This is a genomic window from Rhodopseudomonas sp. RCAM05734 (genome assembly GCF_052658035.1).
Map to the genome: position 1 here is coordinate 5,597,605 of NZ_CP199742.1, position 461,373 is coordinate 6,058,977.

Genomic DNA, 461,373 nt, shown 5'->3' on the forward strand with positions numbered 1-461,373 from the left:
CGGCGCTTGATGCGGTCCCGGTTCTGCGCAGCAGCACGTCGTGCTGCAGCGCGCCCGGGACAAGCAAAGGCGCTATGCCTCGCCCGGCATCCCGCCCGCCAGCGCCGTCTCCAGCCGCGCCAGCACCGGGCCGATATCCCTGACGATGTCGTCGGCGGTGACTGCCACCACGCGGTAGTCGCGCGCCTCCAGCCAGGCCTGGCGGGCGGCGCGATCCTGCACGATCACCTCGGTCTCGTCGGCATTGACCAGCTCGATAGCGAAGCGGCGCGGGAACGAGACGAAGTCCGGGATGTGGCGGCCGACCGGGGTCTGGCGCTTGAAGGTGCCGGCGAAGCGGCGGTCGGTGCGCAGGGCTTCCCACAACAGCCGCTCGGCGTCGGTGGGGTTTCGCCGCAACAAGCGAGCGAGACCGCGCACGGTGCCGCTCTCATGCGGCAGCGCGCCCTGGCCGTGCTCGGCCAGCAGGGCGCGCAGTTTTGTCGCCTGCTCGCCGTCGAGCACGCCGCCCTTGGCCGGGCCCTTGCGGCCCTCGGCGATAGCCATCACCACGCCGTGCAAAGTGTGCATGTCCTGCTTGGTCGGCTCCATGCGGGTGAAGATGTTGCGCAGGTTGACCAGCATGGTGTCGCGCTTCTCGGCCGGGCGCAGGAATTCGACGGCGTCGAGCTCGCGCACCAGGTTGTCGAAGAACGCCTGCATCTGGTGCTGCGACGCCGGCTCGGAGCGCTCCGGCATGGCGTAAGGCAGCGCATTGGACGTCGCCAGCTTGAACCATTCATAGCCGCACAGCAGCACGGCCTGGGCGAGATTCAGCGAGGCGAAGGCGGGATTGACCGGGAAGGTGATGATGCGGTTGGCCAGCGCCACTTCCTCGTTCTTCAGGCCATAGCGCTCTCGGCCAAACAGGATGCCGGCGGTGGCGCCGGTTGCGACGTGGGCGACGGTCTCGCGCGCCGCCGCTTCCGGGGCGACCACCGGCTTGGCCTGGTCGTGGGCGCGGGCGGTGGTGGCGAACAGCAGGGTGCAGTCGGCCACCGCGGCTTCCACGGTGTCGAACAGCTCGACCTTGTCGAGGATGTGGTCGGCGCCGGAGGCAGCGCGGCGGGCATGGACGTTGGGCCAGCCGTCGCGCGGCTTGACCAGGCGCAGCCGGGTCAGCCCGAAATTGCCCATGGCGCGCGCGCACATGCCGATGTTCTCGCCGAGCTGCGGCTCGACCAGCACCACCACCGGACCGGTCAGCTCGCTGTGCGCCTTGGTATGGTCGGTGCCTGAACCGGACATGCACTTCACCTTCTGATTCAATGCCTGAAGATGTTGAATCAACCTTCGAAGATTTTGATTCAACGCCTCAGATGGTCGCTGCCTGTTCCTCCATTCCGGGCATTTTATCAAGCAAATTGATAGGGTTGTTCCGGTTCACCGAGATTTCCCCCGAATTGGGCCGGCCGGGCCTCACTCGCTGTTTGCTTTCGTTCTTCTTTCGAATAGGAGTCCAAACCACAATCAAAACGAACCCAAAAGCCGGACACCCGGCGCGGGCCGGGGAGGATCGACGATGCGTTCACGCTGGACACTGGCAATTGTTGGAGCGGTCTTGATGCTGGCCGGCGGCCTGCTGGCGCACCTGACCCAGACCGCGGGCGGCATCAAGATCCAGGACACCCGCTTCACCGGCGCCAAGGGCAATACGATGAGCGCCCTGCTCTACACGCCGCCGAATGCCACCGCGCAGACGCCCGCCCCCGGCATCCTCGCCGTTCACGGCTACATCAATTCGCGCGAGACCCAGGACGGCTTTGCCATCGAGTTCGCCCGCCGCGGCTATGTGGTGCTGGCCATCGACCAGACCGGCCACGGCTACAGCGACGGCCCGGCCTTCTCGAACGGCTTCGGCGGCCCGGACGGCCTGACCTATCTGCGCAGCCTCGCCAATGTCGACAAGGCGAATATCGGCCTCGAGGGCCACTCCATGGGCGGCTGGACCGTTCTCGCGGCGGCCACCGCCATGCCCGACGCCTACAAGGCCATGGTGCTGGAAGGCTCCTCCACCGGCAAGCCGTTCGCCGCCGACGGCACGCCCACCTGGCCGCGCAACCTCGCGCTGGTGTTCGCGCAATACGAGGAATTTTCGACCCTGATGTGGGGCGTGCCCAACGCCAAGGATGTGGTCTCCAGCCCGAAGCTGTGGGCGCTGTTCGGCGCGTCAGCCAAGGTCGAGCCCGGCAAGGTGTACGGCGACATCCAGGCCGGCACCGCCCGGGTGCTCTACACCCCGGCGATGACCCACCCTGCCGAGCACATTTCGCATGAGGCGATCGGCTACGCGCTGGACTGGTTCGGCAAGACCCTGCAGGGCGGCACGCCGCTTCCCGCGTCCGACCAGATCTGGTTTCGCAAGGAGATCGGCACCGGCATCGCCTTGCTCGGCTTCGTCGCCTTCCTGATCGGCATGTTCGACGGCCTGCTCGAAGCCAGAATGTTCTCGCGGCTGATGCTGCCCGCCCCGGTCGGCGGGGCGGTGGCGACGGAAGCCCCGGTCGACCGCAGCCGCTGGCTGGTCGCGCTGGTGCTGTCGGCGCTGCTGCCGGCGATCACCTACTACCCGGCCTTCTCGCTGGCCGGCGCCTGGCTCAAGCCGCAGCCGTGGCTGCCGCAGGGCGTCACCAACCAGGTCGTGCTGTGGGCGGTGATCAATGCGCTGATCGCGCTGGCCCTGATGCCGCTGGCGCCGAAGCGGGCACGCCGCCATGGCATCGTCGGCCTGTCGATCGGCATCGCGCTGGCGACCCTGGTCGCCGGCTATGCCGCATTGTGGCTGTCCGACCTGATCTTCAAGACCGACTTCCGCTTCTGGATCGTGGCGCTCAAGCTGATGAGCGGCAAGCAGGCGCTGATGGGCCTGATCTACGTGCTGCCGGTGACCGCCTTCTTCGTCATCGCGCTGAACGTCATGCATCGCAATTTCAGCACCCTCAGCGCCGGCCGGAGCGCGGTCTACCTGACCAACGTCGTGGCGCTGGCGGGCGGTTTCGTGGTGCTGCTCGGGGTGCAATATGGCGCGCTGTGGCTGGGCGGCCAGCTGATCGATCCGGCGCCGGCGGTGCTGACCTCCATGGCGCTGAACACCATCGTGGCGATCCAGTTCGTGCCGCTGCTGGCCATCGTGGCCGTCATCGCCACCTTCACCTTCAGGCGCACCGGCTCCAGCCTGCCGGGCGCGCTGATCTGCGCCGGACTGGTGACCTGGTACTTGGTGGCGGGCACCGCGACCCAGGCTGCGTTCTGAGCCAAAAAATGGGCTGAAACTGCATAACGCCTTGGCTTCCGCCAGGGCGGCCGCGGTGCTATAGCCGCCCCATCACCACCCTGCCCCTCCGCAACGCGATAAAGGCCCGATATTTCATGGCAAAAATCAAGGTAAAAAATCCCGTCGTCGAACTCGATGGCGACGAGATGACCCGGATCATCTGGCAGTACATCAAGGACAAGCTGATCAACCCCTTCCTTGAGATCGACCTGCAATATTACGACCTCGGGATGGAATACCGCGACAAGACCGACGACCAGGTCACCATCGACGCTGCCAACGCCATCAAGAAGGTCGGCGTCGGCGTCAAGTGCGCGACCATCACCCCGGACGAAGCCCGCGTGAAGGAATTCGGCCTCAAGCAGATGTGGAAGTCGCCGAACGGCACCATCCGCAACATCCTCGGCGGCGTGATCTTCCGCGAGCCGATCATCTGCAAGAACGTGCCGCGCCTGGTCCCCGGCTGGACCAAGCCGATCATCATCGGCCGCCACGCCTTCGGCGACCAGTACCGTGCCACCGATTTCAAGTTCCCCGGCAAGGGCACCCTGACCATGAAGTTCGTCGGCGACGACGGCGAAGTGATCGAGCGCGAAGTGTTCAAGTCGCCCGGCGCAGGCGTGGCGCTGGCCATGTACAACCTCGACGATTCGATCCGCGATTTCGCCCGCGCCTCCCTGAACTACGGCCTGTCGCGCGGCGTGCCGGTGTATCTGTCGACCAAGAACACCATCCTCAAGGTCTATGACGGCCGCTTCAAGGACATCTTCCAGGAGATCTTCGACGCCGAGTTCAAGGACAAGTTCGCCGCCGCCAAGATCACCTACGAGCACCGGCTGATCGACGACATGGTCGCCGCTGCCATGAAGTGGTCCGGCGGCTACGTCTGGGCCTGCAAGAACTACGACGGCGACGTGCAGTCCGACACCGTGGCGCAGGGCTACGGTTCGCTCGGCCTGATGACCTCGGTGCTGCTGACCCCGGACGGTTCGGTGGTGGAAGCCGAAGCCGCCCACGGCACGGTGACGCGTCACTACCGCGAGCACCAGAAGGGCAAGGAGACCTCGACCAACTCGATCGCGTCGATCTTCGCCTGGACCCAGGGCCTCGCGCACCGCGCCAAGCTCGACGACAATGCCGAGCTCGCCAAGTTCGCCAAGACGCTGGAGAAGGTCTGCGTCGAGACCGTCGAGGCCGGCTACATGACCAAGGATCTCGCGCTCCTGGTCGGTGCCGACCAGCGCTGGCTCTCCACCACCGGCTTCCTCGACAAGGTCGCGGAAAACCTCACCAAGGCGATGGCGCCCGCCGCGTAACCTTCGGCCCACGTTGAACGTATGACCAAGTCCGGGCTGCCTCTGGCATCCCGGACTTTTTGTTGGAGCGGCCTTCGCGACGGCGCTCCTTGGCCACGCACTCCGACTGTCATCACCCGCGAAAGCGGGTGATCCAGCATGCGGCAGTGCTGCCGCCAAATCTCGGGCGCCGTGGAATACTGGGTCGCCCGCCTTCGCGGGCAATGACACCGAGCTTGTGGAAGCGACTCCGTCACTTACTAACCCAAGATAGCAAACGCCAAGGTGATCGATGACCGTGCAAAATAACCCCTCCGACGGCAGCAACGATCCCCTGCTCTGGCTCGAGGATATCGAGGGCCCGCGCGCAGTGGCCTGGGTCGAGGCGCAGAACGCCGCCACCGATGCCGCTTTGTGCGACGACGCCTATCGCGCGGATTGCGATGCAGCGCTGGCCATCCTCAATGCCGATGGCCGGATCCCGTTCGTCGCCAGATCCGGCGACCACCTGTACAATTTCTGGAAGGACGCGCAGCATCCGCGCGGGCTGTGGCGCCGGACCACGCTGGAAAGCTATCGCGCCGACGCGCCTGAATGGGATGTGCTGCTCGACATCGACGCGCTGAACGCGGCGGAAGGCATTTCCTGGGCCTTTGCCGGCGCAGCGCGTTCGCCGGACAAGTCGACGGCGCTGATCAGCCTGTCGTTCAACGGTACCGACGCCGTCGAGGTCCGCGAATTCGACATCGCCACGAAGAGTTTTGTCGCCGGCGGCTTTCATCTTCCGAAAGCAAAGTCGCGCGCCAGTTGGCTGGACCAAGATACGCTGCTGTTCGGCAGCGCGTTCGATGCCGAAGATTCCACTGAAGCCGGCTATTCGCGGCTGGTGCGCGAGTGGAGACGTGGCACGCCGCTGCAATCGGCCGAGGTCGTCTTCACGGCCGAGAAGCAGGACGTCGCGGCATGGTTCGGCGTCAACCGCCGCCCCACCCATCAACGTGTGATGTACTGGCGCGCGCTGGATTTCATGCGCTCGCACGTCTTCGTCGAGCAGACCCATGGCCCGTTTGCCGGCCAGCGCATCCAGCTCGATCTGCCGGACCAGATCTCGATCTCCGCCGACGCCTCCGACCTGCTGCTCAGCCCAAAGGAGGACTGGCAGGTCGGCGAGATGACGATCCCCGCCGGCGCGCTGGCCGTGATCGACTTCGATCGCTTCCTGTCGGGCGCGCGCGACTTCGACATCGTGTTTCAGCCTTCGCCGACGCGGGCGCTGCAATCCTTCGTCGAAACCCGCCACGGCCTGATGCTGGAAATCCTCGACAACGTCCGCGGCCGCATCGCGCTGGCGACGCGCACCGATGACGGCTGGATCGAAACCGAGGTGCCGGGCCTGCCGGACAACGCGTCGATCTCCGTGGGCAATTTCGGCGGCGAGGACGATCCCGATCTCGGCACCGACGTGCTGTTCACCATCACCGGATTCGACCGCCCGACCACGTTGTGGCTGTGGGACGGCCGCGGCGCGCCGGAACAGCTCAAGCACGCGCCCGAGTCGTTCAATTCCGACGGCATCGAGGTCAAGCAATGCCACGCCGTCGCTGCGGACGGCACGAAGATTCCCTACTTCCTGATCGGCAAGAACCTTGCCGACCCCGGCACGGCGCGCCCGACCATTCTCTACGGCTATGGCGGCTTCGAAGTATCGCTGACGCCGTCCTATCTCGGCATCATCGGCAGACTATGGCTCGAACACGGCAACGTCTACGCGCTGGCGAATATCCGCGGCGGCGGCGAATTCGGCCCCGGCTGGCATCTCGCCGCACTGAAAGAGACAAAACACGTTGCCCACGATGACTTTGCCAGCGTCGCGCGCGACCTCGTGGCGTCAGGCGTGACCACCACGGCAAAGCTCGCCTGCCACGGCGGCAGCAATGGCGGCCTGCTGGTCGGCAACATGCTGACGCGCTATCCGGAATTGTTCGGTGCGATCTGGTGCAGCGTGCCGCTGCTCGACATGGCGCGCTACACCAAGCTGCTGGCCGGACAGAGCTGGATCGCCGAATACGGCGATCCGGACATCGCCGAGGAATGGACCTATCTGCAGAAATTCTCGCCCTATCATCTGATCGCGCCGGGCAAGACCTATCCGCCGATCTTCGTCACCACCAATCGCACCGACGACCGCGTCCATCCCGGCCACGCCCGCAAGATGGCCGCGGCGCTGCAGGCACTCGGATACACCGCCTATTTCAACGAGACCGTCGTCGGCGGCCACTCCGGCGCGGTGGACAACACCAAGCAGGCGCAGAGCCAGGCGCTGGGCTTTGCGTTCTTGCGAAAGACCATCGGTGCGGCATGACGCGAGTCACGCGTTCGTTATAACGGGTGGCTCGACAGTCCCGGGAAAAAGAAGGAATTATGCAAGCCCGATGCAGCATGGGTGATCGACGACGGCGTGGAGCGAGGGTGAACATGACCACACGTGGGCGTTCAATTTTTGCCATCACGACCTTGACGCCGCTGAATATGCTCTGGCTCGGTCTTGCAGCCAGCAGCGTCGTTGCCCAGACGGCAATGCCCGATGCTGTCGCCGCGCCAAACGAGACCCAGATCGCCAAATTCCACGCTGAAGGCGCGCAAGTCTACGAGTGCAAGGCAGATAATTCGGGCAAGCTCGCCTGGGCTTTTCGCGAGCCTATCGCCACGCTGATAAGCGATAGCAAGACTGTCGGGCGGCACTATGCCGGACCGACCTGGGAATACAGCGACGGCAGCGCCGTGATCGGCAAGGTCGCCGGCAGTGCGCCGGGAAACACCGCGAAGGACATTCCCTGGCTGAAACTGGACGCCGCCGCCCATCGTGGCAGCGGAATCCTGAGCGGCGTCACGACGGTGCAACGCATTAACACCGTAGGCGGCACGCTTACCGGCGCGTGCGGCACGGCGGGCGCGTTCCAGAGCGAGCCTTATTCGGCAGATTACGTTTTTCTACGCAAGAGCTGACCCGGACTGACCTCGGTCGTCGATCAAGGGCGGACTTGCTCCGAGAACAGAATTGCTTCGTTCTTACGCGGAGGCCGCGGCGCCCGCACCGATCTGCGCCAGCATCGCCTTGGCGATTTCCTGTTCGCCCATGATCACCACATTGGCGCCGTGATGCCTGAGATGCGCGATCTCTTCTTCGGAATGGGCACGCGCGATGATCGGCAGTGTCGGACTGAGCGCGCGGGCCTTGGCGACGATCTGGCCGCCTTCGAAAGCGTCAGGGATCGCGACCAGCAGACCGCGTGCGGCTGTGATATTGGCAGCCTGCAGCATGTCGGGTGCGGCGGCGTTGCCGGTGATCACCTCGATGCCTTCCTTGTGCAGCCGCTCCACCGCGCCCGGCGTATCCTCGATCACCAGCATCGACGCGTTGGCGGCCTGCAGCGCCTTGCTGATGACGCTGCCAACCCGGCCGTGTCCGACCAGCACGATATGGCCGGTGAGCGTCGTCGCGGGCAACGGCACCCGCGGCGCTGCCGGCGCACTGCTCTGCCGTCCCGCCACCGCGGCAGCCTTGGCATCAGGCTTGGCATCGCGGTCGGCCAGAATGCGGTCCAGCAGCGCGAACAGCAGCGGATTCAGCATGATCGAGATGATGGCGCCGGCCAGCACCAGATCGCGGCCACGGTCCGGCAGCAGGCCGAGACCGACGCCGAGGCTGACGAGGATGAAGGAGAACTCGCCGATCTGTGCAAGGCTGGCGGAGATCGTCAGCGCCGTCGATGTCGGATAGCCGAACATCCGCACGATCCCGAAGGCCGCGAGCGACTTGCCCCCGACGATGATCAGCACCGTGACCAGCAGCGGCAGCGGCTCGCGCACGATGATGGCCGGATCGACCAGCATGCCGACGGACACGAAGAACAGCACCGCGAAGGCATCGCGCAACGGCAGGGTCTCGTTGGCGGCACGCTGGCTGAGTTCGGATTCGCTGAGGATCATGCCTGCGAAGAATGCACCGAGCGCGAAAGAGACGTCGAAGACGATCGCCGCACCGAATGCCACGCCGAGCGATATCGCGAACACCGCAAGGCGAAACAACTCCCGCGATCCGGTATGCGCCACATAGTGCAGCAGCATCGGAATCAGTCGTCGTCCCACCACCAGCATGAACACCACGAAACCGACTACCTTGCCGAGGGTGATCAGCACGGGCATGGCCACATCTGCCAGGCTCGCGCCATTGCCGGCCTCGCCCTTCAGCAGCCCGGCCAGCGCGGGCAACAGCACCAGCGTCAGCACCATCGCGAGATCCTCGACGATCAGCCAGCCGATGGCGATGCGGCCGCGCTCGCTATCCACCAGCCGCCGTTCCTGCAACGCGCGGAGCAGGACGACGGTCGAGGCCACCGAGAGCGCCAGGCCGAACACCAACCCGCCACCGATCGGCCAGCCAAGCGCCGTGCCGAGTCCGATGCCGAGCAAGGTCGCGACTCCGATCTGCACGATGGCGCCGGGAATCGCGATGTTCTTCACCGACAGCAGATCTTTCAGGGAGAAATGCAGGCCGACGCCGAACATCAGCAGGATGATGCCGATTTCAGCCAGTTCGTTGGCGATGTTCTGGTCGGCAACGTAACCGGGCGTGAAAGGACCCATCAGCACGCCGGCGACGAGATAGCCGACCAGAGGGGAAACGCGGATGCGCTGCGCGATGGTGCCGAGGATGAAAGCCAGTACGAGACCGACGACGACGGTGGAGATCAACGGTGTATTATGTTCCATGCCGCATTTTGCCGCATCGTGTCGGCTGATGCCACCCTAGTGGCGGCTACCCATCGCCGCAGCAGCGTCAGCGCCGCACTGTCACAAATTCGACTCGTCCACGTTGGACTGCATAGCATGGGCGATTTCCTCCGCGGCAATGTCGCCCTTCTGGGCGTCCGGTGTATCGGCCAGCCGCGCCTCGGCCGTCTGCTCGATATGCGCCGCCAGCGCCGGCACCCGCGCGATCAGCGCGTGAAAATCCTGCGCATCGAGCACCAGGAGCCGCGTCTTTCGGGTGGCAGTGACGGTGCCACTGCGATTGCTGCGCCTGAGCAAGGCGATCTCGCCGAAGAACGCGCCTTCCGCCAGCCGGACGCGCTGGGTCGGCAATTCGATCTCGACCTCGCCCGCTGTGATGAAATACATCGACGTGGCCTGCTCGCCGCGACGGACCAGAATCTCGTCCGCCTCGATGGTCTGCGCGCGCAGCAGCCGCATGATGTCGGCAATCTCCACAGCACCGAGGTGCGAGAAAAGCGGCACCCGCGCCAGCATGCTCCAGGTGACGACGAAGTCGCGGCGATGCACCTCGTCGGCAAAGGCGCGGGCGATGATCGCCACTGGCAGCGCGATCATGACCAGCCCGCCGACGATGGCGAACACCGAGACCAGCCGGCCCAGCGCCGTGGCCGGCACCACGTCGCCGTAGCCGACAGTGCCCAGGGTCACGATCGCCCACCACATGGCGGCGGGAATGTTGCCGAACTTGTCCGGCTGCACATCGTGCTCGATGGCATAGAGCAAGGAGGCAAACAGCAGCACCGCGCCGGTCAGGATCACCAGGCAGCCGAACAGCGCACGACGCTCGGACTGCAGCGCCGCCAGCAGCGAGCGCATCGCCGGCGAATAGCGCACCAGCTTGAGGAAGGGCAGCATGCCGCACAACACCATGGTCGCCCGGTCGGCGAAGACCATGGCGATCCATGACGGCACGAAAGCCAAGAGGTCGATGATGCCGAGGCTGCTGAAGATGTATTCCAGCCGCAGCCGCGTCGGGCTGATGCCGCGCCGCGGCGCGTCGGCGACGACACTCCACAACCGCGCCAGATACTCCAGAGTGTAGATCAGCAGGGCGGCGCCATCCACCAGCGTCAGGACGTGGCCGAACCGCGCGTCGATCTCCGGCACCGAAATCAGGATCATCGCCAGCACGTCGATGACGATGATCGCGACGATGACGCGCACCAGCCGCATGCCTGGCGAATGCGGCAGGTGGTCGTGCTCAAGCAGTTGGAAAAGCCGTCCGCGGAAGTCCGGAGCGCGTGGCGTCGTCCTGCCCGGAACGGTTTTCAACGCTCTATCCAACCATTGCTTTTTCGATGGCTTCGAGCGCGGCGCCGGCCTGGGCACCGTCGGGGCCGCCGGCCTGCGCCATGTCCGGCTTGCCGCCGCCGCCCTTGCCGCCGAGCACTTCCGAGGCCTTGCGCACCAGATCGACCGCCGAGAACCGCGCGACCAGATCCGGCGTCACGCCGACCACGACGCTGGCCTTGCCGTCCTCGCTGGTCGCGATCAGCGCCACCACGCCGGAGCCGAGCTCCTTCTTGCCCTGATCGACCAGGCTCTTCAGATCCTTGATCTCGATGCCTTCGACCGCGCGTGCCATCAGCTTGACGCCGGCGACGTCGCGCACGCCCACCGGACCGGCCGCAGCCGTGCCTGCCGCTGCGCCGCCGCCCATCGCCAATTTCTTGCGCGCGTCAGCCAGATCGCGCTCCAACCGCTTGCGCTCGTCCATCAGCGCGGCGATGCGCGCCGGCATCTCTTCGACGGTGGCGCGCAATTCACCGGCAGCAGTCTTCGCCAGCTGCATGGTGGCGTTGGCATGATGCCGCGCATGGTTGCCGGTCAGCGCCTCGATGCGGCGCACGCCGGAGGACACCGCGCTCTCGGCGGTGATCGAGATCATGCCGATGTCGCCGGTGCGCCGCACATGAGTGCCGCCGCACAGTTCGACCGACCAGCCGAGCGCATTGCTGCCGCTCTCGCGCGCGGTCTTGCCCATGGACACGACGCGAACCTCGTCGCCGTACTTCTCTCCGAACAGCGCACGCGCGCCGGCATCGCGGGCCTCGTCGACGCCCATCAACCGCGTGGTGACCTCGTCATTCTCCAGCACGATATCGTTGGCGATGTCCTCGACGCGGCGCAGTTCATCGGCCGTGATCGGCTTCTGGTGCACGAAGTCGAAGCGCAGCCGGTCCGGCGCCACCAGCGAGCCGCGCTGGGCGATGTGATCGCCGAGCACTTGGCGCAGCGCCTCGTGCAGCAGATGGGTGCCGGAGTGATTGGCACGGATCGACGAGCGGCGGGCGTGATCGACTTCCAGCAGCAAAGCGGTGCCGGTTTTGAGGGTGCCGCGCTCGACGGTGCCGATATGCACGAACAGATCGCCGGCGCGCTTCTGCGTGTCGGTGACGTGGAACACCACGCCCTCGCCTGCCATCATGCCGAGATCGCCGACCTGGCCGCCGGACTCCGCATAGAACGGGGTCTGGTTGAGCACGATGGCGCCGGTTTCGCCGGCCTTCAGCTCGGTGACTTCAGCGCCGTCCTTGACCAGGGCACTGACGACGCCTTCGGCGGTCTCGGTCTCGTAGCCCAGGAACTCGGTGGCGCCGAGCTTCTCGCGCAGACCGAACCAGATCGTCTCGGCTGCCGTCTCGCCGGAGGAGAAGCGCGAGGCACGGGCCTTGGCCTTCTGTTGCTCCATCGCATCGGTGAAGGACGCGATGTCCACCGAGATGCCGCGGTTGCGCAGCGCGTCCTGGGTGAGATCGAGCGGGAAGCCATAGGTGTCATACAGCGTGAATGCGGTCTCGCCGTCGAACATGTCGCCCTTTTTCAGGGTCGAGCTCTTGTCGTCGAGAATGGTCAGGCCGCGATCCAGCGTCTTGCGGAAGCGCGTCTCTTCGAGGCGCAGCGTTTCTTCGATGGTCTTTTCCGCGCGCACCAGTTCGGGATAGGCCTGGCCCATCTCGCGCACCAATGCCCACACCAGCCGCCACATCAGCGGCTCCTTGGCGCCGAGCAGTTGCCCGTGGCGCATGGCGCGGCGCATGATCCGGCGCAGCACGTAGCCGCGGCCTTCATTGGACGGCAGCACGCCATCGGCAATCAGGAACGACGACGCGCGCAGATGGTCGGCGATGACGCGCAGCGACGCCTTCATCGGCCCCTGCGGATCGGCGCCGGTGAGATCCGCAATGGCGCGGATCAGCGAGACGAACAGGTCGATATCGTAATTGTCGTGCTTGCCCTGCAGCACCGCGGCAATGCGCTCAAGTCCCATGCCGGTGTCGATCGACGGCTTCGGCAGCGACAGACGGTTGCCCGGCGCGATCTGGTCGAACTGCATGAACACGAGATTCCAGATCTCGATGAAGCGATCGCCGTCCTCGTCCAGCGAACCGGGAGGGCCGCCGGAAATCTTGTCGCCGTGGTCGAAGAAAATTTCCGAACACGGGCCGCACGGGCCGGTGTCGCCCATCTGCCAGAAATTGTCCGAGGTCGGGATCCGGATGATCTTGGAATCCGGCAGGCCGATCTTCTTCCACAGGTCGAACGCCTCGTCGTCCTCGGAAAACACCGTGACCAGCAGGCGGTCCTTGGCCAAGCCGTATTCTTTGGTGATCAGGTTCCATGCGAGCTCGATGGCGCGTTCCTTGAAATAATCGCCGAACGAGAAATTGCCGAGCATTTCGAAGAAGGTGTGGTGGCGCGCGGTATAACCGACATTGTCGAGGTCGTTGTGCTTGCCGCCGGCGCGGACGCATTTCTGCGAGGTGGTGGCGCGGTGGTAGGGGCGCTTCTCGACGCCGGTAAAGACGTTCTTGAACTGCACCATGCCGGCATTGGTGAACATCAGCGTCGGATCGTTGCGCGGTACCAGCGGCGACGACGGCACGATCTCGTGGCCGTTATCCGCAAAATAATTCAGAAATGCCGACCTGATCTCGTTGACGCCGCTCATATCAGTCCCAATCGCACCTAAAATCGGCCTTGATCCTGCCCAAGGCGGTTAATTCCGACCGCCTGCTTTTAGACGGGGGGGCTGGCCCTGTCCAGAAACTGTGCAGAAGATCACCTAGGTAGATCATGGGCTTGCCGCACCGGCTCAGGGATGCAGCAAGATCCGTTGATAGTTGCTGCGGCTGCGTTGACAATGTCCGAGCCGTCGTGTTTTCCTCCGCGGCGTTGAGTGACGTCACGTCGGGAGAGATCGGCCGAGTTCTTTGAACGAGGCCGGCGCCGAAGGAGCAACCGCCCCGGAAACTCTCAGGCAAACGGACCGCGTGACGGCGAACATCTGGAAAGAGACACCGCCGAGCCCGAACGGGTTGTGGTGTCCGCCGACGGGATAATACTCTCAGGCACAGCGACAGATGGGGCTTCGGCAGGTTTTCGGGAATGGTCCCGGAAAGCCGCGAGGGGCCCCTATGCTTGTGCGTGATGAATCCACTTCCTTGAAACAGACCCCGCTGCATGCGCTGCATGTGGCCCGCGGCGGCAAGATGGTGCCGTTCGCCGGCTATGATATGCCGGTGCAATACGCTACCGGCGTGCTCAAGGAACATCTCCACACCCGCACCCATGCCGGGCTGTTCGACGTCTCCCATATGGGGCAGATCGAGTTGCGGGCGAAATCCGGCAAGGTCGAGGACGCGGCCCTGGCGCTTGAAAAGCTTGTGCCGCAGGACATCCTAGCGTTGCCACCCGGCCGCCAGCGCTACGCCCAGTTCACCAACGAGGCCGGCGGCATCCTCGACGACCTGATGGTGGCAAATTTCGGCGATCACCTGTTCCTGGTCGTCAACGCCGCCTGCAAGACCGAGGACGAGGCGCATCTGCGCGCGCATCTCTCCGACACCTGCATCATCACCGCCCTACCCGACCGCGCGCTGATCGCGCTGCAGGGGCCGAAGGCCGAAGCGATACTCGCAAAGTTCTGCCCGGAAGCGGCTGCCATGCGCTTCATGGACGCAGGGCCTCACGCGGTGAATGGCATCGCCTGCTTCGTGTCACGCTCCGGCTATACCGGCGAGGACGGCTACGAGATCTCCGTGCCGGAGGACCAGGCTGAAGCGCTGGCTAGCGCCCTGCTCGACGGCGAAGAGGTCTGGCCGATCGGGCTCGGCGCCCGCGACAGCCTGCGGCTGGAAGGCGGCATGTGCCTGTACGGCCACGACATCGACACCGCAACCACGCCGGTGGAAGGCGCGCTGGAGTGGTCGATGCAGAAGAGCCGCAGGACCGGCGGCGCGCGCGCCGGCGGCTTTGCCGGCGCCGATGTCATTCTCGCGCAGCTCGACAGCGGCGCGTCGCGCCGCCGCGTCGGCCTGCGCCCCGAGGGCCGCGCCCCGGTGCGCGAGGGCGCCGCCCTGTTCGCCGAGGCCACATCCCAGGACCAGATCGGCAAGGTGACCTCCGGCGGCTTCGGCCCCAGCGCCGGCACACCGGTGGCTATGGGCTATCTGCCCACCACGCTGGCCGCGACCGACACCCTCGTCTTTGCCGAACTGCGCGGCCAGCGGATGCCGCTGCGGGTCTGCGCCCTGCCCTTCATTCCCGCCAGCTACAAGCGCTAAGGATCGTCCAGATGACCACCCTCTACACCGAAGACCACGAGTGGCTGAAAATCGACGGCGACGTCGCCACCGTCGGCATCACGGACTTCGCCCAGTCGCAGCTCGGCGATGTCGTGTTCGTGGAGTTGCCGAAGATCGGCCGCGCCCTGAAGAAGGCCGAGGCAGCCGCCGTGGTCGAGTCCGTCAAGGCGGCCTCCGACGTCTATGCGCCGCTCACCGGCGAGGTACTCGAAGTCAACACGGCGCTGGCCGACGAGCCTGCGCTGGTCAATTCCGACGCCGCCGGCAAGGCCTGGTTCTTCAAGCTGAAGATCGCGGACAAGAGCGAGCTCGACGGGCTGATGGACGAAGCCGCCTACCAGACCCATACGGCGTAGTCGTCATGTCCGGCGCATGCCGGGCATCCACGTCTTGCTGCCGTGAAGACGTGGATGACCGGGACAAGCCCAGCCATGACCAACGTTTCGAATTGATTTGAGGACAAGCAGATGACCCCGCGCAGCAAAGCTTCCGCCGACATCGCCACCGATTTCGCCCGCCGCCACGTCGGGCCGTCGCCGTCGGATATCGACGCCATGCTGGCCACCGTCGGCGCGACGTCGCTGACCGCGCTGATGGACGAGACGCTGCCGGCATCGATCCGGCAGAAGGCGCCGCTCGACCTCGGCACGCCGCTGTCGGAGACCGAGGCGCTGGCCCACATGACGGAACTGGCCGCGCAGAACAAGGTGTTCACCTCGCTGATCGGCCAAGGCTATTCCGGCACCATCCTGCCCACGGTAATCCAGCGCAACATCCTGGAAAATCCAGCCTGGTACACGGCCTATACGCCGTACCAGCCGGAGATCAGCCAGGGCCGGCTGGAAGCGCTGTTCAATTTCCAGACCATGATCTGCGACCTTACCGGACTCGACGTCGCCAATGCCTCGCTGCTCGACGAGGCCACCGCCGCCGCCGAAGCCATGGCACTGGCGGAGCGCTCGTCTTCCGTCTCGACGAAGACGTTCTTCGTCGACCATGAGGTGCATCCGCAGACCCTGGCGGTGCTGCGCACCCGCGCCGAGCCGCTCGGCTGGACATTGCAGGTCGGCGATCCGCTCACCGATCTCGAGAAGGCCGAGGTGTTCGGCGGTCTGCTGCAATATCCCGGCACGTCCGGCGTGGTGCGCGACCTGCGCGGCGCCGTCACGGCGCTGCGTGCCAAGGGCGCGCTGGCCATCGTCGCTGCCGACCTGCTGGCGCTGACCTTGCTGGCCTCGCCGGGCGAACTCGGCGCCGACATCGCAATCGGTTCGGCGCAGCGTTTCGGCGTGCCGATGGGCTATGGCGGGCCGCACGCCGCCTATATGGCGGTGCGCGACGCGCTGAAGCGCCTGATGCCCGGTCGCCTGGTTGGCCTGTCGATCGATTCGCGCGGCGAGCCCGCCTATCGACTCGCGCTGCAGACGCGCGAGCAACACATCCGCCGCGAGAAGGCGACCTCGAACATCTGCACCGCACAGGTGCTGCTGGCGGTGATCGCCTCGATGTACGCAGTCTATCACGGACCGGAAGGGCTCACGCTTATCGCGCGCACCACGCATCGCCGGACCGCAGTGCTTGCGGCCGGCCTGAAGATGCTCGGCTTCCCCCCGGACAGCGACACGTTCTTCGATACCATCACGGTGAACGTCGGTGACAAGCAGGACAGCATCGTCGCCCGCGCGCTGGACGAGAAGATCAATCTGCGAATCGGCGACCGGACACTCGGCATCGCGCTCGACGAGACCACCACCGACGCTTTGGTGGAAGCGCTGTGGCGCGCTTTCGGCGGCGCGCTTGTCTATGCGGAGGTTGCCGCAGGCGTGCGCGACGCGCTGCCGGCGCCTTTGAAACGGACCAGCCCGTTCCTCACCCATCCGGTATTCCACGCCCATCGTTCGGAAACCGAACTGCTGCGCTACATGCGAAAACTCAGCGACCGCGATCTGGCGCTCGACCGCGCCATGATCCCGCTGGGCTCCTGCACTATGAAGCTCAATGCCACCACCGAGATGATCCCGCTGACCTGGCCGGGCTTTGCCAGCCTGCATCCGTTGGTCCCCGACGACCAGGCGGCCGGCTATCATCGGCTGTTCGCAACGCTGCAGAAATGGCTGTGCGCCATCACCGGCTATGACGCAGTATCGCTGCAGCCGAACTCCGGCGCCCAGGGCGAATATGCCGGGCTGCTGGCGATCCGCGGCTATCACGCCGCGCGCGGCGACAGCCACCGCACCATCTGCCTGATCCCCTCCTCCGCGCACGGCACCAATCCGGCCTCGGCCAGCATGGCCGGCATGGAGGTGGTGGTGGTCGCCTGCGACAAGCGCGGCGACGTTGACGTCGCGGATCTGCGCGTCAAGGCCGAGAAGCATGCGGCGAATCTTGCCGCGATCATGATCACCTATCCCTCCACCCATGGCGTATTCGAGGAGCACATCCGCGAGATCTGCGACATCGTCCATGGCCATGGCGGCCAGGTCTATCTCGACGGCGCCAACATGAATGCCCAGGTCGGGCTGTCGCGGCCGGGCGACTACGGCGCCGATGTCAGCCATCTCAACCTGCACAAGACCTTCTGCATTCCCCATGGCGGCGGCGGCCCGGGCATGGGACCGATCGGCGTGCGCGCGCATCTCGCCTCGTTCCTGCCCGGCCATCCCGCGGCGGACGGCCACGCCGCCGTGGGACCGGTGTCGGCGGCGCCCTATGGCTCGGCGTCGATCCTGACCATCTCCTATATCTACATCGCGATGATGGGCGGTGCGGGCCTCACCCGCGCCACCGAAATCGCCATCCTCAATGCCAACTACATCGCAGCACGGCTCGATCCGCATTTTCCGGTGCTGTACAAGAATGCCCGCGGTCGCGTCGCCCATGAATGCATCGTCGATCCCCGCGCGGTGAAGACGTCGGCCGGCGTCACCGTCGACGACATCGCCAAACGGCTGATCGACTATGGCTTCCATGCCCCAACGATGAGTTTTCCAGTGGTCGGAACGCTGATGATCGAGCCGACAGAGTCGGAATCCAAGAGCGAGATCGACCGCTTCTGCGACGCCATGATCGCCATCCGCCAGGAGATCTCCGAGATCGAGTCAGGCCGCTGCAAGGTGGAGGCCTCGCCGCTGCGTCATGCTCCGCACACCGTGCACGACATCGCTGCCGACGACTGGGCGCGCGCCTATACGCGGGCGGAAGGCTGCTTCCCGGCAGGCTCCGCGCGGACCGACAAGTACTGGTGCCCGGTGGGCCGCGTCGACAACGTCTATGGCGACCGCAACCTGGTGTGCTCGTGCCCGCCCACGGAAGACTACGCCGAGGCGGCGGAGTAGTCGGGGCACTCACGCGTGCCCCGGATGCTGCGCAACGCGCTGCCTGACGATGCGAAGCATCGTTGGGCAGAGTGGTGCGCTACTGATCCGGGGCCAATGCTCATTCTTCTTTGAAATGGCTCCCGGACCTGCGGAGCAGCGTTTCGGCGAGGCTGCGCCTTTCTCACGCTGCACCGCGTCCGGGACACGGAATCAAATCAGACAGACAAATGCAAAAAGCCTCGGCCGATTATACGGCCGAGGCTTTCGCATTCATCACCAGCGAACGGACGTTGGCGTCAATCGCGCCTTGCCAAACCTCACTCGTCCGCCGGCTCTTCGCCTTCGGCGTCGCGCTCCGGCGAGCCGGCCAGGATCTGCTCGGCGATCAGGCCGGAATTCTGCCGGATCGAGGCTTCGATCTTGGCGGTCATTTCCGGATTGGCCTTGAGGAAGGCTTTTGAGTTTTCGCGGCCCTGACCGAGCCGCTGGCTGTCATAGGAGAACCAGGCGCCGGACTTCTCGACGATCCCGGCCTTGACGCCGAGATCGAGGATCTCGCCCATCTTGGAGACGCCCTCGCCATACATGATGTCGAATTCGACCTGCTTGAACGGCGGCGCCAGCTTGTTCTTGACGACCTTGACGCGGGTCTGGTTGCCCACCACCTCGTCGCGCTCCTTGATGGCGCCGATGCGGCGGATATCGAGGCGGACCGAGGCGTAGAATTTCAGCGCGTTGCCGCCGGTGGTGGTTTCCGGCGAGCCGTACATCACGCCGATCTTCATGCGGATCTGGTTGATGAAGATGACCATCGTGTTGGACTTGTTGATGGAGGCGGTCAGCTTGCGCAGCGCCTGGCTCATCAGACGGGCCTGCAGGCCGGGCAATGCGTCGCCCATCTCGCCTTCGAGCTCGGCGCGCGGCACCAGCGCCGCCACCGAATCGATCACCAGCACGTCGACGGCGCCGGAGCGCACCAGGGTGTCGCAGATCTCCAGCGCTTGCTCGCCGGTATCCGGCTGCGAGATCAGGAGTTCGTCGATGTTGACGCCGAGCTTGCGGGCATAGACCGGGTCGAGCGCGTGTTCGGCGTCGATGAAGGCGCAGATGCCGCCCTTCTTCTGGCCTTCGGCCACCGTGTGCAGCGCCAGCGTGGTCTTGCCCGAGGATTCCGGCCCGTAGATTTCCACCACCCGGCCGCGCGGCAGGCCGCCGACGCCGAGGGCGATGTCCAGTCCCAGCGAGCCCGACGAGATCGTCTCGATATCCATCGAGCGATCGTTCTTGCCGAGCTTCATTACCGAGCCCTTGCCGAACTGGCGCTCGATCTGCGAGAGCGCGGCCGACAGGGCCTTGGTCTTGTCCATCGAGGATCCTTCAACGATACGCAGGGCGGTCGGGGTCGAGGCCATGATCTAGCTCCTTATGGACGGGATTCGCTGATGGGACAAACGTGCAGCATCTTCTGATCTGTTGGAACCAATGTACCCCATTCGTTCTCTGTTCGCAATATGTTCTCGAAATAATTTCGGTACTGGCCTGTTTCCGGCCTCAGTGGCCTAGTTTGAAAATGGCAGTGGCCTGACATGCTTCAAGTCGGGGGCGCCTTCCATCGGCACCTTCTTTGCGCCAACGCACTCGGCGGGGCTGTAGCGGCGTTCATCGCCCTTCCCGTGCGAGGGGCCGTAAATCTTCACAAGCTGGGCATAGTCGATATAGGGGCCGAACGTCTGCCCAACGGCATCGATGTAGGAGCGCCACCCATCCGTGGTGAGCTGCATGCGGGTCTTAACGCGGTCCCGCAGATCTTCCATCAATTCGAACGCCGAGTCCGCGTCCCGGTTGCCAACCGTCCATGAGATCATGAGCTTGCTATCGGCATCCAATGCGGTCCAGGTCCAGAGATCGCCGGCACCGTCCGGGGCAGCCTTGGCACCCTTCACGTTCTTGTTCTTGGCGTAGCAGAAGCTCCAGATTTCATCGCACTGCACCCGCTGCGACTGCAGAGGCGGGGAAACTTCTGTTCCCAAAGATGGGATTTTACATCCGCTTGAATCTTGAGGCCAACGGCGCCGTTCCGCGTCAAGTGGCAGCCGAAGTAGTAATTCCCGGTCAGGAAGCGCTCAAGCTTAGCTCTTTAGGGACGGAGGCAATTGAAAAGGCATTCAAGGACTCTTTTTCAAATAATTTGCCGCTCGTAGGCATAATTTTTAAGGGAGTCGCGGCCCCTCTTCCGATAACGGAGTCTGGTATCGCCGAGTTGCGAGTCAACGTGGACGGGCGTGAGCAAATCTGTGCGACACTAAATATTAAAATCAGCTAGTCTTGCTCCAACGCTTCGCAGCCGCTTTCTTCGCAATATCTGAACGTTTCTCCGCCGTCATCCCGGCGGCCCGCGCCTTGCCGCCCATGCGCCCCAGCGCCACGGCGGCGGCGTTCTTCCCGTCGTCGGTGGTTGCCGTTTCGTTGATCTCCCCGGTGGCTATCCGGGCAATCATGATGGCGTTGCCGATTGCGTCGGCGGGGCGCTTTTCGCCTTTAGGACCTCGGGGCATCAAAACGGCTCCGCTAACGATTTATCGATCAGAATATCGTCTCCATTTAGCAGCCGGTAATTGGTCGCATTCTCGGCTGTCCCGATGAGCGCCAGCCAAGAATACATCTCCAGCTTGGCGTCACGCAGGTTGGTCGCCTCAAGCGGGTGTCTTGCCGACACGATTTCTCCGGGTGCGTAGATCTCGACCGTAAACATGTACTCGGGTTCCCTTCTGCTTTCCGCTAAGCATAACACGGTGGCGGGAGCGGCGAAACCGAGCGTCAAGACGGATTATTTTCAAACTGAGACACTACCAATTTCGGCGTGGCCCAGCCGCAGGCTTCCGTCGGAAACCGTCGCCCGATTTTCCGGCGATCGCAGGGCGACGCATTGACGACAGGGCAGACACGCATTGGCGCGAACCGCGCCGTCAGCGCGACGGCGACCGGTCCGAAATCGTCATGACCGCAGTAGCCGCCACCAACCCGCCGAAGCTGAAGGCGAAGCTGCCATAGAGCAGCAGCAGCCCGATCCAGCGGTCGTCGGCGCGCAGCAGCAGCGCGCGCAGGCCGGCGAGGTCGATGGCCAGGATCAGGGTCGCGCACAACACGCCGGCGGCCATGCCCAGCGCCCAGTTGACCATCACCAGCCGGACCACCGAGCGCATACGAGGTTCGCGCGGCGGCGAGGTCAGTTCAACCGCACTGCCCGGCGATACCTCCATTCCGACGGCGGGGCATCGCCGAGCTGTTTCATTCTGAAACATTTTTATCGACGAACGGGAACCTTGGACATAGGTTTGCGGTATCATCGTCCGATTCATGGCAACTTCCGGTGATGAGAACAATTTTACTCTCGCCTGAGTGACGATTTTCCGTGCCCCGCTTTTACTTTCACATTGTCGCCGGAAGCGTCGTGCTCGACGACGTCGGCACCATCCTCGAAGACGCCAAGGCAGCCCAGCAGCACGCAAGAACGCTGGCGAGCAATTTGCGCGACAATCACGCGCTCACCTCCGGCACCATCGTGGTCGAGGATGAGGACGCCGGGCAGACTGTTCGAAGTGCCGCTGGCCGGCCTGTTCAGCTAAACGCCGGTCGCCTGTCCGGACTGCACAGCATTGCCTCCTGGCGGATAGCTTGCGTCAGGCGGACTTTGCGGCCAGCCTGTGGCCGCGCGACCGCTCCGTTTGGCGGCCGCACCATCCGACCCGGGGACGCCGATGATCCATCCCGCCGTCAAATTCGAGTTCGAACGCACCGTCCGGGATTACGCCAAATGGCTCGTCGTCGACGCCGACGACCGCTCGCCGGCGGCCGCGTGGTGGTGGAGCCCAGCGCTCGCCGTGTATCGTGAACAGGACGAGATGCCGGTGGCATGGGCCCACGCCATGGCGTTGCCGTCGGGCGCCAGCTACGGGGACGCGGCCCGCGTGCTGCTCGATGCGCTGGCCGGGCAGGCCGCCCTGCCCTGGCCGGAAGAATTTCCGCGTCGCTACCGGCCCAGACCGGCCGACGAGATCGCGACCGGCTAGTTCGCGTTGTTGCCGGTCCTGGTGCGCGGTTTCGCGACGGTCGCCTTCGGCGCGTCGTTGCGCACCGTTCCCCACGGGTCGGCCGCCGCCTTGGCGTCGGGAATCTTCCGGAGCGACTCGCGATAGGCCTTGTCGGCAATCGCGTCCTGTTCCTTCTCCTCGGGGCTCCTGGTCTTGACCTCAGGCATCAGGTTGACCGTGGGAGACTGGGCATAGGCTGGAACAGCCAGGAGGGCGAGCAGCGCTGCGGCGCGAAGAACTTTCATACGGATGCTCCATGGAAACATGCGCGGTCTATACCATCGCAGCTCCGGTGACGCCAACCTCCAGCGCAAAAGGCGCAGAACGAACTGTGTCGCGCCGTTGCTGGAAGGGGCGCTCAGAGATGGTCCGACCTGCAGGATTGCGACGGCTGCAACCAGTCATCCCAGATCGGGCCATATCTGGTGCAGCCGGACAGCGCTACGCCGAGCGCAACGATGCTGAAAACGATCCGCAAACATCTGACCATCGCATACGCCTTCCGATGAGCGCGCATCATAGGAGCGCGACAAAGGCGTTTTCAGGCCGGCACACTCCCGCGCTCAGTAGCGCCCGCGCCCTGGGCTGCCGTGACCGCGGCCAGTTCCGCCATAGCCACCGCCGATCGCACCGCCGACCGACAGACCCGGCATCGGTCCGTCATAGGGCGGCGGCGGGCGACGGACGATCACGATGTCTTCCTCGTCGTCCGGCGCGCGCATCCGTCGCGGTGGCGAGCGATCGGTGACCCGCTTCGGCGGATCGGTCTCGGCGCGCTTCTTCGGCGGCAGATCGGCCTTCTTCGGCGCGCCGCACGGGCAGGTCGGCGCCGCCAGCGCCACGTTGGTGGGTTGCGCCGGCGCGGACGACGCTGCACCGAGCGGGTCGGGCCGGTTGCGCAGGCGATCTTCCAGCTTGCGCGCGGTGACGGTGAGATCGCTGTCGGGAAACAGCTTCAGAAATTCACGGTAGCCGGCCGCGGAGTTGGCGATCACCGCATTGTTCCACGCCACCATGCGGCGATGGCGGTCCAGCCATTCGCGCGCCTGCTGGCTGAACGGCGGCTGCGCATACAGGCCGACAAAGGCCTCATAGGCTTCGTCGCTGCCGTCGGAGACGATCAGGTCGTTGGCGGCCTCGACCGGCTTGCCCTTCAACTCCTGCCGCCATTGCTCGACGCTGCGCCTTGCGACGGAGATTTTCGCGGCGCCGGCGGCGGCACCGAACAGGCTGAAATCGTCCACCAGCGAAGAACTCTCCCACGGCGTCTGCCGTCCCTCGGTGGCGTGGTTGACCGACAGCCGGACCCGCTTCAAGGCCTCTTCGATCGGCAGGCCGGGTTCGCGTCCCGCGATCAGCAGCGCCGTCGTATAGGGACTGTTGCCGCCGTTGCCATCCTCGGCCGCCGCGCCCGGCGATGTCGAGAACGACAGCAGCGTACCAGCCGCACCGATCCTGGCATCGACCAGCGCCAGACCGCGGCCGGCGGTCTTGTTGATATCGGGAAACGGATTGTTGCGGCACGCATCGAGCAGGATGATGCGGCTCTTGCTCGGCACCGCGGTCAGCGTGTTGAGCACGTCGTTGAGGCGCACCGCTTGCAGCGGAATATCGGTCTCGCGCTTCGGGTCGATGTCGACGGGCACCAGATAGTTCTCACCGTCGATCTGCAGGCCGTGGCCGGCGTAGAACACCAGCGCGACCGTATCGGGCCCCTTGGTTGCCAGGGTCGCGGCGAAGGCGCCGACCGCGTCGCGCAACGCGTTCTGCGTGAGATCGGATGCGGACTGCACCTCGAAACCGGCGTCGCCGAGCAGCTGGGCGATCGCTTTGGCGTCGTTGGCAGGGTTCGGCAGCGGCGTCACGGTCCGGTAGGCCGACTGCCCGATCACTAGCGCGATGCGGTTCTCGGCCAGAGCGCCGTGGGCGCCGAGCATGACGCAGGCGGCGGCGACCAAGTTGCACAGCAAGGCACGGCGCATCGGACATCCCCTCTTCCGGCGCCATTCCCCGCCGCGGCCCACAGGCGATCCGGCGTGATCGCCGCAGTCGTGCAGTGCCGCGACATGCCGCCGCTTGCGATGGGTCGTCGCGATCGCCCGCAAGGTTCAGGGCGAGCGGAGATTCACTTGTTCTTTTTGGCGGGCGCGGCCGGCGCGACGCCGCCCCAGGGATCGTACTTCTCTTTCGGATCCGGGATGCGTTCGAGCGCTGCCTTGTAGGCCTTTTCGTCGATCTTGGGCCCCTGCGGCGCCTTCGCACCTTCGGCGCCTTGATTGCGCTTGCCCCCCATCTGCGCCGCGGCCGGGGTCGCCAGCAGGATGGCTGCGACGGCGAGCAGTATTCGACTTTTCATCGCTCATTCTCCGGTGTGCGGATCATCTGGTAACCGAAAAAACACGGCGGCGCGACCTCAACCGCGGCGACGCTCACTTGCCGGCCCGGCTGTATCGCTCCACAAACACACGGTCGCCGGCCGTCCGCGGACTTCACAGGCCGTTAAATATGCCGCCGCCTTCGCCGGAATGATGGCGTCATTTCGTCCGTCCAGATCCGGATTCAGGGTACCATGTGACAAATGCGGCGATGCCAGCCCAAATGGCGACAGGTATCGCGAACAGCGGTTGAGACGTGGTGAAGGCCGGAAATCGTGCTGAAATGGATGGCTCCCTGAGCGATGCGGTCGATTCGACCGCCGCACAGGGTCGTCGCGCGCCTTTGCCGCTGCTGACGGCGATCGCCCCCGAACCATGGCGTGTCCTCGCCGCGCGCGCGATCGAGCCGAATGGATACTACCTTCCCGACTGGGAGCTGGCGGTGAACGCCTCGGCGCGCGGGCGCACCGGCGTACACGTCCTGACCGCCTGGAGCCACGCCGCTGACACCGGTCACGACACCGCGCCGCGCCTGTCCGGCCTGTTGCCGGTCGTCTCGGCTTGGGACGCCTACAGGCTGCCCCTCCAGGCACTGGTGAGCGCCGATCCCTATGGCACGCTGGGCACGCCGCCGATCGACCGCGACATCGCGACTGAGGCCATCTCCGGTTTGCTGCAGCGGGCCCGCACCGCCGGCGCGCACGCGCTGGTGCTGCGCAACATGTCGCTCGACGGCCCGGCCATGCAGGCATTCACCGAAGTGCTGCGACAGCAGGGCCTCGCACCGCGCGTGCTGCAGTCCCACGCCCGCGCTTGTCTCGATGCGACGCGCGACGCCGACGACCTGCTGCGCGACGCGCTCGGCACCAAGAAGCTGAAGGAACTGCGGCGGCTGCGCAACCGTCTGGCCGAACATGGCGACGTGACCTTCAGGGTGGCGCGAACGCCGGCCGACGTCAGCACCGAGCTGGAAGTGTTCCTGGAGCTGGAGGCGAGCGGCTGGAAGGCCAAGCGTGGCACCGCGCTGCGCCAGGATGAGGGCGACGCCGCCTTCATCCGCCGCGCGACCGCGGCGCTGGCCGCGCACGATCGGTGCGAGATCGTTATCCTGCGCGCCGGCGCGACGCCTGTCGCCGGCGCGATCGTGCTGCGACACCAGGACCGCGCGTTCTATTTCAAGATCGGTATCGACGAACGCTTCGCCAAACTGTCACCGGGCGTCCAACTGACACTCGACCTGACCCGCCACCTCTGCGCGGACCCCTCCATCCGAACGGCCGACTCCACCGCCAATGCCGGCCATCCGATGATCGATCCGATCTGGCGCGACCGGCTGTCCATCGGCGATGTGCTGCTTCCGTTGCGCCGGCGCGATCTGCAGGTCGAGCTTGTTCATGCCGCGCTGGCAGCGCGCCTTCTATGCCGGGGAGCGCTGCGCGGCGGCCTTCATGCATTCCGGAAAGTTCTGCACAGAATGCGCTGAAGCCAGTGCGGGCCGTCGGCCGCCTTACTCCGCGGCCTGCGCATTAACCTCGGCCGATACCTGCCGGATGGCACGGGCGAGCTGATCGGCGGGTTGCGCGCCGGAGATCGCATACTTCCCCGCGAGCACGAAGGTCGGCACGCCGGAGATGCCCTTGTCGGACGCCTCCTTGGCCTGCTCCGAGATCAGCGTCACGTCCTCGTCGGTGGCAAGCCGCCGGCGCACCGCCTCGCCATCGAGGCCGCAATCCGCTGCCGCCTGGACCAGCGTCTCGGACTGGGTGAGATCGCCGCCATCGCGAAAATACAGTTCCATCAGCCGCTGCTTCACCGCGGCGGATTTTCCCGACGCCTCGGCCCAGTGGATCAGGCGGTGGCAATCGATGGTGTTGGGCTGGCGCTTTACCGAATCCGGCCGATAGCTCAGTCCCTCTTCATCGGCGGCAGCAACCACGCGTCCCGCGATGCCCTTGTAGGCCTCGACCGAACCGAACTTGGTTTCAAGGTAGGTGGAGCGATCGATGCCCTCACGCGGAATCCACGGATTGAGAAAAAACGGCCGCCAGTTCACCTCGACCGGAACATCGGGCGTCAGTGCCAGCGCATTCTCGATGCGACGCTTGCCGATGTAGCACCATGGACAGACCACGTCGGAAACGATGTCGATCTGGAGCGGCTTGGTCGTGCTCATCAGCGGGTCCTCTCTGTTGGCCAAAACATAAGTGAAGCGCAGCAGGCCGGCAAGGCAGGCCAGTCCAGATCACAACCCGGATCGCCGCTCCGGCACAGCAATCGAACACGCACTTTTTGAGAACCGCCCACGCACAACTTGATCTGACGCAAAGCCCGTCACGAACCAGAAGATATGACCATATGACTGAATAAAAAGGGGCTTGAGACTATGTGGCTTACTGGTGATGACTTTCGCATCAAGGCTGAAAACTTCGACCTGACAAAGGGGCTGAACATTCTCCGCATCATTTGCGGTGCATTTCTATTCCCACATGTCGCCGGAAAATTCGCGGCGGGCGCGGTGTCCGCAGGGACTGCCGGCTTCTTCGCCAAGGCGGGCTTTCATCCGCCGGAGGTCTGGGTGCTGATCGCCGCCGCCGCCGAAACAGCCGCGGGGGTGGCGCTGGTGCTCGGCATCTGCACACGCTTCGTCGCGCTGGGTGCTGTCGCACTGCTGCTGTTCGCCGTCTATGCGCTACAGGTTGTGAAGGGCTTCGGCTGGACCTGGAATACCGGGGGCTATGAATATCCGGTGTTCTGGGCAATCGCTTCACTGGTTGTCGCCATCGAGGCATGGAAAGAGAAACTGAAGCAGGCGGTCCCGGCGCGCGCCGACGGTGCCGTCAAGCTAGCCTGAATCCCGCACAGGCCAAGAATAGACGAAACATGCCCGGCGGTCGCCAGCGACCGCCGGGCATTTTTACGTAGCCAAGCGACCTCAGCAGACGGCGCTAGCCCGGTCGCAGATGCCGACCTGACGCTCGGCACGATGCCGTCAAAGCACGACACCTCCTGCTATCCATTTTTGATACCAAGCTTGGAGATGGATGCGGCGCGGGCCGTGATCCGCTTGATTTGCTAGCTGGCGACCGATATCAAAATACCGCTTACTATCTCCAGAGAATCCTGACGTTCCAACACAACCTGATTCGCCCGGCCGCGACACGGCTACGCCACAGACAGCCTTGACTGCAGGGGTCCATCGCTATGTCGGTGCGTATCAAATTCATCGTCGCGCTGCTCGTGACCAGCCTCGCCTCGGTGGCCTTGGTCGGCTTGGTTGCGCATCAGCGCTTGATGGAAAAGTTTGAGAACATCGTGCTGACGCGTGCCGCGCAGAACTTCCGTCGCGATGTGGCATCCTATTGGCTCACCTACGGCTCCTGGGACGAGGGGCAGAAGGTGGAGACGTTCCGCCACTTCTCGCAGCGACGCCTGGCGATGATGCGGCAATCGCGCCCGATCGATCCTGAACCCGCTCACCGCTACGCCATCGATTCTGGCGGACCGGCCGAGGCGGCGGCCATTCCACCGTGGTCGGCGACAAGTGCCGACGCCTTGCCGGCCGGTCCGCCCGGTCAGACCCCTGTCAATCGCGGCGAGCCTCCTTTCCGGTTCATCCTGTTCGATCTGGCGGGGCGCGTCCTGAGCACGCAGCACGAACCCGGGCGCGCCATATTGCCTGAGGAACAACGACGGTCGATCCCGGTCGTCGTCGGAGGCAAGATCGTCGCCTTCGCCTCGCCGCTAGGAATCATGAATTTCTCCCCCGCGGATCGCTCCTATATCGCCGCAGTTTGGGATGCCAATTCATGGGGTATGGCAGCGGCGGCGCTGATGGCCATCGGTCTCGGATTGCTTATAGGCAACGGTATGAGCAAGTCGCTGCGCCAACTGACTTGTGCGGTCAATGCCATGCAGAACGGGACCCTGGATCAGCAGGTCAACATTACGTCACGCGACGAAGTCGGTGTTCTGGCGCACGCCTTCAACGCCATGAGCCGCGACCTCGCCGCAAGCCACCGCAAGCTGCTGGAATCGCATCTCACGATCAGCCGGCAGGCCGAACAGCTTGCCGAAATGGCTATTCGCGACTCGCTTACCGGACTGCACAACCGTCGTCACTTCGACGACGTAGCGCAGGCGATGTATGACCAGTCGCAAAGATATGGCCATCCCTTCGTGATCGTCCTCGCCGATATCGATCACTTCAAGCGCATCAACGACGGGTTTTCACACGCCACGGGCGACGCCGTGCTGCGCGAGGTCGGGATGTTGTTGTGCCGGCATATCCGTTCGTCGGACATCGTTGCGCGCTATGGCGGCGAGGAATTTGCCTTTGCCTTCCCCGAAAGCACCATCGACGCTGCCGTGGACTGTTGCGAGCGGCTGCGGAACGACATCGCTTCCCATTCCTGGCGGACTATCCACCCCGATCTGGCCGTCACCATGAGCTTCGGCGTCACCGCCGACATGTCCGCCGGTGGCGTGGAGGGTATGATCGCCGCAGCCGACCACCTGCTTTATGCGGCGAAGGTCCAAGGTCGCAATCGGGTGTGCCGGTACGATCGACACGAAGCCCCCGTCGCCGAAGTGACCGCCGAACCGGCGCTGCAAAGTCAATAGGCGTTGCCGCCCTTGTGTTACGGGCGCGGCACCGCGGTCGGCTGCTTCGCCTTTAATTTGGCGAGTGCTTTGCGGATCGGCCCAAACGGGCCGTAGGTGTGCTGCCTTTCGCTGAACCCGTCCGCATAGGGTCCGTAAGGCGCATCCACCGGCTTCTTCGACAGGTCGGGGAAATCCTTGTCGAGCCCGGACTTCACCGGGCGCGGCTGCGAGATCATGTAGGCGGCGAGATCCCAGGCCTGTTCGCCGGTCAGCCGCGGATTCAGATAGTCGGCGCCGTGCGGCATGTTGGAGTGCAGGAAGTTTGCCGCGGTGATCAGCCGCGCCATGCCGGCGCCGTTGTTGAAACTGTCCGGTCCCCACAGCGGCGGCATCATGTAGCCGAGATCGGTGGTCGGCAGGCTGCGGCGGATCCCGGAGCCGTCGGTGTTGTGGCACGACTGGCATTTCTCGACATAGAGCGCATTGCCGCGCACCGGATCGGCAGCGCCCTTCAGCTCCGAGATCGACCCGACGCCCAGCCCCGGCAGGATTTTTCCGGCCGGCACACCGGTGGAGAGAAAGCGGATATAGGCGACGAAGGCCTGCATCTCCGCGCTGTCATTCGGCAAAGCGCGCCCGTTCATGCTGCGCAGCATGCAGGAGTTGACGCGATCCTCGATGGTGATCTCTGCGCCGAGCCGCGCGCTGTATTGCGGAAACAGTTCGAACAGGCCGAAGATCGGCAGACCGAACTTCTTGGTGCCGGCCTGCAGATGGCAATTGCTGCAGGCGAGATTGTTGCCGGCGTAGCGCTTGGCGGGATCGGAGACCTCGGGTCCGATATGGGCGTAGGTCGCGGTGACCAGATCGCGGCCGCGACGCACCAGCCGCCCGTTGTCGTCATCCGGCAAGGCGCCGACTTCCGGTGCGGTCCAGATCAGCGGCGGCGCATTTTGCGCGCGGGCCATTCCGGCGCCGAACAGGCAGGCGGCGATCGCTGCGAGGGCAAGCGAAACACGATGAGACTTGGCAGGAAATGACGGCATCGGCAGCCCGGTTGGAGGAGCTGCATCATGGACCATCCATGCCCGGCGCTGTCAATCAGCCGTCGAGGGCGGCGGCCATCGCCCGCAGTCGATCTGCAGTCGAGGCGTCCGCCGGAAAGAACGTCTCCACCGCAATCTCCGACAGGGTGATATCGAGCGGCGTGCCGAACATCATGGTGGTGGAAATGAAGCTGAGTACGTCGTCGCCGAGCCGCATGATGAACGGCACCGCCACCGTGTCGGCGGCCACCGGCCCGCGGCGCGCCGGCACCGGATAGGCTTTCAACTCCTGGTGCAGCCGGATCAGTTCGGGATCCGCGGTGGCCTCGCACTGGCGGTGCAGCCGCTCCAGCAGATGCGCGCACCAGTCGCCGAGATTGACGGTGCGCGACGCCAGCGCCTCCGGATGAAAGCTGAGCCGCAGCACGTTGAGCGGCTGCCCCAACAGGCGCGGCGCGATGCCCTCCAGCAGCGGCATCACCATGCGGTTGGCCGACACCAGATTCCAGTGCCGGTCGATCGCCAGCGCCGGATTCGGCTCGTGCGCCTTCAATACCAGATCGATCGCCTGCCGCGCGGCCCGCAGCGCCGGATCGTCCAGCGCGCGCTGCGGAAACGCGGGCGCAAAGCCCGCTGCGACCAGCAGCACGTTGCGCTCGCGCAAGGGCACCTCAAGCCGCTCGGCGAGCCGCAGCACCATGTCGCGCGACGGTGCGGCCCGGCCGGTCTCGACGAAGCTAAGGTGGCGGGTGGAGATCTCGGCATCGCCGGCCAGATCGAGCTGGCTGAGCCGGCGGCGCTGCCGCCAGGCGCGCAAGTGCTCGCCGATGCGGGCGGGGCGGGTGGCCGATGCGGCGGTGGCGAATGGCGTTGTCATGGCCAAAAATTAGCACGCGATTTTCGCAGCTTCCATGACCCCGCAGGTAATCGATTTGCCGCCACGGCCGGATCATCTTTGGAGCGTCAACGCTCAACCGAAGGAGACCCCGATGATCATCCCCTCCCCTATGCTTCGTCTCGCACTCCAGGCCGACGCCGCCGCGAGCGGCGCCATGGCGCTGCTGCTGACCTTCGGCGCAAGCATGCTGGCGCCGCTGTTCGGCCTGCCCGAGCCGCTGCTGCTGGAGTCCGGGCTGTTCCTGATCGGCTATGCCGCGCTGGTCGGCTGGCTCGGCAGCCGGGCTACCCTGCCGCAGGCCCTGGTGCTGCTGATCATTATCGGCAACGCGCTGTGGACGCTCGGCAGCATTGCGCTGCTGTTCAGCGGCGCGGTGACGCCGACTTTGCTCGGCAAGGCCTTTATCGCCCTGCAGGCCGCCGCGGTCGGGGTATTCGCCGAACTGCAGTATCTCGGACTGCGGCGCAGCGGCAGCGCGCAAAACGCCTAAGCTGCGGCGCGGGCCTTGCCTGCCTTCTTGGCCTTGGCCGTCGCGGTTGCCGCGGCGGCCTTCTTCTTTCCGGCCTTCGCCTTCACGGCGTGGCCATTGGCGAGCTTTTTAGCCGCGCCGTTCAGCTTGGTCTTGTCCGCCTGCCGGGCTGCCTTCTTCTCAGCCTTGACCTTCAATGCCAGCTTTTCGGCGCGGGCCTCGGCGCGCTTCTTCTTGCGCTTCTTCTCGCAGGAATCGCACTTGCAGCCGATCGGCTTCAGGTATTCCTTGAAGTATTCAGTGCCGTAATCGTAGTTGATTTCCTCGCCCGGCTCGATGTTCTTGATCGCCCGAATGGTGATCTTGAGTTTCCGCGTATTGACGTCGGATTCCGCATTCGGCTTGCAGGCGTGATTGATGTAGCGCGCGATGTTCTTGCGCACGGAGCCATCGACGGTCCAGCGCTTGGTGATCTGGAACAGATACTTGTTCTCGACCGCATCGTCCTTCTTCTTGTTGCAGTCGAGCATCGGACCGAAATAGCGGATGATCTTGCTGCCCTTCTTGATCGGCTGGGTGGCGAACAGGCCGAGGCCAGTCCTGGAGCGACCGACGCGGTAGGGCTTGCTTGAAAGGACGGGCATGATGGACAGGACTGACGCTGCTGGGGACAAGGGGACGATGACGCATGGTTTTAGAGCGATTCCGCCTCCCATGTCAGCCGCTCCGGTGAACCTTCCCCAGCTTGTGACCGTCAAAGGGGCATATTCCCAAGGGATTACTGCCTATGTCACTGCTGCCCGGCCTGCCCCGATCTGCCGCCCTGCTCGGCGTGGCCATCGCCATGTTCGGCGGGGTCTGTGCGCAGGCCCAGACCTTCAGCAGCGCCTATAGCTCGGCATCGGAGAAAGACTGCCGCAAGATCGCGGCGTTCAAGGTCGACGACGATGACTACGCATCCGAACGGGTCTGTGCGGGCCCCAAGGGCCTGGTGGTGCTGAAGCAGGAAGACGATATGCGCGAGACCGTCTCGGTCGGCCGCACCGCCAAGGCTGCGGGGCTGGAGCCTGCCGCCGGACAAGGCTTCGGGCCGTTCAACTCGACCACCGACACCGTCGAATGGCGCCTCAACGCCAAGGGCAAGCCATTCGCCATGATCCTGCGCTGGCACATCGCCGATAATAACGATCCGGACAAGAACGGCCGGCCGCAGACCAAGCAGATGCTGGTGGTGACGCGGCTGCCGCCCGGCGCCGCCTGCCATGTCGCCTATGTGGACGTGACGGCCAATCCCGATGCCAACGATTTGGCACGCAAGGCCGCCGACGAGGGCGCCAAGAAGTTCGATTGCCGCAAGGACAGGGTTGCCGTGCTCGGCAGCCGCGGCCGTGCCATCGAACTGGCGATGCCCCGCTAATGCCGGTCAGTTCCGGTCCGGGAACGGTTGCGCGGAGGTCGCGCTCGGCCCTGATCTCAATCCGGCTTGACCACGGTGATCTTGAGCATCTCGACGAACAGGGCCTCGGCGTCGGTCCCCTCCGGCAGCCGGCTCAGGATGTCGGTCAATCGACCGTCGAGGGCCAGCATGGTGTAGCCGTGGACCAGCGACCAGGCGCGGGCAATCTGCGCCGCCTGCTCGATGGTCAGCGCCTCCGCATCGATATGATCGTCGCGCCGTGCGCCGACCACGCTGGCCAGTCCCGCGAACGATGCATTGGCGGCCTCGCGGAGCGCAGGACGGGTCATGTCGAGCCGTTCGGTACGGAACATCAGCAGATACATGCCGCGATGTTCGCGGGCATAAGCGAGATAGGCCTTGGCACGCGCCAGCGCGCTTTGCAGCGGCGTCGCGCCGGTGGCGCCGGCGGCCACCATGGCGGCGTTGAAACTGCGAAAGCCGATGGCCGCGAGTTCGCTGACCAGCCCGCTGAGATCGCCGAAATGATGAGTCGGAGCAGCGTGCGACACGCCCGCCTCGCGGGCCACGGCGCGCAGCGTCAAGCCTTGCAGGCCGTCGCGTTCGAGCACGATCTCGGCTGCTTTCAGCAACGCCTCCGGCAGATCGCCGTGGTGGTAGCTGTCGCCCGCAGCAGGCGGATTGGTCGCGCCGGCCGACCCACCACCTCGTGTCGGCGCTGCTTTCCTCGCTGAACGGGGCTTTGCAGGAGCTGTGCGGCGGGTGGTCGGTCCGGAGGTCATAGATCCCTTATAAGGCGCCATCTAGACACTGTAAAGATTTTGCTTGACGGCACCCGGGACGCCGTTCTAGTGTATCTTTACATTGTAAAGATAACTCGGCGGAAACTGCCATGACCTTGCTCCTGAACCTCATCCGCAAACTGACGACCGGCTTCGTTTCAACCCTCGCCTTCTTCGCGGCCTTCGCCGTGGCCGGCGACGTTGTGGTTGCGGCAGGTATCGCCGTCACCGGCGCCATCGTGCAATTTGTTCTCGCCATGACCGCACAGAACCGGCCTGGCGTGGTCGGGTGGACGGCAAGCCTCGCGAGCCTGACCGTTGTGGTCGCCCTGACCGGTGCGACTCTGGCCGGCGAAACCGCCGCCGCGTCGCAGTGGTCACCCACCTCCGTCAGCTGTACCACGCAGCATTGCGCCTGCCAGAAGGCGCTTGCAATCTGACGTTACGGTTGCCGACAATCGTCCTGATCACTACGCTTCACTCGACGAACAAAGCGTCCGAAGGACCGCAGATGGCCAACGTCCTCCGCCAGCTCTTTGTCGATTTCTTTTCGGCTATCGTGTTCCTGGCCGTCTATGCCGTCACCGGCGACGTGCTGATCGCGACAGGCGTGGCCATCGCGGGCAGCATCGCGCAGTTCGTTCATGCCCGCCTCACCGGCAAAAAGCTCGAATTTATGACTTATGCGATCCTGGCCGTGGTCGTCGTGCTGGGCTGCGCAACACTTCTGACCAGCGATCCGCGCTTCGTGCTGATGAAGCCGAGCATCGGGCATTTCGCCGTCGGTCTGGTGATGTTGCAGCGCGGCTGGATGCTGCGCTATCTGCCGCCGATCGTCACCGACAACATTCCCGAATACGCCAACGCGGCCGGCTACGCCTGGGCCGCGCTGATGTTTGCGCTCGGCATCGGCAACATCGCAATCGCGATGACCGGGGACATCAAGCTGTGGGCGTTCTATATTTCAGTGGTTGCCATCGGCGCCAAGATCGTCGCCTTCGCCATCCAGTACGTCGTATTCCGCGTCATCATTGCGCGCCGCCTGCGGGCTGCCGCAACACGCGCCTGATTGCTCTCACCTACCGCCGTCAGCGCAGGCGATTCGGCGTCAGAGAAAATTGTAGAAGATGATTCCGTTGATTGCGCTTGCCGTGGCCAGCAGCGCCACCAGCATCGCATTTATCCTCAGAGCATGGGTCATTGTGAGCGGCTTTCGAATCGCAGGGATCTCGAGTGCCCCAGTTGAACAGGATGCGCGCGGCCGTCACCGCTTTTCTTTTTCGCAGTCACCCTTGCGAGTCCCGGCAGAATCGAGTCCCGGAACCTTCGCTCGGGCGACCTCGATCGGTGAATGACAAGCCACCGTCGCCCCATCACATCGCAACAGTTCAAGGACAGGCAGTTACGCCCCGATCTCGATCGTCCAACCCGGACATGGAAGGGCCTTTGGTCGGGCTGGCATAACAGCCCGACCCCACGTAATAATTGCGTCACAGATTGAGCAACAATCCCATGCTGATGCATCGGTTACGATGATATTGACCATTTCGATTGCGGTCGCCGTCGGCGCCCTTTGGCTGGCAGAGCGCAGCTTCGCGCATCTCGGGTTTGCGATCGCGGCACTGTGCTTCAATGCGGCGCTGATCCTGCTCGTTGTCGCAGACCTCGAACGTGCGATCCTGCTCAGCGCAATTCTGACGATCGCCATCTTCGGCGCATCGCGCGTCAAGTATAGTCACAGCGGTTTGAAATTGATCGTGACGGATTTTCCGCTGATGTTTGCGGGCACCGTGCCGTTCTTCGTGATTCAGTATCCGCTTGCGGTCGCAGCGGTGATCGCGGGTGGCATTGGGTTCGTACTCGCCGCCGGCGCGGCTTCGCTCTACGTCACCGGGACGCCAGTGTCGTTCGAACTTCGCGTTCTCATCGTCGCCGTTGCCTTCGTCGCCCTGGCGGCAACTTATCGGATCAGCGGCGGGCCCGGCGCGTTTCAGCGCATCGCAGCCCAGCCGCGTTGTTTCTTCTCGACCTTCATCGCGTCGCTGCTCGATCCGTTTTCCTGGCGGCCGGTCGGCGGGCTGGCGCTGATCGACATCGCCAGCGAGCAGCCGCCCCTGATGCCGCCTGCCGCGGCGCGTTCGCCCGATAGTCCCGACATCATCGTCATCCAGCATGAGTCGATCTTCGATCCCCGCATCTACGGGCTGCCGGTCGAGCCCCTTGTCGAGGGATTTCTGTCGCCCCCTGCTGGCCGCTCGGGACATCTCAACGTCGACATTTTCGGCGGCGGATCGTGGCAATCCGAATTCAGCCTGCTCACTGGCCTTTCCAGCGCGAGCTTCGGCTCGAACGCCTATTTTCTTTTCAAGCGGGGTGTCGGCCGGTTCAAAAACACCCTGCCGCATGCGCTCGCCGCACTCGGCTACAAGACGACGCTGACATCGAGCTGCCGTCGCAGCTTTCTCAACTATGACGAATTCTATTCCGCCATCGGCATGGGCGAACGGATCTTCACCGACGATCTTCCAGCGCCGTTCGACGTCGACCGCTTCGAAACGACCAACTCCGATGCGATGTTTCTCGACGCCGCCGTTGCGGCGCATGCACAGCGCATCGCAGGCGACGCCGCGCCGCAGTTTCTGTATCTGCTGACCAACTTCAACCACGGCCCTCACAGCCGCCGGCTGGTCGCGCCCGGGCAATTCGAGGGCGAACGCGCCTTCGCCACCGCCAGTCTTCCCGATACGCAGTATGCGGAGTACTACGCCCGCCTTGCGGAAACGGCCGCGACCTGGAGCAAGCTCAAGACAGAACTGGCAGCCCGATTTCCCGAACGCCCCATGCTGATTGTCCATTACGGCGACCATCAGCCTGTGATGACACGGCGGATCGAGGCAAAGCTCCGGCTAGCGGCCGACCCGCGACGCCAGTTTCGCACCTTCTACGCCATCGAGAGCTTGAACGATCGGTCAGGTCGCCTCGCCGCTGGCCGCGGCCCCGACCTCGACATCGCCTTTCTCGGAACCGTGGCCCTGCAGCACGCGGGTCTGCCGCTCGACGAGGTCTTTGCCACGCGCGCCAGCCTGCTTGCACATTGCGGCCAGGCCTATTTTGCGTCGCCGTCTGAACGAAAACGCCAATTTCACCGGACGCTGGTCGCGCGCGGCATCATCGATCTCGCGTGAGGACCGCGATTGTCGTCGTTTCACGCCATCGAACCTGACGGCGCACCGGGCGACATATGGGCATGACCCGGTTTGCCATTCTCCTGACTTGCATCACCCTCGCAGCAGCCGCGCACGCGCAGCCGGCGCCGCCGACCACGCCCGAATGGTTCGCCAGCGCCGCTGCGAGGCTGCCCGCCGGTTACGTCGCCGGCCAGGTGTTCCATATTGATAAGGCAAACGCGGAATCGCCCGTCGCCTACCTCGCCGCCTATCCCGCCGACGCCAACAATCCAACCACGGCGGCCAGCGCGTTCGAGCCCGGCGACATGCTGGTGGCGACGTTGGCACGCGTCGATGGGCGCCTCGCCGCCGTGACCGGCGAGCTTCGCCCGCGCGATCCCGGTCTGACCGGCAACATCCCGCGCGAGAACAGCGCCGCGCGCACCGAGGCAGACTATCGCGTGCTGCACGCCGAATTGCTGACGCGGCGCAGCGATTTGCCGGCAGGCGTCATGCCGTGCGACCTGCGGGCCTGGACAGCCGATACCGATCGCCGGGGCCTCAACGTCCGCGCGCAGCCGGACGCCAGGTCCACCGTGCTAGGCACGCTGCCGGCGCCGTACAAGTTCAAGAGCAAGGGCGAGAACGTCCCCGACGGCGGCTGGCTGACGGAGTTCACCATCCTCGGCTTCAAGGATGGCTGGTTCCTGATCGAGGGCGCAACGCCGCCGGGCAAGGACTACGAGGACCCGCGCGTCTATCCGCGCAACCACCCCAGGCCCTATGCCGGCCGCGGCTGGGTCGCGGCGAACAAGGTCGGCGCCAACTATGCCAATGGCGACACCCGCATGGGCGGGCTGTTTCAGGCGCCGCACATCGACGCGCAATGGCTGCCGGCGACCGGCGATGGCGGCAGCCCCATCAGCGCCGATGGCGGTCCCAAGAAGCTGCTCGCCTGCAGCGGCTTCTGGGCGCTGGTGCAAAGCTATGACGGCGTCCGCGGCTGGTGGCGGCGGCTGTGCTCAAGCCAGGTGACCAACTGCAGTTGAGACAGGCCCTCCGTCATTGCGGGAGGGCTCGCTATCAGCCGAGGTTCAGCTCCTTGAAGAAGTCGTTGCCCTTGTCGTCGATGATGATGAATGCCGGGAAATCCTCGACCTCGATGCGCCAGATCGCTTCCATGCCAAGCTCGGGATATTCCACCACCTCGACCTTCTTGATGCAGTGCTCGGCGAGATTCGCCGCGGAGCCGCCGATCGAGCCGAGATAGAAGCCGCCGTGCTTCTTGCAGGCCTCGCGCACCGCCACGGCGCGGTTGCCCTTGGCCACCATCACCATCGAGCCGCCCGCCGCCTGGAACAGGTCAACGAAGGAGTCCATGCGGCCGGCGGTGGTCGGGCCGAACGCACCGGAGGCGTAGCCGTCGGGCGTCTTAGCCGGGCCGGCATAGTACACCGGATGGTTCTTGAAGTAGTCGGGCAGCGGCTCGCCCTTTTCCAGGCGCTCGCGCAGCTTGGCGTGCGCCGAGTCGCGCGCCACGATCATGGTGCCGGTGAGCGACAGCCGGGTCTTGGTCGGATACTTCGACAACGTCGACAGGATATCCTTCATCGGCTGGTTGAGGTCGATCTTGACGACGTCGCCGCCGAGCGCCTCTTCCACCGCCGGAAGGTACTTCGCCGGATTGTGCTCGAGTTCCTCTAGATAGACGCCGTCCTTGGTGATCTTGCCGAGCACCTGGCGGTCCGCAGAGCACGACACGCCGAGCCCGATCGGCAACGACGCGCCGTGGCGCGGCAGCCGGATGACGCGCACGTCGTGGCAGAAATACTTGCCGCCGAACTGCGCGCCGACGCCGGAAGCCTGCGTCATCTTGAGGATTTCCTGCTCCATCTCCAGATCGCGGAACGCGTTGCCGTTCTCCGATCCCGTGGTCGGCAGTGCGTCGAGATAGCGGGCGGAAGCCAGCTTCACCGTCTTCATGCACAACTCGGCCGAGGTGCCGCCGATCACGATCGCCAGATGGTACGGCGGGCACGCGGCAGTGCCGAGCGTCATGATCTTCTCTTTCAGATAGGCCAGCATGCGGTCCTTCGTCAGCACCGAGGGCGTCGCCTGAAACAGGAAGCTCTTGTTGGCGCTGCCGCCGCCCTTGGCCATGAACATAAACTTGTAGGCGTCATCGCCCTCGGCATAGATCTCGCACTGCGCCGGCATGTTGTTGGCGGTGTTCTTTTCCTCGTACATCGACAGCGGTGCCACCTGCGAATAGCGCAGGTTGCGGCGCAGATAGGCGTCGCGGGCGCCCTCCGAGAGCGCGGCCTCGTCGTCGCCATCGGACAGCACGTTCGAGCCCTTCTTGCCCATGATGATGGCGGTGCCGGTGTCCTGGCACATGGGCAGCACGCCGCCAGCGGCGATGTTGGCGTTCTTCAGGAAGTCGAAGGCCACGAACTTGTCGTTCGGGCTGGCCTCGGAGTCGTCGAGGATGTTGCGCAGCCGCTGCAGATGGCCCGGCCGCAGGTAGTGGTTGATGTCGCCGAACGCCGCTTCGGACAGCGCCCGGAGCGCCTCGCGCGACACCACCAGCATGTCCTTGCCCAGCACCTTCTCGACCCGCACGCCCTCCGTGGTGATCTTGCGGTAGGGCGTGGTGTCCGGCCCCAGCGGAAACAGCGGCGTGTGCTTGTAGGGCGGGACGGCTTTCGGGGTCGGGATGGCGATGGGGGCGTTCATGGGGATGCCTCGAAGGGACGGGTTTTCGGGTCTTGTAGGCGCTTTTCTCCACGTTTTGAAGCGCTCAAAACTAGGGGGCAGTTTTGAGGATTTGGTGCCACAGGGCGGCGTTTGGGACGCGTCACTCGCGATCGCGATCCTGTGCGGTGTGGAATATCGCGGCTATGACGATCCGATCGCGCTTCTGGTCAATCTCATAGACCAGTACGTAGGGTAGCCGCGGAACCACCCACTCCCGCGTGCCCGGAAAGCGGCCGGGATGCCCCATTGAGGGGAATACGGTCAACATTTCAGCGCTGCTGAAAAGCCGGTCCATGACGAGTTCTGCGGTTATCCGGCTATCCTGTGCAAGCCATACAAAAATGCTGTCGAGGTCGGCGGCGGCTCGTTCATCGAAAACGAGCTTCATGTCGCGGGATCAGGAACGAAGCCGCGCGATGCGTTCGCGCACTTGTTCGAGGCTCAGGAGTTTTCGGTCGGTGTCGGCGATGCGACGCCCCACCTCGGCTACCTGCGCGTCGGTCAACTGGACTTCGCGCCGGTGCTTGACGTATTCGAGAAGCGCACCGGCGGCGGCATCCTGCTCGCCATCCGGCAATTGTTCGATCTGCCGCAGGGCAAGTTCGAGAAGCTTGGTCATGGCAGCAGCTTATCATATGGCGCAACGTATTCCACCATCTTGCGCCGGACCCTCGCGCAGGGTTTGATGGCACCCGGGGGTACCATGATCAAAACATCCGCACTTCTTCCGTCGCTCGCTTTGCTTGCCTTCTTTTCCGCCTCGCCGGCCCGCGCCGACCGTTGCGACGATCTCGCCCGCCAGCCGAAGAGCCAGATCGACGGCCTCAGCGTCGGGCGTACCGCCGCCAACGTGATCTACCTCTCGCATCCCGCAGCGAAACAGATCCGGCTCGGCTGCGCCAGCCGCAGCGTCAGCAATGAACTGTTTGCCGAAGCCGACAGCCGCAAGCCGCAGCCGGCGTTCTTCGATCTGGTGGCCGGCGCCGCGGCCATCGTCTTCACGATTCCAAAAGCCGACACGCTGAAAGGTGCCACGCGCTGTATCGGCCGCATGGGGCTGTTGCGCGGCGACGACGTCGCCACACGCTTCCGCCGCCTCAACATGCGCTGCACCCGCAGCAAGACCGCCGCCGCCATTTCCATCTCGCGCGGCAAGGACGAGTAATCGGTAGCTCACTACGGGCTTTCACCGGCATTTTAACGACCACGACGGCCCGCTGTTTACCATCGCCGCGAAATGACCGCCTGAGATCCAAGTTGACCGAACACATTCATGACTCGTTGTTTCCGTGGGGCCAAGGTCGGCCGATACGAACCGGAAAACGAGGATTGGATTGATGAGCAGTATTTCAAGCGTCACCACGTCGCCGCCGCTGGCTCCCCCGCAGCCGGTAGAAGCCAAGGCGCCGGATGTGGTGCGGGACGTGAAAGCGGACAACGATCGCGACGACGCGCGCACCAACCCGCCGACCCCGCCGGCCCCTTTGCCGCCTGGCCAGGGCACGCGGATCGACCAGATCGCCTGATCGCGACGGCGCCTCCGGCGTCGCACAAAACGACAACGGCCTCGCCCGCTCGGGTTGAGGCCGTTGTCGCGTCGGCGCCTGCATTCAGCGATCCAGCGCCTTGTAGTGCCTGAAGATGCCGTCTTCGTTGAAGGCGATGCGGCGCTCACTTGAGAGGTAGGCCTTGATATTCGGGCGCGTCGCGACGCGGTCATGCAGCGCGATCAAGGCGGGAATCTCCCGCTCGAAGCGCTTCATCCGCTTCGGAAACGCATAGCGCATGCCCTCGACGATCTGGAACAGCGACAGGTCGGCGTAGCTGAGCTTCCGCCCGGTGAGATATGCCCCGCCGCTGCTCTTCAACACCCGCTCGAAGTAACCGAGATATTTCGGCACCCGTTGCTTGAGGAAATCCGCCGCGCGTTGCTTTGCCGGCCCTTTCTGGTCCTCATAATACAGCGAGGTCGCGATCGGATGATGGGTATCGTGCACTTCGGCAACGAAGTCCGTGACCGTCAGCCGCAACTGATGCACCCAGAGCCGGCCGGCCTCCGTCTTCGGTGCCAGGCCATGGCGCGCCCCGAGATAGAGCAGGATATTGGCGGTCTGGCCGATCAACAGCCTGCCGCTTTTGAGGAAGGGCGGCGCGAAGGGCGGCGTGCCGCCCTTCGCCTCCATCATCTTCATCATCGCCGCCGTGCCGCCCTTGCCGCGGGCGACGTCGCTGTAGTCAGCGCCGGCCTCTTCCAGCGCCAGACGGACGTATTCGCCGCGGCCCTGGATAGTCGGCCAGTAGTACAGTTCGTAAGCCATGCAGAACCTCTTCGCGTCTGATCCGAGATTAACGGATTCGCGCGTCGATGGTTCGTTTCATGGCTACGGCGCGCACGTCAATTCGTGGCGAAACAGTACAGCAACCCATCGCCGCCGGTGCTCTTCAGGTCGGCCTGGGAGCAGCCGCCATCGGGACCGCGCGACGGATGCGAGGTGTTCCAGGACTTCGCCGGCGGTTCATCGTTGAGGCCGGTGCGGTCGGCATGGCCAAGCATGGCGGAGCCCTGGGTGCTGCTCGTCCAGTTCTTGCAGGTACGGTCCTCGGTGCCGGCAAACGCGGTGCCGTCGGCTTGCGATCCGGTCAGGATGTCATGGCGGTTCGGCGTGTCGCCGCGTCCGTTGATGACCTCGCCCTTTTCGCTCAGGGCGGTCTGTTTGGACAGATTGTTGGCGCCATGCAATTCGGCGACGTCCTTGGCGATCACGACGCCTTTGGCATTTTTCCATGGTCCAGCGCCGATGCGATCGCGCGCGTTGATCGCCGGCTTGCCGTCAGCAGCCTGGGTCGACAGATAAGCGCGCCACGTCCTGGCGCCCGCGCCAGCGGCCTGCGCCAGCGTCTGGCACTGGTTGTCGGCACCGGCGAGACCGCCGAGATTGCCGCCATTGCCGATGCCCATGCTGGTGACAAAGAAGCTGGTGTCGGCGCCTTGCGCCACAGCAGGCTTCCCGGCGGCAAGACTGACTGCAAGGGCGCCGGCGCACAGGCCAAGGCGCGAGATCGTCATAAAGCGTGCAGGCATCGTATCCTCCCATGATTTTTATGAATGCTGAATTGACTCAGCATTGCCACTGATCAACACGGCGGTCGGCGGATTATTCCCGGCTTGCCGGGAATCAGAATTTGAATCCGTGCAAAGAAAAAGGCGCCGCGAAAAACCGCGACGCCTTCCTCAACTTGATGATGCAGAACCTCAGGCCTGCTGGATCGCCGACAGCTCCCAGTTCGAACCCTTCGGCCGCACGAAGGTCCAGACTTCGGTGGCTTCGGTGGGCGTCTCGCTGCCGGCAACGAGGCGGTTGGTACCGCGCTCGAGCGTCTTGTCGATCAGCGTAAAGCGCATCGCAACGGAAGCGTAGTCGGTGTCGCCTTCGCGCCAGGATTCGGCAAGATCGCCCTGCAGCAACTTCACGTTCGACACCTTGTTGATGTCGTTCTTCGCCTTGTTCTCTTCGAGATCCTTGGTGAAGTACGACACCATTTCGGGGGTCGCCAGCGTGTGCAACCTGGCCACGTCCTCGTCCGACCAGGCAGCCTGAATATCGCTCAGGAGCTTTTCGAACGCTTCATAGTCGGCCGGGACGATTTCGAGCGGCGCCGCATTGGCGCCGATGCCGAAACCGGTGCCGGTACGATAGCTGGTCTGGGCGCCCGGGCCGACGTCAGGTCCAGCCGCCGGGCCGGCATAGGCCGACGCGGTCTGGTTGCGACGCTGCCACCACGACATGGCCAGACGGACGACGATGATCACCAGGCCGACCTGCAGCAGCAAGCCGATGATCGACGAGATACCGCCGAGGCCCGAGAACATACCACCACCGAACAGCATGCCGAGCAGGCCGGCGCCGAGGAAGCCGGCGGCCAGACCGCCGAGCATTCCCATACCGGGCCGGTTGAAGAAACCGCCCTTGGCGGCTGCGCCTGCGGCAGGTGCGGTGTTCATGCCGGGCGAGCCCGGCTGGGTCATGGTGCGGTTGAACGGCTGAGCCGCGTTGGGCGCCGTGGAGGTGCTGGGCGGCGCGGAGAAGGTGCGCGTGCCGCGTGAGCCCGAGCTGCTGCCGCCGCCGACGCGAGCGTCGGCCGACGAGAGTGCGAGCATCAACGGCATTGCCACCGACAGGACGACGGCCATCATCTTGACGAGGCCGCGCGTACGTATGGTGAAGTTCATGGCTATTCCCTCAATCCCCGGCAGGGGGAAGCGTGACTAACATGGCGACGCCAGCCTAAAAAGGAAGCACCCATGGGGCGAAATCGCTGCGGCTCTAGGTCGCGGCCCAGGCGGGCTGGTCGCGATCAATGTTGCCGCACCGCAGTAGCCGATATGTGGCGAACAGTATACGGCCGCGGAATCGCCGCCGGCGGCCGGGGCCGCCGATCATCTCACGCCCATTTGCCGCGGACCCTCTGGTAGGCCGGTTCGTGGGGATAGAGGTCGCTTACGCGGGAGCTGTCGCGAGAGCGGCATTGCGCAGCGACGACCGGGAGCGGGCGCGCCGGCAGGTGCGCCGTGTAGCGCAGGGCAAGATCCCAGTCGGTCAGCCGTTCGAGCGACTCATCGAACCCGCCGTAACGAGCGAACAATGTGCGCCGGTGCGCGACAGTGTTCAGATCGATGAAATTCTGCCGCAACAGAATGTCGCGGTTGAAGGGCTCGAACACCAATGCGCCGCCCGCGTCGCCGTGGTGTCGCGTGAGGAGCGCTCCGTACATGAAATCGGTCTCCGGTTCTGCAGCAAACGCGGCGGCAACCGCGGTCAAAAAGTTCGGCAGCGCGACGTTGTCGCTGTCCAGATAGGCAATGATGCCGCCGCGGGCGGCGGCCAGTGCGCGATTGCGCGCACTCGACTGGCCGCGGTGTGGCTGCGTGATAGAGACGACACGACCGTCGTGCAGATACGGTGCAAGAATCTCGTGAGTCATGTCGGTGCTGCCATCATCGACCACGATCAATTCCCAATTCTGGAAGTGTTGGGCAACGATGCTCCGGATAGCATCTTCGATGCAGTGCGCGCGGTTATACGTCGGCATGATCACGGAGATCGCAGGTGCATCGCTTGTCGCGTCGAGCTTAGGCCGTGTTGTGCGGCTGTGATCGAATATCTCGACGAGGCCCCTCTCGAGTAATTCCAGCTTTGTGGCAAAGCGTTCGCTTTGCTGCTGGAGACGAAGATACTCATCCTTGAACACCAGAAGACACATGTACTTGAACAGGCACGGGAACAGCTTTCCGATTGTCACGCGATAGATCGCGCGAAGCAGCCGGATCAGGCTTATACCCATTGCAATGGCTCCAGACATATCGAAAGCGCGCGCAGTCCGACACGAACCCACGACACTGGACGTGCCCAAGGCCTCCGCCTCCCGCGACAATACTTTGACGTTTTGGTTGCTCTGAATTGCTGGAACATGAAGAAGCTGTAATGAGCGCGCCACGCTTGCCGCCATGCAGCAGACCGTCGCTCCCGCCATCGATCGCCCCGGACCGCTGCTATCCGTCAGTCTCGGACGCGCAGCAACGGGAGGCCTGCCGAGCTTGAACTAGCTCGGCCCCATGGTTTCCTTCACCTTGGCAATCAACGCGCTGAGCGCGAACGGCTTCGCCAGGAAGGCGAACTGTTCGTTCTCCGGCAGGCTCTTCTCGAACGCCTCTTCGGCATAGCCCGAGACGAAGATGATCTTGAGGTTGGGATTGCGGGCGCGCATTTCCTTGAGCAGCGTCGGCCCGTCCATCTCCGGCATCACCACGTCGGACACCACCAGATCGACCGCCCCGTCCTGTTCCTCCAGCACTTCCATGGCCTCGATGCCGTTGGAGGCTTCGACCACGGTATAGCCGCGCGAGCGCAATCCACGGGCATTGAGCGAGCGCAGCCCCTCCTCGTCTTCGACCAGCAGGATGGTGCCCTGCCCGGTGAGATCGGCATCGCGCGGCTTGGTCTCGGCCGGCGCTTCCTTGGCCGCTGGAGCGATCGGCGTGGGCTCGGGCGCAACTTCCTTTTCCTGATGATGGCGCGGCAGGAAGATCCGGAACGTGGTGCCCCTGTTGGCTTCGGAGTCCACGTAGATGAAGCCGCCGGTCTGCTTGACGATCCCGTAGACCGTCGAGAGCCCGAGGCCGGTGCCCTTGCCGACTTCCTTGGTCGAGAAGAACGGTTCGAAGATCTTGTCGACGATATCGGCGGGAATACCGGTCCCGGTGTCGCTGACGTCGATGCGGACGTAGTCCGAGGGCGGCATGCCCTTGTAGGACAGGCGCTCGATCTCCTGCACCGGGACGTTCACGGTGCGCACCGTCAGCGTGCCGCCGTCAGGCATCGCGTCGCGCGCATTGACCGCAAGGTTGACGATGACCTGCTCGAACTGGGAGACGTCGACCTTCACCGGCCACAGGTCGCGGCCATGCACCAGATCGAGCTTGACCTTCTCGCCGATCAGGCGGCGCAGCAGCATGGTGAGATCGGAGAGCGCGTCGCCGAGATGCAGCACCTGCGGCCGTAGCGTCTGGCGGCGCGAGAATGCCAGCAGCCGCCGCACCAGCGTCGCGGCGCGCGTGGCATTCTGCTTGATCTGCATGATGTCCTGGAACGACGGGTCGGTCGGCTTGTGCGCGTTCAGCAGGAAGTCGTTGGCCATCATGATGGCCGACAGCACGTTGTTGAAGTCATGGGCAATGCCGCCGGCAAGTTGGCCGACCATGTCCATCTTCTGTGACTGGTTGATCTGGTTTTCCAGCGTGCGCCGCTCGGTGGTCTCCAGCATGTAGACGATGGCGGCTTCGGTCTCGCGCTCGTCTTCCTCGACGGCGGTGACGAAGAACTGGCCCCAACGCTCCTTGGCACCTTCCAGCAGCGCTTCCACCGGCGGGATATCGCCCTGCCCTTCGGCGGCGTGGCCGATAGCCGAGATCAGCAGGCTGCGGTCGCGATCGCTGACCGCGGCGAGGATCGACTTGTTGACCGCGCCCGACGCGCTCAGGCTCTGCGCCAGCTTGGCGAAGCGGGCATTGCCGCGCACCACCGTGCCCGCGCGATCCACCGTCGCGATCGCCATCGGCGTGTGGTCGAAGAAGCGCATGAAGCGCACCTCGGCGGCGCGCTGCGGATCCGAGCGTTCGTCGCGGGCGCGGCTGATCACCAGCGTGCGCGAGGCGCCGGCCACGCCGTCAGCGCCGAAGGCCAGCTTGTGATAGAGCCGCACCGGCATGGTCTTGCCGTTGCGCATCCGCAGGTCGATGTCGAACACTTCGGTTTTGACTTCGCCGGGCACCGGCACGATCGAGGTCAACAGCGAGGCGCCGTCGCCGGACACGATGTCGGTGAGCTTCAATCCGCCGGAGCCGATTTCCGCCAGATCGTGGTCGAGCCAATTGGCCAGCGTAGCGTTGACATACACCAGCTCGCCCTTGGGATTGACCGAGAAGAAACCGCACGGCGCGTGATCGAGATATTCGATGGCGTGCTGCAGTTCCTGGAAGACGTCTTCCTGGCGTTCGCGGTCGCGGGTGATGTCGGCAATGCTCCATACGGCGGACCGCGCTTCGCGCTTGCTGGCGCCGAGTGCACGGACCCGCATCCGCAGCCAGCGGCCATGGGTTCCGTCGCCGGTGGTGACGCGCACCTCCTCCTGCTGCCGCTTGCCCTCGCGGGCCGCCTTGAGCAGCCGGAACACCGCCTCGGAGACGTCGGGATTGCCGATGAAGACCCGCTCCACCGGACGGGCATCCTGCACCGAGGTGGCCCCGGTGAGGGCCAGATAGGCGGCGTTAGCGTAAACGACGTGGCCGCGTGCATCGGTCACCGCAATGCCGTCGAAGGCGTGATCGGTCACCGAGCGCATCATCGGATCGTCGGCGGAGCGGTCTGCGAAGCGGACGATCCCGGCCGCAAAGGCGAACAGCGTGAACAGCCCGACCATCGCCAGCAGGGCCAGCGTTCCCAGAATGTAGGGCTGCGCCTGGGTGCGCCCGAGCGTCATGAAGGCCACCGCCGCGGCGATGATGGCGCCGGCGATCAGGAGCACCAGCAGGATGCTGCCGCTGCGCCGGGCCGGCTCCTGCGTCGTCATCGACGTGTGCGGGAGATCGTGGTCAGTCTCGGCGGTCATCGGACGATTTGCGGCCTGTTGAATGGGTTGCAGCACGCCAGCGCGCGCTCTCCTGAGTGCCTCAATCGGACCGGCAAGCGCAAGCGCCACATGGGGTCATTTGCCGCCAATCCCCTCATTTGCGGCCCAGACGGGCACGAATCCGGCCAATATCGTCCCGTCACGTCCGGCGCCCGGACAGGCCGCGCTTCAGACCCATGACATAGCCGATGATTTCGGCGACGGCATGGTAGTGCTCCACGGGGATTTCCTCGTCGATTTTCACCACTGCGTAGAGCGCCCGCGCCAGCGGCACGTTCTCGACGATCGGGATGTCGTGGACGCCGGCGATCTCCCTGATCTTGAGCGCCACGGCATCGACGCCCTTGGCCACGCAGATCGGCGCGGTCATGCCGCGTTCGTAGGACAGGGCCACGGCGTAGTGGGTCGGGTTGGTGATGATCACCGATGCCTTGGGCACCGCGGCCATCATGCGCTTCTTCATCCGCTGATGGCGAAGCTGGCGGATCTTGCCCTTGATGTGGGGATCGCCTTCCGACTGCTTGTGTTCGTCCTTGACCTCCTGCAGCGACATCTTCTGCTTTTCGTACCAGGTGCGGTACTGGAAGAAGAAGTCGGCGATGGCGATCGCCGTCAGCATCACAACCACGGCCCCCATCAGCTGCAGCGCCAGCGTTATGGTCACGCCCATGATCACCGCGGGGTCGAGCCGGATCATGGCGTCCATGCGATGACGCTCCGGCCACAGCACCGCGCACATCACCGCGCCGAGCGCGATCAGCTTGAACAGTCCTTTGAGGAAGGTGGCCCCCGCCTGCTTGCCGAAGATGCGTTTGAACCCGGCCATCGGCGACAGCTTGCTGAATTTCGGCGTCAGGGACTCGGCCGACCACACGAAGCGATGCTGGATCAGGTTGCCGGCCAGCGCCGACACGATCAGGAACAGGAACGGCATGGCGAGGGCCACAAACACCGCCAGGCACAGGCTCTGCGCCAGTTGCAGCAGGCCCGGCCCGTCGGTCCTGATCATCCAGGAATTGGCGATCAGGTTGCGCATCGGCATTTCCAGGCCGGTGCCGATCGAGCCGCCGAACGACGACAGCACCAGCGTGGCGCCGCCCATCAGGAACCAGGTATTGACCTCTTGGCTTTTGGCGACATCGCCGCGCTGGTGAGCGTCGTCGAGCCGCTTTTGCGTAGGGTCCTGTGTTTTCTCTGAGTCGCTGTCGTCAGACATCGTTCATGCTTTCAGGGACGTGACGTTCAGGTGAGCGGCATCATCTGGTGCAGGACACCGACAAAGTAGTCGAGATAGGTGCCCATGATCGTCGACAGCACCGCCGCGAAGATCATCAGACCGACCATGATCGAGAGCGGTACGCCGACGAAATAGACCTGCATCTGCGGCATCAGCTTTGCCAGCACGCCGAGCCCCATGTTGAACACCAGGCCAAACACGAGGAACGGCGCCGACAGCCGAATGCCGATCTTGAAGGCCGCGGAGAAGGCCCGGGTGGCGAGGGCGGCGACGTCGCCTGACGGCATCACCTCACCCGGCGAGAAGATCTTGTAGCTGTCATTCAGCGCGGCGATCACCAGATGGTGGCTGTCGGTGGCGAAAAGCATGCTGATGCCAAGCAGGGTCAGGAAATTGCCCACCAGCACGCCCTGCTGACCCTGGGTCGGATCGATCGAGCTGACGAAGCCGAGGCCGAGCTGCTGGGCGATGACCATGCCCGCGACCTGCAGCGCCGACAGCGTCACCCGCGCCGTGGCACCCAGCACGATACCGATGATGATTTCCTGCAGCATCAGAACCAGCAGCGGCACCATGGACCCCATGTCGACGCGAAAATCAGCTTGGTGCAGCGGCAGGATGACAAGGGTCAGCGCCAGCGCGATCGACAGCTTGGCGCGCACCGGGATATTGGCCTCGCCAAGCCCCGGCATCAGCATCACCATCGCGCCGACGCGAGCGAACACCAGCATGAAAGCGGCGGCGAGCGCGGGCAGAAGCGAGACGTCGATCTCGCATGGGGGCTCGAACAGGTGCATCAGCCACCGATGATTCGGGACGATATGCGCATCATATAGCTTTGCAGCGCATCCGACATGAACGGAAGCGCCAGGATCAGGGTGGCAAAGATGGCCAGGATCTTTGGCACGAACACCAGCGTCTGCTCCTGGATCTGGGTCAACGCCTGCACCAGCGACACCACGACGCCGACCACCAGGCCGACCACCATCAGCGGCGACGAGACGATCACGATGGTCCAGACAGCGTCGCGCGCGAGGTCGAGGGTTTCAGCGCCAGTCATTGGGATATTCCTTGCATCACTCGGTCGTCACGGTGGGAGCGCGTCTTCGCGCGTCTCGAACCATGAGATGTGTCGCCCATCCTTCGAGACGCGGCCAAGCGGCCGCTCCTCAGGATGAGGCAGAGCTAGATCGACATCTTCATGATGTCTTCGTAGGACTGGATGACCCGATCGCGCACCGACACCAGGGTCGATACCGCGACGTCGGTCTCGGCCACCGCGGTCACCACATCCATGACATTGGCCTTGCCCGAGGCCATCGCCATGGCCTGATGGTCGGACTTGCGGCCGGCGTCCATAACGCTGCCGATGGCATCCTTGAGCATCGCGCCGAACGATTGACCGCCGCTGTCAGCGGTCTTGCCGACTCCCATGCCGGCGCTGCCGGCGGAGTCCATGATGCGGGCGAGGCTTGCATAGGCGTTGCTTGCGACTGTCGGTGATACCATGGCTCAGGTTTCCTGTTCAGGCCTTGAGAATATCGAGCGTGCGCTGGATCATCCGGCGGGTCGCGCTGATGATGTTGAGGTTCGCCTCGTAGGACCGCTGCGCTTCCCGCATGTCGGTCATTTCAATCAACGGATTGACGTTGGGATATTTGACGTTGCCGGCGGCGTCGGCGGATGGATTGCTGGGCTCGTACTTCATGCGGAAGGCCGAGTTGTCGGGCCGGACGCGGCCCATCGACACCACCTTGGCATCCAGCGTGCGGTCCAATTCGGAGACGAAGGTCGGCACCTTGCGACGATACGGATCGCCGCCCGCCGTCGCCGAGGTCGATTCTGCGTTGGCGATGTTCTCCGAGATGACCCGCATGCGTCCGGCCTGGGCGCGCAGGCCGGACGTCGCGATGCCCATCGATCTGGCGAAGTCGCTGCTGTTGTCGGTCATGGCGTGAGCTTCCTGGGATCCTTGCTACGGTCCTTGACCATCAGCGTTTGCCGATGGCGGTTTTCAGCAGGCCGAGGCTGCGGGTGTAGAGCGAGGTCGCCGCCGCGTAGTCCATCTGGTTGGCGGACACCTTGAGCATTTCGTCCTCGATATTGACGGCATTGCTGGAGGGCCGGGTCTCGTAACCGCGGGGGCGCCCCGCCCCGAAGCTGCTGCTGGCCCCGGCCGGGATGATGTTGGTGCCGTCGGCACGCATCATCGGGAGAGCGCCCATGCCGCCGCCTACATTGTTGCCGGCGTTATCGAATTTGGGTTCCACGAGGTCGCGCGGCTTGAAATTCGGCGTATCCGAATTGGAGATGTTCTCCGCGAGCACGCGCTGGCGCTCCTGATGCCACTGCATCTTGGTGCGCAACGCCGCCAACTCGGGTAGATCGCTGATGGCCATCGGCTGCTCTCCCTGTGATCTCCGGGCGCCGGCCCCTGAGGTAGGCAGAATTTGCCGTCCTCATGGTTAACGTTCGGTTAATTTGAGCCGCGGATGTGTCCCGAAACGGCATAGGGAGCTGCAAAACATCGGCTCGGCGGACCGACCAACGCTTTTTCGCCCGAATTGGTGCGTTAACCATGGCCCGAGCCGAACGACCGGGCGCCAGAAGTCGTTTTGGCTGGGGCGATTCATAGTTTATTGTTGGTCAAACGGCAGTTTTTGCCGCTTGGTGTTAACAGATAGGGCGTGATTCACGCTGCGTTTGGCGTTGCCGGAACCGTCCGGTCAGCATGCGCCGGATTGCTGCGGGGGCAACGGCACTATTTGCTGGGGACTAGACATGCAGACACCGCTGACATTTTTCTTCGCCTTCGTGGTCGTGCTGGCGCTGATCGGGCTCGCCGCCTGGCTGGTCCGCCGCTTTGCTGGCAACCGCCTGGGAGCGAATGCAAGCCGCGGGCGGATGCCGCGCCTTGCCGTGATCGACGCTGCCGCCGTGGATGGCCGTCGCCGGCTGGTTCTGGTGCGTCGCGACAATGTCGAACATCTGCTGATGATCGGCGGTCCCACCGACATCGTGGTGGAACCCAATATCGTGCGCGCCATGCCCGGGCGCGACCAGCAGTCGCGCACCGGCGAACAGACGCGGCTGCCGCCGGCATCGGAGGCGGCCAACTGGGCGGACAGCGACGCCGGCCACGATCATGCCGAGCCGAGTCTGCCGGAACTGCCGCCGCGACCGGCGCGGCCCTCCTTTATCGACGAACCGCGCCGCCCGACGCCGGCGCTGCCGGAACGGCGCCCGGAACCGCTGGCCGGATTCACCCCGGAACCGCTGGTACGCCCGGAGCCGCGGATCGAGCCACGCAGCGAGCCGTTGCCGCCGCGGCCCGTGCCACGCAGCGAATCTCCGATGCCGCGTAGCGAGCCGATGATGCCGCGTCCGACGCGCGCCGCCGAGCCCCCGGTGCGGACTGCTCCGCTGCGGGCACCGGAGCGCGCGACTGCACCGGTGCCACCGCCCGCCCCCCGGCGCCGGCTGTGGCTGCCCCCGTTTCGAGCGCCGACCAGAATCTGGCCGACATGGCGCAGCGCCTCGAGGCCGCCTTGCGGCGGCCCGCTGGCGAAGCCCGCACCGAGCCTGCCGAACCGCGGGTCGGCGCGCCGCCGGTCGCGCCCGAGCCACCGATGAACCGCCCCGCCCCGCGCTCCAGCGACGTCCAGGTCACGCCCCCGACGCGCAATGAGCCGTCGCTGGCACCTCCGGTCGCGGCACCTTCGGTCAAGACCGGCTTTGAAAACCTTGAAGACGAGATGGCGTCCCTGCTGGGACGGCCAAAGAACCTTTCGTGAGATCGGCATCCATCCCGCGTAGAGTATTATTCCTCCTCACTTTGACTGCCGCCGGATTGCTGATCGGTCCGGCATCGGCGCAGGATATCAGCATCAATCTCGGCGGCGCGGGCGGTGGCGGCGTCACCGAACGCGCGATCCAGATGATCGCGCTGCTGACGGTACTGTCGATCGCGCCGTCCATCCTGATCATGATGACGTCGTTCACGCGCATCGTGGTGGTGCTGTCGCTGCTGCGCACCGCCATGGGCACGGCGACCGCGCCACCGAACTCCGTGATCATCGCGCTGGCGATGTTCCTCACCGCCTTCGTGATGGGGCCAGTGCTGCAGAAGGCCTATGACGACGGCATCAAGCCGCTGGTCGCCAACGAGATCACCGTCGAGCAGGCGCTGGTGCGCGCCGCCGTGCCGCTGCGCGGCTTCATGCAGAAGAACGTGCGCGAAAAGGACCTCAAGCTGTTCATGGATCTGTCCGGCGAACCGATCCCGGCGACGCCCGACGACATGTCGCTGCGGATCCTGGTGCCGGCCTTCATGATCTCCGAACTGAAGCGCGCCTTCGAGATCGGATTCCTGCTGTTCCTGCCGTTCCTGATCATCGACCTCGTGGTCGCCTCGGTGCTGATGTCGATGGGCATGATGATGCTGCCGCCGGCGGTGGTGTCGCTGCCGTTCAAGCTGATCTTCTTCGTGCTGGTAGACGGCTGGTCGCTGGTCGCCGGCAGCCTGGTGCAGAGCTACAGCGGCTAGGTCGTCGCAGACGGCAGACGGCTCCCGCGCGAGGCGCGAGAGCCGCTGATCGCACTACGGCGGTCCAGACTATTTCTGGATGCAGGTGTCCGCGGTCTCCCTGGTGCACTCGTCGAGGCCGGTGAAGACCGGGTCGTCCACCTTCTTGCCCTCGATCAAGTCAATCATCACCGACGGCGCCTTGTAGCCCATCTCGAACGGCCGCTGCCCCACCAGAGCCTCGACCCGCCCTTCCTTGGCCATGGCCACCTCGTCGCCGATCGTATCGGCGGCGACGATCACCAGATCCTTGCTGGCGATACGCGCCTTGTACTGATCGGTGAGCTGCCGGTACGGCTGCGGCGCACCGAACAAGGGCCAGCCGCCCTCGATCACAAAGGCATCGAGCTTCGGATTCGCCGTCAGGATGTCCGACATGGCCTGGACGCCGCGCGGACCGTCGTCATTGGTGAAGACCGGGCAGCCGGCGACCTCCGTCCAGCCGCCCTCTCCCTTGAGCCGGTCCAGCCCCTTCTGTCCCGAAAGGGCATCACGGGACCCGCTCGCGCGCCGCAGGATGTTGTCTGCCGCCGCGTTGCCCTCGATCAGGCAGACGGTGCCGCCTTTCGGCTTGGCCTTCTTGAGATACTCGCCAAGACGGAATCCCATCATGTAGTTGTCGGTTCCGAGATAGGTCTTGCGTAAACCGACATCTTCCTTCTTGAGATCGGCATCCAGCGTCATCACCGGAATCTTGGGCTTGGCGGCCTTGATGGCATTGGCGATCAACGGCGCGTTGGATGGCGATATCGCGATCGCCACCGTGTCAGGCTTGCCCAGCATGTCCTGCACGATCTGCGCCTCTCCCGCCTCGTCCGAGGTCGAAGCCGGCCCGGTGTAGAAACAATTATAAGGGGAACTGGCATTCTCCTTGTTCCACTTCTGGCAGCCCTGATTGATCGCTTCGAAGAACGGATTGTCGAGCCCCTTCACCACGATGACCAACTGCTTTTTTTGCGCCATCGCGGATTGCGCCGACAGAGTCAGCGCCCCAACGGCCAACGCCCACAACAATTTCATGCAGTCCTCCCTTGCCGCGGACGTTCATTCGTCCGTTTGAAAATTACGTCGACCGGATGGATGCAGCCGCGTCCGCCGACGGACATCGCAGAAAGGCCCCGCGGCACGGCGCCTGACCTGATGTCCGGGACTGCAACGGCGCGCGATCGAACAATAAGAGATGCAAAGGAAACGCGACATCCAACGGAGGAGCCGCGCAATCCCAAGCATCCGAACCTGCTCGAAGTGACCCGACCGTAACGATAGACCGACTTGAATGTAGCCAGCGAAGGATAGTTCGCGGCGGTCGCAAGTCAACGGAATTGTAGCACGCCCGCGCAACGACCGCAGTGCATCGTAGTGCAGTGCACGCGCGCGCTCATTGATTTGTATACTAACAAGAACGAAGGCCCGCGATTGACTAGCCACCAGCGCTGTCATTGAATGGAGATCCCATGTCCTGCGTTGCCCGCATGCAAACCAGCACGGTCGACATTCCGCCGGCAAAGGCACATTCGAATGCCTCTCCTCGAACTCGCCAATATCTCGAAGCACTTCGGCGCGATCCATGCGCTCAGCGACGTATCGCTGACGATCGAGCCCGGCGAGGTCGTCGGGCTGATGGGCGACAATGGCGCAGGAAAGTCCACGCTGGTGAAGATCATGGCCGGCAACTTTCCTCCGACGCACGGAACCTTGCGCATGGAGGAACAGGAACTTGCCATGCACAAGCCGGTCGACGCACGCCGGCACGGCATCGAAATCGTTCACCAGGACCTTGCGCTATGCGACAACCTCAGTGCCGCGGCCAATGTCTTTCTCGGGCGGGAACTACGCAAAGGCTTTGGCCCGTTCAAGATCCTTGATTACGCCGGCATGTATCGCCGCGCCGGCCAGATCTTCGCCGAATTGCGATCGGAGACCCGGCCGCACGATCTTGTGCGTCAAATGTCGGGCGGTCAAAGGCAGGCAGTCGCGATTGCCCGAACCCGGATTGCAGACGCCAAGATCGTGTTGATGGACGAGCCGACCGCAGCCATCTCGGTGCGGCAGGTCGCCGAAGTGCTCAATCTCATTCGCCTGCTGCGCGACCGCGGCATTGCCATTGTCCTGATCAGCCATCGCATGCCCGACGTGTTCGACGTGGCCGACCGCGTGGTGGTCTTGCGGCGCGGGCGAAAGGTTGCCGACAAGGCCGTCGGCAGCAGTTCGCCGGAAGAGGTAACAGGACTGATCACGGGCGCGATTACGCACGCATAGAACGAATTCAAGTTCACGAACGTAAGGCATGCACAGCAAGGGTGTTGGAATGGACATTCAGTTCGATGACGGGATCAGCCGCGAACGACCGTCCATGCTGTCCTGGATGGTGTCGCGCCAGGCGTTCTGGGTTTTTGTCGCCGTGTGCCTGGCCTGTATTTTCCTGTCCTTCGCCACCAACTCCTTTGCCACGGGGAACAATATCTTCAACGTGACCCGTAACTTCACCTTCGTCGCCATCATCGCCCTCGGCATGACCATCGTGATCATCACCGGCGGCATCGACCTGTCGGTCGGCTCGGTGCTTTGCTTGTCCAGCATGATCCTCGCGGTGGTCATGCATGCCGGCTACAGTATCGAGGTCGGGATCGCGGCCTCGCTCGGCACAGCGCTGCTGGTCGGTGCCATCAACGGCGTGCTGATCGCCTATCTCGGAATTCCGCCATTCGTGGTGACGCTCGGCGCGCTGTCGATCGCGCGCAGCCTGGCCATGGTCGCCTCCAACAACACCGTGGTTTTCCAGTTCGGCCCCGACCACGACAAGCTGTTGTTCCTCGGCGGTGGCGCCCTGCTGTTCGGCATCGCCAATCCGGTGCTCTACATGCTCGCGCTGGCGCTGCTCACCGGCTTCGTGCTGCGCTTTACGCGCTTCGGCCGCTACGTCTTCGCCATCGGCGGCAACGAGCACGCGGCGATCGTCACCGGTGTACCGGTGCGCCGCACCAAGGTCGCCGTGTACATGATATCCGCGCTCTCCGCCGGCATTGCGGGCGTGATCGAAACCGGGTGGCTCGGCGCCGTCACCACCAATCTCGGCACCGGCATGGAACTGCAGGTGATCGCCGCGGCGGTCATCGGCGGCGCCAACCTCGCAGGCGGCGTCGGCACCGCATTCGGCGCGCTGATCGGCTCGGCCCTCATCGAGGTGATCCGCAACAGTCTCGGGCTGCTGGGCGTGAGCGCCTTCTGGCAAGGCAGCTTCGTCGGCGCCTTCATCATCGTCGCCGCCACCTTCGACCGTATCAAGAATTTGCGGCTGCCGAAGTAAGCAGGCGCGCTCGGCGAACCAGCCACCGCGCAGTGGGTGGATCAGCGTGTCATCTCGATCTTGCGAACGTTGACGATCGCCGGCAGTGCACCGGTCGGCGTGGGGTCAGCGCCGGGCACGGTCGCCTTGGCGCTGTTGTCCGGGAAACGGACCTTCATTTCGCGCAGGAAGCCATCGAGGGTGTCGACGCTGGCCGCCATCTTGGCGATCGCGGCGAACTCGGAGCTGTTGGAGGACGTCGGCTTGCTCGCCGTGTCAAAGGCGATCTTGTCGGCGCCGCCGGTCATCAGCGGCGCATATTTGTCGCGGAACCGGGCCAGGCCCAGCGCATCCTCGGCCAACGCGTAGCCGACCACGGCGCGGATCACATCGTTCTTTTCCTGCGAACTCAGCGGTGTGAAATCGCGCCAGCGATCGCCGTAGTACAATTCGATCTGCTCTGACGCCTCGCGCCAGCGCCGCGCCGACCAATAGATGTCGGAGCGCAGCCGGATCGCCTCACGGCCGGGGATGTTCGTGATGATGTCGAGCGCAAGGTCGCGGCGGCCGACATCGCTCTGCGCGCGCGCCTCCAGCAGCAGCCGCTGCTGACGCAGTTCGCCGGCAAGATCGGCGATCCGGGTGGTGCGCAGGGCGGCGATGGCGCGTTCCGGCTTGCGCGCCATCAGATAGACCATCGCCAGCCGGGCCGCGACCTGCGCGCGCGCGGCTCCCTCGAGGCGCTGGTCCACCTGGTACTGCAGCAGTTCCGCGGCCTGGTCGAGCAGGTCGACTGCGACCAGGCGATCCGCCAGCCGTCGGATCATCTCGTCGCCACGTCGACCGACCGGCGTCAGTTCGCGATTGTCGTAGAACATCGCCAGCGCATCAACCGGCCGCAACTCGTCGCCTTTCGAGCTCAGGAAGATGTCGGAGAACAATGCCGAGGCATCGTCCTGCACCTGCCGCGCGGCCTCGGAGTTCGACTCGCGCTCGGTCGCGCTGCGTGCTGCTGCCAGCGATTCGCCGTAGCGGCCGAGTTCGGCATACAGTTTCGACATGCGTTGCAGCGTCTGCACCTCGATGCCGTCGCCCCGCCACATCACTGCCAGCGTTTCCAGGTCGCGCAGGGCGTCCTCTCGCGTGATTTCATTGCGCTTCTGGCGCAGGGCTAGTTCGCGCAGCTTGGCTTCCGCCGCGGCAGCCCGGTCGGGTGACGCGATGGCTTGCTGATATTTCGACAGCGCATCCTTGTCGCGGCCGAGCGCCTCGTCCAGCCTTGCGCTCAGCACCAGGCTGGTCGGTTTCATCTCCGGTGGAATTCCGACCAGTTCCAATTCGCTGCCGCGCGCCGCGGCGCCGGCGTAGTCCTTGACCTCGAGCGCCGCCCGCAAGGCGTTGGCAATCGCGATGCGCTGCAACTCGACCGGCAGCGAGGAGAGCGCCAACTCGGCATTCTTGAACTTCTCCCGCGCGGCCACCCATTTTCCCTGGGACGAAAAAGCCAGTGCTTTCCAGATTTCGCCATCGTAGCCGGGACCGAGCACCGGATTGGCGATATCCTTCAGGGTCTGTGCCGGCCGCCCCATCAAGGCGCTGGCCACGGCCCGGACGACGAGCGCGACCGGATTTTCCTGGCCGGGCTTGGTGTCCACCAACGCCAGGTCGGCAGCGCCCTTGGCCTCGGGATACATGCCGCGCGCCAAATAGAAGCGGGCGAGGTTGATGCGCGCCCCGGTACGGCTTTCGGCGTCGGCCTGCGACGCGAGATTCATCAGGGCATCGAGACGGTCGTTGAATTTGCCCTCCTGATCCTTGCGCCACTGTCCGACGTCAAAGATCGGTCGCGCCGCCTGCGAAGCACGCTGAGGCGCAGCGTCCGCCGGTGACAACGTGAGCCCGCCAGTCCGGCTCAAGGTCACCTTGTCGCTTGCGGCATCGACCACGACCTCGTCGGAATTGAGCTGCACCACGACCCCGTGGATGGTTTCCAGCAGCGAGAACTCCACGAAGTCCTGACGCTTGATGAAACCGCGCGGCGGCGGCAGCGCCGTGATCACTGTCAGCGTGTCGCCGGCGTCCGGATCGACCAGACGGTGCTTGAGACCGGGCTGCGACAGTGGCACGGCAACATTGGCATGGGCGGGATCGGCGATATTGCGGATCGCAACAAGCGGCTGTGAAGGCGTCTGCCTTGTATCGGCGAGCATGACCGACCAGTTCTTGCCCGCGCCCGCCGGATCTTCCGCAGTAAGCGAAGCGAGTTGCGGCCGATTGAGGCGGATGCGGATCGCCTGCCCCTTGTCCAGCGCGATCCGGCTGACATCGGCGATGATCGACGAACCGTCCCGGCGAATGGCGGCGACGTCGATCGGTCGGGTGGCGTCGACCACCAGCCACATGATGTCGCCACGGCGAAACAGCGCCAGCGGGGTCGGCCCCGGAAATGCGAAGTTCATCCGCAGCCCGTCGCTGCTACGCTTGATCTCGACCGGCATGGCGGTTTCGGCAGCAGCCTGCTTAGCCTCCGGCACCGCCATTGCGACGGGCGCCGGAACGGCCGGCTTCGGTGCGGGCTCTTCCTTCACGGACTCGGCAACCACAGCCGGTGCTGCGGGCTTGGCAGGCTCGGCCATTACGCTTTCCGGCCGAGCTGGCTCGGACTTGACCGCTTCAGGCTTGATTGCTTCGGACTTGGCTGCTTCAGGTTTGGCGACTTCGGGCTTGGCGGGCTCCGCCTTCACCGGTTCGGCCTTGGCTGCCTCCACCTTGACCGCGGCTGGCGGCTTCGCTGCCACCTCGGCCATCTTGTCGGGCTTGGACTCCCGGGCGATCGACTCCGATGTCGGCGGCGTAATCTCGCTGGAGCGCGCCGGCGGGTTGTCGGCCGGCTTCGCTCCGACAGGCGCGGCCGGCAACTTGGCTGCGGCCGCGGCTGCGGGCTTGTCGGCCTGCTGATAGCCGATGTCGACCACGTAGCTCTTGTCCTCGCGGAACGAATGTACGTCGACGTCGCCGATCAGTCCGATCTCGACCGCAGCCCGGCTGCCGTCAGCGGCCTGCCCGATAGATGAGACATTGGGCGGCGCCGACAACTTGGCATCGGCCAGATCGAAGGTGAGCGGGACATTGAATGTCAGCGCCAGACGCTTCTCATCCAGCGTCGACGACACGTTGACGCCGTCGGGCAGATCGAACACGAAGCGCACGAAGGTCGGCTGCACCGATGCACGCACCCGGATCATCGGCGGCTTCTTGACGTCCGCGCGCTGCATGCGCAGGGCGCGCTCGGCATTTCGCGCACGGTCGGACAGTTCGCGGACCACATCCGCCGGCAATCCGGGAGGCGCGCCCGCCCACTTCTCCGGCAACAGATCGATGAAGATCCGCTCGCCGGCAACCATCGAGTTGACGGTCACCTTGCGCGACAGCGCGAGACGGATGGCCGATCCATCGGGATCCCGCCGCGCCGAACCGACATAATCGGGCGCGGAATCCGACAGGCTTTCGACGGGGATATCGACCGGCTTCTTGAAGCGGATCACCAGAATGGTGCCGGCCTGGCTGACTTCGGATTCGACATCCTCCGCCAGCTTGAGCACCAGCCGCGCATAGCCACCTGACACATTCAGCGACGCCTCGCCGCGCACGGCCTGCGCCTGGCTCGGCTGGGCCGACAGCACGGCGACCGACAACACGGCCGCAGACAGATAGGACGCGCCACCCGCGCAACGCAGGACGGCCCGCGTCAACGCGCAGGCGAGCATCCAACTTGCAGCGGCCGTCTTGCGCGCCATCCAGGATTTACTTTCAGCATCGTCAGACCGGCGGCCAACCGCCGTGTCTGAATCTAGAATCCGCGGTTGAAGGATTTGTTAACGAATTCCCCTAATTGCGGCTGGGCGACATCGGCTTGCCCTCGATCTTGGGCAGTTCCGCAGCGGAAGCCGACTTGTCGCCGCTGGCGCGTCGCGCCAGTTCGACGGTCAGGCGCTCTGCGGCCTCCGGCTGCATCAATCCCAGAATGTCAGACATTTTCCGCGGCGCGATCTGCGACGCGATCTCGAACAGAACGGGCATTTCCAGCCGGTCGAAAATCTTGGCGGCGTCCTTGGGCTTCATGCCTTCATACATGGTGATGATGCCCTTGAAGCGGGCGACGTCGGCCTCACCCTTCTGCTCGGTGGCGGTCTTGATGCCGGCCTCGACGCCCTTCAATTCATCGACGCGCGATTCGATGCGTTTCTCGGCGGCCTTCAGCAGGCTTTCACGGATATCGATTTCGCGAGCACGGGCTTCCAGTTCCTGCCGGCGCGACTGCAGCCGCTCCAGGATCGCCCGCTCCGAGGCCGAGATCGGCATGGGCTGCTCAACCGGTGGCGCGGCTTCGGCAGGTTTCGCCACTTCCGGCGCGGCCACCACCGGCTTGCCATGCGCGTCCTTGGCCGCGGTGGGTTCTTCCTTCTTGGCACCGGTCGAGCCGGTGATGTCGTTGTTCTCCTGCGGCTTCCCGCCGGGGAAATTGAAAGTCTCCTGCGCCCATGAATTTCCCGTGGCACCCGGCTTGTAGTCGAACACGTAGCCGCCATCGATCACCAGACCCGCGATCTTGAGGATCGCGAGGCCGAAGATAGCAACGAGGACCACGGGGATGACGCGGATGTCCCGGAAAGCGTTCATGCGGCGAGGCCGTCCGCCCTCCGGCGATCCGCGAATGCCTGCGCGGCGGCGGCGTTGGCCTTGGCCGGCGACATCTTCGGAGCGGCGGCGCCGGTGTCCACGTCTGCGTCAGCCAGCGGGCGCGCCGCGATGGCGATCCGCGACAGCCGCCGCAGCACATTGTCGCCCTCGGCCAGCTGCTTCTTCAGATGGTCCGCCAACGCGGTGGCCGAGGCGATCTGGCTGCCGAGGTTTTCGTTGACGTCGCGCACGGTGAGCTTGAGGCCGCCGATGGCGCGCTCGGCGATCTCGGTCACGGTGATCAATTCGCCGATGGTGGCTTTCAGCGACTGCTCGTCGGCCTTCAGCCGCTTGAGGCGGCTGTTGAGCAGCATGCAGTAGCCGATTGTCAGAATGAGCAAGGCTGCGACCAAGCTTTCGATCACGATTCCCAGGGAATGACTCATTGTGCCTCCATCATCTTGGTTTGCTCATCGGCCTTCTCGAACATCGCGAAGGATGTATTCGGCTTGCGTAGCTGCTTGGTCACGCGGATCGCAACGCGGTCGCCGACCCGGCCCATGCGGCCCTCGGTCAGCGTGACGTTGCCACAGCGCACCTGCACCAGCGCGTCGGCGCGCATGTCGAGCGGCAGGGTGTCGCCGACTTTCAGCGTCATCAGCCGCTTGAGCGGAATCTCGGCCTCATAGAGCACGGCGTCGACGGCGATCTGGGCCTGGGAGATCTCGGTAGCGAGATGCCCCTCCCAGATCGGATCGCGGCCGAGCTTTTCGCCCATGAACATCTGCATGAGCACGCCGCGGATCGGCTCGATGGTGGCGTAAGGCAGCAGCAGCTCGATATTGCCGCCGCGGTCTTCCATATCGATATGCAGGCGCACCAGGATCGCGGCGTTGGCAGGCCGGCTGATCGCGGCGAAGCGCGGATTGGTCTCCAGCCGGTCGATGGTGAAGGTCACCGGCGACAGCGGCCGGAACGCCTGTTCGGCGTCGGCCAGCACGACCTCGATCAGGCGCTTCACCAGGTTGGTCTCGATGGTGGTGTAGGGACGGCCTTCAATGCGCAGCGACGGCTGACCGCGGCGGCCGCCGAGCAGCACGTCGATCATCGAATAGATCAGCGCGGAATCGCAGGTGGCGAGGCCGAAGTTTTCCCATTCCTCGGCCTTGAAAACGCACAGCACCGCGGGCAGCGGAATCGAATTCATATAATCGCCGAACCGCACCGAGGTGATGCGGTCGAGCGAGACTTCGACGTTGTCCGAAGTGAAGTTGCGCAGGCTCGTCGTCATCAGCCGGACCAGCCGGTCGAAGGCGATTTCGAGCATCGGCAGACGCTCGTAGGACACCATCGCCGAGTCGATGATGGCGCGGATGCCGGAATTCTCGTCGAGATTGACCTCACCGACGCTGAAGCCGAGGAGATTGTCGATCTCCTCCTGCGACAGCACGCGCTCGCCGCCGTTCTTGCCGCCGCCGAGATCGCGACCGCCATCCTCGACCATGGCGGCCCACTGCTCGGCCATAGTCCCGGTAAGTTCGTTTTCGGCAGCCGCCTTCGCCGCCTCGACGGGGTCCTCTGAATCCAGAGACGCTTCCCATTCGGCGGCGATGGCATCCTGGTCCATCTGTTCTTGCGTCGCCATGACCCTAGATCCGTCCCGTCACTGAATGACGATTTCCTTGAACAGCACAGCGTTGACCTGCAGCGGCGCGATCGTCGCATTGACGCGCTTGGTCAGCTCTTCCTTGAGACGGAACAGGCCGACCGATCCGCTCAGATCGCCGGCCCGCAGTTCGCGCATATAGGTCTGGAAGATGTCGGTGATGCGCGGCATCGCCGGCTTGACCGCCTCGACCTGCTTCTCTTCCTTGATTTCGAGGACGACCTTGACCTTGAGGTACTGCACGCGTTCGCCCGGCTGGCCGGACAGGTTGACCAGGATTTCGGGTACATCGACGAAGCTCGGCAGCTTCGGCGCGGCGGCCTCGACGTGCGCTTCCTCGGTATGACGGAAGAACATGAACCACGTGCCGCCGCCACCGGCGATCAGCAGCACGGCAACAGCGATGATGATGAGCTTCATCTTGCTCTTCGGCGCCGCCGCGTCGCCCGCCGGTACGCCGTCTTCGGAATCTTTATCTGCCATCGCCTGCCCGCCCGTGGTCTGGGAAGAGCTCGATGCTGCCAAGCAGGCTGTAAGACGCGATACAAAACAAATGCTGCCAGCGCCCAAGGCCCTGTTGATTGTGACGCTAGGTCGCAATGGTTAACGGAACCTTTCTTTTGCCCGGCAGCTAGGAAAATTTTGCCGGATCAACATGGTCAACAAGACCTTTCTGCCGCCCGTTTCGGCGCGTCAAAAAATGCCAAACAAATGAAATTGCTTACTTTTTCTGGTTGGCACGGGTTTCGCTAATGTTACTGCGGACCGCGGCTTGGGAGAGCTTGTGCGGTTCGCGGGATCCACGGCCAGCCTGGGAGGGCGAACCGCGGGAACAGGGGGAGACCACCGATGGAGAACGTCAGTCTCATCGGACTTTCGCGGCAGATGACGCTGGAGCGACAGCTCGACGTCGTGGCCAACAACGTCGCGAACATCAATACCAACGGCTACAAGGCCGACCGGTCGATGTTCCAGGAATTCCTGGCGTCGGGCGCCCATGAAGACAACTTCGTCGGCCGCGACCGCAATGTCAGCTTCGTTCAGGACCGCGCCACGGTGCGCGACCTGTCGGCAGGCCCCACCGAGCAGACCAAGAACCCGCTCGACCTCGCCATCGACGGCAACGCATTTTTGGCGGTGCAGACGCCCGCCGGCGAGCGCTACACGCGTGATGGCGGGCTGCAGATCAACACCCAGGGCCAGCTGGTCACCGCCTCCGGCTATCCGGTGCTCGGCACGTCGGGTCCGATCGTGTTCCAGCCCGGCGACAAGGACATCAACATCGCCAAGGACGGCAATGTCAGCGTCATCGAAGGCTCCAACAAGACGGACTCGATTCGCGGCAAATTGCGCCTCGTGAGCTTCGCCCAGGCCCAGCGTCTGCTGAAGGAAGGCTCCAACCTTTACTCGGCAGGCGAAGGCGCCACGCCGCAGCCCTCCATCACCGCCAGGGTCAATCAGGGTTACATCGAGAAATCGAACGTCAATTCGGTGCTCGAAATGAGCCGGATGATCGAGGTCACCCGGGCCTACACCCAGATCTCGGCGATGCTGCAGCAGCAGACCGACATGCGCAAATCAGCGATCGAAAAGCTCGCCGACGTTCCGGCCTAAGGAAACAGACCCATGCGCGCTCTTTACACTGCAGCAAGCGGAATGGCGGCCCAGGAACTCAACGTCCAGGTCATCTCCAACAACATCGCCAACATGCGCACCACCGGCTTCAAGAAGCAGCGGGCGGCGTTCCAGGATCTGATCTATGACCACGTGCGCCGGGTCGGCGCGACGGCGTCGGACCAGGGCACCATTCTACCGGTCGGCGTCGACATCGGCGGCGGCGTCAAGACCATCGGCACGCCGCGGCTGATGAGCCAGGGCACGCTGTCGGCCACCGGCAACGAGCTCGACGTCGGTATCCGCGGCGAGGGCTTCTTCAAGATCCAGATGCCGGACGGCACCTTCTCCTACACGCGCGACGGATCGTTCCAGCTCGACGCCCAGGGCCGCATCGTGACATCGAACGGCAATCCGGTGCAGCCGACCATTACGGTCCCCGCCAACGCGTCCGGCCTCACCATCAACGCGGCCGGCTCGGTTTCGGTAACGCTGGCGGGCAGCACCACGAGCACCGTCCTCGGACAGATCGGCCTGACCCAGTTCATCAACAAGGCCGGCCTGCAGCCCAACGGCGACAACCTGTTCACCGAAACCCCGGCCTCCGGCACGCCGCAGGATGGCATCGCCGGCGCCAACGGCCTCGGCGACATGCAGCAGAGCAACCTCGAACAGGCCAACGTCGAAGTGGTCACGGAAATTTCCGATCTGATCGCCGCGCAGCGCGCCTACGAGATGAATGCCAAGGTCGTCAGTGCAGCCGATCAGATGCTGCAGTCCACCTCCGCCATGTTCCGCTAAGGGAGCTGACCATGAAGACGCTTCGTTCGCTCCTGTTCGCCACCGCCCTCCTCGCCGGCGGTGCACATTCCGCGCTCGGCCAAACCCGGGACGAGATCATCGCCCCGCCGGTGCTGCGCGCCAGCGTCAGCGTATCCGGCGACATCGTGCGCATCGGCGACGTGATCGACAATGCCGGCCCGGCGGCGCAGATCGGAATCTATCGCTCCCCCGACCTCGGCACCACCGGCAAGCTGACCACCGCGCAGGTGATCGCCGCGCTGCGCGCGCACCAGGTGATCGGCGTCGACACCAGGGACATTCGCGAAGTTTCCATTACCCGGCTGTCGCGCAACATCGAGAGCAAGGACATCGAGAACCAGGTCGCCCAGGCGCTCGAACACCGCAACGGCCTCGGCGACGCCGCCAACCTCACCCTCACCTTCGACCGCGAGGTCGCAGCCCTGCAGCTCGACGCCGCCAACAGCGGTGCCTTTCTGCCGGTCTCCACACGTTTCGATCCGCGCAGCGGCCGCTTCGACGTGACCTTCTCGATCGCCAACGAAAGCGGTGCGGCGACCCGGCTGCGCTTCACCGGCATGGCTGTGGAAACCGTCGAGGCCGCCGTACTGGCGCGCGGCGTCGAGCGCAACGAAGTGCTCAAATCCTCCGACGTGATCATTGAACGGCGCCCCAAGGCCGAGGTCGGCAACGACGTTGCCAGCCGCGACCGCGCCGTCGGCATGCAGGCGCGGCGGCAACTGCGCGTCGGCCAGGCGCTGCGCAGTTCCGATCTCGTCAAGCCGGACCTCGTGCAGCGCGACCAGGCGGTGACGCTGGTCTACGAATCCGCGGGGCTCTATCTCACCATCCGCGGCAAGGCGCTGGAAGGCGGGACCGAGGGCGACGTCGTCAACGTGCTCAACCTGCAATCCAAGCGCACGGTTTCCGGCGTGGTGGTCGGTCGCGGTCAGGTCGCGGTGTCGGCGCCGACGCCACGGCTGCCGCCGGAGACCGCCGCGCCCGACAAGGTCTCCCAGGCCGCGGCCCCGGTCGCCGTTGCCATCAACGAACCCGCGTCTGTTTCTCGAAAAGCTGAGTAAAGTTCATGTTCAAGTTCGCCCTCAACCGCTCCTTCCTGACCGCCGCGTTGCTGGTGACGGGAAGCCTCGCCAGCGGCTGCTCGTCGATCGACCGCCTGTCGGCGATCGGTGAAACGCCAAAGTTGACCGCGATTGAAAACCCGACGGCGCAGCCCGGCTACAAGCCGGTGCAGATGCCGATGCCGAAGCCCGAAGTCGCGTCGTACAACGCCAATTCGTTATGGCGCAGCGGCTCGCGCGCCTTCTTCAAGGACCAGCGCGCGCGTCAGATCGGCGATATTCTCACCATCACCGTGAACTTCACCGACAAGGCCAATATCGCCAACGAGACCCAGCGCAGCCGCACCAACAAGGAAGACTCCGGCATCACCGATTTCGCCGGCAGCAAGCTACTGGGTACGACGGCATCGCAGGTGCTGCCAGGCCGGCTGCTGACCGCGGATTCCACCTCGTCGAGCGACGGCAAGGGCTCGGTCGCGCGCCAGGAAAACCTGCAGACATCAGTCGCTGCCGTGGTCACGCAGTTGCTGCCGAACGGCAATCTGGTGGTCGAAGGCAAGCAGGAAATCCGCGTCAACCTCGAAATCCGCGAATTGATCGTCGCCGGCATCGTGCGCCCGGAAGACATCCAGAGCGACAACACCATCGACAGCGCCAAGATTGCACAGGCCCGCATTGCCTATGGCGGCCGCGGCCAACTCTCCGACGTACAGCAGCCGCGCTACGGCCAGCAAGTGATGGACGTCCTGCTGCCGTTCTAAATCCTTCAGAGCTCCCACACTTCGCCCAGCGCTCCCACGCCGTGAAGTGTTCTACGCGAAGGCCTTCCGTCAGCTCCCCTGACGGAAGGCCTTCGACGTTCTGCAGGCGTTTCAGGTTATCTGAATTCCACTGCCACGTTGCCCAGGCCCGACATCTCCATCACCGCCGCGTCTCCGGCGTTGAGCCACACGGTCTGCACCAGACTGCCGGTCAGAACGATCTCGCCGGCGCGCAGACTTTTGCCCTGCGCGGCGAGATGGTTGGCGAGCCACGCGAGCGCGTTGTGCGGATGGCCGAGCACGTCGGCGCCGCTGCCGCGCCCGACCTCCTGCCCATTGATAACCGCGCGGCCGACGACCGATAGCAGGTCCGGCAGCGCCCCGCGCGGCACCGGCGCGCCGAGCACGCAGCCGGCGGCGAAGAAGTCATCGGCGATCAGCGTTGGCGCGCCCAGGCTGCTCCAGTCGGCATAGCGGTCGTCGACGAGCTCGATGGCCGGCAGATAGGCGTCGATGGCATCGACGATGGTCTGCGCCGTATGGGGTGCGGCGTGGGCTGCCACGTCGCGCGCGAGCCGCACCGCGATCTCGCATTCGACGCCGACACGAACGTAGTCGCCATGGCGCAGGCTGGCACCGTCGAGGTGCACGCCGCTCGCGAAGATGCCACCCGCGCAGGGGTGCGGAATGCCGAGATAGCTTTGCATCACGGCACTGGTGCAGCCGATCTTGTGGCCTGCCAGGCGGCCGAGTTCCGCCGCCGGCTGCTGATGCACGGCGTCCTGGACGCGATAGCCCTCGGCCTCGTCGTGCGGCGCATCGGCACCCAGCGCATGCAACGGCACGCGCGCCCGTCGGGCATCGGCAATGATGGTCGCTGCAGAGATATCGGTCATCGGTGGGTTCCAGTGCGCGGCAGATGCGGCGCAACCTATCCAGAATGCCGCGGCTGCGACAAGATGGACAGCCTGCAAGGTTTCCATCGCATCGGCCGCGGTCTAAGTCACGCCGGTCCCGGTCTCGCAGTGCAGCGACGATGACCGCAGCAGAGGCCGCCATGAGTATTGGACTGATCGCCCTTCTCGACGATATCGCCGGCCTCGCGAAAGTAGCCGCCGCCTCGGTCGACGATATTGCCGGGCAGGCCGCCAAGGCCGGCGCCAAGGCGGCCGGCGTGGTGATCGACGACGCAGCGGTGACGCCGCGCTATGTGGTGGGTTTCGACGCCTCGCGCGAACTGCCGATCGTCCGAAAGATCGCCGTCGGCTCGCTGCGCAACAAGCTGCTGTTCCTTCTGCCGGCTGCGCTGCTGCTGAGCCTGTTCGCGCCATGGGCGATCACGCCGCTGCTGATGATCGGCGGCGCCTATCTGTGCTTCGAGGGCGCTCAAAAAGTGTCCGAAGCCGTCATGCCCCACGAGACGCCGCACGCCGATGCGGTGCGCACTCTCGCGGTCGATGCGACGACGATGGAAAACGACAAGGTCGCCAGCGCCATCAAGACCGATTTCATCCTGTCGGCGGAAATCATGGCAATCACCCTGGCGGCGATCCCGGCGGGACCGTTCCTGACCCGCGCGATCGTCCTCGCCCTTGTCGGCATCTTCATCACCGTCGTCGTCTATGGCGGCGTCGCGCTGATCGTGAAGGCGGACGATGTCGGCCTGGCGCTGGCGAAGAGCGATCGCACATCGGGATGGGGCCGCTTCAAGGCCGCGTCCGGCCGCCTGCTGGTGCTGGGCATGCCCTACTTCCTGCGCGTCCTGGGCGTGGTCGGCACGGCCGCGATGATCTGGGTCGGCGGCGGCATCGTCGTGCACGGTCTGGCCGACTACGGGCTGCCGCAGATCGCACACGGCATCGACGGCATCGCAGCGCTGGCGGCGAAGGCGGTGCCGGCGATCTCCGGGGCGGTTGCCTGGATTGTGAGCGCGGCAGGATCCGGCGTCTTCGGCCTGCTGCTCGGCGCGGCGCTGATGCCGGTGGCCACCTATGTGGTGGAACCGGTGTGGACGCGGCTGCGCGGCCTGCGCTAACCGCGCCAGGCATCACCGCGCTGCCACCGATCTCGCGATCCCAGAAATAAGGCCGCTCCATCGGGCGGCCTTGCAATCTCGAACACCTATTCGTCGCGATAGACCTTCTCGCGCTTCTCGTGGCGCTCCTGCGCTTCCACCGAGAGCGTGGCGATCGGACGAGCCTCCAGCCGCTTCAGCGAGATCGGCTCACCGGTCTCCTCGCAATAGCCGTAGGTATTCTCGTCGATACGCTGGATCGCCGCGTCGATCTTGGAGATCAGCTTGCGCTGGCGGTCGCGGGCGCGCAGCTCGATGGCGCGGTCGGTTTCCGACGAAGCGCGATCTGCGAGGTCGGGGTGATTGACGTTCTCTTCCTGCAGCGTCTGCAGCGTCACCTTCGATTCGCGCAGGATCTCATCTTTCCAGGCCAGCAGCTTCGCGCGAAAGTAGTCGCGCTGCCGATCATTCATGAAGGGTTCTTTTTCGGAGGGGCGATAGTTTTTCAACTTGTCCAAGGCCAATCCATCTGTCCGTGCAAGGCGCCGGAAATACCGGCCGCGCCGCAGCTTATATAGTGGCGATATGTGACAGACAATATCGGTTGCAAGGCGCGCCACCACCTCCCACCGGTTTCCTGCCGGAACCGGCCGGCAGGCCGCAACGCCATAGCCGGCGGTCAGGCCGGTCCGGCCTTGGCGAGTTCGACTTCCACCCGCAGTTCGATCTCCGACAGCACCGCATCGAGACCGGGATCGCCGGAAGAAGCCTTGAGATCGGCCGCCGCCAGCCGTAGCCGGGCCACGGTGGATGGATTGAACGAGCCCGACAGCAGGCCGAGCTTGAGATCGTCGAGGACATCCAGCGCGCCGCGACCGCGTTTCACCGAGCGCTTGCGCCGCTCGGTGGGGTCCTCGACCTCCTGCATGGCCAGAAGCGCATCGAGACCGGTGGTGGCCTTCGGCGCCACCGCGGGGCGCGTATCCGAGGTGCTGGTGGCCTCCGGCAGGGAAAAGCTGCTCGAGCTGGCCTTCCGCGCACCCGCCGCAGGGGTGCCAAGCGTGGTTCCGTTGGGTCCGTAGATGCGCATAAGCGTGTCTCGCGAAATCTGATGGCCGGTTCGGCCCGGGGCTCGCCGTCCCGATGATGAGCACCAAGGCGTAGAGAGACCCTCAGCAGCAAGGTCGTCTTTTATGGTTAATCAATCGTAAATGGCTCGGCAAAATCTGCCGCCAGCGGCAGTTTCGCCGTGCCCGCGCCCGGGCACCCTGCCCCTCCATAAATTTTTCTCTCATTAAATCAATAGATTGAACACGCTCCGCCAGTGGCACGGCGCTCGCATAGGTCTTGTCGGATCATCGTCATGGGAGTGATGCGCGATCCGGCCAGAACCTCAGCGGGGAGCGGGGATGTCGAGTTTAGGTGCGAGAATCTGTCAGGTGGTCAGCGCGGCGCTGTTGGCGCTGGCGTTATCGGCCGCCTCCGCGGGCGCGACCTCGCGGATCAAGGATCTCGCCAACATCGAAGGCGTCCGCCAGAACCAGCTGATCGGCTACGGCCTCGTGGTCGGCCTCAACGGCACCGGCGACACCCTCAACAACATCCCTTTCACCAAGCAGTCGCTGCAGGCGATGCTGGAGCGGATGGGCGTCAACATCCGCGGCGCCACCATCCGCACCGGCAACGTCGCCGCCGTCATGGTCACCGGTAACCTGCCGCCGTTCGGCACCCAGGGGACCCGCATGGACGTCACCGTGTCGGCGCTGGGCGACGCCAAGAACCTGACCGGCGGCACCCTGCTCGTCACCCCCCTGCTCGGCGCCGACGGCAACGTCTACGCCGTCGGCCAGGGCTCCGTGGCCATCAATGGCTTCCAGGCCGAAGGCGCGGCCGCCAGCATCACCCGCGGCGTGCCCACCGTCGGCCGCATCGCCAACGGCGCCATTATCGAGCGCGAGATCGAATTCGCCCTCAACCGCCTGCCCACCGTGCGGCTGGCGCTGCGCAACCCGGACTTCACCACGGCCAAGCGGATCGCCGCCGCGGTCAACGACTTCCTGGGATCCAAGACCGCCGAGCCGATCGATCCTTCGACCGTGCAGCTGCTGATCCCGCCGGAATTCAAAGGCAACGTCGTGGCCATGCTCACCGAGATCGAGCAGCCGCAGGTCGAGCCCGATCTCGCCGCGAAGATCATCATCGACGAGCGTTCCGGCATCATCGTCATGGGCCGCGACGTCCGCGTCGCCACGGTGGCGGTGTCGCAGGGCAACCTCACCGTGACGATCTCGGAAAGCCCGCAGGTCAGCCAGCCCAACCCGCTGTCCAATGGACGGACCGTCGTCACGCCCAACACCCGCGTCGGCGTCACCGAGGACGGCAAGAAATTCGCGCTGGTCAAGGACGGCGTCTCGCTGCAGCAGCTCGTCGACGGCCTCAACGGCCTCGGCATCGGCCCCCGCGACCTGATCGGCATCCTGCAGGCCATCAAGGCCGCCGGCGCCATCCAGGCCGACATCGAGGTGATGTGATGATCGCAAGCAACATCCATAGCGCCACCGGCAAGACCACCATGCCGCTTCTCAACGGTCGCCCGGACACCCAGCTCGCCGACGCGCTCACCAAGGTGTCGCCCGCCGCGCAGAAGAAAGCCAAGGCCTCGGCCGAGGATTTCGAGGCGATGTTCCTGAACTCGATGTTCTCGCAGATGACCTCCAGCGTGAAGGGGGACGGCCCGTTCGGCGACACCGTCGGCACCGGTGTGTGGCGCTCGATGCTGACCGAGCAATATTCCAAGTCGTTCGCCAAGGCGGGCGGCATCGGCGTCTCCAACGATGTCTATCGCACGCTCATTCTTCAGCAAGCCAATCGCTCCGCCTGACGCAGAGGACCTCCCATGAACCATGCCCAGCAACGCCAATCCGCTCCCGATCCCGTGGTCGCAGCGCCGCAGCCGGCGTCGACACCCGCCGAGGCCCGCAAGCTGGCCACGGCGTTGATCGACGTCATGAATAATCTGCTGGCGGTGGTGGAACGGGAAACGGAGTTGGTCCGTGCCGGCAAGGTCCGCGAGGCGATCCTGCTCGAGCCCAACAAGACCGAGCTGTCGCGTCGCTACATCGCGATGATCGGAGTGCTCAAGGGCAGCCAGAAATATCTCGCGCAGGGAACGCCTGACCTGCTGTCCGCGCTGCATCATCATCACGACGTGTTCCGCTCGATGCTGCAGGTCAACCTGACCGTGCTCGCCACAGCCCATGCGGTGTCGGAGGGCATCGTGCGCGGCGTCAACACCGAGATGCAGAAGCGCAATATTCCGCAGACCTACGGATCCAGCGGAATGCGCGTGCAGCCCGGCCCGCGCAACATGACGCCGATCGCGATCAACCGGTCGCTCTGACCGCGTACATTCCGGCTTGCAGACGGGACGCCGTCGGGCATCCGGTATCGCCCGCTTTTGAATCAAATTGCCGGACAGATATAAGCAACGGATTCACAGGGCATATGCATAATCATCAACGGGAAGGGTCGGGATTCATCTAGTGGAGGCCAGGAGGCTGCCATGGGAGCCGATTTCAATATTAAACCGGTGGGGGCGCCGGTTGCTGCACCGATCATCAGACCCGAGCCAGAAGCGGCGCGGGCGGCGGTGCCGACTCAACTGCCCCCCGACAAGGCGGTCACCGCAACGGATGCATTGCCGCATCCCGCGCTGTCGCCCGCCAACTACCAGCAGGCCGATGCCGACCGTATTTCGCGCAGAGTGGTCATAGACCAAGCTGCGGCGGAGGTCGTCTACGTCTCAGTCGACAAGAAGACCAACCAGATCATCAACCAATTTCCCGAAGAATCGCGACTGCGAACCCGCGCCTATCTGCGCGCACTCGACACGGTCAGGATCGATCGACGGCTAGAAACCGATCGCAAAGCGTAAGTCAAATTTTTCGATTATGATTTGGTGACATAGACGGTATTCAGCACCGTGCCGCCGAAGACCGCATCGCGCCCGACCGCAGCGCCTGGCTGGCTGTTAACCCGTGCGGACCGCGGTGGCCGTATCCAGAAAGGTTGTTCCTGTCGCAGCATCGGTCACCACATTCTTGATGATCGCCTTGTTCGGAACGATGTCGCCCTTCTTGGTCTTGCTGAGCGTGAACTTGGTGTCGCCGACGCGGAATGTATCGTCCTTGATCAGCACCTGCTGATACTTGACCGTCCCGGCACTCTCATACTTCACCTGAGCGCGGAATCCCGAGATCTGGGATACATCGACCTTGAACGACTTGCCGTTCGAATACTTGCCCTCCCAGCCGCCCTTGTAAGCGTTCGGGTCAACGGCAACGTATTTGCCTGCTGTGACGGGTGCGGTCTTCCTGTAGGCCGCAGAAAGAATGCCGAGAACGTCCGCCATATCTGCCTCACCTGCTCCTGACGATTCCAAGAATCGTTTCAGGATATTTCTGATGGCATTAGGACGGGCAGGAGTTAACGATCGGTTACGGCGCCAGCGGCGGGCTGATCGTTCCCGGATTGCCGCTGAGGCCAGCGGCGATATTGCGGTTGATGTCGATCAGCGCCTGCAGCTTGTCGACTTCCGGCTTGAGCTGCAGCGCGGCACACTGCGTCAGCACGAAGATGCCGATGTTGGCGATGTTCTGGCGAATTTCGACCTTCTCGGGATTCTGGTCGCTGATCGCATCGGAAACGAAGATCGACCACAGCTTGCGATTGAACATCAGCGCGTCGATGAGACCCTCGTCTGTCTCTTCCCAGCGATCGATGACTTCCTGGAGTTTTCGTACCGCCTTGAACAGCGCCTGCGCTTCGATATCGCGGGGAGTTGCAACCTTCTGTGCGGTCCGCGCGTAAGCCTGAGCACCGTAGGACATGTACTACTACCTCAACAACTCTTCTTCGCGCTTCATTAGTGGGCGCAGTTCCCTTAGCGCTTTGTAAAGGGCGCCGCTTAAAATTAGATTACTCACCGATTCAATCGGCTCTCTGTAGCTCGGCACCGCGTCGATCAGTTCCTTGATAAAGCCAAGGTAAAGGTCCTGATAACCGGGAATGTCGTTTTCGAGATACATCATCTGGACGCAGAGATAGATGCGCTTCACCGGCGTGTTGGCGGTCTCTGCGGTGAGGATATCTTTCTCGCGCAGGATGGGTGCGTCGCCGTCAATCAGAAACGCCGTGCGCGCGTCGGAATTGGTGATAACGCTCTGGCCGATGATGATCCGTTCGAACGGCTTCAACTCAACTCGCAAGGCCATACCGGTCTCCCTGTGCTGCGCCGAATCCGGGAACCGCAATTCGGCAAATGATCGTCGGCAGCATGTTATGCGCAGCCTTGCCGCAACGATCCAGCCTAAAGATCGGTCTTGACCGAAAAAACCGCCACTCTCTCGCGTATCGGCGCCCCCTGACGAAAGTGAGCGGCAAGGTCGCCCTCGCCGCCCGTTGCTGCGAAGCGGTCTGAAGGCTTACTGCAGCAGCTTGAGGACGCTCTGCTGCGACTGGTTGGCCAGCGCCAGCGCTGACACCGCGATCGACTGGCGGGTCGACAGCGCCTGGCTGTTGGCCGCTTCCTCGTTGGTGTCGGCCAGCGTCAGGTTGGACGAACCGGTCGACAGCACGGTGATCAGGTTTTTGGCGAAGTCCTGGCGGATCTGCACGATCGACAGATTCGATCCCAGCGACGAGGCGATCGAGCGCAGCGTGGTGCTGGCGGCGTTGAGTGACGTCAGTGTGGAGTTGGCTGCGGCGTTGTCGATGAAGCTGGTGCCGGGGACCAGCGTCGGCAGGCCGAGGCCGGCTGGGGTCAGCGCGGTGCCGGTGATGTTGAGAGTCGACTTGCCGGTTTCGTTGAACACCAGCTTCAGCGTATCGCCGGCCAGCAGATTGACGCCGTTGAACGAGGCGTCCTGCGAGGTGGTGGTGATCTGCGCAATGATGTCGTTGTACTGCTTCACCAGGTTGGCGCGTGTCGCCTGCGAGTTGAGGTCGGCAACCGGCGGATTCGGCACGGTGAAGGTGATCGCCGAGCCGATGGAGCCGCCCATCACGCCGCCGTCCAGCGTCGAGCCCATCGTGGACGATGCGTAGTCGTTTCCCGCCGAGATGGTCAGCTTGCCGGTGGCGTCGAGTGTCGCGTTCATGTTGTTGGCGAGCAGCGCGACGTTGAGCTGCGCCAGCGTCTTGACGGTGCCGTTGGTGCCGTCGCCGAAGGTGATGTTGACCGGCGTGCCGCCCTTGAAGGACGTGAAGCTGAGCGTGGTGCCGCTGATGCCGCCGATGCCGGCGGCGCGGGTTGCGGTGAAGGTGGTGTTGGTGCCGGTGTTGCCGGCCAGGCCCAGCGACACCAGCGCGTTGCCGGTGCCGGAAATGCTGAGGTCGGCGGTGGTGCCGGTGCTGATCTTCAGCGCACCGGCGACGACCTGCGACGGCACGCCGGTGCCGGCCTTCAGCGTCAGGGCGCCGCCCGCAGAAATCGTGGTGCCCTGTGCGCCGGTCGCGATGTCGATCGCAGTGAGCACGTCGGCCACCGTGCCGCCCTGCAGGTAGACCGTCGAATTGCCGCTGCCGTCGGTCACGACACCGTTCAGCACGCCGGAACCGGCCGGCGGGGTGGCCGGAGCGGTCGCATTCTTGAAGGTGATGGTCTTGCCGTTGACGTTCAGCGTCGAACCATCCTGCACCAGGGTGCCGAGAGCGTTGGCATCGATGGTGCGGCCCTTTGTCACTGTGGCCGGACCGGAGCCGGTGCCGGTGGTCAGACCGAGGCCGTTGAGCAGATCGGCCTTGCCGCTGACGCTGAGGTCGGAGCCGGTGCCGGTGGTCAAGGTCAGGATGCCAGAGGCAATCGCGGCGTCGGTGCCGGACGAATGCGCGATCGTCGCAACGCCGTTGGCGATCGAGGCTTTCTTGACGCCGCTGGCGAGGTCGATGGCATCGGCCAGGTTCTGGACCGTGGCGGCAGGCGCCGCGGTGGTGCCGAGATAGACGGTAGAGTTGCCGTTGCCGTCCGTGATGACGTTGCCGGCGAGGCCCGATCCTGCCGGCAGCACCGCGGAGGCGGCGGAGCCCGAGCGGAAGGTGATGGTCTTGCCGTTGACGGTCAACGTGTCGCCATCGATCGGCGCCGCAGTGCCGGCGATCGTCGTAGCGCTCGGCGTTCCAATCAGCGTGAGGCCCATGGCCAGTGATGCCGCGGTGCCGGCGCCGTTCGGCGCGGCAATGCCCGCGAGCGAAGCCGAGGTGGCGCCGAGGGTCGTCGCGCCCGTAATCGGATTTGCGCCGCCGGCGGTGCCGTCGGTGATGACTTTGCTGACCGCATTGGCGCTGGTGTAGCTGGTGGTGCCGCGCAGGTCGTCGGGCGTTGCGCCGGTGATGGTGGCGGCCACGTTCGACTTGGTGGAGTAGCCGACCGTGGTCTGCAGCGCCTGGTTGGCGATCGATTTGGCGGTATCGACCAGCTTGTTCAGCGAGGTGATGCCGGTATTGGCCGCCTGCAGGATCTGCACGCCGTTGCCGATGCCGTCGAGCAGGTTGTTGATGTCGCTGGCGCGGCTGTCGAGGCCCGCCGCGGTGAAGAAGTTGGTGGGATTGTCGAGCGCCGTGTTCACCTTCTTGCCGCTCGCGAGCCGGTTCTGCGTCGTCGCCAGCAGATCGGCGGTCGACTGCAGTGAGAGCAGGTTCTGGCGTACGGACGATGAGAGAACGATGCCTGACATTTGATAGCCTTCCTGATCCGTGCTGGACGGCGACCTTTCGGGTCGCACGACGCATGGGACGTCTCGGGTCAGCAAGATGCCTCCGCGACGCTGCCGGTGATGTTTGACGCCCTACTGGAAGAGGGATCTCGACGCACCGCCACGGATGCCCCGGATCGAACGCGGCCGATTCTCGGCCTACCTTCTTCCTACGTAGCCTCAGTGTTAACCGGCAGCCTTTAATTTATGGTTAACGCCCCCTTAAGATCGGCTGCCCCCTGCCCCAAAACGGGAAAAGCCCGAAAAGACTGGGCTTTTCGGGCTTTTCGCTCAGGCATTTTATGTCGCCTTCAGCTCCACTTTGGATTGGGTCGCAGGCATTTCGCGTCGCGGCACAACACCTTGTTACCGGCCTCCTTCCAACTGAGCCGACCAATTCGAATCAAAAAAAAGCGGCGGGGTTTCCCCCGCCGCCTTTCCGATTGGTACGTTCTGTACCTTTGACGATATCAGCGCAGGAGCTGAAGCACGCTCTGCTGCGAGGTGTTGGCGAGCGACAGCGCGGACACCGCGATCGACTGGCGGGTCGACAGCGCCTGGCTGTTGGCCGCTTCCTCGTTGGTGTCGGCGAGCGTCAGGTTCGACGAGCCGGTCTGCAGCACGTTGATCAGGCTCTTCGAGAAGTCCTGACGGGTCTGCACGATCGACAGGTTCGAACCAAGAGCCGAGGCCTGGGACCGCAGCGTGGTGCTGGCGGTGTTCAGGGTGGCAAGGGTCTTGTTGGTCGCCGAGTTGTCGATGAAGTCCGTGCCTGCCGTCAACGAGGCCAGGCCGAGGCCGGTCGCGCCGAAGGTGACGCCCTGGATGTTCAGGGTGGACTTGCCGGTTTCGTTGAACGTCAGCTTCAGGGTGTCGCCACCGAGCAGGTTGACGCCGTTGAACGAAGCGTCCTGGGCAGTCGAGCTGATCTGCGTCAGGATGTCGTTGTACTGCTTCACCAGGCCCGCACGGGTGGTCTGTGCGGTCGCGTCGGCAACGGGAGCCGAAGCGGTGGAGAAGGTCAGCGAGCTGGTCAGCGTGCCGCCGATCGCACCACCGGAAGCGGTCGAGCCCAGAGTCGAGGACGCGTAGTCGTTCGACGCCGAGATCGTCAGCTTGCCGGCGGAGTCAAGCGTGGCGTCGAGGTTGTTGGCCGACAGTGCCGTTTTGAGGTCGGAGAGCGACTTCACGGTGCCGTTGGTGCCGTCACCGAAGGTGACATTGACCGCGGAGCCGCCGTTGAAGGCACCGAAGGTCAGGGTCTTGCCGTTGACGCCACCGGTGCTCGCCGCGCGGGATGCGGTGAACGAGGAGTCGGTGCCGGTGGAGCCGTTCAGGCCGAGCGCGGCCAGCGTGTTGCCGGTGCCGCTGATCGTGAGATCCTTAGCCGTTCCGGTGGAGAGCTTCAGAGCGCCGGAGGTGGCGACCGAAGACGCCGTGCCCGTCGTGGTGACGGTGGCAACAGAGGCGGAGATGGTGGCTGTGCTGGTGCCGCTGGCCAGATCGATGGCGGAGAGCAGGTCAGCGACGGTGGCATCACCCAGGAAAACGGTCGAATTGCCGTTGCCGTCGGTGGTGAGTTTCGCACCGCTCGGCTTGCCGCTGCCGGTGGCAATGGCGTTCACGTCGGTGGACTTCTTGTCCGAGAACGTGATCGTCTTACCGTCGACATTGAGGGTCGAGCCGGCCTGAACCAGCGAACCAAGGCTGCCAGCGGCGGTATCCGGGTTGGCACTTGCCGTTGCGATACCGCTGCCGACCGAGGTGGTCAGACCGAGGACGTTCAGGATGTCAGCCTTGCCGCTGATCGACAGCGGCGACGCGGTGCCGGTCTTCAGGCTCAGGTTACCTGCGGGAGCCACGCCGGCGGTCACGGAGCTCGCCGTACCAGCAAGGGTTGCGACCTTGGTGCTTGCGTTGATTGCCGTAACCGTCTGGGCGCCGCTTGCGACGTCGACGGCAGCCAACAGATCGCCGAGCGTGGCGGTCGAGGTGGTCGCGCTGGCGCCGGAATAGATCGTGGAGTTGCCGCTGGAGTCGGTGACAACGTTGGTGCTGGTCAGGCTGGAGCCCGAAGCAAGCGCGGCCGCGCCGGGAACGGCGGTTTGGCTGAAGGTGATGGTCTTGCCGTTAACCGTCAGCGTCGCGCCGTCGGTGAACTGTGTTGCTGCCTTGGTGCTGAGCGCGCCGGTGGCGCTGGCAGCATCGTACAGGAGGGTGGTTGTCGCCAGCGCCGGGGTGCCGGTACCGTTGTTGGAGATCGACGCGCCGTTCAAGGTCGCCTGGGTGCCGCCGAGCTTGGTCGCGGAGGTAATGGCGGTGGTGCCGCCAGCGGCGCCGTCATAGAGCACGTTGCCGGTGGCCGAGGCGTTGGTGTAGGTGGTGGTGCCGCGCAGGTCGTCAGACGTCGCACCGGTGATGGTGGTGGAGACGTTCGACTTGGTGGAGTAGCCCGAGGTGGTCTGCAGCGCCTGGTTGGCGATGGACTTGGCGGAGTCGACCAGCTTGCTCAGCGAGGAGATGCCGGTCGAAGCGGCGTTCAGGATCTGCACGCCGTTGCCGATGCCATCAAGCAGGTTGTTGATGTCGCTGGCGCGGCTGTCGAGGCCGGCGGCCGTGAAGAAGTTCGTGGGATTGTCGAGCGCGGTGTTCACCTTCTTGCCGGTGGACAGGTGGCTCTGGGTGGTCGAAAGCAGGTCTGCGGTGGCCGACAGCGAGAGCAGGTTCTGACGGACTGCGGATGAGAGAACGACTGACATGTGTGATACCTTCCTGGTATTAATCTACATGCTGACCTTCTTGGTCAGCCGGGGCACACTGATCCGCCGGTCATAACGGTGTATGAAATTCAGGGTTGGTACGAATACCCCCGGTAGTCCTCCCTAGGTACTATTACCGGTATGCCTTTGGCGCCCGGGCGACGAGCTGTATTACCACCCGCCTGCCCTGCATCGCCGCCGGCTGCCGCCGCATCCCGATGCTCCAGTCACGACCCGCTGTCGCAAGACGCAAAAAAAACGGCGGGGTTTCCCCCGCCGTCTTTCCGATTGATACTTTCTGTACCTTTGACGATATCAGCGCAGGAGCTGAAGCACGCTCTGCTGCGAGGTGTTGGCGAGCGACAGTGCGGACACCGCGATCGACTGGCGGGTCGACAGCGCCTGGCTGTTGGCCGCTTCCTCGTTGGTGTCGGCCAGCGTCAGGTTCGACGAGCCGGCCTGCAGCACGTTGATCAGGCTCTTCGAGAAGTCCTGACGGGCCTGCACGATCGACAGGTTGGAGCCGAGAGCCGAGGCCTGGGACCGCAGCGTGGTGCTGGCGGTGTTCAGGGTCGACAGCACCTTGTTGGTGCTGGAGTTGTCGATGAAGTCCGAGCCAGCCGACAGCGAGGCCAGGCCGAGGCCGGTCGCGCCGAAGGTGACGCCCTGGATGTTCAGGGTGGACTTGCCGGTTTCGTTGAACGTCAGCTTCAGGGTGTCGCCACCGAGCAGGTTGACGCCGTTGAACGAGGCGTCCTGGGCAGTGGTGTTGATCTGCGTCAGGATGTCGTTGAACTGCTTCACCAGGCCCGCGCGGGTGTTCTGCGCGGTCGGATCGGCCACCGGCGCCTGAGCCGATGTGAAGCTCAGCGTCGAAGCCGCGTTGCCGCCGATCGCACCGCCATCGGCCTGACCCAGGGTCGAGGACGCGTAGTCGTTCGACGCCGCGATCGTCAGCTTGCCGGTCGAGTTGTCGACCGATGCCGTCAGGTTGTTGGCGGACGGCTGCGCGTTGAGCTGGGCCAGCGACTTGACGGTGCCGTTGGTGCCGTCGCCGAAGGTGACGCTGGTCGCCGAACCGCCCTTGAAGGCGCTGAAGGTCAAGGTCTTGCCGTTGATGCCGCTAGCGGACGCAGCGCGCGAGGCACTGAAGGAGCTGTCGGTGCCGGTGGCGCCGGTGAGGCCAAGGGCGCTCAGGGCGTTGCCGGTGCCGGAGATCTTCAGGTCGCTGGTGAGACCCGTGCTGAGCTTGAGGGCTCCGCCGGCGCTCAGCGTCGAGTTGGTGGTGCCGGCCGTGGTCTTCAGGGTGGCGCCGGTCGAGGCGAGCGAGGCGGTCTGCACGCCGGTCGCAAGGTCAACCGCCGTCAGCACGTCGGAAACCGTCGCGCTCTGCAGGTAGACGGTGGAGTTGCCGCTGCCGTCGGTTTCAACGTTGCCGCTGACGCCGGTGTGGGTTGAGGACGCTGCCGGGGTGGCGGCGTTCTTGAAGGTGATGGTCTTGCCATTCACGTTCAGGGTCGATCCGTCCTGGATCTGGTTGGCCACCGTCGAGCTGCTGGTGACACGCTGGGCGGTGACCGAAACCGAACCGGATCCAGTTGCGGTGGTCAGTCCGATCTGCTTCAGGAGGTCGGCGGGGCCGCTCAGGTTGAGATTGGCGCCGGTCGAGCTGTTCAGGGTGACGATGCCGGCGGCAACAGCGGATGCGGACTGCGAGCTGTTGGTCGTGATCGTGGCGACACCAGCGGTGTTGGACGCCGACTTCACGCCGCTGGCCAGATCCACCGCGGTGAGCAGGTCGCTGACCGTAGCAGAGGTGTAGGTCGAGCTGGTGCCGAGGTAGATCGTCGAGTTGCCGCTACCGTCGGTGGCGATGTTGCCGGACACGCCGCTGTTGCCGGTGGCCAGGCTGTTGGCGGTCGGAGGAGCCAGCGCCTTGAAGGTGATGGTCTTGCCGTTCACCGACAGCGAGGTGCCATCGGAGATCGCAGTCGTGCTCAGGCCACCCACGGTGTTGAAGAGCTTGGTGGCGCCAGTGATGTTTCCAGACGTGCCGGTGCCCAGAGCAGTCGTGCCTGCGGTGAGGCCAAGCTTGGCCAGCGTACCGGTTGAGCCGTCGGCAATCGTCAGCGCGCGGTTGGTGCCGGTGTTCAGCGTGATCGCGCCGGATCCGACGGAGGACGCGTTCGTCGTGTTGCCGTTGATGGTGTCGATGGTCGACAGCAGCGAGCCGACCGTCTGGTCGACGCCGATGGTGTAGTTGCCGTTGGTATCCGCCGTCGCCGAGCCGGACGCACCGAAGGTGATGGTCTTGCCGTCGACGACAATCGAGTCGCCTGCGACCGGACCGGACGAAGCACCACCGCTCGTAGTAGCGATCGCACTGATCGCAGTGCCTGCTACCAATGAACCGCTCGTCGTGTTGAACAGCGCTGTACCGGCGGTAGCGGCAGCGTTGGCCGCCGGGACAACGTTAACGGCAGCGGAGGCAGCGACGGAACCGATTGCGCCGCCGAGCTTGTTGGTGATCGCCACGCCGGTGTTGCCGCCTGCGGCGGCGCTGGCGATGACGTTGCCGGAGGCAACGGTGCTGTCGAAAGCGGTGGTGCCGCGCAGGTCGTCGGAAGTGGCGCCGGCGATCGTGGTCGAGACGTTCGACTTGGTGGCGTAGCCCGACGTGGTCTGCAGCGCCTGGTTAGCGATCGACTTCGCGCTGTCCACGAGCTTGTTAAGCGAGGTGATACCGGTCGAGGCGGCATTCAGGATCTGCACGCCGTTGCCGATGCCATCGAGCAGGTTGTTGATGTCGCTGGCGCGGCTGTCGAGGCCGGCGGCGGTGAAGAAGTTGGTGGGATTGTCGAGGGCCGAGTTGACCTTCTTGCCGGACGACAGGCGGCTCTGGGTGGTCGAGAGCAGCTCTGCGGTCGACTGCAGGGAGAGCAGGTTCTGACGGACGGAGTTCGAGAGGGTGACGGACATGATGAAGCCTTCCTGGGAACGAAACAACGATCTTCTGATCGATGGCCGGACTGTGGACTGCAGAACTGAAGAATACGTAAAACTACGCGGGTGAATTTACGTAAGTATCCGCCGCATTATTTCGGCCCGGGCACGACAAAGCGGCCGCGCGGATGCGACGGCGAAAATGGCTAGTCGGTTGAATCAACGGGAATTTTTATGCGCGACGGCAGATCACGCGCGACCCGCCACCGCGGTAGCGGGTCAATCTGTGGCGCTAATGTTTAGAGAAACTTTACCAGGCTCATTTTGTAGAGGTCGGACGTCGTCTGGTACGACGCCTGCAATGCGGTCTGCAGCGCGAGAATCTTGGTGGCGATCTCGTTGTTGTCGACGCCCTCGATGGAATCCAGCAGCGACTGCGAAATCACCTTGCTCTGGTTCTGGCGGTCGGTGGTCGATTTGATCGAGGCCTGGGCACCGGCAAAATCAGCCTGGATGTTCTGGATGGTCTGGGTGCCGGGGATCACGGCAAGGTTCTGCGCGATACGCTGGTTGAGCGCGGAGATCTTGTCGCCGGCATTCAGGCTGGTCACCGGCGGGGTGCCGGACAGATTCACCTTCGTCGTGACCGCGGCGAACACCGCGACGTTCTGCAACTCGGTGCGCAACGCCTGCTCGTTGGCACGTGCGCCGTACTGCACGGTGGTGCCGGAGTCGATCTTCGCCACCGCGGTGCCGCGCGCCGAATCGGTCTGGCCCGCAGTGGTGTCGCTCTCGCCTGTGTACCAGATCACGGTGTTGGCCGCGGTGCCGTCCACCAGCGCGGTCGCGTTCGTGAAGCCCGGGGCGCCGACGACCCGCTGCGGCGGATTGCCAAAGAAGTCGTTGCCGGCCTGAACCGCGGAGGCGGCAGTCATCGTGCCGTTGGCTAGCGTCTTCATCGACGTCGCCAGCGCGGCGTTCAGGTTCGCTGCGGTCACCGCCGACGATGCCGCCACCGGCGGCACCGCCTGCGGGTTGCCCGGGTCGATCAGAAAGGTGTTGGGATCCATCGGCGTCTTCGCCGTGGTGGTCGCCGTCATCACGATGTCTTCGGAGGTGCCGTCGGGCATCTTGAAGGTGAACTTGACGGTGTCGCCGTTCTGCGGATTCACCGCGCCGATGTCGACCGACATGGATTTCGCCGCCGGCAGCACAACCGGCGTGGATGGAAAGCTCGCGCCGGAGATGGTGCTCGAAATTCCGGTCACGGTCATGCCGAAAGGCGATGGCTTGGCGGGCGCCACCGGGGTCACGTCTTCCTGGGTCACGTTGATCGTGGTCTGCGACGCCGGCAACGCGGCGATCGACGTGCCGACACGGCCGTTGGCATTGACGCCAAGGTCGGCCTGCAGGCGTTCGGAGATCACCTGCTTCAGGCCGGCGATGGCGGTGCCGTTGCCGTTCATGATCTGGTCGGCAGGAGCCACCGGGGGCGAGTCCGTGGCGCGACCGCCGAACAGATAGCGATCGCCCGACTGGGCATTGAGCATGTCGACCGAGTCGTAGAATCCTAGCGAAGCGGTCTTCTGGCCGGGGGTCTGGCCGGTGTCGTCGAGCGTGTTGCCGGCGCTCACCGCCGCGCCCTTGACCGACGACGTGATCGCGACGAGGCGCTGCAGCGACAGGTTGGCAACGTTGATGCGGGTGTTCACGTTGGTCGCCGTGTCGGCGTAGGCCGAATAGGAATTCGGCTGCGCGCGCAGACCGAGTGCGAGGCTGCGACCGGCGCCCTGCCCGGCATAGGTGGTGGAGACCTTGCCGCTGGCCAGCTGCTCGGTCAGCGTGTCGAGCTGGCTGCGCAGGTTGAGAATCCCGGCGCCGATGTAGGACGTCCGTCCGCTTACGCCATCGATTGACATGATTACCTCAGAATGCCTGCATCAGGGTCTTGTACATGTCGTTGACCGTCGACATCACACGGGCGTTGGCTGAGTAGGCGTTCTGCAACGACAGCAGATGCGCCATTTCTTCGTCCATGTTGACCCCGGAGGTCGCCGTGAACTTCTGCTGCAGCGTGCTGAGCACCACGTTCTGCCCGTCGGCGACCTGCGACGCGGCTGCCGCGGCGGCGCCCTGCGCGCTGGTGATCTGCTGCATGTAGCTCAGCAGCGTGCCGCTGAACGGCGTGCCGGCACTGCCGACGCCGGTCTGCGGCGAGTAGGCGAATTTGGCGTTGTTCAACTGCTGCGAAATGAAGTTGGCGCGCGTGGCGTCGCCGGAGGGCGTCTGCGGTGAGGTGCTGTACACCACCAGCCGCGACGGATCGGCACTCAGCGCGGTATTGACGCTGAGGCGCTGCGCCAGGCCGGTGATCTGCGACCCTGACACGGTGGTTGCGCCCGAATAGGCTTTGCCGTTGTCGGTGAACAGCGGCACTTCGACCCCGTTGCCGGTGAGACCGGTTTGCGTGACGGTGGTCGACGCGGCATCGACGGTGGTGAAGCCGGCGGTGTTGCGGACGCTGAGCGTCGATCCGCTGCTGGTGAAGTTCAGGTTGGCGCCGTTGAGCGCGGCATTGAGCTGCGCCGCCACCGTCCCGGAGGTGCCAGAGAAGTCGATTCCGATCACCTTGTTGTTCGGCGTCGTCGAGGCCGGCAGCGGCAGCACCGAGGGATCGTCGACGCGCACGATCGTCAGGGTGCGCTGGGTGTTGGAAGCGACATCCGTATAGGTCAGGTTGACGGTGTTTCCCGTCATGAGGTTCGCGGTGTTGATGTCGTAGCCCTGCGGGACCGTTGCAGCCGCCGTGGCCGTTCCGCTGACGGTCTTGTCGGACAGCGCGCTGGACATGGTTGCGGCGAACTGATCGAGCTGGGTCTGCGCCTGCACCAGCGTCTTGTCGCGCAACTCGACGTAGGCGGCCATCTTGCCGGACTTCAGCGTGTCGGTGAGGTCGATCGAGCCGCCGTTGGAATAGCTGACCTTGATCGATCCCAGCGAACTCAGCGCCGAGTTGGAATTCCATGTCGTGTTCGGCGTCACCGTGCCCTGCGCATCGAACGACAGGGTGGCGGCCTCGTTGCCGACCAGCTGCACGCCGGACCCCGTGAACACCGTCACCTGGTTGGCGCTGTTGGTGGTGACGCGAATGTCCATCGGCTGCGACAGCTGGGTGACATACTGGTCGCGCTGGTCGAGCAGCGCCGCGGTGGCGGAATCCGTCGAGGTGCCGCCGAGCGGGTTGGTCTGCAGCTGGTTGTTGATGGTGGCAATCTGCTTCATCAGATTGTTGGCGGTGCTCACGGAATCCTTGATGCCGGTCTCGGCCGCACCGCGCAACGTCTGCAGACCCTGCGACATCGAATTGAGCTGCGACGCCATCGCCTGCGCGGCGTTGATGACGCCGATCCGGGCCGATGAGCTGTCCGGACTCGTGCTGAGCGCCTGCACCGCCGTGGTCAGCGCGTTGAACGAGCTTTCCAGCGTGCCGGTGCCATCGGGGTTACCGTAGATGCCCTGCACCTGCTGCAGGAAACTGGACTTCAGCGAAGCGTAGGACGCACCGGAGGTTTCGGTGCGCAGCTGTGCCAGAATATACTGATCGAGTTCGCGGTTGACGCCGACGATGTTGACGCCGGTGCCGATCGACCCGGTGTTGGTCTGCACCTGATCGGTGGTTTTGCGAACGTAACCGGGCGTCTCGGCGTTGGCGACGTTCGACGACACCAACGACATCGAGGCCTGATTGGCCCGCAGGCCGGCCATGGCAATTGAGAGTGCGTCGCCGAGACTCATGACACAAAACCGATCCTAGAGTTGAACACGGGCAAAGCGCCCATGGCCTAACGCATGACGTTGAGAAGATCCTGAACCATGGTGTTCGCTGTCGTGATGACCTTGGTGTTGGCCGAATAGGCCTGCTGGGTCACGATCAGCTTGGTGAACTCGTCGGCGATGTCGGTGTTGGACGACTCCAGCGAGGAGCCGGAGATGCTGCCGCCCTTGCCGAACAGTGCCGCGCCGGATTCGTTGGTGGTCTCGAAGGCGCCGCCGTCGATGCGCTTGAGAAAGTTCGGGCCGTTGAAGGTCGCGACACTGACTTCGGCCAGATCGATGTTGCGGCCGTTGGAATAGGCGCCGACCACCCGGCCCTGATTGCTGACGGAGACGCTCTGCAACTGGCCGGCGGCGTAGCCATCCTGGTTCAGTTGGTTGACCTGGGCGTTGCCGTTGGTGTCGGCGAACTGGGTCAGGCCACCGGTGCCGAACGCCATGGTGACGTTGCCGAGCGAGACGCCGCTCACGGTGAGGCCGGTCAGGGTAATCTGGCCGACCACCGGCTGCATCTGGCCGTTGGAGCCGAACTTGAAATCGGTGCCGACGTTCACCCAGGCGGTCTGCCCACCCGTCGCCTGCGGATTGGTCTGGTAGAACAGGTTCCAGGTGTCGGTCCCGCCCTGGGCTGCGGACGCGATCTTGGCCCAGCGGAACTGCAGGTTCACCGGCGCGCCGTTGCCGTCATAGGCGGTGGCAGCACCGCCGCTGATCGACTCGTCCAGGAACACCTGGTTGTCGCTGCCGATCACCGTACCGGTGCCCGCCGTGCCGCCGCCGCCGCGCAGGGTCGTGACCGTGCCGGAGAAGCCGAGTGACGCGAAGGCTGTGGTCGCGCCGGATTTGACCGAGACGTCGTTCGCAACGCCGGTGTTCAGCGTGATGACGCCGGTCGCAGATACGGTCGACTTGTTGGCCGGGATCGTGTTGCCGGTGATGGTGTCGATGGTGGTCAGCAGGCTGCCGACCGTCGCCGTCGCGAGATCGACGAAGGTTGTGCCGGCGACGGGCGCCGGCGCCGCACCGGTATAGAACTGGATGATGTTGGCGGTGGTCACGCCGCCATTCGTGGTGTTGACGGTGATGGTGTCATTGGGCGCGAAGCCGGAGGGCAGCGAGTCGGTGTTGACCACGCTTGCGAGGGCCGTCGTCGCCGAGATAGGAACCGCCGGCGTCTGATAGTTGGTCTTGGCGTTGCCGGCGGTCCCGGTGTTGGTATAGGACGCCGCCGGCGTTCCCAGGGTGCGCGGATTGGCGACGAAGTCCGCCGGGCGCAGCAATTCCGACCCCACCACCGACGAATTGTGTTTCGTGGTGAGCGGATAGCTCGCCAGGTTGGCGCGATAGTCGATCTTGGTGGTCGCCTGCGAGGGCAGGAAGTCGTTCTGGAATTTCAGGATCTGCGGCTGGCTGCCAACCGGGTTGCCGGTGCTGGAGTCGATCGGCACACCCTCGAGATAGTAACCGGCGCCGTTGACCAGGTAGCCGTTCTTGTCGAGCGAGAAGTCGCCGCGGCGGGTGTAGTTGTTGACGCCGGTGAAGATCGGGCTGTTGTCGCTGAAGCTGCCGGGCTTCTGCACGGCAAAGAAGCCGTCACCGTTGATCGCCATGTAGGTCGACACCGCCGCCGACTGCACCGAGCCCTGGATGGTGTTGGTGCTGCGCGATTCCGTGGTGACGCTGCCGGCGAGCTGCTGGCTGACACCGGTTTGCGGAATGAGATCGAGAAAGCTGGTATCGATGCGCTTGAACGCGGTCGTCCCGGAGTTCGCGATGTTGCCGGAAATGTTCTCCAGCGCGTAGGAATTCGCCTTGAGGCCCGCGACGGACGTGGTGAGAGCGCCGAAGATACCCATTACATCGTCTCCAACTTCGATCCGGGCGGCCCGCCGGTCTTGCCAAAGTCATGGCCGCTGTTCGAAGACGATGTCGCAAGCCCCGTGCCAAGGGCGATAGCTCAATTATTTCAACGATCTAAAAGAAAACCCCGGTCCATGGACCGGGGCGTAATTGCCTAGCGCGGTAAGAATTGCCGGGACCAAGCGCCTGATTCCGCCGGTTCCCACGTAGCGGGCACGCCTTGCCCTCGCACCGCACTTGCCGGGAGATGGCAGGTCAGCTTGCCGAGGGCGACGTCGGCTTGAACACCATGGCGAAGCCGTCCATGCAGTAGCGCAGCCCGGTCGGTTTCGGGCCATCGTCGAACACGTGGCCGAGATGGCCGCCGCAGCGCCGGCAGTGGATCTCGGTGCGGACCATGCCCAGCGTGCGGTCCTTGCGCTCGCCCACGGCGTTGTCCAGCGGCTTCCAGAAGCTCGGCCAGCCGGTTCCGCTCTCATACTTCGTCTCGGAAGCGAACAGCGGATTGTCGCAGCCGGCGCAGGCGAAGATGCCCTTGCGGTGTTCCTTGAGCAGCGGGCTGGAGCCCGGGCGCTCGGTGCCCTCCTGGCGCAGGATCTCGTATTGCTGCGGCGTCGGCTGCTTGCGCCATTCGGCGTCGGTCTTCTCGACCTCGAATTTCTCGGCCGCCCGAGCCGGCGTGCCGCGCAGCCAGTTGAAGGAAAACAGCGCCGCCAGGCTGGCAGCGGAGGCAAGCAGAATGCGGCGATCGATCATGATGGTCTCCCAGAGAGGTCGAGACGGAAATCTCGTTCGCAGGAAAATACGGTCGGATCCGGCCGAAGTTACACGCCCAGAGCGGTAGATCGCTCACTTTATGTTGTTTTATGTCGTTCCGGCAGTAGCGGACATCAGGCCTGCGGCCGCGGCCCCCGGGTACCGGCTTGCCGGTTGGCTTCCGCCAGCCGCGCCTCGCGCACCAGTTCCCGGGCGCGGGCCCGTTCCCGGTAGCGCGCCAGCGTCCCGGCCACCGCGGCGCCGCGGCGCTCCCAGGCGGTGATGAGATGGCCGGCGAACCGGCCCGTGGTGCCGCCGGCCCACACCAGCTCGAACGGCGCGAACAGCCGCCAGCGGTCGTCGCCGTCGACGATGCCGCGTGCGATCAGTTGACCGGCCATCGCCGTGGTGTTGAGCCCGTGCCGGCCGAAGCCGCTGGCCACCCACAGCCCGCGCCCCAACTGGCCGACCTGGGGCATGCCGTGCACGGTCAGCCCGACCGCGCCGCCAAACGTCTCGGCGATGGCCACCTTGCCGAGCTGCGGAAACACGGTGCGGATGCGTCGGGCGATGCTGCCCGCGAAGCGCTGCGGCCGCGCCGCCCAGGTGGTTTCCGGGCTCGACCACATCAGCCGGTCGCCCTCGACCACGCGGAAGTGGTCGATGCCGTCGGTGTCGGTCACCGAGCCCTGATACGTCACCGCCTCGGCCAGCCGGTCGCCGAGCGGCTCCGTGACGGCGGCATAGCGCCAGACCGGCAGCAGCGTCTGCCACAAGCGCTGCGCCGGCTCGCCGAGATGAACATTACCGGCCAGCACGACATGCGAGGCACGCAGCCTGGCCTGCGGCGTCACGATGCGCTTGCGGATGCCGGCAGGATCGAGGCTGACCACCGGGGTGTCCTCGAAGATCCGCACCCCCGCCTGCCGCGCCAGCGCCGCGAGACCCTTGAGGTAGGTGCGGCCATCGACCTGGAACGCACGGGGGCAATGGACACCGTGAAAGTAGCGGTCCGTCTTCAGCACGGCCCGGACTTGGTCGATCTGCCAGCCCTCGACCTCGGTGCCGAAATCCTCGCCGAGCATCTGCAGCCGGGCGATCAGCCTTTCGCCGACATCGACATTGGAGACCTCCAGCGCGCCCTCGCGGAGCGCAATGCCGGGCATCAGCTCCTCGGTGGCCCGGGCGCGCACCGCTTCGGCGCCATCCTTCGAGAGCGCCCACAATTCGCGGGCGTCCTCGAGGCCGATCCTTGCGATGATGTCCGGCAACGGCAGGCCGAAGCCGGGCATCACCGCGCCCATCTGGTGGCCGGAGGCGTTCCAGCCGACCTGCCGGCCTTCCAGGACCGCGACGCTGGCCCCGAGCCGGGCCGCTTCGAGCGCCACCGAAAGCCCGGCCAGCCCCGCCCCGACCACGCAAACGTCGACATCGAGATCGAACGTCAGCCGCGGATGTTCCGGCGGCGGGGTGGCGGCATCGGGTGCGGCGCTTGCGGATATGGGGGAAGCTGCGGCCATGGCATTTTCTTAAGCACCCGTCGGCGCCTTGTCACCTTGTCCTGCGCGCGCTTGTCCAGTATTCCGCAGGCCTGATTGCGTTCGCCCTTCCCCGCACCGAGTTTTCGCCGAGAATCGAGATCGCGCCATGCGTCGTTTGTTGCTGCTGCGCCACGCCAAGACGGAGCGAGATGCCCCGAGCGGCAAGGACTTCGACCGCCGGCTCGACGAGCGCGGCCAGGTCGACGCCCTCACCCTCGGTGCCTGGCTTTCAAAACATCCGCCGCTGCCGGATCTGGTGTGCGTTTCCACCGCGGTGCGGGCGCAGCAGACCTGGAGCCAGCTGGCCATCGGCATCGACGCCGCCCGGCCGGCGCTGGCGGCCCATCTCGACGAGATCTACAATGCCGGTCCCACCGACCTGCTGGCGGTGGCCCGCGCCGCCGCCGTCGAGGATCCCGCCACGCTGATGATCATCGGCCACAATCCCGGCCTGCACGAGCTCGCGCTCAGCCTGATCGGCGGCGGCGACGCCGCCGGCCAGAAGGCGATCGCCGACAACCTGCCGACATCGGGCCTCGTGGTGATCGACTTCGACATCGCCGACTGGGGCGACGTCGCATTCCGCGGCGGCAAGCTGGTCCGTTTCGTCAGCCCGAAGCTGCTCAAGGGCGATTAAACCAATCCTGCACCGGCGCGGTAGGCGTGCTAGTCTCCTCACGGGGAGGCGCAGATGTTCAAGATCATTCTCGTCCCGATCGATCTCGGCGAAGCCGAGCTCGCCAAATCGGCCATCGCCACCGCAGCGTCGTTGACGCAGAGCTATGGCGGCACGGTGCGGCTCATCAACGTGCTGCCGATGACGCCGGTGATGCTGGCGGAATATGTCCCGGCGGATTTCGATTCCCAGCAGCGCGTCGCGTCAGAACAGGCGTTGGCCATCGTCGCGATCGAATCCGGCATTGCACCGGACCGGATTTCCACGGTGGTGCGCCAGGGCGGCATCTATCACGAGATCCTCGAAGAGGCGGCGGCGATCAAGGCCGAGCTGATCGTGATGACCTCGCACCGCCCGGCCATGCGCACCTACTTTCTCGGCTCCAATGCCGGCCATGTGGTGCGCTATGCCAAGTGCTCGGTGCTGGTGGTCAGGAAGTAGCGAGACACCCGTGATATGACGCAGGCCGCGATTTCATTTTGCCGACGCAGCAACTACGGCAGCAATTCTTTCGGCACATCGTCAAATGTGTAGTTGCGCGGCTTGTTGCGGCGGATGAAGCCGCCGATCTGCCAGCCGAAGATCGCGGCGAAACCGACGATGAACAGCGCGCCGTAGAATTCACCGGTAGCCAGTGCGCGCGCCAGCAGCCCGGCCATGGCGATGAACACCAGCGCCAGGATCGCGACGCTGCCGGCATAGACGGCCGGCCTGAGACCGCCGTTGAGCCTCACCTGTCCGCCCGCCAGGGCAAGACGCTCGTGCAGCCGCACAATGAATGCACGGTAGTCCCTGTCCTGCGGCGCCATCAGCGCGACGGTCTGCCAGGTGGTGGACAGCACCACGATGCGCTCGCCCTGGCTATTTTCAATGTCCGCGCGAAACCGCCGCGATTGCATCGACACCGGCCGGAAAGACAGCCGGACCAGCGCGATGCTGGCGTAGGGCCAGACGCCCGACTTGCGGCCGGCGCGAAACGACAGCCCGTCCTCTGTCAATTCGAACTGATAGGCACTGCCGACGAGCGACGCCCGATACGCATATCGGTCGCCGGACGGCTCGGCATCGACAGCCGGCTGCGCCTGCGATTTCAACTTGCCTTCGAACATCTGCAGGAACCCACCAGCGCCAACCGAACGGCGGCGTCGCTTGCGCAGGCGCCCGTCCATCCCTTACAAGCCACGGGGATGGACGCGGGCGCAAGGCCCCCGGCACGCGATCCCTGCTTCGATGGGCACCACCATGGCCGAGACCACCTATTTTCCGCGGCGCCTGATTCTGGCCGGCGCCATGCTGTCCGGTATCCTGCTGGCGCTTGCCGTGCATATGCTGGGCCAGCGTTTCGGTCTCGATCTCGGCGGGTTGTGGCGCACCGACGCCCACGACTTCATGCCGGTCGGCGCCGCGGTGGCGTGGTGGCTCATCGCAACGGTGGCATTTGTTGGCGGCTATCTGACGGCAACGCTGATGCAAAGCGCGGTATCGGGCCGGATCCCGCAACGCATGCGCCAGTTTCTGATCGCGGTCGGCGTGCTGGTGCTGGCGGGCGCCGGCCAGGCGGCTTCGGCGCCAAGTCCGGTGCCGACCATCGCCGGGGTTCTCGCCGGCCTTGCCGCCCTGTGCCTCGGCGGCATGATGGCATTCTGCGGCGCCCATTTTGCGTTGCGGAAGGCATAATCCCGGTCCGCGGAACGGCGCTCCATTAAAAATCGCGCGGGCTGCCCCGCGCGACTTTTTGTCTCAACGACGTCGATCGATCGGCTGGCGGCGCGCAGATTGATCTTGCTCTCCGCCAGCGTGGTGAGCTTCTTGTCGGTAGCCTTTTCCTCGTCGAGAGTCTTCTGCAGCACCGCTGCACAATCGTTGCGGCCGAGCTGCTTGGCCCAGGCGATCAGACTGCCGTAGCGTACGATCTCGTAGTGTTCAGCAGCCTGCGCCGCATTGATCAACGCGGCATCAAGTACCGCCTTGTCGTCGACTTCGCCTGCGGTCTCGTCGGCTTCCTTGATGATGCCGTCGATCGCCGGGCAATTGACCGACTTGACCTCGGCGCCGTGCATCTTGAACACCTGCTCGAGCCGCTGGACGTGAACCTGGGTCTCGTCGAGATGGGTCATGAATCCCTGCTTCAGCTGCGGATCGGTGGCTTTATCCGCCATCTTCGGCAGCGCCTTCAGCAGTCTGTTTCTCCGCGTAGTAGATATCCTGCAGCTGATGCACGAACAGGTCATCCATGGTCTTGATATCTTTTGTAAACAGTCCCATTGCTTCACCGTGGTTTCGGGAACGGAACAACGCGACCGCAGTGCGACGCATCGTCTGTTCGGTTGCTGATAGCTCGCTAACCGGTATTTCGGAGCTATGTTCCGGGAACACGCGCGGGAATTGCGATGGACGATGCACGATGCACGATGGCGGCCTATATGGAGACGCGGACAGAACGTTGCAAATGCAGTTAATCATGGCGGGCTCGCGGCCCTGCTGTGGCGTCAGGAGCCAGGCAGGTGCGCGATGGCACGGGCCCAAAGCGCACCGGCGGCGTTGTCAAGGGCTGCACAACACCCTGTTTTTGGCTTAAGGATTTCGCGTATGAGTGAACTTTGCGTATGAACAAATTGGTCGCCGCTTGCCGCCCGTCGCTACTGCCGGCTTTGAAACTGCTCGCGCCCTTCGGGGAGGACGCATGCGACAATTGCTGACCGCGCTTGGGCGCGGCTTCAAGCAGCACATCGGCTGGAAAAAGCTGGGTGTCGCGGCGAGCGTGCTGATCATCGCCCTGGCGATCACCCATCTGGTGCGCACCCTCAAGGGTGTGGACGCCGGCGTGATCCTGCAGGCAATCACCGAAAAGTCGCCGCTCGACGTCGCGCTTGCGGCGCTCTGCGTGCTCGGCGCTTTCTGTACGCTGACCTTCTACGATTTCTTCGCGTTGCGAACCATTGGCAAGAGCCACATTCCCTATCGCATCGCCGCGCTGTCGAGCTTCACCAGCTACACCATCGGCCACAACATCGGTGCCACCGTGTTCACCGGCGGGGCGATCCGTTTCCGGATCTATTCCGATTACGGCCTTACCGCCATCGATGTCGCCAAGATCTGCTTCATTTCGGGCCTGACCTTCTGGCTCGGCAACACCTTCGTTCTCGGCATCGGCATGCTGTGGCACCCGCAGGCCGCCTCGTCGATGGATCTGCTGCCCGATGCCGTCAACCGGCTGATCGGCCTCGGCGGCATCGTCGGCATTTCCGCCTATCTGATCTGGCTGTCGATGGGCGACAAGCGCCGCGAGATCGGCCGCAACGGCTGGAAGGTGACGCTGCCCTCGGCCCGCGTCACCCTGCTGCAGATCCTGATCGGCGTGGCCGATCTCGGCTTCTGCGCCATGGCCATGTATCTGCTGATGCCGGCCGATCCGGCAATCGATTTCGTCTCGCTGGCGGTGGTGTTCATTCTCGCCACCCTGCTCGGCTTCGCCAGCCATGCGCCTGGCAGTCTCGGCGTGTTCGACGCGGCCATGCTGGTGGCGCTGCCGCAATTCGGCCGCGAGCAACTGGTGGCCACGCTGGTGCTGTTCCGCATCCTGTATTTCATGCTGCCGTTCGCAGTGGCCATCGCCGTCATGGCAAGCCGCGAATTGTGGCTCAATGTGGTGCGGCCGTGGCAGCAGCGCCGCGCCCAGGAGCAACAGGATCTGCTAAGGCAGGCCGATGCCGAGCAGCGCCGTGCCGCGACGGCGACCGTGATTCCGCATCCCGCCAAGAACCGGCAGGCGCAGGGCTGATCTGCGCCAAGCCCCTTGTTCGAGTCCGCTTGGCCGATTTGTGATGGCCCCTCTTACTTCTGCCCCATCCGTGACGTTCAAGACGCCATGACCCGAATTCGCATCGCACCCGCCTTCATCCGCATCGCCCTGCTGCTTGCCGCCTTGTGCGCCCTGCCCGCCGATTGGGCGGCGGCGCAAGGCGCCGCGCCGATGCAGATTTCATGGGAAGTCCGCAACCGCTTCCGGCTGTTTCGTGAGGAGCGGGACTTCCAGCTTCACGTCGAATCCCTGCGCAACCACAGCGTGCTCGCCGCGGAGCAGGCGCTTGAAGTGCAGAGCGATGGCCGCGGCTGGGCCCGCAACACGCTTGGCCGGCTGTGCATCGACCTCGCCGGCAAGGTCAGCGAGCCCTGCACCCGCGACACCGTCAAGGAAAGCTATCTGACGCCCACCGAGCATCCGATCACCGTGCGCCTCACCGGCGACGTGCCGGTCGGCGCGGTCTGCGCCTGGACCTTCGACGATGGCGACGGTCCGCGGCAATCGACCTTCGATTGTGCCGAACCGATCAATTTTCGCGCCCGCTATGGCCGCCCGACCCAGGCCACCGTCGAGGTTGCCAGCGGCCCCGACGCCCCGCAGCGCGTGGTCACGCAGATCATGGTGCGCGACGTGCTGATCGCCGGCCTTGGCGACTCCATCGCGTCGGGCGAGGGCAATCCGGACCGGCCGGTCGCACTGTCCGACGATGGCTTCTGCTTCCGATCCTACCTCGGCACGGCCTCCGGCATGTTCTACCGGCCCAGCCGCGCCGGCTTCAAGGGCGGGCGCTCGTGCGATTCCTATGAACCCCTGCAGGCCTGGCAACGCCAGAGCGCGACCTGGCTGAATTCGGCGTGCCACCGTTCGCTCTACAGCTACCAGACCCGCACCGCGCTGGCGCTGGCGGTGGCGTATCCGCACATCGCGGTGACCTACCTGCCGCTCGCCTGTTCCGGCGCGACCATCGCCGACGGCCTGTTCGGGTCGCAGCGCGCGCGGGAATGCCTGACCACCAAGACGACCATAAACTGCCAGGGCACCGTCAATGCGCAGCTCACCGAGCTGCGCGAGGCGATGACGGCCGCCAAGCGCCGGCAGCCCAACCGCAAGCTCGACCTTGTGCTGCTCTCGGTCGGCGCCAACGACATCAACTTCTCCGGCCTGGTCGCCGACGTCATCGTCGAGAACTCCACCGAGCGCACGCTGTTCAAGCGCACCGGCATCATCGGATCGGTCGAGGACTCCCGGGCGGCGCTGGCGCGCGACTTGCCGGCCGGATTCAGCAAGCTGCGCGAAGCGCTGAAGCCGCTGGTCGGCAACGACCTGTCCCACGTGGTCTATGTCGCCTATGCCAATCCGGCGCTGGCCAATGGCGCGCCCTGCCCGGGCGGTCCGGCCGGCTTCGACATCCACCCGTCGTTCAATGCCGACCCGCAGCGGCTGTCCAGCGTGGCGAATTTCGTCCAGAGCGAGTTCCTGCCGCAGCTCAAGGCGCTGGCCCTGTGCCAGGGCGGCATCATGTGCCGCGATCCGGCCGGTGACCGCATGACCTTCGTCGATGCCCATCAGGCCGCCTTCGCCAATCACGGATTTTGTGCGAGGTCTGCGTCCGATCCGGAGTTCGACCGCGCCTGTTTCTCGGCCAAGGGGGACAGTTTCGACCCCGACATCGTCGCCGCCGCCGAGCAGCCGATGACCTGCGGTCGCGGCGCCAGCGAGTTTCGCGCCTATCTGCCGCGCGGCCGCTGGATCCGCGACGCCAATGACAGCTACTTCGCCGCGATGACTTATCCGCAGGGCTACTCGGCTGCGGCCGTGCCTGCGGATATCCACGACGCCACCTGGGGCGTGCTGTCAGCGGTCTATGGCGGCGCGATCCATCCGACCGCCGAGGGCCATGCCGCCATGGCCGATGCGGCACTGCCGGCCGTGGCCGACGTGCTGCGACTTGGCAATGAGGCCGAGGTGGTCCAGGAGCCGCTGGCGCCAGTGACGCCGGCATCGCGGTAGCTCGCTTCATCCCGAGTGAAGCGCTGGGCTCCTCGCGTCGCAACGCTTCGCCAGAACGGTACGAAATCACGAAAGCGCTGCGGCGCTCCAGCGTCCGGCAATCAGCAACTGCGCGCGATCAACGCGTCGCTGGCGGGACCGCGTTGGTCGCCTTCTTGACGCCAACGGTCGGCTTCATAGCGCCCGCCTGCGGCGGCTTCCCGGCGGGAGCGGCCAGCGCCGCGGCCTGCTCCGGCATGTACTTCGCCAGCACGCCGGGATCGAGCGAGGCGATCATGGCGTCGGGCAGCCGGTACCAGGTCTCGTCCTTGCCGAGCAGCGAAATGCCCCAGTAACCGCGCAGCGTCAGCGTCTGGCCGTCGGGGCTGACGCTCATCTTGGCCTTGTAGATCTTGCCGTCGCGCGGATCGAGAATGTTGCCGTCCTCGTACTTCAGGCCGACATGTTTCATGCCGCGGATAAACGAGATACCGAGCACCGGCGCGCCCTTGCGATCGTCGACGCATTTGACGCAGAATTCGTTCGGCGGCTCGCTGGGATTGGAAAACGTCTTGGCGATGGCGCCTTCGACGACCCCATCGTGGTCGACCATCAGCACCCAGACCACCGGCTTGTTGTTCTCGACCTTCTGCCAAAGTCCAACCGCAGAAGGCTCCTGCGCCCGCATCGGCGTCGCCGACAGGGTCAGTGCTGCGATCGCCGCGCCGAACGCGCCGGTCAGTCGAAGGCTGGATAGTACTTTGAACATGCTGATCACCGGGCCGGGGCGTCGCGATGGTGGCGACGGGAACTCTGCTCTGTCGGTTGCAGAGTGCCGCTGCTTGATGGCTTTTGCAAGAAGCGTGACCCCGAACGGGATTTCACTGTGTGACGCCGCCACACCTTCGCCACACCGTGCCGATGACGGCACGGTAGCAGATTGTCCGATCGCGCAGCGCTTCAGTTGACGCCGAGCTTCTTCTGCAGGCTCGACGACGACGTCGTGTACTGAAACACTAGGCGCTTGTCTGGATAGACGTAGCGATGCGCCTTCTGCGCCATCAGCGCGCCCTCGTGGAAGCCGGACAGGATCAGCTTGAGCTTGCCGGGATAGGTGTTGATATCGCCGATCGCGAAGATGCCGGGCACGTTGGTCTCGAACGATGCGGTTTCCACCGGCACCAGATTGTTCTCCAGCTTGACGCCCCAGTTCGCCACCGGTCCGAGCTTCATGGTCAGGCCGAAGAACGGCAGCATGGTATCGCAATCGACCTTGAAGGTTTCGTTGTCGCTGCCCTTGACCGCAGCGCCCGACAGCATGCCGCCCTCGCCTTCCAGCGCAGTGACCTGACCGATCCTGAGATCCATCTGGCCGGACGCCACCAGCGTCCGCATCTGCTCGACGCTGTGCGGGGCGGCGCGGAAATCGTCGCGCCGGTGCAGCAGCGTGACGCGTTTGGCGATCGGCTGCAGGTTGAGCGTCCAGTCCAGCGCGGAATCGCCGCCGCCGACGATCAGGATGCTCTTGTCGCGAAACTGCTCCATTTTTCGCACGGCGTAGAACACCGACGTGCCCTCATAGGCCTCGATGCCCGGCACCGGCGGCCGCTTCGGCTGGAACGAGCCGCCGCCCGCGGAAATCACCACCACCTTGCACTCGAACACCTGGCCGGCATCGGTGGTGACGCGAAACAGGGGATCGCCGATCTTCTCGATGGTCTCGACCATTTCATTGAGATGGAAGGTCGGGCTGAACGGCTTGATCTGCTCCATCAGCGCATCGGTGAGGCCCTGGCCGGTGACCATGGGAATGCCGGGAATGTCGTAGATAGGCTTTTCCGGATAGAGCTCGGCGCACTGGCCGCCCAGCTTGTCGAGGATGTCGACGAGGTGGGTCTTCATGTCGAGCAGGCCAAGTTCGAAAACGGCAAACAGCCCGCAGGGACCCGCGCCAATGATCAGCACGTCGGTCTTGATCGTTTCGCTCATGGGGTTTCTTCTCGGTTGAACCTTGCCCGTGGCCCGGCGCCATCCGGCCCGAAATGTCTAGCCAACCGTGCCCGACGAGGAAAGCCATAAATCGGCGCAGCGCCCTTGCCCGCGCCCGGCAACTGGGCTGTAACAGTCGCAAAACGCTGGAGACGCTACGTGAACGCACCCGCCCGGGCGACGCCCCCGCTGCTTGAGAACTTCCCCTATCGGCTGACCGACAATGTGCGTTTCGCCGACCTCGACCCGAACCAGCACGTCAACAACGCGGTCTATGCAAGCTACTTCGAGACCAGCCGGGTCATGCTGGTGAAGGACCCCGCCTACGGGCTGATGCTACCGGGCCTCGCCTGGGTGCTGGTCCAGCTCAATATCCACTATCGCGCCGAACTGCACTGGCCCGGCACCATCGAGCTCGGCCTCGGTGTCATCAAGCTCGGCCGCACCTCGGCGACCTTCTCGCAGGTGGTATTCTCGGAGGGCAAGTGCATGGCGTCGGCGACGTCGACCACGGTGATGGTCGGCCATGACAGCCGCGACCCGACGCCGATCCCCGCCGAGATCGTCGCACGCTTTCAGCCCTGGATGATGCACGGCGGCGGCAGCCCGTAGAGCTCAACGCCCCATGTCCCGGACGCGGTGCATTGCGCCGCCGTTTGCCGGCGGAGTGCACCGCAGAGCCGGGACCGCCCAAAACTCGGAGCCCGGTACGGTCCCGGATCTGCGAAGCAGCACTGCCGCGCGAAGCTTTGCTTCGCTAGGCTGCGTCGCGTCCGGGACAAGTGTCAGCGCTTAAATTCGAACCGATCAGGCCTGGCGTTCGGGGGTGCGGACGATCAGACCGTCCAGCGCGTCGGTGACCTTGATCTGGCACGACAGCCGGGAATTCGGCCGCACGTCGTAGCCGAAATCCAGCATGTCCTCTTCCATCGGCGTCGGCGCGCCGACCTTCTCCTGCCAGGCTTCGTCCACATAGACGTGGCAGGTCGCACAGGCGCAAGCGCCGCCGCATTCGGCCTCGATGCCGGGAATGGCGTTGCGAATGGCCGCCTCCATCACGGTGGCGCCGTTCTCGACGTCGATGGTGCGGGTTTCGCCGGTGTGATCGACAAAGTTTATCTTGGCCATGATGCTCGCGCTGCAGGAAGGGAGAGACAGGTTGTCGTATAACGGGTCGATCCGGATCGCGCCAGCGCTCCGCCGCAAAACCTGAATCTCGAGGGCAGATCGCTCAGGAACGCTTCAGGATGCCATCGATCGCCTGGCGGGCCTCGGTCACTGCATCGGCCAGGGCCATCAGCGGTTCGCCGCCATTGTCGTCATTCCGCAGGGCGGTCTCCAGCCAATCCGCGGCATCGGCGACCCGGAACGCCCCGATCGCCATCGCCGAGCCCTTCAGGGTATGGGCCAGATCGGCGGCGTTGGGCGGCGATCCGGCGAGATGGTCCATCAGGCCGGCCGACTGGCCGGCGAACATCGCCAGCACTTCGCGCTCGAGGCCGGGATCGCCGAGGGTCATGCGTGCGAGGTGGGCGCGATCGATCGGACCATCATCGGGAGCAAGCGGCGGCGACGGCATCCAGTGAACCTGTTCCATGTGCAGTGTCATGATGATGCCCAACCTGGCTGCCGCCGAGCAATCCGGCGTGCGATTTTGGTCAGCCAATCACAACAGTGGTTAACGGAACGTTACGCGTACAGGCCGCAAGTTTGCCGCTTTTTAGACGAAACCTCGCCACGATGTCGTCGCGACGCGGGATTTGCGAGCTACACTAACGACTTGGGCGCCGCGGCGTTAACGATGATTAAGATTGTATTAATCGAATCCATTTCATTCGAGCCACCAAGCCAATAGGATGTTTGCGGAAGTAGTGGACAAGCCGGGACACCGGTAGTTTTCGCCGTCATCCGCGGGGTGCACCCGGGTTTCCCGGTATGCAGGATGACGGTGCGGGGCTTCCAGATGCGTAAAACAAGGGGCGTGGACTGAACATGGCAAACAATCCGAAAAAGGCCAAGGATCCAACCGAAGTCGCTCTCTCTGCCATCCAGGAAGCACTGAACATCAGCGACGTGCCCGTGGTCGACCGCGACCCGACCTTTGCTTCGCGCGACAACGCGCCGGCCAATGCCACCCCCGCCTATGACGAGAATTCATTCGACGCGCGGATGGGCGCCGAGCGCTCCGCCTTCGACACCGCCGAGGACGCGCGCTTCGCCCGCCGCCCCGCCAATGACGACCGCGAAACCATCGGCCAGATCCTGCAGGCGATCCAGAAGGGCCGCCCCGCCCGCAACGTCTACACCCTGGCCTCTCTGTTCGCCGGCGTCTGGGTGGTCGGCGCAGGCCTGCTGACCGTCGCCTTCCTGCCCTCGCTGCAGGCCTTCATCGGCCAGGGCTCCGGCGGCACGCTGGCGCTGGCCGGCCTCGCGGTGCTGTTCTTCGCCCCCGTCCTGTTGTTCTACTTCCTCGCCAGCATTGCCTGGCGCGGCCAGGAACTCGGCATGATCGCCCAGTCCATGGCGCAGGTGGCGATCCGTTTCTCCGAGCCCGAAGGCGCCGCCAGCGATTCCATGGTCACGGTCGGCCAGGCGATCCGCCGCGAGGTCGCGGCCATGGGCGACGGCGTCGAGCGCGCCATCGCGCGCGCCGGCGAACTCGAAACCCTGGTTGCCAACGAAGTCTCTGCGCTGGAGCGCGCCTATTCCGACAACGAAGTGCGCATCCGCGCGCTGCTGCAGGACATCGCGCATCAGCGCGACAACCTGGTCGGCCAGGCCGAGCAGGTCCGCAGCGCCATCTCCGGCGTGCAGATCGATCTGCGCCACGACATCGCGCTGATCTCCGACGCCATCGCCTCGCGCGTCGACGAGGTCGCCAAGAGCATCACCGGCGCGCTGGAAGAGCGTGGCGAACACATCACGCGGGCGCTCAGCAATGCCGGCGACAACATGATCCTGGCGCTCGGCGAGCGCGGCGGCGACCTGCTCGACCGTCTCGAGGAAGCCAGCGCCGAGACCACTCGCGCGGTGCTCGACGCCAGCGAACGCCTGACCTCCAGCCTGAACTTCAAGACCGGCCATGTGCACGACGAATTCGTCGATCTCGCCGACCGCGTCCACGACATGCTGAACGAGCGCATCGACCGCATCACCAGCGAGTTCGAGACCCGCTCCTCGGGCATCGTCGATCGCGTCTCGGATCGCACCGAGCAGGTCCACGACTCCCTGAAGAATTCCAGCGATTCTCTGCTGCTCGAACTCGAGTTGCGCAGCGGCGATCTGGTCAGCAAGATCGACGAGGCCGGCAACCGTCTCGCCACCCGCATCATCGACAGCGGCGACAAGGCCTCCGAGGCGCTCGATGTCACCGTCAATGCACTGGTCGCCAAGGTCGCCAGCCAGACCGAGACCGCGCACGACACCCTCAGCCTGCAGATGAGCGCCTTCGACGAACTGGTGAAGGAACAGGGCTCTGAACTCGCCGAGAAGTTCTCGCGCGACAGCGGCACGCTGGGCGCCCTGATCACCCGCCACATCTCCGAATTCGACCGCACCGTGAAGACCTTCGGCGGCGAAGTCGTCGATCGGCTCGGACAGCGGACCCATGACATCTCGGACACGCTGAAGACCTACGTCGATACGTTCGACACCCGCCTGACCTCGAACGGCGGCCAGATCACCGCTTCGCTCGACCAGCGCCTGCAGCAGTTCGAAACCACCTTCGAATCCCGCGTCAGCGACCTCGACGCGTCGCTGGACAGCCGCATCAAGTCGTTCGACGAGACCGTCGACGGCCGGCTCAAGGGGCTGGAAGAGACGTTCGACGCGCGTGCCCAGTCGGTCACCGCGACCATCGAAAACCGCCTCGAGACGCTGTCGTCGTCGCTGTCGGACGGCGCCATCCAGGCGGTGAGCACGATCGACGCCCGCCTCAGCCATCTGACCAGTGCCGTGACCGACGGTGCAACCGATGCCGTCGACACTATCGACCACCGCCTGACCCATCTGGCGACGGCGCTGACCCAGGGCGCCGACGTTGCGGTCCATTCCATCGACCAGCGCCTGGTCCGCCTGACCACCGCACTTGCCGACGGCGCCAACCACGCCGTCAGCACCGTCGACGCGCGCCTGAGCCACCTCGCCTCCTCGATCACCGACGGCGCGGTGCAGGCGATCTACTCCATCGACTCGCGTCTCGCCGACCTCACCTCCACGCTGACCGGCGGTACCACGCAGGTGATCGCGGCGATCGACCACCGCATCGCCGATGTCACCGCGACCATCGACGACCGCAGCACCGCTCTGGCTGACACCGTCACCGCCCGCTTCCAGGCGATCCACAACGGCTTCGAAAATCGCGTCGGCTCCGTGGTCACGGAGATCGACACCCGCGTCGGCCAGTTCGAGGAGCTGCTGGGCTCGCGCATCGAGGCCGTCGCCGGCCGCATCGAGACCTCCGGCCGTCAGGCCAGCGAGTCGCTGATGAGCCGCGCCGAGGAATTGTCCGCCGGCATCAAGTCGCATGTCGAGGACGCGGAACGTTCGCTGACCCATCTGGTGGTCAACACCAGCGAGACCATCCAGGCCGGCGCCCGCGCCGCCCAGGAATCGCTGTTCACCGTCTCGACGGATGTGGGCGCGCAGCTGCGGCTGACCTCCACCGACGTCGAACGCACGCTGACGGTTGTCGGCAGCAATGCTGCGAACGCCATCCTCAACAGCGCCCGCGACGCGCAGACCACCCTGGTGGCCGCCTCGAGCGAAGCCGCCGGCCAGATCAAGTCGCTGTCCGCCGATGTCGAGCGCACCCTGTCCGCAGCCGGCACCGCCACCGCCGACTCGGTCCTGAACGGCGCCCGCGCCGCGCAGACGACCCTGGTCTCCGCCTCCAACGAAGCCTCGCAGCAGATCAAGACGCTGGCCGCCGACGTGGAACGCACCCTGGTCGCGGCCGGCACCGCCACCGCCGACTCCATCCTGGCCAGCACACGCGGCGTGCAGACCTCGCTCATCAACGCCTCCTCGGAAGCGTCGAACCAGGTCCGCAATCTCGCCGCCGATATCGAGCGCAGCCTCACCATAGCCGGTAGTTCCACCGCGGACTCCATCGTCGCCAGTGCCCGCGACGCGCAGGCCACGCTGGCTTCGACCTCCGCCGACGTCTCGGCGCAGGCCAGGTCGCTCGCCGCCGACATCGAACGCAGCCTCACGTCCGCCGGCAGCCTGTCCGCGGAATCCATGGTCACCGGTGCCCGCGAGGCGCAGTCGACCCTGGTCGCCGCGTCCTCGGAGGCCGCCAGCCACGTCAAGTCACTGGCCATCGACGTCGAACGCACGCTGTCGGCCGTGGGCGCCGACACCGCTGCGTCGATCCTGAGCAGCGCCCGCGAGGCGCAGACCTCGCTGTCCGCCGCCTCGTCCGAGGCCGCCAGCCAGGTCAAGGCGATCTCCGTCGACATCGAGCGTTCGCTGGCCACCGCCGCCGCCAGCACCTCGGACAACATCCAGGCCAGCGCGCTCGGCGCCCAGACCGCGCTGGTGAGCGTCTCCAACGAAGTCTCGACCCGCATGAAGTCGGCCTCGTCGGAGATCGAACGCTCGGTGTTCGCCGCCACCGGCAGCTTCGGCTCGACCATGACCGGCAAGACCGACGAGATCGTCACCTATGTGCAGCAACAGACTGATCGTCTGTCGCAGATGATCGACGCCAAGCGCGGTTCGCTGGTCGATGCCCTCGGCAACAAGACCAACCAGCTCACCGTCGATATCGACCGCGTCACTGCCGATGCATTGAAGGCCATCGAAACCCGCGGCCACACCTTCGCGCAGTCGATGGTCACCAACTCGTCGGACGTGTCACGCAGCATCACCACCGCCGGCGAAATCGCGACCAACGCGGTCAACAAGTCGCTCAAGGAACTCGAGCACACCTCGCGCTCGGCCATCGAGCAGTCGCGCCAGGTCTCGATCGCTGCGGTCACCGAAATGCAGGAGACCAGCAAGATCCTGCGCACCGACACGGTCGCTCTGTTCGAGCGGCTGCGTGAGGGCAACATCCTGCTGCAGGAAGTCCTCACCGGCGCCCACGACAACCTGAACTCGCTGGAGCGGGCGCTGGTCACCCGCGTCGCCGACTTCGTCACCACCATGAACGACGTGACGTCGCGCAACGGCCAAGCCACCCAGGCGCTGGAAGATCAGCTCGGCACCTTCACCGCCAAGACCTCGAAGGCGGTCGGCGATCTCGCCGAGTTGTCCACCCAGTTCGAAAGCCACGGCCATGCGCTGGTCGATGCCGCCGCACTGGTGGAGCAGAGCAACAAGAGCACCATGGCGTCGGTCGACGAACGCAAGGCCGCGCTGGACTCGCTGGTCACCACCATCGACCTGCGCACCACCGATCTCGATCAGCGGCTGACCCGCTTCACCGGCCTGCTCGATGAATCGCTGGCGGCGGCCGAAGAGCGCGCCCGCGACATCGCGCGCGTGGTGGCGGAGACCGCCGGTGCCGGATCGTCGGCGATCACCCGCCAGTTCGAGGCGGTGCGCGCCTCGGCCGAGGAGGAACGCCGCCTGACGTCGGAGGCCATGAACGAGATCTACCAGCAGGGCACCCAGGAAGCCGATGCGATGTTCAAGCAGTCGGCCGACAAGTTCGCGACGCTGGTTCAGTCCATGAAGATGATGGCCTCGGAAATGCAGAGCGAACTGGAGCAGACCCGCAGCGAGTTGCGCCGCGGTGTGCTGGAAATGCCGCAGGAGGCCGCCGAGAGCACCTCGCAGATGCGCAAGGTCATCGTCGACCAGATCGAGGCGCTGGCCGAGTTGAACCGGATCGTCGCCCGTCACGGCCGCGGCCTCGACGTGGTCGGCGCCAGCCGCGCCAGCGTGCAGCGCGAGGAAGAGCCTGTGATGGCCACTGCCGGCGGTCGCAGCGAGGCAATGTCGCGTCCGGCCCCTGCCCCGGCACCGGCCCCCGCGCCGCAGCCCCGTCAGCGCGATTTCGGCAGCGCCTCCAACCTGCCGATGCCGGATATCGGCGCACCTGCCCCGCGCCGCACCGAAGCGCCGCCGGTCGCCCCATCGGGTTCCGACCAGGGCCGTGACGGCTGGCTGTCCGACCTGCTCGGCCGCGCCGACAGCGCCGAGGAGCGTGAGCCGCCGCGCCCGCGCGCCCCGACGCCGCCGCCCGCGCCTGCCAGCAGCGGCAATCCGCTGGAGTCGCTGTCGCTCGACATCGGCCGGCTGATGGACCGCGCGCTGGCCGCCGAGATGTGGGATCGCTACCAGCGCGGTGAGCGCAAGGCGTTCAGCAAGCGGCTCTACACCCCCGCCGGACAGAAGGCGTTCGACGAGGTCAGCCGCAAGTATCGCGCCGACCGCAACTTCAAGACCACGGTGGACAGGTACATCACCGAGTTCGAACGCCTGCTCGACGAGGTCGCCCGCGACGAACGCGGCCCGGCCGCGCTGCGCAGCCACCTCACCTCGGAAACCGGGCTGGTCTACACCCTGCTCGCCCACGCCGCCAGCCGGCTGGGATAGACGAACGACAGACAGAGCAAACAGAAAAGCGGAGGCAGCAATGCCTCCGCTTTTCTGTTGCCATCATGTGAACTTCAGCACGCCGCTGGTTGCGAGGCCGCCAGCTGCGGCAGCGGCCCTTCTACACCAGCGTGATGCTCATGCAGACCGTGGCGCGAACCTATCCCACCACCGGCAGCGTCATGATGTCGTAGCCCGCAGCGATCCTGCGATTCAGCACGGGATCCTCGATCTCATAGTCGAACCGCGTCGCCGGCCGGATGCCGCCCTTGGCCGCAAACGTGCCGCCGAACATCGCGGTGCCGTCCGGCAGCATTGCGCCGCCAAAGCCGAGCCTGATCAGTTCCGCCACCGGCAGCATGCCGGAAAGCGTGCCTTCCTGGTACAGCACCCGCACGCCATCGATGGTGGCGAACGAGCGCAGGACGATCTGGTCCCAGTGCCCCTCCACCTCGGCGAGATCCCAGAGCGTGGCGGCCACCGGCTTGTCGCACATCTGCTTTGACACGGTGATATTGTAGGTCTCGACCTTGCGGTCGGTATGGTCGGAGCCGACGCCGACATAGGTCTTGCCGTTGCCGCCGATCAGCACGAACTCCACTTCCCCCGACGACTCGCCGCCGGTGCATTCGATGGCCCCGTCCGTGGTAAAGCGCCGCGCCGCGCAGCGGTAGTAGATCGGCGTCGAAGCCGGCGGCGCAATGCCGATGGCAGCCAGCTCGGCAATGTGATGGTCGCGCGCCACGGGATCCCGGCCGGTCCAGCCGGCGATGACTCCCTGGGTGATCGTCAGCGTCAGTGGCGACGGGCCGGCTTTGGCGTCCAGCGTGAACGCGATGGTGGTCGTCATGTCATGTTCCTTCGTGCAACTGGCTCGGATGATACGGCCCTCACGGTCAGAAGCGCGTCTTCGCGCGTCGCGAACCGTGAGAAAGTTCGGGGTTCATCCTTCGAGACGCGCGTGAAGCGCGCGCTCGCGCCCCGAGGGCACCGGACGCGGATGTGGTCGATGCAGCAAACGTTGCTGCCGGTCTCGCTCAGACCGGATCGAAGTAATGGATTTCCATCAGCATGCAGCCATTCACCGACTTGAACGGCCCGTGAAATGCACCGGGCGGGCGGCAGGCATAGGTGTGCGGCTGGAACGATTCTCCGCCATTGCCCTGCTCGTCGTTGCCGACGATAAGGTCGCCGGAGAACAGGAACACTTCTTCCCAGTATTCGTGAACGAACGGCTTGGTCGTGTAGATGCCCGGCTCGAACCGCAGGATGCGGGTGCGGCTGCCTGCCTTGTTCACCTCGTCCAGCGCGCCCGACAGGATCTTCTGCTGGATGCCGGCGGGATAGCCGGGCGGCACTTCCCAGCCAGTGCTCATGTCGAGGGTACGGAATTCGTCGTGCAGTTTGTTGATGGCCATGTTCAAGCTTTCTCGGTCAATCAGGCGACAGCGCGGGGAAACGTATCCGGATTGCTCCGGGGCGTCACTTCGTCGGCGAGGTCGTAGCCCGACAGCATCTTGTCGAGCAGACCCGCGGCGTTTTTCCAGTCATAGGTGCGGAAGGCGTGTCCCTTGGTCACGAAGGTCGCGCCGGCAAAGAACATCTCGTATTGCGAATGCCGGGACGCAAACTCGGATCCCACCGCATCCCAGGCCAGCTTGTAGAACTTCACCTTGTCGATAGCCCCCGCCGCGGGCGACTGCTGGGTCTTGCCGATCAGCCGCGAAAGCTCGGGATTATCGAAGTCCTTGACCGAGGACGGCAGCATGATCATGCCGCCACCGGCGAGTTCGCGCAGCGTGCCGATAATCTTGGCGTAGAGCTGCTGGGTCAGCACCTGCGCCGCGTAGAGCATCGCCCGATCAGGAATGAAATAGGCGCCGCGCTGCGTCCCCTTGGTCTCCATGGCGAGCACGAAGGCCTCGACCATGCTGACTTCGGCGGCCAGCTGGCCGAGCATCTCGCGCACCTGCGGAAAGCCGACGACGCCGTTGGTCTCCGCGGTCCGCATCGCGATGCCGATCAGGAAGCGCAGCTTCACCGTCAGCCGGATCATCGCCTGGTAGTTCTGATAGACATGGGCTGGCGTCGCATGGAACTGTTTCTGGCACATGGCGATGTCGTCGACGATGAAGACCCTGCTCCAGGGTACCTTCACATCGTCGAAATACAGCACCGCATCGTTCTCGTCGAAGCGGCTCGCCAGCGGATTGTCGAATACCGACGGTGCCGCGGCCTCATAGGACTTTCGCGACAGGATCTTGAGGCCCTTGGTGTTCATCGGGATTGCGAAGGAGACGGCATATTTCTCGTCGCCCGGCTGCAGCGGCTGGATGCAGCTCACGAACACCTCGTTGGCCATGATGCCGCCGGTCGCCAGCATCTTGGCGCCGCGAACGGTGATGCCCTCGGCGTCGCGCGACACGACGCCGGCCGACAGGAACGGGTCCGCCTGCTCGGCCGCGCTCTTCGAGCGGTCGGCCTGCGGGTTAATGATGACGTAGGTGAGATAGAGATCGTTGTCGCGGGCATAGCGGTAATAGTCGGACAATGCCGCGGCACGCTCCTTGTCATAGGCCTCGAACACTTCGAGACCCATGAACATGCCGGAGATGCACGAGGCGACATGATCGGGCGCGCGCCCCATGAAGCCGGCATGCAGCTCCGTCCAGGCCTCCAGCCCCTTGCGACGGGTGGTCAGCGCCGCGTAACTGCCCGGCAGTTCCCAGATGCGGTTGGCGCGGGTGCCGGTCTCGGTCTCGAACGTCATGAGCTCGCGATTTTCCGGCGCGCTCTGGAAGTCGAACATGCGGCCGACCGAGGCCACCACGCCGCGAAACGCCGGGTGGCTAGTGACGTCCTGCACCAGTTCGCCGTCCAGATAGATCTCGCGACCGTCGCGCAGGCTGTCGATATGCTGTTGACCAGTCTTGATCATGGAATGCCTCGTGCTCTGTTAAAACATCATGTCGGGTTGGCATCGGACGCGGTTGCGTCGCAGCCGCGGGCTTGACTTGGCAGGCCGTGATAGGCGCCGCGGAAAAAGATCAGCGGTTCGTTGTCAGGACGGGCGGAGAACTCCACCACTCGGCCGACGAAAATCACGTGGTCGCCGCCGTCGTATCGGGCGTAGGGCGCGCATTCGAAATGGGCCAGCGCGCCGGCAATCAATGGCGCGGCGGCGTGGCCCGGCCTGTGCTCGACGCTGTCCCAGCGGTCGCCGATCGACCGCGAGAAGGTGCGCGACAGGTGCTCCTGGTCGCGACCGAGAATATTCACCGCGTAGCCCGTGGCCTCGGTCATGGCCTGCAGGCTCGACGACCTGCGGTCGATGGAGAACAGGATCAGAGGCGGATCGACAGACACCGAATTGAACGAGCTCATGGTCATGCCGATCGGGCTGGCATCGGCCGACTGCGCGGTGATCACCGCCACGCCGGTGGCGAACTGGCCGAGCGCGTGGCGAAAAGCGCGGGTATCGACTGCAGCGGCGGCTGTCATGTTCACTCCGGAACCATATAGCTTTATTACAAAGGTATATTATCGAGGCGAAACGGCGGCTGTCAAGTTCGGCGACACTCCGGACGGCGGCTTGCCTATCCAACTTGTTTGCGATTCGGTCGCCCGGTATACCGATAACAACGCAGACGGGAATCGAATGGCGAGCAAGGTCAGACAACGAAAAGTGAAGGTCGAGCCGACCATCTCCCGGCAGCAACTGATGGTCGACGGATCGGACGCCGGGTTCCGCCAGTTCCTGCATGATACGCTGGCTTTTTCGGCGCGGTTGCAGGCGGTGCGCGCCCAGTTGGGCGCGGCAATCGGCCTGTCCGGCACGCAGTACACGGTGCTGATCGCCATCGCCCATCTGAGCGGGGGCGACGAGAAGGTCGGCGTCAACCAGATTGCCGCCCACCTCCATTTCAGCGGCGCCTTCATCACCATCGAAATCAAGAAACTGGTGACGAACGGACTGGTGGAAAAGGAGACAGACGCCGCCGACCGCCGTCGCGTCGTCCTCACCATCTCGCCAAAGGCCCGGGCGCTGCTCAACGAACTTGCGACGGTGCAGCGGCCGGTCAACGACATGCTGTTTCGGAGCCTGACAGTGAGCGATTTCGACAGGTTTCGCAAATTGATGTCCGCCATGGTCGAGGACGCCGACGAGGCGATCCGGCTGATCGATTACAAACTGGTCCAGCAGAAATCGGCGAAATAGGTCGACCGGATCTCGTCGATGCGGCGATCGACCCATGCCTGCCTCATCGTGCCTGCCTGAGCGCGCAGGGGGAAACCGCGAGGCTTCCCGCACCAATCGCAACCTGCGCGGCTTACTTGGCGCCGCCGGCGTCGAACAGGTTCCAGCGCCCGCCGCGGGCCTCGATGACGTAGATCGGCTTCACGGAGTCGCCGTTCTCGCCGAAGGTGATCTTGCCTTCCACCGTCGGCAGGTCCTTCTGGGCGCGCAGCTGATCGCGGATCGCGGTGCGCTCCTCGGCGACCTTGGCCGGCGCGCCGGTCACTTTGCCCTTCTTCATCGCTTCTGCATACATGTAGACGATGTCATAGGACGAGGCGTCGCTCTGGTTCGGTACCTTGCGGCTGCTGCCGGCCTTGGTGGCGCGTTCGCCGAAATCCTTGACGAACTTGCGGGTGGCGTCGTTGAGGTCGTCATAGAACGTGGTGCCGATTAGAGTGCCTTCGCCGGCATCGCCGAACCGCGCGGGCAGATCCGGATCGGCCACGGTGGTCCCGGCGATCAGGCGCCCGGTCACGCCCTGGCGCTTCATTTCCTTGGCGAGATTGATCATCGCTTCCGGCGGAGCGCCGAAGCCGATCACGTCGGCTTTCATCTGCGCCGGCTGCGACACCTGCGGCGACAGGTCGAACGCCTTGTACTGGAAATCGACAGAACCCTTGAGGGGGATCTTGGCTTCCGTGAAAAGGCCGGGCAGCACCGCGGTGCCGACCGACTTGGAGACGGCATCGTCGGTGGCGTAGGCGATGGCGGCGGAGGACGCCGGCAGCTTCCGGGCGACCAGCGACTTCAGCACGGTGCCGATCACCACGCCCTCATCGACGGTGTTGCGGAAGGCGTATTTGAACGGCGCGGCGATGCCGGGGGCCGAGGACGACATCGACATGGACACGATGCCGAGACGCTCGCCGGCCGCGAAGGCGACGCGTGCCTCGCCGGAGGAGAACGGACCGACCACAGCGAGCGCATTGTTGTCCTGGGCGAACTGCTGCACGGCCAGAACCGACTGCTTCGGATCGCCGGCACTGTCGAACTTCACGACCTTGATCTTGTTGCCGTTGATGCCGCCAGCGGCGTTGATCTCGTCCACCGCCATGTCGACCGCGATCTCGTTGTTCGACGCCAAGCTCACAAACGGGCCGGTCTTGGCCATGGTGAAGCCGATGACGAGGTCTTCGGCGCTGGCATGAGCGGTGCTCCCCAGCATCAGTGCAGTCACGGCAAGCAGGACTTTACGATTCATGATCGGACTTTCTCTGGTTGGAAGTGGGATCGGATAGGTTCATGCGGATTGGTGATCCGTCGTGGCGCCGCCGAGATAGGCCTCCTGCAGCCGCGGGTCCCTGGCGAGTTCTGATGGATCGCCCTCGAGCACGACGCGACCGAGTTCGAGCACCACGGCATGATGCGCGACAGACAGCGCTTTCCCGGTGTTCTGCTCGATCAGGAGGATGCTGAGACCGTCGCGGTTGAACTCCCTGATCAGGTCGAACAGCCGGCTGATGAACAGCGGCGACAGGCCGAGCGACGGCTCGTCCATCATCATCAGCTTCGGCCTGGCCAGCATCGCTCGCCCGACCGCCAGCATCTGCTGCTCGCCGCCGGACAGGCTGGAGGCGAGCATGTCCTTGCGGCTGGCGAGGTTGGGGAAGCGGTCATAGATCGCCTCGATCTCGCGGCGGACGGCCTGGGTGTCCTTGCGCAGGTGCGCGCCGAGCAGCAGGTTTTCCTCGATAGTCAGGGAGATGAGGATCTGGCGGCCTTCCGGCACCAGCACGATGCCGGCGCCGACCCGGCGGTGCATCGGCTGCGCGGTCATCCGCGCACCGGCGAAATAGATGTCACCGCCGGATGGTTTCAGCGCGCCGAGAATGCTGAGCAGCAACGTGCTCTTGCCCGCGCCGTTGGCGCCCAGCACGGCCACGATCTGTCCGTCGCCGACGCGCAGCGTCACGTCGCGCAGCGCGGCCACCCGGCCGTAGGATACCGTCAGGTTGGAGACTTCGAGCAGGGGCTGGCTCATGCCGCGTCCTCCGTGCCCAGATAGGCTTCGCGCACCCGCGGGTCGGTCTGCACGTCGGAGAACGAGCCCTCGGCAATCTTCCCGCCGAAATTCAGCACCACCACCTGACTGCAGATCGCGCTGACGAAATGCATGTCGTGCTCGATGACCAGCAGCGTCACGCCACGGGATTTCAGCAGGTCGAGATGCTGCTTCAGCTCCGCCGTTTCGGTCGCGTTCAGCCCTGCGGCCGGCTCATCCAGCATCAGCAGCGACGACGACGCCAGCGTGGCCCGCACCAGATCGATGCGCTTGCGAATGCCGTAGGGCAGCGCGCTGATCCGCTCGTGGGCGTATTTCTGCAACCCGCATTCTTCCAGCTCGCGCATCGCGCCGCGAATCCAGCGGTGGTTCGGGATCAGCCGGAACGGCTGCAGCAGATCCATCAGACCCGACGCCCGCACGTGCTGGCCGACCAGCAGATTGTCCAGAACGGTCAAGTGCGACATTAGCCGGATGTTCTGGAAGCTGCGCGCGATGCCGGCCTGGATGCGTCGGCGCGACGGCACCGCGGTCATGTCGCGGCCGTCGAGCGCGATGCTGCCGTTGCTGACGGCATAGACGCCGCTGATCAGGTTGAAGACCGTGGTCTTGCCTGCACCGTTGGGGCCGATCAGCGCCATCGAGGTCCCCTTGGTGACGTCGAAGGACAGGTCACGGATGACGCTGAGGCCTCCGAACGACTTGCCGAGGCCCTTCACCGACAGAAATGGCGCGGCCATCACGCGGCCTCCCGGACGAACTGCCGACGCAGATATTTCCCGAAGCCAGCGGTGATCAGGCCCTGCGGCCTGACCGCCATGAACAGGATGATGAAGATCGCAAACAGCGCATAGCGCCACTGCGCGCTGGCGCGCAGCAGTTCCGGCATCAGCGTGAAGATCAACGCGCCGACCAGCGGCCCCCAAACAGTCTGGGTGCCGCCAAGCAGGACATAGAGCACCGTATAGACGCTCAGCATCACGCTGAAATACTGCGCCTCGATGTAGTTGAAATAGTGCGCGTACAGCCCGCCGCCGATCGCCGCCACCGCGGCGCCGACCGTGAACGCGGCCACCTTGATCGCGCGGATGTTGATGCCCATCAGGTCCGACACCAGCGGGTCGCTCTTCACCGCGGTGAGATAGAGCGCGAACCGCGTGGTGGACAGCAGCGCCATGAAACCGATGACGCCGACCGCGGTGCCTATCACCGCGACCGCACCGACATGCGCGGTGACCGGATAGCCGGAGGCACCGCCAACCACATCCAGGTTGAGGAAGATCGCCGCGATCACCTGCCCCAGCGCGAAGGTCGCCAGCGCCAGATAGATGCCGTGAGTGCGGAGGATCGGGATAGCCACCAGCAGCGCCACGGCCGCGGCGAGCGCACCGCCGCAAGCAATGGCACCGACGACTGGAAAGCCCATCTCGTTGGTCAGGTATGACGCCGCATAGGCGCCGACCACCATGAAGCCGGCAATGCCGAGATTGAGTTGTCCCGCCGCCAGCGGCAGATATACAGCGTAAGCGGCGATCACGTTGAACGACAGCAGAACGAGGATGCCGAGATGATAGCCGCTCATCACAATTTATCCCTGGCCGCCGGCTTGCCGAGCAGCCCTTCGGGGCGGACGATCAGCAGCAGGAGCAACAATCCGTAGACGCAGATATTGACGAAGTCCGAGCCGAGCGACTGGATCGACAGCACCTCGACGAGACCGATCAGCAACCCGCCGATGATCGCGCCCCAGATGCTGCCCATCCCACCGACGATCATGGCGCTGACGCCCTTGAAGCCGAGATTTTCGCCCATGAACGGCGAGACCTGCAGGTAGCTGATCGCAAACAGGATGCCGCCAAGGGCAGTGAACAGCGCGTTGAAGACGAACAGCTGCGGCACCAGCGCGCCGACGTTGACCCCGAGCAGCGCGGCCGTATCGCGGCTCTCGGCGATGGCACGAATGCGGCGCCCGGCATTGCTCTTCTTCAGAAAGATCGAAAGACCGAACACGACGCCGAGCGAGATGATCAGGCTGATGAGCTGCGCCCCGCCGAGCACCACCGGACCGATCCGCATGTTGAAGTCGCCGATCACCTGCGGGAACGACTGTTGGTCGGAGCCGAGATAGATAATCGCAATGTTTTCCAGCAACACAAGGAAACCGAGCGAGCTGACAAGGGGCACTTCCGGGTCGCTGTTCTTGGCCGGACGGTACGTCAACCAGTACACCAGCAGCCCGACGAAACCGGCGCACAAGAACGCTGCACCGAAGGAGACGCTCCAGTGCCAGCCGACCTTGAGCATCGCCCACGACATCATGCCGCCGATCATGAACGTGCCAGGAATCGAAAAATTAAGGAACTTCAGAACACCGACCGCCAGCGTGAACGCCACAGCGATCAGCACATAAATTCCACCTAGCATAAGCCCGTTGATAACCTGCTGTACGATCATGCGCGCTTTTCGGTTTGAGCCGTCATACCAAATATCTTGCTTACAATGTTTGAGCGACCGAACGGCAACAGGCCGCATTCCCCATCTATCGCCGGCCTCCGTCCCGCGCAGCGCGCGCGCCGTTGCCACGCTCGATGCATCGTCAATATCGACGATCGCTTTGCGCCGCGCCCCCGGTCACTTCCCGAGCTTCCATCGCCCGCGAAGAAGACGGTGGGATCGGCGGCCGGACCATACGCTCCTTTGCCCGTATATTGCTAAACAACTTTGCTATTATTCAAAGTCAAATATTTAAGCAAGCCTTGCCGAATGTTTGCGCAAGATCCGGATTTGAGCGGCCGCTGGCCCATGGGTCACGCCGGCGCGCCCCGGCACACCTGCTCGCCACGGCACCGTCTCAACTTTTATTCGATTATTATCCTATTTCGACCTATAATCCGTTCCGTCCTGCTCAACGAGGGGCGCTGTCATGAGGCGTCTTGAGAGTGGAGCAGGATGCGGTGTCCCGCGCGCGTGCCTCGCAAGCACGCCCCGGGAGGCTGGAGGTCACCGTCCGGGCCCACTACGGGGCTCTGCCGCTCTTTGCCGGCTTGACGTGGACAGTGGCAACGCGGGGAAATCCCGCCGGAAACTGTCCCGGAAGAACGGTCCCTCAGCCATAAATCCCGCGGTGGCGCGCCGGCAGGCGCCGCGATCCATCGCAAGATGGACCGCGTCCCAACCACCACAACCGCGCCTGCCGGCGCGCCGCTCCCCTCATGTCCCGAGGGGAGAACTGCTCATACCTCGGACGCCATCGGCGCCGCGAGAACGGCAGAGCTTGGCTGTTTGACATTCAAATCGGAATTTGAGCGACACGCGCGGCTATGACGCGCAGATGCGCTGCACGTGGCGCCGACCGTCCGGCTCTCAGCCGCGTTTGACGGCGGAGAAGTAGTCGGGCGCCCCGATCTGTCCGCCCTTGAGCGCGATCTCGCGGCCGTCGCAGGACGGATCGTCGGCATAGGCGCGGCACAGCGGGGCACCCGGCGCAATCGGCGCCAGCGCGGTCAGCGCGTAGATGCCCATGGCGAGCGTCGCGTGGCCGGACGTGTCGCCGCCGGCGACCACGCAGCGGCGCAGCCGCGCCTTGCGCATCACCTGGTCGAGCAACTGCCCGAGCCCCTTGCCGATGCGATCGTTGACCGCGCCGCTGGCGCTGCCGCTGGTGGCGATGGCGGCGCCGAGCGCGGCGACGCCGGGGTCGTCGGGGCCGGCGGCCGTAAAGATGAGCGGATCGCGTCCCCGGCCGATGGCCGCCAGCGCGTCGTCCGCGGCCTGTCCGATCGCCCGCGCCCAGTCATCCGGATCCACCGCGCGCGTGGCATCGATCCGCAGCGCGGCGAAGCCGTTGTCGCAGGCATGGGCGATCTGCCCGGCGGTCACCGGCGAACAGGAACCTGACACGCAGGCGATGCGGTCGACGCCGCTGCGAACGGCGCGCTCGTCCGCCTTGTCGAGCAGGCCGCAGGCCTGCCAATACGCCACCAGCGCGTATTCGACGCCCTGCGATCCGACGGCGAACACGGGCCGTCCGCCACGTTCCCAGATCAGGCGGCCGGCCTCGATCAGCGTCTCCTCGTCGACGACGTCGAGCGCAACGATGCGCGCGCCCTGCGCCAGTTCATGCGCGAGAACGGCGTCACCGCGGCCCTGCTTCATGGAAACGAGATCGACCAGACCCATCGGCCGGCTGGTCTGGCGTGCGAGATGGCGACGCACGTCGGCCTCGTCCATGGGCGTCACCGGATGGCGGGCCATCACCGGATGGCGATCCAGCCGGTGCGCAGTTCCTGCCACCGCGGCGAACAGGTTGCCGAAGGCCTGGTAGCGCCCGATCGCCGGCGCCGCGACGACGAATGGAGTCCAGCCCTCCGCAAACACGCCGGCAGCGATATCGATGGCGCGGCCGATCGATCCGACATGCGGCGCCGAATCCAGTGTCGAGCAGATCTTGTAGTGCACCACCGGCGCATGCAGGGCTGCCAGCGCGGCGAATAGTCCCGGCAGATGGGCGTCCATCCAGTCCGGCGTCTGCGACCTCGCAATGCCGGCAATGCCGACCCCGCGGTAACCGGCAAAACGTTTCAGGCGTTCGGGCGTCGGCGCATCCAGGAACAGCGCCGTCGGCAGGCCGGCGAACGACATCACCTCCATGGTCGATGTCGAACCGGTGAAGTCGTCGCCGTAGAAGCCGAGCAGCAGCCCGTCGGGCAGCGCACGCGGAGCCGCAAGGCCGGTCATGCGAAGGAGCCCGCAAGGGCCTTGGCCAACGCCGGATGGCTGCGCGCATGGACCTCGAGCGGGATGCCGGCCATCGCCGCCTCGTAGGCGCAGCGAAGGCTGGTGACGCCGGCCGCCGGGCCATCGGGATGGGCCATGATGCCGCCGCCCGCGGTCACGATCAGATCGCCGGAGCCCAGCCCCTGAAAGGTCGCCGGTGCCTGCCGCGCCGACTGGCCGGACGAAAACACCGGCATCGCCAGGCACGGCTTGTGCGCGAACATCGGCGTGAGGCAGGCTTTCGCCGAAGCGATGACGCTGTCATCGTCTTCGTAGAATTTGCTCTGCAGGCCATTCACATGCATGTGGTCGGCGCCGGCCAGCCGCCAGAACTTCTGCCACGCCACATAGGACCAGCCGAGCAGCGGGTGACGGCCGAGATAGCCCCAGCCGTTGCGATGCGCATGGATCGGCAGTTGCGTGTGCCGTCCCAACTCGATCATGCCGACCAGACCGACCGAGTTGAGACTTGCCATGATGCAGGTGCCGCCCTGCGCCACGACGAAATCATGGCGCCGGCGCATCTGGTCGAGGTCGCCGGTCAGGTTGAAGGCGATCATCACCTTCTTTCCCGTGCGGTCGGCGTGCCGGTCGACCACCTCCATGACCGCCCGCACGCGATCCTCGAACGGACAGGCCGGACCGTCCGACTGCAACTCGTCATCCTTGACGAAATCGATGCCGGCCTCGCACAGCACCGAGACAAGCTGGGCGGTCTCGACCGGCCCGAAGCCGACCGACGGCTTCACGATCGACCCGATCAGCGGTCCGTTGGCCACGCCGGTCAGGGCGCGGGTGCCGGCGACGCCGAACTTCGGGCCGGGATAGGCGTCGGCAAAAACGTCCGGCAGCCGGATGTCCAGCAGACGCAACCCGGACGCCTGCTTCAGTTCGAACAGATTGCCGGCGACCGTGGCCATCAGATTGGGAAGCGACGGGCCGATGTTGTCGATGGGCCATGACAGCGTCACCCGCGCCTGCCGGATGGCGGTGGAGTCTGCCGGGCGACTCGCGCCGGGCAATGCCATCCGGTCGGCGGTGCCGACGATCTCCAGGGCTTCGACGCGCGCGGCGGCGCGTTCTTTCAATTCCGGCGTCTCTCCCGGCACCGCAACGAACGTGCCGCTGGACTGCTCGCCGGCCATGGTCTCGGCGGCCTTGCGGGGATCGAAGGCCGTTTCCAGCAGGTAGTCGGCTTCGATGCGTTTGAAGGAAGTCATGGTTGTCTCCAACGAAGCAGCGCCCCCCTGAATGGGAGCGCTGCGAGATTGTTCCGGCCGGCTTGCCGCGGACAGCGACGCCGGCAGGCATGGGTTAGCTGCCTAGGCGCCGGTTCCGGCGCGCAGGGCCACCGGCTCGGCGCTGCGGCCAACCAGATATACGACGATCGCCGACACCAGCATCACGCCGCCGACCACCAGCATCGAGATCTGGTAGGATCCCGTGGCATCCTTCACGGCGCCAGTGATGAAAGGCGCGGCGAAGCCCGCGGCATTGCCGACCGTATTGATCAGCGCGATGCCCGCTGCGGCGCCGGCGCCGGACAGGAAGCGTGCCGGGATCGCCCAGAAGTTGGGAAGCGCCGAGAAGATGGCACAGGCCGTGATGGTGATCGTGGCGATCGTCATGGCGGGCGATCCCATCGTCAGCGCCACCGGGATCGACAGCGCTCCGACCAGCGCCGGGACCCCGACGTGCCACCATTGCACACCACGCTTCGAAGCGTCCTGGCTCCAGAAATACAGCGCGAACGCCGCCGGCAGGTAGGGTACCGCCGTGATCAGCCCCTTCTCCAGGACGCCGAACTTGGTACCGAACTGAGCCTCAAATCCGGAGATGATCGTCGGCAGGAAAAAGGCCAGCGCATAGAGGCCGTAGACCAGACCGAAATACACCAGCGCCAGCGCCCACACGCGCCCGTTCAGCAACACGCTGCCGACCATGGCGCCCTGCGGGTTGCTCTTGGCGCGTTCCTCATTTTCGAGCGCACGGGTCAGCCACGCTTTTTCTTCGGGCGTCAGCCATTTCGCGTCGGCGGGTTTGTCGACGAGATAGTACCAGGCGATGATGCCGACGACGATCGCCGGCACAGCGACGCCAAAGAACATGATGCGCCAGCCGGCAAGACCGAAAGCGCCGTCAGCCTGCAACAATAGCCCCGCGAACGGCGCACCGAGCACGGTGGTCAGCGGCTGGGCGATGTAGAACAACGCCAGGATCCGGCTGCGATGCTGCTGCGGCACGCACAGGCTGAGATACAGGATCGCGCCCGGAAAGAACCCGGCTTCGGCAACGCCGAGCAGGAACCTCAGCGCATAAAGGCCCTCGGCGCTGCTGACCCAGGTAAACAGCAGCGCGATGATGCCCCAGGTCACCATGATCCGGGCCAGCCAGCGCCGCGCGCCGAACCTGTGCAGCGCCAGATTGCTGGGAATCTCAAGCAGAATATAGCCGACGAAAAACACGCCCGCGGCGAATCCGAATTGCGCGGCCGTGAGGCCGAGATCTCTGGTCAGGCCGTTGGGACCGGCGAAGGAGATCGCAGTCCGGTCGAGAAAATTGATGAAGAACATGAGCGCGATGAACGGCACGACGCGCAGCGATATTTTGCGCACCGCAGATTGTTCGACGCTCGCGGCTGTGTTTGCAGGCATGGTTTCCCCCTGTGGCCCTATTGAGTTTTGTTGTTTTGTTTTGGTTGGCTTGGGCACGCGCGTGCGTTGCGACGCACGTGCCCCCTGATCGTCGTCAGGTGATGCGACGGATGCTTTCCGCGATCTCGTCGTGATCGAACACCTTGATCCAGTCGTCGCGCATCAGCCGTGGCTTGCCGAAGGTGATGGCCTTGTTGCAGGCGTCGGAGAACTGGCCGTTGATTTGCTTGAAGGTCACCGCAGCCAGGATCGTCATGTGGCCGAGCAGGAAATCCCGCGCACAGTCGGCGGGCACGCCGCGTGCAACCACCTCGTCCATGGCCTCGCGCATCACGTCCAGCAAGGTCGCGCACACGGTTTCGGAAAGGCCGGGCTCCAGCAGGGCCATTTGCTCCACGGTGACGCGATAGGAGCGAACGATCGGCTGGTAGATCACCTTGGCGATCGCCTCGCCCAGCTCGAAGGCCTCGTCCGGCCCCTGCATCAAAGCGCTGACGATGGATTGCGGCGCGCGAACGCCACCGAAATAATCCGGCACGCCTGGGCCATGAACTTCGGCGTTGAAGATATCGGGATGGCAGGGGTGGGTGACGAAGTACACCAGATCCTTGTTATCCGGCAGATGGCCGGCGAAGGGCGCGGCGGCGTCCAGCGTCATGACCATGGTGCCGGGCTTCAGGCGCGGTGCGATGGCCGCCGACAATTTGCCGATCAGGGTGTCCGGCACCGCCAGGATGACCACCTTGGCGCCATCGAGCGCAGCATCATCCGACACCGCGACAATGCCCAACTCCTCCTTCAGGCGCTTCTGGCCCGCTTCGCCTGGCTCGACATGACGCACCGTAAACGGCGATCCGATCAGATTCTTGGACAGGCGCATGCCCATCTTGCCGCCTGCGCCAAACAGCGCGATCGCTACGCTCATCTCGTATTCCTCCCGTTTCCCGTTCCGTCTGCGGCTGCGCCAGCACATCGCCGGCGCACAGCCTCGTCGGAACCCGGGCCTCGCACCGCCTTCATGCAGAGGGATGCGTTGGCCCAAAGTGGTATAATGACTACATAAGTGGTATGATCACTATATCACTAATACTGGTCCCGCAAGTCGAAGTTGGAGAGGACTGTGGATCGCCTGTGGCAAGCAGCAGGGCTGCCATGGCGGCGGCAAGTATGTGATATGTTGAGATAATGACCCGCCAACCGATCCAGCGCCGAAAACTCTACCAGGACGTCCATGACCGCCTGACACAGCGCATTCGCAGTGGCGAATGGGCGCCGGGCGACCATCTGCCTTCGGAACGCGAGCTGATGGACTTCTACGGGGTGGGGCGGCCAGCCGTGCGCGAGGCGCTGCAGACCCTGGCGCGTTCGGGGATCGTCGAGATCACGCACGGCGAGCGGGCGCGGGTGGCGGTGCCTACCGCCCAATTGCTGATCGAGCAGATCGCGAGTGGCGCCCAGCATCTGCTGCGCACCCAACCCGGAACGCTGGAGCATATGAAGGAGGCCCGCGTCTTCCTCGAGGCTGGCCTGGCCAACATCGCAGCCCGGCGTGCGACCGCCGACGACGTGGCGCGGCTGCGGGTGCAACTCGCCGAACACCGCGCGGCGCTGGTGGAGCCGGAGATCTTTCTGGCGCGCGACATGGCCTTCCACCGGGAGATCGCAGCGATCAGCGGCAACCCGATATTTCCCGTCATCGTCGAAGCCCTGCTGAAATGGGCCAGCGAATACTATCACTCGATCGTGCGCGCACCGGGCGTCGAAAATCTGACCCTCGCCGAGCACGAGCGCATCGTGGAAGCCATCGCCGAACACGATGCCGCCGGCGCGGAACAGGCCATGCGGGATCACTTGCTGCGCGCCAACCTGCTCTATCGCAACCTCGAAGGCGCGGCGACCTCGACTGCTGCCGCGCCCGACCGAAGCGTAGCCCGCTGACGACATGACGGCACCGGCAGCAGAGCCGGTGTTCGCAATACGAGATGTTCGGCGCGGCGTAGAACAACGCGGGCGAAACGAAGCGCAGCCGTTACGACACGCCGATGTGCTGCACGAAGCGCCGGGTTTCGCCGATCGCAATGTGGATGACACCGGGCTTGCGGGAAAACTCGCCGTCGAAATCCACCGGGCTGGCATAGCCGAGCCACGGCTCGATGCACAGGAACGCCGCGCCCGGTTTCGACCACAGGCCGAGCTGGTGAAAGCCCTGCCAGGACAAATCGATGGTCGGCGCGCCCGGCGCCATGTAGCGCAACGACGTGCTGGCGAGCTGGTCGATGACGATGGCGTCGTCGACGAACAGCTCTTCCGACAGCGCCAGCGCACCGCCCTCGACCGGCGACGGCTCCGATTGCGCGCGCAAGAGCCCGCCATCGAGACGCCGCACCGGCGCCGGTTCGGCGTCGGAGAACACCAGGGTGTGCGATGCCTTGTCCTCGGCGCCGGGCAGCGGCCAGGCGAAGGCGGGATGTGCGCCGATCGAGGCCGGCATCATCTCGTCGCCGGTATTGCTGACCTCATAGGTGATGACCAGCGCGTCGTCATCCAATGCATAGGTGACTGCCAGCCGGAACGCGAAAGGATAGTGCGCACGGGTCTCGATATTGTCCTGCAGCACCAGGGTGCACGACAGCGGTTCGCGCTCCGCCCAGACGAAGCGCTGGTCGCGCGCAAAGCCATGCTGGGTCATCGGATAGGTCTTGCCGCGATGACGCAGCACGTCGCCCTTCAGCCGGCCCACGATCGGAAACAGGATCGGCGCATGGCGCGGCCAGGCGGGGCCCGCCTGCCACAGTAGTTGCTGCCCGGTGGCATCCTGGAGCGAGCACAGTTCGGCGCCGTCGGCCTTGACGGTCGCGGTGATGCGGCCGTTGCTCAGGGTGTGGCGATCCATGGCGGGCCTCGATCGTGATGTCCTGGCCGATGAACGCGGCGGCTACTGTCGCTTTCGTCCGGCCGGAGCCGCTGCAGGGCCCGGCGGCGGTGCTTGCGCCGGGGCGCTGGTGCTGCCGGTGCTCGCCCCGAACAGCAGACGGGTCGGATTGCGGTCGAGATTGTTCACGGCGCGGCTGATGTCTGCCAGCGTGCGGCGGCCATCGGCCATCAGCGCGCCCGACCGCTTGTCGAGGTTCTCGGTGAGTTCATGGAACGACTTCACGGCCAGCGTGAGTTCGCCGCCGTCCTTGCCGCCGGCCAGCGCATCGAGGCCGAGCAGGATGTTGTCGGTGCGCGCCACCACGCCGTCGGCCTTGCTCATGATGCCGTCGGTCTTGCCCATCACGCTGTCGATCTTCAGCATGATGCCGTCGATCACTTCGGAGTTCTTCGCCAGCGTTGCCGTGAAGGTCTCGACATTGCGCAGCGAATTCTTCACCGACTCCTGGTTCTCGGAGACGATGCGATTGACGTTCTGCAGCGTCGCCTTGATCGCTTCGGAAATGTCCTGCACCGCATTGGGGTCCGCGGTGAGCGTCGGCACGCCGTCCTGGTCGAGCGGCACGGCGGGCGCGGCTTCGTCGCCGCCCTTCAGCGAGATTGCCGAGACACCGGTGAGCCCCTGGAACTCGAGACCGACCAGCGTGTCCTTGCGGATCGGCGCATTGTTCTCGACCATTGCCAGTGCGACCACGCGTCGCGGATTGTCGATCTTCACCGAGATGACTTCACCGACCCTGATACCATTGAAGTTGACATTGCCGCCGTTGCGCAAACCGGATGCGGGGCCCTCGAACACGATGCGCAGCGGGCTGCGCAGCTTGGTGCTGTGCAGGTTCTGGAACCAGAGCACAAAGCCGAACGCCGCCGCGATCACCGCCAGCGTGAACGTTCCGATCAGGACGTAATTCGCCCGCGTTTCCATCCAACCAACTCCAGTAGCAACTAGCCGACAACGGCCCGTCCGCGTTTTCCGTGGAAGTATTCCCGCAGCCACGGATGCTGCGAGGCAAGCATGTCCGTCATGGTGCCTTGGGCAATGATCTTGCCCTCGCCCAACACGGCGATCCGGTCACACGCTGTATGAAGGCTGTCCAGATCATGAGTTACCATGAAAACGGTCAGGCCCAAAGTCCGCTGCAGCGTGCGCACCAGTTCATCGAAGTCGCCGGCGCCGATCGGATCGAGTCCCGAGGTCGGCTCGTCCAGGAACACGATCTCCGGATCGAGCGCCAGCGCGCGCGCCAGCGCGACGCGCTTGATCATGCCGCCCGACAGTTCCGACGGGAAGCGTTCGGCGACGTCCGGCTTCAACCCGACCATTCCGAGCTTGGCGATGGTGATCTCGTCGAGCAGGCGCTGCGAGATGTTGAGATATTCGCGCATCGGAAACTGGATGTTCTGCATCACCGTCAACGACGAGAACAACGCGCCGTGCTGGAACAGGACGCCCCAGCGGCGCTCGATGGCGCGCCTTGCCGCGAAGTCGGCGCTGTCCATATCGGTGCCGAACACCTCGATGTGGCCGGCGACCTTCGGCATCAACCCGATGATGGTGCGCGTCAGCACCGACTTGCCGGCGCCGGATGCACCGACGAAGCCGAGAATTTCGCCGCGGCCGACGTCGAGATTGAGTCCATCGAGCACATGCCGCGGGCCGAAATCGACGCGGAGGTCGCGGACCCGGATGATGGGCTCGAACGGGGTTGCCGGCATCGTCAGATTCCGATCGATGCGAAGAAGATGGCGAACACACCATCCATGACGATCACCAGGAAGATCCCCTTCACCACCGACGCGGTGGTGTGCTGGCCCAGCGACTCCGCACTGCCCTGCACGGCAAGGCCTTCGACGCAGGCGACGATGCCGATCACCAGTGCCATCACCGGCGCCTTGATCATGCCGACCAGGAAGTGATTGATCGAAATGGCATCGCGCAATCGCGACAGGAAGGCTTCGGGGTCGACGCCGCCATACAGCCAGGCGACAAGACCGCCGCCGTACAACGCGGCCATGCCGCCGAGGAAAGTCAGGATCGGCAGCGCGATCACCAAAGCGATCATGCGCGGCAGGATCAGCACCTCGATGGGATCGAAGCCCATGGTGCGTAGCGCGTCGATCTCCTCGCGCATCTTCATCGAACCGAGTTCGGCGGTGTAGGCGCTGCCGGAGCGGCCGGCGACCATGATGGCGACCAGCAGCACGCCGAGTTCCCGCAGCACCAGCAGACCGAGCATATCGACCACGAACACGTCGGCGCCGAACTTGCGGAAGTGGAAGATGCCCTGCTGCGCGACGATGGCGCCAATCAGGAAGGTGATCAGCACCACGATCGGCACCGCGCGCCAGCAGACCTGTTCGAGATGGTGGACCGTCGATGTCAGCCGGAACTGGGAGGGACGAACGAGCACGCGCAGCCAGGCCGCGATCACGGCGCCGGCCATGTCGATCAGCGCGACCAGCCCCGTTCCGATGCCGACGACGCTGCGGCCGACGCCGTCCAGCATGTCGGTGATCAACATCCCCTGCTTGACGCTCGGCGCCGCCGGTTTGACCCGCTGCACTTCATCCACGAGGCTGGAATAGTTGGCGGACAGGCCGGCGATCTTCGCCTCAATGCCGCCCTGGGTCAGCGAGCGGCGCAGCCGCTCGATCAGCCAGGCGCCGAACGTGTCGAGCTTGGAGACCTGGGAAACGTCGATGAAGATGTTCGGCCGGCTGCCGGTCAGCTTCTCGGCATCGGTCACCAGCCGTTCCAGCGCCGGGGCGAAGGACGCCGTCCACGAACCCGCGGCGCACAACGCAAGGCCATCGCCCTTGGCGACCTGTTCCAGACTCGGTCCGCCGCTCACGGCCGGCTCCTGCGCTCGTTTACCCTGTACATTTACCAAAGTCTTAACACGGAGCGGGTAATCCGAGAGTGTCCACACGATGGTATGGTTAATTCCAGCCCATATGATCCGCCGCGAAGTGAAAGACTGCGATTGCGTCGCAAACAAGTTCGAGCGTGACGTATACTTCGATGGATGCATCAATTTATTGTCGTCGCCGGCGCGGTAATCCCTCGCCTGCCCGATGCTCAAGACCCGAAGGCCGCCCTTGTCCGACGTCGACAATTCCCGATCGATCGCCCTCACCGCCCGGATCGAGCGCTGGCCGATCGCCGGCGCCTTCACCATCAGCCGCGGCGCCAAGACCGAGGCCGTGACCGTCACCGCGGAACTGTCGCGCGGCGGCGTGACCGGGCGCGGCGAATGCGTGCCCTATGCGCGCTATGGCGAGACCCCGGAAGCCACGCTTGCGGCGATCCTGTCCACGCAGGCGGCGTTCGACGGCGGCATCGGCATCCCCGCGCTGCAGGCTGCCTTGCCGTCCGGCGCCGCCCGCAACTCGCTGGACTGCGCCCTGCTCGACCTCGACGCCAAGGCCAGCGGCCGGCGGATCTGGGACCTGCTCGGCCGGCCTGCGCCACGCGCCTGCACCACCGCCTATACGATCTCGCTGGGCACGCCGGAGGCGATGGCGGCCGCCACCGCCAAGGCCGCGCACCGACCGCTGCTGAAGATCAAGCTCGGAGGCGACGGCGACGCCGCCCGGATCAAGGCGGTCCGCAAGGAAGCGCCGGAGTGCGAGTTGATCGTCGATGCCAACGAGGCGTGGACGCCGGACAACCTGGTGGAGAACCTCGCCGCCTGCGAAGCCGCCGGCGTAACGCTGGTGGAGCAGCCGCTGCCGGCCGGCAAGGATGCCGCGCTGGCGCGAATTCGTCGGCCGATGGCGATCTGCGCCGACGAAAGCGTCCACGACCTCACCTCGCTGCAGGGGCTGCGCGATCGCTATGACGCCATCAACATCAAGCTCGACAAGGCCGGCGGCCTGACCGAGGCGCTGGCGATGGCCGACGCTGCGCAGGCGCTTGGCCTGGAGATCATGGTCGGCTGCATGGTGGCCACGTCGCTGGCGATGGCACCGGCGATGCTGCTCGCCCGCCAGGCCCGCTATGTCGACCTCGACGGCCCGCTCCTACTCGCAGGCGACCGCGACGACGGCCTGCGCTACGACGGCAGCACGGTCTTTCCGCCCGACTCCGCACTCTGGGGCTGATCGCCGGCTGTGGGCGTGCCTGCGCGATGGCGGCCGAACCACATGATGGCGGCGCCACCGCAGGCCAGCGCGGCCATGGCCAGATAGACGCTCTGCCCATAGCGCGCATAGATCGCGCCGGACAGGACGGCGGCCGAGCTCATGACGATCCCCGTGCAGGCAGTCATGGTGCCCTGCGCACGCGCCGTGAGATGGCCGGGGACGTGGCGGACCAGCAGGCCCATAGTTCCAACCTGGGTCAGCCCGAAGGTCAGGCCGTGCATCGGCTGGATCGACGCCAGCACCGGCAGCGCAAGTTCCTGTGCCGTGATCAGCCAGCGCGCCACCGCGCACAGGCCGCCCAGCACCACCAGCAAGGCCGGCGGCAGGCTGAACCGCGGCGACAGCGCGAACACCGCGATCTCCGCCACCACGCCCAGCGACCACAGGCCGGCGATGGTCAGACCGCCGAGCCCCGAGGTCTGCCAGGTGATGGAGGCGACGGTGTAATAGGCGGCATGGCTGCCCTGGATCAGCGCAGTCGCCGCCATGATGGTGAGGAAGCCCCTGTCGCGCAGCAGCCCTGAGACGCCGGCCTGCGCCGGATGCGCGACCCGGCGGCTCTCCAGCGGTTGCAGGCCGAGGCTGGCGATGGCGCCGAGCGCCGCCATACCGGCAATGACCCAGATCAGGTGCCGGGCGGAGATGACCTCGACCAGCAGGCCGCAGGCCAGCGCCCCGACCACGAAGGCCGCCGATCCCCACAGCCGCAGCGGCCCGTAATCCAGCCCGTAGCGGGCCACGCCCTTCAACGCGTAGCCGTCGGTCAGCGGCACCATCGGCGTCCACACGCAGGCGGTGAAGGCAAAGGCGATGAAGATCGCCAGCGGCTGCTCCAGCAGCCCGACCACGGCGAAGCCCAGCGCGGTCAAGAACGCGGTGGCGATCATAGCGGCGCGCAGCGAACGGCGCCGCTCGGCGAGGCCGGTAATGAAAGGCAGGATGGTGAAGCGAGTGACCGACGGCACCGCTGTGATGATACCGATCCATGACGGATCGATGCCCACCGCCTTCAGCCAGACCGGGAAAAACGGCAGATAGGTACCCACCGAGCCGAACACCGCGCCGTAGAACAGCGCCAGCCGCACCGCGAATCGATGGGGCACTGTTGACGAAGCGATGGGGATTTTTGCCTCGACTGCCATCAATTCAATTGCGATTCGGCTGATATCATGGTGATCGTTACATGAAAGCGCAGTGATTTGCGCCGCGAGTTTAGCCATGGCCGACGAAGCATTTGCCCTCTCCCCGATTTCCGCCCGCGCATCGCTGCCGAGCGAAGCGGACTACGATGCGATTCGCGAAGCCTTCATGGAGACGTCGCGCGGTCGCTGGTTTCTTGCCGAATACACCAAGCGCAACCGCAACGCCGATACCGGCATGGTGCTCGAAGCGGTCACCCGCTTGGAAGCCAACCTCGCCGCGCAGAAACAGGCGCCCACCATTGTCGGCCTGATCGCCTCGCTCGGCGCCATCCGCTCGGCGATCCGCGACGCCAAGGTCACCGCGGCCGAGGCGATGCCGCGCTTCGATGACGACGAGACGCTGTCTGCCGCACGCAACGGCGCACGGATCATTCGCGAGATCGCATGGACCTTGCGCGAATGCGGCGCCGACGTCAGGATCTGCGATCTCCTGGATACCCAGGTGCAGGCCATCGATGCCGGCCAGCAGCGTACCGCCACCGCAGACAGTCGTGCCGCCGTGCTGGCGTCGTTCGACGTGCTGGTGCAGCGGATTGAACAACTCGCGACCGGAGATGCCCCGCGCGCTGCCGCGCCTGCCGCCACGGCACCTGCAGCAGTACCGCCCGAGCAGCCCGCCGCGTCCGCGGAAAAACACGCAGCTTCAGTGACGCCGCTGTTTCGCCATGCGGCCGAAGCGCCTGCGGATTTCGCTGCGCCCGAATTGGGTAAAGCGGCGGCACAGCCGGAAGTAGCTGCACTGACCGACGCTACGTCGCCTGCCGAAGCGGTCGCGTCTGAAGCGATGATATCTGAAGCGGTCACGTCTGTAGAATACGACCAACCGGCTGACGTTGCAGAGGCGATGGTCGAATCGCCCGCATCCATGGCGCAAGCCGTCGACGTGAATTCGCCGACGCTGGCGGACATCGCATTCGCTATCGATGAAGATATTGCGACGTCCGAGGTTGCTGAAGTCGCGCAGCACGACGCTCAAGAGATCGCCGATGATCGGGCCGTGCTCGACATTGTCGCCCTGGAAATGGCCGCGCCGGACCTCAGCGAGCCCGAGATGGTCCTATCGGAAACCATCGTTCCCGAGATGGAAGCGCCGCAACGCGCCCAACCGGACATGACCGCAGCGGTCGCGCCGGTAGCCGAAGCTATCGCAGCGCCGCAGCCTGAGCCCGAGGCACCATCGCAGCCGTCGCTCGGCGCGGCCCTGATCGCCGGTGGCGTGATCCCGCATCCGAACACCCCGGCCAACGATCCGCTGACGCCGATACGCCGCATGAGTCAGGCCGAGAAGATCGCGTTCTTCTCGTAACTGCTGTTCGATTCCGGCAGTCGGTGCTTCCCGGTTGAAGCGCGCGCATACCTCGCGCCGCTTGCGGGGCGAGGTAAAGTTAAGCGCTGCGCCAGCTTCAACTCTGTGATTCGGACTCTACGCGATCAATTTCGCATAGAGGTCGGCGTCGACATTGCCGCCGGACATCACGATCACCACGATCTTGCCGCGTGCCTCGAAGCGGCCCGACAACAGCGCCGCCAGACCGACCGCGCCGCCCGGCTCGGCCACCAGCTTCAGCTCGCGAAACGCGAACTTCACCGCTTCGCCCACTTCCGCATCGGAGGCGACGACGCCCTGCGCCAACAGTCGCTCATTGACCGCAAAGGTCAGTTCGCCCGGCATCGCAGCCATCAGCGCGTCGCAGATGGTGCGGCCCTGAGCCGCGTGTGGCTGGCGCTTGCCGGCGCGCAGCGAGATGGCGTGATCGTCGAACCCTTCCGGCTCCGCACACATGATAGAGGCCTGCGGAAAGCGGGCTTTCACCGCGGTGGCGATGCCGGCGATCAGTCCGCCGCCGGAGGCCTGCGCCACCACGACATCCGGCGCCAGCCCGAGCGCGGCCAGATCCTCGGCGATCTCGCGACCGACGGTGCCCTGCCCGGCCATCACGAAGGGATCGTCATAGGGCGGCACCAGCGTTGCGCCGCGCGGACCGGCGATGGCGCGGGCGATCGCTTCGCGATCTTCTTTGTCGCGATCGTACAGCACCACTTCGGCGCCATAGCCCTTGGTCTTCTCGCGCTTCGACACCGGCGCGTCCGACGGCATGACGATGGTCGCCTGCATGCCCAGGATCTGCGCCGCCGCGGCAACGCCCTGCGCATGATTGCCGGACGAGAACGCCACCACGCCGCCGCTGCGCGCGCTTTGCGGAATCGACGACAGCTTGTTGAAGGCGCCACGGAACTTGAACGATCCGGTCCGCTGCAGCATTTCGGGTTTCACGAACACCCGCGCCCCGGTCAGCGCATCGAGCGCCGGCGAGGACAGCAAGGGGGTGCGGACCGCATAGGGTGCGATGACCAGGGCGGCGGCGTCGATGTCCGCGGCGCTGATCGGCAGAAGAACAGAATTTTCCATGCGCAGTTTGTAACGCCGCCCGCCCTGGTCAGGCAAGGTCGGCAGCAGCGATCAGGCCGCCACGCGCGGATGCCCCGGCGCCGGATCGGGACCGGCAATGCCGGGCTCACTGCGTACCCTGGCGATATTGCCGATGAAGGCCCGGGCTGAAATATCCCATGACTGGGTTGCGGCAAACCTTAGGCAGTCCTGCGGCGAAAGCTTGAGCGCGCCCAGGCAGGCCTCCTGGAGGTTCTCGCTGAGCACACCGACAGGGGCGTCGCCGATCACGTCGCGCGGGCCGGTCACCGGGAACGCGGCCACCGGCACGCCGCTGGCAAGCGCCTCCAGCAACACCAAGCCGAACGTATCGGTGCGGCTGGGAAACACGAACACGTCGGCGGCGGCATAGGCCACTGCCAGCGCTTCGCCCTGCAGGGAACCGAGGAAGACGGCGTTCGGATAGTCCCGCTGCAGAGCGGCTCGCGCCGGACCGTCGCCCACCACCACCTTGGTGCCGGGCAGGTCGAGCGCCAGGAAGGCCTCGAGATTCTTCTCCACCGCCACGCGGCCGACCGACAGGAAGATCGGCTTCGGCAGGCCGAGATCAGCCTTGCGCGGATGGAACAGTTTGCTGTCGACACCGCGTGGCCACAGCACGACATTGCGGAAGCCGCGACCGCGCAATTCGGCCGCCAGCGCCGGCGTCGCCGCCATCACCGCGGCGCTGGCGCCGTGGAAGCGACGCAGCCCGGCCCAGATCCAGGATTCCGGGATCGGCAGCCGCGCCGAGATGTATTCCGGGAACCGGGTGTGGAAGCTGGTGGTGAACGGCAGGCCGCGACGACGGCAATAGGCCCGCACCGCAAAGCCGATCGGGCCTTCGGTGGCGATGTGGATGTTGTCCGGCCGCGCCGCCTTGATCAGGCGCGCAATCTTGGCGCGGCCCGGCAGTGCCACGCGCAAATCGGGATAGCTCGGCAGCGCGATGGTGCGAAACGATTCCGGCGTGAGGAAGCTGACCTCGACGCCGAGCGTCCGGGCGGCCTCGGCCATCATGGTCAGCGTGCGCACCACGCCGTTCACCTGCGGGTGCCAGGCGTCGGTGGCGACCAGGATTCGCATCAGGCGGCCCGCGCCGCGATGGCGGGCACCGGTGCCGCGCGGCGCAGCGGATCGGTCCAGGTGATGATCTCGAAACTGCCATCCTCGTGCTCGGCCAGCGCCGTGCAGCTCTCGACCCAGTCGCCGCAATTCATGTAGCGGACGCCGTGATCGTCGCGGATCGCCGCGGTGTGGATGTGGCCGCAGATCACGCCATCGGCGCCATGGCGACGCGCCTCGTTGGCCAGCGTCTCCTCGAACGCGCCGATGTAGTTGACGGCGTTCTTGACCTTGAGCTTGGCCCATTGCGACAGCGACCAGTAGGGCACGCCGAACCAGCGCCGGAAGGCGTTGACGACGCGATTCATCTGGATGGCGAAATCATAGGCCTTGTCGCCGAGATGGGCGAGCCAGCGCGCGTTCTGAACCACGAGGTCGAAGATGTCGCCGTGGATCACCAGATAGCGCTTGCCGTCGACGCCCTCATGAATGGTGTTCTCCACCACCTCGATGCCGCCGAAATGCGTGCCGTAGTAACTGCGCAGGAATTCGTCGTGATTGCCCGGCACATAGATGATCTTGGCGCCCTTGCGCGCCTTGCGCAGCATCTTCTGCACGAAGTCGTTGTGGGACTGCGGCCAGTGCCAGCCGGACTTCAGCGCCCAGCCATCGACGATGTCGCCGACCAGATAGATGGTATCGGCATCGTGGGTGCGGAGAAAATCGAGCAGCCGGTCTGCCTGCGAACCCCGCGCGCCCAGATGGACGTCGGAGATAAACAAAGTGCGAAAGCGCCGCTCGTTGCCTTCACTCATCACGTCTCTTTCCATGCCGAGCAGCTACCAGAGTCCCATGACGGCGCGATGACGCCTACGCCGCGAGCGGAGCTGCAGTCCGCTCGAAACATACCAACGTATAGATCCCGAACGGCGCCACCTTGCGACGCTCGATCAATGTCGCGTCCGAATTGGCGTGGGCCCAGGCCTGCAGCCGCGCGAACGGGAACTCAGGCCGCAGGCCGAGCGCGCGGGTCTTCACCGCAGCCCAGCGCTCAACCGCTGCGGCAAGGCCGGTTTCCGAATAGAGATGATTGACCAGAATGATGCGGCCACCGGGTTTGACCACGCGGTGGCACTCCGACAGCACCTGCTCGGGATTGGCGACCAGAGTGATGACGAACTGCGCCACCACGCAGTCGAAGGTCGCGTCAGCAAACGTCATCGCGTGCGCATCCATCTGCTGCACGTCTTTGACATAGGGATACCGGCCGCTGGCCATCTTGGCCCGCGCCTTCTCCAGCATCGGCGCACTGAGATCGATGCCGGTGATTTCGGTGCAGGCGTCGTAGTCGTCGAACGACAACCCGGTTCCGACGCCGACTTCGAGGATCTTTCCGCCGACCGCGCGTGCTGCGGCAGCCGCGGCGCGGCGCCCCTTCAGCATCACCGGCCCGCACACCGCATCGTAGATCGGCGCCCAACGGGCATAGGCGGTTTCAACCACGGACTTGTCGAGATCCAGCGTCGCCATTCGTTGATCCGTTCAGCGTGTCCGCAGAGAATCGGACACCTCTATTGCTATTCGCTGATACCAATCGAGTACGACAGAGCGACGACAGAGTGTCGCAGGGCATGGACGGCCACCGGGGCGAGCGGACCTGGATGGCGAACGCTCGCCCTGCCCCCGGCGTTCGTCCGATTTCACCACGGCTGCGCGCAACTCACCACAAGCTTGCTGAAGAACCAGGCATCCTCCGATCGGAGGGCGCGGTGCTGAGGATCGCCTGATATCGCTCTCCCACCGTTCACCTGCCGGCACGAACCAGGCATTCGCCGGCAATCCAGGAGGATCTCATGGCCCATATCGGAAGCTGCTTTTGCGGCGCGGTCAAACTTGAAGTGACAGGGGAGCCGGAAGCGATGGGTTACTGTCACTGCGCATCCTGCCGATCGTGGTCCGGCGGTCCGGTCAACGCCTTCAGCCTGTGGAAGCCCCGTGCGGTCCGCATCACCGCCGGAGCAGAACGGATCGCAACGTTCAGGAAAACCGAAAGCAGCCATCGTCAGTACTGCGTGGAATGCGGCGGCCATCTGATGACCAACCATCCGCATTTCGGCCTCGTGGACGTCTTCGCCGCAACCATTCCGGGCCTTTCATTCGTGCCGGCCGTGCACGTCAACTACGCAGAGACCGTTCTGCCGATGAAGGACGGGCTGCCGAAACTCAAGGACTTTCCTGCCGAACTCGGCGGCTCCGGCGAGACGATGGCCGAATAGCGGCCCCTAGATCGCTATCCGACGCCGCGGCGCCGGCCTCGCTTCATCTGGCCCGACACATCAGGAGACGACATGTCCAATGCAATTGAAAACGGCGTGAAACGACCTCTGCCATCGGCGAACGAGAGCCCGGCCAAGCGATGGGCCGCCCTCAGCTTTGGCGCCGTGGCCTATTTCATCTTTCTCGCGACATTTCTTTATGCAATTGGCTTCGTATCGCAATATGCGGTCCCGAAGTCCATCAACACCGGGCCGACATCGCCAGTTGCACAAGCGTGTCTCGTCGACCTCGCGCTGATGTCGCTATTTGCCATTCAGCACAGCGGAATGGCGCGGCAAGGCTTCAAGAGACTGCTGGCGCGCATGGTGTCCACGGCCGTCGAGCGCAGCATCTATGTCCTGCTGAGCAGCCTGTCATTGGCATTGCTGTTCTGGCAGTGGCAGCCCATCGTCGACGTTGTCTGGACCATCGAGACTCCGGCGCTGGCGAACCTCGTGACGGCCGTCGGCCTGCTCGGCTGGCTGATTGTCGTCCTGAGCACCTATCTGATCAGCCACTTCGAATTGTTCGGGCTCAAGCAGGTGGCCGCCTATTTCGCCGGACGTCCGGCTCCGGCGGCCGAGTTCAAGGCGCCCGGGCTTTATCGCCTGATCCGTCACCCGATCTATCTGGGCTTCATCATCGCGTTCTGGTCGGCCCCCACCATGACGGTCGGCCAGATGCTGTTCGCGGCGGTGACGACGATTTACATCCTTGTCGGCATCCAGCTCGAGGAACGGGACTTGATGACGCTGCTCGGCGATGAATACCGCCGTTACCGCAACAAGGTGCCCATGCTCCTGCCCACGCGCGGGCTCCCGCGGGACAATTGACAGTGAGCAAAGGGCTCCCGTCATCCGGTCCGCGCAGCGCAAAGCGGCACGGCAAGCCCGATGCCACGAGCCGGCTTCTGAAATCGCGATGAGGCGGAGTATTCGATGCCGACACTGACACAGATCGATCGACTTCCATTGTGGACGACCAAGGCGGCGAGCGGAGACATCATTCATATCCGGCGCGTGGGCAAAAGCGACGCCAACCAAATTCAGCAATATTTCCGCACGTTGTCAGGCTCGTCCCGATATCGCCGCTTCATGGGATCCGTCAACGAGCTGTCGCCCGACGAAACCGCGCGGTTCATTGGCAATGGCCCGGTCCCGACCTTTGCCGTGGCCGCTGAAATTCGATCGGACAACGAACGACTGATCGTCGGCGAAGCGTATTGCGCACTGGACCTCGAAAGGAAATCTGGAGATCTCGGCGTCTCGGTCGGGGACCGCTGGCAGCGCCGTGGCATCGGTTCGGCGCTTGTCCATGTCGTGGAATGCTGCGCGATCCGATTGGGATTGCGGCAACTGCTCGGCGAGGCCCTGCAGTCCAACGATGAGATCAAGGGCCTTGCCCGGCGCGCAGGCTTTGCCATCACGCGAAGGCCGGGAGAATGGCAGGTCATCCGTTTCGAGAAACGGCTGCCGTCGTCGGATCGGCGATAGGGCTGACGCCATCGAGCGACATCGCGCCTGCGGTGGACGCATTTCCTTGCTGCGCATGCCTCCGGCGCGGAGCACGCCTTGGTAGAGTTGCGGTGAGTTTGGTCATGCCTCGTTTCTTCTTCGATCTGTTTCTCGGCAAGTACGTTGTGCTTGATCCGGGCGGCATGATGCTGTCCGACCGGCTCCGTGCGATGTCCGCGGCCGGCGAACTGGCCGACCATCTTTTTCTGTCGCGGACCGATCTGCACGGCAGCGGGAGCTGGATTCGCGTCCGCGACCATCGCGGCAAGACGATCGGTGGCCTCGACGTCGACCGGGAGCCTGTCGCCGAATCCGCAGAATGAAACGACGCTCGCTGAAGCGAACGCACCCTGGCTCACTGTGCAAGCGGTGTGATGCAGGCGAATACGCCCGCGGCGGAACATCCTTCGATCGCAGGACGCTGCGCTGAACACTTGCAGCTACACCGCAGCCTGCCGCACCCGCCGCGCAGAGCTGGGCCCTCTGCGGCATATGGAGTTCGCGCGCATGTCCTCGGCTCGTCGACAGCTTCCCCTGCTCTCCTGGCCCATCAGGGGCGGAGCGGCCTTTCGCGAAGAAGTCGACCGGCTGACAACCATCAGCTTTTCAACCGAAGACCTTCCGGAAGCGGATCGCGCTCGAATGTGGCGCGACCACTACGGACAAATCGGGTTGAAGGTCGACATCGAACCCGCGCCGGACAGTGCGTTCCAGGCCTGTGTCCTGTCGCGCATTCTGCCGGGGTTGCATCTGTTGTCGGGCACGCTCTCTCCGGCTCGCATCGAACGCACGCGGGACGCTGTCGCAGACGGCAATGACGACCTCGCGCTGATCATCAACCGTTCCGGCGACGTGACCGTATCATCCCGCCACCGCGACCTGCAGCTATCCCAAGGCGACGCGGTGCTAGTCAGCGGGAGCGATGCGACTGTATTCAATCGATGGACTCAGGGCGAATCGCTATCGCTTCGCGTGCCGCGTACGGTGTTCAAAGCGCTCATTGGCGATGTCGACGACGCCGTCATGCACCAGATCCCGCGGCGGTCGGAGCCACTGAAGCTCCTGACAGGTTACGCGCACGCGCTGGTCGCGGAAAACGGGCTGGCAACGCCGGACCTTCGTCACGTGGCCATCAGCCATGTGCAAGACCTTCTGGCACTTGTCGTCGGCGGCGGGCGGGCCGCCGCGCACCTTGGCGGCAGCGAGGGATTGCGCGCAGCCCGGCTCAGATCAGCCAAGGAATTTGTCGCCCGGAACAGCGCGCGACACGACATTGGAGTCGGCATGGTGGCCGCTCGTCTCGAGGTTACGACTCGATACGTTCAAAGATTGTTTGAAGCCGATGGATCGACGTTCTCAGCTTTCCTGCTCGACCAACGGCTGACAAATGCCTGCCGCATGTTGTGCGACCTGCAGTTCGCCGACCTCCCCGTCAGCGCGATCGCCTACGAGGTCGGGTTTAGCGATCTGTCGTACTTCAATCGCTGCTTCCGGCGTCGCTATAACGCGACACCAACCGATGTCAGGGAGGCCCGCGCGCCGTCATGACACACGACCGGATCTCGACGCTCCGTCGTCAATGCGCGTCAGTCCATATCCGATAGCTGCAGTGAACACGGCGTTGTTCCGCGATGCCCAGGGTCGCGCGCTGAGCGCCAAGATTTGTCGTTGGCGTCCCGCTAGACGTGCACCCCAACAGGACCGCCGGCGGGCACGCCGCACGATGTCGCTATACGCGGCGGCTTCGTCATTCGGGTCCGAACGACGGATAGAACGGGAGCTTAGGAATGAGGTCAGTTTCCAATCGGCTACGGCCCGACACGAAATCTGTCGCCGCGGAACGTGCCTATGACCAACAGTTGCTGACCAGCCTGATCGGGGACATCTACGATGCTGCGCTTGACGACGCATTGTGGCCCACGGCACTGGAACGATCGGCAATCTTCGTGGGCGGTGTCGGCGCCTCGCTGTTCGCCAGGGATACGGCGGCCATCGCAGGAAATGTATATCACAACTTCGGAATCGACCCGTACTATCAGAAACTCTACTTCGACAAGTTTTCGGGGCTTGATCCGCTGACCATGCCGCATCTGTCTGCCGAATATGAGCAGCCCGTCGCAACCAGCGACCTGATGTCCTACGAGGAATTTGCGGAAACGCGTTTCTATCGCGAATGGATCCGGCCGCAATCGCTCGTCGACTTCGTCGGTGTCGTTCTGGAAAAATCCGCTTCGACGATCACTGTCTTCGGCGTATTCCGGCACGAACGTGACGGCCTGGTGGACGAGGCGGTGCGGAGGCGGATGACCCTCCTCGCCCCTCACATACGCCGCGCGATCCTGATACGCCGAATCGTCGATGCCAAGGACGCAAAGGCGGCGACCTTCGCCGATACCTTCGATGGGCTGACGTCCGGCCTGTACATCGTGGATGAGACCGGACGGATCCTGCACGCCAATCGCGCTGGAAAATTCATGCTGACTGCGAGATCGCCCATGAGAATGGCTGGTGGAAAGCTTGTTGCCTCCGAGCCGCAGTCGGCCCAGGCGCTGCGCAATGTCATCGCCGCAGCCAATATTGGCGGAGCGTCACTTAGCGACGATCTGGCGCTGCCGCTGACCGGCGAATGCGGAGAACGCTATGTCGCGCATATCCTGCCGCTGGCGTCGCGCGGAAGGCACGACGTCAGCCGTCCCGCGATCGCAGCCGTGTTCGTTCGTAGGGTTACCCTGCCTCTGCCATCCCCGCCGGGCGTGATCGGTCGTGCTTTCAGGCTGACGGCGGCAGAGCTGCGCGTGCTCTATGCGATCGTCGAGATTGGCGGCGTTCCAGAGGTTGCCGCGGCCCTTGGCGTCGCCGAAACAACGATCAAGACGCATCTCGGTCATCTGTTCGAGAAAACCGGCGCCACTCGCCAGGCGGATCTGGTCAAGCTCGTTGCGGGATACGCGAGTCCGATCAGCGTCCAGCCCACATAGTTCACTCCAAACAGACGTCCCCCGATCGGAGGACGCGCATGCCGCGCCACGCTGCAGAATGGCAACGCGTCGAACGCCGCCGATCGGCGTGCTGTCGGCGTCGCAATGGGTCCAGGCCGACAGCGATCACAGATCACCTCCGCGCCGGACGATCCGCAAACCGACCAAGAGCACGTGACATCATGATGAGAAATTTAACCTTTGCCGCCGTCGTTCTTTGCTTTGCCATCGTCCACGCGATCGCCTTGCATCGGCTCGACAGGATCAGACATCAGGACACATCGACTACGGCTGTCGCGATGCCCACCGGGGATTGAGGTGCGGCGGCCCAGGCCACGCAGGCCGGCATTGATGCACCGAGCCGGATTCGATGGCCGCTATCATCGTGAACCGGGCAGGTTCGATCAGACAATGAGGCCAAGCCCGGACAGGAACAAAATGACGAGGATGATGCGCCTGAAAAGCGCTTCGTTGACTGCCCTGAACATGAAGATGCCGAGCGCCGTTCCGGCCAGGAGTGCCGGCAGGCTGATGGCGAGATTGATCAGGACGGTGGACGACAGGGTCCGCTGTGACAGCATCAGCGTCAGCGCGAACAGCTGCATCGCCGCGATGAACGGCTGAACGACGCCGCGCTGCTGTGCCTTTGGCAGTCCGTGGAGATCGCACCATATGGTCGGGAGAGCGCCGGGCATCGCGGTCAGGCCGCCCATCAGCCCACCGCCAAATCCGATCAGCGCATTCCGGCCGCTGCTGGCCATGGCGTGGCTTGACACCAAGGAGGGGCGAAACAGCATATAGGCCGAATACAGAACGACCGTTATTCCAAACCCCGTCCGAAACAACATCGTGTCGACGTTGTGCAGCAAGTAGACCGATAGCGGGATGCCGAGCAATCCGCCGCCGATGAGGACGGCGCTTTCCCTCCATTGAATATTTTTGCGCAAGGCCCAGAGGTTGCCGCCCTGCACCGCGATGCTCGAGGCCATCATCAGCGGGACGGCCTCGGAAGGCGGCAGCACGTGAAGCAGGATCGCGCCGGCGACAGCCGAGAACGCAAAGCCGGCCAGCCCGGAGACCAGCGCCCCGGCAAACGCGGCGGCGCTCAGGAGCAGAAGTGAGTCGAGATGAGACAACGCGCGATCCTCTCCGATGGAGTTGCTGTTTCACGCTGCCCATCGATCTCCGGTGCAGGCAGACGGCCGTGCAGTCGGCCTGTCTCAAGGGCAGCGTGACGCGACCCTAGGCGTCGGCGAATAGCGCCGCGTCCTGCGATCGATGGATGTCGGAGGAATTTTCGTCGTGCGGGTTGGCGCGATGGGCGCAACACATACCGCGCTGTCTTCGCGGTGACGCATCGAAGTGACGAAGGCCGAGATCAGCAGACCGTCAGCCGGTCCGTGCATGTGCACGGCGGCGCGGGGGATGCATCGTCAGGACGCGAGCGGACTCGCATATCCCGCCGTCAGCCTGATGAGATCGGTCTGACGGCTGACGCCTGTCTTGGCAAAGATGCGATTCAGATGGGTTTTGACCGTCGTTTCGGCGATGCCCAGCATTTTCGCGGTATCCGGCACGCCACCGGATTGAACGATGGCAAGCAGCACGCGCGATTCCGCCGGCGTCATTTGAAAGCTGCGCGCCACCAGTCCCGCGCACGACTCGCTGTCGAGTTCGGCCCGTCGCACGAACAATGCGGCGACGGCCTTGCCGGGGAGACCCGAGCGCATCCGCACGACGGATTGGACCGGAAGAATGTGCAGCACATAATGTTCACCGCCATCCGCGCTCAGCGGCACGACGGGCTCGTCGACCTGGACCGGCATATCGTCGGAGATACGTTTGCGCAGCGCCTGATTCTGCCGGGGATCGCGAAGGGCAAGACGTCCACCGACCGAGCTCAGCAAATCGCCGGAACGCAAGAGATCGTGACCGGCGCTGTTGGCGTGAACGAGGCCACAATGTGCGTCGACGAGGAAGACGCCGGCAGTGAGGCCATTCAACGCGCCGGCGAACGTGCCCGCTTCCGATTGCCTGGCATCGATCGTTCTGTTGATGCGCAGCGCACGATGGAGATGCGGAACAATCTCGGCGATACGCCGACGCATATCTCGATCGACCATGTGCCGGCCAGACAAGACGGTCAGCAGGACGGGGAAATCGGAGTTGGAGTTCTCCAGCACGACATTTGCGGCATCGACGCAGCCCTGCGGAGACAGCCATTCCTGGTAGAATCTCCCCGCGCGGTATTCACCATAGTCGACAAGGTCAGGAATGCTGACGACCTGTCCGAACCGTGGCAGGGTCCCGAGCGGATCGAACTTGCAGTAGGTTTCAGCGTACAGCCGGATGTAGTGCGGGTCAGCACCGCAGAAGTAATGCGTCGTTCCGCACTTGTTGATCGGATTCTTGGAGAATAGCCCGCAGGCCTTCCCGCCGACATATCTGTTGATGCCGACGACGACGTCATCCCAACGCGCCGGATCGAGACCGGCATCGAAGATATCGTCAACCAGAGCCGAAATCTGCTGCTGAGACATAGACGTGCTCAATCAGGTCGCCGATCGTGGATCGCGACAGTTCGCAAGATGGAAAGCCAGTGGATTGGTACGCGAAAGGGGGCGGGAGGTTCAAATGGCCGCCACGGTTCCCTCGGGCTCGGAGCGACTGGAACGGATGGCTTCAATAATACGCGTGAAAATGATGCACCGGGCCGTGGCCGTGGCCGACGTCGAGCCGGTCCGCGGCGGCGATGGCGGCGCTGATGTAGCTCTTCGCAGAACGCACCGCGGTTTCCAGATCGTCGCCCTTGGCCAGGCGCGCAGCGATGGCTGACGACAGCGTGCATCCGGTGCCGTGGGTGTTTTTTGTAGCGACGCGCGGCGCGGGCAACGCGACGACGCGGTCGGCGCCGATCAGATAGTCGGTGCTCTCGGCGCCGTGCCCGTGACCGCCCTTGATCAGCACATGGGCGCAGCCCAGCGCCAGCAGGCGCCGGCCCTGATCGGCGATGGCGCTTTCGCTCTCGGCGATGGGCTCGTCGAGCAGCGCCGCGGCTTCCGGCAGGTTCGGCGTGATGATGGTGGCGCGGGGAATGAGGTCCGTGCGCAATGCGGCGATGGCCTCGGCCACCAGCAGCCGGTCGCCGGAGGTCGCGACCATCACGGGATCGAGCACCACATGCGCCGGCGACCAGCGCGCCAGCCCCGCGGCGATGGCCTCGATCACATCGCGCTGCGCCACCATGCCGATCTTGACGGCGCGGACGTCGAGGTCGTCGAACACCGCGTCGATCTGCGCAGTGACGAAGACCGCCGGCACCGGATGGATCGCGGTGACGCCTTTTGTGTTCTGCGCCGTCAGCGCGGTGATCACCGAAGCGCCAAAGACGCCCGATGCCGCGAATGTCTTGAGGTCGGCCTGGATTCCGGCGCCGCCTGACGAGATCGGAGCCGGCAATGGTGAGGGCGATGGGAATGGACATACGGGCTCTTCGCAAAATCCGCTGACGGCGGCGGTGTGCAGTCCTAGCGCGGCGTGCTATGGCCAGCAAGCGGGCCCGCCCCGCGGCCCGGCTTGCCACGACCCATGGTTTTTGGCTTGATGGCGCCCGAATTTGGCCTTTCTCGGAGAAATGCGATGGTTCCCTTCTTTGTCCAGTTCAAGTGCAAGCTTGGCCAGTCCTACGCGGTCGCCAATGCGCTGGCGGAAGCCGAGATCGCCTCCGAGATCTATTCCACTGCCGGCGATTACGACCTGCTGGTGAAGTTCTACGTCGACAACGCCACCGACATCGGCCACTTCGTCAACGAGAAGGTCCAGGTCATCCCGGGCATCCAGGACACTCACACCATCATCACCTTCAAGGCGTTCTGAACGAACTGGAGTTCAGCGTTCCCCGGATGCTGCGCAACGCGCCGCTTTGCGGCGTGGTGCGCTGCTGATCCGCCCAGCTCGCTGCCTGTTCGAAAGCGGGATCCCGGATCTGCGGAGCAGCAAGCGATGCTTCGCATCGCTCACTGCACCGCGTCCGGGACACGACAGCGCGTAGCCACCTCACCCAACCTTTGCCAGCACCTTCACCACCGGCGCGTCGGGATCGGCCTCGTCGTCGGCCATGGTGGAAATCGGCGACATCGGCGTGTCCCTAAGCCGCTTCAAGCCGAGCTGGCGTTCGCGCAGGATGACGAAGATGCCGGCCCCCGCGACGATGACGGCGCCGCCGACCACCGAAAGCGTCGGCACCTCGCCGAAGATCCAGTAGCCGAGCATGAAGGCCCACAGCATCGCGCTGTAGTCGAACGGCGCCAGGAACGAGGCCGGGGCGTAGCGATAACTGTCGGTGAACAGCATCTGGCCGAGGCCGCCGGCGATGCCGATGCCGACCAGCAATGCCCACTCCGCGCCGTTGGCCGGCAGGCGCCAGCCGAACGGCGCCGTCAGCAGCGACACCGCCATCACCGTCAGGGTCATGAAGATCACGATCGCCGACGAGGTCTCGGTGGCGGTCAGCCGGCGGATCTGGATGGTGGCGCCGCCCGAGGACACCGCATTGGTCAGCGCGAAAGCGAGGCCTGCGATCATCGAGGTGGTCAGCGCCGCATGGTTGCCGAAATATGGCGACAGCATCAGGATCACGCCGCAGAAGCCGATGCCCACCGCCGACCAGCGATAGGCGTGGACGTGTTCCTTGAGGATGACGGCGGCGAACACCACGGTGATCAGCGGTGCGATGAAGGCGATGGCGGTGACGTCGGCGATGGGCAGCCGGGCCAGTGCGCCAAATGTGCAGAACGTGCCCACCACGCTAAAAATCCCGCGCACCATGTGCGCCGACAGCCGGTCGGTGCGCAGCGCGCCGCGCAGCTGCCCGCGCGCGCCGAAGAAGACCACGATGGGGATCAGTGCGAACAGCCCGCGGCAGAACACGATCTCGCCGACCGGAAGCGAGCTGCCGAGATAGCGCGCCTGGGCGCCCATCAGCGCAAACGCCACCGTGCTGGCGATCTTCAGCGACACGGCCTTGATGATGTTCATGGGTGACGGGAATCGCGCGAGGAGAATGATCTTCTACAAATCACATGCGGATGGTCGGGAAAACCACCGCTGCGGCATGGCTTGGCCGAAGTCCATGCAGCGGCCCGCCCTCCGCTGTCACCGCGTTTTCGGATGCCGCCACCCGCGAAAGCGGGTGGCCCAGTAGACACTGGCGGCAGTGATTGAACCGGGAAGCATGTGTGTACTGGGTCCTCCGCTTGCGCGGAGGACGACAACCGCGTTTGCGGCTGATACCGAGCACTACCCCTGCTTCTTCGGCGGCCGTTTTGGGCCGTCCACCGCCGGCAGCGACTTCAGATAGGTGGCCATTGCCGCGCGGTCATCGGCCGACAGTTGCGAGGTATTGCGGATCACCCGGGTCATGGAGCCGCCGACGGTGTCGCCGTCCGGCGTCTGGCCGGTCTCCAGCAGATAGGCGATATCCTTCTCGCTCCAATCGCCGAGGCCCTTCTGGGTGATGTTGGGGATCCAGCCCTCGCCTTCGGGGTTGGGGCCGCCGGCAAAGCGCTGTTTCTCCACGATGCCGCCGAGCAGGTTGCGCGGGCTGTGGCATTCCGCGCAATGGCCCAGGGCGTTGACCAGATAGGCACCGCGGTTCCACGGCGACGACCGCGTCGGATCCGGCACGAACGGCTTGCCGTCCATGAACAGCAACTTCCAGCCGCCGAGGCTGCGGCGGATGTTGAACGGGAACGGCACGTTGTGCTCAGGTGCCTTGCCGGTCACCGCCGGCAGCGTCTTCACAAAGGCGAACAGGTCGCGGGCGTCGTTGACCGTCATGTGCTGATAGGACGTGTAAGGAAACGCCGGGAAGTAGTGCGTGCCCGACGGCGACGTGCCCTTGAGCAGCGCGGTGACAAAATCGGCCTCGCTCCAACGGCCGATGCCGTCGGCGGGATCGGGCGAGATGTTCGGCACATAGAAGGTGCCGAACGGCGATGGTATCGGAAGGCCGCCGCCAAGCCGCGTGCGGTCGGGCTGCGCCGGCACCGCATGGCATGAGGAACATCCCCCCGCATTGAACATTGTCAGGCCGTTACCCAGGTCCGGCGTATGCGCCGCAAGCGCCTGGGCGGGAATCACCGACGGAACGGTCAGCCACCAGAACACGGCCAGTCCGGCACAGGCCGCGCCGAGCGCAGCCAGGAGAAGTTTGTTCAACACGCATCCACCCATCGTCACGAAGCCAGCAAGCGCAATTACTATGACGCAAAATTCCCGCAAAAGCCGAGATGAAATTCTCAAACGTGTTCCGCCGGACGGGAATAATCCCCGACGACAAGGTTTCCAATCATCATCGACGACATGACCACCGGGAGAGAAGCCATGAAAACAACCAGAAACGTAGTCGCCACCCTCGCCTTCGCCGCAACCATCGTCGCCGGCCCGGCCTTCGCCGACAAGATGAAGGCCACGCTGAACGGCGCCTCGGAAGTGCCGGCCAACACCACCGCCGGCAAGGGCACCGCGGATATCGACTACGATCCCGCCACCAAGAAGCTGAGCTGGAAGCTGAGCTATTCCGGGCTGACCGGCCCGGCCACCGCCGCGCATTTCCACGGCCCCGCCGAGTCCGGCAAGAACGCCGGCGTTGCCGTGCCGATCGCTCCGGCGACCAGCCCCTCCGAAGGCAGCGCCACGCTGGCCGACGCACAGGCGGCCGACCTGATGGCCGGCAAGTACTACGTCAACGTGCACACCGCAGCCAATCCGGCGGGCGAGATTCGCGGCCAGGTGACGAAGTAGGACTTCGCGCTTACCAGGTTAAAAAGGGCGAATGCAGCGCGTTCGCCCTTTGCGTTAGCCGGTACAAGCCGCCACTGCGACGTGACGCAGCGCAGCACGCGCAAAACTTGTCATTCTCCACTATCGACATCACACTCCCCGCAACGAAAAAACTGCAGGGGGAAACCATGTCCATTCAGGACGCGACGACGCTCGCCGACATGATCCGCGCACAGGCAAAGGAGCGCGGCAATTCCATTGCGTTCGAATTCGAGGGACGCAGCACCAGCTACAAGAGCCTCGACGCCCATGCCAGCCGCGTCGCCAATGCGCTGACCGCGTCCCACATCAAGCCACACGAGCGCATCGCCTATCTCGGCAAGAACAGCGACATCTATTTCGAATTGTGGCTAGGCGCCATCAAGGCCAATGTGGTGATCGTGCCGGTGAACTGGCGCCTCGCCGCGCCCGAGATCGCCTTCATCGTCGCGGACTGCAAGGCCGCGATCCTGTTCGTCGGGCCGGAGTTCATCGAACTCACCCAAGGCATCCGGGCGCAACTGCCCGACGTCCGCATCGTCATGACCACGGAAGGCGGCGCGCCGGAGTGGCCCGACTACGCCGCCTGGCGCGATGCCCAGAGCGACAGCGACCCGATGGTCGCGCTGGGTGCCAACGATATCGCGATCCAGCTCTACACCTCCGGCACGACCGGCAAGCCGAAGGGCGCCATGCTGTCGCACACCAATTTCCTGTCGTTGGTGCGGATTGCCGATCTCGATAACCCCGACTGGAACAAATGGACGGAAGATGACGTCTCGCTGGTAGCGATGCCGGTGTTTCATATCGGCGGCTCCGGCTGGGGCGTGTTCGGACTGTATTACGGCGCCAAGGGCGTGATCATGCGCGAGTTCGATCCGACCAGGGTGCTGGATGTCTTCGAACGCTTCGGCATCACCAAACTGTTCATGGTGCCCGCCGCCATGCAGTTCATCGTCCGACAGCCGCGCGCCCGCGAGGTCGACTTCTCGCGGCTGCGCTACATCCTCTATGGCGCGTCGCCGATCCCCGCCGCACTGCTGAAGGAATGCATCGCGGTGTTCGGCTGCGGCTTCGTGCAGCTCTACGGCATGACCGAGACCACCGGCACCATCGTGGTGCTGCCACCGGAGGATCACGTCGAGGGCCGCGCCTGCATGCGCTCGGCCGGAAAGGCGCTGCCCGGCGTCGAGCTCGCGATTCTCGATGCCAATGGCGAGCGGCTGCCGCCCGGCGAGGTCGGCGAGATCGCCACCCGCTCCGGCTCCAACATGGTCGGCTACTGGAACCTGCCCGACGCCACCGCGCGCACGCTCGGCGCCGACAACTGGCTGCGTACCGGCGACGCCGGCTACATGGACGAAGACGGCTATCTCTACATTCACGACCGCATCAAGGACATGATCATCTCCGGCGGCGAGAACATCTATCCCGCCGAGGTGGAGAGCGCGATCTGCGATCATCCTGACGTCGCGGAGGTCGCCGTCGTCGGCGTGCCCGACGACACCTGGGGCGAAGCGGTGAAGGCGGTAGTGGTGCTGAAGCCCGGCAAGACGTTGAGCGCCACCGACCTGATGGGCTTCACCCGCGAGCGCATCGCCGGCTTCAAGACCCCGAAGTCGATCGACTTTATCGCCGCCCTACCGCGCAACGCGTCGGGCAAGATCTTGCGGCGGCATCTGCGCGATCCCTATTGGGAGGGACGCGAACGGCAGGTGAATTGACCGCGCAGCGCTGTCGCACCTTCTCGTGTCCCGGACGCGCTGCAGCCCGGCGATGCGAAGCATCGCTAGGCTTCACGCTGCTGCGCAGATCCGGCAACCCACGTTTATTTCACTGGGAAGCACGGGCCCCGGATCTGCGGCCGCGGCACGCAACGAAAAGGCCCGCTTGCGCGGGCCTTTGAATTTCAGTTGGCCGGATCGCCGTATGATCAGGCGGTCTTGGTGGCGTAGGTCGAGACCTTGGAGATGTTCTCCTGGGCGGTCTTGGCGCCTTCGGTCACCAGCTTGCCGAGATATTCGCTCGACGACTTGGCGCGCGCAGCCAGCACTTCGCCGTGCGAACGCACGAGGTCGGTCTGGATCTGCACCGCTTCGTTGAGCGACTTGGCGGAGGCGAGCTTGTCGATGCCGGCGAAGAAGGATTCGATATCCTGATACATCGCGCTCTGGATGTTGCGGCTGACCTTGGCGGCTTCGCCGACCGAATTGGTCACGGCGGTCTCGATCGCAGCGGTCACCTTCTCGGAATTGGCGTAGATGTCACCGACCTTCTCCTTGGCGGTGCCGGCGGCGCGCTTGACGAAGTCACGGGTGGCTTCAGGGACTTCCATGGTCTGGAAATTCTTGAACGCATCGGTCATCGGCGCGAAAGCCTGCTTGACGCTGTCGAAGGCTGAATTGGTTTCGGTGGTCATGTTCGTCTCCATCCTCGTGTTGTGAGCTATGGGCTCGTCCCGTCCGTTCGGACCGGGTGATAGCTTTATGACATGGTGAATGGTGCGTTGCAATATCGATGTTGCATCGCAATATCACGAATCCGTGATGTGCCTAACGGGGCGGCGGTTTCTGCCTACCGTAGCGGCAGGCGTCGACGATCACGGCCGTCCCCGGCTGGCGACGGGATCGGCGGCGCCTGTCCGGCGAGCGCAGCCGCGGCGCCAAAAACGATCGCATCTTCGCGCGTTAAGTCATTCTTAAGTACGACGGTCACTTCCGTCTCCGCGTCGCACGCGAACAAAAGATGCCCGTCGTCCCGGTGCGGTCGACTGCTGGGATAACGCGCACCGACGATAGGCCGCCGCCCAATTTCACGGCGGGCGCTCCCGCAGAGGCGCGGCTTCGCCTGTCTCGCCGGCGCAAACCGGGCGAGCCGCAGCGTCATTCACATATCGGTAACCACGGCGCGTCCGGTTGCGTGCAGTTGACGAAGGAGACGGCGCGCCTGCTGGCGACGGCGAGCGAGCCTGCGGCAATCCGGGCCACTCGCCGCCGCGGTTCTGCCTTCTGCCAGGCGCAAAACCATGTCATAAGACTGCAATACAGCCGAGGTAGAATTTCGTGGCCTTCATCGCATACCAACCGCAGCAGATGGTACGTGCCAATGGCATCGAGCTTTGCTTCGACGTGTTCGGCGCGGATGACGCCGAGCCGATGGTCATGATCATGGGACTCGGCGCCCAGCTAATTCACTGGGACGATGACTTCTGCAAGGCGCTGGCCGCATGCGGATTCCGAGTCATTCGTTTTGACAACCGCGACATCGGCCATTCCACCAAGCTGTCCGGCAGCAAGCGCATTACGATCAAAGAACTGCTCAAGCTGCGGTTTTTCGGCACGCCGCTGGATGCGCCCTATACGTTGCGGGACATGGCGGACGACACGATCGGCCTGCTCGATGCGCTCGACATCGAGGCTGCCCATGTGGTCGGCGCGTCAATGGGCGGCATGATCGCGCAGGAAATCGCCATCAGCCATCCTCGCCGCCTGCGCTCGCTGACCTCCATCATGTCCTCCACCGGCGACCCGAAACTGCCGCAGCCGACCCGCGAGGCGTCGATGCTGCTGCTGGCGCGCCATCCGGCCACCAAGGACGCCTATCTGAAACTCTTTGCCCGGACCTGGAAGATTCTGCGCAATGGCAGCTTTCCGGCCGAGGAGGCGCTTGATCGCGACCGCGCCGAACGCACCTTTGCCCGCGGCCTCAACCCCGCCGGTGTCGGCCGGCAATTGCGCGCGATCCTCGCCTCCGGCGACCGCACCGAGCGACTGCTCAGCGTGCGGGCGCCGACACTGGTGATCCACGGCAGCAACGATCCGGTGGTGAGACCGGAAGCCGGCCGCGCCACCGCCGCAGCCGTCCCCGGTGCCAACCTGCTGATGCTCGAGGGCATGGGACACGCGATCCCGATGCCGATGTGGCCGCAGATCGTCAATGCCATCGTCAGTCATGCCCGCGCCGCATCGCCCCTCAAGGTCGCTGTGCCGACGCGGACGACTGCAACCGAGCGCCGGCAACGTCATCCGCTGGCCCAGACATCCAGCACGTAACGATTGCCGGTGCCGAGATTGTCGATCCAGCGCACCGCAGCGTCTGCATCGGCGCCGGCGCGTTCCCGGTAGATCTTCATCAGCGTGGCCTTGACGTCCGGCTCCATCTTGCCACCGTCACCGCAGACAAAGGTGATCGCGCCCTGCCCGATCAGTTGCCAGACGCGACCCTGCTGCGCCGCGATCAGATGCTGCACATAGGTCTTCGGCCCCTCGCCGCGCGAAAACGCCACGAGCAACTCGCAAATGCCCTCCGCGGCAAACAGCTCAAGTTCTTCCCGATAGAGAAAATCCTGATCGGGATGGCGGCAGCCGAAGAACAGCAGCGCCGGCCCCAGCGTCGCGCCCTTGGCCTTGAGCGCCGCGCGCTCCTGCAGGAAACCGCGGAACGGCGCCAGACCCGTCCCCGGCCCGATCATGATGATCGGCACCGCGGGATCGTCCGGCAGCCGGAACCCGGCCTTGGTCTCGCGCACTGTGCCCAGCACAATGTCGCCGGCGCGACGGCCGGCCAGGTAGTTGGAACAGACGCCCTTGTAGAGGCCGCGGCCGGACTGTGCAGCGCCGGCGACCACCGCGACGGTGATGCAGCAGCGCAACGGATCGATGCGCGGCGACGATGAGATCGAATAGTAGCGCGGCGCCAGCAGCGACAGCATTTCCAGATAGGCGTTGAACGGCAACTCACAGGCCGGATGGTCCTCGAGCAGGTCGTAGACTGACTTGCGCCTGCCCAGCACTTCGCTGCGGTAGCGCTCGCTCGCCGCGGCATCGTCGCCGACATAGGCCAGCAGCTTCGGTTTGGTCATCGGGCAGCGGGTGTGCTCTGCCATGACCTGGATCTGCTTTCGGGTCGCGACCTGCTGCAGTTCGACGAACTCGGTGAGCAGGCGGCCGACCGAAACGGCATCGCCCACCGGCAACTGCGCGCGGCGACCTTTGGCCACCTGAAGCCGGATCTGGTCGGCCGGCAGGAAGCCGAAACGCCGCGCCACCGCATCGACCAGCACCGGATCGTTCGATGGCACCACGCTGAGATGATCGCCGACGCGGTAGCTGGCGCCCGCGGGCAGTTGCACCTCGATGTGCCGCGTCGAGCGCGACGATGCGTTCGGTTCGGTCAGGTTCTGCAACTCGCCGTTGACCGTCACCTTCATGGCCGCGACGCCGCCCAGCGCCACCACCGCATTGACGGCGCCCGGTGCCACCGGTTCGATGGCATACAGCGGCGCATCGTCGGCGCTGCGGTCGAAACTGGCGTCGAGGCCGAATTCCTTCACCGCCAGTGGCCGCAATTTCGCGAACCAGGATTCGAACTGGCCCTCCAGATCGTCGCGGGCGTCGCCCTCGCCGCGGACGTAGGCGTTGCGCGCACCGTGCGCCGTCAACTGCTCGTCGATGAAGCGCGGGATCGACTGGTACGTGGCGTTCCAGTCGCTGTTGCCGCAACCGAACACCGCGTAGCGCACCTTGGCGAAGGCGTCCTTCGGCAGGTCGCCGCCGAGCCACGCCACGAATTCGGTGGCGTTGTCCGGCGGCGCACCGTTGTAGGAGGCGCAGAAGATCAGCACGCCGCCCTGCTCCGGCAGCCGGCCGACGAAATCATCCAGCGGCGCCAGCGTGGTGGCGAAGCCGTTGACCCCGGCGAGATCGGCAACCCGGCTGGCCAGTTCCTCGGCGGTGCCGAGATTGGAGCCGTACAGCACCAGCAGCGGCGTGTTGTGCGCCGGGCGCGCGCGGACCGGCGCGGTCGGCGCCACCGGCGCAGAAGCCACGGTTGCCGCTTGCCCCGCATAAGCGCCGCGTTCGTGCTCGACGCGGGGCCGCACCTTGATCTTGAAACCGTCGGGCTTGATGGTCAGCGTCTCCTTCAGCGCCATCTGGTAGCGCTTGTGATCGATCAGCCGGAACCGCTGCAGGATCATGCCCAGCGCCAGCGCGGCCTCGTGCATGGCAAAGCCGCGGCCGATGCAGGCGCGCTGACCGTTGCCGAACGGCTTCCAGGCATTGACTGGCCGCTTGGCCTCCGCCTCACGGGAAAAATTCTCCGGATCGAAGGCGTCGGGATTTGGCCCCCACACCGACGGGTCGCGGTGCAGCGCCAGCACCAGCACGGTGACGAAGGTGCCCTTCCTCAAATTGTACTTGCCGCCGATGGTCTCGTCCTTGAGCGGGGCGATGCCATAGGCCGGCGCCGGCGGCCACAGCCGCAGCACTTCCTTGAGAATCTGGGTGATGTAAGTGAGCTGCGTGACCTGGCTATAGGTCGGCTTCGCCGCCGTATCCGGCCCGAGCACGCGGTCGACTTCCTCATAGGCCTTCTTCAGGACTTCCGGGTTCTTCAGCAGCGCGTAAATGGCGCAGGACAGCAGACCAGAGGTGGTCTCGTGGCCGGCGATCAAAAACGTGTTGATCTGGTAGCGGATGTTGACGTCGTCGAGCTGCTCGCCGGTGGTGCGATCGACGCCGGTCATCATGGCGCCGAGCATGTCCTTCTTGCCCTCGGCAGCCTCGGCATTCTTGCGACGTTCGGCGATGATCTCGTCGACCATGGAATTCATGAAGGCGACGTCCAGCGCCAGCGTGGCGCGGCGCTTCTTCAGCCACAGTCCCTCCAGCGGCAGGCCGCGGGTCATCATGATGGTCTCGAGCGAGCGCACCAGCGACTCCACGAACGGATGGTAGTCGCGGCGATAGAACGAGTTGAAGCGATAGTCGAAGCCGCACAGGCCGATGGTGTCGAGTGTCAGCGCGGTCATGTCGTGGACCACGTCGATCTCCTCGTCGGCGTTGAGCCGCTCCCATTTCTTGACCAGCTGCTCGGCGATATCCACCATGCTGGGGTGATAGGACTGCATGGCGCGGTTGCCGAACGGCGTCAGCAGGATGTTGTGCGCCTTGCTCCAGTTCGGCTCTTTGGTATCGGCGGTGAATAGCCCGTCGCCACCGACCGCGCGCACCCTGCGGAGCGCGCCGCGCACCGCCTTGTCGAAGCGCTTCTCGTCGCTCAGCTCTTCGACCAGATCGTGACCGGAGACGATGACAATGGGCGCGCCCATCATGTCGAGCCAGAAGATCGGCCCAAGCTCCTTGGTCAGCCGTGCCAGATGCTGCACCGGCGCCGCTGAATCCAGCGACAGCATGTTGCCGACCACCGGCTTCTTCGGCGGATGCGGGATCGGAGCAAGCTTGTTGGTGGAGGGCATCTCACAACACTTCCTGTTTCGTAGGATGGGTAGAGCGCCTTCGCGAAACCCATCATTGCGAGAATTGAATTGATGGGTTTCGCTACGCTCTACCCATCCTACGGGTCACCCGAACCTCTTCCTTCGCCATTCGATCAGCTTGGCGCTCACCTCGTCCGGCTGTTCCTGCTGGGTCCAGTGGCCGCTATCCTTCACCAGGTATTTCTCCAGATCCGGCACGATCTTCTCCATGCCGTCGGCGGCCGACGGCGGCAGCACCGCATCGTTCTCGGCCATGATCATCAGCGCGGGGACGCGCACGGTGTGGTCCAGGCCTTCGCAGCGCTCCCAGTTGCGGGTCATGTTGCGATACCAGTTGATGCCGCCGGTGAAGCCGGTCCGGGTGAAGGTGTCGACGAACACCTTCTTCTCCTCCGGCGACAGGATTTGCGGGCGCGGGTCCTTTGCGGCGTCATACGCCGCGATCATTTGCGGAAACGCCAGATTGGTCTTGGGCGAAGCGCCGATCCCGGCCGATGGGCCTTCCGCCATGGCCATTTCCTTGCGCGGCATCGGCTTGCGCATGAAGGCGTCGAACGTCTGCTCGACGCGGCTGCCGAAGATGCGGTCGGGCTCGCGGGCGGGATCCTGGAACTGAACGATGTACATCTGGTCGCCGAAGCGCTTGCGATAAATCTGCAGCGGATCGACCGGCGCCCGCGGCGTGTGCGGCGTGTTGATGCCGACCACGCCGGCGACGCGGTCGATATGGCGCAGCGGCATCTGCCAGATGACGAAGCCGCCCCAGTCATGGCCGACAAAAATTGCCTTGTCGATCTTCAGGTGATCGAGCAACCCGACCAGATCGCCAGTGAGATGCTCGAGGTCATAATCCTCAACTTTCTCAGGCCGATCGGTGGCGCCATAGCCGCGCTGGTCCGGCGCGATGACGCGGATGCCGGCTTCGGAGAGCGCCTTGATCTGGTGCCGCCACGAGAATGCCAGCTCCGGCCAGCCGTGGCACAGGACCATCGGCGGCGTATCGGTCTTCGGACCCGCCTCGTAGAAGCCCATGCGGATGCCGTTGACCTCGGCGAACTGCAACGGCGGCATCTCGGTCATGGTTGCTCCTGAGCTCAACTGGCAGCGCTTTGCAGATTGCCGGGCGGCGCGAACGCCGCCTGCAGCTCGGCGAACTCCTGCGGCAGCATGTCGGCCAACACCTGGACATGGGGGATGATATTGGCCCCGGCGATGAAACCGAAATCGAGCTGGTCGCGATAGCTCTGCACGGTGATGTTCAGCGCCAGGCCATGGGTGGCGATCGACACCGGGAAGATGTGCAGCAGCTCGGCGCCGGCCGCATACAGCGTCTGCCGCGGGCCGGGCACGTTGGACACCGTGATGTTGGCCGCGGGCGGCAGCACGTCGGACAGGCTGGAGCGGCTGTAGAGCAGCGCCAGGATCTGCACCACGATCGGCGCGCCGAGCATCGAGACGTTCGACACCTGCGGCATCAGCGCCCGCAGCGGGTGCGACATTTCCTTCGACTTGGTCGATTGCGCGATGATCGCCTCCAGCCGCGCCTTGGGATCGGCGATATCGCTGGCGATGGCGCAGATCATGCCGAACACCTGGTTGTTGGCTTCGGTATTGCCCTCCTCGCGCAGCGAGATCGGCACCGCAGCGGTCATGGATTTCGCCGGCAACTCCCCGCGCTCCTTGAGATAGCGCCGGACCACGCCCGATGACAGCGCCAGCACCACATCGTTGAGCTTGCCGCCGGCCTGCTTGGCCAGCGCCTTGGCCGCCGACAGCGACACCGAGACCCCGGCAAAGCTGCGCTCCGACGAGATCGCCTTGTTGAGCACGGTGGACGGCGACACCATGCTGGTGAGGCTGTCGCGCGACTTGGGATCGGCCACCTTACCGACGACATCGGCCACGCTCTTCAGCATGGTAGGAAGGGCGCCGGCAAACTTCACCGCGCTCTCGATCTGGAACATGGCGTTGTCGAACAGGATCGAGCCGAGGTCGCTCTTGCCGCTGCGCGGCAGTTCGATGCCCTTGGCAGCGGCGCTATCGAACGGATTCAGCCATAGCTGCCGGTAGGAATCGATCAGGCCGGCGGCGATATCGCGCGGCTCCGGCCCGGCCTTGGCGCGGGCCGCGGGCTTCTCCACCTCGCGCGGCACCGGCGTCACGTCATAGATCATGTTGGTCAGCGCCGCGCCGGCGCCGCCGTCGATGCAGGCGTGGTGCATCTTGGAATACAGCCCGACCTCGTTGTCCTTCATGCCCTCGAAGACGTAGAACTCCCATAGCGGTCGCGCGCGGTTGAGCGGCTTGGCATGCATCCAGCCGACGATGCGCTCCAGCGTGGCGCGGTCATGCGGCGCCGGCAGGGTGCCGCGGAAGATATGGCGGTCGATATCGAACTGGTCGTCCTCGACCCAGGAAGGATGATCGATGTCCAGCGGGGTCTTTTCCAGCCGCGCCTTGAGGATCGGCGCGAGGTGCAGGCGCGACGCGATCATCGCCTTGAATTCTTCAAAGAAGCTGCCGGCGTGGCCCTCGGGCAGCCGGAAGATCGCCATGCTGCCGACGTGCATCGGCATCTCCGGCGTCTCGAGATAAAGAAACGACGCGTCCATCGAGGACAGCTTCTTGCCGGCGTCCGCCATGATGTCCCTCCCCGTAACCATGCCGGCGCCTTTGCGGCGCTCTGACGGGGATTGTGCCTGTTCCGGTAGCGGATATGCAATGGCAAAAATGAGATGCCGTAGGGTGGGCAAAGGCGCGTTGCGCCGCGCCCACCATCGTCGCGCGATCATTGAACCGCTGTGGCGGGCACGCCTCGCCGCGCTTGCGCCGCCGAGGCTTTGCCCACCCTACAAGTTACTTCTTCTCCGGCGTCCGGCCGGTGGCGAGCGAGGCCATGTTGGAGAACATTTCCGTAAAGCGCTCACCCATCTTGGGATCGAAGGTGAACCAGCTCTGCATGATGGATTCCGGGGAGAACTTGTCGATGTTGGCCATCATCTTTCCCTGCATCTGGTCCATCATCGCGGCCTGCATCGGCTGCACGTCGGGAAGGCCAAAGAACGCACGCGCCTCTTCCGGGGTGCAATCCACGACAACGGTAACTTTCATCAAAGGCTCCTGAATCCGGTCGTCATGCCGACGTGCACGACGACGCAGCGCCAGTATCGCCGCGGTCCGTCACAATGCAAGCGGTCCGGCTGATGCAGTGCAGCGCGCGAGCAACCGAAGCGTTCGACGCCGGAGGCCTTGGGATCGTCGAGCGGCGCCACCCCGGTGATCATGTCCGCCAGCGGCCGTCCGCTGGCCGGGTCTGCCAGATGCCGCTTGCGCCGGATAGAAACTCTGCCAACATGGCACGTGGGTTGCAGGGTAACGCGGTGCTGGCAGCAACCGCCGGGGGAGACGCGACGCATGTTGATCCGTAAGATTTGTCTGGCCGCATCGATCGCCATCTTCGCGACGTGTTCGGCCCAGGCGCAGACGCTACGCTATGCCAACCAGGGCGATCTGAAATCGCTCGATCCCTATACGCTGAACGAATCCACCACCATCGCCCATCACGGCCATATCTATGAAGGCTTGACCGCGCGCGACAAGGACCTGACGATCATTCCCGGCCTCGCCGAAAGCTGGGAAACGCCGGAACCGACCCGCTGGCGCATCCACCTGCGCAAGGGCGTCAAATTCCACAACGGTGACCCCTTCACCGCCGACGACGTGGTGTTCTCCGCCGACCGCGTCCGTGCCAAGGGCTCGAACTTTGCGACCCGCGTCCCCAGCGATGCCAAGGTGGTCAAGATCGACGACTACACCGTCGACTTCATCCTGACCGCGCCCAATCCGATCCTGACGTCGCTGTGGGATACCTGGTACATCATGGACAAGAAGTGGTGCGAGGAAAACGGCGCCGTCGAGCCGACCCCAGCCGCAGCCACCACACCGAGCTTTGCGTCGCTGCACGCCAATGGCACCGGGCCGTTCACCATCGAAAGCCATCAGCCCGGCGTCAAGACCGTGTTCAAGGCCAACCCGAACTGGTGGCGCAACCCCGAGCACAATCTCAAGGAAATCATCTTCACGCCGATCGCATCCGACGCCACCCGCGTCGCAGCCTTGCTGTCGGGCGAGATCGACATGATGGAGCCGGTGCCAATCCAGGATATCGCGCGGGTCCAGGCCAGCCCCAACGCCGTGGTGATGACCGGTCCCGAACTGCGCACCATCTTCCTCGGCATGGACCAGGTCCGCGACGAACTGGGATTCTCCAACGTCAAGGGCAAGAACCCGTTCAAGGACATCCGCGTCCGCGAGGCCTTCTACAAGGCCATCGACATCGAGCTGATCAAGACCCGCGTCATGCGCGGCCTGTCGACGCCGTCGGCCCTGATGATTGCGCCACAATTGTTCAAGCTGTCGGGCGAGTTCACCCGGCCGAAATATGATGCAGACGGTGCCAAGAAACTGCTCGTCGCGGCGGGCTATCCCGACGGGTTCGAAGTCGGCATGGATTGTCCCAATGACCGCTACGTCAACGACGCCGCGATCTGTCAGGCCGTGGTCGGCATGCTGGCGCGGATCGGCATCAAGGTGAACCTGCTGGCGCAGCCGAAGGCGCTGTATTTCGCCAAGATCCTGAAGTCCGGCGGCTTCAACTCCTCGTTCTACATGCTGGGTTGGACGCCCAGCACGCTCGACTCCCACAACGTGCTGTACGAGATCATGGGCTGTCGCGACAATCCCGCCAGCTCGCGCGGCGACACCAATGTCGGCGGCTACTGCAACAAGGACTTCGACGCCCTCACCGACAAGGTGCTGCAGGAAACCGATCCGTCCAAGCGCGACCTGCTGATCAAGGCCGCCTATGAGATCGGCGCCAAGGACTTCGGCTACATCCCGCTGCACCAACAGGCGCTGGCTTGGGGCGTGTCGAAGAAGGTCAAGCTCACCCAGCGCGCCGACAACCAGGTGCTGCTGTACTGGGCCACCAAGCAGGATTAGGGCCTCATCCTGAGGGGCCGCCTCTTGGCGGCGTCTCGAAGGATGAGCACAACAACTCATGGTTCGAGACGCCCGCCCAGCGGCGGGCTCCTTACCATGAGGGCCCCGTTTCGTTGTTCATGCGCCTCGCCGCATTCACCTTTTGAGAAAGCGAAAGGACTCCATGCTCGCTTTCATTCTGCGCCGCGCTTTGCAATCTGTCGGCGTGATGATCGCCGTGGGTATCATCTCGTTTGCCATGTTCCGCTTCGCCGGCGACCCGGTGAACCAGATCGTGTCGATCGATACCTCGTATGAGCAGCGTATGCAGATCCGCAAATCGCTCGGGCTCGACGATCCCGTTCCCGTGCAGTTCGCGCGCTATTTTATTGATGCGGCGCAGTTCAAGTTCGGCGTCTCCTACCAGTTTCGCCAGCCGGTCTCGGCCCTGCTGAAGGAGCGCATGCCGGCGACGCTTGAACTCGCCACCTGCGCCACCATCCTGGCGATGCTGTCCGGCATCCTGATGGGGGTGTATTGCGCGCTGCGCCGCGACTCGCTGCTCGCGAAGCTGTTCCAGGCGGTGTCGCTGATCGGCATCTCGCTGCCGACCTTCCTGATCGGCATCCTGCTGATCTACCTGTTCTCGGTGGTGCTGGGCTGGCTGCCATCGTTCGGGCGCGGCGACGTCGTGCATTTCGGCTGGTGGACCACCGGCCTGCTCACGGCGTCCGGCCTCAAGGCGCTGATCATGCCGTCGATCACCCTCGGCCTGTTCCAGATGACGCTGATCATGCGGCTGGTGCGCGCCGAAATGCTCGAAGTGCTGCGCACCGACTACATCCGCTTCGCCCGGGCCCGCGGCCTGACCACGCGGGCGATCCATTTCGGCCACGCGCTGAAGAACACGCTGGTGCCGGTCATCACCGTCGCCGGCCTGCAGTTCGGCTCGGTGATCGCCTTTGCGATCATCACCGAGACCGTGTTCCAGTGGCCCGGCATGGGGCTGTTGTTCGTGCAGGCGGTGCAGAACGTCGACATTCCGATCATGGCCGCCTACCTGCTGGTGGTGTCGTTGATCTTCGTCACCATCAACCTGATCGTCGACATCCTCTACACCATCGTCGATCCGCGCCTGCGCGCCACCGTGGGCCGGCCGGCATGAGCGCACGAACATGACCGACATTCCCGCCCCGCGCCATCGCTCCCTGTTCGCGCGCGCCATCGATAGCGACATCTTCTATTTGTTCCGCCGTTCGAAGATGACCATGGTGGCGGCCTTCGTCACCTTGGTGTTCTTCCTGCTGGCGATCTTCGCCACCTGGCTGGCCGTGCAAAACCCCTTCGATCCGGCGCAGCTCGAACTGATCAATTCGCGCATCGCGCCGCTGTGGACCGCGGATGGCCAGAGTCCGTTCCTGCTCGGCACCGACGAACAGGGCCGCGACGTGCTCTCCGCCATCCTCTACGGCCTGCGGGTGTCGCTCACCGTCGGCGTGCTCGGCGTGGCCTTCGCAGCTGTGCTCGGCATCTCGCTCGGCCTGATCGCCGGCTATTTCGGCGGCTGGATCGACACCCTGATCATGCGCATCGCCGACGTGCAGCTGACCTTTCCCGCCATCCTGATCGCGCTGCTGATCGACGGCGTCGTCAAATCGGCGCTCGGCAACCAGCTCGATGCCACCACCACCCTCATGGTGCTGGTGGTCGCCATCGGCTTGAGCTTCTGGGTGCAATATGCCCGCACCGTCAGGGGCTCGGTGATGGTGGAGAAGAACCGGGACTATGTCGCCGCGGCGCAGCTGATCGGGCTGCCGGCGCGGGTGATCATGATCCGCCACGTGCTGCCCAATACCATGGGGCCGATCCTGGTGATCGCCACCATCAACCTGGCGCTGGCCATCATCACCGAAGCGACGCTGTCGTTCCTCGGCTCCGGCATGCCCGACACCATGCCGTCGCTGGGCACGCTGATACGCATCGGCAACAACTATCTGTTCTCCGGCGAGTGGTGGGTGGTGATCTTTCCGGGCCTGGCGCTGGCGTCGCTGATCCTGTCCATCAACCTGCTCGGCGACTGGCTGCGCGACGCGCTGAATCCGAAACTGCGATGACGTCACACCCCTTTCAGGCAAAGCCGCGCATGATCGAACCCGTCCTCTCCGTCCGCGATCTCCGGGTCGAGTTCGTCAATCGGCGCGGCGCGCTGCGCGCCATCGACGGCGTCTCTTTCGACATCGCCAAGGGCGAGGTGCTGGGCGTGGTCGGCGAATCCGGCGCCGGCAAATCCGTCACCGGCCTCGCCGCCATCGGCCTGATCGACCCGCCCGGCCGCATTGCCGGCGGCGAGATCTGGCTCTCCGGCCTGCGCATCGACAATCTGCCGCCGGAGGACATGCGGAGAATCCGCGGCAGGCGCATCGGCATGATCTTCCAGGATCCGCTGACCAGCCTGAACCCGCTGTACCGGATCGGCGACCAGCTGGTCGAAACCATCCGGACCCATCTCAACCTCAACGAAACCGCCGCGCGAAAACGCGCCATCGACCTGCTCGCCGAGGTCGGCATCCCCGCGCCGGAAAAACGCATCGATGCCTATCCACACGAGTTCTCCGGCGGCATGCGCCAGCGGGTGGTGATCGCGCTGGCGATCGCTGCCGAGCCCGAACTGATCATCGCGGACGAGCCGACCACCGCGCTCGACGTCTCCGTACAGGCGCAGATCATCGCGCTGATCAAGCGGCTCGGCCGCGACCACGGCACCGCGGTGATGCTGGTAACCCACGACATGGGCGTGATCGCCGAGACCTCGGACCGCGTCGCGGTGATGTATTCCGGCCGCATCGCTGAGATCGGCCCGGTGCGCGACGTGGTACAGAATCCGCTGCATCCCTATGCCAAGGGCCTGATGGGCGCGATCCCGACGCTCGCCGGCGACGCCAGCAAGCGCCTCGTGCAAATTCCGGGCTCGATGCCGCGGCTGTCGAACATTCCGCCGGGCTGCGCCTTCAACCCGCGCTGCGCCTTTGCCTTCGATCGCTGCCGGATCGAGCGGCCGGAGCCGATCCCCGTCGGCGCCCAGAGCGTCGCCTGCCATCTCTATGACCGCGACGCGGCGACGGAGTCCGCGGCATGACGAAACTCGTAGAGGTGAGTAACCTCCGTCGGACCTTCGACGTCTCAAGGCCCTGGCTGAACCGGGTGATCGAGCGCAGCCCGATGGAATTCTTGCGCGCGGTGGACGGCGTATCGTTCGATATCGCCAAAGGCGAGACCTTTGCGCTGGTCGGCGAATCCGGCTCGGGCAAGACCACGGTGGCGCGCATGGTGGTGGGGCTGCTGCCGCCCTCCTCCGGCGAGGTCATCATCGACGGCGTCTCCATGAGCGATCCCCGACAGGCGCAAGCGCGGCAGAAGCTGCGCAAGCGCATCCAGATGATCTTTCAGGATCCCTATGCGTCGCTCAATCCGCGCAGGCGCGTCGGCACCATCGTTGCCGAGCCGATCCGCGCCTTCGACCTGATCCAGGGCGAGCGCGACATCAACGGCCGCGTCGGCGAGTTGCTGGCGCTGGTGGGGCTCCATCCCGACGATGCGCAGAAGTTTCCGCACGAATTCTCCGGCGGCCAGCGCCAGCGCGTGGCTATCGCCCGCGCGCTGGCCTCGGAAGCCGAGTTTCTCGTGTGCGACGAGCCGACCTCGGCGCTCGACGTCTCCGTGCAGGCGCAGATCCTCAACCTGATGCGCGACCTGCAGGACAAGTTCGGCCTGACCTACCTGTTCATCAGCCACAATCTCGCGGTGGTCCGGCACATGGCAAGCCGGATCGGCGTGATGTATCTCGGCCGCATTGTCGAGATTGCCGAAGGCCGCGAATTGTTCAGCCATCCGCGTATGCCCTACACCCGCATGCTGCTCGGTGCGGTGCCGGATCTGGCGATGTCCGGCCGCGCCCGCATCGCCGTGAAGGGTGAGATCCCCAACCCGATCGACCCGCCGTCCGGCTGCCCGTTCCATCCGCGCTGCCCGGACGTGTTCGACCTGTGCCGCGCCGTGGTGCCGGAATTGATCGATGGCGTGGCGTGTCACGCGGTGAATGGGGTTTCAGCGCCCTAGCCTCGTTTCCCGGACGCGGTGCAGCGCTCTTGCGCTGCTCCGCAGATCCGGGACCCAATCGACGCACAACTGAGCATGGGCCCCTGTGTAGTCGGGATCTGTCATGATGGGTGCGGGCGGGATGCCGTTGGGCCCCTGGTCATGAAGACCGTGATCCGGCTTGGCACCCGCCCGCGCTACATTACCCACACCTGAACAGTTGATCGAGGCCGTTCGCCGCGGACCTCGCAGCACAGGGACAGGCATCATGATCATACATCCTGGCTTCGTTGGAATCGATATCTCCAAGGACTTTCTTGACGTCTTCGACAGCAACATCGGCACGGTGCGCCGCATCGACAACCTCCCCGAGGCGGTCAACGCCTTGATCGCGGGGTGGGCCGGCAGCGATGTATTCGTGCTGTTCGAGGCCACCGGCCACTACGACAAGGCGCTGCGCCGGGCCTTGAGCGCGGCCGGTATCGCTTTCGCGCGGGTCAACCCCGCCCGCGCCCGGGATTTCGCCCGCTCCATCGGCTTGCTCGCCAAGACCGACGCAATCGACGCGCGGATGCTGGCGGCGATGGCCCAATGCCTGCGGCCCGGCGCCGACGGCACCACCGACCCGGCGCGGGAGCAGCTTGCCGACCTGCACAAGCGCCGCGATCAGCTCGTCGCCTGCCGCAAGCAGGAGCGCACCCGCCTTGCCGCAACCGGCGCCGACCTGCTGGACGAGCTGATGCAGCATATCGCCTGGCTCGATCAGGCTATCCAGCGCATCGATCGGCGGATCGCCACCCTGATTGCCGGGCAGCAGGGCCTGCACGCCGCACAACGCCTGATGCGCTCGGTGCCGGGCATCGGCCCGGTTTGCGCCGCCACGCTGTTGGCACTGATGCCGGAACTCGGCTCCCGCTCGCCAAAGGCCATCGCCGCTTTGGCTGGACTGGCGCCCTTCAATGTCGATAGCGGCAAGTTCCGCGGTGCCCGCAAGATCCACGGCGGCAGGCGCCGGGTCCGCGAAGCCCTCTACATGGCGGCCGTCTCCGTCACTCGAACCAAATCCCGGTTCGCAGCAGCCTATCGTGCCCTGAGAGACGCGGGCAAACCCGCCAAAATCGCCCTGATCGCCGTCGCTCGCAAGCTGCTCGTCACCCTCAATGCGGTGCTTCGTGATCAAGCGCCCTTTCACGCTTGATCACGAAAATTACAGTTGCCGGATCTGCGGTGCACCACGCTGCAAGAGCAGCGTCATGCACCGCGTCCGGGGCACGAGGCCTTGCCGTTAGATCACGAATTCCCGCGACACCCGCCGTGTGTCCATCTCGAATTCCAGGTCAACAACCGGCGGCCGGGCATAGTGCCAGGTCAGGCCGGAGCGGGCCGCACCGTGACGCACCAGTTCGTCGGCAGCCACGGCATGGAAATCGTGCACGGTGTAGACCTGCGTCGCGGTGGTATCCTTCCAGCCGTGGCCGAAGGCGCCGAGACGGCTTTCCATCTCGCCGACCGTAAAACGGACCTTGTCCTGCCAGGCGGCCGGACTGAGATCGCGATAGCGCACGATTCGTTCCGGATAGCTGCCGGGGGCCGCCGCGCGACTCCGCGCCGCCGGCGATCACGAAGCTCGGCCGCGCGCCGAGCATCGGCCGCGTGAAGCAGAAGGCGTAGAAGGACGGCTCCAACGGCGGATCGATCTCGGGGCAGACGTTGCTGCGCGCCACCGGATTGTTGGTGCCGACGCCATCGAAGATGCCCCAGTCAGCGAGCGTCGTAACGTAGCGCTCGTTGAAAGCGCGAAAGCCGGCTTCGTCGACAGCCGCAGGCGATCGCAACTCGCAGGCGCAGAATGACGTCAGCGGACGATCGGCCGCTTCGATGTAATCGGCGATCATCGAAAAGCCGTCCGCCAGTGGAACCGGCTGGTCGAAGCGGACGCGCTCGATCTCGAAATCCGGATGCGCCTTGACGCCGCTGGAGTACTGGAACACGGCGGGAATGTAGCTGTAGTTTCCGGCCGGAAAGTCGCGCGTCATGGGGATTCCTGTCGATTGCGAAAGCACACAAAGAAATGGCGGATCGAACGATGTTCGATCCGCCATCAAACCTCAAAGAATCCGCTCTCGCAAGCTCAGGTCGGCCGCAGCGCCGGCGAGGAATGCTGCATGTCGAACTCCTCGATCTCCTTCGCGCGCTGCGATTCCTTGCCGGCGCGATGATCGGTGGCGATCGCGACGTAAACCGCCGGCAGCACGAACAGCGTGAACAGCGTGCCGATCATCATGCCGGACACCACCACAAGACCGATCGAGAACCGACTGGCCGCACCGGCACCCGCTGCGGTCAGCAGCGGCAGCAGGCCGGTGACCATGGCCGCCGTGGTCATCAGGATCGGGCGCAGACGCACGCGGGCCGACATCTCGATGGCCGAGCGCTTGTCGAGGCCTTCCTTCAGCTGCAGCTCGTTGGCGAACTCCACCATCAGGATGCCGTGCTTGGAGATCAGTCCGACCAGCGTGAGCAGGCCGACCTGGGTGTAGATGTTGATCGTCGCCACACCGAAGAATAGCGGGATCAGCGCGCCCGAGATCGCCATCGGCACCGAGATCATGATCACCAGCGGATCGCGCAGCGACTCGAATTGCGCCGCCAGCACCAGGAAGATGATGATCAGCGCAAAGCCGAAGGCGATAGCGAGCTGGTTGCCTTCCTGCACGTACTGCCTGGAATCCGCGAGGTAGTCGTGGTTGAAGCCGGACGGCAACTGCTTGGCCGCGCTCTCCAGGAAGTCGACCGCGGCACCGACGGTGACGCCTGGCATCGGAACGGCCTGGAAGGTCGCCGAATTCGGCTGGTTGTAGTGCGACAGGGCGTTGGGGTTGGTGGCGGTTTCCACGGTGACCAGCGTCGATAGCGGGATCTGCTGACCGGACGTGCTCGCAACATAGTAATTTGCCAGCGAGTCCTGCGAAATCCGCAACGCGCGCGGCACCTGCGGAATGACCTGGTAGGAGCGCCCCTCGAGGTTGAAGCGGTTGGTGTAGTTGCCGCCGAGCAGCGTCGACAGCGTGCTGCCGATGCTCGCCATAGTGACGCCGAGGTCGTTGGCCTTGTTGCGGTTGACCTTCACCTTGACCACCGGCTGGTTGTAGTCGAGGTCGCTATCAGCGACGATGAACAGACCGCTCTTGCGCGCGGCGTCCTTGAGCTTGTTCATCTCCTCATAGACCGACTGGAAGCCATTGGTGGAGTTGATCACCATCTGGATCGGCAGGCCGCCCGGTCCGCCGGGCAGCGCCGGCAGGTTGAAGGCGAAGGCATTGACGCCCTCGATCTTGCTGAGCTCGGCCTGCACCAGCGGCTTCAGCTTGGTGGTCGAGCGCGTGCGCTCGTCCCACGGCTTCAGCGCCATGCCGGCAATGCCGTTGGAGGGACCGTTGGTGCCGTTGATGATGAAGCGCAGATCGGTTTCCGGGAACTTCTGGAAGACCTTGTCCATCTTGTCGCTATAGAAGTCGGCATAATCGATGTTGGCGTATTTCGGCGCCTTGGTCACAGCGAACAGGATGCCCTGATCTTCCTCGGGCGCCAGTTCCTTCGACGTATGCTGATACATGAACACCACGAGGCCGAGGATCACGACGGCGAACAGCGCGGTGATCGGACGGTAATCCAGCGAACGGTCGAGCTGACGGCCGTACCAGCGCGTGGTGGCGCCGAACACCATATCGACCTTCTTGGCGAACCAGCCCGGCTCCTCCTGCTTCAGCAGCACCGAACACATCATCGGCGACAGCGTCAGCGCGATCACACCGGAGACGATCACCGAGCCGGCCAGCGTGAAGGCAAACTCGCGGAACAGCGCGCCGGTGAGGCCGCCGAGGAAGCCGATCGGCGCGTAGACCGCCGCCAGCGTGATGGTCATGGAGATCACCGGGCCGACGATTTCGCGGGCACCCTCCAGCGAGGCCTGCACCGGCGACTTGCCCTCCTCGAGATGACGATGGATGTTCTCCACCACCACGATGGCGTCGTCGACCACCAGGCCGATCGCCAGCACCATGGCCAGCAGGGTCAGCATGTTGATGGAGAAGCCCATCACCAGCATCAGGCTGCAGACGCCGACCAGCGACAGCGGGATGGTGACCACCGGGATGATGACCGAACGGAACGAGGCGAGGAACAGGAAGATCACCACGATGACGATGCCGACCGCCTCGATCAGCGTGTGTTCGACCTCGTTGATTGAAGAGGTGATGAACTTGGTGGAATCGTAGGCCACCTTCATCTTCAGCGACGGCGGCAGGTTGCGCTCCAGCTCGGGGAACAGCTTGCGCACGCCCGCCACGATGTTGAGCGGATTGCCCTGCGGGGTCGACTGGACGCCGATGAAGATCGCGCGCTCGCCGTTGAAGGCCACGCTGGCATCGGCGGTTTGCGCCGCCAGCTCGACGGTGGCGACATCCTCGATGCGCACGAAGCCGCCGTCCTTGGCCTTGATGGTCATCCGCTTGAACTGATCGACATTCTGCAGATCGGTATTCGCGGTGACGTTGGAGATGATGTAGTAGCCCTTGGTCTGACCGGCCGCGGACTGGAAGTTGTTGGCGCGGATCGCCGCGGTGACGTCATCCGGCGAAACGCCGCGACCCTGCATGCGCACCGGGTCGAGCCACAGCCGCATCGCGAAGGTCTGGCCGCCGAGGATGTCGGCCGAGGCGACGCCGTCGACGGTGGACAGCACCGGCTGCACTGCGCGCGTCAGGTAATCGGAAATCGCCGAGCCTGACAGCTCTTCGCTGGAAAACCCGAGATACATCACCGCGGTGGTCGAGCCGGTCGACTTGACGATCACCGGATCGTTGGCCTCTTTCGGGATCAGGTACTTGACCGAGTTGACCTTCGACAGCACTTCGGTGAGCGCGGCGTTGGGATCGTTGTTCAGCTTGACGTAGACCGAGATCAGGCTCTGGCCCTGGGTCGAGGCCGAGGTCATGTAGTCCAGGCCTTCGGCGGCAGCGACGGCCTGCTCGATGGGCGTGGTGATGAACCCCTGCATCAGGTCCGGCGACGCGCCGGGATACACCGTGGTGATGGTGATCACGGTGTTCGACAGCTTGGGATATTGCCGGATCGGCAGGCTGGTGGCGGCCTTGAAGCCGATCAGCAGGATCAGCAGGCTGACCACCAGCGCCAGCACCGGGCGCTTGATGAAGATGTCCGTGAAAACCATTGCGACGCTCCGTCACCGGCATCCGACGCCGGCCTCAACGGCCGCGCATCGATGCGAGAATTGATTCAACAAATCGCCGGAAACGGATCGCGCACGGCGCGATCCGTTCGACCGTATCAGTTCAGCGGCGCCTTCGCCGGAATCTGCGGCGCAGGGTCGGTCGAGATCGCCACCGCGGCACCGGACTGCAGCTTGAGCTGGCCGACCTGCACCACCTTGTCGCCGGGGTTCAGCCCGCGGACGATGACAGCGCGACCATCGATGCGATCGCCGGTCTTCACAAAGGTGCGCACGGCATTGAGGCTGGTCTTGCCGTCGTCGGTCTTCTTCTCGGTGATCAGGTAGACCGAGTCGCCGTACAGCGTGTAGTCCACTGCGGTTTCCGGCACCGTGATCACGGCCGGCTTGTCCGGCAGCACCACCGTGGTGGTGGCGAACATGCCGGGCTTCAGAATGCCCTCGGGGTTCTGGATCGTCGCCTGCACGCGGATATTGCGGGTGTCGGCGCTGATCTGCGGTTCGATGGTCGTCAGCGCCCCTTCGAACTTGCGGCCGGGATAGGCATCGACGGAGATGCGCACGACCTGGCCGACCTTGAGCGTTCCCGAATCCTTCTCGGTGACCGTGAAGTTAGCGAACACGGCGGACAGATCCGTCAACGACACGATCTGGGTGCCGGCGGTGAGATACTGTCCGACCTCGACGCGGCGGGTGCCGAGCACGCCGTCGAATGCCGCGCGCACGAGCTTCTGCGAGATCACCGCTTCGGTCTTGGCAATGCCTGCCTGCGCCTGGTCATAGGCAGCCTGCGCGGTGTCCACCGTCGCCTGCGGGCCGAACTGGCGCGCGGCCAACTGCTTGGCGCGATCGAGGTTCAATTCCGCCACCTTGGCCTGGGCCTTGAAGCTGGCGAGATCGCCCTGATCGGGGGCGTCGAACAGCTGCACCAGCGGCGTGCCGGCCTTCACCGTGGAGCCCGCCTTGAACATGATGTCGGTGATGCGGCCGTTGACGTCGGAGGTGACGTTGACCTGATGCACGGCGGCGAGATCGCCGACGGCGTTGATCAGGTTTGGAATCACTTCGGACTTTGCCTCGGCCGCGGTGACCAGGGTCGGCGGCGGCTTGTTGTTGGCGAAGAACTCCGCAATCTTCATGGCGCGGAACGAATTGAAGCCAACCAGCGCGCCGACCAGCAGTGCCAGCAGCAGGCCGACGATGATGAACCATTTGATCATGCGCACCGGACGCGGGCGCGGCTTCTCGACGGTGGCGCGCGGCGCCGCACTGGCTTGTGTGGTGATCGTCATGTCATGCGCTTTCTGTCGTTGCCGGCTGCACCAGATCCGCCGCTAACGCGCGGTCCAGATGCGATGCAATTGCCGTTTCTTTAAGACCAATACCGCGAAGGATAAATTCACCAGACTGCCGGTCGAGATCGGCCGCATGGGCATAGGACAGGCACGGCACCGCGGGCAGTCGCGACAGCGCCGCCATCATCACCGTGTGGTGCGCGAACCAGAACAGGTTGATCGGCTCGCCGGTGCCGCGCACGGCGTCGTCGGCCAGAACGGCCTGCTCGAAGGCTGCCGTGAAGGCCGGTCCGATCAACTCGTTGATCTTGTTGAACAGCAGGCGGGCGAACTCGCCGTCATCGAGGTGGCTGATGATCATCAGCCGCATGCGCTGCGCTTCCTCCTGGTCCGGGTGTTCGGAGATCTCCAGGAAATGCCCGACCATGCCGCGAATCAGCACCACCAGCGTGGCCGTCGACGGCGGTAGCCCCAGCAGCTTGTTCAGCTCCGGATCGGCATCGCACTCCTCGGCGAGAATTTCGGCGTACAGCGCCGATTTGGTCGGGAAATGTTTGAACAACAGGCCTTCGGAAATCTTCGCCGCCGCCGCCACGCTCTTGGTCGTGGTGCCGGCGAATCCATTGCGCGCGAAGCAACGCTTCGCCGCGCTCAGGATCAGCTCCCGCCGGAGGTCATGGGTCATCCGTAAACTGCTCATATTGTGAGTAACCACTCACTTGAGCAAAAGTCAACGAAATGATGCGATGCACCAAGGTAGAATCACGCAGGCGCTCCGATATTAAACGACCGTCTTGTGTCTGGCGATACATGTCTCCAGCACATCGTCCATCGGCCTGCCCCACCAGCTCTCGGAAAAGATCTCGATCTCCGAATAGCCGGCGAAGCCCTGCGCCTCGACCGCCGCGCGCACCGACTTGATGTCGATGACCCCGTCGCCCATCATGCCGCGGTCGTTGAGGATGTCCTTGGTCGGCACCAGCCAGTCGCAGACGTGGAACGCCATCAACCGGTCCTTGCCCGCGCGAACGATCTGCGGCGGCAGCTCCGGATCCCACCAGATGTGATAGACGTCGAGCGCGACGCCGAGCATGCCCGTGCGGTTGGGGTCGAGCCGGTCGCAGATGTCCAGCGCCTGCTCCGTCGTATTGACGCAGGCGCGGTCGCCGGCATAGGCCGGATGCAGCGGCTCGATGGCCAGCGGCATGCCGGCCTGCTTGGCGTAGTCCATCATCTCCGCAATGCCGTCTTCGACCTGGGCGCGCGCGTTCGCGATATTTTTCGATGGGCTACTTCCTGGCCGCGAATATTGCGGCAAGCCGCCCACCACCAGCACGATGCACGGCGCTTTCAATGCCACGGCTTCGTCGACGCAGCGACGGTTGTCATCGCGCTGCTGCTGGCGATGCGCCTCGTCGGAGACGAACATGCCACCGCGACAGTAGCCGGACAGCTCGATGCCTGCGTCCCGGATCACCTTCGCGGCGCGATCGAGCCCGATGGAAGCAACCTGGTCGCGCCACGGATCGATGGCACGGATGCCATGCCTGGCGCAGGCATCGACTATCTCGGCGAGGTCGCCCTGCTTGCGGACGGTGGCGGTGTTCAGCGACAGCCAGCGATGATCCCCAGAGAAATCGCGCATCAGGCTTCGATCCCGCGAGTTGCCAAAATCGCCTTCATCCGCTGCGTCGCCTTTTCCGGATTCGACAACAGTCCGGCCTGGTCGGCGAGTCGGAACAGTTCGGCCAGATGCAGCGTCGAGCGCGTGCTCTCCTGCCCACCGATCATGGTGAAATGGTCCTGGTGGCCGTTGAGATAGGCCATGAACACGATGCCAGTCTTGTAGAAGCGCGTCGGCGCCTTGAAGATATGCCGCGACAACGGCACGGTCGGGCCGAGCACGTCGCGAAAGCCTTTTTCATCCCCCGCCGCCAGCCGCGACAGCGCATAGGATGCCGCCGGCGCGATGGCGTCGAAGATGCCCAGAAGCGCGTGGGAAAAACCCTTGTCGTCGCCGGCGATCAGTTCGGCATAGTTGAAATCGTCGCCGGTATACATTTTCACTTCCGGCACAAGCCGGCGGCGCATGTCGATCTCGCGCTGCGCGTCGAGCAGCGACACCTTGACGCCATCGACCTTGGCGGCGTTGCGGTTGATGACGTCCACCGCGATGTCCATGGCCGCGTCGAGGCTGGACGTGCCCCAGTAGTTCGCCAGTGCCGGATCGAACATGTCGCCGAGCCAATGGATGATCACGGGCTGACTGACCTGCGACAGCACGCGGTCATAGACGCGACCGTAATCCTCGGCACTCTTGCCGAGCTTGGCCAGCGCCCGCGAGGCCATCAGGATAATGCGGCCGCCGGCCTTCTCGACCGCTGCGATCTGCTCCTCATAGGCGTGGATCACGTCGTCGAGCGACCTAGCATCTTCCACCGCGAGATGATCGGTGCCGGCGCCGGAAAATACCAGACCGCCGCGCGGCCTGGCCGCCGCCACCGAACGCCTGATCAGTTCCAGCGAGGTCGGCCAGTCCAGCCCCATGCCGCGCTGCGCGGTGTCCATCGCCTCGGCCACGCCGAGGCCGAGGTCCCAGATGTGCTCGCGAAACGCGATGGTGCGGTCCCAGTCGATCGCCGCGGTCAGCCACGGATCGCCCTCGGCCAGCGGATCGGCCACCACATGGGCGGCCGAGAACGCCACGCGGTTCAGCGTGCCCGTGAGCTTCGCGGGAAAACTGCGTGACGCCGCCAGCCGATAGGTTTCAAGCGAACGATCGGCCTTCGGCAGCTTCAGCGACAATGACGACATGGGTTGGACTGGCTTGTTCATCATGCGACCTCAGACCTTGAGCGTGGGGACATCGATCCAGCGGCGCTCTTTCCAGCTTTCCAGCGCGCATTCGACAAGCTGCACGCCCTTGGCGCCTTCCAGCAGCGTGTACTTGTACGGCGCGTCCTCGCAGACGTGGCGGATGAACATCTCCCACTGCTCCTTGAAGCCGTTGTCGTAGACGGCGTTGTCCGGCACCTTCTGCCAGTCGGCGTAAAAGTCGTGGGTACGCTTCTCGTCGGGATTCCACACCGGCCGCGGAGTCGCCTGGCGAGCCTGGATCATGCATTCGCTGAGGCCGGCGACGGCCGAACCATGGGTGCCGTCGACCTGGAAGGTGACGAGATCGTCGCGATAGACGCGCGTCGCCCACGACATGTTCATGTGGGCGATCACGCCGCCCTTCAGCTTGAAGGTGGCGTAAGCGGAGTCATCGGCGGTGGCCGTGTACTTCTTGCCCTGCTCGTCCCAGCGCGCCGGAATGTCGGTGGTGCCGAGGCAGGTCAGGCTCTCGACTTCGCCGAACAGATTGTCGAGTACGTAGCGCCAGTGGCAGACCATGTCGAGGATCATGCCGCCGCCGTCTTCGGCACGGTAGTTCCAGGACGGCCGCTGCGCTTCCTGCCAGTCGCCTTCGAACACCCAGTAGCCGAACTCGCCGCGCACCGACAGCATCTTGCCGAAGAAGCCGCTGTCGCGCAGCATCGCCAGCTTCTTCAGGCCGGGCAGGAACAGCTTGTCCTGCACGGTGCCGTGCTTGAGGCCCTTGGCATTGGCCTGCTTGATGACGTCGAGTGCGGCGGCAAGGTTGGTCGCAATCGGTTTCTCGCAATAGATGTGCTTGCCGGCAGCGATCGCCTTGTTGAGCAGGCCGGGCCGCGCCTGCGTGGTGGCGGCATCGAAGAAGATGGTGTCGTCCTTGTTCTGCAACGCCTCGTCGAGATCGGTGGTCCAGCGCTCGATGCCGTACTTTTTGGCGAGGCCTTCGATCTTCTCGGCATTGCGCCCGACCAGGATCGGATCCGGCATCATGCGGTCGCCGTTCTTCAGGGTCACGCCGCCCTGCGCGCGGACCGCGACGATCGAGCGCACCAGATGCTGGTTGAGTCCCATGCGGCCAGTGACGCCGTTCATGATGATGCCGAGGCGATGGACAGCCATAGTTAGTGCTCCTGGAGGATTTTTGTTCTGGGGCGCTGGAGCGGCGCAAGGGCCGACCATTCCGGATGGGCGCCGGATGCGAATCCGGCAGAGGTCAGCGATCCCGTCAGGAGATCGCCGTCGTGAATGTTGAGCCGGATGACCTCGCCATCGCGGCGATAGAGATCGGGATGCGCCTTCAGAAACGCTTCGGCCTCGGCCGCCGGCGCCTCGCCAAAGCCATCGACATAGTGATGGCCGTTGCGCTCGGCGTGCGTCACGCCGATCAGCGCGCCCAGCGCCAGATCCTGCTGCACACCGAGCCCGGCCTGGCAGGTCAGGTCCTCGCCAGTGACGAAATAGGGAACACCCTGCTCGCTCCACGCCGCGGCGCGGGTGGCGTTGACGATGGACTTGTAGAGGCCTTTGCAGGATTTCGACGAGATGCCGCGATAGCCCAGCGCCCGCGCCATCGGGAACGCGTCCCAGCTATCGTCGGCCTCGTCGACGATGAAATTGTGCGACGACAGGTGGCCGAGCGGCGCCTGCTTGGTGAGGTCGCGCGGCATCGGCTGCTCGATATACAGCAGCTTTGACGCGATCGGCCGCAGCGCGGTGTCGTGTTCGAGGCGATCGACCAGCGCACCAAGCGCGTCGAGATCGGCATACTGCTCGTTGGCGTCGAGCGAGACCTTGTAATCATACGGCAGCGTGGCCAGCGCGTTGCCTATCTTCGTTAGCCGCGCCGCATCGGCTTCCGGATCGCCATTCATCTTCAGCTTGAAATAGCGCGCACCCGAATTTTCACGGGCATCGGCGACGCCGCCCTCGCCTTCGATGCGGTCATCGAGTCCGACGGTGTGTCGCACCGCGACCCGCGCCAGCCGCTTGCGGCCCGCCAGAAATGTCGCGATGTCGTCAGGGCCGACACCCGGCGCCAATCGCGCGTCGAGGCCGGCCACATTCCCCGCCATGCCGGTGAAGAAATCCAGCTTCAGGCCCCGCAGCAGCGCGTCGAGGACCGCCTTGTCGATTTCCGCCGGCCCGAACGCGGCGGCCAGCGGCGGGATGTCGACCCGGGCGCAGGCGGCCATCTGGTCGGCGATGGCGCCGGCATGCAGCGCAAAGGCAGTGATCAGGCCGGACTGCGCCAGATACAAATCGCGCGCGATGCTCAGCGACTGCCTGAGCTCCTGTATGGTGTCATCGATGTCGAGATGAGCCCGCTTGTCGAACCATTTCGGCACCATCATCTCGGCGCTGGCGCCGACGAATACGCCGCGGCCCTCGACCTCCAGCTCGACGCGCACGAAGGCCTGCGGCGCAGCGTTGACCGTCACCGCGCCAAAGCGGAACGGCCGCACAAACACCACCGGGCGTTCATACAGCGCGATCTCGCGCAAAGCGATGCGGGGAGCGGTCATATCGAGCAGCCCTAGTCCAGCGCGCTTTGGGTAAAGAAATGCTTTCGCACCCGTGCCACCAGTTCGGTGAACACCGGGTTGGCCATCGTGTCGAGGTTGCGGTCGCGGCCGAGCGGCACGTCGTAGATCGCCTCGATACCGCCCGGCCGCTCGGTCATCACCAGCACCTTGTCAGCGAGAAACACTGCTTCCGGGATCGAATGGGTGATCAGCAGGATCGTCTTGCCGGTCTGGCGCTGGATCCGCGACAGTTCAACATTCATCTTCTCACGCGTCATCGCGTCCAGCGCGCCAAACGGCTCGTCCATCATCATGATCTTGGGATCGTGCACCAGCGCACGGCAGATCGAGGCGCGCTGCTGCATGCCGCCGGACAGCTGCCACGGCAGCTTCTTCTCGAAACCTTCGAGGCCGACCATCTTCAAAAGCTGCTTCGCCCGCTCCAGAAATTTCTCGCGCGGCAGCTTCTTCATGTCGATCGGCAGCATCACGTTCGACAGGATGTTGCGCCACGGCAGCAGCAGCGCGTTCTGGAACACGATACCGACATCGCCATGCGGCTCGGTGACCTTGTTGCCGTCGACCAGGATTTCCCCGGTGGTCGGCGCCAGCAGGCCCGAGATCATCTTCAGCAAGGTAGACTTGCCGCAGCCGGAGGGGCCGACAACGACAAAGAACTCGCCGTCGTTGATGTGGAAGTCCAGCGGTCGCAGCGACTGCACCTTGCCGTCGCCGGTCCCGTAGGTCTTGGAGACACCGGAGAGATGGATCCCCGACGCCTTGTTGACGGGCTGTTCTGACACCAAGCGAAGATGTGCGGTCGCTGGATCCACGCTCATATCCAAGCCCTTGGCCTTCATCGTCGCTGCAGTCATCAGATCAGTCCCGTCGTTCACCAACTACTTCGGCAAGTAGTCGTTGGTGTAGAACGCCTTCGGATTTTCCTTGGCCTTGGCTTCGAGGCCGCCGTATTCGACCATGAGATCGATCGAATCCTTCATGTTCTGATCGGTGACCTGGAACGGCCGCTTACCCTTGGTTTCCGGTGTCGAGTAGAACGGAATTGTGAGTTCGAAGCCCTGGGTCAGGGTGTCGATCTTGCCACCCTTCGGATTGGCATCAAGGATCGACTGCGCGGCGGCCTTCGGCTCCTTTGATGCGGCTTCCACGGCCTTGGTGGTGGCCGACATGAAGCGCTTGACGAGATCCGGATTGGCTTTGGCATAGTCGGTATTGGTGACGATTCCCGACGACACCAGATGAATGCCGTAGTCGGCGAACTTGATCGGGTAGACGTCCTTGCCGGTGGCGTCCTTGATCTTCATGGACTGGTCCATGACGTAGCCGAGCAACAGGTCTGCCTGGCCGTTGATGACCGCGTTGAGCTTGGTCTGGCCGTCGCCTGCGACCGTCTTGAAATCGGATTCCTTCAGCCCCGCCTTCTTCAGGAACAGCGGCCAGATCTGGGTCATCGAATCCGCCGGCGTGATCGCCACGGTCTTGCCCTTGATGTCGTCGGGCTTCTTGATATTCTTGTCGACGAAGCCCATCACCGACATCGCGGTGGTCTGCAGCAGCACGCCGGTGGCGATCACCGGGGCGCCCTTGACCGCGGCGCGCATCATGGTGGGCACGTCGACATAGCCGAAGTTGACGGATTTGGCGGCGACAGCCTGCACGGTGGCAGCAGAGCCGCGGCCCTCCTGGATATCGAGATCGATGCCCTCGGCCTCATAGATGCCCTTGGCCTTGCCGTAATAGAACGGCGCGTGCTCGCCGTAGACGTACCAGTTCAGCATCAATGTGACCTTGTCGGCGGCGGCCGCCGGAGTCACGGTGGCGATCGCGGTCCAGATCAGCGCCGTCGAACAGGTGGTAATCCATTTCAGCATGTTAGCCTCCCTCTGAAAGTGATGCGGCCCTTGATTGGGCCGCTTGTTTGGCATTTTGCACCACTGAACTATGCGGCGATGAAAACCTCGGCACGCTGGCTGACGTGCCAGGGAATCGCGAAGCGTTCGATGCGGTCGACGATCCAGAACAGCACCACGCCGAGCAGCGCGAGAATCACCAGCGCGGCAAACATGGTCGGCAGATCGAAGGTGCCGATCGAACGTTGCAGCACGTAACCGATGCCGGAATTGGAGCCGACGAATTCGCCGACCACGGCGCCGACCACCGCGAGCGTGACCGACACTTTGAGGCCGGAGAAGATCGCCGGCAGCGCGTGCGGCAGGTTGACGGCGCAGAATACGCTGATGCGGCTGCCCTTCATGGCGCGCGCCAGATCGACCATGTCCGGGTCGACCGACTTGAAGCCCTGCACCGCAGAGACCACCACCGGGAAGAATCCGAGCAGGAAGGCCGAGATGATTTTCGGCACGATGCCGAAGCCGAACCACACCACGAACAGCGGCGCGATCGCGACCTTGGGAATCGACTGTGAGAACACCAGCAGCGGATAGACGTAGCTCTCCACCGTCCTGGAACCGGCTATCAGCATGGCCACGGGGATGCCGAACAGCGCAGACAGCAGAAAGCCGACGATGGTCGCATAGGTGGTCGGCCAAGTCTGGCTGAGCAGCTCAGGCCAGTCCGTCCACAGCACCTTGACGACATCGCCGGGTGCCGGAACTTGATAGGCCGGAATGTGGAACAGGCGGATCGCCAGATCCCAGGCCACGACAATCATGATCAGCAGAAAAAACGGGCGCAGCCACGCGGCATTCAGCAGTTGCGCTGCGGCCCCTGGGCCCTTGGTCTGGCTCACACGTCTCTCCCTGCGCCGCGTGGAGGGCGCTCGTATTTAACTCGTTGGGTAAATACTACCCGCGGCAAGGCGAATGTCAATCGCGGACACTCTCTGTCATTCCGGGGCTGCATTCGGACGGCACAGCCGTCGAATGCAGACCCGGACTAACGATTGGGCTTCAGGCGGGTTGGCGGGCCGGGGCGCGGGTGGCCGGTTTCGGCAGCAGGAATTCGGCCACCGATTTTCCGGTCAGCGCCGCCAGGATCAGCGCCACCATGTGGGCCAGCCGCTCGTCTTTCGCCTGCTTGGCCAGCAGGTCGCGGCCGAAGATCACGCTCAGCGTGGCGCTGTTGGACAGGTAGAAGAAGCTCAGCGCGGCGATCGAGATGTAGAGCTGCACCGGATCCATGGCGACCTTGAAGTCGCCGCTTGCGACGCCACGCAGGACCACCGTGCGGATCATCTCCACGAACGGCGAATGCATCGACTTGACCTTGTCGGAGCGCTTCAGGTGCCGGGCGCGCTCGAGGTTTTCGGTATTGAGCAGCGCCAGAAATTCCGGATTTCGCAGAAAATAGTTCCAGGTAAAGCTGATCAGCCGTTCGATCGCGTCGGGGGGATCGAGATGTTCGAGATCGAGGCTGCGCTCCTCGACACGAATCTGCTCATAGGCGCCTTCCAGCACGGCGAGGTACAAATCCTCCTTGTTGCCGACGTGATAATACAGCATGCGCTTGTTGGCGCCGGCATCGGCCGCGATGCGATCGACCCGCGCGCCGGCGAGGCCGTGGGCGGCGAACTCCTTCTTCGCGGCTTCGAGAATGCGGATCCGCATACCCTCCGGATCGCGCTGCCACTTCCCTGCTGTTTTTGCCTTGGCCAATTCACTCTACCCGTCGCGCGTGCCGCGATCATGCAGGGGATGTAGCATGCGATGGGGACTTTGAGAACGAAGGATGTTCTGGCCTGTATGCGCAAACGCGAGTCGCCTTTTGCCGCCCGGCTGCGTATGACTGCGCCTCCCCGACCGGAGCCGCCCGTGCCCGCCATTATCGCCGACCCCTTCTTTTATGCCCTCGCGATACCCGCCGTGATCATCCTCGGTCTCTCCAAGGGCGGCTTCGCCGGGATCGGTACCGCCGCCACGCCGATGCTGGCGCTGTACCTGCCGCCGCTCGAGGCGGCGGCGCTGACCCTGCCCCTGCTGATCACCCAGGACCTGATCTCGCTCTATGTCTACCGCCGCCATTGGGATGCCTCGAACCTGAAGGTGATGCTGCCGGGTGCCGTGGTCGGCATGGGGCTGGGCTGGCTGATCGCCTCCAGCGTCTCCGACAACGCCGTGCGCATCGCGGTCGGCGCCATCGGCCTCATCTTCGTGTTCGACGTCTGGCTGAAGCGCGCGTCGATCGAACCGCGGCGGATGGGCACGGCCGGCGGCCTGTTCTGGGGCGGCGTGACCGGCTTCACGTCCTTCATGACCCAGGCCGGCGGACCGCCGTTCCAGGTCTACGTGCTGCCGCAGCGGCTGCCGAAGCTGGTGCTGGTCGGCACCACCACGATCTTCTTCGCCGTGGTCAACGCGCTGAAGATCGTGCCCTATTTCCTGCTCGGGCAGTTCACCCCGGTCAACCTGGCGACCTCGGTCGCACTGCTGCCGATCGCCATCGCCGGAAATTTTGCCGGCATCTGGCTGGTCAAGCACCTGCCCACCGGCCTGTTCTACCGCATCGCCTACGTGCTGCTGTTTCTGATCTCGCTGGTGCTAACGTGGCAGGGCGTATCGGAGCTGCTGCGGAGCTGGAGTCTGTAAGCCATTTGTTGACATAGCGTCGTCAATCTGCTTACATGTGAGCCTTGGCGGTGACGTCCGTCGGAGACGCGAATGATCCGATCTTTTGTTCACAACGGGTTGCTGGAGCTTTGGAACAGGAAGACGTCTGCAAAGATCGACAAGAAGATGCATGAGCGCATCCTTCGTCGCCTCGACGTCCTGGACATGGCGATGACGCCCGGCGAACTTGCCATGCCGGGCTTTAATTTCCACGCCCTTCGAGGCAAGCCGCAGCGCTATTCGGTGCACGTCAATGGACCATGGTGCATCACCTTCGAATTCGAGGGAGGTGACGCTCTTCGTGTCGATTTCGAGCAATATCATTGACCGATGAGCGACCAGGACTCTCTATCGCCCAAGCAAGGGAAAACGAGAATGACCGAACATATCGCCAAGCGCTATCCCGACCGCTGCCCCAGCCATCCCGGCGCCATTTTGCGCGAAGACGTCATCCCTGCTGTCAAGTGCTCGAAGTCGGAAGTCGCGCGGTTGCTCGGCATTTCCCGGCAACACCTGCACGACATCCTGACCGAAAAAAGCCGTTGTCGCCGGAGGTCGCGGTTCGGGTCGGCAAGCTATTTGGCGGCGGCGCCGGCATCTGGGTCCGGATGCAAGGCGCCTATGATACCTGGCACGCCGAGAGGAACGTGGACGTCAGCAAGATCAAGCCTCTGGTCGCAGCCTAGCACGACCTCGCCCTGCGCTACCCGTCCGCCTTCGCCGTGCGCTCCACCAGCAGCGTGTGGACGCCGCAGGCGCCATCGCGGACGCTGAGGACGCGGGTGCCGGGCTTGCGGCCCTGGCGCACTTCGGAGACGTCGATGCCGGCCGCCACCAGCCGCGCCCGCGCGGCGTCGATATCGTTGACGCGCCAGCTCAGGCCCCACAGCTTGTCATGGCTCTCGTCGGCGCCGGCCACCGGCCGCTTGACGACCTCGACGACCAGGTCGCCGCAGCGGAAGAACATCAGATGCCCCCAGTCCGGCCGCGAGCGATCCAGCGCCATGTCGAGGCCGAGCCGCGCGCCATACAGCGCCGCGGCGCGTTCCGGATCCTCGGTGGAGATCACGATGTGATCGAGCGCCGCGATCGGCGCCGGCGCGAGCGGCTTCGACAGCGGGCGTTCCTTCGCCAGTTCGAGAAAGAACATGCGCACGCCCCGCGTGGCATCGGTCGCCGCGCGCGTGCGTTTCCACGACAGCGTGCCGCCGGAGATCGTATCGCGACTCTCGACCTCGGCGATCCCGTCGGGTTTCAGCGCCACCCGCTCCAGCCGGCGATGCATCCTGGCGATATCGCCGACGCGGAAGCACAGGCTGGCGAGACCCTCGCCCCAGATCTTCAGTACGGTGCGGACCCGCCCCGCATTGGCGCCGTCGCCCTCCGGGGCCATCAGCTCCAGCGTCATGTTGTCGAGGGTGAACAGCACCGTCTCGGTGCCGTCGCTCCGGGCGCGCCACGACGGCGCCCGCCCGAGCAGCAATTGATAGGCGGCAGCACCTGCATTGATATCGTTGAGCAGAATGACGACGTGGTCGAGCCCGGTGATCATCTTTTGTATCCCATCATGGAAACAGGCCGCGCGTGTTCTTGGCAGCACGGACCTTCTCGACGCCGATCGCCATCGCGGCGGTGCGGTGCGAGACCTTGTCGACCTTGGCGCGCATCAGCATCTGGTCGAAGGCGCGGTCGAGGATCTGGTATTCGCGCCGCATCACTTCCTCCTCCTCCCAGAACAGTTGCTGCAGATCCTGCACCCATTCGAAATAGCTGACCACCACACCGCCGGAATTGCACAGGATGTCGGGGATCAGGAACACCTCGTCCTGACGTTGCTCCAGCACCAGGTCGGCATCCGGCGTGGTCGGGCCGTTGGCGCCTTCCGCCAGCACCCGGCATCGCAGCTTCTGCGCCATCGGCCCGTCGATCACCCGCTCCATCGCGGCGGGCACCAGCACGTCGCAGGCCAGCGTGAAGATCTCCGCGGGGTCGTATTGCATCTCGCTGGAAAAGCCCTTGATGCTGCCATGCTGGCTGGTGTGGCGCATCAGCGCCGGAATATCGAGCCCGGCCGCGCAGTGCAGTGCGCCGGTATGGTCGCTGACCGCAATGACCTTGAGGCCGAAGCGATGCAGTTCCAGCGCGGCGTAGGAGCCGACATTGCCAAAGCCCTGAACCACCGCGGTGGCGCCATTGAGATCGATGGCCAGTTCCTTGAGCACCCGCTTGGCAAGATGGGCGACGCCGCGGCCGGTGGCCTCGCGCCGGCCCAGCGTGCCGCCGGAGGCCACCGGCTTCCCGGTCACGATCTCGGTCACGGTGCGGCCCTGATACATGGAATACGTATCCATAAACCACGCCATCACCTGTTCATTGGTGCCCATGTCCGGCGCCATCACGTCGGTGTGCGGACCGACGAAGGGAATCATCTCCATCATGTAGCGGCGCGACAGCGCCTCCAGTTCGCGCCTGGAAATTGCCGTGGGATCGACCGCGATGCCGCCCTTGGCGCCGCCATAGGGCAGCCCGACCAGCGCGCACTTCCAGCTCATCCAGATCGCCAGTGCCGCGACCTCGCCGAGGTCGACGCTGGGTGCAAAGCGGGTGCCGCCCTTGGTCGGTCCCAGCGTCAGGTGATGCTGGACGCGATAGCCCTCATAGACCGCGATGGTGCCGTCGTCGCGATGGATCGGACAGGACACCGTGATGGCGCGCTTCGGCATCAGGATGCGGTCGCGCTCGTCGGCGGGGATCGCCAGATGGTCGGCAATGACGCCGAACTGGTTGACCGCCATATCGAACACCGGGCCGGAATAGACCGTCATCGTTGCCTCCCATGGTGCCGGCGGCACGGCCATGGGCCGGTGCCCACGCATCGTCGCAGCCCAAGTTGGTAGGCCCGCATTGCCGCGATCTCAAGCAATTACCGCAATTCAATGCGATTAATTTCCGCGAATACAAAGCGATAAGCGGTGCTAATGTATGCGCCACGCCACAAAGCCGCCGCACCGCACCACCCACCAGCAACGACGGACACCTTCATGCAGGCCCTCTTTATCGGACAGACCTATATCGACGTGACCTTCATCACCGATCACATGCCGACCGGTGACGAGAAGCATGTCGCCTCCGACTATGCGGTGTCGTTCGGCGGCAATGCGGTGACGGCGGCGTTCTGCTGCGCCAAGCTCGGCATCGTTCCCGACCTGATCGCGACCGTCGCCAACGACTGGCTCGGACGCATGTTCATGGACATGGCGGCGAAATACGCGATCGAGATTCATCCGCGAAAGGTGGCGAGTTCGTCGCTGTCGTTCATCATGCCCAAGGACGGCAAGCGCGCCATCGTGCGCTGCCGCGACGACGAGCACATCCATCCGTTCCCGCTGCTCAACCTCGGCAAGTGCCGCGCGCTGCATGTGGACGGCCACCAGCCGGACGCCGCGATCCACTACGCAAAGCTCTGCCGCGAGGCCGGCATCCTGACCTCGCTGGACGGCGGCGGCCTGCGCACCAACACCCACGAGCTGCTGGAATTCATCGACGTCGCCATCGTCGCCGAGCGGCTGTGCGAGCAGATGGACCTCACGCCGGAGAAAATGCTCGATTATCTCAAGACCCGCGGCTGCCGTGTCGGCGGCATCACCCAGGGCGAACGCGGCCTGCTCTGGTACGACGAGACCGGCGCGGTCCATACGCTGCCGGCGCTGGCGATCCCGCGCGCGCGCGTGCTTGATACCAACGGCGCCGGCGACGTGTTTCACGGCGCCTATGTGTATTCCTATCTTAGCAATCCCGCCCAAAGCTGGCACGACCACTTCGCCTTCGCGCGCGCCGCCTCCACCTTCAAGATCCAGCGCCTCGGCAACGAAGCCGGCCTGCCGACGCTGCCGGACATCGCGGCTGTCAGGCAGGAGTTCGAAGCGGCGGTGTAAGCGCTGCTTCCCTGCCCCAAACACCGTTGTCATCGCCCGGCCGGCGCGAAATTGCGCGCCAGGACCGGGTGACCCAGTAAACGTTGTCGTCTGTGATGAAGCCGCGCAGCCTGCGTTTACTGGGTCCCCGCATGCGCGGGGACGACAAGTGAGTATGGGTTAGCTCTCTCTCTTCCCCTTCGCCGTCATGAAGTCGAAATCGCAGCCGTCGTCGGCCTGCAGGATCGTCTGGTGAAACAGATGCGCGTAGCCGCGCTTGGCCCAGTCGGGCGTGGTGGCTGCTGGCAGCGCCGCCGCGCGCTTGGCAAACTCCGCCTCGTCGATCAACAGGTCGATGCTGCGCGCGGCGACGTCGAGGCGGATCATGTCGCCATTTTGAACCAGCGCCAGCGGCCCGCCCACCGCGCTTTCCGGCGTGATGTGCAGCACGATGGTGCCGAACGCGGTGCCGCTCATGCGCGCATCGGAAATCCGCACCATGTCCTTCACCCCGGCACGCGCCAGCTTCATCGGAATCGGCAGATAGCCGGCCTCCGGCATGCCCGGTGCGCCCTTCGGCCCGGCATTGCGCAGCACCAGCACGTCGTCGGCGGTGACATCGAGATCCGCGCTGTCGCAGCGCAGCGTCATGTCTTCCACCGACTCGAACACCACGGCGCGCCCGGTGTGCTGCAACAGTTTTGGCGACGCCGCCGAATGCTTGATCACGGCACCGCGCGGCGCGAGATTGCCGTGCAGCACCGCCATGGCGCCTTCCGGCTTGATCGGATTGCTGCGCGAGCGGATCACCTCCTGCCCCGGCACGTCCTCGGCATTGGCGACGATGTCGCGCAACGTCGCGCCGGAGATGGTCTTCGCATCGAGGTCGATGAGGTCGCCGAGCTGCGCCATCAGCTTCGGCACGCCGCCGGCGTGATGAAAGTGCTCCATGTAGTGATCGCCGGATGGCTTGAGGTCGATCAGCACCGGCACCTCGCGGCTGAGTTCATCGAAGGCCGCCAGATCGATGCGATGCACCGAGCGATTGGCCATCGCGGTGAGATGGATCAGCCCGTTGGTCGAGCCGCCGATAGCCTGCAGCACCACCTGCGCATTGCGGAACGAGGCCGGGGTCAGCACTTCGCTGGGCTTCGGTCCCTTGGCCTTCGCCATCTCGGCGGCAACCTTGCCGCTGGCTTCCGCCGAGCGAAAACGTTCGGCATGCGGCGCGGGTATGGTCGCACTCATGGGCAGCGACAGGCCCATCGCTTCGGTGATGCAGGCCATGGTCGAAGCCGTGCCCATCACCATGCAGGTGCCGACCGACGGCGCCAGCCGCGCGTTCACCGCGTCGATCTCCTGCTGGTCGATTTCACCGGCGCGGAACTTGCCCCACATGCGCCGGCAGTCGGTGCAGGCGCCGAGCACCTCGCCCTTGTGATGGCCGACCACCATCGGTCCCACCGGAATCACCACCGTCGGCAGGTCGGCAGAGATCGCCGCCATGATCTGCGCCGGCAGCGTCTTGTCGCAGCCGCCGACCACGATCACCGCATCCATCGGCTGCGCCTTGATCATCTCCTCGGTGTCCATGGCCATCAGGTTGCGCAGATACATGGATGTCGGATGCGCAAAGCTCTCGCCGATGGAAATGGTCGGGAACACCATCGGCAGCGCGCCGGCCAGCATCACGCCGCGCTTGGCGGCCTCGATGATCTGGGGCGCATTGCCGTGGCAGGGATTGTAGTCGCTGTGGGTGTTGGTGATGCCCACGATGGGACGATCCAGCGCATCGTCGGAATAACCCATCGCCTTGATGAAGGCCTTTCGCAGGAACAGCGAGAAGCCGGCATCGCCGTAGCTGGTCAGTCCCTTGCGCAATCCGTCAGCCATGTCGCGTTCCCACTCTTCGTGTTTTGAACGTTTCTTATGAAGCCGCCAGAAGGGATGTCAATGCACCGGCTGTAGGGTGGGCAAAGCTTCGGCGCGCGCAGCGCGTCGAGGCGTGCACACCATTCCACGGGGTGGTGGGCACGGCGCAACGGCGCCTTTGCCCACCCTACTTTTCTACTTTTCGGGCTTCCAGACGCGAGCGGCATCGCCATCGAATTCGATGCTGCAGAATGCGCCGCCCTGGTAGAAATCGCCGACCGGATCGGGCTTCAACTTGGCCTGTTCGGCCAGCGCATGGTCGACGAAATCTTCCGACCGTCCCGTCGGGCGATAGCCCAGCGCATAGGCGCGGGAATTGTCCCACCAGGCGCGCTCGTTGTAGGACGCCCCGTACAGCACCTCGAAATGGATGTCGGGATGTTCGAGGCCGATCCGGCACAGCTGCACCAGATCGTCCGGCGTGAGGAATATCGACAGCCGGCGCTGGTCGAGCGGCCTGTCGCCGAAGTTTCCGATGCGGATGCAGCTGACGCCGAGGCCATGCTTGTCGGCATACATCGCGCCGAGCGCCTCGCCAAAGGCCTTGCTGACGCCGTAGCGGCTGTCCGGACGCACCGTGACGTCGGTGCCGATCTTGCTGTGGCGCGGATAGAACCCGACCGCATGGTTCGACGACGCGAAGACGATGCGCTTGACGCCCTGCTTCCTGGCGGCCTCGAACAGATTGTAGGTTCCGATGATGTTGGCCTGCAGGATGGTGTCCCACGGCCCCTCCACGGAAAAACCGCCGAAATGCAGGATGCCGTCGACACCCTCGCAGATCGCCTCCACCGCGGCATAGTCGGCGAGATCGGCCTGCTTGAATGTTTCGGAAGGCTTGAGGTCCGGCGGCGCCACGAGATCGCTCAGCACGAGATCCGGGTAGATCGACGGCAACAGACTTCGCAGCCGTGTGCCGACGCCGCCCGATGCGCCGGTCATCAATATTCTTGGCATTCCGATCCCTCGTTCTTGCGAATTTGCGGCGAGTATGGCGTGGCAGCGTGGATGGGGCAAGGCAGCGAAAGTTCAAGATGGAGCGTTGCGCCACTCACGCCTCTGTCGTCGCCCGGCCAGGCGCGCAAATGCGCGCCTGGCCGGGCGACCCAGTATACTCCGGCCTGTGTGTGCTGGGTCACCCGCTTTCGCGGGTGACGACAGGCGGAGGGCTCGGCGACGTGCGCTTGCTGCATTCACAGACGAATGATAGCAACGATGCCCGAGGAAATTACAACAACAGGACCACAAATGTCCGATGCATCGGCGACGCGCCCCGGCTGGCAGCCGGCGACCTATTATCCCGACCCCGCCATCCAGGCGCTTGACCCGCGCTTCGAGAAATACTGGATCAAGCTGGCGGCGGTCGAGCGCATCGCCACCGGGCTGCGCTGGGCCGAAGGGCCGGTGTGGTTCGGCGACGGCCGCTATCTGCTGTGCTCGGACATTCCCAACAACCGCATTATCAAATGGGAAGAAGCGACCGGCGCGGTCAGCGACTTCCGCCGTCCGTCGAATTTCGGCAACGGCCAGACAAGGGATCGCCAGGGCCGGCTGGTCACCTGCGAGCATGGCGGCCGCCGCGTCGTCCGCACCGAATATGACGGCAGCATCACCGTGCTGATGGACAGCTTCGAGGGCAAGCAGCCGAACTCGCCCAACGACGTGGTGGTGAAATCCGACGGCTCAATCTGGTTCACCGATCCGACCTTCGGCCTGTTCGGCAATTACGAGGGCTACAAGGCCGAGTCCGAGATCGATGCCAACGTCTACCGCATCGACGGCGGGACCGGCCAGGCGACCATCGTTGCCGCCGGCGTGCTCGGCCCCAACGGCCTGTGCTTCTCCCCGGACGAGACCATCCTCTACATCGTGGAATCGCGCGGCGTGCCGAACCGCAAGATCCTGGCCTATGACGTCGCGGCCGACGGCATGACCCTGAGCAACAAACGCGTGCTGATCGACGCCGGACCGGGCACGCCCGACGGCATGCGCTGCGACATCGACGGCAATCTGTGGTGCGGCTGGGGCATGGGCAGCGCCGAACTCGACGGCGTGATGATCTTCGCACCCGACGGCACGCCGATCGGCCGCATCGCGCTGCCGGAGCGCTGCGCCAACCTGTGCTTCGGCGGGTTGAAGCGCAACCGGCTGTTCATGGCGTCGAGCCAGTCGATCTACGCGCTGTATGTGAACACGCAGGGCGCGTTGGGCGGCTGATCGATCAGGCCGGCAGCCGAATCGACTGTCGCTCCACAGCGCCGTCCATCACGCAGTTGCGGCCGCGCTGCTTCGCCAGATACAGGGCACTGTCGGCGGCCTCGACCAGGTCCTGCGGTTGAATAGTCGCGCCCGCCGCCGCGACACCGACGCCGATGCTGACCGTCAACGGCGCGCCGATGTCCGGCAGCGGTCTGAAGTCTATCGAATCGACGGCCTGTCGCACCTGCTCGGCGAGCAGCAGCGCGTCTTCCCTTGTGGTTTCGGGCAAGATGAGCGCAAATTCCTCGCCGCCGTAGCGGGCCGTGAAATCGTCAGGGCGCCCGACACGCCGGATCGTCGCCGCCACCTGTTTGAGGCACTCGTCGCCGGCCAGGTGGCCGTAAGTGTCATTGAAGCGCTTGAAATGATCGACGTCGATCAGCAGCAGAGCCAGCGGCGCCGCGCATGCCGGTTGATCGCGCACGCAGAGACCGAGCTTTTCGTCGAAATCGCGCCGGTTGCCGACACCGGTCAAACCGTCGGTGAGCGCGAACGTCTGCAGCCGCGCATTGACCACGGCAAGATCTGCGTTGTAGCGCGTCACCTCGCTCAGCAGGGCGCGCCGATCGTGATCGGCCTTGAGCATCTTCGTCCGCAAAGCGACCAGCTCGAAAATAAAACCGATCTGGTACCAGAGATAAAGGAGGACGAGCGGGATCGCGACGGCGATCCCGAAGACCGTGGCGGCGACCCCGACCATGCCCAGCACGATGCTGATATGAACGATCACCGTGCCCGGCATGGCGTAGGCGCGGGCGCTGGCGCCCTGAACGGGCGCGCTGATCAACGCGAAGACGGCAAAGACGGCGGGATGGCCGGTGGTGAAGATCAGGATTGAAAGGCTCGAGCCCCAGCCCACGGCAGCGATGAAGCTCGATGCGACGAACAGGCGAACCCAGTGCGAGACCAGCGCGTCCGGTCCGCGCCTCAAGATGCGGCGATTGAAAATAAACCGAAGGCTGAAGGTTGCTGAAGCGATAGCAACAGCTGCCATGGAGGCCAACGAACCGTCGGCATACCAGTTATACCAGGCGATGATCGCGATGGCAGCGGCCGTCAATCCATGCGCGAAAGGGCTGAACAGCCCCTCCAGCATTTCCCACGCCTGCTCCCTCGTCGCGTAGTCCGATCCGATCAGACCCGGCGTCGATGACATGACGTGGCGCATCGCGGCAAAGCGGCCGCGCAGTTTCGCCCATTTCCGTCTTCCGGCCGTCCAAATCATATCCGAGCTCAATCGACAAACATCTCGTCTGGAACATGCGCTGCGATGTTCTAACGGAGTCGTATATGCGGCGATGCCGAGTCCGACATTCTAGACGAGGTGTTAACGGCGTCGGCGATTGTGACACGCGGTCGTCGCTGCGCGGCCACACTACAGCGAAGCCGGCAGACGCTTGCGCACAAAAAAACGCCGGAACGGGATAACTCCCGTCCCGGCGCTGCAACTCATGCAACCTGGATGTGTCGCTTACGCCGCGTTGAAGCCGGCGATGGCCTTGACTTCGAGATATTCCTCGAGACCGTACTTGCCCCATTCGCGGCCGTTGCCGGACTGCTTGTAGCCGCCGAACGGCGCGGTGCGGTCGTTGGGCACGCCCTGCAGGTTGACGTTGCCGGCCCGCGGCTGGCGCCCGACCTTCCGTGCCGCCTCGACCGTCGGGCCGGACACGTAGCCAGCCAGACCGTAAGGCGTATCGTTACCGATGCGGACGGCTTCGGCCTCGTCCTTGGCGCCGATGATCACCAGCACCGGCCCGAAGATTTCCTCGCGCGCGATGGTCATGTTCTCGGTGACGTCGGCAAAGATCGTCGGACGGACGTAGAAGCCCTTGTTGACGCCTTCCGGCAGGCCGGGGCCGCCGGCGACCAGGGTGGCGCCTTCCTCGATGCCCTTCTGGATCAGGCCCTGGATCTTGTCCCACTGGCCGCGATTGACCACGGGACCGATCACGGTGCCCTCGGCGCGGGGATCGCCGGCCTTGGTCTTGTCGGCCTGCGCCTTGGCGATCTCGGCGACTTCCTTCATCTTCGCCGCCGGCACGATCATCCGCGAGGGCGCGTTGCACGACTGTCCGGAATTGTTGAACATGTGCGCGACGCCGCCGGTCACCGCCTTCTGCAGGTCGGCGCCGTCGAGGATGATGTTCGGCGACTTGCCGCCGAGCTCCTGGCTGACGCGCTTGACCGTGGGTGCAGCACGCTTGGCGACATCGATGCCGGCGCGGGTCGAGCCGGTGAACGAGATCATGTCAATGTCCGGATGCTCGCTCATGGCCGCGCCCACTTCAGGGCCCATGCCGTTGACGAGGTTGAACACTCCCTTGGGCACGCCGGCCTCATGCAGGATCTCGGCAAAAATCAAGGCCGAGGTCGGGGTGAATTCCGACGGCTTCAGGATCATGCAGCAGCCGGCGGCGATCGCAGGCGCCACCTTGCAGGCGATCTGGTTGAGCGGCCAGTTCCACGGGGTGATCATGCCGACCACGCCGATCGGTTCGCGGACCACCATGGCGGAGCCGAGCGGCTCCTCGAAATGATAATTCTTCAGCACCTCTAGCGTCGACATGATGTGGCCGAGGCCGGCGCCGGCCTGCAGCTTCTCGGCCATCGGCAGCGGCGCGCCCATTTCGTCCGAGACGGCGGCACCGATGTCCTTCATGCGGGTCTTGTACACCGCAACGATCTTCTCCAGCAGCGCGACGCGCTCCTCGCGCGAGGTCTGAGAGAACGTCTCGAAGGCACGGCGGGCAGCGGCGACAGCCTTGTCGACGTCGGCCTTGGAGCCCAGCGCAACGTCGTACATCGCTTCTTCGGTCGCCGGGTTGACGACGGGCGTCGACTTCTTGACGACGGGATCGACCCAGGCGCCATCGATGTAGAATTGCATGCGGTTGACCATAGCGTAACCTCTTCTTGGACTTTGAACTTTGTTATTCAGGAGATCGTCAGGAAACGCGCGGAGCGTCCGGCAAGCATCTTCGCACGGGCATCCCCGGAAATGAACCCGCCATCTGCGGGGCACCGCGTCGCAGCGGCCGCCGCATATAAAGTCAGAGCGGTGATCGGAGCAAGGCTATGGCGCTCATTGGGGGATGTTGTGATCGCAGGGCTGCGAAAGTGCCGCCCCTCCCCTGCAGAAAGAGGCGGAACGGCGCCTGCATCTCGCAGTGCAACAAAACGCGCGCGGGCCTTGTCAGGCCACAGCGCCGACCCGCGCCACGGCGGCGACGTCGTTCATCACGTCGCGGTAGTGCGCGACAGGCTGCGGCCGCCCGATCAGGTAGCCCTGAACTTCGTCACAGCCGTGACGTGTGAGGAAGGCAAGCTGGCTTTGGGTCTCCACGCCTTCGGCGATAACCGGAAGCCGCAGCGCACGGCTGAGACCCAGGATGGCCTCGACGATCGACGCGGAGTCCACATTGGAATCGAGCTTTGCGATGAAGGTCTGATCGATCTTGATCTTGTCGAACGGGAACGCCTGCAGATAGGACAGCGAGGAATAGCCGGCGCCAAAATCATCCATGGCGATGCGCACGCCGAGATCCTTGATCCGGCGCAGGATCGCAATCGCCGAATCGAAATCGTCGATCAGCACGCCCTCGGTGATCTCGACCTCAAGCCGGGCCGGTGCCAGGCCGGTTTCGAGCAGCACCGACCGGATCAGTTCGGGCACGTCGAGATGGCGGAAATCGAGCGGTGAAAAATTGACGGCGATGGCCAGCGGATTCGGCCACGCGACCGCCTCGGCGCAGGCGGTGCGCAGCACCCATTCGTCGATCGCGCCGATCAGTCCCGTCTCTTCGGCGAGCGGAATGAAAATTCCAGGCGAGACCATGCCCCGGACGGGATGGTGCCAGCGCAGCAGCGTCTCGAAGCCGACGGCTTGGCCCTGCGCCGTCGCCTGCGGCTGATAGTAGATCTCGAACTCGCCGTTCTTGAGCGCAACCGCAAGGTCGCGTTGCAAAGCGCGCTTCTCCCGGATCTGCCGGTCCATCGCCGACTCGAACCGGCGAACGGTGCCGCGTGTTTCCGCCTTCGCGCGGTACAGCGCGATGTCGGCATGCGCAATCAGGGTTTCGCTGTCTTCGCCATCGTCAGGATAGACGCTGACGCCAGCCGTCGAGCCGACACGGATATCCTGGCCGTCGATATGGAATTCGCTGTCGCAAATCACAGCGAGCCGACTGAAGATGTCCTCCATCGCGGAGGCGGCCTGATCCGGCGGCGTCACGATCGAGAACTCGTCGCCGCCCGGCCGTGCCAGAAACCCCGGTTCGCAGCTCTCGCCGAGGCGTCTCGCCATCTCGGCCAGCACCGCGTCTCCCGCGGACTGCCCGAACACGTCGTTGATTTCCTTGAAACGGTCGATGCCGAGGCGGATCACGGCAAAGCGTGCATTATTGTCCTTTGCCGTCTTCAGGTTTTCCGCAATCCGGTGATGGAGCGCGGCCCGGTTGGGCAATCCAGTCACCAGGTCATGCAGCGCGACATAGGCGAAGCGCGCTTCCGCCTGTTTGCGGTCAGTCACATCCTCATGCGTGGCCATCCAGCCGCCGTTGGGCATCGGCCTCTGCAAGATCTTGACGTGACGGCCATCGAGCAATTCGATGGTGAGGCTCGATGCTTCACCGCTCGCGATCGAGTCGCGCAGTTCGACAAGATCCCTGAGTTCGCGCGCTTCGCTGCCGACCGCACGGCCGACGTCCACAAGCTCTTCGAATGAGCGGCCGGAGAGCACCTGGCCCGGCGGGATCATGTAGATCTGCAGCAGGCTCTCATTCCACAGTTGCAGCCGGCCATCCGGGCCAAACATGCAGAACCCCTGCTCGCTGTTGCTGATGGCCGCATGCGGCTGCATCTCGCGCTCGCGAAAGCTGCGGCGATATCGCGCGACCAGAAGGATCGCCGCAATGGCCACCGCGACTGCGGGCAACAGCAGGACAAACAACCAAGAATTGTAGAAATTGAAGTCCAGTAATCCGAGCATGGCAATCCCGAAGGTAATATCGCGAGACACTACCAGTCAGCCTTTGCGCAATGCTTAAACAAACGATGACGACGGCCGCATCTTGGAGATCATCCAAATACGCATAAACTTCGGTAAACTTGGCGGCGCACTTGCTCGTCCTGACTATTTTTCAATCAAACAACGGCTTTTCGTGACGCACATTGTGGATTTACACGCGAAGCAAATACCTGCTGGACAAAATTGCATCCGATCCGAGCATCGCATGCCCATGCGACCCATGGTCTCACACCGCCATTTTCCGGTGCAGCACCGGTGCGCCGGCGCTGAGGCCTTCGGCGGCGTCGACGATGCCGTTGGCGTCGATACCGTGGTGGCGGTAGAGATCCTGGATGGTGCCGGTCTGGCCGAAATGTTCGACGCCGAGCGCCTCCATGCGATGGCCGCAGACGCCGCCGAGCCAGCCCAATGTCGCCGGATGGCCATCGATCACGCTGACGATGGAGCAGTCGCGCGGCAGCGACGACAACAGTTTTTCAATGTGACTGAGATACGGAGCACCGCGCCGGCCACGCCGCATTTTCCGCGCGGCGGTCCAGCCCGCATGCAGCCGATCCGCTGACGTGATGGCCAGCAGGCCGACATCCCTGCGGCTGTCGCCGAGCAGACCCACGGCCTCGATCGCCTCGGGAGCGACGGCGCCGGTATAGGCCACAACCAGATCGCAATTCGGCCCCGGCTTGCGCAGCCAGTAGGCGCCGTCGGTGATGCCCTGCTGCAATTCCGGCGTCATCATCCGGGCGGGCTGCTCGATCGTGCGCGTCGATAGCCGCAGATACACCGAACCGCCCGAGCGCATGCCGCTCTCCGCGTCCCCCCGTCCGTCAATTCGCGCTGCATGTGCTGAAAGCCCCAGCCCGTGATGACAGCGAGTTCGTCGACAAAGGCCGGCTCGAAGGCCGCAAGGCCATCCTGCGAGATGCCGATCAGCGGCGTGGCGATGGATTGATGCGCGCCGCCTTCCGGCGCCAGCGTGACGCCCGACGGCGTGGCTGCCACCATGAAACGCGCATCCTGATAGCAGGCGTAGTTGAGCTGATCGAGCGCGCGACTGATGAAGGGATCGTACAGCGTCGCGATCGGCAGCAGCCGCACGCCGTTGATGGACGACGACAGGCCGAGCGCCGACATCAGGATGAACAGATTGCTCTCGGCGATGCCGAGTTCGATATGCTGGCCCTTGGGCGAGAAGTCCCAATTGAAGGTCGACGGGATTTTCTCGCTGCGGAACAGGTCGGCCTTTTCGGCGCGCGCGAACAGGCCGCGGCGGTTGACCCAGGCGCCGAGATTGGTGGAGACGGTGACATCCGGCGATGCGGTGACAATGCGCGACGCCAACTCGCTGTCGCCGCGCGCCAGTTCGTTGAGCACCAGCCCAAAGCCCTGCTGCGTCGACATCGACGGCGCGGGCTTGAAGGCAAGATGGTCGGGCACGTCGATCACATCGGCCGACAGGCGCCGCCTGCCCTGCTGCACGAACGGCACTTGCTTCAGGAACGCATCGAGCGAAGCGGTATCCTGCGACAGCCCCTCATATTTGTCCCACTCATGGCCGGGCCGAATGCTCTGGTGCGCGCGCCATGTCTCCATCTGCGTCGGCGTCATCAGGCCGGCATGGTTGTCCTTGTGGCCCTGGAACGGCAGGCCGACGCCCTTGATGGTGTAGGCGATGAAGCACACCGGGCGATCGTGGTCGATCGACTCGAAGGCTTCGATCATGCTGGCCATGTCGTGGCCGCCGAGATTGGACATCAGCGCCAGCAGCTCGTCATCGCTGCGCCGCTCGATCAGCGCCGAAACGTCGCCCTGGTCGCCGATCTCGTCGCGCAACCGCTTGCGGAACGCCGCGCCGCCCTGGAAGCACAGCGCCGCATACATCTGGTTCGGACAGGTATCGATCCAGTGCTTCAGCGCCGCGCCGCCGGGCTCGGAGAAAGCGTCCTGCATCAGCCGGCCATATTTCACGATCACCACGTCCCAGCCGAAATTGCGGAACATGGATTCGAATTTTTCCCACAACCCCTCGCGCACCACGGCGTCGAGGCTCTGGCGGTTGTAGTCGACGATCCACCAGGTGTTGCGCAGGCCGTGCTTCCAGCCCTCCAGCAGCGCCTCGAAGATGTTGCCCTCGTCCATCTCGGCATCGCCGACCAGCGAGATCATGCGGCCCTCGGGGCGATCCTTCATCCAGCCATGCGCGCTGACATAGTCCTGCACCAGCGAGGAGAACAACGTCTGCGCCACGCCGAGGCCGACCGAGCCGGTGGAGAAATCGACGTCGTCAATATCCTTGGTGCGCGACGGATAGCTCTGCGCGCCCTTGAAGCCGCGGAAATTCTCCAGCTTTGCACGGGTCTGGTTCCCGAACAGATACTGGATGGCGTGAAACACCGGCGAGGCGTGCGGCTTCACCGCGACGCGGTCTTCCGGCTTCAGCACCGAGAAATACAGCGCCGACATGATCGTCGCCAGCGAGGCCGACGACGCCTGATGGCCGCCGACCTTGAGGCCGTCATGGTTGGGCCGGATGTGGTTGGCGTTGTGGATGGTCCAGGACGACAGCCACAGCACCTTTCGCGCCAGCGCGGTGAGGATTTGCAGACGGTTTTGGTCGATCGGCATGGTGTGCTCCCTGGACCGGATTCGACCGGTTGTGGTGACCGCCAGTTTACCCGCTCCATCAGGCGAAACTTCTCAAATCATCGCGACAAAGGCCGCATTATTGGGATAAAATAGCTGCCTGATCGTCAATTCCGTGGATTCATCCCAATGTCGCACCTCGACGCCATCGACCGCAAAATTCTCGGCGTACTGCAGACCGACAGCCGCATCACCATGCAGGAGCTCGCCGAACGGGTCGGGCTGTCGGTGTCGCCGTGCCATCGCCGGGTCAAGCTGCTGGAGGAGCGCGGCGTCATCGCCCGCTACATGGCGCTGGTCGACCAGAAGTCGCTCGGCCTGCATGTCAGCGTGTTCATTTCCATCAAGCTTGTCAGGCAGAAGGAGGAAGACCTCGAGCGCTTTGCGAAAGCGATCTCCGGCTGGGAGGAAGTGCTGGAATGCTACCTGATGACCGGCAACCGCGACTACCTGTTGCGCGTGGTCGCCGCCGACCTGTCATCCTATGAGACCTTCCTGAAAACAAAACTGACCCGGCTCGACGGCATCGCCTCGATCGAATCCAGCTTCGCTCTCAGCCAGGTGAAATATTCCATCGCGCTGCCGGTGTGAACAGCATCGCCGCGGAGGACGATGCGGGTCATGCGCTCGGATAGGGCTCGGCCGGCAGCGCCGGCCGCAACCGGCGCAGGCGCTCGCGATGCGCGGTATAGACGCCGCTGGAGATGATGATCGCCGCTCCCACGAAGGTCCAGACATCAGGCACTTCGCCGAACACGACGAAGCCGAGCAGCGTGACCCAGACCGGCTGGACATAGGAGAACGGCGCCAGCACGGAGGCATCGGCATAACGGAAGGCCAGCACGACGATCCAGTGGCCCAGGGTCGAGGACACGCCAATGCCGACGCCCAGCAGGATCTGCGGCCAGCTCGGCGTGACCCAGTAGAACGGGACGATGACGCTGATCACCAGGAAGCCGGTGACGGCCGAAAAGGCCATGGTCGTGATCGCCCGATCGACGCCGGTGATCTTGCGGGTCAGGACCAGGGCCGCCGCCCAGCCGAGCGCGGAGAGGATCGGAAACACTGCCGCGGGGTGGAAGGCCGATGTCCCGGGCCGCACCACCACCAGCACGCCGATGAGGCCGAGCGTCGTGGCGATCCAGCGCCGCATGCCGACCTTCTCGCGAAGAAACAGAATGGATAGTCCGGTGACGAACACCGGCGCGATGAAGGCCGTCGCTGCGGCTTCGGCGATCGGCAGATAGCTCAGCCCGGTGATGAAGAAGATCGACGAACTCAGCAGCGCCAGCCCGCGCCACACCTGCACCAGCGGCCGGGCCGAACGCATCGGGTTGCCCGCGGATGGCGCCAGAACGATCGGCAGCATGATCAGCACGAACACCAGGAAGCGGATCCAGGTGACCTCCGGCGCCGGCAGGCTGCGTGCAAGATATTTGGCCATCGCATCGGACGCCGCGAGAAACAACGTCGAGGCGATGATCATCGTGATGCCACGGAACGGCCGATCGGTATGACGGTGGAGCGGTGCGGGAGCTCCGACGATCTTCGGCGGCGGAAAATGGCTTGTCACTAGGGGAACCGTTCACGTGGCTGGCAATGAAGCTCACCGCGCACCACGGGAGCCGAATCGAATGCCACCTCACAAAACGACGTTCGCGAACGCGCGACAAGTGACGATAACAGGACTCGGATATGCACGCAGCGGGCGAACGCTGACGATCTTACCTCAAGTGCAGCGCAGCATATCAGATCGCACTACAGCATCGGCAGACTCGCGGGCTCGCGCCCCAGCGGGAACGCCTCACCGATGACAGCAAGTTCGGCCGCGCTCAACTCCAGCGCGCCGGCAGCCGCATTGTCCTCCGCATGCGCGGCCGACGCCGCCTTGGGAATGGCGAACAACGATGACCGCTGTGTGAGAAAAGCCAGCGCGACCTGATGCGGCGTGGCACCGTGGGCATCACCGATGCGCTGCAGGATCTTGCCGCCGGCGGAACGCGGCGAGGGAAAGTCGTTGTGGCCAAATGGCGAATAGGCCACCACCGCGACGCCATGCTGCTCGCACCACGGGATGACCGCGTGCTCGATGGCGCGTTCCTGCAGGTGATACAGCACCTGATTGCAGGCGATGCTGCCCTTGGCCGCGACCTTGCTCAGCGCATGGAGATCGCCGGCGTCGAAATTGCTGACACCCCAACTGCGGATCTTGCCAGCGCTAACGAGGTCTTCGAGGCCGGCAACGGTTTCCGCGAGGGGGATCTGGCCGCGCCAGTGCAGCAGGTAGCAGTCCAGCCGGTCGGTCCGCAGCCGCTTCAGCGAGCGTTCGCAGGCGGCGACGGTCCCCTGCCGCGAGGCGTTGTTCGGCAGCACCTTGGAGACCAGGAACACCTCGTCGCGCCGGCCGGCGATGGCCTCGCCCACCACCGGCTCGGCGTCGCCATACATCTCCGCAGTGTCGATATGGGTCATGCCAAGGTCGAGGCCACGCTGCAGCGCAGCAATAGCCTCCGACCGATCACCGCGGTCGATGTACCAGGTGCCCTGCCCGATCACCGGCACGGACGGGCCGCTCGCTCCGAATTTGTGCTGCCTCAAGAGTGCCTCTGGTCTGCCGCAACGCCGTCGCAACGCGCCACCGCCCCCACGAGGCAGTGCGCGTGAAGCCATATCTAGCCGATCTGGCGGAAGATGTCGCGCAAACGATTGCCGCGGCCTCGGGTCAGTGGCTGATCATCCACGGCCGCGCCGTCGGGAAGCTCTTGCCGCCGCTTCTGGTCTTGGCGACCAGCCGTGACGGCTTCTTGCCGGAGCAGCAGCCGCAGCCCGGCGCGTGCGATGCCTTGTATTCGGCGACGGTCTTCGGCGCGTGGGAGCTGCGCTCGTTGGTGGCGTGCGCCTTGCGCTGAGCCGAGGGCATGCAGAAAAATGCCGGCGCGGTGAGGATCACCCGCGGTGCCGTAGCAGCGCATTGCGGGCAGTCATGCGGCTCATCGCATTCAGCCATCGGCCGCATCTCGGTGAAGGGACCGCAGTCGTCGCAGAGATATTCATAGACCGGCATTTCATTCTTCCTCGCTGGTCATTCCGGGACGCGGTCGTACGAATGCGACCGCGCCCGGAACGACGTCGTTTATTTGTCCTGCGACAGCGGCATCTGGATCGAGCCGTCGATGTGCTTGATCGGGCCCAGCGACGACGGATTGATATCGAAGTCGAAGATCTCCGTCGGCAGCCACAGCGTGGCGCAGGCATTGGGCACGTCGACAACGCCGGAGATGTGGCCCTGGCACGGCGCTGTGCCGAGGATCGAATAGGCCTGGGCGCCGGAATAGCCGAACTTCTTCAGATACTCGATCGCATTCAGGCACGCCTGACGATAGGCGATGTGGACGTCGAGGTAATGCTGCTTGCCGGCCTCATCGACCGAGATGCCTTCGAAGATCAGGAAGTCCTTGTAGTTCGGCGTCATCGGCGACGGCTTGAAAACCGGATTCTTGATGCCGTATTTCGCCACACCGTCCTTGATGACCTCGACCTTGATATGCAGCCAGCCCGCCATCTCGATGGCGCCGCAGAAGGTGATTTCGCCATCGCCCTGCGAGAAGTGCAGATCGCCCATCGAGAGACCGCCGCCCGGTACATAGACCGGGAAGTACACTTTCGAGCCGCGCGACAGATCCTTGATGTCGCAATTGCCGCCGTGTTCGCGCGGCGGTACGGTGCGCGCGCCTTCGGCCGCGGCCTTGTCGCGGGCTTCGCCCTTGAGCCGGCCCATATGGGCGGTCGGGCCGAACGGCGGATTGGCGAGGCCTGGAACGCGGGTCGGGTTGGTGTCGATCAGCGCCTGTTCGCGTGTATTCCAAGTCGACAGCAGTTTCGGATCGGGCAGACAGCCGATCAGGCCGGGGTGGATTAACCCTGCAAAGTTCACGCCCGGGATGTGCCGGGACGACGTGAACATGCCCTTGAAGTCCCAGATCGACTTCTGCGCCAGCGGGAAATGGTCGGTGAGAAAGCCGCCGCCATTCTGCTTGGAGAAGAAGCCGTTGAAGCCCCATTGCGAGTCCTTCATCGGACCGACATCGAGCAGATCGACGACCAGGAGATCGCCCGGCTCAGCGCCCTTGACGCCGATCGGGCCGGACAGGAAGTGCACGATCGACAGATCGATATCGCGCACGTCGTCTGCGGAATCGTTGTTCTTGATGAAGCCGCCGGTCCAGTCATAGGTCTCGACAATGAAATCATCGCCAGGATTGACCCACGCCACCATGGGCACGTCGGGATGCCAGCGGTTGTGGATCATGTCGTTGTCATAGGCCGACTGCGTCAAATCGACCTTGATGATGGTCTCTGGCATCGATAGCTCCCCTTCGGTTACACGGCTTGGCGAATAGGCTGGCGAATAATTAAACGGACAGGTATTTGGCGATCTGCGCGGCATCGATCCCCTCGCGTGCCTCATCGCGGACGATCTCGCCGTTCTCGATCACCAGCACGCGGTCGGCGACGTCGAGCGCGAAACTCAGCACCTGTTCGGACACGATGATCGACAGGCCCTTGGTGTCGCGGATGCGCTTCAGCGTCCGCGCCATCTCCTTGATGATCGACGGCTGGATGCCTTCGGTGGGCTCATCGAGCAGCAGCACCTTCGGCTTGGTGGCGAGCGCACGCGCAATGGCGAGCTGCTGTTGCTGTCCGCCGGACAGGTTGCCGCCGCGGCGGCCCTTCATTTCCAGCAGCACCGGAAATAGCTCATAAAGATCGGCCGGCACGTCCTTTTCGCCGGAGGCGACGAGGCCGGTCTCGATATTCTCCTTGACCGTCATATGCGAGAAGATCATGCGGCCCTGCGGCACGTAGGCTAGTCCTTTGTAGACCCGCTCATAGCTCTTCAACCCGCTGAGTTCGGCGCCCTCCATCTTTACCGAACCGCTTCTGGTCGGCACGATGCCCATCAGCGACTTCATCAGCGTGGTCTTGCCCATGCCGTTCCGGCCCATGATCGCGACGATCTCGTTGGGCTGCACAGCGATGTTGAGCCCGTGCAGCACCTCGCTCTGGCCGTAGGCGACGTGGAGATCGTTAATCGCAAGCATGATGGCCTCCAAAGTATCCAACGGCGCCGTAAGCTCCCTCTCCCCGCTTGCGGGGAGAGGGTTGGGGTGAGGGGCAGCCAGAGAGACTCTCGGACTCCCCCTCACCCGGATCGCGCGCGGTGCGCGCGCGATCCGACCTCTCCCCGCAAGCGGGGAGAGGTGAAACCGCGCTTGTCGCAAGTTCAAACCGCATCATCATCCTCAATGCCCCAGATAAACTTCGATGACCTTCGGGTCGTTCTTGACCTTCTCCATCGAGCCTTCCGACAGTATCTGGCCCTGGTGCAGGACTGTGACCTTGTGGGCGATGTCCTCGACGAACTTCATATCGTGCTCGATCACCAGAACCGACCGGTTCTTGATGATTGTGTTGAGCAATTCGGCGGTCTTGATGCGCTCGCTGACGCTCATGCCGGCGACCGGTTCGTCGAGCATCAGGAGGTCCGGGTCCTGGATCAGCAGCATGCCGATCTCCAGCCACTGCTTCTGGCCGTGGCTGAGCAATTCGGCCGACATGTTGAGGCGATCCTTGAGAAAGATCATCTCGGCGACTTCCTCGACCCGGTCGCGCACCACCGCGTCACGCTTGAAGGTCAGCGCGCCGAACACGCTGCGGCCGCGCGGGAAGGAAATCTCCAGATTCTCGAACACGGTGAGATCGTCATAAATCGACGGCGTCTGGAATTTACGGCCGACACCGGCCTGGACGATCTGGTTCTCCTTCATCTTCGTGAGGTCCTTGTCACGAAAATGGATGGCGCCCGACGTGGCCTTGGTCTTGCCGCAGATCAGATCGAGCACCGTGGTCTTGCCGGCGCCGTTGGGCCCGATGATGACGCGGATCTCGTTCTCCTCGACGTAGAAGGAGAGGTCGTTGACGGCCTTGAAGCCATCGAATGACACAGTCAGTCCCTCCACCGCGAGCAGGAAATCCTTGGGCTGGTGACCGATCAGCATGTTCGTCTCCTCACTCTGCCGGGGCGCCATCGGCGACCGAGGTATCGGTCCAGCCGTTCTTCTTCGAATCCTTCCTGCGCAGCAGCCGGTCGATGCGCGGCTGCACGTAATCGCTCCAGATCCCGGCAAGCCCGTTCGGGAATGCCAGCACCACCGCGATGAACAGGCCGCCGAGCCCGAACAGCCAGAGTTCGGGAAAGGATTCCGAGAAGCTGGTCTTGGCGAAGTTGACCAGTAGCGTGCCGTAGACCGCGCCGAGGATCGACAGCCGGCCGCCGACCGCGGTGTAAATCACCATCTCGATGGACGGCACGATGCCGACGAAGGACGGCGACATGAAGCCGACCTGCAACGCGAACATGGCGCCGCCGATCGCCGCAAAGATTGCAGCGACGCAGAAGGCGAATATCTTGAAGTTGGCGACGCTGTAGCCGGAGAACCTCACGCGGTCCTCCTTGTCGCGCATCGCCACCAGGATGCGGCCGAGCTTGGAGCGACGGATGAACTGGGCGACGAAGATGCAGCCGAACAGGCAGGCAACCTCGAAGAAATACAGCACGATCTTAGCGTGGTCCGGACGGATGTCCCAGCCTTTCAGGGTGCGCAGGTCGGTCATGCCGTTGATGCCGCCGGTGTAGCCCTGCTGGCCGACGATCAGGATGGTGAGGATCGCCGCCACCGCCTGGGTGATGATGGCGAAATAGGTGCCGCCGACGCGGCGCTTGAACATGGCGGCGCCGATGACGAAGGCGAAGAATGCCGGCACCACGATGATGGCGATCACGGTAAAGGTCAGGCTGTGGAACGGCTTCCAGAAGAACGGCAGTTCGGTGATCTGATTCCAGTCCATGAAATCCGGAATACCGGGCGTCGACTGGATCTTGGTGTTTTCCGGGCTGGACGCTTCAAGCTTGAGAAACATCGCCATGCAGTAGCCGCCGAGGCCGAAGAACACGCCCTGGCCGAGGCTGAGAATGCCGCCATAGCCCCAGCAGATCACCAGCCCGACCGCCACGAACGCATATGTGAGGTACTTCGCAACCAGGTTGAGACGGAACACGTCGAGCGTCAGCGGCAGGATCACCACCAGCAGGACTGCGAGCGCGAGGATGCCGAGAAGTTCCGGCCGATTGACGAGACGCGCATTGTCGGACATTGGCTTCAGCCCTTTATGGTTACTTGCGGACCTTGAGAGCAAACAGGCCCTGCGGGCGCAGCATCAGGATTCCGACGACGGCCAGCAGGGTCAGCACCTTGGCCATCGAACCGGACATGAAGAATTCCATGGTCGATTGCGCCTGCGAGATGGTGAAGGCGGAGGCGATGGTGCCGACCAGGCTGGCGGCGCCGCCGAACACCACGACGAGGAAGGTGTCGACGATGTAGAGCTGACCGGAGGTCGGCCCGGTCGAGCCGATCATGGTGAAGGCCGATCCGGCGATGCCGGCAATGCCGCAACCCAGGCCAAACGTGTAGCAGTCGACACGCTCGGTATTGATACCGACGGCGCCGGCCATCACGCGGTTCTGCACGACAGCGCGGACCTGGCGGCCCCAGCGCGACTTGTACATGATCCAGGCGACCGCCATGGTGATCAGCAGCGTCAGCCCCATCACGAAGATGCCATTGATCGGCACTTCGATGGTGTCGGTCACGCGCTGCGAGCCCATCATCCACTGCGGCAGTTCGACGCCGACTTCGCGAGCCCCGAAGATCGAACGATAGGCCTGCTGCAGGATCAGGCTGAGGCCCCAGGTGGCCAGCAGCGTATCCAGCGGGCGCTTGTAGAGATGCCGGATCAGCGCCCATTCCACCAGCATGCCCAGCGCCCCGGAGGCGATGAAGGCCAGGATCATGGCGACGAAGAAGTAGCCGGAGAACAGCGACGGCAAAAACGTCTGAAAGAAGTTCGAAGTCATCCAGGTGACGTAGGCACCGAGGATCATGAATTCGCCGTGCGCCATGTTGATGACGCCCATCTGGCCGAAAATGATCGCGAGGCCGAGCGCCATCAGCACATAGACCGAGAACAGGATCAGCCCGGCAAAACCCTGCATCGCGAAAATGGCGCCGAGATCGCCAATCGAATACTCGCCGAACATGGATCCGTCCTCCGTGGGAAAGGGTCCCCGCGTCGCAAGCGACGCGGGGTCGTTTTTCGCGGATAGGTCGTCCGCGTCTGGGAGAAGTGAGGCTCTTACTGGTAGCCCTTGGGGAACGGATCCGGCTCGACCAGGTCGGCGGTCTCGTAGACCACGTCGAACTGGCCATCGAGACGCGCCTTGCCGACGCGGGTCTTGGACCACAGGTGATGGTTCTCGTGGATCCGCACATAGCCTTCCGGCGCGCCCTTGAACTCGATGCCGGGCGACGCCGCTGCGACCTTGTCGATGTCGAAGGAGCCGGCCTTCTCGACGGTGAGCTTCCACAGCCACGGTCCCAGATACGCAGCCTGGGTGACGTCGCCGATCACGGTCTTTTCGCCCCACATCTTGTGGAAGGCCGGGACGAATTTGGCGTTGTTGTCGTTCTTCAGCGACTGGAAGTACTTCATGCAGGCATAGGCGCCCGCGATGTTCTCGCCGCCGATACCGTCGATTTCGTCCTCGGTGACCGAGATGGTCAGCAGCGTCTGCTTGTTGAGATCGATGCCGGCGGCCTTGAGCTGTTTGTAGAAGGCGACGTTGGAGCCGCCGACCACGTCGGTGAAGATCACGTCCGGCTTGGTCAGCTTGATCTTGTTGATGACCGAATTGAACTGGGTGTGACCGAGCGGGAAATACTCTTCGCCCACGACCTTGAGCTTGAGCATGTTCTCGATGTGCTTGCGCGCGATCTTGTTCGAGGTGCGCGGCCAGATGTAATCGGAGCCGATGAAGTAGAACGACTTGGCGCCCTTCTCCTTGGTGATCCAGTTGATGCCGGCGAGGATCTGCTGGGTGGCTTCCTGGCCGGTGTAGATCACGTTCTTGGACTGCTCCAGACCTTCGTAGAAGGTCGGGTAATACAGCATGCCGTTATACTGCTCCATGACCGGCAGCACGGCCTTGCGCGACGCCGAGGTCCAGCAGCCCATGATGGCGGCGACCTTGTCGTTGACCAGCAGCTTCTTGGCCTTTTCGGCGAAAGTCGGCCAGTCCGAGGCGCCGTCTTCCTGGATGAACTTGATCTTGCGACCGAGCACGCCACCCATGGCGTTGATCTGTTCGATGGCCAGCTTCTCGGCCTCGATCGAGCCGGTTTCCGAGATCGCCATGGTGCCGGTCGCGGAATGCAGGATGCCGACGGTGACTTCCGTATCGGTCACCGCCAGGCCGGTGGTGTTGACCGCCGAAGTCGCAGGCGACTGCGCAAAAGATGGGCGCGGAAGCATCGTCAATGCGGGCAGCGCCGCCATGCCCATCAGCAATTTTCGCCGCAACGGCGAATGTAGGCCCGGTTTCTTCTCGTCTGACATGTCAACCCCACCTGTTTCGAGGACGCCTATTGGTAAGGCAAGCATGGGTGAAGTTGTGCGATGCACAGATACGTGAGAACGCGTATACTGCACCGCAAAATGGCGACGTAGGTTTTTGCCAAGGCGCAACTGCGTAGCGTGACTGGTCAGGAGCGGAATGTGGCAGGGCGACAGCGGATCGACCGCGTCAGGCGCCAGTACAATCAATGGGTCGCCAACCAGACTCTTGAGGATTACGCGCTGCGGTTCACCGCAAAGAGCGCGCGCCGCTGGTCATCGACCCGGGTCGCCAATACCGCGCTCGGCGCCATCTCATTCCTGGCGCTGGAAGCCATCGGCGGCACCATCACCATCAACTACGGCGTCACCAATGCCACCGCAGCGATCCTGGTGGTCAGCCTGATTATCTTCTGCTGCGGCCTGCCCATCGCGTACCAGGCGGCGAAATGCGGCATCGACATCGATCTGCTGACCCGCGGCGCGGGCTTCGGCTATATCGGCTCGACCATCACCTCGCTGATCTACGCCTCCTTCACGTTCATCTTCTTCGCCATCGAGGCCGTCATCATGGCGACCGCGTTGGAGATGTGCTTCGACATCCCGCGCCCGATCGGCTACCTGATTTCCGCAGTGGTGATCATCCCGGTGGTGATCTACGGCATCACGCTGATCAGCCGTTTCCAGCTGTGGACCCAGCCGCTGTGGTTCATCCTCAATATCCTGCCCTTCGCGGCGATAGCCTGGAGCAGCCGCGACTCCTTCGTCGAATGGACCAAGTTTCCCGGCGAACACGGCGACCCCGCGGGGCATCTCGATCTGCTGCTGTTCGGCACCGCCGCCTCGGTGGTGTTCTCGCTGGTCGCCCAGATCGGCGAGCAGGTCGATTTCCTGCGCTTCCTGCCGCGCGAGCGCCGCAGCGCCAAGGCTTCGTGGTGGGTGGCGATGCTGTGCGCCGGCCCCGGCTGGATCGTGGTCGGCGCGCTGAAGCTGCTGGCCGGTTCGTTCCTGGCCTATTTCGCGCTCAGCCACGGCGTCACCGCCGAACATGCCGCAGAACCCGCGCATATGTACCTGCAGGCCTTCCGCTATGTGCTGTCGCAGCCGGACCTGGCGCTGGCACTGACCGGGACCTTCGTGATCCTGTCGCAGATCAAGATCAACGTCACCAACGCCTATGCCGGCTCGATCGCCTGGTCGAACTTCTTCTCCCGCCTCACCCACAGCCATCCCGGCCGCGTGGTCTGGCTGGTGTTCAACGTGCTTGTGGCGCTGCTGCTGATGGAGATCGGCGTCTACAAGGCGCTCGAACAGACGCTGGCGCTGTATTCCAACGTCGCCATCGCCTGGGTCGGCGCGCTGGTCGCGGACCTCGTGATCAACAAGCCGCTCCGGCTCCGTCCGCAGCACATGGAATTCAAACGCGCGCATCTCTACGACATCAACCCGGTCGGCGTCGGCGCCATGCTGGTCGCCACCGTGGTCTCGATCAGCGCTTTCTACGGCCTGTTCGGCTCTACCGCGAAGGCGCTGTCGCCGTTCGTCGCGCTGGTCACGGCTTTGGTAACCGCCCCCGTCATCGCCTGGGCCACAGACGGCAAATACTACATCGCGCGAAAGCCGAAGCGCGCCTGGCAGAACCTGCCGGTGATTCCCTGCTGTATCTGCGAGCATTCGTTCGAACCCGAGGACATGGCGCATTGCCCAGCCTACGCAGGCCCGATCTGCTCGCTGTGCTGTTCGCTGGATGCCCGCTGCCATGACCTCTGCAAGCCACATGCGCGGATCCAGGCGCAGGTCTCGGTGGCATTGGGAAAATTGCTGCCGGAGCCGATCTATGCGCGGATCAACTCGCAGCTCGGCCATTACCTCGGCGTATTCGCCCTGTCGGCCGGACTGGTCGCGCTGACGCTGGCGCTGATCTACCTGCAGACTTCGGCGTCGGCACACGCCGATAACCTGCAGATCTCCGATGTGCTGTGGAAAGTGTTCTTTGCGCTGACCATCATCATCGGCGTGGTCGCCTGGCTGTTCGTGCTGGCGCAACAGAGCCGCCGCGCCGCCGAGGCCGAGACGCTGCGCCAGACCACATTGCTGATGCAGGAAATCGATGCCCATAAGCGCACCGACGCCGAGTTGCAGCGCGCCAAGGAAGTGGCGGAATCCGCCAACCTGGCGAAAAGCCGCTACGTCGTCGGCCTCAGCCACGAACTGCGCTCGCCCCTCAACGCCATCAGCGGCTACGCGCAGTTGCTGGAGCAGGACGCCAGCCTGCTGGACAAGCCGCGCGACCAGGTCCGGGTCGTCAAGCGCAGCGCCGACCATCTGTCGGGGCTTATCGACGGCATTCTGGATATCTCCAAGATCGAAGCCGGTCGGCTGTATCTGTCGCGCGACGAGGTCCGCCTCACCGATTTTCTCGATCAGCTGGTCGGCATGTTCCGCCTGCAGGCCACGGCGAAGGGCATCGATTTCGTGTTCCGGCGGCCGGGCGTATTGCCGCTAGTGGTCTATGCCGATGAGAAGCGCCTGCGCCAGATCCTGATCAATCTCCTGTCCAACGCCATCAAGTTCACGCAAGCCGGCAGCGTCCAGTTCGTCATCCACTATCGCAGCCCGGTCGCCGAGTTCGAGGTGATCGACACCGGTCCGGGCATCCGCGCCGACGACCTGGAGCGCATCTTTGCGCCGTTCGAGCGCGGCGCGCTGGGCGTGTCGCAACCGCACACCGGCACCGGTCTCGGGCTGACCATCAGCAAGCTCCTGGCCGGCGTGATGGGCGGCGACATCCGCGTAACCAGCATGGTGGGCGCCGGCAGCACCTTCCGGGTCAAGATGCTGCTGTCGGAAGTCACCAACCCGACCCGGATTGCACCGGTGGATGCGCCGATCTTCGGCTATCACGGCCCGCGCAAGACGATCCTGATCACCGACGACGATCCGACCCAGCGCGACCTGGTGCGCGAAGTGCTGACGCCGCTGGGCTTCATTCTCCTCAGTGCGCCTGACGGCCCCGCCTGCCTCAATCTGGCGCAGCATTGCCGGCCCGACCTGTTCCTGCTCGACATTTCCATGGCCGGCATGGACGGCTGGACTGTAGCGGAAACCCTGCGCGCGACCGGTCACCACCAGGCGCGCATCCTGATGGTCTCGGCCAGCGCGCTGGAGGCGCACGGTGCGCCGCTGGCGCAGCCATTTCACGACGGCTACCTGATGAAGCCGATCGATATCCCCCGCCTGCTCGAACTGATCGGACAACTCCTGAAAATCGAATGGCAATACGAGCGCGGCCAGCTTCCGGTCGCGCCCTGGAAACCGAGCGGCCCACGCCCCGCCGTCAGGCATGTGGAAGAGCTCATGAGCCTCGGCCAGATGGGCTACATCCGCGCCATCCAGCTGAAGCTCGACGAGATCGACAGCGATCATCCCGAGCAGGCCGACTTCGTGGCGCAGATGCGCTCGCTGGTCGACCGCTTCGATCTCGACCAGTACATGGCCACGCTGAAGACGTTGCACAGCCATGAACATTGATCCGAAAAAGCGCGACATCGCGCTCGTCGTGGACGATTCCCCGGAGACCCTGCGGCTCCTCACCGACGCGCTGGACGGCGCCGGCATGACCGTGATGGTGGCTATGGACGGCGCCGCAGCGATGCGCATCGTCGAACAGATTACCCCGGACATCATCCTGCTCGACGCCGTGATGCCCGGCATGGACGGCTTCGAGACCTGCCGCCGCCTGAAGCGCGACGCCGGGATCAGCGACGTGCCGGTGATCTTCATGACCGGGCTTGCCGAGACCGAACACATCGTGCGCGGCCTTGAAGTCGGCGGCGTCGACTACGTGACCAAGCCGATCGTGATCGAGGAAATGATCGCGCGGATCCGCGTCCATCTTGCCAATGCGCGGCTGACCCAGAGCGCGCGCACGGCGCTCGACGTCTCCGGTCGCTTCCTGCTGGCGGTCGATGGCGATGGCAGCATTCTGTGGGCAACCCCGCAGGCGCAAAAGCTGCTGGCCGATAATCTCGCCGCTGGCGTCGACGACGATCTGGTATTGCCGCCGCCCTTGCTGCAGTGGCTCCGCCAGGCACAAAGCGGCGTATCCGGTTCGAAGGCGGGGACTTCGGCGTCCTTTCCTCATAACGATCAGTTGCGGCTGCAATATATGGGCAAGGTCGGCCCCAACGAATTCCTGCTGCGCCTCGCAAAGGAATCCACCGCCAGTGTGCCGGCGGAGTTCAGCAAGGAGCTCGGCCTCACCAGTCGCGAGGGCGAGGTGCTGACCTGGCTCAGCAAGGGCAAGAGCAACCGCGACATCGCGCAGATCCTCGGTCTCAGCCCACGCACCGTGGACAAGCACCTGGAGCAGATCTACGCCAAGCTCGGCGTCGAGAACCGCACCGCGGCTGCGGCGATCGCGGTGAATGCGAGTCATAAGCGGCAATAGCGGTACAAGCCGCGCCAAACTATCTGCATTCCTCGTCGGCTGAACATCGCACTGCACGCGAGACGCTATCGCGTTGCCGCAAGCACGCCCTGTCATAATTCGCTATTGACAAACTCTTTCGCTAATAACTAATTCGCTGGCAACGATCGAATGAAGGCCTGGCAAAAGGCCGCATTGGGGAGAGAGACATATGAAACGCCAGTTGCTGGTGTGCGCAGCCGTGCTCACGCTTTGGACATCCGCCGCTTCCGCACAGATTTCCGACGACGTGGTCCGCATCGGCGTGCTCACGGACCTCTCGAGCTGGGGACGCGACAACAGCGGTCCCGGTTCGGTCGAAGCCGCGAAAATGGCGGTTGAGGAATTCGGGCCCACCGTTCTCGGCAAGCCGATCGAGATCGTCAGCGCCGACCACCAGATGAAGTCGGATGTCGGCGTCCAGATCGCGCGCAACTGGTTCGACGCAGGCAAGGTCGATGCCATCGCCGATATTCCGAACTCGGCGATTGCCATCGCCGTTCACAATCTCGCCCGTGAGCGCAACAGGATTGCGCTACTGTCGGGTCCGGGTGCCAGCTCGATCACCGACGAGCTGTGCAGCCCGAACACTGTACAGTTCACCTACGATACCTATGCGCTGTCGAAGGTCACCGCTTCGGCTGTGATCGCCGAGGGCGGCAAATCATGGTTTTTCATTACGGCTGACTATGCCTTCGGCAACCAGCTCGAACAGGACGCCACGCGCTTCATCAAGGCAGGCGGCGGCACGGTGCTCGGCAGCGTGCGCCACCCAACCAATACCGCCGACTTTTCCTCCTTCGCGCTGCAGGCTCAGAGCTCGAAAGCCGAAGTTGTGGCCTTCGCCAATGCTGGCCAGGACACCGATAATTCGATCAAGCAGTCTGGTGAATTCGGTCTTGGCAAAGGCGGCCAGAAACTGGTTGGCCTGCTGATGTTCGACACCGACGTTCACGCCATCGGGCTTGAAGCCGCGCAAGGCACCTATCTCACCACAGCGTCGTACTGGAACATGAACGACAAGACGCGGGCTTGGTCGAAGAAGTTCTTTGCCCGGACCAACGTGATGCCGACCATGATTCAGACCGGCGTCTACGGCTCCGTGCTGCACTACCTGAAGGCCATCAAGGCGGCTGGCACCGACGATCCCGCCAAGGTAATGGCGGCAATGCGCGCAATTCCGATCGAAGACACCTTCGTACACGGCGGCAAGCTGCGCGAGGACGGCCGCGTCATCCGCGACATGTATCTGGCCCGGGTCAAGAAGCCGTCGGAGTCGAAGGAGCCCTGGGACTACCTCGATATCGTCAAGACCGTCAAAGGCGAGGACGCCTTCCGACCGGTCTCCGAATCGAAGTGCCCGCTGCTGAAAAAGTAGGACGACATGACCGATCCCCAAACCGCCATCGAGACCTACGAATGCGACGTGCTCGTCGCCGGCTCCGGCGCCTCCGGCATGTCGGCGGCGATCACCGCGAAGCACGGCGGTCTCGATGTCCTCATCGTCGAGAAGGAAGCGCGGTTTGGCGGCACCACCGCGCGCTCCGGCGGCTGGCTATGGATTCCCGGCACGTTGCTGGCGCGCGCCTGGGGCATCGTCGAGGAGCCGGACGAGGCGCGCACCTATCTGCGTCACGAAGCCGGCAACAGCTTTGATGCCGCGCGCGTCGATGCGTTTCTCGAAGCCGGGCCGGAGGCGGTCGATTTCTTCACCACCAAGACTGCGGTGCGCTTCGACATGCCGCTGACTTTTCCCGATTACGACGCCGAAGCACCCGGCGGCAAGCAGGGCGGGCGTTCGATGGTCGCGCGACCGTTCGACGGGCGCGAGCTCGGCGACCACATCAAGGATATCGGCGCGCCATTGCCTGAGCTGACGGTGTTCGGGATCATGCTGGGTTCCGGCAAGGACATCATCCACTTCATGCGTGCAACGCGGTCGCTGACCTCCGCCGTCTATGTCGCCAAACGATTGACTCGCCATCTCATGAACGTGCTGCGCTATGGCCGCGGCATGACCTTGACAAACGGCAACGCCCTCGCCGGCCGGCTGGCAAAATCGGCCTTCGATCTGAAGATTCCCCTGTGGCTGTCGTCGCCCGTGCGCGAGCTGATCATGCAGAATGGCGCGGTCCGCGGCGCCGTGATCGAACGCAACGGCAGGCGCATGCGCATCGTCGCACGACGTGGTGTGGTTCTGGCCTGCGGCGGCTTCCCTCACGACATCGAGCGGCGCAAGGCCATGTTTCCGCACGCCCCGTCAGGTTACGAGCACACCTCGCCGGGACCGACCGGCAATACTGGGGATGGCCTGCGTCTGGCGGAATCCGCAGGCGGGCGCGTCGAAGACAGCCTGCCCAATGCAGCCGCGTGGGTTCCGGTATCCGTCACGACCCGCAGGGACGGCAGCAAAGGCGTGATGCCGCACTTCATCGATCGCGCCAAGCCGGGCGTGATCGCCGTGATGCGCGATGGCAACCGCTTCGCCAACGAGGGTAATTCCTACCACGACTTCGTGCAGAAGATGATGAAGGCGGCAAAGCCCGGCGAAGAGATCGCGGCCTATCTGGTCTGCGACCATCGGGCACTGCGTCGCTATGGCCTTGGCTGCATCCCGCCGTTTCCAATGCCGATCGGCGACTATCTGCGATCCGGCTATCTGCTGAAGGGTGCCACGCTGCAGGAGCTGGCGGCTACGGCAGGCATCGATGTCGATGCGTTCGTAACGACTGTGACGAGGTTCAATGCGGCAGCAGCCGAAGGGCGCGATCCGGCCTTCGGCAAGGGCTCGCGTGCCTACAACCGTTACCAAGGCGACGCCGAGCAAGGCCCGAATCCCTGCGTCGCGCCGCTGGCGCAAGCGCCATTTTATGCCATCAAGATGGTGATCGGCGACCTCGGGACCTATGCGGGCGTCAAAACCGACGCCCATGCCCGCGCGCTCGATGCCGACGGCCAAGTGATCAGCGGGCTGTATGCGGCGGGAAACGACATGACGAGCATTATGGGCGGCAATTATCCTGGCGCCGGGATCACGCTCGGCCCCGCGCTCACTTTCGGCTATATCGCCGGCCGCCACCTCGCCGGCACCCCCGCGGTGGCCGCATGATCACCTTCGCACCGGATCTGCTGAAAGGTCAGCTCGCGCTCGTCACTGGAGCCGGCGCCGGCAACGGCCGCGCCATTGCCATCGGCCTCGCCGCACATGGCGCCGACGTTGTGGTAACCGATATAGATGGCGACGCCGCAGCACGTACCGCGAGCGAGGTCGCCGCAACGGGTCGGCGGTCATGGGACCATCGCTTCGATGTGACCGACGTCGACGCGTGCCGGCAGCCGGCGGAAACGATCCGGCAGAGCGCCGGCGAGGTTTCGATCCTGGTCAACAATGCCGGCATCATCATTAGCGAAGGCATCGACTCGCCACGCGCGCCAGAAAACTGGCGCCGCGTGCTCGACGTCAATCTGAATGGCGTGTTCAACGTCACCCACGCGTTCCTGCCGGCACTGCGCGCAACCCAGGGCACGGTGATCAATCTGGGGTCGATCGCGTCGTTCGTCGGCGTCGCGGACACCCTGGGCTATTCGCCGTCCAAGGGCGGCGTCAAATTGCTGACCCAGGCCCTGGCGCGCGAACTGGCTCGCGACGGCATTCGCGTTAATGCCATCGCGCCCGGCGTGATCGAGACCGCCATGACGGAAGGCACGCGCAACGATCCGGCGCGGCTGGCCGGTTTTCTCGGGCGTACGCCGCTTGGCCGCGTCGGCCAGCCGGACGAATTGGTCGGCCCTGTGGTGTTCCTCGCCTCCAAGATGGCGTCGTACATCAGCGGCGCAATCTTGCCGGTGGATGGCGGCTTCCTGGCCGTGTAGGCTGCAGCGGAAATGGGCAAAGACAGTCGCGGCATCCAATCGATCGAAGTCGGCGGCGAGTTGCTGCAGGCGCTCACCCGTAGCGGCGAACCGATGATGCTCCGCGATCTCGCCCGCGAGGCGGGCATGTCGCCGGCCAAGGCGCATCCCTATCTTGTCAGCTTCTCGCGCATCGGACTGATCGAACAGGACCCGGCAAGCGGCCGTTACGAGTTCGGCGCCCTGGCGCTCGAACTCGGTATCGTCACCTTGCGGCGCCTCTCCGCGGTCCGGGTGGCCACGCCGGCAATCACAGCGCTCGCCGGCAAGATCGACCACGCCGTGTCGCTGGCGATCTGGGGCACTCACGGCCCGACCGTGGTCCGGCTGGAGGAGCCCAGCCATCCCGTTCATATCGCCATGCGGGTCGGATCGACGGTGTCGCTTCTGGAAACCGCCACCGGCCGCGTCTTCGCAGCGTTCATGCCACAAGCGACGATCGCCGCCGCGCTTGCCGAAAATCTCGACCGGCTGTCCATCGGCTATGACCCGAACCGGACCGTCAAAGGGCCGGCCGTCGAGAAGGCCCTCGCCGATGTGCGTACGCGCGGGCTGGCGCGCGCGGTCGGCGAGCCCTTGCGCGGCGTCAATGCGTTCGCCGCGCCGGTGTTCGATCACAGCGGCGCCGTGGTACTGTCGGTAACGGCGATGGGCGCAGTCGGCACCTTCGATGTAGGCTGGAGCAGCCCCGTGGCCGAAGCGCTGTTGGCCTGCACGGATGAGATCTCTCATCGCCTCGGGCATGCTGTGCACGAATAGGCGCAAGCCGAGGCCAGCAGCAATCTCAGTGAACACGAGCCGCCGCAAATGTTCTTGTGTGCTCGTCTCCGCGAAGGCAGGACCTGCGTTCTTGCCTTCGGAGACGACTCGCAGAGAGATCATCCCCGCCGTCTCCCTTTCCTCCCATCGTCCACCTTGTTCCTCCTCGCCATCATGCTATGACTCCTGCAGGCGCATCTCCGGCAAACGGGGAGCGACCGGACATCACCGCCGGCACCGGCGGTTCAGGGAGGATGACACATGGCTCTTTACGGCCCGACCCGTCGCGCCTTGCTGCAGGGAACGCTCGCTACCGGCGCGCTTGGTCTCACCGGATTTCCCGCCTTCGCCGATCCCGCCTGGAAAAAATACTCGGGCACCACCATCGAGGCCAACCTGATCAAGGGGCCGCGCGGCGACCTGCTGCAGAAGTACGCATCCGAATTCACCGACCTGACCGGCATCAAGGTTGAATCCGAGGTGATCCCCGAGCAGCAGCAGCGCCAGAAGGCGGTCATCGAGCTGACGTCCGGCAAGCCCAGTTTCGACGTCGTCCACGTCAGCTACCACGTGCAGAAGCGGCAGTTCGAAAAGGCCGGCTGGCTTGCCGATCTTACCGGCTTCATGAAGGATCCGAACCTGACCGCGCCGGATCTGCGGGTCGACGATTTCTCCGCCGGCGGCCTGCAATTCGCTCAGAACGAAAAAGGCGAAATGCATTCGCTGCCGTGGTCGGTCGACTATTTCATCCTCTATTACAACAAAGAGATGTTCGCCAAGAAGGGCATCGCGGTGCCCAAGACCTTCGACGAAATGGCCGCCGCCGCCGAAAAGCTCAACGATCCCGCCAACGGCATCTATGGCTTCACCGGCCGCGGGCTGCGCAACGCCAACATGACGCTGTGGACGAACTTCTTCCTCAACTATGGCGGCGAGTTTCTCGATGCCAAGGGCAACATCCTGACCGACGGGCCGGAAGCCATCGAGGCCACCAAGATGTATCAGCGGCTAATGACCAAGTCCGCGCCGCCCGGCGTCGCCGGCTTCAACTGGATGGAATCCATGGCGACGCTGACGCAGGGCCGCGCCGCGATGTGGATCGACGGTGTCGGCTGGGCACCCCCATCGAAGACCCCAACGCTTCGCGTGTGGTCGGCAAGATCGGCTACACGGTGGTTCCGGCCGGCCCCAAGGGCCAGTATTCCGCCGCCTATGGCGACGGCATCGGCATTGCCAAGACCAGCACCAAGAAGGAAGCTGCCTATCTGTATTGCCAGTGGGCAGTATCGAAGACCATGGGCGCGCGGCTCCTGCAGAGCGGCGGCGGCGTGCCGTTCCGCAATTCGATCCTCAACGACGAAACGGTGCGCAAGGGCGTCAAGAACCAGGAGTGGCTGGATTCGGTGATCGCCTCGGCCAAGATCAGCAAGCTCGGCCTTCCGGTCATCGTGCCGGTCGCCGAATTCCGCGACCTGGTCGGCGCCGCCGTCACGGCCACCTTGTCGGGCGCCGATCCGGCCACGGAGTTGAAGAAGGCCCACGAACAGTTCCGGCCGATCCTGGAGCGCAGCGAAAAAACGTGAGCGAACTGACCGCAGCCCAGACGACCGCGGTCCGGGTAGAGACAGCGAAGGCGCAGTGGCGGCCGATCTCCTATTGGCCGTTCGTGATCCCGGCAATGCTCGTCGTGCTGGCGGTCATCATCTTTCCCTGGGCCTACACGATCTGGATGAGCCTGCATGAATGGAAGGTCGGCTCACCGCCGACCTTCGTCGGCTTTGCCAACTATCTGCGGCTGCCGACCGATGCGCGTTTCGTCGAGTCGATTTGGCATACCCTCGTCTATACGGCGCTGTCGGTGGCGCTGCCGCTGATCCTCGGCACGCTGGCCGCGGTAATCTTCAACACGAAATTCCCGCTGCGCGGCTTTTTCCGAGGGCTGTTCATCCTGCCGATGATGGCCACGCCGGTGGCGATCGCGCTGGTGTGGACCATGATGTTCCATCCCCAGCTCGGCATTCTCAACTACCTGCTGTCGCTGGTCGGCCTGCCGCCCTCGCTGTGGGTATTCCACCCGGCCACGGCGATCCCGTCGCTGGTGCTGGTAGAGACCTGGCAATGGACGCCGCTGGTGATGCTGATCGTGCTCGGCGGCCTCTCCGCGATTCCCTCCGAGCCCTATGAAAGTGCCCAGATCGACGGCGCGACGCCGTGGCAGACCTTTCGCTATATTTCATTGCCGATGATCATGCCGTTCCTGTTCATCGCGGCGATGATCCGCATGATCGATGCCGTGAAAAGTTTCGACATCATCTTCGCGATCACCCAGGGCGGCCCCGGCAGCGCCTCGGAAACCATCAACCTCTATCTCTACAGCGTCGCCTTCGTCTATTACGACGTCGGCTACGCCTCGGCGATCGTGGTGGTGTTCTTCGCGCTGATCATCGCTTTGGCCGGCGCCCTGCTGCACCTGCGCCAGCGCACCCACTGGAATGACGCCGGAGGCAGCGCCTGATCATGCGGACACTTCTCAACAAGATCGGCCTGACCTTTGCGATCCTCGTCATCGTGTCGCCAGCCGTGTTGTTCTTCCTGTGGATGCTGTCGCTGTCGATCAAGTTCGAGATCGACAACGCCTCCTATCCGCCGGTGTTCATCCCCACCCGCTTCAACTGGGGCAACTACGCCGCGGTTCTGGAATCCAAGCGGTTCGTGACCTATCTGTTCAACACGCTGATCGTCACCGGCTCGGCGACCTTGTTCGCATTGCTGGTCGGCGTGCCCGCCGGTTACGGCATCGCCCGCATGCGCGCCCGCAAGGCGGCGGTGGTGATCCTGATCGCCCGCATCACGCCCGGCCTGTCCTACCTGATCCCGCTGTTCCTGCTGTTCCAGTGGCTCGGCCTGCTCGGCACGCTATGGCCGCAGATCATCATCCATCTCGTGGTCACCGTCCCGATCGTGATCTGGATCATGATCGGCTATTTCGAGACCACGCCGATGGAGCTCGAGGAATCGGCGGTGATCGACGGCGCCACCCGCTGGCAGGTGTTCCGCCATGTCGCGCTGCCGATCGCGCGGCCGGGCATTGCAGTCGCCTTCATCCTGTCGGTGATCTTCTCATGGAATAATTTCGTCTTCGGCATCGTGCTGGCCGGCCGCGAGACCCGCACGCTACCGGTGGCGGTCTACAATATGATCTCTTTCGACCAGCTGAGCTGGGGGCCGCTGGCGGCGGCGGCGCTGATCGTCACCTTTCCGGTGCTGCTCCTCACCGTATTCGCGCAGCGCCAGATCGTGGCAGGGCTGACGGCGGGGGCGGTGAAATAGTTGCACGAACGCGCCACAAACACCGCTGTCATCGCCCGGCCTTGCGCGCACTCGCGCGCTAGGACCGGGCGGCCCAGCAAACTCAGAATGGCCGGAGTGTACTGGGTCACCCGGTCCTGACGCGCAAGTGCGCGCAGGCCGGGTGACGACAGTGAATGCTAATTCGTCGCCACAACCCGCTTGTGCGTCTCTGCCGGTGCCACCTCCGCCCCGGCAATCATCCGCTTCAGCTCGGGAATGCACGAGCCGCAATTGGTGCCGGCCTTGAGCTGCGCGCCGATCTCCGCCGCCGTCGCCGCCCCCGCGGCGATGGCGTCGCAGATGGTGGTGCGGCCCACGCCGAAACAGGCGCAGACGATGGGGCCGGCACCGGCATGGCCGTCGGCGGATTTGCCCGACAGCAGCATGCGGCGTTGCTCGTCGCTGACCACCTCCGCCGCAAATAGCGCCTTGACGGCATCCCATTCGACGTTACCCGCGGCCGGGCCGATGAACAGGCAGATCTCGATCCGGTCATCCACGAACGACGACGCGCGGAACACGCCACGGGCGGTGTCCTCGAATTCGGCGACGTCGTCGCCGCGCAACGGCTCAAGCCATTGCTTCCACGTCGCGAGATCGGAATTGTCCGCGATGACATAGCCGACGCCGCCCGTGACAGCGATCCGCGTCCACAGCGCTGGCTTAGGCAAGTCAAGCGGCTTGCGTGACAGGATGAAGCCGCGTTGCGCATAGATCATCGGCGCGATCGACACCGGCGTCGCCTTGTTCTCGGGCTGGCCGGAGAACGGATCGGTGAACGGCGCAACCATCGCGCCGACCCGCGCCGACGACGCGGTCTCGTCGCTCCAGTGGATCGGCGCGAACAGCATGCCGCGCTGCTGCCGATCGCTGACCGCCACCTTGAGGATGCAGCTTCCGTAGTCCGTCGCCAGCGTGGCATGGCCGCCATCGACCACGCCCGCCTGCGCCGCATCGTCGGGATGAATCTCGACGAAGGGCTCCGGCAGATGCTGGCCGAGCCGCGGGCTCATGCCGGTGCGGGTCATGGTGTGCCACTGGTCGCGCACCCGGCCGGTGTTGAGCCGCAACGGCCGCGCCACGCTGGTCTCGCTGCGCAGTGCCGGCACCTCCGGTGCGATGAAGCGCGCCTTGCGGTCGTTGGTGTAGAAGGCTCCATCGGCGAAAAAGCGCGAGTCGGCGCGGCTGTCGGCGGCGCGCAGCGGCCACATCACCGGCGCCAGCGCATCGAAGCCCTCGTCCGACACCTTCGCCAATCCGCCGAGATCGAAATCGCGCGTGCCATTGTTCTCGAATGCCGACAGCGCCGCGTGCTCGCGAAAAATATCCGCGGCGGAGTTGTAGGCAAAGGCGCCGCCGAAGCCGAGCCGCCTGGCGACCTGGCTGATCATCCACCAGTCCGGCCGGGCCTCGCCGGGCGCGGCCAGGAACGCGCGCTGTCGCGACACCCGCCGCTCCGAATTGGTCACCGTGCCGGATTTTTCGCCCCAGGCCAGCGCCGGCAACAGCACATGCGCGCCGGCATTCGCAGTGTCGTTGGACCTGACGTTCTCCGACACCACGAACAGGTCGAGCTTCTTCAAGGCGGCGCGCGCGGCATTGGCGTCGGGCAACGACACCGCCGGATTGGTGCCGATCACCCACAACGCCTTGATCTCGCCGCGCTCGATCGACTCGAACATCTGCACGGCCTTCAGCCCTTCATGGGTGGCCATATCGGACGCCTTCCAGAACCGCCTGGCACGATCGATCTCGACCGGCGTGAAATTCATATGGGCGGCGAGCTGGTTGGCGAGACCTCCGACCTCGCGGCCACCCATGGCATTGGGCTGGCCGGTCAGCGAGAACGGCGATGCGCCGACCTTGCCGATCCGCCCGGTGGCGAGATGGCAATTGATGATGGCATTGACCTTGTCCGTGCCCTGGGCCGACTGGTTGACGCCTTGGGAATACAACGTGACCACGCGCGGCGTCTTGCGAAACAGATGGAAGAACGCGGCGATGTCGGCTTCGCTCAACCCGGTCGCCAGCGCCGTGGCAGCCGCACTGCCCGCCATGCTCCTGGCCCGCGCCAGCGCGGCGTCGAAGCCGGACGTGTGCCGCTCGATGTAGTCCCGGTCGAGCGCGTCACTGTCCGCCAGATGCGCCAGCAACCCGCTGAACAGCGCCGTGTCGCTGCCGGGCTTCAGCCCGAGGAACAGGTCGTCCTCGCCCACCGTATCGGTCCGCCGCGGGTCGATCACGACAATGCGCGCACCGCGCGTCTGCTTGTTGGCCAGCATGCGCTGGTACAGCACAGGGTGGCACCATGCCGCATTGGAGCCGACCAGCACCAGCAGATCGGCCTGATCGAGATCGGCGTAGCAGCCCGGCACAGTATCCGAGCCGAAGGCGCGGCGATGGCCCGCCACCGACGACGACATGCACAGCCGCGAATTGGTGTCGACATTGGCGCTGCCGATAAAGCCCTTCATCAGCTTGTTGGCGACGTAGTAATCCTCGGTGAGGATCTGGCCGGACAGATAGAACGCCACCGCATCGGGCCCATGCGCGGCTATGACCTTGCGAAAGCCATCGGCGACGTGATCCAGCGCCTCGTCCCACGGCACCTGCGCAAGGCCGTCCTCGCCCCGCAGCATAGGATGCAGCAATCGTTCGCCGAGGCCCAGCGTCTCGCCGAGCGCCGACCCCTTCGAGCACAGCCGGCCGAAATTCGCGGGATGATCGGGATCGCCGGCGATCGCCGCGCCGCCGCTTCGATCCGGCGTAGCCAATACGCCGCAACCGACGCCGCAATAGGGGCACGTGGTTCTTGTGGTGCGCAAGGAAGGATCGATCGCCGTCATCACGCCGCCTCGGCGCGGGTGGCCAAAGAACGGCCGAACATGATATCGCCGCGCATGTCGGAGATATCAGCGCCGCCGCGGATCAGTTCGAGATACCACAGCGCATCCTGGGTATCGCCGACCAGCACGGCGCCGGTCAGGCGGCTATCGGCGATCACCAGCTTCTTGTAGGTCCCGCGCCTGATATCGTTGAGCACGATGGCTTCGCTGCCGTCGGCGCCGAGAAAATCTCCGGCGGAGAACACGCTGACGCCGGAGACCTTCAGATTGGTGGCGAGCACGCTGCCTTCATAACACGCGACGCCGCCGGCAAGATGCCGCGCCAGCACCTTCGCCTGCTCATAGGCCGGCTCGACGAGTCCGTAGCAGGTGCCGCGATGCTCGGCGCATTCGCCGAGCGCATAGACGCCGTCCGATCCCGTCGCCATCCGGTCGTCGACGACGATGCCGCGATTGACGGGAATGCCGGCCTCCGTCGCCAGCGTCGCGTTGGGACGGATCCCGGCGGCGAAGATCACCGCATCGGCGTCGAGCCTGCGGCCGTCCTTCAGTTCGACGCCTTCGACGCGGTCGGTGCCATGGATCTTTGATGTGTTGGCTTCGAGCAGGATCGTCACGCCCTTGCGTTCCACCAGCGTCTTCAGCAGCGCAGCGGCTCGGGCATCGAGCTGGCGTTCCATCAGCCGGTCCATCAGGTGGATCAGGGTCACCGATGCGCCGGCCTTGGCGAGACCATAGGCAGCCTCGAGTCCGAGCAGGCCGCCGCCGACCACCACCACGCGCTTCTTCCCTGCGGCCAGATCGAGCAGCAGGTCGACGTCGCCACTATCGCGAAACGTATGCACGCCGGGAAGATCGCCGCCCGCCACCGGCAGCCGCAGTGCCGACGAGCCGGTGGCGATCACCAGCTTGGAAAATGCCACGCGCTTGCCGTTGGCCATCGTCACTTCGCGCGCGGCCATGTCGATCCCGGTGGCCATCGCGCCGTATTTCAGCGTGACGCCGCGGTCGCGCCACCACGATGCCGGCCTGAGTTCGATTTCCTGCGACGTCGCCTCGCCGGCTAGCACCGACGACAGCAGCACGCGGTTGTAAGCGAGCCGCGGTTCGTCGCCGATCACGGCGATGGCGTAGCGGCCGAGCGCGCATCTGGCGAGTTCGTCGACCAGCCTTGCTGCCGCCATGCCGTTGCCGATGATGACCAGCGGTTCGCTCACACTGTTTCCTTACTCGGCTGCCTGGGCCGCGTGGGCCTCGGAGATCATGTAGCCGGACAGCGTGCCATAGGCGGCGGTCCAGGCCTCGGCGACATCGGGCGTCCAGGCGTCGCCGAGGCCTTTTTCGAGAGTCCATAGCAGCGCGGCGCCGACAATCGGATAGTGCTCGTCCTTGACGCCGTAGCTCACGTGCTTCTTGGCCAGCGCACTGGCCGCGGGCAGCACGGTTTCGAGGCGCGTCAACCCGGTGACGACCACGCCGAGCGTCGCCATCAGCTTGCGGCGCTGCTCCGCCATGTCCGCGCCGTGAAACATCGGTTTCACTTCTGGCGCAATCTCGAACAACCGGTCGTAGAACAGCACGGCCGCCTGGTCGGCAATCGGCGCGACCTTTGCAAAGCTGTCCTGCACTAAAATTATCTGGGATGGATTCATCGTAGCTCTCCCTTGATGTGGAGGTGAGCCTGTAGGTCGCGTCGCGCGAGCAATAGTTCAGCCTGTCGTTGAGTCCAACGCGACGTTACCGATACGCTGCGACGATCATCCGCGCCGACAGAAATGCGTAGAGCTTCTGCCAGGACGCCTCGACGTCCGGCGTCCAATGTGATCCGAGGCCCTGTTCCAGACTCCAGAACAGCGCGTCGCCGACCGGCGCGTAGTGCATTTCCAGTACGCCATAGTGCACGTGGTCTTTGGCAAGCTTGCCGACCAAAGACAGCAACCCCGTCATATTGTCGAGACTGCCGACAATCACCGCGAGCGTCGCAATGAACTTGTGCTTCAACTGCGTCATGTCGCTGCGAAACAGCGGTTGTGTTTCGGGCACCGTCTCGAACAACCGTGCGTAGAACAAATCGACCATCAACGCGGATTTCGGCCACATCCGGTCGAACGAGGTTTGCACGCAGATGATTTCGTCGCGAGTCAGATCGATCGGGCGATTCATGGCGTGCAGCTGTCCTGGAACTCAGAGCCGCATTCATTCGCATTGCTCCCCAATGTCAAGAGTCCTAGGACGCTACGCCGCTTCGACGAAGCGATGCCGTTCGTAGAGGAATTCAAGCACGCGCTTGCGGCACTTCAGGTAGACGGGATCCGTGGCCAGATCGAGCCGCTTGCGGGGACGCGCGAGGGGCACGTCGAGCACCTCGCCGATGGTGGCGCTGGGACCGTTGGTCATCATGACAATCCGGTCGGACAGCAGCACGGCCTCGTCGACGTCATGGGTGATCATGACGATGGTGTTGCCGAGCTTCTGGTGCAGCGCCATCACCGAGTCCTGCAGATGCGCGCGGGTGAGTGCGTCGAGCGCGCCGAACGGTTCGTCGAGCAACAGCACCTTCGGCTCCATCGCCAGCGCGCGGGCAATGCCGACGCGCTGCTTCATGCCGCCGGAGATTTCGGAGGGGCGCTTGTCCTTGGCGTGGGTCATCTGCACGAGATTCAGATTGTGCATGATCCAGGCCTCGCGCTCGGCCTTTGTCTTCGACTTCGCGAACACCTTGTCGACGCCGAGCTGGACGTTCTGGTAGACGGTGAGCCACGGCAGCAGGCTGTGGTTCTGGAACACCACGGCACGATCCGGGCCGGGCGAATTGACCTCGCGGTCCTCCAGCAGCACCACCCCCGACGTGACTTTGGTGAGGCCAGCGATGAGGTTGAGCAAGGTCGACTTGCCGCAGCCGGAATGGCCGATGATCGAGGCGTACTCGCCCTTGGCGATGTTGAGGTTGATGTCCTTCAGCACCTCGGTCGAGGCGGCGCCGCGGGTGAACACCTTGTCGATGTGGTCGAGCTTGAGATACGGCTTCATGACATGATCCCTATTGTGCCGAGGTGCCGTGGGTGACGAGATGCCCGAGACCGGCAATGGCGCGGTCGAGCACGAAGCCGATGATGCCGACATAGAACAGCGCCAGAATGATCTCGCTGATGTGGCTGGAATTCCAGGCGTCCCAGATGAAGAAGCCGATACCGACGCCGCCGATCAGCATTTCCGCCGCGATGATGGCGAGCCATGACAGGCCGATGCCGATGCGCAGGCCGGTGAAGATGTAGGCGCGGCCGCAGGCAGCATTACCTTAGTAAAGAACTCGATCGGGTTGAGCTGCACGACCGCGGCAACGTTGCGGTAGTCCTGAGGGATGTTGCGGATGCCGACGGCGGTGTTGATGATGATCGGCCAGATCGAGGTGATGAAGATCACGAAGATCGCCGAGGGCTGCCCGTCTCGGAACGCGGCGAGCGCCAGCGGCAACCATGCCAATGGGGGGATCGTGCGCAGCACCTGGAAGATCGGATCGAGGCCGCGCATGGCCCAGACGGACTGGCCGACAAGCGTGCCGAGCGCCACGCCGGCGACCGCCGCCAGGGAGTAGCCGAGGAACACCCGCTGCAGACTGGCGGAGAGATGCCAGAACAGTCCCTTGTCGATGCCGCCATTGTCGAAGAACGGATCGAAGATCAACTCCTTGGTGTCCTTGTAGACCTTGGACGGCGGCGGCAGGGTCGAGCCCGCGCGCCGGCACACCAGCTCCCAGAACACCATCAGTAACGTGACCACGATCAGCGGCGGGATCACGCGGACTGCGGTCGCCTTCGCCGCCTTAGCATATTTGTCGAGGCGCGGAGGCCGCTTTGGTGCGAGCGCAACGATCGGTGCCGACGTCGTCACCAGTGCCGCCGCGGGCTCCGTCTTGATGGCTTGCACGTTCATCACATTGTTCTCCGTGATCAAAGCATGGCTTCCGCGCGACATGACCTCAGGCCTCGACGCGCTTGATAGCGAGCGACTTCAGATAGGCGGCGGGATTTTCCGGATCGAACACCTTGCCGTCGAAGAACGTCTCCTTGCCGCGCGATGTCGAGGTGGGCATGGCGGAGACACCCATCTCCTTGGCAGCTTCCTTCCACAGGTCTTCGCGGTTGACCTTGGCGATCAGCGCCTTGGAATCGAAGCCGGCGTCGTACTTGCCCCAGCGGATATCCTCGGTCATGAACCACAGGTCGTGGCTCTGATAGGGATAGGACGCGAAATCGTCCCAGAACTTCATGATGTGCGGCGAGTTCTCGACGACGCGACCGGTGCCGTAATCGAACTTGCCCTTGACGCGATCGGTGACGTCTTCAACGGGGCAATTGATCCACTGGCGCTTGGCGTTGATGGCAGCGACCTCGTCGCGGTTCTCGGCCTTCTCGCAGAACTGCTGCGCTTCCATCACCGCCATCAGCAGCGCCTTGGCGGCCTTCGGATACTTGTCGACCCAGGCGGCGCGCATGCCCAGCGACTTCTCCGGATGCTTGTTCCAGAGTTCACCGGTGGTCAGCGCGGTGTAGCCGATGTTCTGGTGAATCAGCTGCAGGTTCCACGGCTCGCAGACACAGAAGCAGTCCATGGTGCCAACCTTCATGTTGGCGACCATCTGCGGCGGCGGCACCACGATGGTCTCGATGTCCTTGTCGGGATCGATGCCGCCGGCGGCGAGCCAATAGCGAATCCAAAGGTCATGGGTGCCGCCGGGGAACGTCATCGCCGCCTTCACCGACTTGCCGGACGCCTTCTTCTTGTCGATCGCTTCCTTGAACGGCTTGGTGTCGAGACCGATCTTGAGGTCGGCGTATTCCTTGCCGACCGAGATGCTCTGGCCGTTGAGATTGAGCCGCGCCATGATGTACATCGGCGTCGGCACATTGTTCTGGGTCACCTTGCCCGACGAGATCAGATAGGGCATCGGCGTCAGGATATGCGCGCCATCGATGCCGTTGCCTTCGGAGCCGAGCACCAGGTTGTCGCGCGTGGTGCCCCATGACGCCTGCTTCAGCACTTCGGTGTCAGGCAGGCCGTACTTGGCGAAGATCCCCTTTTCCTTGGCGACGAACAGCGGCGCGGCGTCAGTCAGCGCAATGAAGCCGAGCTTGGCACCCTTCACTTCCGGGCCAGCGCCCTGCGCAAAGGCGCCGGCCGGGAAATTCAGTTTGGCGGCCGCAAGCAACGCCGCGGTTCCGGCACCGGCCTTGAGAAGCTGGCGGCGGCTCAGATTGCGGCGGGGCGTCTGGGTCTCTGACTTCGTCATGTCTGCGGTCGTCCTTTCAAGCCTGATGCGGCCTGCATCGCCATCGCGGCCTCCCCGTCACGATGCGCTTCTGAACGCGAAGGCGAACGGACATAGCGGCGCGTCTGGGGGAGCCCCATGATGGCAGTGCAATGCGGGTGATTGATTTGACGGCTTCAATGGCGTCGCTAAGAACTATTCAAAGTTCGTGCCAAGCGTGGGGTCGACAGATATTGAGGTTTTACAGCGTGTTAGGACTTTCGGGCCGACCCCATGGCTGGGAGCGCCGCATCGAAAGGTTGCGCTCCGCTTATTTGTTGTGCGCTGCACTCGGAATAAGCAGCATGGTCCACGGTACTATTCCACGCCCGTGAACAGCCCTCACGGCTACGCAAAAGTGCTAGCTATCGCGCCGGACACAGCATGATCGGACCGCGGCATTGGCCAGAATTCAGGTGAACACGGAACAGGTTTCAGCCGCGCTCCGCGCTGCCGCGACCGCACTGAAGGCCGCCGTCGTGGTCGCCGCGGCGGCGATCCTCTCGCAGGCCAGGGCCGACCTTGAAGCCAATGCAGCCGCCGCAGTGGACCATCTCGACGCGTTTCGCAGCAAGCTCGACGCGCTGCACGATGGCATGTTGCGGGACCGCGGCAACGCCGCGGCGCTGGCCACCATCTCGAGCACCGGCACGGCCGAAGTCGAGATCGATGCGGTGGCCGCCAGGATTGCCGCGGTCGATGACCAGATCGCACGCATCAAAGCGGCGCTGTCCGCCGTCATCGGCAGCGCCGAACGCGACGGCATCGACGTCTTCGCCGAGCGCCTGGGCGCGCTGGGCCGCGCTTTCCATGACACGGCCCTTGCTGCCGGCGAGCAGCCGATCACGGCACCGCCATTCCAGTTCGACCAGCTCTTTCTGGAGGCGATGCATGACCTCGGGCAGCGCGACTGGAGCAACAAGAGCTAACGGCCGAGCACCTCGGCCAGCCCCCTCCGTCGTCGGTTGGTCGGCAGGACCACGGCGCGCAAATACGTGTTGGACAGCGGCCGCGCCGGAGTCATAAACACGGTCATTCCGTCCACGTGGAGCGATGCCGCGATGCAGTCCCCAAATCCGAGCCCATCCGCTGTCACTGACGCGGGAATGTCCGTCGCGGCCCTCGCTGGCGTCGAGGACCACCTGAAGCGGCGCTACCTCGACGCCGGCCGGTTTCCCGGCACGCAGCTCTTGGTCTGGCGCCGCGGACAGCCGCTGCACAGCGCGGTGCAAGGCTTCGCCGACCTCGAGCGCAGGACGCCCGTGCGGGACGACACCATCTTCCGCATCTATTCCATGACCAAACCGATCACCTCGGTGGCCTTCATGATGCTGGTGGAGCAAGGCCGGGTCGCGCTGGACGAGCCCGTGCACAAGTACATTCCGGCGTGGAAGGATCTCGGCGTCTTCCAGGCCGGTATGGCACCGCTGTTCCAGACCCGACCGCCGGCGCGGCCGATGCTCATCATCGATCTGCTGCGCCACACCTCCGGCCTGACCTATGGTTTCCAGAACCGCACCAATGTGGACGCCGCCTATCGCGCGCAGAAGATCGGCGAGATCGAGAAGGCCGGCACGCTGCAGTCGATGATCGACGACCTTGCCAAGATCCCGCTGGAATTCTCTCCGGGCGACGCCTGGAACTACTCGGTGGCCACCGACGTGCTCGGTCATCTCATCGAGGTGATCGCCGGCCAGCCGTTCGAGCAATTTCTCCAGGAGCGCATCTTCGATCCGCTGGGCATGACCGACACCGGCTTCCACGTGCCGGCGGCCAAGGCGCATCGCCTCGCCGCCTGCTACGCAGCCGATGGCCGTGGCGGCATGGTCCTGCAGGACGACCCCACCACCAGTTCGTTCCTGACGCCGCCATCGCTGATCTCCGGCGGCGGCGGACTATGTTCGACGGCGGCGGACTATCTCACTTTCTGCCGCGCTTTGCTGAACGGCGGCGAACTCGGCGGCGTCCGCCTGATCGGACTTAAGACACTGGCGCTGATGACGGCCAATCATCTTCCGGGCGGTCGCGACCTCACCGAGATGTCCAAATCGCTGTTCTCTGAGGCTACCTATGCCGGGGTCGGCTTCGGCCTCGGCTTCTCCGTGACAATGAAGCCGGCGCTCACCATGATCCCCGGCAGCGCCGGCGAATATGCCTGGGGTGGCGCGGCGACCACATCATTCTGGATCGATCCGGCGGAAGATCTGATTGTCGTCTTCATGACGCAGGTGCTGCCATCCAGCGCCTATCCGGTGCGGCGTGAACTCCGCACCATGATCTATGCAGCGATCACCGACAGCAACCTGTAGCCCCGCTCGCGTCGTTCAGGAGCCGAGTTCGCCCGAGACCCGCCACAGATCCGACTCCTCCACAGGCTCGGGCTCGATGGCATCGCACAGCGCCTTCAGTTCGGCGTCGCCGATGTGATGCAGCCGCATCCGCAGCCGCAGGATGGTCATGGCAACCAGCTGCAGGGTTTCGCGCTCACCCGATTCAGCGAGAATGTTCTGGCATTCCTCTAGCCTGGCCATAACCGAACGCAGGCGCGTGTCCGTATCAACCACCGGTCTTGTTCCCTTGCCCGAGCTTGCGAGGTAGAGTTGAGGCAATCCAGTTGGTTGTTTCATAGACCTCTCCATACAGACCGCATATTTTGGAAACGGCGCGGTGAACCTCGGCGGCTGGCACTTCGTCCAGCGCGTGGCTCGCCGAAGCGTCGTGCAGAAACGTCGCCTTGTGCTTGCGATGATAGGCATCGACCAGCGTCGACAGGCAGGCGGATTCTCCGGCGAAACCAGCCAGCACGAAGCCGCCCGGACTTTGGCTCATCATGGAGGTGAACAACTCGCTGGAATAGCAAGACGGGTTGCTGCGTTCGAAGATCATCTCGTTGCGCTGCGGCTCGAAGCCCTCGATCCAGCGGCCGAACGGAGATGCGCGGTTGAAGAAGGCGGACTCCCCGAGCGACCGCATGAAGGCCACCGGCAGCCCGACCTTGCGACAATGCAGAAGGACGCGCTCGCAATTCGCCAGCGCCAGATCGATATCGGGGATCGCCAGCATGCGCGGCGCGGCGAGATATTCCTGCTGCATGTCGACGAGCACAACCGTGGGCACGCTGGCCGAGTTCGCAAAGACCCTGAGGCTGACGACGGAGGTCACGCGGCGCCCCTGTCGATCGAGGGACGGGTTACCGGACGTGCTCGCGACTTTTCCAGCACGCCGGGCCGGTGCCACTGCCCCTCCGGCCGGATGGTGAGATAGGCATCGACTCCGATGGTGATGGCATTGGGACGCCGCTCGGTCATCATCTGCATCTCGACATAGTCGAAATCAGAGAACACCAGCTCCTGGCCGCCTTCGAACGTCCTGAATCCGAATTGCGACCAGAATTTCACCAGCCGCTTCTGTGCGTGGCCGTACAGCCGCTGATAGCCCTTGGCCTGGCACAGCTCGATAGCCGCCTCGACGAGATGCGGCGAGATCCGCATCTTGCGGAATTCCTTGCGCACCGCGAGACGCTCGATCTTGGCGAAGTCGGCAAAATAGCGGATGCGCAGGCAGCCCACCGGCTCGTTGCCGACGTAGGCCAGCAGATGCGTCGAGCTGAAATCGTTGCCGTCGAATTCCTCGAGATAGGGACATTCCTGCTCGGCGATATAGACGGCGCTGCGGATCGCGACGACCCGCAGCAGGTCTTCCATGGAGCGGGCAACGGTCACCGAGATCGCCTTGTCGGGACGTCCCTGGCCATAGCGATCGTAGAGCGGCGCGTCGGCCGGTACGCCTGACCTCGGCAGACTGTGCAGGCCGGGGTGGCTGAGGTTCTCGAACACCGCACCGGGTCGAAATCCCATGGTCTCCAGCAGTCGCTTGCCATCCTGCGTCACGGCCCGCGCATAGATGTCGGCATCCCTGGTCAGCGGCGTGAACATCTTCTCGAACGCTAACGGGATACCGGCGACGAGGTTATTGCGCGCCCACATAGCCCATAAATAAATACCAGCGGGGCGTTCGTTCTGGCGGCACAGCAGATCGAGGTCCGGATCGCTCGCGTCAAAGCTGCCCGCGACCAGTCGCCGCAAACCTTCCGCGTTCAGCATCAGAAATCCGACGAAGCCTTCCGCGCTTGCGCTTTTCAACGGGTCGCTTCGCCGTGCGATGGCCCATACCGAATCCGGGTTGTGTGCCATGACGCGCAACACGGCCGCGAGCGAGGCCAGCCCCGGAAGATCGCTTTCAGCGCGCTCCATCAAGCGGCCGACGTCGCCGGGCGGCATCGTGAAGACCACGACCTCCCTGGCGAAGTCTTCAAGATTGTCTGCGGGGAGCGGGTGCTTGGCGGGGTGAACGGCCGGCGGATAGGTCGGCGTCGCGCGGATCGGCGTCGGTGCATGCGCGGTCATGGAGATCCATCCAAAGTTGTGAACTTTCTCTTGATCTGGCAAGACTAGGGCCGTGGAGGATGGGTGTATGCGTCAGTTGGCGGACAGGGGCGTTCCTCAGGAAGAACACCCTAGCGGTGGCCCACATCGTCTGGGCGACTGGGATGCGGCCAGGATTTTCCTCGAAGTCGTCCGGTGCGGCAGTTTCCGTTCGGCCGCAGAGCGAATCGGCCAGTCGATCAATCTCGTGCGCCGGCGAATCGACGATTTCGAACGGCAGATTGGCGCAACGCTGTTCACGCGCGACGTCCACGGCACACGGTTGACCGATGAAGGCACGCTGGTCGTTTCAGCCGTCGAGCGAATGGAGTCCGCTTCGTTCGATCTGCTGCGGGCCCGCAACTCCGTCACGCAGACATTGTCGGGCGAGGTGCGCGTCGCCGTCACCGAGGGGCTGGGAACGTTCTGGCTGGCGCCACGCCTGGTGGAGTTTCAGCAATCGTTCCCCAATATTCTCGTCGACCTGCATTGCGCCATGAAGTCGGCCGATGTTCAGCGCCACGAGGCCGACGTCGCCATCCAGCTGTCGCGGCCGACCGCACTGGACGTCAAGGTGGTCAAGCTCGGACGGCTCCATGTGATGTTTTTCGCGAGCTCGAAATATCTTGAAACATTTGGCACGCCGAAAACGTATCAGGAGTTGATCAAGCACCGGATTGTCATGCAGTTCGCTGACCAGACCGCTGCCAAGGAAATTTTCGACAGCTGGTTTCCTGGGGTACCACAGCAGGATTTGCTTGTGATGCGTACCAATGTGAGCAGCGCAAACTATTGGGCTGTTGCAAAAGGGGCCGGAATAGGATTGCTGCCGTCATATGCTTTCGCACTGGGCGGGAAGATCGTCCCGCTCGAGCTGGATTTGTGCCGGCCGTTTGATATCTGGCTATCGTACCACCCTGACAGCAGCCGAATACCACGGATTCGCCGCATGATCGACTGGATCGTCGAATCTTTTAACCCCGTTCGATTTCCCTGGTTTCGAGACGAATTCATTCATCCCAATGATCTCAAGTCCGTATATAAAGGGGATAATCTGATAAACCAGTTCGAAGGCTTCCGGGCCGACTGGCTTTAGTCAAAAAAACAATAACACTGTCCGAATCAACCAACTGAATGGTGAAGAATGAAGCAACGTAGCGCCGGCAAACCCGACATCGAGATGGGCAAGAGAATCCGTCTCCGTCGCGTTGAACAGAAGATCTCGCAGGCAGACTTGGGCGAGCAGCTCGGAGTAAGTTTCCAGCAGGTCCAGAAATACGAAAAAGGTGTTAATCGCGTCGGCGCCGCTCGCCTGCAACAGATTGCGACCGCCCTGGATGTGCCCGTCACGTTCTTCTACGATGGTGACGGCAAGACGCGCGAAGTGGAAAGCCTGCTGTTTCTGGACAGCGCGTTCAGCCTTCGCCTGCTGCGAGCCTATAGCCGGATCAAGAGTCAGACGGTGCAGCGCCAGATGGTCGTTCTGATGGAAGCCATCGCCGACGAGGAAAAATAAAACCGGTCGGACTGCCGGTCTCTCTCGGCGTCCCATCGGCAGCGGCAACTGACCGGATCATGATCGCCTCGCGCCGGCTTCCGGCGAACCGTGCGCCAACGTATCGGGCAGCCCCACTCCGCCACGCTCTCGCACCACTCAATGAGCGCACCGAGTCAACCATCCCTGTCACCGCCATCATCGCACCGCCGCCCTCGCGTCCTGCACCTGGATCGCGATCCGGCACGACGGCCTGCAATGTCGCCGTTGCAAATGGGTAAACGGGTCGTGCCCACCCCTTTAACCTGACCTGTCAGCTCGCCCTCCCCTGTGGGGCAGGGCTATCGCCTATGGCTTTGGCGCGCAGATCAAGTACGGAGTCGTCCCCGCGCAGGCGGGGACCCATCAACACCGGCTTTGAAGTTTAAAGCGCGGAGACAAAAGCGCTACCGCCTCGGCGCTTGAGCGTATGGGTCCCCGCCTGCGCGGGGACGACGTGGAGAGCCTGGAGTGTCCCACAACCATACGCGATAGCCCTGCCTGTAGAGGGAAGGACAGATCACGGCTCGGACGCAGTGTCGCCACGCAACAACGCGCGGGTGGCGGTCGGACCGGTGCCTTGAAACGGACGCCGCATGCGGTTCACAAGCCCCGGTGCGCGCAAGACGGTCACAAGCGTCTGTGGTGCCGCCGCTACGGCGTCAGCACCGCGCGCCCCACCAACTTGCCCTGCTTGAGGTCGTTGAGCGCATCGTTGGCTTTCGCGAACGGCATCGGCGTGACCGGGATCGGTGCGATCTTCTTGGTCCGCACCAGATCGAGCAGCTCGCGGGTCTCGCCGAGATTGCCCACATAGCTGCCCTGGATGGTGATTGCCTTGATCGGGATCAGCGGCAGGGCGAAGGTGGCGCCGCCACCGAACAGGCCGACGATCACCAGCTTGCCGCCCTTGGACAGGCAATCGAAGCCGAGCTGTGTCGTGGCTGCATTCCCGACCAGATCGATCACCGACATGATCGGGCCGCCGGCCTTCTTCGCCAGTTGCTCCAGCGCGTCGGGTGCCGCGCCATCCACCGAGCCGAGCGCGCCGGCCTTTTCTGCGGCTTCACGCTTGCGGGCATCGATGTCGACCACGATGGCGCCCTTGCCGCCCATCGCCTTCAGCAGCGACAGCGCCATCAGGCCGAGACCGCCGGCGCCGATGATCACTATGGTGTTGCCGAGATCGTGCTCGACCTTCTTCAGCGCGCTGAAGGTGGTAACGCCCGAGCAGGCGTAAGGCGCGGCGGTGACGGGATCGAGGCCCTTGAGGTCGATCAGGTAGCGCGGATGCGGCACGATCATGTGGTCGGCATAGCCGCCGTCACAATGCACGCCGAGCGAATTCGGCTTCAGGCACATGTTCTCCTCGCCCTTGAGGCAGACGGCGCACTTGCCGCAGCCGAGCCAGGGATAGACCAGCGCGATGTCGCCGACCTTCAGCGCGTGCTTGTCGGCCTCGGTCACATCCGGACCGAACGCCAGCACCTCGCCGACCGTCTCGTGGCCCATGGTGCGCGGCAGCGACACGCCGCGATCCTTCAAAGAAAGCGGTTTGCGGCCGTGGCCGAGATCGTAGCCGCCCTCCCAGATATGCAGGTCGCTGTGGCAGACGCCTGCGGCCTGCACCTTGATCAGCACCTGCGTGCCGGTCGGCTGCACGATGGGCGCGTCGACTTCCTGCAGCGGCGCGTTGAAATCGGTGACCTTGTAGCTCTTCATGGCGTGTTCTCCCTTTTTGGTTCTTGTTGTTTGTTGATGTCGTAGGATGGGTGGAGCGAAGCGATACCCATCATCCGCTGCCGATGGGTTTCGCAAGGGCTCAACCCATCCTACCGGTTATGCCGGAGAGCTGGCGCCCCGGATCGCTTCCCACACTTTCAGCGGCGACAGCGGTGTGTTGAGCTGGGTGATGCCAAGCCCGCTCAGCGCGTCAAGCACGCCATTGGTGATGCAGGGCGGGCCGCCGATGGCGCCGGATTCGCCGCAGCCCTTGGCGCCGAGCGGATTGGTGACGCACGGCGCCGAGCCGTCCAGCGTCACGGCGATCGGCGGCACGTCGGAAGCGCGCGGGATGCAGTAGTCCTGATAGCTGGCGGTCAGCAATTGTCCCTCGGCGTCGTAGTGCACGCCTTCATAGAGCGCCTGGCCGATGCCCTGCACCACGCCGCCGTGAACCTGGCCGGTGACCAGCATGGGGTTCACCGCAACGCCGACATCGTCCACCGTGGTGTATTTCACCACATTGGTGATGCCGGTCTCGGGATCGATCTCGACCTCGCAGATATGGGTGCCGTTCGGCCACGTCGGACCGTCGGCTTCGCCGGTGGATTCGACGCTGAGCCGGGCGCCCTTCTCGGCCTTGGCGATCTCGAACAATCCGACGCGCTTGTCGGTGCCGACCACGGTGAGGAAGCCGCCGGCATATTCGATGTCATCGACCGAGGCTTCCAGCATGTTGGCGGCCTTCTCGCGCGCCTTGGCGATCAGGTCCACGGCCGACACCACCGCCGCGGTGCCGCCGACGAACAGCGAGCGCGAGCCGACGCTGCCCATGCCGGTGATGACGTCGGTGTCGCCCTGGATCACATCGATCTTGTCGATGCCGATGCCGAGCGACTCCGCCACCATCTGCGAATAGGTGGTCGCCAGCCCCTGCCCCATGGCCTGGGTGCCGGAATGCAGGATGACGCGGCCCTCCGCCGTGGCGTGCAGGGTGACGGTTTCCTTCGTGCCGGGACCGCCGGTCCATTCGATGTAGCTGGTCAGGCCGCGACCGTAGAGCAGGCCCTTCTTCTTCGCCGCCTTCTTGCGCGCGGCAAAACCGTCCCAGTCCGACAGTTCGCAGGCGCGGTCCAGCATGTGCGCGAAGGCGCCGCTGTCATAGGTCTGGCCGACGGCGTTCTTGTAGGGCAGCTGCGTCGGCTTGATGTAATTGACCTTGCGGATCGCGCGCGGATCCATGCCGATCTGGCGCGCCGCGGCATCCATCAGCCGCTCCATGATGAACACCGCCTCGGGCCGTCCGGCACCGCGATAGGCACCAACCGGCGCCGTATGCGTCATCACGGCCTTGATGTCGTAATGCACCAGCCGCACGTCATAGACGCTGGTCTGCACGAACGGGCCGAGCACCAGCGGAATCACCACGGCGGTGCCGGACAGGTAGGCGCCGGTGCCGCCCAGCGAACGCACCCGATAGGCCTGGATGCGGCCCTTGGCATCGAGCGCGATCTCGGCGGTCGAGGTCAGGTCGCGGCCATGGGTGCCACCGACGAAATCGTCGGTGCGATCGCCGCGCCAGCGGATCTTGCGGTTGAGCGTCACCGCGGCCCAGGCAACGATGCCGTCTTCGGGATAGAGGCTGGTCTTCTGACCGAAGCCGCCGCCGATGTCGCTGACGACGACGCGAATGCTGTCCTTCGGACGTTTCAAAATGGCATCGGCCAGAATATCGCGGGTCGATGCCGGCGTCTGCGACTGCACATGGAGGGTCAGCCGTCCCTTCTTGTCAACTTCGGCGATGGCGCTGCGCGGCTCCATGGCGGAGGGGATCAGCCGCTGGCTGGTGATGTCGAGCGACACCACGTGCTTGGCGCCAGCGAAGGCCTGCTCGACCTTGGCCGCATCGCCATAGCTCATGACGGCTGCGATATTGTCCGGCGCGTCAGGCCACACCACCGGTGCGCCCGGCGCGATGGCGGCCGTCGGATCGACTGCCGCAGGCATCACCTCATAGTCGACGACCACGGCTTCGGCGGCGAGTTGTGCCAGGGCCTTCGACGTGGCTACAATCGCGGCCACCGGCTCGCCGGCAAAGCGCACCACCTCATGCGCCAGCAGCCGGCGCGGCGGGAAGGTCATGGCCGAACCATCGGCGCGCTTGAACACCTGCAGGGTCGGCAGCGTGCCGACATCGGCCGCGACCAGGTCTGCACCGGTGTAGATCGCTTCGACGCCCGGCATCGCCCTGGCGGCGGCGGCGGCGATGGCCGTGATCTTCGCATGGGCATGGGGCGAGCGCAGCACATAGAGCCACAGCGCGCCGTCTTCCGGCTTGTCGTCGATGAAGTGGCCCAACCCGGTCAGCAAACGTTGATCTTCGACACGCTTGACGGGGAGACCCGCACCGAAACGCATGTTGCCGGGCAGAATATTCATCAGGTTGTCCTTCGAGCAGGCAGGGGCTGGCTGTTTCTAACCGAAAAACCGCGCGCCAGCCAACAGTCAGTCGCGGCAACACGGAATGCGGCAATCGCAGGCGGTCAGACCAAAGAATCGTGCCACGCTGCGGAAAAAGACGTCATTCGATGTCGCGCAGCACCGCCTCGATGACCTTGCGTTCGTCATCGCTCAACGCCGCCTGCGGCGCGATGGGGTCTCCGACGTCATAGCCCTGGATCGACAGGCCGGCCTTGATGCAGGCCGCGAGGTTGTAGCGCGCAAAAGCTTCGTTGAGCCGCCACAACCGGCGCTGCAGCGCCATCGCCTCGTCCCAGCGGTCGGCCTTGCAGAAATCGTAGAGCGCGACGCTCTGCCGGGGCGCAACGCAGGCGGGACCGGCCATCCAGCCGGCACCGCCGATCAGCATCACCGCCGCGGGAATATGCGCCGATGCCGAGAACACCTGCAGCTGGTCGCCGCATCGATTCATGATCGACAGCAGCCGTCCGGTGTTGGTGGAGGCGTCCTTGATGTACTGGATGAGCGGATGCTCGGCGAGCCGCGCGACCACGTCGAGGGTGAGGTCGGAGCGCTGAAACTGCGGATTGGTGTAGATCACCACGGGGATATCAACCGCGTCGGCGATGGCGCGGAAATAGGATTCGATCTGCGCATCCTTGAGCGGGAAATAGGCTTCCAGGATGGCGAGAATGCCGTCGACGCCCTGCTTCTGATAGTACTTCGCCTGCGCGACCGCGTCCGCAGTGGATGTCGATGCGACGCCGGCGACCACAGGCACGCGGCCCGCGGCTGCTTCGACGGTGGTCTGCACCACGATTTTGCGCTGCTGGCGGTTGAGATAAGCGAATTCGCCGGTGGAGCCGAGCGGCGTCAGGCCGTGAACGCCTGATTTGATCAGATCGTCGCATAGCCGCGCCAACACGTCGGTGCGGATCTGACCGGCCGCATCGATCGGTGACACCAGGTATGGAAAAACGCCGTGGAAATCGCTCATGTCACTTGTCCGGGACGACAGGATTGGATTTCGCCCGGAAATTCTCGATCAGGCGCAGCAAGACGCGGGCGCCGGCGTCGGCGTCTGCCGTCTCGACATGCTCGGCGGGATTGTGGCTGATTCCGCCGCGGCAACGGACAAACAGCATGGCGACATCGGCGATATCGATCATCGCCATGCCATCATGACCGGCGCCGCTCGGCAGTTCGAACACATGATAGCCTTCGGCAGCGACGGCGTCGGCAACCTGCTGCTGCAGCCATGGCGCACAGGGCACCGTGCGGTTCTCGTGGGTAACGTTGATCTCCAGCCCCAGCTTGCGCCGTTTCACAATTTCCTCGATGTGGCGGACGATGTCGGCGACCGCCAGCTTGCGAAAGGAATCCCTGGCCGTGCGGATGTCGATGGTGAACGACACCATCCCGGGAATGACATTGGTGGCGCCGGGCATGGCGTTGATGTAGCCGACCGTGCCGACCAGCCCGTCGCGATCGCTGCTGCAGAATTCCTCGATGGCGACGATGCATTCGGCAGCGCCGGCCAGCGCATCGCGGCGCAGCGCCATCGGCACCGTGCCGGCATGGCCGGCCATGCCGTGCAACTCCACCGCCAGCCGGGTCGCCCCGGAGATCGCCGTGACGACGCCCACTGGCAGGTTCTTCGACTCCAGCACCGGTCCCTGCTCGATATGCAGTTCGACATAGGCCAGCAATTCGCTCGGCGCGCGGGCCGCGGCACCAATGTGGTCGGGATCGAGCCCGAACGCCGTCATCGCCTCCCGCATCTTGACGCCCGCTTTGTCCTTGCTGCCGAGCGCACTCTCATCGAACGTGCCGGCAATGGCGCGGCTGCCAAGCAACGTGGACGCGAAGCGCACGCCCTCCTCGTCGGCAAATCCGGTGACCTCGATGGCGAAGGGCAGCCGTCGGCCGCGACGGTGCAGGTCAGCGACGCAGGAAATCGCAGTGATCAGTCCCAACGGCCCGTCCCATTTGCCGGCGTCGCGCACGGTATCGTAGTGGGAGCCGAGCATCAGGCAAGGCTGGCCCGGCCGGTCGCCCTCGTAGCGGCCGCAGACATTGCCGATCGCGTCGAGATGCGCCGACATCCCGGCGTCGCGCATCCAGCCCATGATCAGCTCGCCGGCGGCGCGGTGTTCGGGCGTCAGGAAAATCCGCGTGAGATTAGTTGCGGTCTCCGAAATGGCGGCCAGGGCGTCGATACGACCGACGATCTCGTCACCGAGCGACATCCCGGTGGGCCCGACGACTTTGGTTTCCATCGCAATACTTTTCCGGTGCGACGCGCCCTTGACGGCACGCAGATCCTGAGCGGGATGAGGACAAGCCCAGAGACAAGATCCCGGGCCTTCGATCGGGCGAATCCGCCGTCTCGGTTCCCATCGATAACAGGAGAGCTGCGTTCCCGGCAGCCCTGATTATCAAGCCGGCCGCAGCCAGTCCTTATGGTCATCGAACCCTATAATCTGCACAACTCAGTTGCATACAATAAAATGAAACCGATTATTATTTAGCCAATCCTAATTTTAAAACCCGCGATAACGTCTTTTGAAATAAATTTATATTAGTAATATCAATTAGATAAAAAGACTTGCCCATTCTCGGACCATTGGCACGAAGCTTGCGACAACCTGTCCGCGGCTCGTCGACCGGCGCAGCCACGAACTGAGCGGCGGCCAGCCCGCCGAAGGGGAGCAACCAATGGATTTCGGCAAGATTTCACGTCGCCATCTGCTGCAGGGCGGTGCCGCCCTCACGCTCGGCTCGACACTTGGCATCCGGCATGCGGCCGCGGCCGACACCACCATCGGCTTCATCTATGTCGGGTCGCGCGACGACTACGGCTACAATCAGGCCCACGCTCTGGCCGCTGCGGCACTGAAGAAGATGCCCGGCATCAAGGTGGTCGAGGAGGAAAAGGTCCCTGAGACCGACGCCTGCGAGAAGACCATGGAGTCCATGATCAATCTCGACGGCGCTTCGCTGCTGTTCCCGACGTCGTTCGGCTACTACAATCCGCATATGGTCAAAATGGCCAAGAAATATCCGAAGGTCGTCTTCGAGCACTGCGGCGGGTTGTGGAGCGACAAGGATCCGAAGAACGCCGGCAGCTATTTCGGCTATATCGACGAAGCCCAGTTCATCTCCGGCATCGTCGCCGGCCATACCTCGAAGACCGGCAAGCTCGGCTTCGTCGCGGCCAAGCCAATCCCGCAGGTGCTGCGCAACATCAATGCCTTCACCCTCGGCGCGAAGCTGGCCAACCCCAAGGCCACGACGCAGGTGATCTTCACCGGCGACTGGTCGATGCCGGTCAAGGAAGCCGAAGCCACCAACAGCCTGATCGACCAGGGCGTCGACGTGCTGACCTGCCATGTCGATGGTCCGAAGACCATGGTCGAGAACGCAGCGCGGCGCGGCGCCATGGTGTGCGGCTATCACGTCAACCAGTCGCCGCTGGCGCCAAAGGCCTATCTCACCGGCGCCGAATGGAACTGGGAGGCGCTGTATCCCAAGTTCCTCAAGATGATCGCCTCCGGCGAAGGTATTCCGAATTTCTACCGCGGCGGCCTCAAGGAAGAAGTCGTCAAGTGCTCGCCGTATGGTGAAGCCGTCTCCGCTGAAGCGCGCAAGCACGCCGACGACATCAAGGCGCAGCCGATGGCCGGCACCTATACGATCTGGAAGGGGCCGCTGAAGGACAACAAGGGCAAGGAAGTGATCGGCGCCGGCACCGAGCGCGGCCAGAAGGATCCCGAACTGGAAAAGATGGACTATCTGATCGAGGGCGTGATCGGAGCCACTTCGTGACAGCCGGCGTTGGCGATTCCCTGGCCATGGCTTCATCGCGCGCGGCGAGACCCGGGTTTCGCCAACGCCATGGTGGCACGATCGAATACATATTGATTCCGGCGGGGGCGCTGGTGGGCGCCCTCGCTTTGTTCGGCGTGTTCGTCGCGCTGTTCGGCAAGAACCCGCTGGACCTGTATTTCTACATGTACCAGGGCGCCTTCGGCACCTGGTTCTCGTGGCAGAACACGCTGACCAAGGCCGCACCGCTGATCCTCACCGCACTGTGCACGGCCTTGCCGGCGCAATTGGGCATGGTGATCATCGGCGGCGAAGGCGCGCTGTTGATGGGAGCTTTGTCTGCGACCTCGGCCGCGCTGCTGCTGCAGGCCGCGCCGCCGCTCGTTGTCCAGATCGGCATGGTGCTGGCCGGTGTCGCCGGCGGTGGATTGTGGATCTCGCTGGCCGGTGGCCTCCGCCACTACCGCGGCGTCAACGAAACCATCTCCAGCCTGCTGCTGGTCTATATCGCGCTGGCGATCCTCAATCAGCTCGTCGAAGGCGTGATGCGCGATCCCGCCAGCCTCAACAAGCCGTCAAGCCGCGAGATCGGCGCCGCCAACATGATCGGTTCGATTCCCGGCACCGACGTGCATTGGGGCTTTGTCTTCGGCCTGATCGCGGCGATCGCATCCTATGTGCTGATCTATCACACCGTGTTCGGCTTCGCCGCGCGCGTCGCCGGCGGCAATGTTCGCGCAGCGAAGCTCGTGGGCCTCTCCGTCGGCAGGTTGATCATGATCACCTGCTTCCTCGCCGGAGGCGCAGCAGGTCTCGCCGGGATGGTCGAGGTCGCCGCCGTGCAGGGTCGCACCAACGCCAACCTCGCCGCCGGTTACGGCTTTACGGGCATCCTTGTCGCCTTCCTCGCGCGGCACAATCCGCTGGCGATCATTCCCGTCGCGATCCTGCTCGGCGGCATCAGCGCCTCCGGCGGCTTGCTGCAGCGAAGACTGGGGCTGCCGGACGCCTCGGTGTTCGTGCTGCAGGGCATGATCTTCGTCTTTGTGCTGGCCTCTGACGCGCTGTATGGCCGGATCGGCTTTCTGAAAGGAAAATCCTGATGGCAGCCGGCGATATCGGATACTGGACGGTGCCGCTCGCGGTGCTCGGCGGCGCGATCCGCATTTCGACGCCGTTTCTGTTCGTCAGCCTCGGCGAATGCATCACCGAGCGCTCCGGCCGCATCAACCTCGGCCTCGAGGGCACGCTGGTGATGGGCGCCATGAGCGCCTATGGCATTTCCTATCTCACCGGTTCGCCCTGGCTCGGCGTGCTCGCCGCCGGCGTGACCGGCGCCCTGCTGGGCGCGCTGCATGCCGGCATCTGCTCGCTGCCGCGGGTCAACGACGTCGCCGTCGGCATCGCGCTGATGCTGTTCGGCACCGGCCTTGCCTTCTATCTCGGCAAGCCGCTGATCGAGCCGACCGCGGCACGGTTGCCGGCGATCGATTTCGGCTTCTGGAGCGACATCCCGCAGGTCCGTCAAGCGCTGCAGATCAACGCGCTGTTCCTGATTGGCGTCGCGCTGGCGCCGGTTCTCTATTGGGCCTTCAAGACGACGCGCTGGGGCCTGTTGATCCGCACCGCCGGCGAAAGCGCCGATGCCGCGCGCGCCATGGGCTATTCGGTCAACCTCATTCGCCTGCGCGCCACCATGTGCGGCGGCTTCCTCGCCGGCGTCGGCGGCTCGTTCCTGTCGCTGTTCTATCCCGGCAGCCGGAACGAGGGCCTGTCTAGCGGCCAGGGCGTCACCGCGGTGGCGCTGGTGATCTTTGCGCGCTGGGATCCGATGCTGTGCCTGTGGGCCTCGCTCGCCTTTGGCGGCGCCGCGGCGCTCGGACCGGCGCTGCAGTCGGTCGGCGTCACCGCCGGCTATCACCTGTTCAACGCCGCACCCTACATCCTCACGCTGGTGATCATGATCATCACCTGTTCGCCGAAGCGCACCCTGACCGGCGCGCCCGCCGAACTCTCGATCACGCGATAACAGGAGCAGGCCATGGACGCTGCTGTGCCAACGACATCGACCGAACGCTTTGTCAGGTCAGAGCCCTATGCCTGGCCATGGAATGGCGATCTGCGTCCGGACAACACGGCGCTCGTCATCATCGACATGCAGACCGATTTCTGCGGCGTCGGCGGCTATGTCGACAAGATGGGCTACGACCTCTCGCTGACCCGCGCGCCGATCGAACCGATCAGGAAACTCCTGGCCGTGATGCGCGCCCGAGGCTTTCACATCATTCATACCCGCGAGGGCCATCGTCCGGACCTCTCCGACCTGCCCGACAACAAGCGCTGGCGCTCGCGCCAGATCGGTGCCGGCATCGGCGACGACGGCCCGTGCGGCCGGGTGCTGGTGCGCGGCGAAAAGGGCTGGGAGATCATCGACGAACTGGTGCCGATGCCGGGCGAGCCGATCATCGACAAGCCTGGCAAGGGCCTCGTTCTGCGCCACCGATCTTGAACTGATACTGCGGCTGCGCGGCATCGACAACCTCGTTCTCACCGGCATCACCACCGACGTCTGCGTCCATACCACCATGCGCGAGGCCAACGACCGCGGTTTTGAGTGCGTGCTGATCGAGGACTGCTGCGCCGCCACCGACAAGAGCAATCACGAGCACGCGCTTAAGATGATCAAGATGCAGGGCGGCGTGTTCGGCGCCGTTGCCACTTCGGCGGCGATGATCGAGGCGCTGTCATGATCATCGGCGCACCGTTCGTCCCCGACGGACCGCTCGGCGTCGACGCGCTCGGCATGACCATGCGGTTCGGCGATTTCGCAGCGCTCGACAACGTCGAACTGAAGGTGCAGCCGGGCTCGTTCCACGCCCTGCTCGGCGAGAACGGCGCCGGCAAGAGCACGCTCGTCAAATGCATCATGGGTTACTATCACCAGACCGAAGGCCAGGTGCTGGTCGGCGGCCGTGAGGCCGCACTATCCAATCCCAAGGACGCCCATGCGCTCGGCCTTGGCATGGTCTATCAGCATTTTACACTCGTCCCCGCCATGACGGTTGCGGAAAACCTGGTGATGGCGCGCGACGACGTGCCGGGGGTGATCGACTGGAAAAAGGAAAATCGCGAGCTGGAGACCTTTCTCGCCGGCATGCCGTTCAAGGTGCCGCTCGACGCGAGCGTTTCCGACATCTCGGCCGGCGAGCGGCAGAAATGCGAGATCCTCAAGCAGCTCTACCTGAAGCGCCGCTTCCTGATCCTCGACGAGCCAACCTCAGTGCTGACGCCCAATGAGGCCGATGAAGTGCTGGGCATGCTCCGGAAGATGGTGGTCGATGACGGCCTGACCATCCTGATGATCACCCACAAGTTCCGCGAGGTCAGGGCTTTCGCCGATGAGGTGACCATCCTGCGTCGTGGCAAGTTGGCCGGTGCCGGCAAGGTCGCCGATCTCAGTTCCGATGCCATGGCGCGCATGATGATCGGCGCCGAAGAATTGACAGTGCAGCCGGCGCGGGTCGGCGCCGTCGGTGCCACCCGGCTCGAACTCGACGGGCTTAGCGCACTTGACGATGCCGGTGCCGTCGCGGTCCACGATGTCTCGCTGGCCGTGCGCGCCGGCGAGATCGTGGGCATCGCCGGCGTCTCCGGCAATGGCCAGCGCCAGCTCGTGGAAATGCTGGCCGGCCAGCGCGACGCCTCAGGCGGCGAAATGCGCGTTGCCGGCGAAGTCTATCACGCCAGCCGCGATGAGATGCGCCTGCACAGGATGTCCCTGCTCCCCGAGGAGCCGCTGAAAAACGCCTGCGTGGGCGGCATGAGCGTCGCCGACAATCTCGCCTTCCGCGAATTCGACCGTGCCCCCTATGCAAGCGGCGGCTGGTGGCTCAACCGCGCCGCCTTTCGCAGCAATGCGGAGAAGCAGATCGGGCTTTACAAGGTCAAGACCCGCACCCCGGACACGCCGATTGCAGCGCTCTCCGGCGGCAATGTGCAGCGCGCGGTGCTGGCGCGCGAGCTGGGCGGCGACGTCGAGGTGCTGATCGCGGCCAATCCCTGCTTCGGCCTCGATTTCGCGGCAGTGGCGCAGATCCGTGCCGAGATCATGGCGGCGCGCAACCGCGGCGCCGCGGTTCTGCTGGTCAGCGAGGACCTCGACGAACTCCTCGAACTGTCCGATCGGCTGGTGGTGATGTTCCACGGCCGTTTCGTCTACGAGGCGCGCGCCAGCGAAGCCGACCTCACCGACATCGGCCGTCATATGGCCGGCCACTGAGGCCACGACTGGACATCGCCGTCCCGGCATATTCCAATGCGGAACATGCAGGAGAAACGCGATGGGCCAGACCGCAGGCTTGAGCAAGACCGAACTTGACGAACGCTTCCTTCGCCGTTCGTTCGACGTCGGCCGCCGCGCGATGACGAACGGCAACCACCCGTTCGGTGCGGTGCTGGTGGACGCCGGCGGCACGGTTCTGATGGAGGCAGAGAACGGCTATATGCCGTCCCATGACGGCACGGCCCATGCCGAACGGCTGCTTTGCACCCAGGCCTGCACGACGTTCAGCCCTGATGTTCTCGCAGGCAGCACGCTGTACTCATCCGCGGAACCCTGTGTCATGTGCGCGGGCGCGCTGTACTGGGCGGGAATCGGGCGCCTCGTCTATGGCCTCAGCGAACAGCGGCTGCGCGACTTCACGGGCAACCATCCGGAAAATCCGACTCTGGACATGCCGTGCCGCGACGTGCTGGCCACCGGCCAGCGGAGCATCGACGTGGTCGGCCCGTTGCTAGAGGACGAAGCCGCAGCGCTTCATGTCGGCGTGTGGGACAAAAAGGGCTGAGCGTCCCGATCGCCGCTGTCACATGCAAATGGCGCCGCGATTGTGCGCGGCGCCATTCATCAGGTCACGTAGTCGGATCGATCAGAACTTGACCGAGATGCCCGAGTACAGCGACTTTTCCGTGCACGCGCCGGCCACGGCGCCGGTGCAGGCGGCACTGACAGCGTGATCCAGGCCGAACTTGTTGTCCCAGTAACGGTAGGCAACCCAGAGATCGACGTTGTGGGTGTACTTCTCACCCCAGATCGCCTTGCTGGCGTCGAAGGTCAGACGGATCGGCTCGCTGTTGATTTCCGTTCTGGTTCTGGTGTTGGTGACCGCGTTGAAGGGCAGCGGATTGGCTTCGTTGCCCTTGGGGCCGTAGAACCCGGCGCGACCGCTGATCGCGAAGTACTGCAGGCTCGGCGGCAGGAAGCCCAGATCCATGTAGTAATTCAATTCGACAGCCCAGGTCCCCTTGAACTCGGTGTTTCCGTCGGAGTTGCACGTCACGCCAGCAACGCCCGGCCCGAACAGGCCGCACTGCGAGTAGGCGTTGTGGTTGATTTCCTTGTAGTACAGCGGATTGACGTTGAAGAAGCCCTTGTACGGCAGGTTAAAGGCAAACTGCAGACCGGCGACGATGTCGCGCTTGGCAGCGCCGAAGAAGCGGTTTTCCGTATTGGCATCGGCGCCGATCACGAACGACACGTTGCGCAACGGTCCGTAGGAGAAAGTCTTGGTGTTGAAGATTTCGTTGAAGCCGAACGTGCTGCGGATCAGGCCGTAGATCTCGGTGGCGCCGGCGCAACCGGTGACGGGGGTGTTGCCAAGGCACGGACCGGCGGGATCGGCCCTGTCGGACTTCAGCAGGTCGATGTTGAAGAAGTTGGTGCCATAGGCCCAGACGTCGAAGTGGGTAAAGGCGTAAACCTGCTTTGCCGTCTTCGCCGCACTGCCCGGTTGGGTCGCCGTGAACTGATAGGCGAATGTCACGCGATTGTCGTTGACCAGGAAGAACGGCAGATCGGCGATCGGCTTTGCCTTGACCGGGAACGACGCCATGTCGGCGGCACGTGCGTGGCCGATCGGAGCAAGGGTGGCAAGCGACAGCACGGTCGCCGCTGCAATTTCGCGGTAGCTATAGGACATCAGGTCTTTCCCCAGGTTGCATACATTGGTGGTCGCGGCCCGGAGGAAACACTTGCTGCAATCACTGCCATGGAAAAGCCTCAACTTTCTCCAGCCGCTGCTGCGGAAGGCGGCAAAAAATCCAACTGGATCAGTAATTTCTGGAAATTGGAGAGGAGTCGGCAGGAGCTGCCCGTTCGCAATGCACCTCACCGGGACGGGAGCTTATCCCTGCAAACACAGGCTTTTGCGACGTTCTGACGCAGGCGTCTTGCGATAACCACGTCGCGATTGCGCACATATGAAGCAAAATCTTCTTGGCCCATATTTTGGGCGAACCGAGAGGGCGCGAGTTCCGATGGCGGCAGCATGTAATAATTTGGCAACACATTTCCGGAGTGAACAACCGCGCACCATTCGCAGCCCGTCTTCATGGGTGGGATTTGGTACAAGGCGGGGCGTGGCTGGCGGGAATCACAGAGACTGGATTTTGCTGAAGCGCTAAGCAGAGACTGGCGCTTTTTCGGGATTTACGCTGCATTCCGATTTGGCACACTATCGACGAAGAGCGTCCTCTCACCCGTGACAGCGAATGTTAGATCCGACGCCTTCAAATCCGCGGGCCGGCCAGACGCCCCTGCTGCAGACCATCGGTCTCACCAAGCGCTACGGCGATTTTCTCGCCAATGACTCCATCGATATCGAGATCTGGCCGGAGGAAATCCATGCCTTGCTTGGCGAGAATGGCGCCGGGAAATCGACCCTGGTCAAGACCGTCTACGGGCTGATCCAGCCGAGCGAAGGCGAGATGCTGTGGCAGGGCCAGAAAATGGTGCTGTCCGGCCCGCACGATGCGCGTGCCCGCGGCATCGGCATGGTGTTCCAGCACTTTTCCCTGTTCGACAATCTGACCGTTGCGGAGAACGTCGCACTCGGCCTCGACGGCAAGGAGTCCTTCAAGGACATGTCGGCACGGCTGGAGGAAGTCTCCCGGGTCTACGGGCTGCCGCTCGACCCTAAGCGCGAGGTCTGGCAACTGTCCGTGGGCGAGCGCCAGCGCATCGAAATCGTGCGCGCGCTGATGCAGAATCCAAAGTTCTTGATTCTCGACGAGCCCACCGCGGTGCTGACGCCGCAGGAGTCCGACCAGTTGTTCGTCGTGCTGGAGCGATTACGGTCGGAAGGCCGCGCGGTGCTCTACATCAGCCACAAGCTTGAAGAGGTGAAGCGGCTGTGCGACACCGCGACCATCCTGCGCGGCGGCAAGAAGGTCTCCACCTGTATGCCGGGTCGCGAGACCGCCGCCTCGCTGGCGCGGATGATGGTGGGCGCCGATATCAAGCAGGTGAAGGCGCCGGCCGGACGCAAGACCACCGTGCCGCGGCTGCTTGTCAACGCGCTCAACCTCGAGCCGGATGACCCGCACGGCGTCCGGCTTCAGAACATCTCATTCGAGTTGAAGGGCGGCGAGATTCTCGGCGTCGCCGGTGTCGCCGGCAATGGCCAGGATGAACTGTTCGCGGCGCTGTCCGGCGAACGCCTATCGAAGGATCCCGGCACTATCGTCATCGACGGCCATGCCGCAGGGCATCTGTCGATCACCGCGCGGCGAAAACTCGGTGCCGCCTTCGTGCCGGAGGAGCGCCTCGGCCACGGCACCGCGCCGCGGATGCGGCTGTCGGAGAACGCGCTGCTCACAGGCCACGCGGCCTCGGGCATGGTGCAGCATGGCTTTATCAATACGGCGGCAACGCTGTCGACGGTCGATCGCACCACCACCGCATTCGACGTCCGCAAGGCCAAGCGCGATCCGGAGGCCGGCAGCCTGTCCGGCGGCAATCTGCAGAAATTCATCGTCGGCCGCGAAATCCTGCGCAATCCCGTGGTGCTGGTGGTCAGCCAGCCGACCTGGGGCGTCGATGCCGGCGCCGCCGCGGTGATCCGCCAGGCACTGCTCGATCTCGCCGCCGAGGGCTGTGCTATCCTGGTGACCAGCCAGGACCTCGACGAACTCGCAGAAATCGCCGACCGCATCGCGGTGATGTTTCACGGCCACCTGTCAGAGGCGCTGGTCACTGCCGACGCCACGCGCGAAAAGCTAGGCCTGCTGATGGGCGGCAGCAGTCTTCCGCCAAAGGAGCCGGCCGATGCAGTTGGTGCTTGAAAAGCGCGCGGAACGCTCCACCGCCATCGCCCTGATCTCGCCGCTCATCGCCATCGGCCTGACCGTGGTGACCATGAGCATCCTGTTCGCGTTGCTCGGCAAGAACCCGCTCGCCGCCCTGGCCGTCTATTTCATTACCCCGCTCACCGACAGCTACTCGCTGCAGGAGATCGCGGTGAAGGCCGCGCCGCTGGTGATAATCGCGATCGGCCTGTCGCTGTGCTATCTGGCCAATGTCTGGAACATCGGCGCCGAGGGCCAGTTCCTGGTCGGCGCCGTTGCCGGCAGCTGGCTGGCGGTGGTGACCCATGGCAGCGATGCCGGACCGTGGGTCCTGCCTTTGATGCTGCTGTTTGGGGCTGCGGCGGGGGCGCTCTACGCGCTGATCCCGGCAATATGCAAGGTGCGGTTCGGCGCCAGCGAAATTCTCGTCAGCCTGATGCTGGTCTATGTCGCAGAGCTGCTGCTCGACTATCTGGTGCGCGGTCCGTGGCGCGATCCCGCCGGTTTCAATTTCCCGACCACAGCCGAATTCGATCCGGTGGCGACCGTACCGCTGCTGATCGAAGGCGGCCGGCTGCATCTGGGCGTGGCGATCACCCTGCTTGTGGTCGCCGGCGCGGCGGTGCTGCTCGGCCGCACCATCAAGGGCTTTGAAATACGCGTGGTCGGCGCAGCGCCGCGCGCCGCGCGGTTCGGCGGCTTCAAATCCAACCGGCTGATCCTGCTGACCTTCGCGATCTCGGGCGCACTGGCTGGACTGGCGGGGATCATCGAGGTGGCAGGACCGATTGGACATCTGCAGCCCGGAATTTCGCCGGGCTATGGTTTCACCGCGATCATCGTTGCGTTCCTCGGACGGCTCAACCCGATTGGAATATTAATTGCAGGTCTTTTCCTGGCGCTGACTTTCATCGGCGGCGAGCAGGCACAGATCGCCATGAAGATCCCCCTCGATATGACGAAGGTGTTCCAGGGCATCCTGCTGTTCTATGTGCTGGCCTGCGATTCCCTCATTCTGTATCGGATCAGGCTCATCATGCCGCAACGGAAGGCCGCCGATGGGACTGCTTGAAGCCATCATCCTGTCGGTGCTTGCCGCATCGACGCCGCTGTTGATCGCTGCCACCGGCGAGTTGATCACCGAGCGCGCCGGCGTGCTCAATCTCGGCGTCGAGGGCATGATGATCATGGGCGCCGCATGCGGCTTCGGCGGCACGCTGCTGACTGGCTCCACCATCGTCGGTGCGATCTGCGGCATGCTGGCCGGCACAGCGCTGTCGCTGATCTTCGCCGCGATGGCGCTTGGCCTCGCCGTCAACCAGGTCGCCACCGGCCTGGCGCTGACCATCCTCGGTATCGGTCTGTCCGGGCTGATTGGCGCCGGCTTCGTCGGCGAGCGGATTGCGACGGCTCCCCACCTCTATATTCCCGGCCTGACCGACATTCCGTTCGTCGGCCGCATCCTGTTCGGCGAGGATGGGTTTGTGTATCTGTCGCTGCTGCTGGTCGTCGCGGTCTGGCTGTTCCTGTATCGCACCCGTGCCGGCCTGATCCTCCGTGCGGCCGGCGACAATCATATCTCAGCCCATGCGCTGGGCTATCCGGTACTGCGGATCCGCCTCTATGCGGTGATGTTCGGCGGCGCCTGCGCGGGCCTCGCCGGCGCCTATCTGCCGCTCGCCTACACGCCGTTCTTCATTCCCGGAATGACCGCCGGGCGCGGCTGGATCGCGCTGGCACTGGTGGTGTTCTCGTCGTGGCGGCCGGGCCGCCTGGTGATCGGCGCCTACCTGTTTGGCGCAGTCACGATCCTGCAGCCGCACGCGCAGGGCTGGGGCATCGGCATTCCCTCGCAGTTGATGTCAGCGCTGCCCTATCTGGCGACGGTCATCGTCCTGGTCTTGATTTCGCGCGCGCGTACCGGCGGCTCGACCGCGCCCGCGGCATTGGGAACGGTGTTCGTTCCCGATCGATAGACGAACTGCGGTGCGCGAGGGGGAGCGCGCGCTGCGGGATCATCAGTCCACCCCTTGGTAACCGGAGAGACCCATGAGAAAGATCGTCCTCGCTGCGACAACGGTGATCGTCACCGCCGCGGCCAGTATGCTCGGTGCGAACGCCGCCGAAAAACTCAAAGTCGGCTTTATCTATCTCGGTCCGATCGGCGATCTCGGCTGGACCTACCAGCATGACCAGGCGCGCCTCGCCATGATCAAGGAATTCGGCGACAAGGTTGAGACCACCTATCTCGAGAACGTCAGCGAGGGTCCGGACTCCGAGCGCTCCATCGAGCGAGCTGGCCCGCGCCGGCAACAAGCTGATCTTCACCACTTCGTTCGGCTACATGGAGCCGACGCTGAAGGTTGCGAAAAAATATCCGAACGTTCACTTCGAGCACGCCACCGGCTACAAGCGCGCCGCCAACGTCTCGACCTATTCCGGCCGCTTCTATGAAGGCCGCTACATCCAGGGCATCATCGCCGCCAAGATGTCGAAGTCCGGCGTGCTCGGCTACATCGGCTCATTCCCGATCCCGGAAGTCATCTCCGGCATCAACGCCACGATCCTGGGCGCGCAGACCATCAACCCGAACATCAAGGTCAAGATCATCTGGGCCAACACCTGGTTCGACCCCGGCAAGGAAGCCGACGCCGCCAAGGCGCTGCTCGACCAGGGCGCCGACATCATCATGCAGCACACCGACAGCCCGGCGCCGATGCAGATCGCCTCCGAACGCGGCAAGCTGGCGTTCGGACAGGACTCCGAAATGATCAAGTTCGGACCGAAGACCCAGCTTACCTCGATCATGGACAACTGGGCGCCGTATTACATCAAACGCGTCAAGGCCGAACTCGACGGCACCTGGAAGTCGGAAGACACCTGGGATGGCCTGAAGGAAAAGATGGTGGTGATGGCGCCCTACACCAACATGCCCGACGACGTGAAAAAGCTGGCTGAAGACACCGAGGCCGGCATCATCGCCGGCACTATCAAGCCGTTCAAATGCCCGGTGCTCGGCCAGGACGGCAAGGAAATCGAATGCAAGGACGGCGACCATCTCGCCGACGGCCAGGTGCTCGGCATGAACTTTTACGTCAGGGGCATCGACGACAAGGTCCCCGGCGGCAAGTGAGATCCAGCCACTTGAGGATTGCGATCGGTCCGGGCAGCGATGCCCGGACTTTTTCATTCAACAGGATGGAGCACCACCTTCCACCAAAGCCCGGTTACGGCTTTCGCCGCTTCCGGCATGGAGCGCGCGATGTTATCCACGCGCCGGCTGCCTATCGGCTTGGTCGATAGGTCCCATCCAAACGTTTGATTTCAAAGACCTGGTTCAGCCGACTACCTGAAGGCGACGAAGAAGCCTCATCAGGAGCAGCAATATGAGCTACCGTTCATTCGTCCACAGCATCGCCATTGCCAGCACGATCGGCCTGGCGCCACCGGCGTGGGCCGAAACCCCGGCCGTCCCCGCCGCCGTCTCCCATCAACAGGTCCCCGACACCTACCGTTTTCCGCTCGGCAAGCTGGACATCGTTGCCCTGTCCGACGGCACCGTGCCGCAGGATCTCCATCAGCTTCTCACCCACACGAAGCCCGCCGAGGTCGACGACCTGCTGCACCGGTCGTTTCTCGACAATCCCGTCGAAGCCTCGATCAACGCCTTTCTCATCACGGACGGCGCACGGCGCATTCTTGTCGATACCGGATCTGGGCAATTGTTCGGGCCCGGCTATGGTGGCAAGCTGGTCGACAGCCTTGCCTCGATCGGCACCACCCCGGAGGATATCACCGATATCCTGATCACCCACATCCATACCGACCATACCGGCGGACTTGTCGTGGATGGGCGAAGAACCTTTCCCAACGCGACCGTTCACGTCGGAAAGCCCGACATCGATTTCTTCCTCGACCCATCCAACGCCGCCAGGACCGGCTACGCGCAGAAGTATTTCGATGAGGCCGCCAAGACGATCGGCGTCTACGACAAGGCCGGCAAGGTGAAGCCATTTGCGGATCGTGCGACGATTCTTCCGGGCGTGGTCGCGACCATTCATCAGGGCCACACGCCTGGAAGTGCATTCTTCAATGTCACCAGCGAAGGCCAGTCCATCATCTTCGTCGGCGATATCATCCATGTCGCCGCCGTGCAATTTCCGAAGCCCTCGATCACCATCGTCTACGATCAGGATCCGACCAAGGCAGCCTCGGTCCGTCAGACCGCATTCGCGCAGTTCGCCGGCGACCGTCAATTGATCGCCGCCCCGCATCTGCCGTTCCCCGGCGTCGGACACGTGCGTGCCGACGGTCATGGCAAGTTCGGCTGGTTCCCTGTCGAATATCGCAATCGCGCCGGGCAATAAGCGGACTCCCCATCACCAAGCAGCGACGGTCAGTCTCTCTGACCGTCGCGCTACGCGTTGGTGCGGCCCTCCGCACCGGCGACCCGGAACAGCTGCTCGCGCAGCCAGATATGGGCTGGATCGTTGCGCGTGCGATCGTGCCAGAAGGCGCTGAGACTGAAATCGTTCAGCGCCAGCGGCGGCTCGAACAGCTCGAGCGAACCGGCAAACCGTGCCAGAAAGCGATACGGCAAGGTGCAGATGTGATCGCTGCTCGCAAGGATCACCGGGGCGAGGGCGTAACTCTGGACCGAGACGGACACCGTGCGCGATCGCCCAAGCGCCGCCAGCGCCTCATCGACCATTCCGGCAAAGCGGCCGCCGGACGTCGAAATCAGCAGGTGGTCGAGCGCGCAGAACTCGTCCAGCGTCAGCGGCTGCTTGCCCCGCGGATGTCCCACTCGCTGCGCGGTGACAAAGTGGTCGTCCAGCAAGGTGCGGCCCATCAGACCGTCCGCAACATCGTCGGCTGCGCCGACGAAGATATCGAAGTGCCCCTGTTCCATATCCGAAAAGATCCGCGTCTTGTCGGGCAGCACGAACGCCAGACGGACATGAGGCGCCTGCGCTTTCACAAAGGGAATGAGATCCGGCGCCAGGATCGCCGCCGGATTATCGGTTGCTGCGATACGAAAGGTGCGCTCGCTCGAAGCCGGATTGAACACGCTTGCAACATTCGAAAACTCGCGCAGCCGATTGATGAGTTCGGCGAGTGCGGGCTGAATGGTGCAGGCGTGCGGCGTCGGGATCATGCCGCGCCCGGACGCCGCGGGCACCAGCAGCCGATCGCCGAAATGCTGCCGCAGCCTGGCCAGCCGCGCCGACAGTGCCGATTGCGAAATGCCGAGACGCGCAGCCGCGTGCGTGACGTTCTGGTCCCTGAGCAACGCGTCAAGGGTCAGCAGCAGATTGCCATCGATGTCGAAAAGCTGTTCGCGCAAACCGTTTCCTATCCTGCCTGCATCGCCTTCGCCGCCTTGCTGTGGCGGCGGATCAGCTCCGGCAGGTCCATGCCGGGGATGGCGCCGTCAATTACCCGCCAGACGCCGCCGACCATCACGCGGTCGGCGCGATGGGCGCCGCACAGCACCAGAGCGGCCAGCGCATCACCGTGACCGGAGAAGCGCAGTTCGTCGAGCTTGAACAGTGCGAAGTCGGCCATCCTGCCGACGGCGATCTCGCCAAGCTCCGGCCGGCCGACGCAGGCCGCCGAGCCCTTGGTGGCCCAGCGCAGCGCGTCCTTGTGGCTGACGCGGCCGACGCCGTAGCGGGCGCGCTGCAGCAGGAACGCGGCGCGCACCTCCTGGATCAGGTTGGAACCGTCATTGGACGCCGAACCATCGACACCGAGGCCAATCGACACGCCGGCATCTTCCATGTCGCAGACCGGGCAGCAGCCCGAGGCGAGCACCTGGTTGCTGCACGCACAATGGCTGATGCTGGTGCCGGCGCGGCCGAGCCGCACCATCTCCGGCGCATTGAAATGGATGCCATGCGCGAGCCAGGTGCGCTGGTTCAGCCAGCCGGTCTGCTCGAGATAGTCCAGCGGCCGGCAGCCGTAGATTTCCTCGCAATAACGATTCTCGTCCTCGGTCTCGCCAAGATGGGTGTGCAGCCGAACATCGAGTTTCTCCGCCAGCGCGGCGGTCGATTTCATCAGCGAGGTCGTCACCGAGAACGGCGAGCACGGCGCCATCGCGATCTGCACCATGGCGTCCTCGCCGCGCTCATGGAATTTTGCCACCACGCGTTCGCTATCGGCGAGGATCGTGTCCTCGTCCTGCACCACGCTGTCCGGCGGCAGGCCGCCGTCCTTCACCGAACGGTTCATGGAGCCCCGCGTCAGCAGCACGCGCATGCCGAGCCGGCGGGCGACGCCGACCTCGATATCGACGGACTCCTCGAGCCCGGCGGGGAACACGTAATGATGGTCGGTGGTGGTGGTGCAGCCCGACAGCAGCAGTTCCGACATCGCAACCGTGACGCCGAGATCGAGCGACTCCGGGGTCAGCCGCGCCCAGACCGGATACAGCGCCCTTAGCCACGGGAACAGCTCGCGGTCCAGCGCCGCCGGCAGTGCCCGGGTCAGGGTCTGGTAGAAGTGGTGGTGGGTGTTGATCAGGCCCGGCAGCACCACGTGGGCGCCAGCGTCGAACACCGCCACGCCGGCGGTGAACGGCGTACCGCCGGATGGCACCAGTTCGACGATGCGCCCGTCCTGCACGACCACGCCGCACTCGGCACCGTCGGCGAGCATGGCCAGCGGGTCCTTGATCCAGATCGGCTGCGTTCCCGTCATGTCTCGATCGTCTCCCTGCGGGGCGTGTCGCCGGTACCTTGCAAATCGGGGACCAGCCGCGATACTTCGAACTGGCGTCGGTCTTGCAAGCCGCTCCTGCAAGCCTGCATACAAACTTCGGCCACGGGTTGAAAGCACAAGCGCAGCTATGGATCTCAATACGGTCACCTCAGTCACCCGGCCGCAGACGCGTGCGGAGCTACCCACATGGAAGGCCGGCGACGCGTGGCTGGCCGGCGGAACCTGGCTGTTCTCGGAGCCGCAGGCGCATCTCGCGCGCCTGATCGACCTCAACGACCTTGGCTGGCCGGCGCTGACCGTGACGGACAGCCATCTCAGCATCGCCGCCACCTGCACCGTGGCACAGCTCGACGCGCTCGCCTGTCCGCCGGACTGGATCGCAGCGCCTTTGATCAACCAGTGCTGCCGCGCCTTCCTCGCCTCTTTCAAGATCTGGAAGACCGCGACCGTCGGCGGCAACATCTGCATGTCGCTGCCGGCGGGGCCGATGATCGCGCTGACCGGCGCGCTCGACGGCATCTGCACCATCTGGAATCCGGATGGCAGCGAACGGCGCGTGCGCGTGGTCGACTTCGTCACCGGCAATCTCGCAAATGTGCTGGCGCCCGGCGAGTTGCTGCGCCAGATCGACATTCCCCTCGCCGCCCTGCGCCGCCGCGCGGCGTTCCGCCAGATCGCGCTGACCCCGGTCGGCCGCTCCGGCGCGCTGCTGATCGGCACGCTGGATGGAGAACGGTTTGCATTGACCGTGACGGGATCGACTGTGCGACCCGTGCAGCTTGCCTTCACCACGCTGCCCTCGGCGGATGAGCTGCATGCCGCAATCATCGAAGGCATTCCCGATGCGCTGATCCATGACGACGTCCATGGCAAACCGGAATGGCGCAAGCATATGACGTTGCGTCTCGCCGAACAGATCCGCGCCGAACTGCAGGGCGATTCATGACCTACGAGATCAACGGCCACGAATTCGCCGAACAGCCGCGGCCCGGCCAGTGCCTGCGCACCTTCCTGCGCGAGCTCGGCCATTTCGGCGTCAAGAAAGGCTGCGACGCCGGCGATTGCGGCGCCTGCACGGTGCTGATCGACGGCGAGCCGGTGCACAGCCGCATCGTCCCGGCCTTCCGCGCCGAGGGCCACGCCGTCACCACCATCGAGGGCCTCGCGCCGGAGGGCAGCATCCATCCCATGCAGCAGGCGTTCCTCGATGCGCAGGCGTTCCAGTGCGGCTTCTGCACCGCCGGCATGATCATGACCTGTGCTTCGCTCAACCAGGCGCAGCGCCAGGATCTGGGCGCCGCGCTGAAGGGCAACCTCTGCCGCTGCACCGGCTATCGCACCATAGAGGATGCGCTCAACAACATCGTCAATGTCGAGGACGCAACACCCGGCACCGCCTTCGGCCGCAACCTGCCGGCACCGGCCGGCCCCGATGTGGTGCGCGGCACCGCGCGCTATACGTTCGATGTGCCTATGGACGGCGTGCTGCAGCTCAAGATGCTGCGCTCGCCGCATCCCCATGCCCGCATCGTGTCCATCGACAGGACCGCGGCGCTGGCGGTGCCGGGCGTGCACAGCGTGCTGACCTATGAGGACGTGCCCGACGTGCTGTTCTCCACCGCGCGCCATGAAGTCAGCGAGGTCGACCCCGACGACACCCGCGTGCTCGACCGCGTGGTGCGCTTCATCGGCCAGAAGGTCGCCGCTGTTATCGCCGACACCGAGGCCGCCGCCGAGGAAGGCTGCCGCCGGCTCAAGGTGGTCTACGACATTCTTCCGGCGGTGTTCGATCCCGCCGCGGCGATTGCGCCCGGCGCGCCGGTGCTGCACGGCGATAAGGGGCCGGAAACCCGCATGATGCGGCCCGAGGCCAACATCGTCGCCGAGAGCCAAGGCGAATTCGGCGATGTCAACGCGGCGCTCAAAGCCTCTGCCGTCACCTATGAAGGCACCTTCGTCACCCAGCGCGTTCAGCACGGCCATCTCGAAACCCATGGCGGCATGGCGTGGTTGGACGAGACCGGCGTGCTCACCATCCGCTCCAGCACGCAGACGCCGTTTTTGTCGCGGCGCGCGCTGTGCGGCATCTTCAACCTGCCGCCGGACAAGGTCCGCGTATTCTGCGAGCGCGTCGGCGGCGGCTTCGGCGGCAAGCAGGAGATGTTCGTCGAGGACATCCTCGCCCTCGCGGCGCTGAAGACCGGCCGCAAGGTGAAATGGGAGCTGACCCGCGAGGAGCAGTTCATGGCGACGTCGACGCGGCATCCCATGCGCATCACCATCCGCGCCGGCGCCGATGCGAACGGCAAGCTCACCGCACTGCATATCGACGCGCTCGCGAACACTGGCGCCTATGGCAACCACGCCGGGCCGGTGCTGTTTCATGCCTGCGGCGTGCCGCTCGGCACCTACAACTGCGCGAACAAGAAGGTCGATGCGGTGGTGGCCTATACCAACACCGTGCCGGCCGGCGCCTTTCGCGGCTACGGCGTGCCGCAGTCGCTGTTCGCCGTGGAAGCCGCCATCGACGAGTTGGCGCGGGCGCTCGCCATCGATCCGTTCGACTTCCGCCGCCGCAACGTGGTGAAGCCCGGCGACGATATGGTATCGCCGGTCGGCAAGCCGCATACCGACGTCGCCTATGGCAGCTACGGCCTCGACCAGTGTCTCGACCTGGTCGAACGCGCCATGGCCGAACCGATGCCGCCCCATGGCCTCGATACCGACTGGCTGGTGGGCGACGGCATGGCGCTGACCATGATCGAGACGGTGCCGCCGGGCGGCCACATCGCCGAGGTGACGCTGGCGCTGCGCGACGACGGCGACTTCGACCTCATCGTCGGCACCGCCGAATTCGGCAACGGCACCGCCACCGTGCACCGGCAGATCGCCGCTTCTGCGCTCGGCTGCAGCGTCGAGCAGATTCATCTGCATCCGTCGGATACGGCCAATGGCGGCCACGACACCGGCGCCTATGGCAGCGCCGGCACCTTCGTGGCCGGCAAGGCCACCCAGGACGCCGCCGAAAAAATGGCGCGCGCGCTGCAGGCGGGCGACGGCACGCGGCGCGTCATCGGCACCTCCGCCGGCACGCCGCGCTCGGTGGCCTTCAACGTGCAGGGGTTTCGTATCGCCGTGAACAAGGGCACTGGCGTGATCAAGATTTTGAAAAGCGTGCAGGCGGCGGACGCCGGCCGCGTCGCCAACCCCATGCGGCTGCGTGGCCAGGTCGAGGGCGGCGTCGCGCAGTCGCTTGGCGCCACGCTGTATGAGGAGATGGTGATCGACGACGGCGGCCGTGTGATCAATCCGAAATTCCGCGACTATCATCTGCCGGGCTTCGCCGACCTGCCGCGCACCGAGGTGTACTTCGCCGACACCCATGATGCGCTGGGCCCGATGGGCGCCAAGTCGATGAGCGAGAGTCCGTACAACCCGGTCGCCGCCGCCCTTGGCAACGCCCTGAAAGACGCCACCGGCATCCGCTTCACCCGGGTGCCGTTCAAGCCCGACCGGATCTTTCCGGCGCTGCATGCGAAGTTCGGGACGAAGGTGTAGAGGTAGGAGCAACTCTTTCCTTCCCCGGAAGCGCGGCAGCGCACTGGCTTGCGTTCCCCGGACGCGGTGCAATGCGCCGCGCTTGCGGCGTGGTGCGCCGCAGATCCGGGGCTGTCACGGACGCCGGCGGCTGGGACGGTCCCGGATCTGCGCAGCAGCGTTTCGGACGATGCTGCGCATCGTCGCTCACGCCGCAGCGCGTCCGGGACACGTGAGCCTGGGTTTTCGGATTCAATTGTCAAACAGCCATGTGATCGCAATCCCGCGACGCCAATGCGTCCGGGCTGTGCTGCATTCCGTCCCCCTCGAAATCGAGAGGGCGCGCGGAACGCCGGGTGCCCGATGCACCCATGGGCTCGTGTGCAATGGCAGAAAGCACACGAGGCTTGCCACGGTCACACCGGGAAACAGCCCGGCGTTCCGCGCGCAGTGGTGTTAACGGCTTATGTCGTGCTCTCCCCGGCGGCCGACACGCTGTCTCGTCGCCGTCGCGCCTGGCACGGGCGGGGCCGCGGACGGATTGCCGCGACACGCGCCGCCTGGCGCTTGGTGCTCACGCGGGGCACCAGGACCACACGCCTTCGCCGTCCGCGCAGCGCCGTCGTCCACGCGGTGTCCGGATCTCACGGTACCCCTGCGGAGCCCGCCGCCCTGATCCGACCTTCCGCGCCTGACGCTGCCGCGTCCACCGCACCCCGCCCCGCGAACCTGACGATCGCGATACGCCCCTCTCGGTGGGACGGGATGCTATGGATTATAAACCTACGATAGTGGCCATCAAGATGCGGCTAGGAAAAAATATCGCGACGCGAGTCCGGTCCGCTCCCCGGACGCGGTGCACTGCGCCGCGCTTGCGCGGCGTGGTGCGCCGCAGATCAGGGGCCCAGCTTGTTGATATCAATAGGCTGGGTCCCGGGTCTGCGCAGCAGCACGGCCGGGACACGTGGAGCGCTGTGGCGCGCCTGGGACACGACGAACATTCGCGCCTACCCCTACCCCTCGTCGCTCGCCAGCACGCCCTTGACCGCACTCGCCCAGCCCTTGAGTTTTCGCGTCCGCGTCGCCTCGCTCATATGCGGGCGGAAGCGGGTTTCGAGCCGCCAGTTGTCGGCGAACTTCTGCGGCTCGGGATAGACGCCGGCATGGAGACCGGCGAGATAGGCGGCGCCCAGAGCGGTGGTCTCCTGGATCACCGGGCGATCGACGGGGGCGTCTAGCAGGTCGGCGAGGCGCTGCATGGTCCAGTCGGAGGCGGCCATGCCGCCGTCGACGCGCAGCACGATGGTCGCGGCCGAAGCCTCCGGCCAGTCGGCGCGCATCGCGGCCCAGAGATCGAAGGTCTGGTAGCAGACGCTTTCCAGCACCGCGTGCGCGATCTCGGCCGGTCCGGTGTTGCGAGTGAGGCCAAACAGCGCGCCGCGCACGCGCGGATTCCAGTAGGGCGCGCCGAGGCCGACAAAGGCCGGCACCAGATAGACCGACTGCATCGAATCCGACTGATCGGCCAGCGGGCCGGTCTCTGCGGCGGTCTTGATCAGGCCGAGGCCGTCACGCAGCCACTGCACCGCGGAGCCGGCGACGAAGATCGAGCCCTCCAGCGCGTAGCTGCGCACGCCGCCCAGCTGATAGGCGATGGTGGTGAGCAGCTTGTTCTTCGAGGCCACCGGCGTGGTGCCGGTGTTGAGCAGCGCGAAGCAGCCCGTGCCATAGGTTGACTTCATCATGCCCGGCGCGAAGCAGGCCTGGCCGATGGTGGCGGCCTGCTGGTCGCCGGCGATGCCGGCGACGGCGATGGCGCCGCCGAACAAAGCGGGCTCGCAGTCGCCGAAATGCGCCGAGGAGTCCTTGACCTCCGGCAGCATGGCGCGCGGCACCCGCAGGATTTTCAGCAGCTCGTCATCCCACTGCCCGGTGTGGATGTCGAACATCAGGGTGCGCGAGGCGTTGGTGGCGTCGGTGGCGTGGACCCGTCCGCCGGTCAGCCGCCACAGCAGATAGCAATCCACCGTGCCGAACACGAGCTCGCCGCGTTCGGCGCGGGCGCGCGCGCCGGGCACATGGTCGAGAATCCACGCCACCTTGGTGCCGGAGAAATATGGATCGATAATCAGCCCGGTCTTGGCGGAGATCAGCGGCTCGTGGCCGTCGGCCTTGAGCTGCGCGCAGATCTCCGCGGTGCGGCGGTCCTGCCAGACGATGGCGCGGTGGATGGCCTGACCGGTGACGCGGTCCCACACCACGGTGGTCTCCCGCTGATTGGTGATACCGATGGCGGCAATGTCCTTCGCCGTGAGGCCAGCCTTGTCCAGCGCCGCGCGGCAGGTCGCGACGGTCGAGGTCCAGATGTCCTCAGGCTCGTGCTCGACCCAGCCCGAGGCCGGAAAATGCTGCGGGAATTCCTGCTGCGCCGAGGCGGCGATGGAGATGTCGGCGCGGAACACGATGGCGCGCGACGATGTGGTGCCCTGATCGATGGCCAGCACATGGGACATGAGCGATTCTTCCCGAAGCGATTGACGATGTTGCGCGCAGGCAAGCGGATTGAGGCAGCGAGGTCAAGATGGGCCGTTCCCCGGACGCGGTGCAGCGCGGCGTCCTACGATGCATAGCATCGTAGGCGGCGTGATGCGCCGCAGATCCGGTCCCGCTCCTGTCAATCATAAGGAGAAACCGGGATCCCGGGTCTGCGCAGCAGCACTTCGTGCCGCAGCGCGCCCGGGACACCTACTTCACTCACACCGCCTGGACGCTCATCACGACGACCGGGTGCGGATGCGCAGCGCGGCGGACGGCTTCATCGTTTCACGCATGCGCCTGACCATGCCCTGGCCGAGCCGGCCGAAAAACCGCGCCCAGCGCTGGGCGCGCCAGAACAGCGAATTGTCCAGGGTCACCGCGCGCAGCGTGAACGCCTTGGCTTCGGCCCAGGCGTCGCATTCCTGCTTGACCGGGTCGTCGTAGAATGCGGCGATCTTGGCGACGTCCATTCCGGGCGTAGCGAGCCAGCGCGGGATATGGACGTTGCACAATTGCGTCACGTCGGTGAACACCTTGTCGGTGCCGGTGCCGCTGCCCGGGCATGGCGAGGCGAAGGCGTCGCCGACCAGCACGATGCCGGCCTGGCGATGGCCGCTGCTGACATAGAGATCGACCGGGCGAATCCTGATGTCGCCTGAAATGGCGTAGTCGCCGATCATGGCGCGCAGTTGCGGCAGGCAGGCGTCGAGCGCAGCCGCAGGCTCCCGGCGCATCTGGCGCAGCCAGGGATCGTCCATCTCGCGATAGACGAACAGGTTGGCGCGCGTGCCATGGGCCACCGGAAACAGTGTCAGGTACGCAGTGCGCAAGGCGGTGCGCTCGGAGAAATAGGTCAGCGACGGAAAGGCAAAGGCGGCGCGGCCGACGGGCGCGATGTCGAAGCCCACCGAAATCGAGTGGCAGGCACTGATGACCCGACGCTCGATGCCCAGCGCCTGGTACAGCGCGACGCTCGGCCCGTGGGCCAGGACCACCAGCCGCGCGGAGACCTGTTCACCGTTGGACAGCGTGACGATCTGGCGATCGTCGCTGGTGACGACCGCTGTGGCCTTGGCGCGGATGTGCTCCACCGCCGCAGGGATCTCGGCGCGGATGGCATTGACCAGCGCGTCGTACATGAAGCCGTATTGCTGGCTCGGCCTGATATCGATCAGGCGGCCGAACCGCGCGATCCAGATCTGCGCGTCATGGACGCTGATGCGCAGCGCAGCCTCGGCAAGGCCGGTCTCGCGCAGGCGATCGAGCTGCTGGTCGCCGCTGATCTTCTCGCAGCGCAATTCCGGCGGATGACTGTCGTGCGGCTCGATCAGCAGGGCAGCGATCCCGGCGCGGCCCAGCATGGCCGCCGCCGTCGATCCGGCCAGACCGCCGCCGATAATTGCAATGTCGGTCTGGCGCACAACGATCTCCGCAAAACCTCATCACTGCCCGGAAGACATTAATAATTGGCGAAAGATCGCTGGACCCGCCGGATCCGGTACTTATGGCATCCTTATATCTGCGCCCTCCGCCCCGCCTCGTTTTCAAATGCCATTGCGCTCATCTTTTGCATGCGGTCGCACCGGACCGCGTTGCCAACGAGACACGCCATGTCGCTCAATTATCAGGCTCATGAATTCCACCCCGCCGAAGCGCTGGATGCCACCGCCACCGCCTCGGCCACGCAGTTCGCCGACGTGCTGGCCACCGCGCGCCACGGCAACCCGATGCGAAAGGCCCTGGAGGTCGCCCGCATCAGGCACCTGATCGCGTCCTGCGCCTGGACCGACGCCGCACTGTCGCTGCTGGCGCTAGAGCTGCCGCGCTGGCAGTTGCGCCGGCTCGCTTATGACGAGGGCGAATGGCACTGCGCGCTGTCCGACAACCGCGAGATGCCGGAGTGGCTCGATACCGCCATCGAGACGCATCACCCCGACATGGCGCTGGCGATCCTCGGCGCCATCATGCAGGCCCGGCATGAAGGCGTCAGGTCTGAATTGCCGAACGTCGCCATGGGCCCGGGCGCACCCGGCGCGTCGTGGCAGCCGGCGCTGTGCGACAACTTCGCCTGAGCCTCACGCCACATCCGCCCAATCCACCATCAGGAGACTTTACGTGAATCTCGCCGAACCTTCCTTGTGTCATATCGTGTTGATCGGAAAGAACAGCCGCGGCCAGTGGGTCGCGCGCGAGCGCGACGGGCTCTATGGCGGCCTGTTCGTCAGCCAGAAGGCCGCGATCCGCTACGCTCTGTTCGAGAACCACCATCACCCCGAAGCCATCATCGCCATCGCGGCCCCGCTCGAGCTCGACATGGGCACCACGCCCGCCGCCGATCGCGCCGACATGGCGCAGCCGCGTCGCGCAGCCTGAGCGGCGGGCAATGGTGAAGACCATGACCGGCGCCAACGACCGCACCGCCTGGCTGACAGGCTGGATTCCCGACCTGCCGACCCCGTTCGACGATCGCGATCGCATCGATGTCGCCGCTTTCGCGCAATTATGCGAACGGCAGATCGCGGCGGGTTGCAGCGCCCTCGTCGTCGGCGAGACCGCCGGCGAAATGGCGACGCTAACGCCGGACGAACACGACGCCCTGGTCCGCGCAGCGGTGCGAACCGCGCGCAAGCGGGTCCGCGTGATCGCCGGCGCCGGCTCCAACTCCACCAGCCAGGCGGTCGAGCTGACGCGGCGCTCCGATGCGGCCGGCGCCGACGCCGTCATGTCCGTGGTGCCCTACTACAACAAGCCGATGCAGTCGGGCATCGCGGCACATTTTGCGGCGGTCGCCGACTGCACCGAACTGCCGGTCATCCTGCACGATATCCCGCAGCGGACGGTGCGCGGCCTCGCCGACGATACGCTGCTGCAGCTCGCAGCGATCCCGCAATTCATCGGGCTGCGCGACGGCAGCGGTGACGTCACGCGACCGCTGCGGCTGCGCTCGCGGCTACGGCCGGGCTTTCGGCTGCTGTCCGGCGACGATGCAACGGCCGCGGCCTTCATCGCGCAGGGCGGCGACGGCTGCATCTCCATGACCGCTACCGTGGTGCCGGAGCTGTACCGGAAGCTCGACGCCTTGCGCGGCCACGCCGATCTGCGCGGCGCGCAGGCTATGGCGGCGCAGTTGTGCCGGCTCAATGCGGCGCTGGCGACCGACGGCACGCCGGCGGCGTTGAAACATGCGCTCGAACTCCTCGGCCGGATGTCACCGCGCGTGCGATTGCCGATGGTTGAGCCCGATGCAGCGGCGCAAGCCGCGATCGCAGAGGCGATTGCGGCGATTCAGAAGGACATCGACGCGTGTGTTTCGGAAAGCCGGCTGCGGCGCGAGTTGCGGGCGCTGTAGAGTGTGATCGGTTTGGATTTAAGCAGGGGCGTGTCCCGGACGCGGTGCGGCATTCTTATGCCGCGCCGCCAAGTGGGCGGCGCAGTGCACCGCGTCCGGGGAACGATTCAACTGTGCTGAATCCAACTCTAATCCATCATTGTGACGCGCACGTACAGCAAAAATCCAGCCCGGGTAACGGCTGGATTTCCTGGCTTGGCTCGCATTGACAGCAGGAACGAAGCTCGCGTCACGCATCCCATTGGTCGCGCGTTGCACCGGGCCATTGCAGCCCGTGCTTCTCGCGCCATTTCGGACCGGGGCCGCGCATGTAGTGCGCGCCGGGATGATAGGCGGCGGGGCCGGTGACGAGCTTGCGCAGCAGCCACGCGAGCAGCCCCGGCAGCGCCTTGCCGTAGGCGCCGATGCGCGCGAACAGCGCGTCGGAGCGATGCGCGCTCATCGTTCGCCCCGATCGGTCGAGGCCTTTGGCGGCGCATCGTAGCGTACGCCGCGCAGGCTGAGTTCGCGCTGCACGCGGCGCATCTTGTCAGCCACCAGCGCGACGCGGATGGCGGCAAAGAACCTCTTGATGTGATTGCGCGTCAGCCGCGCCAGCACCAGCAGCCGCTTCAGGTGCATCGCGCCGGAATGGTGAACGATGGGCCCCTGGTTCCGGCTGATCAGCCAGGATCGATAGGCATCGTCGGTGGTGAGGTCGCGGATGTGGTTTGCATGGTGGGAAACGGTCGTCATCGCAGGTCTCCTGATCGGCAACGGCTATTCGCCGTTGGCCGGAAGATGCTGATGAGCCCGTATGAAATCGAGAGCAGACTGCCGCGGCGTGTTATAGCCGCGGCATAAAGACCGCCCTATTCCGCGGCGTTGCGGATCTCGGCGCGTTCGGCGCGCACGGCGCAGAACTTGAACTCCGGAATCTTGCCGAACGGATCGAGCGCCGGATTGGTCAGCAGATTGGCCGCCGCCTCCGCATAGCAGAACGGCATGAACACCATGTTCTCCGGCACGTCGCGGTCGGTGCGGACCTTGATCTCGACCGCGCCGCGGCGCGTTTCCAGCCGCACGAAGTCGCCGGGCCGCACGCCCATCCGCCGCATGTCCTTCGGCGACATGAAGGCCACCGCCTCCGGCTCGATCTGGTCGAGCACCATGGAGCGCCGCGTCATCGAGCCGGTGTGCCAATGTTCGAGCACGCGGCCGGTGGACAGCACCATCGGATACTCGTCGTCGGGCAGTTCGTCCGGCGGCAGCACATGGGCCGGCACGATCTTGCCGCGGCCGCTGACGGTCGGGAAGCCGGTGGTGAAGATGATCTCGTTGCCGGGCTTGTCGGAAGCGTCGACCGGATAGGTCACCGCGCCCTCGCGCTCCAGCCGCTCCCAGGTGATGTTCTTCAGCGACGGCATCACCTGCGTCATCTCCGCGAACACGTCGGCGGGACCGTTGTAGTTCCAGTCCAGCCCCATGCGCTTGCCGATCTCCTGGATGATCCACAGATCCTGCCGCGCATCGCCCGGCGGCTTGATCACCTCGCGGGCGATCTGCACGCGGCGGTCGGTGTTGGTGAAGCTGCCGACCTTTTCGGCGAAGGCGGAGGCCGGCAGCACCACGTCGGCGTGGAACGCGGTCTCGGTCAGGAACAGATCCTGCACCACAAGATGATCGAGCTTGGCCAGCGCGTCGCGCGCGTGCTGAACGTCGGGATCGGACATCGCCGGATTTTCGCCCTCGATGAACATGCCGTTGATCTCGCCGCGATGGATGGCGTGGATGATTTCCACCACGGTGAGGCCGCGCTCGGGATCGAGATCGTAGTGCCAGAGTTTCTCGAAGGGTTCGCGCAGGTCGGTGCGACCGACCGGCTGATAGTCCGGCAGGAACATCGGGATCAGGCCGGCGTCGGAGGCGCCCTGCACGTTGTTCTGGCCGCGCAGCGGATGCAATCCGGTGCCGGGCCGGCCGATCTGGCCGGTGGTCAGCGCCAGCGCGATCAGGCAGCGCGCATTGTCGGTGCCGTGGACGTGCTGGCTGATGCCCATGCCCCAGAAGATGATCGACGATTTGGAGCGCGCATAGGTCCGCGCCACTTCGCGCAGGGTCTCGGCATCGATGCCGCAGATCGGCGCCATCTTCTCCGGCGTGAACTCGCCGATGCGGGCCTTGAGATCGTCGAAGCCCTCGGTATAGCCGGCGATATATTGCGCGTCGGTCAGGCCCTCGGTGATGATGACGTTGAGCATGGCGTTGAGCATGGCCACGTCGGCGCCGGGCTTGAACTGCAGGTGCTTCCAGGCATGGCGCGACAGCGTCTGCCGGCGCGGATCCATCACGATCAGTTTGGCGCCGCGCTTGGCGGCGTTCTTGATGTAGGTCGCGGCGACCGGATGGTTGACCGTGGGATTGGCGCCGATGACGATGATGACCTCGGCATCCATGGCGGCCGCGAACGGCGCCGACACCGCGCCGGAGTTGAGGCCTTCCATCAAAGCGGCCACCGACGAGGCATGGCACAGCCGCGTGCAGTGATCGACATTGTTGGAGCCGAAACCGGTGCGCACCAGCTTCTGGAACAGATAGGCTTCCTCGTTGGAGCCCTTGGCCGAGCCGAAGCCAGCCAGCGCCTTGACGCCCTTTTCATCGCGGATCTTGACCAGACCCTTGGCGGCGATATCGAGCGCCTCTTCCCAGGAAGCTTCGCGGAAATGGGTGAAAGGATTGGCGGGATCGACCTGGTCGTTGCCGTCCTTCTTCGCATTGGCCAGCCGCACCAGCGGCTTGGTCAGGCGATGCGGATGGTGGATATAGTCGAAGCCGAAGCGGCCCTTGACGCATAGCCGGTTGTGATTGGCCGGACCGTCGCGGCCCTCGGCATAAATGATCTTCTCGTCCTTGACCTGATAGGTCACCTGGCAGCCGACGCCGCAGAACGGGCACAACGAATCCACCTTCTTGTCGGCGTAGACGGTGCGGGTCTGGTTGTCGTCGAGCAGCGCCGCCGGCATCAGCGCGCCGGTCGGGCATGCCTGCACACATTCACCGCAGGCCACGCAGGTCGACTCGCCCATCGGGTCGTCGAAGTCGAACACGATTTTGGAATCGGCATTGCGATAGGCCATGCCGATGACGTCGTTGACCTGGACCTCGCGGCAGGCGCGCACGCACAAGCCGCACTGGATGCAGGAATCCAGATTGACGCGCATGGCGGGATGGCTGGCGTCGCCGTTCCAGCGTACCTCGCTGGGAAAGCGGCTTTCCGTGACCGCGATCTTCTCGGCCCAGTTCCAGAACTTCGAATCCGGATCGTGCGAGGTCGCGCGCGCCGGCTGGTCGGCGACCAGGAGCTCCATCACCATCTTCTGCGCGGCGACGGCGCGGGCGCTTTCGGTCTTCACCTTCATGCCGACCGACGGCGTGCGCTTGCACGACGCGGCCAGCACGCGCTCGCCTTCGACCTCGACCATGCAGGCACGGCAATTGCCGTCGGGCCGATAGTCGGGCTGCGGAGAATAGCACAGATGCGGGATCTCGCGGCCCTGCCGCTTGGCGACCTGCCAGATGGTCTCGCCGACCGCGGCTTCGACCTGCTTGCCGTCGAGTTCGAAAGTGATGGTCTGCGCCTTGGCGCGGTGCAGATCGGTGTGGGACACGTTCGGCTTTCCATCCGGCACGTTTTGACCGCCGGCGGCGCCCTTGGCGTCGTGGCCATAACCCTGTGGCGTCGGGCTTTCGGTGCTCATGTCAGAACCTCGCGGGATACCTTGCAGGTCATTCGGCGGCTTCCTTCGGCATGAATTCGTCCGGGAAGTATTTGATCACGGTGGAGAGCGGATTCGAGGCGGCCTGACCGAGGCCGCAGATCGAGGCATCGCGCATCGCCTGGCTCAATTCGTCGAGCAGGCCGCGGTTCCAGACCGGCTGCTGCATCAGCAGCGCCGCCTTCTGGGTTCCGACCCGGCACGGCGTGCACTGACCGCAGCTTTCTTCCTCGAAGAACTTCATCAGGTTGAGCGCCGCCGCCTTCACGTCGTCCTTGTCGGACAGGATGATCACCGCGGCGGAGCCGATGAAGCAGCCGTATTTTTCCAGCGTGCCGAAATCCAGCGGGATGTCATCCATCGCCGCCGGCAGGATGCCGCCGGACGCGCCGCCGGGAAGATAAGCGTGGAAGCTGTGGCCCTCGGCCATGCCGCCGCAATATTCGTCGATCAACTCGCGCACGGTGATGCCGGCCGGCGCCAGTTTCACGCCGGTGTTCTTGACGCGGCCCGACACCGAATAGCTGCGCAGGCCCTTGCGATCGTTGCGGCCGTGGCTGTTCCACCACGCCGCGCCCTTCTCGACGACATCGCGCACCCACCACAGGGTCTCGATATTGTTGATCAGGGTCGGCAGGCCGAACAGCCCGACCTGGAACGGATATGGCGGCTTGTGCCGCGGCAGGCCGCGCTTGCCCTCGATGCTTTCCAGCAGCGCGGATTCCTCGCCGCAGATATAGGCGCCGGCGCCGCGGCGCAGATGCAGCACGGGACCGCCCGCCGGCAGCTTGCCGATCTCGCGCGCGAGAATGGCGCGTGACGCCGGATATTCATCACGCAGATAGATGTAGATCTCGGCCGCCTCGACCACATGGGCGCCGATCAGCATGCCCTCGATGAAGCGATGCGGATCGGTCTCCAGATAATAACGGTCCTTGATGGTGCCGGGCTCGCCCTCGTCGCCATTGATCGCCATCAGCCGCGGACCGGGCTCGCCGAGCACCGCGCGCCACTTCCGACCGGTGGGAAAGCCGGCGCCGCCGAGGCCGCGCAGACTGGCGTCGTCCAGCGCCTTTAAGAGATCGTCGCGTGACAGTTCGCCGGAGCGGACGCGCTGCAACAGCCTGTAGCCGCCATCGGCCACATAGGCATCGTAATCGACGTAAGCGGGCATATCAGTGTGCGTGTGACCCTCGGCAACAGCGGCAAGCACCTTGGGCAGGTCGGCGTGATCGACGAAGTGGTGGCCGACCTCGACGGTCGGCGCGGTGTTGCAACGGCCGGTGCACGGCGCGCGCACCACGCGCACGCCCGGACCGGTGCTGTTCTGCAATTCCTGCATCAGCCGTTCGGCACCGAACAGCGAACAGGTCAGCGAGTCGCAGACGCGGATGGTCAGCGGCGCGATGTCCGGCTCGCCCTCTTTCACCACATCGAAATGCGCGTAGAAGGTCGCGGTCTCGAACACTTCGGCGAAGGCCAGCTTCATCTCGTCGGCAAGGGCTGCAAGATGCGCCGCTGAGATCTGGCGATAGGTGTCCTGGATCAGATGCAGATGCTCGATCAGAAGATCGCGCCGGCGCGGCCGGTCACCGAGCGGCTGCTCGATCTCATGCGCTGCCTGCGGATCGATCTGCCGGCCCTTCGGCGTCGACTTGGCGCGACGCCGACCTTCGCCGGGATGTTCGAACGGACGGACGGTGATCGCGTCGTGGCTCATCAAGATTCATCCCGCGTTAGTTTGGAGCAACTCTAAACTGTGGCATGCCAGATGCCAATAGCGAATGGGCCTTTAAAACGTCCGGGGCATGCCGGTCCCCCGACATGCCCCCATCGGTCCAACGCGTTGCAGATGCGCGCTGATCTCAGCTCTTGCCCATGCATTCCTCAATGTAGAACCAGCGATCATCGCCAGCCAGTCCCCTGGACTTCACTTCCTTGCGGCAGCCCGCGAGCTTGCCCTTGTTGGCGCTCCACTTGGCGCGCATGTCCTTCAGGCTCTGGCGCGTGAGCTTCATCTTGGCCGGCTTTTCGGTGGCGGGCGCTGCCATCTGCGCGGATGCGGAGACCAGCGAGCCCGCGACGAAGAGTGCGGCGAGCGTGCAGGTGACGGTACGAAGCATATCAATTCCCCCGGGTGTCATTGGATCCATCGAATGAAAGATGACGGCGCGGGCGACAGAAACCATCTGCCGCCCGCGCCCGCTCGCAAGATCAGAAAATCCTGAGGGCGCTTTCCAGCGTCTTCCAGACGCCCCAGGCCAACGGAATTCCCACAAAGGCCCAGAAGGCCGCGGCACTGGCGTCGAGGCCGCCCTTGCCGATGCCGTAGGAACCGCCGCCGCTGTTGGCGGTGGCGCCCTTGGCCTGCAAGGCGGCCACCTCCTCCGGCTTCATGAACCAGTGGTCGGCCAGCGGCTTGACCAGCGCATTGCAGATCAGGCCCAGCACCAGCATGCCGGCGAGGATGTACATGGTGAAGTCATAGACCTGCGCGCGCGGAACTCCCGCGGAGATCTGGAACTCACGAATGTAGTTCACCACCACCGGGCCGATGATGCCCGCCGTTGCCCACGCCGTCAGCAGGCGTCCGTGGATGGCGCCGACGAACTGGGTGCCGAAGATGTCGGCGAGATAGGCCGGCACCGTGGCGAAACCGCCGCCATACATCGACAGGATGATGCCGAAGGCCAGCACGAACAGGACCTTGCTGCCCATCGCCGCGAAGGTCGGCGTCAGCGCGTAGAGCACGATGCCAAGGATGAAGAACGTGTAGTAGGTGTTCTTGCGTCCCATCTTGTCCGACAGCGAGGCCCAGAAGAACCGGCCACCGATGTTGAACAGCGACAATAGCCCGGCAAAGCCGGCGGCGATGCCCGCGATCGCCGTCTTCTGCGCCGGAGACAGCTGGCTGAAGGTGAGATCGGGCAGCCCGATCAGCTTGCCGGCAAAGATCTCCTGCAGCATCGGCGAGGCCATGCCGATGACGCCGATGCCCGCCGACACGTTGAGGCACAGCACCGCCCAGATCAGCCAGAACTGCTTGGTCTTGTGGGCATTGTCGAGATGCACGTGATGCTCGGTGATCATGGCATTGGATTTCTCCGGCGGCGTCCAGCCGTCCGGACGCCAGTTCGGCGGCGCGATGCGGTAGGAGAAGGCGCCGATCATCATGAACACGAAGTAGATGACGCCCATGGCGAGGAAGGTCTGCCAGACCCCGACGTCGGTCGGCGTCTTGAAATAGTTCATCAGGATGTTGGCCAGCGGCGATCCGATCATCGCTCCGCCGCCGAAGCCCATGATCGCCATGCCCGTCGCCATGCCGCGGCGATCCGGAAACCACTTCACCAGCGTCGAGACCGGCGAGATGTAACCGAGGCCGAGGCCGATACCGCCGATCACGCCGGAGCCGATCCACAGCAACCACAATTGATGGGTGTAGACGCCGATCGCGCCGAGCAGCAGGCCGCCGCACCAGCACAGCGCCGAAACGAAGCCCGCCTTGCGCGGACCGGCGCGTTCCAGCCAGCCGCCCCAGATGGCGGCGGAAACGCCGAGCAGCACGAAGAACAGCGTGTACATCCAGCCGAGGCTGGCGACCTTCCAGTTGCAGGTCGTGGTGAACAGTTCGGCGGCCAGCGACATGCCATCGCACGTCCCCTTCGCGGCCGGCGCGATAATGGCCTGCGACAGCGGCAGCCAGAACACGCTGAACCCATAGGCCATGCCGATGCACAGATGGATGCACAAAGCGGCCGGCGGGACCAGCCAGCGATTGAAGCCTGCCGTCGCAATGATGCGCTCGCGGTCGAGAATCCCCGCAGATCCGCCGGAGAATGTCCCGGCGTTGCCGTATGTCGTCATCAATTCCTCCCCTGCAGCCGCTCTTGGCGAGCGTGTCTGTCGTTGCGTTCTGATGTTTTCAGATAGGTTGTGCCATTCCCAGCAAACTTAAGGAGAATGAGAATTGATCCAAAGATCAATAAGCGATTTTCATGCTGCGATACTGAATCGCTATCAAGCGGGGATCTTGCGTGACCCGGATACCATCGCAATGAACGCTTCGGAACTTAAGCCGACAGGACGTCGCCCGCCTTTTCGATCAGGAACACGATTTTGCTTTCGCTGCGTTCGGTGATGTCGACGCGGTCGCCGGTCTGCTGGATCAGCGCGGGGATATCGATCACCGCCAGCGGATCGGTGCAGTGCACTTCGAGCCGGTCGCCGGGCGCCAGCGATTTCAGCGCCTTGCGCGTCTTCAGCGCCGGCAGCGGGCATTTCAGGCCGGAGAGGTCGAGGGTGGTGGTGGTCATGAGATCGGCATCCCTCAACAGAGACTGGCGTAAGCGAGGAAGCCGACCATGGCGCCGGGTCTTACCGAGGTGACATCCTCGCCGAGTTCCACCAGCCCGTCGGTCTCCACCAGCGACGACAGCAGGCCGGCTCCCTCGCGCGGGAACTTCACCGCTTCCAGCGCGCCGTCGTCGCCGCGGCGCAGATGGACGCGGACATATTCGCGCCGGCCGATCTTCTTTGTGTAGCTGAAGGCTGCGCGCAACGGCATCGGCGTGAGCTTCTGCTGCATTGCACCGGCGAGCGCGAACACCGTCGGCCGCACCACATGGGCGAAGGTGACAAAACTCGCGACCGGATTGCCGGGGAGGCCGATGAACGGCGTGCCCGATATGATCCCCATGGCCACCGGCCGGCCCGGCTTGATGGCCATCCGCCACAGCACCAGCGAGCCGACGCTTTCCACGGCCGCCTTGACGTGATCCTCCTCGCCGGTGGAGACGCCGCCGGAGGTGAGGATCAGATCGTGCGCGCCGGCAGCGTCCTGCAATGACGCAGCGAGCGCGGCGCGGTCGTCGCGGATGATGCCGAGATCGCTGACATCGCAGCCGAGCCGCCGCAGCAGCGCCTGCAGCATGAAGCGGTTGGAGTCGAATTGTTGCGCGGCACCGGGCGCATCGCCGGGCGACACCAGCTCGTTGCCGGTAGAAAACACCGCGACGCGGATCCGCCTGATCACATCGACCTGCGTCAGGCCAAACGCCGCGACCAGCGCGACGTCCTGCGGCCGCAGCCGCTGGCCGGCCCGCAGTGCGGCGGTGCCTTGCGCAATGTCCTCGCCCGCCGGCCGCACATTGGCGCCGGGCTTGAGGCCGGGCGGCAACACCACGCGGCCCTCCGCATCGAGCTGCACGTCCTCCTGCATGAACACCGTGTCGGCGCCATCGGGCATCGGCGCGCCCGTGAAGATGCGCATGGCCGCATCCGTCGCAAGCGACTGCGCCTCCGCGCCAGCCTGCACGCGCCCGGTGATCGCCATGGCCTGTTCGGCCGCGCCGGTGAGATCGCTGTGGCGCACCGCATAGCCGTCGACCGCGGAATTGGTGAACGGCGGCAGCGGCAACGGCGCCTTGAGATCGGCGGCAAGGATGCGGCCATCGGCCTGCATCAGGTCGACACGCTCCACGTCCCTGATCGCCGCGACCCGCGCAGCGATGATCGCCACCGCCTCGTCCACCGACATCAGCGGCCCGCCAAAGGCAAAGCAATCGTCCGACAACTGCGCCATCGCTCAGGCCTCCATCGCCAGCACGTCGTCGATGTCCATCGCCAGCGCCAGCATCATATTGGCGATCGCCTGGATATCGTCGAGATGCGCCACCGGCAGGTCGGTGATCACGTCGATGTCGCTGGCGACGCCGACAATGGCCGGATCGTTGGGGAACAGCAGCGCCTTGCCGTTGCCGGCGCGATGCACCTCGATCTTGCGATGCGGATCGGTCTTGAAGCCCTCGACCAGGACCAGATCCACCGGCGTCAGCTTCGTCAGCAGCTCCGGCAGCTTAGGCTCCGCCGCGCCGCGCAATTCGTGCATCAGCGCAAAACGCTGGCTCGACGACACCAGCACCTCGCTGGCGCCAGCCTCGCGATGCACCCAGGAATCCTTGCCGGGAACATCGACGTCGAAGGCGTGGTGGGCGTGCTTGATGGTCGACACCCGCAATCCCCCAGCAATGAAATGCGGAATCAGCCGCGCCAGCAGCGTGGTCTTGCCGGCGCCGCTCCAGCCTGCCAGTCCAATCACCTTCATTCCGCACTCCGCCCGGACAATTGCCGTTTCCGTGCTTATATCCGTCCGGACCGGAATGTCATATGAGCAGCCATGACCCAACCCAGCAGCAAAGCCAGCGAAGCAACCGCCCCTCTGATCGTCCCCAATCCGCACGACCCGCGGCTGACCGAGCGCGTGGCGGGCATCGACCAGACCGGCGCGGCCATCGAGACCAATGTTCCCGTCGAACGGCCGCTGACGCTGTACCTCAACGCCCAGGAGATCGTCACCATGATGACGATCGGCGACTATCCGGAATATCTGGCGCTCGGCTACCTGCTGAACCAGAACATGCTGAAATATGACGACGTGGTCACCGAGGTCGAATATGACGACGACCTCGAAGTGGTCGTGGTGCGTACCGAACACCACACCAATTTCGAGGCCAAGCTGAAGAAGCGCACGCAGACCTCCGGCTGCGCGCAGGGCACCGCGTTCGGCGACCTGCTGGAAGCCGTCGAGAGCGTGGCGCTGCCCAAGGCCGAGCTGCGGACCTCGTGGCTCTACGAGATGACCCACACCATCAACACCATGCCGTCGCTGTATATCGAGGCCGGCGCGATCCATGGCTGCGTGCTGTGCCAGCAGGGCAAGCCCGTCTGCTACACCGAGGATGTCGGCCGCCACAATGCGGTCGACAAGATCGCCGGCTGGATGTTCCGCCACCATGTCGATCCCGCCGACAAGATCCTCTACACCACCGGGCGGCTGACCTCCGAGATGATCATCAAGACGGTGCGCATGGGGATTCCGATTCTGGTGTCGCGCTCCGGCTTCACCGCATGGGGCGTCGATCTTGCGCGGCAGGTCGGACTGACATTGGTCGGCCGCGCGAAGGGCAAGCGCTTCATCGCTCTGTCCGGGCAGGAGCGCATCGTGTTCGACCAGAACCTCGATTTCGTCGCCGAAGAATCCATGCGCAGCAAACGCAAGGGCGGCGACAGGAATGACTGAGATGGTGAAAATTCCAGGGGTGCTGCTGGCCGGCGGACTGGCGCGACGCATGGGCGGCGGCGACAAGCCGATGCGCGAGATCGGCGGCAAGACCATCCTGGCGCGCGTCATCGCGCGGCTCGCGCCGCAATGCGATGGACTCATGCTCAACGCCAATGGCGATCCCGCGCGCTTTGCGGCGTTCGGCCTGCCTGTGATTCCCGACAGCGTTGCGGATTTTCCGGGACCACTGGCCGGCATTCTCGCGGCGCTCGACTGGACTGCGGAACATCGGCCCGACGTCACGCACATCCTCAGCGCCGCCGCCGACTGCCCGTTCCTGCCGCGCGATCTCGTCGCGCGTCTGCACGCGACGTTGACCGCAGAGAATGCGCAGCTCGCCGTCGCAGCCTCCGACGGACAAAGCCATCCGGTGATCGGGTTGTGGAGCGTCAGCCTGCGCGCCGAGCTGCGCCACGCGCTGGTGGTCGAAGACATCCGGAAGATCGACCGCTGGACCGCGCGATATCGCCTCGCCACGGTGACGTGGCCCGTCACGCCGCTCGATCCGTTCTTCAACGCCAACACCATGGACGACATCGCCGAGGCCGACCGGCTGGCGGCGCTGGAGGGCGGATAGCCACGCGGGCTCGTGCCCCGGATGCAGCGCAGCCCGCCGCTGTTGCTGCGCATCGGCTGAGAACGCTGCATCGCGTCCGGGACACCAGACCGCGTCGTCATCACGCCTTCGCATCCTCGCCCAGAACCTCCGCGCGCCGCCGCGGCTGGATCTCGGTATAGAAGTGCTCGGTGATCCGCCGCGCGCGGTCCGCCGATACCCCGAACAACAGCAGGGGCGCGCAGATCGGCGCCTGCCACAGGCAACGCCGGGCGCGGCGACATTTCCGACTCGGGCAGCACGTCGTGCCGCGCCTGGTCTCAGACAGCATGCGTTCGGTGCTGTATCCCGCCTCCTGCCAGTCCGCTTCCCTCTGTTTTTCGAGCTCCGTTTCCCGCCGATCCCGCGCCCGGTCACGCAGGTGCTCGACGTCCCATTGCAGTGTCGTCATGCTCCGATCTCCTCTCTTGTGCTGAGTGAAGCGCGGCTCCGCGCGCGACCGGGCAAGCCTGTGCTGTGCCCGCAAAATGCTTTGCGTGAAGGTCTTGCCAGGGAGCCTCCCGACATGAGGGAGGCGGAGCGCCGAAAGGCGCGACTTGTGTAGTGGCCGCAGCGTGATCCCGACGCATCGGGAGCAGAGGCCGCGGAAACGCCTTTCGACGCTCCACCGTGGCGATTTATGTCCCCGGGGCCGTGCTTCCGGGACAGCTTCCAGCGGGATTTCCCCGCCTTTCCCTGTCCGCGTCCAGCCGGCAAAGAGCGGCAGACCCCCGTAGCGGGCCGGACGGCGACCCGAGGCCTCCCGAGTGCGCAAGGAGACGTCCTCCCCACGCCCGCAGGCGCCACCCCCGCCCCACATTTCCAAGCGTCCCAGGAAACGCCCCTCAGTGGGATGAGGTGAATGCGATATAGCCGATTATAGGATTATAGTCAACACAAGATTGCGGGTAGGCAGCAGAAATACGACCCTCACGAGATGAATACAAAGGTGTGCCGGCGGGTGCGGAGATAGCTGCGCGCTAACCTGAGCCACTCCAATTGGAGTGGCGAGGAATCCGGAAATGTTGGCCTATATCCGCCAATGGAAATTGGGGCGTCACTATTTCTCTTCCCACAGTTTCAGCACGAGCGCGGGTGGGCCGCATCAACTTTCGACCGCCAGGAGATGTTTCGCCTCAAGCTGTATTCCTGTTGAAGGCCATGAAGGAAGACAATGTCATGGAGGTTCTGACGTACTTGCGGAACACCCCTGATTGGATCGATCTTTACAAAGCGTTCGAGCTAATGAGAACCGATATTTCCCAACGTTTTGGGGAAGGCGGTGAGAAAAAAATAGGTTGGCCTAGCGATAGAAAGATCCGCACTTTCACTTCAGATGCGCAGTTTTTTCGCCATTCGAAAGCAAAATGGCCGAAGCGCGATCCAAATTCTTCGATGCCGCTTCCCGAGGCGAGGTCCTTTATTCAAGAGCTTTGCCGCAAATGGTTAGATGCCTTTTGACGTTCGAAGAGAATCCGAGGCTTCGCCGCGCGCACCACCTCCGTCATCCTGAGGCGCGCGCCGATTTCGGCGCGCCTCGAAGGATGCGGCTGCGAGCACCGTGCCCGCCGTCGCCCTTCGAGACGCCGCGCAAGTGCGCGGCTCCTCAGGGTGACGGCTTCTTTATTGCTCGACGCTGCACCTCTCAATGGAGGCCTCTCCGCCGCAGTCGCGACAGACCTCAGAACCTCACCGCAAAGTTGCCGCGCAGGGTGTGGTCGGTGACGCCCGCGCCGAACTGGCCGCCGTAGCTGAGGCCGAGCGCGGCGTTGGGCGTGAGGTTCACATCGAAGCCGAGATCGGCGACGGCGCCGTCCCGCGCGATCGGCACGCCGGCGACGCCGAAGGCCGAGCCGCCCGCGAAGGCCATGGTCGCCACCGGCGTGGTATCGCCGAAGCCATGGCGCCAGCCGAGCATGCCGCGCGTGGTGGCGGTGACGCCGTTGCCGACGACAATGTCGCTCGAGGCGCGCAGGCCGAGCGTGGTGAAGGTTACGCCGGTGGTGTCGCCCCGGCTGGTGAGCGCCGCGGCGCCGCCTCGCTCGGTGAAGCCGTCGGACGACAGGCTGACATAAGCGAGGTTGGCGAAAGGCTCGAAGGCGAGCGTCCCCAGCGGCGTCTGCCCGGCGCGGATGCGATAGCCGAGTTCGCCGAAGCCCTGGGTGGTGACGGCGCTATAGTCGGCGGCGAGCGTCCCGCCGAAGCCCGGAAACGCGACCGAGCGGCCGGTCGAGATGTCGTGCCGCGTGAAGGCGAGCCCGGAGCGGAAGGCGAGATCGCCCCACTGCGTGCCGCCATAGAGGCCGACATGATAGTTGTCGCTGGCGCCGGACGAGCTGCGATCGTTGACGCGAAAATTCGAGCGGCTGTAGCCACCGACCATGCCGACCCGCCAGCCATCGATGAGGGGCGCGTCGGCGCCGGCCAGGAAACCGCCGATGTCGCGCTTGAGCGTGGCGGCGTTGCCGTCGCCATTCCATTGGCCCCAGGAGCCGAAGCCGCGGCCCCACACCGCGATACCCGGGGCACTGGCAGCCGCGAGCACCGGCCTGCCGTTGACATACGTGGTGACCGGCGCGCCGCCGGCGCCGACGCTGTCAAAGGCGGCGCGCAGCCGATCGACAGCGGCTTCGCGGACGAACCGGCTGTCCTCGATCACCACACCCTTGGCCGACGCATGCACTTCGCCGGAGAGCTGGTCGAACGCATTGCGGGCCTGCGCCACGTTGAGCTGCACCAGCGCACCGGCCAGTGGACCGCCGAGCGGCAAGCCATCGGCGCCGCCGCCAGTGGCGATCTGGTTGCGGGTCGATCCCGCCGAGGCAAACGTCACGGCGCTGCGGTTTTGGGTGAGATAGACGCTGGTGGCATCGTAGCTGAGGCCATAGGCCAGGAACGGCGTCGCGCCGGCGCCGCTGGCACCGGCGAAGGCGCCGGTGACGCCGCCGGCCGCAGACAGGATGGTGTACTTGGTGCCGATCGGCGCGGCGCCGGAGGCGACGACCGTGCCGCCGTTCAGCGTCGCGGTGCCCGTTGCAGCAATCCTGTCGGACTGCCCCGCCGCATTGGTCTCGACCTGATAGATCGATCCCGCCGCGAAGCTGACATTGCCGTTGACGTTCAGCGTGCCGATCGAATTGCCGGGGCCGACGGTGCCGCCGCCGGTGGCGACGATGCCGCCGACGGTGCCGGTACCGCCGAGGATGCCGCCCGACACCGTCACGATCGAACCTGCCAGTGAGCCGTTCACGGCGAGCCGGCCACCAGTCACATTGGTCGCGCCGGTGAAGACGCTGGAATCTGCCGTCAGGATTGTCGTGCCGGCGATCTGGTTGATGGTGCCACGCCCGCTAAGCCCGTTGATCGCGGCATCGAACGCGTAGTTGCTGCCGGTATGGTTGAAATTGATCGCGCCGGTGCCATTGCCGAAGACGATACTCTGAACACCGACATCGAGCGTGCCCGGCGCGACGGCGGCCGCGCCGATGCCGGCGCCGATATTGAGGGTGCCCACCGAGCCGGCCTGGGACCCGAGGATCAGATTGCCGCTCGTCGATACGACAGCGCCATTGGCAATCGTCAGCGTGCCGTCGCCGGCTCCACCGACGATGAGCCCATTGTTCTGAACGATCAGGCGCGAGCCCGGACCCGTGATCGTTGCCGTGCCGACCGAGCCGGCGTTCTGCCCGATATAGTTCACGAATGATGTGGCGGTGACCGTGGCGCCATTCGACACCGTCAGCGTGCCGGCGCCGTCATTGCCGACGGTCATGTTGGCGACCGTCAGGGTCGATCCGGCACCATCGACGGTGACGGTGCCGATGCCGCCGGCTTGATCTCCGAGCGTCAGCGGCGAGGGGTTGCTGGAGACGGCCGCACCGTTCAGGATGTTCAGCGTGCCGGTGCCGAGGCGTCCGACCGTAATGCCCGCGGCGCTCCATATCGAGCCGGTGCCGGTGACCGTCACAGTGCCAACGCCGTCGGTCTGGTAGCCTAGGACAGCGTCGGTGGCGACCGACACCTTTCCGCCATTCGCAATCGTCAGCGTACCGGTGCCGTCCTGACCGACCCAGAAGCCGCTTGTGCCTGTGTGGGCCCAGCTTGACCCGGCGCCGGTGATTGTCGCATTGCCGACAGAGCCCGCGCTTTTGCCGATGATGCTGCCAAATTGAGTGGTCAACATCGTGCCGCCGTTCGATACCGTCAACGTGCCGTTGCCGGCGTCACCGACAACAAGACTGGCGCCGGACAAGGTCGAACCTGTCCCATCGACCGTCACCACACCCGAAGAACCAAGAGAGTTTCCCAAGGTGACCGAATACCCGGCTGCGCTCATGACTGCGCCGCCATTGAGAACCGAAAGCGTGCCCGTCCCATCAAAACCGACTGCCACGCCTTGCGCGTTCCATATCGACCCGGCGCCGGTGACCGTCGCCGTGCCGGTAGAGCCGGCCTGACGGCCCACCAGTCCCTGGCCGCTGTTGAGGATGCCGCTGTTCGCGATCGTCAGCATGCCGACGTTGTTAAGACCGACGTTTACGCTATTGCTGGAGGCCGTCGCGCCGCTGATGAGCGTCGCGTTTGACGTGGTCGTGTCGATATAGGTGTCGTCGCCGGCCGTCGGGGGCGCACCGAGATTCCAGTTTGCGCCGGCGAACCAGTCCGGCGATGCGGTGCCTGTCCAGAAATCGTTGGCGGCCGCCGCCGGAGTCGTCAGGGCAACGCCGGCGAGCGCGGCGCAACCGATCGCCAGCGCCAGATGGCTGGCATTGGCGCGGTATCGACGCAGAACGCGCTCGGTGTTGGGGACCAGACGTGACGACATTCAACGATTCCTTGCGATGCGGTAACTTCGAACCTGTGTCGCATCGCCGGGTTGAACTGTCTTGGGCTGGAGTGCAGCGGAATTGTCCTGCAGAGAAGCGCTCTGCTTTGCCGGGCAATGTGTCTGCACGGCAACATTGCGTCGGAAACGACGGTGCCTATCGCGCACTGCTTGGCGTGCAGCCGAAGCGTCGGCAAAAAACAGCGGTTGACGTAGGCGACGTCATTGAAGCCGCAGATCATGGCGATCTCGCTGACCCGAATCCACCCGCTCGGCAAAGCGCACACCGGTCTCCTGCAGGAGATCGCGGACATAGCGGACCGACAGCCTGCGCTCGCGCACCACGCCCGGCTTCCTGACGACGGCCGGACTGTGCGTCCACATCGATCCTGCGGCATCGTCCAACATCGCTGAACCTATCTCGCCGCGGTCCCGACCCAGTGGCATCGGGAGATTGGACCATGATTTCTGCACGCCGTTTCATGAGCAGCCGTTTCAGAGCAATGATGATCGCGCTCGCATTGTACGCTGCCGGCAGCACAGCGCAGGCTGCAGCGAACTCCGTCAGCTTCGATGGTAACTCGCTGCAGCAACTGCGCCACGGCGCGACCGGCACCGACCGCTTCGCTGAATATGGCCGCCGCGCCGACAAACTGTCGGAGACGCTGACGGTGCGCTTGCTTGCAGACCGGGCGCCCTTCAAGGCGCAGGTCGCGACTTTGGTGGCGTCGATCAGGAAGGCCAATCCGAAGGTCAAGCTCAAGGTGCTGCAGCGGAACAACAGCGACGACGTGATGATCTCCTATCTCGGCGATCTCGGCGGCACGCGCGTCAGCCTGGTGCTGTGGCGGCTGGCGGCCTTGGGCGACCGGTCCGTCGCGGCGATCTATCAGATGGATTTCGACATCTACGACGAGGACGCCAAGGACCGCATCACGGCGCATGCCGCCGAGCGCGCCCTCGTCACCTTCGCGCCGGCCGACATCGCCCGGCTCGTTGCCGAAGAGAACTAGGACATCAATCTATCCGCAATCGGATACCAAGCGCGCAAGGAGATCGCATGAACCGCACGACATGGGCATTTTGCAGTGCGCTGTTCGCCGCGACAGCGCTGGTGAGCTTCCCGGCCGCCGCTGACGAATGCGATCGTCCACAAAGCGCCGAGGCTGCGATCGTCGCCTGCACCCAGAGCATCGCCTCGGGGAAGTGGACCGGACGCAATCAGGCGATCAACTACACCAATCGCGGGAACCGGTATCGCGACGCCGGCGATCTCGACCGTGCCATCGCCGACTACAATGAGGCGACCCCGATCGCGCCTTTGCCGACTTCAACGACGCGATCCGGATCGATCCGAAACTCGCTTTGGCGTTTAGCAATCGGTGGGGTGCCTACAGCGACAAGGGCGACCTGGGTCGCGCCATCGCCGACTATAGCGAGGCATTGCGGATCGACCCCACCTTCGCCATGGCCTTGTACAATCGAGGTGTCGCCTATCGCGCCATCGGAGACATCGACCGCGCCATTGCCGACTACAGCGGGGCGATCCGCATCGATCCCAAATACGTCATGGCCCTCAACAATCGCGGTCTCGCCTACAACGACAAAGGCGATCATGATCGCGCCATCGCCGACTATACGAGGGCGATCCGGATCGATCCAAAATTCGCCGTAGCCCTTGGCAATCGAGGCGTCGCTTATCGCGCCAAGGGCGATCCCGACCGCGCCATCGCCGACTACAGCGAGGCGATCCGAATCGCCCCCAACTACCCGAATCCCCTGGTCGGTCGAGGCGTCGCCTATGGCTGCAAAAGCGAGCATGATCGCGCCATCGCCGACTTCAGTGCGGCGATCCGGATCGATCCGAATAACGCCCTGGCGTTCAGCGATCGCGCCGACGCCTACCGCGACAAGGGCGACCCGGACCACGCCATCGCCGACTTCAGCGCGGCGATCCGAATCAATCCCGGCTTGATCGAGGCCTACATCGCCCGCGTATCGCCTACAGCCGAAACGGCGACAACGACCGCGCGATCGCTGACTTGAGTGTGACGATCCGGTACGATGCCAGTAACGTCGGCGCCTTTGTTGTTCGCGGCATCGCCTACAGCCAGAAGGGCGACAATGACCGCGCCATCAGCGACTACAGCGCAGCGATCCGGCTCGATCCCAAGTCCTCGCTGGGCTACATCGGTCGCGGCCGTTCGCATCTGTTTGCCGGCTCGGCCGCCAAAGCGGAGGCCGATTTTGCCGAGGCCAGCAAGCGTGACCCGGACGATGCCTATAACGTGCTGTGGGCCGATATTGCCGCTCGGCGAGGCCGTCGCCCGAGCCGCCTGGTGCAAACCAGTTCCCCGATCGACATGGCCGTGTGGCCGGCACCGGTGATCAAGATGTTCATGGGCGAGATGACGCCCGATGCTCTGCTTGCTGCCGCAGACAATGCGGACTCCACCAGGAAAAAGACCCACGTCTGCGAGGCGATCTTCTTCAGCGGAGAGCTGGCTTTGACCAAGGGGTCGACAGATGAAGCAGCACGGCTGTTCCGGCTCGCAGCCAACGATTGCCCGCGCAACGCCGACGAATGGAGCGCCGCCAGTTCTGAGCTGAAGGCGCTAGGCGTCGTCCCCTGAGCATGCTGTCGGCAGTCACCCGGTCCATCTCACCAAGCGTAGCGCATCACGCCCTTTTCGGCATAAACGCCTGCCGTACACCCTAACGATGATGCCTATCGCGCACTGCTCGGCGTGCAGCCGAAGCGGCGGCGGAAACAGCGGTTGAAGTAGGCCACGTCATTGAAGCCGCAGATCATGGCGATCTCGCTGACCCGCATCCCGTCGCAACGCCGGTCCTGCAGCATCCTCCAGGTCTTCTGCAGGCGCAGTTCGAGCACCCGCTCGGCAAAGCTCACACCGGTCTCCTGCAGGAGATCGTGGACGTAGCGCACCGACAGCTTGAGCTCGCGCGCGACGCCCTGCGCGGAGATGCCAGGATGGGCGAAATTGTCGGCGATCCTTGCCAGCACCGCCTGCAGGCGCGCGGCGCGGAGGCCCCGCAGGCCGGCGAGTTCGGCCGTCTCGCCCTTGGCGCCGGTCGCCAATCCGATGAGATCGACGATGGTCGTGGCTGCATGCGTTTCGAGATCGGGCGTGGTGAGAACGGGACCGCTTTCCAGCAGCCGGCAGTAGCGCTTGAGCAGGTCGAGGGCTTCGTTGTCGGCACCGACCTTGAGCGCCAGCCTGGTATCGATCTGCGGGAAGGCCTGCGTCAGGACGTCGCGCGGGATCACCACGTTCATCCAGATATTGCTGTCGGCACCGTGCATCTTCAGCGACTCCGCCGCAGTGACCAGCGCCGCCTCGCCGCGGCCCACGGCGTATTCGCGGCCGACCTGTACGCCGGCGAGCGCGGTATCGGCCTTGTTGACCAGCAACAGATAGTTGTCATTGCCGTCGTCGGCGATATTGCGGGCCATCCGCGATGCGCGCTTGATCGTTCCGGCCATCTGGCCCAGCACCACGGGCCCCAGGGTGGTGGCCTCGATCACCGCTTCGAACGGCACCCTTTCGGAGATGCTGTATTCGACCGACCAGATTTCCGCGAGGTGGATCTCCTGCCAGAGGTCGAACCTGGCCTTCTCACTCAGATCGACAGACAAGTCCTTGGAGGAAAACGCCGTTTTTTGCACTACGCCTACCTTTTTTCGAAATCAGATATCAGACGCGAACGCCGATAGCATGCCCGACTGCGATCCGGCCAGCCGGAGTCCAGATGATCGTATCAGCGTGCTGGAGGAAATTCGCGGGCGATCGTCGCGCACCAAAGGCCCGCTCGACTATGTCGCGCGGAGACGGCAAGGCGTTCATCCACTACGACGACAATCGTTATTCCGGAGGGAGACGAACAATTCGTGCGCGCCGCTTCCGTCATGCTGAGGCGCGCGCCGACTTCGGCGCGCCTCGAAGCATGCGGCTGCAAGCGTGCCCGCCGTCGCCCTTCGAGACGCCGCGCCAACACGCGGCTCCTCCGCCAAAACGGTTAATCCCGTTTTGGCTGGGGTGACGGCTTCGGGAGTGCTCTACGCTGGCCGGACTCCAGCTCGCGTCTGCGGCGCCGCATCGAGCGAGGTGAGAGAGGCGAAGAGACGTTGGGGGAGTCATGCGTGAAGCGATGGCTCCTTTACCCTCTCCTTCAGGGGGAGGGTGAAGAAGGGCTGCGCCCGGCCCCACTCACGAGGCCTTCTTCTCCGCATTGGGGAAAAACAGTTGCTGACCGTCGATCTTGTAGTTGGCGATGATGGCCTGGCCTTCCGCCGAGGTCAAAAAATCGACGAAGGTCTGGCCGAGTTCTTTTTTCACCGACGGGATTTTTTCGGGGTTCACCAGAATGACGCCGTACTGGTTGAACAGTCGCTTGTCGCCTTCCACCGCGATGACCAGATCGCCGCGGTTCCTGAACGACAGCCAGGTGCCGCGATCGCTGAGCACATAGGCGTTCATGGCATTGGCGGTGTTGAGCGCGGCGCCCATGCCCTGGCCGATCTCGCGGTACCACGGGCCCCTCGCTGCGGCGAGGTCGATGTCCGCCTGCTTCCACAGCGCCAGCTCGGCGCTGTGGGTACCGGACTTGTCGCCGCGCGACACGAAGGGCACGGCCTTCTGCTGGATGGTCTTCAGCGCCGCGGCGATATCCTTGCTGCCCTTGATGCCGGCGGGATCGCTCGCCGGCCCGATCAGCACGAAGTCGTTGTACATCACGTCGAAGCGCTTCACGCCAAAGCCGTCGGCGACGAATTTTTCCTCCTGCGCCTTGGCATGGACGAACACCACATCGGCATCGCCGCGCCGCGCGGTGTCGAGCGCCTGCCCGGTGCCCTGCGCGATCACCTTGACGTCGATTCCGGTCTTCGCCTTGAACAGCGGCAGCAGATAGTTGAACAGGCCGGAATCCTGCGTCGAGGTGGTCGAGGCCACCACGATGGATTTGTCCTGCGCCGCGGCAGGGGCGAGCATCGACAGCGCGCCGAGGCCGAGCGCGGCAACGAGCGATAGCAAACGGTTCTTCATCGCAAGGCTCCTGTTGGTCAGATCACCAGGTCGCCGCGCAGAAACGCGGCAGCCTCCGGCCTCGCCGGGTGATTGAGGACATCGTCTGCAGCACCCTGTTCGCACAAGGCGCCGCGCAGCATAAACACCACGTCGCCGGCGAGCCGGCGCACCTGGCCGAGGTCATGGGAGGCCATCACGATCTTGATGCCGGATTGCGCCGCCGACAGGATGATCTCCTCGACGCTGCGGGTCGAGGCCGGATCGAGGCTGGCGGTGGGCTCGTCGAGCAGCAGCAGTTCCGGATCGCGCGCCAGCGCGCGGGCCAGCGCCAGCCGCTGCTGCTCGCCGCCGGACAGTTTGCGCGCCGGCCGCTGCGCCAGCTCGCTCAACCCGACCCGCGCCAGCAACGCCTCGGTCCGCGCCGCGCGCTGATGATAGGACACGCCGGCCTGCGCCAGCGCATAGCCGACATTGGCCGCGGCGGTGCGCCGCAGCATCACCGGGCGCTGCAGCAGCATGGCGCGGCGGTTCATCGGCGCGTTGTCGCGGCCGCCCCACGAAATGCGGCCCGCGCTCGGCGCCGCCAGCCCCATGCACAGCCGCAGCAGCGAGGTCTTGCCGGAGCCGTTGGGTCCGACGATCAAGGTCGGCGCGCCCGGATTGAGCGTCAGGCTGAGGCGGTCGACGATGGTGGTCGGCCCCGCCGTCAGCGAGACCTTATCGAGCACCACGGGCAGTTCGCTGAGCGGCGCGCGCATGATCACCCCGCCTGCCGTTCGGACCACAGCCGCGCGCCCCAGGCGGCGGCGTTGATCGCCAGCACCAGGACCACCAGCACCAGGCCGAGACCCATGGCCAGCGGCAGGTCGCCCTTGGAGGTTTCCAGCGCGATGGCCGTGGTCATGGTGCGGGTGAAGCCGTCGATATTGCCGCCGACGATCATCACCGCGCCGACCTCGGCGGCGGCGCGGCCGAAGCCGGCCAGCAGCGCCGTCAGCAGACTGTAGCGCGCGTCCCACAGCAGCGTCGCCATGCGGCCGACCGGACCGACATCCATGGCATTGAGCTCGTCGCGATACTCAACCCAGAGATCCTCCACGGTCTGCCGGGTCAGGGCGGCGATGATCGGCACGATCAGAATCGTCTGTGCGATCACCATGGCTGTCGGCGTGAACAGGATGCCCATGGTGCCGAGCGGACCGGAGCGCGACAGCAGCAGATAGACTGCAAGGCCCACCACCACCGGCGGCAGGCCCATCATGGCATTGAGCAGCACGACCAGCGCGGCGCGGCCGGGGAACCGGGTCAGCGCCAGCAGCGCGCCGAGCGGCATGGCGATCACAGCCGCGATCAGCGCCGCCGACAGGCTGACGGCCAGCGACAGCCGCACGATGGCGAACAGGGTCGCATCGCCGGTCACGATCAGTTGCCAGGCATTGAGGTCGCTGGGCATGAAGGCCTCCCGCCGCCTTGTTCGACAATCACTCCGGCGTTGTCAATTGCATCGGGCGCGGCTCTTGCCCTACCTCGGCACGCAACCATGAGATAGGCTTGCCGATGTCGCGGCCGCAGAGCCGCGCGGTTCAGGGAGAAGAAACGCATGTTTGCGAGGAACTTTTTTGCGGCGGCGATGGCCACCGCCGCGCTGCTGGGCGCGTCGGGGGCGGACGCCCAGGTTTCCCACGACGTGGTCAAGATCGGCGTGCTCAGCGACATGACCGGGCCGTCATCGACCCCGTCCGGCCAGGGCTCGGTCACCGCAGCGCAGATGGCCATCGACGATTTCGGCGGCAGCGTGCTCGGCAAGCCGATCAGGATCATCGTCGGCGACCACCAGATCAAGCCGGACATCGGCGCCGGCATCGCGCGGCGCTGGTACGACACCGAACAGGTCGACCTGATCGTCGACGTGCCGATTTCCGCCGTCGGCCTCGCGGTGCAGAACGTCGCCAACGACCGCAAGAAACTGCTGATCGTGCATTCGACCGGCACCGCGGATTTCCACGGCAAGTTCTGCTCGCCCTACACCATGCAATGGGTGTTCGACACCCACGCACTGGCGGTCGGCACCGCGCAGGAAGTGGTCAAGCGTGGCGGCGATTCCTGGTTCTTCATCACCGACGATTTCGCCTTCGGCCATTCGCTGGAGAAGGACGCCTCGGCGATGGTGACCAAGACCGGCGGCAAGGTGCTGGGTTCGGTGCGGCCGCCGTTCGGCACGCCGGACATGTCGTCCTTCGTGCTGCAGGCGCAGGCCTCCAAGGCCAAGATCATCGGCATCGCCGGCGGTCCGCCGAACAACGTCAACGAGATCAAGACCGCCGCCGAATTCGGCCTGTTCAAGGGCGGCCAGCAGATGGCCGCGCTGCTGGCGCTGATCACCGACGTGGATTCGCTCGGCCTGCCGGCGGCGCAGGGCCTGCTGCTGACCACGTCGTTCTACTGGGACATGGACGACAAGACACGCGAATGGTCAAAGCGCTTCTTCGCCAAGATGAAGCGGATGCCGAGCATGTGGCAGGCCGGGGTGTATTCCTCGGTCATGGTCTATCTCAACGCGGTGAAGGAGGCCGGCACCGACGAGCCGCTGAAGGTGGCGGCCAAGATGCGCGAGAAACCGATCGAGGACTTCTTCGCCCGCAACGGCACGCTGCGCGAGGACGGGCTGATGGTGCATGATTTGATGCTGGTGCAGGTCAAGTCGCCCGAGGCGTCGAAGTATCCGTGGGACTACTACAAGATCCTGGCGAAGATTTCCGGCGCCGACGCGTTCGGCCCGCCGGATCCGGCGTGTGTGCTGGGGAAGAAGTAGCGCTGTTAAGAGCGGGATGCGCCAGTCTCGTGTCCCGCACACGGTGCGGCATTCTTATGCCGCTCAGCAGATGCGGGAGCCAGCTTCCGCCATCAGGCAACTGGGACCCCGGTGTCTCACGTCACAAAGCGGGCCCCCGGATCTGCGTCGCACCACGCTGCCCAGCGATGCTTCGCATCGTCAGGCAGCGCGCTGCGCCGCGTCCGGGGAACGAGACCGAGCGCTACTTCACCAAACCGATCTCTTTGAAATACCTGAGCACGCCGGGATGGATCAGTTCCACGCGCGGCGCCGCGGCCACGGTGTTTTCTGCCGTGGTCTCCTTCGCCTGCGGCAGGCGCGCGCCGAGGTCGGCTTCGGCGCCGTGCAAGGTCTTCGCGAGGCGATAGGCGACATCGTCGGGCAAGTCGGCGCGGGCCAGCACGAAGCTCCACGAGCCCAAGGATGCGATCGCCCGGTCCTGATGCGGATAGCTGCCGGCCGGCACCGTCATCGGCTTGAGGAAACTGTGCTTGGCCCGGATGCGCCCGATCTCGGCCTCGTCAGGCGCGATAAAGCGGGCGCCGCCTTCGCTTTCGCTCATGGCCTTGAAGCCGGGCCAGCCGATGCCGGCGCCCCACAGGGCGGCAACGCGGCCGTCCAGCACCATGGCCGGACCGTCGCCGGCGCGGTCGAGATAGACCGCCGTAAAATCCTTTTCCTGGTCGAGGCCGATGCCATCGAGCACGTAGCGCGCCAGGATCGGCAGGCCCGAGCCCTTGGCGCCGAAGGCCACGGGCTTGCCGACGAGATCGCGGATGGTCTTGTACGGGCTGTCGGCGCGGACCACGAACATGCCGGGATTGGAGGAAATCGCGCTGAAAATCTTCAGCGGCGTCGGCTTGCGGCCGATGCCCATGAAGGCCTCGTAGGCCGGCTCGCCGGCCACCAGCCCGAGATCGAGGGTGCCTGCCTCGAGCAGCGGAATGTTCTCATAGCTGCCCTTGGTGTTACGCGGCGCGATTTTGAGCGTCGGATCGGCGGCGGCCATGGCGGCCACGAAGGCGTCGCCATAGACGGGGAAGCCGCCGCCCGGTGTGGCCGTGCCCAGGCTGACAATGGTTTCGGGAATCGCCTTGCCTCCTTCTTGTGCCGCCGCAGACGCACCGAACAGCAGTGCCGCGGCGCAAACGATGCGAATGATAGTCATGAATCCGGCCTTCCAGGGTTGTGCCGCACAGTGACCGGGTTGACGCGGCCTGGGCAAGCGGAACCTACAGAGGTCGCATAGGCAAATCGGCGATTGTGTGAAAACATGTCTGCAACGGGCGCCGACACCCCGATCGATCCGGCGATTGCCGCCACCGCGGCGCCGGCAACCATTGAGGGGAAGCATGATCGCTCATCTGCGCGCCGGCCTCGTCAGTCTCGTTTGCGTTCTCGGCATCCTCGCCGCGCCGGCCCAGGCCGCGGACTATCCCAACCGGCCGGTGCGCTGGCTGATCGGCTTCGCCGCCGGCGGCCCGGTGGACATCGTGGCGCGGATCATGGCGCAGTGGCTGTCGGACAAGTTCGGCCAGCAGTTCGTGGTCGAAAACCGCGCCGGCTCCGGCGGTAACCTCGCCGCCGCCGCCGCGGTCAACTCGGCCCCCGATGGCTACACGCTGCTGTTCGTCGCGCCGAACAACGCCATCTCGGCATCGCTGTACAAGAAGCTGCCGTACGATTTCATCCGCGACACCACGCCGGTCGCCAGCATCATGCAGCTCACCAACATGCTGGTGGTGTCCAACGCCATGCCGGTGAAGACCGTCAAGGAATTCATCGACTACTGCCACGCCAATCCCGGCAAGATCTCCTACGCGTCGTCGGGCAACGGCACCTCGGTGCATATGTCCGCGGAGCTGTTCAAGGCGATGACCAAGTGCGAGATGCAGCACGTGCCCTATCGCGGCTCGGCGATCGCGTTTCCCGATATCATCTCCAACAAGGTGCAGCTGATCTTCGACAACCTGCCCACCGCGCTGGAGCAGGCGCGCGGCGGCACGGTGCGCGCGCTCGGTGTCACCTCGACGCAGCGCTGGCCGACGCTGCCCGACGTGCCGGCCATCGCTGAAACCGTGCCGGGCTTCGAATCCATCGGCTTCTACGGCATCTCCGCCCCCAAAGACACGCCGCCGGAAATCGTCGAGATTCTCAACAAGGCGGTCGACGAGGCGCTGAAGGATCCCAAGCTGGTAGCCCGGCTCGGCGAGGTCGGCGGCCTGCCGAAGCCGATGACCCCCGCGGAATTCGGCAAGCTGGTCGCCAGCGAGACCGAGAAGTGGCGCAAGGTAGTGGAGTTCGCCGGCGTCTCGGTGGACTGACGCCGGCCTACCCGCCCATCGCATCGTAGGCCGCGACGATCGCCGCGGCCGCCTTGCCGACTTCGGCGACGGACTGGCCGGGCTGATACAAAGCCGTGCCGATGCCGAAGCCGGTGATGCCCGCGACGCGCCATTCGGCGAAGTTGGACGGCCCGGCGCAGATCGCCGCGGCCTGCTCGGGCCGGATGGCGCGCGTGATGCCTTTCGCGCGTGATGCCTTTAATGCGTCACGTCGTGCAAAATCTTCGCGCATTGGTGCCAGACCGCGCCTGTGGGCAAATCCGTCGATCTATGAAAACGTTGTGGCCTCGGGCGAGCCTGAGCCTTGCCACCCGTCCACGCTGATGGCGGATTATCCTGGAGGATCAATGACTGTTTTCTGGCGCGCAGCAATGCTGTGCCTGTTCTGCCTCGCCACCGCGCCCGCTTCCGCGGCGGACTACCCCACCAAGCCGGTGCGGCTGCTGGTCGGCTTCGCCGCCGGCGGCCCTTCTGACATCGTCGCGCGAATCATGACGCAATGGCTGTCGGAGCATTTCGGCCAGCAGTTCATCGTGGAAAATCGTGGCGGCTCCGGCGGCAACCTCGCCGCCGCCGCGATGGTCACTTCGCCGGCGGATGGCTACACCCTGCTCTACGTGGCGCCGAACAACGCGATTTCCGCCTCGCTGTACAAAAAATTGCCCTATGACTTCATCCGCGACACCGTGCCGGTGGCCAGCCTGATGCAGTTTCCCAACATGCTCGTGGTCGCCAACGCAATGCCGGTGAAGACCGTTCAGGAGTTCATCGACTACTGCAAGGCCAACCCCGGCAAGATCTCCTATGCCTCGTCGGGCAACGGCACGTCGGTGCACATGTCGGCGGAATTGTTCAAGGCAATGACTAAATGCGACATGGTGCACGTGCCCTATCGCGGTTCGGCGATCGCCTTTCCCGACATCATCTCCAACAAGGTGCGGCTGATCTTCGAGAACCTGCCCACCGCGCTGGAGCAGGCGAAGGGTGGCAACGTGCGCGCCATCGGCGTGACCACGCCGCGGCGCTGGCCGGGACTGCCGGACATTCCGGCGATCGCCGAGACCGTGCCCGGCTTCGAGTCGGTGGGCTTCTACGGCATCTCCGCGCCGAAGGGCACGCCTCCCGAGATCGTCGAGACGCTCAACAAGGCGATCAATCTGGCGCTGAAGGACCCGAAGCTGGCGGCCCGGCTCGCCGAGGTCGGCGGACTGCCGAAGCCGATGACCCCCGCGGAATTCGGCAAACTGGTCGCCACCGAGACGGAGAAATGGCGCAAAGTGGTGGAGTTCGCCGGCGTGTCGGTGGACTGACGCCGGCCTACCCGCGCATCGCATCATAGGCCGCGACGATCGTCGCGGCCGCCTTGCCGACCTCGGCGGCGGACTGGCCGGGCTGATACAAAGCGGTGCCGATGCCGAAGCCGGTGATCCCCGCGGCGCGCCATTCGGCGAAGTTGGCCGGCCCGGCGCCGCCGACCGCGTAGATCGCGGTCTCTGCCGGCAGCACCGCGCGCATCGCCTTGATGCCCGCGGGGCCGACCACCGAGCAGGGAAAGATCTTCAGCCCGTCGGCGCCGGCCGCCAGCGCCGCAAAGCATTCCGACGGCGTCAGCACGCCGGGCCAGGATTCGAGCTTCGCCGATTTGGTGGCGGCGACGACCTCGGCGTTGAAGTTCGGCGATACCACGATGCGGCCGCCGGCCGCGGCGACCTCGCTGACCTGCTGCGCGGTCAGCACGGTGCCCGCGCCGATGGTCGCCACGGTGCCGAAGGTTTTCGCGAGATGTTCGATGGTCTGCAGCGGCTGCGGCGAATTGAGCGGGATTTCGAGGGTGGTGAGACCGGCCTCGATCAGCGCGGCACAGATCGCCTCGGCCTCCTCGGGCCGGATGCCGCGCAGAATGCCGATGATGTTTCGCGTCATGCCAGATCCTTCGTGAGTTGTTGCCAGGCCGCGCGCAGGCCAGCCAGCGTGACGAGCGTGCCGTCGGCCGTCGCGGGAGTGCGGCCGAGCGCGCGCAACGCCTCCGCATAGTGGGCCGCCTGCGCGCCATTGCCAACCAGCGTCAGCTCGGCTTCGTCCTTCCAGTAGGCCTGCGTGGCCGCCAGTTCGGCGCCGATCAGAAGCCCGGACAATCGCGCGCGCGCGCCGGCCGCCGTGAGGCCCGCAAGCAGCGCTTCGGCGCGGACCGAGAACAGCCGCCCGATGAAACCGGCGGGCTCGGCGACCGTTTCGCTGACGGCGCGGGCGAATTCGGCATCGTCCCAGCCGTCGCCATCGAGGCTGTGGCGCAGCACCGACTGCTGCGCCAGCAAGGCGAACAGCTCGCCGGTCATGACGCTGTGGAACGCGACGATCTCGCCGCCCTGCACCCTCGCCCATTTGGTATGGGTGCCCGGCAGGCAGAGCACGCCATCAAAACCCGGACGATCCAGCAATAGGCCGGCGATCTGGGTTTCCTCACCGCGCATGACGTCGGCCGGCGCAGCCTGGCTGAGGCCGCCGACGATCATCACCTGCAGCCGGGGATCGCGGGTCGGCGGGCGGCCGACCTGCTCCAGCGCCACCGGCGTGCACGGCACCTGCCGATAGGGCACCTCGACCCAGCCCTGGCGCGCGCCGACCATGCCGCAGGCCAGCACCGGCGTCGGGCGACCGGCCGGCAGCCAGTCGCCGATCAGCGCGAGCAGCGCCGGCTCGAAGCCGTCGCGGTCGAGCCTGGCCATGCCCTTGGCCGACGACGCCTCGGCGCGGATCTCGCCACTGCGGTCCAGTCCCCACACCCTGAGATTGGAGGTTCCCCAATCCACCGCGACCCAGGCGACGCCTTCCACCACGCACGCTTCTCCCGCATTTGTCGTCCGGCGCGGTGCGCCGGCTGGCGGCAGATCAGCGCAATTGGCTCTGCAAGTCTATGGTCCGGGCGGCCGCCCGCGGCATTGCCGGATCGCGGCCGGCCATGTAAGGGGTGACAGCACCGCGCGCGCGCCGCCCGGCGGGGCCTGTAGCTCAATGGTTAGAGCCGACCGCTCATAACGGTCTGGTTGCAGGTTCGAGTCCTGCCGGGCCCACCAATGATTTGAGGCACTTCCCGCATCTGACGGCGCACCGAAAACGGCACCGCCCCAGAAACCGCCCCGGAAACTCCGTTTATCTGTTCCTTATTCGTACCGCTTGCGTCTTCGCACCCATCGCATTGTTCGGTGGAAACAACTGGCACCGCGTGTTTTTGGTTGGTACCTTTCCGACGCGACACCTGAGATTGTCCGTGGGGAAACGATGCGCGATCCGACAAAAGATTTGCTGCGCAGCATTGAAAGAAACGCAGAGCGTGCATTCACGCCTACAGACCACGGCCTTCTAAGACAGGCAGAAGAGACAGCCGGTCACATTTCACCGAAAGCGGTGATGGACGAATACGACCGGCTATTGGAGCGAAAATTACATCCGTGGCGGTCACTCTGGTCTCGATTAACCGGCGGGTAATTCGCTGCAGCAAATTACTGCCTCGATTTTCTTACGCTCACTTGAGGACCGTTTATGGAAATTGCAATCGGCCTCGTGGCCATCGTCATTGTTGGCTATTTAGTGCTCAATGGCAGACGCAACTCGGACCCGCTTAACAGAAAGTGTGCGGCTGAGATTTGCGAGTACCTAGCAACCTCGCAAACACCCGATCCTAGCGACGTTCGGGCAATATTCATGAACAATGCAAGGTACCAAGCCCAAGCAATGCACGTTGTATCAATGGTGCCCGCCCTACTTCTGAAAGCTGGCTATCCGAAGGATGCTGCAATGAGCGTCGCGCCGCTGATCAGGACCGTGGCACTAACCCTCCCCAAATAACCTCATCCATCTTGAATGACCCAAGCCCCGCAAACGCGGGGCTTTTTGCGTTCCATCCCCTCGCCCATAAATCGAAACCTCGCGTATCCTCATTTTCGAGGGCGCATCGCCGTGGCTTAAAATGACTGAAAAAGTAGAAGCTGAAACCGTGTCAGATCGGGCTGCGCGCCTTGCTGACCTAATCGAAGGCGTTGGTGTGCCTTGCACCAACGCCATCCTAGAGGAGCCCCAGGCAGCCACCGCGCGCACCTTCGGCTTCGACGTCAAAGACATGAACGAAAACTACGCCGTCGCGATTTGGGGCGGCAAGGCCGTAGTGATCAACGAGCAACCCGCCGGCCCGATCAATGATCGCGTCCGAGTGATGTCATTCGAGTCTATGAATCAGTGGTTCGCAAATAAGCCGACCGAGATCGTCGGCGCCGACGGCAAGGTTAAAACTGTCACATGGGCAAAGGCGTGGCAGACCCACAGGGATCGCCGTCAATATAACGGCGTAGTGTTCTTCCCAAACCCGGATGGTGCGAAGTGTGAGCCTGGTTACCTCAATCTGTATCGAGGTTTTAGTGTTGCCCCGTCGCCGGCCGGTTCATGCTCAATCTTCAAAGATCATCTTTTGACGAATGTCTGCAACGGCGACGCGACTCTGTACGCGTATGTGTTTGGGTGGTTTGCGCACATGATGCAGAAGCCACGCGAGCGGATTGGCACCGCGCTTGTACTGCGGGGTTCGCGAGGCTCGGGCAAAAGTAAAGTAGGTGAAGTGATAGGTTCGCTGATCGCCGCCCATTACTTCCCCGTTGACGATCCCCGCTATATCGCCGGCCAGTTCAATAGCCATTCGGCAAGCTGCCTCTTTCTACACGCTGACGAAGCTGTATGGGCGGGTGACAAGCATGCCGAGGGACGGCTCAAAAGCCTGATCACGAGCGCGGTGCAGATGATCGAGGCAAAAGGCGTCGATCCTATTCGCATGCCGAATTACACGCACGTACTTATGACCTCTAATGAATATTGGGTTGTTCCAGCGGGGGAGGATGAACGCCGATTTTGTGTACTTGATGTCGGATCGCACTGCGCACAAAACAACGAATACTTTAGACAGATGGACGAACAGCTTGACACCGGCGGGCGCGAACGGCTGCTTTTTGAATTGCAAACATTCGATTTGGCGTCCGTAAACCTATGGAAGATTCCGCAAACTAAGGCGTTGCTAGACCAAAAACTCCAATCGCTCGATTCCATCAACGATTTTTGGTTCAACCGACTTCATGACGGCCTGCTAGTTAGCGAGGATGACTCCTGGCGCGAACAGGTCATCAAGGCCGATTTTTACAGTGCCTATTTGAAGGACTCAGCACGCATAGGCATTGGCCGAAAGCGCGGCGAGGCCGAGTTCTGGAAGCGAATGCTAAAACTTGCTCCAGGGCTAGGCGACAAAGCTTTGCCCGGTCATGCCCCACCACTCGCGCTTGATCGAGGCCAGCGAGCCGTGCACCTTGACCGTCACGCCGGCGTGCTTGCCGGCATCCTGCAACACGTCGCCGAGGGTTTTATCGTCCCAATGCTTTTCCCTCGGCTCTTTCACCTTGGACTCGGTGTCGGCCGACTTCGCGGTGATCGACATCATGCGGCCCTGGCCGCGACCGCCGGTCGACAGCACGTCCTCGATTTTGCCCTCGAAAACCACCGACGCGCCGCCCTCGCCTTCCCATCCGAGCGAGATCGAGATCGGATCATTTTTCGACGGCATCGCGATCCGGCCGCCGTCGTCATCCAACTCGATCGACGCGGTGTCGGCGTTCAAGCCGGCCGAGTCCGTCACCGAAATTTCAGTGACGAGCGCATTAAAGCCGGCACCGACCGGCGAGCCGCCGACCGATACCGAAAACACTGCTTTGCGGCGCATGCGCTAATCCCACAACGTGATGACGGGCAAGGCGTTGACAGCGCCAGGCGTCGGCACCTCGATTTCGACCAGCGTGCCGACAGGCAGGATCGGGCCGAGGGCGGCGAGGCCCGGATTGATGTCTAGCGTGCGCTCGACCATGCCAGGCGTCGCGGCCCGAAACCGGCGCCACAGCAACAAATCAAGCGTCGTCGCCTCGTGCGCGACGAGCAGCGTTTCTTTCGACGGCATTGGATCACCCGAACAGGCTAAACAGGTTAGCGATATAGCTGGCCGCGCTCGGCGGATCGTCACGCATCAACTCGATTTCGAATTCGATCATGCGACCGATACCGCGCCCGTCGAGGTGACTTGACGACTCGCGCACCCGCTCGATCAGAAACCAGCCGAGCGGCGTGCCATCGCCGCGCAACAGCAATTGCGGCGCGCCGCTGTCGCGCAACGCGTCGAGAATGGCAAGCTCGCCGAGGCCGCCGAGTTTGTGCGGGAACAGCTTGCCGCGAAACGAAATCCGCTCATCGCCGGCGCCGACGAATTCGTGCCCCTTGCGCCGGCCGAGCAAATCCTTAGAGGCGAAGTCGGCCGCGTGCGAGCGGTCGACCTCGTGAGTGTTGAAGGGCGCGACCTCGAAATCGAGCGGGCCGAGAGCGTACAGCATTAGGAATACTCCGAGTCCACAAAGCTACCGCGCGACCGATCGTCGATCAGCGCGCCGAGTTTAGTTGACGTGTCGCGCGCGGATTGCTTGCCAGGCGCGGCGCCGCCTGATGGCGCGTTGACCTTCGGCGAGATCGTCGGCGAGGCCGAGAAATTCAACATGCCTTGCATGCGCCCGACCGATGCAGCGACCGCCGCCTCGGCCGCGCTCAACTGGCCCTGCAGATTTTCCGTGAACGCCGCGCCGGTTTTCTGCCCGGCATCGGCAGCCGGGCCGGCGCCGTTTAGCTTGTTGAGCATGCCTTGCATTTGATCGCCGACATCGCCGAGCGAGTCGTCGGTGCCTGGCGCCGAGGTTTCCGGCGCGTGCTTCATGTCGCCGAAATTCGGCTTCATGGCGTCGAGCCGCGCGGCGGCGGCGGCCTTGATATCAGCCTCGCGCTTGGCGAGCATATCGACAATTTCCGGCGAGCCGGTCGAGATCGCCGAGGCGAGGCCGGCGTCGCCGGACATCGCGCCGAGCATGCCGTTTTCGCGAACGTCCTTGAACCCTTCCGGGTTGTTCTTGATGATCTCGGCCGCGACCACGGCAGCGGTTGCGCCGCCGGCGAGCACGCTGCCGATCACCGCAGCCGGGCCGGCGACGACACCCGACGCCGCGCCGAACACGCCCGGAAAGATCGAGCGCAACGCCGTCGAGGCGAGCGCCGAGCCAGCGACGAGACTGCCGACAGCGGCGGCCATCTGGCCGACAGCCGAGCCGCCCGACTTCGCGGATTCCGCGAGGCCGTTGATCAACGTCGCAAGCTTGTCGAGGCCGGTTTGTCCGTCGTCAGGCAATTTGAGACTGATCAGGCATTTCGAGAAGAGAGGCTCTGGCTCATCAGGGTTAGAGTTTAAGCGGCCTGCAGTCGGTGCTGCAAGCGTCGGTTCGCGATGGTGGCAAGTTTAATGCGTCTGCGTTCTGCGAGGATCCTCTGCGCTCTGCCGAAGTAAACGTCGGCAGGTGTTACGTTTTCGATGCTCTCATGATATCGAACATGATTGTAGTGCTCGACAAAGGCTCCAATCTGTCGGTCGAGATCTCCGGGTAAATAATAGTTTTCCAGTAGGATCCGGTTCTTCAGGGTCTGGTGCCAACGCTCGATCTTGCCCTGGGTCTGTGGGTGATAGGGTGCGCCCCGCACATGCAGCATGCCCTTGTCCTCGAGCCAGTCAGCCAGATCGCCTGCAACATAGGATGCGCCGTTGTCGCTTAGCAGCCTTGGCCGATGCACAACGGTGGCGCTGTCGAGGCCCGATGCGGCCAGAGCTTGGTCCAGCGTGGCCGTGACGTCGGAAGCGCACATAGTGGGGCCGAGCCGCCAGGCCACGATGAAGCGCGAGAAGTCGTCCAACACCGTCGACAGATAATACCACCCCCAGCCGGTGATCTTGAGGTAGGTGAAGTCCGTCTGCCAGAGCTGATTGATCGCGGTGGTCTGGTCCTTGAACTCGTTCGCCGCCTTGATCACCACATAAGCCGGGCTGGTGATCAGGTCATGCGCCTTCAACAGCCGATAGACCGATGCCTCGGAGACGAAGTACTTTTTCTCGTCGGTGAACCGCACGGCCAGCTCCCGCGGCGACAGCTCAGGAACCTGCAGCGCCAAGTCGATGATCTGGCTGCGGACGTCGTCCGGAATGCGATTCCAGACGCGATCCGGTTGGGAGCGATGATCGCCCAGCGCTTCGATCCCACCCTCACGGTAACGATCGTACCATCGGTAAAAGGTGGCGCGTGGAATGCCGAGCTTGTCCAGCGTGCGTTTGGCAGGCAGATGCGATCGCTCCACCAGCTCGATAATTTCTGCCTTCTCGGATGCGGGATACCTCATGCCTCGTCCTCCCCATCCCCGCTCATATTTTTTTTAAGCAGACGGTTCTCGAGAGTGAGATCGGCCACGACCTCCTTCAACGCGGTGGCCTCACGACGAAGATCCTTCACCTCGCCGGGCGTTGCGGCTCGTGCGGTGTCACCGGCCAATCGGCGCTTGCCGGCCTCAAGGAACTCCTTGGACCAGCCGTAATACATCGAGGCGGCGATGCCTTCCCGACGGCAGAGCTCGGAGATGTTCTCCTCACCCCGCAGCCCCTCCAGGACGATGCGGATTTTCTCCTCGGCCGAATAATGCCGACGCGTCTGACGCCGGATGTCCTTCAGCACTTGTTCTGCGGGCGCTTTGCCCGGTCCGGATTTCTGCTTCATCTTCGCTCCTTACGGCTACGATGAACCAGAAATCCTCCCTTCGTGAAGTCCCTCAATTTGTCTCAGGGGTGCTGACGGGGAACAAACGGGAACGTCACCAGCGATTGGGCCTCGAAGGCGCCCACGAATAGTCCGATGTCGGCTTCCTTGTTGCGCACCATTTCCAAAGTGCCTTCCGATCCCTGCTCCTGCAGGTCGATCTCAATATCGGGGTGAAGCTCGGCGAACCGTGATAGATCGGCGGCCAGCCGGCCTAGCAGCACCGAGCTGGACGACGCGACGCGCACATAGCCGCGCATGCCTGACTCATGCTCGGTGAGAAGATGTTCCGCGCGATCCACCAGATGGAGGATATCGCGAGCGAACCTGAGAAATGTTTGGCCCGCCGCTGTGGGCTGCACGCCGTGCGGCTTTCGGGTCAGTAGAGCCGTGCCGGCATCATGCTCGAGGATTTGGATTCGCCGGCTGGCGGCCGACGCTGCGATGCCGAGCCGGTCTGCCGCACGCGCGATGCTTTTTAGTTCACAGGCAATCGTGAAAAGCTGTAAAGTTCTGAAATCATTCCAGTAAATAATCGACCCTCACAGTTGTCACCACGCGGTGAGCCACAGAGCTAAGGTAAACGCGAACCAGAGCACATGGCAACGTCCGACTGATAGGCTCGTTCTTGCACGCCGCTTTGCGCGGAAAGCAGCCATTGTGCTGCGACATACAAGCCAACTGATGACAACCTCATCTGGCAGATCATCTCCTACGCCAGCGAGATGTCGAGCCAACCGAGGTTGTTGATCGTGATGCGGTCGCCGACGTTGACCACTACCGTTGTGGTTTCGGCCTCGACGATCGCGGGACCTTCGATTTCATGACCCGGCCTCAGCAAATTCGCTGCATACACCGGAACTTCCTTCCAGGCCCCGAAGAACGCGTTACGTTTGCCTGACGGCGCGCAGGCAGAAAGCGCAGGGGTCGCGCGCGACACGCTTGCCGCTTCCGGAATGATGCCGACCGCCGCCACGCGCGCATTGACGAATACGACTTCCTGATCCCGCGACGCATAGGTGTAAAGTTCTTCGTGGCGGCGATGGAACAGTGCTTCGATACGATCGACAATATCGTCGGACGCCCAGTCGAGATCGTCCAACGGAACGTCGATCTCGAATATCTGTTCGCCGTAACGCATCTCCGCGGAGCGTTCGACGACGACCTTGCCGCCGAACCACGATTGCAGCCGGCCGGTCGCTTGCCCTTCGAGATCAGCGAAAATGCTGCGCACCTCCGACTGCGTGATGCGCTGGCCTGCGCTGTAGTGCGTACAGCTGACCTCATAGCGCAGATCGCTTGTCAACATGCCCCAAGCCGACAGCACGGAGGCCGCGGTCGGCACGATGATGCGCTTGATCTCGAGCTCGCGCGCGACTTCAGCGGCATGCAGGCCGGCTGCGCCGCCGAAGCTGAGCATCGCGTAGCGCCGTGGATCGACGCCGCGGCGCAGGGTCATAAGTCGAATGCCGTCCGCCATGCGGAGATTGACCATACGGTAGACGCCCGCCGCGGCATCCTCGCGGGACAGGCCGAGCGATGTCGCGAGACGGTCGACGGCCGCTTCAGACGCCGCGCGGTCCAGCGGACGCTTGCCGCCCATGAAGGCGGATGCATCTAGATAGCCGAGAATGACATTGGCATCGGTGACGGTCGCCTCGACGCCGCCATTGCCGTAGCAGGCCGGCCCCGGCACCGAACCGGCACTTTCGGGGCCGACACGAAACGTGCCGCCGGCGTCGACCGTCGCGATCGAGCCGCCGCCGGCTGCGATGCTCGCGATGTCCAGGCTGCGCAGCGCGATGCGTTGATCAGCAAGACCGCCATCGGCTGACAGCGACGCGCGACCATCGGTGATCAGCGAGATGTCGGTGCTGGTGCCGCCCATGTCGAACGGAACGAGGTCGGGTATCCCCAACAACTCGGCGCAGCGCCGGCATCCGGAGATGCCGCCGGCGGGGCCGGACAGGACAGTGCCGGCAGCGAGGCGCGCCGCTTCGGCGACCGGTGCCATGCCGCCGTGAGACAGGATGATGAACAACTGGTTGGCGAGACCGGCCTCTTTCAATCGCGTTTCCAGATTGGTCAAATAACGCCGCACCGCCGGCTCGACATAGGCGTTGACGATGGTCGTCGAAACCCGCTCGTATTCCTTGATCTGCGGCAACACGTCGCTCGACCGTGACACGCTGATATCAGGCAATTCGCGCTGCAGCCGCTCGGCCGCGGCGATCTCATGCGCGGGATTGCGATAGGAATGCAGGAAGCAAATCGCGACCGACGTCACGCCCGCCACCCGTATTGCGGCAATCGCCTCGCCGAGCGAATCGTGATCGAGCGGGATCAACACCTCGCCATCCGGCCGGATTCGCTCGCGCACGCCAAAGCGTAGCTCGCGCGGCACCAGCGGCTCGGGCGGCGCGGTGCGAAGATTATAACGATCGTCTTTCAGACCTTCGCGCATCTCGATGACGTCGCGGTGGCCTTGCGTCGTGAGCAGCGCGACCGGCGCGCCTTTGCGTTCGAGCAGCGCGTTGGTGGCGACCGTCGTGCCGTGCACCAGACGATCGGTGCGGCCGAGCATCTCGGCACGCGACAGACCGAGCCGCCGCGCGAGTTCTTCGAGCCCGGTCATTACACCGAGTGACTGATCCTGCGGCGTGGACGGCGACTTCGCAAATACGGTGTGGCCGTTGCGTTCGATCGCAACCAGGTCCGTGTAGGTGCCGCCGACGTCAATTCCAATCGTAAACATCTTCAGGATACCTGCTCGGTCTTTGATTCAGTCGTGGTGAGGCCTTGCACGACATCGCGCGCGCGGGCTTGCGGCGAGCGCTGGTCGGGAGGCCCATAGCCGCCGCCGCCGCTCGACAGAATCTTGAAGCAGTCGCCGGGCAGCACCTCGATGCCGACCTCCTTGGTCCGCAACACGCGCGGCGCGCGGCCTTCCGAGATCAACGAATAATGATGCGGCTGGCCATCGCTGCCGCCGAGCATGCCGCAGGCGCCGTGCCTGGTGCCTTCGCCCGCCGTATTCGCGCGCGCGGGTTTTGCCGTCTCCATCACCAGGTCCAGCGAGACCCCGAGGCCGCCGCGATATTTGCCTTCGCCGCCGGAGTCCGCCCGGAATTCGTGATGGCGGAAATGCAACGGGAAACGCACCTCGGCGACTTCAATGCTGCCGAACTTGATGCCGCCGACCGTGTGCCATTCGCCGATCGAGGACCAGCCGTCGCCGCCGAACGACGCGCCGCCGCCGGGCCGCGCCTGGAACATGTGCCAGATGAAGCTTCGGCCGGTGCGCGGATCCTCGCCCTGGATCGCGATACGAAAGCGCCGGCTCCAGCCTGCCATCGCGCGATCCGGGCACGATGCGGACAACGCCTTGACGATTGCTTCGACGATCTCATTAGAGGGATGGCTGGTGCACATGGTCACCGGCAGGCCGGGATCGGCCCAGACGATGGTGCCCTGCTTCGCCACCACCGTAAGCGGCCGCAATGCGCCGGCATTTTTCGGAATATCGGCATCGATGAGATAGGCAAACGCCATCACCACCGCGGCCTGCATGTTCGCATGCGACGAGTTGACGAAGCTCGTGGTCTGCGGATCGGAGTCCGACAGATCGATCTCGATGTTGGTGCCTTTCTTGGTCACCCTTGCCGCGATTTTGATGTCGCTACGGCCATGACCGTCATCGTCAAGGAATGCCTCGCCATAGAATACGCCGTCCTTCCAGGTCGACAACACCGCGCGGGTCTGCTGCTCCGCGGCATCGAGGATGGTCTCTACGGCCGCCTCCACAGTCTCGCCGCCAAATTCAGCGAACAGCCGTTGCACGCGGCGTTCGCCGAGATGCGCAGCGCCGACCATGGCCGCCAGATCGCCGCGGAAATCCCGCGGGTTGCGCACGTTCAGCGCCAACATGTCGAGCAGATCATCGCGAAGCTTGCCGGCCTCATAAAGCCGGATCGGCGGGACACGCAGGCCTTCCTGCCAGATATCCGTCGCGCCGGGATTATACGCACCGTGGGTAGCGCCGCCGATGTCGCTCTGATGCGCCCGCACGATGGTCCAGTACAGCCGGCGGTCGCCATCGAACACCGGCACGAACGCCGTCAGGTCCGGAAGATGACTGCCGCCATGATAGGGATCGTTCAGCAGCACCACGTCGCCCTGCTTGATGTCCTTGAAGCGCTCCTCGACGGCGAGCGTGGCCCATGACAACGCACCGACATGAACCGGAATATGGTCGGCCTGCGCGATCAGGCGTCCGTCGATGTCGCAGATACCGAGCGAGAAATCCCGGCTTGAGTTCAGTATCTGCGAATAGGACGTGCGCAGCATCGCTTCGCCCATCTCGTTGACGATCGAACTCAGGCGATGTTGCACGACCGAGCGGGTTATGGGATCGATTTTCAAAGTCATCGCGAGCCTGCTTGCGAAAAAGAGATTCGGTCCGGCGCAGCATGACGCCGGCCGGAGCAGCCGTGGTACCAAGGTCGACGATCAGCCGAGCGCGGCGACCTCTTGCAGCGCACCCGCCGCCGCCTCGACGATGGTATCGACATCGGCATCGGACATCGGCAACGACAGCGCCATCAATCCGTAATTCGCCGCGAAGATTCCGCGATTAAGCAACCCCGCATTGAACACAGTCTGCCGCTTCGTCTCGGCATCGTTCAGATAAGCCGAGCGATAGTCGCGGATTTGGCGATCCGTGAAATGGATCTTCAGCAACGAGCCCAGGCCGACGGTGCGACCGGGCACGCGGGTGTTGCGAAAAGCGGCGTCGATGCCGTCGCGGACCGCCTGGCCGATCTTGTCGAGCCGCGCGAACGCCGCATCGTCGAGCAATTCCATGGCGGCGATGCCGGCACGCATGGTGACGGGGTTGGCCGAGAAGGTACCGCCGTGCGGCAGCGCCGGCTTGCCCGAGGACGGATCGAACACCGACATGAACTCCTTGCCGCCCGCGATGGCGCCAACCGGGAAGCCGCCGCCAATGATCTTGCCGAGCGTAGTGAGATCCGGCTCGATACCCCACAGGCCCTGTGCGCCGTGATAGCCGAGGCGGAAGGTGATGACCTCGTCGAAGATCAGCAGCGCGCCGACTTCGCGAGTCACTTCGCGCAACGCCTCCAGATAGGCCTTGTCGGCCGGCACCAGCCCTGCCCTGTTCGGCATCGGGTCGACCAGCACGCAAGCGAGTTCCGCACCATGCTCGCGAATCAGGCTCACCGCCGCTTCGATGTCGTTGAAGGGAATCGTCACCACATCGGCCAGCACGTTCTCCGGTGTGCCCCTGGCATAGGGGACGGAGACCGGCGCGTTGCCGCCCCAAGCCGACGGCGTCGGATCGAGGCTGACTTCGGCATAGTCGTAGGAGCCATGATAAGCGCCCTCGCATTTCGCGATCTTCGGACGGCCCGTATAGGCACGCGCCGCCTTCAGGGCCATCATCACGGCTTCGGTGCCGGAATTGGCGAAACGGACCTGATCGACCGACGGCAGCCGCGCCGCCAGGAGCTCGGCGAGATCGACTTCGGACTCAGTCGGCATGCCGAACGCCGAACCGAGCGCCGGCTGCTTGGTGGCCGCTTCGATCAGCGCCGGATGCGCATGGCCGTGGATCAGCGAGGTGAAGTTGTTTATGCAATCGATATACTCGTTGCCGTCGAGATCCCGCACGCGGCAGCCGGCGCCCGATGCTGCATAGATCGGGAACGGCTTCATGAAAACGGTGGTGCGGGTGTTACCGCCCGGCAGACTGTTCAGCGCGCGCTGGTAGAGGTCGCGGGAACGATCATGATTGTTCGGATACATATTGCTTCCTTGGATTTCAGGTTTAACGGCCCAGATAGGCTTCGCGCACGCGCGCATTATGCTTGAGCTCGCTGGCCGGTCCTTCGAGCACGATGCGCCCGGTTTCCAGCACATAGGCACGGTCAGCGACTGACAACGCCAGCACGGTGTTCTGTTCGACGACCAGGATAGTCAGGCCGGACTTGCTGATCAGCCTGACGCGCTCATAGACCTCCTCGGCAAGCCGCGGCGCGAGGCCGAGCGAGGGCTCGTCGAGCAACAGCAATTTCGGCCGCGCCATCAACGCACGTCCGATCGCCAGCATCTGCTGTTCGCCGCCGGACAGCGACCAGCCGAGCTGCTTGCGGCGTTCCTTCAATCGCGGGAACAGTTCAAAGACGCGGTCGAGATCGGCCGCGATGGACTGGCCCCAGCGACGCCAACTGACGGTGGCCAGCGTCAGGTTTTCCTCGACCGTAAGCCCTGGAAAGATCCGACGCCCTTCTGGGGCCTGCGCGATGCCCCGGGCCACGCGACGGTCGGTAGACCAGCCGGCAATCGAGGTGCCCTCGAGCTGGATGTCGCCGGTTGACACCCGGTTGAGGCCGGAGATCGTATGCAGCAGCGTCGTCTTTCCTGCGCCGTTGGAGCCGATCAGCGCGACCGTTTCACCGGCATCGACGTGAAGGGTCACGCCCTGAAGCGCAACGATGTCGCCATGCGCTACGACGAGTTCGTTACACGTCAGCATGGACATATCCTTCGCCCAGATAGGCCGACAGCACGGCGGGGTTTGCCCGGATTTCCGCCGGCGTTCCTTCCGCGATCTTGCAGCCGAAATTGAGTACGAAGATGCGCTCGGCGAGGCGCATGACCATGCCCATGTTGTGCTCGATCAACACGATGGCGAGCCCATGGGAGGCGCGCAGTTGCGTCAGGCGATCGACCAGTTGGTCGACCTCGCCGGAATTCAGGCCTGCCGCCGGCTCGTCCAGCAGCAGCACGTTCGGCCGGCAGGCAAGCGCGCGCGCGAGCTCGACCATGCGACGGCGGCCGTAGGAGAGCGATCCGATCGCCTTGTGCGCTTCGTCGGCGAGTCCGGTCTGCGTGATGACCTCCATCGCAACCTCGCGCAGGCCGGCCTCGCTGAGATCGCCACGGATCGCCGCGCCGGTCATCACGTTTTCCAGCACGGTGAGCCGCGCGAAAACGCGGCCATGCTGGAATGTGCGACCCAGTCTGGCGCGGATGCGCCGGTTGGTCGCCATCCGTGTGATGTCGTTGCCGTCGAGCACTACATGTCCTTGGTCGGGCATCGCCAGCCCGGTCAGGACGTTCAGCAGCGTCGATTTGCCCGCGCCGTTCGGTCCGATCACCGCAACGAACTGGCCCTTCTCCACCGTCAGATCGACATCCGCCAAAGCGGCAAGACCGCCGTAGCGTTTGTGAACGCCGCGCGCTTCCAACACCGTCATGACGTGGCCTCCGGTGCGGCCACGGGGGCCGGCGACACACGCTTGCGCGGCCTTCGCAGCCGCTGCCCAAGCCCGACAAGCCCGGTCGGCAGGAACACCAGTATGACCAGCATCAGTAGGCCGAAAAAGAACAGGTAGGCCGTTCCCAGGAAGCGAAGCCATTCCGGCAGGAAGGTGAGCAGGATCGCGCCGAGAATCGCACCGATAATGGTGCCCTCGCCGCCGACGATCAGCATCGCGAGATAGGTGATCGAATGCGCATAGGTGAAATCCTCCGGCGCCACGAACCGGACATGCAGCGCGAACAGACATCCCGCGATAGCCGCACAGATCGCCGAAAGCACAAAGGCCGTGATCTTGACGCGCGTGGTATCGATCCCGATCATCTCCGATGCGATCTCGTCATCGCGCACCGCCATCATCTCACGGCCATGACGCGACGCATGTAACATCGCCGCAATGACCGCGACCGCAGCGAGCACCACAAGCACCAGCCACAGGAACTGATGTTCACCCGAGAAATCGAACGCTCCGATTGCCAGTCCGGGAATGCGCGCGATGCCGTTGGTGCCGCCGGTGAGCGAGATCCAGTTCGACGTCACGATGTAAAAGGAGACGTTGAGGCCGAGCGTCGCCAGCGCCAGATAGTGACCGCGCAGGCGCAGCAGCGGAAAGCCGATCAACGCAGCCAGCACCGCGGTGGCGGCCACCGCAGCAGGCGCCGCGAGCCACGGCGACCAGCCGCAAGTTGTGGTCAGGATCGCAAGGCCGTAGGCCCCCATCCCGACAAAGGCCGCGTGGCCGAGCGAGATCAGGCCAGCATAGCCGAACGCGAAATTCAGGCCGATCACCGCCACCGCGGAGATTGCCGAAAGGTTCAGCAGCCGCAAATAGTATTCCGGCAGTACAAGCGACAGCAGGCCGCCAAGGACGAGGATCGCCACGGCGATCAAAAGGGGAGCGCGCATCGCCATCGGATCAACCCCGGTCCTGGATCTTCTCGCCGAACACGCCCTGCGGACGAACCAGCAAGAAGATGATCATGATGCCGAACGAGATCAGATCCTTGTAAGCCGACGATACATACGACGCGCCGAGCACTTCGCTGAGCCCGACGAAGAGGCCGCCGACGATGGCGCCCGGCAGGCTGCCGAAGCCGCCGATAATCGTCGCCGCGAACGCCTTCAGCGCAATCGGATCACCCATGTTGACGTCGGCGAACCACATCGGCCCCAGCATCAGGCCGGCAACACCGGCGAGGACGGCCGCCAGCACCCATGACAGCGCCAACAGCCGATTGACCTTGAGCCCCATCAGCTTGGCGGCCTGCAGATCCTGCGCGACGGCGCGCATGCCGATGCCGACGGAGGTGCGGTTGAACAACAGCCATAGGCCGCCGACCATGAGGGCCGTGGCGCCCACTACGCCCAGCGCGTGGGTCGAAATGATGGCGCCGCCGACAACGACAGCGCTGTCCTCGACGGGCGACGGCAGACGGAACGGCCACGATCCGAACGTCAGCAATGCCGCATTCTGCATGGTGATGCTGATTGCGACGGTGCCGATGATGATCGTGACGATCGACCCGCGCCGCAGCGGCAGATAAACGGAGATGAAAAACAGCAGGCCGAACAGCGCCATGATCAGCAGCGCCGCGCCATAGGCGACGGGCCACGGAAACTGGGCATTGATGAGCGTCGCAACGCCGGCAAATGTGCCAAACATCACGAATTGCCCGGCAGCAAAATTGACCACGCCGGTCGCCGAATAGACGATGACGAATCCGATCGCCGCCAGCGCGTAAACGCTTCCGATCGCCAATCCGTTGACTAGCAACTGTACGAAATCCGCCATGAGGCCCCTGCTCGTTGATACCCCCGCGACCGCTTCAGCAATCGCGGGGCCGTTCATGTGATGGTCAGTTGAGCGAGACCGGCTGCACCAGTTCGAGCGTCTTGGTGCCTTGCTTGGCCTTGACGATTGCAAGGTCGCGAACACCGTTGCCCTTGGCATCATAGGCGTAGACATGGCCAATACCCGGCCAGTCCTTGACCGCCGCGAGCCACTCGCGTAACGCCTTCGGGTCGGTGCCGACCTTGCGCATGCCGTCGGCCATCAGCAGCGCGCCATCATAGTAGGCAAGGCCGTAGGGATCGGGATCGATGCCGAACTTGGTCTTGAAGCGCTCGACGTAGTCCTTCATCTTGCCGCCGACGCTGACATCCATGAAGGCATCGACGACGCCCCAGACCCCATCGAGATCAGCCGGTGATAATAGCTGCATGGCAGCCGGCACCAGGGCCGCCGACGACGTCACCAGCGGCATCTTGAAACCGAGCATCTTGGCCTGGCGCAGCACCAGGGCGCCGTCCTGCGGATAGTTGAAGATCAGGATCGCGTCGGCGCCTTTACTGCGCAGGCTGAGCAGTTGTGCCGAGAAGTCCTTGTCGTTCTGGCCGTAGGCCTCCATGCCGACGATCGGCGTACCCGCGGCTTCGAAGCGCTTGGCAGCGGTTTGCGCACCGCCCTGCCCGAAATCGTTCTGGATGTAGAGAATACCGGGCTTCTTGGCCTTGATCACGTCGGTCGAGGCCTTCACCATGCCCTCTGCGGCGACGCTGTCCGCCGGACGGATGCGGAACATCCATTCGTTGCCGCCGTCGGCCACGGCATCGGCACCGCCGGCGTACATGGCCGGGATCTGCACCTTCTTCAGCTCGGGCGCGACCGCAAGGTTCTGCGTCGAATAGCTCGACAGGAAAAAGAACGCCGGCTTGGTCTCTTGCGCAAGCTTGACGAAGGCGTTCACGGCGGTGCCGTTGGAGGCCTGTGTATCCTCGAAAACGATCTTGATTGCGCGGCCGTTGATGCCGCCGGCCTTGTTGATGTCCTCTTCGGCCATCGCCAGCGAGTTTTGATACTGCTTACCGGTCAGCGACAGCGGCCCCGTCATCGGCACCGTGGCGCCGACAAGGATCGGCCCCGTCTGCTGTGCATGCGCCGTGCCGACGAAGGATAGCATCAGCGCCGCCATCATCGAACCGAGAAAATCTTTTCGCATGATCCCCACTCCGCGTCTCCTTCACAAAATTAATGAGCACTGCGCAGCCTCACTGGATTTGAGGCCTTGACTAGCCGTTCCGTTTTTCGGAACATAATTCCGAATACCGAAACCGTATCTGTCGATCCCTTGGTAAGTCAAGCTGCACAAATCGGCATGCGCGCCCAACAATTGGTCAGATCAGATGTCTGAAGACGATTCGTCGCCCGGCCCGCTCGCGCGTTACATCGACGTCCTCGAAGTGATCGCAACTTTTTCCGGCGCGATCACGCTTACAGACGTCTCATCTATCCTCGCGCTACCAAAAACAACGGCGCATCGCCTTTTGAAGGGTTTGGTGCGTTCAGGACTCGCTGCCGAGGGCGACGCTGGCCGCACCTATCATGTCGGCGAGCGCTTGACGCGGCTGTTGCATGCCGGTGCAGACGACGCCTGGTACGCCTCCTTGGCTGGTCCGCATTTGCGCGCGTTGACAGAGGCGACGACGGAGACCTGCTACCTAGCGCGTCTGATTGGCGCACGCGTCGTAGTTGCGATCTCTTACTCACCGGACGTTAGATGGCGGGGTTATGTTCAACCCGGTATCGAGATGCCTGTGAACGCTGCTGCGACCGCCAAGGCGATTATGGCGTTCCAGAGCAGGGAGTTGATCGCCGAGGCTTTGTCGCACGAATTGCCGAGGCCCACCGTGAACTCCCGCACCAGCAGGAAGTGGATCGAACAAGAGTATGCCAAGGTGAGGACAAGCGGATATGCCACCTGCATCGGCGAGATCGACGAGGGCCTGGCTGCTATCTCCGTCCCGGTCCTGCTGCCGAGTGGAGCTGTTCTTCACTCTGTCGGCATGACCGGCCCGCTGGAGCGCATCATGAACAAGCAACTGCCGTCGCGTATCGCCGCTCTAAAGACCACGGCGGCCATCCTGGCGAAAGCGTTGGCTCTCGGCACGGCGATCAGGGAACGAAGCATATCATGACTTGATCTGGCGGCTTTGCGCCATAAGCGGCCTGTGGGTGACGCTGCTCCATTTTTGAAAACGCAGCGGTGTGGTGGCTTAAAGCGCCAATAACGACCTTTAGCAGTCTGCTGAAAAACCCTAGATTTGAGAGTTTTCTTGTCTCTCTGCGGTCGTTATCGAAGTGGGGAGCGGTGAGGGAGCGCGCTTATCGGCGGGGTGCCGGGGTTGTCCCCGAAGCCGGTGGCCTATGCTGCGAGCAGTTTGGGGATGCGGATCAGATTGTAGGCGATCAGGTTAAGGAGAAAGTCGGCGGCGACGCGACCGATGCCGCGATGCTTGGTCTTGCGCATGGTGCCGTGTTGTTTGCCCCAGCCGAAGATGCACTCGATCATCGCTCGGCGTGATTGCGACATGCCATAGCCGGGATGTCGTGTGGTGCGATCGTCGATGGCGCTGGTGCGGGTCTTGCCGGCTTTGGTGACGGCGTTGTTTTGCGTCACATGCGGCGTCACGTCGATGGCGCGAAGCTTGGCCACATGATCGGCGGTGTCGTAGGCCTTGTCCTCACCGGCCGTGATGCGGCGGCGGGCCGTCTTGCGCCGAGCCTTCAACATCGTCTCCGAAGCGCGGCGCTCGGCCGTGCCATTGGCGTGCGTAACCATGCCGGCGACTGCCAGGCCATGCCGGTTCTCCATGGTCGCGTGGCCCATATAGCAAAGCCTGGCCTCGCGCCCGGCCGCCTTGCGGTAGAGCCTGCTGTCGGGATCGCTGGTGCTGGCATGGGTGTCGTTCTTGCGCTTCTGGCCATGGAAATTGGCGCCGTTGTCATCGTCGCCACTGCCGTCCTTGGGACGAAAGCTCTTCTGCGAAGCCCAGGCTTCGATCAGCGTCCCGTCCACCGAAAAATGCTCGTTCGACAATAGCGGCCTGACCTGGGAATGGTTCAGGAGCCTGGCCATGAACTTCGCAAACACCTCGCCGTTCTGCAGCCTGTCGCGGTTCTTGGTGAAGGTGGTCGGGTCCCAGACCGGATCGTCCGGTGAAAGCCCTACGAACCAGCGATATAAAAGATTATAGTTCGGCTGCTCCATCGGCTGGCGTTCCGAGCGGATGCCGTAGAACACCTGCAGCAACAGCGCGCTCAGTAATTGTTCGGGAGGAATCGAAGGACGTCCCTCGCTGGCGTAAAGCTTCGCCAGGCTACGGCTCAACTCACCCAGCACATCCCGGACAAGCTCGCGGATCTTCCTCAGAGGGTGGTTCGTCGGCACCCGCTTGTCTGGTGAAATGTACGAAAACAACCCGCCCTGATCCACAAAATTGCCGCGCATGCTCGTCTCCACCGATTCGAGATGACAAAGTGAATCATCAAGAAAACCGCTTGGCGAGCTGGTTTTTCAGCAGACTGTTAGGGTACTTGAAAGCCCCTTGGAGTAAGTTCGACAAACCCAATTAGAACTACCCTGGGTCTTTTCCGACGGACGATTGGAGGCTACGGCAATGTGCGAAATCTAGCTCGATGGCTTTCGAAGCTAGATGCTTCGCGATATCGTTTAAGAAAATAGACTGTTGACTTGGACGAAAAGTTCTCTATTTGTTCTTTTTCATGAAGAACGTAATCGCAAACGCCATTTCCTCGAGCATGCGCACACGGCGCATCGCAGCGGCGCGCGCTTCCCACATACGCATACGCTGAATTCTTAGGTCCGAGCATTCAAAGTCTTCCCGGATGAATCCATCCGCTTCGAGACGAGCGTATTCATGCCAAAAGCACAGCGTTATGTTGAGAATTCCGACTTCGTTGCCGACCTGCTTGCCGGTATCAAAGATGAAGCATCCGTCCTCTCCTTTGCACCGAAGAACACCGTTCGATGCACCGGCCGTCCCTTGTTCAGGTCGCAACTTGCCCGCGACGTCGGTTGCCTTCTCGATATTGATGTATCGGTGATCTCTTGGGCCTGCTTGCCCATGGTCCTCAGCCGCCGCAGTCGGCGGCACGTTCCAGATTTCGCCGTAACCCGGGCGACAGGCGTCAGTTTAGTTGATATCGCTCCGGCCTCAGCGAAACGGGCACCGCCGGACTGGTCGTCGGACGCCGCGCATGCGCTCGGCTATGACTATGAGCTTTGTCACGAAGCTGCCGTCCGCAGTGATGCCCGGCTCGAGAACGCAAGGGACCTTCTTCAATACGCGCGTTGCAAGGCGTCTCTCGGCGACCGCCTTCGCATTCTGACCCTACTTGAAGAACATGGCTCCATGCCACTCTCGACGTGCCTGGAAGCCGTGCGCAATGGATATGACGCGATAGCCGTCATTGCCGTGTTCTCGACTTCGGCTTGGTACTTGTTCACACCGGAAATTGCCGCATCATAGCCGGTATCGACGCCCTTGGCGCCTGGCCCGAGGGACTTCGCATACTGTTGCGCCGTCTCCAGATCCTTCTTGAAGCTGTCGAGCCGGACCTGCGCGACGGCGATCTGCTCATCCAGACCAAGCTTCAGGCCGATTCCGGTCACGCGGGACAGGCCCGCGCCTATAGAATCCCAAGCGTTCGACGCAGCATTGCCTAGCGCCGTGAGGTAGTCGTGCAGACCTTGTCAAGTCGGGAATTGGTGTTGGGACGAGAGCGGGCTCTACCAAACCTGACATAAGTTCCGGTGAAGCTCTCAAGAAAACGCTTCTGTCGGTTCGATCCATTGGCTACCGGCCGGCGCTCCGCCTTTAGAATCAGAATCCCCGCAACAATGCCAGGTTCTTGGAGTCGTCCATTGATTTTGGAGTTACAATTTACAAAAAATTAGCTATTCGGCTCAATCCTCCCCATTGATCCTTCACGGATGGAGAAAGCAATCGTGGCAGAAAAGCTTGCCGATAGCGACGAGGTGAGGGAAAGGGTTGATGCGTACGCCGCTTGGGTCATGCAGTTGCGAAGCGGCAGGTCGGTTCCAGAGCTCCGCCCCGACAGTTCCGATCCGTTGGCCCGGCTTGCCCAGGAACTGCAACTCCTTGCAGACACGCTGAGTCGGCGAGAACGGGAACTTCGACAGCTGTTTGATCTGGTCGAGAGAGTTGAGCAGGGCGTGTTGGTGGAAGACGTCCTGAACCGCATCTTCGACGCTTTCACCGGGTTAATCCCGTACGAGCGTATCGGCTGTGCGTTTCTTTCCAGTGATGGCACGAGCCTGACAGCTTATTGGGCACGTTCGAAGCTTGGGCCGGTCCAGGTCTCAGCGGGATACTCCCAGCCCTTGGCTGGTAGCAGCCTGGAGCAGATCCTGCTCACGGGCCTGCCGCGCATTCTGAATGATCTCGAAAGTTACTTGAAGGCCAAGCCCGAGTCGGATGCTACCCGGCGGATCGTGCTGGAAGGGGGGCGTTCCAGCCTTACCTGTCCGCTCGTCGTTGACCATCGGCCGATCGGACTCTTGTTCTTTACAAGCCGGGACCGGGATACGTATCGGGACGTGCACCAGACCATCTTCTTGCAGATCGCAAACCAGATTTCGCTCGTCATCGATAAGAGCCGCGTTTACCAGCAGATGATCGAGCGTAACCGCCAGCTGGTGGAGGAAGGACGAAAGCTCGAAGAGTCAGCAAACCGCGATGCTTTGACGGGGGTGCTGAACCGCGGTGCCATCATGCGGTTGGCGGAGCGGGTTTTTGCAGACGCAACCCAAACGCATAAACTGATTGGAATGATTATGGTCGATATCGATCATTTCAAGCGTATCAACGATAGCTTGGGACATGCTGCGGGTGACAAGGCCCTCAAAGAGGTGACGCGTCGCCTCACAGGAGCACTTCGCCAAAGCGATCAACTCGGTCGGTATGGAGGCGAGGAATTTCTGATCATCATTATGGACGCTACGTCTGAAACCATAAACAAGACTGCCGAACGCCTGCGCCAGGCAATTGCGGTTTCACCTTTCGACCTTGGTAGTGAAGCCAGAACCGTTACGGCGAGCTTTGGCGCAGCGATAACGGGCGGCGTCACTGGCTCGGCGCAGGACGTGATTGCCGCAGCGGATCGTGCGCTCTACGCCGCGAAAAACAGCGGCCGGAACCGCGTCATATTCGACAGTCCCAATCCGGTTTTGGTTGCGTAATCGCGCTTAACGCCGCCATTTTGGTTAGCTCAGATCCACGAGTTTCTGGCTCGTTGAATCGCTGATCGCGGTGTCCAAGCAACTCGCAAGGAGGCTATTCGCGTGGGCAGGGCATTTGGACTCCCTCCGTCGTGTTCTTCTTGAGTTATTCTGAGCAAATTCTCGATGGCCCTCGCATCGATCGGTTTGCTGTGTTCACCGTCAGCACCCTTGAGACAAATTGAGGGACTTCACGAAGGGAGGATTTCTGGTTCATCGTAGCCGTAAGGAGCGAAGATGAAACAGAAATCCGGACCGGGCAAAGCGCCCGCAGAACAAGTGCTGAAGGACATCCGGCGCCAGACGCGTCGGCATTATTCGGCCGAGGAGAAAATCCGCATCGTCCTGGAGGGGCTGCGTGGTGAGGAGAACATCTCGGAGCTTTGCCGCCGGGAAGGCATCGCCGCCTCGATGTATTACGGCTGGTCCAAGGAGTTCCTGGAGGCCGGCAAGCGTCGATTGGCCGGTGACACTGCGCGAGCTGCAACACCTGGCGAGGTGAAGGATCTTCGTCGCGAGGCTACAGCTCTGAAAGAAGTTGTTGCCGATCTCACCCTGGAGAACCGTCTGCTCAAAAAAAATATGAGCGAGGATGGGGAGGACGAGGCATGAGGTATCCCGCATCCGAGAAGGCCGAAATTATCGAGCTGGTGGAGCAATCGCATCTGCCCGCCAAGCGCACGCTGGACAAGCTCGGCATCCCGCGCGCCACGTTCTATCGCTGGTATGACCGTTACCGTGAGGGCGGGCTGGAGGCGTTGGCGGACCATCGCTCCCGACCGGATCGCGTCTGGAATCGCATCCCGGACGACGTCCGCGGGCAGATCATCGATCTGGCGTTGCAGGCTCCCGAACTGTCACCGAGGGAGCTGGCAGTGCGCTTCACCGACGAGAAAAAGTACTTCGTCTCCGAGGCGTCGGTCTATCGGCTGTTGAAGGCGCATGACCTGATCACCAGCCCGGCCTATGTGGTGATCAAGGCGGCGAACGAGTTCAAAGAAAAGACCACCGCGATCAACCAGCTCTGGCAGACCGACTTCACCTACCTCAAGATCACCGGCTGGGGCTGGTATTATCTGTCGACGGTGTTGGACGACTTCTCGCGCTACATCGTGGCGTGGCGGCTCGGCCCCACTATGTGCGCTTCCGACGTCACGGCTACGTTGGACCAGGCGCTGGCGGCATCGGGCCTTGACAGCGCCACGGTCGTGCACCGGCCGAGACTGCTCAGCGACAACGGCGCGTCTTATGTTGCAGGCGATCTCGCCGACTGGCTCGAAGACAAGGGCATGCGTCATGTGCGGGGAGCACCTTATCATCCGCAGACCCAGGGCAAGATCGAGCGCTGGCACCAGACCTTGAAGAACCGCATTCTGCTGGAAAACTACTATTTACCTGGAGATCTTGACCGACAGATTGGAGCCTTTGTCGAGCACTACAATCACGTCCGCTATCATGAGAGCATCGAAAACGTCACACCTGCCGACGTTTACTTCGGCAGAGCACAGACGATCCTCGCAGAACGCAGACGCATCAAACTCGCCACCATCGCAAACCGTCGCTTGCAGCATCGACTGCAGGCCGCTTAAACTCTAACCCTGATGAGCCAGAGCCTCTCTTCTCGAAGCGCCTGATCAGTCTCAAAGTGCCTGACGACGAACACGGAAGGCATAATGCTTCCAATTCTGGATAGCGTCATTGCACCGGAATGTTGACCATACACGGGCGCTTCGAGGAGCTTACCGTACCAACTGCCTGAATGACTCATCCGACAACGCTGTCAACGTCTCTTCGTTCCGCCACGCAGGGGTTAACGTTCGCCCCACGGTGCACTCAAGGTTGATGTCCGATTAGGGTCAAGATCCGACATAGCGCCTTCTACGCGCTCGGGAATAGAGTTGCCAACTGCGGAGGCCCTTGGCGCATTTGAACCCAGGGCCTGACGCGGTTCCAAGCCACATTGTATGGTTTGAATCAAATATGCCGTGACTTACGGGTAAACATTAATTCCCATAGCCTAACGTCATCGCCAATCCGAACAAATTCACTCCGAATGCTTTGTTCGGGAAATTTTCGCAGGCCCTCCTTTGGCTCAGAATATAGCGCTTGATCTCGCTGATTACGTCGTTGCGGAAATCGCGGTCGTCGACGGCGGCGGCGCCGTTGTGCACTGCAATCGAAAATGGGAAGAAACCGCGAAGACCGGCGGGCTTTTGCCCAAACAGCCGGGTTGGAACTATATCGCAGAATGCGAGGCGGCGATCCAACGTGGCTGCGACGTGGCGGAGATTCTCGCCGGATTGCGCGCGGTCTTGCAGGGCGAGTTACCTTCTTTTGTCGCGACCTACGCCTGTCCATTCAATGGACTGTACCACTGGTTCCAGGTGCTGATTTCGGTAGTCGAAATCAAGGGTACACGACATGCCATGCTGATGCATGTTGACGTTTCGGCGATGCAACGTGATGCGCTCACAGGACTGCCAAACCGCGCGATGTTCGATGCGCAGTTGCACTTGGCCTTGTCGCTAGCGCAAGAAACCGGTAGCCGCACAGGAATCATTATTGTCGACATGAACAATCTAAAACTTCTCAACGATAAGCACGGGCACTACATCGGAGATGAAGCCTTGAAGGGGCTCGCACTAGAGCTCAAGAACAAGGCCGGTCCGGACTGTGTGGCGACAAGGATCGGCGGCGACGAATTCGGAGTGGTCCTTCCGGTCAATTACGATACGCTATTCGCGCGCCGCGTGCGCGCCCATTTCGAATCAGGGGTCACTTGCTCAATCGGACCTGCGCAACATCCAATATTTGTATCAGCCAGCGTCGGATTCGCGCTTTTTCCGGACGACGGCACGACTTCCGGCGATCTTATCAGAGCAGCCGACAAATCGATGTACGCGCACAAGCGCGGCGCGTCGGTCGCTTAGCCCAGCATATTCGGCCACAGTGTTTTGGATCCAATGTCTAATGTCTGAATTGGGTCAATCGCGTCACTCTGGCTATGCGCCGATCTTCCTGGTCTACCCTCAACTCCGGACATGCCGCTGCACCGCAGTAATCGACGCTTTGTGCCAGAAAGCGACATCGCGCCTAAAATGATCAAATCGATTGCCTTACAGGTATTGAGGCATTGATTTTGATGAGATCCGCGTCAAGATCACGCCGCTCAAGAGCAAGAAAATTGCCCTGGGAATTGAGGCCGTCCTAGCAATGGCGCTTGCACATAGAAGCTGGTCATGAATACACGTTCTTTCGATCAGCCTTATCCTCTACTTCGCCTCTTTCTCCGCTACATCGTTCCGGGACTCCTGATTCTTCTAGTCCTGTCGGCTGTTCTGACCGGTGTAGGCGCGCGTCAACTCGCGGAAGGAGTCTACCTTGAGCAGGCGACAAGGCGTGCGCAGGTCATCGACCGCGCGATGTCTGAAAAAGTCGCCGATCGTTGGCATCGCTTGAAGCGTGGTGAAGCCCCGGCATTGATCTATGGCGATGCCGATGGCCAGACGCTGCTCGCTGAATTGACCCGCGAAGTGCGCGAACTCGATCTCACGCATCTGAAAATCTATTCCGCTGTCGGAGTCATCCAGTATTCGACGGACATCGGCCAGATTGGGACGGAGGATCGTAGCCCAGCATTCGTGGCGGCAGCGGAGCGCGGCGCCAACTAGCTAGTGAACAAGACTGCGCCGGACGGATCGGCACTCTATGAACTCTATGTTTTGGTCGCCGTACCCGGTGGCTCACCGGTGATCTTCGAACTATATGAGCCGGTGAGTCATCTCAATGCGCTACTTTGGCGCACTGGGATAGCCGCCGCCGGAGTACCGAGCGTAATCCTGATAGCACTCATGCTTGGGATGACGCACCTAGTCATGCTGGCGCAGAAAAACATCAACAATCGCGCCGCACTGGTGGCTGAATTGCGCGCGCGTCTCGAACGGCTGCTTTCGGGTGCAGCATCAAAAGCTGTGCATCACGCGGTCAGTGCGGGTGGCGGCATCCCTTCGAGCCGAACGCGCTGCACCATTCTGTACTCAGATATTCGCGACTTCACATCGTTCGCAGAGGCAAATGAGCCGGAGCGGGTGGTTCATCTTCTCAACCAATCGATGACGATCGTGGTCGGCGCGATTGCGCGCGCGGGCGGCGATGTCGACAAGCTGATCGGCGATGCGGTTCTGGCGCGCTTCCACGGCGCGCGGGCAGAAGCACGCGCGATCGGCGCGGCGCGCGAGGCACTCCACCTTCTAGACCAAGCCGACTTACCTCGTGGCGTCGGCATAGGCATCTATACGGGCGAGGTGATTTCCGGCACCGTTGGGTCTGCCGACCGTATGGATTTCACGGTCATTGGCGACGCCGTCAACCTCGCTGCGCGCCTGTGCACCGCTGCTTCGCGGGGCGAAATCGTTGCTGACACCGATACCGTAACAGCTGCCGGCGATGCGGCGTTCGGAGCGCCCGAAACTATTTCTGTGAAAGGTCGGCGGGGCCAACTGGAGATCCGGCGCTGGCAAACATTTTGAATATGAAGTTGTGATCGCAATGCCCGCTTTGGGTCAAACGCTGCAGGTTGGTTCAATCGAGGCGCGGGAAGAGGCCCGCCACGATCTGAAAGCCGACCTAATTCCAATTCCTTAGCGAAACGCTCAATCTCTTCGGCCTCCACGACCGAGGAGTGCAATCATGGAAAATCAAGAGAACCCCACCGATGCCGCCCCGACGATCCGCAAACAAGTCCCATGGAATAAAGGTAAGCTGACGGGAGCCAAGCCACCGTTGCGGCCTAGGCATGTTTGGGCCATCCGGACGAAACTCCAAATCGACGGTCGCACGCGCGACCTTGCAATGTTCAATCTGGCGATCGACAGTAAACTTCGCGGTTGCGATGTCGTCGCGATCAAGGTCGGCGATGTAGCTGCGAGCGGCTACACGGCGGACCGCGCAACAGTACGACAAAAGAAGACCGGTCGACCGGTCCGATTTGAATTGGGTGAACAGACCCGTCAGGCGGTCGACGACTATCTGAAGGTCGCCAACAAGAAGCCTGATGATTTCTTGTTCACAGGTCGTGGCGGCGCTACCCGTGGGATGACAACTCGTCAATACGCGCGCCTCGTTTCCCAGTGGATTGCCAGCGTTGGGCTGGACCCAAGGCTATTTGGGACGCATTCGCTGCGACGTACCAAAGCGACCCTAATCTATCGGCGTACCGGAAATCTCAGGGCTGTACAGCTCCTGCTCGGGCATACAAAGATAGAAAGCACCGTCAGGTATCTGGGCATCGAGGTTGATGATGCCCTGGCGATCGCGGAACAAGTGGACATCTGAACTACCCGGGTAAAACAGAGCATGTTTTGCCCCATTACCGAACGCCGGCCGTGCCAGGACGAAACCGCCAGCATTACTGGCACGGTCGGCATTGGTCCGACTGCGGCCGCTTTGTGCGATGCGGAAAACACCGTGATGTGCCCCAACCAGACCCAGAGTCTCGGGTCAACCTGATGGCAACCATACATAAACTAGATGCGAGCGTGTTTAGCTGGACGAGCATAAATTACAGCAAGTTCATCTCGCGACAGGCTTGCCTGCTCGTTTTCTGGGAATAGTGATGCGACAGACCTACGATCCAAAGGTGATGCGAGAACTCGCGATGATGAAGGTTGCATTTCCCTTAATCGGATTAGTCATCTGCGCCGCCATTCTAGGACTTTATCAATGGCGACTTCATCATTTTGAACATTCCATCGCGACGATCGAAGCCGTCTGGGAGCGAGAAGTTAATCGCCGTGGCTTGACCAAAATAACGATGGCGGAACTGTCATTCACAAGAACTGCCCCCACCGGAGAGTCTTCCCCGTGTAGATACCAGTTCGAGATCGGCACGCCTCGCAATGGCTTCAAGGTGGGAGACAAACTCGACATTGTGCCGGACAGCGGTGGCTGCCAGCGGGCTGATATAATTGGGCGGAGTAAGCAGAAGTATTAGCGTAAACGGCTAACCGATTGCGCTTTGGCGTAGCTACAACTTAAGTCTTTAAAGTTCTAGAATTGGTCGGTGTCCGTTGAGGGTCAATAGCTCCGTTTTGACGCCCTGCCACCCACTTCCGGTCAACGCCGAACAACGAACATTGTCCGGGCGCTCCGGCATGTCGCAAAGGTGCCAAAAACGGAAGTCGCAGGCCTTACTGCACGTCGACGACACGCCCGAGCGACCTTTCGGGCTTCACACAAAAAATGAAGAGGTCCTCTCGATCAGCCAAAACGCAGCCACCGTACCGATCGCGTACGCCGCGATCACGTCGAGCCGATTAAGTGTATGCTGAATCAGGGCAGGTTCGAGGCGAAGCGCCATTGCGGTTCGGAACAAGCCGCCTGCCGTTAGCACCGCAGCCACGAAAGCCAGCTGCCCGGTCTCTACGCCGAGGTTGAAAAATAGCAGCGCAACGGGGATCGCATGTTGAGGTAACCCTACCTCAGCCAGCGCTCCGGCGAATCCAAAACCGTGTAGAAGCCCGAAGCTAAAGGCAACTAGCCATGGCAGACGCGCGGTCAGACCTGGCTTTCCACCGCGTGCATTCAGGATCTCGACGGAAACTAACATGATGCTCAGCGCTATGGTCGCTTCCACGGGCGGACGCGGCACGTTCACGAAACCTAGGGTCGCCGCGGCAAGCGTAGTGCTGTGTGCGATCGTGAAGGCCGTCACGGTGACGGCGACGCGGCGCCAGTCTCGAACCAGGATCACCAGCGCCAGTACAAATAGCAAGTGATCGAAGCCGAAAAAAATGTGTTCGACGCCAAGGCCCAGATAGGTCGCAGCCACTTCTCCTACGCTAGGCACCGCTTGAATAATGAATGCTGTCTTCGTCGGAGAAAGCCGTTCGGTCTGTGTGGCGCCGGCAAGGCTTTCGATCCGAACCAAGACATCGGTCGACGTGGCCGATAGGCCCTCAATTGATACGGCCTGTCCGATGAGCCCTCCATCCCGCCGTATGGTACGGCGTTCAACATAGGCGCCGTCGCCAAAGGACCCACGGGGCGGCCCTACGTCTTGGGTGCCCTCGGGTAGTTTGACGTAGATCGCGAGCCGCAGGTCGTCCCCCCGCGCGGGAATCTTGAAAAGGAGATCATAGGCGCCTGGGCTGGTCTGGCGCATCTCGAGATAGCCCGGCCGTAGTTCATCCGTGAACGCGGGTGTCGCCAGCAGCGCTGCTAAAACAGTCAATAAAAAGCGATAGCGATTCATCGTTCGATCTCGGCTGACGTCGCCTTTGCTGAAGGCGTCTCCACGACGATTTCGTAGCGGTCCCGAAGCGAGGCATAAAGCTTCCGTTCCGCCTCAAGGCGCTCCGCGTTCGCCCACTCTCGGCGAACGGCCGTTCGGACAGCCTCGAGCGGTGGCAGTTCTCCGGATGTTCGTTCCCTGACAAAGACGAAATGCTGCCCGAAGCTCGAAGAAATCGGCCCCTGCCAGCGCCCCGTTTCCATGACTGCCATTCGCTTGGCGAAGGCGTCACCAAATACGCCCGTAACCTTGCTCTGAGTCATGGCGCGGAACTCCTCGCCCAGCAGGAAGGGATCGCCGAGCGCCATCGCATCCACGGACAGGTCGGCTCCAGCCAGAACGCTCCCAAGCTGTTTGCTGTCGCTCTCGAGGGTATTCGGCCGCCGCGCGGCGCTCAGGAATATCTGATGAAACGTGAGATGATCCTCGGTCCGGAATCGTTCAGGATTGGCCGCAAGATAGGCGGCAAGCTGCTCATCGGTTGGCTCGGGTGCGGACATTTTCTCCGCCAGAAATTCCATCTTCTGCCGCACGCGGCGGCGTATGATGACATCGTCGCGGTCCAGGCCGGCCGCTCGGCCCTCGCGGTAGAAGATCTCGTCGCGGACGTAGTCCTCGATCAGGCCCTGCAGTTCCTGCTCGCTTGGCGGCCGCCGCCAGGTTCGCGCAAATCCGTCACCGAGGTTGGTGATCCGCGAGGCGGATACCACGATTTTCTCGGGCGGGTCGGCGCTTCGTTTGCCCGCGAGGCCGTAGAGCGCGAACAGCATCGCACCAAGCGCAAGGAACTGCAGTAGCGGCTCTCTCAGCAGCCGAGCGATCAAGGCGTGTACCAGATCGGCGAGGTATAAGCGCGTTCGGTGGTCGTCATCGTAACTTCGGCCGGCATTTTGATGCCGAAATATTTTGCGTCATAGGCGGTCCAGCGCGGCGTCGGAATTTCGATCACGCGCACATAGTAGAAGGCCCGCAACGCCGGGTCGAAGTCGGGGTCCTTCCAAACCGTGATCATCTCGCCCGCGCCGAGGGTGTTGGTCCACGTCGCGTTCCCGACGTCGACGGTGCTGCCGACAGATGCCCTGCTGCGGCCGTCGGCGCCGATCGTGCGGCCCCCAGAAACCGCGACGTCGTAAACTCGCTCTTGCGTCTGACCGTCCTTTCCGAGCCAGCCCTTGATGACCTGGATGCGATCCAGATTTGCGCCGATCGGATCCTTCAATGCGGCGACGAGGAAGGTGGGCGATTTTCCGTTTGGCGCGTTGCTCAGGTCTCCGCCCATCGGCACGCCCTTGGTGTAGCCAACTCGCGCCGGCATGCGGTTGTTGGCGTCGGCGGCCTCGAAATCCCAGCCGCCGAAGAAGCGAACGACCATGCGCGGGCCGGTGGTGGCATATGTTTCGCGCCGCTTCATGGCGTCGAAGATCGCTTCGCGGGTATTTTCCGCGGCCCATACCGCAGCGTATCCGGACGCCGTCGTCTCCCAGCCCATGATGACTGCCTTGTCGGTCTTGACGAAAGGATGCATCGCTCGACCGGCACTTGGTTCGGAAGAAGACGTCTTGCCGAAGAAATTGTCCTCCTCGACCGCCGCGAGCCCGGTATGCGCATCGGTGCTGCCGACCAGGCCGAACTTGTAGGGATTAACGCCGAGTTCGGCTTCCATCTTGAGCCCGTTCTTCAATGCCGAACGGACGTATTCGAATTCCAGCATTTCGGGCTTCTTGACCTCGGTTAGGTCGAGGTTGCCCTTGTCCCAACGGTCGAAGTTCGCGAATTCGTCGTTGGGCGAGAGAAACGGATGGGTCTCGCCATCGCCCTTGATCTGGGTCGCCTCGTAAAGCGGTTCCCACCTCATGCGGTTCTCGGCATATTCGCGGTCGATCCGCTTGCCATTGAACGACTCGATGATCGGAAACATCCGGCCGTTGCTCAGATTGCCATTGTGCGCAAGCGCTAGTATTTCGGCGCCCGTCTTCTCTTCAACCATCGCCATCCACTTCCAGAGGTCGCGAGGATTTGGGCTGCCCAACGGCGGCAGCGTGGTGAAAGGTTCGACGAGATTTGCCTTTGCTCCGTTGTCGCGCCAGATGACATTGCGATGAAGGTTGTTACCGCCCGCGTTCGAGGTCCACTCATAGCCGATGAAAGCAGTGAAACTACCCGGATCGTTGGCTTCTTCCGCCGCCTTGATCGTTTCGCGCCAGGCGCTGCGATAGGCCGGCGTCCCCGGCGTAGGGAATCCCTTGGGCATCCGCCCCTTGCCGAAGCTGGTGATGATATCAATGGCGGCCTCCGCCCCCTTGCCGGAATTGATCTCGTCGTACCACTTTCGTCCCTGCGGCGTCGCCAGCAGGCCTGGATCGCCGCCGATCAACTGTGGGAAAAAGCCCATGCCGTCCGAATGATCCGCTACCACCATGAAATCCAGGGGGCGCGAAAGTTTGGCGCGTTGTCCGCTGGAAGCGATGACTTCCTCGCCCTTGGCAAAGCGATAAGCGTCCTTCGGGCCGAGCCGGGCTCCGAACGCGCCGGCGTCCATCGAGTAAGAGGTGTGCGTGTGCGTGTCTCCGAAAAGCGGCCTTGTCGGAAAATTGCGACCCGCATATGGCGAATAGGGCGGCTTGGCGGGGAACGCCTTATCGGCGGTCTCCTTGTCGAGCGTGCCGATGTCAGTCGTCAGGTCTTCAGCGGCGACAGTGGAAGCAAAAACGCTTGCGGCACAAAGGCCTGCGAGCGCGGATCCTAAGAGGGAGGACAAACGGAACATCGTCAACGCTCCTATGATTTTGGTTCATCAACGCTCGGGGCGCGGTGTGCGAGCCTCTCACGATCATTCCGAGCAAAGCCGTCCAACTCGCTGCGCGAACGATTGTCGGTCGCCAACACAAATTGACACTGAGGCCGCGCCGCGCGGCCCGATTGCGTCGGACCTGCCGTTACCCCGCCCAATGCAGCCGACACTTCAGCGTCTTGGCGCTTGTTCGGAGTCGCACATTGAAAATGCAGTGCCACCGCCGCAACAGGATCCTTGCGTTCCTTGTTTTGTCTAAGCGTTACTGCTCGACCGGTGTGCCGGCCGGGACATGGGCGCCCGACGCCGTCCACTGGTCGTAGGTCTGGAACTCCAGGCCGAGCTTGTCGTAGGAGACCCGCAGATAGCCGTCGTTACCACGCAATACCGCCGCGGGCACGACTGTCTGGACTTCCTGCGCCATCACGCCGACATAGGCCTTTTCGCTGCCGTTGTAGCTGAAGCGGTAGAAGCCGAGGCCGTTATCGAGGTGACCGAGCAGTGAGATGTCGTGCTTAAGCATCATGTCGGATCGCCGAACAACGCGCCGGGTGGTGCGCCGGGCAACGCCTCGCATGCCTACCATTGGTGCAACACGTCCCACACCGACCACGGGCCGGACGCCAGGTCGAGCGACGCAGCCGGCGCGGTAGACACCGGCGGCACAATAGACAACGGCATTTGCCTCGGGTGTCTGGATAGTCATGGTTGCGGAGAATGCGGTAATGCCGAGCGCGGCGAGTACGAGTGAGCGCATGATTTTTCTCCTTCGTTCATCGGTGGCAGGGGCTTCTCTCAAAAAAGGAATAGCATCAGATTTTCGCACGGCGAGCAAACTGTATTCGGGGCAATACGTGCCCCATAAAATTCGTCCCACTTAGCTGTGCACTGCAGCGGAGTCCGTCGTGGGTCATTCGCGTCGGTTTGACCGAGCATCGGCGACTTCCGGTCTACCACGCTGAACAGAAAATTCTGGGCTTTGCTTAAAAGTGCCAAAAGGGGAAGCCACAACACCTAGCAGTCTGCTGAAAAACTCCGGCGCCGGGCGTCAAAACCGTGAACAAAACGGAATCTAAAAGAGTCTGGAACGGAATCGAACTGCGGCGGAATTGAGTTTTTCAGCAGACTGCTAGACGACCGCTACGATTACGTGGGCTTGAATTTTTGCAGCAACCTCGCCACTGCCATGTCTCTCCGCGATCGCACAGGTGGCGTGGTCGGTTGCAGCGTCCAGTCCTCCCGCGTCTCTCGCCTCGATTTCGTTGCGAAGAGGAGTTCCTTGACAGTAGGCGACGGCGACTTGGCGAGGCGAGGATGCGCGGCTTTGCTCTGCCCTTGTCTCGATTGCCAAACGGGAGAAACCTGCGTCCTTTAGTTCGCTGCCGATCAGCGCGGTGTCGTGGTAACCGTGGGGCGTGCGCGCCAGAAAATGTGGCGGATCGCTCGAAAAAAGCTTTGCCAGAGCATTCGTCACATCATCGGCAAAAACATTCTCTTCTATGCGGTCCCATACGTTGAACAAGAAATATCCTCCGGGCTTCAGCACCCGCTTTGCTTCGCGATAGCCCGATATACGGTCGGGAAAAAACATTGCGCCGAACTGGCAGCAAACGAGATCGAAGGCCCCATCTTCGAACGGGAGCGCCAGAGCATCCGCTTGGCGCCATTCGACGCGACCGTCGGGACGTTGCCGCGACGCTGCGTAGTCGAGCATCGGTTGACTGAGGTCGGTGACAACATACCTTGCGCTGGAAGGCAGTCTTGGCGCCAATGTGCGGGTAACGACCCCGCTGCCCGCAGCGGTTTCCAAAACGGCGCTTGGCGAAAGGGACGCCGCTCGTTTCGCGATATCTTCAGCGAACGGCTCAAAGATCAACGGCACCATATGGCGGTCGTAGTTGTCCGGAATAGAGCCAGCGAACACTTTGTCAGATTCCGACATGGCGATCACCTGTCACTCAGTTCGATGGCTGGAACATTACCATGGATTGTCCGCTCTGGGTCAAACAACACGGCACCATGCGCAAGACCAAGCATCGCGGCATCGGTCGCGTCGCCGCCGACTTTCTCCTTAACCTGATCGCCTACAATCTGATCCGCATCCCCAAACTGCTCGCAGCATAGGCCACCGGCTTCGGGGACAACCCCGGCACCCCGCCGATAAGCGCGCTCCCTCACCGCTCCCCACTTCGATAACGACCGCAGAGAGACAAGAAAACTCTCAAATCTAGGGTTTTTCAGCAGACTGTTAGAGCCGATCCAAGAAGATTTGATTCAGGAGCATTGGGTTGAGCGTGTGAGGCGCCTGAGCATGATGCGGATCATGGCGAGGCGGACGAAGGCTGCGACGGTCCTGGTGTAGCGCTCGAAATCACGCATCAGGCGACGATTACGGCTGATCTAGGCGAAAGTCCGTTCGACGATCCAGCGCTTGGGCAGGACGACGAAGCGATGGAGATCGGAACGCTTGACGATCTCGATCTTCCAACATCCCGTCGCGGCGACAGTCTTCGCCATTTTTGGTCCCTGATAGCCGCCATCGGCGAAAATCCGCTCGACGAAGGGAAAGCGCCGCCGCGCCCGGCGTAGCAAGTCATGCGCGCCGTCGCGGTCCTGAATATCTGCGGCATGGACGCTCACTCCGAGCAAGAGGCCGAGTGTGTCGACGAGGATGTGGCGCTTGCGGCCCGTGATCTTCTTGCCCGCATCAAAGCCCTGCGGGTCGAGTGCAGAGCCCCTTTTTGCGCTGCCTTGCTGCTTTGGGAGTCGATGATTGCAACCGTGGGACTCGCCTCGCGTCCGGCCGCTTCGCGTGTCGCTACATAGAGTGCGTCGTGGATACGATCCAACGTGCCGTCCCAGTCCCATAACAAGAAATAGAAATGCGCCGTGCTCTTGGGCGGCAGATCTTTCGGCATCGCGTTCCATTGGCAGCCGGTCGACAGCACATAGAAGATCGCGTTCAACACCTCGCGTACATTGACCGAACGGCGGCGTCCGCCTCGTCGCGTCGGCGGGATCATCGGAGCAACAAGCACCCACTCCGCATCACTCAAATCACTGGGATAGCGCAGGCTGCGCCGCTCGGCCGTCAGACGGTGTTCAGGCTTCCACATCGTGTGCTCCTGTCACGAATCGCTCCGAGACATGGAATCACAACCGACTCATCTGACTCAAGTTCTTCCTGGATCGGCTCTTAGATCTAAAGCTTGACCCAGATCGACGTAAACTTCAGAGACGGCTCTCGTCGTCGAGATGAAGCAGACTGTGTCTAGCCAAGCTACGATTTTCGCGGCCGCATCGGTCTGCGGATCTGCGGCGTGTTCGACCAAATTCATGGCAGCATCGAGCGCGTGCTGACGATCATTCACGATCTGCTCCCGTTCGCGACAGAAGCGGCCGACACCGCCGGTGCATGCGCGATTGCGTGCCGTCACAGCGTCACGCAACGCATCTTGGGCAATCGTTACGGCGGGCGTGACGCGTGACGCTCGCGTGAGCGTCACATCAGCGATGTTGACGGATGCGAAGCCAACTGTCATTCGGCTTGCAATATTGACCCCCTAAGCCGGGGGATCGGCGTCCAAAATTGACCCCCTAATGTTGGTCTGTTGCGCTGCCTGCTTCTTAACAAAGCAGGTGGTCGGAGATGCTGATCGTGGAGACGATTGCCCGGATACTGCGCGAGCATTTCATCAAGGGCAAGACGATCAAGGAGATCGCCCGGGACCTGAAGGTATCTCGGAACACGGTGCGGAAGGTGCTGAGGTCGGGCGAGACATCGTTCGAGTATGAGCGTGCGGTTCAGCCGCGTCCGAAGCTGGGACGATGGGCAGCAGAGCTCGACAGGGTGCTGGCGGCCAATGCGACCAAGGCCGCTCGCGAGCAACTGACGCTGATCCGGATCTTCGAAGAGCTGCGCGGCCGCGGTTACGACGGTGGCTACGATGCCGTGCGGCGTTACGCCAGACGATGGAGTACGGACCGTGGACAATCGACGGCTGCGGCCTACGTCCCGCTGAGCTTTGCGCCCGGCGAAGCCTACCAGTTCGACTGGAGCCACGAAGTGGTTCTGCTCAATGGCGTGACGGTGATGGTCAAGGCGGCCCACGTCCGGCTGTGCCACAGCCGCATGCTGTTTGTGCGGTGCTACCCGCGCGAGACGCAGGAGATGGTGTTCGACGCCCACGACCGGGCGTTCGCGCTGTTCAAGGGCACCTGCGGTCGCGGCATCTACGACAACATGAAGACCGCAGTCGAGACGATCTTCGTCGGCAAAGGCCGTCTCTACAATCGCCGCTTCATGCAGATGTGCAGCCATTACCTCGTCGACCCGGTCGCCTGCACGCCGGCGTCAGGCTGGGAGAAAGGCCAGGTCGAGAACCAGGTAGGGCTTGTCCGCGAGCGCTTCTTCACACCGCGGCTGCGGTTCAAAACCCTCGAAGAGTTGAATGCCTGGCTGCTGGACAAGTGCATTGCCTACACCAAGGCCCACCGTCATCCGGAACTGACCGAGCAGACGATCTGGCAGGTGTTCGAAGCCGAACGGCCAAAGCTCGTTCCCTATGCGGGCCGGTTCGATGGATTCCATGCGGTGCCGGCATCGGTCTCGAGGACCTGCCTGGTCCGCTTCGACAACAACAAGTACTCGGTCGCGGCCAGCGCCGTCGGGCGGCCGGTCGAGGTTCATGCCTATGCCGACCGCATCGTGATCCGCCAGGACGGACGTATCGTTGCCGAACATCCGCGCGCTTTCGGCCGCGGCGAGACCACCTATGACCCCTGGCATTACGTGCCGGTGTTGGCGCGCAAACCCGGCGCCTTGCGCAACGGTGCTCCCTTCAAGGACTGGGTGCTGCCGGCCACGATCGAGCGCATACGGCGCAAGCTTGCCGGCGCCGAGGATGGCAACCGTCAGATGGTCGACATCCTCAACGCGGTTCTGACCGACGGTCTGCCCGCTGTCGAGGCGGCCTGTGCCGAGGCGATCGCCCAGGGCGTCCATTCCGCCGATGTCGTGCTCAATATCCTGGCCCGGCAACGCGAGCCCGCCCCACCCGCCAACATCATGACGCCGGCTGCGCTGACGTTGCGCCACGCTCCGATCGCCGACTGTGCCCGTTACGACAACCTCAGGAGAACCATCTGATGGAACGTACTCAACTGTTCGACCTCATGGGCGAACTCAAGCTCTACGGCATGAAGGCCGCCTTCGACGAGATCATGACGACCGCCGTCAAGCGTCAGCACGAACCCCAGCGCATTGTCGGCGACTTGCTCAACGCCGAGATCAACGAGAAGCAGGCCCGCTCAATCAAGTACCAGCTCACCATCGCCAAGCTACCGCTCGCCAAGGATCTCGACGACTTCCAGTTCGTTGGCACCCCCATCAACCAGACGCTAGTCAATGACCTCGCCGGCGGCGGCTTCATCGCTCAGCAACGCAATGCCGTCCTGATCGGCGGCACCGGCACCGGCAAGACCCATCTGGCCATCGCCATTGCTCGAAGCTGCATCCGATCCGGCGCGCGCGGCCGCTTCTACAACGTGGTCGACCTCGTCAACCGTCTGGAGATCGAGACCCGGACCGGACGGCAGGGCCGGATCGCCGAGCATTTGACCCGGCTGGACTTCATCGTTCTCGACGAACTCGGCTATCCGTTCGTGCTGGCGGAAGTGGCCTCGCTGGTCGCCGTCTGTCTGTCACTGCTGTTTCTCAGCCGTACAATCGATCGCTCTGTCGACGTGAATGATGGAATAAGGAGGGGTACCGGCGCTACGCGGGTTCCGCTCATCGACGTGTTCATCTGCACTTATAATGAGGAAAAGGCGATTCTGGAGCGCACGATCATCCGGCATTAGGTAGCAAACGCCACCAAAGCTGCATCAAACATCTGCATTGATTGATGTTTTTACAGTCGAAACTTTGTCGGTTTTCTTGGCGACGTCTTGGTCAAGTATGGTGCTTCTGGTCAAGTATGGTGCTTCAAACTCTCGCATCGACTCTTCAGCAAGAAATCGCCTTGGTTGGTAATTATGCAAGGATGCCTTGCACAATTGGAACTCTCTGAACAATCAATGGAATCAGCAATTTTCATAAAGCGAGCATTGTGCCAGGCGTTAGCAGCACAATTCGTCGGTCAAGCGTTCAGATCTCCATCGCTTCGTCGTCCTGCCCAAGCGCTGGATCGTCGAACGGACTTTCGCCTGGATCAGCCGTAATCGTCGCCTGATGCGCGATTTCGAGCGCTACACCAGGACCGTCGCAGCCTTCGTCCGCCTCGCCATGATCCGCATCATGCTCAGGCGCCTCACACGCTCAACCCAATGCTCCTGAATCAAATCTTCTTGGATCGGCTCTAAACAGAATGCGCGCCTTCCGAAAAAGTAATTTTTGGGTGAGGCATCACCCCTGACCGACTGGCGAAGTCCGGGGGTAGGCCGGTCAAGGGAGGCTCCGAACGCGGGCAGCCCGTAGGGATACGTTTGGATGCCCTTGACGGGACGAGGGGCGGCGCCCCTAAACGAAAAACCCCCGCCGAAGCGGGGGCAGTGGCTCAATCGTAATCGTCGAGCATATCCTGGAGTTCGTCGTCCCGCACGGCCTGTTGGGCTTCTTCGTGGCGGGAATGCTTGGTGTGGACTGGTTGTTCTTCTTTGTAGAAGTCGATTTCGATAAAGATAGTGAAGTCCTTAAAGCGCGCAAACATGCCGAAGCTCCGACTGTTTGGCTGTCTTGGTGTTGGGGATTGCGCCAATTGTTCGGGGCAACAACCAACCAGGCCAATAAGCCAGTGGTGGAAGTCGCCTCGACGCCCCCGTTCTGCCTAAGAACGCGTCTGAGGGTTCAAACCTAAGATGGCAGGTGCTGCCTGAGCCTCAGGCTAGCAATCCGAACAGGGTCGCCACAGCGCGTGGCGTTGTTGGACATATGGTCCTGAATTCGGGCAAATCAAGGGCATGAAAAACCCCGCCTAAGCGGGGATCTCAACAGTTTCGGGCGCCATGATCTCACGGCAGTAGGGTTGAAGGACCGGGCAGAACGAAGCCACACGGAAGTCCATGGCGGAGTATAGCTCCTGCCAGAGATGCCGACACATCAAGATTTGCTCTCCTGATGGCTTCCCCCCTCAAGCTGCACCAGTACGGGTCTGTCTGGGTTTAGCCGGTGCCAGTGAAGTTTGGTCTGGCCGTCGTCGAAGATGATGACAGCGCCATTCCAGGGGTGTTCGACCATCTGGTTCGTTATCCCGCTCTCGGCTGAGGTGCACCGGGAGTATCACCGCGGCCCCAAGACGTGGGCGGCAAAGTACGGCTCCCACCAGGATCTGCTCAAGGCGTTCTGGAAGTCGATCGGCTTCGAGCCCGGGGACTTCATGACGGTAGGGATGCCGGAGAAGCGGGCGGCTTGGTTAGAGCGGGTTCTTGAAAAGTTAATGGAATCAAAACGTTGTACTTAAGCCAAGGCTTATTTCTCCCGTTGGGGCTGCGTTCGAACGCCGTCTAATCCACGGAACGCGTGTTATTTTTCGAGGGGGCCGCTCCCACGCGCGTGTGCGCTGTAGGAGAATTCAACCATGAGCGGCAATACACCTGAACTAGACGTCAAGGTTGGCAACGTCACAATCAAAGCCAAAGGCCTTTCGGCAATCAGAGCTATCCGCAACCCCATAGCGTTTGCGATCTACACCCGTCATATCGTGGCTGTGGTGGGCGCTCTCGCCTTGCTATGGGGCGGGCACGAATATGCCGGCGCGGCGCTACGCCTCATAAAGGTTTTCGTAGGTGGGTAGCTTTTGAGTAAAAGTTGAAATGGGTTTATTGAGCCCGAGACCGCTCCCCTGAAGGCCAAATCTCTTTCAGGGGAGCACGTTTTCAGTCATCGACGCGTTACGACCCTACCTTGACTCGTCGTTCTGCTTTCGTTCTCATAGCCCGAAATCAGGGTGACGGCCATGGGACTCGACCATATTCGCAGCGAAATCGAACATATGCGGCGTCAGATCCTGCGCCAACGCAAGGAAATCCAATCCCTTTCTAAGGCGGGCATTTCCACGGCATCGGCGGAAGCCCTTCTGGCCCGGATGCAGGAAAAGGTGGACGGGATTTGTGCTGAACGGGAACGCCTGAACGGGGAGGAGCGCCTGAAGCGCCCGACCTACGCCTCGGGGAAGGTCATCCACGGGCCGACCGGCCGCAGGTGATGAACAACCTTCGGAGATTCCCTCCGCCCTGGTCTTTCGAGGAGGACAAGAACGGCTTCTCGATCAAGGACGCCAGTGGGCTTTTCATCTGCGGTGTCCCCACAGGGATGACCTCCACGCCCGGAATTACCAGTACGCCAACCAGTACCTCTCAAGGGAGGAGGCCCGGAAGATCGCCAAGGCGATTAGCCGGCTGCCGGACTTGCTGAGGAGGCCGCCGTACTGACAAACTACACTTTCGCTACCCAGACCACGCTGTCGATCGACGACACCGCGGAAATCTAGCAGAAACAAATGCGGCATTAGGTAGCAAGCGCCACTAAAGCGCTCGCAACCCATTGAATTTTTGTCTGATTCACCTGGGCAACCTCCATGAAGAATCAGCCAGACGGATTGCTGGCCAAAGTCTGCTATGCCCCCATCGCGACCGAATTCCGCAGAGTAGCGAGACGATGCGATGTGCCAATAACTGACCTCACTCTAACTAACCAAGATCACAATTGCTCGATTACCTGAACAAGCGCAGGAGAAGAGCTTTGCCGACCGGCGCCGCTCGAACGCCCCGAAAAGCGCGGGCATACTCTCCAGCGTAAAACGCGCGCACGACGCGAACTCGGGTCTCGAGAGTTTCTTCGAATCGAACGCCGAAACCGTCGCCTGTCCGCCGTACGACAATTGCGGATACGTTCTGGCCATAGACGTTGCAATTGATGATGGTCCGCACCGGCGGTGGAGCGGGATCGAGGAAGCGAGCGCCGGTCATCGAGATGTCCGCCATGCGAACCAGTCGCGAAGCCCCGCCCTCGTGAATGAGGACGGGTTCATGGCGTTGGAAGCGCTCGGCCTTCCGACGGCGAGGTTGCTCTATGCAGATGAAACACACGACCGCTAGGATCACGCCATTGTACAGGCTCCAGGCAAGGGCAAGCCCGCCATAAGCAATGCTCTCTCCCTGCAGATTGAGTATAAAAGCGTAGGCGATCGCCAACAAAGTTATCAGCAGTGCGGCCCCGTAAATCCGCAGAAGCGGCCACTCGATAAACCTCTGGCTACGATCACCACCTTTGGCGGTCACCTTGAATTTGTGACCCTGTGGCCTGATCAGGCCGGTGACCACCGCCTTCAGAACCGCTGGCGCCGCGATATATTGCGACAAATCGGTCATGATCGCCAGCGATCGGCCGCGGGAAATCCAGGCCATCGTGAACGCGTGCCAGATGTAAAAGGGCAGAAAGTATTTCAACAGCTCGAAGAGATCAGCGTGAACTGCCTTGATCCCGAACAGTAGATAGAGCCAAGGCACGACGAGGCCAAACACTTTCGTTCCATAGACTGCCGCCCAACTCATGAAAGCGTCGATCAGCGAAAGCCGATCAATGAATGCGAGCTTCGAGTGGAGAGATAGTGGCCCGCTACGGCCTCTCACGATCTGCATGAAGCCGAGGCACCACCGGCTGCGTTGCGTGATGTATTCTTTGAGTCCTTCGGGCGCTAATCCGAGCGTAAGTCTTTCGTTCAGGTATATTGTACGATAGCCAAGTTCCTTCAGGCGTAGCGTGACGAGATAGTCTTCGGTGACTGAATCTGTTGGGAAACCGCCGATCTCCATAAGGCTTGAAAAGCGGATCACCGAAGACGTTCCGCAGCAGAACGCCACGCCCCAAGCGTCCTTGGCTGGCATCAGAATGTCAAAGAAGAAGCGCTGCTCGTCGGGCCACACCTCAGCGGCAGCGAGATTCGATTGAATCGGGTCCGGATTGATGAAATGCTGCGGGGTCTGCACCACACTGACAGTCTTATCTTCCATCAAAATGGCCGTGCGCGTCAGGAAGTCGGGCATGGGCACAAAGTCGGCATCCAGGATCGATATGAACTCCGGCCTCTCATGCAGCCCCGCTACATGCTGCAACGCGTGATTGATGTTGCCGGCTTTCGCGTGACGATTGTCCGGGCGCGTCAGGTAGTGACACCCGAGTTCTTCCGTCAGGCGTTTGAGCCACAAGCGTCGCCCGTCATCTAAAATCCAGACGCGATAGTTGCCGTACTGCAGTCCAGTGGCGCCGATGATCGTGCGCTCCAGAATCGCCTTTTCCTCATTATAAGTGCAGATGAACACGTCGATGAGCGGAACCCGCGTAGCGCCGGTACCCCTCTTTATTCCATCATTCACGTCGACAGAGCGATCGATTGTACGGCTGAGAAACAGCAGTGACAGACAGACGGCGACCAGCGAGGCCACTTCCGCCAGCACGAACGGATACCCCACGAGACAATCGGCGGTAAAGCCAGGCGGCGGCAACGTTTGCGTGACTCGCCACACTAAGTATCGGGCCAACAAGACAAACGATATACCAGCCATCAATGATCGGGCGATCGTGCTGTTGCGTTTGAGCAGCGGCAGGATGACGAGACACGAACCGAAAGCGATCAGGCCCGGTGCAAGCGCTGCGATCATGATTTCGGTGGGTTGTCGAACACCACCCTTCCCGTGCGCCCGACTTCACAATCCTTGCCGGTCGTACCGATACCGGGCATCGAAACCGTCACACGGTATGGTTCCTTGTTCAGTGTATCGGGATTGATGGCGAGGTTCGCGGGCGCACCCGACGCTCCTGTAAGGTTGATGATCAATCCCTTGATTGACGGACTGCCGTCATTCGGCTCAAACTGCGCCTGCTTACCCAATTGCAATCGGTTGTAGACACTCTCGGTGACGTTTGCGGTCACGACAGCGCCGTTGCAGTCCAACAGCTTCAGCAACGCTTGCCCGGCCCGGACATCCTCACCCGTTGAGGTCATCATTTCCCAGATCCGGCCAGGCACTGGCGCCGTGATGTCTGCTTCCGATCGCGCGATGTAGTGAAACTGCTCGGCCGTAATCTCGGCGGAGAGCCAGTAGATCTCTGCATCCGCATGCGCCAGATCGGCGGTAAGATCTCCAACTCGTTGACGCATCTCTTCTTCCCGCTGGACGGAACTCGGCCGGTCATTGTAGCTATCGCCGATATACGTGCCATTCTTCGCGGCGGTGAGTTCGACATTCGCCGCATCAAGTCTATGACGGGCGCCGTTTTCTGTTTGTTGAACGACCGACCGATCCCGGATCAACCTGGCGAATTCGACAGTCGAGACGCTACCCGATTTGATGAGCGACGATGCCCGCTCGACGGCGGCCGCTGCTTCTTCGCGTCGCGATACTGCGGCTTCGATGACCGATTGAATTTCGGCGATGCGCGCTTCGAGCTGTAGAATCCGCCCTTCCCTAAATTGGGAGGCCTGCCGAGCGAGATCCTCCTGCAACGCGTGAGCTGAGGCGAGCTTGGCCGCGAAGGCCGGCCGTTCGTTGTCCGACCGCGACATTTGCCGTCTCAGATCGTCCAACCGGGTTCGATCACCTCGTGCGTTCACAACCCGAAGGATGACATCGCCTTCCGTCACACTCGATGCAGTTGAAAGACCGGGCTTCGAACTCACTGTGCCGTCGATCGGCGATCTCAACGTCACTATCCTGGCGTTGACCACCGCCTCGACGCTGGAGATTTGCCAGATCGCTTTAAGTGGCATCCATCCGAATACCGCAACGATGGCGGCGCCGGCGGCGATTTTCAATACCCGACGAACCGTGTGCGATGATTGATGCGGCGAGGTCTCCCGATCAGACGAAGCGCGACTCACTGGCTCGTCGACCTCCGGCTTCAGTCGATCGTTCAAATCGCGCTGCGGCCCCGTGACGGTGTGATTGGAATCACTCGGAATGCCGCCCTCGTCACCAATTGCGGGAGGGCGTCCCTGAACGGACTGTCCGTTTTTCGCATGATCCATGACAACTCGGCCTAGATATAGCAAATGAGCGAGCGAACTCGCCGCTCTCTGAAGTGTAACCAACGCCAGTAGGAGCCCCTGGCCTTTAGAATTCATTTAGGAACTTGAGACATTTTTCCGGCATTAGGTAGCAAGCGCCACTAAAGCTCTCGCAACCTATTGAACTATCGTGCGATTTACGCTGGCGACATCCATGGCGACTTAGCCAGACGGATTGCTCATAAAAGTCCGCCATGCCCCCATAGCCACCGAATTCCGCAGAGCAGCGAGACGACGCGATGTGCCAATAGGCGACATTGTTGGTGGAGGAGCGGTCTGTATCTGATCCGTACGGCGATCGAAACCGCCGCTATTCCCATAAAGGATCAGACTGGCATCATGAGAGGCATCTTGACCAATCGAGCGCGCATCACATAACGTCAACCTCTGTTCGGAGGCTGCCGGTCGGTGAACATTTCGTCCTGAATGAGAGGCGGGTTTCGGGTTCTTGCGCCCGCTGACCCAATTGGAACTGACTGATTTGCGCGCAATAGCGTGTGGGTCTTCATCAGCATTCGGACGACTCATGCAAAAATCGGGAATGATACCGGAAACGCGGCGCGACGCGGTGCGCACAGCTATCCGGACCGCGTTCGGCGCAAGTGCCGTGAGCGATTTCCAATCGCTTACGGGTGGCGTTTCGGGCGCTCTGATCTGTCGTTTTGAGGTCCATGAACGAGCGTACGTTCTGCGGATCGAGCCAGAGCGCGTCGCGCTACATGACCGACAGCGAGGTTACGCATGCATGGTCGCCGCAGCGACTGCGGGCGCTGCGCCGCCCGTCCAGTACTGTGATCCGTCTACTGGTGTCGCCATCATGGATTTTGTTCCTGGGCGACCGCTTTCGGAGCATCCGGGAGGACCTGTGGGTATGGTGCGCGCACTCGGCGCGCTCATCTCGAAAGTGCAGGCGACGCCGCCATTTCCGATACTTGGCGACTATCCAGATGTGATCGGGAGTCTGTTGCGCAGCCTTGGTAAATCGAGTTATTTCACGGAGGGACAACTGGACCTTTACGCTGAGGGCTTTGCACGTATCTGGGCTGCGCTCTCGTGGGACACATCCTCGTTGGTCTCGTGCCACAACGACCCTAATCCACGCAACATCCTGTTCGATGGCGAACGGGTGTGGTTGGTTGATTGGGAGCTGGCAACCCGCAACGATCGGCTGGTGGACGTCGCGATTCTGACAACCGACCTCGCGGAAACGCCGGAGTTGGAAGATGCGCTGCTGGAAGCAACCTTCGGGGTGACACCGAACCGCCAATTGCGTGCGCGGCTGAGCGTGACCCGGTTGCTCACGCGACTCTTCTATGGATGCATTGTACTCGACAGCCTTGTCGGTACCCTGCGATCCGCGCCGGATGTCGGCCTCGCCGCGTCCAGCCCCGCCGCGTTCCGCACTGCGGTGGCGGAGGGTCGGCTGGCGTCCGGCACCCCCGAAGTTGCGTACGCTTTCGGCAAGATGTCGCTTGCCGTCTTTCTCGACGGCCTTGCTACGCCACGGCTCGACGAGATGTTGAAACTGGCAAAACAGGGCTGATCGGCCGCGCGAGTTCGAAGCGGGCGGGGAGCCTCAATTTGAAGCCGAGACGCTATCCGGCGCTTCCTCTGCTGGGACGATCGCTTCCGAAGTGTGATGAGGTGTCCTTATGACGATCTGCGCGACTTCCGATTTTGGTCAAAAGCGACCGGACTGACCAAAACTCCGACAGCCTCTTTTCGTCAAACACCGGACATTGTCAGACCGCTCGCCTCCGTCGCTTTCGTGCCAACAGGCGACATACGCCTTTGGCGTTGCTCTAGTTCTTAGGGCTTGTCCAGCGATCCTGCGCAACGTCCGTCCACGATGTGCCAAGCGGTCGCATTGTGATCCAAGTCTCGACCAGCTTGCCATCCTCGATGCGGTAGCTTTGCATTCCGGCCCGGCTCTGCTTCTCGCCAGTCGTCGGGTCAAGCCATTGGAACGAAAACCGGAACCACGCGCGGTCGTCGGTGAATGAGTGATCATACACGACGACGCGAATACCTGGACGGCCTTTGTGAACGGTCACAAGCTCGTCCGCATAGGCTTCCCGAGTTACGGTACGGTCGCCATTCTCATCGTGTCGGATGTAGTTCGGCCCAACGCAACCTGGGATTAGGTCATATTGACTGTCGTGCCAAACCCGTTCCCATCGGTCGAATAGATCATGCATCATTGGTGCATCCCACATCAAGAAGTCCCTGCCTATTGCTGGAACGGTAGCAAGTGGGACGTTGCCGCTCCAGTGACGATGTTGCGTTTGGGTCAAAAAGCGACCGGACATCTCAGAAATCCGACAGTCGCTGTGAGCTAAACACCGGACATTGTCGGACCGCTTGGCTTCGTCGCTTTCGTGCCAAGAACGGGCTAAGCTCCCGCACGGCGCGCGTGAAGGTACCTCAACCAATGGTCAATCTGCCAGCCCTTCCAGATCACGCTCGGTCGCTAACTTCGGATCGTTGCCTCCACACAAGATTCTCGAAAACGACCTGCTGGACCGCGCAGAAAAACTCACGTCGGTCTCTGACGCTCTTCTTTAGTAGATATGATATGGGAAATGAAGAATGGCGTGTTTACGTCGGCCGAGCAGCAGGCTCGGCATCCGTCGGCTCGGCCCGGCCGTAGTATTCGGCACCAAAGTTGTTCCTAACGATATACTCTCTGAAACCTCGCATGCGAGCATGCATGAGATTATCGTCGCCGTGGCGAAGACCCACCCCGTATTCTCCTCCTTCGCGACGGCCTGCAAGATAGTTGGCATGCCCCGCGTGATCCGGCTGGCCTGATCGACCGGTCGATGAAGATGACCGACGTGGTTGCCCTGATCGATGCGGAAGCGGTTATAGCTCCCGCCATTCGAGGCCCCAAAAATGAAAGAGGCATCTGAGTTTATTTGCGGCCGTTCTACAGGTGACTCATCTGACTCAAGTTCTTCCTGTATCAGCTCTCGGAGAACAAGATACATATGGCCAGCGCCAGTATAGTCGCTGAACGCCGGCTTCGCTTCCAGCGAGGATTCGTAGGGCCATGTTCCGTTGCTACTTTCTTAATAGAGAGAAGTTTTCGGCGATCTCCCCGCTTGGAATTGGCGGACAGATCCCCTTGGGCTCGATATCGGTTCGATATGGACGTTCCAATGTTGGCCCATGAAAGATTATGGCTAACTCGCCACGCATTTTGGGATAAGCAGGGCCAACGCTACGGTAGTATCTCGGACCCGCAAGCCCCCCGATGACCCAAGCGTCTCGTGGCCAAGGCAATACTGCCCCGATCCGAAACACATCGAGAACGTAATTAAACGCAACAATTTCGAGTCCGTTCATTGCTGCGACGAACGGGTCGGATTTCCCTTGATCGGGATACGTGCCGTTCGTGTTACGATACTCTGCTCCTAACGAACGCAGCGCCGCGTGCATTATTGCGAGCCGCGAATAGACGTCCGACTTGCCTGAGCTCAGCGCTTCAAACAATTTTGTAAAATTGGCCGATGTCGAAGTGTCGTCTGCCGAAAGCGACGATGTCACGATCCCCGACAGACTGCGCGCCTTAGCCAGATAATCGCGATATTCCGCATTTGATACCGGGCCAAAGCTGCAAGTGTCCTGCTCTGAATGAAAATTCAAAAGAGTGATGTAGTTGGCTGCGATACCCAGAAGCCCCAGCGAAATAAGAGCGGCCAAGCCTTTGTTCATCAATAGACACTTTTTTGGAGAAACTTCGCCATTAGAATCGTGACAACACTGTCCCCACAACGCCTATAGGCAGCAAATCACACGCGAGATCCGATGATTTGCTGCAGATATTAGTCAACGCCAGCCTCCCATTTGGGGGTAACTACCGAAGTGAGCGCCACACCCGTTTACCGACCATATTAAGCAGAATTTCGAAACTCAAGTGGAAATTGAGTTGAGGCGCTATCCATAAATCGGCATTCATGGGCGAGCTCAATCCATGTCCGCTATCCGGCACATTGCAGAGTCAAGGCGGACATCGATCTTAGGTCCAAAGCGTGTCAGGTCGGACATGCGCTACACATTCGAGTAGGCGCTGCACTGGTTGCTAGCAGGTCGCTTCAACACCGCCGTACAAATTTGAGATCCCAATTCGTCGGTTGGGGCAGTGCTATTTCTCGCGCCGGAAAAGTGCACGGCTGCAGATATTTTGAAAACGACGCAAATGACCCCAAGTGCCGGGAACGACCGCAGTCACATTTGGCGCCAGCGCGCTAGTTGGGCATAAGACTCCATGATTGATCGAGGCCCTGTGACGCTGCATTCGTGACTAATTGTCGGCCTTGCCGCACTATCTGCAACGCCAATCCAAGTAAGCATTCGCGTGCGATCATCCCACAGAAGTTCAAATTGGCCCGAGCGACCAGCGACCCCGAATCTAATTGAGCCATCGTTGATCCCAGCGATGTTACCTGACATCGTCTGGTCGGAAGCTTGGGTCTCTAGGACTACCGTTCTTGTGGAGCGGTCCAAAGTGACGAAATATTGTCCGTACTGGCCGGGGCAGGTTAGCGAAAAGGCGTCCACCGGGTCGAGACGCTTAGGATCAAATTGCTCTGGTTGCCAGAATGCTGAAAGCATCGTTCTGCCAGCGACCTCCGTGCAGTCGTGTTGCAGTAAAGCCCTTCCCAGTTCACTGGCGGGCATTCCCGGCCACGTCATCACGTTGCGCTTGCGATTGAAGGAAAGAAGAATACGCCCGCCGTCGGCCCTCAGGCTGAGGTCCAGTCTTGCGTCACTTTCCGCGATGATCTCACCGGGTAGTTTGTTTCCACCGGGATTTTCAAATACGAAGTGATTTGTCTCCAGATCGTAAGTTACGAAGTAAGGCTGCTGTTGCTGATAACGTTTGCCGTCGCAGCGAATGGATGGCGCTGAAAGCAACGGTGCGAGGATGACCGCGTCAGGTGCGGTACCGTCGCCTGCAGAGCATAGAGGCAGTCATCAAGGGGCAATAATGTGTGCCTGCGGAAGGCGACGACCGTCGCCTCCTGCTCGGCCGTCAATATCGTGGAGCGCGCAGTCTTCGGGCCCATCGGCGCGTCTTGGACAAAGGTCCGCTTGCGCCACTTGGCAACTGTCTTCTGATTCAGGCCGTGCTGCGCGGCTAATTCTTTGAGCGGAGCCTTCGATCGCTGTATTGCCGCTCGGATCGCGTGCGTGGTCGTGGCGCTGCCATGGAGTATCTGTCCCATAACCCCTCCCAGAATGAAGGGGCAGTTTGGCTGATTCCCCCACACTCCGGGACCAGACACCTAGCCGCCCGAGGCACCATTGCTCTCACAGAAATAGTTGCATTAGACAGATGCGCAGCGAGCAGCGGCATCACTTTGACCAGCACAGCAGAGAAAGCGCAGCAATTCCGGTGCATGGATCTCTTTTATTTCGTCAGAGCGCTTCTCATTCGATGACTTTTAGGCCTTGAAACTAGGGCTAACATCGCGTCGCCCGGCGTGGCTCTGTTCGATCTGTTCAAGGCTGCTCCATCCGCCGTCGGTGTTCGCGTCACCCCCGCATCGCCTGACCAGTGCGCCCCTCCGAGCCACTGTGACCGCGATTTTCGCTCCTATGGAGATTCTGCCCAAGTACTTTTCTGAGCGGACCGATCGACGGCAAAAGCACGCGCCAAAGCATCCGACCGCACGCCTGATGAATAATGCTCCCTGAGTTTTGCACGTGCAGCGACGGTTTTAGATCTTTAATAATAGCTGTGATCGCCGCGTGGCAGCGCTGGTCAATGGTTAAAAATTACCTTACGCAGGAAGAATCATTAGGTTGATTCTCGCTTCGTCGTTTGTGTCTCACGTGTAAAAGCATCGCTCCATTTTTCCGGGAGCGCAGAAAGCAGATACTTCGTGCTGTCGAAAAGCTTGCGCGGTTTCATCGCGTTTTTGGCAATGCTGCCTGCTGTCGCGCAAGCGCAGACAGCTTCGCAAATTACCCCACCAAGTTTTCGACCGAGTTTAGAGCGACAGGGTGGCTTCGCCCTGCAGGGTGGCGGCGGTTTAGCCACGCCGAGCGGCGCCGAAAAACTCTCCGTCAGGATCTCCGGCGTTCAGATCAAGGGCGCGCTGCCGGCATTGGCGGCGGCGACCGCCGAGCTGGAGCGTCGTCTGGTCGGGCGTTCGGTGTCGGGCGCGGAGATTTTCGCCGCCGCGCGCGATCTCGAAGCGGCCTATGCCAAGGCGGGCTACGTGCTGGTGCGTGTGGTCTTGCCGCCGCAGCATCTCGCCAACGGTGCACGCCTCAAACTCACGGTCGTCGATGGCTTTATCGAGCGGATCGAACTCAAGGATGTGCCGGAGCGCGTGCGTTCGCGCATCGCCAGCCTGGTGGAGCCGCTGGTCGGCCGCCGCGGCGTGACGCTGGTGGAACTCGAACGCCGCGTGCTGCTGGCCGGCGATACGCCGGGCACGCTGCTGCGTTCGACGCTGGCGCCGGGGAAGAGCGAGGGCGCCACCGTGCTGGTGATCGAGGCCAAGTACCAGCCCGTCAGCGCCATTCTGACGTTCGACAACGCGCTGTCGGCGGCGCTCGGCCGCACCACGGTCGGTGCCGGCGTCGACTTCAACAGCATTGCGGGTCTCGGCGAGCTGATCTATCTGCGCGCCAACGGGCATCCGGAATTCGATGGCGGCAACGGCTTTTTCGAGCGCTATCCCACCAACCGCGGTCTGGCAGCAGGCGTCATCGTGCCGCTGTGGGTCGATGGCCTGACGTTCAACGCCGAGGGCACCGATGCACGAACCACGCCGCGCGCGGTGCAGGGCATCCAGACCACCGATACGTTCCAGCGGCTGTCGTTGCGGCTGCGCTACGCCTGGCTGCGCGGGCGCGCCGCCAATTTCAACAGCGAAGTGTCGTTCGACGCGCAGGACGAAGTGCAGAGCCTGTTTATCGGCGGCGATCCGGTGGCGCTGTCGCAGGACAAGCTGCGCATCATTCGCTTCACCAATGACGGCGACGTGCTGACGCCGTGGGGCGCTGCGATCTCCGGCCGCGTCACCGGCTCGTTCGGCCTCGATGCGCTCGGCGCGCGCTCGGCGGCGAGCGCAAGCGCATTGCTGCCCTTGTCGCGACAGGGCGCGGACGCTTCGTTCCAGAAGCTCGACGCTGCGCTCGGCTATTCCCAGCGGCTGTACGATCATCTCGCGGTTCAGGTCACCGCGCGGGCGCAGACCTCGTTCGGCCAGGCGCTGCTGCGCAGCGAGCAGATCGGCATCGCCAACACGTCGAGTCTGTCGGGCTTCGATGCCGGCAGCATCGTCGGCGATCAGGGCTATGTCGCGCGTGGCGAAGTCTCGTCGCCCTGGACCGTGCCGTTGCCGACCACCGCGGTCGGCGTCGTCGCCGCGCCCTACGTGTTCGGCGCCTACGGCGAAGTGAATTTGCAGCAGCCGACGGCGCTGGAGGCGGCGCGGATTGCCGCGACCTCCTATGGCGGCGGCGTCCGCTTCGGTGGTTCCGTGCCCGGCACCCTGTCGAACGGCTCGCTCGCACTCGAATACGCGCGCACCACGCGCAATGACGGCGTCGCTGCCGCTGACCGGTTTCTGGTCGTGACGGCGTTCAGATTCTAGACGCCAGGGAATAGTTCGATGCAACGACCGGCCAGCCTCTCCCACGCGTGCGCCTCCCGCCGCGATACCCGGCAACGTGCCGTGATGCTGGCGACCACCGCGCTGACCGGCTCCCTGATGATCGGCCAGGCCTTGGCGCAGACTCTGCCGACCGGTGGCAGCGTCGCCGCCGGCAGGGTGGCGATCGCATCGCCTTCATCGACCCAGCTCAATGTCACGCAGACCAGCCCGAGCGCGGTGGTCAACTGGCAGAGCTTTTCGATCGGCCATGGCGCGGCGGTGACTATCCAGCAGCCGGGCAGTACGTCGGCGCTGCTCAACCGCGTCACCGGCGACACGCCGTCGAGCATTGCCGGCTCGCTCACCGCCAATGGTCAGGTCTATCTGGTCAATCCCAACGGCATCGCCATCACCTCGACCGGCACGGTCAACACCGGCGGCGGCTTCGTCGCCTCGACGCTGGGCATTTCCGATGCCGACTTCCTCAGCGGCAAGCGCAGCTTCACCGGCAATGGCGCCTCCGCCGAGGTCAGCAATGCCGGCACCATTACGGTCGGCCGCGGCGGCTATGCCGCGCTGATCGGCGGCACGGTGTCGAACGCGGGCAGCATCTTCGTGCCGCTCGGCAAGGTCGGGCTCGGCTCGGGCGAGAGTGCGACGCTGGATTTCTCCGGCGACGGATTTTTGCAGGTGGCGCTGCCGACCGCGGCCGGCGGCACCAATGCGCTGATCCGCAACGCCGGCTCCATCAAGGCCGATGGCGGCAGCGTGATCATCAGTGCCGCGACCGCACGCGAGGCGGCGCGCAATGCGGTGAACATCTCCGGTCTGGTGCAGGCGGGAACCATCGGCGGTCGCACCGGCGCGATCTTCATCGGCGGCGGTGCCGGCGGCGGCGTCAACATTTCCGGCAAGCTGATCGCGACCTCGCGTCAGGCCAGCGGCGGCGCCATCGCGGTGACCGGCCATACCATCGCGCTCGAAGGCGCCAGCATCGATGCCTCCGGCGCGACCGGTGGCGGCACCATCAACATCGGCGGCGGACGCCAGGGCGAAGGGGCGCTGCAACGCGCCCACACGCTCACCGTCGATGCGCAGACCACGATCCGCGCCGACGCAACGACCAGCGGCAATGGCGGCGCCATCGTGCTGTGGTCGGACCAGCCGACGCGCTTTGCCGGCACCATCACCGCACGCGGCGGCGCATCGTCCGGCAACGGCGGCGAGGCCGAAGTCTCCGGCAAGGCGCAGCTCGCTTACACCGGCTTCACCGATCTCTCGGCGGCTCATGGCAGCTTCGGCACGCTGCTGCTCGATCCCTACAACGTCATCATCTCGAACGGCGCCGATACCGGCGGTTTCGATGCCACCAGCAACGACAGCGTCATCAACGCGACCACGCTGATGACGGCGCTCGGCGCCGCCAATGTGACCATCACGACCGGCTCCGGCGGCACGCAGGCCGGCAACATCACCGTGGCGGCGCCGCTGACCTGGTCGGCGCCAACCGTCCTCGGGCTGAATGCAGCCGGCGCCATCGTCATCAACGCGCCGATCGCCATCACCGCCGCCGGCGGCCTGGCGCTGAATGCCACCGCGCAGGCCGGCATCACCAATACCGGGCTGACCTTCGGCAACAATGCCTCGGTCGACTTCGGCGCCATCGACCACGGTGGCACGTTCAGTCTCAACGGCACCACCTACACGCTGGTTTATACGATGGCGCAGCTCGATGCGATCGATGCGCTCGACGCCATCGACGGCAGCGCGCTGGCGCAGTACGGCACCGGCCTGTCCGGCAACTACGCGCTGGCCACCAACCTCAGCGCCGCCGGGCCCACCTATACCCGCGCGCTGATCGGCACCAACAGCAGCAACGATGTCGATACTCAGTACACCGGGCGGTTCGACGGACTCGGCCACACCGTCACAGACCTGACGATCAACGCGCCCGGCCTCGCGTGGGTAGGTCTGTTGGGCTACGTGAATGGCGCGGAGTCCAGCGTTTCGAACATCCGCGTGGTCGGCGGCACCTTCACCGCGAAAAGCAACGTTGCTCCGCTGGTCGGCTGGCTCAACGGCGGGGTCGTGCAGAACAGTTTCGCCAGCGCCACCGTGGCGTCGCTGGGAACCATCATCTCGACGACGGTGACCGACGGCGTGGTGCAGTCACGTACAGCTGATGGGGTCAACGCCGGCGGGCTGGTCGGTTTCAACACCGGCCTGATTCAATCCAGCCATGCCAGCAGTAACGTGACCGGCTACACCGCCACGGGCGGCCTGCTCGGCTGGGGATCCGCACTCAGCCTGGTGACCAACAGCTACGCAACCGGCACGGTCAGCGGGATCAACAGCACCGGCGGGTTGGCCGGCACCAATGGCGGCATGGTCACCAACAGTTACGCGACCGCCACCGTCAGCGGCATCCAGAATACCGCGGGACTGGTCGGCACGAATACAGGAACCATCCAGACCAGCTATGCGACGGGCTCGGTGAGTGCGACGGGTAATCGCATCGGCGGCTTGGTCGGCCAAAATCCAGGAACCATCCGGGCAAGCTATGCGACCGGCGCGGTGAGTGGCACCACCAACTCCGGAGGGCTCGTCGGGCTGAACAGCCCGACCGGCTCCGTGGATTCCAGCTACGCCACCGGCACTGTCACCGGCACCGTCGCTGTCGGCGGCCTTGTTGGCGGCAACAATTCCACCGTACCGAATGTCATTTCCAACTCCTATTGGGACACGCAGACCTCCGGCATCTCGGCGGCGGCCGGCGGCGGGATCGGCCTGACCACGGCGCAGTTGCAGGGCATCCTTCCCACGGCATTCGGCAGCTCGGTCTGGAGCACCGGCGCCGGGCTCTATCCGTATCTGAGCTGGCAGTTTGCCGCTGGCTCGACGCCGCAGGCGGTGTCGGGTATCGCCTACCAGGCCGATGGGGCGGCACTGGCCGGCGCCACCATCGCCGGCACGCTCAGCGGCACTGCGCTGGCGACGATCCAAACCGGCGCTAACGGCTACTACTACTTCCTGCTGCCGCAGGGCTCGACGTCGATCGGCAGCGGCCTGTTCGTTGACATTGCCGGCAACGCGGTGAAGTCCAACGCCTATGTGTCCGGCGTCAACCCGACGCAAAATCTCGACCTCAACGCCAATACGCTGACCGTGCGCACCGCGGCGACCACGCTGTCGTCGGTGGCGTCCTCGCTCGCCAGTGTGATCGGCATCACGCCGACCGGCGATCTGGTGTTCTCGACGCCGGGCGGCGTGCTGACTGCAAACGGAGGGACCAGCGTTTCTATCGCGGCCTCCGGCGCGTTCACCGTCGACCAGACGCTTGCGGTGGCGGACGCCGTGCGGCTTTCCGCTGCGGGCAGCCTGACCATCGCCGCGACTGGCTCCGTGTCCTCCACGAGCAGCGACGTGACGCTGGCGGGATCGAGCTTCGTCAATCAGCGCGGCGCTGATGCGGTTTCGGCCGCCAACGGCCGCTGGCTGGTCTACTCGGCGGATCCATCCAACGACGGCCGCGGCGGTCTCGCTTACGCGTTCAAGCAATACGCCGCGATCTACGGCGTGACAGCGGTGGCGCAGGCCACCGGCAACGGCTTCCTCTACAGCGTGGCCCCGACCGTCACGCCCACCGTCTCGAAGACCTATGACGGCGGCACCGGCGCGACGCTGGCGTCGACCGCGAGCGGCCTCGATGGCGACGTGATCGGCCTCAGCTACACGACGGCAGCCTACGACAATGCCAACGCCGGGACCGGCAAGACGGTCACCGTCAACGGATTGACGATGACCTCCGCCACCAATGGCGGCGCCACGGTCTATGGCTACACCCTGGGCGCGACAACCGGCACCATTGCTGCGCGCGCGGTCACGGTGACGGCGGATGCGCAGAGCAAGGTCTATGGCGATGCCAACCCGGCGCTGACCTATACGGTCGGCGGCAGCGGCCTGGTCAACGGCGACAGCCTGTCGGGCAGCCTGACGAGCGGCGCCACTACCGCCTCCGGCGTCGGCAGCTATGGCATCACGCTCGGCACCCTCGCCAACAGCAACTATGCGCTGACCTACGCTGCAGCCAATCTCACCGTCACGGCGCGGGCGATCACGGTGACGGCCGATGCGCAAAGCCGGGCCTATGGCGATGCCAACCCGGCGTTGACCTATACGGTCGGCGGCAGCGGACTGGTCAATGGCGACAGCCTGTCGGGCAGCCTGGCCAGCAGCGCCACCGCCGCAACCGGTGTCGGCAGCTACGGTATCACGCTCGGTACCCTCGCAAACAGCAACTATGCGCTGACTTACGCCGCGGCCAACCTCACCGTCACGGCACGGGCGATCACCCTGACGGCCGATGCGCAGAGCCGGGCCTATGGCGACGCCAATCCGGCGCTGAGCTACACGGTCGGCGGCAGCGGGCTGGTCAACGGCGACAGTCTGTCGGGCAGCCTGGTCACCGCTGCGGCGTCGGATTCGGCGGCGGGTGCCTACGCGATCGCGCAGGGCACGCTGATCAACGGGCGCAACCCGAACTATGCCATCGCCTATACCGGCGCCAATCTCGTGGTGAACGCCGCTCCCGCGCCAGCAACGACAGTATCGACGCCCCCGACAACGACGACGGCCAGCTCGACAGAAACCTCGACAGTGGCGCCCTTTGTGGTGGCGCCGGCGGATACGTCGACAACAAGACAGTCGAATATCAGCTTTCAGATCGACCAACGCTCCACGACGATCGTGACGCCGCTGGCCGGGACGCCGACAACGGCGGTCAGCACGTCCGGCTCCGCCACGCGTAGCGCTGCGCGGCGGACCAGCGACGATGACATCGTGACGGGAAGCATTGGGCCCCAGACCAAGCGAAAGAAGAAACCTGCCGGGCGATAGCGGTCGCTTCGCGGATGCTTCACGCCGCCATTTTGGTAGCTCTTGCGAGGGAGCAATCCAGTCGTCGCTCGCAGCCTCTGGATTGCTTCGCCCGCGGACGTGGGCTCGCCAACTTTTCGCGGCTCGCCACGGCGCGGCCAGACTTTTGTTGAGAAATCGCCATGGCCCCTGACGTCGTCGTCGAATCTCTGGGAGAATATCGAGGTAGCGTCCGCAGTCCCCGGACGCACTCCGGGGAGCGCTCATGAAGATGTCGAAGGCCGGTTCGCCCATGCAAGGCGACGGTGATTGCTTCGGCGCCGCGCGCGGCACGTACGAGGCAGGCCCGCGGCGGTCGATGCTGTTCACAGGAGTCGCTGCCGTTGCGCTGCTCTCCGGCGCCACGCTTACGCGCGCTGCGGATATCAGCAACACGACGCCGTTCACCAACAGCGGGCCCTATGCCGGCGATGTCCTCAGCAACAGCAGCACGATCGCGAACAACTCGTCCGGCTACTGGACCGGAAACATCGTGTCCAACACCCACCTCATCGCCAACAATGTGGGTGCCACCTGGGATGGCGGGATTCAGTCCAACCGGTCCCAGATTGTCAATTACGGCACCTGGCTGAACGGCGACATCACCGGAAACGGCAATCCTGCAGATCCCGTTCCCGCCGTGGTCGGGTCCAATGGCCGGATCACCAATGCTGCGGGCGCCACCTGGCATGGCGATATCAACGGCAATTCGGACTTCGTCACCAATGACGGCGGTGCATGGTTCGGCAACATCAGCGGCAATGCCAGTTACGTCCTGAACAATGGCGGCACCTGGACCGGCAATGTGGTGGGCAACAGCGGCTCTGGCCGGTTCACCCAGGTGTTCAACGGCGGCAACGGGCTTTGGGTAGGCGATGTCCAGGGCAACAACGGCTTGGTCGGCAACGACGGTAACTGGCAGGGCTCGGTTCTGGGCAACAGCAGGACATTGCAGAACTCCGGCACATGGACGGGCAACGTCGCGGGCAACAGCGGCAACGTCTACAACACCAACGGCCGCTGGACCGGCGACGTGCTTGCCAATGGCGGCACCATCTACAACAGGACTTCCGGAGGTGTAGTTGCGGTCTGGACCGGCAATGTCAGCGGCAACGCCGGCAGCATCCAGAATGAGGCGGGATCGCAATGGCATGGCGACGTCACCGCCAACAGCGGGACGATCGTCAACGCCGCCGCGGCCATCTGGACGGGGAATGTCGCCGGCAATGCCGGCACCATCGCCAACAGTGGCACCTGGACTGGCATGGTGGCCAATTCTGGCACCTTCAATAATGCTGCCGGCGCCACGGTGTCGGGCCTCCTGACCAACAGCGGCACCACGAACAATGCCGGGACGCTCAGCGGAGGCCTTACCAACACGGCCGGTATCGTCAACAACACCGGCTCGATCGGGGGGACCGCCAGGATCGACGGCGGCACGCTGACCGGCAACGGCACGATCGCCAATCTCGTGACCGGCAACGGAGGGACCTTCGCGCCGGGCGACGGCACCGCGGCATCGTCGATGACGGTGACGGGCAATCTGACGCTGACCTCCGCCGCGCAATATCTGGTGCAGGTCGATCCCGCCACCGCTTCATTCGCCAATATCACCGGCACGGCCACCCTCGGCGGTGCCACCGTCAGCGTGACCTATGCCAACGGCAGTTACGTCGCCAGGCAGTACACCATCCTGAGCGCAGCCGGGGGCGTCGTCGGCACATTCGGCACGCAGGTCAACACCAACCTGCCGGCGAATTTTACGTCGTCGCTCGTCACCGACGCCACCCACGCTTATCTCAATCTGACGCTGCGTTATCTGCCGCCGACGCCGGACTCGGGCTTCAACGCGCTGACCGTCAATCAGCAGCAGGTCGCCAACACGCTGGTGAACTACTTCAACCGCACCGGCGGCATTCCGCTGGCGTTCGGCGCGCTCACGGCGACCGGCCTGACGCAGGTCTCCGGCCAGACCGCGACCGGGGCGCAGCAGACCGCCTTCGACGCCACGACTCAGTTCATGGGATTGATGACCGACCCGCTCGCCGCCGGGCGCGACGCAAGCGGCGTGTCGTCCTTTGCCGATCCAACACGCGACCGAACGGCGAAGCACAATCCCAGTGACGCACTGGCCGCGATTGACCGCAAGGCGCCGATAGCGCCGGCTTTCGAGGCGCGCTGGAACGTGTGGGCGGCAGGCTTCGGCGGCCAGCAGAGCACCGACGGCAACGTCGCAACCGGATCGAATACCGGCACCAGCCGGATCTAAGGCGGGGCGGTCGGCGCTGACTACTGGTTATCCCCGGCCACTGTCGCCGGCTTCGCGCTGACCGGCGGCGGCAGCAGCTTTTCGGTGGCGGGTGCGGGGTCGGGCCGCTCGGACCTTTTCCAGGCGGGCGCCTTCGTACGCAACAGTATCGGCTCGGCTTACATCGCCGCCGCCGCCTATGGCTGGCAGGACACCACCACCGATCGCACCGTTGGCAGCAGCGCGCTGCAGGGCCGCTTCAACGCCAACACATATTCAGGCCGTATCGAGGGCGGCAACCGCTATGCGCTACCGCGGTTGGGCGGCGTCGGCGTCACGCCCTATGCTGCCGTGCAAGTGACCGCGCTAGATCTTCCGGGCTACACGGAAGCTGCTGCGGGCGGCATCAACACGTTCGCGCTGACCTACGCCGGCAAGATCGTCACCGCGACACGCAGCGAACTCGGCCTGCGCAGCGACAAATCGTTTGCAGTCAACGCCGCCGTCCTGACCCTGCGCGGCCGCGCCGCCTGGGCTCACGACTACAATATCGAACGCAGCGTCGCCGCCGCCTTTCAGACCCTGCCCGGCACGGCGTTCGTGGTGAACGGTGCGGCTCCTGCGCGCGATTCTGCGCTGACGACGGCGTCCGCCGAAATGCGCTTCACCAGCGGCATCTCGCTGGCTGCGACCTTCGAGGGCGAGTTCTCTGAATTCACCCGCAGCTACGCCGGCAAAGGCGTGATGCGTTACGACTGGTAATTGGCCAGACCGTGCTTATTCACGGGTGAATATATTGTCGATGCGCATCAGACCCTACCGTCTGCGATGCAGAGATCGACGTGTAATGTAAGGCGCCGCATCGAATATGCCGATGCGGAGCACGAGACGGCGCGAGCGACACGACAGCGCCGCGGCGGCCGGTTATGGACCGAACCGCTTGTCCTGGTAGAACAAGCCGGTACAGCAAGGTTCGGTGCTGGATGCGATCATGGGAGTCGTGCCGGTCGGGCTACCAAAAGAAATTGGGCTGAAGCTGCCGCCCGTTCCACTCAGGTTCGCCACCGTGCTGGCTGCAGGAAAGTTGAGAACAGCCGTACTCGGAAGCGGTGTGATCGGAGGTGGAGTCACCGGAGGAGCCGTGATGCTCAGATTCGCACCTCGATAGGTCAGTGCATAATTGCTGCCCGCCGTCAGCGTGTTCTGGCTGATCTGGTAGCTGCCGACATCCGAAGCCACCGTCGCCGCCGTCGCCAGCGCACCGGCGAAGACGTCACTACCGAGCAGGCTTCCGCCGGTCACCTGATAGGTCAGCGCAGGATTGGCATCGCCGTAGGCCCGGCTCTGGGCGTCGGCCGTCACCGTGATCGCACGTTGTGAGATGGTGCCGGTGCTTGAAGCGGTCGTCGAGGCGAGCGTGTAGCCGTAAACCGCGGCGCGGCCATTGCTGGCCGAACTGATCGTCAGGCCGTTGACCGCAACGATCCTGCCGGACCCGGCATTGGCGTTGTCGTAGACCGCACCCGACGAACCGAGCATGATCACATCGCCGTCAATGCCCGTATTGGATGATGAAAGCGCCGCATCCGTGGTGCCGTCATAGGTTTTGGAGAACGTTCCGTTCAATCCGATCATCGGAGCGACGGTATAGAGAACGCCATTGCCGGTCGCCTGCGCCACCGCGGTCACACCGTAGCTGGCGGCATATTGCTTGAAGTCGTAGACCAGCCCGCCACGGTTGTCGTTGGATGGATCCACCGAATAGACCAGCCAGCGGCCGTTCGCCGCCGAAACCGCGTCGGCGCCGCGGCTGTTGATGAAATTGGTTCCTGCAACCAGCGTCGCGTTGCCGGTCGACGAACTCACTGTTCCGGTCGAGGCTATGCTGAGGCTGCCGGCCGCGCGGATGAGTGCGGAGTTGGGCACGGTGAGAGCCTGGTCGATGCTGAACGCGCCGGTGGCCGCAATCGACAGTCCGGTCGCGGCGTTCAGGGTCAGTACGCCGCCGGGCGTGGTGAAAACAAGATTGCCGGTCGACGTTGCGCCGACCACGCTCGCCAATCCCGCAGCGACCGACGACAGTGCGGTGGCACTGGTCGTGACGGTCAGCATGCCGCCGTGGAGATCTAGGTTTTGCACCGACCCGGTCGCACCTTGAAGAAAGGAGTTGGCCTTGATGGTGTTGCTATTGACGTCGGTGAAGACGTCATTGCCGGCGACGATTGAGCCTTGCGGGATTACGAAATAATAATAGCCGTCGGCGCCGGTGCTGACGCGAACGCCGGGAAGCGCGGTGCCGTTGACTGTGCCGGCGACCGAAGCGCCGGCCAGCGCCGCGCCGTCCGCCTGATAGGCGATGCCGGACACGGTCTGCGGCGTGGTGCCGGCGACGAACTGCCAGCTCAGATAGGGATACAACCCGGCGCCGCTGCTCCAGGCTGTGCCGAAGCCTGACGGAACGCTGCCGCTCTGCAACTGCGCCGTGGTCCGGCTCGTGACGTTGGCAGACTGGTTGCGGCTATCGGAGCCCATGCCGGCGGATCGCCCGCTGGTTTCGGAATCCCAGTATGACGAAGCGACTGTCGCGTAGTTGGAGCCGATCAGTCCTCCGACATTGGTCGTGCCCGAGACCATGCCGGTTGAATAAGTCTTCTGCACCGAGCCGCCGGTGCTGTTAGTGCCGAGCAGGCCGCCCGCCTGGTCGCCGCCCCAGACGGAGCCGGTGGCATAGCTGTCGACGACCGTTCCGGTACTCAGTCCGACCAGCCCGCCGGTGTTGAACGTGCCCTTGACCTGTCCGGTCGCGTAACTGGTCCTGATCGTGCCGCCGAAATTGTACCCGACGAGGCCGCCGGCATAATAACCTCCGGTCACCGCGCCATTGGCGTAACTCGATTGCACGGTGCCCAGGTTGACCCCCGCCAGGGCGCCGGTGGAGTTGCCGGTCCCCACGCTCGCAATCGTCGCGCTGGCATAGCTTGTCTGCACCACCGATCCGGTGCCGACGTTGCCGACCAGCCCGCCGACGTTGCTGCGGCCGACCACCTGGCCGCCGACGATGCCGATGTTCGACACCGTTCCGCCGGCCAGATAGCCGATCAATCCAACTTGGTCCTTTGTCGGCGCATTGATGGTGAGGCCGGTGACGGTGTGGCCGAGACCGTCGAGCTTGCCGCTGAACGTGTACGCCGAACTGAAACCGGCGAAGTCCGCGACGACGGCCCGGGTGTAGGTGGTGCCGGTGGCGATCAGGTCGTTAGCGAGCGCATAGGTACCGGTGACGCCGGTCCCATAGGTCGTGAGCGCCGTGCCATTGACGGCGTTGACGCCGTCGATCGCATCGAGCTGCGCCATCGTGTAGACCAGTTTATAGGTAATGCCGTTGAGGCTAAACGTGCCGCCGTTGTCAGTGGCGCCGTAATCCACCGAGGCGCCGTTGCCGAAGGTCAGGCCGGTGGTGGTGACACCCGCCTGCGCGGTGGCATTAAGGTCGAGGCCGCCGGCCCCGGTGATGGTGATCGGCGCGTTGATGGCGATGGCGCCGGCTGCGTTCAGCCCGAGGACGGTCGGTGCCGACCAGGTCAGCGGCGCCGCCACTGTGATATTGCCGGCCTGCGATCCGCTTGTGCCAGTGGTGATTGTCACATTGGCGGCGCCGAGCGCCGTCATCAGCGTGGTCGCGTTGATGACGCTGTCGTTGCTGGTGGCATCGAAACCGCCGGTATCGGCGCCGTTCGAGATGATGACGTTGTAGGGATCGAGCAGCAGCGTGCCGAAGCTGCCATGAGCCGCCGAGAGATCGGTGAAGCCGGTGTAAGCGAGCTGCGCCTTGCCGGAGACTTCGGCCTCGCCGCCGTTGCCGGACGATGCGCCGCCGCGTGCGGTGATGGTGCCGGCAAAGCGCGTCGGCTGGTCCGACCACAGCACGATGGCGCCGCCATTGCCGCTGGTCGTTGCGTCGGCGCGGATCGTGGTCTGCGCATCGACGGTGAGCGTGTGGGCGCGTTGCAGCACCCCTTCGCCCTGGCGTCCGCCGCCGATGTTGATGGTGCCGCCACCGGTCGCGCCGGAGGCATCGATGCTGGCGCCTTCGAGCGCGATGGTATGGCCGGTCACCGCGATGGCGCCGCCGCTGGCCTGACGCGAGGTCGCGATCAGCTTGCCGGAAATGTTGACGCCGCCGCCGGCACCGCCGCCGATGAAGATCGCGCCGGTGCGACCGCCGATGGTTCGCGCCTGCACCAGACCGGAGATGTTCACCGCATTGCGCGCCGCCTCGCGTGCGGTCGCGGCACTGATGATCACGCTGCCGCCATCGGCCTTGATGGAGCCGGCGTTGCGGATCAGCGCATTGGTGCCGCCGGCCGCGGTCGGCAGCGCCACCTGCAAAAATCCGTCGCCGGAGAAATCCAGCGTCGCACTTTCGCCCGAGCCGAGCCCGACCTTGCCGAGCGGCACGAAGATGCTGCCCGCGTTCGACACCGTGCCGCCGATCAGCGCGGCATAGCCGCCGCGGCCGACCGTAATGGTGCCGGCATTGCTGACCTCGGCGGAGGCGCCATTGCCGGTGAAGCTGCGCTTGCCGCTGAGGAAGTCGGCATCGGAAATGCCCAGCGTCGAGGCGACGAAGCCGCCGCCGGTGTTGACCGTGCCGGTCGAGGTGATGGCGATGCCGTTGGGATTGACCAGATAGACCTGGCCGTTGGCGGTCAGCGCGCCGGCAATGCTCGACGGCGTGTCGCCGGTGACGCGGTTGAGCAGCGCCGACGTGCTGCCCGGCTGCTGGATGGTCACCGCAGCACCCTGGCCGATCGAAAAGCTCTGCCAGTTGACCACTGCGCTCGGGCTTGTCTGGGTGACGGTAAGCTGTGTCGCGGAAGGGGCCGTGATCGCCACGCTGCCGGCGGCGACGCTACCGCCGGTCGGCAGGGTCTGCGCCGGCGCCTGACCGATCATCAAGCAGCCGGTCAGCGCGGTCGTCGCCAGCAGCAATGTACGTCGTAAAGCCTGCGCATTGGCAGGACGCCGAGCCTGATTCCCGACCAACCTGCCCGATCGTTTCGACACCACAAGGACCGCCTTTTGTGCATCTCCCGGCGGATTGGGACGATGTTAACGTCTGTTCAGCGCAAATGGCGCTCTCGACTCACCTGCGCCTATAGGTATTCGAAATTGGGCTGCTCCGCCAACGCTGTCACGGAGCAGCTACAGTTATTTACAGTCATAAAGATTGCCGGAGTCCGAGACGCGCGATCGGTGGACCGACTGTACATAGGTCGATGATTGATGAAGCACGCCTGATTGCTGAAATAACCGGCCAGACAGGTGTTATCAATGACTCGCGCCCGGGAATGACGGAACAGCCGGTCAGGACCCCTTGGTCATCCCGTCACCAGGTTCGGCAAATGGAGGCTGGAGCCAACCCGAGCCCAGCCGCGGAATGCTGGCCTGCTCTATCTCGCGGGGGCTTGAATGCTCCACTGTGATGGTCCACGCTACGTCGACACGACCGCCGAGGCTTTTTAAGAAAGCGCTGCAGCCCAGTGGTTTTTGATCGGTGACGCGAGTCTTCGTTGGAATCCTAGTGTCCGTTCAACACGCGTCGCGAATTTCCAATCGTGTACCGCTGGACGCTCAACGAGCTCAGCAAACTCAGGCCGCAAACCAAGCAACCGACACGAACGCCCCGAACTCGGCAACCGACTTGGCGAAATCTTTGCTGAAGAAGCGTGAGAGACCTTGCAATTCGAACCCCCAGCCGAGAGATCTAATGCCAGTATTGCGTGCACCGTTGAGCCGGCAAAGCAAGAACGGGCATGCCCGTGAGCGGCGGCTTTGCGCCGATACTGTTGAAAAAATCGTTTTGTGCTCCGGGTCGGATTTTCCTAGCCTCACTGGTGAGCCTTGCTCATATTAACCTGAGGGACCACGTTGAATCTCGTAAAATCGATCACGGGCCGCCGAGGATCGGCTGGAGCAATATGCAGCGACAGATCAGATCGAACGAGAGTCTTGACGAGATTTTCTAGGTCGATCGATTTTCGACTTTTTCAACAGTATCCGCCATGAGCGGCCTGTGGATGACGCTGCTCCATTTTTGAATACGCAGCGGTGTGGTGGTTTAAAGCGCCAATAACGACCTTTAGGGTACTTAAAAGCCCCTTGGAGTAAGTTCGACAAACCTGGTTAGAACTAGGGTCCGGACTCACTACAGCCACCAGATGACGGCTGCGGCGAGGCTGATGGCACTCATGAAGTTTCGGACGTTGCGGTCAGAATCGGGTGGCGATGCGTCGCCAGTCTTTGAAGCGGCAGAACATACGCTCGATGACGTTGCGCTGCTTGTAGATGGCGCGGTCGTAATCGTATTGGATCTTGCGGTTCTTGCGCGGGGGAATGACGGGCTCGGTGCCACGCTCGACCAACCACTCGCGCAGCGCCTGGCTGTCGTATCCCTTGTCCGCGACGAGTTCGGCCGACGGTGGCATCGCCTCGATGCAGAGCTGCGCAACCCTGCAATCGTGAACGTTTCCGGGCGTCAGGAGCAGGACGCAGAGGCGCCCCTTTTCAGTAAGCGTCGTTCTCAGGCCACGGCTCTGAGGTCTTGCTTTTGGTAGGCCCACGGCAAGAGCGCGTCGATGTCGCGGTTGGGATGACCGCTGGCGATCCTGGTAAGGACGTCTGTCAGGTAGCCGAGCGGATCGATATCATTGAGTTTACAGGTCTCGATCAGCGAGGCGATGGTGGCCCAGTGCTCGGCACCTCCGTCGGAGCCCGCGAACAAGGCATTTTTCCGGTTCAGTGTGATCGGTCGGATAGAACGCTCGACGGCGTTGTTGTCGAGTTCGATGCGGCCATCGTCGAGGAAGCGGGTGAGGCCCTCCCAGCGCGACAGCGCATAGCGGATTGCCTCGGCGAGCTTGCCCTTCTGGCTGATCAGCCCGAGTTTTGCGCGCAGCCAACTCTCCAATGCGTCGACCAGCGAGCGGCTTTTCTGCTGCCGCACGGTCCGACGCTCCTCGGCGGTGCGGCCGCGGATGTCGTTCTCGATCGCATAGAGCGCGGCGATGCGCTGCAGCGCTTCGCTGGCGATCGGCGCAGGTCCGGGTGTGGCGAGCTTGTAGAAGTTGCGCCGCACATGGACCCAGCAGAACGCCAGCTGCACGTCGCCGCGCTCGGCCAGCCGGCGGTAGCCGGCATAGCCATCGACCTGCAAGATGCCCCTGAAGCTGTCGAGATGGGCGATCGGCCGCTCGGCCTTGCGGTCCGGGGCGTAGACATAGGCCACGCCTGGCGGATCGGATCCGTTCCATGGCCGGTCGTCGGCGGCATAGGCCCACAACTGGCCGGTTTTGGTGCGACCACGACCAGGATCCAGCACCGGCAACGTCGTCTCATCGGCAAACAGTTTTGGCCGCTCTCTGAGCTTGTCGAGCAGGCGTTGGTGCAGCGGACGCAGATGCCAGGCGGCATGGCCCACCCAGTCTGCCAGCGTCGAGCGGTCTAGGTTGACGCCCTGGCGGCCATAGATCTGGGCCTGCCGATACAGCGGCAGATGATCCGCATATTTGGACACCAGCACCTGGGCGATGGTGGCTTCGGTCGGCAGCCCACCCTCGATCAGCCGCGCCGGCGCTGGGGCCTGCACGACGCCATCCTCACATTGGCGACAAGCGTATTTCGGCCGGATCGTGACCAGCACCCGGAACTGCGCCGGCACGATATCCAGCCGCTCGCTCTTGTCTTCGCCGATCCGGTGCAACGCGCCCTGGCAGCAGCGGCAGGTCTTGTCGTCGATATCGATGGTGGTCTCGATCCGCGGCAGATGCGCCGGCAGCGCGCCGCGATTGGCCCGACGCTTCGCAGCTCCGGCCTGTCGTGCTGCCGGTGTCGCCTGCTCAGCTTCCGCGGCGTCACGCGCCGCCGCCTGCTCGACGTCTTCCAAACCGAGCTGCATCTGGTCCTCGGGCAGCGTCTCCGCCCGGCGGCCAAACTGGTGGCGCTGCAGGTCCCTGATGATCTGACGCAGCCGTTCGTTCTGCACCCGCTCGGCGAGCAGCATCGCTTTCAAGGTCTCGGAATCATCGGGCAATGCGTCGCGCGGCATGATCAAATCAGATCATGTTTACCAGCATTTTGCGACGTGCTCGATGCTGCTGATTCACTTTGCCACAGCAACAAACGTCCAGGCGTTAGCCGGGCTGTGCCGGCGTCACCGTCTCGCGCGCCGCGTGGACACGCCGCCAATCCAACCCTTCGAGCAGCGCCGACAATTGCGCGGCCGACAAATGGATCACGCCATCTTCGATCTTCGGCCAGCGGAAGATGCCGTCCTCCAGCCGCTTGGCGAACAGGCACAGACCCGTGCCATCCCAATACACCAGCTTGATCCGATCCGCGCGCTTGGCGCGGAACACGTAGACTGCGCCCGAGAACGGATCCGCCGCCATGCTCTCCCGCACCAGGGCCGCCAACCCATCGGCGCCCTTGCGGAAGTCCACAGGCCTGGTCGCCACCATCACCCGGACCGCGCCCGTCGGGCCGATCACGCTCCGGCTTTCAGCGCCCGCAACACCGCGGCGATGGTGTCCGACGGAGCGCCCGCGCCGATGCGCACCGTCACGCCGTCGATCGCAACCTCGATCGTTCCGCCAAGCGGTTCGTCCCGCTGCTGCCGCCGCGCCTTGCGCTGTCGAGATCCCGCAGTCTCGCACAGTGCCGCGGTAACCACCGCCGGGACGAACCGTGGTTCATCATCCTTGGAAACGACCGCCTGAGCTTCCCTGACTCGCCGGCGCCAGCCAAACAATTGCTGCGGCGACAATCCGTGCCGCCGTGCCACGCCAGAAACAGAGTCGCCACTGGCTTCGATCTCCGCGACGACCCGCGCCTTGTCCTCGTCGCTCCACGTCCGCCGGCGCCCCGCACCGGTGAACACCTCCAGCCGCCGAACCGGCTTGGTGATAGCACTATCCACTGTGTCCATTCTAAGCCTAGCGGTTCGAACGAACCGAAACGTCGCAGATCAGCACGTCAACCGAAAGGTGGGGCCGGGACGACGCTTACCCTTTTCATCGCAGACCGCATGGAGCTTGGTGTTTCGTCCGCCTTTCGTGCGGCCGATACCATGAGCCAAGGCCCCCCTTTTCCACCGCCTGCGCAGCGGTGAACCTTGATGCAGCTGCTGTCGATGAACAGCCGGTCCGGCGCATCGCCTGCTCCCGCCAGCTCACTGAAAATGCCTTGCCAGATGCCGCGTTCGGACCAGCGGACGAACCGGTTATAAAGCGTCTTCTTTGGCCCATAGACGTCGGCGCAGTCGGCCCAACGGCCGCCACAGCGCAGGGCATGGACGATCCCGCTTAGCACACGACGATCATCTACCCGGGGCTTGCCGCGCACGCCGGTCGGAAGCAGCGGCTCAATTCGAGCCCACTGCGCATCGGAAAACCAAAAGAAATCACCCATCTCACCGCCTCCTCGATGAGGCAGTGAATCACGATCAGGCTGCCAGGGGAATCCGGTTATTGGGTCCGGACCCTAGCCTACGTCTTTTCCGACGGACGGTTTGAGGCTACGGCAATGTGCAACATCTAGCTCGATGGCTTTCGAAGCTAGATGCTTCGCGATATCGTTTAAGAAAATAGACTGTTGACCTGGACGAAAAGTTCTCTATTTGTTCTTTTTCATGAAGAACGTAATCGCAAACGCCATTTCCTCAAGCATGCGCACACAGCGCATCGCGGCTGCACGCGCTTCCTACATACGCATACGCTGAATTCTTAGGTCCGAGCATTCAAAGTCTTCCCGGATGAATCCATCCGCTTCGAGACGAGCGTATTCATGCCAAAAGCACAGCGTTATGTTGAAAAATCCGACTTCGTTGCCGACCTGCTTGCGGGTATCAAAGATGAAGCATCCGTCCTCTCCTTTGCACCGAAGAACACCGTTCGATGCACCGGCCGTCCCTTGTTCCGGTCGCAGCTTGCCCGCGACGTCGGTTGCCTTCTCGATATTGACGTATCGGTGATCTCTTGGGCCTGCTTGCCCATGGTCCTCAGCCGTCGCAGTCGGCGGCACGTTCCAGATTTCGCCGTAACCCGGGCGACAGGCGTCAGTTTAGTCGATATCGCTCCGGCCTCAGCGAAACGGGCACCGCCGGACTGGTCGTCGGACGCCGCGCATGCGCTTGGCTATGTACTCTTGCCAGTAAATGATCGATTGCGCGTGTCGGAGCGTGATCTACCCAAGCATAACGACTGTAACTCGTTGGTTTGGGTAGGATTTATTCGAACCACACAGAACGGTCCGTACAAAATGAAAAAGGCCGCCAATGGCGGGCGAATTCATTGAAACTGCTTAGAACGTTTTGTTGCGGGGAGCGGCCGTAGCGGTCGGACAGATTGTCAGTAACGACGTCGAACCTGAGCGGCGGCGAGCAAGGGCGCATTGCTCCGGATCAGGTGTGGATGCGGACATAGGTTGGCCGGATTCGCCAAAGTAGGTACGAAGCTCGCAATAGAACGCCGCAGCTAGTGGGTGATACGCCGACCATAGTTTGTCCGCTGCTAGTTTTCCCGCTTTGCCAACCAAAGTAGGCCCGCAGCAGCAAACAGACAAAAGAGAGCCCGCTTCCATCATGGATGGCGGGCCTTTTTACTTTGGATACAGCGACCGCGATTGCCGGGCGACGTCTTCTGCGTCCGAGAGGTTGCCATAAATAACCGGGAATATCCAACAGGAGTTCAGCTCATCGTCAATTCGTCATACCCGGCAGCAGCGACTGCGTCGCAATGCTTCTTATAGTTCGGGAAACCCCCGCTATAGCGCACGATCTTGCGGCTGGATTTTCCGTCGACGTTGCTGTTCACCCCTGTCATCCAGGAATCGATCTCGTTGCTCAAAAGGCCGCGGCCAACCTCGATGACGTGGTCTGTCCAACGTCTCGTGCCTGCCGATGTTGCATCGATCCGGGTCAGGCCATGTCTGAACGCATGCTCGATAAGGCCTGTTGCCCAATCGACGCTGTATTCCGCAAAGCGCGTGAAATTTCCGAGGCCAGCGTGAGGGCCCATCAGCATCAGCATGTTCGGGAAGTCCTGAACCATTATTCCCAGGAAGGTTTTGGGACCGTCGCTCCAGACATTCTTCAGGCGAATGCCCTCGACCCCGCGAATATCGATGCGATCAAATGGCCCGGTAATGGCGTCGAACCCGCTCGCATAGACGATGATGTCGAACTCATGATCGGCTGCGCTCGTTACGATACCTGTCGGAGTGATGCGTTCGATCGGGGTCTCGCCCAGGTCGACGAGATCGACATTGGGCTGGTTGTAGACCTCGTAGTAGTGGGTCTCGAGCGGAAGCCTGCGCGTGCCGAAGCCGTGGTTCTTCGGAATAAGCCTCTCGGCCACCTTGGGATCCTTCACACGCGCGCGGATCTTGCGCGCGGCGAAATCCGACATCAGCGCGTTCGCCTCCCTATCTGTGAGGATGTCGCGGAAGTTGCCGTGCCAGATTCCAAAACCTGGCTCCGAGTAGCGCTTCTCAAAAAAGGCCTCACGCTCCTCAAGAGTAACCTCGAGCGCGGATCGTGGGTCGGGACCGTGGATGAAGCATCCGGGTGTCGCCTGACAACGCGCGAAGATCTCGTCGTAGCGGGAGCGGATCTCCGCCATCTCAGGCGCCGAGATCTTCGCATTGTGAAGCGGCGCGCACCAGTTCGGCGTGCGCTGGAAAACCGTTAGGTGCCGTGCGGTCTTCGCAGCCTCCTGAATGGTTTGTACACCGGTCGAGCCCGTGCCGATGACGGCGACGCGCTTGCCTTCGAAGGAGACCTCCTCCGTCGGCCACTGGGCCGTATGGCAAGCCTGCCCCTTGAAGCTTTCGATGCCATCGATCCGTGGCAGCGTCGGCGCCGACAGGACACCAATGGCGGTCACCAAGAAGCGGGAGTTGTGGACTGTTCCGTCAGCGAGTTCGATCCTCCATCCTCGCAATGCCTCGCTGAAATGCGCATGGGTGACACGGCAACCGAATTGGATGTTCGGCCTGAGATCGAACCTGTCTGCGACGAACTGAAGATAGCGCTCGATTTCCGGCTGCGAGGCGAAATGCTCGCTCCAGTTCCACTCGTCCAGAACGCCGGGAAATCGGGAGTAGCCATAAGTCCAACTTTCGGAATCGAACCGCGCCCCGGGATATCTGTTCCAATGCCAGGTCCCGCCCACATCGGAGCCCGCCTCGAACACCCGAACGTTCAAGCCCAATTCGCGTAAGCGGTAGAGCTGATACAGTCCTGATACGCCGGCACCGATGATGATGACATCATAGTTCGGATGGTCCGGGAGTTCCGTGGCCGCACGGACTTCAGCGTCGCCTGGCATCTCGCATCCCTCGCCGGAGGCGACCTTGTGTCCGCTCGGACGATCGGATGACTCCGGCGCGCCTGCAGATCTCGAGTCGCTTAATTACGGTACGTTCCGTTTTGTATATCGAGCGCCGCCAGAAGGCAATGGTGTTTCTCCCGACGGCCCGCTGCGACCTGATCGACCGCCACCGCTCACCGCCGGATGCGACCCGCTCCCGGCCCTCAAGCGCGACGGATCAATCCCTTCATCGCGACATCGACAATCTCATCGGCAAGGGACAGCGAAAGCTGCGCGCGGCCGGTCAGCAGCCGATAGACAATCAGCGCATACATCATATCGAGCGCGACTTCGGGGGTCACGTCGTCACGGAATTCTCCGGTTTTGACGCCCCGATCCCAAATCATGCGCACGCCCTCGCGCCTTTGATTGAGGAATTTATCTCGGAACGAGACTGCAAAATCCAAGTCGCCTTGCGCGGCCGCGATGAAAGACGAGAAAATCTCTCCCTCCTTTCCGGCATAGAACTTGATGACTGAGCGAATTTGCTGCCTGAAGTCCTCTTTTGCGGATCCCGTGTCAGGGACGATGACCTTTCCCCTCATCTCCTCGAGGTACGCATCAAGGGCAATCATCGTCTTGCTTGGCCACCACCGGTACAAAGTGGCCTTTCCGACGCCGCTCTGCTTCGCGATCTCTTCCATGCTCATCTGCTGAAGGCCGACTTCATAGAGCAGCTTGCCTGCCGTCGACAGGATGGCCTGGCGGCCGGCCTCGCTTCGCGGTCGGCCGCGCTGGCGAACCTTGGTCTTGAGCGTCATTCTTAGCAACCCTGAATATGAAACTGAACGTCTTGTATATTAAATTCGGATCTGACATAGTGCCTGTGCCGTGAGCGCCAGCTTGGCCGAGTGAAGCCGCACATTCGCGGCGCCGCAACAGCCGAGCGGGCACATGGATGGGCGATAACCAATAATAAGACGTCTCCCGTGAGCGCATTTTCGACGGAGGATTAGAGCATGGATATCACAAGGCGAACGATGCTCGCGACAGGCCTGGCGGGGATCGCGATGATGCCAGCAAGGCTGACGCAGGCGCAAGCGCGCGACACAATCCGGATCGGCGTAATTACCGATATGTCGGGCGTCTACAGTGACGTTTCGGGCCCGACCACGGTGGCGTGCGCTCAGCAGGCCGCAATGGAATTCATGTCCGAAAACCCGGGCATCAAGGTCGAAATCCTGGTCGCGGATCACCAGAACAAGCCGGATGTCGGACTCGGCATTATCCGCCGCTGGTTTGACATAGGGGGTATCGACGTCATCGAGAACGTCGGAAACAGTGCGATCGTGCTGGGCTCGCGTGGGCTCCTCGAAGAAAAAGACAAAGCCTCCATCATTACCACGGCCGCCTCGTCGAACATCACAGGCAAGGATTGCAGCGCGCATTGGGTCCACTGGTCCCATGATTCCTGGGGCACGACTCATTCGACGGCGGTCTCAACTGTAAAGACCGGCGGCAGAAAGTGGTTCTTCCTTACGGCCGACTATGCCTATGGACACGCGGCGGAAGCGGATACCGGGCGTTTCGTGACGCAGGCGGGCGGCAAGGTGTTGGGATCCGTGCGTTTTCCCCTAGGGGCAACGGGAGATTTCTCTTCCTATCTCCTGCGCGCGCAGTCGAGCGGGGCCGACGTTCTCGGCATCATCGGGGGTGGCAGCGACTTGATCAACATCGTCAAGCAGGCCTCGGAGTTCGGGCTCGGCGCCTCCGGCATGAAACTAGCCGTTCTCTCAGGGTACATCACTGAAATCCTCGGCATGGGCTTGCCGGAGGCCAAGGGACTCCTGCTGACCGAAAGCTTCTACTGGGATCTCAACGAGCGCACGCGCAGCTTCATGACGCGGCTCAAGCCGCGCGTGCCTAACGGCGTCTTTCCCAACATGAGCCAAGCCGGAGATTACGCAGGAGTCATGCATTATCTCAAAGCGGTCAAGGCGATCGGCGTTCCTGCGGCAAAAGCCTCAGGCCGGAAGACGATCGAAACCATGAAGGCGATGCCGACCGACGACGACTGTTTCGGAGCCGGCCGCATCCGGCAGGACGGTCGGAAGATCCATCCGAACTATCTGTTCACTGTCAAAAGTCCCGACGAGAGCCGCTATCCGGGCGATGTCTTCAAGCTGACTTCCACGGTGCCCGCCGAAGAGGCATTTCGCCCGCTCAATGACGGAGGCTGTGCTCTTGTCAAGGCTTGAAGAGGGCTGGCGATACCATGCCTCGCAGCCTGTGCGAGCTACGCACGTAGTGCCTTCCTCCGCATGAACAGGGCTGCCGGCCTTGATGGGGAAGCGCCCGATCAGCCCTGCAAGGGAGAGACATTCATGGAAAGATACCGATGGACATCTTGATCACCGGCGCTGCGAGCGGCATCGGAAGAGCGGCAGCCTTGGCTTTCGTGCGGGATGCTCAGGCCCGCGGAGAGCCCGCGCCGCGGCTGACCCTCGTGGATCTGAACAGCGGCTCGCTGGAGGAGACGGTCCGTCTGCTTCCCGCCGGAATCGAAGTTGCGACCGAGGCCCTCGATCTGGCGAAGCCTGACGAAGCGAGGCAACTGGTCGAGCGGGCCATCGGGCGCTACGGGGGCCTGGACACTATCGTCAGCAATGCGGGAATCGGCATTCCGAGCACGCTGCAGGATCTCAGCCTGGAGAATTACGAGCGAACCTTCATGGTCAACACCCGCGCGACATGGCTGTTGGGTCAGGCCGCCTTGCCGCATATGAAAGAGCGTGGAGGCTCGATCGTGGCCACCGCATCCATCTCGGCCCAGGCCCCGACGCCGACCCTCGGCGTCTACGGACCGAGCAAGGCGGCCCTCGTTGCGCTCATCAAGCAAATGGCGTTGGAATGGGGGCCGTTCGGTATTCGCTGCAACTGCGTTTCGCCGGGCCCTACGCTGACAGGGATGACGGCACGCTCCTATTCGGATCCCGAAACGCGGCGGTGCCGGGAAGAAGCCATTCCGATCCATCGGCTGGGCCAGCCGGAGGACAGTGCAAACGCCATCGTCATGCTGAGCCGTCCGGAAGCGAGCTTTATCAGCGGCGTGGACCTGCCGGTCGACGGCGGCCTGCTCACCACATTGATGCAGGCAACCGGCTATCGGCCTTAGCGAACGAGCGAGTCGAGCTGCCGAGGCTCGGCTCCAACGAGATGTCCAGGGAGAACGTCATGGGCCTGTCGCGCAGAGCTATCTTGCAGGGAGCCGCAGCAAGCGCCTTTGTGCCGTGCTCCGCTGTGCTGGCGACTTCCTACCCCAGCCGACCGATCAAGATCGTGGTTCCCTTCGCGGCCGGCGGAACCCTGGATCCGCCGATCCGGATCCTGACGGAGGCGATGTCCAAGCTTGCCGGCCAGACTCTGGTCGTCGAGAACCGCGCCGGGGCCGGTGGAACGCTCGGTGCCGATAACGTCGCGAAGGCGGAGCCGGACGGCTATGCGCTTCTGGCGAGCAGCGGATCGATGACGATCTCCCAGACGGTCTATGCGAGACTGCCGTGGAACGTCGCAACCGACTTCAAGTGGATCGGAAATTTTGGGACGTTGCCCTCCGTCCTGGTCGTGAACACCGGTCGCGTGCCGGTGTCGACCCTCGCAGAATTCGTCGTCTTCGCGAACTCCCGGTCTGACGAACTAAACTACGGCTCGCCCGGCTTCGGGACCGCCTCTCACCTCGCGGGTGAAATGCTGAAGGAGCGTGCGGGCTTCAAAATGCGCCATGTCTCCTATCGAGGAGGCGCACCTGCCGTGACCGATCTTCGGGGCGGGCAGATCGATGCGATGGTGGCTGGTCTTTCCTCTGTGACGCCGCTGCTGGGCGCTCCCAACATCAAGGTCATCGCGGTGACCGGCCGAGAACGCTCGACTCTGATTCCCGATGTCCAGACGGTCGCGGAAACCGTTACCGGCTTCAGCGCCGAGACCTGGCTGGGATTGGCCGGGCCGGCAAAATTTTCCGCCGACATCCAGAAGCGCCTTGCCTATTGGATGGAAGCCGTATTGCAGGTGCCCGACGTCCGTCGCCGTTTGATCGAGCTCGGCGTGACGCCCGGCTTCGACAATGCAGAGAAGGTCAGCCAGATCGTGACGGCAGAGCTGGGGACGATCTCGGCGATCGTGAAGCGGATCGGCATTCAGCCCATCCAGTAGCGAAGCCCGAGCGTAAAAACTATCGAATGCGATCTGCGGCATCTTGGCCGCCCAGTCGCATTTCGGGACAGCAGGCGGGACAGCGGCGGCCGACCGAGTGAATGCGAATGATGTCGCGACGCAGCGAACGATGCTTGAAGGGACGACCATGGACACCGCAGCTACGGCACCGACGAGACCCTCGCCATTCGGCCGCTACGAGAACATTCTCGTCAGCGTCGAGGACCGCGTCGCGACCATCACCTTCAATCGGCCCGAACGGATGAACGCATGGAATGCGGCCATGGGCGCCGAGGTTGCTGCCGCCGTTAAAGTCGCGGAAGGTGATGCGGAGATCAGGGCGATCGTTCTGACCGGAGCCGGGCGCGCATTCTGCGCCGGTGCCGACATAGCGGCGACTGCAACAGTGGCGGCTTCGCCAGTGCCGGTGAACGGCGCGCCCGCCGAAGGGCGCTTCGGCTATCTCCGCTCGTCGCCCAAGCCCATCATCGCAGCGATCAACGGTGCGGCGGCCGGCGTCGGTCTCACTATCGCGCTTGCCTGCGACCTCCGTTTCGTTGCAGCGGGCGCGAAGCTGACGACCGCTTTCGCTAGACGGGGGCTTGCAGCGGAAGATGGCCTCGCCTGGCTGTTGCCGCGCTTGATTGGTCCGATGCATGCGGCCGACCTGGCGCTCACCGGCCGCATCGTGCTGGCCGAGGAAGCAGACCGCCTCGGCCTCGCCCGGGTCCTCCCCGCGGAGACCTTCCGCTTCGAAGTGCAGCGCTATGCGTCGGAACTCGCCAACTTGTCGTCTCCCCGCGCGGTCGGCATCATCAAGCGGCAGCTCCGTGAGGCGTGGACACAGGATTTCGCGCAGGCAGTCGCAGTTTCCGCGGTCGAGATCGAGCGCTGCCGCCAGACCGAAGACTTCCGGGAGGGGGTCGCCCATTTCATCGAGAAGCGCCGCCCGGCCTTCACGGGCTTCTGAATCCGATGCCGCACGGCCGGCTTGGGCCGTGAAGGAAGAATTTATGAACGATATCGTCGTCAGCCTAAAAGACTATGTCGGGATCGTCGAGATCAATCGCCCCCCGAACAATTTCTTCGACACGCCCTTGATCTCGGCGATTGGTGACGCCCTCGAACATCTGGCAGCCGAAGGGATGCGCTCGATCCTGTTGTGCGCGGCCGGAAAGAACTTTTGCGCCGGAGCGAACTTCGCACGCCCGGCCGCTGATAACGGCGGTTCGGACGATGACCACATCTATCGCCATGCCGTCCGACTCTTCCGATGCCCACTGCCGATCGTCGCGGCCGTGCAGGGCGCTGCGATCGGTGGCGGCCTTGGCCTCGCGCTCGCAGCCGATTTCCGCGTCGGCTCCGAAAGCTCGCGGCTCTCGGCCAATTTCAACCGTCTGGGCTTTCATCCCGGATTCGGGCTAAGCGTGACGCTGCCTAGGGCCATCGGCATCCAGAAGGCGGCGCTCATGTTTTATACCGGGCACCGGCTGAGCGGCGCGGATGCTTTCGCCCAGGGTCTGTTCGACGTCCTCGCCGCGGACGATGCTTTACGCGACACCGCGCTCGATCTCGCGACGGAGATCGCAAGATCCGCACCTTTGGCGGTGCAGTCGACCCGTCTGACTCTGCGAGGGGACCTTGCGGACCGCGTCGCCGCCGCGACCGAGCACGAGCGTCGCGAGCAGGAAAAGCACTTCGCGACGGCGGATTTCACCGAGGGCGTGAAAGCGATGGCCGAACGCCGCTTGCCCGTTTTCTCCGGTGTTTGATGGCCCCCTGGCACGCTTGAGCCTGCACCCGAAGCCTTATCGAAAAGGATGGTAACGACGATGACTGATCATGCGACCGAGCGCCGCAATATGCCGTTACACGGGGTACACGTTCTCGATCTCGGCCAAGTATATCTGGGTCCCTATGCCGGGTTCCTGCTCGCGCAGGCCGGCGCCGATGTCATCAAGATCGAGCCCGTCACGGGGGAGCCGGTGCGCCACCGCGCCAAGGTCAGCAAATGGGCTGCGGTTCCTTTCGAGATGCTGAACGGCAACAAGCGTGGCCTGGCCCTCAACCTAAAGTCCCCTGAGGGGATCGAGATCCTCAAGGAATTGGTTCGGACGGCCGATATTCTGCTGGAGAACTACGCGCCCGGTGTCATGGACCGCTTAGGGGTAGGCTGGGACGTCCTTTCGGAGATCAATCCCCGGCTGATCTACGGCTCCGGCACGGGCTTCGGCCTGTCCGGACCGGACCGGGACAACCTCGCGATGGACATTACGGTGCAGGCCTGCTCAGGCATGATGAGCGTGACCGGCTTCGCCGATGGTCCGCCGGTGAAGGCAGGCCCTGCTGTGGCCGACTTCATTAGCGGAGTTCATCTTTACGCAGCGCTCGCCACCGCCCTATACGAACGCAGCGTGACCGGGCGCGGCCGCCTGGTCGAGGTCTCGATGCAGGAGGCGGTCTATCCGACGCTGGCTTCCAACCTGGCCTTTGCGTTCGATGGCGAAGGCGAAGCGCCCCGAACCGGCAATCACCATGGTGCGATGGCCGAGGCGCCTTACAACGTTTATCCGACGCTCGACGGTCACGTCGCGGTCATCGCATTGACGAACGGTCATTGGCGCAGCCTGCTGGCCGCCATCGGGCGCCAGGACCTGGCCGGAGACGCGCGCTTTGCGACCTCCGCCGATCGGGTCCGCAACATGACGCTGACCGATGCGATCGTCGGGGATTGGACCCGTGAGCGGCCGAAGGCCGAGGTGACGCAGGTTCTACGGGCCCACAAGGTCCCTGCCGCACCCGTTCGGCATCTGGGAGAAGTCATCAACGACGTACACATGCACCAGCGCGGCGCGTTGGAATGGGTCGATCATGCAAAATTCGGGCGGATCGTCGTCCCGAGCAGTCCGCTTCGCTTTCATGGTGCCGATCGTCCTGCGTATGTCGCCTCACCGGAACTCGGCGAACACAACGCTGAAATCCTGCTGGAGCATTTGCGGTACGAACCTGAAAGGATCGCTGAGCTGGCCGCCAGAGGCGTCATCGGTTCTGGTAATTGAGCCTCGCCATCCTCCCAGCCGCGACCGAGAAGGGCGCAGGATGACCAACATACGGCTTATTTGCCTCAACGATGATGGCCCTATCGCACGGCTGGTGTTCGATCAGCCGCAAACGCGCAACGCGATCACCGCCGAACTGGCGATCGAGTTGCGAAACGCGCTGAAAGGCTTGTCGCAACGGTCCGGCGTGAAGACGCTGATCATCTCGGGCGCCGGGCGAGCCTTCATGTCGGGAGGGGGTCTGACGGGCTTTCAGGCCGCCGGAGCGGCGAGCGCGCCGAACGAGGCGGACCGGATCATCGGCCCATTCCACGAGGCCGTCCGCATACTCCTGGGTCTACCGTTCCACGTGATCGCGCAGGTGCATGGCGCGGCCGCTGGCGCGGGTCTCAGCATCGTGCCGGCATGTGATTTCGCGCTCGCCGCCGACGTGATCGACGCTGCCAGTGCCGAACGCCTGGGTCTCATCACCCACAGCGTGCCGGCCGCGGACCTCTCGAAAGGACAAAAGTCTTCGCCGGCAAGCTCGTGGCGAAGCCGATGGCAGCGTTTGCCGAGACCAAGCGGTTGCTGCGCGCGTCGTTTTCGCAGGATATCGCTCAGCATCTCGATGCGGAGCATGCCATCTTCCGCCGAAGCGCGGCGAGCGCCTATTTCCATGAAGGCGTCACAGCCTTCTTCGAAAAGAGAAAGCCGCGATTTAACGACTGAGTTCTGCACTTCCCGGCTTGCAGATTGGCTCGGACAATGGGTCCGAGATTCGCAGCACGCCGCTCCGTGGATTGTTCGCGCAATGCCGCTTCGTACAGCAAGGAGGGTGTCCGCATGAACCCCGATTTGGACAGGGTTCCGGCCGGCCCGGAGCAGACGGATATCTACGACGTCTATGCGCTCCGCTACACTTGGAACGACCGGCGTCGAATCCACGAGAATTTCTTGCGTCGGGACATGCTGGACGGCCCGATGCCGATCGATTTCTACATCTGGATCCTACGCAATCAGCATCGGACGGTCATCGTGGATACGGGCTTCGGCCGTCGTGCCGAAGCCGAACGTGGACAATCGCTTGAGATCGATCCGATCGAAGCGCTGCGCATCATCGGGATCGAGCCGGATGAAGTTGAAGACGTCGTTCTCACCCATCTGCATTATGATCACGCGGGAAACATCGACAAATTCGCCCGGGCCCGCTTCCACGTCCAGGAGGCGGAGGTTGCCTACGCGACCGGCTCCTGCATGGGCTCGGCTGCCATGCGATATACCTTCGATGTCGAAAATGTCGCCCAGATCGTCCGGTTGACCTTTGCCGAACGGGTTGTCCACCATTGCGGAACAGCAGAACCCTTTCCAGGGATCAGCCTGCATCTGCTCCCCGGCCACTCCGAGGGCTTGCAGGGCGTGCGCGTCGATACCCGGCGCGGGCCGCTTCTGTTGGCCTGCGATGCCAGTGTCTACTTCTCGAACTATATCAGACGCGCTCCGTTCGGCATCACCATCGATGTTCGTGACACGCTAGCGGCCTTCCGGTCGATCGCGAGGCTGACCGGAAGCATCGCGCACCTGATTCCAGGCCATGATCCGCTGATCCGCAAGCTCTACCCCAGCATATCGGTTGCCGGCGTCGAGCTCGTGGCCCTGCATGCAAAACCCGACCCCGCCCGGTTCGAAGAACTGCGCGGCGGCTGATTGCAACCGCGCAGCCTCTTCCCGGTCGTCAGAGCGCCTCGACGATGGTCACATTCGCGATGCCGCCGCCTTCGCACATGGTCTGCAAAGCGTAGCGGCCGCCCCGAGCTTTCACGCATTGATCAAGGCCGCCATCAGCTTGGTTCCGGAAGCCCCGAGGGTATGGCCGAGCGCGATGGCGCCGCCATTGACGTTAAGCCGGGCGGGGTCGGCAGTGATCGATCGCAACCATGCGAGCGGGATCGGCGCAAAGGCCTCGTTGACGTCGTAGAGATCAATGTCCTCGATACGCATTCCGGCCCGCGCCAGCGCGCGCCGCGTCGCAGGGATCGGCTCCTCGAGCCGGATCACCGGCCGTCACCGTCATGCTGTGAATGCGAGCGATCGGCGTCAGACCGTGCGCCTTCAACGCGGTCTCGTTGACGACAAGGACGCCGCTGGCGCCATCACAGATCTGGCTGGCATTCGCAGTGCTGATCGAGCCGCCTTCTTCGAGCCGCTTGACGGACGAAACGCCCTCGAGTGTCGCGTCATGCCAGGTCCTCTCGTCTGTCGCGTGGGACTCAGGCCCTTCCGCGCCCATTACCCCGATGGACACGACTTCCCGCTCGAAGGCCTCGGCCTTGGTGGCGGCGCTGGCGCGGCGATGGCTCCCCAACGCGAGGCATCGAGATCGTCGCGCGTGAAGCCGTATTTGTCGGCGACCATCTGGGCCCCGCAAAACTGGCTGGATTCCTTTACTGCATAGCGCTGCTCGACCGTGCTGCTCAGCGGCCCCTGTCCGAGCCCGGCCTTCGCATGAAGCTCGAAATTCCAGAACATCGGAACCCGGCTCGTGCTTTCCACGCCCGCGGCGATCACGATGTCCTACGTTCCCTACATCACCGCTTGAGCGGCGAAGTGAAGAGCCTGCTGCGAGGAGGCGCATTGCCGGTCGATGGTCACGGCCGGCACGGATTCGGGCAGGCACGACGCGAGGACCGCGTTACGGCCTAGCGCCATCGCTTGCTCCCCCGCCTGGCTCACGCAGCCCTTAATGACGTCTTCGACCGCCGCCGGGGCGATATCGGTGCGTTCAACGAGCGCGGTCAGAATCCCCCCCCCCGCCAGATCGGCCGGATGATGCTGCGAGAGACGTCCGTTCCGGCGGCCGCCCGCAGTTCTGACTGCGTCAACGATGTAAGCCTGCCTCATCATCCACCTTCCTTGCTACGGGGATCACTGCTGCAACGGTTCGCGGCTCCCGATGTCCTCGCGTCATGCGAGCGTCCGGTGCGCTTCCACCGATCAGCCCTCCTTGCGGGAAAAATCGGGCGCTGACAGGCCAGCGCTCCCTGCATGTTTCGACCCAGAGACGCTTCAGCTGGCCATGCCATGTCTGTGACTTTTCCCACGCCAGACAGATGGACAGACGAAGCGATCGGCCATATATGAGACGAGCGTATCGAAAAAACGATTCAGCAGAACGAGAACGTCTGGACCGGCATGCCGCCGTTGCGACCCCGTTCTCGTGCAGGGCAGGAACAACGCCATTGCAAGACCGCATTCTGCATGGTCTCCGCCAAGGCCACAAGCCGCTCGGCCTTCGCCTCGCCCTGCATGGCCCTGAGCAGCCGCTCGGAATGGGCCCTTTCCATTACGAGATCGCAGGTTTTGCCTCACTCCAGCCGGTGATACCCAAGTACAGTGGCATCCCGAGATCAGGCTCACCGACATGATAAGGCAAGCTGCGTCGATGGCGTCGAACGACTTCGCCTCGTTCGAATTCGATCCTCACCGTCTCGAAAAATATCTAAAGGGGGTGCTACCGGATTTGGCGGGGCCGATGGGCCTGCAAAGAATCGGCGGCGGCCAGTCCAATCCCACCTTTTTCGTCGAGTTTCCCGATCGCTGCCTCGTCTTGCGCAAGAAGCCAGCCGGGGACATCTTACCTTCGGCTCACGCCGTCGATCGGGAATATCGCGTTTTGACCGCGCTCGCCCGGACAGGCGTCCCGGTGCCTACCGCGTTGCTCTATGAAGAAGATCCTAGGATTACGGGCACGCCCTTTTACGTGATGGAGCGGGTCGAGGGCCGTGTTTTCCATGACTGCTCGCTGCCGGGAGTGCCGGCGGAGCAGCGTCGGGCAATGTATTTCGCCATGGCCGACACGCTGGGCGCGCTGCACCGGGTTGCGCCGAGTGACGTCGGACTTGCCGACTACGGCAGGCCGGGAAACTATTTCTCACGGCAGATCGCGCGGTGGAGCCGGCAATATGCCGAAAACCGGACCCGTGATATCCCCTCCATCGAGCGAGTCATCGACTGGCTGCCTGTGAATATTCCGCAGGGAGAAGAGACTGCGATCTCGCATGGCGACTTCCGGCTCGGAAATCTAATGTTCCATCCGGAAGAGCCGCGCATTGTCGCCGTGCTCGACTGGGAATTGTCGACCTTGGGCCATCCGCTCGCCGATGCGGCCTATTCCTGTCTGCCTTGGCACACGCTGCCGAGTTGGTACGGGGGGATCATGTCTCTCGACCATGCTGCCCTCGGGCTCCCCAGCGAGGCCGAGTATCGAGCCCGCTACAACGCCGCATCGGGTCGCTCAGTCGGCGTCGCCACGGCCCATGTCGTGTTCGCCCTGTTCCGCTTTGCCATAATCCTGGAAGGCGTCGCCGCCCGGGCACGATCCGGAGCGGCGGCGTCCGACAACGCGCACGAGGTCGGAGCACTCGCGACATTGATCGCGGACAGGGCCGCGGAACTCGCCGAAACTGGCCTTTGAGCACCTGAGGGATCCTATGGATTTTGCATTCTCCGAACGCGTCCAAGGTTTGCGGCATGAGCTAGAGCAAATTCCTCTTAATGCGATCTGTATCCGGCGAGAGCAAAGAAGTTCGCGCATTGGTCGGGTTTGAACTGAGGCAAAGCGTTAGCGGTCGCCCGTTCCAGTGCGTCGAGGGTTCGCGCGGCAGACTTCCGGATATGTGATTTGAGCTTGGCAAAAGCATTCTCGATCGGATTGAAGTCGGGACTGTAGGGCGGCAGATAGTGGAGCTTTGCGCCACAGGCCTTGATTGCCTGCCTGACGACGGACACGCCATGATAAAAAATCCTCCACTGGCGCCGTTTGCGAACCGGGGGCGCCTGCTCCGCCATGAACGACTTTGGCAAGGTCGTGGCTTCCGGCAACGCAGGAAGTTGTCGCGACGATGGCAGACTAAGCGGGCAGCGGACGCTGAGCAACGTAATCCCAACCCTGGATCGGACTTTCGTCATTCATTTCATACTTGAATCTTGCCGACGGATCCGGACTTTCACATTTGCATCAGCGAACACGCTTGCAGCATCCGTGGCTAATTCGTCAGCGTGTGGTTTGTACTACTGCTGAGCAAAAAATGGAGTTTGCATGGACTGGGACAATGTCAAAGTCTTTCTGGCTGTCGCCCGTGCTGGACAATTGTCGGCCGCGGCAACGGCTTTGCGACTGGACATTTCGACGGTCGGTCGGCGAATGGTGATGCTTGAGAAGTGTTTAGGTGCGCGCTTGTTCGATCGAACGCCGACCGGCAGCGTCCTGACCGCTGCTGGCGAGAACCTGCTGGGGCCGGCTCAAGAAATCGAATCGTTAATGATTCGTGCTCAATGTGCTCTTTCAGGTGCCGACTCCGAAATGTCTGGCACTGTGCGAATTGCTGCTCCGGATGCGTTCACGACACTGTTTCTCTGTTCGGTGCTGCCTAGACTCATGCTGAAGCATCCCATGCTCACGATCCAGCTTGTACCGATATCGCGCGCGCTATCGTTATCTAGGCGCGAAGCGGATCTAGCCATCCTGGTTGATCGGCCCAGCGAAGGACGTCTTGCGGTAAGGCGACTGGTGGATTACTCGTTACACTTCTACGCGACGAAAAACTATCTTCGACAGCATGCGAGGCCACTTTCGAAGGCCGAGCTTTCTAATCATGTTCTTGTTACATACGTGCAAGATCTATTATTCGACGATCAACTGAAATTCATGGCGGAAATGTATAGCCGAAGCCATCGCCGATTCGAGTGTGCGACGGCGCTCGCTCAAATTGCCGTAGTTCGCGCAAGCGGAGGAATAGGTATCCTGCCTGACTACGCCATCGTCGGGGATGACGAGTTGGAGGTCATTCTTCCAAACGTGTCATTCGGGCGCAGCTATTGGATGGCCATTCACGAGGATTTCGTCGGCCTGAACCGCGTGCAGGTTGTTGTTGATCACATAGTTTCAGAGTTGAAATTACGCAGAGCAGGTTTCCGTGGAGCTCCGCTCGATATTTAGCTTCTATTTACGTTCAAGATAATCGTTAGTCTGGAGTGGGCCCTCCAGGGTGGACAGGTTGGCTTTCCGTATTTGACCGGACGACCGGGCTTTCAGAGGATGAAGGCCATGAGAAAGGACCGACCCCACAGCGTCGATTTTAAACGTCAGGTGACGCAGGAGTATCTGGGCGGCGAGTTTGAATGAGCATCGAAGCGGGTCCCCTAGCTACGTGAAGTCCAACCTATTGATCTCGCTGGCGAACTAGGCAAACAGCGGGGTCATGATCGGCGCTGACCTGCTCCTGAAGTTTCATCCAGCGGCGATTAGAGTCTCGGCGGAGCGCTTGCATCACCGGCGTCGCCAAAAGCTGTCCATCCGCCGTCAACCGAAAGCACCGAACCGGTGACATAGCTGGCTGCCGGCGATGTCAGAAAATAGATCGTCTCGGCGATCTCTTCGGGGCGAGCCAGCCGGGCGATGGGAATGCGACGCCGAATTCGCGCCGCGTCGACAAAACCGTCAGCTTCCAGCTTGTTCACCAGCGCGGTCGCCACGAAGCCGGGCGCCACAGCGTTTACGCGAATTCCATCGGCAGCCCATTCGCAAGCCATCGACTTGGTCATCATCGCGATGCCGGCTTTGGCGGCGCCATACGCGTTGCGCCTTGGCAGGCCGGACAACCCGGCAATAGAGCTGACATTCACGATGGATCCGGTGCCTTGATGCTTCATCGCGGAATAGGCCTCGCGCGAGCACAGAAACGTGCCAGTGAGGTGGACGCCGAGAACTTTCTCGAAGCTCTCGACGGTCTGTTCCGAAGTCGGAAGATGAGGACTACCGATGCCAGCGTTGTTGACCAGTGCATCCAAGCGCCCGAACATCTTATGCGTTTCCGCAAATGCTTCTTTGACCTGAGCCTCGCTCGAAACGTCGCAGGCAATACCGACATGTCTGGGGCCTATTTCGGCCGCCTTCACCGCCACCCTCTTGGCGTCGATGTCGATCAAAGCGACGGCGTATCCATTGCGAGCGAATACTTGTGCGGTCGCCCAGCCGATGCCATCGCCGGCTCCTGTAATCAGCGCGACCGGCGCCTCATGTGTCATGACCGTCCCTCCTTCGCCATCCCTGTGTCCTTTTCGAAGCCCGGCCGCGGAATGCTGCTCATGATGGTTCGGGTGAAGCCTCCATCTATGACGATATCCTCGCCTGTGACGTAATCCGCTCGATCACTGGCAAGGAATACCACTGCGTCTGCTATGTCCTGCGGCTGTCCGATGCGTCGGCGCGGAACCATCGCCGAACGGGCGTCCCGCACGCCGGGACTGTCGTAGATCCCCTTCGTCATCGGAGTCTGGATCATACCGGGGCTCACCACGTTGCTGCGAACGCCGCGCGGCCCCCACTCCACGGCAAGCTGCCGCGACAACATCACCACCGCCGCTTTGCTGGCGCTGTAGGCTCCGCTGAAGCTCTGCGGTGAATAGGAGGAGATCGAGGCGACGTGAACGATGGCGCCGCTGCCCGCATTCAGCATGCCCGCCCCGAACGCCCGCGCGCAGCGCAGATAGGCTGTCAGATTGAGCGACATGATGGCGTTCCAGTCGTCGAGCGACATCGTTTCGAGGTGCCCGGCTCGCATGGTGCCGGCGTTATTGACGAGGATGGCAGGGGCTCCGAGCCGCTCAGCGACAGTTCGCGCGGCCTCGTCGACGCTGGCATCACTCGTCACGTCGCAGCGCAAGAAATGGCCCTGCCCTGCGAGGTGCTCCATGGTTTCGCGTGATGGCTCTTCCCGATCAAGCAACACCACGGTCGCGCCGGCCTCAGCCAGGCCGGCGGCGATGCCCAGGCCGATGCCGCCGCCTGCGCCCGTGACGACCGCGACGCGATCCTTCAAGTCGATCCAGCTCATGATGTTTCTCTCTGGCAGGGCGGCGATAATTCGTGATCAGGCGCGGCGCAACGACGGCAGATCGATCTTGCGGATCAAACGGTTTTCCTGTGCCGTAATCAGGTGTCCGGACGCCCGCAGATAGGCCGGCCAGTCCGGATCCTTGTCGCGCTCGGCATGCCGCCGTTCAAATTCCCCCATATCCAGAAACCCCCAGAGATGGACGACCTGGTTCAGCGGACCCACGGCGCTGGAATACATGCCGAGCGGCTGCCCGACATATTTCAACTGGACCGGCATCGCGAGCCTGTCGAAAACATCGATGAACTCGGCCATCTTACGAAGTTGTATCGTATATGTGCGCAGGTCCACGATCGGAGAGTCGTACGGCATGTCGGATCACCCATATCCAGTTGTGGTTTGCACTCAAGCTTTGATCAACGGGCATCCACCCTCGGCGAGCGGACGGAATGCCTCATCGGAAGGCAGCGTCGATATCAGCTTGTAGACATCGCCGGGCGCCTTGCTCTCCTCGGGTTTCTTGACCTCGAACAGGTAGGCGGGGTGGATTTTCCGACCATCATCGCGGATGCTACCCGGCCCGAAGCAGTCGTCGTCCGTCGGCATCTTCTTCATCAACTCCACGACAGAACGCCCCGACGCCTTCGCCCGATCGACGCCGAGTTCCTTGACCACCTTGAGGTAGTGCGCGACGCAGGAATAGTCGCCGGCTTGACTCATGTTGGGAAACACGCCCGAAGCCAGACGGGGTTTGACGCGAGACATGAATGCTCGCGTCCGATCATTGAGGTCCCAATAGAACGTCTCGGTCAGCGACAATCCCTTCGCCGTGGGGAGCCCCATGGCAGTGACGTCCGTGATGTAGCCGATCATCGCCGCCATGCGGGTTCCGTTGGCGTCGATACCGAACTCCTGTGCCTGCTTCAGTGCGGAGATCAGTTCGCTTCCGGAATTGGCAAAACCGATGACGTCGGCTCCGCTGGATTGTGCCTGCAGCAGGAAGGACGAAAAATCGGTCGTAGATCCGAACGGATAGCGCACCGCGCCAACCACGGTGCCGCCGGCGGACTTGACGAATTTGGACGCATCAGCTTCAGCGGCATGGCCGAAGGCATAGTCGGCCGTGATGAAGAACCACTTCTTTCCACCGGTGCGTACGACGGATGTCGCCGTCGAATGCGACAGGCACCAGGAATCCCATGCCCAATGGATGAGGTTGGTGCTGCACGCCTTCCCGGTCAGTTCAGAACTCCCGGCCGTCGTGATCAATGCAACCTTGTCCTTGCCTTCGATGAGGTGCTTGGCGCCGAGTGCGATCGAACTATTGCCGACATTCTCGATCACATCGACATCGTCCTGGTCGAACCACTTGCGGATGATGTTTAGGCCGATATCGGCCTTGTTCTGATGATCCGCGACGAGCACATCGACGGCGATGCCAGGATTGCTCGCCTTGAACTCGGCAATGGCCTGCTCCACACACGCCACGGTCGTCGGTCCCGAGACATCGCGATAGACGCCGGACATGTCGGTGATGACGCCGATCCGGATCCGCTTGGCGGACTGGCTGCGCGCCGCGCGGAACGGAACCATGGCCGAGGCGGCGATGCCTGCTCCAATGAATGTGCGACGGTCGATGGTCATTGTTTCCTCCATATGATTTTTGTTTTGGATGGTCGAGCGGGCTGATCCCCGCGGCCGGCACGTCGCCCGGCCGCTTCAGGCATATGTCGCGACGTCTTCCTTGCCGGCGATATGTCTGGCGGTGATGTAGCCGAACGTCATGATGGGGCCGAGCGTGATGCCGGCGCCGGGATAATTGCCTCCCATGATGCTCGCGCGGTCGTTGCCGCACGCGTACAATCCCGGGATTGGCCTGGAGTCCGAAGCCAGCACCCGGCCGACCGTATCGGTGGTGAGGCCGTCAAACGTGCCGAGATCGCCCATGATGAGCTTCAACGCGTAGTACGGACCTTTGCCGATCGGGGCGACGTTCGGATTCGGCTTGTTGTCGGGATCGCCGAGAAAACGGTTGAACGCCGTCGAGCCTCGTCCGAATTCGGGATCTTCCCCGCGAACCGCGCCTTCGTTGAATTTGCACACGGTCGCCTCCAGCGCGGCGGCATCGATGCCGACGAGACCGGCGAGTTGATCAAGCGTCGACGCCGACTGCAGGTAGCCATTGCGCAGATAGATTCCGATCGGAACGGGTGCCGGTTTGGCGTAACCCAGACCATATTTGCGGATCGTGGCGTGGTCGCAAATCAACCAGCACGCCGTTTCTGTACCGCCTTCGTTGCCGGAGATCATGGCCTCCCCCGTGTCGTGATAGGAATTCGACTCGTTGGCAAAGCGTCGCCCCTTGCGATCGACCGCGATCACGCCGGGCTTGTAGCGATCTACCAGATGCGGGAACACACCGACCTTGCCGCCTGCCAGCGGAACCTTCGACACCGGCATCCAGGACGCGGCATTTGGAAAGCGAATGTCGCATGTGCCTCCGACCTGCTCGGCCATCGCCACGCCATCGCCGGTGTTGCCGGCAGGTGTTGGAGAAAGGTGTTCGCCGCCGCGGGCCAAATGCGGATAGGCGCGCGTGATCCGCTCGACATCATGCGGAAAACCGCCACAGGCAAGCACAACGGCGCGACGGGCCGAGATCCTGAACTCGGCATCGGCGTGCTTCACCAGAGCGCCGGTGACGGCGCCCTGCTCGACGATCAACTGTTGCGCGCTGGTACCGGTCAGTAGCGGGATCTGCAAATCGAACACGGTCTTCGCCAAGCGGGCCACCAGCGCATTGCCGCTGGTGATCTGCACGCCGCGTCCGTACAGCGCCAGCTCCCTGAGGTGATTGAGCAAGCGCCTGATCACATAGACGGCGGACTTGAACGACCGCGTCGCGCGGAAAAAGTGCTTGAGATCTTCGTTCGACGAATTGAACATCATCCCGATGAACGTGATCGTCGAGAGCGGCGGCCTCAGCCTCTTGATCTCATGGCCGAGGCCGCGGGCGTCAAAAGCAGCGGCCGTCACCGAACGCCCGGCCATGGCCCCTCCCGCGGCGTCAGGGTGATAGTCCGGATATCCAGACAGAACGAATTTTGCTTCGGTCTCGCGCTCGAAAAAGTCGAGCATGCGGGGACCTTGATCCAGGAATGCGTCGATCGCTTTCTCGCCGTAAAAGTTGCCGGTCTCGTTTCGAAGATAGGTGATGGCGGCGTCTCGGCTATCCTCAATTCCGGCGTCGCGGGCATAATGATTTCCCGGTACCCAGAGAACGCCGCCGGAAAACGCGGTTGTTCCGCCGAAGAATTCCTCCTTTTCGATGATCACGACGTCGAGGCCAGCTTTCTTCGCGGTGATCGCAGTCGACAGTCCGCCTGCGCCCGATCCGATGACCAACACGTCGCACGTGCGCCGCATGTCATTCAGCATCGCTCGTCCTCCCTGAATTTGTCGCCCGCAGTACTACAGTCAGGCACTTCTTGATTGGCATCATTTGATCGCCGGAGGGACTGGAGCAATGGACGATCCCGATAAATGATTGTACTTTCCAACGAAACGACGACGGTGTTGCAGCGCACGCTCGCGACGTGAACGGGTCTACATCATATGATTCCGCACTATTTTCTGTACGAAGAGCTCAAGTCAGACATTGAACCGACGTTTCTGCACATCGAGCCGATCCGCACCAGGAGCAGTCGCCACGGTTGGACGATCCGCACCCACACCCATCCGAACCACCACCAGATACTGATTCTCGACAAGGGCGGAGGCACGATCGAAGTCGAGGGCGAGGATTGGGATCTGTCGCCGAAGAGCCTGATCGTCGTGCCCGCCCTCACCGTCCACGGATTTCGCTTCAAGCGCGACACCAACGGCTACGTGATCACGGTCGCATCGTCGTTCCTGCGGAACGTTTTCCGGGAAGACCCCGAGCTACTCAACGGCTTCCTCAAACCCGCGCGCTTTCTGCACAGCCAGCTAGGCGAGGAGATCGATCTCCGCAAGCTATTCGTGTCCCTGCAGCGTGAATTCGTCTGGGCGGCCCCCGGCCGTGGCGCCTCGATCAAGGCGTATCTGCAACTCATCGCAGTTGCGATTGGACGGCTGCACGGGCAACATCATCAGCCGCACGTCTCAGGCGCGCGCGATGTCGATACCGTCATCCGGTTCCGTGAGCTGGTGGAGGAGGTCTATCGCAATCATCCGCCGTTGGCGACATTGGCTCGCAAGCTCGGGGTCACGACGGCGCGGCTGAATTCTTGCTGCCGGGAGGTGACTGGCAAGTCCTCACTTGCTTTGATCAATGATCGGGTGCTGACGGAAGCCAAACGAAAGCTGCTCTACTCGGAGGAGACCATCGCTGAGATCGGAGCATCCCTCGGTTTCGCGGATCCAGGATACTTCAATCGATTCTTCACCCGAGGCGTCGGAATTTCGCCTGGACGTTTTCGACATAATTCACTTAACGCTGTGCAGGCTTAGTTCCACACAAGGTCTGCTGACGGACTTTCAGCGCTCAGGGTCACGCTCGTGCGGGCCGCGCCCCGGCGCAGTGGCGCTTCAACGATCACATTTGGCCGGTTTGGGGGGGCCACCTGCGATAGGCCGCTTTGCGCCGATACTGTTGAAAAAGTCGTTTTGTGCTCCGGGTCGGATTTTCCTAGCCTCACTGGTGAGCCTTGCTCATATTAACCTGAGGGACCACGTTGAATCTCGTAAAATCGATCACGGGCCGCCGAGGATCGGCTGGAGCAATATGCAGCGACAGATCAGATCGAACGAGAGTCTTGACGAGATTTTCTAGGTCGATCGATTTTCGACTTTTTCAACAGTATCCGCCATGAGCGGCCTGTGGATGGACGTGCACGTGCTCGACAGCAGGCTGCTGCTGCTCCTCGGGCGGCCCTACCTCACCGTCTGCATCGACGTCTACAGCAGAATGTCGCTGGGATTCTTCATCACGTTCGAGCCGCCTAGCTTGTATTCGGTGTTGGCGACATTGAAGCGCGTCAACTGGCACAAGGGATACGTCCAGAAGCTCTATCCGCAGATCAAGCGGCCCTGGGACGGATGGGGATGCCCGACGGAAATTGTGCTGGACCGCGATTGGGCGCACCAGTCGCCACGCTGATCGGATGCGCCCCCCAAGACATCGTTTCACTGTCAATCGGCCCTTTAATTGCGGGCTGTTGTCAAGCACCCGTATGGCCGCGCTCAGCAAAGCGGTAGCGGTCGCCCCATCGAAACTGGATGGGGTTGTGGAGATGGGGCGAGAGCGGCCGGCGATACGATAGCCGGTCAGCGTTGGATTTTCGTTTGCCGAACAATCTTAGCGCGGTAGCTTTGATGCCATCGCCAGGGTCATGGTCCTTTCCGAGGTCGCCAGGCGCCTCATGATGATGTCCGGGGCGGGTGCCTCAACGTGTACAGCGGAGTACGGACAGGCCGCCACCAGCCGATTGACCGAGGTCACCGCGACCACCGTCCCAGCGGGACATCGCCAGCCCGGCGGACCAGGCCAGAAACTTCAGGATGCCTTTAGGCCGGGGTTGCATGGCCCCAGTCGAATGAGGTGCCATCCACCCAAATGCAGTGAAGGATGACGGCGATCTTTCTGGCAATAGCGACCTTCGCCTTCTTCATACCTATCCGCTTTGCGAGCTTCATTCCCCAGACCTTGAGGGAGGACCATTTTTTGGTCCGATAAAGCAGGACAGTCGCCGCCTCGAACAGGTAGGTTCGGAGAAGACGGTCGCCCCATCGCGATATCTTGCCGCTCGTATCGGTTTCTCCAGATTGGTTGCGCCGAGGCGTAAGGCCGAGATAGGCGCCGACCGTAGAGGCCGATCGGAAGCGGGACGGATCGTCGATCGTATGGCGGAACGTGAGGGCCGTCACCACTCCGACGCCTGGAACTGTCATCAGGCGCCGCGTCGTCTCGTCTGACTTCGCCAATCGGCGGACCTCATCGTCAAACTTGCTCTGCTGCTGACAGATATGCTCATGAATCGACAGGAGCGGCGCGGTCACGCTGAGAAGCTGGTGATCGTTGCCGAGTAGCTCGCTGACCTGATTGCGGAACTGTTGGCCGATGGCGCGAGGGAATAGCAATCCATATTCCTTGATCAGACTGCGGACTTGGTTCTCAATGTCCCGGCGCATGGATACGAGTCGGGATCGCGCGACGAGTATCGCGCGGACCTTTTGACTTTCCTCGCTCTTAACTTTCACTTCTCGATACCAACCGACCCGTACCAGTTCGGCAAGACCTCGAGCGTCATTTTGATCACTCTTGTTCATACGTACCGACAGTGCCGCGTGTGCATGCCGCGCATCGATGCAAACGACAGGTAGATCGACCCTACGAAGTTCGTGCCAAAGCCAGCTTGACATCGCGCCGGTCTCAAAACCAATGCGCTCCGCCAGTGGCGCATGTTTACGAAGCAGGTCAGTCAGAGCGCCGGGATCTGACTTAGCCTTTCCCTCGAAGATTAATTGGCCAGTTTCGCTGACCACGCACACTGCGGTTTCTCTTTGCGAGACATCCAGACCGACGTATTGCTTCATGACGGTTCCTCCGAATCGGTTGATTGCGAGGGCTCGATGCTAACGGATCTTTCGTGCCACGAGCGCTGACCGCAATTACGTCATCGTGTTCAAATATTGCAGGCCGAATGACACCAGACCTGCTGCAGCCAGTCGGGGTCGGTAGTCGAACATCTTCGCCGCCTTTCGTCTGCTGCGGACCTGCATTTATGACGCGGACGGCCTTGATCCAATCAGGCGCCAACAGGCGTCCCAAGCAGCATTATCACTTGTCGTGATCTGGGTGTCAGAACCTACCCGCGAGCGGGCCGTTCATCGCGGCCGGCTCGCGGAAGCGCGCTCGTGGAAAAAAGTCGAAACGGCACTACTTTTGCGAAAAAAATCTGCGCAAATAGCGCCACTCTTTCAGCCACTTGCGAGATCGAGTCGTTTTCAAAGCGAAAACCGGGGCGATCGAGTCGTTCTCAAAGTCAAAATCGAGTCGTTTTCAAAATCGCGGGTCTAGGAAAAACAATGGGATAACCGAGTCGTTTTCAAAGTGGCCCCACACTGTTCGGACAAGCAGAAGCGCGCTGCTGCACACCCGGCGCGGATCTCATCGCCGCGGCGCCGTCGGATGGGCATGCGTCGCAACCGGCCTCGTTCGTCAACGAGACCCGTTGCGCCGCGCAGGCGTTTCAGTGTCGGTTCATCGAACCCTATCCGGCCATGCGCTGCCGCAGGCTCTGGTAGAATGCCGTCTCGAAATTCATGTAGCCGATGAACGAGGTCGGATCGCCGAAGGGAAGGATCTGGGTGGCCCAGAAGCCGCCGAAGCCGTTGCGCCGGTCGATCCAGTAGAACAGGTTGGCCAGCCCGGCCCAGCCAAGCGCGCCGGCGGGCCGGCCGGTGGGCGCCTCCTCGTCATTGACCATGAAACTCAGGGCCCAGGATTTCGACTGGCCGGGGAAGAATTCCGCGTCGTTGCACAAAGCAGGATTGGCGCCGGTGATGGCGGTGACCTTGTGGCTGCCGAGGTGGTTCTTCTCGGCCATGCGCACGGTGTCGGCCTTCAGCACGCGGCCGTGCTCGCCCGCGCCGTCGTTCAACCACATGCGTATAAAGCGCATGTAGTCGCCGACCGTGCCGTAGAGGCCGTGGCCGCCCATATGCACCTCGGAATCGGCCGGCAGTTCGAAATCCATCGGCGTCAGCGAGCCATCGGCGTTGCGCGCGTGAACACCGGCCAGCCGGCGCCGCAACGGATCCGTGAGTTCGAACGTCATGTCGGCAATGCCCAACGGCTCGAAGATCCGCGTCTTGAAGACCTCGCCGAGCCGGCGGCCGGCGATCGCCTCGACGATCTGACCGCACCAGTCCAGGTTGGTGCCGTATTCCCAGCGATCACCGGGATCGAACAGCAGTGGCGTCATCAGGCAGGCCTTCGACGCGGTGATGACGCTGGGCTGGCCCTTCTCCTGTGCCAGCCGGAGATAGGTTCGGTTGGTGAAGTCATAGCTGAGACCTGCCGTGTGAACCATCAGCATGCGGGTCGTGATCTCGCGCTTCGGCGCGCGCAGCACCGGCTCGCCTGCGGCGTCGAAGCCGTCGATGACCTGCAGCTTGCCGATCTCGGGCACGTAGCGCGTGGCGGGCGCGTCGAGATCGAGCTTGCCGTCCTCGACCAGTTGCAGGACGGCGGTGCCGGTGATCGCCTTGGTGGTGGAAAAGATGGCGAAGACGCTGTCGGTCGTCATGTCGGCCGGCTGATCGAGCCGGCGCTTGCCGGCGGCACCTTCATAGATGTTGCGATGACGGTCCGTCACCATCGCGACCACGCCGGGGACGCGTGGCGTCGATGACACGACACCTTCAAGCACGGCATCGGCGGCAAAACTGAAGTTCTCGCTCATGGTCTTCCTCCCTGTCTGTTTGTCTTTTTGTCAACCCTGCTGCACTTCGCCTATTGCATCGCAAATCCCCGGTAGTCGTTGGCCGCCACCTCGTCGCACTTTTCCCGGTAGACGCCGACACCGCCACAATAAGACAGCAGGCGGCGCGGCTTGCCCGGAATATTCGAGCCCAGATACCAGGAGCTGGTCTTGGCAATCAGCGTGGCGTTGGCGGTCTCGTCATGATGGGCGACCCAGCCGTCTTCCGTCTCCTTTGTGGGCTCGACGACGTTGAGGCTTTTGCGGCGCATATAGGCGATGCAGGCATCGATCCATTCGACCTGCTGCTGCAGGCAGGTGGTCATGTTGCAGAGCGCGGCCGAGGGTGCCAGCGGCACCGCCGTGGTGAACAGGTTGGGATAGCCGTGAATCTGCAGGCCCATGGTGGTGCGGATATCCCGGCTCCAGTCGTCCTTCAACGATCGCCCGCCACGGCCCCTGATATCGATTCGCGTCAGCGCTCCCGTGCCAGCGTCGAATCCGGTGGCGAGAACGATGATATCCACGTCGTGCACCGTGCCGTCCGCGGTCCTGATGCCGGTTTCCGTCACGCAGTCGATCGGATTGCCTTTGACGCTGACGATCTCGACATTGGAGCGATGGAAGGCTTCGAGATAGTTCTGCTCCAGCGGAACGCGGTGCGTCCCGAAACCGTAGTCGGACGGAATCAGCAGGTCGCACAGTTTCGGATCCTTGAGCCGCTCGCGCATCTTCTGGCGCACGAATTCGGAGATTTCGGCATTGACCTCCTCGTCGAAGAACATCTCCGCGAAGGACGACAGCCACAGCTTCAGCGAGCCGTCGTTCCAGCAATCCTCCAGCACCGCACGGCGCTGGGGCGGCGTCAGGTCGGCCCAGGCCTGCTCGAAGTCATATTCGAATCCGGTGAAGGTGTGCGGCAACCGCGCCGTGAGGTGTGCGAACTTGGCCTTGTAGGCGGCGGCCTCCGCCGCACCGTATTTTGGATTCTTCATCGGAATGACGTATTGCGGCGTGCGAACGAATACCTTGAGGTGACCGACCTCGCCGGCGATGGACTGAACGACCTGAATGCCGGTTGCGCCGTTGCCGATGACCGCGACCCGCTTGCCGGCGAAATCGATCGGCTGTTCCGGCCAACGCGCGGTGTGAAACGGCTGTCCCTTGAACGCCTCCTGGCCGGGAAACGACACGTAAGGAGCCGACAGCATACCGCAGCAGGCCACCAGAAACTGCGTGTCGATCCCCCGCCCCTTGTCGGTGGTGACGAGCCAACGCTGCGTGGCTTCATTGAAATGCGCACTTTTGACCGTGGTGCCGAACTGGATGTCGCGACGCAGATCGAGACGATCGGCCACATAGTTCAGCCAGCGTTCGATCTCCGGCTGGCCCGGAAACTTCTCGCTCCAGCTCCATCCCGTGTAGAGTTCTTCGGAAAACAGATACTGATAGATATAACTTTCGGAATCGAACCGTGCGCCCGGATAGCGATTCCAGTACCACGTCCCACCCACACCCGACGCCGCGTCGATCGCTGTGACATTCAATCCCTGTTCGCGCAGGCGATACAGCCGATACAGCCCGGCGACGCCGGCCCCGATCACGACTGCGTCACGCTTTTCCGTCGGGTGGGCGCCGTTGCTTCCATTGGATGTGGTCGCAGCTTCCGTCATTTGTTTCCTCCGTTCTTTGCACGTCCTCGATATGTGTGGGCCGCGGTCAGCCGTCGTCACCCGCCTCACGATCGGGTGACGCTGCATCGCAACAGGCTGGTCGCGAGCTTTCAAACGGGCCGCGCAGTCCATCTGCTCGCCCGCGAATTTCGCGCAGCGCGCAGGAGGTTATGGGGCAGACGTCATCGCGCGCTTGAAAGAAACCAACAATCCTTTGAACGATGCGCGGCGACATCAACGGCGCCAGAGTCTGCTTGGCAAAAGCCAGAAGCGGTCTATTCTACCGGTCTGCCGTTAGGCCAATGACAACAGAAGCGCTCAACCGCGCCACAGAGTTGCACGGAGGAGACTGTGCGATGGGCCAATACATCACGGTCGAGGAGCTGCCCCGCTATGCTCCCGGTGAACTGATGCTGGACAGCCTTGCGGTGGGAAAGCCCGATTTTCGATTGCGGGTGTTCCGCTATGCGCCATCTGATATCTGGATTCCACCTTCCGAGAACTTTCTCGTCGTCGTCTACAGGACCGGGACGACATCGATGAACCGCCGCGTCACCGGTTCCTGGAAACGCGACGACGTCGGCCGTGGCGCCAGCACGCTGCTGACCCGCGCGGAAGCTTCGAACTGGCGATGGGGACATGACGTCGAGGTCAGCCATTTCTACATCTCGCCGGCCCTGATGACCAAGACGGCGAGCGAGGCCTTCGACCGCGACGCGCAGGCCATCGAACTCCACGACCTGCTCCGCGCCGAAGATCCCATCCTGACCTGGATCAGCGATCAGATGGTCCAGGAAGTTGCCGAGGGCGGTCCGGGCGGTCGGCTGTGCTACGATGCGCTGGCACTTCAGGCCAGCGTGCACATCCTGCGGAAATATGCGTCCGTGCGCTTCAAAATGCCCTCCGCCCAGGGCCGCTTCAGGCCAGCCCATGCCCGCATGATAGAGGACTATATCGAGCATCACATCGCCAGAAATATCACGCTGGAGGAATTGGCCAACATCTGCAACTGCACGCCGGTGCAGTTCGCACGCAAATTCAGCGTGCATTACGGCGTGCGGCCGCATGCCTATGTCCTGGGCTGCAAGGTGGCGCGCGCATGCCAGTACCTGAGCAAGGATCGGCTGGCGCTCAAGGAAATCGCACTGCTCTGCGGCTTTTCGGATCAGAGCCACCTCAATCGGGTGTTCCGTCGCCACATGAACCTCACTCCGGCAGAATATCGCAAGCAATCGGCGTGAGGCGGCCGGTCGCCGGGGCTGGAGGCTCTTGCTCCGCACCCCCTGCCCCGGCGACTGCGAGCTGTTACGTGGCCGCTCCCGATCGGACCGGCAACGAATGTCCCGCCGGAGAGGACCGGCCAAAGGCACGGAACTTGCTTTGCAAATAGGCAAAGCAAGGAGCCGTGCATGCCTGAGCCGAAGGGCGGTCGTTCGCTGGTCATCGATGCCGTCACGCATCGTTATGCAGGCGGCGCGATCGCGGTGGAAAACATCAACCTCGACGTGAAAGGCGGCGAGATCATCGCGCTGCTGGGACCATCCGGTTGCGGCAAGACAACGCTTTTGCGCATCGTCGCCGGCTTCATCGCCCAGAGCCAGGGCCGCATCATCATCGGCGACGACATCGTCGATCGCCTGCCGCCCAACCGCCGCGCGGTCGGCATCGTGTTTCAGAACTATGCGCTGTTTCCGCACCTGACCATTGCCGAGAACGTCGCCTATGGCCTCGCCGCGCGCAACGTCGACAAGGCGACCCAGCGCAGCGAGGCGCAGCGCCTGCTCGATCTGGTGCAGCTCTCGTCCATGGGCGAGCGGCTGCCGCGGCGGCTGTCCGGCGGCCAGCAGCAGCGCGTGGCGCTGGCCCGCGCGCTGGCCATCAAGCCGTCGATCCTGCTGCTGGACGAGCCGTTCGCCGCCCTCGACAAGAACCTGCGGCTCGACATGCAGATCGAGGTCAAGCGGTTGCAGCGGGTGTCGGGCATTACCACCGTGATCGTCACCCACGACCAGGAGGAAGCGCTGTCCATGGCCGACCGCGTGGCCGTGTTGAGCCAGGGGCATCTCGAACAGTTCGGCTCCCCATCGGATGTCTACGACCGGCCGCAGACGCTGTTCGTCAACACCTTCGTCGGCTCCACCAACCGCATGCCCGGCACGCTGATCGCAATGGACCCGACCGGCGCCAAGGTGCGGCTCGACGCCGGCGCCGAGATCATCGCCCGGCCGGCCGCGAAGGGGATTGCCGAGGGTGGCCGCGTCACCGTCTGCATCCGGCCGGAGCATCTGCAGTTCGTCACCGACACGTCGGGCTTCGCCGGCGTGGTCGGCATGGCGCTGCCGCTCGGCACCACGGTCGTCCATGAGATCACCACCGCCGACGGCTCGGGCGTGAAAGTTTCCCAGGCGCGTTTCGGCGAGACGCGCCTGCTGGAGAGCGGCGTCGCGGTACGCGTGGCTCCGCTCGCCCCCGCCCTCGCCAATGTGTTTCCCGCCTCCCTTTAGCGCCACGTCAGCTTTCAACCGGAGCCTCATTTAATGATCAGTCGCAGAAGCCTTCTCACTACCGCATTGACCCTTGGCGCCATGAAGGCGTTTCCCGGGCTGAGCTACGCCCAGGCGCGCCCGCTGGTGTTCGCCACCTTCACCGGTAGCTGGGAGGAAGCCCACAAGGCGGTGCTGGTACCGGCGTTCCGCAAGGCCAATGCCGACGCGGCCATAGTGCTCGACCCGATGCTGTCCGTCGACCAGATCGCCAAGATCAACGCGGCGCGCGCCAATCCGCCGATCGACGTGATGCTGCACGATCCCGGCCCGGCGCTGGTGGCGATCGGCCAGGATCTCGCCGAGCCCTATCCCGTGGAGAAGAGCGCGTACTACAAGGACCTGATCGCCGAGGCGCAGGAGCCGATGGGGCCGGCGCCGTTCTTCCAGGTGGTGGGCCTGACCTACAATCCCGAGACCATCAAGAAGCCACCGACCTCCTGGGCCGACCTGTGGAATCCGGAATTCAAAGGCCGCGTCGGCATCACCAACCTCAATTCCACGCTCGGCACCGGATGGCTGGTCGAGGTGGCCCGCATGCACGGCGGCTCGGAAGCCAATATCGATCCCGGCTTCAAGGCGCTGGAAGCGCTGAAGCCCAATCTCGCCGCGGTCGCCGCCAATCCCGGCGCGCTCGCTACCCTGTTCCAGCAGGGCCAGGTCGACATCTCGCCCGGCAATTTCAACGCCATCCAGATCCTCAAGGCGCGCGGCGTGCCGGTGGAATTCGTGGCGCCCAAGGAAGGCGCCATCGCCTTCAAGACCACCATTCATATCGTCAAGAACTCGCCCAACAAGGAGCTCGCCTTCAAGCTGATCGAGGCGTCGCTGTCACCGGAGGTGCAGACCACCTTGATGAACTCGCCGTACCTGATCGTGCCGACCAATGCCAAGGTGCCGATGGGCGGCGAGATCGCCCGCGTGCTGGCCAAGGACACCGAGGAGTTGAAGAAGAAGTTCGTGTTCCAGGACTGGAAGAAGATCAACGAGCAGCGCTCGGCCTGGATCGAACGCTTCAACCGCGAAATCAAGATCTGAGGCGACGATGACCGCTGCATCGGCACCGCGCGACGTGACATCCTACGGGATCGGGCTGGCCGCTCCATTGGCCCTGTTCTTCCTGGTGTTCTTCGTGGCGCCGCTGGTGCGGCTGTTCGTGCTGTCCCTGCACAACGACACGGCCGGTACCCTCTGGGGTATCGGCCAGTACGTCCATTTCCTCACCGACCCCTTCAGCCTCGGCGTGCTCGGCTCCACGCTCCTCCTCGGTGCCGAAGTGACGGCGCTCTGCCTGGTGCTCGGTTTCCCGCTTGCCTGGCTGTATCACCGCGTCGGCTCGCGCATGCAGACGCTGATCATCCTCATCGTGCTGCTGCCGCTCCTGACCAGCGTGGTGGTGCGCACCTTTGCCTGGATCGTGATCCTCGGCCGCCAGGGCATCGTCAATGCGACGCTGCAGTCGATGGGCGCCATCGATACGCCGCTGCGGCTGCTGTACACCCAGTTCGGCGTGGTGGTCGCGCTGGCCCAGGTGCAGATGCCGCTGATGACGCTGCCGCTGATCACCGCGCTCGGCCGCATCGACATGAATCTCGAGGACGCCTCGTGCTCGCTCGGCGCCGGCAGTTGGCGCACCTTCCGCAAGGTCATTCTGCCGCTGTCGCTGCCCGGCATCATCGCCGGCTGCACGCTGACCTATGCGGCCGCCATCACCGCCTTCATCACCCAGTCGCTGATCGGCGGCGGACAGATGCTCTTCATGCCGATGTACCTGTACCAGCAGGCCTCGACCTTGCAGAACTGGCCGTTCGCCTCGGCCATCTCGATCATCTTCCTGCTGGCGGTGCTCGCCGTCGTCACCCTCTTCAACATGCTGGGCCGATTGTCTCGCGGCTACGGCGGAGCCTGATCATGAGCGGCCGCAAGCGCACCTGGGAAGCCATCAGCTTCGAAGTAGTCATGACGGCGATCGCGCTGATCGGGCTGGTGATCATCATCGCGCCATCGCTGGTCGTGCTGATCGTGTCGTTCACCAGCGGCTTCTCGCTCAAATTTCCTCCGCCCGGCTATTCCGGCCGCTGGTACGTCGAATTGTGGAATGCCTGGCAGTTGCATTTCGCCGCGCGCAACAGCTTTGTGGTGGCGCTGTGGGCGACCGGCCTGTCCATCGTGCTCGGCGTCGGCGCCGCATTGGCCATTGCGCGCTCGCCGACCCTGTCGACACGACTGCTCGACTCGTTGTTCATGTCGCCGCTGGTGCTGCCGGCACTGGCCTTCGGTCTCGCAGCGCTTATGCTGTTTTCACGGGTCGGCATGCAGGTGTCGCTGCTGACCCTGGTGATCGGCCATACCGTGGTCTGCGTGCCCTATGTGGTGCGCAACACAGTGGCGGCGCTGGCCCAGCTCGAGCCGGCACTGCTGGAAAGCTCGGCGGCGCTCGGTGCCAGCCGGTCCTACACCTTCCGGCGCATCGTGCTGCCGCTGATCCGTCCGGGCATCATCGCCGGCGCGTTCATCGCCTTTATGTCGTCGTTCGACAATGTGCCTGTGTCGCTGTTCCTGCGCGACGCGGCCACCGACATGCTGCCTATCCGCATGTGGCAGGACCTCGAGGGCAAGCTCGACGTCACCATCGCGGCGCTATCCAGCGTGCTGATCATTGCCACGGTTGCGCTCATCGCCGTCATGGAGCGCGTCACCGGCCTGTCGAAGCGGCTGACGAACTGATCCGCCTCAGGCGCCGCGAAACAGTGCAAAGCCCCAGCGCGTGAACTTGATCGGCAGATGGAAATGCTCATCCACGTTCACGATCCTGAACCGGAACGGCACCACCGTCAGAAAGCCTGCGCCCTCGCTATCGGCAAAGAATTCACCGAGGTGAAACAGCACCTCGTATTCGCCGGCTTCGATTCCAATCCCTGTGGTGACCGGGTGATCGAGCGTGCCGACGGCACCGAGCCAGCCGTCGGCAATCAGGGCACGCGCCGGCCCAACTTGCCAGATCTCGACGCGCAGGCCTTGCGCGGGTTGCCCGCTCGCGACATCGACCGCATGAATGGATATCCCGCCCGCCATCAGAACTCCTACCGATTGAGTGACGGTCGATGATAGATCACAAGCAAGGCGGACGGCCAGCCCGCCCCCGCGAGCCCGTCACCGACGCGCTTCAACATCTCCGTCCCCGGTGCGCAAGATAGATGCGCGCCGCGTTGCCGCCGAAGACGGCGGCCTTTTCATCGGCTGACAGATCGGCCAGCAGAGCTTCGGCGGCGGCGAACCATTTTTCGTAGCCACCGGCCAGATTGACCACGGGCCAGTCGCTGCCCCACAGCAGGCGAGAGAGCCCGAAGCACGCCACGACATGATCCACCGCGTTGCGCAGAACCGCGATCTGCCAGTCCGGTGCGGCCTCGGTCACGAGGCCCGACAGCTTGCAGACGATGTTGGGGCGTTCGGCGAGCGACGCGATATCGCGATACCAATCTGCCGTCTCGCCGCTTGCAAGCCGGGGCTTGCCGCAATGGTCGAGCACGAATTGCGTGGCCGGGTGATCGTCGACCAGCCGCAGCAGACGCGGCAAATGGCGCGGCAGCACCAGTGCGTCGAACACCAGGCCGTTCCGTGCCATGGCCGCCAGCAGCGGCGCCAGTGCCGGACGCAGCAGCCAGTCGTCGTCGGCCATGTCCTGCACCATCGGCCGCAACCCGACCAGAAGCCGGTGCGCGGCGAGCGCATCGATGCGCGCGCTGGCGTCGGGCGCGTCGAAATCCGTCCAGCCGACCACGCCTCGCACCTCCGTCGCCCTTGCCGCGATGTCGAGCAGGAACATGGTTTCCGCCTCGGTCGGCGCGGCCTGCACTAGGATCGAGCCTTCGATATTCGCGGCGCCGAGATGCGGCGCGAGGTCCGACAGCGAGAAGTCGCGATGGATCGGCGCCAGCGCCGGCGTCAGCCAGCCATAGTCGCCACGATCCAGCGTCCAGACATGGTGATGCGCATCGATGCGCATCAATCGGCGACCGATGACGGAACCGGCGCTGCCGCATCCAGCAGGCGCTCGGCCTTCAGATCGGCCCACAGCGCAGTCGGCACCGTGCGCGACAGCGCGTCCACATTGCGCTCGACCTCTTGCGGGCTCTGGGCGCCCAGTACGACGCTGGCCACCGCCGGATGCCCCAGGGCAAAATGCAATGCCGCGGTGGGCAGGGCAACGCCATGCGCCGCGCAGACGCTGTCGATCCGCGCCACCTTCACCAGGATATCGGGAGGCGCATCCCGGTAATTGTACTTGGCGCCGCTGACCGCGCCGGTCGCCAGAATACCCGAATTGAACACGCCGCCGAGCAGCACGCCGATGCCTTGCTGCTGCGCCAGCGGCAGGAATTCTGCCAGCGCCGGCTGCTCTAGCAGCGAATAGCGCCCGGCCAGCAACATGGTATCGAAGGATCCGGCCTGCGCGAAACGCACGCACATCTCGGCCTCGTTCACGCCGATGCCGATTCCGGCGACAACGCCCTCGCCGCGCAGCCGGTCCAGCGCCACATAGGCCCCGGCCATCGCCTCCCGAAACCGCGCCTCGATGGCGTCGCGGCCATGGGTCCAGACGTCGACGTCGTGGATCAACAACAAATCGAGGCGATCTGTACCCAGCCGCAACAGCGACTGTTCCACCGATCGCATGGTGCCGTCATAGGAATAGTCGACCACGGCCCGGTGCGGCAGCCCGCCGACATAGCCGGAACCGTCGCCGCGCCCGGTGAACGGGTCCATCCAGCGACCGACCTTGGTACATACGACGATGTTCTGGCGCGGCACGCGCCGGAGCGCGGTGCCGCAACGATGTTCGGCAAGACCGTTGCCATAAAGGGGAGACGTATCGAGCAGATTGATGCCCCGATCGAGCGCGACGTGTACCGTATCGATGGCCGTGTCGTCGTCCGGCTGCGCATAGAGGTCGCCAAGCGGCGCGGTGCCGAAGCCGAGCACCGAAACCTCGAGCCGCGTCCGACCAAGAAGACGGCGCGGCAATGCAGACCGCGGAGTCGCATCGACCGGCTTCTCTTCGTCTGCCTGCGCAGCGGCGGCCGTGTAGAGTTCCCTCACCTTGCTTGCCAATGGTCTACCCCGCTGATCTCGGCCCCGAACCTGCCCTCCGCGAACGGACTGCACCTGGCTGAATGCAATCCTGCCACCAACACGCCGCGAGCGGAAGTCAATCCAACTCAACAAGCTCAAATACAGGTTCGACCTGATCGTGCAGCCAGGACATTCTGGCTCACAGCCTTTGAGCGCCCACTTTACGCGACGAGTTCAATCGATCGCCGCCACACATTCGGCAGAGTCTCAGCCGGGCGCCGGCGGCGGAACGCAGGCTTCGCTGATGACAATTTCCCCTTTCTCAAATGGCTGACAAATGCCCCGTTTCGCCTATGGCGCAAGCGTCAAGCGCATCAGCCATTGAAGGCGGCCTGGGCTTCCGGCAGATCCCAGATCTTGCCCACCGCCGCGGTCCCCGCCGCCACGATCGCGGCTTCGTCGTGCTGCGTCGAACGGCCGGCATCGATCAGGATGCGGCCGTCGACGATGACCTGGTCGATATTGGCGCGGTTGGCCAGAGCGATCAGGCCACGGCGCGGATCGAACAGCGGCTGCAGATGCGGGTGACTCATATCGACAACCGTGAGATCGGCGGTGGCGCCCGGCGCGAGCACGCCGAGGTCAGGCCGTCCGATCACGCCAGCGGCTGTCGCGGTCACGGCTTCGATCAGTTCCGGCCCGTTGGCGACATCGGCTTTGCCCGACGACAGTTTCGAGATCAGCGAGGCGGCGTTCAGTTCGCCGAGAAAATCCTGATTGTAGCCGTCGGTGCCCACCACGGTGCGGACGCCATGCGACGCAAAGCGGCCGAACGCCGCGGTCACACCGCTGCGCGCAAACACCCGGGGACAGTTCAATACCGTGGCGCCGCGCGCCGCCATCAGTCCCAGATCGCTGTCTGAACTTGCGATGCAATGCGCAGCCATCAGGTCCGGCGCGAGCACGCCCAGCCAGTCAAGATACTCCGCCGGCGTCCGGCCATCGTAGCGCTGGCCGATCAGCGCCACCTCGGCGGCGCTCTGGGCCAGATGGGTGGTGATGGGCACGCCGAGTTCGCGCGCGCGCGTCGCGCAGGCCTTGAACAGCTCCGGGCCGCAAGTGTCGGTGGCGTGCGGGCTCATGGCGAGCTTGATGCGGCCGTCGGCCTGCCCGTTCCAGCGCTGATACAACGCATTCCAACTGTCGAGATCGGCTTCGCCATCGTTGCCGGTGTAGGTCATCACGCCGTCGGCGCCGAGCCGGGCATCGGCCGTCGAGAACAGATAAGGCGCGCCGTAGAAGCGGATACCCATCTCGGCGGCGGCGTCGAACATTTCGGGGATGGTATTGCGGAACGAATCCATCACCGTGGTGACGCCGCCCTTCAGCAATTGCAGCACGCCAAGCCGGGCGATCGCCAGTCGCTCCAGGGGCGACAGAATTTCCGCGCCGCGTTTGCTCAGCGGTAGCAGCACCGTGTAGATGATGCTCTGGTTGTTGCGGCGACCATTGCCGTCTTCGGTATGGCTGCGCGCGATGGCTTCGCTGTAGCAGTGGTTGTGCAGGTTCAACAGGCCAGGCAGGATGAACCGGCCGGGCCGGTCGAACACCTCGCCAGCCTGCGGCCGCGTCTGCGTGACCGCAGCGATGCGGCTGCCTTCCAGCAAGATCCAGCGGTCGCGCAGCACGTCCTGCGCGCCATCCTTGCGTGACAGCACATAGCTGCCGAAAATGGCGATCGTGCTCATTCAGCCGCGGCGGAACTGCCGCCCGCCTCATGAAGCCGGTAATTCGCAGCAATCGCCTCGCCGGTCGCGATCCAGAGATCCGGACAGGATTTCGCATAGAGCAGAAATTCGCGCAGCAGGCGAAGCCGCATCGGCCGGCCGCTGACCTGCGGGTGCAGCACCGTGGTGACCATCGCGCCCCAGTCGCGGGTCTCGTCGAGATCATCCTTCCACATGGACAGCACATGCTCCTTCGGGAAGATCGAGCGCGGGCTGAAACGGTTGGACAACCCGTGCATCCAGTCATCGTAGCTCGAGGTCACCGGCAGTTCGATGGTGCCGGGCCGGCCGTCAGCCAGACAGTGGCGATAGGGCCGCACGTCATCGCGAAACGACGAGGTGTAGACGATGCCCTTACGCACGAGCGCCACGCGCAGCGCTTCGGTGAATTCCCCGACGGGCGCGCGATAGCCCTTCGGAACCACGCCGAGATGACGCTTGATAGCCTCGAAGCCACGATCAAGCTCCTCGTCGACCGGATCGCCTGGGTCGACCAGCAAATGGTGATAGCCGTGGTGGCCGATCTCATGGCCGGCCTTGAGGATCGATTCCGCCATTGCCGGATGTGCGTCGACCGCCCAGCCAGTGATGAAAAACGTCGCCTTGAGGTCGAGCTGCTCCAGCAGCTCCAGCAGCTTCGGTGTGCCGACGCGCGCCTCATAGCCACCATAGCTCATGGTGACCAGACGCTCGGCATGCGCCGCGTCCTTGGCCGTCCAGGCGCTCTCAGCATCGACATCGAACGACAGGAACATCGCCGAGGAGAACGGCTTGGGCCACGGAAATTGCGGCGCCGGCGCTGCGGTGTTGGCGGGGATCAGCGGGATGCCCGCCAGTGCTTTACTGTCCTGCATTGATCAAGGCCTTTTCCATGCCGTAGTCGGTCAGTTTCCACTTCACCAGCAGCGCTTTGTAGGACCCGTCGGCGATCAGTCCGTCAAGTGCCTCCACCACCGCCTGCTGCAGGCCCTTCTCTTTGACCGGCAGAGCAAGGCCGGTGAATTGGGTCGCGAAAACGCCGCCGACCGGCAGGTAGACGCCGGGTTCGAGGTCCATGATGTAGGGCAGTGTCTCGCCGCCCTGCACGGCCGCATCGATGCGGCCCTGGCGCAGCTGTGTCCTGGCGTCGGCCGAGCCCTCGGTGCCGACGAAGACGATGGGGCTGGCAGCGCAATTCGCATTGCTCCAGATCTCGATCATCTTCGGCATGTTGGTGCGCCTGGAGGCACCAACCTTCTTGCCGCAAAGAGCTGCCTGGTCCTTGAACTCAGCGGCGCGGGAGTTCTGCACGAAGAACAGCGGGCCGTTGCGTAGATAGTCGACGAAAGTCGCGCTATCCTGCCGGGAGGCGATGTCGGTCATGCCCGACAGGATCGCGTCGACGCGCCCCGTCGAGATCGCCGGCATCATCTGGTCGAAGCTGGTTTCCTGCCACGCGATCTTGATGCCGAGCTTGCGGCCCAGCGCCTCGCCGAGGTCGACGTCGAAGCCCGTCAGCGCGTTGGTGGCCGGATCCTTGAACTCCATCGGCGGATAGTTCGGCACGATGGCAACCTTGATGCTGCCGGCCTTGACGATGTCGGGCGGCAGCTCTGCCGCGAGAACCGCGCCGGCGAAGCAGCAGGCGAGCGCGGAGGCTATCAAAATCTTCATCGTGGCTCCTTGTTGCGTGTTCGGAAAGCAAACCGCCGTTTTATCGAATCACTGCAGACAGAAAGGCCTGGGTGCGCGCCTCGCGCGCGCCGCCGAGGACCTCCGACGTCAGACCGGATTCCACGATGGCGCCCTGATCCATATAGACCACCCGGTCCGCGACCTCGCGTGCAAAGCCCAACTCGTGCGTCACCACCATCATGGTCATGCCGCTGCGCGCCAGCTCCTTCATGACGGCGAGCACTTCGCCAACCAGCTCCGGATCGAGCGCGCTGGTTGGTTCGTCGAACAGCATCAGCATCGGCTTCATGGCGAGCGCCCGCGCAATCGCCACCCGTTGTTGCTGGCCGCCCGACAATTCCGCCGGATAGGCATCGGCCTTGGCCGTCAGGCCGACCCGTCGCAGCAGCTCCATCGCTTCCGCCTCCGCCTCCGCCGGCTTGCGGCCCTGCACATGCACGGGACCTTCGATGATGTTTTCCAGCGCTGTACGGTGCGGGAACAGGTTGAAGCGCTGGAAGACCATTCCAGTCTTCAGGCGCTGTTGCGCGACCTGTCGCTCGGACAGGCGGTGCAACCGCCCGCGCTCCTCCCGCACCCCCAGCAATTCGCCGTCCAGCCAGATCCCGCCGCTGTCGAACGATGTGAGCTGGTTGACGCAGCGCAGCAGCGTCGTCTTGCCGGAACCGGATGCACCGATCAGGCACACTACTTCGCCGGCATGAACATCGAGCGACACCCGACTCAGCGCCTGGAATGCGCCGAAGTTCTTGTTGATCGAGCGGATCGCGACCAGCGGGCGGGTCATCGCACCACCTGCAAGGTGCCGCGAGAAAAGCGGCGCTCGACAAGCATTTGCAACGGCGTCAGGATCGACACCACGAGCAGATACCAGAGGCCGGCGACGATCAGCAGTTCGATGACGCGCGAGTTTGCATAATAGATGTTCTCGGCGCTGTGCAGCAGTTCCGGATACTGGATGACCGACGCCAGCGACGTCGCTTTGACCATGCCGATGAATTCGTTACTGAGCGGAGGCGTCACCACCCGCATGGCCTGCGGCAGGATGACCCGGCGCAGCGTCTGCAGCCGCCCCATGCCGATCGCCTGCGCAGCCTCATGCTGTCCGATATCGACCGAGAGAATGCCGGCCCTCATCACTTCCGACGTATAGGCGCCCTGATTGATGCCGAGACCAAGCAGCGCGGACAGGAACGGCGTCATCACGTCGACCGCCCGCACCGACCACAGGCCGGGAATGCCGATGGTCGGGAACACCAGCGCGAGATTGAACCACAGCAGCAGCTGCAGGATCAGCGGCGTGCCGCGGAACAGCCAAGTGTAGCCCGCCGCGACCGACTTCAGCACCGGGTTCGGCGACAGCCGCATGATCGCCACGACCACGCCCAGCGCGATGCCGAGCGCCATCGCAAGCACCGCCATCAGCATGGTGTTGGCGATGCCATGCAGGATGACGGGCACCGTCAGGAACCGCCCGACATAGGACCATTCGATCTGGCCGTAGGCGAAGGCACGACCGATTGCCGCCAGCGCCGCGACAATGGCGAAGGCGGTGAACCAGCGGATCCAGTGCGGCCGACTGGCCGCCCTGACCATCGAGAGATCAGGAAATCCTTCGGCAAGCCGCTCGGTTGCGCTCATTGTGTGGCCGCGTTCATCATCGGCTTTGCAACCGCATGCATGCCCAAGCCCCATTTCTCGAGAATAATCTTGTAGGCACCATCGGAGATCATGGCCGCAAGCGTTTCGGTCACGACCTCGCGCAGCGCCGCGTCGTCCTTGCGGAACATGATGCCCTGGTAGCCGCTGGAAAACGGCTCGCCGACAACGCGATACTTCCCGACTTCCTGCTGCTGGGCATAGGGCAAGGTCTCGCTGCCCTGCACTGCCGCATCGATGCGACCCTGCTTGAGCTGGTTGCGCACGTCGATGCTGTTTTCACCGGGGACATACTGGACGGCCGGCTTGCCGGCGGCTTCGCAGTTCGCCTTGCTCCATTTCTCGATCTCGGCCGGGAAGCTGGTGCTGCGCGTGGTTCCAACCTTCTGGCCGCACAGCTCGATGGCCCGCTTGGGCGCACTCTCCGTCATCACGAAGAACTGCGGACCGGTGGTGAGATAGTCGATGAAGTCGGCGGTCTCGCGGCGCGAAGCGCGGTCGGTGATGCCGCTGATGATAAAATCGGCGCGCTTGGTCGCCAGCGACGGGATCAACTCGGCAAACGGCGTTTCGCTCCAGACAATCTTGACGCCAAGGCGCCTGGCGATCTCCCGGGCCAGATCGACATCGAGTCCGACCAGTTCGTTGGTGGCAGGATCGCGATAGGCCATCGGGGCGTAGGTCGCATTGATGGTCAGTCGCAATACGCCGGCCTGCCTGATCGAATCCGGAAGCTCGGCGGCCTGCGCCGAGGCGACAGCGACGAAGCCAGCCAGTCCGAGTGCGATTGCGATGCGCGTCATGTAAGTTCCTTCGCCCCCGGCGATGCAGGCGCCGCCGCGTCGAGGTGTTGACGCAGCGGCGGTTCGACCACACCGGCGCGCTCGGTGATGACAGCATAATGCTCCGGCCGCCGGTGTGCGGCGAAGTTGAACATCTTGTCCTTGCCCTGACGGCAGAGGTCGAGGTCGATGTCGGCGACAATCACCTCGTCCGCCAGCGTCTTCGCCTCGGCGACGATCCGTCCATTCGGATCGACGATGCAGGAGCCGCCGATCAGGCCGGAGCCATCCTCGTCGCCGGCCTTTGCGACGGCGATCGCCCAGGTGGCGTTCATGTAGGCGTTGGCCTGCGCCACCAGCGTCGAATGGAAGGTTCGCAGCGCGGCATCCTCGGTGACGCCGCCATTGGGATCGTAGGCCGCGGAATTGTAGCCGACGCAGACCAGTTCGACGCCCTGCAGGCCCAGCGCGCGCCAGGATTCGGGCCAGCGCCGATCGTTGCAGATCATCATGCCCATGATGGCGTCGCACCAGTCGGGGCCTGCGCGAAAAGCGGGGAAGCCAAGGTCGCCATAGTCGAAATATCGCTTTTCGAGCTGCTGGTATCGCGCCCCTTCACGCGGCTCCACCGAGCCCGGCAGATGGACCTTGCGATAGCGGCCAAACACCTCGCCCTGTCGATCGACGAGGATCGCGCAATTAAAACGCTGACCATCGGCTGTGAGCTCGGCATAGCCGACGGAGAAACCGACGCCCAGCGCGCGCGCCCGATCGAACAAGGGCTGCACGGCCGCATTCGGCATGCCGCGCTCATAATAGCGATCCAGCGCTTCGCCCGCGAGCAGCCAGCGCGGAAAGAAGGTGGTGAATGCGAGCTCGGGAAACACCACGAGGGTTACGCCCTGCGCAGCCGCCGTCTCAAGCAGCACGATCATGCGGCCGAGCGTGTGCTCGCGCGAGTCGGCTTGTTGCGTCGGGCCCATCTGGGCGGCCGCGGCGCGGAAAATACGGGACAACGCTGCCTCCAATCTGGGCGCACTGCTGCATCGACAGGCAAGACATGCCCGCTCCAACAGCGCACGAATACACAGTGATTACAGGCAGATGCGACGTCAAATGCAATCGTTCGTGCTATGATATTTTGGCGGAGACAATAACCGGTGATGATATGAACCTACGTCAACTGGAAATCCTGCGTGCGGTCATCCGACACCGCACGACGGTGGCGGCTGCTGACGAGTTGGCGCTGTCGCAGCCCGCCATCAGCAACGCGCTGAAGGCCATGGAAGCCCAGGCAGGGTTCGCCTTGTTCGAGCGCGCCAACAACCGCCTGCTGCCGACCGCCGAAGCAATGGCACTCTACAAGGAGAGCGACGCCATCTTCGCGCTGCATGCGAAACTTGAAAATCGTGTGCGTGATTTCAGGGAAGCGCGTTCCGCACGCCTGTCGATCGTTGCGACACCGCCGCTGGCCTATGGCATCATCTCGCCGGCGCTGTCGGGCTTCCTGCAGCGCCGGCCGCACACGCGGGTGTCGTTCGACGTCCGCCGCTACGAGGGAATCATCGACGGCGTGCTGGACGGAACCGCCGAGCTCGGTTTCGCGCTCGGTCTGTCGCAACATCCGGGCATTGCCCGCGAAGTTCTGCATGTCGGCGAAATGGTCTGCGTGATGCCGCAGGACCATCACCTGGCCGATCAGACGACGATTTCTGCGTCCGATCTTGCCGGCCTGTCCTTCATCGGACTGGAAGGAGGAACACGGCTGGGCGCCGCCGTGCGCGAGAACTTTGCGCAGGCCGGCGCGCCGTTTCGGCCCACCGTCGAGGTGCGCTACTGCAACACGGCCTGCATGCTCGCCGCCGCAGGCGTCGGTGTGGCCGTTGTCGATCCGATGTCGGCACGGCAGAGCGCCGGTCCGAACCTCGTGGTGCGGCCGTTCGCGCCCGCAATCCCCTGCATCGCCTATGTGCTGTGGTCGGAAGCCGAGCCGCTCTCGCGCCTCGCCAAGGAATTCCTCGCCGAAATCCGCCAGACCAGCCTCGTGAACTGAGCTGGATGGAATCTGCCTCTTGTTCCGACACATCGGGCCGCTCGGCGTATGACTGCTGACGGCGCCCGGTCCCGCGCCATCTGCTGAAAATTTGGCGTTGGCAGGCCCGCATATTACTATACGATTCGTCCACTTATTAAGATCGCGCGCGAAACCTCTGCGCAGCGCAGGGAGCTGTTCGCATGACGTTGGACTACGAGCTGTTTAACGCCGGCGATGTCGTCCTGCAGGGCGGCCGGGTGTTTCCGAACATGCGGCTGGCCTACAGGACCTATGGACGCCTGAACGCCGCCAGGGACAATGTCATCGTCTATCCCACGTCGTTCGGTGCCCAGCACTACGACACCGAGTGGCTGGTCCATTCCGGCGGCGCCCTCGATCCGGATCGCTATTTCGTCGTCATCCCGAACCTGTTCGGCAACGGCCTGTCGTCGTCTCCTTCGAATGCGGCGCAGGCCTTTGCGGACGGTTCGTATCCGGACGTCAGCTACTACGACGCCGTCGCGGTCCAGCACCGACTGCTGACCGAACGTTTTGGGATAGCCAAAATCGCGCTGGTTTACGGCTGGTCGATGGGGGCCATGCAGGCCTATCACTGGGCGACTCGCTATCCGGACATGGTCGAGCGGGCTGCGATCGTCTGCGGCAGCGCGCGCTGCTCGCCGTTCAACTTCGTATTCCTGGAGGGGGTCAAGGCTGCGTTGACGGCCGACCCGGCCTTTGTCGATGGGCGCTTCGTGTCGACGCCGTCCGTCGGGCTGCGGGCGATGGGCCGCGTCTATGCCGGCTGGGCCATGTCGCACGCCTTCTATCGCGACGCGTTGTGGCGGACACTGGGCTTCACCTCTCTCGAGGATTTCCTCACCCGGTCCTGGGACGTCGCCTTTTCCCGGCGCGATGCCAACGACCTGCTCGCTCAGATCCGGACCTGGCAGAGCGGCGATATCAGCCGTTGCGATCAGTTCGGCGGCAATCTGGCCGACGCGTTGGCGGCGATTGCTGCGCGGGTCCTGCTGATGCCGAGCCGGACCGACAGCTATTTTCAGGTCCGGGACAACGAGGACGAACTGCCGCTGCTGGTCAATGCGTGCTCCGCCGAACTCGTGCCCATCCCCTCCGACTACGGACATCGTGCCGGCAACCCGGCCCTCATCCCCGCCGACCGCGCCTTTATCAATGCGACGGTGGCGGCATTTCTTGCCAAGGACGGCAACCAGGAGACCCGCAGATGACAATGGCGTTGGACGCTGATCGGAGCATAGCTGGACGTGCGCTGACACCGGTTCAGTTGAAGGAGCTTTCGGCGCGTTCGAACATGCCGGGCCTGATCCGGTCGATCACCCACTATGGCGCAATCGCGCTGGTTGGTGCCCTGATCTGGCGGATCACGGCACGATACGGCGTGTTGCCGGCGGTCCCGCTGATGTTCGTGCAGGGCTATCTGGTCGCCTTCCTGTTCATGGCGGTGCATGAAGCCGCCCACAACACGGTCTTCAGGTCACGGCATTTGAACCTGGTGCTCGGCCATCTGTCGTCGCTGATGATCGTGCTTCCCTATGACGGCTATGCGCTGTTTCACTGGGATCACCATCGCTACACCCAGGACCCGCAGCGCGACCCCGAACTCGTCACCGCGACGATCCCGTCCTCCGACGCGCGGCTTGCCATCGCCTATACCGGCATCGTGCAGTTGACCAACCGGATCGTCCTGCTGTTCCGCCGCGCCTTCACCGGGCAGGCCGTGGCGCCGTGGATTCCAGAGAACAAGCGCGCGATGATCGTGCTGGAAGCGCGCGCCTATGTCCTCGTCTATCTCCTTCTCCTGATCGCCTCGGTCGCGCTGTCGACCGCGGTGCTGTTGTGGAGCTGGCTCATTCCGCTGTTCCTCGGGCAACTGTTCCTGCGCCCGTATCTTTACGCCGAGCACACCGGCTGCGAACACACGCGCAGTGCCTACGAGAATACGCGGACGACCTACACCGGCGAAGTGGTGAAGTGGTTCGCCTGGAACATGCCATTCCACGTCGAGCACCATGCCTACCCCTCGGTGCCGTTCCATGCGCTGCCGAAACTGAACGAGATCGTCGCCGGACGTATCGTTCACAGCGGCCCGGGCTACCGCGCCGTGACGCGGCAGACATGGGCATGGTTCCGGCGCGCACGCCCGCAATGACCGGCGCCACGACCGATCGCTGCTAAGTCGTTGACAGCACCGAGGTCACGAGCCGGTCCGCGTATGGGCCGGTGAGGCGGCGCAGCCCGAACACATATTGATAGAACAGCGTCCCGTAGATTCGGTCATACAGATCGCCGGCGGGTCCTGAAGCGCGAATGCTTCCCTGCTTCTGTCCGGATCGAATGATCGCGACGGCGGCTTTTCTGCGGATCGCGAGATAGCGCTCGGCGAATGGCTTTGCCGAACCGGTTCCGGCGATACATTCGGCGATGACCGCGAGCTGCACCCTGCCGAAATCGCTATTCAGCGCCGCAACGCAGGCTGCGGCGTGCGCCCTAATGCACGACAGCGCATCGCCCTTGTCGTGCAACGGGATCATGGACGCGGCCTGCCGCAGGAACGCGTCGATCAGCAGAGCCTCGCGGGACGGCCACCACTTGTAGATCGTCATCTTGGAAGCGCCGGAGTCGCGCGCCACCGCGTCGATGCTGGCAGCCGCGAGTCCGCTGGTCGCCATGATGCGGTAGGCGGCTTCCAGAATGACCTGCTCCGTCTCGATTGATCTGGGTCGGCCCTGGGACCTGGTGGCCACCTTGTTCACCCTGATTCTCCGACGTCGCTCGATGTCCCCGGAATATAAGAGCGAATGGGATACTGTTGGCGACCAAAGCACAACGGATTGTCAATGGTCGTCCATGTCGGCGTCAGCGTCCCGCGGCATAGCCCTGCATGCCGCGCGGGTTGGCGGCGGCGCGGCGGCGGCGGCCGATCTTGGAGGCGGCGGTGAGACGGCCTTCCGACCAGTCCGGTCCGGTCTCGACAACATGCCCCTTGGCCATGAGTGCTGCGATGGTCGCCGCCGGCACGCGGTTTTCCAGCACCAGCACGCCGGGCCGCGAGGTGCGCGGCCAGAACGAGATCGGGAAATGTTCGGAGTGCCAGGCCGGCGCGTCGATGGCTTCCTGCAGGTTCATTTTGGCATGCACGTGGCGCAGGAAGAACTGCGTATTCCACTGGTCCTGCTGGTCGCCACCCGGCGAACCCCAGGCCATGTAGGGCTCGCCATCGCGCAGCGCCATGGTCGGGCTCAGCGTCGTACGCGGCCGCTTGCCGGGCGCCAGTGCGGCGGGATGGCCTTCCTGCAGCCAGAACATCTGGGCGCGGCTGCCGAGGCCGAAGCCAAGCTCCGGGATCACCGGCGACGACTGCAGCCAGCCGCCGGATGGCGTGGCGGAAATCATATTGCCGTCCTTGTCAATGATATCGAAATGCACGGTGTCGCCGCGCACTTCGCCGAAGCGGCCGACGGTCGGCTCGCCAGCGCCCATGGCGCCGACCGCCTCGCGGCCACCCGCTTGCGTGCGCTGCGCGACCAGCGCACCAAAGCCTTCCACCGACCCCGGCCGGAATTCCAGCGATGCCCGGTCGGTGATCAGCTTGCGGCGCGCGTCGTTATATTCGTCGGACAGCAGCACCGCGATCGGGATCTCCGTGAAATCCGGATCGCCGTAGAACTTTTCGCGGTCGGCATAGGCGAGCTTCGCGGCCTCGATCTGCAGATGGATGAATTCCGGACCGGCGGGGTCGAGTCCGTCGAGTTCAAACCCCTTGAGCAGCGCCGGCTGCTGCAGCATCACCGGGCCCTGGCTCCAGACGCCCGGCTTGCACACGGTATAGCGGCCGTAATCATAGGTCAGCGGCGCCTCGATGGTCGGCAGCCAGCGCGCCATGTCGTCGGCGGTCAGCACGCCCTTGTGCCTGGAGCCGGTGACATCCATCACCTCCTGAGTCCGGCAGAAGCGATCGATGGCCTCGGCAACGAAGCCGCGCGACCATGCGGCGCGGGCCCGCTCGATCTGCGCATCGCGGTCGGAGCCCGCGCTTTCCGCCTCGTCGAGGATGCGCTGATAGGTGGCGGCCAGCGCCGGATTGGTGAACAAAGTACCGGGCACCGGCACTTTGTTGTCGGGCAGATACACCGCCGCCGAGGTCGGCCAGTGCGTGCGGAACAGCTCCTGCACCGTGGCGATGGTCGCCGCGGCGCGCTCCACCAGCGGATAGCCGTCGCGCGCGTAAGCGATTGCCGGCTCCAGCACGTCACGCAGGCGCAGCGTGCCGTAATCGCGCAGCAGCAGCATCCAGGATTCGAAGGTGCCGGGCACGCAGGCCGCAAGCAGGCCGGTGCCGGGCACCATGTCGAGGCCCTGGTCGCGGTAATGCGCAATGGTGGCGCCGGCTGGCGCCGGCCCCTGCCCGCAAATCACCTCGGTGCGGCCGCGCTTCATGTCATGAACGATGATCGGCACGTCGCCGCCGGGGCCGTTGAGATGTGGCTCCACCACCTGCAGGGTGAAGGCCGCGGCGACGCCGGCGTCGAAGGCATTGCCGCCCTTCTCCAGCGTCGCCATACCGACCGCCGTGGCGATCCAGTGCGTCGAGGTGACGACGCCGAAGGTGCCTTCAATTTCCGGGCGCGTGGTGAACGGATCGGGATTGATGTTGCTCATGGCTTCAAATCTCTTTCAACGACGAACCGCGATCACGCGGGTGTTTGAACACAGGATCAGGGCGCTGCCAACCGGCGCGCGCGTCAGGTTCCGACGCGCAGCGCGGCGCGCTGCTTGCGCAGCCAGGCAATGGCCGACAGCGCGGTGATGCGGCCAGTCTTGGGATTTTCCGAGGGGATGTTCTCGATGGTCATGGAAAAACTGGCGGAGTCCGCGGCGACCTCGACGCGGTGCACGTTGCGGGTCAGCGCCGGATCGGCCCAGATCTGCAGCGTGGTGCGATCGGCGCCGATGCCGGCCAGCGACAGCGCCACGGCGACGTTGAGATTGGCCGGGAAGCCCTTCGCCGCCTCGCGCGCAGTGCCGTCGAAGATCTTCAGCGGCTCGGTGATGCTCTCGATGTCGATATTGTTGGCGACGATGTAGGGCGCGCCGGCCAAGCCGCGCACCGGCTTGCGCGTCACCATGCGGACCGAGTGGATCTGGCCTTCCGCGGCAGCGGTCACCGCGTCGAGGCCGATCAGCGCCCCGGTCGGCACCACGATCTGGCCGCCATGCGCCTTCGCCAGCGCGATCAGGTCCTCGTTCTCCATCAGCGCGCCGGCGCTCAGCACCATCGCGGTCTTGCCGGCCCGCACGAACGGCGCGACGATGGCCCGCAGCAGGCTGCTCGGCGCGCATTCGATCACCATGTCGGCCACGTCGGCGAGGCCCTCGATGGGCAGCAGCGCCGGCTTGCTCGTAAGGCCCTCGATAAACGTCCGATGCTTGGCAGGATTCCGTACGGCGACGGCGACCAGCACCATGCCGTCGATGCCGCGGTCCAGCGCCTCCACCACCTTGGTGCCGATGGCGCCGAGGCCGGCGACGGCCACGCGCAGCCGCGGCCGTGTGGAGTTCAGGTCATTCGGCATCGCAGACGGTCACTTTCGAGGGCTCGGGTGTCGCAAGGTCGCGACCATGCCACGCCGATCCCCGCGCGGGAAGCGCATCCGGGACATGGCCCGGATGCGCGCCGCGTCAGCAGCTAGACCTCCAGCTTGTCGCCGCCCTTGAGGTCGAGCATCTCGCGGGCCTCGTCCGGGCTGGCCACTTCGAGACCGAGACCTTCGATGATCTTGCGGGCAAGCGTGACCTGCTCTGCATTGGACGACGCCATGCGGCCCGGCGCCGCCCACAGCGAGTCCTCGAGGCCAACGCGGACGTTGCCACCCATCGCCACGGCCATCGCCGCGATCGGCAGCCTGGTTGCGGCCGGCGCCGAGCACCGACCAGACATACTGGTCACCGAACAGCCGGTCGGCGGTGCGCTTCATGTGCAGCACGTCTTCCGGATGTGCGCCGGTGCCGCCCTGCAACCCGAACACCGTCTGGATGAACAGCGGTGCCTTCACCAGCCCCTGATCGAGGAAGTATTTCAGGTTGTAGAGATGCGCGGTGTCGTAGCATTCGAACTCGAAGCGCGTGCCTGACCCGGACAGGGTCGTCAGCACATATTCGATGTCCTGGAAGGTGTTGCGGAACACGATGTCCTTGTTCTGCAGGTGCTTCAGTTCCCAATCGTGCTCGAACTTGTTGAAGCGGTTGAGCATGCCGAAGAACGCAAAGTTCATCGAGCCCATGTTCAGCGACGCCACCTCCGGCTTGTAGACCGCGGCGGGACGCACGCGTTCGTCCACCGTCATGGTCGGCGCCCCGCCGGTGGTCAGGTTGATCACCGCATTGGTGCGCTGCTTGATGACCTTGAGGAACGGCGCGAACGCCTCCGGACTCTGGTCAGGCTGGCCAGTCTTCGGATTGCGCGCATGCAGATGCACGATGGCTGCGCCGGCCTCGGCGGCATCCACCGCGGCATCGGCGATTTCCTGCGGCGTCACCGGCAGCGCCTTGGACATCGACGGCGTGTGGATCGCGCCGGTGACGGCGCAGGTGATGATGACTTTACGGACCATGGTGGTGCTCTCTTTCTTGCTTGCAGTTTATCCGGTGTAGCTTGATCTGCTCCCTCTCCCCGCTTGCGGGGAGAGGGTCGGGGTGAGGGGAGTCTCTACGATCTCATTTGTTGTGAGCCCCTCTCACCCGACTGGCTTCGCCAGTCGACCTCTCCCCGCAAGCGGCGAGAGGTAAATCCGCGCGCCGCGGCGCGCTCATTTCTGCTTCTTCTTGTGCGCGGCCAGCGCGGCGAGGCGTTCGTTGCGCTCGATCGTCAGCTTCGCGATACGTTCCTGCGTCGGCTGGTGCGGCCAGGCGGCGATGACGCGGTCGACGTTCGGACTCTCATAGACCTCCGGGCCGGCCGCGGTAGCTGCCAGTTCCTTGTAGAAGCCGGTGTAGCGCGCGCAGTAGTCCGGAATGCCGCCGGGCGCATTGAGCTCGATGGTCTCCAGCGGCCCGAGGAACGACCAGCGTAAGCCGAGGCCATCTTTCACTGTATGGTCGAGATCCTCTGCCGAGACATAACCCTCGCCGACCAGCCGGAAGGCTTCGGCCAGCAGCGCGCCCTGCAGGCGGTTGAGGATGAAACCGTTAATCTCCTTGTTGACCGTCACCGGCACCTGGCCGATCTCCTGATAGACCGCGCGGGCACGTGCTATGCTGTCCGACGATGTCCACGGCGCGCCGCAGATCTCGACCACCGGCACCAGGTGCGGCGGATTGACGGGGTGGCCGACCAGGCAGCGCGCACGCCCCGCCAGCATTTCAGTGAACCGCGATGCAACGATGGCCGAGGTCGACGACGCCAGCACGGCATCGGCAGGCGCGAGACGATCGAGTTCGGCGAAGATGGCGATCTTCTGATCGATGTTCTCCGGCCCGTTTTCCTGCACGAAGGCCACGCCCTTGAGCGCGTCCGCCAGCGTTGCAGCGACGCTGATCCGCGCCGCGGCACCATCGGGGTCGTCGGCCAGGCCGTGGCGCGCCAGCGCCTGCAACTCGTCGCGGATCAGGGCCGGCCCGGCGGCGAGCGTCGGGCCATGCGGGTCGGTCAGCCGTACCGTCCAGCCGGCGCGGGCAAAAATCGCCGCCCAGGCGCGGCCGATCAGGCCAACGCCGACAATGGCAACGTATCGTTCGCTTTCAGTCATGTCATCTCTCACAGCCAGAGCACCTTGCGGCGCAGATCGAGGTCGTCGCGCAGATCCGCCGAGGCGCCGCGATGGATTACACGGCCGCGCTCCAGCGCCACCGTGGTGTCGGACAAAGCCAGCGCCAGATCAAGATTATGGTCGACGATGATGATGGCGACTTCCTTGCGCAGCCGGTCGAAGGTCTCGAACAACTGCTCGACCACCGCCGGCGCGAGGCCCTCGAACGGCTCATCCAGCAGGAGCACCCGAACGTCGCCGGACAGCGCCCGCGCCACCGCGACCATCTGCTGCTCGCCGCCGGACAGATAGTCGGCCGGGCTGTCGAGCCGCTCGCGGATGCGCGGGAAATACTCGTAGATGCGCTCGCGGGTCCAGTGCACGCCGTTGCCGGTCTGCCGCTTCAGCCCGCCGAGTTCGAGATTCTGCTCCACGGTCATGCCGGCGAACAGAGCTCGGCCCTGCTGCACATAGCCGACGCCGAGCCGCGCTGTCTCCGCCGGGCTGAGACCGATCAACTGGTGGCCGGCGAGTTCGATGGAGCCATTGGCCGCCGGCGCGATGCCGATGAGGGTTTTGAGCAGCGTCGACTTGCCGGCGCCGTTGCGGCCAAGCAGCGCGATGATCTCGTTGTCGTGCAGCGTGAAGTTGACGTCGTTGAGAATGTGGCTCTTGCCATAGAACGTATCGACGTTGGTGGCGGTCAGCAGCGGCTTGACGCCGGCCGCAGTCTCGCGCGGCCTAGCGGCGACCGCCGTGTTGCCGGAACCGATATAAACCTCCTGCACCCGGGGACTGCCGCGTGCGTCCTCGACCGACCCGTCAAGCAGGACGCGGCCTTCGTTCATCACCGTAACATGATCGGCGAGTTGGAAGACGCGATCGATGTCGTGCTCGACCAGCAGCACCGGCAGGTCGGCGGAGATGCGCTTGATGATGGCGCCGATGCGCTCGCGCTCTGCGGCGGCCAGACCGGCCAGCGGCTCGTCGAGCAGCAGCACGCGAGGCGCGGTGGCCAGCGCCACGCCCATGTCGAGCAGCCTTTGCCCGCCATAGGACAGCGTGCCGGCCTCGGCGCCCTCGATGCCGGCGAGGCCGAGATAGCGGATCGTCGCATCCGTCTCATGATTGATCGCGGCGATGGACAGCGCGTTGGTCCAGGGATCGAAGCGGCGCGGATGCCTCGCCTGCACTGCCAGCCGGATGTTCTCGGCCACGCTGAGCGCGGGGAACAGGTTGGTGATCTGGAACGAGCGACCGATGCCGGCGCTGGCGATCTGTTCCGGGGCCTGGCCGGCGATCGGCCTGCCCAGCAGCGTCACCGCGCCCTCATCCGGCGTATACATGCCCGACAGCAGGTTGAACGCCGTGGTCTTACCGGCGCCGTTGGGGCCGATCAGCGCATGCAGGGTGCGGTCGGCGATGGCGATATCGACGCCCTGCACCGCCTTGATGCCGCCGAAGCTCTTGACGATGTGGCGCGCGGCCAGCACCGGCCCGTTGACCACGGAAGTCGGACGCAGGAAATCCGGCAGCGGCATGGCCTCGAGCCGGCGCGCCGACATGGCGGCGTCCTCGACCACCTTCCTGCGGAACGGCGCGATCAGCCGCTCGCCGATGCCTACCAGGCCGGTGGGCGAGAAGATGATGAAGGCGACGAAGACGAGGCCGAACCAGAACAGCCAGTTCTCCGTGTAAATGCCGAGAAATTCGCGGAAGAGAATGAAGAACAGCGCGCCCAGCGCCGGGCCGAGGAAGCTGCGCATGCCACCGATCACCACCATGGCCAGCAGGTCGCCGGAGAACGCCACCGAGATCGGATCGGCTGACGTCATGCGGTTCTTGTACAGCAGCAGGATGCCGGCGAGGCCGGTGATGGTCGCCGACAGCACGAAGGCGGCGAGCTTGTAGCGGTTGGTGGGATAGCCGAGGAAGCGCGCGCGCTGCTCGTTCTCGCGGATCGCCACCAGCACCGAGCCGACGGTGGAATTGTGGAACTTCCACAGCAGCGCCAGCACCAGCAGCGCGATCGCCGAAACGAACCAGTAGTAGGTGGTCGACGATTCCAGATCGAGGCCGAACAGCGCCGGGCGGGTGATGCCGCCCAGCCCGTTCTCGCCGCCGGTGACGTCGGTCCAGCGGAACGACACGCTATACAGCATCGCCGCCAGCGCCAGCGTGAGCAGCGAGAAATACACGCCGCGCCGGCGCAGGATCAGAAAGCCGAAGGCGGCGGCGACCACCGCGGTGATGGCAAGGCCGAGCAGCGTCGGACCGAAGAACGAGTCCGGCATCAGGTTGCGCTGGATCAGCGCCGCCGCATAGGAGGCGAGGCCGAACCATGCACCGTGGCCGAACGATACCAGGCCGGTATGACCGACCAGAATGTTGAGCGCCATGCAGGCCAGAGCGAACACCACCACTTCGGTGGCCGAGGTCATGGTGAGACCGAGCGCCAGCAGCACCGGCGGCAGCACCAGCAGGCCGATGGCGGCGATAACAAGCGGAATGGGCAGACGCTTCAACATCAGCACGGCCCTACTCGAACCGCATGATGCGTTCGCCGAACAGGCCACGTGGCCGGAACAGCAACACCAGCAGCATCAACAGATAGATCGCCGCGGTGGAGGCGGCGGAATAGCCGATGCCGACCATGACGCCCTTGACCAGCCCGACCAGCAGTGCCGCCAGCACCACGCCCCAGAACGAGCCGAGGCCGCCGATCACCACGACCACGAAGGCCGGGGTGATGATCTCCTGGCCCATGGCCGGATGGATCGAATAGATCGGCGCCAGCAGCACGCCGGCCAGCCCCGCAAGGCCGATGCCGAGCGCGGCGACCGCCGACATATAGGGCTGCAACGAGATTCCGAGCGCACCGACCATGTCGGGGTTCTGCACGCCGGCACGCACCACGCGGCCGAACGAGGTCTTCTGCAACAGCAGCCACAGACCAAGGATGCAGGCGGCGGCGATGCCGAGCAGCACCACGCGATAGAACGAATAGATGAAGCTGCCTATCGCTACCTGGCCGCGCAGCGCCTGCGGAATCGAATAGGACAATGGCGGCGCGCCAAAAATCATGCGCAGCGCCTGTTCGGCGACCATGGCGAGGCCGAAGGTCAGCAGCAGCGACAAGATCGGGTCGGAGCGATAGAACCGGCGGAACAGTGTGCGCTCGATCACGACGCCCAACAACGCCACCGCAACGGGGGCGGCGACGAAGGTGCCGCCGAAGCCGAGATACGGCGTCAGCACCAGCGTGAGGTAAGCGCCAATGGCATAAAACGCGCCGTGCGCCAGATTGACGATGCCACCGAGCGAGAAGATCAGCGACAGGCCAAGCGCGATCAGCAGGTAGTAAACACCGTCGAGCAGCCCGTTGAGGATCTGCTGCGCCAATAACATGGCAGACATGGATTCGGTCCTCTTCACCCTCCCCTGGAGGGGGAGGGTCGACGGGCAGCCGCGAAGCGGATGCGCGTCGGGGTGGGGTGATAGCGGCAGAGGCGGAGCGAAACACATCACCCCACCCCGCTGATGACGATGCTGCGCATCGTCATCAGCGACCCTCCCCCTCAAGGGGAGGGTGAAGGAAGCTCAGCTCGGGAACTTGCAGCTGTTCTCCTCGGCAGTGGCGGCGATGACTTCGAGGTCTTCGTTCGGTCCGGGCACCGCCGGGCTGGAGGAAAAGATGTCCCACTGGTTCTTGATCTTGTCGGCGGGCAGCGCGGTCACCGCATACATCTCGTGCATCAATTGGTGATCGGACGCGCGGAAGTAGCCCGGCCGGGTTTTCAGCAGATCGAACTTGGCGCCCTTCTCGAAGTGCTCGATGATCTTCGGCGACTCCGCGGACTTCAGGTCGTTGATCGCCTGCGCCACGATCTTGGTGGCGATGTAGTCGCCCCAGGCCTGATTCTCCGGCGGCTTGTTGTATTTCTTGGTGAAGGACGCGACGAACGCCTTGCTGCCGGGGGTGTCGAGCAGGTGATGCCAGACCACCGGCCAGGTGCCGACGAAGTTGCCCTTGCCGGCGGCCCAGGCCAAAGCGGTGTCGAAGCCGAAGCCGCCCACCGGGAAGGTCAGACCGAATTCCGCATATTGCTTGAGGAAGTTGGTGATCTGGTTGCCGGCGAGGTTGATCACCACGAGATCCGGCTTGGCCTCGCGGATCTTCAGCAGATAGGCGGAGAAGTCGGTGGCGTCGGTGGGCACCAGGTCGTCGCCCGCGAACTGCCCGCCATTGGCTTCCATGAAGCGTTTTGACACTTTCAGCAGATCGTGGCCGAAAGCATAGTCCGCCGTCAGCGAGTACCACTTCTTGCCCTTGACCAGCCCGTCTTTCAGGAACGAGCGACCGACCGTCTTCACATACATGGAGTTCTGCGACTCCACATGGAACATGTAGCGTTGGCAGTCCTTGCCGCGCAGCGCGTCGGAATTGCCGCCGGTGTTGATGAACAGCGTCTTGTTGCGCGACGCGACCTGCGCGATCGTCAGGCACGACGCCGACGAAATCTCGCCGATGATACAGGCGACCTTGTCGCGCTCGATCATGCGCTCGGCCTTGGTCGATGCGGTCTGCGGGTTGACCGAGTCCTCCTTCAGCAGTTCGACCTTGCGGCCCATCATGCCGCCCGCGGCATTGATCTCCTCCACGGCGAGATCGATGGCCATCACGCCATACTCGCCCAATGGCCCGAGAAAGCCGGTGCGCGGGGTGAGATGGCCGATGCGGATCACATCGGAGGTCTGTGCCGACAGGATCGACGGCGCCGAGAGGCCGGATACCAGCGCCATGCCGCCGGCAGCCTTGAGCAGCCGGCGACGCGTGAAATCGTTGATGTTGGACATATGTTTCGTCTCCCTGATACGGCCGCGCCTGCAGCGGCAGCTCCCTCTCCGGTCATGCGCCGCCCTCTTCTGCTGTGAGGACTTATGTCGCTTGCCGTGATCTGTGATCACAGTTAGACTGGCAAAACTCGCGGGCCTTGTCGAGTCCCCGCTGACGATTTGCCGAAAACGGAGCATCCGCGTTGAACCGACCCGCTGCGCTGACCCTGGTCGAGCCGCTCGACCGCCAGACCCTCGGGGAGCGCGCCTACGCCCAACTGGCCGAGCTGCTGATTTCCGGCCGGCTGGCACCAGGCGAGAAGCTGTCGCTGCGGACCGCGGCTGACGTGCTCGGCGTGTCGATCATGCCCGTGCGCGAGGCGGTGTCGCGGCTGGTCGCCGACAAGGCGCTGGAGGTGGCCGCGAACCGCGCCGTGCGCGTCCCCGTGATGTCATCCGGCCAGTTCCGCGACCTGACCAAAGTGCGTATCGCCATCGAAGGCTACGCGGCGGCGGAGGCGGCGCAGCATCGCAGCGACGATGATGTCCTCGCCATCGCGGCCTCCGAGGCCGCCATGCGCGCCGAAAGCGAAGTGGCCACGCCGGATCTGCCGCGCGCGGTGGAGTTCAACAAGAATTTTCATTTCGACGTCTACGGCGCCGCGCATTCGCCCGTGGTGCTGGAGATCATCCGTGCGCTGTGGCTCAAGGCCGGTCCGGTGATCAACCTGGATCTGCGCGGCAATCCCGATCGTCTCGCCAAGGGCGAGGCTATCCGCTTTCACGCCAACGTGCTGCGCGCCATCAGGGTCGGCGACGCTGACGCCGCGCGGGCCGGCATCGCAGCAGACATCAACGGCGCTGCCGACTTCATCCTGTCGCGGGGCGGCCTCGCAGACTGACCATTTCGATCAACCATTCGGAGCCACCATGGATCTCGCCATCAAGGGTTTACGCGTTCTCGTCACCGCCGGCGCCAACGGCATTGGTCTGGCCATCGCCCGCGCCTTCGCAAGCGAAGGCGCCAGGGTGCACGTCTGCGACGTCGATCAGACCGCGCTGGCCACGCTTGCCAAAAGCGATCCCGCCATCACGCAGACGCCGTGCGACGTCTCCGACCGCGCGGCCGTGAAGACACTGTTCGCCGATGCGCTGGCAAAGCTCGGCGGTCTCGACGTGCTCGTTAACAATGCCGGCGTCGCCGGGCCGACGTCGAAGGTCGAGGACATGAACCCGGAGGACTGGGATCGCTGCCTCGACATCTGCCTCACCGGCCAGTTCAACTGCACGCAACACGCAGTGCCCGAACTCAAAAAGAGTAGCAACGCCTCGATCGTCAATCTGTCGTCGGCCGCAGGCCGCGTCGGCTTCGCCATGCGCGCGCCCTATGCGGCGGCGAAATGGGGCGTCATCGGCTTCACGAAATCGCTGTCGATCGAGCTTGGCCCCAACAACATCCGCGTCAACGCCATCCTGCCCGGCCTCGTCGCCGGCGACCGCCAGCGTCGCGTGCTCGAGGCCAAGGCGCAGCAGCGCGGCATTTCCTTCGCCGAGATGGAGAAGACGGCGTTCTCCTACACCTCCATCAAGGACTACGTCACGCCCGAGCAGATCGCCGATCAGATCCTGTTCATGTGCAGCCCGCGCGGCAAAACCATCTCGGGCCAGGCGATCTCGATCTGCGGCGATACGCAGATGCTCGGATAGTTCGATACCTCACGTCGCTCCGCGCAGGATATCCAGCGTCTTTTGGTCAGCCCGGCCGGCGTAGTACCGGGCGATGGCGTCGCGAAAGACCGCATTGTCCTCGGCGACTGCGGCGAACAGCGTCATCGACGAGCAAAACTTCACGTCATCCGGTGAACCGAGGATGGCGTGAATGGAGCGGTCCTGGACGGCCAGCACCAGCTCCGTGCACTCTTTCAGTCGCAGGCCAAGGGCGGGGTGCCGAAGATAGGCGACCGCCTCGTCACGCGAGGCGATCGCGTATTTCTGCGCCATGGCGCTGTGCCCGAGCCCGGCGATCTGCGGGAAGATGAACCACATCCAGTGGCTGCGCTTCGCGCCTGCCTGCAATTCATCACGGACGCGGTCGTAGACTGGATCTTGCGCGGTGACGAAACGCTGCAGGTCGTAGGGGGCGGACGAAGCGGAAGGCATTGCGTGCATCCTGTGAATCGCGGCGTCAGACCACCTTGCCGAACACCGCGCCAATGCCGGCCGTCAGCGCCATGGCGAAGGCGCCCCAGAACGCCACCCGCAGCGTCGGTTTCAGCAGCCCGGCGCCGCCGGCCTTGGCGCCGATGGCGCCGAGCAGCGACAGGAATAGCAATGATCCGACAGCAACGACCGGGATCACATGCGCCGTCGGCGCCACCAGCACCAGCAGCAGCGGCGCCGCGGCACCCACAGTAAAGGTGGCAGCCGAAGCCATCGCCGCCTGCACCGGACGCGCGGTGGTGGCCGCGGAGATGCCGAGTTCGTCGCGTGCATGGGCGCCCAGCGCATCCTTGACCATCAACTGCCGGGCCACCTCGCGTGCCAGCCCGACCTCGACGCCGCGCACCACATAGGCCTGCGCAAGTTCTTCGGTCTCGGCGGCCGGATCGGCGGCGAGTTCTCGCGATTCCCGCGCGAGATCGGCATGCTCGGTGTCGGATTGCGAACTGACGGAGACATATTCCCCGGCGGCCATGGACATGGCGCCGGCCACCAGGCCAGCCACGCCGGTGAGCAGGATATCGCTCTGCGCCGCGGAGGCGGAGGCCACGCCGAGGATCAGGCTAGCCGTCGAGATGATCCCGTCATTGGCACCGAGCACCGCTGCCCGCAGCCAGCCCACGCGCGACACCAGGTGGCTTTCTTTGTGCAGGCGACTCATGCTCACTCTTTCGGATCGGGGTTTCAATGAAAACCTAGGGGTCGCGACGGCAACGACCACGCCGCGACACTACGCGCATATCGTTGCGTCAGCAGAATGAATTTGCCTCAGCGCGGTTCGCTATCCTGCAGCACGCGTAGAGCATTGAGGATCACCGCGACGTCGATGACCTCCTGCAACAGCGCGCCCTGCACCGGCGTGAGATGGCCGAACGCCGCCGCGATCATCCCGGCGATGGACAGGCCGATGCCGGCATAGACGCTTTCCAGCGCGATGAACCGCGCGCGTCGGGCGATCCGGATCGCCGGCACCACGCGGTCGAGATGGTCGACCAGCAGCACCACGTCGGCGGCTTCAGCCGACGCCGCCGCACCTCGCGCGCCCATCGCCAGCCCGATATCCGCCGCGGCCAGCGCCGGCGCATCGTTGACGCCGTCGCCGACCATCATCACCGGGCCGTTCTTGCGTTCGGACAGGACCACCATGACCTTCTGGTCGGGTGTCAGTTCGGATCGCACCGCATCGATGGACAGGCCGGCGGTGATCGCATCCGCAACCGCGCGGCGATCGCCCGTCGCCAGCACGATACGTTCGATGCCTAGCTTGCGCAGGTCGCCGAGCAGCGCTTCGGTGCCGGCGCGTAATTCATCGGCCAGCACGATTTCACCGGCCAGTTCGCCGTCGATGGCCACTGCGACCCGCACGGCGCCCGGCGTCTTCGAGCGTTCCAGTTGGGCGCCGCTGCCGACGGCGATGCGCGAGGCGACGAAGGCCACACCGCCGACCACCGCCGGTCGTCCCCAAACATTGCCCTCGATTCCTTCACCGGCAGTTTCCAGCGTACCGGTCGGCACGGCCAACTGCAGCTCACGCGCCTGCGCCTCGGCGACGACAGTCTGGGCGATAATGTGGTGGGACATCTGATCCAGCGATGCACCGATGCGGATAATCTCGTCGGCCGAGAAATCCGGCATCGCATGCACCGAGACGACCCTGGCGCGGCCGTCGGTCAGTGTGCCGGTCTTGTCGATCACCAGCGCGCGAATGCGCGCCAGCGTCTCCAGCGCCTTGCCGCCCTTGATCAGGATGCCGTGCTTCGCCGCGCGCGACAGGCCGGAGACGATCGCCACCGGCACCGCGAGAATGAGCGGACATGGCGTGGCGACCACCAGCACGGCAACGGCACGGATCGGATCGCCGGTCCACAGCCAGGCGCCGCCGGCAATCACCACCGTTACACCGAGAAACACCATGGAAAACCGATCGGCAAGCCGCGACATCGGCGCCTTGGAGCGCTGCGCTGCCTCCACCAGCCGCACGATGCCCGCATAGGTGCTCTCGGCAGCGCGACGCAGCGCCACGAGATCGAAGGCCTCGCCGACATTGGTCGATCCGCTCAGCACGGCCTCCGTAACCTTGCGCTGAACCGGGATAGCCTCGCCGGTCAAAGCCGACTGATCGAGCACGGCCGTGCCCAGCGCCACCGTGCCATCGACGGGAATGACGTCGCCCCGACGCATCAGCAGGCGATCGCCGGACATGACGAGCTCAAGGCCGATTTCCTCGAGCTGGCCCTCACGGTGCCGCATGGTGGTGCGCGGCACCCGCGCCAGCAGCGCCGTCATCTCGCGGCGCGCGTGGCGCTCGGCAAAGCCTTCAAGATACTGGCCGCCGGCATACATCAGCGCCACCACCGCGGCGGCGAGTTCCTCACCGAACAGCAGCGCAGCACTCATCGATAATGCGGCGACAATGTCAAGACCGACCTCGCCGCGGCGCAGACTCACGACGATGTCGACCAGCAGCGTCAGCAGAACCGGAACGGTGGACACCGCCCATACAACGGGAACCCATAGCTCGACGCCCCAGAACCGCAATGCAAAGCCGGCGGCAATCCCCAAGGCAGGAAAAGCTATCAGCCAGGGGCGAATGGAGAAGCTGGAGAACATGGTGATCGTCGTCCATCAAGACGTTGCGGCACTCACCTTGACTGCGCCACGCACCACCATTTCCCTTTGATATATATCAACTGCTGCAACAAACGGATCAGATCACCGGCAAGCCAACGCCCGCCCTCTCTTCCGGAGACACGCGACGTGCGATTACTGCCGTCAATCGCGCGCGAAAGCTGCGTCTCATTCGCAGCAGCGCTGCAATAATTATTCATGTCATCTTATTGCAGCGAATGCTGCAGTTGCGCTGTCGCTAGATTGATCCTGCTCAATGCAGTACCACCCGGATGCTGTGAAATGACGGCAACATCAGATCGGGGAAAATTCCATGTCAGTTGCAGAGTCAGCGCCTGCTGCCGTTGTTGCACCGATCCGGCCATCTTGGCTACGCGCCAACTGGGGCCTGTTGCTGGCCATCGCCGCACTGATCGTGGTGATCGCGCTGCCGAAGCCTGAAGGGCTCTCGGTAGCGGGCCAGCGCATGCTTGCTGTGTTGGTCTTCGCCGTCATCGTATGGATGACCGAAGCGCTCGACTACGCAGTCTCCGCTGTGGTCATCGCCGCATTGATGGCGTTCCTGCTTGGGCTGTCCCCCAATCCCGCCGATCCGAAAGTGCTGATGGGCACCAGCGCCGGTCTCGGCCTTGCCTTTAGCGGCTTCGCCAACACAGCACTGGCGCTGGTGGCCTCCGCGCTGTTTCTTGCCGCCGCCATGACTGCCACCGGACTCGACAAGCGCATTGCGCTGGTCATCCTGTCGCGTGTCGGCACCGAAGCCCGCCACGTCGTCGTCGGCACCATCATCGTCGGCTTCGTTATCGCCTTCCTGGTTCCCTCCACGACGGCACGGGTGGCCTGCCTCGTCCCGATCACCCTCGGCATCATCTCCGCTTACGGCGTCAGCAAGAAGAGCGCCTTTGCCGGCATGCTGATGATCACCACGGTGCAGACCGCGAGCATCTGGAATGTCGGCATCAAGACCGCCGCGGCGCAGAACATGGTGGCGATCGGCTTCATCGAGAAGATGCTGCAGAAGACCATCACCTGGCTGGACTGGCTGATCGCTGCCGCACCGTTCGGCGTACTGATGTCGATCGCGCTGTATTTCGTGATGACCCGCATGATGCCGCCGGAAATCAAGGATGTGCCGGGCGGCCGTGAAGGCATCCGCAAGTCGCTGGCGGACCTCGGCCCGATGAAGATGTCCGAGATCAAGTTGCTGATCATCTCGCTCACTTTGCTGGGCTTCTGGGCAACCGAAGGCATCCTGCATCGCTTCGACACGTCGTCGACCACCATCGCCGCGGTCGCCATCATGTTCCTGCCGGGCATCGGCATCATGACATGGAAGGAGGCGCAGCCGAAGATTCCATGGGGCACGGTGGTGCTGTTCGGCATCGGCATCAGCCTCGGCACCGCTTTGCTGCAGACCAAGGGCGCCATCTGGATCGCCGATCTCGTGGTCGCCGACTTCGGCCTGCGCAATGCCACAGGCATGTTCATCCTCGGCGTGCTCAGCGTGTTCCTGATCGTCATCCATCTCGGCTTCGCCAGCGCCACTGCACTGGCATCGGCGATGATCCCGATCGTGATCGCAGTGCTGCAGAGCGTCGCCACGCCCGGCATCAACATCGTCGGCCTGACCATGCTGCTGCAATTCGTAGTGAGCTTCGGCTTCATCCTGGTGGTCAATGCGCCGCAGAACATGGTCGCCTACGGTACCGAGACCTTCAGCGCCAAGGATTTCGTGCGCACGGGTCTGGTGCTGACGGTGATCGCCTTCGCACTGGTGATGCTGCTGGGCGCCACCTACTGGCGCTGGCTCGGTTATGTCTAGGACCGCAGCCCGCTTCCATCCAACCGGCACACTGTCATGAAGCCTACCGATATCTCGACGCCCGATCACTTCCACCGGGTGGTGGATTGCCAGTGGGCCTGCCCGGCGCACACACCGGTGCCGCAATATATTGGCCTGATCGCCGAAGGCCGCTATGCCGAGGCCTATATGGTCAACTGGGAGGCCAACGTGTTTCCCGGCATCCTCGGCCGCACCTGCGACCGGCCCTGCGAGCCGGCCTGCCGTCGCGCCCGTGTCGAAAAGGAGCCGGTGGCGATCTGCCGGCTGAAGCGCGTCGCCGCCGACCACAAGGGCGACATCGCAGGCTACCTGCCGGAACGAACGACAAAGACCAACGACAAGCGCATCGCGCTGGTCGGCGGCGGCCCGGCCTCGCTGACGGTGGCCCGCGATCTGGCGCCGCTTGGCTATCAATGCACCATCTTCGACGGCGACCCCAAGGCCGGCGGCATGATGCGCACGCGGATTCCGCACTTCCGGGTGCCGGAACATGTCATCGACGAGGAGACCGGCTACGTCCTCGATCTCGGTGTCGAGTTTCGCGGCGGCACGCGCATCGACAGCATGAAGACCTTGCTGGCCGAGGGCTGGGACGCGGTGTTCGTGGGCGCCGGTGCGCCGCACGGCCAGGATCTCGCGCTCCCCGGCCGCAACGAAGCACACGCCAACATTCATATCGGCGTCGAATGGCTGGCCAGCATCTGGTTCAAGCACGTCACGCGCATCGGCAAGCGCGTCGTGGTGATCGGCGGCGGCAACACCGCGATCGACTGCGCTCGCAGCGCACGCCGACTCGGCGGCGAAGACGTCAGGATGGTGGTGCGTTCGCGCTTCGGAGACATGAAGGCACTGGCCTGGGAGAAGGACGACGTCCAGCGTGAAGGCGTCGTGATCTGCAACGATCTGGTGCCGAGGGAAATCACCCATGACAACGGCCGCCTCACCGGCGTGAATTTCGAGCCGGTGACCAGCGTCTTCGAGAACGGCAAGCGCACGCTGGTATCGGCCGGCCCCCTGCAACATTTCCCCTGCGATGACGTGGTGATCGCGGTCGGCCAGGAGTCGGCCTTCGGCTGGATCGAGCGCGACCTTGGCATTGCCTTTGGCGACCGCGAGATGCCGAAGCTCGATCCGGCAACGCTGCAGTCGACGCTTCCTCACGTGCTGTTCGGCGGCGATGCGGCCTTCGGTCCAAAGAACATCATCACCGCGGTGGCGCATGGCCATCAGGCCGCCGTAACCATCGACCTGCTGCTCAGCGGCGCCGACCCCGCGGTTCGGCCGTCCGCCACGGCGACGTTCGTAACCCACCGCACGCCGCTGCCGCCGCGCCATATTCCAAAGGTCTCCGTGAATGTCCGCCATGCGGTGCCGCTGCAGCCGCTGGCAACATCGCTCTCCGACATCCACGAGGAGGTCGAACTCGGCTTCGACATCGAACACGCCGTCGCCGAAGCCGCACGCTGCCTACATTGCGAGCTGGAGACGGTGTTCAGTCCGCCTCTGTGCGTCGAGTGCAAGGCCTGCGAGACCGTCTGCCCGACCGATTGCATCACCTTCACCAAAGATGGCGACGAAGCCGACCTGCGCAGCCGGCTGAAGTCACCGGCGACCAATCTCTCGCAGGAACTCTACGTCGCCTCCCGATTGGTCAGCCACAGGGTCATGGTCAAGAACGAAGACCTCTGCCTGCATTGCGGGTTGTGCGCAGAGAATTGCCCGACCGGCGCCTGGCAGATGGACTCCATGCTGCTGCTCACGGCCCGCGCCGGCGGATCGCCGCTGATTGCCATGTCGCAAGCACCGATCGAAGGAACGACCAATGGCTAGACCTTCCCTTGCGATGGTGTTTTCAGGCAGCGGCGGCGCCGGCGCCATGAGCGCGGGCGAACTGCTGCTCAATGCCGCGGCTCAGGCCGGCTATTACGGCATGATGAGCAAGCTGTTCGGCGCCCAGGTGCGCGGCGGCGAGGCGGCGGCGCTGGTGCAAATCTCGACCGCGCCGGTGTCCTGCCAGCCCGACCGTTTCGACCTGTTCGTGGCGCTGGACTGGGCCAATGTCGACCAGTTCGCCAATGAGATTCCGCTCGACGACCAGACCGTCATCATCTCCGACCCCCGGGCCGGCCCGGTGCCGGCCAGCATCGCCAAATGCAAGGGTCGAACCATCGCCCTCACCATGGGACAGGTAGACGCCACGCCGCTGGAGCGCGCGCTGCACGGCAAGCATATCAACGTGTTCGTTGCCGGCGTGGTGGCGGCCCTGGCCGGCCTGCCGGTCGACCACCTGCAGACGGCGTTGACCGCCGTGCTCGGCGACAAGAGCGACGACGTCACCCGCACCAACACCGCCTCACTCAAGTCGGGTATTGCGGCCGCGGCGGGCGTCGATCTCGATGTCCGGCTCGATCCGCCGCATCCGGCGCCGCGCTGGCTGCTGACCGGCAACCAGGCGGTCGCCATGGGCACGCTGCGCGGCGGCGTGCGTTTCGTCGGCTGTTATCCGATCACCCCGGCCACCGACCTCGTCGAATGGATGTCGCCGCAACTGCAGAAGCTCGGCGGCCGACTGGTGATGGCGGAGGATGAACTGTCCTCCATCAACATGGTACTCGGCGGCTCCTTTGGCGGCGTGCCGTCGATGACCGTCACCTCCGGCCCCGGCCTGTCGCTGATGATCGAATCCATCGGCCTCGGCATCGCCGCCGAGGTCCCTGCGGTCATCGTCGACGTGATGCGCGGCGGGCCGTCTACCGGCATCCCCTCCAAGACCGAGCAAAGCGACGTCAACATCGCCATCTATGGCGGCCACGGCGACGCGCCGCGCATCGTGCTGGCGCCGACCTCGGTGCGCGACTGCATGTACACCGGCGAATGGGCCGTCTATCTCGCGGAATCCCTGCAGACGCCGGTCATCGTGTTGTCCGACATGGCGCTCGGCCAGGCCAATACGGTGATCGATCCAAAGCCTGAACGGCCGCAGAAGCTCACCCGCAAGACCGACCTGCCCGACGGTGCGTTCAAGCGCTACGCCATCGGCACCGATCCGGTCAGCGCCATGCCGCTGCCGGGCACGCCCGGTGGCCAGTGGGTCGGCGAAGGCCTCACCCACAACGAGACCGGCATTCCGGTCGGCGGTGCCGCCGCGCATCTGGCGCAGATCAAGAAGCGCGCGCGAAAACTCGAACAGTTCGATCCTGGCGAAGCCTGGGGCAGCGTCACGGGCGACGGCGACACCGCGATCCTGGCGTTCGGCTCCAGCATCGGCCCGGCGCAGGAAGCGGCGCGACGGCTCGAGGCCGCCGGCAAGCCTGTCCGCGTCGTTGCGCTGCGTGTGCTGTCGCCGCTGCCACTGAAGTCCCTCGCCCACGCCCTCGACGGCGCCAGCCGCATCGTGGTGATGGAGCAGAATTTTGGCGCGCAACTCTACCATCATCTGCTCGCCTTCAAGGCCATCCCGCCGACCGCGGAAAGCCTCGCCCGTCCCGGCCCGCTGCCGTTCCGGCCCGCCGAAATCACCGCGCATCTGGCGTGACGGAGATCACCATGAGCACCACAGACATCGCCGCCCCTGCCGCCGCCCTTACCGCGCATGATTTCCATTCCGGCGCCACGCCGATCTGGTGCCCGGGTTGCGGCGATTACGGCGTTCTGTCGGCGCTCGAACATGCGCTGGCCACGCATGGCCGTCCGCCGCATGAGGTGGTGATGGTGTCCGGCATCGGCTGCTCGTCGCGGCTGCCGGCCTACACCGGCTGCTACGGCTTTCACGGCGTGCACGGCCGGGCGCTGCCGTTCGCATCGGGCGTCAAGCTGGCGCGGCCGGACCTCGAAGTGATCGCGGTCGGCGGCGACGGCGACGGCTACTCGATCGGCGGCAACCATTTCATCCACGCCTGCCGGCGCAATATCGACATGCTCTATCTGGTGATGGACAACCGCGTTTACGGCATGACCAAGGGCCAGCCCTCGCCCACCACCGAAGCCGACTGGGACAGCGACATCGCGCCGGGCGGGCTCGGCCTGCGTCCGTTCGACCCGATCGCGCTGGCGCTTGCCGCCGGTGCCAATTTCGTTGCCCGCGGATTTGCCGGCCGTTCGCAGGAACTGGCGAACCTCATCGTGGAAGGCATTCGCTGGCCGGGATTCGCCTTCATTGAAGTGCTCAGCCCGTGCATGGCGTTCCGCTCCGAGGCGTTCGGCTGGAAGGAGAACGTGCATCCGACGTCGCTGTCCATCGTCGACGACCGCGCTGCCGCACAGGCCGCCACACTGGCCGATGACGGCTACAGCCTCGGCCTGCTGTTCAAGGATCACCGGCCATCGCTGCCCCGCAGCAGCGCGCCACTCGCGTCGCTCGCGGATGTGGAGGAGCAATTCAGGGTATGCGGTTAATCGCCACCGGTGTCAGTGCGACATCATCACCCAACAGGGCGGCTGCCCGACGACCGTATAGGTCGCACCGCCCAGGATGAATTCCCGCAGGCGCGAGTGCCGATAGGCCCCCATCACCAGGAGGTCGATCCGGTTTTGCTGCACAAACGCCTCGAACACCTTTCCCGTGGAACTGCCGCTCTTCCTGACGATCTCAAACGTCGCCCTGATGCCGTGAGCACCGAGGTGTCCGACCAGTGCCGCCCCGGAATCGATGTCCGCGGCAGTATTCTTGTCGGCTGCCGTGAAGATGCTGACCGTCTTGGCAATCTTCAGCAATGGCATCGCATCCGCCACCGCCCGCGCGGATTGCTGGCTGTTGTCCCACGCAATTGCCACCTGCCCGAATGCCTCCGGAAGCTCCCCCACGGACTGCTCCGGGCAGATCAGGAGCGGGCGCCCGGATTCGAAGATCAGCGCCTCGACGATTTTCTCCGAGACATCGTCATATGGCGCGATTGGTACCAGTGCCAGATCATGCGTTCTCGCGCGCATCACCACCTGGGTCGGCATGTCTTCCGAGACGCAGCGTCCGACGATCTGATCGTGCTTGATCGCGGCGGCGTCGGCTGCAGTTTCGAAGGCCTTGATCATCTTCGTGGCATTCGCACGACTCTTCTGGTGTTCAGGCGTCTCTACCACAAGGCTGTCGGAATTCAGCGGTCGTGTCTGCAGCGCTCCGGGAATCAGCACATCGATATCGAAAGCAATCGCCGTGATGCCGGCGCCCAATCGCTTGGCGACGGCGACGGCCTTGTCGATCGCGGCCATCTCTGTCGCCTTGGGGTAGCTCACCAGCGGCAAAAGAATCTGCTTGATCGCCATGTCGGTCTCCCTTTCGGAGAGCCTAGGGACCCGACCGGGTTCGGCATTGATTTGGCTCAAGGAGCATCCCGTAGCCGCAGCCCCCGTGAAGCCGGACCCTGCTTCGCATCAGTCCGGTCTGGACATCCAATGAAAAATCCGCCCACAACGAGTGGGTTCGCGAGACGTCGACCGAACTCGGGCCGCGAACCGCGCAGCCGCCTGATGCTGCTTCGTACAGGACACAGATGTTGATTTTCGACCCCGTTCTGGTCAACCTTGCCGTCGCCCTCGGCATCGGCATGCTGATCGGCGCCGAACGCGAGCGTCACAAGGGCGCAGGACCAGCGCGCGCGCCGGCGGGCATCCGGACCTTCTCGGTGGCCGCCCTTGCCGGAGCGGTCGGCGCGATGGTGGGCGGCGCAGTCGTTCTGGCGGTTACCGTCGCCGGCGTGGGCGCGCTGACGGCCGTGGCCTATTTCAGATCGCGCCAGGACGATCCCGGCCTCACCACCGAGATAGCGTTGATCCTCACCGCCTTGCTTGGCGGCCTGGCGACGCAGCGGCCGGTGCTCGCTGGCGGCATCGCGGTCACCGTCGCAGTGCTGCTGGCGGCGCGGGCGCCGCTACATCATTTCATCCGCTCCATACTCACCGAGGCCGAAGTCAGGGACGCGCTGATCTTCGCCAGCGCCACACTGGTCGTGCTGCCGCTTCTGCCCGATCGCGCGATGGGGCCGTACGGCGCCCTCAACCCGCACTCAATCTGGATCATCGTCCTGCTGGTGATGGCGATCGGTGCGGCGGGCTATGTCGCGCTGCGTCTGCTCGGCGCGCGGTTCGGCCTTCCCGTGGCCGGCCTCGCATCCGGCTTCATCTCCAGCACGGCGACCATTGGCGCCATGGGCATGCGGGCCCAGAAGAATCCGGACCTTCTTGCGGCCACGGTGGCCGGTGCCGCGCTATCGACGGTTGCCACTATCATCCAGATGGCGCTGGTGCTCGCCGTCACCAGCGTGCCCGCGCTGCGCGCGCTCGCCGTTCCGCTGCTTTGTGCCGGACTTGCGGCGGTCGTCTATGGCGTGGCCTTCACGGTCCGAGCGATGCAGGAGAAGACCGCAGTCGAGCCGCAACCGGGTCAGGCGTTCAGCCTGCCGGTGGCGCTGGTGTTTGCGTTGACCGTCTCCGCCATGCTGATCGCCTCGGCCGCGCTGCGGGACAGTTTCGGCGAGACCGGAGTCATCATGGCCGCGTTCGTGTCCGGCTTCGTCGACACCCATTCGGCTGCCATCGCGGTGGCATCGCTGGTCGCGTCCGGCAAGATAGCCGCCGCCGATGCCGTCTTCCCGATCTTGGCAGGGCTCTCCGCGAACACCATCAGCAAGATGGTGTTCGCCCGCAGCGGCGGCCGGGCATTCGCATGGCGGCTGATCCCGGGTCTGCTGCTTGTCGCTGCAGCGGCCTGGGCCGGCGCGCTGGCCATTCACTTGGTCTGAAGAACGCCTCGGCGAGCCACGACGCTACCAGTGCTCACGCCAGCGCCAGAACCGGCCGCGACCGCCGCTGGAATCCAGCTTCGCTTTCTGCTCGTCGTTCAAGGTCGCATAGAACCCCTCAAGCGCCGGGCGAATCGTCTTGACCGCCGCAGACATGGCATCGAGACGCATTTCCATCGCCTGCATGTGACCAACCATCGTCGCCGGAATGTCTGTCGGACAGGCGGCCCGCATGGTCTCCGAGGCCTTTTTCGAGGCGGCCTTGAAGTCGTCGAACTTGGCGCGCTGCGCATCGGCCAGAGTGAGTGTCTGTTCGAGCCTGTCGATGCGCCACTCCGCAAATCCCACTGCGCGAGCATTGCACATGCGGCCGAAGCCGCCGCGGCCCATCATGCCAGGCCCCATCATCATGCCGGGACCCATGTGTCCCCAACCCCAGCCACGATCGCCGGCCTCCGAACGCTGAGCCTGGGCTTGAGCCGACGGAATCGTACTGCCGAGCGACAATGCGACTGCGACGAATAACGCTGTCGTGAATATCCTGCTCATTGCGACCTCCAGAAGCTATGGGGCAATGGCCACGACCGCCGTGGCGGTGCCTTCGATCTCGGTGAATGCGGCGCATCCTAGTCAATGCTGCATGCGCGAAGTGTCGAATGGAGAAGTGCTGACTCGAATTGCATCCATATCAGTCTGCGTGATGCTCACATTGATCCACCGCAACCACGGCACAGATTCCGCAGGAACATCCCCGGGGCGTGGGAATTGGTGGTGCAGTTAACTCTTACAGGAGAGACACATGTCCAGCACACGATTGAGAATTGCTGCGCTGCTTTCTTTGATGGTCAATGCGGTGGTCTTCGGGATCGGACTGCTGACGGTGCTGCTGGTTCCGGCGCTGTCGCAACATGCGTTCACGATGATCCCCACGGTGGTGTTGCTGAGCTTCGCGCTTTCGGCGCCCATTTCGTGGTGGATGGCGCCGCGGTTGCAGGCGCGCTACTGGCGGCAGCGCAATACAACCGATGCGATGCTGCTGCAGGGCTGAGCGTCGCTCAGCTTGCTGTGGCGAGTTGCAAGCGGCTTCGCGCCCGCAGCAGCAGCGCCGTCATAATCATGATGTTGAGTGCATTCCAGCCGAGACCGTTGATGAACGCCGCTGCATAAGAGCCGGTGGCGTCGAAGATGATGCCCGAGACCCAACCGCCGAGGGACATGCCGACCACGGTGCCGAGGATCACCGTGCCGACCCGGGTCGCGGCCTCGGAGGCCGGCATCGCCTCGCGGATAATGATCGCGTAGCCGGGCACCAAGCCGCCCTGGAATAGTCCGAACATCGCGGAGATGATGTAAAGCGAAGTCATGCTGTCGAAGAACAGATAGAACAGCAGCGCAAAGCCCTGCGCCACCGAGCCGAGCAGGAGGGTGCGGATGCCGCCGATGCGGTCAGCGAGAAATCCGGAGCCGACCCGGCTGACGATACCGAAGGCCAGCATCAGCGACAGCATCTCGGCGCCGCGCGCCACGCCGTATCCGAGGTCGCCGCAATAGGCGACGATATGCACCTGCGGCATCGCCATTGCCACACAGCAGGCGATGCCGGCGACGCAGAGCAATGTCGTAAGGGTGTTGCTGCTGAGCCGGAGATCGATCCGCGGCGGCGGCGCATCGACATGGCTACGGCGCGATCCCGCGCCGATCTGCAGCCGCAGGAGGGCGACCATGGCCAGCATCGTCACGCTGCCGACAACGCCGATGGCGATATGGGTGGGCCGCCAGCCGAATTGCTGAATTCCCCAGCCGACCAGCGGTGGCCAGAAGGTGCCGCCGATGTAGCTGCCGGTGGCGGCGATGCTGACCGCGATGCCGCGGCGGCGCTCGAACCAGTGCGACGCCTCGGCCATCAGCGGCCCGAACGTCGCCGACGAGCCGGCGCCGACCACCAGGCCGATCAGGTTGAACTGCCAGAGCGCCGAAGCCTGCGCCGCGGCGACATAGCCGCAGCCCATCAGGACCGTCGCCAGCGCGATGACGGCAACGATGCCGAACCGGTCGGTCAGCCGGCCGGCCGCGAGGCCGCCGATGCCAAACCCGGCCATGGTCAGCGTGAAGGCGAGCGATGCGTCGCCGCGGCTGGCCGCGAACTCAGCCTGCACCGCCGGCAGCGCCACCACCACCGACCACATGCCGACGCTGCCGATCGAGCCGATCACCAGGGCGACGGCAAGTCTGATCCACGCCTGACGGGAATCCGGCGCAAATGGGGGCTTAACCTCCCTGATCGTAGAATCTTTTTTCACGGACGGAACTTCGTTGTTGGAACCCGCCCGGTCAAGCGCGGCAGCGTACCGGTGGCCATGCAGAAGCAGTGCAACAGCGGGCCTCCCGGCCCATCGGGAAACCGGCCGGCTCTCTGGCGCCAAACGCCGGCGCCTAGCGCCCAGAACGCCCCGCGCCCCCGTTTGTTAACCATTTGATAACCATAAACACGGCAAAAATTGCCGAGTGGAGTCGCGTGTCGTCAGCCGATCGGGGATGTGCCCGTGGATGCCAGTGCGGTGCCTCACTTTCAGACCGGTGGACCTTCGGCCACCGCGCAGACGTTCAGCGCCCGCGAGCGGCATTCGCGGGGGGAAGCAGCAGTGATGACGGATGTGGTAGCAGGCTCGGGTCTGGGAGCGCCAAAGGCGGGCTTCACCTTCACCGATCTGCGCACGATGGTGCTGCGCGGCGATCTGGCACTGGCATTCGGCGTCCTGACCATCCTGGTCGTGCTGATCATGCCGCTGCCGTCGATGGTGCTGGATCTGTTTCTGGCCATCTCGATTACCATGTCGATCCTGATCCTGATGACCGCGCTGTTCATCCAGACGCCGCTGGAATTCTCGTCGTTCCCCACCGTGCTGCTGATCTCGACCATGATGCGGCTGTCGCTGAACATGGCGTCGACCCGGCTGATCCTGTCGCATGGCCACGAGGGCACCGCCGCCGCCGGCCACGTCATCGAGGCGTTCGGCAATTTCGTGATGGGTGGCAACTTCGTCATCGGCATCATCGTGTTCGCCATCCTCGTGATCGTGAACTTCGTGGTCATCACCAAGGGTTCGGGCCGTATCGCCGAAGTCGCGGCCCGCTTCACCCTCGATGCCATGCCCGGCAAGCAGATGGCCATCGACGCCGACCTGTCCGCCGGCCTGATCGACGAAGCCACCGCCAAGAAGCGCCGCAAGGACCTCGAGGACGAAAGCGGCTTCTTCGGCGCCATGGACGGCGCCAGCAAGTTCGTGCGCGGCGACGCCATCGCCGGCCTGCTCGTCGTGTTCATCAACATCATCGGCGGCATCATCATCGGCGTGGCCCAGCAGGGCCTGTCGTTCGGCGAGGCGGCACGCACCTACACCCTGCTGACCGTCGGCGACGGTCTGGTCACCCAGATCCCGGCGCTGATCGTCTCCACCGCGGCCGGCCTGCTGGTGTCGAAGGCCGGCATTTCCGGCGCCGCTGACAAGGCGCTGATGAAGCGGCTGTCGTTCTATCCGCAGGCGCTCGGCATGTCGTCCGGCGTCATGCTGATGCTGGCGATGCTGCCGGGCATCCCGATGCTGCCGTTCCTGGTGCTGGGCGGCGGCGCCGGCTGGCTCGCTGTCAAGGCCGGTCGCCACAACAAGGTCACCAAGGCGGCCGAGGACACGGCCGCCGCTGCGCCAGCCGCCGCGGCCGCCGCCAGCGCCGCCGCCGACGAGCCGATCTCCGCCGCGCTCAAGATCGACGACCTCAAGATCGAACTCGGCTACGCGCTGCTGCCGCTGGTCAACGGGCCGGACGGCAACGACCGCCTGACCGAGCAGATCAAGGCGCTGCGCCGTTCGCTCGCCGTCGAAATGGGTTTCGTGATGCCGTCGGTCCGTATTCTCGACAACGTGCAACTCGAGGCCAACACCTACATCATCAAGATCAAGGAAGTGGACGCCGGCACCGGCCGGATCTGGCCCAACCAGTTCATGGTCATGGATCCCGGCGGCAACCAGGTCAACGTGCCCGGCATCCACACCACCGAGCCGACCTTCGGCCTGCCCGCCACCTGGGTCGATGCCGGCCTGAAGGAAGAAGCATCGCTGAAGGGCTACACCGTGGTCGATGCCGCCACCGTGCTGTCGACGCATCTGACCGAGCTCCTGAAGGGCAACATGTCGGACCTGCTGTCCTACGGCGAAGTACAGAAGCTGCTGAAGGATCTGCCGAAGGAACAGGGCGAACTGGTCAAGGACATCGTGCCGAGCATGATCACCGTGTCGGGCATCCAGCGCGTGCTGCAGCTGCTGCTCACCGAACGGATCTCGATCCGCGATCTCTCGACCATTCTCGAAGGCGTCGCCGACGCGCTGGCGTTCTCGCGCAATCCGTCGACCGTGGTCGAGCACGTCCGCGCCCGTCTGGCCCGCCAGATCTGCGCACAGAACACGTCGCACAACGGCTATCTGCCGTTGATCGCGCTGTCGGCGAAGTGGGAGCAGGCCTTCGCCGAATCCATCATCGGCCAGGGCGAAGAGCGCAGCCTGGCGATGCAGCCGTCGAAACTGTCGGAGTTCATGACCACCGTACGCGACCGCTTCGAACAGGCCGCGCGCGAAGGCGAGGCGCCGGTGCTGGTGACCTCGGCCGCGATCCGGCCGTTCGTGCGTTCGCTGGTGGAACGTTTCCGCGCCCAGACCACCGTCCTGTCGCAGGCCGAAATCCACCCCCGCGCACGGCTGAAAACGGTCGGGAGCGTGTAACCGCCGTCGGCCAGGTTGTGGGAAATCGCGGAAAATACAGATGCAAATCGGCCACAGCCAAGCAGTTAGATGAAGATCGGGTCCGGCGGGTTCGGCGGACGCGGATTGGCAACGCAGCTATCTAATTGAAAATATTGATTTTTAATTTTCATCTCAGCTAGGCATCGCGACCGATCACGTCTTTTCACCTACTTGTGATCGCCCCTTCGGAACGGAAAGCCGAGTCACCACGTTTTCTGCACGAGACGTTGAACCAGCCGTTGAAGCGCCGACACAAATCGGCAACGGCAGTCAGACGGCAGGAGGCTCCCAATGAACCATTCGATTTACAGCGCCGATCGCACCACCCACCTCAAGGTTGTGGTGGTTGCTCTGATCGCCGGAATCACGGTTGCAGGCTTCGGCATTTCGGCACGGGTCAACAGCAGCGACGGCTATACCCAGACCGCGCGCGTGGTGAAGGCCGGCCAGCCAGTCACCATCACGAGTTCGAACGCAAACATGGTTCGCTGAATGATTTCAGGAATTCACGCAGCGGTTCGCCCCCAAGCCGCCGCGTGAGTATGCAGGACACTTCACTTCCCCCAAAGTGAAGACCTCATGAAAAACGCCCGCCCCCCCACGGGCGTTTTTCTTTGTCTGCAGTTTGGAAGTTTACTTCGCTTACAGCAGAGCGCTCGGGTTTATTCACCTCTCCTCTCGGGAGATGTATCTTTCGCCTATCCCGATTGAACGCATTTACTTTGCTGGCGGCACCGTCTCGATCAGCTTGCCGGTGAACACGATCGGGCCAGTAGCCTTCCCGGTGGGTGAACCTCCGACGGGCTCGACGGTGACAGCGTAGGTCGCCTGGCTCACCATCGCCGGTTCATAGGCGGCCAGCGCCGCGGCCGTCGTAAAGTCGCTGCTGCCGATCACGCCGAGCGAGCGCGGTGCCGGCAATTTGTCGGACACGATCCAGAGCTCATAGTCTTTGCCCGGCTGCTGCTCGGCGCCGACCCTGCGGACGGTAAAACTCTTGGTGGCAGCATCGACAGTGAGGATGAACGCCGGCGAACTGGCGTCGGTCTGCAACAAGGCGACGTATTGCGCCTGCGCTACAGCAGTCGCGGGTGCTGCCGGCGGCTGCACCTGCGCGACTTGCTGGGTCACCTTGGGACGCAGGCCCTGGGGCAACAAATCTGGTCGGTAGGCCTGCACCGCGATCATGGTCACCAGGGCCGCAGCCATCGCGGTCATGCCGGTGGCGATGTTGCGCCAGCGCCTGACCTGCCGCGCGAATATCAGCACATTGGCATCGTTTGCGGCCAGCGCATCAGCGCTTTCAGCGGATGCCTTTTCGTCGACGACGTCGGCTGTCGCCTGCTGCGGCGCATCGGGCAGCACCAGCGCCTGCTGCGCGCCCGCCAGCCCGATCGCCGCGCGGATCTTCTCCCAGACCTCGGGACGCGGCTCGACCAGCCCGACCATCTGATTCAAGACGCCGAGCTTGCGCTCCCACGCCTCGACCAGAGCCGCGTAGTCCTTGTCGACGGACATCATGGCCTCGACCTGTGTACGCTCTTCGGCATCCAGTGTGCCGAGCGCATATTCCGCGGCAAGCGCGATATGGTCTTCGCTGTAGGCCATCATGCCAGTCCCAGACACTCCCGGATGTCCATCATGCTGCGACGCAGCCAGGTCTTGATCGTATTGACCGGCGCCTCGAACTTTGCCGCCAGTTGATCGCGGCTCCAGCCATTGTAGTACGCGAGCAGCACAAGCTTCTGCCGGTCCGGTTCAAGCCGTCCCACACACTCCAGCAGGCGCTTCAATTCTTCGGTCATTTCGCGACGCGCCAGAGGATCAGGCGTATCGGCGGCCACTTCCATCGCGGCCGGCTCTTCCTCGATTGATACTTCAGTGCGCTTGCGCACCACGTCGATGGCCCGGTTGCGGGCAATCGACGCCATCCATGTAATCGGTGAAGCCAGGCCGGGATTGAACTGTCCCGCACTGTTCCAGATCTTCACATAGGCCTCTTGGATGACTTCCTCCGCGAGATCCTGTCTGCGCAAGATACGGAGCACCACGCCAAACAGTTTCGCGCGCGTCGCCGCATAAAGGCGCTCGAACGCGACCTCATCCCCCTTGGCAACCGCAGCGATCAGCCAGACCAGCTCAGCCGGCGTCAGCATTCAATATCCCCAACTCAAATCCCCGATGCGACCGATCCCGCCGCCCTCATCCAATGGCCATACCATACTATGGATCGGACGCACCATGTCACCGCGGATGTGGCGATCAGGCAAACGACAAACCCGGACCTCGCGGCCCGGGTTCAGCGTATCTGGCTTGACGGCGGACGCTGCCGTCCACCGGTGTTTCAGGCGACGGCAATGCGCGCGCGCATCAGTCCGATGCTGTCGAGATCGGCCTGCTCACGGGCGCTTTCCTCGGCGCGTTCGCGGGCCTGGTCGCGCTCGTCGAGCAACTCGACCTTCTTGAGTTCCTCGAAAGCTTCGGTGAGCAGGCTCTTGGCGTCCTCGAGCTGGATGCGCAGCTCGTCGGCCGAGCGCGTCAGGTTCTCGCGGCGCTGGATCGCCGCCTTGGCATAGGTGGGATAGGCGAAGTGCGTGGGATCGTTGATCCCGGCGCGCTCCTGTTCGGTGTGAATTTCGCGCTCAAGATCGACCGACATGCGCTGGAAATCGGCGATCATGCCTTCAATCTGGTTGACCCTGCGGCGCTTCTCGTCGACCTGGAATTTCTTCAGGCGGATCAGCGTTTCACGTGACTTCATCGACTCGTACTCCCCAGAAGTCCCAACTTCAACGCGGGACGGGACCGGTGGTGCGCAAGAACCCTACCGGCAGAATTGTGTCTCTGAGCGGGATGATGACCGGACAAAGTTAGCGTTCCGTTTCCAAACTACCAACGATTTTCTCCAGTTGCATGTATCCCTCGGTCAATCCCGCCACTTCGTCCTTGCGCTGGCGCAGGAAGCTCTCGAGCGGCTCGTGCAGGCGGATCGCCTCGTCGACCTCCGGGCTGGAACCAGCGCGGTAGGCGCCGAGCCGGATCAGTTCCTCCATGTCGGCATAGGTCGCCATGATCTGGCGCGCCCGCGTGATGGTCGGCAGATAAACCGGATCGCAGGATTTCGGCATGGTCCGCGATACCGATTTGAGGATGTTGATGGCCGGGTAGCGGCCGCGTTCAGCGATCGCCCGCTGCATCACGATATGGCCGTCGAGAATGCCGCGCACGGCGTCGGCGACCGGTTCGTTGTGGTCGTCGCCATCGACCAGCACGGTGAAAATACCAGTGATCGAGCCCTCATTGGTGCCCGGCCCGGCCCGCTCCAGCAGCTTCGGCAACTCGGTGAAGACGGTCGGCGTATAGCCCTTGGCGGTCGGCGGCTCGCCGACGGACAGGCCGATCTCGCGCTGCGCCATGGCAAAGCGGGTCACGGAGTCCATCATGCACATGACGTCCTTGCCTTCGTCCCGGAAGTATTCGGAGATCGACATGGTCAGATAGGCCGCCTGCCGCCGCATCAGCGCCGGTTCGTCGGAGGTCGCGACCACGACAACCGCGCGTGCCAGACCCTCCTCGCCGAGATCCTCCTGCAGGAACTCCTGCACCTCGCGGCCGCGCTCGCCGATCAGCCCGATCACCGAGACGTCGGCATCGACGTTGCGCGCCAGCATCGACAGCAGTACCGATTTGCCGACGCCGGAGCCGGCGAAAATACCCATGCGCTGACCGCGGCAGCAGGTCAGGAAGGTGTTCAGGGACCGCACGCCGAGATCGAGGGGATCGCCGACGCGCTTGCGCGAATGCGCCGGCGGCGGCGAATTGCGGTAGGGCATCGGCGCCGGCCCCTGCTGCAGCGGCCCCTTGCCGTCGATCGGCTCGGCCATGGCGTTGACCACCCGGCCGAGCCAGGAGATTGACGGCCGGACCTGGCTGGCGGCGTTGGCGATCACCGCGCGGCAACCACGGCGGACGCCTTCAAGACCGGCGAACGGCATCACCACGGCATTGTTGCCGGAAAAGCCGATCACCTCGGCGGGGATGAAACGGTTGGTTCCAGTCTCGATGACAATGCGTGCCCCCACCGACATGGCGTGGATGGGCCCCGCGATCTCCACCATCAGACCGCGCACGCCGACCACCCGGCCGTACATGTTCACGCCGTCGAGATCGGCGATCTGCTCCGCCAGCGCTTTCATTTCGAAACCCTTAAGTTTCTGCGTGTTGCTGCCGCGGTCTTAACTTGGTGTTTACCCGCATCGTTAATCATTACGTCATTGTCTTGGTGACTGAGAGCGCTTGCCCTTCAGAACGAAGGCGTGAGTCGATGGAGTCGGTTAGGCCCGTCTCCTAATGTGGAACTTGAACGGCTACGGGAACAAAAAACGTCTCTACCGCAATATCTTACGGCGATTCGACAAAAATTGCACGGTTAGTACTTGCGCGAAGGAATCAGGTTTTGTTAACCATATGTCGTCAGGATCCGAATCAGTTGTTCAAAGGCGTTTTTTGGTGCCGCAAGTGCGGCCGACCTGACGCCCGGAGCGGCGACTAAAGGGGACTGGCATGCGCGTTTTGTTAATCGAAGATGATAGTGCGGTCGCGCAGTCGATTGAGCTGATGCTCAAATCCGAGAGCTTTAACGTCTACACGACGGATCTCGGAGAAGAGGGCGTCGATCTCGGCAAGCTTTACGACTACGATATCATTTTACTTGATCTGAATCTTCCGGACATGTCCGGTTACGATGTCCTCAAGCGGCTGCGGGTATCGAAGATCAAGACACCGATCCTGATCCTCTCCGGCCTCGCCGGCATCGAGGACAAGGTCAAGGGTCTCGGCGTCGGCGCCGACGACTACATGACCAAGCCTTTCCACAAGGACGAGCTGGTTGCCCGCATTCATGCGATCGTGCGCCGCTCCAAGGGCCATGCCCAGTCGGTGATCCAGACCGGCGATCTGGTGGTCAATCTCGATACCAAGACGGTGGAAGTCGGCGGCCAGCGCGTGCATCTGACCGGCAAGGAATACCAGATGCTGGAGCTGCTCTCGCTCCGCAAGGGAACCACCCTCACCAAGGAAATGTTCCTCAACCATCTCTACGGCGGCATGGACGAACCGGAACTGAAGATCATCGACGTGTTCATCTGCAAGCTGCGCAAGAAGCTGGCGAATGCGTCGGACGGCCGCAACTTCATCGAAACCGTCTGGGGCCGCGGCTACGTGCTGCGCGAGCCGCACGAAGAAGAAGTCCGCATTCCCGCTTAAGATCGATTGTCGGAGCCGCGAGGCTCACCTCCCGACTGAACCCCGCCGGAAACGGCGGGGTTTTTGTTTGGGATGAACCCAGCGCCCGCTTGCTACGACTATTCTGACGTGCGCGAATACCGTTCGACATCAGTCGAACTTCGGGGGCGGAATGGTTGTGCAATCCCTGGCCGGTCTGCCGGCCTTTTTGGTCTATTTCTGCACCGGCCTCTTTGCCGTGATGCTGTATCTATTCGTCTACACCCGCGTCACCGCGCATGACGAATTCCGACTGATCCGTGACAACGTTCCGTCCGCTGCCGTGGCACTCGGCATGAGCCTGCTCGGCTTTGTGCTGCCAGTGGCCAGCGCCATCATCCACTCCGCCAACGTGCTGGACTGCCTGATCTGGAGCATCATCGCGCTGATGGTGCAGATGACGGTGTATTTCATCGTGCGCATTCCGGTCCCGAAACTGTCGGAGCGGATCGACGCAGGCCATCTGGCGCCGGCGATCTGGCTGGGCCTCGCCTCGCTCGCCGCCGGCGTGCTCAATGCCGCGTCGATGGTGTACAATCCATGACGCCGAAGCCGGGCAACGAGTTCGGCAAGCGCCTGCCGCGGTTGCCGCCCGACGAACCGCCGCAACTGGCGAAGAAGCGCTCCAATCATGTGGCGCTGCTGCTGATGGGCACCATGGCGATCGGCGGCGGCGCCTACGCGCTGATGCCGCGGGAAAAATGCGACCCGAACCAGCCTGTGCTGCACGCCGACCAGCCTGCCGACTGCCGGCAGCACGGTTCGTCATCGTCCGGCGGACACGGCGGTTCGGGCGGATCGTCGTCACGCAGCAATTTTGCCAGCACGGATTCCTCCAGCCATTCTTCTGGCTCAAGCTCGGACAGCAACTCCAGCCACGTGTCGCGCGGCGGATTCGGCTCGTTCATGTCGCACTTCTCCGGCGGCGGCTGAGCATGCAGCGCATTGCCTGCCCCGAGCGCGATGACTGGGAGGCCACCGCGGCCGCCACCGGTTTTGCGTTTCACAGCGACGACGGCCAGCGCTACTGGGACGAGCGCGCCTACTACGCCTTCACCCTCGACGAGATCGAGCGGCAGATCGAGGCACCCACCGCCGAACTCCACGCCATGTGCCGCGAACTGGTCGGCCGTGTCGTAAACGACGACCGCCTCCTGCATCAGCTGAAAATCCCAAGGGCGTACTGGAGCTACATCGCCGCAAGCTGGCAGCGCGGCGACAGAAGCCTGTATGGCCGGTTCGATCTGTGCTTTGACGGCAAGGGTCCGGCAAAGCTTCTGGAGTACAATGCGGACACACCGACATCGCTGTTCGAGGCCGCGGTGTTTCAATGGACCTGGCTCGAACAGGCGATTGACCGCCAGATCATTCCCAGGCGCGCCGACCAGTTCAACACGCTGCATGAATCGTTGATCGACGCATGGCGCCGGACAGGTAGCGGTCGCGTGCATTTCGCCGCCACAATGAGCAGCGCAGAGGACCGCGGCACGTTGCATTATCTGGCCGACACGGCAAAGCAGGCCGGACTCGATCCGGTGCTGCTCGACATTGCCGAGATCGGACTGCGCAATGACGGCGCCTTTGTCGATCTCGACGACTCCCTCATCGAGCTGGCGTTCAAACTGTATCCCTGGGAGTGGATGTTCCGCGAAACCTTCGGTGCGCGACTGAAAGGTGCATCGACGCGCTGGATCGAGCCGCCGTGGAAGACGATCCTGTCTAACAAGGGCATCCTGCCGCTGCTATGGGAGATGTTTCCGAACCACCCGAATCTATTGGCGGCGTATTTCGACGACGATCCGGCAGCGGCGCAACTTGGCCCGACCTATGCGCGAAAGCCGCTCTACTCGCGCGAGGGCGCCAATATCACGCTGGTCGGCGGCAACGCGATCCATGAAAAACCCGGACCCTATGGTGCGGAGGGATTCGTGTGCCAGGCGCTGGCAACCCTACCGAATTTTTCGGGACAGTATCCAGTGCTCGGCAGCTGGATGGTCGACGGCACGCCGTGCGGGTTGTCGATCCGCGAGGATGACACGCCGATCACCGGCAACATGTCTCGCTTCGTGCCACACGCGATTCTGTAGGACGCGGTCATTGCGAGCCTGACAAATCCGGCCTCGCCGACCGGCGTGCACCCTCAGCCACGCAATAAGCGTGGCTGGAAATGGCTGTGCGGGATCTGCGGACGCGTATCCCGGCCTCAGCGCGCGGCGAACGTCTTCAATCCCGCGGAGGCCATGGCCGGCACGATCGAGGGGGCGGCGCGAACCGTGTTGGGCCGGTAGATGCCGCGACGGTCGGGATGCGGCTTGAACGCGTCGGTCAGGCCGACGACCGTCTCTGCGGCGCCGAGCGCCAGGAAGCCGTCGGGTTCCATGGTCTTGGCCAGCCGGTTGAAGATCGACGTCTTCATCTCCTGATCGAAATAGATCAACACGTTGCGGCAGAAGATCAGGTCGAACTTGCCCATGCTGGAGAAGTCCTGCAGCAGATTGAGCGGCCGATACTGGATCATCGAGCGGATGTCCGGATTGATCTGCCACATCTCGCCGGACTGCTTGAAGTATTTCACCAGCAGCTGGATCGGCAGCCCGCGCTGGACCTCGAACTGGCTGTAGATGCCGGACTTGGATTTTTCCAGCACCTGCTGCGAGATGTCGGTGCCAATGATCTCGATCCGCCAGCCGGCGAGGGCTGCGCCCATTTCCTTCAGGCACATGGCGATCGAATAGGGTTCCTGACCGGTGGACGCCGCCGCACACCAGATCCGCAGGCTGCGCTTGCTGGCGCGGGCCTGCAGCAATTCCGGAATGATCATCTCGCGCAGATGATCGAAAGGAACCTTGTCGCGAAAGAAGAATGTCTCGTTGGTGGTCATCGCCTCGACCACGTCGGACGCGAGGGCCGCAGAGCCGTTCTTGATCTGCTGCACCAGTTCGTCGATTCCGGCGAGACCAGCCTTGCGCGCCAGCGGAACCAGCCGGCTCTCCACGAGGTACTGCTTGTCCGCAGACAGATCGAGGCCGGAACGCTCCTTGAGGAACTTGCGCAGAAACTCATAATCAACTGGCGTCACGAGCGATCTCCCGAAAACAGCCGAACCAGTTTCGGTGCGATCTGATTGAGTGGCAGGATGGCAGAGCAAATTCCGGCATTGGCGGCGGCGCCGGGCATGCCCCACACCACGCTGGTGGCCTCGTCCTGTGCGATGACGTTGCCACCGGCGGCGACGATATCCTTGCCGCCACGCATGCCGTCTGAACCCATGCCGGTCAGGATGACGGCCATGATGGCGCCCTGCCAGACATCGATTGCGGAATTGAAAAGCGGATCGACCGCGGGCTTGCAGAAATTCACGGGCGGGCCGTCATCGAGCGCGATCACGATATTGGCGCCCTGCTTGGCCACCCGCATGTGCTTGCCGCCCGGCGCCAAGTAGATCTGGCCGGCCTTGACGATTTCGCCGTCAATGCCTTCGCGGGCCGGTCTGTGGCTGGCGCGCGAGAGATGCTCTGCGAGAATGGTCGTGAAAGTCGGCGGCATATGCTGGGTGATCAACACCGGCACGCGATCGATCACCGCGCCGATTTCGGCGACCACGGTCATCAACGCCTGCGGTCCGCCGGTGGAGGATCCGATCAGCAACACGCGCGGCGCGATCGCGCTGAAAGCGCGCTTCAGCAGCGCGGCCTGACTGGCGACCGATACCGGCGCACGTACCGGCACCGGCGCCGGATCGCGGGGGCGGCCGATGGCCGGAGCCAGCGGCGGCGTGGTGGCGGAATGCAGCCGGCGGACCTTGGCGCCGAGGCTGCGGATCTTCTGCAGCAGGTCGTGCCGGAAGTTATCGGCGGCGGACGCCTCGCGGGTGCTCTCGGGTTTCGGAATGTAGTCGGCGGCGCCCAGCGAGAGCGCCTTGAAGCTGATCTCGGCGTTGCGCCGGGTCAGCGTCGACGCCATGATGACAATCAGATTGCGCTTCTTGGCGAGCAACTGCGGCAACGCCTGGATGCCGTCAAGCTCCGGCATTTCGATGTCGAGCACGGCGACGTCGGGATTGACGCGCTCAAGCTGGTTGACCGCATCGAGTCCCGTGCGCAGCGAGGCCGCCACGGTCATGTCGGGCTCGGCCTCGATCCAGCGCGAAATCAGGCCGCGAATGACGACTGAGTCATCAACCACCATGATCCGAAGCGGCTCATACCGCGTCGAATCCGAAACAGAGGGATTGATCACATCAATACTCATCACTCACCGAACACAACAAAACGCTATAAATCAAATTCTGCGGGTGGAGGCAGGAGACCGTCCTGCCGCCGCCGTCAAATCAGCCCGACTTCGTGGAATTTCGCCGAAACGATTTCCTTGTCGAAGGGCTTCATGATGTATTCGTTGGCGCCGGCGTGCAGCGCGCGCGCAATATGGGCAACGTCGTTCTCGGTGGTGCAGAACACGACCTTGGGGACATCGCCGCCCGGCATGCGACGCAGGTTCCGCAGGAATTCGTAACCGTCCATCACCGGCATGTTCCAGTCGAGCAGGACTGCGTCGGGAAGCCCCTGCTTGCAGACCTCGAGCGCCTTCTCGCCGTCTTCGGCTTCGATGATCTCGAAGTCCAGACCTTCAAGGATGCGCCGTGCTACTTTACGGATGACGCTGGAGTCATCGACGACCAGACATGTCTTCATTTTAGCCTCTGCTGCTGTCAGATCCCGGATGGAAGATTTCCGTCGCGGGCCGGATTTGGCTGCTGCCGACGTTACGCGGCGAGTTTGTCGGGAGCGATTTCAAGAATGCGATCGACGTCCAGCACCACCATCAACTGGCCGTCCAGCCGATGCACGCCATCGGCCATTTTGGCCATGCGCGGGTCGAGATTGACCGGGTTCACTTCACGGCTGTCGTCGGCGAGCTTGAGGACTTCTCCGATCGAGTCGATCAGCAGGCCGTAGGATTCGCCGCGCAGATCGACACCAACCGCCATCGGCGGCTTGCCGTCCTCGTTCTTCGGCAGACCGAGGCGCGAGCGCATATCGATCGCCGTGACGATCCGGCCGCGCAGGTTGAGCACACCGGCAACGTCGCTAGAAGCGAGCGGCACGCGAGTCAGACGCTCAGGCATGAACACGTCCTGCACCCGGGAGATCGGCATGCCGAACAGCTGGCCGCCGATCATGGTCGTGACGTATTCGGTGACGGCGCCGTCGGCAGTGGTCGTCTTGCTGGTCATCGTCATGTCCTCACGCCGCCTGGCTGGTGGTTTGGTTGGTCTGTTCCTTCAGCGAGGCAATCAGGCCCGGCCGGTCGAACTTCGCGACGTAGTCGTTGAGGCCGGCCTGACGGCCGCGCTCGATCGCCGCGGGCGAGATCATGGAGGACAGCGCGATGATCGGCGTGCTGGCCATCTTCTGGTCCGCGCGAATGGCTTCGGCAAACTCGAAGCCGTTCATGTCGGGCATTTCGATGTCGGTCAGGATGGCATCGAATTCCTGGCCGGAGCGCAGCACGACGAGGCCTTCCTGAGCGTTGATCGCGACACGAACCTTGTAGCCCGCCGCCTTGAGGACCGGCGCCAGCATGTTGCGGAAGAATGCGGAGTCATCGACCAGCAGGATCGACTGCGTGGTGGCGAAGTCCTTCATTTCCTTGCGCGTGAACCAGTCGGCGAAGGCCATCGGCAGGAAGTGGCCGACGTCGATCACCTCTGTCGCCTGCCCCTTGATGACGGCGGAACCGAGAATGCCGGGCTGCGCGCCCGCCACCTCGATGTTGAGGCGTTCCTCGACGATGTCGATGATCTCGTCGACCACCAGACCCATCGAGCGCTGCTCGTCGGCGAACACCAGGATCGGCTGCGTGCCGACCGTGTTGATGACGACGCCGTCCATCTGCACCAGCGGCATCAGCTGATCGCGGTACTGCACCATGTAGCGGCCGTTCGACGTTTCGATCTTGTCGGCGGCAATTTCCTCGAGGCGCGTGACGAGTGCCAGCGGCACCGACTTCGGCTGCGACGATCCCGCACGGAAGACCAGCAGCGAGGTCGGCTGCTCGGACGCGTTGGGATGCTTGGAGGCGTTCTCGTTGGAGATCTCGGTCACCGCCGAACCCGCCGCGCCCAGTTCCTGAGCGATGCCATTGGGATCGATGATCATGATCACCGCGCCGTCGCCGAGGATGGTGTTGCCGGAGAACATGCCGATATGCCGCAACTTGGTCGACATCGGCTTGACGACGATTTCCTCGGTGTGGAACACGCCGTCGACGACGATGCCGAAGGTCTGGTTGCCGACCTGCGTCACCACGATGAAGCCGTTTTCGGGATCCGAATTGGTGCCGTCATCGATGCCGAGCAGCTTCTTCAGATGCATCAGCGGCAGCAACTTGTTGCGCAGGCGGAGCACCGGAGTGTCCTTGATGCGCTCGATGCGATGCTCGGAATTGGCTCGTGCACGCACCAGTTCGACCACCGCAAGCTGCGGAATGGCGAAGCGGTCGCCGCCGGCTTCGACGATCAGCGCCGAGACGATGGCCAGCGTCAGCGGGATCTTGATGGTGACGCTGGAGCCCTCGCCGGCCACCGACTTGATGTCGATGGTGCCGCCGATCTGGTCGATATTGGTCCGAACCACATCCATGCCGACACCGCGTCCGGAGACGCTGGTGATCGCCGCAGCGGTGGAGAAGCCCGGTGCGAAGATGAATTTGTGGATCTGCGATTCCGACATCTTCTCGATGTCTGCCTCGGAGGCGAGACCGTTCGAGATCGCCTTGGCCTTGATGCGATCGGTATCGAGACCGCGGCCGTTGTCGGCGATGCAGATGATGATGTGACCGCCTTCGTGATAGGCGGACAGACGAATGGTACCCTGCTCAGGCTTGTCGGCCTTGAGGCGCTCGGCCGGGGTTTCGAGGCCGTGATCGGCGGAGTTGCGCACCATGTGCGTCAACGGATCCTTGATCAGGTCGAGCACCTGGCGATCGAGCTCGGTATCGGCGCCGTGCATTTCGAGTTCGATCTGCTTGCCGAGTTCGCCGGCCAGATCGCGCACGATGCGCGGCAGCTTCTGCCATGCGTTGCCGATCGGCTGCATGCGCGTCTTCATCACGCCGTCCTGGAGTTCGGCGGTGACGGTCGACAGCCGCTGCAGCGGCACCTTGAATTCAGTGTCCTCGTGACGACGGCTGATTTCCAGCAGCTGGTTGCGGGTCAGCACCAGCTCGGACACCATGGTCATCAGGTGTTCGAGCGTATCGACGTTGACGCGGATCGACTGGTTGGCAACCTTGTCGCTTTCCGCGGGATGATCGAGCTCGACCACGCTCTTCTTGACGACAGGCTTGGCTGCGGGCTTCGGCGCTTCCTTGGGGGCCTCGACGGGCGCGGCCTGTTCGACGGGAGCGATCGGCGGAGCCACTTCAATCGCCGTTTCCTGGAAGGCGCGCTCAAGTTCATCCAGCGATACTTCGCCGGGGCGCAATTCTCGTTCCAGGGTCGGTACCACCAGCGGGGCGGATTCGACGGCGACTGGCGCGATCGGTGGTGCTGCAGTCATCGATGCCATGCCCTTCTCGACCATATGATGAAGTTCGTCGATCAGGTCCTGATCGACACCCTCGGGCTCGGCCTCAGTGGCTTCGAGCTGACCGAGAATTTCCTTGATGCGGTCGATGGTGGTGAGGATCAGCGTCACCGCCTCGCCGGTCACCGGCATTCCGTCGCGGAATTTGCCCATCAGCGTCTCGGCGGCATGCGCCAAGGCTTCGAGGCGCGGCAGACCGAGGAACCCGCAGGTCCCCTTGATGGTGTGAACCAGCCTGAAAATATTATCCAATATTTTCGCGTTGTTCGGGTCCTGCTCAAATCGGACCAATTGATTGTCGACGGTATCCAGACTTTCGTTGGTTTCCGTCAAAAATTCGCGCAGAAGATCATCCATGAAATTGGCCTTCGGACTCGCGGACGTACGACTTCGTTACGCCTTTCGGAGTGGGGCCAGTCTCTAGGCAAAGCGTTTAATATTGGTTGAGCAATCGGAAATAACGCTCCGATCGAATGGGATATTGCGCCGCAGGTCGGTACTTACGGGTGAGTACGGGGCATTACCTACACGCTTCGTTAACCCTGCGGGGCCGTCTCCGGGATCGAAGCCGTAATGACCACTGCGTCGCCGTCGGCGGCGAGGGCCACGGTGAGGCCGCAGGACTGCGCCAACAGCCGCGTATAATAGGGCTGCACCGCGTGGGCGTCGATCGCGCCGGCATGGTCGGCCTTCAGCAGTTCGACAATGTTGAGCGGCAGCCGGGCATTGTGGCCGTTCGCCTTGACGCGGAAGCCGATCACTTCGCCCTCGCCGACCTGGTCCACCGTCAGCACGCCGCCGCGCGGAATCGTCTGTTGGGCGATCACCAGCATGTTGAGCAGCAGCTTGACCTTGTTCTTCGGAAGGTAGGCGCGCGGCGGATTCCATTCGATCTTGGTCTTGGCGTCTTCAAGATGACCGCGTGCCATTTTCTCCGCATCGCCGAGATCGATCTGGGCGCCAGCGGAGCCCGCGGCGCCGAAGGCAAGCCGGCAGAACTGCAGCCGGGCCGACGCGGTCTTGGCGCTCTTGCGGATCAAATCGAGGGCGAATTCGCGGTCGTCCGGCTTGGGATTGTCGTCAAGCACTTCGAGCCCGTTGACGATGGCGCCGACCGGGCTGATCAAATCGTGGCAGACCCGCGAACACAGCAAGGCGGCCAGTTCGAGCGCATCGGGAGCCAGACCGGGAAGAGTTGTGCCAGACATGGGATATGCTCCTGGGTGGCCGCACAACATGAACGGCGAATCAAGCAATTGATTTACGGTAGATACACTGCGGGCGCTGGCGCGGCCACCCGGACCGGGCCGAATGGGAGCGCCAACGCAGCCGATCGACTGCGGCGGACGAGGCTTTTCGATGACCGATGGACGTTCCACAAGCCCGGCGATTGATCGCGCATCGGCAGCGGCGCTGATGGGGCCCCTGACCGATCTGGTGGCCCGCGCGGGCGCCGCCATCCTCGCGGTCGACCGCGGTACCATGGCAGTGGACGGCAAGGCCGACGGCTCGCCTGTCACCGAAGCCGATCTGGCCGCCGACCGGATCATTGCCGACGGGCTGGCGCGGCTGGCGCCCGGTATCCCGGCTTTGTCCGAGGAACGCGCCGATGCGGCGACGCCATCCTATGCCGGCAGTTTCTTTCTGATCGATCCGCTTGACGGCACCAAGGAGTTCGTCGGCGGTCGCGAGGAATTCACCGTCAACATCGCTCTGCTGCAGGACGGCGTGCCGCTGCTCGGCATTGTCGGCGCCCCGGCCCTGGGCCTGATCTGGCGCGGCCTGGTGGGCGTGGGGGCGGAACGCGTCGCGGTGGCGCCGGACCTGTCGATTCACAGCGTCACGGCCATCCACACCAGGGCAGCCCCCGCCGCTGGCGCGCCATGGATCGCCGCCGTCAGTCGCTCCCACGGCGACAGCCGCACCGAGGCCTTCATCGCCGCGCGCCCCGGCGCGGTGCGCAAAGAACTGGGCTCGGCCGTCAAGTTCTGCCGGATCGCCGAAGGCGGCGCCGACATCTATCCGCGGCTGGCGCCGACCTGCGAATGGGATGTGGCGGCCGGCCATGCTGTCGTGGTGGCAGCCGGCGGCATCGTGACCGATGGCCACGGCGCACCGATCCGCTTCGGCGGGGCCTGCAAGGGCTATATCGTGCCGGAATTCATCGCCTGGGGCGATCCCGCCGCCGCGCGCGCCTGAGTACGGCGAATCGCCTTTACGGCAGATCCTTCTGCACCTCGTCCCAGCCTTTGCGGGCTTCCTTCAGGATATCGGCGGGCGCCGCGGCGAAGGCATCGCGGGTCTGCTCGCGGCCGAACAGATAGAGCCTGTTGCCGCTGATCAGCCAGAACTGCGGATTGCCGGGAAACGCCACCCCGCGCGCCACGTCCACCGGATCGTAGCCGCCGAACTGCGGGCCGTAGACCTCGGGATTGGCCGCAAAGAAAGCCCGGTTACCCTCGTTGCAGAACCGCCAGACCACCCCGCCCTGCATCAATTCCATGTCGGGATCGCCCTGCCGCGGGCGGCCGTCGGTAAAATAGGCCACCGGGTCGAAGCCGCTGATGGCCAGGCCGCTGAAGCGGTTGGCGACCACCCGCGCGGTGGGACCGGCCAGCGCATCGACGGCGCCGCAGCTCAACAGCAGCGCGATCAAGGCGATTCCGCGGCGCCAGCCCGTCAATTCCCGCCGTTGTGCCGTCATAGTTGGAACCGATAGTATGTTTGTCGGGGACGATGGCGTAGCTCTAGACCATGCTGGTCAGCAACCGGTTAAGGCGCGCCACCATTTATTTGATCCAGGGGTTCTTTCATGACCGTCGCATCACGCCTGGCAGCGCTCGTTGTCGCTGCGATGACGTTTGGCTTGCTGCCGGCCGCTGCGCAGCAACAGCCGCCGCAGCAGCAGGCAGCTCCCGGCACGTACGGGCCGGACGAGCTGGTCGGTGCCGGGCACCGCTTCTTCGGTAACGTGTCGCGCGGCCTCGCCTCGGTGATCGAGCGCGCGGTCAGCCAATGGGGCCTGCCGAACGGCTATATCCTCGGCGAAGAAGGGTCCGGCGCCATCGCCGTCGGACTGCGTTACGGCGAAGGCACACTCTATACCAAGAATGCCGGCGATCTCCGCGTGTACTGGCAGGGTCCGTCGGTGGGCTTCGACTGGGGCGGCGACGGCGCCCGCACCATGACGCTGGTCTACAACCTGCCCGCCACCAACGCGATCTACCAGCGCTTCGGCGGCATCGACGGCTCTGCCTACATCATCGGCGGCTTCGGCATGACGGCGCTCACCGCCAACAACATCGTGCTGGTGCCGATCCGTTCCGGCCTCGGCCTGCGGCTGGGGGCCAATATCGGCTACCTCAAGTTCACCCCCAGCGCGACCTGGAACCCGTTCTGACCGCCGCGGCCGCCCGGCCGCCGGTAAAGGTTAACGAGGCGTGAAGCTGGCCTTCCCGGAAGCCGCCATGGCATGGTAGCCACTGGATTTTTCTCGGGGAGTATCAGCCATGATTGAGCCGATCATGTATCTGGCGATCGGTTTTCTGGTCTCCATGCTGTTCGGGCTGATGGTCGTACCGCTGGTGCATAACCGCGCGGTGCGGCTCACCACCCGTCGCCTCGAGGCCGCCACGCCGCTGTCCATGGCCGAAATCCAGGCCGACAAGGACCAGCTGCGCGCAGAATTCGCCATGTCGGCGCGGCGGCTGGAGATGAGCGTCGACCAGCTCAAGCACAAGACCACCAACCAGCTCGCCGAACTCGGCAAGAAATCCGACGCCATTAACCGCATGAAGCTCGAGCTCGGCGAAAAGAACGCCGCCATCTATGCGCTGGAAGCCCGCGAGACCGCGGTCAAGGAGCAGCCTGGCGCGTACCGAGACCGACTTCGCCGTCAAGACCGACTCGCTGCGATCGGCCGAACAGGCCCTCGCCGACAAGCAGGCCGAGCTGGCCCGGCTGACCCACGAATTGTCCGACCGCTCGCTGCTGGCCGACAGCCGCCAGATCGAACTGGTGGCGGTGCACGCCCAGATCGATGCGCTGAAGAACCGTGTCGACGACGCCGAGAAGGAATTCGCCGCCACCCAGCACCGGCTCGAACTGCAGCGCGGCGAATCCGACACCGCGACCCGCGAACTGACGGAAGCCCGCGGCCGGGTCGAGAACCTCAGCCAGCGCGTCACCGACCTCGACGGCCAGCCGATGATCCAGGTCAGGGAGGCCGAACTGCTCGGCGGCCGCGTCGCCGAGCTCGAGGCGCAGCTTGCCACCCAGTCGAAGGCGCTGGCCGACCGCGAATTCGAGAACAGCCAGTTGCGCCAAGCCAACGAGGCCGCCGAACAGATCGCGCAGGACCTGCGCGTTGAACTGGCGGCGCTGAACGGCGGCGGCAAGTCGCCGGTGGCCGACCGGCTGCGCGCCGAGAAGGCCGACCTCGAGCAGCAACTGCGCTTCGCCCAGGAGGCGCGCAGCAAATTGCAGCGCGAGTTCAATGCCGTTCAGCAGCAGGCCGAAAGCGCCTGGGCCACCGAGCGCGTCGAAAACGCGCTGCTGCGCGAGCGCATCAACGACATCGCCGCCGAAGTCGCCAAGCTGGCCATGACCCTGGAAGGGCCGAACTCGCCCATCGAGGCCATCCTGGCTGCCGAGCCGGCGAAGGCGCAGCGGAATGGCAACGGTGCCAACGCCGGCGGCACCCTCGCCGACCGCATCCGCGCGCTGCAGTCGCACGCCTCCCGCGCCCCGCAGCCGGGCTAGCCGCAAGCTCGCCGGTCACGGCGCTGCCGATCCTGATTCGAATGTCAAACAGCCAAGTGCTCTCGTTCTCGCGGCGCCGATGGCGTCCGAGGTGTGAGCAGTCCTCCCCTCGGACATGAGGGGAGCGGCGCGCCGGCAGACGCGGTTGTGGTGGTTGGGACGCGATCCGCTATGCCGTCGCAACGGCGAAGCAGGTCGCGGCGCCTGCGGGCGCGCCACCGCGGGGTTTGTGGCAAGGGGACCGTACTTCCGGGCTGGCACGTGAACTCCCTTTGGGAGCCACTCCGGCGGGATTTCGCCCGCCTTTCGCCATCCGCGTCCAGCCACTCAAGGCAGAGCCCCCGTAGTAGGGCCCGGACGGTGACCCCAGCCTCCCGGGATGCGCTTGCGAGGCGCATGCGCGGGACACCGCATCCTCCTCCACTCTCAAGACGCCTCATGACAGCGCCCCTCGTTGAGCAGGACGAGAGGACTATAAGTCTTATATAGGATTTTTGTCAAAATCAACATTGAAGAAATTTGCGCCGTGCTCGTGCGCCGCCGCTCCCGTTTCCCGGACGCGCTGCGGCCTCGCGAAGCAAAGCTTCGCTGGGATGCGCAGCATCGCATGCTGCTGCGCAGATCCGCGATCCCGGTACACCTTATTCAAGCGTGGGCCCCTGGTCTGCGACGCACCACACCGCCCGCGATGCTGCGCATCGCCGGCCGCGCGCTGCATCGCGCCCGGGGAACGAGACCTGCCGCCCAGCCGGTTTGTCGACCGCCGCGCCACGAAACCCGTCCCATTTCCCGCGTCAGGGTTGACACCCCCCACCCCGACTCCGTAAATCCCGCTCACGTCTGCACCGCCGGGGCCGATCCGCCCCGACACCTTCCGTGCACGATGTCCCGGGCGCATAGCTCAGCGGGAGAGCGTTCCCTTCACACGGGAGAGGTCCAAGGTTCGATCCCTTGTGCGCCCACCATTGTTCCAGGAAATCAAAACACTTAGCGGCCTTACTCCCTCGGAGGGTACCCCGAAAAAGCTGGGGCACAGCAGGGGCACGCTCGTTTAGGAGGGTGCTAAAAGTTGCCTCCGCCACCGCCGTCCTGGCGCGATGGAGAAACAAGGCGTGCTGCTCGCGATCCGAGTCACCGCCTTTTCGCGCAGCACTGCCTAAGTGGCTCCGAGTGCGCGAAGCCGGCCACAGACAGGTTCAAAGCGGGGACATGCAGCCATCTCAAATTGCTATTTCAGGCTGTCGCTTAGCGTTGCCCCTCGTGTCATTCGGCCTGCAATATTGGGCTCTGACACACTTTTGATGAAGTTCAAGAGTCGGCTCGCGTTGGTTTCACAAAGGAATCAACAAGATGCAGCGAGCCCTTCGTCCATCGGCGCTGGTCCCTCACGGGTTAGATGTCGAGAGCGCCATCTGCGACGGCGACACGACCGTGATTACCGTTCGCGCCAACAGCGACACGAGTCTCTGCCCCGGCTGTGGAGCAGGTTCGAGAAGAATCCATAGATGCCTACCGTTTCCTGCGCCAGGCTGAATCGGTTGTGCGTATACTTCTGGGGCTCATCCCAAGAATGTAACCGAAACATTCGTCTACGCTCGTCGATCGCAATCGCCTGGCGGAACGCCTTCACGCTGGGATTCTGCTGAGTATTCGCCAGCTTCTCTAGACTGAATGTATAAAATCTGTCCGGCCGCGGGACGATAACACTCGCAACCGTGTCCCAGACCCCCACAAACGTGATCGTGGCCCATCTCGTCGAAGCAATTCGAGCAAACTGAGATGCAACGTCGTCGCGGGTTAGCGGTCCCTCCGGCTTTCGTTCGGCACCGACATCTACAGCGACGCCTTGATTCAACGCAGAGGCCCGACTTTCGGCTGCCGCATTGAGTTCAGGGGCGCGGCCACTGTGCGGCGGCTTTGCGTGTGGAGGGCCACGAAGTCGCTACTGCGCGGTAGGCCGATACAAACGGCGCGCCAAATAACAGAAGCCGTCAGGAACTGCCTCGTTGCAAATGCCCGTCGACCTACTCTGGATCGTTTTCGTACTCGTATGCATCGCAGAAGAGTCTTCCGTTGCGCCCCCAATCGTCTCGCTTGACCTCTGTGAAAATGAAATTGATGGTCTCGGGTTTGCACTTCGCGATGCGCGCGAACTCCCGCGTCAGCACCTCTGCAAGCTCACGCTTCTGCTCGAGAGTCCGTCCTGGAAACCAGTCTACACGAATGAAAGGCATGTCTGCTCCAACTTGTTGGTGGGTGAACTTCTCAGTTCGCTATCGCCGATCCAATGGGCGACACACCGAGGATCTGCGTAGCGATTGGGACGCGATAGATGGTACCTGCGCGCTCGTGTTGGCTCACAGATGAACCGGCCACGGCGGACCGAGCGGACATTTTGCGGCCTGAAGTCTGCCCCCGGTCAACCTTGGGCTCAGCGCGGCATCCAGAACCCACGATTTCATCTTTCGGCTGTCTTGCAATCCTGAAGCACATCTCAGACGGGCCCTATCAGCATGCGGTAGCGGAACTGATCGATAATCACCGCGAGAATGAGCAGCCCGCCGAGAAGAACCATCTGCAAGTAAGAGCCGATCTGCGCGATGTTCATGCCGTTCTGGACCAGCGCGATGAAGAACGCACCGAGCACGACGCTTTCGACGCGCCCAATGCCACCGCGCAATGATACGCCCGCGATGACGCAGGCCGCGATCGACTCGAGTGCCATCGCCCCGCCAAGATTGGACTCTCCCGACTCGACGCGGGCCGTGAGCAAGAGGCCGGCGATGGATGCAAGAAGCGCGCTGAACAAATAGGCCAGGAACAGCACCTTCTTCGTATTGATCCCCGACAGATGTGCAGCTTTCATGTTGCCGCCGACAGCGTAAATCTGCACGCCGAGTCGGGTGCGGTTCATCATAATCCAGGTGACGAGAATGGCAGTCACCGCAACGACGACCGGAACCGGCACACCGAAAATTCGTCCGAAGCCGAACGTATTGCCGAACTCGACAGGCAGGCGCGACACCGGCACACCACCGGTCAGATAGAGCGCCAGTCCCGCGCCGACCGACTGTACACCAAGTGTCATGATGAAAGGCGATACGGCGAATTGCGCGATGCCGAGGCCGTTAGTACAGCCGATGACCAGTGCGGCACCGACTCCGGCCAGACTGCCAATGACGATCACGAGCCAGATATGTTCCGGCATCATCACAGCCAACGCCACCATGGAGAGCGCGCCGACCACGGAGGTGAGCGCGATGGCCGTGCCGACCGCAAGATCGAAGCCGCCGGTGATTAACACAACCATTTGCCCGATCGATACCAGGATCAGATAGACCGACTGTCGCGCCACATTGGTCAGATTGCTGACGGTCAGGAAGTTGCTCGAAGCCAGCGAAAACAAGATCAGAGCGGCCGCCAGAAAGAACGGCAACACACCGATCCTCAGAAAAAGCGCCTTGAATGCGTGGACCGCGGACTGGCCAAGCGTTGTGGTGGGACTGTTATCCACCGCGTCAGGCGTGCTCATCCAGTGGCCTCCTCGACTCTTTGAAGAAATGACGAAGCACCACGTCCTCGACGAGATCGTCCCCCTCGAGCTCGGCTGAAATCCTGCCGTTGGAAAAAACGAGCAGCCGGTGCGCCAAATGCATCACCTCCGGCAGGTCGGAGGAAATGACGACCACGGCCTTGCCTGCCTCGGCGAGGTCGCGGATCAGAAGATAGAGCTGGCTGCGCGTCCCCATATCGACGCCGATCGTCGGCTCGTCGAAGATATAGATGCGGCGGTCCTGTCCCAGCCCCTTGCCGAACAGGACCTTCTGCTGATTTCCTCCGGACAGCGCTGCGACCGTCTTCGGCATCGAACGTCGCGCGAGGTCGACGCGCGCGCCGATCGCATCGGCCACGGCGCGCGTGCGGCGCAGCGACCTCAGACCGAACCGCCCGGCCAGATCAATCCGATCGAGCAAATCCAGCTGTATGTTGTCGCGCGGGGAGGCCGAGAGCACGAGCCCCTCCGCCTTGCGGTCGGGCGACATGTAGAAGACGCCGGAATGCAACAGCTTGCGCGTCGGCGAACCGCTGACGTTCTTTCCGAACAGGACGACCGTTCCGGCCTTGAGAGGCTGCAACCCGAGAATGCTGCGCCAGACCCGCGATTTGCCCGACCCGACCAAACCGGCCACGCCCAGCACTTCGCCGGCTCGCACATCGATGTCGACGCCGTTGACGCCTGCGGCGTGAACGCCGCGCATTGACAAGACCGTCTCGCCGTCGGGCTGGCGGTTGATATGCGGATAGACCTTGTCGATCGCCCTGCCCATCATCAGGGTCACAAGAGCGCTTTCCGATGTCGCCTTCTGATCGACGGTTGCGATCAGCTTGCCGTCGCGCAGCACCGTTATTCGGTCCGCTATTTGCGAGAACTCCTGGATGCGGTGTGAGATATAGACGATGCCGACGCCACGCTGGCGCGCCTGCCTGATGAACCCGAACAGCCTTTCCGTCTCCCGTTCGGTCAATGAGGCGGTCGGTTCGTCCAGAATGAGGACGCGGGCCTTCGCGTGAATCGCCTTGGCGATCTCGACCATCTGCTGTTGAGCGCGCGACAGCCGCGATACGGGCAGACCGACGTCTATGTCGAAGCCAAGCGTGCCGAACAATGCACGGGTATCGCGCTCCATGGCCTTGCGATCGATCAGCAGCCCGCGCTGCAGCTCCTGTCCGAGATGTACGTTCTCGATCACGGTGAGTGTGGGAACCAGCGACAGCTCCTGAAAGACCGTCCCTATGCCCGCTCTGCGGGCGTCCTGCACGGATCGGAAATGAACTTCCTCTCCGTTCACACGCAAGATGCCGGCCGTGGGACGATAGACCCCGGACAGGATCGAGATGAGCGTGGACTTGCCGGCGCCGTTTTCACCGAACAGCACATGGACTTCGCCATGCCTGAGTTGAAAATCGACGCCGGACAGGGCTTTGACGCCCGGAAAGTCCTTGGAGATCCCGGTCATCTCGACCAGAAGCGGCTCGCCCAAAACGGTCAACATCATCACCAACCGACGCTGGTTCTGCCGGACTGGACCGGCCGAACAATCAGTTCACCTTGAACAGGGGCTTGAAGTCTTCCGGCGGCAGGATGCTCGTGCGCGAAACGCCGTTCACGTTCTGCTGGTCGACAACGAATATCTTCGGACCGACATGTTTGATGTAGTCATTCTTCTCGAGAATGCGCACGGCCTGGTCGATCGCGATTCGGCCCTGAACGACCATGGAGTCCGCGGGCGCCGCAAGAATGAAACCACGCTTGATGCCGTCATAGACGCCGGGCGTCATGTAGAATGCCAGCAAATTGACGGACCCCTGCAGGCCGCGTTCGCGGATGACGCCCTGCGCCGCCTCGGCGGTCACGGCGGTGCCGGCGACGTAGCGAATATCCGGATTTGATTGCAACACGTCCTCGACCAGCTTCTGCTGCACCTCCTTGCCGGTATCGCCATATTTCGCATCGAGCATTTTCACCGCGGAATCTTTGACAGCGTCCTGAAAACCCTTGTTCGCAGCTTCGACCCAGCCTGCGCCAGCCGGCCCCGGAAACCAACCAACCTTCACGTCCTTGCTGCCGGCTGGATGTTTCTTGGCAAGGTATTCGCCGGCCGAATGGCCCATCGTGTAGAAGGAGACGAGCGATTTGGCCGCGACGTCCGGCGATGAAATGCCGTTCACCACATCAATGACCGGGATCCCCTTCTTGCTCACCTCCGCCACCAGATTGTTCAAGCCATCGAGCGAGATCGCGCCGATCACCACCGCCTGCGCGCCGTTGGCGACACAATCCTCGATTTGCGAAATCTGGGTCTTGAGTTCGGTGTATCCGCCGGCGTTGAGCAAATTCATCGACACGCCAAGCCGCTTGGCTTCGTCCACAACGCCATAATCCACCCCGAGCCAGTAGGCGTCCTTCATGTGCGGAAACGACACGCAGATCTTCCAGGGCTGACTGGCCTTCGAAAGCGGCGTGTACAAGACCTCTTCCTGTTTGCCTCCGGCGGCGAAGGGCGGTTCGGTCTTCATCGCCTTGTAAGGAAACCAATCGTCTGCGTAAGACGAGCTGGCGAAAAGCGCGAAAACAGAACCGGTCAGCAGAGTTGAGCGGAGATTCATTTCACATTCCCCAGTTACGATTTCAGAGAAGCACGGAGACGTTCCAAACGACGGGCCTCGTCGGCCCGCGCGGCCAACGCCTGGTCCATGTTCACTTTGACGAAGCGCGTCGGCGTGTGCGGCTGCAGCTGTCCGATCAGATCCATGTCCGCCGCGATTATCGTGCCGACCATGAAATAGCCCCCGCCGGAAACCGCATCGCGATGCAGGATGATCGGCTCCGTTCCGCCGGGCACCTGGATCGATCCATAGGGATAGCGGCTGTCGACGATGTTCGACGGATCCGAGCCTGCGCCGAAAGGCTGCCCGCGTTCGACAAGATCGAGCTTGCGGCCGCCCTTGAACCGATAGCCCATCCTGTCTGCCTCGTTGGCGACCTTCCATTCGTCGGAAAAGAATGTTTCCTTCGAGGCTTCCGTCAAGCGATGCCAGTAAAGGCCAGGCAAGGCGCGCAGTTCGGCCGGTGTGCCAGGTTGGCGCCGCAAGCTTTTGTCGACGCTGCGGCCCTCATGCGAGAGGCTACCGTCGCCCACCGGCAGTTCGTCGCCCGGCTGAAGCGGCCGCCCCTTGTAACCCCCCAGGGCGCCGATCGGATAGGTCGAGCGGCTACCCAACTGCACGGGAACGTCAATGCCGCCGCTGACAGCGATGCATATGCGCGCTCCCGACTCGAGGAAGTCGAATGTCAACGTCTGGCCGGCCTTGACTTTGAGCGCGGTCCAGCCGGGCTGCTCGGCCCCGTCCAGTTTGACCGGCATGGCAGCGCCAGTGACAGCGACGAGCGCGTCCGCGGTGAACTCGAGCTGAGGCCCCACAAAAACTGCTTCGAGCCCGGCGGCGCTCTCGTCGTTACCGACCAGCAGATTTGCCGCTCGCATGGCGTAGCGATCCATCGCGCCGCCGAGCGGAATTCCGAGATGAAAGTAGCCGGGACGCCCAAGATCCTGAACGGTGGTGGAAAGTCCGTGATGCACGACCTTAATGGCCATTGAGAACGCCCTCCAGTTTGGCGTTGTAGCCGTCAATGTCCTTGGTGAATTCGCGCAGGTCGAAGCTGACGTCGCGAATGGGCGGCGCGAACCGGCCACTGTCGACCTCCTCGACAGCCTGGTCGTAGGCGGCACGGTCGACCGGCTTGAACTTCACGATGTCGCCAGGCCGGAAGAACACCATGAAGTCGCGCAGGTAGCTCGTGGTCTGGGTCGGATCGAAGATCGGCATCGGCGTGACGCCGAACATCTGATAACCGCCCGCCCCGCGCACCGAATAGATGCAACCGAAACAACCGCCGTGACCGATGGTGAGCCGCGGCGTGTCGGTACGAGGCCGCAGATATTTCGGCACCTGAATTTGCCGCCGCCGCTCGACCATCTGGTACATGAACGGAAGGCCGGCCACGAAGCCGACCATCGATACGAACCAAGGCGAGCCGGCGTGCGCCGCGATGAAGTCGTCGACCGAATTGTAGTCGTTGATACGGGCAGCATATTCGAGATCGGTACTGGCCGGATCCTGGTGGCGTTCACGAAAACGCATCAGCGTCTCGCGCGTCCAGGGATCGTTGTATAAAACCGGAATTTCGATGATGCGTGTGCGGATGACCGGTTCGGAATTGGCCGCCGCGCCCTCTATGGACATCACCTCACGCAGCAGGTCGTCAGGCTTGATGACGTCTGGATCGAACTTGACCTGAAACGAGGCGTTGGCCGGACATATTTCAGTAACCCCTCTGATCTTGCTGTCGCGGATGCCGTTGGTCATCGACAGGCTTTTGAAGAAAGCATCGAGCGACATCTCCTCGTTGCACTCAACGAAAAGATGTTCGTCGCCCCCGAATGAATATCGAATACCCATCACGCCACCTCGGACTTGGATTGGGATTGTCTGCTGAATTCGGCTTCGAGCCAGCCTTCGAGAAAGCGCGTATGAAACGCCCCGCGACGCACGCTCTCGTCATTGGCCAGAGCAAGATGCAGCGAAACCGTCGTTGGAACGCCGCCAATCTCCAGATGTTGTAACGCCTTCCTCAGCCGATCGAGGCACGCATCGCGGCTTTCCGCCCAGACGATCAATTTGCCCAGCAACGAGTCATAGAAGGGCGGGATCGAATAGCCGGCGTACAGCATCGTATCGAAGCGGACGCCTTCGCCTTCCGGCACGTTGAGTCGGGTGATCCGGCCTGGCGTCGGCATGAAGTCGCGAGACACATCCTCGGCATTGATGCGGCACTCGATGGCGTGGCCGCGCGGTACGATGTCGCGCTGGTCGACGGACAGCTTGGCACCACCGGCAACACGGATCATTTCCTGCACGAGGTCTATGCCGGTGATCATCTCCGTCACCGGATGCTCGACCTGAATGCGGGTATTCACCTCAATGAAGTAAAATTCCTGCGTCTCGTCGTCATAGAGATATTCGAC

The 461,373-nt window shown here is 63.8% G+C and carries 386 protein-coding genes, 2 tRNA genes, 27 pseudogenes and 2 riboswitches (1 of these 417 only partly in view); of the genes and pseudogenes, 166 read left to right on the forward strand and 249 right to left on the reverse strand.

The window, feature by feature from the left end:
- Positions 1-72: 72 nt before the first annotated feature.
- On the reverse strand, positions 73-1,287 hold the full coding sequence (locus tag ACUXVA_RS26740) for a TrmJ/YjtD family RNA methyltransferase (RefSeq protein WP_445489151.1): 1,215 nt from the start codon (positions 1,285-1,287) through the stop codon (positions 73-75).
- 274 nt (positions 1,288-1,561) lie between these two features.
- Between ACUXVA_RS26740 and ACUXVA_RS26745 the strand changes: the two genes are divergently transcribed.
- The 4 genes from ACUXVA_RS26745 (at position 1,562) to ACUXVA_RS26760 (ending at position 7,614) form a co-directional block, all read left to right on the forward strand.
- On the forward strand, positions 1,562-3,292 hold the full coding sequence (locus ACUXVA_RS26745; RefSeq protein ID WP_265082899.1) for an alpha/beta hydrolase family protein: 1,731 nt from the start codon (positions 1,562-1,564) through the stop codon (positions 3,290-3,292).
- A 116-nt stretch (positions 3,293-3,408) separates the two neighbouring features.
- Positions 3,409-4,629, forward strand: coding sequence for an NADP-dependent isocitrate dehydrogenase (locus tag ACUXVA_RS26750; RefSeq protein WP_445489153.1), 1,221 nt, complete (start codon positions 3,409-3,411; stop codon positions 4,627-4,629).
- 271 nt (positions 4,630-4,900) lie between these two features.
- Positions 4,901-6,970, forward strand: coding sequence for a prolyl oligopeptidase family serine peptidase (locus ACUXVA_RS26755; RefSeq protein ID WP_445489155.1), 2,070 nt, complete (start codon positions 4,901-4,903; stop codon positions 6,968-6,970).
- Between the two features lie 167 nt (positions 6,971-7,137).
- Positions 7,138-7,614 (forward strand): DUF3455 domain-containing protein, encoded by a 477-nt coding sequence (locus ACUXVA_RS26760; protein WP_445493359.1) that lies wholly within the window; start codon positions 7,138-7,140, stop codon positions 7,612-7,614.
- A gap of 63 nt (positions 7,615-7,677) precedes the next feature.
- On the opposite strand, the gene ybaL is transcribed toward ACUXVA_RS26760, so the two are convergent.
- The 3 genes from ybaL to alaS all read right to left on the reverse strand — a co-directional run bounded on the left by ybaL (position 7,678) and on the right by alaS (position 13,396).
- Complete coding sequence (ybaL, locus tag ACUXVA_RS26765) at positions 7,678-9,381, reverse strand: YbaL family putative K(+) efflux transporter (protein ID WP_445489157.1); 1,704 nt, start codon at positions 9,379-9,381, stop codon at positions 7,678-7,680.
- Positions 9,382-9,462: 81 nt separating this feature from the next.
- Positions 9,463-10,716, reverse strand: a complete 1,254-nt coding sequence (locus ACUXVA_RS26770; protein ID WP_445489159.1) for a cyclic nucleotide-gated ion channel — start codon at positions 10,714-10,716, stop codon at positions 9,463-9,465.
- 4 nt (positions 10,717-10,720) lie between these two features.
- Complete coding sequence (gene alaS, locus ACUXVA_RS26775) at positions 10,721-13,396, reverse strand: alanine--tRNA ligase (RefSeq protein ID WP_445489161.1); 2,676 nt, start codon at positions 13,394-13,396, stop codon at positions 10,721-10,723.
- 229 nt (positions 13,397-13,625) lie between these two features.
- A riboswitch (glycine riboswitch) is annotated at positions 13,626-13,727 on the forward strand.
- Between the two features lie 2 nt (positions 13,728-13,729).
- A riboswitch (glycine riboswitch) is annotated at positions 13,730-13,811 on the forward strand.
- 51 nt (positions 13,812-13,862) lie between these two features.
- Between alaS and gcvT the strand changes: the two genes are divergently transcribed.
- From gcvT to gcvP, 3 genes are all read left to right on the forward strand, one after another.
- A complete protein-coding gene (gene gcvT, locus ACUXVA_RS26780; protein ID WP_445489163.1) occupies positions 13,863-15,011 on the forward strand; it encodes a glycine cleavage system aminomethyltransferase GcvT in 1,149 nt (382 codons plus the stop codon).
- A gap of 11 nt (positions 15,012-15,022) precedes the next feature.
- Positions 15,023-15,388, forward strand: coding sequence for a glycine cleavage system protein GcvH (gcvH, locus tag ACUXVA_RS26785; RefSeq protein ID WP_265082892.1), 366 nt, complete (start codon positions 15,023-15,025; stop codon positions 15,386-15,388).
- 111 nt (positions 15,389-15,499) lie between these two features.
- Positions 15,500-18,367, forward strand: a complete 2,868-nt coding sequence (gene gcvP / locus ACUXVA_RS26790; protein WP_445489165.1) for an aminomethyl-transferring glycine dehydrogenase — start codon at positions 15,500-15,502, stop codon at positions 18,365-18,367.
- A gap of 299 nt (positions 18,368-18,666) precedes the next feature.
- On the opposite strand, the gene recA is transcribed toward gcvP, so the two are convergent.
- Both recA and ACUXVA_RS26800 read right to left on the reverse strand, forming a co-directional pair.
- Entirely contained in the window at positions 18,667-19,761 is a 1,095-nt protein-coding gene (recA, locus tag ACUXVA_RS26795; RefSeq protein WP_265082890.1) for a recombinase RecA, read from the reverse strand.
- Between the two features lie 171 nt (positions 19,762-19,932).
- Positions 19,933-20,349: pseudogene (locus tag ACUXVA_RS26800) on the reverse strand (IS1 family transposase); the annotation flags it as partial.
- 32 nt (positions 20,350-20,381) lie between these two features.
- On the opposite strand from ACUXVA_RS26800, the gene ACUXVA_RS26805 reads away from it, so the two are divergent.
- Positions 20,382-20,672 carry a hypothetical protein gene (locus ACUXVA_RS26805; protein ID WP_265082889.1) on the forward strand — a complete coding sequence of 97 codons (291 nt, stop codon included), beginning with the start codon at positions 20,382-20,384 and terminating at the stop codon, positions 20,670-20,672.
- Here ACUXVA_RS26805 and ACUXVA_RS26810 read toward each other — a convergent pair.
- From ACUXVA_RS26810 to ACUXVA_RS26825, 4 genes are all read right to left on the reverse strand, one after another.
- On the reverse strand, positions 20,665-20,847 hold the full coding sequence (locus ACUXVA_RS26810; RefSeq protein ID WP_265082888.1) for an RNA-binding protein: 183 nt from the start codon (positions 20,845-20,847) through the stop codon (positions 20,665-20,667). The genes ACUXVA_RS26805 and ACUXVA_RS26810 overlap by 8 nt on opposite strands.
- A gap of 56 nt (positions 20,848-20,903) precedes the next feature.
- Positions 20,904-21,101, reverse strand: coding sequence for a hypothetical protein (locus ACUXVA_RS26815; protein ID WP_265082887.1), 198 nt, complete (start codon positions 21,099-21,101; stop codon positions 20,904-20,906).
- Between the two features lie 214 nt (positions 21,102-21,315).
- Positions 21,316-21,552: a hypothetical protein gene (locus tag ACUXVA_RS26820; protein WP_265082886.1), complete on the reverse strand. Its 237-nt coding sequence runs from the start codon at positions 21,550-21,552 to the stop codon at positions 21,316-21,318.
- Between the two features lie 182 nt (positions 21,553-21,734).
- Positions 21,735-21,890 carry a hypothetical protein gene (locus tag ACUXVA_RS26825; RefSeq protein WP_445493390.1) on the reverse strand — a complete coding sequence of 52 codons (156 nt, stop codon included), beginning with the start codon at positions 21,888-21,890 and terminating at the stop codon, positions 21,735-21,737.
- Here ACUXVA_RS26825 and ACUXVA_RS26830 point away from each other — a divergent pair.
- Together ACUXVA_RS26830 and ACUXVA_RS26835 are read left to right on the forward strand one after the other, a co-directional pair.
- Positions 21,822-22,241, forward strand: a complete 420-nt coding sequence (locus tag ACUXVA_RS26830; RefSeq protein WP_445493360.1) for a hypothetical protein — start codon at positions 21,822-21,824, stop codon at positions 22,239-22,241. The two genes, ACUXVA_RS26825 and ACUXVA_RS26830, sit on opposite strands and share 69 nt — an antisense overlap.
- Entirely contained in the window at positions 22,231-22,419 is a 189-nt protein-coding gene (locus ACUXVA_RS26835; RefSeq protein WP_445489169.1) for a hypothetical protein, read from the forward strand. Before ACUXVA_RS26830 ends, ACUXVA_RS26835 begins: the two co-directional genes overlap by 11 nt.
- Here the strand turns inward: ACUXVA_RS26835 and ACUXVA_RS26840 are convergent.
- The 3 genes from ACUXVA_RS26840 to ACUXVA_RS26850 form a co-directional block, all read right to left on the reverse strand.
- Entirely contained in the window at positions 22,416-22,685 is a 270-nt protein-coding gene (locus tag ACUXVA_RS26840) for a hypothetical protein (RefSeq protein ID WP_265082883.1), read from the reverse strand. The genes ACUXVA_RS26835 and ACUXVA_RS26840 overlap by 4 nt on opposite strands.
- Positions 22,686-23,003: 318 nt before the next feature.
- The gene (locus ACUXVA_RS26845) at positions 23,004-24,422 is read right to left on the reverse strand and encodes a caspase family protein (RefSeq protein WP_445489171.1); all 1,419 of its coding nucleotides are present in this window, start codon (positions 24,420-24,422) and stop codon (positions 23,004-23,006) included.
- 143 nt (positions 24,423-24,565) lie between these two features.
- Positions 24,566-24,796 carry a hypothetical protein gene (locus ACUXVA_RS26850; RefSeq protein WP_265082881.1) on the reverse strand — a complete coding sequence of 77 codons (231 nt, stop codon included), beginning with the start codon at positions 24,794-24,796 and terminating at the stop codon, positions 24,566-24,568.
- 302 nt (positions 24,797-25,098) lie between these two features.
- Between ACUXVA_RS26850 and ACUXVA_RS26855 the strand changes: the two genes are divergently transcribed.
- Complete coding sequence (locus tag ACUXVA_RS26855; RefSeq protein WP_265083637.1) at positions 25,099-26,298, forward strand: GNAT family N-acetyltransferase; 1,200 nt, start codon at positions 25,099-25,101, stop codon at positions 26,296-26,298.
- A 24-nt stretch (positions 26,299-26,322) separates the two neighbouring features.
- Here ACUXVA_RS26855 and ACUXVA_RS26860 read toward each other — a convergent pair whose 3' ends face one another.
- The gene (locus ACUXVA_RS26860) at positions 26,323-26,988 is read right to left on the reverse strand and encodes a DsbA family oxidoreductase (protein ID WP_265082880.1); all 666 of its coding nucleotides are present in this window, start codon (positions 26,986-26,988) and stop codon (positions 26,323-26,325) included.
- Between the two features lie 210 nt (positions 26,989-27,198).
- On the opposite strand from ACUXVA_RS26860, the gene ACUXVA_RS26865 reads away from it, so the two are divergent.
- Entirely contained in the window at positions 27,199-27,666 is a 468-nt protein-coding gene (locus ACUXVA_RS26865; RefSeq protein ID WP_265082879.1) for a DoxX family protein, read from the forward strand.
- A 350-nt stretch (positions 27,667-28,016) separates the two neighbouring features.
- Entirely contained in the window at positions 28,017-29,435 is a 1,419-nt protein-coding gene (locus tag ACUXVA_RS26870; RefSeq protein WP_445489177.1) for a diguanylate cyclase, read from the forward strand.
- 17 nt (positions 29,436-29,452) lie between these two features.
- Here the strand turns inward: ACUXVA_RS26870 and ACUXVA_RS26875 are convergent, their stop codons facing one another.
- Complete coding sequence (locus ACUXVA_RS26875; protein WP_265082876.1) at positions 29,453-30,463, reverse strand: c-type cytochrome; 1,011 nt, start codon at positions 30,461-30,463, stop codon at positions 29,453-29,455.
- 55 nt (positions 30,464-30,518) lie between these two features.
- Entirely contained in the window at positions 30,519-31,340 is an 822-nt protein-coding gene (locus tag ACUXVA_RS26880; RefSeq protein ID WP_445489179.1) for a helix-turn-helix domain-containing protein, read from the reverse strand.
- A 112-nt stretch (positions 31,341-31,452) separates the two neighbouring features.
- On the opposite strand from ACUXVA_RS26880, the gene ACUXVA_RS26885 reads away from it, so the two are divergent.
- Positions 31,453-31,851, forward strand: coding sequence for a hypothetical protein (locus tag ACUXVA_RS26885; protein WP_265082874.1), 399 nt, complete (start codon positions 31,453-31,455; stop codon positions 31,849-31,851).
- A gap of 2 nt (positions 31,852-31,853) precedes the next feature.
- Here the strand turns inward: ACUXVA_RS26885 and ACUXVA_RS26890 are convergent.
- Positions 31,854-32,474, reverse strand: a pseudogene (locus ACUXVA_RS26890) (SET domain-containing protein); the annotation flags it as partial.
- Positions 32,475-32,617: 143 nt separating this feature from the next.
- Between ACUXVA_RS26890 and ACUXVA_RS26895 the strand changes: the two are divergent.
- Positions 32,618-33,247, forward strand: a complete 630-nt coding sequence (locus ACUXVA_RS26895; protein WP_413776464.1) for a hypothetical protein — start codon at positions 32,618-32,620, stop codon at positions 33,245-33,247.
- A gap of 56 nt (positions 33,248-33,303) precedes the next feature.
- Here the strand turns inward: ACUXVA_RS26895 and ACUXVA_RS26900 are convergent, their stop codons facing one another.
- The gene (locus ACUXVA_RS26900; RefSeq protein ID WP_265082872.1) at positions 33,304-34,029 is read right to left on the reverse strand and encodes a TetR/AcrR family transcriptional regulator; all 726 of its coding nucleotides are present in this window, start codon (positions 34,027-34,029) and stop codon (positions 33,304-33,306) included.
- Positions 34,030-34,139: 110 nt separating this feature from the next.
- Here ACUXVA_RS26900 and ACUXVA_RS26905 point away from each other — a divergent pair, with 110 nt between their 5' ends.
- The 4 genes from ACUXVA_RS26905 to ACUXVA_RS26920 all read left to right on the forward strand — a co-directional run bounded on the left by ACUXVA_RS26905 (position 34,140) and on the right by ACUXVA_RS26920 (position 38,245).
- The gene (locus ACUXVA_RS26905; protein WP_265082871.1) at positions 34,140-34,469 is read left to right on the forward strand and encodes a hypothetical protein; all 330 of its coding nucleotides are present in this window, start codon (positions 34,140-34,142) and stop codon (positions 34,467-34,469) included.
- Positions 34,470-34,540: 71 nt separating this feature from the next.
- A complete protein-coding gene (locus ACUXVA_RS26910; RefSeq protein ID WP_445489183.1) occupies positions 34,541-35,098 on the forward strand; it encodes an inner membrane-spanning protein YciB in 558 nt (185 codons plus the stop codon).
- Between the two features lie 463 nt (positions 35,099-35,561).
- Complete coding sequence (locus ACUXVA_RS26915) at positions 35,562-37,214, forward strand: sulfatase-like hydrolase/transferase (RefSeq protein WP_445489184.1); 1,653 nt, start codon at positions 35,562-35,564, stop codon at positions 37,212-37,214.
- Positions 37,215-37,276: 62 nt separating this feature from the next.
- Positions 37,277-38,245: an SH3 domain-containing protein gene (locus ACUXVA_RS26920; RefSeq protein ID WP_445489186.1), complete on the forward strand. Its 969-nt coding sequence runs from the start codon at positions 37,277-37,279 to the stop codon at positions 38,243-38,245.
- A gap of 34 nt (positions 38,246-38,279) precedes the next feature.
- On the opposite strand, the gene ACUXVA_RS26925 is transcribed toward ACUXVA_RS26920, so the two are convergent.
- The 3 genes from ACUXVA_RS26925 to ACUXVA_RS26935 form a co-directional block, all read right to left on the reverse strand.
- A complete protein-coding gene (locus tag ACUXVA_RS26925) occupies positions 38,280-39,932 on the reverse strand; it encodes a fumarate hydratase (RefSeq protein WP_445489188.1) in 1,653 nt (550 codons plus the stop codon).
- A gap of 121 nt (positions 39,933-40,053) precedes the next feature.
- Complete coding sequence (locus tag ACUXVA_RS26930) at positions 40,054-40,341, reverse strand: type II toxin-antitoxin system RelE/ParE family toxin (protein ID WP_445489190.1); 288 nt, start codon at positions 40,339-40,341, stop codon at positions 40,054-40,056.
- Positions 40,342-40,350: 9 nt separating this feature from the next.
- Positions 40,351-40,572 (reverse strand): hypothetical protein, encoded by a 222-nt coding sequence (locus ACUXVA_RS26935; protein ID WP_265082866.1) that lies wholly within the window; start codon positions 40,570-40,572, stop codon positions 40,351-40,353.
- A gap of 84 nt (positions 40,573-40,656) precedes the next feature.
- Here ACUXVA_RS26935 and ACUXVA_RS26940 point away from each other — a divergent pair, with 84 nt between their 5' ends.
- Positions 40,657-41,118: a hypothetical protein gene (locus tag ACUXVA_RS26940; RefSeq protein WP_445489192.1), complete on the forward strand. Its 462-nt coding sequence runs from the start codon at positions 40,657-40,659 to the stop codon at positions 41,116-41,118.
- 172 nt (positions 41,119-41,290) lie between these two features.
- A complete protein-coding gene (locus tag ACUXVA_RS26945; RefSeq protein WP_265082864.1) occupies positions 41,291-41,479 on the forward strand; it encodes a hypothetical protein in 189 nt (62 codons plus the stop codon).
- Positions 41,480-41,563: 84 nt separating this feature from the next.
- On the opposite strand, the gene ACUXVA_RS26950 is transcribed toward ACUXVA_RS26945, so the two are convergent.
- From ACUXVA_RS26950 to flgB, 11 genes are all read right to left on the reverse strand, one after another.
- Entirely contained in the window at positions 41,564-42,271 is a 708-nt protein-coding gene (locus ACUXVA_RS26950) for a glutathione S-transferase (protein ID WP_445489195.1), read from the reverse strand.
- 77 nt (positions 42,272-42,348) lie between these two features.
- Positions 42,349-43,020 carry a lectin gene (locus ACUXVA_RS26955; RefSeq protein ID WP_265083635.1) on the reverse strand — a complete coding sequence of 224 codons (672 nt, stop codon included), beginning with the start codon at positions 43,018-43,020 and terminating at the stop codon, positions 42,349-42,351.
- Between the two features lie 186 nt (positions 43,021-43,206).
- On the reverse strand, positions 43,207-44,184 hold the full coding sequence (locus ACUXVA_RS26960; RefSeq protein ID WP_265082862.1) for a Tim44 domain-containing protein: 978 nt from the start codon (positions 44,182-44,184) through the stop codon (positions 43,207-43,209).
- 212 nt (positions 44,185-44,396) lie between these two features.
- A complete protein-coding gene (locus ACUXVA_RS26965) occupies positions 44,397-45,296 on the reverse strand; it encodes a glycosyltransferase (protein WP_445489197.1) in 900 nt (299 codons plus the stop codon).
- Between the two features lie 258 nt (positions 45,297-45,554).
- Positions 45,555-48,119, reverse strand: coding sequence for a cell cycle histidine kinase CckA (gene cckA, locus ACUXVA_RS26970; protein WP_445489199.1), 2,565 nt, complete (start codon positions 48,117-48,119; stop codon positions 45,555-45,557).
- 160 nt (positions 48,120-48,279) lie between these two features.
- Complete coding sequence (gene flhB / locus ACUXVA_RS26975) at positions 48,280-49,356, reverse strand: flagellar biosynthesis protein FlhB (RefSeq protein WP_265082859.1); 1,077 nt, start codon at positions 49,354-49,356, stop codon at positions 48,280-48,282.
- A 26-nt stretch (positions 49,357-49,382) separates the two neighbouring features.
- Positions 49,383-50,174 (reverse strand): flagellar biosynthetic protein FliR, encoded by a 792-nt coding sequence (gene fliR, locus ACUXVA_RS26980; RefSeq protein ID WP_445489202.1) that lies wholly within the window; start codon positions 50,172-50,174, stop codon positions 49,383-49,385.
- Positions 50,174-50,437 (reverse strand): flagellar biosynthesis protein FliQ, encoded by a 264-nt coding sequence (gene fliQ, locus ACUXVA_RS26985; protein WP_265082857.1) that lies wholly within the window; start codon positions 50,435-50,437, stop codon positions 50,174-50,176. Before fliQ ends, fliR begins: the two co-directional genes overlap by 1 nt.
- Before the next feature lie 125 nt (positions 50,438-50,562).
- Positions 50,563-50,886: a flagellar hook-basal body complex protein FliE gene (gene fliE / locus ACUXVA_RS26990; protein ID WP_265082856.1), complete on the reverse strand. Its 324-nt coding sequence runs from the start codon at positions 50,884-50,886 to the stop codon at positions 50,563-50,565.
- Positions 50,887-50,902: 16 nt separating this feature from the next.
- Entirely contained in the window at positions 50,903-51,328 is a 426-nt protein-coding gene (gene flgC / locus ACUXVA_RS26995; protein ID WP_265082855.1) for a flagellar basal body rod protein FlgC, read from the reverse strand.
- 40 nt (positions 51,329-51,368) lie between these two features.
- Complete coding sequence (flgB, locus tag ACUXVA_RS27000; RefSeq protein ID WP_265082854.1) at positions 51,369-51,776, reverse strand: flagellar basal body rod protein FlgB; 408 nt, start codon at positions 51,774-51,776, stop codon at positions 51,369-51,371.
- A gap of 382 nt (positions 51,777-52,158) precedes the next feature.
- On the opposite strand from flgB, the pseudogene ACUXVA_RS27005 reads away from it, so the two are divergent.
- Together ACUXVA_RS27005 and fliP are read left to right on the forward strand one after the other, a co-directional pair.
- A pseudogene (locus ACUXVA_RS27005) lies at positions 52,159-53,171 on the forward strand (flagellar biosynthetic protein FliO).
- Positions 53,168-53,923, forward strand: coding sequence for a flagellar type III secretion system pore protein FliP (gene fliP / locus ACUXVA_RS27010; protein WP_265082853.1), 756 nt, complete (start codon positions 53,168-53,170; stop codon positions 53,921-53,923). Before ACUXVA_RS27005 ends, fliP begins: the two are co-directional and overlap by 4 nt.
- A 69-nt stretch (positions 53,924-53,992) precedes the next feature.
- On the opposite strand, the gene ACUXVA_RS27015 is transcribed toward fliP, so the two are convergent.
- Positions 53,993-54,982 carry a sugar-binding protein gene (locus tag ACUXVA_RS27015; RefSeq protein ID WP_445489206.1) on the reverse strand — a complete coding sequence of 330 codons (990 nt, stop codon included), beginning with the start codon at positions 54,980-54,982 and terminating at the stop codon, positions 53,993-53,995.
- Between the two features lie 498 nt (positions 54,983-55,480).
- On the opposite strand from ACUXVA_RS27015, the gene ACUXVA_RS27020 reads away from it, so the two are divergent.
- Positions 55,481-56,221 (forward strand): ATP-binding cassette domain-containing protein, encoded by a 741-nt coding sequence (locus ACUXVA_RS27020; RefSeq protein ID WP_265082852.1) that lies wholly within the window; start codon positions 55,481-55,483, stop codon positions 56,219-56,221.
- Positions 56,222-56,336: 115 nt separating this feature from the next.
- Positions 56,337-57,269, forward strand: a pseudogene (locus tag ACUXVA_RS27025) (ABC transporter permease); the annotation flags it as partial.
- Positions 57,270-57,310: 41 nt separating this feature from the next.
- Here ACUXVA_RS27025 and ACUXVA_RS27030 read toward each other — a convergent pair.
- The 5 genes from ACUXVA_RS27030 to fliL all read right to left on the reverse strand — a co-directional run bounded on the left by ACUXVA_RS27030 (position 57,311) and on the right by fliL (position 64,077).
- Positions 57,311-61,045 (reverse strand): tetratricopeptide repeat protein, encoded by a 3,735-nt coding sequence (locus ACUXVA_RS27030; protein WP_445489208.1) that lies wholly within the window; start codon positions 61,043-61,045, stop codon positions 57,311-57,313.
- Between the two features lie 91 nt (positions 61,046-61,136).
- Positions 61,137-61,928, reverse strand: a complete 792-nt coding sequence (locus ACUXVA_RS27035; RefSeq protein ID WP_265082849.1) for a MotE family protein — start codon at positions 61,926-61,928, stop codon at positions 61,137-61,139.
- Positions 61,925-62,374 carry a DUF6468 domain-containing protein gene (locus tag ACUXVA_RS27040; RefSeq protein WP_265082848.1) on the reverse strand — a complete coding sequence of 150 codons (450 nt, stop codon included), beginning with the start codon at positions 62,372-62,374 and terminating at the stop codon, positions 61,925-61,927. Before ACUXVA_RS27040 ends, ACUXVA_RS27035 begins: the two co-directional genes overlap by 4 nt.
- Positions 62,371-63,573 carry a flagellar motor switch protein FliM gene (gene fliM / locus ACUXVA_RS27045; RefSeq protein ID WP_445489211.1) on the reverse strand — a complete coding sequence of 401 codons (1,203 nt, stop codon included), beginning with the start codon at positions 63,571-63,573 and terminating at the stop codon, positions 62,371-62,373. The genes ACUXVA_RS27040 and fliM overlap by 4 nt, the downstream gene beginning before the upstream one ends.
- A gap of 18 nt (positions 63,574-63,591) precedes the next feature.
- Complete coding sequence (gene fliL, locus ACUXVA_RS27050; RefSeq protein WP_265082846.1) at positions 63,592-64,077, reverse strand: flagellar basal body-associated protein FliL; 486 nt, start codon at positions 64,075-64,077, stop codon at positions 63,592-63,594.
- A 366-nt stretch (positions 64,078-64,443) separates the two neighbouring features.
- Here fliL and flgF point away from each other — a divergent pair, with 366 nt between their 5' ends.
- Genes flgF through flgH form a run of 4 tightly spaced genes read left to right on the forward strand, consistent with a single transcriptional unit; the run spans position 64,444 to position 67,852 of the window.
- Positions 64,444-65,208, forward strand: coding sequence for a flagellar basal-body rod protein FlgF (gene flgF, locus ACUXVA_RS27055; RefSeq protein ID WP_265082845.1), 765 nt, complete (start codon positions 64,444-64,446; stop codon positions 65,206-65,208).
- 12 nt (positions 65,209-65,220) lie between these two features.
- Positions 65,221-66,009 (forward strand): flagellar basal-body rod protein FlgG, encoded by a 789-nt coding sequence (flgG, locus tag ACUXVA_RS27060; RefSeq protein WP_265082844.1) that lies wholly within the window; start codon positions 65,221-65,223, stop codon positions 66,007-66,009.
- Positions 66,010-66,020: 11 nt separating this feature from the next.
- Entirely contained in the window at positions 66,021-67,091 is a 1,071-nt protein-coding gene (flgA, locus tag ACUXVA_RS27065) for a flagellar basal body P-ring formation chaperone FlgA (protein ID WP_265082843.1), read from the forward strand.
- A 5-nt stretch (positions 67,092-67,096) separates the two neighbouring features.
- Complete coding sequence (flgH, locus tag ACUXVA_RS27070; RefSeq protein WP_265082842.1) at positions 67,097-67,852, forward strand: flagellar basal body L-ring protein FlgH; 756 nt, start codon at positions 67,097-67,099, stop codon at positions 67,850-67,852.
- Positions 67,853-67,968: 116 nt separating this feature from the next.
- Here the strand turns inward: flgH and ACUXVA_RS27075 are convergent, their stop codons facing one another.
- The gene (locus ACUXVA_RS27075) at positions 67,969-68,748 is read right to left on the reverse strand and encodes a 2-keto-4-pentenoate hydratase (protein ID WP_445489215.1); all 780 of its coding nucleotides are present in this window, start codon (positions 68,746-68,748) and stop codon (positions 67,969-67,971) included.
- Positions 68,749-68,909: 161 nt separating this feature from the next.
- Between ACUXVA_RS27075 and ACUXVA_RS27080 the strand changes: the two genes are divergently transcribed.
- Complete coding sequence (locus ACUXVA_RS27080) at positions 68,910-69,887, forward strand: DUF808 domain-containing protein (RefSeq protein WP_265082840.1); 978 nt, start codon at positions 68,910-68,912, stop codon at positions 69,885-69,887.
- A gap of 86 nt (positions 69,888-69,973) precedes the next feature.
- On the opposite strand, the gene dksA is transcribed toward ACUXVA_RS27080, so the two are convergent.
- Positions 69,974-70,339, reverse strand: a complete 366-nt coding sequence (gene dksA, locus ACUXVA_RS27085; protein WP_265082839.1) for an RNA polymerase-binding protein DksA — start codon at positions 70,337-70,339, stop codon at positions 69,974-69,976.
- Between the two features lie 206 nt (positions 70,340-70,545).
- A complete protein-coding gene (locus ACUXVA_RS27090; protein ID WP_265082838.1) occupies positions 70,546-70,956 on the reverse strand; it encodes a flagellar assembly protein FliX in 411 nt (136 codons plus the stop codon).
- 319 nt (positions 70,957-71,275) lie between these two features.
- On the opposite strand from ACUXVA_RS27090, the gene ACUXVA_RS27095 reads away from it, so the two are divergent.
- From ACUXVA_RS27095 to ACUXVA_RS27110, 4 genes are all read left to right on the forward strand, one after another.
- On the forward strand, positions 71,276-72,397 hold the full coding sequence (locus tag ACUXVA_RS27095) for a flagellar basal body P-ring protein FlgI (RefSeq protein WP_445489218.1): 1,122 nt from the start codon (positions 71,276-71,278) through the stop codon (positions 72,395-72,397).
- A complete protein-coding gene (gene flgJ / locus ACUXVA_RS27100) occupies positions 72,397-72,747 on the forward strand; it encodes a flagellar assembly peptidoglycan hydrolase FlgJ (RefSeq protein ID WP_265082837.1) in 351 nt (116 codons plus the stop codon). Before ACUXVA_RS27095 ends, flgJ begins: the two co-directional genes overlap by 1 nt.
- Positions 72,748-72,762: 15 nt before the next feature.
- Positions 72,763-73,266: a hypothetical protein gene (locus tag ACUXVA_RS27105; protein WP_265082836.1), complete on the forward strand. Its 504-nt coding sequence runs from the start codon at positions 72,763-72,765 to the stop codon at positions 73,264-73,266.
- Between the two features lie 162 nt (positions 73,267-73,428).
- The gene (locus tag ACUXVA_RS27110; RefSeq protein WP_265082835.1) at positions 73,429-73,800 is read left to right on the forward strand and encodes a hypothetical protein; all 372 of its coding nucleotides are present in this window, start codon (positions 73,429-73,431) and stop codon (positions 73,798-73,800) included.
- Positions 73,801-73,896: 96 nt separating this feature from the next.
- On the opposite strand, the gene ACUXVA_RS27115 is transcribed toward ACUXVA_RS27110, so the two are convergent.
- The 11 genes from ACUXVA_RS27115 to ACUXVA_RS27165 all read right to left on the reverse strand — a co-directional run bounded on the left by ACUXVA_RS27115 (position 73,897) and on the right by ACUXVA_RS27165 (position 91,289).
- Positions 73,897-74,277, reverse strand: coding sequence for a hypothetical protein (locus ACUXVA_RS27115; protein ID WP_265082834.1), 381 nt, complete (start codon positions 74,275-74,277; stop codon positions 73,897-73,899).
- Between the two features lie 85 nt (positions 74,278-74,362).
- Positions 74,363-74,755: a flagellar biosynthesis regulator FlaF gene (gene flaF, locus ACUXVA_RS27120; RefSeq protein WP_265082833.1), complete on the reverse strand. Its 393-nt coding sequence runs from the start codon at positions 74,753-74,755 to the stop codon at positions 74,363-74,365.
- A gap of 6 nt (positions 74,756-74,761) precedes the next feature.
- Entirely contained in the window at positions 74,762-75,139 is a 378-nt protein-coding gene (flbT, locus tag ACUXVA_RS27125) for a flagellar biosynthesis repressor FlbT (RefSeq protein ID WP_265082832.1), read from the reverse strand.
- 210 nt (positions 75,140-75,349) lie between these two features.
- Positions 75,350-77,599 carry a DUF1522 domain-containing protein gene (locus tag ACUXVA_RS27130; RefSeq protein WP_445489222.1) on the reverse strand — a complete coding sequence of 750 codons (2,250 nt, stop codon included), beginning with the start codon at positions 77,597-77,599 and terminating at the stop codon, positions 75,350-75,352.
- A 488-nt stretch (positions 77,600-78,087) separates the two neighbouring features.
- A complete protein-coding gene (locus ACUXVA_RS27135; RefSeq protein WP_265082830.1) occupies positions 78,088-80,376 on the reverse strand; it encodes a DUF1522 domain-containing protein in 2,289 nt (762 codons plus the stop codon).
- Positions 80,377-80,691: 315 nt separating this feature from the next.
- The gene (locus ACUXVA_RS27140) at positions 80,692-83,358 is read right to left on the reverse strand and encodes a DUF1522 domain-containing protein (RefSeq protein WP_445493361.1); all 2,667 of its coding nucleotides are present in this window, start codon (positions 83,356-83,358) and stop codon (positions 80,692-80,694) included.
- 260 nt (positions 83,359-83,618) lie between these two features.
- Complete coding sequence (locus ACUXVA_RS27145; protein WP_445489224.1) at positions 83,619-85,238, reverse strand: flagellar biosynthesis protein FlgL; 1,620 nt, start codon at positions 85,236-85,238, stop codon at positions 83,619-83,621.
- A 7-nt stretch (positions 85,239-85,245) separates the two neighbouring features.
- Entirely contained in the window at positions 85,246-87,114 is a 1,869-nt protein-coding gene (gene flgK, locus ACUXVA_RS27150; protein ID WP_445489226.1) for a flagellar hook-associated protein FlgK, read from the reverse strand.
- 47 nt (positions 87,115-87,161) lie between these two features.
- Positions 87,162-89,009 (reverse strand): flagellar hook-basal body complex protein, encoded by a 1,848-nt coding sequence (locus ACUXVA_RS27155; protein WP_265082827.1) that lies wholly within the window; start codon positions 89,007-89,009, stop codon positions 87,162-87,164.
- A gap of 259 nt (positions 89,010-89,268) precedes the next feature.
- On the reverse strand, positions 89,269-89,769 hold the full coding sequence (gene msrB, locus ACUXVA_RS27160; RefSeq protein ID WP_445489228.1) for a peptide-methionine (R)-S-oxide reductase MsrB: 501 nt from the start codon (positions 89,767-89,769) through the stop codon (positions 89,269-89,271).
- Positions 89,770-89,903: 134 nt separating this feature from the next.
- Positions 89,904-91,289 (reverse strand): NAD(P)/FAD-dependent oxidoreductase, encoded by a 1,386-nt coding sequence (locus tag ACUXVA_RS27165; RefSeq protein WP_265082825.1) that lies wholly within the window; start codon positions 91,287-91,289, stop codon positions 89,904-89,906.
- 127 nt (positions 91,290-91,416) lie between these two features.
- On the opposite strand from ACUXVA_RS27165, the gene ACUXVA_RS27170 reads away from it, so the two are divergent.
- Positions 91,417-91,947, forward strand: coding sequence for a SixA phosphatase family protein (locus tag ACUXVA_RS27170; RefSeq protein WP_265082824.1), 531 nt, complete (start codon positions 91,417-91,419; stop codon positions 91,945-91,947).
- A gap of 54 nt (positions 91,948-92,001) precedes the next feature.
- Positions 92,002-92,427 (forward strand): universal stress protein, encoded by a 426-nt coding sequence (locus ACUXVA_RS27175; RefSeq protein WP_265082823.1) that lies wholly within the window; start codon positions 92,002-92,004, stop codon positions 92,425-92,427.
- A 53-nt stretch (positions 92,428-92,480) separates the two neighbouring features.
- Here the strand turns inward: ACUXVA_RS27175 and ACUXVA_RS27180 are convergent, their stop codons facing one another.
- Positions 92,481-93,095 carry a hypothetical protein gene (locus tag ACUXVA_RS27180; RefSeq protein ID WP_265082822.1) on the reverse strand — a complete coding sequence of 205 codons (615 nt, stop codon included), beginning with the start codon at positions 93,093-93,095 and terminating at the stop codon, positions 92,481-92,483.
- Between the two features lie 133 nt (positions 93,096-93,228).
- Between ACUXVA_RS27180 and ACUXVA_RS27185 the strand changes: the two genes are divergently transcribed.
- On the forward strand, positions 93,229-93,663 hold the full coding sequence (locus ACUXVA_RS27185; protein WP_265083633.1) for a hypothetical protein: 435 nt from the start codon (positions 93,229-93,231) through the stop codon (positions 93,661-93,663).
- Positions 93,664-93,746: 83 nt separating this feature from the next.
- Here the strand turns inward: ACUXVA_RS27185 and ACUXVA_RS27190 are convergent.
- Positions 93,747-94,251 (reverse strand): annotated as a pseudogene (locus ACUXVA_RS27190) (YciE/YciF ferroxidase family protein); the annotation flags it as partial.
- A gap of 418 nt (positions 94,252-94,669) precedes the next feature.
- Between ACUXVA_RS27190 and ACUXVA_RS27195 the strand changes: the two are divergent.
- Positions 94,670-95,767 carry a lysylphosphatidylglycerol synthase transmembrane domain-containing protein gene (locus ACUXVA_RS27195; protein ID WP_265082820.1) on the forward strand — a complete coding sequence of 366 codons (1,098 nt, stop codon included), beginning with the start codon at positions 94,670-94,672 and terminating at the stop codon, positions 95,765-95,767.
- A gap of 87 nt (positions 95,768-95,854) precedes the next feature.
- Complete coding sequence (locus ACUXVA_RS27200; protein WP_445489232.1) at positions 95,855-97,801, forward strand: hypothetical protein; 1,947 nt, start codon at positions 95,855-95,857, stop codon at positions 97,799-97,801.
- A gap of 118 nt (positions 97,802-97,919) precedes the next feature.
- Here the strand turns inward: ACUXVA_RS27200 and ACUXVA_RS27205 are convergent, their stop codons facing one another.
- The gene (locus ACUXVA_RS27205; RefSeq protein ID WP_265082818.1) at positions 97,920-98,549 is read right to left on the reverse strand and encodes a DUF2147 domain-containing protein; all 630 of its coding nucleotides are present in this window, start codon (positions 98,547-98,549) and stop codon (positions 97,920-97,922) included.
- A 191-nt stretch (positions 98,550-98,740) separates the two neighbouring features.
- Entirely contained in the window at positions 98,741-99,769 is a 1,029-nt protein-coding gene (locus ACUXVA_RS27210) for an NAD(P)/FAD-dependent oxidoreductase (protein ID WP_265082817.1), read from the reverse strand.
- A 159-nt stretch (positions 99,770-99,928) separates the two neighbouring features.
- Between ACUXVA_RS27210 and ACUXVA_RS27215 the strand changes: the two genes are divergently transcribed.
- Positions 99,929-100,381 carry an acyl-CoA thioesterase gene (locus tag ACUXVA_RS27215; RefSeq protein WP_265082816.1) on the forward strand — a complete coding sequence of 151 codons (453 nt, stop codon included), beginning with the start codon at positions 99,929-99,931 and terminating at the stop codon, positions 100,379-100,381.
- Positions 100,382-100,576: 195 nt separating this feature from the next.
- Here the strand turns inward: ACUXVA_RS27215 and ACUXVA_RS27220 are convergent, their stop codons facing one another.
- Together ACUXVA_RS27220 and ACUXVA_RS27225 are read right to left on the reverse strand one after the other, a co-directional pair.
- Positions 100,577-100,897 (reverse strand): (2Fe-2S)-binding protein, encoded by a 321-nt coding sequence (locus ACUXVA_RS27220; RefSeq protein ID WP_265082815.1) that lies wholly within the window; start codon positions 100,895-100,897, stop codon positions 100,577-100,579.
- Positions 100,898-101,000: 103 nt separating this feature from the next.
- Positions 101,001-101,378, reverse strand: a complete 378-nt coding sequence (locus ACUXVA_RS27225; protein WP_265082814.1) for an Hpt domain-containing protein — start codon at positions 101,376-101,378, stop codon at positions 101,001-101,003.
- A 383-nt stretch (positions 101,379-101,761) separates the two neighbouring features.
- Here ACUXVA_RS27225 and ACUXVA_RS27230 point away from each other — a divergent pair, with 383 nt between their 5' ends.
- On the forward strand, positions 101,762-107,317 hold the full coding sequence (locus tag ACUXVA_RS27230) for an apolipoprotein A-IV repeat region-like domain-containing protein (protein ID WP_445489236.1): 5,556 nt from the start codon (positions 101,762-101,764) through the stop codon (positions 107,315-107,317).
- A 160-nt stretch (positions 107,318-107,477) separates the two neighbouring features.
- On the opposite strand, the gene ACUXVA_RS27235 is transcribed toward ACUXVA_RS27230, so the two are convergent.
- From ACUXVA_RS27235 to ACUXVA_RS27250, 4 genes are all read right to left on the reverse strand, one after another.
- Positions 107,478-108,167, reverse strand: a complete 690-nt coding sequence (locus ACUXVA_RS27235; protein WP_265082813.1) for a DUF2848 domain-containing protein — start codon at positions 108,165-108,167, stop codon at positions 107,478-107,480.
- Positions 108,168-108,354: 187 nt separating this feature from the next.
- Positions 108,355-108,735 (reverse strand): cupin, encoded by a 381-nt coding sequence (locus tag ACUXVA_RS27240; protein WP_265082812.1) that lies wholly within the window; start codon positions 108,733-108,735, stop codon positions 108,355-108,357.
- Between the two features lie 20 nt (positions 108,736-108,755).
- Positions 108,756-110,255: a 4-hydroxyphenylacetate 3-hydroxylase family protein gene (locus tag ACUXVA_RS27245; RefSeq protein ID WP_265082811.1), complete on the reverse strand. Its 1,500-nt coding sequence runs from the start codon at positions 110,253-110,255 to the stop codon at positions 108,756-108,758.
- A gap of 26 nt (positions 110,256-110,281) precedes the next feature.
- Positions 110,282-110,818, reverse strand: coding sequence for a flavin reductase family protein (locus tag ACUXVA_RS27250; RefSeq protein ID WP_265082810.1), 537 nt, complete (start codon positions 110,816-110,818; stop codon positions 110,282-110,284).
- On the opposite strand from ACUXVA_RS27250, the gene ACUXVA_RS27255 reads away from it, so the two are divergent.
- Positions 110,817-111,536, forward strand: coding sequence for a MarR family winged helix-turn-helix transcriptional regulator (locus ACUXVA_RS27255; protein ID WP_445489240.1), 720 nt, complete (start codon positions 110,817-110,819; stop codon positions 111,534-111,536). The genes ACUXVA_RS27250 and ACUXVA_RS27255 overlap by 2 nt on opposite strands.
- Before the next feature lie 112 nt (positions 111,537-111,648).
- Here ACUXVA_RS27255 and ACUXVA_RS27260 read toward each other — a convergent pair whose 3' ends face one another.
- From ACUXVA_RS27260 to ACUXVA_RS27300, 9 genes are all read right to left on the reverse strand, one after another.
- Positions 111,649-112,818 (reverse strand): ABC transporter substrate-binding protein, encoded by a 1,170-nt coding sequence (locus ACUXVA_RS27260; RefSeq protein WP_445489242.1) that lies wholly within the window; start codon positions 112,816-112,818, stop codon positions 111,649-111,651.
- Between the two features lie 39 nt (positions 112,819-112,857).
- Positions 112,858-113,598 (reverse strand): ABC transporter ATP-binding protein, encoded by a 741-nt coding sequence (locus ACUXVA_RS27265; protein WP_265082806.1) that lies wholly within the window; start codon positions 113,596-113,598, stop codon positions 112,858-112,860.
- On the reverse strand, positions 113,595-114,359 hold the full coding sequence (locus tag ACUXVA_RS27270; RefSeq protein ID WP_265082805.1) for an ABC transporter ATP-binding protein: 765 nt from the start codon (positions 114,357-114,359) through the stop codon (positions 113,595-113,597). The genes ACUXVA_RS27265 and ACUXVA_RS27270 overlap by 4 nt, the downstream gene beginning before the upstream one ends.
- A complete protein-coding gene (locus ACUXVA_RS27275) occupies positions 114,359-115,201 on the reverse strand; it encodes a branched-chain amino acid ABC transporter permease (protein ID WP_265082804.1) in 843 nt (280 codons plus the stop codon). Before ACUXVA_RS27275 ends, ACUXVA_RS27270 begins: the two co-directional genes overlap by 1 nt.
- Entirely contained in the window at positions 115,201-116,073 is an 873-nt protein-coding gene (locus ACUXVA_RS27280) for a branched-chain amino acid ABC transporter permease (RefSeq protein ID WP_445489245.1), read from the reverse strand. Before ACUXVA_RS27280 ends, ACUXVA_RS27275 begins: the two co-directional genes overlap by 1 nt.
- 909 nt (positions 116,074-116,982) lie before the next feature.
- Positions 116,983-118,356, reverse strand: a complete 1,374-nt coding sequence (locus ACUXVA_RS27285) for a four-carbon acid sugar kinase family protein (RefSeq protein WP_445489247.1) — start codon at positions 118,354-118,356, stop codon at positions 116,983-116,985.
- Positions 118,353-119,615, reverse strand: a complete 1,263-nt coding sequence (locus ACUXVA_RS27290) for a ribulose-bisphosphate carboxylase large subunit family protein (RefSeq protein ID WP_265082802.1) — start codon at positions 119,613-119,615, stop codon at positions 118,353-118,355. The genes ACUXVA_RS27285 and ACUXVA_RS27290 overlap by 4 nt, the downstream gene beginning before the upstream one ends.
- A 102-nt stretch (positions 119,616-119,717) precedes the next feature.
- Positions 119,718-121,049 carry an MFS transporter gene (locus ACUXVA_RS27295; protein WP_445489248.1) on the reverse strand — a complete coding sequence of 444 codons (1,332 nt, stop codon included), beginning with the start codon at positions 121,047-121,049 and terminating at the stop codon, positions 119,718-119,720.
- Positions 121,050-121,143: 94 nt separating this feature from the next.
- Positions 121,144-121,974, reverse strand: a complete 831-nt coding sequence (locus tag ACUXVA_RS27300) for a phosphogluconate dehydrogenase C-terminal domain-containing protein (protein WP_445489250.1) — start codon at positions 121,972-121,974, stop codon at positions 121,144-121,146.
- A gap of 260 nt (positions 121,975-122,234) precedes the next feature.
- Between ACUXVA_RS27300 and ACUXVA_RS27305 the strand changes: the two genes are divergently transcribed.
- Entirely contained in the window at positions 122,235-122,987 is a 753-nt protein-coding gene (locus ACUXVA_RS27305) for a transcriptional regulator NanR (RefSeq protein ID WP_445489252.1), read from the forward strand.
- A gap of 91 nt (positions 122,988-123,078) precedes the next feature.
- Here the strand turns inward: ACUXVA_RS27305 and ACUXVA_RS27310 are convergent, their stop codons facing one another.
- Genes ACUXVA_RS27310 through ACUXVA_RS27325 form a run of 4 tightly spaced genes read right to left on the reverse strand, consistent with a single transcriptional unit; the run spans position 123,079 to position 126,835 of the window.
- Positions 123,079-123,942, reverse strand: coding sequence for an aldose 1-epimerase family protein (locus ACUXVA_RS27310; RefSeq protein WP_445489254.1), 864 nt, complete (start codon positions 123,940-123,942; stop codon positions 123,079-123,081).
- Positions 123,943-123,984: 42 nt separating this feature from the next.
- Positions 123,985-124,908, reverse strand: a complete 924-nt coding sequence (locus tag ACUXVA_RS27315; RefSeq protein WP_445489255.1) for an MlaD family protein — start codon at positions 124,906-124,908, stop codon at positions 123,985-123,987.
- A 20-nt stretch (positions 124,909-124,928) separates the two neighbouring features.
- Entirely contained in the window at positions 124,929-125,699 is a 771-nt protein-coding gene (locus ACUXVA_RS27320) for an ABC transporter ATP-binding protein (protein ID WP_445489257.1), read from the reverse strand.
- A gap of 2 nt (positions 125,700-125,701) precedes the next feature.
- Positions 125,702-126,835, reverse strand: a complete 1,134-nt coding sequence (locus ACUXVA_RS27325) for an ABC transporter permease (protein WP_265082796.1) — start codon at positions 126,833-126,835, stop codon at positions 125,702-125,704.
- Between the two features lie 247 nt (positions 126,836-127,082).
- On the opposite strand from ACUXVA_RS27325, the gene dgcA reads away from it, so the two are divergent.
- Positions 127,083-128,087, forward strand: a complete 1,005-nt coding sequence (gene dgcA / locus ACUXVA_RS27330) for an N-acetyl-D-Glu racemase DgcA (protein ID WP_265082795.1) — start codon at positions 127,083-127,085, stop codon at positions 128,085-128,087.
- On the opposite strand, the gene ACUXVA_RS27335 is transcribed toward dgcA, so the two are convergent.
- Positions 128,039-129,271, reverse strand: a complete 1,233-nt coding sequence (locus tag ACUXVA_RS27335; protein ID WP_445489260.1) for an MFS transporter — start codon at positions 129,269-129,271, stop codon at positions 128,039-128,041. The two genes, dgcA and ACUXVA_RS27335, sit on opposite strands and share 49 nt — an antisense overlap.
- Positions 129,272-129,347: 76 nt before the next feature.
- Between ACUXVA_RS27335 and ACUXVA_RS27340 the strand changes: the two genes are divergently transcribed.
- Positions 129,348-130,637, forward strand: coding sequence for a hypothetical protein (locus tag ACUXVA_RS27340; protein ID WP_265082793.1), 1,290 nt, complete (start codon positions 129,348-129,350; stop codon positions 130,635-130,637).
- A gap of 117 nt (positions 130,638-130,754) precedes the next feature.
- Here the strand turns inward: ACUXVA_RS27340 and ACUXVA_RS27345 are convergent, their stop codons facing one another.
- From ACUXVA_RS27345 to ACUXVA_RS27360, 4 genes are read right to left on the reverse strand one after another with little or no spacing between them, the layout of a single operon-like run.
- Complete coding sequence (locus ACUXVA_RS27345; protein ID WP_445489262.1) at positions 130,755-131,741, reverse strand: threonine ammonia-lyase; 987 nt, start codon at positions 131,739-131,741, stop codon at positions 130,755-130,757.
- 51 nt (positions 131,742-131,792) lie between these two features.
- On the reverse strand, positions 131,793-132,845 hold the full coding sequence (locus tag ACUXVA_RS27350; protein WP_265082792.1) for a glycosyltransferase family 4 protein: 1,053 nt from the start codon (positions 132,843-132,845) through the stop codon (positions 131,793-131,795).
- Entirely contained in the window at positions 132,845-133,639 is a 795-nt protein-coding gene (locus ACUXVA_RS27355) for a UDP-2,3-diacylglucosamine diphosphatase (protein WP_413776462.1), read from the reverse strand. The genes ACUXVA_RS27350 and ACUXVA_RS27355 overlap by 1 nt, the downstream gene beginning before the upstream one ends.
- A 55-nt stretch (positions 133,640-133,694) precedes the next feature.
- Positions 133,695-134,354: a class I SAM-dependent methyltransferase gene (locus tag ACUXVA_RS27360; RefSeq protein WP_265082790.1), complete on the reverse strand. Its 660-nt coding sequence runs from the start codon at positions 134,352-134,354 to the stop codon at positions 133,695-133,697.
- Positions 134,355-134,677: 323 nt separating this feature from the next.
- Between ACUXVA_RS27360 and ACUXVA_RS27365 the strand changes: the two genes are divergently transcribed.
- The 6 genes from ACUXVA_RS27365 to ACUXVA_RS27390 all read left to right on the forward strand — a co-directional run bounded on the left by ACUXVA_RS27365 (position 134,678) and on the right by ACUXVA_RS27390 (position 139,632).
- Positions 134,678-135,100, forward strand: coding sequence for a GFA family protein (locus tag ACUXVA_RS27365; RefSeq protein WP_265082789.1), 423 nt, complete (start codon positions 134,678-134,680; stop codon positions 135,098-135,100).
- Between the two features lie 72 nt (positions 135,101-135,172).
- Positions 135,173-135,973, forward strand: coding sequence for a methanethiol S-methyltransferase (mddA, locus tag ACUXVA_RS27370; RefSeq protein WP_265082788.1), 801 nt, complete (start codon positions 135,173-135,175; stop codon positions 135,971-135,973).
- A gap of 138 nt (positions 135,974-136,111) precedes the next feature.
- Positions 136,112-136,633, forward strand: a complete 522-nt coding sequence (locus ACUXVA_RS27375) for a GNAT family N-acetyltransferase (RefSeq protein ID WP_265082787.1) — start codon at positions 136,112-136,114, stop codon at positions 136,631-136,633.
- Between the two features lie 104 nt (positions 136,634-136,737).
- Positions 136,738-136,977, forward strand: coding sequence for a DUF6894 family protein (locus ACUXVA_RS27380; protein ID WP_445489267.1), 240 nt, complete (start codon positions 136,738-136,740; stop codon positions 136,975-136,977).
- Positions 136,978-137,161: 184 nt separating this feature from the next.
- A complete protein-coding gene (locus ACUXVA_RS27385; RefSeq protein ID WP_445489269.1) occupies positions 137,162-138,202 on the forward strand; it encodes an AraC family transcriptional regulator in 1,041 nt (346 codons plus the stop codon).
- A gap of 239 nt (positions 138,203-138,441) precedes the next feature.
- On the forward strand, positions 138,442-139,632 hold the full coding sequence (locus ACUXVA_RS27390; protein WP_445489271.1) for a helix-turn-helix transcriptional regulator: 1,191 nt from the start codon (positions 138,442-138,444) through the stop codon (positions 139,630-139,632).
- A gap of 404 nt (positions 139,633-140,036) precedes the next feature.
- Here the strand turns inward: ACUXVA_RS27390 and ACUXVA_RS27395 are convergent, their stop codons facing one another.
- From ACUXVA_RS27395 to thiD, 3 genes and pseudogenes are all read right to left on the reverse strand, one after another.
- Positions 140,037-140,768 (reverse strand): sulfite exporter TauE/SafE family protein, encoded by a 732-nt coding sequence (locus ACUXVA_RS27395; protein WP_265082783.1) that lies wholly within the window; start codon positions 140,766-140,768, stop codon positions 140,037-140,039.
- A gap of 297 nt (positions 140,769-141,065) precedes the next feature.
- Complete coding sequence (locus tag ACUXVA_RS27400) at positions 141,066-142,172, reverse strand: helix-turn-helix transcriptional regulator (protein ID WP_265082782.1); 1,107 nt, start codon at positions 142,170-142,172, stop codon at positions 141,066-141,068.
- 142 nt (positions 142,173-142,314) lie between these two features.
- Positions 142,315-143,116 (reverse strand): annotated as a pseudogene (gene thiD, locus ACUXVA_RS27405) (bifunctional hydroxymethylpyrimidine kinase/phosphomethylpyrimidine kinase).
- 155 nt (positions 143,117-143,271) lie between these two features.
- Between thiD and ACUXVA_RS27410 the strand changes: the two are divergent.
- Positions 143,272-143,508, forward strand: a complete 237-nt coding sequence (locus tag ACUXVA_RS27410; RefSeq protein ID WP_265082780.1) for an Lrp/AsnC ligand binding domain-containing protein — start codon at positions 143,272-143,274, stop codon at positions 143,506-143,508.
- A gap of 180 nt (positions 143,509-143,688) precedes the next feature.
- Here the strand turns inward: ACUXVA_RS27410 and ACUXVA_RS27415 are convergent, their stop codons facing one another.
- Both ACUXVA_RS27415 and ACUXVA_RS27420 read right to left on the reverse strand, forming a co-directional pair.
- Complete coding sequence (locus tag ACUXVA_RS27415) at positions 143,689-144,669, reverse strand: DMT family transporter (protein ID WP_265082779.1); 981 nt, start codon at positions 144,667-144,669, stop codon at positions 143,689-143,691.
- 261 nt (positions 144,670-144,930) lie between these two features.
- Entirely contained in the window at positions 144,931-145,854 is a 924-nt protein-coding gene (locus ACUXVA_RS27420; RefSeq protein WP_445489275.1) for a c-type cytochrome, read from the reverse strand.
- A 162-nt stretch (positions 145,855-146,016) separates the two neighbouring features.
- Between ACUXVA_RS27420 and ACUXVA_RS27425 the strand changes: the two genes are divergently transcribed.
- Together ACUXVA_RS27425 and ACUXVA_RS27430 are read left to right on the forward strand one after the other, a co-directional pair.
- Positions 146,017-146,436: a CHRD domain-containing protein gene (locus ACUXVA_RS27425; RefSeq protein ID WP_445489277.1), complete on the forward strand. Its 420-nt coding sequence runs from the start codon at positions 146,017-146,019 to the stop codon at positions 146,434-146,436.
- Positions 146,437-146,603: 167 nt separating this feature from the next.
- A complete protein-coding gene (locus ACUXVA_RS27430) occupies positions 146,604-148,178 on the forward strand; it encodes a fatty acid--CoA ligase (protein ID WP_445489279.1) in 1,575 nt (524 codons plus the stop codon).
- Between the two features lie 209 nt (positions 148,179-148,387).
- On the opposite strand, the gene ACUXVA_RS27435 is transcribed toward ACUXVA_RS27430, so the two are convergent.
- The gene (locus tag ACUXVA_RS27435) at positions 148,388-148,873 is read right to left on the reverse strand and encodes a phasin family protein (RefSeq protein WP_445489281.1); all 486 of its coding nucleotides are present in this window, start codon (positions 148,871-148,873) and stop codon (positions 148,388-148,390) included.
- A gap of 673 nt (positions 148,874-149,546) precedes the next feature.
- Between ACUXVA_RS27435 and ACUXVA_RS27440 the strand changes: the two genes are divergently transcribed.
- A complete protein-coding gene (locus ACUXVA_RS27440) occupies positions 149,547-150,506 on the forward strand; it encodes an alpha/beta fold hydrolase (RefSeq protein ID WP_413776512.1) in 960 nt (319 codons plus the stop codon).
- On the opposite strand, the gene ACUXVA_RS27445 is transcribed toward ACUXVA_RS27440, so the two are convergent.
- The 4 genes from ACUXVA_RS27445 to ACUXVA_RS27460 form a co-directional block, all read right to left on the reverse strand.
- Entirely contained in the window at positions 150,476-153,712 is a 3,237-nt protein-coding gene (locus tag ACUXVA_RS27445; RefSeq protein WP_445489283.1) for a bifunctional cytochrome P450/NADPH--P450 reductase, read from the reverse strand. The two genes, ACUXVA_RS27440 and ACUXVA_RS27445, sit on opposite strands and share 31 nt — an antisense overlap.
- A 105-nt stretch (positions 153,713-153,817) precedes the next feature.
- Positions 153,818-154,813 carry an alpha/beta fold hydrolase gene (locus ACUXVA_RS27450; RefSeq protein ID WP_265082774.1) on the reverse strand — a complete coding sequence of 332 codons (996 nt, stop codon included), beginning with the start codon at positions 154,811-154,813 and terminating at the stop codon, positions 153,818-153,820.
- Positions 154,814-154,827: 14 nt separating this feature from the next.
- On the reverse strand, positions 154,828-156,375 hold the full coding sequence (locus ACUXVA_RS27455; protein WP_445489285.1) for a WS/DGAT/MGAT family O-acyltransferase: 1,548 nt from the start codon (positions 156,373-156,375) through the stop codon (positions 154,828-154,830).
- A 214-nt stretch (positions 156,376-156,589) separates the two neighbouring features.
- On the reverse strand, positions 156,590-156,844 hold the full coding sequence (locus ACUXVA_RS27460) for a DUF6489 family protein (protein ID WP_265082772.1): 255 nt from the start codon (positions 156,842-156,844) through the stop codon (positions 156,590-156,592).
- Between the two features lie 303 nt (positions 156,845-157,147).
- Between ACUXVA_RS27460 and ACUXVA_RS27465 the strand changes: the two genes are divergently transcribed.
- The 6 genes from ACUXVA_RS27465 to ACUXVA_RS27490 all read left to right on the forward strand — a co-directional run bounded on the left by ACUXVA_RS27465 (position 157,148) and on the right by ACUXVA_RS27490 (position 164,006).
- Positions 157,148-158,734: an ABC transporter substrate-binding protein gene (locus tag ACUXVA_RS27465; RefSeq protein ID WP_265082771.1), complete on the forward strand. Its 1,587-nt coding sequence runs from the start codon at positions 157,148-157,150 to the stop codon at positions 158,732-158,734.
- A 163-nt stretch (positions 158,735-158,897) separates the two neighbouring features.
- A complete protein-coding gene (locus ACUXVA_RS27470; RefSeq protein WP_265082770.1) occupies positions 158,898-159,878 on the forward strand; it encodes an ABC transporter permease in 981 nt (326 codons plus the stop codon).
- A 10-nt stretch (positions 159,879-159,888) separates the two neighbouring features.
- A complete protein-coding gene (locus tag ACUXVA_RS27475) occupies positions 159,889-160,827 on the forward strand; it encodes an ABC transporter permease (RefSeq protein WP_265082769.1) in 939 nt (312 codons plus the stop codon).
- A gap of 29 nt (positions 160,828-160,856) precedes the next feature.
- The gene (locus ACUXVA_RS27480) at positions 160,857-161,849 is read left to right on the forward strand and encodes an ABC transporter ATP-binding protein (RefSeq protein ID WP_265082768.1); all 993 of its coding nucleotides are present in this window, start codon (positions 160,857-160,859) and stop codon (positions 161,847-161,849) included.
- A complete protein-coding gene (locus tag ACUXVA_RS27485; RefSeq protein ID WP_445489289.1) occupies positions 161,846-162,829 on the forward strand; it encodes an ABC transporter ATP-binding protein in 984 nt (327 codons plus the stop codon). Before ACUXVA_RS27480 ends, ACUXVA_RS27485 begins: the two co-directional genes overlap by 4 nt.
- Positions 162,830-163,076: 247 nt before the next feature.
- Positions 163,077-164,006, forward strand: a complete 930-nt coding sequence (locus tag ACUXVA_RS27490) for a transposase (protein WP_265080989.1) — start codon at positions 163,077-163,079, stop codon at positions 164,004-164,006.
- 87 nt (positions 164,007-164,093) lie between these two features.
- Here ACUXVA_RS27490 and cnbZ read toward each other — a convergent pair.
- From cnbZ to ACUXVA_RS27550, 12 genes and pseudogenes are all read right to left on the reverse strand, one after another.
- Positions 164,094-164,844: pseudogene (gene cnbZ, locus ACUXVA_RS27495) on the reverse strand (2-amino-5-chloromuconate deaminase CnbZ).
- Between the two features lie 95 nt (positions 164,845-164,939).
- A complete protein-coding gene (locus ACUXVA_RS27500) occupies positions 164,940-168,041 on the reverse strand; it encodes a MexW/MexI family multidrug efflux RND transporter permease subunit (protein ID WP_445489291.1) in 3,102 nt (1,033 codons plus the stop codon).
- Positions 168,042-168,157: 116 nt separating this feature from the next.
- Positions 168,158-169,351: an efflux RND transporter periplasmic adaptor subunit gene (locus tag ACUXVA_RS27505; RefSeq protein WP_265082764.1), complete on the reverse strand. Its 1,194-nt coding sequence runs from the start codon at positions 169,349-169,351 to the stop codon at positions 168,158-168,160.
- A gap of 1 nt (position 169,352) precedes the next feature.
- Positions 169,353-170,054 carry a TetR/AcrR family transcriptional regulator gene (locus tag ACUXVA_RS27510; RefSeq protein ID WP_445489293.1) on the reverse strand — a complete coding sequence of 234 codons (702 nt, stop codon included), beginning with the start codon at positions 170,052-170,054 and terminating at the stop codon, positions 169,353-169,355.
- 81 nt (positions 170,055-170,135) lie between these two features.
- Positions 170,136-170,999 (reverse strand): sugar phosphate isomerase/epimerase family protein, encoded by an 864-nt coding sequence (locus ACUXVA_RS27515; protein WP_265082762.1) that lies wholly within the window; start codon positions 170,997-170,999, stop codon positions 170,136-170,138.
- Positions 170,999-172,189, reverse strand: a complete 1,191-nt coding sequence (locus ACUXVA_RS27520) for a dihydrodipicolinate synthase family protein (RefSeq protein WP_265083631.1) — start codon at positions 172,187-172,189, stop codon at positions 170,999-171,001. Before ACUXVA_RS27520 ends, ACUXVA_RS27515 begins: the two co-directional genes overlap by 1 nt.
- Positions 172,190-172,198: 9 nt before the next feature.
- A complete protein-coding gene (locus ACUXVA_RS27525; protein WP_445489296.1) occupies positions 172,199-173,350 on the reverse strand; it encodes a Gfo/Idh/MocA family protein in 1,152 nt (383 codons plus the stop codon).
- 2 nt (positions 173,351-173,352) lie between these two features.
- A complete protein-coding gene (locus tag ACUXVA_RS27530) occupies positions 173,353-174,753 on the reverse strand; it encodes a hypothetical protein (protein WP_265082760.1) in 1,401 nt (466 codons plus the stop codon).
- An 11-nt stretch (positions 174,754-174,764) separates the two neighbouring features.
- Positions 174,765-175,628, reverse strand: a complete 864-nt coding sequence (locus ACUXVA_RS27535) for an ABC transporter ATP-binding protein (protein WP_265082759.1) — start codon at positions 175,626-175,628, stop codon at positions 174,765-174,767.
- A gap of 24 nt (positions 175,629-175,652) precedes the next feature.
- Positions 175,653-176,645, reverse strand: a complete 993-nt coding sequence (locus ACUXVA_RS27540; RefSeq protein ID WP_265082758.1) for an ABC transporter substrate-binding protein — start codon at positions 176,643-176,645, stop codon at positions 175,653-175,655.
- A gap of 68 nt (positions 176,646-176,713) precedes the next feature.
- Positions 176,714-177,445 carry an ABC transporter permease gene (locus ACUXVA_RS27545; protein ID WP_413776511.1) on the reverse strand — a complete coding sequence of 244 codons (732 nt, stop codon included), beginning with the start codon at positions 177,443-177,445 and terminating at the stop codon, positions 176,714-176,716.
- Between the two features lie 238 nt (positions 177,446-177,683).
- Entirely contained in the window at positions 177,684-178,388 is a 705-nt protein-coding gene (locus tag ACUXVA_RS27550) for a TetR family transcriptional regulator (RefSeq protein WP_445489298.1), read from the reverse strand.
- Positions 178,389-178,514: 126 nt separating this feature from the next.
- On the opposite strand from ACUXVA_RS27550, the gene ACUXVA_RS27555 reads away from it, so the two are divergent.
- From ACUXVA_RS27555 to ACUXVA_RS27565, 3 genes and pseudogenes are all read left to right on the forward strand, one after another.
- Positions 178,515-179,318: a sulfite exporter TauE/SafE family protein gene (locus ACUXVA_RS27555; protein ID WP_413776510.1), complete on the forward strand. Its 804-nt coding sequence runs from the start codon at positions 178,515-178,517 to the stop codon at positions 179,316-179,318.
- A gap of 72 nt (positions 179,319-179,390) precedes the next feature.
- Positions 179,391-179,666, forward strand: coding sequence for a type II toxin-antitoxin system RelE/ParE family toxin (locus ACUXVA_RS27560; protein ID WP_265082754.1), 276 nt, complete (start codon positions 179,391-179,393; stop codon positions 179,664-179,666).
- Positions 179,667-179,714: 48 nt separating this feature from the next.
- Positions 179,715-180,025, forward strand: a pseudogene (locus ACUXVA_RS27565) (HigA family addiction module antitoxin).
- Between the two features lie 17 nt (positions 180,026-180,042).
- Here ACUXVA_RS27565 and ACUXVA_RS27570 read toward each other — a convergent pair.
- Both ACUXVA_RS27570 and ACUXVA_RS27575 read right to left on the reverse strand, forming a co-directional pair.
- Positions 180,043-180,891 carry a VOC family protein gene (locus ACUXVA_RS27570; protein WP_265082753.1) on the reverse strand — a complete coding sequence of 283 codons (849 nt, stop codon included), beginning with the start codon at positions 180,889-180,891 and terminating at the stop codon, positions 180,043-180,045.
- Between the two features lie 13 nt (positions 180,892-180,904).
- The gene (locus tag ACUXVA_RS27575) at positions 180,905-182,164 is read right to left on the reverse strand and encodes a Glu/Leu/Phe/Val family dehydrogenase (RefSeq protein WP_445489301.1); all 1,260 of its coding nucleotides are present in this window, start codon (positions 182,162-182,164) and stop codon (positions 180,905-180,907) included.
- A gap of 216 nt (positions 182,165-182,380) precedes the next feature.
- Here ACUXVA_RS27575 and ACUXVA_RS27580 point away from each other — a divergent pair, with 216 nt between their 5' ends.
- Positions 182,381-183,274, forward strand: coding sequence for a sugar kinase (locus ACUXVA_RS27580; RefSeq protein WP_265082751.1), 894 nt, complete (start codon positions 182,381-182,383; stop codon positions 183,272-183,274).
- A 159-nt stretch (positions 183,275-183,433) separates the two neighbouring features.
- Here ACUXVA_RS27580 and ACUXVA_RS27585 read toward each other — a convergent pair whose 3' ends face one another.
- The gene (locus ACUXVA_RS27585; RefSeq protein ID WP_445489303.1) at positions 183,434-185,146 is read right to left on the reverse strand and encodes an IlvD/Edd family dehydratase; all 1,713 of its coding nucleotides are present in this window, start codon (positions 185,144-185,146) and stop codon (positions 183,434-183,436) included.
- A 174-nt stretch (positions 185,147-185,320) separates the two neighbouring features.
- Positions 185,321-186,142 carry an NAD-dependent epimerase/dehydratase family protein gene (locus ACUXVA_RS27590; protein WP_445489305.1) on the reverse strand — a complete coding sequence of 274 codons (822 nt, stop codon included), beginning with the start codon at positions 186,140-186,142 and terminating at the stop codon, positions 185,321-185,323.
- A 291-nt stretch (positions 186,143-186,433) separates the two neighbouring features.
- Here ACUXVA_RS27590 and ACUXVA_RS27595 point away from each other — a divergent pair, with 291 nt between their 5' ends.
- Positions 186,434-187,402: an SMP-30/gluconolactonase/LRE family protein gene (locus ACUXVA_RS27595; RefSeq protein WP_445489307.1), complete on the forward strand. Its 969-nt coding sequence runs from the start codon at positions 186,434-186,436 to the stop codon at positions 187,400-187,402.
- 4 nt (positions 187,403-187,406) lie between these two features.
- Here the strand turns inward: ACUXVA_RS27595 and ACUXVA_RS27600 are convergent, their stop codons facing one another.
- The 5 genes from ACUXVA_RS27600 to ACUXVA_RS27620 form a co-directional block, all read right to left on the reverse strand.
- Positions 187,407-188,669, reverse strand: a complete 1,263-nt coding sequence (locus ACUXVA_RS27600) for a GGDEF domain-containing protein (protein ID WP_445489309.1) — start codon at positions 188,667-188,669, stop codon at positions 187,407-187,409.
- Positions 188,670-188,915: 246 nt separating this feature from the next.
- Complete coding sequence (locus ACUXVA_RS27605; RefSeq protein WP_445489311.1) at positions 188,916-190,346, reverse strand: aldehyde dehydrogenase family protein; 1,431 nt, start codon at positions 190,344-190,346, stop codon at positions 188,916-188,918.
- 294 nt (positions 190,347-190,640) lie between these two features.
- Entirely contained in the window at positions 190,641-192,434 is a 1,794-nt protein-coding gene (locus tag ACUXVA_RS27610; protein WP_445489313.1) for a putative bifunctional diguanylate cyclase/phosphodiesterase, read from the reverse strand.
- 265 nt (positions 192,435-192,699) lie between these two features.
- On the reverse strand, positions 192,700-193,272 hold the full coding sequence (locus ACUXVA_RS27615) for a transketolase-like TK C-terminal-containing protein (RefSeq protein WP_445489315.1): 573 nt from the start codon (positions 193,270-193,272) through the stop codon (positions 192,700-192,702).
- The gene (locus ACUXVA_RS27620) at positions 193,206-195,095 is read right to left on the reverse strand and encodes a transketolase (protein WP_445489317.1); all 1,890 of its coding nucleotides are present in this window, start codon (positions 195,093-195,095) and stop codon (positions 193,206-193,208) included. Before ACUXVA_RS27620 ends, ACUXVA_RS27615 begins: the two co-directional genes overlap by 67 nt.
- Positions 195,096-195,242: 147 nt before the next feature.
- Between ACUXVA_RS27620 and ACUXVA_RS27625 the strand changes: the two genes are divergently transcribed.
- Complete coding sequence (locus ACUXVA_RS27625; protein WP_445489319.1) at positions 195,243-195,704, forward strand: Lrp/AsnC family transcriptional regulator; 462 nt, start codon at positions 195,243-195,245, stop codon at positions 195,702-195,704.
- Between the two features lie 28 nt (positions 195,705-195,732).
- On the opposite strand, the gene ACUXVA_RS27630 is transcribed toward ACUXVA_RS27625, so the two are convergent.
- The 9 genes from ACUXVA_RS27630 to urtA form a co-directional block, all read right to left on the reverse strand.
- Complete coding sequence (locus tag ACUXVA_RS27630) at positions 195,733-196,686, reverse strand: DMT family transporter (RefSeq protein ID WP_445489321.1); 954 nt, start codon at positions 196,684-196,686, stop codon at positions 195,733-195,735.
- A 185-nt stretch (positions 196,687-196,871) separates the two neighbouring features.
- Positions 196,872-197,711, reverse strand: a complete 840-nt coding sequence (locus ACUXVA_RS27635; protein ID WP_265082744.1) for an aldo/keto reductase — start codon at positions 197,709-197,711, stop codon at positions 196,872-196,874.
- 124 nt (positions 197,712-197,835) lie between these two features.
- On the reverse strand, positions 197,836-198,177 hold the full coding sequence (locus tag ACUXVA_RS27640) for an FmdB family zinc ribbon protein (RefSeq protein ID WP_265082743.1): 342 nt from the start codon (positions 198,175-198,177) through the stop codon (positions 197,836-197,838).
- A 69-nt stretch (positions 198,178-198,246) separates the two neighbouring features.
- Positions 198,247-199,476: a formamidase gene (gene fmdA, locus ACUXVA_RS27645; protein ID WP_265082742.1), complete on the reverse strand. Its 1,230-nt coding sequence runs from the start codon at positions 199,474-199,476 to the stop codon at positions 198,247-198,249.
- Between the two features lie 49 nt (positions 199,477-199,525).
- Positions 199,526-200,215 (reverse strand): urea ABC transporter ATP-binding subunit UrtE, encoded by a 690-nt coding sequence (gene urtE / locus ACUXVA_RS27650; protein ID WP_265082741.1) that lies wholly within the window; start codon positions 200,213-200,215, stop codon positions 199,526-199,528.
- 201 nt (positions 200,216-200,416) lie between these two features.
- Entirely contained in the window at positions 200,417-201,172 is a 756-nt protein-coding gene (gene urtD, locus ACUXVA_RS27655; RefSeq protein ID WP_265082740.1) for an urea ABC transporter ATP-binding protein UrtD, read from the reverse strand.
- A 10-nt stretch (positions 201,173-201,182) separates the two neighbouring features.
- Entirely contained in the window at positions 201,183-202,328 is a 1,146-nt protein-coding gene (gene urtC, locus ACUXVA_RS27660) for an urea ABC transporter permease subunit UrtC (protein WP_265082739.1), read from the reverse strand.
- A 19-nt stretch (positions 202,329-202,347) separates the two neighbouring features.
- On the reverse strand, positions 202,348-203,274 hold the full coding sequence (gene urtB, locus ACUXVA_RS27665; protein ID WP_265082738.1) for an urea ABC transporter permease subunit UrtB: 927 nt from the start codon (positions 203,272-203,274) through the stop codon (positions 202,348-202,350).
- Positions 203,275-203,369: 95 nt separating this feature from the next.
- Entirely contained in the window at positions 203,370-204,629 is a 1,260-nt protein-coding gene (urtA, locus tag ACUXVA_RS27670) for an urea ABC transporter substrate-binding protein (protein WP_265082737.1), read from the reverse strand.
- Between the two features lie 159 nt (positions 204,630-204,788).
- On the opposite strand from urtA, the gene ACUXVA_RS27675 reads away from it, so the two are divergent.
- The 9 genes and pseudogenes from ACUXVA_RS27675 (at position 204,789) to ACUXVA_RS27715 (ending at position 217,095) form a co-directional block, all read left to right on the forward strand.
- Positions 204,789-208,157, forward strand: a complete 3,369-nt coding sequence (locus tag ACUXVA_RS27675) for a hybrid sensor histidine kinase/response regulator (RefSeq protein WP_265082736.1) — start codon at positions 204,789-204,791, stop codon at positions 208,155-208,157.
- On the forward strand, positions 208,147-209,076 hold the full coding sequence (locus ACUXVA_RS27680) for a response regulator (RefSeq protein ID WP_265082735.1): 930 nt from the start codon (positions 208,147-208,149) through the stop codon (positions 209,074-209,076). Before ACUXVA_RS27675 ends, ACUXVA_RS27680 begins: the two co-directional genes overlap by 11 nt.
- Positions 209,077-209,266: 190 nt before the next feature.
- On the forward strand, positions 209,267-210,472 hold the full coding sequence (locus tag ACUXVA_RS27685) for an ABC transporter substrate-binding protein (protein ID WP_265082734.1): 1,206 nt from the start codon (positions 209,267-209,269) through the stop codon (positions 210,470-210,472).
- Positions 210,473-210,478: 6 nt separating this feature from the next.
- Entirely contained in the window at positions 210,479-212,203 is a 1,725-nt protein-coding gene (locus ACUXVA_RS27690) for an FAD-dependent oxidoreductase (protein WP_445489328.1), read from the forward strand.
- Positions 212,200-212,967 carry an SDR family NAD(P)-dependent oxidoreductase gene (locus ACUXVA_RS27695; RefSeq protein ID WP_445489330.1) on the forward strand — a complete coding sequence of 256 codons (768 nt, stop codon included), beginning with the start codon at positions 212,200-212,202 and terminating at the stop codon, positions 212,965-212,967. The genes ACUXVA_RS27690 and ACUXVA_RS27695 overlap by 4 nt, the downstream gene beginning before the upstream one ends.
- 12 nt (positions 212,968-212,979) lie before the next feature.
- On the forward strand, positions 212,980-213,765 hold the full coding sequence (locus ACUXVA_RS27700; RefSeq protein ID WP_265082731.1) for an IclR family transcriptional regulator: 786 nt from the start codon (positions 212,980-212,982) through the stop codon (positions 213,763-213,765).
- A gap of 261 nt (positions 213,766-214,026) precedes the next feature.
- Positions 214,027-215,348, forward strand: a pseudogene (locus ACUXVA_RS27705) (ABC transporter substrate-binding protein).
- Between the two features lie 5 nt (positions 215,349-215,353).
- Positions 215,354-216,280, forward strand: a complete 927-nt coding sequence (locus ACUXVA_RS27710; protein ID WP_265083628.1) for a carbohydrate ABC transporter permease — start codon at positions 215,354-215,356, stop codon at positions 216,278-216,280.
- Between the two features lie 2 nt (positions 216,281-216,282).
- On the forward strand, positions 216,283-217,095 hold the full coding sequence (locus tag ACUXVA_RS27715; protein ID WP_413776460.1) for a carbohydrate ABC transporter permease: 813 nt from the start codon (positions 216,283-216,285) through the stop codon (positions 217,093-217,095).
- Between the two features lie 158 nt (positions 217,096-217,253).
- Here the strand turns inward: ACUXVA_RS27715 and ACUXVA_RS27720 are convergent, their stop codons facing one another.
- The 7 genes and pseudogenes from ACUXVA_RS27720 to ACUXVA_RS27750 form a co-directional block, all read right to left on the reverse strand.
- Positions 217,254-219,962, reverse strand: coding sequence for a molybdopterin-dependent oxidoreductase (locus ACUXVA_RS27720; protein ID WP_445489333.1), 2,709 nt, complete (start codon positions 219,960-219,962; stop codon positions 217,254-217,256).
- Positions 219,962-221,179 (reverse strand): NAD(P)/FAD-dependent oxidoreductase, encoded by a 1,218-nt coding sequence (locus tag ACUXVA_RS27725; protein ID WP_265082729.1) that lies wholly within the window; start codon positions 221,177-221,179, stop codon positions 219,962-219,964. The genes ACUXVA_RS27720 and ACUXVA_RS27725 overlap by 1 nt, the downstream gene beginning before the upstream one ends.
- A gap of 9 nt (positions 221,180-221,188) precedes the next feature.
- On the reverse strand, positions 221,189-221,614 hold the full coding sequence (locus ACUXVA_RS27730; protein ID WP_265082728.1) for a globin family protein: 426 nt from the start codon (positions 221,612-221,614) through the stop codon (positions 221,189-221,191).
- 85 nt (positions 221,615-221,699) lie between these two features.
- Positions 221,700-222,125: a globin family protein gene (locus tag ACUXVA_RS27735; protein WP_265082727.1), complete on the reverse strand. Its 426-nt coding sequence runs from the start codon at positions 222,123-222,125 to the stop codon at positions 221,700-221,702.
- Positions 222,126-222,197: 72 nt separating this feature from the next.
- Entirely contained in the window at positions 222,198-222,992 is a 795-nt protein-coding gene (locus ACUXVA_RS27740; protein ID WP_265082726.1) for an ABC transporter ATP-binding protein, read from the reverse strand.
- 10 nt (positions 222,993-223,002) lie between these two features.
- Positions 223,003-223,895, reverse strand: a pseudogene (gene ntrB / locus ACUXVA_RS27745) (nitrate ABC transporter permease).
- Between the two features lie 46 nt (positions 223,896-223,941).
- Positions 223,942-225,252, reverse strand: coding sequence for a CmpA/NrtA family ABC transporter substrate-binding protein (locus ACUXVA_RS27750; RefSeq protein ID WP_265082725.1), 1,311 nt, complete (start codon positions 225,250-225,252; stop codon positions 223,942-223,944).
- A gap of 497 nt (positions 225,253-225,749) precedes the next feature.
- On the opposite strand from ACUXVA_RS27750, the gene ACUXVA_RS27755 reads away from it, so the two are divergent.
- Both ACUXVA_RS27755 and ACUXVA_RS27760 read left to right on the forward strand, forming a co-directional pair.
- On the forward strand, positions 225,750-226,199 hold the full coding sequence (locus tag ACUXVA_RS27755; protein ID WP_265082724.1) for a hypothetical protein: 450 nt from the start codon (positions 225,750-225,752) through the stop codon (positions 226,197-226,199).
- 132 nt (positions 226,200-226,331) lie between these two features.
- Positions 226,332-227,579 carry a serine hydrolase domain-containing protein gene (locus ACUXVA_RS27760; RefSeq protein WP_445489337.1) on the forward strand — a complete coding sequence of 416 codons (1,248 nt, stop codon included), beginning with the start codon at positions 226,332-226,334 and terminating at the stop codon, positions 227,577-227,579.
- Positions 227,580-227,594: 15 nt separating this feature from the next.
- Here ACUXVA_RS27760 and ACUXVA_RS27765 read toward each other — a convergent pair whose 3' ends face one another.
- Genes ACUXVA_RS27765 through ACUXVA_RS27775 form a run of 3 tightly spaced genes read right to left on the reverse strand, consistent with a single transcriptional unit; the run spans position 227,595 to position 229,676 of the window.
- Positions 227,595-227,834, reverse strand: a complete 240-nt coding sequence (locus ACUXVA_RS27765) for a hypothetical protein (RefSeq protein WP_445489339.1) — start codon at positions 227,832-227,834, stop codon at positions 227,595-227,597.
- On the reverse strand, positions 227,827-228,432 hold the full coding sequence (locus ACUXVA_RS27770; RefSeq protein ID WP_445489341.1) for an isochorismatase family protein: 606 nt from the start codon (positions 228,430-228,432) through the stop codon (positions 227,827-227,829). The genes ACUXVA_RS27765 and ACUXVA_RS27770 overlap by 8 nt, the downstream gene beginning before the upstream one ends.
- Positions 228,429-229,676, reverse strand: a complete 1,248-nt coding sequence (locus ACUXVA_RS27775) for a GNAT family N-acetyltransferase (protein ID WP_445489343.1) — start codon at positions 229,674-229,676, stop codon at positions 228,429-228,431. Before ACUXVA_RS27775 ends, ACUXVA_RS27770 begins: the two co-directional genes overlap by 4 nt.
- A gap of 67 nt (positions 229,677-229,743) precedes the next feature.
- On the opposite strand from ACUXVA_RS27775, the gene ACUXVA_RS27780 reads away from it, so the two are divergent.
- Entirely contained in the window at positions 229,744-230,790 is a 1,047-nt protein-coding gene (locus ACUXVA_RS27780) for a LysR family transcriptional regulator (RefSeq protein WP_445489345.1), read from the forward strand.
- Between the two features lie 48 nt (positions 230,791-230,838).
- On the forward strand, positions 230,839-231,210 hold the full coding sequence (locus ACUXVA_RS27785) for a helix-turn-helix domain-containing protein (RefSeq protein ID WP_265082720.1): 372 nt from the start codon (positions 230,839-230,841) through the stop codon (positions 231,208-231,210).
- Positions 231,211-231,882: 672 nt separating this feature from the next.
- Here the strand turns inward: ACUXVA_RS27785 and ACUXVA_RS27790 are convergent.
- The 4 genes from ACUXVA_RS27790 to ACUXVA_RS27805 form a co-directional block, all read right to left on the reverse strand.
- A complete protein-coding gene (locus ACUXVA_RS27790) occupies positions 231,883-232,950 on the reverse strand; it encodes an alcohol dehydrogenase (RefSeq protein WP_265082719.1) in 1,068 nt (355 codons plus the stop codon).
- Positions 232,951-233,067: 117 nt separating this feature from the next.
- The gene (locus tag ACUXVA_RS27795; RefSeq protein WP_445489348.1) at positions 233,068-235,389 is read right to left on the reverse strand and encodes a xanthine dehydrogenase family protein molybdopterin-binding subunit; all 2,322 of its coding nucleotides are present in this window, start codon (positions 235,387-235,389) and stop codon (positions 233,068-233,070) included.
- A 142-nt stretch (positions 235,390-235,531) separates the two neighbouring features.
- Positions 235,532-236,407, reverse strand: a complete 876-nt coding sequence (locus ACUXVA_RS27800) for a dihydrodipicolinate synthase family protein (RefSeq protein ID WP_445489350.1) — start codon at positions 236,405-236,407, stop codon at positions 235,532-235,534.
- A gap of 1 nt (position 236,408) precedes the next feature.
- Complete coding sequence (locus tag ACUXVA_RS27805) at positions 236,409-237,689, reverse strand: allantoate amidohydrolase (protein WP_445489352.1); 1,281 nt, start codon at positions 237,687-237,689, stop codon at positions 236,409-236,411.
- Positions 237,690-238,128: 439 nt separating this feature from the next.
- Between ACUXVA_RS27805 and ACUXVA_RS27810 the strand changes: the two genes are divergently transcribed.
- From ACUXVA_RS27810 to ACUXVA_RS27835, 6 genes and pseudogenes are all read left to right on the forward strand, one after another.
- Entirely contained in the window at positions 238,129-239,238 is a 1,110-nt protein-coding gene (locus ACUXVA_RS27810; protein ID WP_445489354.1) for a BMP family ABC transporter substrate-binding protein, read from the forward strand.
- A 26-nt stretch (positions 239,239-239,264) separates the two neighbouring features.
- Complete coding sequence (locus ACUXVA_RS27815; RefSeq protein WP_265083625.1) at positions 239,265-240,341, forward strand: ABC transporter permease; 1,077 nt, start codon at positions 239,265-239,267, stop codon at positions 240,339-240,341.
- Positions 240,341-241,267 (forward strand): ABC transporter permease, encoded by a 927-nt coding sequence (locus ACUXVA_RS27820; protein WP_445489356.1) that lies wholly within the window; start codon positions 240,341-240,343, stop codon positions 241,265-241,267. Before ACUXVA_RS27815 ends, ACUXVA_RS27820 begins: the two co-directional genes overlap by 1 nt.
- Positions 241,268-241,279: 12 nt before the next feature.
- A pseudogene (biuH, locus tag ACUXVA_RS27825) lies at positions 241,280-241,988 on the forward strand (biuret amidohydrolase).
- Entirely contained in the window at positions 241,985-243,517 is a 1,533-nt protein-coding gene (locus ACUXVA_RS27830; RefSeq protein ID WP_445489358.1) for an ABC transporter ATP-binding protein, read from the forward strand. The pseudogene biuH and the gene ACUXVA_RS27830 overlap by 4 nt, the downstream one beginning before the upstream one ends.
- A 61-nt stretch (positions 243,518-243,578) precedes the next feature.
- On the forward strand, positions 243,579-244,085 hold the full coding sequence (locus ACUXVA_RS27835; protein WP_265082711.1) for a nucleoside deaminase: 507 nt from the start codon (positions 243,579-243,581) through the stop codon (positions 244,083-244,085).
- An 81-nt stretch (positions 244,086-244,166) separates the two neighbouring features.
- Here ACUXVA_RS27835 and ACUXVA_RS27840 read toward each other — a convergent pair whose 3' ends face one another.
- Complete coding sequence (locus ACUXVA_RS27840; protein WP_265082710.1) at positions 244,167-245,216, reverse strand: hypothetical protein; 1,050 nt, start codon at positions 245,214-245,216, stop codon at positions 244,167-244,169.
- Between the two features lie 571 nt (positions 245,217-245,787).
- Here ACUXVA_RS27840 and ACUXVA_RS27845 point away from each other — a divergent pair.
- The 5 genes and pseudogenes from ACUXVA_RS27845 (at position 245,788) to ACUXVA_RS27865 (ending at position 251,729) form a co-directional block, all read left to right on the forward strand.
- Positions 245,788-247,359, forward strand: a complete 1,572-nt coding sequence (locus ACUXVA_RS27845) for an ABC transporter ATP-binding protein (protein ID WP_445489361.1) — start codon at positions 245,788-245,790, stop codon at positions 247,357-247,359.
- Entirely contained in the window at positions 247,343-248,434 is a 1,092-nt protein-coding gene (locus tag ACUXVA_RS27850; RefSeq protein ID WP_265082708.1) for an ABC transporter permease, read from the forward strand. The genes ACUXVA_RS27845 and ACUXVA_RS27850 overlap by 17 nt, the downstream gene beginning before the upstream one ends.
- Positions 248,421-249,338 (forward strand): ABC transporter permease, encoded by a 918-nt coding sequence (locus ACUXVA_RS27855; protein WP_445489364.1) that lies wholly within the window; start codon positions 248,421-248,423, stop codon positions 249,336-249,338. The genes ACUXVA_RS27850 and ACUXVA_RS27855 overlap by 14 nt, the downstream gene beginning before the upstream one ends.
- A gap of 73 nt (positions 249,339-249,411) precedes the next feature.
- Positions 249,412-250,495, forward strand: a pseudogene (locus ACUXVA_RS27860) (BMP family ABC transporter substrate-binding protein).
- 253 nt (positions 250,496-250,748) lie between these two features.
- Positions 250,749-251,729: an MBL fold metallo-hydrolase gene (locus ACUXVA_RS27865; protein WP_445489366.1), complete on the forward strand. Its 981-nt coding sequence runs from the start codon at positions 250,749-250,751 to the stop codon at positions 251,727-251,729.
- 50 nt (positions 251,730-251,779) lie between these two features.
- Here ACUXVA_RS27865 and ACUXVA_RS27870 read toward each other — a convergent pair whose 3' ends face one another.
- The gene (locus tag ACUXVA_RS27870; protein ID WP_445489368.1) at positions 251,780-252,709 is read right to left on the reverse strand and encodes a LysR family transcriptional regulator; all 930 of its coding nucleotides are present in this window, start codon (positions 252,707-252,709) and stop codon (positions 251,780-251,782) included.
- Between the two features lie 8 nt (positions 252,710-252,717).
- Positions 252,718-254,067 carry an 8-oxoguanine deaminase gene (locus ACUXVA_RS27875; RefSeq protein ID WP_265082704.1) on the reverse strand — a complete coding sequence of 450 codons (1,350 nt, stop codon included), beginning with the start codon at positions 254,065-254,067 and terminating at the stop codon, positions 252,718-252,720.
- 148 nt (positions 254,068-254,215) lie between these two features.
- On the opposite strand from ACUXVA_RS27875, the gene ACUXVA_RS27880 reads away from it, so the two are divergent.
- Both ACUXVA_RS27880 and ACUXVA_RS27885 read left to right on the forward strand, forming a co-directional pair.
- Positions 254,216-255,034: an FAD binding domain-containing protein gene (locus tag ACUXVA_RS27880; protein ID WP_445489370.1), complete on the forward strand. Its 819-nt coding sequence runs from the start codon at positions 254,216-254,218 to the stop codon at positions 255,032-255,034.
- Positions 255,031-257,646: a molybdopterin-dependent oxidoreductase gene (locus ACUXVA_RS27885; protein ID WP_445489372.1), complete on the forward strand. Its 2,616-nt coding sequence runs from the start codon at positions 255,031-255,033 to the stop codon at positions 257,644-257,646. Before ACUXVA_RS27880 ends, ACUXVA_RS27885 begins: the two co-directional genes overlap by 4 nt.
- Before the next feature lie 992 nt (positions 257,647-258,638).
- Here ACUXVA_RS27885 and glpK read toward each other — a convergent pair.
- A complete protein-coding gene (glpK, locus tag ACUXVA_RS27890; RefSeq protein ID WP_445489374.1) occupies positions 258,639-260,138 on the reverse strand; it encodes a glycerol kinase GlpK in 1,500 nt (499 codons plus the stop codon).
- Between the two features lie 261 nt (positions 260,139-260,399).
- Positions 260,400-261,584: an FAD-dependent monooxygenase gene (locus tag ACUXVA_RS27895; RefSeq protein WP_445489376.1), complete on the reverse strand. Its 1,185-nt coding sequence runs from the start codon at positions 261,582-261,584 to the stop codon at positions 260,400-260,402.
- A 189-nt stretch (positions 261,585-261,773) separates the two neighbouring features.
- On the opposite strand from ACUXVA_RS27895, the gene ACUXVA_RS27900 reads away from it, so the two are divergent.
- Genes ACUXVA_RS27900 through dapA form a run of 3 tightly spaced genes read left to right on the forward strand, consistent with a single transcriptional unit; the run spans position 261,774 to position 263,512 of the window.
- Positions 261,774-262,235 (forward strand): hypothetical protein, encoded by a 462-nt coding sequence (locus ACUXVA_RS27900; protein ID WP_445489377.1) that lies wholly within the window; start codon positions 261,774-261,776, stop codon positions 262,233-262,235.
- Positions 262,236-262,278: 43 nt separating this feature from the next.
- A complete protein-coding gene (locus ACUXVA_RS27905) occupies positions 262,279-262,536 on the forward strand; it encodes a hypothetical protein (RefSeq protein ID WP_445489379.1) in 258 nt (85 codons plus the stop codon).
- Between the two features lie 10 nt (positions 262,537-262,546).
- Positions 262,547-263,512 carry a 4-hydroxy-tetrahydrodipicolinate synthase gene (dapA, locus tag ACUXVA_RS27910; RefSeq protein ID WP_445489381.1) on the forward strand — a complete coding sequence of 322 codons (966 nt, stop codon included), beginning with the start codon at positions 262,547-262,549 and terminating at the stop codon, positions 263,510-263,512.
- A gap of 229 nt (positions 263,513-263,741) precedes the next feature.
- On the opposite strand, the gene ACUXVA_RS27915 is transcribed toward dapA, so the two are convergent.
- The 9 genes from ACUXVA_RS27915 to mobB all read right to left on the reverse strand — a co-directional run bounded on the left by ACUXVA_RS27915 (position 263,742) and on the right by mobB (position 273,373).
- A complete protein-coding gene (locus tag ACUXVA_RS27915) occupies positions 263,742-263,954 on the reverse strand; it encodes a hypothetical protein (RefSeq protein WP_445489383.1) in 213 nt (70 codons plus the stop codon).
- Positions 263,951-264,247: a hypothetical protein gene (locus ACUXVA_RS27920; protein ID WP_445489385.1), complete on the reverse strand. Its 297-nt coding sequence runs from the start codon at positions 264,245-264,247 to the stop codon at positions 263,951-263,953. The genes ACUXVA_RS27915 and ACUXVA_RS27920 overlap by 4 nt, the downstream gene beginning before the upstream one ends.
- 116 nt (positions 264,248-264,363) lie before the next feature.
- Positions 264,364-267,249, reverse strand: a complete 2,886-nt coding sequence (gene fdhF, locus ACUXVA_RS27925; protein ID WP_445489387.1) for a formate dehydrogenase subunit alpha — start codon at positions 267,247-267,249, stop codon at positions 264,364-264,366.
- Positions 267,250-267,277: 28 nt separating this feature from the next.
- Complete coding sequence (locus tag ACUXVA_RS27930) at positions 267,278-268,987, reverse strand: NADH-ubiquinone oxidoreductase-F iron-sulfur binding region domain-containing protein (RefSeq protein WP_445489389.1); 1,710 nt, start codon at positions 268,985-268,987, stop codon at positions 267,278-267,280.
- A 145-nt stretch (positions 268,988-269,132) separates the two neighbouring features.
- The gene (locus tag ACUXVA_RS27935) at positions 269,133-269,390 is read right to left on the reverse strand and encodes a hypothetical protein (RefSeq protein WP_445489391.1); all 258 of its coding nucleotides are present in this window, start codon (positions 269,388-269,390) and stop codon (positions 269,133-269,135) included.
- A 91-nt stretch (positions 269,391-269,481) separates the two neighbouring features.
- A complete protein-coding gene (locus ACUXVA_RS27940) occupies positions 269,482-271,134 on the reverse strand; it encodes an OFA family MFS transporter (RefSeq protein WP_445489393.1) in 1,653 nt (550 codons plus the stop codon).
- A gap of 206 nt (positions 271,135-271,340) precedes the next feature.
- Positions 271,341-271,583, reverse strand: coding sequence for a sulfurtransferase TusA family protein (locus ACUXVA_RS27945; protein WP_265082690.1), 243 nt, complete (start codon positions 271,581-271,583; stop codon positions 271,341-271,343).
- 14 nt (positions 271,584-271,597) lie between these two features.
- The gene (locus tag ACUXVA_RS27950; RefSeq protein WP_445489395.1) at positions 271,598-272,851 is read right to left on the reverse strand and encodes a molybdopterin molybdotransferase MoeA; all 1,254 of its coding nucleotides are present in this window, start codon (positions 272,849-272,851) and stop codon (positions 271,598-271,600) included.
- A gap of 3 nt (positions 272,852-272,854) precedes the next feature.
- Positions 272,855-273,373, reverse strand: coding sequence for a molybdopterin-guanine dinucleotide biosynthesis protein B (gene mobB / locus ACUXVA_RS27955; RefSeq protein WP_445489397.1), 519 nt, complete (start codon positions 273,371-273,373; stop codon positions 272,855-272,857).
- Between the two features lie 72 nt (positions 273,374-273,445).
- Between mobB and ACUXVA_RS27960 the strand changes: the two genes are divergently transcribed.
- Together ACUXVA_RS27960 and mobA are read left to right on the forward strand one after the other, a co-directional pair.
- A complete protein-coding gene (locus tag ACUXVA_RS27960; protein ID WP_445489399.1) occupies positions 273,446-274,348 on the forward strand; it encodes a formate dehydrogenase accessory sulfurtransferase FdhD in 903 nt (300 codons plus the stop codon).
- 1 nt (position 274,349) lies between these two features.
- A complete protein-coding gene (gene mobA / locus ACUXVA_RS27965) occupies positions 274,350-274,967 on the forward strand; it encodes a molybdenum cofactor guanylyltransferase MobA (RefSeq protein WP_445489401.1) in 618 nt (205 codons plus the stop codon).
- A gap of 100 nt (positions 274,968-275,067) precedes the next feature.
- Here mobA and ACUXVA_RS27970 read toward each other — a convergent pair whose 3' ends face one another.
- A complete protein-coding gene (locus ACUXVA_RS27970; protein ID WP_445489403.1) occupies positions 275,068-275,397 on the reverse strand; it encodes a hypothetical protein in 330 nt (109 codons plus the stop codon).
- Between the two features lie 683 nt (positions 275,398-276,080).
- On the opposite strand from ACUXVA_RS27970, the gene ACUXVA_RS27975 reads away from it, so the two are divergent.
- A complete protein-coding gene (locus tag ACUXVA_RS27975) occupies positions 276,081-276,446 on the forward strand; it encodes a hypothetical protein (RefSeq protein ID WP_445489405.1) in 366 nt (121 codons plus the stop codon).
- Between the two features lie 220 nt (positions 276,447-276,666).
- On the opposite strand, the gene ACUXVA_RS27980 is transcribed toward ACUXVA_RS27975, so the two are convergent.
- Both ACUXVA_RS27980 and ACUXVA_RS27985 read right to left on the reverse strand, forming a co-directional pair.
- Positions 276,667-279,810, reverse strand: a complete 3,144-nt coding sequence (locus ACUXVA_RS27980; protein WP_445489407.1) for an autotransporter outer membrane beta-barrel domain-containing protein — start codon at positions 279,808-279,810, stop codon at positions 276,667-276,669.
- A gap of 222 nt (positions 279,811-280,032) precedes the next feature.
- The gene (locus tag ACUXVA_RS27985; RefSeq protein WP_445489409.1) at positions 280,033-280,218 is read right to left on the reverse strand and encodes a hypothetical protein; all 186 of its coding nucleotides are present in this window, start codon (positions 280,216-280,218) and stop codon (positions 280,033-280,035) included.
- Between the two features lie 53 nt (positions 280,219-280,271).
- On the opposite strand from ACUXVA_RS27985, the gene ACUXVA_RS27990 reads away from it, so the two are divergent.
- The 3 genes from ACUXVA_RS27990 (at position 280,272) to ACUXVA_RS28000 (ending at position 282,443) form a co-directional block, all read left to right on the forward strand.
- Positions 280,272-280,823 carry a hypothetical protein gene (locus ACUXVA_RS27990; RefSeq protein WP_445489411.1) on the forward strand — a complete coding sequence of 184 codons (552 nt, stop codon included), beginning with the start codon at positions 280,272-280,274 and terminating at the stop codon, positions 280,821-280,823.
- Positions 280,824-281,175: 352 nt separating this feature from the next.
- Positions 281,176-281,856, forward strand: a complete 681-nt coding sequence (locus ACUXVA_RS27995) for a tetratricopeptide repeat protein (protein WP_445489413.1) — start codon at positions 281,176-281,178, stop codon at positions 281,854-281,856.
- A gap of 2 nt (positions 281,857-281,858) precedes the next feature.
- Positions 281,859-282,443, forward strand: a complete 585-nt coding sequence (locus ACUXVA_RS28000; RefSeq protein WP_445493362.1) for a tetratricopeptide repeat protein — start codon at positions 281,859-281,861, stop codon at positions 282,441-282,443.
- A 95-nt stretch (positions 282,444-282,538) separates the two neighbouring features.
- Here ACUXVA_RS28000 and ACUXVA_RS28005 read toward each other — a convergent pair whose 3' ends face one another.
- From ACUXVA_RS28005 to ACUXVA_RS28020, 4 genes are all read right to left on the reverse strand, one after another.
- Complete coding sequence (locus ACUXVA_RS28005; protein WP_445489415.1) at positions 282,539-283,498, reverse strand: helix-turn-helix transcriptional regulator; 960 nt, start codon at positions 283,496-283,498, stop codon at positions 282,539-282,541.
- Between the two features lie 541 nt (positions 283,499-284,039).
- The gene (locus ACUXVA_RS28010) at positions 284,040-284,876 is read right to left on the reverse strand and encodes a substrate-binding domain-containing protein (RefSeq protein WP_445489417.1); all 837 of its coding nucleotides are present in this window, start codon (positions 284,874-284,876) and stop codon (positions 284,040-284,042) included.
- 17 nt (positions 284,877-284,893) lie between these two features.
- A complete protein-coding gene (locus tag ACUXVA_RS28015) occupies positions 284,894-285,616 on the reverse strand; it encodes an energy-coupling factor ABC transporter ATP-binding protein (protein WP_445489419.1) in 723 nt (240 codons plus the stop codon).
- Between the two features lie 2 nt (positions 285,617-285,618).
- Positions 285,619-286,311 (reverse strand): ABC transporter permease, encoded by a 693-nt coding sequence (locus ACUXVA_RS28020; protein WP_445489421.1) that lies wholly within the window; start codon positions 286,309-286,311, stop codon positions 285,619-285,621.
- Between the two features lie 147 nt (positions 286,312-286,458).
- Here ACUXVA_RS28020 and ACUXVA_RS28025 point away from each other — a divergent pair, with 147 nt between their 5' ends.
- Complete coding sequence (locus tag ACUXVA_RS28025; protein ID WP_445489423.1) at positions 286,459-287,670, forward strand: ABC transporter substrate-binding protein; 1,212 nt, start codon at positions 286,459-286,461, stop codon at positions 287,668-287,670.
- A 223-nt stretch (positions 287,671-287,893) separates the two neighbouring features.
- Here the strand turns inward: ACUXVA_RS28025 and ACUXVA_RS28030 are convergent, their stop codons facing one another.
- Positions 287,894-288,859 (reverse strand): TAXI family TRAP transporter solute-binding subunit, encoded by a 966-nt coding sequence (locus tag ACUXVA_RS28030; protein ID WP_445489425.1) that lies wholly within the window; start codon positions 288,857-288,859, stop codon positions 287,894-287,896.
- A gap of 184 nt (positions 288,860-289,043) precedes the next feature.
- On the opposite strand from ACUXVA_RS28030, the gene ACUXVA_RS28035 reads away from it, so the two are divergent.
- Positions 289,044-290,015: a Bug family tripartite tricarboxylate transporter substrate binding protein gene (locus ACUXVA_RS28035; protein WP_445489427.1), complete on the forward strand. Its 972-nt coding sequence runs from the start codon at positions 289,044-289,046 to the stop codon at positions 290,013-290,015.
- Positions 290,016-290,022: 7 nt separating this feature from the next.
- Here ACUXVA_RS28035 and ACUXVA_RS28040 read toward each other — a convergent pair whose 3' ends face one another.
- Positions 290,023-290,268 carry a hypothetical protein gene (locus ACUXVA_RS28040; protein WP_445489429.1) on the reverse strand — a complete coding sequence of 82 codons (246 nt, stop codon included), beginning with the start codon at positions 290,266-290,268 and terminating at the stop codon, positions 290,023-290,025.
- A gap of 115 nt (positions 290,269-290,383) precedes the next feature.
- Between ACUXVA_RS28040 and ACUXVA_RS28045 the strand changes: the two genes are divergently transcribed.
- Complete coding sequence (locus tag ACUXVA_RS28045) at positions 290,384-291,346, forward strand: Bug family tripartite tricarboxylate transporter substrate binding protein (RefSeq protein WP_445489431.1); 963 nt, start codon at positions 290,384-290,386, stop codon at positions 291,344-291,346.
- Positions 291,347-291,353: 7 nt separating this feature from the next.
- Here ACUXVA_RS28045 and ACUXVA_RS28050 read toward each other — a convergent pair whose 3' ends face one another.
- Positions 291,354-291,959: a 2-dehydro-3-deoxy-6-phosphogalactonate aldolase gene (locus ACUXVA_RS28050; protein WP_445489433.1), complete on the reverse strand. Its 606-nt coding sequence runs from the start codon at positions 291,957-291,959 to the stop codon at positions 291,354-291,356.
- Complete coding sequence (locus ACUXVA_RS28055) at positions 291,956-292,873, reverse strand: 2-dehydro-3-deoxygalactonokinase (RefSeq protein WP_445489435.1); 918 nt, start codon at positions 292,871-292,873, stop codon at positions 291,956-291,958. Before ACUXVA_RS28055 ends, ACUXVA_RS28050 begins: the two co-directional genes overlap by 4 nt.
- A gap of 161 nt (positions 292,874-293,034) precedes the next feature.
- Here ACUXVA_RS28055 and ACUXVA_RS28060 point away from each other — a divergent pair.
- Together ACUXVA_RS28060 and ACUXVA_RS28065 are read left to right on the forward strand one after the other, a co-directional pair.
- Positions 293,035-293,110: transfer RNA gene (locus ACUXVA_RS28060), tRNA-Ile, on the forward strand.
- A gap of 1,454 nt (positions 293,111-294,564) precedes the next feature.
- Complete coding sequence (locus tag ACUXVA_RS28065) at positions 294,565-295,917, forward strand: primase-helicase family protein (RefSeq protein WP_445493363.1); 1,353 nt, start codon at positions 294,565-294,567, stop codon at positions 295,915-295,917.
- Here the strand turns inward: ACUXVA_RS28065 and ACUXVA_RS28070 are convergent.
- The 14 genes and pseudogenes from ACUXVA_RS28070 to ACUXVA_RS28135 all read right to left on the reverse strand — a co-directional run.
- Positions 295,912-296,022: pseudogene (locus ACUXVA_RS28070) on the reverse strand (tail protein X); the annotation flags it as partial. The gene ACUXVA_RS28065 and the pseudogene ACUXVA_RS28070 overlap by 6 nt on opposite strands.
- A gap of 4 nt (positions 296,023-296,026) precedes the next feature.
- Positions 296,027-296,449: a phage tail protein gene (locus ACUXVA_RS28075; RefSeq protein WP_445489437.1), complete on the reverse strand. Its 423-nt coding sequence runs from the start codon at positions 296,447-296,449 to the stop codon at positions 296,027-296,029.
- Positions 296,449-297,288: a hypothetical protein gene (locus tag ACUXVA_RS28080; protein ID WP_445489439.1), complete on the reverse strand. Its 840-nt coding sequence runs from the start codon at positions 297,286-297,288 to the stop codon at positions 296,449-296,451. Before ACUXVA_RS28080 ends, ACUXVA_RS28075 begins: the two co-directional genes overlap by 1 nt.
- 56 nt (positions 297,289-297,344) lie before the next feature.
- Positions 297,345-298,696 (reverse strand): IS3 family transposase gene (locus ACUXVA_RS28085; RefSeq protein ID WP_445489441.1). Its coding sequence is split into 2 segments (ribosomal slippage): positions 297,345-298,360 and positions 298,360-298,696, totalling 1,353 coding nucleotides; the frame shifts between segments, so codons are not numbered across the junction.
- A 62-nt stretch (positions 298,697-298,758) separates the two neighbouring features.
- Positions 298,759-298,995 carry a LysR substrate-binding domain-containing protein gene (locus ACUXVA_RS28090; RefSeq protein ID WP_445489443.1) on the reverse strand — a complete coding sequence of 79 codons (237 nt, stop codon included), beginning with the start codon at positions 298,993-298,995 and terminating at the stop codon, positions 298,759-298,761.
- A gap of 90 nt (positions 298,996-299,085) precedes the next feature.
- Positions 299,086-299,271, reverse strand: a pseudogene (locus ACUXVA_RS28095) (helix-turn-helix domain-containing protein); the annotation flags it as partial.
- A 176-nt stretch (positions 299,272-299,447) separates the two neighbouring features.
- Positions 299,448-301,490, reverse strand: a complete 2,043-nt coding sequence (locus ACUXVA_RS28100) for a hydantoinase/oxoprolinase family protein (RefSeq protein ID WP_445489445.1) — start codon at positions 301,488-301,490, stop codon at positions 299,448-299,450.
- Between the two features lie 2 nt (positions 301,491-301,492).
- A complete protein-coding gene (locus ACUXVA_RS28105) occupies positions 301,493-303,163 on the reverse strand; it encodes a hydantoinase B/oxoprolinase family protein (protein WP_445489447.1) in 1,671 nt (556 codons plus the stop codon).
- A gap of 81 nt (positions 303,164-303,244) precedes the next feature.
- Positions 303,245-304,561, reverse strand: coding sequence for an aspartate aminotransferase family protein (locus tag ACUXVA_RS28110; protein ID WP_445489449.1), 1,317 nt, complete (start codon positions 304,559-304,561; stop codon positions 303,245-303,247).
- 22 nt (positions 304,562-304,583) lie between these two features.
- Positions 304,584-305,291 carry an ABC transporter ATP-binding protein gene (locus ACUXVA_RS28115; protein WP_445489451.1) on the reverse strand — a complete coding sequence of 236 codons (708 nt, stop codon included), beginning with the start codon at positions 305,289-305,291 and terminating at the stop codon, positions 304,584-304,586.
- Positions 305,278-306,015, reverse strand: a complete 738-nt coding sequence (locus ACUXVA_RS28120) for an ABC transporter ATP-binding protein (protein WP_445489453.1) — start codon at positions 306,013-306,015, stop codon at positions 305,278-305,280. Before ACUXVA_RS28120 ends, ACUXVA_RS28115 begins: the two co-directional genes overlap by 14 nt.
- Complete coding sequence (locus ACUXVA_RS28125; protein WP_445489455.1) at positions 306,012-306,983, reverse strand: branched-chain amino acid ABC transporter permease; 972 nt, start codon at positions 306,981-306,983, stop codon at positions 306,012-306,014. The genes ACUXVA_RS28120 and ACUXVA_RS28125 overlap by 4 nt, the downstream gene beginning before the upstream one ends.
- A 10-nt stretch (positions 306,984-306,993) precedes the next feature.
- Positions 306,994-307,869 carry a branched-chain amino acid ABC transporter permease gene (locus ACUXVA_RS28130; RefSeq protein ID WP_445489457.1) on the reverse strand — a complete coding sequence of 292 codons (876 nt, stop codon included), beginning with the start codon at positions 307,867-307,869 and terminating at the stop codon, positions 306,994-306,996.
- Between the two features lie 64 nt (positions 307,870-307,933).
- Complete coding sequence (locus tag ACUXVA_RS28135) at positions 307,934-309,076, reverse strand: ABC transporter substrate-binding protein (protein ID WP_445489459.1); 1,143 nt, start codon at positions 309,074-309,076, stop codon at positions 307,934-307,936.
- Between the two features lie 184 nt (positions 309,077-309,260).
- On the opposite strand from ACUXVA_RS28135, the gene ACUXVA_RS28140 reads away from it, so the two are divergent.
- Positions 309,261-310,052: an IclR family transcriptional regulator gene (locus tag ACUXVA_RS28140; RefSeq protein ID WP_445489461.1), complete on the forward strand. Its 792-nt coding sequence runs from the start codon at positions 309,261-309,263 to the stop codon at positions 310,050-310,052.
- Positions 310,053-310,279: 227 nt separating this feature from the next.
- Here ACUXVA_RS28140 and ACUXVA_RS28145 read toward each other — a convergent pair whose 3' ends face one another.
- Positions 310,280-311,365, reverse strand: coding sequence for an IS5 family transposase (locus tag ACUXVA_RS28145; protein ID WP_445487948.1), 1,086 nt, complete (start codon positions 311,363-311,365; stop codon positions 310,280-310,282).
- A gap of 430 nt (positions 311,366-311,795) precedes the next feature.
- Here ACUXVA_RS28145 and ACUXVA_RS28150 point away from each other — a divergent pair, with 430 nt between their 5' ends.
- The 8 genes from ACUXVA_RS28150 to ACUXVA_RS28185 all read left to right on the forward strand — a co-directional run bounded on the left by ACUXVA_RS28150 (position 311,796) and on the right by ACUXVA_RS28185 (position 320,171).
- Positions 311,796-312,407, forward strand: a complete 612-nt coding sequence (locus tag ACUXVA_RS28150; RefSeq protein ID WP_445489463.1) for a hypothetical protein — start codon at positions 311,796-311,798, stop codon at positions 312,405-312,407.
- Positions 312,408-312,871: 464 nt separating this feature from the next.
- Positions 312,872-314,140: a GGDEF domain-containing protein gene (locus ACUXVA_RS28155; protein ID WP_445489465.1), complete on the forward strand. Its 1,269-nt coding sequence runs from the start codon at positions 312,872-312,874 to the stop codon at positions 314,138-314,140.
- Positions 314,141-314,416: 276 nt separating this feature from the next.
- Positions 314,417-315,768, forward strand: a protein-coding gene (locus ACUXVA_RS28160; RefSeq protein WP_445487836.1) for an IS3 family transposase whose coding sequence is annotated in 2 segments (ribosomal slippage) — positions 314,417-314,753 and positions 314,753-315,768 — 1,353 coding nt in all. Because the reading frame shifts where the segments join, the coding sequence is not laid out codon by codon here.
- A gap of 498 nt (positions 315,769-316,266) precedes the next feature.
- Complete coding sequence (locus ACUXVA_RS28165; RefSeq protein ID WP_445489467.1) at positions 316,267-317,109, forward strand: GGDEF domain-containing protein; 843 nt, start codon at positions 316,267-316,269, stop codon at positions 317,107-317,109.
- 309 nt (positions 317,110-317,418) lie between these two features.
- Positions 317,419-317,850: a hypothetical protein gene (locus ACUXVA_RS28170; RefSeq protein WP_445489469.1), complete on the forward strand. Its 432-nt coding sequence runs from the start codon at positions 317,419-317,421 to the stop codon at positions 317,848-317,850.
- A gap of 3 nt (positions 317,851-317,853) precedes the next feature.
- The gene (locus ACUXVA_RS28175; protein WP_445489471.1) at positions 317,854-318,708 is read left to right on the forward strand and encodes an adenylate/guanylate cyclase domain-containing protein; all 855 of its coding nucleotides are present in this window, start codon (positions 317,854-317,856) and stop codon (positions 318,706-318,708) included.
- A 160-nt stretch (positions 318,709-318,868) separates the two neighbouring features.
- On the forward strand, positions 318,869-319,513 hold the full coding sequence (locus ACUXVA_RS28180; RefSeq protein WP_445489473.1) for a tyrosine-type recombinase/integrase: 645 nt from the start codon (positions 318,869-318,871) through the stop codon (positions 319,511-319,513).
- 280 nt (positions 319,514-319,793) lie between these two features.
- Positions 319,794-320,171 (forward strand): hypothetical protein, encoded by a 378-nt coding sequence (locus tag ACUXVA_RS28185; protein WP_445489475.1) that lies wholly within the window; start codon positions 319,794-319,796, stop codon positions 320,169-320,171.
- A gap of 237 nt (positions 320,172-320,408) precedes the next feature.
- On the opposite strand, the gene ACUXVA_RS28190 is transcribed toward ACUXVA_RS28185, so the two are convergent.
- From ACUXVA_RS28190 to ACUXVA_RS28210, 5 genes and pseudogenes are all read right to left on the reverse strand, one after another.
- Positions 320,409-321,431, reverse strand: coding sequence for a HupE/UreJ family protein (locus ACUXVA_RS28190; protein WP_445489477.1), 1,023 nt, complete (start codon positions 321,429-321,431; stop codon positions 320,409-320,411).
- Complete coding sequence (locus ACUXVA_RS28195; RefSeq protein WP_265082611.1) at positions 321,428-322,294, reverse strand: peptidylprolyl isomerase; 867 nt, start codon at positions 322,292-322,294, stop codon at positions 321,428-321,430. The genes ACUXVA_RS28190 and ACUXVA_RS28195 overlap by 4 nt, the downstream gene beginning before the upstream one ends.
- Positions 322,291-324,237 carry a DUF3604 domain-containing protein gene (locus tag ACUXVA_RS28200; RefSeq protein WP_445493364.1) on the reverse strand — a complete coding sequence of 649 codons (1,947 nt, stop codon included), beginning with the start codon at positions 324,235-324,237 and terminating at the stop codon, positions 322,291-322,293. Before ACUXVA_RS28200 ends, ACUXVA_RS28195 begins: the two co-directional genes overlap by 4 nt.
- Before the next feature lie 286 nt (positions 324,238-324,523).
- A pseudogene (locus ACUXVA_RS28205) lies at positions 324,524-324,799 on the reverse strand (tail fiber domain-containing protein); the annotation flags it as partial.
- A gap of 591 nt (positions 324,800-325,390) precedes the next feature.
- A complete protein-coding gene (locus ACUXVA_RS28210; protein ID WP_265083621.1) occupies positions 325,391-326,203 on the reverse strand; it encodes a class I SAM-dependent methyltransferase in 813 nt (270 codons plus the stop codon).
- A gap of 41 nt (positions 326,204-326,244) precedes the next feature.
- Between ACUXVA_RS28210 and ACUXVA_RS28215 the strand changes: the two genes are divergently transcribed.
- Positions 326,245-326,385, forward strand: a complete 141-nt coding sequence (locus ACUXVA_RS28215) for a hypothetical protein (RefSeq protein ID WP_445493391.1) — start codon at positions 326,245-326,247, stop codon at positions 326,383-326,385.
- Between the two features lie 150 nt (positions 326,386-326,535).
- Here the strand turns inward: ACUXVA_RS28215 and ACUXVA_RS28220 are convergent.
- Together ACUXVA_RS28220 and ACUXVA_RS28225 are read right to left on the reverse strand one after the other, a co-directional pair.
- A pseudogene (locus tag ACUXVA_RS28220) lies at positions 326,536-327,377 on the reverse strand (IS5 family transposase).
- Between the two features lie 57 nt (positions 327,378-327,434).
- Positions 327,435-327,803 (reverse strand): hypothetical protein, encoded by a 369-nt coding sequence (locus ACUXVA_RS28225; RefSeq protein ID WP_445489480.1) that lies wholly within the window; start codon positions 327,801-327,803, stop codon positions 327,435-327,437.
- Between the two features lie 107 nt (positions 327,804-327,910).
- Here ACUXVA_RS28225 and istA point away from each other — a divergent pair.
- The 3 pseudogenes from istA to ACUXVA_RS28240 all read left to right on the forward strand — a co-directional run.
- Positions 327,911-329,401, forward strand: a pseudogene (gene istA / locus ACUXVA_RS28230) (IS21 family transposase); the annotation flags it as partial.
- An 8-nt stretch (positions 329,402-329,409) separates the two neighbouring features.
- Positions 329,410-329,925: pseudogene (locus ACUXVA_RS28235) on the forward strand (ATP-binding protein); the annotation flags it as partial.
- Between the two features lie 475 nt (positions 329,926-330,400).
- A pseudogene (locus tag ACUXVA_RS28240) lies at positions 330,401-330,598 on the forward strand (transposase); the annotation flags it as partial.
- 220 nt (positions 330,599-330,818) lie between these two features.
- Here the strand turns inward: ACUXVA_RS28240 and ACUXVA_RS28245 are convergent.
- Positions 330,819-330,971 carry a hypothetical protein gene (locus ACUXVA_RS28245; protein ID WP_445489482.1) on the reverse strand — a complete coding sequence of 51 codons (153 nt, stop codon included), beginning with the start codon at positions 330,969-330,971 and terminating at the stop codon, positions 330,819-330,821.
- Between the two features lie 867 nt (positions 330,972-331,838).
- On the opposite strand from ACUXVA_RS28245, the gene ACUXVA_RS28250 reads away from it, so the two are divergent.
- Both ACUXVA_RS28250 and ACUXVA_RS28255 read left to right on the forward strand, forming a co-directional pair.
- Complete coding sequence (locus ACUXVA_RS28250) at positions 331,839-332,054, forward strand: hypothetical protein (RefSeq protein WP_445489484.1); 216 nt, start codon at positions 331,839-331,841, stop codon at positions 332,052-332,054.
- 162 nt (positions 332,055-332,216) lie between these two features.
- Entirely contained in the window at positions 332,217-332,465 is a 249-nt protein-coding gene (locus ACUXVA_RS28255) for a hypothetical protein (RefSeq protein ID WP_445489486.1), read from the forward strand.
- Between the two features lie 508 nt (positions 332,466-332,973).
- Here ACUXVA_RS28255 and ACUXVA_RS28260 read toward each other — a convergent pair.
- Together ACUXVA_RS28260 and ACUXVA_RS28265 are read right to left on the reverse strand one after the other, a co-directional pair.
- On the reverse strand, positions 332,974-334,920 hold the full coding sequence (locus tag ACUXVA_RS28260) for a glycosyltransferase (protein ID WP_445489488.1): 1,947 nt from the start codon (positions 334,918-334,920) through the stop codon (positions 332,974-332,976).
- Positions 334,917-336,287 (reverse strand): HlyD family efflux transporter periplasmic adaptor subunit, encoded by a 1,371-nt coding sequence (locus ACUXVA_RS28265; protein ID WP_445489490.1) that lies wholly within the window; start codon positions 336,285-336,287, stop codon positions 334,917-334,919. The genes ACUXVA_RS28260 and ACUXVA_RS28265 overlap by 4 nt, the downstream gene beginning before the upstream one ends.
- A gap of 580 nt (positions 336,288-336,867) precedes the next feature.
- On the opposite strand from ACUXVA_RS28265, the gene ACUXVA_RS28270 reads away from it, so the two are divergent.
- Positions 336,868-337,869: a phosphotransferase gene (locus tag ACUXVA_RS28270; protein WP_445493365.1), complete on the forward strand. Its 1,002-nt coding sequence runs from the start codon at positions 336,868-336,870 to the stop codon at positions 337,867-337,869.
- 259 nt (positions 337,870-338,128) lie between these two features.
- Here ACUXVA_RS28270 and ACUXVA_RS28275 read toward each other — a convergent pair whose 3' ends face one another.
- The 4 genes and pseudogenes from ACUXVA_RS28275 to ACUXVA_RS28290 all read right to left on the reverse strand — a co-directional run.
- The gene (locus ACUXVA_RS28275) at positions 338,129-338,635 is read right to left on the reverse strand and encodes a nuclear transport factor 2 family protein (RefSeq protein WP_265082603.1); all 507 of its coding nucleotides are present in this window, start codon (positions 338,633-338,635) and stop codon (positions 338,129-338,131) included.
- Between the two features lie 754 nt (positions 338,636-339,389).
- Positions 339,390-340,043: a hypothetical protein gene (locus ACUXVA_RS28280; protein WP_445489492.1), complete on the reverse strand. Its 654-nt coding sequence runs from the start codon at positions 340,041-340,043 to the stop codon at positions 339,390-339,392.
- Between the two features lie 513 nt (positions 340,044-340,556).
- On the reverse strand, positions 340,557-341,246 hold the full coding sequence (locus ACUXVA_RS28285) for a hypothetical protein (protein ID WP_445493392.1): 690 nt from the start codon (positions 341,244-341,246) through the stop codon (positions 340,557-340,559).
- A pseudogene (locus tag ACUXVA_RS28290) lies at positions 341,231-341,557 on the reverse strand (IS481 family transposase); the annotation flags it as partial. The pseudogene ACUXVA_RS28290 and the gene ACUXVA_RS28285, both read right to left, overlap by 16 nt.
- A gap of 660 nt (positions 341,558-342,217) precedes the next feature.
- Between ACUXVA_RS28290 and ACUXVA_RS28295 the strand changes: the two are divergent.
- The 4 genes and pseudogenes from ACUXVA_RS28295 to ACUXVA_RS28310 form a co-directional block, all read left to right on the forward strand.
- Positions 342,218-343,942 (forward strand): ShlB/FhaC/HecB family hemolysin secretion/activation protein, encoded by a 1,725-nt coding sequence (locus tag ACUXVA_RS28295; protein ID WP_265082599.1) that lies wholly within the window; start codon positions 342,218-342,220, stop codon positions 343,940-343,942.
- An 18-nt stretch (positions 343,943-343,960) separates the two neighbouring features.
- Positions 343,961-348,838 (forward strand): beta strand repeat-containing protein, encoded by a 4,878-nt coding sequence (locus ACUXVA_RS28300; protein ID WP_445489495.1) that lies wholly within the window; start codon positions 343,961-343,963, stop codon positions 348,836-348,838.
- 244 nt (positions 348,839-349,082) lie between these two features.
- Positions 349,083-351,125, forward strand: a complete 2,043-nt coding sequence (locus ACUXVA_RS28305) for a beta strand repeat-containing protein (RefSeq protein WP_445489497.1) — start codon at positions 349,083-349,085, stop codon at positions 351,123-351,125.
- Between the two features lie 12 nt (positions 351,126-351,137).
- Positions 351,138-351,866: pseudogene (locus ACUXVA_RS28310) on the forward strand (autotransporter outer membrane beta-barrel domain-containing protein); the annotation flags it as partial.
- Between the two features lie 162 nt (positions 351,867-352,028).
- Here the strand turns inward: ACUXVA_RS28310 and ACUXVA_RS28315 are convergent.
- From ACUXVA_RS28315 to ACUXVA_RS28340, 6 genes and pseudogenes are all read right to left on the reverse strand, one after another.
- The gene (locus tag ACUXVA_RS28315; RefSeq protein WP_445489499.1) at positions 352,029-356,096 is read right to left on the reverse strand and encodes a beta strand repeat-containing protein; all 4,068 of its coding nucleotides are present in this window, start codon (positions 356,094-356,096) and stop codon (positions 352,029-352,031) included.
- A 1,280-nt stretch (positions 356,097-357,376) separates the two neighbouring features.
- Entirely contained in the window at positions 357,377-357,727 is a 351-nt protein-coding gene (locus tag ACUXVA_RS28320) for a transposase (RefSeq protein ID WP_445489501.1), read from the reverse strand.
- Positions 357,688-359,211: an IS66 family transposase gene (gene tnpC, locus ACUXVA_RS28325; protein WP_445489503.1), complete on the reverse strand. Its 1,524-nt coding sequence runs from the start codon at positions 359,209-359,211 to the stop codon at positions 357,688-357,690. The genes ACUXVA_RS28320 and tnpC overlap by 40 nt, the downstream gene beginning before the upstream one ends.
- Positions 359,212-359,296: 85 nt before the next feature.
- On the reverse strand, positions 359,297-359,653 hold the full coding sequence (gene tnpB, locus ACUXVA_RS28330) for an IS66 family insertion sequence element accessory protein TnpB (RefSeq protein WP_265079591.1): 357 nt from the start codon (positions 359,651-359,653) through the stop codon (positions 359,297-359,299).
- Positions 359,650-360,090 (reverse strand): IS66-like element accessory protein TnpA, encoded by a 441-nt coding sequence (tnpA, locus tag ACUXVA_RS28335; RefSeq protein ID WP_265082600.1) that lies wholly within the window; start codon positions 360,088-360,090, stop codon positions 359,650-359,652. The genes tnpB and tnpA overlap by 4 nt, the downstream gene beginning before the upstream one ends.
- Positions 360,091-360,177: 87 nt before the next feature.
- Positions 360,178-360,572, reverse strand: a pseudogene (locus tag ACUXVA_RS28340) (IS5 family transposase); the annotation flags it as partial.
- A 375-nt stretch (positions 360,573-360,947) separates the two neighbouring features.
- Between ACUXVA_RS28340 and ACUXVA_RS28345 the strand changes: the two are divergent.
- Positions 360,948-361,457: a hypothetical protein gene (locus ACUXVA_RS28345; RefSeq protein WP_445489505.1), complete on the forward strand. Its 510-nt coding sequence runs from the start codon at positions 360,948-360,950 to the stop codon at positions 361,455-361,457.
- A gap of 392 nt (positions 361,458-361,849) precedes the next feature.
- On the opposite strand, the gene ACUXVA_RS28350 is transcribed toward ACUXVA_RS28345, so the two are convergent.
- Both ACUXVA_RS28350 and ACUXVA_RS28355 read right to left on the reverse strand, forming a co-directional pair.
- On the reverse strand, positions 361,850-363,490 hold the full coding sequence (locus ACUXVA_RS28350) for a flavin-containing monooxygenase (RefSeq protein WP_445489507.1): 1,641 nt from the start codon (positions 363,488-363,490) through the stop codon (positions 361,850-361,852).
- 206 nt (positions 363,491-363,696) lie between these two features.
- A complete protein-coding gene (locus ACUXVA_RS28355) occupies positions 363,697-364,293 on the reverse strand; it encodes a TetR/AcrR family transcriptional regulator (RefSeq protein WP_445489509.1) in 597 nt (198 codons plus the stop codon).
- A 198-nt stretch (positions 364,294-364,491) separates the two neighbouring features.
- Here ACUXVA_RS28355 and ACUXVA_RS28360 point away from each other — a divergent pair, with 198 nt between their 5' ends.
- The 8 genes from ACUXVA_RS28360 to ACUXVA_RS28395 all read left to right on the forward strand — a co-directional run bounded on the left by ACUXVA_RS28360 (position 364,492) and on the right by ACUXVA_RS28395 (position 372,429).
- Complete coding sequence (locus ACUXVA_RS28360; protein WP_265082591.1) at positions 364,492-365,730, forward strand: ABC transporter substrate-binding protein; 1,239 nt, start codon at positions 364,492-364,494, stop codon at positions 365,728-365,730.
- 140 nt (positions 365,731-365,870) lie between these two features.
- Positions 365,871-366,647, forward strand: coding sequence for an SDR family NAD(P)-dependent oxidoreductase (locus ACUXVA_RS28365; RefSeq protein ID WP_445489512.1), 777 nt, complete (start codon positions 365,871-365,873; stop codon positions 366,645-366,647).
- Between the two features lie 59 nt (positions 366,648-366,706).
- Complete coding sequence (locus ACUXVA_RS28370; RefSeq protein WP_265082589.1) at positions 366,707-367,684, forward strand: Bug family tripartite tricarboxylate transporter substrate binding protein; 978 nt, start codon at positions 366,707-366,709, stop codon at positions 367,682-367,684.
- A gap of 43 nt (positions 367,685-367,727) precedes the next feature.
- On the forward strand, positions 367,728-368,654 hold the full coding sequence (locus tag ACUXVA_RS28375; protein WP_445489514.1) for an enoyl-CoA hydratase-related protein: 927 nt from the start codon (positions 367,728-367,730) through the stop codon (positions 368,652-368,654).
- A gap of 43 nt (positions 368,655-368,697) precedes the next feature.
- Positions 368,698-369,456 (forward strand): enoyl-CoA hydratase/isomerase family protein, encoded by a 759-nt coding sequence (locus ACUXVA_RS28380; RefSeq protein WP_265083617.1) that lies wholly within the window; start codon positions 368,698-368,700, stop codon positions 369,454-369,456.
- A gap of 60 nt (positions 369,457-369,516) precedes the next feature.
- A complete protein-coding gene (locus ACUXVA_RS28385; RefSeq protein WP_265082588.1) occupies positions 369,517-370,743 on the forward strand; it encodes a CaiB/BaiF CoA transferase family protein in 1,227 nt (408 codons plus the stop codon).
- A gap of 40 nt (positions 370,744-370,783) precedes the next feature.
- A complete protein-coding gene (locus tag ACUXVA_RS28390; protein WP_445489517.1) occupies positions 370,784-371,572 on the forward strand; it encodes an enoyl-CoA hydratase/isomerase family protein in 789 nt (262 codons plus the stop codon).
- Positions 371,569-372,429 carry an N-acyl homoserine lactonase family protein gene (locus ACUXVA_RS28395; RefSeq protein ID WP_445489519.1) on the forward strand — a complete coding sequence of 287 codons (861 nt, stop codon included), beginning with the start codon at positions 371,569-371,571 and terminating at the stop codon, positions 372,427-372,429. Before ACUXVA_RS28390 ends, ACUXVA_RS28395 begins: the two co-directional genes overlap by 4 nt.
- Before the next feature lie 28 nt (positions 372,430-372,457).
- Here the strand turns inward: ACUXVA_RS28395 and ACUXVA_RS28400 are convergent.
- A pseudogene (locus tag ACUXVA_RS28400) lies at positions 372,458-373,623 on the reverse strand (acetyl-CoA C-acetyltransferase).
- Positions 373,624-374,164: 541 nt separating this feature from the next.
- Here ACUXVA_RS28400 and ACUXVA_RS28405 point away from each other — a divergent pair.
- On the forward strand, positions 374,165-375,196 hold the full coding sequence (locus ACUXVA_RS28405) for a phosphotransferase family protein (RefSeq protein ID WP_265082586.1): 1,032 nt from the start codon (positions 374,165-374,167) through the stop codon (positions 375,194-375,196).
- Between the two features lie 77 nt (positions 375,197-375,273).
- Here the strand turns inward: ACUXVA_RS28405 and ACUXVA_RS28410 are convergent.
- A pseudogene (locus tag ACUXVA_RS28410) lies at positions 375,274-375,516 on the reverse strand (transposase); the annotation flags it as partial.
- A 304-nt stretch (positions 375,517-375,820) separates the two neighbouring features.
- Here ACUXVA_RS28410 and ACUXVA_RS28415 point away from each other — a divergent pair.
- Positions 375,821-376,720, forward strand: coding sequence for a LysR family transcriptional regulator (locus ACUXVA_RS28415; RefSeq protein ID WP_265082585.1), 900 nt, complete (start codon positions 375,821-375,823; stop codon positions 376,718-376,720).
- A 305-nt stretch (positions 376,721-377,025) separates the two neighbouring features.
- On the opposite strand, the gene ACUXVA_RS28420 is transcribed toward ACUXVA_RS28415, so the two are convergent.
- The 5 genes from ACUXVA_RS28420 to ACUXVA_RS28440 all read right to left on the reverse strand — a co-directional run bounded on the left by ACUXVA_RS28420 (position 377,026) and on the right by ACUXVA_RS28440 (position 382,055).
- Positions 377,026-377,808 (reverse strand): SDR family NAD(P)-dependent oxidoreductase, encoded by a 783-nt coding sequence (locus ACUXVA_RS28420; protein ID WP_265082584.1) that lies wholly within the window; start codon positions 377,806-377,808, stop codon positions 377,026-377,028.
- Positions 377,805-378,617 (reverse strand): SDR family NAD(P)-dependent oxidoreductase, encoded by an 813-nt coding sequence (locus ACUXVA_RS28425; protein WP_445489522.1) that lies wholly within the window; start codon positions 378,615-378,617, stop codon positions 377,805-377,807. The genes ACUXVA_RS28420 and ACUXVA_RS28425 overlap by 4 nt, the downstream gene beginning before the upstream one ends.
- A gap of 36 nt (positions 378,618-378,653) precedes the next feature.
- The gene (locus tag ACUXVA_RS28430) at positions 378,654-378,989 is read right to left on the reverse strand and encodes an NIPSNAP family protein (protein WP_265082582.1); all 336 of its coding nucleotides are present in this window, start codon (positions 378,987-378,989) and stop codon (positions 378,654-378,656) included.
- Positions 378,990-379,022: 33 nt separating this feature from the next.
- Positions 379,023-380,261, reverse strand: coding sequence for an ABC transporter substrate-binding protein (locus ACUXVA_RS28435; protein ID WP_265082581.1), 1,239 nt, complete (start codon positions 380,259-380,261; stop codon positions 379,023-379,025).
- A gap of 75 nt (positions 380,262-380,336) precedes the next feature.
- Positions 380,337-382,055, reverse strand: coding sequence for an FAD-dependent oxidoreductase (locus ACUXVA_RS28440; protein WP_445489525.1), 1,719 nt, complete (start codon positions 382,053-382,055; stop codon positions 380,337-380,339).
- Between the two features lie 177 nt (positions 382,056-382,232).
- On the opposite strand from ACUXVA_RS28440, the gene ACUXVA_RS28445 reads away from it, so the two are divergent.
- Complete coding sequence (locus ACUXVA_RS28445; RefSeq protein WP_445489527.1) at positions 382,233-383,108, forward strand: helix-turn-helix domain-containing protein; 876 nt, start codon at positions 382,233-382,235, stop codon at positions 383,106-383,108.
- Positions 383,109-383,466: 358 nt separating this feature from the next.
- Complete coding sequence (locus ACUXVA_RS28450; RefSeq protein ID WP_445489529.1) at positions 383,467-383,757, forward strand: hypothetical protein; 291 nt, start codon at positions 383,467-383,469, stop codon at positions 383,755-383,757.
- A gap of 407 nt (positions 383,758-384,164) precedes the next feature.
- Here ACUXVA_RS28450 and ACUXVA_RS28455 read toward each other — a convergent pair whose 3' ends face one another.
- The 3 genes from ACUXVA_RS28455 to ACUXVA_RS28465 form a co-directional block, all read right to left on the reverse strand.
- Positions 384,165-385,193: an IS110 family transposase gene (locus ACUXVA_RS28455; protein WP_265082577.1), complete on the reverse strand. Its 1,029-nt coding sequence runs from the start codon at positions 385,191-385,193 to the stop codon at positions 384,165-384,167.
- A gap of 677 nt (positions 385,194-385,870) precedes the next feature.
- On the reverse strand, positions 385,871-387,064 hold the full coding sequence (locus tag ACUXVA_RS28460) for a serine hydrolase domain-containing protein (RefSeq protein WP_265082576.1): 1,194 nt from the start codon (positions 387,062-387,064) through the stop codon (positions 385,871-385,873).
- Positions 387,065-387,114: 50 nt separating this feature from the next.
- Positions 387,115-388,755, reverse strand: a complete 1,641-nt coding sequence (locus ACUXVA_RS28465) for a flavin-containing monooxygenase (protein ID WP_445489532.1) — start codon at positions 388,753-388,755, stop codon at positions 387,115-387,117.
- Positions 388,756-388,976: 221 nt separating this feature from the next.
- Between ACUXVA_RS28465 and ACUXVA_RS28470 the strand changes: the two genes are divergently transcribed.
- The 5 genes from ACUXVA_RS28470 to ACUXVA_RS28490 all read left to right on the forward strand — a co-directional run bounded on the left by ACUXVA_RS28470 (position 388,977) and on the right by ACUXVA_RS28490 (position 394,025).
- Positions 388,977-389,996, forward strand: a complete 1,020-nt coding sequence (locus tag ACUXVA_RS28470) for a helix-turn-helix transcriptional regulator (RefSeq protein WP_265082574.1) — start codon at positions 388,977-388,979, stop codon at positions 389,994-389,996.
- A gap of 168 nt (positions 389,997-390,164) precedes the next feature.
- Positions 390,165-391,259, forward strand: a complete 1,095-nt coding sequence (locus ACUXVA_RS28475; protein ID WP_445489534.1) for an ABC transporter ATP-binding protein — start codon at positions 390,165-390,167, stop codon at positions 391,257-391,259.
- Between the two features lie 33 nt (positions 391,260-391,292).
- Entirely contained in the window at positions 391,293-392,336 is a 1,044-nt protein-coding gene (locus ACUXVA_RS28480; RefSeq protein ID WP_445489536.1) for an ABC transporter substrate-binding protein, read from the forward strand.
- Between the two features lie 7 nt (positions 392,337-392,343).
- Positions 392,344-393,207, forward strand: coding sequence for an ABC transporter permease (locus ACUXVA_RS28485; RefSeq protein ID WP_445489538.1), 864 nt, complete (start codon positions 392,344-392,346; stop codon positions 393,205-393,207).
- Between the two features lie 2 nt (positions 393,208-393,209).
- Positions 393,210-394,025 carry an ABC transporter permease gene (locus tag ACUXVA_RS28490; RefSeq protein WP_265082570.1) on the forward strand — a complete coding sequence of 272 codons (816 nt, stop codon included), beginning with the start codon at positions 393,210-393,212 and terminating at the stop codon, positions 394,023-394,025.
- A gap of 6 nt (positions 394,026-394,031) precedes the next feature.
- On the opposite strand, the gene ACUXVA_RS28495 is transcribed toward ACUXVA_RS28490, so the two are convergent.
- The 10 genes from ACUXVA_RS28495 to ACUXVA_RS28540 all read right to left on the reverse strand — a co-directional run bounded on the left by ACUXVA_RS28495 (position 394,032) and on the right by ACUXVA_RS28540 (position 403,292).
- Positions 394,032-394,373 carry a hydroxyisourate hydrolase gene (locus tag ACUXVA_RS28495; protein ID WP_445489541.1) on the reverse strand — a complete coding sequence of 114 codons (342 nt, stop codon included), beginning with the start codon at positions 394,371-394,373 and terminating at the stop codon, positions 394,032-394,034.
- Positions 394,374-394,464: 91 nt separating this feature from the next.
- A complete protein-coding gene (locus ACUXVA_RS28500) occupies positions 394,465-395,307 on the reverse strand; it encodes an amidohydrolase family protein (RefSeq protein ID WP_445489543.1) in 843 nt (280 codons plus the stop codon).
- Positions 395,307-396,326 carry an aldo/keto reductase gene (locus tag ACUXVA_RS28505; protein ID WP_445493366.1) on the reverse strand — a complete coding sequence of 340 codons (1,020 nt, stop codon included), beginning with the start codon at positions 396,324-396,326 and terminating at the stop codon, positions 395,307-395,309. Before ACUXVA_RS28505 ends, ACUXVA_RS28500 begins: the two co-directional genes overlap by 1 nt.
- Before the next feature lie 422 nt (positions 396,327-396,748).
- Positions 396,749-398,122 (reverse strand): amidohydrolase family protein, encoded by a 1,374-nt coding sequence (locus ACUXVA_RS28510; protein ID WP_265082567.1) that lies wholly within the window; start codon positions 398,120-398,122, stop codon positions 396,749-396,751.
- A complete protein-coding gene (locus ACUXVA_RS28515) occupies positions 398,119-399,015 on the reverse strand; it encodes a polysaccharide deacetylase family protein (RefSeq protein ID WP_265082566.1) in 897 nt (298 codons plus the stop codon). Before ACUXVA_RS28515 ends, ACUXVA_RS28510 begins: the two co-directional genes overlap by 4 nt.
- Positions 399,002-399,814 (reverse strand): ABC transporter substrate-binding protein, encoded by an 813-nt coding sequence (locus ACUXVA_RS28520; protein WP_265082565.1) that lies wholly within the window; start codon positions 399,812-399,814, stop codon positions 399,002-399,004. Before ACUXVA_RS28520 ends, ACUXVA_RS28515 begins: the two co-directional genes overlap by 14 nt.
- Positions 399,815-399,854: 40 nt before the next feature.
- A complete protein-coding gene (locus ACUXVA_RS28525; RefSeq protein ID WP_265082564.1) occupies positions 399,855-400,622 on the reverse strand; it encodes an amino acid ABC transporter ATP-binding protein in 768 nt (255 codons plus the stop codon).
- Positions 400,619-401,476, reverse strand: a complete 858-nt coding sequence (locus ACUXVA_RS28530; protein ID WP_265082563.1) for an amino acid ABC transporter permease — start codon at positions 401,474-401,476, stop codon at positions 400,619-400,621. The genes ACUXVA_RS28525 and ACUXVA_RS28530 overlap by 4 nt, the downstream gene beginning before the upstream one ends.
- On the reverse strand, positions 401,473-402,297 hold the full coding sequence (locus tag ACUXVA_RS28535; protein ID WP_445489547.1) for an ABC transporter substrate-binding protein: 825 nt from the start codon (positions 402,295-402,297) through the stop codon (positions 401,473-401,475). The genes ACUXVA_RS28530 and ACUXVA_RS28535 overlap by 4 nt, the downstream gene beginning before the upstream one ends.
- Entirely contained in the window at positions 402,294-403,292 is a 999-nt protein-coding gene (locus tag ACUXVA_RS28540; protein ID WP_445489549.1) for an N-carbamoyl-D-amino-acid hydrolase, read from the reverse strand. Before ACUXVA_RS28540 ends, ACUXVA_RS28535 begins: the two co-directional genes overlap by 4 nt.
- Before the next feature lie 152 nt (positions 403,293-403,444).
- Here ACUXVA_RS28540 and ACUXVA_RS28545 point away from each other — a divergent pair, with 152 nt between their 5' ends.
- From ACUXVA_RS28545 to ACUXVA_RS28555, 3 genes are all read left to right on the forward strand, one after another.
- Positions 403,445-404,329 carry a LysR family transcriptional regulator gene (locus ACUXVA_RS28545; protein WP_265082560.1) on the forward strand — a complete coding sequence of 295 codons (885 nt, stop codon included), beginning with the start codon at positions 403,445-403,447 and terminating at the stop codon, positions 404,327-404,329.
- A gap of 182 nt (positions 404,330-404,511) precedes the next feature.
- Complete coding sequence (locus tag ACUXVA_RS28550; protein ID WP_445489551.1) at positions 404,512-405,561, forward strand: alpha/beta fold hydrolase; 1,050 nt, start codon at positions 404,512-404,514, stop codon at positions 405,559-405,561.
- The gene (locus tag ACUXVA_RS28555; protein ID WP_445489553.1) at positions 405,558-406,502 is read left to right on the forward strand and encodes a fatty acid desaturase; all 945 of its coding nucleotides are present in this window, start codon (positions 405,558-405,560) and stop codon (positions 406,500-406,502) included. Before ACUXVA_RS28550 ends, ACUXVA_RS28555 begins: the two co-directional genes overlap by 4 nt.
- 22 nt (positions 406,503-406,524) lie before the next feature.
- On the opposite strand, the gene ACUXVA_RS28560 is transcribed toward ACUXVA_RS28555, so the two are convergent.
- From ACUXVA_RS28560 to ACUXVA_RS28595, 8 genes and pseudogenes are all read right to left on the reverse strand, one after another.
- Complete coding sequence (locus ACUXVA_RS28560) at positions 406,525-407,106, reverse strand: TetR/AcrR family transcriptional regulator (RefSeq protein WP_445489555.1); 582 nt, start codon at positions 407,104-407,106, stop codon at positions 406,525-406,527.
- A gap of 103 nt (positions 407,107-407,209) precedes the next feature.
- Positions 407,210-409,012, reverse strand: coding sequence for a gamma-glutamyltransferase family protein (locus tag ACUXVA_RS28565; RefSeq protein WP_445489557.1), 1,803 nt, complete (start codon positions 409,010-409,012; stop codon positions 407,210-407,212).
- A gap of 83 nt (positions 409,013-409,095) precedes the next feature.
- Positions 409,096-409,926, reverse strand: a complete 831-nt coding sequence (locus ACUXVA_RS28570; protein WP_445489559.1) for an aspartate dehydrogenase — start codon at positions 409,924-409,926, stop codon at positions 409,096-409,098.
- A gap of 113 nt (positions 409,927-410,039) precedes the next feature.
- A pseudogene (locus tag ACUXVA_RS28575) lies at positions 410,040-410,964 on the reverse strand (3-keto-5-aminohexanoate cleavage protein).
- 195 nt (positions 410,965-411,159) lie between these two features.
- The gene (locus ACUXVA_RS28580) at positions 411,160-412,098 is read right to left on the reverse strand and encodes a 3-hydroxyacyl-CoA dehydrogenase (protein WP_265082553.1); all 939 of its coding nucleotides are present in this window, start codon (positions 412,096-412,098) and stop codon (positions 411,160-411,162) included.
- 8 nt (positions 412,099-412,106) lie between these two features.
- Positions 412,107-414,626 carry a branched-chain amino acid ABC transporter ATP-binding protein/permease gene (locus ACUXVA_RS28585; protein WP_445489561.1) on the reverse strand — a complete coding sequence of 840 codons (2,520 nt, stop codon included), beginning with the start codon at positions 414,624-414,626 and terminating at the stop codon, positions 412,107-412,109.
- 10 nt (positions 414,627-414,636) lie between these two features.
- A complete protein-coding gene (locus tag ACUXVA_RS28590) occupies positions 414,637-415,515 on the reverse strand; it encodes a branched-chain amino acid ABC transporter permease (protein ID WP_265082552.1) in 879 nt (292 codons plus the stop codon).
- Between the two features lie 183 nt (positions 415,516-415,698).
- Positions 415,699-416,955: an ABC transporter substrate-binding protein gene (locus ACUXVA_RS28595; protein WP_445489564.1), complete on the reverse strand. Its 1,257-nt coding sequence runs from the start codon at positions 416,953-416,955 to the stop codon at positions 415,699-415,701.
- A gap of 182 nt (positions 416,956-417,137) precedes the next feature.
- On the opposite strand from ACUXVA_RS28595, the gene ACUXVA_RS28600 reads away from it, so the two are divergent.
- Positions 417,138-417,836, forward strand: coding sequence for a GntR family transcriptional regulator (locus tag ACUXVA_RS28600; RefSeq protein ID WP_265082550.1), 699 nt, complete (start codon positions 417,138-417,140; stop codon positions 417,834-417,836).
- A gap of 28 nt (positions 417,837-417,864) precedes the next feature.
- Entirely contained in the window at positions 417,865-418,641 is a 777-nt protein-coding gene (locus tag ACUXVA_RS28605) for an SDR family oxidoreductase (RefSeq protein WP_445489566.1), read from the forward strand.
- A 9-nt stretch (positions 418,642-418,650) separates the two neighbouring features.
- Here ACUXVA_RS28605 and ACUXVA_RS28610 read toward each other — a convergent pair whose 3' ends face one another.
- The 3 genes from ACUXVA_RS28610 to ACUXVA_RS28620 all read right to left on the reverse strand — a co-directional run bounded on the left by ACUXVA_RS28610 (position 418,651) and on the right by ACUXVA_RS28620 (position 421,764).
- Entirely contained in the window at positions 418,651-419,094 is a 444-nt protein-coding gene (locus ACUXVA_RS28610) for a DUF1810 domain-containing protein (protein ID WP_445489568.1), read from the reverse strand.
- Between the two features lie 25 nt (positions 419,095-419,119).
- Complete coding sequence (locus ACUXVA_RS28615; protein WP_445489570.1) at positions 419,120-419,815, reverse strand: VIT1/CCC1 transporter family protein; 696 nt, start codon at positions 419,813-419,815, stop codon at positions 419,120-419,122.
- A 107-nt stretch (positions 419,816-419,922) separates the two neighbouring features.
- The gene (locus ACUXVA_RS28620; RefSeq protein ID WP_445489572.1) at positions 419,923-421,764 is read right to left on the reverse strand and encodes a heavy metal translocating P-type ATPase; all 1,842 of its coding nucleotides are present in this window, start codon (positions 421,762-421,764) and stop codon (positions 419,923-419,925) included.
- Between the two features lie 331 nt (positions 421,765-422,095).
- Between ACUXVA_RS28620 and ACUXVA_RS28625 the strand changes: the two genes are divergently transcribed.
- From ACUXVA_RS28625 to ACUXVA_RS28640, 4 genes are read left to right on the forward strand one after another with little or no spacing between them, the layout of a single operon-like run.
- Positions 422,096-423,604, forward strand: a complete 1,509-nt coding sequence (locus tag ACUXVA_RS28625; RefSeq protein ID WP_265082546.1) for an anion permease — start codon at positions 422,096-422,098, stop codon at positions 423,602-423,604.
- 36 nt (positions 423,605-423,640) lie between these two features.
- Positions 423,641-425,455 carry an FAD-dependent oxidoreductase gene (locus ACUXVA_RS28630; RefSeq protein ID WP_445489574.1) on the forward strand — a complete coding sequence of 605 codons (1,815 nt, stop codon included), beginning with the start codon at positions 423,641-423,643 and terminating at the stop codon, positions 425,453-425,455.
- Positions 425,448-427,160, forward strand: a complete 1,713-nt coding sequence (locus ACUXVA_RS28635) for a 2-oxoacid:acceptor oxidoreductase subunit alpha (RefSeq protein WP_445489576.1) — start codon at positions 425,448-425,450, stop codon at positions 427,158-427,160. The genes ACUXVA_RS28630 and ACUXVA_RS28635 overlap by 8 nt, the downstream gene beginning before the upstream one ends.
- An 11-nt stretch (positions 427,161-427,171) precedes the next feature.
- Complete coding sequence (locus ACUXVA_RS28640) at positions 427,172-428,020, forward strand: thiamine pyrophosphate-dependent enzyme (protein WP_445489578.1); 849 nt, start codon at positions 427,172-427,174, stop codon at positions 428,018-428,020.
- Positions 428,021-428,032: 12 nt separating this feature from the next.
- On the opposite strand, the gene ACUXVA_RS28645 is transcribed toward ACUXVA_RS28640, so the two are convergent.
- Entirely contained in the window at positions 428,033-428,884 is an 852-nt protein-coding gene (locus ACUXVA_RS28645) for a universal stress protein (RefSeq protein WP_445489580.1), read from the reverse strand.
- A gap of 227 nt (positions 428,885-429,111) precedes the next feature.
- Here ACUXVA_RS28645 and ACUXVA_RS28650 point away from each other — a divergent pair, with 227 nt between their 5' ends.
- A complete protein-coding gene (locus ACUXVA_RS28650; protein ID WP_265082539.1) occupies positions 429,112-430,359 on the forward strand; it encodes an MgtC/SapB family protein in 1,248 nt (415 codons plus the stop codon).
- A 24-nt stretch (positions 430,360-430,383) separates the two neighbouring features.
- On the opposite strand, the gene ACUXVA_RS28655 is transcribed toward ACUXVA_RS28650, so the two are convergent.
- Positions 430,384-430,908, reverse strand: coding sequence for a Spy/CpxP family protein refolding chaperone (locus ACUXVA_RS28655; protein ID WP_445489582.1), 525 nt, complete (start codon positions 430,906-430,908; stop codon positions 430,384-430,386).
- 250 nt (positions 430,909-431,158) lie between these two features.
- Between ACUXVA_RS28655 and ACUXVA_RS28660 the strand changes: the two genes are divergently transcribed.
- Complete coding sequence (locus tag ACUXVA_RS28660) at positions 431,159-431,407, forward strand: hypothetical protein (protein WP_265082537.1); 249 nt, start codon at positions 431,159-431,161, stop codon at positions 431,405-431,407.
- A 7-nt stretch (positions 431,408-431,414) separates the two neighbouring features.
- Here ACUXVA_RS28660 and ACUXVA_RS28665 read toward each other — a convergent pair whose 3' ends face one another.
- The gene (locus ACUXVA_RS28665) at positions 431,415-432,659 is read right to left on the reverse strand and encodes an MFS transporter (protein ID WP_445489584.1); all 1,245 of its coding nucleotides are present in this window, start codon (positions 432,657-432,659) and stop codon (positions 431,415-431,417) included.
- A gap of 243 nt (positions 432,660-432,902) precedes the next feature.
- On the opposite strand from ACUXVA_RS28665, the gene flhA reads away from it, so the two are divergent.
- Positions 432,903-435,134: a flagellar biosynthesis protein FlhA gene (gene flhA, locus ACUXVA_RS28670; RefSeq protein ID WP_445489586.1), complete on the forward strand. Its 2,232-nt coding sequence runs from the start codon at positions 432,903-432,905 to the stop codon at positions 435,132-435,134.
- 312 nt (positions 435,135-435,446) lie between these two features.
- On the forward strand, positions 435,447-435,647 hold the full coding sequence (locus ACUXVA_RS28675; protein WP_265082535.1) for a hypothetical protein: 201 nt from the start codon (positions 435,447-435,449) through the stop codon (positions 435,645-435,647).
- A 225-nt stretch (positions 435,648-435,872) separates the two neighbouring features.
- Here the strand turns inward: ACUXVA_RS28675 and ACUXVA_RS28680 are convergent, their stop codons facing one another.
- From ACUXVA_RS28680 to fliI, 4 genes are all read right to left on the reverse strand, one after another.
- Positions 435,873-436,763, reverse strand: coding sequence for an anti-sigma factor (locus tag ACUXVA_RS28680; protein ID WP_445489589.1), 891 nt, complete (start codon positions 436,761-436,763; stop codon positions 435,873-435,875).
- Complete coding sequence (locus tag ACUXVA_RS28685; RefSeq protein ID WP_445489591.1) at positions 436,763-437,311, reverse strand: sigma-70 family RNA polymerase sigma factor; 549 nt, start codon at positions 437,309-437,311, stop codon at positions 436,763-436,765. The genes ACUXVA_RS28680 and ACUXVA_RS28685 overlap by 1 nt, the downstream gene beginning before the upstream one ends.
- 188 nt (positions 437,312-437,499) lie before the next feature.
- Entirely contained in the window at positions 437,500-437,916 is a 417-nt protein-coding gene (fliJ, locus tag ACUXVA_RS28690; RefSeq protein WP_265082534.1) for a flagellar export protein FliJ, read from the reverse strand.
- Between the two features lie 109 nt (positions 437,917-438,025).
- A complete protein-coding gene (gene fliI, locus ACUXVA_RS28695; RefSeq protein ID WP_445489593.1) occupies positions 438,026-439,351 on the reverse strand; it encodes a flagellar protein export ATPase FliI in 1,326 nt (441 codons plus the stop codon).
- Positions 439,352-439,718: 367 nt separating this feature from the next.
- On the opposite strand from fliI, the gene ctrA reads away from it, so the two are divergent.
- From ctrA to ACUXVA_RS28715, 4 genes are all read left to right on the forward strand, one after another.
- The gene (gene ctrA / locus ACUXVA_RS28700) at positions 439,719-440,420 is read left to right on the forward strand and encodes a response regulator transcription factor CtrA (RefSeq protein WP_445489595.1); all 702 of its coding nucleotides are present in this window, start codon (positions 439,719-439,721) and stop codon (positions 440,418-440,420) included.
- 151 nt (positions 440,421-440,571) lie between these two features.
- Positions 440,572-440,982, forward strand: coding sequence for a DUF350 domain-containing protein (locus tag ACUXVA_RS28705; RefSeq protein ID WP_445489597.1), 411 nt, complete (start codon positions 440,572-440,574; stop codon positions 440,980-440,982).
- Positions 440,979-441,371, forward strand: coding sequence for a hypothetical protein (locus ACUXVA_RS28710; RefSeq protein WP_445489599.1), 393 nt, complete (start codon positions 440,979-440,981; stop codon positions 441,369-441,371). Before ACUXVA_RS28705 ends, ACUXVA_RS28710 begins: the two co-directional genes overlap by 4 nt.
- Before the next feature lie 2 nt (positions 441,372-441,373).
- A complete protein-coding gene (locus ACUXVA_RS28715; RefSeq protein WP_445489600.1) occupies positions 441,374-442,525 on the forward strand; it encodes a glutathionylspermidine synthase family protein in 1,152 nt (383 codons plus the stop codon).
- A 116-nt stretch (positions 442,526-442,641) separates the two neighbouring features.
- Here the strand turns inward: ACUXVA_RS28715 and ACUXVA_RS28720 are convergent, their stop codons facing one another.
- The 6 genes from ACUXVA_RS28720 to chpT form a co-directional block, all read right to left on the reverse strand.
- Positions 442,642-443,517, reverse strand: coding sequence for a CheR family methyltransferase (locus ACUXVA_RS28720; protein WP_265082528.1), 876 nt, complete (start codon positions 443,515-443,517; stop codon positions 442,642-442,644).
- On the reverse strand, positions 443,514-444,689 hold the full coding sequence (locus tag ACUXVA_RS28725) for a protein-glutamate methylesterase/protein-glutamine glutaminase (protein WP_445489603.1): 1,176 nt from the start codon (positions 444,687-444,689) through the stop codon (positions 443,514-443,516). Before ACUXVA_RS28725 ends, ACUXVA_RS28720 begins: the two co-directional genes overlap by 4 nt.
- Before the next feature lie 74 nt (positions 444,690-444,763).
- Positions 444,764-445,129, reverse strand: coding sequence for a response regulator (locus tag ACUXVA_RS28730; RefSeq protein ID WP_265082526.1), 366 nt, complete (start codon positions 445,127-445,129; stop codon positions 444,764-444,766).
- 71 nt (positions 445,130-445,200) lie between these two features.
- Positions 445,201-445,671: a chemotaxis protein CheW gene (locus tag ACUXVA_RS28735; protein ID WP_265082525.1), complete on the reverse strand. Its 471-nt coding sequence runs from the start codon at positions 445,669-445,671 to the stop codon at positions 445,201-445,203.
- A gap of 10 nt (positions 445,672-445,681) precedes the next feature.
- Positions 445,682-448,381, reverse strand: coding sequence for a hybrid sensor histidine kinase/response regulator (locus ACUXVA_RS28740; protein ID WP_445489606.1), 2,700 nt, complete (start codon positions 448,379-448,381; stop codon positions 445,682-445,684).
- A gap of 179 nt (positions 448,382-448,560) precedes the next feature.
- Positions 448,561-449,232 carry a histidine phosphotransferase ChpT gene (gene chpT, locus ACUXVA_RS28745; RefSeq protein ID WP_265082523.1) on the reverse strand — a complete coding sequence of 224 codons (672 nt, stop codon included), beginning with the start codon at positions 449,230-449,232 and terminating at the stop codon, positions 448,561-448,563.
- Between the two features lie 151 nt (positions 449,233-449,383).
- On the opposite strand from chpT, the gene ACUXVA_RS28750 reads away from it, so the two are divergent.
- Positions 449,384-450,223, forward strand: coding sequence for a 3'(2'),5'-bisphosphate nucleotidase CysQ family protein (locus ACUXVA_RS28750; RefSeq protein WP_445489608.1), 840 nt, complete (start codon positions 449,384-449,386; stop codon positions 450,221-450,223).
- Between the two features lie 16 nt (positions 450,224-450,239).
- On the opposite strand, the gene ACUXVA_RS28755 is transcribed toward ACUXVA_RS28750, so the two are convergent.
- On the reverse strand, positions 450,240-450,728 hold the full coding sequence (locus tag ACUXVA_RS28755) for a YHS domain-containing (seleno)protein (RefSeq protein ID WP_265082521.1): 489 nt from the start codon (positions 450,726-450,728) through the stop codon (positions 450,240-450,242).
- Positions 450,729-450,836: 108 nt separating this feature from the next.
- Here ACUXVA_RS28755 and ACUXVA_RS28760 point away from each other — a divergent pair, with 108 nt between their 5' ends.
- The 3 genes and pseudogenes from ACUXVA_RS28760 (at position 450,837) to ACUXVA_RS28770 (ending at position 453,750) form a co-directional block, all read left to right on the forward strand.
- Positions 450,837-451,424 (forward strand): DUF1134 domain-containing protein, encoded by a 588-nt coding sequence (locus tag ACUXVA_RS28760; RefSeq protein ID WP_445489610.1) that lies wholly within the window; start codon positions 450,837-450,839, stop codon positions 451,422-451,424.
- Positions 451,425-451,533: 109 nt separating this feature from the next.
- Positions 451,534-452,785 (forward strand): annotated as a pseudogene (locus ACUXVA_RS28765) (hypothetical protein).
- Positions 452,786-453,675: 890 nt separating this feature from the next.
- Positions 453,676-453,750, forward strand: a tRNA-Val gene (locus tag ACUXVA_RS28770).
- 563 nt (positions 453,751-454,313) lie between these two features.
- On the opposite strand, the pseudogene ACUXVA_RS28775 reads toward ACUXVA_RS28770, so the two are convergent.
- From ACUXVA_RS28775 to ACUXVA_RS28810, 8 genes and pseudogenes are all read right to left on the reverse strand, one after another.
- A pseudogene (locus ACUXVA_RS28775) lies at positions 454,314-454,595 on the reverse strand (phospholipase effector Tle1 domain-containing protein); the annotation flags it as partial.
- Between the two features lie 214 nt (positions 454,596-454,809).
- Positions 454,810-455,019 (reverse strand): tautomerase family protein, encoded by a 210-nt coding sequence (locus tag ACUXVA_RS28780; protein WP_265082499.1) that lies wholly within the window; start codon positions 455,017-455,019, stop codon positions 454,810-454,812.
- A gap of 260 nt (positions 455,020-455,279) precedes the next feature.
- Positions 455,280-456,317: an ABC transporter permease gene (locus ACUXVA_RS28785; protein WP_445489613.1), complete on the reverse strand. Its 1,038-nt coding sequence runs from the start codon at positions 456,315-456,317 to the stop codon at positions 455,280-455,282.
- Positions 456,304-457,839, reverse strand: a complete 1,536-nt coding sequence (locus tag ACUXVA_RS28790; RefSeq protein WP_445489615.1) for a sugar ABC transporter ATP-binding protein — start codon at positions 457,837-457,839, stop codon at positions 456,304-456,306. The genes ACUXVA_RS28785 and ACUXVA_RS28790 overlap by 14 nt, the downstream gene beginning before the upstream one ends.
- 46 nt (positions 457,840-457,885) lie before the next feature.
- A complete protein-coding gene (gene torT / locus ACUXVA_RS28795; RefSeq protein ID WP_445489617.1) occupies positions 457,886-458,953 on the reverse strand; it encodes a TMAO reductase system periplasmic protein TorT in 1,068 nt (355 codons plus the stop codon).
- Between the two features lie 14 nt (positions 458,954-458,967).
- A complete protein-coding gene (locus ACUXVA_RS28800; RefSeq protein WP_445489619.1) occupies positions 458,968-459,942 on the reverse strand; it encodes a 5-oxoprolinase subunit C family protein in 975 nt (324 codons plus the stop codon).
- A complete protein-coding gene (locus tag ACUXVA_RS28805; RefSeq protein WP_265082495.1) occupies positions 459,932-460,807 on the reverse strand; it encodes a 5-oxoprolinase subunit B family protein in 876 nt (291 codons plus the stop codon). Before ACUXVA_RS28805 ends, ACUXVA_RS28800 begins: the two co-directional genes overlap by 11 nt.
- A protein-coding gene (locus ACUXVA_RS28810) for an acetyl-CoA carboxylase biotin carboxylase subunit (protein ID WP_445489621.1) crosses the window boundary here: on the reverse strand, positions 460,807-461,373 show its 3' end. The gene runs 819 nt beyond the window's last position; 567 of the gene's 1,386 nt are visible here — the last part of the coding sequence; the start codon falls outside the window, past its right edge; its stop codon occupies positions 460,807-460,809. Before ACUXVA_RS28810 ends, ACUXVA_RS28805 begins: the two co-directional genes overlap by 1 nt.

Excerpts from the sequence above, each read along its gene's own strand:
- ACUXVA_RS27785 (WP_265082720.1), top strand. The coding sequence starts at position 230,839 with ATGAAGCAACGTAGCGCCGGCAAACCCGACATCGAGATGGGCAAGAGA.
- tnpC (WP_445489503.1), bottom strand. The coding sequence starts at position 359,211 with ATGCCGCGCGACGCATTGCCCGATGATTCCGAGACCTTGAAAGCGATG.
- ACUXVA_RS27315 (WP_445489255.1), bottom strand. The coding sequence starts at position 124,908 with ATGGAAACGCGGGCGAATTACGTCCTGATCGGAACGTTCACGCTGGCG.
- ACUXVA_RS28300 (WP_445489495.1), top strand. The coding sequence starts at position 343,961 with ATGCAACGACCGGCCAGCCTCTCCCACGCGTGCGCCTCCCGCCGCGAT.
- ACUXVA_RS28780 (WP_265082499.1), bottom strand. The coding sequence starts at position 455,019 with ATGCCTTTCATTCGTGTAGACTGGTTTCCAGGACGGACTCTCGAGCAG.
- ACUXVA_RS28635 (WP_445489576.1), top strand. The coding sequence starts at position 425,448 with ATGGCTAGACCTTCCCTTGCGATGGTGTTTTCAGGCAGCGGCGGCGCC.
- ACUXVA_RS27155 (WP_265082827.1), bottom strand. The coding sequence starts at position 89,009 with ATGGGTATCTTCGGCGCTCTCACCACGTCCGTCGCGGGCCTCAAGGCG.
- ACUXVA_RS28010 (WP_445489417.1), bottom strand. The coding sequence starts at position 284,876 with ATGAAGAACCGTTTGCTATCGCTCGTTGCCGCGCTCGGCCTCGGCGCG.
- ACUXVA_RS27425 (WP_445489277.1), top strand. The coding sequence starts at position 146,017 with ATGAAAACAACCAGAAACGTAGTCGCCACCCTCGCCTTCGCCGCAACC.
- ACUXVA_RS28615 (WP_445489570.1), bottom strand. The coding sequence starts at position 419,815 with ATGAGTCGCCTGCACAAAGAAAGCCACCTGGTGTCGCGCGTGGGCTGG.
- gcvP (WP_445489165.1), top strand. The coding sequence starts at position 15,500 with ATGACCCCGCGCAGCAAAGCTTCCGCCGACATCGCCACCGATTTCGCC.
- ACUXVA_RS27145 (WP_445489224.1), bottom strand. The coding sequence starts at position 85,238 with ATGTCAATCGATGGCGTAAGCGGACGGACGTCCTACATCGGCGCCGGG.
- ACUXVA_RS28420 (WP_265082584.1), bottom strand. The coding sequence starts at position 377,808 with ATGACACATGAGGCGCCGGTCGCGCTGATTACAGGAGCCGGCGATGGC.
- ACUXVA_RS28510 (WP_265082567.1), bottom strand. The coding sequence starts at position 398,122 with ATGAGCACGATCGCCATTTTCGGCAGCTATGTGCTGTCACGCAAGGAT.
- ACUXVA_RS28155 (WP_445489465.1), top strand. The coding sequence starts at position 312,872 with ATGGAGAAAGCAATCGTGGCAGAAAAGCTTGCCGATAGCGACGAGGTG.
- ACUXVA_RS27735 (WP_265082727.1), bottom strand. The coding sequence starts at position 222,125 with ATGAATCGCCCGATCGATCTGACTCGCGACGAAATCATCTGCGTGCAA.
- ACUXVA_RS27610 (WP_445489313.1), bottom strand. The coding sequence starts at position 192,434 with ATGCTCGGATTACTGGACTTCAATTTCTACAATTCTTGGTTGTTTGTC.
- ACUXVA_RS28145 (WP_445487948.1), bottom strand. The coding sequence starts at position 311,365 with ATGCGCGGCAATTTTGTGGATCAGGGCGGGTTGTTTTCGTACATTTCA.
- ACUXVA_RS28415 (WP_265082585.1), top strand. The coding sequence starts at position 375,821 with ATGGACTGGGACAATGTCAAAGTCTTTCTGGCTGTCGCCCGTGCTGGA.
- ACUXVA_RS27385 (WP_445489269.1), top strand. The coding sequence starts at position 137,162 with ATGTCCTCGGCTCGTCGACAGCTTCCCCTGCTCTCCTGGCCCATCAGG.
- ACUXVA_RS28150 (WP_445489463.1), top strand. The coding sequence starts at position 311,796 with ATGCCAAAAGCACAGCGTTATGTTGAGAATTCCGACTTCGTTGCCGAC.
- ACUXVA_RS27510 (WP_445489293.1), bottom strand. The coding sequence starts at position 170,054 with ATGAGCAGTTTACGGATGACCCATGACCTCCGGCGGGAGCTGATCCTG.
- ACUXVA_RS28535 (WP_445489547.1), bottom strand. The coding sequence starts at position 402,297 with ATGACGCGCATCGCAATCGCACTCGGACTGGCTGGCTTCGTCGCTGTC.
- msrB (WP_445489228.1), bottom strand. The coding sequence starts at position 89,769 with ATGATCGATCGCCGCATTCTGCTTGCCTCCGCTGCCAGCCTGGCGGCG.
- urtD (WP_265082740.1), bottom strand. The coding sequence starts at position 201,172 with ATGCTGATCGGTCACCAGCCCAAGGATTTCCTGCTCGCGGTGGAGGGA.
- ACUXVA_RS27455 (WP_445489285.1), bottom strand. The coding sequence starts at position 156,375 with ATGGCGGACGCCGGCAAGAAGCTGTCCTCGATGGACGCGTCGTTTCTT.
- ACUXVA_RS27930 (WP_445489389.1), bottom strand. The coding sequence starts at position 268,987 with ATGAGCCACGACGCGATCACCGTCCGTCCGTTCGAACATCCCGGCGAA.
- ACUXVA_RS27530 (WP_265082760.1), bottom strand. The coding sequence starts at position 174,753 with ATGACCGCTCCCCGCATCGCTTTGCGCGAGATCGCGCTGTATGAACGC.
- ACUXVA_RS27095 (WP_445489218.1), top strand. The coding sequence starts at position 71,276 with ATGTCGAGTTTAGGTGCGAGAATCTGTCAGGTGGTCAGCGCGGCGCTG.
- flbT (WP_265082832.1), bottom strand. The coding sequence starts at position 75,139 with ATGGCCTTGCGAGTTGAGTTGAAGCCGTTCGAACGGATCATCATCGGC.
- ACUXVA_RS27210 (WP_265082817.1), bottom strand. The coding sequence starts at position 99,769 with ATGAGCGAAACGATCAAGACCGACGTGCTGATCATTGGCGCGGGTCCC.
- ACUXVA_RS27295 (WP_445489248.1), bottom strand. The coding sequence starts at position 121,049 with ATGCCTGCAAACACAGCCGCGAGCGTCGAACAATCTGCGGTGCGCAAA.
- ACUXVA_RS27775 (WP_445489343.1), bottom strand. The coding sequence starts at position 229,676 with ATGACCGCGCATGCACCGACGCCGATCCGCGCGACGCCGACCTATCCG.
- torT (WP_445489617.1), bottom strand. The coding sequence starts at position 458,953 with ATGAATCTCCGCTCAACTCTGCTGACCGGTTCTGTTTTCGCGCTTTTC.
- ACUXVA_RS28280 (WP_445489492.1), bottom strand. The coding sequence starts at position 340,043 with ATGAACAAAGGCTTGGCCGCTCTTATTTCGCTGGGGCTTCTGGGTATC.
- flgG (WP_265082844.1), top strand. The coding sequence starts at position 65,221 with ATGCGCGCTCTTTACACTGCAGCAAGCGGAATGGCGGCCCAGGAACTC.
- ACUXVA_RS27030 (WP_445489208.1), bottom strand. The coding sequence starts at position 61,045 with ATGGCGCGCAAGACGGCCGCTGCAAGTTGGATGCTCGCCTGCGCGTTG.
- ACUXVA_RS26915 (WP_445489184.1), top strand. The coding sequence starts at position 35,562 with ATGATATTGACCATTTCGATTGCGGTCGCCGTCGGCGCCCTTTGGCTG.
- ACUXVA_RS28580 (WP_265082553.1), bottom strand. The coding sequence starts at position 412,098 with ATGACTGAAAGCGAACGATACGTTGCCATTGTCGGCGTTGGCCTGATC.
- ACUXVA_RS26935 (WP_265082866.1), bottom strand. The coding sequence starts at position 40,572 with ATGACCAAGCTTCTCGAACTTGCCCTGCGGCAGATCGAACAATTGCCG.
- ACUXVA_RS27830 (WP_445489358.1), top strand. The coding sequence starts at position 241,985 with ATGATCATCGGCGCACCGTTCGTCCCCGACGGACCGCTCGGCGTCGAC.
- ACUXVA_RS27105 (WP_265082836.1), top strand. The coding sequence starts at position 72,763 with ATGAACCATGCCCAGCAACGCCAATCCGCTCCCGATCCCGTGGTCGCA.
- ACUXVA_RS28190 (WP_445489477.1), bottom strand. The coding sequence starts at position 321,431 with ATGAATCGCTATCGCTTTTTATTGACTGTTTTAGCAGCGCTGCTGGCG.
- gcvH (WP_265082892.1), top strand. The coding sequence starts at position 15,023 with ATGACCACCCTCTACACCGAAGACCACGAGTGGCTGAAAATCGACGGC.
- ACUXVA_RS28725 (WP_445489603.1), bottom strand. The coding sequence starts at position 444,689 with ATGAGTATTGATGTGATCAATCCCTCTGTTTCGGATTCGACGCGGTAT.
- ACUXVA_RS26930 (WP_445489190.1), bottom strand. The coding sequence starts at position 40,341 with ATGAAGCTCGTTTTCGATGAACGAGCCGCCGCCGACCTCGACAGCATT.
- ACUXVA_RS26905 (WP_265082871.1), top strand. The coding sequence starts at position 34,140 with ATGACCTTGCTCCTGAACCTCATCCGCAAACTGACGACCGGCTTCGTT.
- ACUXVA_RS27505 (WP_265082764.1), bottom strand. The coding sequence starts at position 169,351 with ATGACGATCACCACACAAGCCAGTGCGGCGCCGCGCGCCACCGTCGAG.
- ACUXVA_RS28545 (WP_265082560.1), top strand. The coding sequence starts at position 403,445 with ATGAACCTACGTCAACTGGAAATCCTGCGTGCGGTCATCCGACACCGC.
- ACUXVA_RS28570 (WP_445489559.1), bottom strand. The coding sequence starts at position 409,926 with ATGCCGAATGACCTGAACTCCACACGGCCGCGGCTGCGCGTGGCCGTC.
- ACUXVA_RS27590 (WP_445489305.1), bottom strand. The coding sequence starts at position 186,142 with ATGCCAAGAATATTGATGACCGGCGCATCGGGCGGCGTCGGCACACGG.
- ACUXVA_RS27595 (WP_445489307.1), top strand. The coding sequence starts at position 186,434 with ATGTCCGATGCATCGGCGACGCGCCCCGGCTGGCAGCCGGCGACCTAT.
- ACUXVA_RS28760 (WP_445489610.1), top strand. The coding sequence starts at position 450,837 with ATGACCGTCGCATCACGCCTGGCAGCGCTCGTTGTCGCTGCGATGACG.
- ACUXVA_RS28715 (WP_445489600.1), top strand. The coding sequence starts at position 441,374 with ATGCAGCGCATTGCCTGCCCCGAGCGCGATGACTGGGAGGCCACCGCG.
- ACUXVA_RS27110 (WP_265082835.1), top strand. The coding sequence starts at position 73,429 with ATGGGAGCCGATTTCAATATTAAACCGGTGGGGGCGCCGGTTGCTGCA.
- ACUXVA_RS28200 (WP_445493364.1), bottom strand. The coding sequence starts at position 324,237 with ATGTTCCGTTTGTCCTCCCTCTTAGGATCCGCGCTCGCAGGCCTTTGT.
- ACUXVA_RS27680 (WP_265082735.1), top strand. The coding sequence starts at position 208,147 with ATGAACATTGATCCGAAAAAGCGCGACATCGCGCTCGTCGTGGACGAT.
- ACUXVA_RS27440 (WP_413776512.1), top strand. The coding sequence starts at position 149,547 with ATGGTACGTGCCAATGGCATCGAGCTTTGCTTCGACGTGTTCGGCGCG.
- ybaL (WP_445489157.1), bottom strand. The coding sequence starts at position 9,381 with ATGGAACATAATACACCGTTGATCTCCACCGTCGTCGTCGGTCTCGTA.
- ACUXVA_RS27685 (WP_265082734.1), top strand. The coding sequence starts at position 209,267 with ATGAAACGCCAGTTGCTGGTGTGCGCAGCCGTGCTCACGCTTTGGACA.
- ACUXVA_RS27585 (WP_445489303.1), bottom strand. The coding sequence starts at position 185,146 with ATGGCTGACGGATTGCGCAAGGGACTGACCAGCTACGGCGATGCCGGC.
- ACUXVA_RS28275 (WP_265082603.1), bottom strand. The coding sequence starts at position 338,635 with ATGTCCGGTCGCTTTTTGACCCAAACGCAACATCGTCACTGGAGCGGC.
- ACUXVA_RS28660 (WP_265082537.1), top strand. The coding sequence starts at position 431,159 with ATGTCCAGCACACGATTGAGAATTGCTGCGCTGCTTTCTTTGATGGTC.
- ACUXVA_RS28225 (WP_445489480.1), bottom strand. The coding sequence starts at position 327,803 with ATGACAGTTGGCTTCGCATCCGTCAACATCGCTGATGTGACGCTCACG.
- ACUXVA_RS27465 (WP_265082771.1), top strand. The coding sequence starts at position 157,148 with ATGTTGATCCGTAAGATTTGTCTGGCCGCATCGATCGCCATCTTCGCG.
- ACUXVA_RS27195 (WP_265082820.1), top strand. The coding sequence starts at position 94,670 with ATGCGACAATTGCTGACCGCGCTTGGGCGCGGCTTCAAGCAGCACATC.
- ACUXVA_RS28365 (WP_445489512.1), top strand. The coding sequence starts at position 365,871 with ATGGACATCTTGATCACCGGCGCTGCGAGCGGCATCGGAAGAGCGGCA.
- ACUXVA_RS28270 (WP_445493365.1), top strand. The coding sequence starts at position 336,868 with ATGATACCGGAAACGCGGCGCGACGCGGTGCGCACAGCTATCCGGACC.
- ACUXVA_RS27015 (WP_445489206.1), bottom strand. The coding sequence starts at position 54,982 with ATGAAATTGTTGTGGGCGTTGGCCGTTGGGGCGCTGACTCTGTCGGCG.
- ACUXVA_RS27450 (WP_265082774.1), bottom strand. The coding sequence starts at position 154,813 with ATGACCGAGATGCCGCCGTTGCAGTTCGCCGAGGTCAACGGCATCCGC.
- ACUXVA_RS27535 (WP_265082759.1), bottom strand. The coding sequence starts at position 175,628 with ATGACTGCAGCGACGATGAAGGCCAAGGGCTTGGATATGAGCGTGGAT.
- ACUXVA_RS28685 (WP_445489591.1), bottom strand. The coding sequence starts at position 437,311 with ATGCTGACGCCGGCTGAGCTGGTCTGGCTGATCGCTGCGGTTGCCAAG.
- flgH (WP_265082842.1), top strand. The coding sequence starts at position 67,097 with ATGTTCAAGTTCGCCCTCAACCGCTCCTTCCTGACCGCCGCGTTGCTG.
- dksA (WP_265082839.1), bottom strand. The coding sequence starts at position 70,339 with ATGAATGATCGGCAGCGCGACTACTTTCGCGCGAAGCTGCTGGCCTGG.
- ACUXVA_RS28265 (WP_445489490.1), bottom strand. The coding sequence starts at position 336,287 with ATGGATCATGCGAAAAACGGACAGTCCGTTCAGGGACGCCCTCCCGCA.
- ACUXVA_RS28630 (WP_445489574.1), top strand. The coding sequence starts at position 423,641 with ATGAAGCCTACCGATATCTCGACGCCCGATCACTTCCACCGGGTGGTG.
- mobB (WP_445489397.1), bottom strand. The coding sequence starts at position 273,373 with ATGAAGGTGATTGGACTGGCAGGCTGGAGCGGCGCCGGCAAGACCACG.
- ACUXVA_RS27620 (WP_445489317.1), bottom strand. The coding sequence starts at position 195,095 with ATGCCGATCGACCAAAACCGTCTGCAAATCCTCACCGCGCTGGCGCGA.
- mobA (WP_445489401.1), top strand. The coding sequence starts at position 274,350 with ATGGTGAAAATTCCAGGGGTGCTGCTGGCCGGCGGACTGGCGCGACGC.
- ACUXVA_RS28710 (WP_445489599.1), top strand. The coding sequence starts at position 440,979 with ATGACGCCGAAGCCGGGCAACGAGTTCGGCAAGCGCCTGCCGCGGTTG.
- ACUXVA_RS26860 (WP_265082880.1), bottom strand. The coding sequence starts at position 26,988 with ATGAGCACGACCAAGCCGCTCCAGATCGACATCGTTTCCGACGTGGTC.
- ACUXVA_RS26885 (WP_265082874.1), top strand. The coding sequence starts at position 31,453 with ATGATCATCCCCTCCCCTATGCTTCGTCTCGCACTCCAGGCCGACGCC.
- ACUXVA_RS28680 (WP_445489589.1), bottom strand. The coding sequence starts at position 436,763 with ATGGCCTACAGCGAAGACCATATCGCGCTTGCCGCGGAATATGCGCTC.
- ACUXVA_RS27240 (WP_265082812.1), bottom strand. The coding sequence starts at position 108,735 with ATGGCCATCAACAAACTGCACGACGAATTCCGTACCCTCGACATGAGC.
- fliJ (WP_265082534.1), bottom strand. The coding sequence starts at position 437,916 with ATGAAGTCACGTGAAACGCTGATCCGCCTGAAGAAATTCCAGGTCGAC.
- ACUXVA_RS26870 (WP_445489177.1), top strand. The coding sequence starts at position 28,017 with ATGTCGGTGCGTATCAAATTCATCGTCGCGCTGCTCGTGACCAGCCTC.
- ACUXVA_RS28620 (WP_445489572.1), bottom strand. The coding sequence starts at position 421,764 with ATGTTCTCCAGCTTCTCCATTCGCCCCTGGCTGATAGCTTTTCCTGCC.
- ACUXVA_RS26760 (WP_445493359.1), top strand. The coding sequence starts at position 7,138 with ATGCTCTGGCTCGGTCTTGCAGCCAGCAGCGTCGTTGCCCAGACGGCA.
- ACUXVA_RS28075 (WP_445489437.1), bottom strand. The coding sequence starts at position 296,449 with ATGCTGTACGCTCTCGGCCCGCTCGATTTCGAGGTCGCGCCCTTCAAC.
- ACUXVA_RS27695 (WP_445489330.1), top strand. The coding sequence starts at position 212,200 with ATGATCACCTTCGCACCGGATCTGCTGAAAGGTCAGCTCGCGCTCGTC.
- ACUXVA_RS27035 (WP_265082849.1), bottom strand. The coding sequence starts at position 61,928 with ATGAACGCTTTCCGGGACATCCGCGTCATCCCCGTGGTCCTCGTTGCT.
- ACUXVA_RS26865 (WP_265082879.1), top strand. The coding sequence starts at position 27,199 with ATGTGGCTTACTGGTGATGACTTTCGCATCAAGGCTGAAAACTTCGAC.
- ACUXVA_RS27840 (WP_265082710.1), bottom strand. The coding sequence starts at position 245,216 with ATGTCCTATAGCTACCGCGAAATTGCAGCGGCGACCGTGCTGTCGCTT.
- ACUXVA_RS27750 (WP_265082725.1), bottom strand. The coding sequence starts at position 225,252 with ATGACGAAGTCAGAGACCCAGACGCCCCGCCGCAATCTGAGCCGCCGC.
- ACUXVA_RS28450 (WP_445489529.1), top strand. The coding sequence starts at position 383,467 with ATGAGCGGCCTGTGGATGGACGTGCACGTGCTCGACAGCAGGCTGCTG.
- ACUXVA_RS27795 (WP_445489348.1), bottom strand. The coding sequence starts at position 235,389 with ATGAATATTCTGCCCGGCAACATGCGTTTCGGTGCGGGTCTCCCCGTC.
- ACUXVA_RS27900 (WP_445489377.1), top strand. The coding sequence starts at position 261,774 with ATGTCGCTCAATTATCAGGCTCATGAATTCCACCCCGCCGAAGCGCTG.
- ACUXVA_RS28645 (WP_445489580.1), bottom strand. The coding sequence starts at position 428,884 with ATGGCGATCAAGCAGATTCTTTTGCCGCTGGTGAGCTACCCCAAGGCG.
- ACUXVA_RS28120 (WP_445489453.1), bottom strand. The coding sequence starts at position 306,015 with ATGACGGTGTTGGAAGCGCGCGGCGTTCACAAACGCTACGGCGGTCTT.
- ACUXVA_RS27135 (WP_265082830.1), bottom strand. The coding sequence starts at position 80,376 with ATGTCAGTCGTTCTCTCATCCGCAGTCCGTCAGAACCTGCTCTCGCTG.
- ACUXVA_RS28495 (WP_445489541.1), bottom strand. The coding sequence starts at position 394,373 with ATGGCGGGCGGGATATCCATTCATGCGGTCGATGTCGCGAGCGGGCAA.
- ACUXVA_RS28650 (WP_265082539.1), top strand. The coding sequence starts at position 429,112 with ATGTTGATTTTCGACCCCGTTCTGGTCAACCTTGCCGTCGCCCTCGGC.
- ACUXVA_RS27320 (WP_445489257.1), bottom strand. The coding sequence starts at position 125,699 with ATGCCGGCAACCCCGTTCGAGCCCATCATCCGGGTCCGCGACCTCCGC.
- fliM (WP_445489211.1), bottom strand. The coding sequence starts at position 63,573 with ATGGCGACGCAAGAACAGATGGACCAGGATGCCATCGCCGCCGAATGG.
- ACUXVA_RS27690 (WP_445489328.1), top strand. The coding sequence starts at position 210,479 with ATGACCGATCCCCAAACCGCCATCGAGACCTACGAATGCGACGTGCTC.
- ACUXVA_RS27600 (WP_445489309.1), bottom strand. The coding sequence starts at position 188,669 with ATGATTTGGACGGCCGGAAGACGGAAATGGGCGAAACTGCGCGGCCGC.
- ACUXVA_RS28140 (WP_445489461.1), top strand. The coding sequence starts at position 309,261 with ATGTCTGAAGACGATTCGTCGCCCGGCCCGCTCGCGCGTTACATCGAC.
- ACUXVA_RS27470 (WP_265082770.1), top strand. The coding sequence starts at position 158,898 with ATGCTCGCTTTCATTCTGCGCCGCGCTTTGCAATCTGTCGGCGTGATG.
- ACUXVA_RS27885 (WP_445489372.1), top strand. The coding sequence starts at position 255,031 with ATGACCTACGAGATCAACGGCCACGAATTCGCCGAACAGCCGCGGCCC.
- ACUXVA_RS28730 (WP_265082526.1), bottom strand. The coding sequence starts at position 445,129 with ATGAAGACATGTCTGGTCGTCGATGACTCCAGCGTCATCCGTAAAGTA.
- ACUXVA_RS28090 (WP_445489443.1), bottom strand. The coding sequence starts at position 298,995 with ATGCGCGGCTATGTGCGCGTCGCGTCGTCCAGCTCGGTGCTGCTAGGC.
- cckA (WP_445489199.1), bottom strand. The coding sequence starts at position 48,119 with ATGACCGCCGAGACTGACCACGATCTCCCGCACACGTCGATGACGACG.
- ACUXVA_RS27235 (WP_265082813.1), bottom strand. The coding sequence starts at position 108,167 with ATGACGACCACCATCGCGTTCACGCTGGACGCCAAAGCCGGCCCGTCG.
- ACUXVA_RS28445 (WP_445489527.1), top strand. The coding sequence starts at position 382,233 with ATGATTCCGCACTATTTTCTGTACGAAGAGCTCAAGTCAGACATTGAA.
- fliQ (WP_265082857.1), bottom strand. The coding sequence starts at position 50,437 with ATGACTGGCGCTGAAACCCTCGACCTCGCGCGCGACGCTGTCTGGACC.
- ACUXVA_RS28515 (WP_265082566.1), bottom strand. The coding sequence starts at position 399,015 with ATGCAGGACAGTAAAGCACTGGCGGGCATCCCGCTGATCCCCGCCAAC.
- flgF (WP_265082845.1), top strand. The coding sequence starts at position 64,444 with ATGGAGAACGTCAGTCTCATCGGACTTTCGCGGCAGATGACGCTGGAG.
- ACUXVA_RS27990 (WP_445489411.1), top strand. The coding sequence starts at position 280,272 with ATGATTTCTGCACGCCGTTTCATGAGCAGCCGTTTCAGAGCAATGATG.
- ACUXVA_RS26955 (WP_265083635.1), bottom strand. The coding sequence starts at position 43,020 with ATGACGATCTCGCGCCTTGGCCTGTGCGCCGGCGCCCTTGCAGTCAGT.
- flgC (WP_265082855.1), bottom strand. The coding sequence starts at position 51,328 with ATGACCGACAACAGCAGCGACTTCGCCAGATCGATGGGCATCGCGACG.
- ACUXVA_RS27820 (WP_445489356.1), top strand. The coding sequence starts at position 240,341 with ATGGCAGCCGGCGATATCGGATACTGGACGGTGCCGCTCGCGGTGCTC.
- ACUXVA_RS27500 (WP_445489291.1), bottom strand. The coding sequence starts at position 168,041 with ATGGTTTTCACGGACATCTTCATCAAGCGCCCGGTGCTGGCGCTGGTG.
- ACUXVA_RS28805 (WP_265082495.1), bottom strand. The coding sequence starts at position 460,807 with ATGGGTATTCGATATTCATTCGGGGGCGACGAACATCTTTTCGTTGAG.
- ACUXVA_RS26920 (WP_445489186.1), top strand. The coding sequence starts at position 37,277 with ATGACCCGGTTTGCCATTCTCCTGACTTGCATCACCCTCGCAGCAGCC.
- ACUXVA_RS28705 (WP_445489597.1), top strand. The coding sequence starts at position 440,572 with ATGGTTGTGCAATCCCTGGCCGGTCTGCCGGCCTTTTTGGTCTATTTC.
- ACUXVA_RS27020 (WP_265082852.1), top strand. The coding sequence starts at position 55,481 with ATGCCTCTCCTCGAACTCGCCAATATCTCGAAGCACTTCGGCGCGATC.
- ACUXVA_RS27435 (WP_445489281.1), bottom strand. The coding sequence starts at position 148,873 with ATGACCACCGAAACCAATTCAGCCTTCGACAGCGTCAAGCAGGCTTTC.
- ACUXVA_RS26950 (WP_445489195.1), bottom strand. The coding sequence starts at position 42,271 with ATGGCTTACGAACTGTACTACTGGCCGACTATCCAGGGCCGCGGCGAA.
- ACUXVA_RS27310 (WP_445489254.1), bottom strand. The coding sequence starts at position 123,942 with ATGGATCGCCACACCCTGAGCAACGGCCGCATCACCGCGACCGTCAAG.
- ACUXVA_RS27285 (WP_445489247.1), bottom strand. The coding sequence starts at position 118,356 with ATGACCGGCCTTGCGGCTCCGCGTGCGCTGCCCGACGGGCTGCTGCTC.
- recA (WP_265082890.1), bottom strand. The coding sequence starts at position 19,761 with ATGGCCTCGACCCCGACCGCCCTGCGTATCGTTGAAGGATCCTCGATG.
- ACUXVA_RS28470 (WP_265082574.1), top strand. The coding sequence starts at position 388,977 with ATGCGCGGCGACATCAACGGCGCCAGAGTCTGCTTGGCAAAAGCCAGA.
- ACUXVA_RS26960 (WP_265082862.1), bottom strand. The coding sequence starts at position 44,184 with ATGAACTTCACCATACGTACGCGCGGCCTCGTCAAGATGATGGCCGTC.
- ACUXVA_RS28105 (WP_445489447.1), bottom strand. The coding sequence starts at position 303,163 with ATGACTTTGAAAATCGATCCCATAACCCGCTCGGTCGTGCAACATCGC.
- ACUXVA_RS26895 (WP_413776464.1), top strand. The coding sequence starts at position 32,618 with ATGTCACTGCTGCCCGGCCTGCCCCGATCTGCCGCCCTGCTCGGCGTG.
- ACUXVA_RS26845 (WP_445489171.1), bottom strand. The coding sequence starts at position 24,422 with ATGCGCCGTGCCTTGCTGTGCAACTTGGTCGCCGCCGCCTGCGTCATG.
- ACUXVA_RS27165 (WP_265082825.1), bottom strand. The coding sequence starts at position 91,289 with ATGGCCGCAGCTTCCCCCATATCCGCAAGCGCCGCACCCGATGCCGCC.
- ACUXVA_RS27445 (WP_445489283.1), bottom strand. The coding sequence starts at position 153,712 with ATGCCCTCCACCAACAAGCTTGCTCCGATCCCGCATCCGCCGAAGAAG.
- dapA (WP_445489381.1), top strand. The coding sequence starts at position 262,547 with ATGGTGAAGACCATGACCGGCGCCAACGACCGCACCGCCTGGCTGACA.
- ACUXVA_RS27950 (WP_445489395.1), bottom strand. The coding sequence starts at position 272,851 with ATGGCGCAGTTGTCGGACGATTGCTTTGCCTTTGGCGGGCCGCTGATG.
- ACUXVA_RS27555 (WP_413776510.1), top strand. The coding sequence starts at position 178,515 with ATGACTGCGCCTCCCCGACCGGAGCCGCCCGTGCCCGCCATTATCGCC.
- ACUXVA_RS28460 (WP_265082576.1), bottom strand. The coding sequence starts at position 387,064 with ATGAGCGAGAACTTCAGTTTTGCCGCCGATGCCGTGCTTGAAGGTGTC.
- ACUXVA_RS28185 (WP_445489475.1), top strand. The coding sequence starts at position 319,794 with ATGCGACAGACCTACGATCCAAAGGTGATGCGAGAACTCGCGATGATG.
- urtA (WP_265082737.1), bottom strand. The coding sequence starts at position 204,629 with ATGTCAGACGAGAAGAAACCGGGCCTACATTCGCCGTTGCGGCGAAAA.
- ACUXVA_RS28170 (WP_445489469.1), top strand. The coding sequence starts at position 317,419 with ATGAATACACGTTCTTTCGATCAGCCTTATCCTCTACTTCGCCTCTTT.
- ACUXVA_RS28425 (WP_445489522.1), bottom strand. The coding sequence starts at position 378,617 with ATGAGCTGGATCGACTTGAAGGATCGCGTCGCGGTCGTCACGGGCGCA.
- ACUXVA_RS27255 (WP_445489240.1), top strand. The coding sequence starts at position 110,817 with ATGTTCACTCCGGAACCATATAGCTTTATTACAAAGGTATATTATCGA.
- ACUXVA_RS28800 (WP_445489619.1), bottom strand. The coding sequence starts at position 459,942 with ATGGCCATTAAGGTCGTGCATCACGGACTTTCCACCACCGTTCAGGAT.
- ACUXVA_RS28030 (WP_445489425.1), bottom strand. The coding sequence starts at position 288,859 with ATGACTATCATTCGCATCGTTTGCGCCGCGGCACTGCTGTTCGGTGCG.
- ACUXVA_RS26745 (WP_265082899.1), top strand. The coding sequence starts at position 1,562 with ATGCGTTCACGCTGGACACTGGCAATTGTTGGAGCGGTCTTGATGCTG.
- ACUXVA_RS28735 (WP_265082525.1), bottom strand. The coding sequence starts at position 445,671 with ATGACCAGCAAGACGACCACTGCCGACGGCGCCGTCACCGAATACGTC.
- ACUXVA_RS27980 (WP_445489407.1), bottom strand. The coding sequence starts at position 279,810 with ATGTCGTCACGTCTGGTCCCCAACACCGAGCGCGTTCTGCGTCGATAC.
- ACUXVA_RS26805 (WP_265082889.1), top strand. The coding sequence starts at position 20,382 with ATGGGATTTTACATCCGCTTGAATCTTGAGGCCAACGGCGCCGTTCCG.
- flaF (WP_265082833.1), bottom strand. The coding sequence starts at position 74,755 with ATGTCCTACGGTGCTCAGGCTTACGCGCGGACCGCACAGAAGGTTGCA.
- ACUXVA_RS27080 (WP_265082840.1), top strand. The coding sequence starts at position 68,910 with ATGAGTATTGGACTGATCGCCCTTCTCGACGATATCGCCGGCCTCGCG.
- ACUXVA_RS26820 (WP_265082886.1), bottom strand. The coding sequence starts at position 21,552 with ATGCGCTCGGTGGTCCGGCTGGTGATGGTCAACTGGGCGCTGGGCATG.
- ACUXVA_RS27560 (WP_265082754.1), top strand. The coding sequence starts at position 179,391 with ATGATCCGATCTTTTGTTCACAACGGGTTGCTGGAGCTTTGGAACAGG.
- ACUXVA_RS27780 (WP_445489345.1), top strand. The coding sequence starts at position 229,744 with ATGCGTCAGTTGGCGGACAGGGGCGTTCCTCAGGAAGAACACCCTAGC.
- fliL (WP_265082846.1), bottom strand. The coding sequence starts at position 64,077 with ATGGCAGATAAAGATTCCGAAGACGGCGTACCGGCGGGCGACGCGGCG.
- ACUXVA_RS28595 (WP_445489564.1), bottom strand. The coding sequence starts at position 416,955 with ATGTCCAACATCAACGATTTCACGCGTCGCCGGCTGCTCAAGGCTGCC.
- flgK (WP_445489226.1), bottom strand. The coding sequence starts at position 87,114 with ATGAGTCTCGGCGACGCACTCTCAATTGCCATGGCCGGCCTGCGGGCC.
- ACUXVA_RS27605 (WP_445489311.1), bottom strand. The coding sequence starts at position 190,346 with ATGGTCAACCGCATGCAATTCTACATCGATGGCGCCTGGGTCGATCCC.
- ACUXVA_RS27855 (WP_445489364.1), top strand. The coding sequence starts at position 248,421 with ATGGGACTGCTTGAAGCCATCATCCTGTCGGTGCTTGCCGCATCGACG.
- ACUXVA_RS28350 (WP_445489507.1), bottom strand. The coding sequence starts at position 363,490 with ATGCCAGGCGACGCTGAAGTCCGTGCGGCCACGGAACTCCCGGACCAT.
- ACUXVA_RS26755 (WP_445489155.1), top strand. The coding sequence starts at position 4,901 with ATGACCGTGCAAAATAACCCCTCCGACGGCAGCAACGATCCCCTGCTC.
- ACUXVA_RS27790 (WP_265082719.1), bottom strand. The coding sequence starts at position 232,950 with ATGAAGAGCTACAAGGTCACCGATTTCAACGCGCCGCTGCAGGAAGTC.
- ACUXVA_RS27540 (WP_265082758.1), bottom strand. The coding sequence starts at position 176,645 with ATGCTGAAATGGATTACCACCTGTTCGACGGCGCTGATCTGGACCGCG.
- ctrA (WP_445489595.1), top strand. The coding sequence starts at position 439,719 with ATGCGCGTTTTGTTAATCGAAGATGATAGTGCGGTCGCGCAGTCGATT.
- ACUXVA_RS27260 (WP_445489242.1), bottom strand. The coding sequence starts at position 112,818 with ATGAATCGTAAAGTCCTGCTTGCCGTGACTGCACTGATGCTGGGGAGC.
- ACUXVA_RS27130 (WP_445489222.1), bottom strand. The coding sequence starts at position 77,599 with ATGTCAGGCATCGTTCTCTCATCGTCCGTACGCCAGAACCTGCTCTCA.
- ACUXVA_RS27700 (WP_265082731.1), top strand. The coding sequence starts at position 212,980 with ATGGGCAAAGACAGTCGCGGCATCCAATCGATCGAAGTCGGCGGCGAG.
- ACUXVA_RS27415 (WP_265082779.1), bottom strand. The coding sequence starts at position 144,669 with ATGAACATCATCAAGGCCGTGTCGCTGAAGATCGCCAGCACGGTGGCG.
- ACUXVA_RS28370 (WP_265082589.1), top strand. The coding sequence starts at position 366,707 with ATGGGCCTGTCGCGCAGAGCTATCTTGCAGGGAGCCGCAGCAAGCGCC.
- ACUXVA_RS27345 (WP_445489262.1), bottom strand. The coding sequence starts at position 131,741 with ATGGAAAATTCTGTTCTTCTGCCGATCAGCGCCGCGGACATCGACGCC.
- ACUXVA_RS27090 (WP_265082838.1), bottom strand. The coding sequence starts at position 70,956 with ATGCGCATCTACGGACCCAACGGAACCACGCTTGGCACCCCTGCGGCG.
- ACUXVA_RS26910 (WP_445489183.1), top strand. The coding sequence starts at position 34,541 with ATGGCCAACGTCCTCCGCCAGCTCTTTGTCGATTTCTTTTCGGCTATC.
- ACUXVA_RS27225 (WP_265082814.1), bottom strand. The coding sequence starts at position 101,378 with ATGACACTGCACATGGAACAGGTTCACTGGATGCCGTCGCCGCCGCTT.
- ACUXVA_RS27880 (WP_445489370.1), top strand. The coding sequence starts at position 254,216 with ATGGATCTCAATACGGTCACCTCAGTCACCCGGCCGCAGACGCGTGCG.
- ACUXVA_RS27220 (WP_265082815.1), bottom strand. The coding sequence starts at position 100,897 with ATGGCCAAGATAAACTTTGTCGATCACACCGGCGAAACCCGCACCATC.
- ACUXVA_RS28245 (WP_445489482.1), bottom strand. The coding sequence starts at position 330,971 with ATGTTTGCGCGCTTTAAGGACTTCACTATCTTTATCGAAATCGACTTC.
- ACUXVA_RS28390 (WP_445489517.1), top strand. The coding sequence starts at position 370,784 with ATGACCAACATACGGCTTATTTGCCTCAACGATGATGGCCCTATCGCA.
- ACUXVA_RS27400 (WP_265082782.1), bottom strand. The coding sequence starts at position 142,172 with ATGTCTCAGCAGCAGATTTCGGCTCTGGTTGACGATATCTTCGATGCC.
- ACUXVA_RS28625 (WP_265082546.1), top strand. The coding sequence starts at position 422,096 with ATGTCAGTTGCAGAGTCAGCGCCTGCTGCCGTTGTTGCACCGATCCGG.
- ACUXVA_RS27805 (WP_445489352.1), bottom strand. The coding sequence starts at position 237,689 with ATGGAAACCAAAGTCGTCGGGCCCACCGGGATGTCGCTCGGTGACGAG.
- urtB (WP_265082738.1), bottom strand. The coding sequence starts at position 203,274 with ATGTTCGGCGAGTATTCGATTGGCGATCTCGGCGCCATTTTCGCGATG.
- ACUXVA_RS27810 (WP_445489354.1), top strand. The coding sequence starts at position 238,129 with ATGGATTTCGGCAAGATTTCACGTCGCCATCTGCTGCAGGGCGGTGCC.
- ACUXVA_RS28125 (WP_445489455.1), bottom strand. The coding sequence starts at position 306,983 with ATGCGCGCTCCCCTTTTGATCGCCGTGGCGATCCTCGTCCTTGGCGGC.
- ACUXVA_RS27205 (WP_265082818.1), bottom strand. The coding sequence starts at position 98,549 with ATGTTCAAAGTACTATCCAGCCTTCGACTGACCGGCGCGTTCGGCGCG.
- ACUXVA_RS26880 (WP_445489179.1), bottom strand. The coding sequence starts at position 31,340 with ATGACAACGCCATTCGCCACCGCCGCATCGGCCACCCGCCCCGCCCGC.
- flgB (WP_265082854.1), bottom strand. The coding sequence starts at position 51,776 with ATGGCCATCAGCGATCTACCCGAGTTGGCGGCGTTGCGCACCAAGATG.
- ACUXVA_RS27170 (WP_265082824.1), top strand. The coding sequence starts at position 91,417 with ATGCGTCGTTTGTTGCTGCTGCGCCACGCCAAGACGGAGCGAGATGCC.
- ACUXVA_RS28785 (WP_445489613.1), bottom strand. The coding sequence starts at position 456,317 with ATGAGCACGCCTGACGCGGTGGATAACAGTCCCACCACAACGCTTGGC.
- ACUXVA_RS28115 (WP_445489451.1), bottom strand. The coding sequence starts at position 305,291 with ATGCTGACGTGTAACGAACTCGTCGTAGCGCATGGCGACATCGTTGCG.
- ACUXVA_RS28305 (WP_445489497.1), top strand. The coding sequence starts at position 349,083 with ATGAAGATGTCGAAGGCCGGTTCGCCCATGCAAGGCGACGGTGATTGC.
- ACUXVA_RS27250 (WP_265082810.1), bottom strand. The coding sequence starts at position 110,818 with ATGACAGCCGCCGCTGCAGTCGATACCCGCGCTTTTCGCCACGCGCTC.
- ACUXVA_RS27740 (WP_265082726.1), bottom strand. The coding sequence starts at position 222,992 with ATGAAGCCGTATCTCAAGCTCGACCACATCGACAAGGTGTTCACCCGC.
- ACUXVA_RS28255 (WP_445489486.1), top strand. The coding sequence starts at position 332,217 with ATGGGACTCGACCATATTCGCAGCGAAATCGAACATATGCGGCGTCAG.
- ACUXVA_RS28040 (WP_445489429.1), bottom strand. The coding sequence starts at position 290,268 with ATGCGCGAAGATTTTGCACGACGTGACGCATTAAAGGCATCACGCGCG.
- ACUXVA_RS28110 (WP_445489449.1), bottom strand. The coding sequence starts at position 304,561 with ATGTATCCGAACAATCATGATCGTTCCCGCGACCTCTACCAGCGCGCG.
- ACUXVA_RS27960 (WP_445489399.1), top strand. The coding sequence starts at position 273,446 with ATGACCCAACCCAGCAGCAAAGCCAGCGAAGCAACCGCCCCTCTGATC.
- ACUXVA_RS28405 (WP_265082586.1), top strand. The coding sequence starts at position 374,165 with ATGGCGTCGAACGACTTCGCCTCGTTCGAATTCGATCCTCACCGTCTC.
- ACUXVA_RS27475 (WP_265082769.1), top strand. The coding sequence starts at position 159,889 with ATGACCGACATTCCCGCCCCGCGCCATCGCTCCCTGTTCGCGCGCGCC.
- flgA (WP_265082843.1), top strand. The coding sequence starts at position 66,021 with ATGAAGACGCTTCGTTCGCTCCTGTTCGCCACCGCCCTCCTCGCCGGC.
- ACUXVA_RS27480 (WP_265082768.1), top strand. The coding sequence starts at position 160,857 with ATGATCGAACCCGTCCTCTCCGTCCGCGATCTCCGGGTCGAGTTCGTC.
- ACUXVA_RS26815 (WP_265082887.1), bottom strand. The coding sequence starts at position 21,101 with ATGTTTACGGTCGAGATCTACGCACCCGGAGAAATCGTGTCGGCAAGA.
- ACUXVA_RS27625 (WP_445489319.1), top strand. The coding sequence starts at position 195,243 with ATGTCGCACCTCGACGCCATCGACCGCAAAATTCTCGGCGTACTGCAG.
- ACUXVA_RS26855 (WP_265083637.1), top strand. The coding sequence starts at position 25,099 with ATGGATGGCTCCCTGAGCGATGCGGTCGATTCGACCGCCGCACAGGGT.
- ACUXVA_RS28440 (WP_445489525.1), bottom strand. The coding sequence starts at position 382,055 with ATGCTGAATGACATGCGGCGCACGTGCGACGTGTTGGTCATCGGATCG.
- ACUXVA_RS27380 (WP_445489267.1), top strand. The coding sequence starts at position 136,738 with ATGCCTCGTTTCTTCTTCGATCTGTTTCTCGGCAAGTACGTTGTGCTT.
- ACUXVA_RS28550 (WP_445489551.1), top strand. The coding sequence starts at position 404,512 with ATGACGTTGGACTACGAGCTGTTTAACGCCGGCGATGTCGTCCTGCAG.
- ACUXVA_RS27280 (WP_445489245.1), bottom strand. The coding sequence starts at position 116,073 with ATGATCGTACAGCAGGTTATCAACGGGCTTATGCTAGGTGGAATTTAT.
- ACUXVA_RS27580 (WP_265082751.1), top strand. The coding sequence starts at position 182,381 with ATGCAGGCCCTCTTTATCGGACAGACCTATATCGACGTGACCTTCATC.
- ACUXVA_RS27355 (WP_413776462.1), bottom strand. The coding sequence starts at position 133,639 with ATGAGTGAAGGCAACGAGCGGCGCTTTCGCACTTTGTTTATCTCCGAC.
- ACUXVA_RS28675 (WP_265082535.1), top strand. The coding sequence starts at position 435,447 with ATGAACCATTCGATTTACAGCGCCGATCGCACCACCCACCTCAAGGTT.
- ACUXVA_RS27940 (WP_445489393.1), bottom strand. The coding sequence starts at position 271,134 with ATGACGACATACGGCAACGCCGGGACATTCTCCGGCGGATCTGCGGGG.
- ACUXVA_RS28750 (WP_445489608.1), top strand. The coding sequence starts at position 449,384 with ATGACCGATGGACGTTCCACAAGCCCGGCGATTGATCGCGCATCGGCA.
- ACUXVA_RS27835 (WP_265082711.1), top strand. The coding sequence starts at position 243,579 with ATGGGCCAGACCGCAGGCTTGAGCAAGACCGAACTTGACGAACGCTTC.
- ACUXVA_RS28610 (WP_445489568.1), bottom strand. The coding sequence starts at position 419,094 with ATGCCTTCCGCTTCGTCCGCCCCCTACGACCTGCAGCGTTTCGTCACC.
- ACUXVA_RS28210 (WP_265083621.1), bottom strand. The coding sequence starts at position 326,203 with ATGTCGGAATCTGACAAAGTGTTCGCTGGCTCTATTCCGGACAACTAC.
- ACUXVA_RS26925 (WP_445489188.1), bottom strand. The coding sequence starts at position 39,932 with ATGAACGCCCCCATCGCCATCCCGACCCCGAAAGCCGTCCCGCCCTAC.
- ACUXVA_RS28135 (WP_445489459.1), bottom strand. The coding sequence starts at position 309,076 with ATGCGAAAAGATTTTCTCGGTTCGATGATGGCGGCGCTGATGCTATCC.
- ACUXVA_RS28740 (WP_445489606.1), bottom strand. The coding sequence starts at position 448,381 with ATGGATGATCTTCTGCGCGAATTTTTGACGGAAACCAACGAAAGTCTG.
- ACUXVA_RS27460 (WP_265082772.1), bottom strand. The coding sequence starts at position 156,844 with ATGAAAGTTACCGTTGTCGTGGATTGCACCCCGGAAGAGGCGCGTGCG.
- ACUXVA_RS26810 (WP_265082888.1), bottom strand. The coding sequence starts at position 20,847 with ATGATTGCCCGGATAGCCACCGGGGAGATCAACGAAACGGCAACCACC.
- glpK (WP_445489374.1), bottom strand. The coding sequence starts at position 260,138 with ATGTCCCATGTGCTGGCCATCGATCAGGGCACCACATCGTCGCGCGCC.
- ACUXVA_RS27290 (WP_265082802.1), bottom strand. The coding sequence starts at position 119,615 with ATGACTTCCTTCAAACGCATCGAAGCCGACTACCTGCTGGAAACGGCC.
- ACUXVA_RS27545 (WP_413776511.1), bottom strand. The coding sequence starts at position 177,445 with ATGATTGTCGTGGCCTGGGATCTGGCGATCCGCCTGTTCCACATTCCG.
- ACUXVA_RS27185 (WP_265083633.1), top strand. The coding sequence starts at position 93,229 with ATGGCCGAGACCACCTATTTTCCGCGGCGCCTGATTCTGGCCGGCGCC.
- ACUXVA_RS27850 (WP_265082708.1), top strand. The coding sequence starts at position 247,343 with ATGCAGTTGGTGCTTGAAAAGCGCGCGGAACGCTCCACCGCCATCGCC.
- ACUXVA_RS27365 (WP_265082789.1), top strand. The coding sequence starts at position 134,678 with ATGGCCCATATCGGAAGCTGCTTTTGCGGCGCGGTCAAACTTGAAGTG.
- ACUXVA_RS28555 (WP_445489553.1), top strand. The coding sequence starts at position 405,558 with ATGACAATGGCGTTGGACGCTGATCGGAGCATAGCTGGACGTGCGCTG.
- ACUXVA_RS27305 (WP_445489252.1), top strand. The coding sequence starts at position 122,235 with ATGACCCGCCAACCGATCCAGCGCCGAAAACTCTACCAGGACGTCCAT.
- ACUXVA_RS27915 (WP_445489383.1), bottom strand. The coding sequence starts at position 263,954 with ATGAGCGCGCATCGCTCCGACGCGCTGTTCGCGCGCATCGGCGCCTAC.
- urtC (WP_265082739.1), bottom strand. The coding sequence starts at position 202,328 with ATGTCCGACAATGCGCGTCTCGTCAATCGGCCGGAACTTCTCGGCATC.
- chpT (WP_265082523.1), bottom strand. The coding sequence starts at position 449,232 with ATGTCTGGCACAACTCTTCCCGGTCTGGCTCCCGATGCGCTCGAACTG.
- ACUXVA_RS27575 (WP_445489301.1), bottom strand. The coding sequence starts at position 182,164 with ATGACGGTCTATTCCGGCCCGGTGTTCGATATGGCGGTCAACCAGTTC.
- ACUXVA_RS27360 (WP_265082790.1), bottom strand. The coding sequence starts at position 134,354 with ATGGCGACGCTGGATCTCGACAAGTCCGTGGTTGAAACCGCCTATGCC.
- flhB (WP_265082859.1), bottom strand. The coding sequence starts at position 49,356 with ATGTCTGACGACAGCGACTCAGAGAAAACACAGGACCCTACGCAAAAG.
- ACUXVA_RS28180 (WP_445489473.1), top strand. The coding sequence starts at position 318,869 with ATGGAAAATCAAGAGAACCCCACCGATGCCGCCCCGACGATCCGCAAA.
- ACUXVA_RS27485 (WP_445489289.1), top strand. The coding sequence starts at position 161,846 with ATGACGAAACTCGTAGAGGTGAGTAACCTCCGTCGGACCTTCGACGTC.
- ACUXVA_RS27390 (WP_445489271.1), top strand. The coding sequence starts at position 138,442 with ATGAGGTCAGTTTCCAATCGGCTACGGCCCGACACGAAATCTGTCGCC.
- ACUXVA_RS28520 (WP_265082565.1), bottom strand. The coding sequence starts at position 399,814 with ATGAAGATTTTGATAGCCTCCGCGCTCGCCTGCTGCTTCGCCGGCGCG.
- ACUXVA_RS28565 (WP_445489557.1), bottom strand. The coding sequence starts at position 409,012 with ATGAGCAACATCAATCCCGATCCGTTCACCACGCGCCCGGAAATTGAA.
- alaS (WP_445489161.1), bottom strand. The coding sequence starts at position 13,396 with ATGAGCGGCGTCAACGAGATCAGGTCGGCATTTCTGAATTATTTTGCG.
- ACUXVA_RS26740 (WP_445489151.1), bottom strand. The coding sequence starts at position 1,287 with ATGTCCGGTTCAGGCACCGACCATACCAAGGCGCACAGCGAGCTGACC.
- ACUXVA_RS27640 (WP_265082743.1), bottom strand. The coding sequence starts at position 198,177 with ATGCCGGTCTATGAATATCTCTGCGACGACTGCGGTCCCTTCACCGAG.
- ACUXVA_RS27865 (WP_445489366.1), top strand. The coding sequence starts at position 250,749 with ATGAGCTACCGTTCATTCGTCCACAGCATCGCCATTGCCAGCACGATC.
- ACUXVA_RS27200 (WP_445489232.1), top strand. The coding sequence starts at position 95,855 with ATGACCCGAATTCGCATCGCACCCGCCTTCATCCGCATCGCCCTGCTG.
- ACUXVA_RS26900 (WP_265082872.1), bottom strand. The coding sequence starts at position 34,029 with ATGACCTCCGGACCGACCACCCGCCGCACAGCTCCTGCAAAGCCCCGT.
- ACUXVA_RS28215 (WP_445493391.1), top strand. The coding sequence starts at position 326,245 with ATGGATTGTCCGCTCTGGGTCAAACAACACGGCACCATGCGCAAGACC.
- ACUXVA_RS28790 (WP_445489615.1), bottom strand. The coding sequence starts at position 457,839 with ATGTTGACCGTTTTGGGCGAGCCGCTTCTGGTCGAGATGACCGGGATC.
- ACUXVA_RS27180 (WP_265082822.1), bottom strand. The coding sequence starts at position 93,095 with ATGTTCGAAGGCAAGTTGAAATCGCAGGCGCAGCCGGCTGTCGATGCC.
- ACUXVA_RS28045 (WP_445489431.1), top strand. The coding sequence starts at position 290,384 with ATGACTGTTTTCTGGCGCGCAGCAATGCTGTGCCTGTTCTGCCTCGCC.
- ACUXVA_RS28015 (WP_445489419.1), bottom strand. The coding sequence starts at position 285,616 with ATGCGCGCGCCGCTCAGCGAACTGCCCGTGGTGCTCGATAAGGTCTCG.
- ACUXVA_RS28500 (WP_445489543.1), bottom strand. The coding sequence starts at position 395,307 with ATGCGCATCGATGCGCATCACCATGTCTGGACGCTGGATCGTGGCGAC.
- ACUXVA_RS28385 (WP_265082588.1), top strand. The coding sequence starts at position 369,517 with ATGACTGATCATGCGACCGAGCGCCGCAATATGCCGTTACACGGGGTA.
- gcvT (WP_445489163.1), top strand. The coding sequence starts at position 13,863 with ATGCTTGTGCGTGATGAATCCACTTCCTTGAAACAGACCCCGCTGCAT.
- ACUXVA_RS28640 (WP_445489578.1), top strand. The coding sequence starts at position 427,172 with ATGAGCACCACAGACATCGCCGCCCCTGCCGCCGCCCTTACCGCGCAT.
- ACUXVA_RS26875 (WP_265082876.1), bottom strand. The coding sequence starts at position 30,463 with ATGCCGTCATTTCCTGCCAAGTCTCATCGTGTTTCGCTTGCCCTCGCA.
- ACUXVA_RS28100 (WP_445489445.1), bottom strand. The coding sequence starts at position 301,490 with ATGTTTACGATTGGAATTGACGTCGGCGGCACCTACACGGACCTGGTT.
- ACUXVA_RS28475 (WP_445489534.1), top strand. The coding sequence starts at position 390,165 with ATGCCTGAGCCGAAGGGCGGTCGTTCGCTGGTCATCGATGCCGTCACG.
- ACUXVA_RS28345 (WP_445489505.1), top strand. The coding sequence starts at position 360,948 with ATGCCAAAAGCACAGCGTTATGTTGAAAAATCCGACTTCGTTGCCGAC.
- ACUXVA_RS27920 (WP_445489385.1), bottom strand. The coding sequence starts at position 264,247 with ATGACGACCGTTTCCCACCATGCAAACCACATCCGCGACCTCACCACC.
- ACUXVA_RS26945 (WP_265082864.1), top strand. The coding sequence starts at position 41,291 with ATGAGCAGTATTTCAAGCGTCACCACGTCGCCGCCGCTGGCTCCCCCG.
- ACUXVA_RS27985 (WP_445489409.1), bottom strand. The coding sequence starts at position 280,218 with ATGTTGGACGATGCCGCAGGATCGATGTGGACGCACAGTCCGGCCGTC.
- flgJ (WP_265082837.1), top strand. The coding sequence starts at position 72,397 with ATGATCGCAAGCAACATCCATAGCGCCACCGGCAAGACCACCATGCCG.
- ACUXVA_RS27760 (WP_445489337.1), top strand. The coding sequence starts at position 226,332 with ATGCAGTCCCCAAATCCGAGCCCATCCGCTGTCACTGACGCGGGAATG.
- ACUXVA_RS27615 (WP_445489315.1), bottom strand. The coding sequence starts at position 193,272 with ATGCGCTCGGGCGGTTCGGTGTATCTGCGGCTATCGACGCGCACGATC.
- ACUXVA_RS27265 (WP_265082806.1), bottom strand. The coding sequence starts at position 113,598 with ATGAGCCAGCCCCTGCTCGAAGTCTCCAACCTGACGGTATCCTACGGC.
- ACUXVA_RS27075 (WP_445489215.1), bottom strand. The coding sequence starts at position 68,748 with ATGACCGATATCTCTGCAGCGACCATCATTGCCGATGCCCGACGGGCG.
- ACUXVA_RS27410 (WP_265082780.1), top strand. The coding sequence starts at position 143,272 with ATGGTTCCCTTCTTTGTCCAGTTCAAGTGCAAGCTTGGCCAGTCCTAC.
- ACUXVA_RS28025 (WP_445489423.1), top strand. The coding sequence starts at position 286,459 with ATGTTTGCGAGGAACTTTTTTGCGGCGGCGATGGCCACCGCCGCGCTG.
- ACUXVA_RS28605 (WP_445489566.1), top strand. The coding sequence starts at position 417,865 with ATGGATCTCGCCATCAAGGGTTTACGCGTTCTCGTCACCGCCGGCGCC.
- ACUXVA_RS27875 (WP_265082704.1), bottom strand. The coding sequence starts at position 254,067 with ATGACGGGAACGCAGCCGATCTGGATCAAGGACCCGCTGGCCATGCTC.
- ACUXVA_RS27245 (WP_265082811.1), bottom strand. The coding sequence starts at position 110,255 with ATGATCAAGACTGGTCAACAGCATATCGACAGCCTGCGCGACGGTCGC.
- ACUXVA_RS26850 (WP_265082881.1), bottom strand. The coding sequence starts at position 24,796 with ATGAAAAGTCGAATACTGCTCGCCGTCGCAGCCATCCTGCTGGCGACC.
- ACUXVA_RS28395 (WP_445489519.1), top strand. The coding sequence starts at position 371,569 with ATGAACCCCGATTTGGACAGGGTTCCGGCCGGCCCGGAGCAGACGGAT.
- ACUXVA_RS27515 (WP_265082762.1), bottom strand. The coding sequence starts at position 170,999 with ATGCGCGATTTCTCTGGGGATCATCGCTGGCTGTCGCTGAACACCGCC.
- ACUXVA_RS28430 (WP_265082582.1), bottom strand. The coding sequence starts at position 378,989 with ATGCCGTACGACTCTCCGATCGTGGACCTGCGCACATATACGATACAA.
- ACUXVA_RS28590 (WP_265082552.1), bottom strand. The coding sequence starts at position 415,515 with ATGTCTGCCATGTTATTGGCGCAGCAGATCCTCAACGGGCTGCTCGAC.
- ACUXVA_RS27040 (WP_265082848.1), bottom strand. The coding sequence starts at position 62,374 with ATGAGTCATTCCCTGGGAATCGTGATCGAAAGCTTGGTCGCAGCCTTG.
- ACUXVA_RS26840 (WP_265082883.1), bottom strand. The coding sequence starts at position 22,685 with ATGAAAGTTCTTCGCGCCGCAGCGCTGCTCGCCCTCCTGGCTGTTCCA.
- fliI (WP_445489593.1), bottom strand. The coding sequence starts at position 439,351 with ATGAAAGCGCTGGCGGAGCAGATCGCCGATCTCGACGGCGTGAACATG.
- ACUXVA_RS27490 (WP_265080989.1), top strand. The coding sequence starts at position 163,077 with ATGATCATACATCCTGGCTTCGTTGGAATCGATATCTCCAAGGACTTT.
- ACUXVA_RS28525 (WP_265082564.1), bottom strand. The coding sequence starts at position 400,622 with ATGACCCGCCCGCTGGTCGCGATCCGCTCGATCAACAAGAACTTCGGC.
- ACUXVA_RS27970 (WP_445489403.1), bottom strand. The coding sequence starts at position 275,397 with ATGACGACACTGCAATGGGACGTCGAGCACCTGCGTGACCGGGCGCGG.
- ACUXVA_RS28585 (WP_445489561.1), bottom strand. The coding sequence starts at position 414,626 with ATGTTGAAGCGTCTGCCCATTCCGCTTGTTATCGCCGCCATCGGCCTG.
- ACUXVA_RS28380 (WP_265083617.1), top strand. The coding sequence starts at position 368,698 with ATGAACGATATCGTCGTCAGCCTAAAAGACTATGTCGGGATCGTCGAG.
- tnpA (WP_265082600.1), bottom strand. The coding sequence starts at position 360,090 with ATGGACACAGTGGATAGTGCTATCACCAAGCCGGTTCGGCGGCTGGAG.
- ACUXVA_RS27300 (WP_445489250.1), bottom strand. The coding sequence starts at position 121,974 with ATGAGCGTAGCGATCGCGCTGTTTGGCGCAGGCGGCAAGATGGGCATG.
- ACUXVA_RS28435 (WP_265082581.1), bottom strand. The coding sequence starts at position 380,261 with ATGACCATCGACCGTCGCACATTCATTGGAGCAGGCATCGCCGCCTCG.
- ACUXVA_RS26940 (WP_445489192.1), top strand. The coding sequence starts at position 40,657 with ATGATCAAAACATCCGCACTTCTTCCGTCGCTCGCTTTGCTTGCCTTC.
- ACUXVA_RS28360 (WP_265082591.1), top strand. The coding sequence starts at position 364,492 with ATGGATATCACAAGGCGAACGATGCTCGCGACAGGCCTGGCGGGGATC.
- ACUXVA_RS28355 (WP_445489509.1), bottom strand. The coding sequence starts at position 364,293 with ATGACGCTCAAGACCAAGGTTCGCCAGCGCGGCCGACCGCGAAGCGAG.
- ACUXVA_RS27720 (WP_445489333.1), bottom strand. The coding sequence starts at position 219,962 with ATGACGGCGATCGATCCTTCCTTGCGCACCACAAGAACCACGTGCCCC.
- ACUXVA_RS28655 (WP_445489582.1), bottom strand. The coding sequence starts at position 430,908 with ATGAGCAGGATATTCACGACAGCGTTATTCGTCGCAGTCGCATTGTCG.
- fliR (WP_445489202.1), bottom strand. The coding sequence starts at position 50,174 with ATGCACCTGTTCGAGCCCCCATGCGAGATCGACGTCTCGCTTCTGCCC.
- ACUXVA_RS27525 (WP_445489296.1), bottom strand. The coding sequence starts at position 173,350 with ATGGCTGTCCATCGCCTCGGCATCATCATGAACGGCGTCACTGGCCGC.
- ACUXVA_RS27175 (WP_265082823.1), top strand. The coding sequence starts at position 92,002 with ATGTTCAAGATCATTCTCGTCCCGATCGATCTCGGCGAAGCCGAGCTC.
- ACUXVA_RS27430 (WP_445489279.1), top strand. The coding sequence starts at position 146,604 with ATGTCCATTCAGGACGCGACGACGCTCGCCGACATGATCCGCGCACAG.
- ACUXVA_RS27335 (WP_445489260.1), bottom strand. The coding sequence starts at position 129,271 with ATGGCAGTCGAGGCAAAAATCCCCATCGCTTCGTCAACAGTGCCCCAT.
- ACUXVA_RS27275 (WP_265082804.1), bottom strand. The coding sequence starts at position 115,201 with ATGAGCGGCTATCATCTCGGCATCCTCGTTCTGCTGTCGTTCAACGTG.
- ACUXVA_RS27115 (WP_265082834.1), bottom strand. The coding sequence starts at position 74,277 with ATGGCGGACGTTCTCGGCATTCTTTCTGCGGCCTACAGGAAGACCGCA.
- urtE (WP_265082741.1), bottom strand. The coding sequence starts at position 200,215 with ATGCTTGCGATTAACGATCTCCACGTCGCCTACGGCCAGAGCGAGGTG.
- ACUXVA_RS27570 (WP_265082753.1), bottom strand. The coding sequence starts at position 180,891 with ATGATCACCGGGCTCGACCACGTCGTCATTCTGCTCAACGATATCAAT.
- ACUXVA_RS28065 (WP_445493363.1), top strand. The coding sequence starts at position 294,565 with ATGCAGAAGCCACGCGAGCGGATTGGCACCGCGCTTGTACTGCGGGGT.
- ACUXVA_RS26750 (WP_445489153.1), top strand. The coding sequence starts at position 3,409 with ATGGCAAAAATCAAGGTAAAAAATCCCGTCGTCGAACTCGATGGCGAC.
- ACUXVA_RS27730 (WP_265082728.1), bottom strand. The coding sequence starts at position 221,614 with ATGAATCCATCCCAGATAATTTTAGTGCAGGACAGCTTTGCAAAGGTC.
- ACUXVA_RS26965 (WP_445489197.1), bottom strand. The coding sequence starts at position 45,296 with ATGGGTATAAGCCTGATCCGGCTGCTTCGCGCGATCTATCGCGTGACA.
- ACUXVA_RS28755 (WP_265082521.1), bottom strand. The coding sequence starts at position 450,728 with ATGACGGCACAACGGCGGGAATTGACGGGCTGGCGCCGCGGAATCGCC.
- ACUXVA_RS28035 (WP_445489427.1), top strand. The coding sequence starts at position 289,044 with ATGATCGCTCATCTGCGCGCCGGCCTCGTCAGTCTCGTTTGCGTTCTC.
- fdhF (WP_445489387.1), bottom strand. The coding sequence starts at position 267,249 with ATGAGCACCGAAAGCCCGACGCCACAGGGTTATGGCCACGACGCCAAG.
- mddA (WP_265082788.1), top strand. The coding sequence starts at position 135,173 with ATGTCCAATGCAATTGAAAACGGCGTGAAACGACCTCTGCCATCGGCG.
- ACUXVA_RS27945 (WP_265082690.1), bottom strand. The coding sequence starts at position 271,583 with ATGACCACCACCACCCTCGACCTCTCCGGCCTGAAATGCCCGCTGCCG.
- ACUXVA_RS27815 (WP_265083625.1), top strand. The coding sequence starts at position 239,265 with ATGGCTTCATCGCGCGCGGCGAGACCCGGGTTTCGCCAACGCCATGGT.
- ACUXVA_RS27520 (WP_265083631.1), bottom strand. The coding sequence starts at position 172,189 with ATGAACAAGCCAGTCCAACCCATGTCGTCATTGTCGCTGAAGCTGCCG.
- ACUXVA_RS28130 (WP_445489457.1), bottom strand. The coding sequence starts at position 307,869 with ATGGCGGATTTCGTACAGTTGCTAGTCAACGGATTGGCGATCGGAAGC.
- fmdA (WP_265082742.1), bottom strand. The coding sequence starts at position 199,476 with ATGCCAGAGACCATCATCAAGGTCGATTTGACGCAGTCGGCCTATGAC.
- ACUXVA_RS27270 (WP_265082805.1), bottom strand. The coding sequence starts at position 114,359 with ATGGCCGCGCCATTTCTGTCGGTGAAGGGCCTCGGCAAGTCGTTCGGA.
- ACUXVA_RS28020 (WP_445489421.1), bottom strand. The coding sequence starts at position 286,311 with ATGCCCAGCGACCTCAATGCCTGGCAACTGATCGTGACCGGCGATGCG.
- ACUXVA_RS28465 (WP_445489532.1), bottom strand. The coding sequence starts at position 388,755 with ATGACGGAAGCTGCGACCACATCCAATGGAAGCAACGGCGCCCACCCG.
- ACUXVA_RS27340 (WP_265082793.1), top strand. The coding sequence starts at position 129,348 with ATGGCCGACGAAGCATTTGCCCTCTCCCCGATTTCCGCCCGCGCATCG.
- ACUXVA_RS28485 (WP_445489538.1), top strand. The coding sequence starts at position 392,344 with ATGACCGCTGCATCGGCACCGCGCGACGTGACATCCTACGGGATCGGG.
- ACUXVA_RS28530 (WP_265082563.1), bottom strand. The coding sequence starts at position 401,476 with ATGAGCGCAACCGAGCGGCTTGCCGAAGGATTTCCTGATCTCTCGATG.
- fliE (WP_265082856.1), bottom strand. The coding sequence starts at position 50,886 with ATGGTATCACCGACAGTCGCAAGCAACGCCTATGCAAGCCTCGCCCGC.
- ACUXVA_RS28260 (WP_445489488.1), bottom strand. The coding sequence starts at position 334,920 with ATGATCGCAGCGCTTGCACCGGGCCTGATCGCTTTCGGTTCGTGTCTC.
- ACUXVA_RS28050 (WP_445489433.1), bottom strand. The coding sequence starts at position 291,959 with ATGACGCGAAACATCATCGGCATTCTGCGCGGCATCCGGCCCGAGGAG.
- ACUXVA_RS28455 (WP_265082577.1), bottom strand. The coding sequence starts at position 385,193 with ATGAAGCAATACGTCGGTCTGGATGTCTCGCAAAGAGAAACCGCAGTG.
- ACUXVA_RS27230 (WP_445489236.1), top strand. The coding sequence starts at position 101,762 with ATGGCAAACAATCCGAAAAAGGCCAAGGATCCAACCGAAGTCGCTCTC.
- ACUXVA_RS27800 (WP_445489350.1), bottom strand. The coding sequence starts at position 236,407 with ATGAGCGATTTCCACGGCGTTTTTCCATACCTGGTGTCACCGATCGAT.
- ACUXVA_RS27935 (WP_445489391.1), bottom strand. The coding sequence starts at position 269,390 with ATGCTTCGTACCGTCACCTGCACGCTCGCCGCACTCTTCGTCGCGGGC.
- ACUXVA_RS28480 (WP_445489536.1), top strand. The coding sequence starts at position 391,293 with ATGATCAGTCGCAGAAGCCTTCTCACTACCGCATTGACCCTTGGCGCC.
- ACUXVA_RS28490 (WP_265082570.1), top strand. The coding sequence starts at position 393,210 with ATGAGCGGCCGCAAGCGCACCTGGGAAGCCATCAGCTTCGAAGTAGTC.
- ACUXVA_RS27715 (WP_413776460.1), top strand. The coding sequence starts at position 216,283 with ATGCGGACACTTCTCAACAAGATCGGCCTGACCTTTGCGATCCTCGTC.
- ACUXVA_RS28250 (WP_445489484.1), top strand. The coding sequence starts at position 331,839 with ATGAGCGGCAATACACCTGAACTAGACGTCAAGGTTGGCAACGTCACA.
- ACUXVA_RS27845 (WP_445489361.1), top strand. The coding sequence starts at position 245,788 with ATGTTAGATCCGACGCCTTCAAATCCGCGGGCCGGCCAGACGCCCCTG.
- ACUXVA_RS27350 (WP_265082792.1), bottom strand. The coding sequence starts at position 132,845 with ATGCGAATCCTGGTCGCCACCGACGCCTGGCACCCGCAGGTGAACGGC.